Here is a 461,373-nt window from a genome sequence, read left to right on the forward strand (position 1 = left end):
TTCGAGGTGCGGCGCATTCTACCGAATTCGGCGTCACTGTCAAGCGAGAAGTCTCGAGGCGAACCTGGAAATCTCAAGCAAGTCAGTCACTTGCGCCACCTTCACACCGCCGGCCACGAAGCCCGTCGCCGGCAGCGGATGCGTACTCTACGGATACAGCGCCGTGAACGCAAGGGGTAATCAAAAAATAGTCGGTCGACACTTATCCAGCAATGCCCGCACCGCCACAAGGACGGCTGACTTCATGGAGAAGATCGAGAATCGAGCGATAGGGAATGCCGGCATGCTGGCTCAGCCCCATCTCGCAGGTACGCGAGTTGGAGTACCCCGCCTCGCAGCCACGCACGGCATCGGCCAGCCCCCGTAGTGCCGACGCGTTCAACTCCGGCACCGTGAACCCTTTGTCGCCGGCAAACCCGCAGCAGGTGATGTCCGGAGGCACCACGACGTCGTCGGCGCAACGTTGGGCGAGGGCGAAAAACTTGTCGCCCAGTCCCATACAGGTGCTCGAACAGGTAATGTGCAGCGCGATACGTGCCCGCGTCGGCGTGATCGCCAGGCGCGCCAGCAGGTAGTCATGCGCGAACGCGACGGGCTCTTGTATCTGCAGGCGTTTATCGAGTCGCTCACGCATGCGCTGCGCGCAGGGACTGGTATCACATAGCACAGGGTAGCGACCGTTCTGCGAGGCATGCAGCAACTCACGGTTAAGCTCGCGTGCCTTATGATCCGCCTCGTCGAAATAGCCCCGAGATTGAAACGCCATGCCACAACAAAGATGCCCGATCATCGCGGGAATGACGACCTCGTAGCCGGCCTTCTCGAGCAGCGCCAGGGTCGTGCGCGTCACGGCATCGGCCCCCTCATCTCCGCGCGAGACACCGAAGACGCGTGTGGCGCACGCCGGCAGGTAGACGACCTTGTCACGCGGCCCTCCGACTGCCTTTCCCGCCCGGCGCTCCAGGATGCGTACCGGCGCGGGGGACGGCAGTGCAGGGTTCCATTGCGGCAGACGCTCACCGCTGAGTCGGCGCGCGCCCTCCGTCAAGGCACTCATAATGCCCGTGCCTAGCACACCATGGGTGGTATCTGCGAGACGCAAGGCGCCTCGCCCAATGCGGGTGGTGCCGGAAAAGTGACGCCCGACCAGACGGGCAGTGCCACCTCGCTCGGCGACCTGCCGATGCCGCCATTCACGCACGAGGTCCCCGGTATTGATCCCGACCGGACACTGCGTGGCGCACAGGCCATCGGCCGCACACGTATCGATGCCCTGATATTGGTAGGCGTCGCGCAATGTCGCCAGGCGCGATGCGGCTTCCTGCCCACCGGAGGCTTCGAGCCGCGTCATTTCGCGCTGAATCACGATGCGCTGACGTGGCGTCAGGGTCAGCTCGCGCGACGGACATACCGGCTCACAGAAGCCGCATTCAATGCACTTGTCCACAATGGGGTCGGCGGCAGGCAGCGGCTTGAGGTTGTGGATATGCTGCTCGGGGTCGCGACTCAACACGACATCGGGGTTGAGTACATTATCCGCGTCGAAGAGCGCCTTGATACGCCACATCAACGCATACGCCTCGGCGCCCCACTCACGCTCGACGAAAGGCGCCATGTTACGTCCCGTGCCATGTTCCGCCTTGAGCGAGCCGCCGTATTCATCGGCTACCAGGGCCGCCACGTCATCCATCAGGGCGGCATAACGCTGCACCTCGACGGGCGCCTCGAAGCCCTGCGGAAAGACGAAGTGTAGGTTGCCTTCCAGCGCATGGCCGAAGAGGATGGCATCGTCATAACCATGCCGCCGGAATGTCTCGGTCAGCGCTGCCACGCCCGCCTCGAGGTGCTCGAGAGGAAAAGCGACATCTTCGATGATGACCGTGGTACCGACGTCGCGTACCGCCCCTACCGCAGGGAACAACCCCTTGCGCACCTTCCAGTAACGCGCATAGGTTTCGGAATCGCGCGTGAAGCCAAGTGGCTCCAGCGTCTGGATCCCCTCGAGCGCCGCATGTACGGCGGCAATACGTGCCTCCAGCGCGCGCTCCTCCTCGTCCCGTACATCGATGAGCAAGGCGGTCGCGTCGTCGGGCAACGTCTCGAGGCCTGCCGGCATGCCTGGACTCCCCTCCACCGAGCGCAAGGCCGCTCGATCCATCAATTCGACCGCCGACACCGGCGCCGACTTGAGCGCGAGCGTGGCCCGACACGCCGTGGCCATGTCGGGGAAGAAGGCCAGCGCCGCCGTTTTCAAGGGCGCGTCCGGCACGGTGTCGTAGGTGATGGCGCTGATGAAACCCAGCGTCCCCTCGGAGCCGATCATCAAGTGCGCGAGAATGTCGAAGCCATCCTCGAAATCGACCAGGCTATTGAGCGCGTAGCCGGTGGTGTTCTTGAGCCGGTACTTGTGACGAATGCGCTTGGCCAGCGGGGCATTCGACCGCGTCTCGCGCCCCAGCGTCTCCAGCGCCTCGAGCAGCTCGCCATGCGAGACACGGAACGACGCCCGACTGTCCGCGTCCGCCGTATCGAGCAGCGTGCCGTCGGCGAGAATGACGCGAATGTCACGCAGCGTGCGATAACTGTTCTGCGCCGTACCGCAACACATGCCCGAAGCATTGTTGGCGGCGATCCCCCCAATCATGCAACTGTTGAGCGACGCAGGGTCGGGGCCGATCTTGCGGCCATAGGGAGCCAGCAACTGATTGGCGCGTGCGCCGATGATGCCGGGCTGTAGCCGAATCGCGCGCCCCGCGTCGAAGATGCGGTAATCGCGCCATCCCTGGTTCAACTGAACGAGCACCGAGTCGGTCACCGCCTGCCCGGACAGCGACGTTCCCGCCGTGCGAAACGTCACCGGCAGGCGCCGACGCCGGCACTCGGCGAGCACGCCCATCAGCTCTTCTTCGCCGTCGGGACGGACGACCAGTTGCGGGATCAATCGATAGAAGCTGGCATCGGTGCCATAGGCGAGCAATCGCAGCGGGTCGTCAATCAGGCGCTCGGCGGGCAGGATCCCGCGTAGTGCCTCGTGCAGCGCTTCGTAAGGCTTTTTCATCATGAGTCCCGATCGGTCGACGGCGAAAGCAAGACCGGGGCATCGACCGCCACCCCGTTGCACTCTTGTCTCGGCGGCCCAGGCGCTCGCGCGACGACGGCACCCGAGCCGCGATCATTACAGGCTCGGCGAAAGCATGCGTTCGATCGACGACGCCGCAGACCCGGTGACCAGCGAATCCGGCCCCAGCTCGGCGATGGAACGCGCGCCGGTGAGCGTCATCGCGACCTGCATCTCCTTCTCGAACAGCTCGAGCAGGTGGGCAACGCCCGCCTCGCCGGCGGTGGCCAGCGCATAGATATAGGCGCGCCCCAACAATACAGTATCAGCCCCCATGGCGATCATGCGTACGACATCGAGCCCATTGCGCACGCCGGAATCGGCCAGGATGGCCAGGTCGCCCTTGACTGCATCGGCGATCGCCGGCAAGGCGCGTGCGGTCGACGGCACACCATCGAGCTGCCGACCGCCGTGATTGGACACGACGATGCCATCCGCACCGAAGCGCACCGCGTCACGCGCATCCTCGGGGTCGAGAATGCCCTTGATGATCATCGGCCCGTCCCAGAACTCACGGATCCATTCCAGGTCCTTCCAGGAAATGGAAGGGTCGAAGTTGTTGCCGAGCCAGGCGATGTAGTCCTCGAGTTCCGTCGGCTCGCCGCGATAGTCCGACACGTTGCCCAGGTCATGCGGCCGGCCATGGAGGCCCACGTCCCAGGCCCAGAACGGATGCGTCACCGCCTGCAGCATGCGCCGAATACCCGCGTGCTTGCCGCTCATGCCGGAGTGCGCATCCCGATAGCGCGCCCCCGGCACGGGCATGTCGACCGTGAAGACCAGCGTCTTGACACCGGCGGCCTTGGCACGCTCCAGCACATGCTTCATGAAGCCCCTGTCCTTCAGCACATAGAGCTGGAACCAGAGAGGCCGCTCGATGGCCGAGGCCACTTCAGCGATGGGACACACCGACACCGTCGACAGCGTGAACGGGATGCCTTTCGAGGCCGCGGCGCGCGCCGCCTGCACTTCGCCACGTCGGGCGTACATCCCGGCCAGCCCCACGGGGGCAAGCGCGACGGGCATGGCCATGGATTCGCCGAACAACTCGGTTTCCAGGGACAAGCTGGACATATCCTTGAGCACCCGCTGGCGCAACGCGATACCGGCGAGATCCTCGACATTGTGTCGCAGCGTATGCTCGGTATAAGCGCCCCCGTCGGCATAGTGAAAGAGAAAGGGCGGAATACGTCGTTTGGCGGCTTGGCGATAGTCCGTGGAGGCAGAAATGATCATGACGAGCCCTGTGCAAGTGATGCGCTATCGTTGAATGGCCTTTTGGTTTTACCAATTTACAACAGCGTATAAACCAACTCTATGCGTGCGCACTGAAGAGTGTCATAAAGACCCCATCTATTGCACACAATGGGCTTTGAACTTTAGTTATAGCTGAGAAGCAGACGCTAGCACGAAGACTGGAGTGGTGAGAAAAGATTGCGTAAAATTGGTCATACCATTTATTGGCCGGCTTTCCGTCCATCTTCAAACGCTGAGTAACGAGCGATCCTCATGGCCCCACAGCATCTCAGACAACCGCGCCTCGCCGATGTGATCACCGAACGGCTCGAGGCCATGCTCCTCGAGGGCAGCCTCAAGCCGGGAGAGAAGCTCCCACCCGAGCGCGAACTGGCCGAACACTTCGGTGTTTCGCGCCCTTCCCTACGCGAGGCGATCCAGAAATTAGCCGCACGCGGCCTGCTCAACAGCCGCCAGGGGGGCGGTACTTTCGTCTCCGAACAACTCAGCAGCAGTTATAGCGACCCGCTGCTGGAAATGCTCACACGCCATGGCGAGTTCAATCTCGACCTGCTCGAATTCCGCGACGCCTTGGAAGGCATCTCAGCCTATTACGCCGCCCTGCGTGCCACAGCCGACGATAAAGCCATGCTGCAAACGCGCTTCGAGGCGCTCGAAGCCAGTTACCGGCATCCCGATCGCAGCAGCGACCCCATGCGCGAGGCGCGTGCCGATGCGGCTTTTCATCTCGCCATCGCCGAGGCAGGCCACAACGTCCTGCTGCTGCACACCATGCGCGGCCTGTTTCAACTGCTGGAGAAAAGCATCGTCGCCAACCTGGCCCATCTGTTCGAGAAACCGAACTCGCGCGACCAGCTCATGGACCAGCATCGTGCGCTATTCGAGAGCATCCTCGCCGGCAATGCCGACGAAGCACGCGCACGCGCCCACGAACACCTGGCCTTCGTCGAGAATGGGCTCCTCGAGCTCGAACGCGCCGAGACACGTGCTCAACGCGCGCTACGCCGTTCCCAAGGGTTACCCGAAGTACCTACCTGACGCCGACTCGCCAGGCCACATCACGACCACGATGCGACGCCGCGATTCACCAGCTCGAGCAACGTGGGCCAGGGCGGCAGCCACGGCGCCAGGGCTACGCCCAGCAGCAACCACAGCACCGCGTTGCCTGGCTCGCGATAGTCGAAAAGTTTGAAGGCGGTACCGAAGGAACGCTTGAGCCGCGAACCGACCAGATCAACGCTGTACAGCTCGTCGAGTAACAGATGAACCAGCGCCCCTCCGCTCAGCGCCAGGCCTTGGGCCCATGCCATCGGTGCAGGCTGGGCCAGCAAATGGAAGCTCATTGCTGCCGTGCCCATGCCGCACAACAGGCTCGCGAGCAACGAGTGCCAGATGCCACGATGCACGGTGAAGCGCTTGAAGATCGCGCCGGCCAGGTAGCGTACACCGAGATACAAGCCGCCACATGCCAGGACCAATGGACCCGGCGCCAGGCGCGATTGCAGCCATAGCGCGCCGGCAATCACTGCCAGGACGGCCAGCAGGGTAAAAATCAAACGAATGGCGTGCGAATGATCGGAGTCGATATCGGGCAAGATGCCGCCAAACGCCGTCAATATCGCCAGAGGCCAGCCCTCGTTGAAGCTCCATAGGCTTGCCTGCCAGCCAGCATAGGCGGCCAACGCGCCACCGCCCAAGGCAACGCCGAAATGTGTGCGAAAGTTGGCCATGGCCCGCCCGGGACGCCCTCGACAATACTGGATGAAAAACCAGATTATGAGGCTTCTCGGCGAGACAAAACAATGCGTTAAACAAGAAAATACCGCCTCGGGGGGCCTCGCACATGCGGCCGCGTCGTTATACGGGGGGCTGGGCCAGGTACGCGTCCTTGAGTGTTACGTAATTCCCCGCCGTATAGGTGAAGAACGCGCGCTCAGCCTCCTTGAGCGCCCTGAGCGGCTTCGCGGGATTGCCCGCATAGACCTGCCCGCTTTCCAGGCGCTTGCCCGGCGTGACCACCGCCCCGGCGGCGATGATCACCTCGTCCTCGACGATCACGCCATCCATGACCGTAGCGCCCATCCCCACCAGCACACGGCTGCCAATGGTACATCCGTGCAGCAGTGCCTTGTGACCCACCGTCACGTCATCGCCGAGCGTCAGTGGGTAACCGTCGGGGTTGTAGTCGCTGGCATGGGTAATATGCAGCACGCTGCCATCCTGAATGCTGCAACGCGCACCGATGCGGATGCGGTGCATGTCGCCGCGAATCACCGTCATCGGCCATACCGAACAATCGTCTCCCAGGGTGACGTCGCCCAGCACCACACATGCCGGATCGATATAGACCCGCGCGCCCAGGCGCGGCGTCGTCCCTTTGAACGTCCGTAATGTCATCCTCTCTCCCCCTTCTTCAATTCGTGATGGGCGGATCGTTCATGAGGCCTCATCCATCACCATAACGCCGACAACAGCACGATGACGACCAGCGGAATCGACACGTAGCGCACCAGCCCACGCCATAGCCGGAACCCGCCGGGGCCCGCGTCCAGCGAGCGCATGGCGGTGTTCGCCGGCATGACCCAGGCGGCGAAGATGGCGATCAACAATCCGCCGATGGGCAAGAAGAACTCCGGCGGTACGGTGGTCACCAGCTCGAAGAAATTCATGCCCGCCAGCCACTCCACCTCGGATAGGCTCGAGAACGAGAACACCGACAGCAAGCCGACCAGCCATACCAAAGTACCGATCAACGCCGCCGCCTGGCCGCGCTTGAGGCCGGCATCGGTAAAGGTCGCCACCATCGGCTCGGCCAGATTGATCGACGACGTCCATGTCGCCAGCAGCAGCAACAGGAAGAAAACACTCAGCCATAACGGCCCGCCCGGCAGGTCCGAAAAGGCAATCGGCAGGGTCACGAACATCAGCCCCGGCCCCTCGGCGGGGTCCATGCCCTGCGAGAACACCACCGAAAAGATCGCGATGCCCGCCAGCAGCGCCACGGCGATATCCAGCACCGCTACCGCCACCACGGCACGCGGCAGACTCTGATGATCGGGCATGTAGGCGCCATAGGCCATCAGCGCACAGGCACCCAACGCCAGGGTGAAGAACGCATGCCCCATGGCATTGAGCACCACGTTCAGGGTGATGGCCTCGAGGTCGGGTGCGAACAGCCAGGTCATGGCGGTGCCGAAGCCATCGGTCGTCACGGCATAACCGGCCAGCACCACCAGCAGGATGTAGAGTAGCGGCATCAACAGGTTGTTGAGCCGTTCCAGGCCGCCGGAAATGCCCGCCGCGACCACCGACATGGTCAACAACATGAACAACGTATGGTTGAACGTCATGCGTAGCGGATCGGCGAGGAAGGCATCGAAACTGGCGCCGATCTCATCCGGCGTACGACCGCTGAAATTGCCGTTGACCGACTCGATCAGATACTCGATCGACCATCCCGAGACCACCGAATAGAACGACAGGATGAAGAACACCGTCACCGCCCCGAACAGCCCCAGCCAACGCCAATGCGGCGACACGCCCGCCTGGCGCGCCAGATGCGCCAACGTCTGCATCGGCCCGCGGCGGCCGGCGCGTCCCACGAGGATTTCCGCCATCATGATCGGGAGTCCCAGGATCACCACGAACACCACGTACAGCAGCAGGAATGCCGCCCCGCCGTTTTCGCCCGTCATGTAGGGAAAGCGCCAGATATTGCCCAGGCCCACGGCCGCCCCGGTCACCGCGAGAATGAAGGCGCGACGCGACCCCCAGCGTTCCAGCGTTTCACTCATCCCTTCACACCCTTTTTCATGACATGGTGCGCCATTCAGCGCCGCAAGCGCCAAGCCTAGCAGGCGCGCGGTTGGCGGCCAATCACACCGACATTGAAAGCAGCCGGCCCCACCCCCACCTATGCTTCATTCACACGTTCATATCGAGGTGCCCATGTCACGCAACCCCTTGCTCGAATCGCATGTTCTGCCACCGTTCGATGACATCCAGCCCGAGCATGTAGTGCCGGCCATCGAGCAGCTTCTGGCAGAGAATCGCCGTGACATCGAGGCCCTCGCCAATCAGTCGCAGATCAGTTGGGAGCGCCTCGCAGCGCCGCTCGAGGCACTCAACGACCGCCTCTCGCAGGCGTGGTCGCCGGTCTCGCACCTCAACGCCACCATGAACAACGAGGCGCTGCGCGAGGCGTATCAGGCCTGTCTCGCCATGCTGTCCGACTACAGCACTTGGCTGGGCCAACACCAAGGCCTCTTCGACGCATTCACGCGGCTGAAAGAAAGCGACGAGTACGCCCGCCTCGAGGAAGGTCAGCAGCGCTCCATCGACAACACCCTGCGTGACTTTCGCCTCGCCGGGGTCGATCTACCCGAGGACAAGAAGCGCCGCTACGGCGAGATTCAAGCGCGCCTGTCGGAACTGGCCAACACCTTCTCCAACCATGTGCTCGACGCCACCCAGGCGTGGCACAAGGACCTGACCGACGACACGCGCCTGACCGGTCTGCCGGAAAGCGCACTGGCCACGCTCAAGGCCAACGCCGAGGCCAAGGACGTCGAGGGATACCGCATCACGCTCGACTTCCCCAGCTTTTATCCAGTGCTTTCCTTCGCCGACGACCGCGCGCTACGCGAAGAAGTCTATACCGCCTTCGTCACCCGTGCCTCGGACCAGGGCCCGCAGGCCGGCCGCTTCGACAACGCCCCGATCATCGAGGAAACGCTGCGCCTACGCCGCGAACTGGCCGAACTGCTCGGCTTCGCCACCTATGCCGACTATTCGCTGGCCACCAAGATGGCCGACTCGCCCCAGCAGGTACTGGGCTTCCTCGGTGACCTGGCCGATCGTGCGCACCCCCAGGCCCAGCGCGAATTCAACGAGCTGGAGGCCTTCGCCCGCGAATCGCTGGGACTCGAGACGCTCATGCCGTGGGACATCGGCTACGCCAGCGAGAAGCTGCGCGAGGCACGCTATGCCATCTCGCAAGAACAGCTGCGCCCCTACTTCCCCGCCCCCAGAGTGATCGAAGGGTTGTTCCAGGTCACCGGCACCCTGTACGGCATCGACTTCGCTGAGCGTGACGACGTGCCGCTTTATCACCCGGACGTGCGCTATTTCGAGATCCTCGACGGCGACACGCCCATCGCCGGCTTCTACCTCGACCTGTACGCCCGTGAAGGCAAGCGTGGCGGTGCCTGGATGGACGAATGCCGTGTGCGTCGCACCCGCGAGGACGGCAGCTTGCAGCTGCCCGTCGCCTACCTGACCTGCAACTTCACGCGCCCCGTGGGCGGCAAGCCGGCGCTGCTCACCCATGATGAAGTACTGACGCTGTTCCACGAGTTCGGCCACGGTCTGCATCACATGCTGACGCGACAGACCGTCGCCGATGTCTCCGGCATCAACGGCGTCGCCTGGGACGCGGTCGAATTGCCCAGCCAGTTCATGGAAAACTTCTGCTGGGAGCGCGAGGGGCTGGACATGATCGCCGCCCATGTGGATACCGGTGAAAAACTGCCCGACGCCCTGCTCGACAAGCTGCAGGCCGCACGCAACTTCCAGTCGGCCATGGGCATGATGCGCCAGCTCGAACTATCCCTGTTCGACTTCCGCCTGCATCATGAATTCGACACCCCTGATGCCAGCGACGTCCAGGCCCTGCTCGACGACGTGCGCGACAAGACCTCCGTCACGCCGCGCGTCGACTTCAATCGTTTCCAGAATGGCTTCGGGCACATCTTCGCCGGTGGTTATGCGGCGGGCTATTACAGCTACAAATGGGCCGAAGTCCTGTCGGCGGATGCTTACAGCGCCTTCGAAGACGCCGGCATCTTCGACACGGCGACGGGCCAGCGTTTCCGCCAGGAAATTCTCGAGCGTGGTGGCTCGCGCGATGCCGCCGTCTTGTTCGAAGCCTTTCGTGGCCGTGCACCCAGCATCGAACCGCTACTGCGCCACTCCGGCATCGAGAGCGCCGAAGCGGCCTGACAGCGCGCGTTCAAGCCCAACTTTCGACCGGGCCGTGCGGCCCGGTTGCCGTTTCAAGAGGAGTGCGTGATGACGGCGACCCCCAAGCGTTTCATTGCCGGCGCCATCTGCCCGCGTTGCGCGGCCATGGACCGCATCCGTGCCTGGGAGCAGAACGGCATTCGCTACCGCGAGTGCGTATCCTGCGATTACTTGGAACAGCTGGCGATCGACGAAAACGGCTTCGCCACGGACCTCCCCACGCGCGTCAATCAACCGCGCGAGGAAGACACCTCGGACGACATCCAGACCGTACGTCTGGTCGATCCGAGTGACGGCAAGACGCACTGACTCGAGTCGCGTTGCACCGCCATGCAATGGAAAAGGCTCCCGGTCGGGAGCCTTTTCGCGTCATGCCATCAAGGCGGCGCCTTTACTGGGACCAGGTACCACAGGCGACACGCTTGCCGCCGCCCCCCAGCTTGGGCTCATCGCTGTAATTGTCACCGCCGGCGTGCACCATCAACGCCCGGCCCTCGAGATCGGATACCTCCAGCCGTGGCGCCAGCACCGGGGTCGTGGCATTGCCATCCTTGTCGACCATCAACACTGGCAGATCACCGAGATGTCCATCGCCGTAGGGGCCCTGATGCGTGCCGGTGTTCTCGGGGTCGTAGTGACCACCGGCGGCACCGCCCGGCACCGTTTCCCCGCCTTGCTTAGAGGGCTGGCAGCTCGGGTTCATGTGCACGTGAAAGCCGTGCATGCCGGGGTCGAGGCCCGCCAGGTCCGGCGTCAACAACAGCCCGTACTCGGTGTCCTCGAGCATGACGCTGCCGACGCTGTCGCCGGTGCCTTGTGCATTGACCTGATGCAGTTCGATAGCGTGTTGCGCCGCCTGGGCACTACCCAGCATCAGCAGGACGCCCCCGATACCGAGTGCCATCTGCGAGATACGTAGCATGCCTTTCTCCTGTCCATGAGTGAGACGTCTACGTGTGTCAGGCTAGACGACAGCCACGAACGGCGCCATGACTCAAGTATCGCAGCGCAGGTTGTCGAGCACCCGCAGCGCCGGCGTCGCCTGGTTCAGGGTATAGAAGTGAAGCCCCGGCGCGCCGCCATCGAGCAGGCGCTGACACAGGTTCGACACGACCTCCTCACCGAATGCCTGGATGCTCTCGCTATCGTCACCGTAGGCTTCGAGCTGTTTGCGGATCCAGCGCGGAATGTCCGCCCCGCAGGCGTCGGAAAAGCGCGCCAGCTTGGTGTAATTGCTGATCGGCATGATCCCCGGCACGATCGGCGCCTCGACTCCCAGCGCACGGGCTCGCTCGAGGAAATGGAAGTAAGCGTCGGCGCTGAAGAAATACTGGGTAATCGCGATATCCGCGCCGGCCTGCATCTTGCGCACGAAATTCTGCAGGTCATGCTCGTAGCTGGGCGCCTGGGGGTGCATCTCGGGATACGCCGCCACCGCGATCTGGAAATGATCGCCGGTTTCCTCGCGGATGAACTCGACCAGCTCGTTGGCGTAACGCAGCTCGCCCATGCCGCCCATACCCGAGGGCAGGTCGCCGCGCAGCGCGACCAGGTTGGTGATCCCCGCCTCGCGGAAACCCGCCAGACGCTCGCGCAACTCGCCCTTGTCGCTGCCGATGCAAGACAGGTGCGGCGCAGTGTCGATGCCGCACTGACGTACCGTCTGCACGGTCTCGAAGGTTCGCGCCTGCGTGGAACCACCAGCACCGTAGGTCACCGAAAAGAAACGCGGACGCCGCTCGGCCAGCGTGTCGCGCACGCCTTTCAGCTTTTCCCGCCCGGCGTCCGTATTAGGCGGAAAGAATTCAAAGCTGATGCCCAGCGGATGTTCGCGCGTACTCATCGATGCAGCCCTCTTCATGACATGGCGCGACCGACAACGGGTCACGTTCGTATTCGATGCCGTGCATTCTGCCGATCCCTATCCGCGCTGACCAATGAAAGTTTCGCGGCTTGGCATTAATCCAGGTCATAGCGCCGCGGATACCGCTTGGCTCAGGGATGGGGAGTCGATGTCACCTGGCAATCGCCGCCGGTCAGGCACGCCTCGCCCTCGACCTGCAAGGTCGCGTGACTGATTCCGAAACGCTCGTGCAGGCATGCATAGGCGGCCTTGAGCATCACCGGATGCGACATGTCATCGCGCACCACCAGATGCAGGCTGAGCAGCGGATCCTGCGGCGTCAGCCCCCAGACATGCAGGTCATGCACGCTCACCACCCCCTCGATGTCCTCCAGGGCCGCACGAATGCCGTCGATATCGGTCCCCTCCGGGGTGCCTTCGAGCAGGGTGTGGCCCGAGCGCCGAACGATCTTCCAGGCCCCGCGCAGAATCAACGCCGCCGCGAGCATCGACAGCAGCGGATCGATCGGCATCCACCCGGTCGCCATGATGACCAGTGAGGCCACGATGGCTGCCACCGAGCCCAGCAGATCGCCCATGACATGCAGCAACGCCCCGCGCAGATTGAGGTTCTCATGGTCGCCGCCATGCAGGATCTTGAAGACCACCACATTGATCAGCAGTCCCAGCACCGCGATGGCCAGCATCGGGGTCGCCATGACCTCCACCGGCTGAAAGAAGCGCTGCACGGCAGCGATCAGGATCCACACCGCGATCCCCAGCAACGTCAGCCCGTTGATGAAGGCCGCCAGCACCTGAAAACGCTGGTAGCCAAAGGTGCGCCGCTTGTCCGGGGCCTTGTCGCCCATGTAGAAGGCGAACAACGCCAGCCCCAGTGAAAAGCTGTCGCTGAACATGTGTCCGGCGTCGGCCAGCAATGCCAGCGAGCCCGAAACCCAGCCGCCGATGGCCTCCGCAATCATGAAACCGGCGGTCAAGTACATGGCGAGCTTGACGCGCTTGGCGCTGTCGGCGGTGACCGTCGGCGCGTGCTCGTGGTGATGGTCGTGGTCGTGGTCGTGGTCATGCGCCGCATGCTCGTGACCGGAAGACGAATGTCCCATTAGCGTCATGCCTCTCGGTGACTTTTCTCCAGTGTAATGTCTGGAGTGGACTTCAGGGTCAATCGTCGGAAACCGAGATACGCCGCGGTGAACGCAACCAGCCACTCCCGATCAGCATGCCCAGCGTGATCAGGGCCGCGGCCAGCACCAGCCAAAGAGTGGCGGTGGCGTAGCCGGTCGCGATCAGCACCAGCGTCGAGAGCAATGGCGTAAAGTAGGCCAACAGTCCCAACAAACGCAGATCGCCGTGCTTGACGCCCACATCCCAGGTGAAAAAAGCGCTTCCCACCGGACCGAGCCCCAGGCCGACCACCCCCAACCAGCCGATGCCATGCGGCCACCGCGTGGGCTCGAACAACCAGTGGCATAACGCCGCCAGCACCGCCGTCACCAGGCAGAAGCCGCCCACGGCCGCCGTGGGGACGGCGCGATTGGCACGCGACAGCACCGAATAACCGCTCCACAGGAAGGCACAGGCAAACGCCGCGACATAGCCCAGGGTACTGCCCGCAGCACTGACATCGCCGCCTACCAGCAAGGCCGCGCCCACAAACCCCAGCAATGCCCCCACGATATGGCGCACGCGCAGACGCTCGCCCGGCAGCAACGCCACGAACAACACGATCAACAGCGGCCACAGGTAGCTGATCAGCCCCGCGTTAGCCGGAGGCGCGTTCTGCTGGGCCACGAAGTACAACGCGTGATAACCGAACAGCCCACCCACGCCCAGCGCCCAGACACGCGGTGGCTGGCGCAGGGGCGCGCGCAGCGATTCGCCGCGCACGCGCAGCCACACCACAAAGCACAGGAATGCCAGGCCGAAGGCCAGCGCGGTGAGCAGAAACGGCGGCACCGGCCCCGCCAATTGCGTCAACGCCGCCAGCAATGCCCAGTTGAGTACCGTCGTGGCACCGATCCAGGTGGCACGGCGAGACGCGGACCCCTCGAGTGACATGTCGACTCCCCTTGCAGATACGAACGTTCGCTCAGCCTGCCATGTGCGCGGCCCGCAAACTTGTCGAATCCTGACCCGAGGACGTCCGCATCAGGGGCATTACAAGCGCATCAAGGACAGGTCACAGCGAGGTTTTGCCATGGGTGGCAAAAAGTAGTGCCCAAGGACGGGGTTACAGCCCCCTCGCGCAGAACCGTCACCCATAAGCAAGCGGCCTACACGCATGCTGGATCCTGCCAGGACTGCCCAACAAGGCGCATAACGGGCATCATGGGCGCTTCACCATCAGGAATGCCGCATGTCTCACGTCGACCTTTCCCAACCGCTGTGGATGCTGCTGATCTTCGTGGCGCTAGGCTGGCTCTGCGCGCGCCGACTGGCCATCGATCCACGCCCCATCGCGACGTTACTGATCTACCTCATCGCGCCGCTGACGTTCTTTCGCGGGCTCTATCTGGGCGAACCTTCGCTTGCCTTGATCGGCCTGACGGCGGGCATGTTCGCCCTGGCCAGTCTCCTGTGCCTGGTGACCCATGCCCTCGTGCGGCGTACTTTCCCCCCACAGGAAGCCGCGTTGCTGGCGTTTTCCGCGGGCACCGGCAACACCGGCTATTTTGGACTGCCGCTGGCCATGGCGTTGCTGCCGCCAGAAGGCGTCGCGGCCTATCTGTTCTGCCTGCTGGGAATCACGCTCTTCGAATTCAGCGTAGGCTTTTACATCAGCGCCCGGGGCCGATTCTCGGTCCGCGAGAGCCTGGGCAAGATCGTTCGCTTGCCATTGCTCTATGCCTTCATGACCGCCCTGCTTGCCTATCATTTGCCGTGGCCGGTGCCCGACGCGGTGATCGAAGGACTCGACTACTTTCGCGCCAGCTATACCGTACTCGGCATGATGATCATCGGCATGACACTGGGCGGCGTCTCGCTGCGCGCGTTCGATGCCCGCTTTCTCGCCGCCAGCATCGCCGCGCGCTACGTGATGTGGCCGCTGGTGATGCTCGGCCTGGTGCTCGGCCTGCAGGCGACGACAGGGCTCTCGACGACGATGACCGGCGTGCTGCTGTTGCTGGGGGTGGTGCCCATGGCGGCTAATGTCGTGGTCATCGCCATGGAGCTGAACATCCGCCCCGCCAAGGGCGCCATCGCCGTTCTCGTGACGACCGTGGGCGCGCCGCTGGTGATTCCGCCCTACCTCGACATGCTGTGGCGGCTCGCGGGCCTCGACTAGACACCGGACGGCTGACGTTGCCGCCACTGGCGCGGCGACAGCGCATGACGGGCGCGGAAGGCACGCGAAAAATGCGCGCTGTCGTGAAACCCGCAAGCTTGTGCAATCTCGGTGAGGGGGCGGCGGGTATTCTGCATCAGCGTGCAGGCACGTTGAAGGCGACGCTCGATCAGCCAGGCGTGCGGCGAGGTCCCGGTCAGGATACGAAAACGCCGTGCGAACGCTGCCTCCGCCATGTGGCAGCGCGCCGCCCAGTCACGCACACGCCAAGGTGCCGCCAGATCCGCCTCGACCGCCGGCAGCAAATGCAACAAGCGTAAGCGCGGCTCGGTATGCGTGGTGTGGCCCACGTCGAGCAGCGCATGCAGTCGCCTCGCCAGGGCATCGGGACGCACGCCGACGAGTGCCGAGACATCCGCACGCAGCGTCGGCGGCAAACGGCGCGACGTGACATCGCCAAGCCCCGCCGCCTCGCACCACGCGACGGGGAGGTCGAGCACCAGCGTGCGGTTGTGGTCCGGCGCCAGATAGTGATGCTCGCTACCGCTGGCGATGGTGACAAGCCGCCCCGCCTTCACGTGCGCGCCGCGTCCGCCCGCTTCCAGCTCGACAACGCCCTCGAGTCCGATCAGCCACTGATGGAAGCCATGGCGATCGGTCAGCACCCGGTCCGGGTAGCGACGTGTCTCGGCGGTGGGCAGCAAACATTCATTCGACATGGCAGCGGCTCATCTCAATCGGCCAGGGCCCAGCCGGCCACGCCATAGACGCCGGCACCCAGCAACGTGGCCAGCCCTACGTTAGGCGTCAAACGCTGCACCAGCAACACCGCCGCCGTGCCCAACGCCAAGCGTAGCCCGCCACGCCAGTGCGGCGCCTGCCACCATAGATCGCCCATCGAGAGGACGATCAACGCCGCGATGGCGGCAAGCCCCAGCGCCCCGAGAAAGCGGCTCAGCCAGCCATCACCTCGCGCCAGACGCGTCCCGGAAAGCAGCGGCAGATAGCGTATTAGAAACGTGCCCACTCCCGCCGCAATCACGACACCCCACCCTGTCATGTCGTCGCCTCCTGAGAGTATTCGCTACGCGGGCGGCGGCTACCCACCGCAGCCCCCGTCAGCATGCCGACCAGCATGGCCACATGCCCCGGCCACCACAGCATTCCCAATAGCGTGGCGCCGGCTGCCGCCACCACCACCGGCCATCGCGCACGGCGCCATGCCTGCGCCAGCAAGGCCAAAAACAACGCCGGGAGCACGAAGTCAAGCGCCTGCGCCACGTAGCCGCCATCGCTTGCCCATCCCGCCCCGACACCGGCCCCCAGTGCCGTACCGCCGGCCCAGGCCAGATAAGCGCCCGCGGCGAGTCCGAGACACCAGGCGGGGGCAAGAGGCCGGGACGCCCCTTTCGCCATCGCCGTCGCGAAGACCTCGTCGGTCAGCCCGAAGGCCAGCCAGGGCGCCAAACGACGCGGCAGCGACGTCAGCCGCATGGCCAATGCCGGTCCATAGAACAAGTGGCGTAGATTCATCATCAGCACCGCCGACAACACCGTGAGACCGCCACTGCCTGCGGCCAGCATCGCCACCATCACGAACTGGCTGGCACCGGCGAAGACCAGCAGCGAAATCGCCACCGCCTGCCACGGCGACAATCCCGCCTGCACGCTGATCACCCCGAACGAAAACGCAATCGGGGCATACCCCATCGCCAGCGACACGCTGTCACCCAGGCCGCGCCGGCCCGACTGCCACGCCGAGACCGCTACCGTCTCATCGCTCATGCGCCCTCCACCTCATACGGATAAAGAATCGTCACCATCGCCTGCGTCGCGCCCAGCAGGGCTTCGTAGCGATGGTCGAGATCCGCCGCAAACGCATGCTCTTCGCCCGGGCGGCATACGGCGAGCGCCCGGGTCGTGCCCACGCGCAGTGTTCCCTCCACCACCATGACCCGCTCGCGCACGCCACACGGATGGCCGCGCGAATGCTTGATTTCGCCCGGCGCGAGCTGCATGAGATACACCTCGACCCGCGGCGACTGCCGCCCCCGGGCCACCACCTGCACCTGCCCGCCACCGGGCTCGCCGACCGTCACACCCCCGATGTCCTCGGCCAGCAACTCGCTGAACGTCACCCCCAGCGTATTGGCCAGAGTCCAGAGCGTTTCGATGGTGGGGTTGCCGTGACCGGCCTCGAGCTGGGAGAGCGTCGACTTGCTGATCGCCGCTCGTTCGGCCAGCGCGCTCAGCGAGTAACCGCGCGCCTCGCGGAAACGACGCAGGTTGGCGACGATGACGGGGGTCGGTGAGGGCATGCCGCATCCATTAAAAAGAACATTTACGTTCTTTTTAACGAACGGCGAACCAAAAAACAAGGGCGCCCGAAGACGCCCTTGATTCGCGCGATCATGCCACCGCGGGCTTGGTCTGTTTCGACAACAGGAACAAAACGACTGCGATGGCCGCCCCCACGATGTCGCTGATCAACCCTGGGTAGATCAACGTCAATGCCCCGGTTGCCGCCAGCAGACGCCAGAAGGGGTTGAGAGGGCGACGCAGGTAGCCTTCCACCGCGACGGCCAGCAGCAATACGCCAACCACGCCGGTCACGACCACCCACAGGATATTGCCTAGCGTGGCGTCGATCATCAGCATGCTGTGCGCGAACACGAACATGTACGGCACCACGAACCCGGCGATAGCCAGTTTCATGGCCTGGAAGCCCGTGGCATTGGGCGAGCCACCGCTGATGCCGGCACCGGCATAGGCGGCCAAGGCCACCGGCGGGGTCAGGTTGGCGAACAACCCGAAATAGAACACGAACATGTGCGCCACGAAGATCGCCGTCTCGTTGCTGCCCGCCAGCTCGCGGAACAGCGGCAGATTGAGCAGGATCGGCGCCGCCATGGTGCTGGTGATGATATAGGTCGGGATACTCGGCAGCCCCATCCCCAGCACGATGGACGCGATCATGGTCAGGAACAGGGTCACCAACAGTTGAATCATGGGAAACTGAATCTGCTGCCCCAGAGCGACCACCGCATCAGCGGCTTCCAGAGCGATGCCCGTGAGCGTGGCGATCCCCACGATGATGCCTACCGCCCCACAGGCGATGGCCACGGGAATGGCGTTACGCACCCCATCGTGCATCGCATCGCGACATTCGGCGATGTCCATTTTCTCCGCCACCAGGCCAAGCTTGGCGCGCAGTGCATTGATGGCCACCGGCACCGCAATGACCAAAAACAGCGACCAGCGGCTCAACGGCATATTGGGCTGCGCATAGTCGGCGAATACTGCCCGTAATTGCGGCTCGAAGATCAGCAACGCCAGAATCGCACTCAGCCCTATGGTGACCCGGCGTGTGCCACAGATAAGCACGGTGGCGGCAATCGACCAGAAGGCCGCGAAGAACGGTGCCCGGCCATCGAACAACAACCACAGCAATACCACCATCGGCACCAGTAGATGGCCACGCTTGAGCATCACCGCCTTGAGCGGTGTCAACTCGGAACGCGGAATGCCCTCGAGACCATTGCGCAGGGCACGTAGATGCACCTGAAACAAGACCCCCAGATAGAACAACAAGGCAGGAATGATGCCGGCCAGGACCACCTGGGTGTAGGGCACCGACAGCACTTCCGCCATGATGAACGCCGCGGCGCCCATGATCGGCGGTAATATCTGCCCACCGACGCTCGCCGACGCCTCGACGGCGCCCGCGAAGTTCGGCTTGTAGCCGGTACGCTTCATCAATGGGATGGTGAAGGCGCCCGTGGTCACCACATTGGCGATCGCCGAGCCATTGATCGAGCCCAGAAAGCCACTCGCGAGCACCGCCACCTTGGCCGGCCCACCGCGTGTATGTCCCGCCACGGCCAGCGCCAGATCATTGAAAAGCTGTCCCAAGCCCGACTTGCCCAGGAAGGCGCCGAACAGAATGAACAAGATGATATAGCTGGCCGACACCCCGATGGCGGTACCCAGCAACCCCTCGGTGATGAAGACCAGATGCGACATTACTTGGCGGCCGGTGGCCAGGATGATCGACTCGTTCAACTGCGGGTAGAAGGACAACTTGGCGTAGAAGCCGTACACCAGGAAAATCGTCGCCAGCAGCGTCAATCCCCAGCCGGTCGCACGCCGAGTGGCATCGAGCACCAGCAGGATAGCCAAGAAGCCCACCAGCATGTCGATATCGTTGATGCGCCCCGCCGAGGTGATGACGCGATCGGACACCACCAGCATGTAAATGCCCACACCGAACGCCAGCACCGCGAGCATGGCATCGCCCCAAGGCACCCGGTCGCGCGCGCCCTTGCGGGTCAGCGGGTAGAGAATGAATGTCAGCCCTAACAGGGTATAGAGGTGAATGCTGCGTTGCGCCACGTCGACCAGCGGGCCGGAAAACGACGTATACAAGTGGAATATTGCCAGCACCACCGCCACCACGGTGACGAACTTGAGCACGAAACCGGGCAAGGCATCGCGCACCAAGCTCTCGCGATCGAACTTTTCAAGCGCCTCCTTGACCGCCTGGTCATCTCCCTCGGCGGTCTGCGCGTATTTTTCGTCGGACATGATGATCCCATTCCCACCCTGCTGAAGATTACGGTAACCAGGGACGCACCAAGGCCGGCAATGCCTGCCACAGGGGCGCCCTGAGAATGCTGAACGTCAAGATCGGTGGGGGCTCGGCACGCGACAGCACGAACGTGTGCCCGGCATAACGCATGCGATAGTGCTCGGCGATGGCGGCCTGCACGGCGAGCGGATCAACGACACGATCGATGCCGGTCATCACGACCCAGCCGTCCTCGAGATGCGTCTCTTTGCCCGCCGAGGCCGGCACGCCGGCGCCGAAGGTCTTGAAGCGGGTACCGGTGATTTCGATGGTGCCGCCATCGGTGACCTCGAACCACTCTTCCCAGTCTTCTTTCTCGACCGAGTGCATCCAGCGCAGCGTAAAGCGCGTGCCGTCCCACCCCGGAAAGGCGTACCGCCACTCGTCACCATCGCGCACCACGAGCCAAGGCAACGGATAAACAAGCGTGGCGACCATCACGGTCGCCACGGCGAGTGCTATCCAGCCTGTCTTGCGCCTCATGCGTCTAGCCATTCATTCTTTCACGAGACAACCACACGCTGAACAAGACCGGATCAGTTTCCTGAGCCGGTACCGTTCGCCTTCTTGCCATCCGACGCATCCCCCTCGGAAAGGGTGTCATAGAATGACTGTGCCCCTGGATGTACCGGCGCTACCAGATTCTTGTTCATGGTATCGGGGTCGAACTGCTTGAGTGCCCCCACCGAGACCTTCTCGGAATTGAGGTAATCGTAGAAACGTTGGGTAAGCTCCTCGGCCACCGCATCACGCATGTCGCTGTCCACGATCAGCATGTTACGAATCGCCACGGTATCGACTTCTGCATCGAGGCCATAACGCTCGGGCGCGCCCGCAGGCAGTGTATAAGGTTCATAGTAGGGATAGGCCTCGAGCAGCTTGTCCGCTACCTCGCCGGTAACCGGCACGAACTTGATATCGGTGCTCTGCATCAGGCCGGTGATGCTCGAGTTGGGCACCCCGGAGGTAAAGAAAGCCGCATCCAGATTGCCGTTGCTCATGCCGGTCACGCTATCGGCATACCCGGTATGACTGACCTGAGCCAGGTCGTCATACGTCAGGCCGGCGGACTCGAGCACTTTCTTCGCACTCTGTTCGACACCGGAGCCGACCTTGCCGACGCCGACACGCTTGCCTTCGAGATCCGCGATGCTGTCGACGCCGCTATCCTCGGTGGCCACGATCTGCACGACGTTAGGATACAACCCCGCGAGCGCTTTGATATCAGCAGGCCTGCCGTCGAACTGGTTTTCGCCATTAATGGCATCGTAGGCCACATCGCTCATCACGATGGCGATCTGATTGAGTCCGTCGGTGATGTTATTGATGTTCTGCACGGAGGCCCCCGTCGACACCACCTGAATGTCATCGATGATATCGCTGGCCTCGAAGACACCCTTCAGGGCACCGCCGATGGGATAGTAGGTACCGCCCGTGCCGCCGGTACCGAAGATCAGGCTGACCGGTTCGACGCTCGCCGTCTGCGCCGCCTCGTCACCCTCGCCACTCGTGCTACTACTTTCGCTGGCACTGCTGTTGTCACTGGTACCGCTACTGTCACTGGCACTGCTGCTTTCGCTGGTGCCGCCGGTGCCATCGGAGGAAGCTTGCTCCTGCGAGCTAGCCTCACCGTTTTGTGTCGTCTTGTCGGTGTCGGCGTCACTGCCATCATCGCCACAACCGGCCAGCAAAGCACCTGAAAGGCCCAGCGCGGCCGCCAGCATCAAAGTACGCGTCGCCATAGCGCAATCATCCCTTGGTTGTCCACGAACCCGTGGTCATTAAATTCAACTTCCTAGCTTACGAGTCGCGACGTGTGGATACCATGTCGACGACCCGACTTACGACTAAAGTAGCAAATGACGCCCTGTTCTGCCGACTTGGCACGTCCCAACGTAAAAGACCCCCGGGCAAGCCGAGGGTCTTCCAGGCTGCAGAGACGCATCGAACGCTCACAGGCCTGCCGCGTGACGTAACGCAGCGGCACGGTCGGTCTTCTCCCACGGGAAGGCCGTGAAGGTCTCGACATGCTGCTCGCCGCCCACATCGGTCCAGGTGTAACTGGTCTCGAAGGGCTCGCGGCCGAAGTGACCATAGGCGGCCGTCAACTGATACATGGGATGCAGCAGGTCGAGCATGCGCGTGATGGCATTGGGGCGCAGGTCGAAATGCTCGCGCACCAGCTCGACGATCTTGGCATCGCTGATCTTGCCGGTACCGAAGGTATCCACCGACACGGAGGTCGGCTCGGCCACGCCGATGGCGTAGGAGACCTGGATCTCGCAACGCTCGGCCAGGCCGGCGGCGACGATGTTCTTGGCCACGTAGCGACCGGCATAGGCGGCACTGCGATCGACCTTGGAGGGGTCCTTGCCGGAGAACGCGCCACCGCCATGACGGGCCATGCCGCCGTAGGTATCGACGATGATCTTGCGCCCCGTCAGGCCGCAGTCGCCCACCGGACCACCGATGACGAAGTTGCCGGTCGGGTTGATATGGTACTTGGTGGTCTCGGTCAACCACTCGGCGGGAATCACCTCTTCGATGATCTCGCGCTTGACCATGTCACGCAGTTCATCCTGATCGATGTCCGGATCGTGTTGCGTCGACAGCACGATGGCATCGACGGCGCAGGGTTTGCCCTGTGCATCGTAGCGGAACGTCAGCTGGCTCTTGGCATCCGGCCGCAGCCACGGCAACAAGCCATGCTTGCGCAGCTCGGACTGGCGCTCCACCAAGCGATGCGAATAGTGGATCGGCGCCGGCATGTAGGAATCGGTCTCATCGGTGGCGTAACCGAACATCAACCCCTGGTCCCCCGCGCCCTGGTCCTCGGGTTTGGAACGATCGACCCCCTGGGCGATGTCGACGCTCTGCTTGCCGATCAAATTGAGCACGCCACAGGTATTACCGTCGAAGCCCACATCCGAAGAGGTATAGCCGATATCGTTGATGACGCGACGCACCAAGTCTTCCAAGTCGACCCAGGCGGAGGTGGTAATCTCGCCGGCGACGATGGCGACACCGGTCTTGACCATGGTTTCACAGGCCACGCGCGCCTGCTTGTCACGGGCGATGATGGCATCCAGCACCGCGTCGGAAATCTGATCGGCGATCTTGTCCGGATGCCCCTCGGAGACAGACTCGGAAGTAAACAGGGAGTATTCGTTCATGGCGTCCTCGACTCTCTCTATCACATGCTGGCGAGCCGGAACACGACCGCCACCGAAAGGAGATAAAACTACGCCGCTTGCAATCCGGGATGGCAAGCACGACGCATGATAGGTCCGGCGTGAGACGAAGCCGGCTCGGGGGGGCAAAGTTTACACGCTGGATGACTAGCTGCCTAGCGATTGGCCATCGGCGACATTTGATGCCACGCGGCTTCTCGGCGACAATACTCGACCGAATCTCGGGGCCGCCCAGGCGATGCCCCGCGCTCGATATCGGCGGCGTAGGAAAGAGTGAGGAAACACCGATGACGCGCTCATGCGCCGGGGCTCTTTCCTACGCCGCCTTACCCGATGCCCGCAGGCGAGGAGCTAGCCAATGCCGTCCCGTTTCGAAATGGCCAATGCCATTCGTGCCCTGTCCATGGATGCCGTGCAGAAAGCCAATTCCGGCCACCCCGGTGCCCCCATGGGCATGGCCGACATCGCGCAGGTGCTGTGGAATGACTACCTCGTGCACAACCCGGCCAACCCCGACTGGGCCAACCGCGACCGATTCGTGCTCTCCAACGGGCATGGTTCGATGCTGCTCTATTCCCTCTTGCATCTCACGGGCTACGGCATCTCGCTGGAAGACCTGCAGAACTTCCGCCAGTTGCACTCGAGGACCGCCGGGCATCCGGAACGCGGCTACGCGCCGGGTATCGAGACCACCACCGGCCCCCTGGGCCAAGGGCTGGCCAACGCCGTGGGCATGGCCATCGCCGAGCGTACCCTGGCCGCCCAGTTCAATCGCCCCGGCCATGACGTCGTCGACCACTACACCTACGTCTTCGTCGGCGATGGCTGCCTGATGGAAGGCATCTCGCACGAAGTCGCCTCGCTGGCCGGCACCCAGGGGCTGGGCAAGCTGATCGCCTTCTACGATGCCAACGGCATCTCCATCGACGGCGAAGTCGATGGCTGGTTCACCGACGATACCGCCAAGCGCTTCGAAGCCTATGGCTGGCACGTGGTGCCCAACGTCGACGGTCACGATCCCGAAGCCGTCAAGGCCGCCATCGAGCTGGCCCGCACCAACGACGACAAGCCCAGCATGATCATCTGCAAGACGATCATCGGCTTCGGCGCGCCCAACAAGCAGGGCAAGGAAGAGAGCCACGGCGCGGCGCTCGGCGAGGACGAAGTCGCCGCCGCACGCGAGCAGCTCGGCTGGTCGCATCCGCCCTTCCACGTGCCCGAAGACATCTACCAGGCCTGGGACGCCACCCAGCGCGGCCGCGAGGCCGAAGCCGACTGGGACACGCGTTTCGCGCGCTATCAGGCGGCCTACCCGGACGAGGCGCGTGAACTCGAACGCCGCCTCAAGGGCGAACTGCCGGCGGCGCTGACCAGTGAAAAGCTGATCGAGGACGCCCAGGAAAAAGGCGAAAGCCTCGCATCGCGCAAGGCATCGCTGGCGTGCCTCAACGAGCTCGGCCCGCAACTGCCCGAACTGCTCGGCGGCAGTGCCGACCTCGCGCCCTCCAACCTGACCTTCTGGAAAGGCGCCAAGGCCATCACGCAGTCCGAGGCCAGCGGCAACTACCTGCACTACGGCGTGCGCGAATTCGGCATGGCCGCGATCATGAACGGCATCGCCCTGCACGGCGGCTTCGTGCCCTACGGCGCGACTTTCCTGATCTTCATGGAATACATGCGCAACGCCGTGCGCATGGCCGCGCTGATGGGACAGCGTGTCATCCATGTCTTCACCCACGACTCCATCGGTCTCGGCGAGGACGGCCCGACACACCAGCCCATCGAGCAGCTCACCACGCTGCGCTCGACACCCAACCTGTCCACCTGGCGCCCCTGCGACGCCGTGGAGACCGCTGTCGCCTGGGACGTGGCGCTCAAGCGTCAGGCCGGCCCCTCGGCGCTGGTACTCTCGCGTCAAGGCTTGCCCCATCAAGCCCGTGACAAGCAACAGTTGGCCAACATCGAGCGTGGTGGCTACGTCCTCAAGGACGGCGACGCAACGCCGGCATTGATCCTGATCGCCACCGGTTCCGAGGTGGGCCTGGCGATGGACGCCGCCGCCGAGCTGGAAAACGCCGGCACGCCGGTGCGCGTGGTGTCAATGCCGTCCACCGACACCTTCGACGCCCAGGACGCCGACTACCGGGAAGCAGTCCTCCCCCGTGCCGTCACCGCCCGCCTGGCCATCGAAGCCGGACATCGCGACGCCTGGTTCAAGTACGTGGGCCTCGACGGTCGCATCGTCGGCATGACCACCTTCGGCGAATCCGCACCGGCGGGCGACCTGTTCAAGCACTTCGGTTTCACCGTCGAGAACGTCGTCGCCGAAGCCAGGGCGCTGTTGTCGTGAGCGCTGCTGCCTGGCCGCCGGCCGGGCAGTGACTGCTCGGCCCCTTGCATGAAAACGCCCGGCAAGCATGGCTTGCCGGGCGTTTTTGTATGGGCCGCGTTACCGTGACGTCTCGCCCAAGGTCAGTCGTCGAGATACGGCGCATGCAGGACACGGTCGGCATGCCCCAGGCGGCTGGCCGCCGTATTGTGCTGATGCCAGTAGGGATACAGCAGTGCCGGACGGCTGACTTTCTCGATGGCAGCGACTTCGTCAGGCTTTAGCGTGAGCTCGGCGCTCGCCAGATTGTCCTGGAGCTGCTCATCCTTGCGCGCGCCGATCACCGCGGTGGACACGCCGGGGCGGGTCAGCGTCCAGGCCAGCGCCACCTGGGCGGCGGACACGCCATGGCCGTCGGCGACGTCGACCAGCGTATCGATCAAGTCGAAGAGCTTTTCCTCATCATGGATCGGTGGCTCGGTCCAGCCCTGACTGAAGCGCGTGCCGTCGGGGTTTTGCTGGCCACGGCGATACTTGCCGGAGAGCAGACCGCCGGCCAGCGGGCTCCAGACCATGGTGCCCAGCCCCTGATCGACGGCCGCCGGCATCAACTCGAACTCGGCATCACGGGCCTGAGCGGTGTAGTGGATCTGCTGGCAGATCGGCTTGATGAAGTTGTGCCGTTCGCAGATCTTGAGCGCCTTCATGACGTGCCAGGCGGACCAGTTGGAAATGCCGTAGTAGCGAATCTTGCCGGCGCGCACTAGCTGATCCATGGTGGCCAGCGTTTCTTCCAGGGGCGTAAGGCCGTCCCACTGGTGCATCAGGTAGAGATCCAGGTGGTCGGTCTGCAGCCGTTTCAGGCTGGCCTCGCACTGGCGCAGGATATGGTGACGCGACAGCCCCGCGTCATTGGGGCCGTCCCCCATCGGGAAACGCACCTTGCTGGCAATCAGTACATCGTCGCGCTTGGCCTTGAGCGCCTCACCGAGGATCTCTTCTGAGCGGCCCTCGGAGTACATATTGGCGGTATCGAAGAAGTTGACGCCACGCTCGATGGCCATGTCGATCTGGCGTTGGGCATCGCCCAAGCCGGTGTCGCCGACGCTGGCCATCTTGCCGACGCCGCCGAAGGTCATCGTGCCAAGCGTCAGTGCAGAAACGCGCAGGCCGGAATGGCCGAGATGACGATATTCCATGTTGGCTCTCCTGATTGTTGACGAAATGACAGCCGTCCGCTGAACGGCCGCTTGAGCGACTATCAGCCCTCCCGCGCGGGAGGTGCCATGAACTCGGGACCTACGGGATCCGTGACGTGCTCATCGATGATGGCATCGATATCGCGTAGATCGCTGGCGGTCAGCGACCAACCGCCAAGCGCGTCAAGGGGCGTCACCTGATCCGGACGTCGTGCACCCCACAGGGCGATGGCATTGGGATGGGAATCGAGCACCCAGCGTACCGCCAGGGCCAATACTGGCTTGTCGTGACGCTCGCGCGCGAGTTGCGTCAGCGCCTCGACCGCCGCCAGGTACTGCGTGAAACGGGGGGACTGAAACTTGGGGTCGGATTTCCGCAGATCGTCGCCGGTGAAGGCCGAATCCGCGTGCATCTTGCCCGTCAGCAAGCCGCGACACAGCGCTCCATAGGCCAGAAAGACCAGTTCCTCGCGCTGCGCATAAGGAATGATGTCGCGCTCGGCATCGCGTTCGAACAGGTTGAGCGGCGGCTGCACGCTGTGCAGCGGCGCTACCTCACGAAAGGCATCGCACTGCTCGGGGCTGAAGTTGCTGACGCCGATCGCGCGGATCTTGCCGTCACGATAGAGGCGCTGCATGGCGTTGGCGGTTTCCTCCATCGGGACTCGGGGGTCCGGCCAATGGATCTGGTACAGATCGATCGCTTCGGTGCGCAAGCGCCGCAGCGAGTCTTCCACCTCCTTCTCGATGCGCGCCGCCGAGGCATTGCGAACCACGCCGTCGCTGCCTTCCTGCCACTCGAGCGCCGTCTTGGTGGCGAGCACCACCTTGTCACGCTGCCCATACTCGGCCAGCGCCCGGCCGACGACCTCCTCGGAGTGCCCGAACCCATAGGCCGGTGCGGTATCGATCAGCGTAATGCCACGATCCAGTGCGGCATGAATGGTACGCACCGCATTGGCGTCATCGGCACCGCCCCATTTCCAACCACCGATGGCCCAGGTGCCGAGCCCCACTCGTGACGGCGTGAGGTCGGTCCCTGGTATGGTGATGCTTTCCATGTTGCTCTCCTTTGCCTGTCGACGGCATGCGTGCCGCTGCCTCGGAACAGCTATCAAGCGTGGTCGCCGACAGCGGCTTTGGCAAGACCTACAAGCGAGAGAGCCAACGTGGGCAAGTACTTACATGCCCCGCATCAAAGAGAGCCAGCGCATTGGACCAAGCGTGTCGCTCATGCACCAGAGTGCAGTCACAGTGGCGGTTCAGGCTATCAGGCTACAACAACCTCGAATCGACGATGACCGGCATGCCGAGGAGCAGAAACGACAGGGTCTTGCCGTGACCATCGAGATTCAAGGCGCCATTCACCCCCCCTTGCAACACATCGTCGAGCACCAGGTTCATGCCTGCCAGGTTAGGCATCAGGTAACGGCTGACCCGGCTGGCGCCGCGGTGGGCAAAAAGCGCCTGCACGCGTGACTCGGTGACCTGCTCGACGAGGGCGGCATAAACCTCGGGGCGGTAAGGGAACAGCGACAGGTTCAGCCGGTTCCCCTTGTCCCCCGCCCGCGAATGTGCCAGCCGGTACAGCGGCACGGTAACGAGCTCAATGTCAGTTCTAGCTGGCTTCATCGGCAGTACCCTCAGGCTCGAAGAGAGTGGCAAACGCCTCCACGTCGCTGCGCTTGACCAGATAGGAGGCAGTGAAGACCCGTCGCAGAAGGTTGCGCCGCACCCCCCCGCCACCCGCCGGGCCAGCGCAATAGAGCGCCAGCAGTTCCTGGGTGGCGCGCTCGACCCAGCGCTTCTCGGCATGCTCCACCGCCAGCCGCAGCCGATAGTCGCCATCCGAGCCGGCGGCCTCGTGCTGCAGGGTGCCGGTATCGTCGTCGAAGACACTGGCGTGGCCGATGATGTCCAACCGCTTGCGCAGCGCCGGGGGCGCCCGGAAGGTCAGCCGCTCGCGCAACACCTGCCCCGCCAGACGCGCCCGGGCCAAGGCATTGGGCCCGGCGTAGGAAATCTCCGCCTCGCCTTGCCACCCGCCCTCGTAGCAGACCGTGGTCTTGAGCCGCGAAGGTGCCGGCCGGCCATGGATACCGCACACTTCGACCCGGTCGGGACCGATCTGCCGGACATGGGCGCCGGACAGATCGACGACCACATCGGGGGTAAGATAGGCAGCCGGATCATGAACCTCGTAGAGCAGCTGTTCCTTGACCGTGCGCTCGGTGACGCAGCCTCCCGTACCTGGCGGCTTGGTCACGATCAGCCGACCATCCTCCTCCACCTCGATGATCGGGTAGCCCAGGGTTGCCAGCCCTGTCACGTCCTTGACGCCCGGGTCGGCGAAATACCCCCCGCTGACCTGGGCGCCGCATTCCCCCAGGTGACCCGCCATGGTGCCTGCCGCCAGCCGATCCCAGTCGTCCCAGGCCCAGCCGAAATGGTGAACCAGCGGCGCCAGGAACAGCGACGGGTCGGCAACCCGGCCGGTGACCACGACCTGGGCGCCCAGCTCCAGGGCTTGAGTCAGGGGGAGCGCCCCCAGATAGACATTGGCCGAGATCAACTGCTCGGGCCCGGGAAGCGCCTGGGCCTCTGCCTCCCATGGCTGCAGGTCCAGCCCGGCCAGACGCGCCCGGATATCGTCCCCCTGGACCCGCCCGATGCGCACGTCGGCGCGGACGACCTGCCGGGCGAGACGCGCAATGACTTCACAGGCGCCCTCGGGATTGGCGGCGCCGACATTGCCCAGGATGGCGATGCCGTTGTCGAGACAGTCTTCGAGCACCGGAGCCAGCAACTCCTCGAGCAGTGGCTCGAACCCGGCCTGGGGCGACTCACGCATGGCCCGGTGGGCAGCCGCCAAGGTTCGTTCGCCCAGCGTCTCGAACACCAGGGCACATGGCTGGCCACGACGGATCAGCTCGGCGACCACCGGCAGTGCCGCGTCGGTGCGGTCGCCGGAGAAACCCGCGCCGCTGCCCAGAAGAAAGGTCGTCATGGCCGGGTCTCCCGGGCAGTGTCCAAGTGTGGAGAAGACGCGGGCTGCCTATCGCTGCGCTTGCGAACCAAGGCAAGATGCCGCAGGTACAGTCCGATCATGATGCCGAGTGCGGCCAGCGTCGTGAGCCAGCCTGGCGTCAGCGCCAGCACGATGACCAGCGCCAGCCCCGCGACATCGAGCAGGCGGTTACCCGTCACGTGTACACGCGACATCAGTGCGGCGAAGGCCGTCACGAAGGCAACCCCCTGGCAAATGGCCAGCACGATGTCGAGCCAGGTTCCGAACCCTGCCAGTGCCGGGTAGATCAGCAGCAGGAATGGAATCACATAGATGGCCGCCGCCAGGCGGACCGACTCCCCCGCAGCGGGCAACCAGTTGGTCTGGGCGATGCCCGAGGCTACGAAGACCGCGACGCACACCGGCGGCGTGATCACCGACAGCGTGGCGAAATAGAACACGAACAGATGCGCGATCAGCGGCTCGACCCCGATCTCGGTGAGGGCCGGGGCCAGCACGGAGGCCACCAACACGTAGGCCGCCGTGGTGGGAATCCCCATGCCCAGGATGAGGCAGACGCCACCGACGATGAGCGCAACCAGGAACAGCGACTGTCCGCCGACCTCGACGATCAGGCTGGCCAGGGTGACGCCGATACCGGTCATGCCGATCATCGCGACCAGGATCTGCGCACCCGCCAGCAGCACGCCGATGATCACCATTCCCTTGCCGGCATCGATCAGCCCCGACAACAGCCGCCCCGCGATGTCACGCCATGCGGTGCGTGCCAGCATGGCGAAGCCGGTATAAAACAGCACCGTCATCAATATGCCATAGAAGGCTGACGTCTGGATCGAGTGCCCCGACAGCACGCCATAGAACAACCCGCCCAGCGCAGCCAGGATGGGGATCAGCCGCTCGGGCCGCAACACCGAGGCCCAGCTCGGCAGTTCGTCGTCGGGCACCACCTGCAGTTCCCGGCGCCGCGCCACCATGTGGATGGTCAGAAAGACACCGAGGTAGAAGAAGATCGCCGGTAGCAGGGCCGCCAGGGCGATGCGCACGTAACTCATCCCGAGAATCTCGGCCATGATGAAGGCCGCCGCCCCCAGAATCGGGGGTGCGATCTGACCGCCGGTGGAAGCGACCGCCTCGACCCCTGCCGCGAAAGGCCGCGGATAGCTCAGGCGCTTCATCATCGGGATGGTGAAGTTGCCGGTGGTGGCGACGTTGGCCACGGCACTGCCGCTGACCATGCCGAACAGCCCGGATGCCACCGTGGCCACCTTGGCGGCTCCGCCGGGCGAACGGCCACTGATACGCAGCGCCAAGTCCATGAAGGTCTGGCCCCCGCCGGTATGCAGCAGCAGGCCGCCGAACAGCACGAAGGCGGCGATCGTCGTGGCCGCCACCCCCACCAGCATGCCCCAGATACCCAGGTCGCCGAGAAACAGGGTCTCGGTCACGAAGGCCGGCCCGAAGCCACGATGCCCCAAGGGGCCAGGGATGTAGGCGCCCAGAAAGGCATAGCCCAGCCCGGTGACGACCAGTAACGGAAAGATCCAGCCGATGGCGCGCCGGGCCAGTTCCAGGATCGTCACGACCAGGGCCGTGGTCATCAACATGTCCAGGGGCGTGGCCCACGGCAGCTCGACCAGGATACGGTTCTGGTTGATGGCGATGTAGCCGCAGGCCACCATCGCGCTGGCTGCCAGCAGCAGATCGATGCCAATCGCCAGGGGCCGCCACCGGGTCCCGGCACCCAGCGGATAGATGGCGAGACCGAGCAGCAAGGTCAACGCCAGGAAGACACTGCGCTGTACCAGGCTGGCGAAGGGTCCGACCGCCGAGGTGTAAAGAATCAGCCCGCCCAGCGCCAGAGCCAGCCCCTTGGTCAGGTAATCACGCATGCGTCTTCCTCCGGACCGTTACTCGGTCGGCTTCAGGGCCTCGGGGATCTCCAGACCTTGCTCCCGGTAGTAACGCGCAGCGCCGGGGTGAAGCGGGACGGTGCCGACATCGAGGGTCATCTGCGCCATATCGGCGCCCTTGACCGCCGAGAAGGCGTTGGCCTGCGGTTCGGGGTTTTCCATGACGGCCTTGACGATCTGGTAGGCGGTTTCCTCGTCAAGCCCCGGGCGGGCGTGCACGGCCACCCCGAACGCCCAGGTCGTGTAGGGAGGGACGCCCTCCGCCGCGCCGGCGGGGATATCGACCACACCGATGTCGGGCATCTTTTCCCGCAGCGTCCCGGCCTGTTCGTCGGTCAACGAGAGCACGCGGATCGGCGTGAAGGTCGCGATATCCAGGGTTGAGCCGTCCAGGCGGTTGCCCACGCCAGACTTCACGTAACCCGCCAGGCGCCCGTCCTTGATCGAGCTCACGATGTCGGTGGTCGAACCGCGCACATAGTCGGGCTGGATACCCAGCATCTTCATGACCGCCTCGGTAGTGGCCTCGGTCGCCGAGCCAGTGATGCCGGGGTTGAAACGCACTCCTTCGAGCTCCTGCAATGACGTCACGCCCGAATCCTCGCGCACCACCGCGTTCTGCGGTGCCACGGTGTAGACCCACAGCAGGCGGCTATCGACGGGGTGGCCTTCGAAATCGTTGAGCCCTTCATATGCGTGGTAGCCGGTATTGGTCGTCACCAGACCCAGGTCGATCTGGTTGCGGCTGATCCGACGCAGGTTATCCACGGTCGCCCCGGTCTCGGCGACGGACGAACTGACGCCATCCACCTGGTTATTGATGATCTGATTGACGGCCACGAAGTAGCCGTAGTGACTCGACGAACTGGACGTCGAGCCGATCAACAAGCGTTCCTGGGCCTGGGCGAAAGGCGATGCGGCAAGCACGGCGAGGCTGGCCGCCATGGCGGTGAGTAGCGTTTTCATAGTGGCTCCATGGGCTGTCGTGCAGCCCTTGTTGTTGTCTGGCATGGCGCCGGGCGTTCAGCGCCCTCTTGTGTAGCCTCGCCGTGAAGGATTGTTTTGTACATTGAATAGTTTTTAAGTTTTCTTATATTTATTAAATGAATCCCAGCATCAAGCAGCTCAGGGCATTCGTGGCGGTCGCCCATTCACGCAGCCTGGCGGAAGCCAGCGAACGCATTCATCTTTCCCAGCCGGCGCTGAGCATCTCCATCCGCAAGCTCGAGGACACGGTGGGCGGGCCGCTGTTCGCCCGTACCACACGGCAGTTGTGGCTCACGCCGGAGGGCGAAGCCTTTCTCCCCGTGGCGATACGCTTGCTCAACGACTGGACAGAGGCCTTCGAGGATCTCAACGAGCGCTTCATGAAGAAGCGCGGGAAGGTCACGATCGCCGCCCTGCCGACCCTGGCGGCAGGACTCTTGCCGAAAGTCATAGCGACATTCCGCGAGCGCCACCCGCAAATCAATTTGAGCCTGCACGACGTACTCGCCGACCAGGTCAACCAACTGGTACGCGAGGGCCGTGCAGACCTGGGCTTCTCGGTGCCTCCCCGGGACTCCGACGATCTGGTCTTCGAGACGATCCTGACCGACAGCTATGTCGTGGTTTGCCGGGAGGGGCACCCTCTGCTGGAGCAAGAGAATGTGGCATGGGCGCAGCTTGCCGATCATCCTTTCATCGGCATCAATAAACTATCGAGCTCGCGCCAGAATATCGACAAGGTCATGGAAGAGATCGGCCGCCGCCTCGATATCCTCTGCGAAGTCAGTCAGATCGCCACGGTAGGACGCATGGTAGCCGCCGGAACCGGCATCAGTGTGCTGCCAGCGCTGAGCTTCCGGCAGATCGCCAGTGACGGAATCGCTCATCGGCCACTGGTCGAGCCGACGATCGATCGGCAGTTGGGTGTCATCATGCGCCGCCGCCACCCGCTCTCTGCCGCGGCAACAGCGCTACTCGCGCTGATGCGTCAGGCCGAATGACGAGGCCTACCTCATGCAGCCCGGAAATAGCGGGCTGCATGAGGTGCGCGCCTTCCATGAATGGCTGCACGAGGTGGTCACCACGTGGCGCCTATCGATCACGGCGGACGGCACCGCGGCTCAAAACGCCCAGTCTTCGTCCTCGGTGCGCTCCGAGCGCCCGATGACGTAGGAAGAGCCGGAGCCGGAGAAGAAGTCGTGGTTTTCCTCGGCTCCCGGCGAGAGCGCGGCCAGGATCGCGGGATTGACCGCTTCGGTGGCACCGGGGAACAGCGGCTCGTAGCCCAGGTTCATCAACGCCTTGTTGGCGTTGTAATGCAAGAACGCCTTGACCTCTTCGGTCAGCCCCACATCGTCGTAAAGCGATTCGGTGTAGTGCACCTCGTTGTCATAGAGCTCGAGCAGCAGGTCGAAGGTGGCATCCTTGATCTCCTGCTGACGCTCGGCGCTTTCCTTGGCCAGCGCCTGCTGGAACTTGTAGCCGATATAGTAGCCGTGGACCGCCTCGTCGCGAATGATCAGGCGAATCAGGTCGGCGGTGTTGGTCAGCTTGCCGCGACTGGCCCAGTACATCGGCAGGTAGAAGCCGGAGTAGAACAGGAACGACTCGAGGAAGACGCTGGCGACCTTGCGCATCAGCGGATCGTCCATGCGGTAGCGATTGAGAATCAGCTCGGCCTTGTTCTGCAGGTGCGGATTCTCTTCGCTCCAGCGATAGGCATCGTCGACGTCGCGGGTGGCACACAGCGTCGAGAAGATCGAGCTGTAGGAGCGCGCATGCACCGACTCCATGAAGCTGATGTTGGTGAACACCGCTTCCTCGTGGGGCGTCACGGCGTCTTCGATCAGCGTCGGCGCGCCGATGGTGCCCTGGATGGTGTCGAGCAGCGTGAGCCCCGTGAAGACACGGATAGTCAGCGTCTGCTCCTGCTCGGTCAACGTGTTCCACGCGCTCACGTCGTTGGACAGCGGCACCTTCTCGGGCAGCCAGAAATTGGCGGTGAGTCGATTCCAGACCTCGAGGTCCTTGTCGTCCTGCAGGCGGTTCCAGTTGATGGCATCGACACGCGTCAGATGACGCGGTGCGGCGGCGGTAGCGGTCATGACGATTCTCTCAATTCCGGTGGTGCGCGGGCGCGGTCGCCCGCGCACCGATCATCTCGATGGAGCGGTCGCGTGTGCGACGGCTTACAGGGTGCAGGACACGCAGCCCTCGACTTCCGTGCCTTCCAGCGCGGCCTGGCGCAGACGCACGTAGTAGAGCGTCTTGATGCCCCGGCGCCAGGCGTAGATCTGCGCCCGGTTGATGTCGCGCGTGGTCGCGGTATCGCGGAAGAACAGCGTCAGCGACAGGCCCTGATCGACGTGCTGCGTGGCCTCGGCATAGGTGTCGATGATCTTCTCGGGGCCGATCTCGTAGGCGTCCTGGTAATAGTCCTGGTTGTCGTCGTTGAGATACGGCGCTGGATAATAGACGCGCCCCAGCTTGCCTTCCTTGCGTATCTCGATCTTCGACACCACCGGATGGATGCTCGACGTCGAATGGTTGATATAGGAGATCGACCCGGTCGGCGGCACCGCCTGGAGGTTGCGGTTGAAGAGCCCATGCGCCATGACCGAGGCCTTGAGCTCGCGCCAGTCCTCCTGGGTCGGCACATGGATGCCGGCCTTGTCGAACAGCTCGCGAACACGCGCGGTACGTGGGCCCCACGCCTGCTCGGTGTACTTGTCGAAGTAGACGCCGCTGGCGTAATCCGACGCTTCGAATCCGGCAAAGGCGCGACCGCGCTCGATCGCCAACTGATTGGAGGCACGCAGCGCATGGTAGGTCACGGTGTAGAAGTACAGGTTGGTGAAGTCCAGCCCTTCCTCGCTACCGTAGTGAATGTGTTCACGGGCCAGGTAGCCATGCAGGTTCATCTGCCCCAGGCCGATCGCATGCGATTGCCTGTTGGCCTCGGCGATCGACGGCACCGAGCGGATGTCGCTCATCTCGGACACTGCGGTCAGCCCCCGGATGGCGGTCTCGACCGTGGCCCCGAAATCGGAGGAATCCATGGTCCTGGCAATGTTCAGCGAGCCGAGGTTGCAGGAAATGTCCTCGCCGATGCGCTCGTAGCCCAGGTCCGCCTCGTAATCCGACGGCGTGTTGACCTGGAGGATCTCCGAGCACAGGTTGCTCATGTTGATGCGCCCGGCGATCGGGTTGGCACGGTTCACCGTGTCCTCGAACATCACGTACGGATAGCCCGACTCGAACTGGACCTCCGCCAGCGTCTGGAACAGCTCGCGCGCACTGATCTTGGTCTTGCGGATACGCGCGTCGTCGACCATCTCGTAGTACTTCTCGGTGACGCTGATATCGCCGAACGGCTTGCCGTAGACGTTCTCGACGTCGTAGGGGGAGAACAGATACATCGGCTCGTTGCGCTTGGCCAGCTCGAAGGTGATGTCCGGAATCACCACGCCCAGCGACAGCGTCTTGATGCGGATCTTCTCGTCGGCGTTCTCGCGCTTGGTGTCGAGGAAGCGCAGGATGTCCGGGTGGTGCGCGTTGAGGTACACCGCGCCGGCGCCCTGGCGCGCGCCCAGCTGGTTGGCGTAGGAGAAGGCGTCTTCGAGCATCTTCATGATCGGGATGATGCCCGAGGACTGATTCTCGATATGCTTGATCGGTGCGCCTGCCTCGCGGATGTTGCTGAGCAGGAACGCCACGCCGCCACCGCGCTTGGAGAGCTGCAACGCCGAATTGATGGAGCGCCCGATGGACTCCATGTTGTCCTCGATGCGCAGCAAGAAGCAGGACACCAGCTCACCGCGCTGCTTCTTGCCGCAGTTGAGAAACGTCGGCGTGGCCGGCTGGAAACGCCCATGAATGATCTCATCCACCAGTTGCCGGGCCAGCGCCTCATCACCCTGCGCCAGGGTCAGCGCGACCATGCACACGCGGTCCTCGAAGCGCTCCAGATAGCGCCGCCCATCGAAGGTCTTGAGCGTGTAACTGGTGTAATACTTGAACGCGCCGAGGAAGCTCTGGAAACGGAACTTCACGGCATAGGCGCGCTCGAACAGCGACTTGATGAAAGGGAAGTCGTACTGATCGAGCACTTCCTGCTCGTAATAGTTCTCCGCGACCAGGTACTCGAGCTTTTCCGCCAGCGAGTGAAAGAACACGGTGTTCTGGTTCACGTGCTGCAGAAAGTACTGGCGCGACGCCTCACGATCTGCCTGCAATTGCAGGCGCCCCTCGTTGTCGTAGAGGTTGAGCATCGCATTGAGGGCGTGATAGTCCAGCGTCTGCGTCGTTCTGCTCAACTCGACGGTCGAGGCGTTCTCGGGGGTTTCCACGGTGTCATCCAGCATCTGTCATCTCCGTCGCCAGGCAATCATGTACCTTGGCGACATCCTCGGGCGTTCCCATCAGTTCGAAACGGTGCAGCAATGGCACCTGGCACTTGTGCGCCACCACGCGACCGGCCAGGCCGAAAGCGGCACCGAAGTTGGTGTTGCCGCCGGCCACCACGCCCTCGATCAAGGCGCGGTTGTGAGGGTCGTTCAAAAATCGAATCACCGGCCCCGGCACCGCCGTGCGTGGATCGCCATCGCCATACGTCGGCAAGATCAGGATATAGGGGCGTTCCACGTGCAACGGGGCATCGTTACGGCTACGCGGGATAGCCTGCGCCGACACGTCGAGCTTTTCGACGAAGCGCCGCGTATTGCCCGATTGCGTGGAAAAGTACACTACCTCGCGCATGCTGCCCCCTTCCTCTCACGCCAGCTGGCGAATCAACTCGGGACGAAAGCCTGACCAATGCTGTGATTCCGCCGCCACGACCACCGGCAACTGGCGATAGCCCAGCGATTCGACGGTCCGTACCGCCTCGGGATCCGTACTGATATCCACCACCGTGTAGTCGAGTCCCTGCTTGTCGAGGGCGCGATAGGTGGCGTGGCACTGCATGCAATTCGGCTTGCTGTAAATCTTGATGCTCATGAGAATGATAAGCCTTTGTTTTCGCAAATAAGTGAGATAAGACAAAAAACAATCGATCAGGGACGACGCGCCGCCCTCTCGAGCACCGCGTCTCAATACACCACATATGGTAGTACAAACTGGAAGGTTCGCATAGATATTGACGGTGGCGTGGAAATTCGGTACGCGTCGCACCCCATCGCCATCCAGCCGCCCGGCAGGTGGGTAAGATGCCTCAGTGCCGCGCCAGATAGCCTTCCATCAGCCATTGCAGCGGCCCGGCCCGACGCGCGGCGCCCAGGGCCAAATGACGCACCAGACGCGCCGGGGGACGCGTATCGCCGTACAACGCCACCAGCGCACGCGAGGCATGCCACAGCGGGACGATCGCGCGCCGGTGGTGACGCGCGTAGCTCGCCAGTCCCGTCGCTGCGCCGACATCTGCCGTCGTCCCGGCGTGACTCGCCAGCGCCTCGACCAGGCGACGTACGCTGGCCAACCCCACATTGAAGCCATGCGCCGTGACCGGGTGCAGGCCCAGCGCCGCGTCGCCCACCAGGGCCACGCGATCGGCCACCAGACGATCGGCGTGGCTGACCGTGAGCGGATAATCGTGCAGCGCATCGAGGCACGTCATCTCGCCCACACAGCCCCGGTAAAGCCGTGTCGCCTCGGTCGCGAACGCCGTCGGCGACAACGCCTTGAGTCGCTCGGCATCATGCGGGGGCAGCGTCATCACCAACGACGCGCTGTCCCCTGCCAGCGGCAGCAACGCCAGGCCGCGCTCGCCGTGAAACCATGACCACGTCGTCTGCCGGTGGGGGCGCGAATGCGCCATGCGGCGTACCAGCAAACGCTGACCGGTATCGTGAACCTGCGCGGAGAGCCCCGCCAGACGGCGGGTGACCGAGAGACGCCCGTCCGCGGCCACCACCAAGCGTGCGGGAATCTCCCGCTGGTCATCGAGCCGCACGCTACGCCAGTCGGCGCCACCGTTCAGCGCTTGCACACCGTGCCCGGTGATGAGCTCGATACGCTCGTCACCTCGCACCGCCTCGAACGCGGCGCGCCGAATGAGGTGATTGGCGACGAGCTGGCCGATGCCGTGCTGTGCCTCGCCCCGCGCACTGGCCAGCGTCATGCCATGGGGCGGATCGCCGTTGTAGAGACGCGCCTCGCGAATCGGCGCCATGCGGTCCTCGGGAATCGCGACGCCCGACGCCGCCAGTTGCCCGCGCGAGGCATGCGTCAGGGCGATCTCGCGGCCATCGTCGTCGGGCGATGCCAGCGCTTCCCACGGCGCCCGATCGATCACCGTCACCGTCAGGCCAAGCGCCGCCAGCTCCAGCGCCAGGCACAGCCCGACCGGCCCCGCGCCGACGATGGCGACATCCCGGGTCACGACGTCCTCGCCAACGACATCCTTGATCGCGCTACCTCCGGCAGGTTGCGACATGCGCCCTCCACGTCGAATGAGCGTGCCCCGCTCGGGCACGTCGCCATCATAATCGGCACGATGCGCGCGCGACACAGGCGTGACAATGGGTCGCGACCTTACCGAAACGCACGACGGCCCGGCAAGGCCGGGCCGTCATCGGGAAAGCCGCCACGCATTACGCGATGGTGACCTCGGCGGAGAGGTAGACGTCCTGAATGGCGTTGAGCAGTTCGACGCCTTCGTTCATCGGTTTCTGGAACGCCTTACGCCCCGAAATCAGGCCCATGCCGCCGGCGCGCTTGTTGATGACCGCCGTACGCACGGCTTCACCCAGGTCGGAATGCCCCTTCGAGCCGCCACCGGAGTTGATCAGCCCGGCGCGCCCCATGAAACAGTTCGCCACTTGATAGCGAGCCAGGTCCACGGGATTGTCGCTGGTCAGCGCGTCGTAGACCTTGTCGTGGGTATGCCCGAAGCCGACGGCACGATAACCGCCGTTGTTCTCCGGCAGCTTCTGCTTGACGATATCCGCCTTGAGGGTCGCCGCCATGTGGATCGCCTGGCCGGTCAAGTCCGAGGCGACATGGTAATCCGTGCCCTCGTGCTTGAAGGCCGGGTTACGCAGGTAGGACCACAGCACGGTGACCATGCCCAGCTCATGGGCGCGCTCGAAGGCCTCGCTGATTTCCTGAATCTGACGTCGGCTCTCGGGCGAACCGAAGTAGATGGTCGCCCCCACCGCCACGCAGCCCATGTCATGCGCCTGCTCGACCTGCGCGAATAGCGTCTGGTCATAGATCGCCGGATAGGTCAGCGTCTCGTTGTGATTGAGCTTGAGCATGAAGGGAATCTTGTGCGCATAACGGCGCGCCACCGAAGACAGCACGCCCAGCGTCGAGGCCACGCAGTTGCAGCCACCCTCGATGGCCAGCTCGACGATGTTCTTGGGATCGAAATAAAGCGGATTGGGCGCGAACGAGGCCCCGGCGGAGTGCTCGATGCCCTGGTCCACCGGCAGAATGCTCAGGTAGCCGGTACCGGCCAGACGTCCATGATTGTAAAGCGTCTGCATGTTGCGCAGCACGTGCGGGCGACGGTCGTTTTCCGACATTACCCGATCGATGAAATCCGGCCCCGGCAGGTATAAATCTTCCTTGCGAAACGTCTGGCATTGGTGCTCCAGCAGCGTTTCCGCCTCAGCCCCCAAGAACCTTGCGATATCGGTCATCTAGCTTCCTCCCTGTCATCCAAGCCTGGCTATAAGCACGGCGTGGCAGCCGACACGCTCGTCAGGCTGGCACATGCCTGTGGAGCATAGCAATTCACGCGCGCCGCGTAAGCGCAAAGGTGATGCCCGAGCGCCACGTCGCGCTCTGGTATGATACGCATCAAGCTCCGACACCTGACATGCAAGGGCCTCATGCGCATGCTGTCCATCCTGCGTGGTTTTCTCGGCCTGGCAGCGTTCCTGCTGCTCGGCGACATCCTCGTCAGACTATTTGCGATCCCGCTCTCCAGCGGGGTAGCCGGTATGTTATTGCTCACCTTCTGGCTTTTGCTGCGTCGCCACCTGAGCCACGATCTGACTGCCGCCAGCCAACCGTTGATCGGCATGCTGGCGCTACTCATCATGCCCGGCGTGGTGGGCATCTTCTTTCAAGCGGGCGAATTCGCCGGACAATGGCCGACGATCTTCATTGCCTTGATCGCGGGCACGCTGCTCAGTTCGTGGACCACGCTGTGGCTGATGCGGCGCCTCGTCCCCGATACGCGGGACAATGCCCATGAGTGAGCTTTTACTTCGTCTCGAGTCTCTGGCCGGCGAGCTTCCTCAGCGTACGGAAACCGCCATCGTCCTGACCCTGGCGGCCTATTTCGCCGGCCTGCGCCTGTTCGCCTGGCTGCGCTCCCCTGCCTGGTGTCCGCCGATTCTGCTGGCCTCGTGCCTGCTCGCCCTGTGCCTGGCGCTGCTGCCACTGGACTATGCGGAATATCGACAGGGCGTGGAATGGCTGACCTGGCTGCTGGGCCCCGCCACCGTGGCCCTGGGCGTACCACTCTATCAGCAAGTGCATCACATTCGGGCGCTGTGGAAGCCGATCGCGCTCACCCTGCCGCCCGCCGCCATGCTTGCGGCCGGCTATGCGGTGGGCATCGCCTGGTTGCTGAATGCGTCGCCCCAGGTTCTGGCATCGCTCGCTCCCAAGTCGGTGACCGCGCCCATCGCCATGGGTATCACGCAAGCGCTCGGCGGCTCGGTTTCCCTGCTGATGGGCGCCTTGCTCATCACCGGGGTGATGGCCACGCTGGGCATTACCGTCATGGCCCGTGGCTGGCGACTGAAAGACGAGCGCATCATCGGCTTCGCGTTGGGCGTCAACGGCCACGCCATCGGCACCGTACGCGCCTTCGAGATCGGGCCCACCGCCGGCGCCTTCGCCTCGCTGGGCATGAGCCTGACGGGCGTATTCACGGCGCTCTGGCTGCCGTTGATGTGGCATTTCGTCGGGTAGGCCCTCACTGCAGTGACATGAACGCCCAAGCTGAATCGTGTCATGTCATGCCAACATCACGCGGCCTTGGGCAAGCAGGGCGTAACTGCGCTAACATCGGCGTTTCACTTCGAAGCGGGGCTCCCGAGCGTCTGTCCATGTCCTATCGCATCGCCATCAATGGTTACGGCCGTATCGGCCAATGTGTCCTGCGAGCCCTCATCGAACGCCATGCGACTGACCTGGTCGTGGTGGCCATCAACGAGCTTTCCGATCTCGATACCATCGCCTATCTGACACGCTACGACACTACCCATGGACGCTTTCCCGGCCAGGTGGAAACCCGCGACGGCGCACTGGTCATCGACGATCACGCCATCCGCGTGCTCTCCGAGCCCGACCCTGCAAAGCTGCCTTGGGCGGCACTTGGCATCGACCTGGTGCTCGAATGCTCGGGCAGCTTCAAGGACCGCGCCACCGCCGAGCAACATATCGCCGCCGGCGCTCAGCGGCTGCTGTTCTCGCAGCCCGCCGAGGCCGATGTCGACGCCACCATCGTGCATGGCATCAACGACGCCGAGCTGCGTCCCGAGATGCGTATCGTCTCCGCCGCGTCCTGCACCACCAACTGCCTGGTACCACTGTTGACGGTGATCGACGAGGCGCTGGGGCTCGAGCATGGCGTGACCACGACCATTCATTCGGCGATGAACGACCAACCGGTGATCGATGCCTATCACAAGACCGACCTGCGCCTGACGCGCTCGGCCATGCATTCGATCATTCCCGTGGATACCGGGTTGGCACGCGGCATCGAGCGCCTCATGCCATACCTGGCGGGGCGCTTCGAGTGCCTGCACGTGCGCGTGCCCACCATCAACGTCTCGGCCATGGACATGGCGCTCTCGGTGCGCGAGGCCACCTCGGCCGAGCAGGTCAACGCGTTGTTGCAGGCCGCCAGTCACGAGCGTCTCCACGGCTTGCTCGGCCATGCCCAGGAACCGGTGACGTCGGTCGACTTCAACCACGATCCGCGCTCGGGTATCGTGGACGCCACCCAGACCCGCGTGGCCGGCAGCCATCTGATCAAGATGCTGTGCTGGTTCGACAACGAGTGGGGCTTCGCCAATCGCATGCTCGATGTGGCGACGCACTGGCTGGCGCTTGCCGCCCAGCCCGCTCCCGCCACACCGACACGCGCCGCGCCCTCGACATCGCCGTTGTCGTCTGACATCCCTTCATCCAAGTGAGGAACACGCCCATGAACGTGCGCAAGATGACCGATCTGGATCTCGCCGGAAAACGTGTACTGATTCGTGAAGACCTCAACGTCCCCATCAAGGGCGACCAAGTCACCAGCGACGCGCGCCTGCGCGCCTGCCTGCCGACCATCCAGGCCGCGCTCGACGCCGGCGCCCGGGTGATGCTGATGAGTCACCTGGGCCGCCCCACCGAAGGCGAGCCCGCCGACGAGTTCTCGCTCGCTCCGGTGGCGACGCACCTCGGCAAGCTGCTGGGACGCGCGGTACGCCTGGAAAAGGACTATCTCGACGGCCGCGTCGAGATCGCCGACGGCGAGATCGTGCTGCTCGAGAACGTACGCTACAACAAGGGCGAGAAGAAGGACGACGAGGCGCTGGCCAAGACCTACGCCGCCCTCTGCGACGTCTATGTGATGGATGCCTTCGGTACTGCCCATCGCGCCCAGGCCTCGACCCACGGCGTGGCCCGCTACGCCCCCACCGCCTGCGCGGGTCCCTTGCTGGCGGGTGAGCTCGACGCGCTGGAAAAGGCGCTGGCCACGCCGGCACGCCCGATGCTGGCCATCGTCGGCGGCTCCAAGGTGTCCACCAAGCTCGACGTGCTCACCGCACTGTCCGAAAAGTGCGACCAGTTGATCGTTGGCGGCGGCATCGCCAATACCTTCATCGCCGCGGCGGGCTACAACGTCGGCAAGTCGCTGCATGAAGCGGACCTCGTCGGTCAGGCCAAGGCTTTCATGGCCAAGGTCGATATTCCACTGCCTTCCGATGTGGTGGTCGCCACCGAATTCTCCGAGCAGGCCGAGGCCACGGTGAAACCGGTCGACCAGGTCGGTGACGACGAGATGATCCTCGACATCGGCCCGGATACCGCCCAGCGTTTCGCCACGTTGCTCGAAAACGCCGGCACCATCCTGTGGAACGGCCCCGTCGGCGTGTTCGAGATCGATCAGTTCGGCAAGGGCACGGAAGCACTCGCGCGCGCCATCGCCGCCAGCGCGGCGTTTTCCATCGCCGGTGGCGGTGACACCCTGGCGGCCATCGACAAGTACGGCGTCGCCGATGATGTCTCCTACATTTCCACCGGCGGCGGCGCCTTCCTCGAATACGTGGAAGGCAAGCCACTGCCGGCCGTGGCGGCCCTCGAAGCCGCTTCCCGGTAATCCGGCTCACTACGCTACTACTTGCAACGACTACTCGAACCACTACGTCACGATCGGCGGCCTGCGGGCCGCCTTGTACTTCTAGAGGAATCACACTCCCCATGGCTCTGATCAGCCTGCGTCAACTGCTCGACCACGCCGCCGAACACGCCTACGGCGTGCCCGCGTTCAACGTCAACAACCTGGAACAGATGCGCGCCATCATGGAAGCCGCCGACCGCACCGACTCGCCGGTGATCGTGCAGGCCTCCGCGGGCGCTCGCAAATACGCCGGCGCGCCCTTCCTGCGTCACTTGATCCAGGCCGCCGTGGAAGAGTTTCCGCACATCCCGGTGGTCATGCACCAGGACCATGGCACCAGCCCCGGCGTATGCCAGCGCTCCATCCAGCTCGGCTTCTCGTCGGTGATGATGGACGGCTCGCTCATGGAAGACGGCAAGACGCCCGCCGACTATGCCTACAACGTCGACGTCACCCGTCGCGCGGTGGAAATGGCGCACGCCTGTGGCGTCTCGGTGGAAGGCGAGCTGGGTTGCCTGGGCTCGCTGGAGACCGGCCAGGCCGGTGAGGAAGATGGCGTCGGGGCCGAAGGGACGCTGGATCACAGCCAACTGCTGACCGACCCCGAGGAAGCCGCCCAGTTCGTCGCCGCCACCCAGGTCGACGCCCTGGCCATCGCCATCGGCACCAGCCACGGCGCCTACAAGTTCACGCGGCCGCCGACCGGCGACATCCTCTCCATCCAGCGCATCAAGGAGATCCACGCCCGCATTCCCGACACGCACCTGGTGATGCACGGTTCCAGCTCCGTGCCGCAGGAATGGCTGGAAGTCATCAACGCCCATGGCGGCGAGATCCCCGAAACCTACGGCGTGCCGGTGGAAGAAATCGTCGAAGGCATCAAGCACGGCGTGCGCAAGGTCAACATCGACACCGACCTGCGTCTGGCCTCCACCGGCGCGGTGCGCCGCTTCCTGGCCGAAAACCCCAGCGAATTCGATCCGCGCAAGTTCCTCAAGGCAAGCGTCACCGCCATGCGCGATGTGTGCATCGCACGCTTCGAGGCCTTCGGCACCGCCGGACAGGCCAGCAAGATCGCCCCGCTCAACCTCGAGCGCATGTTCGAGCGTTACGCAAGCGGTGAGCTGACACCGCAGGTGTCATAAGGCCCTTAGAGGCCGGGAGAGACTTGAGAGCGCCGCTGGCGCTCTCAAGTAATTCAGGGAAGGGTTACTGCTTGAGCACGAATGGAGCGGTGTACTGATCGACATTCTCCGGCGTGATGAGAATGCAGTCGAAGAGCTTCTTCTCGCCGTCGATGCCGGTCTCACCGGTACGGATGAATTTATCCGCCATACGAACCGCCATTTCAGAAAAAATCGCCACCGGCTGCAGGACCGTATAGGCCATTTCGCCTGCCTTGACTGCTTCCACTGCATCGGGCGAGCCATCGAAGCCGCCGACCACGACCTCGTCTAGCTTGCCTGCCTGCTTGAGGGCGGCGATGGCGCCCAGCGCCATTTCATCGTTGCCGCTGATCACGCCATCGATGTCAGGATGGGCCTGAAGCATGCTCTGCATCTTGTTATACCCTTGGGTACGGTCCCAATTGGCCACTTCAGAGGCCACTTTCTCAAGATTCGGGTACTGACTCAGCACTGTCTCATAGCCATTGGAACGCGTCGCGGCATTGTTATCCGACGGCGCGCCCTTGAGTTCCACGTACTTGGCCGAATCTCCCACGGCCTGAACCCACTGCTGAGCGCCCATTGCCGCCCCCTGGGCATTGTTGGAAACCAGTTGTGCCTTGGCCAGCCCCTTTTGGTTGATTTCCGCGTTGATGATGAACACCGGAATGCCCGCCTCAACGGCCTTGCGTACTGCCCCGATGGAGCCGTCGGCATTGGCGGGATCAAGAATGATGGCCTCCGCCTGATTGGTGATCGCGGTGTCGACCTGATTGCTCTCGGTATTGGTATCGCCTTTATGCGAATTCACATTGGCTTCATAACCCAATTCTTCGGCTGTTTCTCGGGCGATCTTACCCTCGGTAAACCAGTAGGGATTCGAGGTGTCGTTGACGATGATCGAGATAAGCCCCTTGTCCTGCGCCAGGGCTCCTCCGGTGAACAATGCCGCGCTTACGGCGAGCATTGCTATCAGCAGGCGTTTTCCTTTCATGTACATAATGGACCACCTTTACTCTTATGATTGTGCACCGGCTTTACCGGTCGTGCTTCCCGTCGCCGTCGAGCGCTCGGTAGCGCCTTCCGGTTGCGGTGAAGTCGTCGTGCCATCGGAAGCAGGCTTGCTGGCCTTCCGACTGCTGTACTGAATACTGTTGAGCATCACGGCCAGGATGATGACGGCACCGGTGAAGACCGTCTGCCAGTAGGCAGAGACGCCGATGATGACGAGACCATCCGATAAAAAACCGATCACGAAAGCCCCGAGCAGAGTGCCGCGCACGGACCCCCGTCCCCCGGCGAGCGCCGCGCCGCCTATGACCACACCGGCAATAGCGGTCAACTCATAGGTCGTACCGGCGGTGGGCCCGGCCGAGGTAAGCTGGGAGGACAACACCAGCCCGGCAATGGCGGCACAAATCCCGGACAGCACATAAACCGAGACCTTGACGCGATTGACCGGGACCCCGGAGAGTTCCGCCGCTCGCGCATTACCACCCGTGGAGTAGACCCACCGCCCAAAGGGCGTACGCGAAAGCGCCAGCATGGCCATGATCGCGACGGCCACCATCACCAAGACACTGATCGGGATGCCCAATAACTCATTGAAGCCGAGCCAAGCAAACCCGGTATTGCCCAGGGCCTCGCTCCCTTCGAGGTTGTTGTAGGTCAGACCATCGGTCATCAACAACGCGACACCACGCGCCACATAAAGCATGCCCAGCGTCGCGACGAATGCCGGCACCTTGAAGTAGGCGACAAGGACACCATTGATGGCACCCACGAATGCGCCCATGGCACAGGTCAGGATGACGACCACCCAAACCGGGGGATAAACGACGAAACCGAACATTTCCAAGGGAACGCCCTGCATCAGAAAGCCCGCGAAGACGCCTGCCAATCCAAGCGTCGACCCCACGGAGAGATCGATACCGCCCGTCAGGATGACCAATAACATGCCCAGAGAGAGCAACCCGAAAATGGCAACGTGGGACGACATGGTCAGGAAATTGTCGACCGAGAAATAGACAGGAGAAAGAATTGAAAAAATGATGATGATCGCGATCAAGGCGAAGAACGCACGCCCTTCCAGAAGCGCACGCTTTATATCGACACCGCCACCGAATAGTGTGCCGCGCTCATTGTCGTTATCTTGGCTGACATCAGACATTGTGATTATCTCCGCTTTATAAGTGGATCAAGCGACCACGGCCTCGCCCGAGGCAGCCATAATCTCTTCTTTAGTGGCGTCGGCACCGAATTCTGCCGCCACCCGGCCACGACTCATGACCACGATACGGTGAGCAATACTCAGGCATTCGCCGACTTCCGAGGTCGAGAACACAACCGCCAGACCCTGTTGCGCCGCCCCCTCGCTAAGCAGCTTGAAAACTTCGGCCTTGGCGCCTATATCGATCCCTCGGCTGGGCTCGTCGAGCAGCACCACCCGGGGATGCGTCGCCATCATCTTGCCGATCACGACTTTCTGCTGGTTGCCGCCGGATAACGACCCAATGGAGGCCGCCGCACCATCGGTCTTGATATGAACATTGCTGATCGACGCCTGCACCACCTGACGCTCACGTCCTCGCGAGGTCAGCAGCCCCTTGGTAAAGGCACCGATACTGGCAAGCGAGAGGTTTTCGCCCACCGACATCGTCTGCACCAGACCATCGCGCTGACGATCTTCCGGCACCAGCACCAGGCCGTTCTCGATACGCTCGGCAATACTCAGCCGCGTGATATCCTCACCATGCAGCAGAACCCGGCCCGCGCTGATCTCGCCACGCCCCGCCACGCTTTCGAGCAATTCGGTACGGCCTGCTCCCATCAACCCATAAATGCAGACGATCTCGCCAGCGCGCACGCTCAACGACACGTCATCGACAACGGCTCGCCCAGGGACCGACGCATCCGGGACGGTGATGCCCTCTAGCGATAAGACAGCTTCTCCCATCGCATACCCATCCGGCGGAGAACCGAGATCGAAGTTGTCCCCCACCATATTGCGCACGATCCATTCCAGGTCGATGTCCTCGCGGCGGGCATAGGCCGTCATCGCCCCATCGCGCAATACCACGGCATGATCGGTAACGGTCAGGGCTTCCTCGAGGTGGTGGGAGATATAAACGAGCGAGACGCCCCGGCTTTTCAGGTCACGGATCACGCGAAACAGCACCTCGACTTCGGAGGCACTCAACGCCGAGGTCGGCTCATCCATGATCAGAATGCGCGAGTCCACGGAAAGCGCACGGGCGATTTCGACGATCTGCTGCTGCCCAAGACGCAGATCTTCCACAGGCGTGAGTGGGTCGATGGGTTCATCCAGCTCTTCCATGAGCTGGCGCGTCTGACGCGCCTCCTCCGCGTAATCGACGCCGCCCTTGCCGACGATTTCACGGCCCATGAAAACGTTATCGCGCACGTTCAAATTGGGCGCGAGGCTGAGCTCCTGGTGAATGATCGATATCCCCTGGCGCTGTGCTTCCGTGGTCGACGAGAAGTGAACCGGTTCGCCCTCGAGAATGATGTCCCCCGAGGATGGTTGCATCACACCCGAGAGGATCTTCATCAGCGTCGACTTCCCCGCACCATTCTCACCGAAAAGTGTCGTCACCTGTCCGTAATGAACATCGAAATTGACATTCTTCAAGGCATGAACGTTACCGAAGGACTTGGCGATATTGTGCGCTGAAAGAATCACCCTTCCCAGCGCCGCGTCTTGGCTAACTGCCTGCTCGTTCATCGCTCACCCCGGCTCATTTAACGTCAAACGCAACCGGCGTAATGAGCCAGTTAGCGGGATTGATCAACTGGAAAACGCCCTTCACCGTTACGGTCTTTCCTTTAAGACTCTGTGTATCGATATCCGATAGAACCTGGGCTTTCATGGCATTGTTCAGAGCGGATCCCGCATTCTGGTATTCGATCTGATTCTTGAATTGACCGAACTCGATCTTCCCCGTGGCATCGCGTAATGCTGTGCCATAGATAGCAGGGCCCGTCTGAACACGAATCGTCACATCGTCCGGCACCTCATCGGATTTGATTTCATACGTGCCCGACTCTCCCTTGCCGACGACTCCGGTAACGGTCACCGGAATAATGGAACCGATGCCCGATGGCACACCATATCGCTCAGCGGCAGCACTCTTGTCTTTCTCGATGGCACTCGCCAACTTGCCGACACTGACGGCATTTTCCTCGACATAGCGACGAATCTCGGGAAACGTCTCCTCGGCGAATTGCGCCAGTTTCGAGGCTCCACTCTCCTCTTCCGCCTCGATCGGCACCACCGTGGTATCCCAGGCCATGACGGCAAGCAGGACGACCGCAACGCTGATCATCACCGCCCTGCCGCGTCTTTTTCGCCATTGTTTAGTGGGCATCACAGCCGTATGTGAAGTCATGATAAAGCGCCCCCTGGCGTCGCTGATGAATAGTGTTCAAGTTCTGCGCCGGATCACGGTCATGACCGTCACGCAGGACACGCGACATCATCACGCACCGGGCATTAAAATGATCTTGAGTGCGCTGCTGTCGTGTTTCATCAGCTCGATGCCCTTGTGGAAATCCGCCAGCGGCAGCTTGTGGGTCACCACACCTTCGGTGGGAAAGTCACCGCTTTCGATGCCCTCGATGACATGCGGATAACAGTAAGGTCCCAGGTGCGAACCGAGCACATCCAGCTCCTTGCGGTCACTGATGATGCTCCAATCGACTGTCACTGGATCCTTGAACACACTGAACTCGACGAAGCGGCCCAGCTTGCGCAACATCGCCAGTCCCTGCTCCACGGACTTGGGCGCACCGGTCGCCTCGATGTAGATGTCACAGCCATAGCCGTCGGTCATGTCCTTGACGATCTGGACAACGTCTTCCTCACTCGGATTGAGCACCATGTCGGCGCCGAACTTCTTGGCCAGCTCCAGGCGCTCGCCGTGCAGATCAAGCACCACCAGCTTGGCGGGGCCGGATTTCTTGGCGGGACCGATCATGCCTAGCCCCAACGTTCCTGCGCCGGAGAGCACCACGATATCTCCCAGTTGTATCTGCGCTCGCTCCACTGCGTGCATCGAGCAGGAAAACGGCTCGGTGAGCACGATGTTTTCCACCGGCACATCGTCTGGCAGCTTGTGGTTGATAGCTTCCTTGGGAAACTTCATGTACTCGGCCATGCCACCGTTGACGTTATTCTGGAAGCCATACACGTCGTGCTTCTCGCACATCCAGTACTGGCCACGATGACAGAAGCGGCAGTCCCAGCACGGCACGATCTGCTCGGAAATGACCCGATCACCGACCTCGAAACCTGTCGCGCCGGGGCCCATCTTGACGACATGCCCGATGAACTCGTGGCCCGGAATCATTGGCGCTTTGATATAGGCAGGCTGATCTTCGTCGCCCCAGAAACTCGGTGCGCCTTCATACGCCTTGAGGTCACCGGCGCAGATACCACAGGCTTCGACCTTGACCAGAATTTCCTTCTCTCCGATCTCGGGGACCGCAACGGTTTCCAGACGATAATCTTCCGGTGCGTAGGCGACGATGGCACGCATCGTGTCGGGAATGTCGGAAGGCAGGGTGGATGCGTCGTTCATGATGACCTCCATTGAGCTGGCGCTTATTTATCATTTGATCTCTTGTTGCTCAAATGAATTAACGCTTTTCAGTATAGCCAGGTCAATGCAGTCGGCGACTTTTTCGTCTTATACTTTAGGATTGCTATTTAAATTATTGAAAATAAAGAACTTTTAAGAAAGCCTGCGGCGAGGACTGCAAGCTGCACATAAGAAAGGCAAGGGGAAATCACGAACCCTATCCGTTCACATGTATTTATTGCTGTTCATATGAACGGATATTCACGAGGCTTGTCGGTATCTTGCTTCAACTCGCCGTCGAGGTCGTCGCCTCATCCAGACGCAGAATGGTATGGGCGTTGGTCACACTGGTGGCCAGGGTGTCGATGACGCCTGTACGTAGCGCCCCCAGGATCCCCGCCGCCTTGGTATTCTCGCTGGCAATGGCCACGACATCGGGAATCCGCGCCAGGTCGGTGATGGTCAAGCCAATGACACGTCCCTGCATGGGCGTTTCCGAGGGACGGCCATGCATGTCGATGAAATCATATCCCATCATGTCGCCCACGGTTCCCGAGAGCCGCGCCTCGGCGATCTCCTGAGGCGTGAACCAGCCCATGCGCACCATGTTGCTGTCCTCGCTGAGATCACCGACGCCGATCATGGCGATGTCCGCGCGCCGCGCCCGGTCCAATGTCTGGCGTACGGTGGGGTTTTCATACATCGAGTCGCGCAGCGCCGGATTCTGCACCAGCGCTGGCGCATACAGCGTCTCGCTATCGCCGCCATACTTCATCGCCAGGCGGCGACAGATATGGTCGGGATTCATGTACTCACCGGCGCGCAATGAGCCGCCAATGGCACACACGAACGAGCATTTACGCGCGCCGTGCTCGAAGACATTATCGGCCACCGCCCCCACGTTACGCCCCATTCCCACCGCCACGATCGAACCATCGTGCAACTCGCGCGACAAATGATCGGCCACCAGGCTGGCCACACCGGACCGCTGAACGTCAGGGTCGGCGTGATCGAGCGCAATCAGAGCACGCTTGATACCGAAGCGGCGTATCAACGCCTGCTCAAGCTCGGCACTCACCGCGGGATGCTGGCGCACCCGTACATCGACGATGCCCTCGGCATGCGCGCGCTTCAGCAGTCGCCCCGCCTTGACCCGGGAAATCCCCAGCCGGTTGGCGATGGCCTCCTGGGTCTCCCCCTCGACGTAATACAAGGTGGCGATTTCCGTCATCAGCGCGACATCGGCGCGCTCCACACGTTCACTCATGGCACTGCCTCATACGGTCCGCTCGAACGATGCGCACAAGATACCACAGCGAACAAGCGCACTCTCATCGATCAGACGCTCGAGGAGTCGCGAAAAGCCTCTCTTTCATACTCCAGGATGCGCTCGACTTTGGCACGCGAACCGCCACCGCCGAACTCGGTGTCCAGGAAGGTCGTCACCACGGCCTTGGCCAACTCCGGACCAACCACGCGGGCGCCTAGCGTCACGATCTGGGCATCGTTGCTGGAGCGTGCCTTGGCGGCTGAATAGGTGTCATGCGCCTGCGCGGCGCGAATACCGCGTACCTTGTTGGCTGAAATCGCCACCCCGATGCCCGTCCCGCAAACCAGCACGCCACGCTCGGCGTCCCCAGCGTCAATGGCGCGCGCCACCTTGACCGCCACGTCGGGATACAGCACCGGCTCGGCGTTATAGGTACCGTAATCGATAGGCTCATACCCCAGAGCGCGAATGTGCTCGATCAGCAAGGTCTTGAGCTCGAACGCGGCCTCGTCGCCGCCCAGTGCAATACGCATTGTCGGCACGCGGCCTGCCATGCTTGAGTCTGACATGTGTCGTCTCCCGTGATGAGTCCTCCCGCTTGCGATCGGCATGCAGTGATCGCTCGCGATAATGTTCAAAATATCACTAACCGAACATTTGTAAAATTCTCGATCACGAAAAGTCATATCAATCCCCGAGCCACTCTCTTGTCCAGCTTCCAGGAAAAGAAATAAAAAATCTTTTATTTCAAACTTCTACCTTAAAGAAGCGCTTTCAAGCCTGTTATTCACGACCAAAGTCTCAGATATCGATACCGGCCATGCCTTGACAGCTCTGGGGCCCAAGCCTAAACATCTGTTCAGTGAAAGATCATTATATACTGCCCATCGAGGTGGCGGGCCGCCACGCCCCACCGTCGGCAACAACGAACAAGAGGAATACGCCATGCAACGCATCATCAATGACCCCGACAACGTCGTGGACGATGCCATCAAAGGTTACTTGCGCGCCTCGCCGAGCTTGTTTGCCGCCACCGACCATCCGCGTGTTCTCAAGTACCCGGGCAGCCCAAGCGACAAGGTCGGCATCGTCACTGGCGGCGGCTCGGGGCACGAGCCGGCGTTCCTGGGGTATATCGGTGACGGACTGTGTGATGCGGTGGCCATCGGTGAGATCTTCTCGTCGCCCACCGCCGATGCCTTCCTCGAAGCCTTTCGTTGCGCACCCCATGGCCAGGGCGTCGCCTGCCTGTACGGCAATTACGCAGGCGATAACATGAACGTGAAGATGGCCAGGCAGATGGCCGAGATGGAAGACATCGAGGTCAAGACCGTGATCGCACGCGACGACGTGGCCTCGGCGCCGGCATCGGAGCGCGATAAGCGGCGCGGCGTCGCCGGCGAGGTGATGATGTGGAAAATCGGCGGCGCGGCGGCGGCCCGCGGCGATAGCCTCGACGAGGTCATCCGACTGGCACAGAAAGCCGTCGATGCCTGCTCGAGCATCGGTGTCGGGCTGAGTAGCTGCACCATCCCCGCAAACGGTAAACCCAATTTTTCGATCGAACCCGGCCACATGGAACTCGGCATCGGCCACCACGGCGAACCAGGCATCGAGGTCGCGCCGCTGACCAGTGCCGAGGCTATCGCCGCGGCCATGTGCGACCCTGTTCTCGCCGACCAGGACTTCGCCGGCAGTGAGGTGGCCGTATTGATCTCGGGGCTTGGCGCCACGCCGGTAATGGAGCTCAATATCCTCTATGCACACATCGCCGAACGGCTCGAAGCTGCTGATATTCGCGTGCATCGTACGGACATCGGCAATTACTTCACCTCGCTGGAGATGATGGGCGCCACGCTCACGCTGATGAAGCTCGACGACGAGCTCAAACCGCTGCTGGACGCCCCGGCACGCTCGCTGGCCATCACGCAGCGCTGATCGGAACCGCTACCACGGAGACTCATCATGCACGTTCTGGACGCGACTCAAGGCAGAGAAATTCTCGAGGAACTGGTCGAGGTCATCGTCGACAACCGTCAATACCTGAGTGACGTCGACGGCGCGATCGGCGACGGCGATCACGGTATCAACATGGCCAAGGGCTTCCGGCTCTGCGGCGAATCGATCGCCGGTCAATCGTTGTCGCTTTCCAAGGCGCTGGGCACGCTCGCCACGACTCTGATGGGCTCGATCGGCGGTTCCATGGGCCCTCTGTACGGCAGCCTCTTCATGGGCATGGCCAAGTCGATCAAGGACAAGGACAGCCTCGATGCCAAGGATTTCGGCGACATGCTGGCCGATGGGCGCGAAGCGCTCGAGCAGATCAGCGATGCCAAGGTCGGCGACAAATGCCTGCTCGATACCCTGGTGCCCGCCATCGACGGCTACCGTCATGCTCTGGACGCCGGGGAGGATTTCCCCCAGGCACTGCAGGCATTGCGCAACGGCGCCCAGCAGGGACGCGATTCGACGCTCGACCTGGAAGCCAAGATCGGACGTGCGGCACGCCTCGGCGAACGCTCGTGCGGCCACCTGGATGCCGGCGCGGTGTCGTGCTGCCTGCTGCTGACCCGCTTGGCCGACAGCACCGAACGCCGCCTGGAAAAAGCCGCCGCTTGAGCACGGGCGGCTGCTTGCTCGGCTCCCCTCCATTTCTTAGCCCCCGACGCCATCTGGCATGTCGAGGGCCTTCACGCCCGCATATCGCGGCGGAGCACACCATGGTTTCACAGCTCGACTCACTCAAGGCACTGTCGCACGTGGTCGCCGACACCGGGGACCCGGCTGCCATCGAACGCTATCGCCCCGTCGATGCCACCACCAACCCTTCCTTGATCCTCAAGGCATTCGAGTTGCCCGGCTATCAGCCACTGATCGAGCGAATTCTGAGCGAGGAGCGCACCGAGACGCCGCATGACGCCCACCATTTGGAGCGCATCGTCGACCGGCTCTCGGTAGGCATCGGCAGCGAAGTTGCCCAACTCATTCCGGGGCGTGTCTCCACCGAGGTCGCCGCCAAGCTTTCGTTCGATACCCAGGCCAGTATCCGCAAGGCCCATGAGTTGGTGGCGCGTTACGAGGCACTGGGTATCGGCCGCGAGCGTATCTTGATCAAGCTCGCCTCGACCTGGGAGGGCATCCGCGCCGCCGAGGTGCTCGAGCGCGAGGGCATCCAGTGCAATCTCACGCTCCTGTTCAGCGACGCTCAGGCGCAGGCCTGCTTCGATGCCGGCGTGTTCCTGATGTCACCCTTCGTGGGGCGTGTCACCGACTGGTATCAGAAAGAAACCGGTCAAACGTTCTCCCCGGAGGACGATCCCGGCGTACGGTTCGTGCGCCAGGTCTGCGAGCGCGCCGATCGGGGTGGCTACGACACCATCGTCATGGGCGCCAGCTTCCGTACACCGGAGCAAGTCCTCGCCCTCGCCGGCTGTCATCGACTGACGATCTCCCCTGCCTTGCTGGAAACGCTCGAGGCGCGCGAGGGTGACATCGATGCCCAGGTCCGCTTTACGCACCCCGCAGCACAACCCGCCAGGCCCCTCGGAGAAAGCGCCTTCCGCTGGCAACATAATCAAGATCCCATGGCCATCGACAAGCTGGCCGAAGGCATTCGGCGCTTCGCCGACGATCAGGCCTGCCTCGAGGACTTGATCGCCGACCGGCTCGCTAACTGATTCACCGCTCCTGGAGGAGATACCGATGCCCTCTCGCTTCACGCTGGCCAATGCCATTCGCGCTCTTTCGATGGATGCCGTGCAGGCCGCCAATTCCGGCCACCCCGGCGCGCCGATGGGTATGGCCGATATTGCCGAAGTGCTGTGGAACGACCATCTCAAGCACAACCCCGACAACCCGACCTGGCCCGACCGAGACCGTTTCGTGCTCTCCAATGGGCATGGTTCGATGCTGTTGTATTCGCTTTTACACCTCAGCGGCTACGACCTGGCCATCGATGACATCAAGCAGTTTCGCCAGCTCCATTCGCGCACGCCGGGTCATCCCGAGCTCGGCTACACGCCTGGGGTCGAGACCACCACCGGCCCGCTGGGTCAGGGGCTGGCCAACGCCGTGGGCTTGGCGCTGGCCGAACGCACCCTGGCCGCGCAATACAATCGCTACGGGCATGACATCGTCGATCACCGCACCTGGTGCTTCGTCGGCGATGGCTGCCTGATGGAAGGCATCAGCCACGAGGCCTGCTCGCTGGCAGGAACGCAGGGGCTCGGCAAGCTGACCGTCATCTACGACGACAACGGCATCTCCATCGACGGCGAGGTCGCGGGCTGGTTCACCGATGACACTGCCAAGCGCTTCGAGGCCTACAACTGGCAGGTCATCGCCGACGTTGACGGGCATGACCCCGCCGCCATCGAAGACGCCATCAACGCCGCCACGCAAGACGACCAGCACCCGACCTTGATCATCTGCAAGACGGTCATCGGCTTCGGCGCGCCCAACAAACAGGGCACCGGCGCCTGTCATGGTGCCGCTCTGGGCGAGGATGAAGTCGCCGCCGCGCGCCAGCGTCTCGAGTGGTCACACCCGCCGTTCCACGTCCCCGACGAGGTTTACGCGGGCTGGAACGCCGACGCGGCCGGCCAGCAAGCCGAGGCCGCGTGGCACCAACGCTTCGCGCGCTACGCCGAGGCGTATCCCGAGCTTGCCGCAGAGCTCGAGCGCCGCTGGCGTGGCGAGCTGCCGGGCGACCTGGGCGGCAGCGCCCTGATCGAAGACGCCCAGCACGCCTGCGATACGCTGGCCTCGCGCAAGGCCTCGCTCGGCGTGCTCAACCACCTGGGACCACGCCTGCCGGAACTGCTGGGCGGCAGCGCCGACCTCGCGCCATCGAATCTGACGATCTGGGAGGGCGCACGCGCCATCTCGGCCCAGGCGCCCGACGGCAACTACCTGCATTACGGGGTCCGCGAGTTCGCCATGGGCGCCATCATGAACGGCATCAGCATGCACGGCGGCTTCATACCCTACGGGGCCACCTTCCTGACGTTCATGGAATACATGCACAACGCCGTGCGCATGGCCGCCATTGCGCGGCGCCAAGTGATCTTCGTCTATACCCATGACTCGATCGGTCTGGGCGAAGACGGCCCCACGCATCAACCCATCGAGCAACTCAACGCCTTGCGCATCACGCCGAACCTGGCGACCTGGCGGCCCTGCGACGCCACCGAAACCAGCGTGGCCTGGCTGGCGGCGCTCAAGCGTCAGGACGGCCCCACGGCTTTGGTGTTCTCTCGCCAGGGGCTTCCCGGGCAAGCACGCGATGTCGCCCAGCTCGCCGCTATCGAACGTGGTGGCTACGTGCTCAACGATTGCGAGGGCACGCCCGAGTTGATCCTCATCGCCACCGGCTCGGAAGTCGGTCTGGCCATGGAAGCGGCTGCCCGGCTCAACGACCAGGGACGGCAGGTCCGCGTCGTCTCGATGCCCTGCGCCAGCGCATTCGATGCCCAAGACGCCGATTACCAGGAGGCGGTGCTGCCACCCACGGTGACACGCCGGCTCGCCATCGAAGCTTCGCATCCCGACTATTGGCGCAAGTACGTCGGCCCTCGCGGCAGCGTGATCGGCATGACCGGCTATGGCGAATCGGGCAAGGCCGAGGACCTGTTCCGCCACTTCGGCTTCACCGTCGAGAACGTGCTCGACCAGGCGCGCACCTTGCTCGACTGACCCGCCCGGCGACATGGCCGCCAAGGTCATGTCGCCATTTGCAGGGCCCGACGACATACAACGGGGACGGGCTCTCACACCGCCACTCTCCTTAAGGTTTGGCCGTCTCCCGCTGGTCGACCAGCTCGCAGCCGGTGGCTTCACGAATCTCCTCGATCGTGACATCGGGCGCCAGTTCGACCAGCGCCAGCCCTTCGTCGGTGACGTCCATCACACCGAGATCGGTGATGATGCGATCGACCACCCCGACACCGGTCAAGGGCAGGTTGCATGCTTTCAGGATCTTGTGCGCGCCCTTCGCGGTATGGCTCATCAGCACCACCACGCGCTGCACACCGGCGACCAGGTCCATGGCGCCCCCCATGCCCTTGACCATCTTGCCGGGGATCATCCAGTTGGCGAGGTCTCCCTGCTCGGAGACCTGCATGGCGCCCAGAATCGCCAGGTTGATCTTGCCACCGCGGATCATCGCGAACGACTCCGCGTTGTCGAAGTAGCTCGAGCCGGGCAGGGCGGTGACCGTCTGCTTGCCGGCGTTGATCAGGTCGGGGTCGACGGTTTCCTCGGTGGGGAAGGGACCAATGCCGAGCAGCCCGTTCTCCGACTGCAGCCACACGTCCATGCCGTCGGGAATGTAGTTCGCGACCAGCGTGGGCTGGCCAATGCCCAGGTTGACGTAGAAGCCGTCCCGCAGCTCGCCGGCGGCGCATTGCGCCATCTGCTCCTTGTTCCAGGGCATCTCAGTTTCCCTCCCTGAGCATGCGTTTCTCGATGCGTTTTTCCGGTGTCGGATTATGCACGATGCGGTGCACGAAGATGCCCGGCAGGTGGACGTCGTCAGGGTCGATGGCGCCGGTCTCGACGATCTCCTCGACCTCGGCCACACAGATCCTGCCGGCCATGGCGGCCATCGGATTGAAGTTGCGCGCGGTCTTGTTGAAACGCAGATTGCCCGCCTTGTCGGCAACCCGGGCCTTGACCAGCGCCACATCGACCGGCAGGCCGCGCTCCATGACGTAATGTTCGCCGTCGAATTCGCGAACTTCCTTGCCTTCGGCAATCCTGGTGCCGTAGCCGGTCTTGGTGAAGAAGGCAGCGATGCCGGCGCCGCCCGCGCGCAGGCGCTCGGCCAGGGTACCCTGGGGGCAGAACTCCAGCTCGAGCTCGCCGGAGAGATACTGGCGCTCGAACTCCTTGTTCTCGCCCACATAGGAGGAGAGCATCTTGCGGATCTGGCGCGACTCCAGCAGCAAGCCGAGGCCGAAATCGTCCACGCCAGCGTTGTTGCTGGCTACCGTCAGGTCTTTCTTGCCGGTGTCACGCAGGGCAACGATCAGCGCTTCGGGGATGCCGCACAGGCCGAAGCCGCCGACGGCGAGCGTCATGCCATCCTCGATCAGGCCGTCGAGCGCGGCCGAGGCCGACGTATAGTGTTTATCCATTGCAGAACTCTCGTTGCATGGCGCCCTCATGGCACACGTCATCCAACCGCAGATAGAGTTCCTCGCCCCGAATGGCGACCTCCACCGCGGTGAGATGCTGCCCCTGACACGGTCCCGACACGCAAAGCCCGTCTTCCGGTCGAAACAGGGCACCGTGACCGAAACAGGCAATATGCCGGCCGTCGCCACTCATGAATCGGTCCTTCTTCCAGGCCATGCGTGCCCCCGACACGTGGGGGCACGCATTCCGATAGGCCACCACGGTGGCCTCTCCCGTCCGGACCACGAACAGGCTGTCCCGTCCCTCACCGTGCGGATCGAACCCCTTCGATTCACCCACGGGGATCTCATCCAGCCTGGCGAGACGCTGCCAGCGTAGTGCCATCGACTCAGTTCTCCTTGCCTGGCGGCGGGCCTCCCATCGGGGCCCATTTGGGCGTGCTCTGGAACAGGAACAGCTGGGACGTCTCGGCATTGGAGGGAGCTTCGCGCGCCGTCCAGCGCTCGTCGTGCTTGTCCATGTCGGCGTCGTACTCGACATGCACGCCCATCGGCGAGTTGAAGTACCAGAACCAGTTGGAGCCGAACTTGTGCTTGCCCGGCCCCCAGAAGCTCTCGTAACCCTTGTTGATCATGCGGGTGCCGGCCAGCATCAGCTCCGAGGGGCCCTGCATGTGGAACGCTATATGCTCCAGCCCCTGCATGTAGTCCGGTGTCTGCAGCAGGAACAGCACATGGTGATCGTCGTTGGCCTGGGGACGCAGGAAGGGACCGGTGTTGGTGAAATGATCGGTGACCACGAAGCCCAGCCGGTCGATGTAGAAACGCTGCATGCGCGCCATGTCCGGGGTAAAGTACACCACGTGTGACAGCGTCCTCGGCAACGCCGGCGCCTTCTCGTCGGCACCGACTTGGTTGGCGCCCCGCCCCGGCGCCGCGCCTGGCGAGTTGATCCGTTCGGGCGGCAGGTCGAGCGGGCGCCTTACCGTGACCTGGAAAGCGATCTCGAAACCCACGTCGTCCCGGCAACCGATTCCGCCCCCCGTCAGGGCACGCACCTCGCGGTCCTGCGAGAGCTCCTCGGCGATGGCATCCAGCGCCGCCTGGTCCTCCACGCCCCACACCGTCTGGCGCAGGCTATTGGCGGTCGGCAGCGGAGCGGGCAGCCCTTCCGCCTCTCGATGATGAATGCGGATGGCGGTGCCATCCAGCGCGGCGAAACGCAGGCTGCCATCCGCTTGCCGCTGTTCCTCCAGTCCGAAATCCACCAGAAAGGTTCTCGACGCTTCGACATCGTCGACGCCAAACACGACCTCGTCGGGTCCCATGATTCGCATAGCTGCCTCGTCGGCTGAGTTGTTGATGTTATGGGATGCCGCGCATCCACTGTCTCGATGAGGTAACGCTAAGAGGAATACCGACGTGTGAAAAATGGTTCCGCGTGATTAGACCAATGGATCATGTGAATGAATGGCCGGCACTCCACTCATTCATGGTATCCATGAGTTCATTCATGAGATCCATTTCACAGAGCCTCGCCAAACGAGGCATAAATGATTCATATAACTAAGACAACGATGTCCGTGACACGCCATGCATTTCAATAAGCTAGATCTCAACCTGCTAGTGGCGCTCGACCACATGCTGACGCTCAAGTCGGTAAGCCGAGCCGCCGAGCACATGAATCTGACCCAGTCAGCGATGTCGAACGCCCTCACCCGGCTGCGAAGCTACTTCGATGACCCCTTGCTGGTTCAGGTCGGTCGGCGGATGGAACTGACGCCTCGCGCGCAAGCCATTAAACACTCAGTGCGCGATATCCTGGTGCGGATCGAGGCGACCGTCGCTACCGACCTCACCTTCGACCCCAGCCAGTCGACGCGCGACTTCCGCATCATCCTGTCGGATTTCACCATGTCCACGCTGATGCCGAAGGTGCTCGAGCTAGCCGACAGGGAGTCGTCCCGCATCCGCTTCCAGCTTCTTCCTCAAATCGAGTCACCTTATCAAGCCATCGAAAAAGGTGATGCCGATGTACTCGTTGCCCCAGGTCCACTCACGTCTTCCGAGCATCCCAGCGAACACCTGTTCAGCGAAGAGTACGTCTGCATCACCTGCGCCAGCAGCCATCATCATGGCAGGTCCATGACTCAGGAACGCTACGTCGAGGCGCGCCATGTACAGATGGTGCCGACGAGAGGCGGGGCGACCTTCGAGCAACAATGGCTGGAGCACTTAGGGGTCCAGCGTGATGTCGCCCTGACCAGTTATACATTTACGTCGCTTCCTCATCTCATCATCGGGAGTGAACGTATCGCCACCATTCACAAGCACCTGGCACTGCACTACCAGTCGCTACTTGCCATCGATATTCACCCGCTCCCCTTCGACATTCCGCTACTGGAGGAGCGCATTCAATGGCATGCCTATCGCGACCAGGATCCCGGCATTCGCTGGCTGACGAACCTCATGCACAGTGCGGCCTCCACCATGGAGTAAGTGGCCTATCACTGGTGTAAATATCAGAGATGGGACGCCTCAATTTTTCTCCTGAATACTGTCTTATTAGTCTCGCCGTAGGAGGTAGTTGATATGACAAAACAAAAGATTCTTGTGGTGGGTGGCGGTATAGGAGGGCTGACTGTTGCCATTGCACTGCGCCGCCAAGGCTTTCCCGTAATTCTGATAGAAAAGTCCCCCCATTGGCCCGCCAGCGGGGTAGGTATCATTCAACAATTCAATGTCCTGCGTGCCATGCAAGCGCTAGATGTTCTCGAGGATTATCTGGCGCAATCCTATGGCTTCGATACCACGCAAGGCTTCGGGCCGCAGGGAGATCCGCTGTTTGCCTTTACGGCCCCTCGCCTGGCGGGGGAACACCTGCCGTCGAACGTGGGCATCCGGCGCACCTCGCTGCAGAACATCCTGGCCGGCAAGGCCCGCGAACTGGGGACCGACATCCGCCTGGGGACCGTCGTCGAACACTGGGAAGACACCGGGGACGCGGTCGAGGTGCGCCTGAGCGATGGCAGCCGCGAGGCCTTTCATCTGATGGTGGGGGCCGACGGCATCTTCTCGCAGACTCGCCAGACGCTGTTCCCGCAGGCACCGCAGCCGCGCTATACCGGCCAATGGGTATGGCGTTACAACATGCCGCGCCCCGCGGACGTGACCGGCATCCAGCTCTTCTATGGCCGTGTCAATGGTGGTCTTACGCCGCTCTCCGACGACCTGATGTATCTCTTCATGCTCAGCGAAGAGCCCGACGACTTCCGGCTCGAACGTGAAAGAGCCTGTGCCATGATGCATGAACGTGCCATCCATGCGGCACCGCAGATCCGAAAGCTGATGGACAACGTGACCGAAAGTGCCGAGGTCGTCGCCAAGCCCCTCGAGGTAGTTTTTCTGGAAGACGAATGGCACCGGGGCCGGGTGGTGTTGCTGGGCGATGCCATCCACGCCTCGACCCCCCATCTCGCCCAGGGCGCCGGCATGGCGATCGAGGACGCCCTGGTGCTGGCCGAGGAACTGGCCAGCGGCGACGCCCTGGACCCTTTGCTTCGCCGCTACCGAGAACGGCGCATCGAACGCTGCCGCTTCGTCAACCACAACTCGCTGGCGATCGGCGACATGCAGATGGGCAAACGCCGCGACGTCGATCCCGCCGCGATCAATGACCAGTGCGTAAAGCTGATGGCAGAGCCGCTCTGAGTCCACTCACTCTTCATCAAGGAACCGTTTCGTATGGCACTGTTCGACTATTTTCCCAATTACGTATGGAACCTCTCCGTCGCCATCGCCATGGAGAGCGGCGCCAAGCTCGGCGAGATCATGGATATGTGTCAACCGCTTCTCGAGGCCTCCGCAGAAGGCGAAGACATCGGCACCCAGGCCTTCATGCAGGCCTGGGTGCGCAAGGCCGACCAGTTGGTGTCACTGGCAGACGAGGACAGCGCCTCAGGGCGCGGTTTCTCGGCCAGTGACAAGCTGCATCGCGCCTCGCTGTATTATCTGATCGCCGAGCGCATGCAAGCCCAGGGATCCGAGAACCGTCTGGCAACCTTCCATAAGGGGCGCAAGACCTTCGACGATGGCGCACGGCTGGGCACGTTGAACGTGGCGAGACACGAAATTCCTTATGGCGACAAGCGGATCGCCGCTCTCTTCAGTCAAGCCCAGGGCGTCGAAGGCCCCGCTCCGGCCGTGGTCTTTCTCAACGGGCTGGATAGCTGCAAGGAACTGCTGTGGTGGTCGCGCCTACCGGAGGAGCTCGCGCGTCGCGGCATCAGCTGCCTATGCGTGGATCAGCCGGGCACCGGAGAGAGTCTGCGCCTGCAAGGTCTGCCCGCTACCTGGCAAGCCGAACAGTGGGGGACACCGGTCTACGAATGGCTCGCGGCCCAGCCCGGGGTCGACGCCGACCGCATCGGTATCACCGGCATCTCCCTGGGCGGCTACTATGCCCCCCGTATCTGCGCCATGGAACCGCGTTTTGCCTCGGGGGCGGTATGGGGCGCCAACCACAACTGGGCGGAAGTACAGCGAAGACGGCTGCAGCGCGAGGGAGAAAACCCGGTTCCCCACTACTGGAACCACGTCCAGTGGGTCTTCGGCGCCAGCGACCGCGACGATTTCTTCCGCCGCGCCGCAGGCATGACACTGGACGGTGTCATGGAACTCATCAAAGTACCCTTCCTGGTGACCCACGGCGCCAAGGATCGCCAGATCAGCCTCGACTACGCCCATCAATCGTATGATCAATTAATTAATTCCCCACGCCGTGAGTTGAAGATATTTACGGAAAGAGAAGGCGGTGTAGAGCATGTCGGCGCGGATAACATGAGCTTCGGAAGACACTATATTGCCGACTGGTTTGCCGAAACACTGGGCGGCTGGACCGCCTGAAAGCCAACCCCTTCTACCTTGGTAGAAGGGGTTTTATCGTTTATCTAAAACATATTTATCGCGTCAATAATTGGCATCGGGGAAAGTGTTTTTTCAACGTATATCGTGGGTCTTAATGTATTGAATAGCCATTCGTTGCACGCCTTTCAATGTCCTCGGAATGGTGCATAAACCCCAAAAAGCATCTCGAATATCATTTCGATACAATAACGACAGAGAGCTCACGATGTTCAAGACAATCAACCTCACGGGGATCACCGCGATCTCCCTTCTCATCGCGCATCCGGCCCTGGCCCTGACACCATCTTCGCCCGCTCATGAGGCCAACCAGCCGCCGCTCCCCAAGCTCTCCCAGGGGGCACGCTCACTGATCAACCTCGGCGACGCCGGACTCCTGCAGCCCTTCTTCTCCAACGACAAGTTTGGTCAGGCACAGTCGCGGATGGGGGCGGCACGCTATGCCTACGGTGCCAAGGACAACAACCCGGCACTCGATGATTTCCGGGAAGACCACGATGTTGTGATCACTCCTCTCAATGCAATGATCGAGCTCCCCGCCTCTTCCGGGGCCAGCTTTCTGCGCCTCAACGGGGGATACACGAACGGAAGCTCCGAGCCTCATGCGCTGGACCTGGAGGATGAGCTCTATCAGGGCACCATCGAGTTTCTGCACTTGCCCAACGAGAATGTCATGTGGGGTGTCGGGCTGGTCGCCAACAATTTCGAAAGTAAGGACCAGATCAGTGGCACCGAAGTCATCCGCGATAGCCGCGGCCTACGTCTCGATTATCTGCAAAAATTCAACGACCACTGGGGCATCGCCACACGCGGGATGTACCTGTGGGGGGAAACCGAGAACCGCGTCTATGACATTCCGACCCCCTATGGGCCCGCCGACCTCCGCAAGAAGCAGGATGACGATCGCTACTACCTGCAAGCCGATCTGGTCGGTTCCTGGCTGGGAGACGAAACCAGTTGGCTACCGGACGGCACGCTGGCCCACCCGCGCTTGGGCGTGCTCTATCACCACAGCGATCTGGGCCGCACGACCCCTCGCCTAGGCAATACGGAGCTGCCGGAGGTCACCGGGGTCAACGGCGCCAACGAGGACTTCGGACTGGCCTGGGCACACTTCACGCTGCAGCGAGCACCGCACCAGACGCTCGGTTTGCAATGGCTGCCCAGCGCCACGATCGGTATCGAACAGGAATACGCAAACTCACTCGACGAATTCAACGACGAGTCCACCTACGCCGTGATCGGTGCAGGCATCACCGCAACGATGTACGGACAAAGTATTTTTGCCGACTACAAGCGCTACCAAGGCGTAAACGGCGACAAGATCGACAACGTCTTCGTCACCGGAGTCACGCTCTCGTTCTGAGGTGACGCCTTGCCGACCGCCATGGCGGAGTCGGCGATTCGGGAACGCCAGCCTATCTACGGAGATCATCATGCTCACACAAGGAAAAACCCTCATCGACCTGGCGGTGAGTCTCACCGCCGGCATCGCCTCGGACCCACCCGGCCTGGGGCCACAGATCGACTATATCGATCATGACCAGGGCGCGCGTGACTTCGAGGAGATCTTCGGCATCGGGGTCGATCAGCAACTCGAGGGCAAGGGCGCCGCCGTCGAACGCTGCGTGATGAGCACCCACGCCGGCACCCACATGGATGCCCCCTGGCACTACCACCCCACCATGGACGGCGGCAAACCGGCGATGACCATCGACGAGGTGCCGCTGGAGTGGTGTATCGGTCCCGGCGTCAAGCTCGACTTCCGGAAATTTCCCGACGGGCACCGGGTGAGCGCCGCTGAGGTCGCTGCCGAATTGGAACGTATCGGTCACGAGCTGAGCCCTGGCGACATCGTGCTGGTCAACACCCGGGCCGGCGAACGCTATGGCCAGGATGACTACGTGGCCTCGGGGTGCGGTTTCGGCCGCGAAGCCACGCTCTATCTGACCCAACGTGGCGTGAAGATTGCCGGCACGGACGCCTGGAGCTGGGATCCGCCCCTGGCCAGTCAGGTGGCGCGCGTGCGCGAAACCGGCGATGCGTCGCTGTTCTGGGAAGGCCACAAGGCGGGGGCGGAAACCGTGTTCTGCCACATGGAGAAGCTGGGCAACCTCCATCGGCTGCCCGCCACCGGCTTCGAGGTCATGTGTCTGCCGGTGAAGATCGCCCGCGCCTCGGCCGGCTGGTGTCGGCCGGTGGCGTTGGTACCCACCCAACCAAGGAGTGAGTGATGCGCTTCGCAACGTTTGCCAATGGTCATCCCGACGGCCGCCTGCATCTGGTCTGCCGCCACAACGCCCTGACGGTGGCAACGGAAGCCGCCTCGACGCTGCAGGAGGCCCTGGAGCGCTGGGAGGAAGTCGCGCCACGCCTGGAGGCGCAATACCACCGACTCAATGAAGGCTGTCTGAAAGATGCCCGGCCGTTCGAGCCCACCGAAGCCATGGCGCCGCTACCCAGGGCCTGGCAGTGGCTGGATGGGTCGGCCTTCGACAGTCACGGCGAACTGATGGAGCAGGTCTTCAAGCTGGAGGCACGCCATGCGCTGGGACGGCCGCTGATGTATCAGGGCATCTCCGATCGCTTCCAGTCACCGGCCGAGCCCAGCGTCTTCCCGTCGGTGCAGGACAACATCGACTTCGAGGGCGAGTTTGCGGTGATCACCGGGGCGGTGGGGATGTCCGCCGATGCCGAGGCCGGCATGGAGGCGATCCGCCTGATCGTTCAGGTCAACGACTGGAGCCTGCGCTACCTGGGGCCGATCGAGATGAAGAGCGGGTTCGGCATGCTCCAGTGCAAGCCGCGCTGCTCGATGGCACCGGTTGCCGTGACACCCGATGAACTGGGCGCCAGCTGGCGGGAAGGACGCGTCGCGCTGGATTTGAGGCTCTCCCTCAACGATGACCCGTTTGGGCACCCCAACGGCGCTGCCATGGCAGTGGGCTTCCACGAGCTGATCGCTCATGCGGCTTACTCCCGCGACCTGCCGGCGGGCACGGTGATCGGTTCGGGCACCGTGTCGAATACCGGTTTTCGCCAGGTGGGCTCCGCCTGCATTGCCGAACGTCGCGCAGTGGAAATCTTAGACTTGGGTGAAGCGCGCACGCCTTTCCTGCAGCCCGGCGACCAGGTCTGCATGGAAGCGCGCCAAGCCGATGACACGCCGCTGTTCGGTGCCATTCGCCAACAAGTGGTGGTTCGTCAGTAAATCCGAGGAGCACAGGCATGACAACGACAAGACAAACCGACGAGAAGGCCATGGAGCACGAACTGAAACACACGATTATAAAGGAGGCATCGATCGCCGCCGTGGTCAGCGCCCTGATCAGCGCCGCCTTCGTGTTCGCGCTGTTCGGTGACGGCCGTTCGGCGCCGCTGTGGGGAGCCGGCGGTGCCGCCGTCGACTTCCTGCCGCAGACCTTCATGCTGTCGTTGATGAGCGCCCTGATACCGGCGCTGACCATGCGCCGCAAGTTGGCGCACGGGAAGCTGGAAGCCGTGGCCGGCAAGACTTGGCGGTTGCCGCGTCACCCGCTCGTGCGCAGCTTGCTGATTGCCTTGCTGGCGACCCTGGCGGGTAGTCCCTGCGGTACCGTTCTTTTATGGGCCATTGCCGGGCCCAACATCGACTTTGCCGTGTTGCTGGTGGCCAAGATGGGCTACGGCGCGCTGGTCGCCACGCTTGTGGCGCACGTCAGCATCAGGACCACTCTCGCTCAGGCGAGAGACTAAAACGTATGCCCAAACGCGCCTGTGCGGCACAAGCCGGTGCAGGTTGAAGCAAGAGCTCGGAATGCACTCAGGGGCGCCGCGACTCAATGGGTTGCCGGCGCCCCCCTTGATTCTCGTCACGGTCATCGCAAGAAAGAGGGGTGAGGCCAGCAGGAACGGCTACCTCAGGAAGACTCGTCACCGACGACCCCGTTAAGGAGGATGACATGAGCCGCAAGACCCTCACCGCCGTCAATCCCGCCAACGACCAAGTACTCGGCGAGCACGAGATGCTCGACGATGCCCAGTTGGCCGAAAAGCTCGACCAAGCCCGCGCAGGCTATGCCGAATTCCGCCATTTGCCGGTGGCCGACCGCCAACACCGGCTGACGGCATTGGCCGACTTGATCGATAAGCATCAGCGCGAAATGGCCGAGATCATTGCTCACGAGATGGGCAAGCCCTTTCATCAGGGCATAGCCGAGACGCAGATTTCCTCGGCCATCGTCCGCTTCTACGCCGACAACCTGGACTCACTGCTCAAACCCCAGCCACGGCAGGTGGAAGGCGCTCAAAAGGCCGAAATCGTTCACGACCCGATGGGGGCCGTGCTCGGTGTGATGCCGTGGAACTATCCGCTTTACCAGGTGGTTCGCTTCGCCGCGCCCAACTTGGCGGGCGGTAACGTCTGCCTGCTCAAGCATGCCTCCAACGTGCCGGGCTGCGCCAAGTTCATCACCAAACTGTTCCATGATGCGGGCTTCAAGGAAGGCACCTTCACCTGGCTGCCGATTGGCTCCGACAAGGTCGAGGGCATCATCCACGACCCACTGGTGTGCGGTGTCACGCTCACCGGCAGTGAAGATGCCGGCCGTGCCGTGGCCAAGATCGCCGGCGAGGCCATCAAGCCCAGCGTGCTCGAGCTCGGCGGTATCGACCCGCTGATCGTGCTCGACGATGCCGATGTCGACAAGGCGGTGGAGCTGGCCGTGAATGGTCGCTTCGACAATACCGGGCAGAGCTGCGCGGCGTCCAAGCGTTTGATCGTGGAGCGCCCGATGCTTGAGCGTTTCACGGAGCGCCTTATCGACCGTGTACAGAACATGGGCATTGGCGATCCCATGGACGGCGACACCGAGGTCGGCCCCATGTCGCGCAAGGACCTGCGTGACGACCTGCACGACCAGGTACAGCGCGCCATCAAGCACGGTGCGCAACTCGAAACCGGTGGTGAAGTCCTCGACCGTCCCGGTGCCTGGTATGCCCCAACCGTGCTGACCAACGTCGCGCCCGGCAATCCGGCCTTCGACGAAGAGCTGTTCGGCCCGGTGGCATCGGTCATCGTCGCCGACGACGCCGAGCACGCCATCGAGTTGGCCAATAACTGCCGTTATGGCCTGGGCGGAACCGTGGTCGGCCAAGACGTGAAGCGCGCCGAACAGGTCGCGCGTCGCCTCGAAGTCGGCATGAGCTTCGTCAACCGCCCCACCACGCCCTTTGCCGAGCTGCCATTCGGTGGCGTCAAGGAAAGCGGTTACGGTCGCGAGCAGAGCGAATACGGCTTCGGCGCCTTCCTCAACGTGCGCACGGTCTACATCGCTGAATAAGCGAGCCGGCAATGCACCAACGCAAGCGCCCCGCCCAAACATTTGGGCGGGGCGCTTCGTCGTTCGGCGTCCGCGATGTGCCCTTACCGGTATGGCCGACCCTATCGCGAATCCTTGGATCAGGGCTTAGATATAAGGCGTGGATGTCTGTGATTGAAAGCCGCGATACGCGCTCTCGGTCATCATTTCCAGCACATGGCCTGCATACTTGCCAAAACGCTTGAGCAGAGTCGGTCGTGCAGTCGAAATCGTCATGGATAACGTGCCTGTGTCGGTGGATACACACGCATTATACCTTAGTCTTTAGACTTTGGTCTAATCGATGCAACGCACGGCCAACTCCTCAGGCTAAAAATTGTAATTGATGAACCCACCCGCGTAGGCCTGGGTCGCATCACCGATGGTGTCGACGATGGGGCTATCCTTGGCATCACCGGTCAGGCGCGACATACCGACCACGCCGGTGATGGACCATGTCGGCGTGAGATAGTAGCTAGCACTGGCATCCGCCCCCACCTTGAAGTAGCCCTCGTTCGGTGAATACGCATTCAACCCCGAACGCTGGCTTTCACGCGCCGAGATGCCGAACATGTCCTCGGCCCATGACTCGCTTCCATAGGCGACGCTTGGACCCAGCGAAACGGAAAGCCGCTCGGTCAAGCGCGATCGCCAATGTGCCTTGGCGCTGGCGTGATACCCATCCATGTCTCCGCTCAGCGGCGTTTCCACGGACGCGCTGTACTGCCAATGCCCCTCGGTGTATTCGGCCCGCAGCCCTGCCGTGACGCCACCGTCGACCTTGTCCAGTCGATGCAGGTCGTCCTCGTCGTCACGCCCGAAGGTGTAACCGAGAAACGGCGACACCCGCCAGCCATCCCGGTTGATGACGTTCCAGCCCACGCCATCGCGCGCGTTGATATACAGGCTATCGCCATAGGTCAGGTCGACCGATGGCCATACGGACGCCTCGTAGTCGTCGCTTCCCAGATAATCGGGGGCGTAGATCGCCCCCGCCCCCAGACTCCCTTGCCAGCCGCTGTCCTGTGCCTGGCTGGGCATTGCTACCGCCAGCATCGGTAGCGTCACGGCCAACGCCGCGTATCGATATCCTGCCTGCATGTCGACCGACTCCCTGGATTCATTGCATGACCACCGGCTGGCCGCCCACCACGTCGCAGGCACGCACACCCGGCCCTTTACATACAATATCGTAGGTATTGCTGCCACGCCAGCCGGCCGCTTGCAGTGGGAAGCAGACCGCGCTGACGTACGTGACCACTTGCGTCTACAATAGCCATCGTTTCTTATTTCCGCTCAAGCGGTAGCTGGCACAGTAGCCAAGGAGCGCCGCAGTGACAGGATGGATTTACTGGCTGGACCTGGCGGGCGTGATCGTCTTTGCGCTCTCGGGCGTGATCATTGCCTGCCGCTCGCGAATGGATCCGTTCGGCATGCTGGTACTCGCCGCGATGACGGGCATCGGCGGCGGTACCCTGCGCGATCTGTTACTGGGCATTCGCCCGGTGTTCTGGGTCACCGATCCCACCTATCTATGGGTGATCATCATCACCGTCGTGTCATCGATCATCGGCTTTCATTACATTCACCGGTTATCACGCACCGTCTTGCCCGTACTCGATGCCTTCGGACTCGCCATCTTCACCATCATCGGCGCTCACAAGGCATTGGCGCTGGGCCATGGAGGTACCGTCGCTGTCTTGATGGGTCTCCTCACCGGTGTCGCGGGTGGCATGCTCCGGGATGTACTCGCCCGGCGAGTCCCCATGGTGCTGCGCCAGGAAATCTATGCGACTGCCTCCATCGCAGGCGCCACGACATACGTCATCCTGTACACGCACCCTATCCACCCCTACGCCACTATCGCGCTGCCTATCCTGGTAATCCTGACACTGCGTCTCAGCGCCATCTACTGGCGCCTCTCCTTGCCGGTATTCGCCTGGATCACCTCGCCAGCCGCGCCCTCATCTGGCAGCCTTAAATCTCAAAGTGCTATGCACAACGCAGCACCGTCATCGAACGAGATAGAAAAGACGCCACGCTCTAAAGCCCGCGTGCGAATGCTGTCGCCCAAACGGCGGCGTCGATAGCCATTGCCATGTAATTATTAGCACGCTACATTGTTGCCATCATTCGCTTCAGGAAGGTTTCAATGGCATCCCCTAAGCTGTTCTCGCCGCTCACGCTCGGCCGGCTCGAATTGCCCAATCGCATCGTCATTTCCCCGATGTGCCAATACTCCGCCGACGAAAACGGCAGCATGACAGACTGGCACAAGATTCATCTGGGACATCTCGCTCTCTCCGGGGCAGGACTATTGATCGTCGAGGCCTCCGCCGTCGCGCCGGAAGGACGCATCACCTCTGGCGACGTGGGGCTCTATTCGGACGACAACGAGCAGGCGATGGCACGTGTACTCGAGTCCGTTCGTGCCTACTCGCCGATACCGATCGGCATCCAGTTGGGCCACGCCGGACGCAAGGCCTCTTGCCAGGCGCCTTGGGAAGGCGGTGCCCAGCTTAGTCTGGAAGAGGGTGGCTGGCAGACCGTGGCGCCTTCCGCCGTGGCGTATCAGGACGGGCAGCGTCCGCCACAGGCGATGAGCCTGGATGATATCGAGCAGCTCAAGGCGAACTTCGTCGCTTCGGCCAAGCGTGCCGAGCGTCTCGGTTTCGAACTGATCGAACTGCACGCAGCGCATGGCTATCTGCTGCACGAGTTCTTGTCGCCGCTTTCGAACCAGCGCGATGACGAGTACGGCGGCAGTCTGGAAAACCGCATGCGGATCGTGCTGGAGATCTTCGATGCCGTGCGCGCGGTCTTCCCGGACGACAAGCCTGTGGGTATCCGTATCTCCGGAAGCGATTGGGTCGCAGGCGGCTGGGATCTGGAGCAAAGCGTCGAGTTGGCCAAGGCTCTCGACGCCCGCGGCTGCAGCTTCATCGACTGCTCCGGTGGTGGCCTGGACCCACGCCAGACCTTGAACGTCGGCCCCAACTATCAGGTACCGTTCGCTCGCCGCATGAAGCAGGAAGTCGCCATGCCGGTGATTGCGGTCGGCCTGATCACCGAACCGGAACAGGCAGAGGGCATCGTCTTCGGTGGCGAAGCAGACGCCGTCGCGCTGGCCCGCGGCATGCTCTACGATCCGCGCTGGCCGTGGCACGCCGCCGCCAAGCTCGGCGCGACCGTACATGCCCCGAAGCAGTATTTGCGCAGCCAGCCGCATACGCTCAAAAAGCTATTCGGCTAACGTGACATTCAAGCGTCGTCGACGTTTTTCATCTTCTGCAACAAGCGTATGAGTCTATGGATTCATACGCACCACCGGCTTGATGGTCTTGCCGGACTTGGAATCCGCGAAGGCCTCTTCCAGAGCGTCGAACTCGTAAAACGTCACCAGCTTGTCGAACGGGAACTGCCCCTGGCGGTAGTAGTCGATGAGCTGGGGGATGAACACCTTGGGCACCGAGTCGCCCTCGATCACGCCCAGCATGGTCTTGCCTTCCGCCATCAGGTCATTGTGCACGTCCAGCGTGACCTCCGGCGTCACCCCCACGATGGCCAGCTGGCCCAGGGGACGCAGTGCATGCAGCCCCTGGCGCACGACCTGCGGCACACCGGTTGTCTCGACACCATAGTGCGCCCCCGCGCCGGTCACCGCACGAATCTCTTCCACCACGTCTACCTGGCGGCCATTGAAGACGTGCGTGGCCCCCAGCTCCTTGGCGAGCGACAAGCGATTGTCGTGCACGTCGACGGCGATGATCCGTGCGCAGCCGGCAATACGGGCCGCCATGACGGCGCTCAACCCCACCGCGCCGCAGCCATAGACCACCAGGCTGCTGCCGAACGCCGGCTTGAGGCGATTGAGAACCGTGCCGCTCCCGGTCTGAACGCCGCAGCCCAATGGGGCCAGCAAGCCCAGGTCGAGATCCGGGTCCACCTTGACCGCGTTGCGCTCATGCACCACCGCATGGGACCCGAACGACGACTGACCGAAGAAGGTGGACACCGCTTCGTCGCCTCGATGCAGGTAACAGGCCCCGTTCTCGGCACGCCCGCCGAAATTCAACTCGTTCATGCGCATGCAGACGGTAGGATGGCCGGTCAGGCAATGCTCGCATGCGCCGCAATGGGCAAACGACAGCACGACATGGTCCCCCGGCGCGAACGCCGTGACCTCGCTCCCCACGGCTTCCACCACCCCGGCGCCCTCGTGCCCCAGCACGACGGGGAACGGCGTCAGTTCCAGGTCCCGCGCGACGGCGTCCGTGTGGCACACCCCGGTGGCCACGATGCGCAGGCGCAACTCGTTGGCCCCCGGCTCGGTCAAGGTCAGGGTCTCCACCGAGAAGGGCCCGCCCTTGTCTCGCGTCACAGCCGCTTTGATTTGCATGGAAAGCTCCTCACGACGTTGCGGTGAATGTCCCCGGACCATGCCTCGGCCCGGGGATCGCTTCCGCCTAAAGATTAGAACGGATACTGGCGCGGTTCATGCTGCAGCGTGATCCAGTGCTCCGTGGTGAACTCATCGATCGCCCAGTCGCCGTTGAAGCGGCCCAGGCCGGAGTTCTTCTCGCCGCCGAACGGCGCATGCGGCTCGTCGTTGACGGGGATGTCGTTGACATGGGTCATGCCCGCCTTGATGCCCTGCGCGAAACGCACGCCGCGTTCCAGGTTGCGCGTGAAGACCGCGCTCGACAGACCGAACTCGGTGCGGTTGGCCAGCTCCAGCGCATGCGCTTCGTCACGCGCGGATTGAATCCCCACCAGCGGCCCGAATATCTCCTCGTCGGCCAGCTCCATGTCCGCCGTGACATCGCCGAACACGTGCGGCGGCAAGACATTGCCCTCGGGGTCGCCTCCGGTCAGCAAGGTGGCGCCCTCGGCATGCGCCTTGGCGATCTTGGTCTGAAGCCCCTCGAGCTGCTTGGCGTTGATGATCGGCCCCACGGCGGTCTCGGGGTCGGCGGGGTCGCCCAGACGCAATGCCTTGACGCGTTCGACGAAGCGGGCGGTGAAGGCGTCACGCAGCGGCTCTTCGACGATGATGCGATTGATCGCCATGCAGATCTGGCCCTGATGGAGGAACTTGCCGACCACCGCCGCATCGACCGCCTGCTCCACATCGGCATCCGCCAGCACCACGAAGGGGCTATTGCCGCCGAGTTCCAGGGCGACGTGCTTGAGATGCTTGCCACCGCTGGCCAGGCGGCCGATATTCAGCCCCACGGGGGTGGAGCCGGTGAAGGTGATCAACGAAGGCACGGGGTGCTCGACGAAGGCATCGCCGATCTCGGAACCGGCACCGACGACGACACTCAACACGCCCGGTGGCAGCCCTGCCTCTTCGAAGATGCGTGCCAGCAGCAGCCCGCCGGTCACCGGTGTGTCGCTGGCCGGCTTGATGACCACCGCGTTGCCCAGCGCCAGCGCCGGCGACACCGAACGAGCGCTCAGGTTGAGCGGGAAATTCCACGGGCTGATCACGCCCACCACGCCCAGCGGCGCCCGATAGACGCGACTTTCCTTGCCGGGAATGTCAGACGGCAGGATGCGGCCGTGGGCCCGGGTCGGCATGCTCGCCGCTTCCTGGGTGATCGCCCGTGCCGCGCTCCACTCGATCTGCGCCTTGATCCGCGTACTGCCCGACTCGCGAATGATCCAGTCGATGATCTCGTCACGGCGCTCGTCGAAGATCGCCACCGCGCGCCGCATGACATCGCCACGCGCGTTCGGTCCCAGTGCCGCCCATGCGGCCTGAGCCGACTGCGCATGGCGGTAGGCATCGTCCAGGTCATGGCGGTCGGCCATCGCCAGATCGAGCAGCGTTTCCCCGGAATATGGATTGGTCACGCTCAGGCGGCGCTCGGCACGTCCCTGGCGCCAGCCTCCCGCGATCGGCTGGGCATCCTGACCGGCAAACAGCGGTGCTTGTGTCATGTGTCTCACCTCAATCGTCATGCGAAGACGCGCCTCGTCGGGCCGCGTCGTGGTCATGCGAGCCTAGTCGGACAATTAATACGCAGACTAATAGTAATGATCAATCAACTTGATACCCCGCGGCGACCCCATGGCCTAGGACTCCAGGGGCTCGTAGGGCAAGCCGACATAGTTCTCGGCGATGGTCGTCAGGCCTGCCTCGGAGCCTGTGACATAGTCCAGCTCGGCTTGCTGCATGCGGGCGCCGAAATCCTCGTCCTCGGAAAACTTGTGGAGGATCGAGGTCATCCACCAGGAAAACCGCTCGGCCTTCCAGACACGCTTGAGACAGGTCTGCGAATAACGCGGCACCAGGTCGGTGCGGCCCTCGTGATAGACCTTGACCATCAGGCGGTAGAGCGTGTTGACGTCGCTGGCCGCCAGGTTGAGCCCCTTCGCCCCCGTCGGTGGCACGATGTGCGCGGCATCGCCGACCAGAAACAAACGGCCATACTGCATCGGCTCGGCCACGAAGCTGCGCAACGGCGCGATGCTCTTCTCGAGCGAGGGACCGGTCACCAGATTGGCCGCGACGTCCTCGGGCAGGCGGCGCTTGAGTTCCTCCCAGAAGCGCGCATCGGACCAGTCCTCGACCTTCTCCTCCAATGGCACCTGCACGTAATAGCGGCTGCGGGTCTGGGAGCGCATGCTGCACAAGGCGAAGCCCCGCTCGTGGCGCGCATAGATCAACTCGTCGGAGACCGGCGGCGTGTCGGAGAGCAGCCCCAGCCAGCCGAAGGGGTAGACCCGCTCGAACGTCTTCAGCCGGTCGCCGGGAATCGACTGGCGCGAGACGCCATGATAGCCGTCGCAGCCGGCGACGTAGTCGCAGTCGAGCCGCTGCGTTTCGCCATTGTGCTCGAAGGTGATGTACGGGGCGTCGGTTTCCAGATCGTGGGGCTGCACATTGTCCACTTCATAGAGCGTCTGGCCGCCCTCGGCGGCGCGTGCCTCCATCAGGTCGCGGGTCACCTCGGTCTGCCCGTAGACCATGACCTGCTTGCCGCCAGTCAACGCCGCAAGGTCGATGCGCACCCGACGATTATCGAAGGCCAGCTCGACGCCGTCGTGCGGCAGGCCCTCGACATCCATGCGGCGGTCGACACCGGCTTCGCGCAGCAGATCGACCATGCCCTGCTCCAGCACGCCGGCACGGATGCGGCTCAAGACATATTCGCCGCTGCGACGCTCGAGGATGACGTTGTCGATCCCCGCGCGTTGCAGCAGCTGCCCCAGCAACAGCCCGGAGGGGCCGGCACCGATGATCGCGACTTGGGTTTTCATGGCAATCTCCTCTTATTCGGGTCTGGCAGCACGGCCAGTCATCGAGTTGCATTTTTCACCGATGAAAACCCGCGAATAAGACAAAATCCCCGCATGAATTTATACTTTTCCAAGATCCGGCCATAACTTTGGTCGAAGACTCGACTTTCGTCGCACAGGAGATTGCCATGTCGGCATCGCCCAAGCGCGCCATTCCCGTCTTTCAGCTGTATGGCGAAACGCACCAATGGCCGACCCCCGACCTGCTGCACTGCGAGTCCATCGCCGAGCGCAGCCGACTGCACGATTGGCACATACGGCCGCACCGCCACGCCGATCTCGTGCATGTGCTGCATATCGCGCACGGCGACGTGAACCTGACCTTCGAGGAGGGTGCGCAGCGCGTCCAAGGGCCTCTGCTGATCGTCGTCCCCTCGATGACGGTGCATGCATTTCGCTTCTCGCACGATGTCGATGGACACATCATCACCCTGGCGATGCCGCTGGCGACCCACATAGCCGATACGCTGCATCCCCAGGGAAAGATCCTGGCACGCGCAGCGTTTTATCCGCTTGCCGACCAGCCGGAACGCGCGCCCATCGCCACGCTCGTCGACCAGCTCGATGCCGAGTACCGCCAGCCCGCCGAAGGGCGCGACGCCTTGCTCGACGCCTTGCTCAACAGCTTGCTGGTGCTCGCCTCACGGCGCGCGACCCGACGCCAGGCACGTCCCGCGTCACGCCATCATGAACGCGGCGAAGCGCATCTGGCCCGCTTTCAACAACTCATCGAAGCCCACTACCATCAGCAGCCCAGTATCCCCGAGTTCGCCGAGCGTCTGGGCATCAGCAGCGCGCACCTCAGCGCGATCTGCCAACGCCTCGCCGGCCGCAGCGCCCAGCAGCTGCTGCACGAGCGTGTGCTTCTCGAGGCCAAGCGCCACCTGACCTATACCAACATGACCATCGGCCAGGTCGCCGAACGGCTCGGCTTCAAGGAACCGGCCTATTTCACGCGCTTCTTCAAACGCCATGTCGGCTGTTCGCCGAAGGAATTCCGCCAGCGTCAGGCATGAGGCTGGCGACAGCGGCCCCGCGACCGCTTTGGATCCAAAGACCTCATGTCGCGTTCGGCGCTTGCCCCACGCCGCCCAGCCCGAACAGCGTGCCGTACCGCAGCCCGATGTAGGCATGCTCGCGCATCAGCATCTCCGCCCGGGCTCCCTCGCCGCGCGATAGCGCCTGGAACACGAGCTGGTGCTGGGCATGCGCCATGCGCAGCTTGCCGTATTCGCGATCCAACGCCGCGTCGTCGATGACGATCGAGTCGGCCGACGCGAAGGGCAGGTGGTCGTTACGTGCGATCGCGTCGTGGATGACGCGACTGCCGGTGGCACCGACGATGGCACGGTGAAATTCCTGGTTGAGGGTGGCCCAGACCTCGATATCCGCCTTGGCCAGATACCCCTTTTCCAGCAGCGCCTCGCCCCGCGACAAGCAGTCTCGTAGCTGCGCGCCAACTTCCTCGGTCACGCCCTGTTCGGCCAGACGGCGCGCTGCCAGCCCCTCCAGGGCCCCGCGCACCTCCACCGCACAGAGCACATCCTCTTCGGAGAACTGACGCACCACATAGCCGCGGGTGCCGGTCTTCTGTAGCAGCCCCTCTTGCTCGAGCGTCCGGAAGGCCAAACGCACAGGCATGCGAGAGACCTGAAGCCGCTCGGCGACATGCAATTCCTTGAGCCGTTCACCGGGGGCGTAAACCCCTTCACTGATGAGCTTGCGCAAACTGGCGATGACATTGAGGCGACCATTTTTGTCCGATTTTTCCGGCATCTACGCGATCCTATCGACGCTTTCATTTTTGGATCCAACTAAAGGCTAACTTGACGCCAGGAGCCCTTAAAATCTTTACTTTGGATCCAAAGAACAATAAACCCTATCCATAATGAGGAGGTTACCATGTTCCCCAAGAACACTTGGTACGTGGCCTGCACGCCGGACGAGATCGAAGAAAAACCGCTCGGCCGCACGGTCTGCAACGAACAAATCGTCTTTTTCCGTGCCGAGGGCGGTCAGGTCGCCGCCGTCGAAGACTTCTGCCCTCATCGCGGCGCCCCCTTGTCGCTAGGCTTCGTGCGTGACGGCCAGCTGGTATGCGGTTACCACGGTCTGGAGATGGGTTGCGAAGGCAAATGCACCAGCATGCCGGGCCAGCGCGTACGCGGCTTCCCCAGCATTCATGCCTATCCGGTCGTCGAGCGGCATGGCTTCATCTGGGTCTGGCCCGGCGATGCCGAGCAGGCCGACCCGGACCAGATCCCCGAGCTGCACTGGGCCAACGACCCCGAGTGGGCCTATGGCGGCGGGCTTTATCACATCAACTGCGATTATCGCCTGATGATCGACAACCTCATGGACCTGACCCATGAGACCTACGTGCATGCATCCAGCATCGGCCAGCCCGAAATTGAAGAATCCGCGCCGGAAACCAAGGTCAACGGCGACGAAGTGCTGACCATTCGGCACATGGAAAACATCACCGCGCCGCCGTTCTGGCAAGCCGCATTACGTGGCAACAACCTCGCCGACGACGTGCCCGTGGACCGCTGGCAGATCTGCCGCTTCACCCCGCCCAGTCACATCCTGATCGACGTGGGGGTCGCGCACGCCGGCAAGGGCGGCTACGACGCGCCGGCCGATGCCAAGGCGTCGAGCATCGTGGTGGACTTCATCACACCGGAAACCGACACCTCGATCTGGTACTTCTGGGGCATGGCGCGCAACTTCAATCCGCAGGACGAGGCGTTGACCGAGAAGATTCGCGAAGGCCAGGGACAGATCTTCGCCGAAGACCTGGAAATGCTCGAGTCCCAGCAACGCAACCTGATCCGCTATCCCGATCGCCGTCTACTGATGCTCAACATCGACGGCGGCGGCGTTCAGGCACGTCGGGTCATCGACCGCATCCTCAAGGCGGAAGCAGAAAACGCGCAGCCGCAGCAGGCCGCCACCGCCAGTTGATGGATCTTGCACAACGAAGGATCGGCGCGCGCCGATCCTTTCCCGGTTCGCCGTTCCCCCGGCAGTAGGTCATCCCATGAACGATAGTACGCTGTCTCTGTTCGTCAGAGTCACCCAGAAATGCCAGGAAGCCGAGGATATCGTCAGTTACGAGCTGTCCGATCCTCACGGGCGCCCCCTGCCCGCCTTCAGTGCCGGCGCGCACATCGATGTACGCGTCAAGGAAGGCGTGATTCGCCAATACTCGCTGTGCGGTCATCCGGAAGAACGTGATCGCTACTTCATCGCCGTCCTGCGCGAGCCCAGCTCTCGTGGCGGCTCGGTCGCCATGCACGATGAGATCGAGGAGGGCGATCTGCTGCAGATCAGCGCCCCCAAGAACCACTTTCCTCTAGAACCCGCCAAGCGCTCGGTCCTGTTCGCCGGCGGCATCGGCGTCACGCCGATCCTGTGCATGGCCGAACGTCTGGCGCACACGCAAGCACAGTTCGATATGCATTACTGTTCACGCTCGCGCGAACGCATGGCCTTCGTCGACCGCCTTGAGCAATCCGCTTACGCTGATCATGTGCATTTTTATTACGACGATGCGCCCGAGGCCGGCAAGCTGGATGTGGCCACCGTCGCGGGTGAGCCGAACGACGAGACGCATATCTATGTCTGCGGCCCGGGCGGCTTCATCGATCACGTCATGTCGACCTGCAAGGCGCAGGGCTGGCCGTCGTCACAATTGCATACCGAGTATTTCAGTGGCGTGGAGACGACCTCCGAGGACGACGAAAGCTTCGACGTGAAAATTGCCAGCAGCGGCGCGACGTTCCCGGTCCCCAAGGACAAGAGCGTCTACGAGGTGCTGAGCGAAAACGGCGTCGAAATCATGGTGTCGTGCGAACAGGGTGTCTGCGGTACCTGCCTGACGCGCGTTCTAGAGGGAGAGCCGGATCATCGCGACCTCTACCTCGATGACGATGAACACGCCGCCAACGACCAGTTCACGCCATGCTGCTCTCGCGCCAAGAGCAAGACGCTGGTGCTGGATTTGTAAGAGTCACCTATCCATCCCAACTGGCGGTGCCCGATGACCGGCCCCGGGACGCCGCCATTCTCACGCGTTTCCTGCACAATGCCCCGCGAGCGACATGGCCGCGGTGCGAACCGCTGTGTACGCGTTACCATTCCGGGTACACGCGACGACGCCCTTCCCGGCCCTTGGAGCGGCAGACCCGCCGGCACGCGCCGGATGGTGTCGCGACCATGCGATGACTGCGGCCGGATGGCCGCGTCCGAATGCCTTCCCGCCCTGAAACATTACCGCTTGGTCGCATAAACAAAGGGATAATATCTCAAAATACGAGATTATTACATACTCCAGTTCCCTAGCATGACAACAAAGCCGTTCGCGAAGGTCTTAGGAGTCAACATGAACCATCTCAAAACAAAAACTGTCGCTTTTGCGGTGCTTCTTTTGTTCGCTTCGGCGACACAGGCACAGCAACTCGGCATCGGCACGATGGGCCAGGGTACCAGCGGGTATTCCATGGGCGCCGCGATTGCACGCGTGCTATCGGACAACGGCATAGACGCCCTGGTGCAGCCTAGTGCAGGCACCAGTGCCTATCTGCCTCTGATCGACATGGGGGAGCTCGACCTCGGCATTGCCAATGCCATCGAGGTCAGCGACGCGGTCTCTGGCCAGGGTTACTTCGAAGGACACGCTCTAAAGAATATTGCACCGGCCGCGCGTCTCTATCCGTTTAGGGTGGGGATCTTCGTGCGCGACGATAGCGATATACAGACGGTTGCGGATCTGGCTGGGCATTCCGTCACCTATGGCTTCACCAGTCAAGCCACGATGAACCGCGTGTTGGACGCGATACTTGCCGCTGGCGGCCTCGAGCCGTCCGATATCGAGCAAGTCATGGTGCCTAATATCGTGCGAGGGGTGAACGCTTTCCTAACTGGCCAAGCTGATGGAGCCTTCTTCGCCGCAGGGTCCGGTAAGGTAACGGAAGCTGACGCCTCTGCGGGTGGCATTCACTTCCTTCCCTTGCCTGAAAGTGACGAGGCGGAAAAGCGTCTTCAGAGCGTCATCCCACAAGCCTACGTGGATACCCTCGAGCCGCGCGAAGGCCTGACGGGTATCGATAATCCCATGCCCATGATGGCCTATGACTACATGCTAGTTGTAGGAACCCACGTCCCTGATGAACAAGTGGCGCGTATCGTCACGATCCTGCGCGACAACAAGCAGGCACTTGTCGACTCCTTCGGCGCGTTCCAGGACATGGATCCCGACGCCATGTATGTCGATATCGGCGTGCCCTACCACCCCGGCGCGCTCAGCGTACTGAATAGCAAAAACTAAAGGGCACGACCCCCACGGGCGCAGCAACGGGCCCGTGGGAGGCTCACCCATTTCCGCGGCCGCAGCACGCCGTTCGGCTTTCGCCACTATCTGATTGATGGATGACCGCCATGACCCTCTCGTCTCCAGGCACCCCTAGACGATCCACTCCCTATGGCCTGCTGACGGCGACGCTGGCCACGATCATGACCCTCTGTGCCATTCTTCAAGCGCTCGACGTCCCACAGATGCTGGGGCTCAGCCTCTATACCGAACAGTATCTGGCCTCGATCCTAGCCTTCGCGCTCGGCATGACCTTCCTCGTGGCTCCCCGCTTCACCGGACGGCTACGTTTCCTCGACCCGCTCATGGCGCTGGCAGGCTTTTGTGCCGCTGGCTATATCGCCCTGAGCTACCCGACGATCGTCAACGAATTGGTCTATCGGCCCGTGGACGGCCTGACCGTCAGCCTGGTCATCGGCTTGCTGACGATCGAGGCCGTACGCCGGCTAACCGGACCGGGACTGACCGTCATCGTGTCCCTGTTTCTAGCCTATGGCCTCGTCGGTTACCTGCTGCCCTTCGAGATGACGCGACAGATTCTGTGGGACAGGCTCGCGATCTATGTGGTCATGGATACCAACGGCCTGATCGGCTTGCCACTAATGGTCACGGCCAGCATGGTCTTTTCGTTCATATTTCTGGGCCAACTCCTCGTCAGTTCCGGCGGTAGCGCGTTCTTCAACGACTTGGCCCTGGCTTTGGTGGGACGCTCGCGAGGCGGGGCGGCCAAGATTGCGGTGGTCTCGTCTTTTCTCTTTGGCAGCGTCTCGGGCAGCGCGGTCGCCAATGTCGCGGCCTCGGGCGGCGTCACCCTGCCGCTGATGCGCCGAGCAGGCTACAAACCCCACATGGCCGCCGCGATCGAGGCACTTTCTTCCACCGGGGGGCAGCTTGCGCCGCCGATCATGGGGGCGGCTGCATTCCTGATGGCGGAGTTCCTGCAGATTTCTTTCGCCACGGTGATCCTGGCGGCAGTAATCCCCTCCTTGCTCTATTATCTGGCGATCTTCTTCTACATCGATGCCCACGCCGCCGCGAACGGCATGTCTCTGCCCGAGGACGTGGAAATTCGCCCACTTCGGCAAGTATTAGCGGACGGTTGGCAGTTCGTCGCCCCCTTCGTGATTCTCATCTGTGGCTTATTCGGACTAAACTGGCGCCCGGAACTTGCCGCACTGGCGGCCGCGCTGGCATTGGCCCTTCTGGCGTTGTTCCTGCCCTACCGCGGGAAGCGCAGCCGCCTAGGCGACCTGCTGCGCGCATTTCCCGACGCGGGCAAGGGCATGATCGAGATCGTCATCATCGCGGCAGCCGCTGGGATGGTCATCGGTGTCCTTAACATCTCGGGCCTTGCGTTTTCCCTGACACTGAACCTAGTGGCGATGGCGGAAGGTAGCCTGATGTTACTTCTGCTTATCGCAGCACTTGTCAGTGTCGTGCTGGGCATGGGGATGCCCACCGTTGGGGTCTACGTGCTTCTGGCCAGCCTGATCGGCCCCGCCCTCGTGCGTGCCGGGATCGAGCCCATCGCCGCGCACATGTTCCTGCTCTACTTCGGCATGCTGTCGATGATCACACCCCCTGTCGCCTTGGCGAGTTTCACCGCCGCGACCATGGCCGGCGCCGAAGCGATGAAAACCGGCTGGCAAGCGTTCCGCATGGGCTGGGTGGCTTATCTGATCCCCTTCGTCATGGTGTTCGAGCCGGGGCTGGTCATGCAGGCCGAACCCGCTGACGTCATGTGGCAACTCACCGGCGCCCTGATTGGAGTCTGGTTCGCGACCGGCGCCATCTACGGTTATCTCACCCGGCACTTGGGCATCGTGGAGCGCATCCTTTTAGGCACGATTGCGTTGGCGGGAATCTTACCGTTTTCGCTGGGTTGGGGTGGACATCTGGTCAACCTGCTCGCCATCTTCGCAGGCGTGGTTCTCATATTTCGTACTCGGTTAATCCCGAGTCTATCTGGAAGGAGTTGATTGGTGGCCGAAGGAAGCGCCTCTTCAAGCCTCACACGGCTGATGTCGATCCTCGACATTTTTACCGAAACACGTCCGGAATGGTCGTCGGACGACATGATGACCGTGCTCGGTTATCCACGTCCAACGCTCTACCGCTATCTCAAGGTCCTCACCGATTCCGGCATGCTTGCCTCTAATGGGCATGGCATCTACACGCTCGGGCCCAAGGTCGTTGAGATGGATCATCTCCTTCGGTTATCCGACCGCCTTGTCGGTATCGGGCGTCCCGTCGTCGAGCGACTGACCGAGCAGTACGCCTGTACCGCTTTTCTCGTGCGCTGGTACCGCAACCGACTTCTCTGCATGCACTCGGAAACATCGCTTGAGGCCCCGCTCAGCAGCTACCCGCGTGGTCGCGTCATGCCCATGAACCGGGGAGCCATTGCACGCACGATCCTCGCCCATCTGCAATCTCGCAAGGCGCGCAAGATCATTGAGTCCTTCGCCCCCGAAGGTCCCGAAGACGCCCGCAAAGCCTATATCGACGAGCAGATCTCGGCGCTGCGCACGGTTCGCCGGAACGGCTACGCCATCGCGTTCGGCGAGGTCACTCCCGGTGTGGTCGGCGTCGCTTCGCCGATTTTCGACGAAGCCGCGGAGCCCGCCGGTGCGCTCTGCATGACCATGCGACAGGAAGACTGTCCTCATGAGTTGCGCACCCTAATCACACAGGCAGTGCCCACCGCCGCCAACAACATCACCGGGACGCTGCGACAGTCCCGTCATACCGGCGCGGACCACACCCACCTCCCCCCACAAGAGGAAGTTAAAAACCGATGAAAAACCAACAAGATGCGGATGTCATCATTTCAGGGGGCGGCCCCGTCGGAATGGGGCTGGCAATCGAGCTGGGCCAGCGCGGCATCGACGTTCTGGTGATCGAAAAACATCCGTCGCCGCAGCGAGTCCCCAAGGGACAGAACCTGACGCAACGGACGATGGAACATTTTCGTGCCTGGGGCGCCGAATCCGAACTGCGCGCGGCCCGCACCGTGCCGGCCAACTTCGGTATTGGCGGATTGACCAGCTATGGCACGCTGCTGGGTGACTATCACTACGACTGGATGAAGCGCGAACTCGTTCACTCCTATTACGGCGCCGACAACGAGCGGTTGCCTCAGTACGCCACCGAGGAAGTCCTGCGCGCCCGGGCGGCCTCTCTGGACAGCGTGACGCTGCTGACCCGGCGGGAAGTGCGTGAAGTTCGAGAGGATGCGGAAGGCGTGACCGTCACGGTTCACGACCGCACCGACGGTACGAAGGCGACGTTCCGCGCCGCTTATGTCGTCGGGGCGGATGGTAGCCGGTCGGTGGTACGCGAATCCGTCGGACTGACGCAGATCGTATTCGACCACGACCGCTTGATGGTCCTACTCGTGTTTCAGTCCGATACGCTGCATCGCGCCCTGTTGGACAAGCATCCCGGCAAGAGCTTTTTCAATGTCCTGCATCCGGACCTTCAGGGTTACTGGCTGTTCTTCGGTCGCGTCGACCTGGAAGGCGAGTTCTTCTTCCATGCGCCCGTTCCCGACGACGCAGACCCCGAGACCTTCGACTTCCAAGGGTACGTCGAACGCGCTGTCGGCCAATCCATCGACATGCATATCCGCCATCGTGGGTTCTGGGATTGTCGCGTCGCCATCGCCGACAGTTACGGCAGTGAACGCACCTTCATCGCCGGGGACGCCGCGCATAATCACCCGCCCTATGGCGGTTACGGCATCAACACCGGCTTCGAGGACGCCCGCAATCTTGGCTGGAAACTCACCGCGCGTCTCAAAGGCTGGGGTGGCCCCGAGCTGCTGGCCTCCTACGATGCCGAACGTCGGCCGGTCTTCTGGTCCACGGCGAAGGACTTCATCGAGAAGTCCATCGAGACCGACCGCGACTTCTTGGCAACCTACGATCCAACCACAGACCTTGCCGAATTCGAGGCCGTCTGGTCCGCCCGCGCACGTGGCGCGGTCAATGAAGTCGGTGATTTCCAACCCAACTACCGTGGCTCTCGCGTCGTGGCCGGCTCGCGGGACGGCACCGCCAGCGCGAAGGGTGCGCATAGTTTCATCGCCCAGCCGGGGTATCACCTCGCGCCGCGGGCGCTTCCCGAGGGAGGCACAACCCATGATCGACTCGGCTCGGGGTTCTCGCTGATCGCACTCGGACAGGCCAGCGCCGCGGCACGTTTTGCCGAGGACGCGGCCCGGTTGCATATTCCCTTGACGGTCATCGAAAGCGCTGCCCCGGGAGAGGAAGATGAAACGGCCGACTACGGCGCATCGCTCATACTCGTGCGTCCCGATCAGTTCGTGGCCTGGGCCGGCGACACGATACCTAGTGACCTCGATGCAAACGACATACTGAAGTTAGCGATCGGCGCCTGAAAATAGCGAGTAGGCGATAGGGAATCCCTTCGGCTTCCCTGTCATGCTCTAGTTCGCGCCGTCTCCATTAACGCTATCAACCGCGAACCGCTGTGCCAAGCCGTCGGCGAACTTCTTTTGAGCGAAATTCAACCCTCCGCTACGCCGGTAGGTGATACCAATCCGGCGACGATTGTCCGGCAACGTCACCGGCACACGAACCAGTCCCTCCGGCAGCGCCCTGACTTTGCGCGGTGAGTAGAGCAATAACGCCAGGCTCTGACTTTCGCGCACCATGTTTTCGGCCAAATGAAACGTCACGATTTCACATGGCTGAACGGGGGGCGTTTGTCCGATGTCCAGGAAAAGAGACTCGAAATAGGTACGTATCGGTGTCCCCGTCGGCGCCACGATCCAAGTCTGAAGTGCCAAGTCTTCCATCGATACGAATTGTCGGGCACAAGGATGATCCGAGCGCGCCAGCACCGTGATTTCTTCTTCGGAAAGCGGTACTTCGACTAACTCATCGTCTTCGCCAAACTCGCGTAACAAGCCGACGACTAGATCGATTTCGCCACGGCGCAGCGCATCCGTGAGCATCACATAGCTACCGGTCAACGCAGATAAATGCAATTGAGGATACGCCACCAGCAATTCGCCGAAGACCTGAGTGATTCTTTCCTGTTCACAGAACGGGGTCATCCCTACCGCCACGCGTCCAGTCACCTCGCCGGCCAGCCGATCGAGCCGTTCATTGAGCGGTAGCATCAGGGCACGCAGTCGATTGCGTAACGCCGACAATCTTTCCGCCACGGGCTCGGCCCGCAGGCCGCCGCCCGTACGTTGAAACAACGAAACTCCCAGCCTCACGGACAAGGCACCCAGCGTACGACTGACATGCGACTGAGAGGTACCGAGCACACCGGCCGCCACAGTGGCCTTACCCGTCTGAACCACAGCCGATACGCAATCAAGGTCAGCCCACGTCACATCGAAAGGCAGGGGCAAAGTGGTCACCCCAGCGCCGAGTAGTGCCTCACGCTCACGCCTCAGCTCCGCCACTAGGCGAGCACAATGTTGACGCACGACCTCGCCCTCGGGCGTCGGTTCCGCCCCACTCCAACCGCGTTGAAACAAGCTTATGGACAACGTCGATTCGGCACGATGAATGGTTCGCGAAAGGCTGCTTTGGCTGATATTGAGCGCCTTTGCGGCCCGCGAAAAACCCCGTTGCTCGGCGACGGCCAGAATGGCACGCACCTCACGGATGGAAAGACGGGGTGACACCTCATCGTGCGACATTCTCGTGCCTCCTGGCGGCTGGTTTTTCACTATATCAAAAACGCAAAGCGCTATTTCACCTTCGCATGAGACGGCCGTGACGCTTTCACCTAACTTCAGAAAGACCTGACTATCTTGGCAACCAAGTGAGGAGACAGCATGCCTGACAAATATAAACCGGCGGTGGTGCTCAAGCGACGCGAGCTGACCGATCATATAAGTGAAATCACTCTGGGCTTAGCCGACGACTCACCCTTGCCGGCGTCCCGAGCAGGTGCGCATGTCGAGCTACGCTTTGGCGGAAACGACGGCCGATTCTTGCGTCATTACTCGCTTATCGGCCCGCTCGATCTCACCAGCACTCATGAGCCTTTCTGGCGTATTGCCGTGCAACGTGAAAACCGCCGCCGGGGATCCGATTACATTCATCGGCATTTCAGAGCGGGCACTAACGTACTGATATCTCCCGCGCTCAGCCCCTTTCGGCTGACTTCCGATGATGGCCCTGCTTTGCTTATCGCCGGCGGTATCGGCATTACCGCAATCCTCCCCATGCTGCGCTCCTGCGTGATGCGCCGACGCGATGTCCACATGCTCTATGTCGGGCGCAGCCGTGAGGCCATGGCCTATGTCGAGGAAGCCGAGGCGCTGGGGGGTGACGCCGTCACCGTGCATGACGCCACGGCGCTCGGAGGTAGGCCCGATCTCGACGCATTGCTCGCTCAGCAGCCCACCAATACCACCGCCTATGTGTGCGGCCCGCCGGCATTGATCGACGGCACCCGCCAAGCAGCGCAACGATTGGGATGGGCGCCGGAACGCGTGCGTCACGAGATATTCAATGCCGCCCACAAGGCCGAGGACCATGCCGTTACGGTGCAGACCCGAAGCGGTACGCAGATTCCCGTCTCACCCGGCCATACCTTGTTGGAAGCACTCGAAGCGGCCGGTGCCGAGACCTTTTCGGACTGCCGCCGCGGAGAGTGTGGCCTGTGCATCACCCCGGTCAGCAGCGTCGATACTGACATCGACCATCGCGATCGCTTTCTCACCCCCGATCAGAAACGGAGCAATCGGCAAATCGCCTTGTGCTGCTCTCGTCCGCGTTCGGGATCGATTGCACTCGATATCTGAAAGATAAAAAAATAAAGGAGCTAACTGCCATGATCCACGCTAGCCAAGCGATACCGCTCAACGACGAAGCCATTTTCGACGCCATGCCCATGGAAGAAGGTGGCCAATTCGCCAATCATGCCACGCCCCTGATTCGTAACTGCTGGTATGTGTGTGCGCGGCGCGATGAGGTGGGCCGTCAGCCTATCTCACGCCGCCTTCTCGACACGGATGTGGTCATGTACCGCACCCAAAGCGGCCAGCCGGTAGCCATGCATAATCGCTGTCCGCACCGTGCCTTTCCCCTAGTGAAAGGCCGGGTGGAGGGCGACCGGCTGGTGTGCGGTTATCACGGCATGGAGTTCGAACCCGACGGGCTATGCGCGCATCTGCCCGCGGTCTCTCATGTACCCGCCAACGCCTGTGTCCAAACCTATCCCATTGCCGACCGCGGCCCATTGACCTGGATCTGGATGGGAGATCCCAACCTGGCCGACGAAGCATTGATCCCCGAACTGCCCTGGCTTGCTTCTCCTGAGTGGGGCAGCGTGACCGGTGGCTTTCATATCAAAACCGACTATGTGTCGATGCATGAAAATCTCATCGATCAGACCCACTTCCCCTTCTTGCATCCAGGCACGGTGGGGACGCCTGAGTACGCGCGGGCCAGCATGAGTGCCGCCACCGAGGGCAATCAGGTGATGATCAATCGCCGTCTAGACAACGCGCCGCCCCCGGGCATTTACGGCAAACCGGCCGATATCATGCACAAGAACGTGGACCGCACCTCCGAGGCACGTTTCGTCTCACCTGCTGTGCATACTGCTCACGCCCAGATCTTCGATAACTATCCGGAGCCAAGTAAGCCCTCGGTATATGGCTATTACATAACGCATTGCTTCACGCCCGAATCCAACCATTCCATCCACTACTGGTGGTTCAATTCGCGCGATTACCGACTTGACGATACCGACATCGATGACTTCATGCGTGATGCGAGTACGCAAGCGTACTATGAGGACGTCGAAGCGCTGGAATGGATCATGGACGTCGTGCTGACCGACAAAGAAGCCCAGCAATTCGAGTTGAGTTTCGCGCCCGACAAGCCTGGTTTGATGGCTAGGCGAATCATGCATCGCCTGGCGATGTCTGAGCGGGGGTAATGGCCGATCATCGACATGCATTGCTGGCATACTTTGTTCATCAATAATGAAGCCGGGCAATCATGGCCCGGCTTCATTATTACCTCATCTTGACACACCTTTCCCTATTTTACGCCTCAAGTTGATACCTTCATTTGCTCATGCCGCGCCCAATAGCCCATGCGGGTCCAGCACGAACTTGCTGGCCACACCGGAATCGAATTGCTGATAACCTTGCGGCGCGTCTTCCAGGGAAATGACCTGAGCATTGACGATCTCGGCGATATTAAGTCGTCCGTGCAGAATCGCCTGCATCAACTGGCGGTTGTACTGCACCACCGGCGTCTGCCCGGTGTGGAAGGAATGTCCCTTGGCCCAGCCCAGGCCGAAGCGCAGGCTGAGATTGCCACTCTGGGCCGCTTTCTCGGTGGCGCCGGGATCTTCAGTGACATAAAGACCCGGAATGCCGATCGAGCCGGCCTCGCGAGTGACCTCCATCATCTGGTTGAGCACCACCGCCGGTTGCTCCTTGCCGCCATGGCCCACCGCTTCGAAGCCGACGGCGTCGATGGCACTGTCGACCTTCGGCTCGCCCACCACGGCAGCGATCATCTCGCCCAGGCGATCGTGACGGTTCAAGTCGATGGGCTCGAAGCCCATCTTGCGGGCATGCTCCAGACGCTGCTGGTTGAAGTCTCCGATCATGACCACCGCGGCCCCCAGCAGGTGCGCCGATGCCGCCGCGGCAAGCCCCACCGGGCCGGCCCCCGCGACATAGACCGTCGAGCCCGGGCCCACCTTGGCATTCAAGGCACCATGGAAGCCGGTCGGCAGGATATCGCTCAACATCGTCAGGTCGCGGATCCTGTCCATCGCCTGGTCGCGATCCGGGAACTTAAGCAAGTTGAAGTCGGCATATGGCACCATGACATAGTGCGCCTGGCCACCGACCCAGCCGCCCATGTCGACGTAGCCGTACGCCCCGCCGGCACGCTCGTCGTTGACGTGCAGACACAGCCCGGTATGCCCTTCTTTGCAGGTGCGACAGCGGCCACACGCAACGTTAAATGGCACCGAGACCAGGTCGCCGATATCGAGGAACTCGACGTCCTTGCCCTTCTCGATGACCTCGCCGGTGATTTCGTGGCCCAGCACCATGCCCGCTGGCGCCGTCGTGCGGCCACGTACCATGTGCTGGTCGGAACCGCAGATATTGGTGGAGACCACATTGAGGATCACGCCATGCTCAATGGCCTTGCCACTCGGCGCTTGCATCCTGGGGTAAGCAATGTCTTGAACCTCGACCTTGCCGGGCCCGGTATAGACGACACCACGATTGTTAGCCATCTTCGACCTCTCTTGCTGAGAATGGGCCGATACCGCCCCCGGTATCGGCATAGCGGGACCGGCGCCCACCTGACGCATGGCACCTAGTCCATCATCGTATCGGGAAGAAACAGCACGATTTCAGGGAACACGATCAGCAGTCCGATGGCCGCGATCATCACCAGCCAGAACGGCATGACGCCCTTGAAGATGTCGCGCAGCGGCACGTTGGGCGCCACGGACTTGACGATGAAGACGTTCACGCCCACTGGCGGACTGATCAGTCCCATTTCCAGTGTCAGCACCACCAACACGCCGAACCAGATGGGATCGAACCCCAACTGGGTAATCACCGGGAAGAAGATCGGCATGGTCAGCACCAGCATCGCGAACCCTTCCAGGAAGCATCCCAACACCAGGTAGCAGGCCAGGATTATGAGCAGGACCCCATACGGCCCGATATCCAAGCCTATCAAGAAATCACCCAGCGCTTGGGGGATATGGCTCAAGGCCAGAAAGGGGTTGAGCATATGCGCGGCGATCAGAATCAGCATCACGGTCGCCGTCGTGGTGATCGAACTTTGTGCTGCCCGCCAGAAAGACGCCAGCGTCAGCTTGCGCATGGCGGCACCGAAGAGGATCGTCAGCCCGGCACCCACCGCAGCAGCTTCCACCGGCGAGAAGATCCCCGAATAGATACCGCCGATCGTCAGCAAAATGATGATCAAGATCGGTGTCGCGCCTAGAAGCCCTTGTTGCTTCTCTCGCCAAGACGTCTTGGGTCCGGAGGGCGCCAGCGTCGGCTTGATAGTGGCCAACACCATGATCAAGATGACAAATAGCAAACACAGCATGATCCCCGGTAACACGCCCGCCAGAAACAGGCGTCCAATGGACTGCTGCGTCAAGATGGCGTAGATCACGAAGCCGGTCGAGGGCGGAATGAGAATCCCCAACGTCCCCCCCGCAGCCACCGCCCCCGTCGAGAGCTTGGCACTGTAATTAAAGCGCTCCATTTCGCTGAGCGAGACACGGCCCATGGTCAACGCCGAGGCCACGGAAGAGCCGCATAACGCGGCAAATCCCGCGCACCCCACCACCGTGGCTGACGCCAGGCCACCGCGTACGGAACCGATGAGCGCATAAGCCGCGTCATAAAGCTTGCGGCTCATCCCTGACTCGGTGGCGATATTACCCATCAATATGAACAAGGGAATGACGATCAACTCAGCATTCGAGACGATGGTAAAGGTTTCACTGGCCAACAAGCTCAACGCTGAGTTGAGACTATCGAGCAAGGCAATGCCGCCGAACCCGACGACGAATATTGCAAAGGCCACGGGGATTCGCAGTACCAAAAGCGCAAATAGCACCAAGATGCCCAAGGCACCCACCAGCTCGGTACTCATAAATCCTCTTCCTTTTGCGGAGCCGCGCGGCTATAGGAGGGGGTCAATAACGTTTTGACGATACGCGTCAGGATGGAAAGTGCCGTCAAGAAGGCAAAAAACGCCACGATGTATTGGAATGGCGCCTTGGGTATGCCAATGATGTTGGTACTCAAGTTGAGTAATTTCGACATTTCCGCCGCACCGAGCATCGTGTAGCCAATCGCCGTGAAGATGGCACACCCCAGCACCCAGCCCGCGATATCCAGCCAATAATTCATTCGCGCGGGAAACTTATTCTCGAAGATATCCACAGCGATGTTGCCGCCCTGCTGATCGCAAAGCGCCATACCGCCGAACACAATGATGACCATGGTCATTTGCGATAGATCCTGCCCCCCTGTCAGAGGAGCACCAAAAAAGCGCCCTGTGACGTCTACCACAGTCACTAGAACCGCGAAAATCAGGGCAAGAGTACCGACGACACTGGAAAGATTCACAAACCTATCCAGTGTCCGGGTCACCTGCGTGAGAAAGTGACTCATAGGCGGTTCACTCCCCACGCATGGCGTTTAGCACGTCCTCAGTCCCCTTATCCGCCAAACGCTGCTTGCGGAAGGTATCGGCGATGGCCTCGAACTTTGCAATTTCTTTATCGCTGAGTTCGATCACCGTATTGTCGGGATCCTCACGCAATGCCTTGAGCGTTTCATTGGCACGTTCATTCCAGCCTTGTTCCCCGCTACGTGATAGCTTCATTCCGCTATTGTCATCGATAGCCTGCTGGAACTCAGGGGAAAGGCTGGCGTATTTCTTCTGATTCATGGCTAGATAAAACATGATATGGCCCAGTGGCGCACCCACCGAATATACGTTGGCCACTTCATCGAGCTTGAAATCGTTCACGGCACTCGCGCCGGTGACCAAGCCATCGATGAGACCGGTTTGCAGCGCGTTATAAACCTCGCCGGCAGGCATTTGCACGGGCGTGCCGCCATAGGCATCGATCAATGCTGCCGTCATTTCTCCCGAAACACGAATCTTTAATCCCTCGAGATCTGCCGGATTATGGATTTCTTTATCTTTCATTATGAAAATGCTGGGCTCGCTGGTCCAAAGTGCCAAAGGCTTAGTGCCAGGAAATTCACTTTTTAGATGCTCATCATAGGCATTCCAGAGCATCTCATAACCATGCATTCCTTCTGGAATCGCCCCCGGCATTTCCACGACCATCGACTTCTTGAATTGTGACGAGGTATACCCTGGAATCCCCCAGACGATATCCGCCACGCCCTGTAGCACTCGCGGATACTGCTCCTTGGGGCCCGAACCCAACTCACCGCCTGGATAGACGTTGATTTTCAATTCACCATTCGTTTGTTCTTCAACCCCTTCCTTCAGGGGATAAACGATGGCGCTATTGACGACATGCGCCGGCGCGACGAAGTGAGCAAGCTTCAAGGTCTCAACGGCATTGGCACCTGCACTGAGAGCCATCGCCACGCCAGCCGTCAGTGTTAGCAGGGTGCGGTTTTTTAACGTTTTCATTCCGGCGTCTCCCGACTTTTATTAAACTTTAGTTTTATTTTCTCTCCGTCTTCGCACAAAAGCACATAAAGAAACGGAGCCTGGAAGCACCGTACTCGGCTCTCAGTCACCGCAACAAATTCAAATCACGTGCTTGGGTATACGTTTTTGCTATCCCGTACACGTGCGAATAAGCGAGGTAGGATCGGCCATGCGCTCACCCAGCGCCAGCAAGATGTCTTTGAGCACCTTCAAAGCCTGGGTCGGGGAATCATCGGCACGCGTGGTGATGCCGATCGGGCGTAGAGTGCCCGTCAGTTTGATGGGCAGCAGCGCCAGCTGGCCGCTTTGCACCTCGAAGAACACCTGATGGGGCGACACCAGGGTCACGCGATCGCTATCCAGCAGTAGGGTACGAATCGTACTGAGATTGCCGGACTCCACTACCACCGAGGGTGTCGTCAGGCCAGCGCTGCGGAACTCCTGCTCGAAGCTCACCCGCGCTGGCGTACCTTGTCGCGGCGCGATCCACTGTGCATCGAGCAGATCACACAGTTGCAACGAGGCATGTTGCATTAAAGGGTGGTCGTGGCGCGCCGCGACGGCGAGGCGATCATGGAAAAGGCGCTGTTGGTGGGTGTCTTCGCTGGTCCCCGCTTGGCGTAGCGCTCCGATAAGGATATCGATCTCGCCATGACGCAACGATTCGAACAACGCATCGTAGGTCCCCTCGATAATCGTCACGTTCAACCCCGGCAACTCACGCAACAAGGCATCCACGGCATGTGGTACCAATAGCGAGCTGGAGAGTGGCAAGGTGCCGATCACTACCCGCCCACGCACTTCGCCCTGCCAGGCGGAAAGATCGTCGCTGACCAGGGACAGCTCTCGCAGCGCCACCTTGAAATGACGAATCAACACCGCGCCGCCATCCGTCGCCAGCATGCCGCGTTGCGTGCGCAGGAAGAGCGACACGCCCAGCAGGCGTTCCAGGTCGCGCAGATTGCCGCTGACCGCCGGCTGGGTCAATCCCAGGCGTTTGGCCGCCAGGGGCTCGTTATGCAGGTCGGCGACGGCCACCAGCACCGTCAACTGACGATGCGACAAGCGTTGCGGGAGGCGCTCGAAATTGCCCTCGGGGTGCAGACGTGCCAGCGCGGTCTCGGCTTCGATCAATTGCTGCAAGGCACGCCGGAAGCGATGCAGGACTATCTTCCCCGCCGTGGTGCATAACATGCCGCTGCGATGGCGCTCGAACAGCGCCAGGCCGAGTTCCTTTTCCAGGTCGCGTACCGCCCGCGTCACGGCGGGTTGCGATAGATGAAGCGTCTCGGCCGCCCGCATCACGCTGCCCGCCTCGGCCACCGCGATGACCGCGCGCAAGCGCCGCATGTTGGGTGCGTACTCGAATGCCTCGCGATGCAGTTCGGTCATGGCCGACCCCTTCGACATGAATCGCTGCCTAGCATGCCGCACGTCGTCGTCGCGCGATATGCCATAAAGGGCGCATGCCAAGCACCTAATGCACCTGCCGCATAAGCAAAACGCATGTTGACGCTGGCGAAAAACATTATTCGTGTTTCAGGCAAGCTGACAGGATAAAACCATCGTCTTCAACGGTAGGTTCTGGCCCATGACTGTCGCGTCTTCTTCTCCCGCTGGCCTGGTGGTCAGCGCACATTCGGCGGATTTCGTATGGCGGGCGGGCGGCGCCATTGCCCTGCATGCCCGGCAGGGCTATGCCATGCATATCGTCTGCCTGTCGTTCGGCGAGCGGGGCGAATCCGCCAAGTTGTGGCGCCAGGGGAACATGAGCGAGGCAAAGGTCAAGGCGGCCCGCCGCGAGGAAGCCGAAGCGGCCGCCGCAGCCCTGGGCGCCACGGTCGAATTCTTCGATATCGGCGATTATCCCATGCGCGCCGACAAGGACACGCTATTCCGACTCGTCGATGTCTATCGCCGTGTGCAGCCCGAGTTCGTGCTCACGCATTCGCTCAAGGATCCCTACAACTACGATCACCCGCTCGCCACCGATCTCGCCCAGGAAGCCCGCATCATCGCGCAGGCCGAGGGCCACAATCCCGGCGAGACCATCGTCGGTGCCCCGCCCGTCTATTGCTTCGAGCCGCACCAGCCGGAGCAATGCCAGTGGCGTCCCGACGTACTGCTCGACATCACCGAGGTATGGGACGACAAGTACCGCGCGATTCAGTGCATGGCCGGGCAGGAACACCTGTGGGAATACTATACCCGCGTCGCCCTGCAACGCGGCGTGCAGGCCAAGCGCAACATCGGCATCACCGCGCAGAAGAACATCCAGTATGCCGAGGGCTATCAAAGCATCTTCCCCCGCGTCACGGAGAATCTGGCATGACGACCTCTCTGGAAACCCCCGGCATCGTCGTACGCGACATTCCCCGGGCCAAGCGCGAACACATCGATGCCCTCGGCGAAGAGGGCGTCGCCACCGTGCATGAAGCCCAGGGCCGCAAGGGACTGCTCGACCCCGCGATCCGCCCCATTCAGCAGGATCGCGGCATCAGCGGCTCGGCGGTGACCGTGCTGGTCTCGCCCGGCGACAACTGGATGTTCCACGTCGCCGTGGAGCAGTGCCAGCCCGGCGACATCCTCGTGGTGGCCACGCGCTCGCCCTGTATCGACGGCTATTTCGGTGACCTGCTGGCCACCTCGCTGCAGGCCCGTGGCGTGCGCGGCCTGGTCCTCGACGGCGGCGTGCGTGACACGCGCACCCTGCGCGACATGGGCTTCGCCGTCTGGTCGCGCGCCGTGCATGCCCAGGGCACCGTCAAGGAGACCCTGGGCTCGGTAAACATTCCCGTCGTCTGCGCCGGCCAGTGGATCAATCCCGGCGATATCGTCATCGCCGACGACGACGGGGTGGTCGTGGTGCGTCGTGACGAAGCCGACAGCGTGGTCACCGCCAGTCGCAAGCGCGCCACCGCCGAGGAAGACAAGCGCGTGCGCCTGGCCAATGGCGAACTGGGCCTCGACATCTACGACATGCGCCAGCGCCTCGCCGACAAGGGACTGACCTATTACGACGATCCGCAGGCGCTGGCGCGTGCCATGGAGTCCTCGTCATGAGCCAGACGCGCATCCCGTGTCTGCAGATGCGCGGCGGCACCTCGAAGGGGCTGTACTTCCTCGCCGAGGACCTTCCCCGCGACGCCGCCCGGCGCGATGCGGTGTTGCTCGCCGCGATGGGCTCACCGGATGCGCGTCAGATCGATGGCCTGGGCGGGGCGACCTCGCTGACCAGCAAGGTCGCGATCGTCGACCGCCCGACTCGCGACGACGTGGATGTGGACTACCTGTTCGCCCAGGTCGTCGTTGATGCCCCACGCGTCGACTATGGCCAGAACTGCGGCAACATCCTCGCCGGCGTCGGCCCCTTCGCCATCGAGCGCGGTTGGGTGACGGCATGCGACGGCACGACGCCGGTACGCGTGCACATGGTCAACACCGGCCAGGTGGCGATCATCCATGTCCCGACGCCTGGCGGGAGCGTCGAATACGCCGGCGACGCCCAGATTTCCGGCGTGCCGGGCAGTGCCGCCCCCTTGATCGTCGAATTCCAGGATACCGCCGGCTCGAGCTGTGGCGCCCTGCTGCCCACCGGCCAGCCCCGCGATACCGTCGAGGGCATCGACGTGACCTGTCTCGATAACGGCATGCCGGTGGTCCTGCTGCGTGCCGAGGATCTCGGCGTCAGCGGCCACGAAAGCTGCGCTGACCTGGAGGCCAATACCGCGCTGCGGGAACGCCTCGAACGCATTCGCCTGGCGGTGGGGCCGTGCATGAATCTGGGTGACGTCAGCGAACGCACCGTCCCCAAGATGACCCTCGTCGCCGCGCCTCGGCATGGCGGCAGCCTCGCCACGCGCTCGTTCATTCCACATCGCTGCCACGACGCCATCGGCGTACTCGGCGCGGTCAGCGTGGCCAGCGGCTGCCTGGTACCGGGCACCGTGGCCGAGGGGCTGGCGGTGCTGAACGAGGGACCGACACAGCGCCTGTCGATCGAGCACCCGACCGGCGAGTTCACCGTCGAGCTGACCCGTGACGCGGACGGCGAGATCGTCCGCGCGGGACTGCTGCGCACCGCCCGACTGCTCTTCGAAGGCCACTTGCATGTGCCGCGTGCCGTCTGGAATGGCGACACCGCGGCCCACTCCAACGGAGCCGCTTCATGACATCCGTCCCGCTATTGCCGCTGCCGGGCCTGCTGTGCGACGACGCCGTCTGGACCGAGGTGCGCGAACATCTCGTCGCCCCCACACTGCCCACGCCCGACTACGGCATGGCCGATTCCATCGGTGCCATGGCCGACATTGCCTTGCAAGACGCGCCCGAGCGCTTCATCGCGGTGGGCCATTCCATGGGCGGCCGCGTCGCCCTCGAGATCCAGCGACGCGCACCGCAGCGTCTCGCGGGCCTGGCGCTGCTGGATACCGGCTTCCGCGGTCGGGCGGCGGGAGAAGCGGGCCAGCGCGAACGCGAAAACCGTCACGCGCTGCTGGCCAAGGCCCGCCAGGACGGGATGCGCGCGATGGGCGGCACCTGGCTGCAAGGCATGGTGCACCCCGAACGCCTCGACGACGAAACACTCGTCGAGGCGATTCTGGCGATGATCGAGCGCAAGGATCCCGACACCTTCGCCGCCCAGATCGACGCGCTGCTGGCCCGTCCGGACGCCACCGAGCAACTGGCCGGCATCGCCTGCCCGACCCTGCTGCTGTGCGGACGCCAGGATGCCTGGAGTCCGCTGGAACGCCACGAGGAAATGGCGGGGCTGATTCCCGGCAGCCGTCTCGAGGTCATCGAGGAGGCCGGCCACATGAGTCCCATGGAGCGCCCCGCCGCCGTCGCCCGGGCGCTCGACCACTGGAGAAACCACGCATGACCGCCTTGTCCCACGAAGCCCGAGCGGCCATCGAACAGGCCTGCACCCGCCTGGTCCTCGATGCCGCCGCCGCCACCGACCGTCAGGACTATGCCGGCCTCGTGGCGCTTTTCACGCCGGACGGCCAGCTGTTTCGGCCCACCGCTCCCGAGGAACCGCTCGCCGGGCGCGACGCGATCCTGGCAAGCTACCAGGCACGCCCGGCACAGCGCATCACGCGGCATTTCTGCAGCAACATCCGTGTCCAGGTGGAAAGCGCCGAGCGCGCGCGAGTCAGTACCTATGTGCAAGTTTTCGCCGCCGACACCCAATACGCGCCGGACGGCCACTTCGGCTGGCCGTTGGCAGGCCGCACCATGATCGGTGAATTCGACGACCTGTGCGTCCTCGATCAGGGTGCCTGGCGCTTTGCGGAGCGCCACGCACGTTTCGTCATGCATCGCGATGGCTGACGCCATGGCACGCTATGCGTCATGTCATCTAGCAACCACACAAAAAGGGAGTACACGCCATGTCGGATACACAAGAGCGCTGGGGCATTCCCGGCACCTATGTCTTCGATCTCACGCTCTCGCGGCAAGGGTATGCCATCAACAAGATGTGCAACTCGCTCAAGTTCGACGAGAACCGCGAGGCCTTCAAGGCCGATGAAGAAGCCTATATGGAACGCTATGGCTTGTCGGAAGAACAGAAACAGGCCATTCGCGAGCGTGACTGGCTGCGCCTGACCCAGCTCGGCGGCAATCTGTTCTTTTTCCTCAAGCTTGGCGCCACCCTGGGCTACGGGCTTTACACCATCGGCGCACAGATGCGTGGCGAGAGCTACGAACAGTTCATGTCCACCCGCAACGTGCCAGGAGCAACCTGATGGGCAAGATCGTCGCCGGTATCGGCTCCTCCCATGTGCCCTCCATAGGGCGCGCCTACGACCAGCAGAAACAGACCGACCCCGCCTGGCAGCCTCTCTTCGACGGTTACGAACCCGTCAAGCGCTGGCTGGCCGAGGAGGTCAAGGCCGATGTCGTCATCCTGGTCTACAACGATCACGGCACCGAGTTCTTCCTCGATTGCTACCCCACCTTCGCGCTGGGTGTCGCCGACAGCTACGCCGTGGCAGACGAAGGCTACGGTAAACGCCCCCTGCCGGACTTCCCCGGGGATGCCGCCTTTTCCGAGCATCTCGCCAACCATCTGGTCTCCGACGAGTTCGACCTGACCTTGTGCCAGGAAATGGCCCTGGACCATGGCTTCCTCACCGCCATGCCCCTGCTCTGGGATCACGACGACACTGCCTGGCCGGTCAAGGTCGTGCCGCTGCTGGTCAACGTCATCCAGCACCCTCTGCCCACCGGCCAGCGCTGCTTCAAGCTGGGCGAGGCCATTCGGCGCGCCGTCGAGGCCTACCCCGAGGACACGCGCGTCGTGGTGGTCGGCACCGGCGGTCTCTCGCACCAGCTCAATGGCGAGCGTTTCGGACACATCAACGAAGAGTGGGACAAGCAGTGGATGCAGCGCATTCAGGACGAACCCCGCGAGCTTGCCGCCCTGTCGCACAAGGAGGTCATGACGGAGGCCGGCGCCGAGGGTGGTGAAGTCATCATGTGGTTCGTGATGCGCGGTGCCATGACCGAACGCGTCGAGGAGGTGCATCGCTTCTACTACGCCCCGATGACCACCGGCATCGGCCTGCTCGCGCTCAACAACAGCGACTGACTTCCACTCTCGAACGAGGTATCGAAAATGGCACGCATCGTCGGCGGACTCGCCGTATCCCACACCCCAACCATCGGCTTCGCCGTCGATCATGAGAAGCAGGAAGAAGACGCCTGGGCACCGATCTTCGAGAGCTTCGCGCCGATGACGCAGTGGCTGCAGGACAAGCGCCCTGACGTACTCTTTTACATCTTCAACGATCATGTGACGTCGTTTTTCTTCGACCACTACTCCGCCTTCGTACTCGGCATCGACGACCATTACGAGGTCGCCGACGAAGGCGGCGGGCCACGCGACCTGCCCGGCATCGGCGGGCACGCGGCGCTGTCTCGCCATATCGGCGAGAGCCTGATGGCGGATGAGTTCGACATGTCGTTTTTCCAGGACAAGCCGCTCGACCACGGCCTTTTCTCGCCCATGTCGGCGCTGCTGCCGTTCGAGGATGGCTGGCCGGTCGATGTTGTGCCCCTCCAGGTGGGCGTCCTGCAATTCCCGATCCCCAGCGCGGCGCGTTGCTACAAACTGGGGCAGGCGCTGCGCCGTGCCATCGAGAGCTATCCGGACGGTCTCGACGTGGCCATCGTCGCCACCGGCGGCGTTTCGCACCAGGTGCACGGCGAGCGCGCCGGCTTCAACAACCCGGAGTGGGATGCGCAGTTCCTAGACCTGCTGGTCAATGACCCACAACAGCTCACCCAGATGACCCAGGCGGAGTTCGCCACCCTGGGCGGCCTGGAAGGTTCGGAAGTGATCACCTACCTGATCATGCGCGGCGCGTTGTCCCACACCGTGATCAAGCGCCACCAGGATTATTACCTGCCGTCGATGACCGGGATCGCCACCCTGATCCTCGAAAATCAGGCGCAGCCCAACCCTATCGATCTAAGCGAGCGCTATCGTCAACACAGCCGCCATCAACTGGCCGGCATCGAGGCGCTGGAAGGCACCTACCCGTTCACGCTCGAACGCAGCCGCAAGGGCTATCGCATCAATCGCTTCCTGCATCGGCTGATCGAGCCCGACTGGCGCGAGCGCTTTCTCGCCGATCCCGAAGCGCTCTTCGAGGAGGCGGCACTCAGCGAGGAGGAACGCCGCCTGATTCGCGAGCGCGACTGGCGGGGCATGATCCATTATGGCGTCATCTTCTTCCTGCTGGAGAAACTCGGGGCCGTCATCGGCACCTCCAATCTCCATATCTATGCCGCCATGCGCGGCGAGAGCCTGGAAGAATTCCAGAAGACTCGCAATCAGCAGGTCACCTACTCCGTGGCTCGACGTCGAGATACCGACGACGCATCCTCGGCAGAGACTTGATAAGCTGACGCTTTATTTCACCACCACCCGGGAACGTTCGATGGTTCATAAAAAGGCAATCGCTTATTCAGTGTCATTCGCCGCTTTTCTAGGCCCTTTTACGCAAACCGTCTACGTTCCCATCCTTCCCGAACTGCAGGATACGCTGGCCACCAGCCAGCTACTCATCAATGCCAGCATTTCAGTATTCACCTTCATCATCGCCTTCATGCAGATCCTCTACGGTCCGCTGACCGACACCTGGGGGCGCAAGAAGGTGCTGCTGCCCGGCATCGCCCTCTATGTCGGAGCCTCGATCGGCTGCTTCTACGCCGACCACATCGCCTCATTGCTCTTCTTTCGCGTGTTCCAGGCCGTGGGCATCGCGACGGGGTCAGTGGTCGCCGTGACCGTCATCGGCGATCTTTTCCAAGGCGAGGAACGCCTCAAGGCAATGGGCACCTTCCAGATGCTGGTCGCGCTCGGCCCCGTCATCGGCCCAGTGGCGGGGGGCTTCATCGCCGGACAACTCGACTATCATTACGTCTTTTTGGCGCTGGCCATCGCCGGGGGGCTGATCGGCACCCTCAACTGGGCTTTGCTTCGGGAAACCAAGCCCGCCGGCCCCGCGCGCAGGATCGACATGGCCGAATACGCACGCATCGCGCGTGACCGCCAGGGGCTGACCATCGGTATTCTGGGCTTTGTGCAGTTCTATATTTACTACAATTTCCTGGTCTATCTGCCGGTGATCCTCGACCAGGGCTACACGCTCTCGGTGGCCCAGAAAGGGCTGATGTTCTTACCGCTTTCCGTCGCCTTGGTACTGGGAAGCTTCCTGAGTAGCCGTGTGCAAAAGCGCCTCTCGACGGAAAGCCTGCTGGTGATCACTGCCTTGCTGTGCGCCATCGATGTCGTGGCTTTTCTTGTCACGGCGACGCACTCGCTGACGCTGCTCATCGCGACAACATTCCTATTCGGATTGCTGTTGGGCCTGTCGCTTCCCGCGCAGACCGCGCTGCTGACGCGCGTCTTCGTCACCCACCGCGCCACCGCCGTGGGGCTTTATAACTTCTTCCGCTTCATGGGCATGGCCAGCGGGCCGTTTCTCGGCGCTTTGCTCTTCGGCCTCGGCGGCCTCACGCTTCTGTTCAGCATCGCCGCCCTGCTTTTCCTGCTCATCGCTCTGCTCACCCGACGCAATCTGATGCCCGCCCGGCCCCACTAGATTCCGTGAGAAAAATCGGCGAGCGATGACCGCCTGCGAAGGCATTCTTGCCATGCTGGGGCCAACCGCGCCTAGAATGAGGGGACATGACCTGCGCCTGGCGTGGGTGACGTTCCACGCGAGACGTGCACCGATAACAGGAGTCCCCTCATGTCACTGACGCCTTCCACCATGATCGAGCTGGGCTCGCCACTGCCGGCGTTTCGGCTTCCCGATGCCGACGGCAAGGAAGTCGACAGCGCCGATTTCGCCGGGCGCCCGGTTCTGGTGGCGTTCATCTGCAACCACTGCCCCTTCGTCAAGCACATCGCGGATGCCTTCGCCGATTTCGCTCGCGAGTATCAGGCCAAGGGCCTGGCGGTGGTCGCCATCAACAGCAACGACTTTCACACCCACCCGGACGACCGCCCTGAGCGCATGCGCGAGGAAGTCGACGCACGCGGCTATACCTTCGATTATCTGGTGGATGAAAGCCAGGATGTGGCCCGCGCCTTCGAGGCAGCCTGTACGCCGGACTTTTTCCTGTTCGATCACGAACATCGCCTGGCCTATCGGGGACAGTTCGATGCCAGCCGCCCCAGCAAGGAGACGCCGGTCACCGGGGATGACCTGCGCGCCGCCGCCGATGCAGTGCTTGCCGACCGCGCACCGGCGGCCCAGCAGACGCCATCCATGGGCTGCAACATCAAATGGAAGTGAGCGATGTCCAGCATGCGCGGGCGCGGATCGCCGAGGCCCTCGCGGCGACGCCGCTGTTGCTCGACCAGACGCTGTCAGAGCGGCTGGGACGGCGCGTGTGGCTAAAGGCCGAGTCGTTTCAGCATACCGGCTCCTTCAAGGCGCGCGGCTCGCTGAACTGGTTGCGCACGGCGAGTGACGAGGAGCTCGCCGGCGGGCTGGGCGCCGTGTCCGCCGGTAATCATGCCCTGGGGCTAGCCTGGGCGGCACGGCAAAGGAACGTGCCCGTGACCATCGTGATGCCCGAGAACGCGAGTCCGTTCAAGGTGGACGGCAGCCGCGCGCTGGGCGCGGAGGTCATCCTGCACGGCGACATCAACGCGGCCTGGGCGTTGATGCATGAACGAGTCGAGGAGCGTGGCCTGACGCTGGTGCATCCCTATGACAACGAACGCATCATCGCCGGCCAGGGCACGCTGGGGCTCGAGGTGCTCGAGCAGGCGCCGGACGCCCAGGCGATCCTGTGTCCCGTCGGTGGCGGTGGCCTGATCGGGGGTATCGGCGTGGTGACATCGGCGCTGCGCCCCTCGCTCTCGCTGATCGGCGTGGAGCCCCGCGGAGCGGCGAGCATGGCGCATGCCTGGACCCAGGGCGGCCCCGCCAGGCTCGACGGTGTCGAAAGCTGCGCCAAGAGTCTTGCCGCCGCCATCGTCGGCGAGCACACCTACCCGCTCAGTCGCCGGCACGTCACCGAGCTCGTCGCGGTGGACGAGGACGCCATCCACCGCGCCATGCGCCACTTGCTCTACCAGACCAAGCTGGTCGCCGAGCCCGGCGCGGCCGTGGGCGTGGCTGCCCTGCTCGAAGGCGCGGCGACGCTACCACCGCAAGGCGATGTCGTGATCATCGTCACCGGCGCCAACCTGGGACGCGATGAGCTGGCCGACTTTTTGTAAGCAGCGTCTTTGCAGTACGCGCTGGAACGACATGCTGGCATCACGTACTCGCTCGTCGCGCCCTTAGAAGTCGAAGAACACCGTCTCGCCCTCGCCTTGCAGCCGGATATCGAAGCGATAGCGCACCTTGCCTTCGCTCTCTTCGCGCTTGGCGATCAAGGTCTGACGGCGCGCCGGGGATTCCACCGCGTTGAGCACCGGGCAAGCCGCGTTGGCCTCGGCTTCATCCTCGAAGTAAAGCCGCGTGTGCAACTGAATATTGATCCCCCGGGCGAACACGGCGAGGGTGACGTGCGGCGCCATCAGGCGCCCGTCGCGACGCGCGACCTGGCCCGGCTTGATGGTGTGAAAGCACCACTCGCCATCGCTCTCCGCCGTCGTCGCGGTACGTCCGAAACTGTTGAACGCCGCCTGCAGATCGAATTCGCACTGATAGTTGCCATGCGCATCGGCCTGCCAGGCTTCCAGCAGGGCATCGCGCACCAAGTCACCGTTGCCGTCGATGACGCGCCCCACGAGTTCAATGGCTTCACCGTCGGCCTGCGGCGAGGCGAGGCGGTTCCAGATCTCTTCCTCGCGCGGGGGCAAGCCGGCGATATCCAGAGCCAGGCCGATGTGCACGTAGGGACCGGCCGTCTGCGACGCGGTTTCGCGCAGCATGAGCGCGGCGCTAGGCTGTGAATTCGGCTGTTGCATGATTTACCCCTGGTTCTCGAAATAGGTTTGCAGTTCACCGCGAACGACCAGGTCGAAGCGGTAGGCCAGGCAATCCATCGAGCGGCTACGCGCCATGTCGAGACGCCCGGTCATGGTCTCGACAGCCTCGGGATCGCGCAGAGTGTGCACGATGGGACACAGCGGAATCAGTGGATCACCCTCGAAATACATCTGCGTGATCAGTCGCGTGGAAATCGACGGCCCCATCACCGAGACGTGGATGTGCGCCGGGCGCCAGCTATTGATGTTATTGGGCCAGGGATACGGGCCGGGCTTGATGGTGCGGAAACGATACCAGCCCTCGTCGTCGCTCAAGCAGCGGCCCACGCCGCCGAAATTGGGATCGAGCGGTGCCAGGTAGCCGTCTTTCTTGTGGCGATAACGCCCACCGGCGTTGGCCTGCCACATTTCCACCAGGGTGTTGGGTACCGGCTTGCCGAACTGATCGACGACACGTCCGAACACGATGACCCGCTCGCCGATGGGCAGACCGGCCTGGGCTTCGTTGTCGGCACGGAAGTTGAGCAGCAGGTCGTTGTCGTGCGGGCCCATGCGCAGGCGCGTGAAATCCGGGCCGGCGAGCTCCGAGACACTCGGCGTCTGCAGACTGACGTAGGCCTGGCTGGGGGAGCGCGCCACCGTCGTCTTGTAGCCTGGCGCATAGGCCGGGGGATGCCAGTTACGGTCGCGCTCGACGAAGCGCTTGTTATCGTTGAGAGGCATGCGAATCTCCTGAGCGAAAGAACCGCGGCGCCCGCGAACGCCGCGATGACATGCCGCATTGTCCGCGCTGGGCCCCGGCTGCCAATTGAAATGGCTGCCCGCCCCCATAACCTCCTGGCTATATCGGCCAAAGGTCTATACGACCAAGGAACAAGCCTTCGCCGCCATCAAAGCGCAGGGGTCCCCACCTCGGCGACGACCTCGCGCAGACACGCGCTCAGGGCGTCGACGCCGGGGTTGCGCGGCAGGGCGATATTGGTGCACACCCCCACGGAGCCGCCCCGCGATTCCAGATGCACGGGTAGACAGGCCAGACGGCCATCGCGGAGATCCTCGCGTACCGCATCGAGAGGCGCGACCCACAGCGCGTCACTGGCCAGGGCATACCGGCGACTCAACGAGAGCGACAGGGTTTCCAGTGCGATACGCGGCGGCCCCGCACCTTGTTCGACCCAGAAGCGCTCGACCTGATCGCGCAGGGTGGTCGAGGTCGGCGGCACGATCCACGCATTGGCGGTCAACGCTTCGCCTTCCAGCGTGCCGTGCGCCAACAGCGGATGCCCGCCGCGCACCACCAGCACCAGCGGCTCGTAATACAGGTGCTCGAACTGCAGGCCACGAATTTCGCGGGCCTCGCTCATGCGTCCGGCCACCGCATCCAGTTCCCCCATCCGCAGGCGGGAGAGCAGGTACGCACTGGGCCCCGTCACCACCTGAACGCGCCATTGCGGTGCCTGGGCATGCAGGCGATGCAGCGCCCGAGGCAGCAGGCCCTCTTCGACAGTCGACAAGGCACCCAGGCGCACCACCGCTTCCTGCTGGGCGGCGTCGCGCACCGCCTGGAAGCCCTCGCCCAGACTGCGCAGCGCCGGGCCGGCGTGACGCAGCAGGGTCAAACCGGCAGTGGTCAAGGTAGCGCCATGCGGGCTGCGCTCGAAAAGCGTCGTCTCGAGGATCTCTTCCAACTCGCGAATCGTCTTGGACATCGCCGGCTGGGTAATGGAAAGCGCCTGCGCGGCCTTGGCCAGGCTCTGCAGACGCGCAACTTCCTGAAACGCCATGAGATGGCGCAGCTTGACGCGAGCGCTCAGCATCGCGGTGTCCTCACGAATCACGGGCAGGGGCGCGACGCATGTGAGCCACGCTCGCTCGCCCTTGCCAAGGTCAGCATCAGTGAGATGAGGATACCAGCAGGCGCTTGGTGGCAGCCATGGCGGCAAGGCTTATCGCCATCAACTCATGGCCGAGGAACACAGCGGCGTCACGTCACGCGAGCATGGTCTCATCACAACGCGCACTTGCCGTCACGCAAGGCCAGCGCCTGTTCGTAGACTGCCCGGGCGTTGTCGATGCCCCGCTCTTCCAGCCGCTCGAGGTAACGCTCGGTGCCACGTTTCAAGGGGCCCGACCACTGCGGATCGTTCAGGGGATCCTCGACACTATGGATCGTGTCGCCCTGCTCGCGCGCCTGCGCCTTGCCCTCGCGATCGAGCCGATAGAAGACCTCGCCCGCTCGCTCTGCCCAGTCCATGCCGCTGTTGGCATCGATGGCTTCGCGTGCCTTCGGCGATAGCGCCTCGTAAGCGTCGCGATTCATGATCGCCATCAGGGCGCCCGTGTAGTAGGGAATATCCAGGTGATGGTTGACCAACTCATTGACCTGGAACACCTTCATGGCTTCCCAGGGCAAGCTCAGGCCATCGATTACGCCACGCTGCAGCGAGGTATAAATGTCCGGTGCCGGCATGCCGATCGGATCGGCGCCCATGCTTTCCAGCATGTCGCTGGAGACTTCGCTGGGGGTGCGGATGCGCAGGCCCTCGAGATCCGCCGGCGTTTGCACGTCGGTGTCGCGCGTATGCAAAGGCGCCGGCCCGGTGGTGAAAAAGAACAGCGGATGCGAGTCGGCGTATTCGCCCCCCAACGCCCCTTCCTCGTAAAGCGACTGCAGGATGCAGGCGCCTTGCGGTGCACTCGCCGAGACTCCCGGCAACTGCACGATCTCGGAAAGTGGGAAGCGTCCCGCCGTATAGCCTTGCAGCGTGACGGTGATATCGGCGATGCCGTTGACCACGCTCTCATAGGCGCTGCTCGCATTGCTAAGCGTCTGCGAGGGATAGATCTCTACGTCGAGCGCTCCTCCGGCATCTTCCTCGACCTGATTCGCCCAGGCCTCGATGAGATCCTTATTGACGGCGGACTGCGCCGGCCACAGGTGACCCAGGCGCAGTGTGGTCTCGGCGTAGGTCCCGCTCGCCGCAGCGGTGAGGCCGATCCCGAGAAGACAGCAGGAGATGGCGTGTTTCATGGTGATACCTCGTTATCATTGTTGGATATTCACTGACATGGCGTGCGTCGAACGTTCCGGCCCTCAGGGTTCGATGGTCGTCGTCGACACTTCGATCACACGGGGGCGATCATCGGCAAGGGCCGCTTGCAGTGCCGCCTCGAAGTCGTGGCGGGCCGACACGGCCACGGCCTCGACACCATAGCCCTTGGCCAGGGCACAGAAGTCGAGCCCGGGGACGTCGAGACCAGGGGCATCCTCGGCATTCAGCAGGCGGGAGAACCAGCGCAAGGCACCGTAAGTGCCGTTCTTCAAGATCACGAAGACCACCGGAATGCGATATTGCGCGGCGCTCCACAGCGCGGTGATGGCGTAATTCGCCGAGCCATCGCCGATCACCCCGATCACCCGGCGTTCGGGGCAGGCCAGCTGCACGCCGACGGCGGCCGGCAAGCCGAAGCCCAGGCCGCCGGCGGCGGGAAAGAAGTAACTGCCCGGGTGGCGCATCTCCACCCGCTCCCAGAACGCCGTGACCGTCGAGGTGGATTCCTTGACGTAGATCGCGTCCTCCGGCGCCACCGCGTTCATGACGTCGAATACCGTCTCCGGCGTCAGCATCCCCTCGGGGTCGACCTGCGGCTCGGGGGCAGCTTGCGGTTCGGGACGCGCCCGACCGCTTTGCCGGACATGCGGCACCAGTTGGTCCAGCATGGCGTAGATGTCACCCACCAGGGCATCGCCCATGGGGGCCCGCGCCGCCTCCTGCATGTCGCAGGTAATATGAATCAGTTTGGCGCCCTCGGGCAGGTAACGCCCCGGCGCGTATTGATGATAGCGGAACACCGGCGCGCCGATGACGACGATAAGATCATGTCCCGCGAGCCGGTCCGAAATCCCCTGGATCGCCGCCGGCAGGACGCCACGAAAGCACGCATGACGCGTCGGGAAGGGGCAGCGCGAGGCCGATGGTGCCACCCAGGCCGGCGCGTTCAGGCGCTCGGCCAGGGCCACCGCCAGGCCATTGGCGCCGTAAGCGTCGACATCCGGTCCCAACACCAGCACCGGATGGCGAGCCGCGTTCAAGCGCTCCGCCAAGGTTCTGAGTTGCGCGTCAGAGGGCAGCGCCGCACTCGTCACCTCACGCTCACTGAGCAACGCGGTTTCCTCGCTCACCTCATGCCCCCAATCATCATGCGGAATCGACACGTAGACCGGCCCACGCGCTGGCAAATTGGCCGTATGGATCGCCTGGCTCAAGGCGCGAGGCACGTCCTCCGGACACGACGGCTCATAACTCCACTTGACCAGCGGGCGTGGTAACTGCGGCGCATCGACATTGGCCAGCATCGACTCCACGCCGATCATCGAGCGGGCCTGCTGTCCTGCGGTCAGCACCAGGGGGGAATGCGAATACCAGGCGTTGGTCAGCGCGCCCATGGCATTGCCGGAGCCGGCGGCGGCATGCAGGTTGACCAGCGCCGGCGCGCCGCTGGCCAATGCGAAGCCATCCGCCATGCCCACGACCACGCCCTCGTGAAGACCGAGAATATAACGAAAATCGCCAGGAAAATTCTTGAGGAAAGGCAGCTCATTGGAGCCGGGATTTCCGAAAACGGTTGTCATTCCCCGGCGGCGCAATAAGTCATAAGTTGCAGAATGAACGGTTGGCATAACCACCTCAAAGCATCGTGTTCTTGAACGATAGTTTTCTTGCCAACACCACTCAAATCATTATTCTTTCTAAACAAAATAAACAGGACTTATTCGGATGCGCCCTATCGACCTCAATCTCATACGGACATTCGTGACACTTTATGAGTCAGGCAGTGTCACGCTCGCCGCCCATAAGCTCAATGTGACGCAACCATCGGTCAGTTATTCTCTCTCCCGCTTGCGCGAACTTTTCGACGATCCTCTTTTTTCCAGAACGCGCGATGGTATGGCGCCTACCTTCTGTGCCACACAACTCTACGCATCTTTTCGACATGCCTTGACGCAGATCGAGCATACGATCGGCGACCATCAGCATTTCGATCCTCGCCACTCGCAGCGGCGTTTTCGGCTAGCCTTGACTGATTTGGGGGAAACGACACTGCTGCCTGTCATTCTTCAGCGCATACAGACATTAGCACCCTATGTGGAACTTGAAGTCGTGCCACTGGAGATAGAAAAGATAAACGCATGGTTCGACAACAAAAGTGTCGATGCCGTCGTGTGCAGCCGAGATATAATGACCCCCAGCCTGGGCAAGAGGGTCATCCTCGAGGAACGCTACGTTTGCCTGTTAAACGCGCAGCATCCTCGTATCGAAAAGACGCTCGACATGAATACTTTTACGCATGAACATCATATCGTCGTGTCGCCCTCATCGGGACACGGCCTTGCCGAAGATGTATTGAAAAAACATGATATCAGTCGCAAAGTCAGCGTCGTGGTACCTCACTTTTCGGCGTTGCCTCGCATTCTTGAGAATTCAGAGCTGCTAACGATACTTCCGGAGCAGATCGCACGAATCTTTACTCGGGAAGCGGCACTGCAGATATGTGAGCTACCTTTCGATGTACCAAATGTCGAGGTAGCTCTCTACTGGCCACGCCATGCCGATGACTCATCAGCGCAAGAGTGGTTCCGCCAAACGCTCATCGAAGCCATCGCCCCTGAGCATGATACGCAGGGTCCGTCAGGCGAGATCTGACGGCCCCTGCTGGGCTACACTCACGTGTCGCACGACGCCTTGAGGGTCATGACAGTGTCATAAGTCTGTGCACCTGGCAGCCCTTTCTCCTGCAAATCGTTAATATAACGGTTGACCGTGTCCTTGAGTACCGGTCCCCAGTCTTCATCTTCGAGGGGGTTCTCGACGGTGATGATCTTGTCACCTGCTGCGACGGCCTCCTGACGTCCCGCCTTGATCAATTCATCATAGACGCTGGCCGCTTTCATCGACCATTTCATGCCGCTGTGGTTATCGATGACTTCCTGGAGGTCGGGCGGAAGACGCTGGTAAGTATCCTTGTTCATCGTCGCTATCAACGACAGGTCGTACAGCGGCACCTCGGTATGATAATTGACAAGCTCATTGACACGGAATGTCTTGGCGCCCTCCCAGTTGATGCTCAAGCCATCCATCACGCCGCGTTGCAAGGCGGTGTAGATATCCGGCGCAGGCATGCCGACGGGTTCGGCGCCAAGATCCGCCATCATGTCGCCCACCAAGGATGTCGGGCGCCGCAGGCGCATGCCTTCGAGGTCACTCGGCTTGGCGAGCAACTTGTCCTTGGCGTGCAGATAACCCGGCCCGGTCGTGAACATGAACAGCACATGCGTATCCGCGTATTCTTGGTCGAGGTTGCCTTGCTGATACAGCTTTTGCAGCACACACGACCCTTGGCGACTGCTGTTGGAAACACCCGGCACCTCGACGACCTGCGTCAGCGGAAAGCGCCCCGAATTGTAGCCCTGCGCTGTGGCACCGATATCGGCGATCCCGTTGACCACGGCTTCATAGGTGGCGTCGGACTTGGCGAGGGTCTGACCGGGGAACACCTGCACGTCAAGGCGGCCGTCCGAGGCCTCTTCCACGCTATCGGCCCAGGCCTGGAAGATTTCCTTGTCGATCTTGGAGCCCCCCGGCCAGACATGCGCCAAGCGCAGGGTTTCCGCCTGTGCCAGGCCAGGCAACACGGCCAATCCAAGGGTCAAGCCGGCGGCGTAATAGATTGTTTTCATTGTTGGTACCTCATGATGATTTATTGCTGTCGTTTATATCCTTCCATGCAGCTAGCGGCATCCACTCCTGGAATCAAATAAGAAATAGACTGAGCACGGGAAATGCGATCAATAGCGCCAGGCGCACGAAATCGGCGGCGATAAAGGGCGCCACTCCCTTGAAGATCTCGCCCAACCCCACGTGGGGCGCCATGGCCTTGATGACGAAGACGTTCATTCCGACCGGAGGGGTGATCAAGCCCAGCTCGACGGTCAGTACCGTGACGATGCCGAACCACACCGGATCGATACCCAGACTCTGAATGATCGGAAATACCACCGGGACGGTAATCACCAGCATCGCGATGGAGTCCATGAACATGCCGAGCACGAAGTACAGCAGCAGGATGCACAACAGTACGACGATCGGGGCGAGATCGAGGCCGAACAAAAAGTCGCTGATGGTGAAGGAAATGCGCGACACCGAGATGAAATAGCCCAGCGTCTCGGCCCCTACCAGCATGAAAAACACTACCGCCGACAAGGCCAAGGTTTCCTGAACCGACTGCCATACTCCCCGGGCACGCATCCCCTTGGCCAGGGCGTACAAAAGGGTGGCGAAGGCGCCGACGCTCGCCCCCTCGGTAGGCGTGAAGGCACCGAAGTAGATCCCAAGGATGAGCAGCAGAAAGACGCCAAAGAAGGGTATCAGTCCAGCCAGAGACTTGGCCTTCTCGCCCCAGCTAGTGGGCTCGCCGGCCACGGCCAGCGACGGCTTGAGGCGCATCACCACCGTGATCGCCAATGAATAGAACAACAGCCCCATCAGACCGGGGATAATGCCCGCCATGAACATGTCGCCTACCGACTGCTCGGTGAGAATGGCATAGATCAGCAGCGCAATGCTCGGCGGTATCATGATGCCCAGCGTGCCCCCGGCAGCCAGCGCCCCGGTCGCCAGGCCACGGTTGTAACCGTAACGCTCCATCTCCGGGAGCGCGACACGGGTCATGGTGCTCGCGGTAGCCAGCGAGGAGCCCGAAATCGCCGAAAAAATCCCGCACGACCCGACCGCCGCGATGGCCAGCCCGCCTTTCCACCCTCCACAGATAACGCGGGTCGAGTTGAAAAGCTTACCTGCCATTCCCGAATGGGCGGCCAGCACCCCCATGAGGACGAACATGGGAACCGCGCTGAAGCTGTAGTTGGACAGCACTTCCACCGGCACGGACTTGACCATCGACAAGGCGGCGCCCAGGTTGATGATTTGAGCGAATCCCACGACGCCGACGATCAGCATCGAAAGCGCCACCGGCACACGCAGCATCATCAACACCAGCAGCATGGCCAGGCCGATACCGCCTATCATTTCACTCCCCATGAGCGGTCTCCTCCTCTTGGCCGAAAACACCGCTCAGCACGACATGCAGCAAACTGCGCAAGCTGAGTAACGCACTCAGGAAAGCGGCAAAGAAATAAATGGGCCCCATGGAAATACGCAGGTCTTGCGTCACTTCGCCATGCTCTAGCGCTCCCCTTCCGGAATCGATCAACCCCGTACAGAGAATGAGCCCCATCACGGCGAAGCCGACGAGATAAAAGCCATGTATACGTGTCTTGAGTGAGTCATTTAAACGATGAGTTAGTACTTCAACCACCACCTGACTTTTCTCGACGCTCGCGGCCATGGCCGCGAGCAAGGAGAACAGCAGCAGGTAGCTTACCAACTCCACGCTTCCGGCTACGCTGAGGGATACCGCACCGCTGGTCAGGTCACTCAAGAAACGCAGCCCTACATCGACAATCGTCACCATCAGCAAGGCCAATAGCGAGACACCGCCAATGACCTTGCACAGGGCGCCCAGCCAATGGCTGAGACGCATGAGCCCTTGCTGCATACCGTTCTCTCCTAGGCCTTATTTGGCTGAGCATGCCTTGCTTGCTTCAAGGGCGGCATAGTAGACATCACGCGCCTGTTCCAGACCACGTGCTTCGAGTCCACTGAGATATTGATCGATACCGGCCTTGAGTGGCTTTTCCCATGCCGACTCTTGCAGCGGATTTTCTACTACGCGGATGGTATGCCCGGCTTCCTTGGCCTGCTGTTTGCCGGCCTTGTCATCGGCGGCAAAAACCTCGCCGGCTTTTTTCGCCCACTTCATTCCGGAATTTTCATCGATGGCCTGCTGTTGCTCGGGCGTCAGGCTTTCATAGGCATTCTGATTCATCGTGGCCACGAAGATCAGCGTATAGAAGGGGACTTGTGTGTGGTAATTGGTGAGTTCGTTGAGGCGGAACGTCTTCATTCCCTCCCAGGGGAAGCTCAAGCCATCGATTACGCCACGCTGCATGGAGGTGTAGATTTCCGGTGCCGGCATGCCCACCGGCTCGGCCCCCATGTTCTTGAGGATATTGCCCGCCACCGCCGTGGGACGACGTATCCGCAGACCTTCAAGGTCGGATGGCTTCTGGACATCCGTTTCACGGGTGTGGATATAGCCTGGCCCCGTGGTAAACATGAAGAGTACGTGTGAATCTTTATACTCTTGATCGATCTTCCCATCGTTATAGAGCGTTTGCAGCACGCAGGCGCCTTCCGGTGCCGAGGAGGCCACCCCCGGCAATTCAACGATCTGGCTCAGTGGAAAGCGGCCATTGGTATAGCCTTGCGCCGTGATGCCAATGTCGGCGATGCCGTTGACGGTCGCATCATAGGTTTCATCGGCCTGACTCAAGGTCTGCGAGGGATAGTTCTCGACCTGCAACGATCCATTGGAGTCCTTTTCCACCTGGTTCGCCCAAGCCTCGAACACCTGCTCATTGATCGATGAAGCGCCCGGCCAGAAATGCGACATGCGCAGCGTGGTTTCCGCCTGAGCGGTAGAGACGGCAGCCGCCGTCAGGGAGAGGGTGAGCATGCAAGTGAGCGTGCGTTTCATGGCGTTGATTCCTCTTGTTATCTCAAAGAGATCCAGCAAGGATCTCTCGGTTTCAGCGCCTTCCGAGGAAGGCCAGCCCGGGCCAGGCGTTCGTTATAGGGGGTTGCCCCAGCCCAGCTTCTTGGCCATCGCAAAGGCGTGGTTTGCCGCCGGCACACCGGCATAGATCGCGACATGCATCAGCGCCTGACGCAGCTGCGCCTCGCTCAGGCCGATGCGCTGCGCCGTTTTAAGATGGAGTTCCAGTTCCCCGTCGCGGCCCAGCGCCGCCAGCACCGCCAGCGTGATCATGCTGCGCTCGGTGCGGCTCAAGTCATCGTTGCCCCACAACTCGCCCCAGGCCATGCGCGTGATCATGTTCTGAAAGGGCGCATCGAGGGTCGTGGCATTTTCGCTGGCACGCGCCACGTGCTCATCGCCGAGTACCTGCTTGCGCGTTTCCAGCCCGGCGACATAGCTCACACCGTTTTCGTTGACGTGCTCATCACCCAGCCAGGCACGTAGTCGCTTGGCGATCGCCTCAGGCACTTCCACGCTGGGCACGTGGGCGATGTTTTCGAGCACCTCGAGGCGCGCATCGCCGAACTGAGACGCCAGCGTTTTCAGGGTATCGGGCGGCGTGGAGAGATCCTCGCGCCCTCCTAGTAGACGCACGGGCTCAGTGACATCACTCAGCTTGCCGGTAAAGTCGGTGTCGGCCAGCATCTCGCACAGCCGTGCGTAAGACTCGCCATCGGTGCGCATGAGCTGGACCTTCCAGCCCGTATAGGTCGCCGCATCGCCTTGCGCGAATGCTTCGGAAAACCAGCGTGGCACGATCTCGTCGGCCATGGCGGCCAGACCTTCCTGACGCACGCGCGCGGCCCGCGTATGCCAGTTGTCCGGCGATCCGATCACCGCGCCGGTATTGGTCAGCACCACGTTGGCAAGCCGCTCGGGGCACTGAACCAGCAACTGCTGGCCGACCACGCCACCGATCGAGGTGCCCACGAAATGAAAGCGCGCCAGGCCCAGCGCATCGGCCAGGGCCAGGGCGTCTTCGGCCAGCGCGCGGGGATTGACCGCCGCCGACAACCCGCTGCTCGCGCCATGACCGGGCAGATCCCAGGTCACGCAGCGAAAGCGACCGCGCAGGGCCGCGACCACGCCTTCCCAAACGTCCTGACTCATGCCCAGCGGGTGTGCCAACAGCACCGCCGGCAGCGCGGCTTCACCGCTATCGCGATAGGCGATCGTGCGTTCCGCCACCGTCAAGAAAGCCATGCCTGTCTCCTCAAACGCGTTCGATCAACGTGGCCACGCCCTGGCCCACACCGACACACATGGTGCACAGGGCGTAACGCTTGTTCTGTGCATGTAGCTCGTGCGCTGCGGTCAACAGCAAGCGTGCCCCGGACATGCCCAGCGGATGTCCCAGCGCGATCGCGCCGCCATTGGGATTGACGCGTGGGTCATCATCGGCCACACCCAGCTCGCGCAGGCACGCCAGGCCCTGGGCGGCGAAGGCTTCGTTGAGTTCGATGATGTCGACCTCATCGATGCCGATCCCCAGGCGGTCGAGCAGCTTGCGCGTCGCCGGCACCGGGCCCATGCCCATGATGCGCGGCTCGACGCCGGCGGTGGCCATGCCCAGGATCCGCGCCATCGGAGTGAGGCCGTGGCGCGCGACGGCGGCGTCGCTGGCGACCAGCATCGCCGCCGCCCCATCGTTGACGCCCGATGCATTGCCGGCCGTCACGCTGCCGCCTTCACGAAACGGCGTCGGCAACTTGGCCAGCTTTTCCAGCGTGGTCCCGGCGCGCGGATGCTCGTCCTGCTCGACGATCAAGGGCTCCTGTTTGCGACGCGGCACCTCGACCGGCGTGATCTCCTGCGCCAGGCGCCCGGACTGCTGGGCGCGCTCGGTCTTCTGCTGCGAGCGCACGGCGAAGGCATCCTGATCCTCGCGGGACACGTGGAACTGCTCGGCCACGTTCTCGGCGGTCTCGGGCATCGACTCGACACCGTAGTGGTTCTTCATCAGCGGGTTGACGAACCGCCACCCAATGGTCGTGTCCTCGATCGCCTGGCTGCGCGAGAAAGCCGTCTCGGCCTTGCCCATCACGAACGGGGCGCGCGACATGGACTCCACGCCGCCGGCCAGCGCCAGCTCGAACTCGCCCGCCTTGATGGCGCGAAACGCCGTGCCCACGGCATCCATGCCCGAGCCGCACAGGCGATTCATCGTGGTGCCGGGCACGCTGGTCGGCAGCCCGGCCAGCAGCGCCGACATGCGCGCGACGTTACGGTTGTCCTCGCCGGCCTGGTTGGCACAGCCCATGATCACTTCATCGATGGCCGCCGGATCGAGATCCGGGGCCTGCGCCAGCACGGCGCGGAAGATCGTGGCCGCCAGGTCATCGGGACGAACACCGGCCAGCACGCCACCGAAGCGTCCCACGGCGGAACGCGTGGGATGACACAGCCAAACATCGCTCATCGAATTCTCCTCACGCCTCACCGGCGTGTTTACGTTCAGTACGCGCCTTGAGATCGCGCAGCACTTCCAGCTCGCGCGCATCGGGGGTCGGTGTCGTCTCGAGCTGCTCGGCGAAACGAACCTCCCAGCCGGTGGCTTCGATCACGTCGTCACGCGTGACACCGGGGTGCAGCGACACCACGACGAGTTCTTTCGTCTCGGGATCGGGCTTCATCACGCACAAATCGGAGATCACCCGGGTCGGGCCACGGCCGATATTGGGCACGCCGTCACGCGCCCTGCCATCGCGGCCGAAACCGAGGGTGGTGATGAAATCCACGTCGTTGACGAAGGTCCGCTTGGAATGCTTGAGCGTGATGAAGATCTCGCCGGCACAGGTCGCGATCTCCGGTGCCCCGCCGCCGCCGGGCAAGCGCACCTTGGGCGATTGATAATCGCCGATCAGCGTAGTGTTGAGGTTGCAGTAGCGGTCGATCTGCGCGGTGCCCAGAAAGCCCACATCGATCTTGCCGCCCTGCAACCAGTAGCGGAACATTTCCGGCACCGACACGGTGGTCAGCGCCGACTCGCAAAGTTCGCCGTCGCCGATGGAAAGCGGCAGCACGTCCGGCTTGGTCTGCAGCGTGCCGGACTCGTAGATCAGCACCACGTCAGGTGCATGCGTCAAACGCGCCAGATTGGCGGCCTCGGACGGCAAACCGATGCCCACGAAACACGTCATGCCGTTCTCCAGCGCTTTCGCCGCCGTCACGGTCATCATTTCCGAGGAGGTGTATTCGTTACTCATTGGGCCTGACCTCCTGCGTTGTGAACGTTCTCGTCGAGCCATGTCTGGAAGGTGTCGCGATCGCGGGCGATGGCGTCCCACTCCTTGTAGAAGCGGTTATCACGTGGATAGTAGCCGTGAGCGTAGGAGGGATAGGCGCCCTTCTCGGCTACGGCGATGGCGTCGATCGCCCACCCCGGAATCACGCAGGCGTTGGGGCTGGCTCCAAGGTCGTCGACCACTTCCTCGACGGTGACGATGCTCTTGCCCGCGGCGAGGATCGCTTCCTTCTGTACGCCGATGATGCCCTCCACCAGGACATTGCCCTTGCGATCCGCCTTCTGCGCATGCACCAGGGACACGTCCGGGCGCACCGAAGGCACCGCCGCGAGGCGCTCGCCGGTGAACGGGCACTCGATGAACTTGATCTGGTCGTTGACGCTGGGCAGCTCGCTGCCCACGTAACCGCGCAGCACCGCCAGCGGCAGGCCCGCCGCACCGGCCTCGAAGGCACAGGCCATGGCCGCGTGGCTATGCTCGAAAATCTCCACCTTGTGCGGCCAGCCTTTTTCCACCGCGTCTCGCAAGCGATGCAGCGACCCCACGCCGGGATTCCCTCCCCACGAGAAGATCAACTTCCTGGCGCAACCGGCGCCGATCAATTGGTCGTAGACCAGGTCCGGCGTCATGCGGATCAGCGTCAGGTCGCGCTTGCGCTGGCGAATGACTTCATGCCCGGCGGCGAAGGGAATCAGGTGGGTGAAGCCTTCCATGGCCACGGTGGCGCCATCTTCGACATAGCGCGCCACGGCGTCATGCAGGCTAAGAAATTCGGCCATGCGGATTGCCTCGCAACTTGTTCGCTTAGTGAACACTGGTTTGTGATACGAACAAAATAATCACGAAAGCAGGTCTCGTCAAACCTCGCGAAGATTCATATCGTCGCCGTCGGTGAATCTTGAAACCCTTGATAAAATTAATTTAAACAAATACTTATGAAAAATTTAGCCGCTCGAGAACGCGCTCGACCAGACAGCGGCTACTACCAATGTATGATTCAGGGCGCACCGCCTGACGCAGTGCCTCGGCATCGATACCGCTCCCCACGACGTCCTCGTGGTCCAGCAAGGCATCGGCATAGGCCACCCCATCGCGGCGCGCGTTTTCCGATGCCTCGCGCGCAACGCGACGCGCATCATCGTTGGCTAGAATGCTCTGCAGCACACGCGCGGCGGGTTCGGCCATGATCGCACCGCCCGTCACGTCCAAGTTACGCGCCATCACGTGAGCGTGGACCTCGAGTCCGCCCAGTAGATGGTGCAGGGTTTCGAGAGCCCCCTCGAGCAGCAACACCGCATCCATCAGCGGTGCCCACTCGGCATGCCATTCACCCAAGCCACGTTCGAGTGGTTGCGCACCGGCATTGGACAGCACGTTCAACGTCGCATGGATCTGGCGTGCCGCCGCACGGATACGTGCGCAGCCCACCGGATTGCGCTTGTGCGGCATCGACGACGATTCACCGACCCCGGCTTCAGCCGGTTCCGCCAGTTCACCGACCTCGGTCTGGGTGAGCAAGGCGATATCCAGGGCAACCTTTTCGGCAGCCACGGCCACGGCATCCATCGCACTTCCGAGTGCATGAATCGGCTGGCGGTCGGTATGCCAAGGCAGCCACGGCTCGGCAAGTCCGAGACGACTCGCCATGCCGGTCATGATCGCGACACCCGCGTCATCCAGGCCTGAATGCACGCCCACGGCGCCTCCGAACTGCACGTAGAGCCCACCGGCCAACACATCGTCCAAGCGTTCACCCGCCTGGTGTAGCCCCCACGCCCATTGCCCGACCTTGGCGCCGAAGGTGAGGGGCAACGCCTGCTGCATCAGCGTGCGCCCGACCATCGCCGTATCCCGATGCGTCACCATCAATGACCGGCCATCGTCGATGGACGCCGTCAGCAGACGCCGGCAGCGTGTCAGCCGCGGCTTGAGCATGAGCATCAAGGCACTGTCGACGATATCCTGGCTGGTTGCCCCACGATGGAAATGCGGCTTCAATGTAGCGGGAAGGGCCGCCTTGGCCTGCTTGACGAAGGGAATCGCCGCATTACCGCCCTTGGCGGTGTCGTCCGCCAGTGCCTCGACATCGAAGACCTCAGGCGTCAGATATTCACCGAGCGCCTCGGCAGTGCCCTCGGGCAGCATCCCCAGGTGCTCTTGCTCGGCGGCCAGTGCCAGTTCCACGTCACGCATCGCCACGACCAAGTCCAGAGCCTGGCACTGTTCGCGGCCGGAGGCACTCGTGAACGGATGGCGTAAAAGCTGCTCGTACAATGGATTTCTCCTTCGTCGCTTGCCACCAATATCGCAATGGCGGACATGTGTTCGCAGTTCGAACTCTATGCTAGAGTCAGCCAGATGACCGAGCAACACAATGATCAGAGACAAGATGGCGCCAAATCGATGACCCTACAGATCAACGACGAACCTCTCAGACCGGACGATCGCGATTTCGTGACCGCGCTGGCCAGCGGTCTGGACGTCATACTCGCCTTCGATCATGCCAACCCGCGCATGACGCTCAGCGAAGTTGCCGCCAAGACCGGCATGAATCGTGCCCGTGCCCGGCGCTTTTTGCTGACGCTCAATGCCCTGGGGTATGTGCGCAAGCAACATCGGCATTTCGAACTGGCGCCCAAGACGCTGCAGCTCGGGTATGCGTTTCTGTCGGCCAATAATTATCGAACGGTCATTCAGCAGCATCTCGAAGACATCACGCACCAGACCGGCGAGTCCTCGTCACTGGGGGTGCTCGATGGCAGCGAGGTGACATACGTATGCCGCTCGGCGGCGCCGCACCGACTGATGGTGATCACATTGGCGGTCGGTACCCGCCTGCCGGCGGTAGCGACCTCCATGGGGCGTGTGCTGCTGGCGCAATTACCCAGCGACGAACTCGAGGCGCTGCTTGATACGCTCACCCTCGAGCAGCACACCGAGCGCACCATTACTGACAAGGAAGAGCTCCGTGATTGCCTGCGCCAGGTTCGCGAGCAAGGTTATTGCATCGTCGATCAGGAACTCGACTCCGGCCTGCGCTCGCTCGCGGTGCCTGCCTTCGACGCTCACGGCAAGCTGCTCGGCGCCATCAACGTGAGCACCAACGCCGCGCGCATCGACATGACAATGCTGACCGAGCGCTTCTTGCCGCTACTTCGTGAGAAAGCACAACAGATCGCGCATCAGGTCAGTTAACGTTCCTAGTGCATTGCAACCTTCGACGTTAAGGAAGGATAGATGGCTGGCAGCCTGATCGAACGCACGCTGCGCGTACTCGAGACGCTCTCGAGTGAGCCCGAGGGCATTCCCCTGCAGCACTTGGCCGCGCACCTGGAGATTCCCAAGAGTGCCGCGCATCGGATCTGTAACGAGCTGATGCGGCTGGGATACGTCCGACAGGAGGCCCGCACCGGCCACTACCGGCTGTCGACGCGGCTGATCGCGTTGGGATTTCGTTACCTGGGCAGCACCGGTGCCAGTGATGTGCTGCAACCGATTCTCGACCGGCTGGCGGCCGAGACCGGCGAATTGGTGCGCCTGGGCGTGATCGAAGGCGATCGCCAAACCTGGATCGCCAAGGCCCAGGGTACGCACACCGGGCTACGCTACGACCCGGACATGGGACGCGAAGCCCCCTTGCGCTATACCGCCTCGGGCCAGGCCTGGCTCGCCAGCCTGGACAATCCGGCAGCCTTGGCGCTGCTCGACCGGCAGGGCGGGCACGATCCCGAGCACTTCGGACCCAACGCCCCACGCACCGACGCCGAACTGCTCGAATGCCTGGACCTCGCCCGGGAACGCGGCTATACGTGCTGCATCGATAGCTCGGCGCTGGGAACGTCGGCCTTCGGCGCCGTGATCCGTCATCCCATCCAGGGGCACACCATCGGTGTCATCAGCGTCGCCGGGCCGAGTGTTCGACTGACCGAAGCGCGCATGCACGAACTGGCTCCCAAGCTGCTGCAAGCCGTCGAGGAACTCTCGCACTGCAGTCAGGCGTCGCAACTGTTCTCGGAGTGAACCTCTCATGGGCATTACCCCAAGCCGCTAATCGACATGCTTGATATTCTCGCCATCACCACGCCCATCTTTCTCCTGATCGGCATCGGCTACCTGGCCGTGATGCTGCGCCTGTTCAGCAAGGAGCAGGTACGTGGGCTGGGCGGTTTCGTGATCAATTTCGCGCTCCCCGCATTGATCTTTCGTGCACTGGTGCAACGACCATTGGACGAGGTTCTAAACCCGATCTACCTCATCGCATATGGTAGTGGCTCAGCCACCTTGTTTCTCGGCGCCTGGCTATTCGCCCGCTATCGTGGCAAAACGATCGGTGAGAGCGGGATCCTCGCGCTGGGTATGTCGACATCCAACAGCGGCTTCATCGGCTACCCCATCGCCGCCATGGTCGTGGGTTCAAGCGCAGTGATCGCGCTGGCGTTGAACATGATGGTCGAGAACCTGCTGATGATCCCTATCGCCCTGGCCATCGCCGAGGCGGGCCGTCAACGTGGCGCTTCCTTCCTGACCACCCTGCGCAAGACCGTGGCACGCCTGACCCGCAACCCGATCCTCCTCGGCATCCTCGCCGGTATTCTCACCGCGCTCAGCGGCATTACACTCCCGGCGCCTCTTTTCAAGGCCATCGACATGCTCGCCTCGGCCTCCGCACCGACTGCGCTGTTCGTGATCGGCGGCACCTTGTACGGACTACGCATTGGCGGCATGCTAGGCGACGTCTCTCAGGTCGTGCTCGGCAAGTTGGTCTTGCACCCATTGCTGATACTCCTGATGCTCTGGTGGCTTCCTCCCATCGATCCGACACTGGCCACCGCCGCCGTCATTCTCGCCAGCGCCCCGATGCTCAGCGTCTACCCCATTCTCGGCCAGCGCTACGGCCAAGACGCGTTGTGTACCGCCTCGCTGATGCTCGCCACTCTGCTATCATTCATCACCATCAGCGCTCTTTTGTGGCTGCTCGAGACCTATCCATCGGCACTGTCTTGAGACCGATCCCCCTCGCTGAAACGCCCCCAGGCCGACATGGGCTTGCTCACGAGACGACGCATCCGAGAAACAAAAAAGCGGATACTCCGAAAAGTACCCGCCGTTGGCTCAATAATACCGACTGATATCGACAATCAATAACCCAGCAACCTCGGCAGTCCTGTGACCGTGACCGGCACGAAGGTGATGATCAACAACACCAGTAACTCGACCAGGAACAGCGGCAACACCCGCATCGACAAGCGCCCAAGCCCGACCTTGGCAATCGAGTCGGCAACGAACAAGCATAGCCCCATGGGCGGCGTGATCAGGCCAATCATCAGGTTGAAGATAACGATGATACCGAAATGGGTTGGATCCACCCCGAGGCTGGTCGCAATGGGATAAAGGATCGGCACCAATACGAGCATTGCCGCGATGCCCTCCAGAAAAAGCCCCACGATCAGAAACAGCACGATCACGGCCAGCAAGAACGTCCACTGTGTATTGATATACGTCAGCGCCAAATCGGTGAGCATATTAGGAATGCGGTTGTAGGTCAGAAGCCAATTGGCCGCACTCACCGCCGCGATGATGATCATGATGACCGCACTATCGACCATGGTCCGCGAGAATATGTTCGGTAGATCTCGCCAGCGAATGTTGCGAAAAATCACCATCCCCACGAACAAGGCATAGGCTACGGCGAAGGCAGCCGCCTCGGTGGGCGTCACGACCCCCAACAGAATCGACCCCACCACGAACACAGGCATCAACAATGGGATGATGCCATCGATCAGGGTGGTCAGTTTTTCCTTTTTGGGCATGGCCACCGATTTTTTCTCGTATTTTCCGGCAAAGATCATCACATAACCGGAAAGAAAAACAGCCAATAGAAAGCCTGGAACAATACCGGCAATGAATAATGCCGGTACCGACGCCCCACTCACGATCAGCGCATAGATAATCACCGGGATACTCGGAGGAATGATCGGTCCGATGACCGAAGAAGCAGCGGTCAGGGCCGCCGCGAAGTCACGTGGATACCCCTCCTTCTCCATTTCAGGAATGAAGACACGCCCCAGAGCCGACGTGTCGGCGACCGCAGAACCGGAGAGGCCGGCGAAGATCACCGATGCCCAGATATTCACATGCGCCAGCCCACCGCGCACACGTCCCACCAACACCTTGGAGAACGCAATGATGCGGACGGTGATACCACTCTCGTTCATCAACTCACCCGCGAGAATGAAGAGAGGAATGGCCAATAGTGCGTAAGCGCTTATGCCGGAGAACATCTGCGTGGCGACGCTTTGAATGCTATAGGGGAAACCCGCCGTGGCCATGAAATAGAACAAGGCAGCCACGATGGAGAAGGCAATGGGAAGCCCGATAGCCAGTCCAACTACCAGGATGAGATAGATCATTCAGGATACCTCCCTGGCCGGGGCTGAATTTCCCTCATTACCGAGTGCCTTACCAAGACGCTCGATGAATTTTAAAATCGCTGCTATGGCCAACATTGCTCCCCCCAAGACGATTGCGAACTGGTAAGGAGCCATCGTCGCTAGACTCTTTAAGGCACTCACGCCTGTAAGCGCTTGAAGCGAGTTGGCTAGGTCAATCATTCCCGAAATGCGCATGCTTCCGCGGCTGGTCATGAACAAATAGCCGGACCATGACATCAGAACGCCAATGACAACCACCGACAGATCCACGACCATGAACAACATGCGTTTGGGTTTCTCGGGGATGAAATCGACAATGATACCCAAGCGCACGTGACGATCCTGAATATAAGCAACTGCCATGCCGAACATGACACCGTAAACGCCTAAAAAAACCGGTATTTGACCACCCCAGGCCAATGAGTCACCGAAAAGATAACGGCTTAAAGCATTACAGAAGACGATCAGAAAGATCAGCGCCATCGAGACGCCAGCTCCGATCGCGAAGAGTCGCATCGCATAGCGCTGTAACACATGGGATAGGAAGTGCATGAGCTTTAAACCCCAGCGTCAGACAATAAAGCCGCACCATTTTTTACGGTGCGGCTCGGTAGGATATTACTGCTCGACTTCATCGACAGCACTTTGGAGTTTCTTGATCCAGACGGATTCGTCGCCAAGATCCTTCTTCAGCCATTCGACGACCGGCGGTTGAGCCGCCTTGCGGAACTTATCCATCTCTTCCGGCGTCGGTTTATAGACGTTCATACCCGCTTCCTTGACGGCCTTTAGTCCTTTCGCGGTGGTCATCTGCTGAATGGAGCGCCCCATATAGCCGGCCATCACGCCCGCTTTCTTGAGGACTCTCTGATCGGCCTTGGAGAGCGACTGGTAAAACCGCTCATTGATGAGAATGAAGTCCGTGCCGTAGATATGCTGATCCAGCGTCATGTAATCCTGCAGCTCGTACAGGTTGTTGTTATAGATCGTACCCACCGGGTTCTCCTGCCCATCGACCACACCGGTGGACAGCGCGGTGGGTAGTTCGGACCAAGCGATGGGGGTCGGCTCACCGCCCAGTGCTTCGACCATCTTCACGTAAAGCGGAATGTCCTGAACCCTGAACTTCAGTCCCTTCATATCGGCCGGCGTTTCGATCGGGCGCACATCATTGGTGAAGTTACGAAAGCCCGTTTCGCCATACCCAAGGGTGCGCAGCCCTGTCTGCTCGAGGCAGTGCTGTGCCAGTTGATCCCCGAACTGGCCATCGAGAACGCGCCAGGCCGTCACCGCCGAATCGAACATATAGGGAATGGAGAGCACTCCGGCGGCCGGACAGATCTTGGACATCGCGCCGGACACCATCACCACCTGGGTCGTGCCATCCATTGCTTGCTGGACGAGTTCATCTTCATCGCCCAATGACCCCGCCGGGTACAACTTGACATCCATGTCGGTTCGGGCCTCGACCACATCCTTGAACATCTCGGCAGCGGCCCCTTTCTTGGAGCTCGTCCAGTCAGCCGGGTCGACATGGGCAAAGCGAATGGTCTGAGCCGCATTCGCATAAGCAGAGACCCCGATTCCCAGCGCGGCCCCTATGAGGAGTGTTTTCCAGTTCATCGATTTCATGATTGCTTCTCTCTTGTTGTCGCGTGGTTACTTATCACCATCGAAGATGGTGTCCTTCGGTTATCAAAAACCGTGAGCATTGAGCATCCCGGAGAGCCATGTCCGGAAGGCACACCATGGGCACGAAAGCCTTCAAGACAGGCTATCGAGCGCCACCAGGTAACCATGGCTGCCCAATCCGGCGATCACGCCATCGGCGCGCATCGCGACATAAGAATGATGGCGGAACGTCTCGCGCTTGTGAATGTTCGACAGGTGAACCTCCACGACCTTCCCCTCGAAGGCGTTCAGGGCATCGAGAATCGCCACCGAGGTGTGGCTGTAAGCCGCCGGATTGATGACGATCAGGTCGGTGCCGTTCATCCGCGCCTCCTGGATGGCGTCGATCAGCTCGCCCTCATGATTGCTCTGACGACAGACGATGTCCCAGCCGTTGACCGCCGCCTTCTCGTAGAGCCGGTTGTTGATGTCGTCGAGCGTCTCGTGCCCGTAGATCTCCGGCTGGCGAGTGCCCAGCAGGTTGAGGTTGGGGCCGTGCAGCACCAGGATCTTGTGTGCGTTCATGCGCATTTCTCCTGCAGCAGGGTCTGCTTGTAGTGAGCGAATAGCGTCTCGGCTTGCTCATCGGCCAATGCGCGCTTGTCGGCGTCTTCGCAGAAGAACTTGAAGGCATCTACGCCCTGGAAAACGAACAGACTGACACCGCTCACCACCTGAGCACCTGCAGCGTGTGCCGCAGCAATGAGCTCGGTCACTGCGGGTACGTAGACGGCGTCGAAGATCCACTGATCGGCGCGGATCAACGATGTCGGCAGCGGACAGCCCGGGCTCTTCTCGTGACCGATCGGCGTGCAGTTAACCAGCCCCTCGCAACGTGCTGCGGTCGTGGCGAGGGCCTCGGGGGGTATCGTCGACGCCGGGAAGCCGGCGCTGGTGAGTTCATTGGCAAGACGCTGCGACTTGCCGGCATCAAGGTCCATGAGAACGATTTCTTCGGCACCCAGCTTGCCCAGGCCGAAGGCGACTGCCTTGCCGACTCCCCCGGTGCCGATCAACAACACACGGCCGGGACGGCGAGCGCCAACGGTAGCGCGGTAGCCGCTGATGAAACCGGTGAAATCGGTATTCTCGGCCTGGATCTCGCCAGCACCAAAAACCAGCGTATTGGCCGCTCCCACCAACGTTGCCCCCTCGCCGACCTGCGTCGCCAGACTCACCGCCTCTTCTTTATAGGGATAGGTGACATTGACGCCGCGATAGCCCTGCGTCATCACCCGCCTGACCTCGCTATCGAGGGATGCGATGGGCTGCTCGTGGGTATCGAAGAGATCGTAGCTGACCGCCATCCCCGTCAGCTTCCCCAGCCGCACGTGAAGGTCAGGTGAGCTGGAGTTCATGATGTCCTTGCCGATGAGGCCCAGTTTCATGCGTTGGCTCCATTGGTGAGTTCGGCACTGTCAGGCACCGGATTCATTCTGCGTAATGCTACTCAGCGCTGCGCCGCTTGAGCGGCCAAGCGGATGGGCGCGTTCGCTGCCCCGAACTGCGCATAGTGACCACGTCGCTCGACGATCTCGAAGAAGAAACGCCCCATGAACGTTTCGGTGTAAGCGTGGAAGAAATCGCCATCGTCATTGCGGTCGAAGAGAATATTGCGTTGGCGCATCGCCTCGAGCAGTTCGTCGTCGAGATCGAAGCGGGCGGCCAGGTCGTCATAGTAGTTGGCGGGGATACGCAGCACCGGCAGCCCCCGCGCGCGCATCGCATCGATGGTGTCGAAAATATCGCGGCATGCGAAGGCAATTTGCTGAACGCCCCCCTGGTGCTCCGAGAGGAAGCGACCCGGCAATGTCTCGCGTGCCGAAGATACCGTCAGTGGGATACGAATCGAGTCATCGGGACTGGTGACGGTCTGACTGACCACCATGCCGTGCGGGTCGGCGATCTCATGTTCGGTCCCGGCGTCGAAGCCAAACACCGTGCGGTGAAACAGCAGCCAGCTCAGCAATTGGGTGGGGGGCAACACATAGGAGATGTGGTCGATGTTGACCAATCCGGCGTCATCGTCCTGACCATCTTCGAAGAGGTGGAAGTCGGTTTTCCACTGCATCTCGCGCGCTTGAGCGTCGTCGACAAGGTAAACCAGGCTGCCCTCGATACCGCGCAACGCCGGAATCTCCATCTCGCCTTCACCGACCGGGCCGTGGAACAGCTGCGCCCTGTAATGTTCGGCCCGGGTCACCGCAGCGTCGAGCTCCTTGACGCGGAAGCCCACCGCGCACACCGAGGTGCCATGCAGGAGGCGAAAGGTATGCGCGAAGCTATCGGTCTCGAAATTGAGCACGAGGTGGATGTCGCCCTGATGCCAAAGCTCCACATTCTTCGAACGGTGACGGCCGATATGGCGAAAACCCAGCGCCGAGACGAATTCGCCGAGTGGCGCGGCACTCTCCTCGTCGAGCGTAAATTCGATGAAATGGACGCCGTCGTAGCCCACCACAGGCGGCTCGGTTTCGGACCAGGGTGCCCCGTCGGCGAGCTCCTCGATCCAGATCAGCGACCGCAGCCCATCGATCGCGGTGGCTTCTGCAGGCGCCGCACGGAAGGCGTCATTGAATATCTCCAGCGACAGCGGCCCCGCGTAGCCGGTACGCGCCAGTGCCTGCATGAAAGGTGCCAACGGTAGCCGCCCTTGTCCGGGGAAACAACGGAAATGGCGGCTCCATTGCAGCACGTCCATATCCAGCAACGGCGCATCGGCAATCTGCACGAAGGCGATCTTATCGGCGGGAATCTCGGCCATGGTGTCGAGCTCATGGCCACGCGCGAGAATATGGAAGCTGTCGAGCACCACGCCAAGCGCCGGATGATCGGCACGTTTCACGACGTCCCAGGCCACCCGATAATCACTGATGTGACGTCCCCAGGCGAGTGCTTCAAAACCGATGCGCAATCCACGACAGGCAGCGCGCGCGGCCAGTTCATGCAGGTCCTCGGCAGCGCGGGCGAGATCGTCGAACGACTGCGGCGACACATTGCTGCACACCAGCAGGAAGTCCGTGCCCAGCTCTTCCATCAAGTCAAACTTGCGCTCGGCGCGCTCGAAATTGCGCTGACGCTGAGGCTCGGGCATCGACTCGAAGTCGCGGAATGGCTGAAAGGCCACGATCGCCAACCCCAGCGACTCACACAACGCACGGACATCACTCGGCGAACCATCGAAGGTCAACAGGTCGTTTTCGAAGATCTCCACGCCGTCATACCCTGCCCGGGCGACGGCCTCCAGCTTGCTACGAAGATCACCGCTCAGGCACACGGTGGCAATGGCTCGCATGATGGCCTCCTGATTGTCGAGCAAGGCGCCGTCTTGTACTGACATTCCCAACTATAGGATAGCGGTCACTGGACGGCTCGCTTTGTTCGCATAGCGTTCTTTAGTTCGCATTATGGACGTTGCGAGCACAATCCTGTCAAGCGCGCCCTGCCTGAAAGGCCCTGTATACAAGGGCTCAGAGTGCCGCAAAGCCAATACTGGCACGGCGTTCCAGAATTCGTGCGACATTGGTCGTAGTCGAGCGTTCGGCGATTGACAGCGCTATGCGCCAATCCTAGTTTGTTCGCAGATAGGACGGTAATTCGCTTATCGAACAAATAGCCACGCCTCATGCTGACAGGGTCAGCCGTCGCCACAGCAGTTCGATCACATTGGAGGACAACGCCATGATCAAGAAGGTTCTAGCAACCCTGGCCCTATCGGTCGGGACGCTGGCAGTCGCTTCGTCGGCCTTCGCTGACTACCCGGAGCGCAATATCCAGGGCATCATCCAATGGGGCGCCGGCGGCGCTACCGATAACGTGGCGCGCAGCCTGACACCCCATGTCGAAGAGGCACTGGGCACCAGCATTATCCTCAACAACCGTCCCGGCGGCACCGGCGTCATTGGCATGAATAGCGTCATGCAGCAGCCCGCCAACGGCTATACCGTGCTCTATGGTGCCGAGAACCCGCAACTCTATCCTATTATGGGCCTTGCCGACTTTGACTATAGCGCCATGACGCCAATCAACGTGATTGGCCAGGGCTTGGTAGTCATTGCCGCGCCAGCCGACAGCCAGTTCGACAACTTCAAGGAACTGCTCAACTACGCCCATAAGAACCCGGGTAAGCTGCGTATGGGTGGTACTGGCGCGGGCGGCCTTCCGAGCACCGTTCTGGCGATGGTCAACTCGGTCGATAGCCTGGACGTGCGCAACGTGACCTTCGGCGGTGACGGCCCCGGCATCACCGCAATGCTCGGTAATCACATCGACTTCATGCCGCTGAGCCTAGCCGCTGCTCAGGATCAGATCCCCGCCGGGCGCCTCAAAGGCCTCGCCGTGTTCTCCAAGGAGAAGATCGAGGAACTACCTAATACGCCACCGATCACTCAGGCGTTGCCCAGGATCGAATCCTATCTACCGTGGGGACCGTTCTGGGCCGTGGCGGTACGCGAGGGAACGCCGGACGCTATCGTCAAAACGCTCAGTAAAGCCTACGAAAAGGGCGTAGCCAACGAACAGTTCCAGACGTTCCTGACCGAAAACGGTGCCAAACCGCTCAACCTCCAGGGTGAAAAAGCCGAAGAGTTCCTCAATCGCTGGCAGTCGGTAACCGCCTGGGCTCTACAGAAGGCAGATGCAGCCAAGATCTCACCGCAAGATGTCGGCATCCCCAAGCCGTAACTCCCATCCGATGAAACGACGGCGGAGCGCTGCGCCGCCGTCGCTTGCATGGAGATTCCCATGTCCAACGAACCGCGACTCAAGGCAGGCGAACGCGCTTTCAACGTGCTATTGCTCTTGCTCAGCTTGGGCGTGCTCTACGAAGCTTACCAGATCGCCGGCTTCGATCTGCCTAACTCGCCCGGTGCCTTTCCCATACTGCTGGGCTTGATCATGATCGCCTCAATGATTGCCATTTTATGGGGGCAGCGGCAGCACCCTAAACCCGATACGCAAGGCGCTCTCGATGAGACTCGGCAATTCCTCCACGAGCATTTCCCGCTAGCCATCGTCGTCTTCTTAGCCATGGCTATCGCCTATCTGTTTCTACTGGAATTTCTGGGGTTCATTCCCGCTACGGCGATATTTCTGTTTGTCGCGCAGGTTTACCTCCGCCACGGCCGGTTACTCGCGTCGCTGATTATCACTGCAGTGGCTACCGGCATCATCTATGCCCTGTTCAAGCTGCTTTTCCAGGTCTACCTGCCCTGATAGGTCGAGGTTACTTATATGGCTGATTCCGTTTCTTATTTCTTAATGGCATGGCTCGACCCATCGCTATTGATGCTCACCGCCATCGGGACCTTGGCCGGCATCTATGTCGGTGCGATTCCAGGTCTGTCCGTGACCATGGCCACGTCGATTCTCATCTCATTCACTTTTTCATGGGATGTGAACGATGCGCTGGCGCTCATTGTGGGCATCTATACCGGGGGTGTTTATGGCGGTTCACGTACGGCCATTCTCCTCAACATTCCAGGTGCGCCCTCGTCGGTCGCGACATCATTCGATGGGTACCCACTCGCACAGAAGGGCGAAGCAGGCCAAGCCATCGGCCTGAGTACAGTCATGTCAGTGATCGGCGGATTGATCGGTGTCGGGGTACTCGCTAGTGTTGCCCCTTTTCTATCCGACATGGCCCTGAAATTCGCGCCACGTGATTATTTCCTGATCGCGGCTCTCGGCCTCCTGCTGGTGGGTAGCTTGGCTGCAGAGTCATTATCCCGTGGTATCTTCGCCGCCGCGATGGGTGCAGTTATCGGCCTGGTAGGACTCGATCAAGTTACCGCCGATCCACGTTTCACGATGGGCAGCATGCAATTGATGGGTGGCATTCACTATGTTGTGGTGATGATCGGCATGTTCGGTGTTGCCGAAGCCTTCTTCCAACTGCACCAGCTCAATGCCAAACCTCTGCGCCAAAAAGTCGACAAGATCGTTCCTTCATTGCACTTGGTACTCAAGTTTCTGCCGTTATCGATCCGCACCTCGGTTATCGGCGTGATCGTCGGTGCCCTACCGGGCACCGGTGGCGACATCGCCTCGCTCTTCGCCTACGACCATGCCAAACGTTCAGTCAAGCACCCAAGCAGACCATTCGGGAAAGGCGCCTATGAGGGGCTGGTAGCTCCAGAAACTGCCAATAACGCAGCCGTTGGCGGTGCCTACGTCCCCATGTTGACACTAGGTATGCCGGGCGACGCGGTCACGGCGATCATCATCGGCGCGCTTGTCGTCCATGGTCTCAACCCAGGGCCAATGCTGATGATTCAAGCGCCACATATTTTCTGGTTTACTGTGGGCAATCTCGTTCTTGCCAACCTTTTCCTGTTGATCTTCGGCCTCACCGGCATCAAGGTATTCGCCAAAGTCGTGGAACTACCCAAGGCAATCTTGATTCCTTTGATTATGGTACTCTGCGTTGTCGGTAGCTACTCGCTCAACAGCAGCATGACAGAAGTCTACTGGATGCTTGGCTTCGGCCTGCTCGGCTATTTCATGAAAATATTCCGTTTCCAGATGGGCCCCGTCATTTTGGGGGTTATTCTTGGCCCGCTGATGGATAAGACCTATCGCCAGGCGATGTCTTCGGTGGGCAACGACACAGGCAGTTTTCTACTCTCCCTGGTTACCAATCCCCTATCCTTGGTACTGACAACCGCCGTAGTCCTACTACTGCTTAGCAATACTCCTTTAAAGCGCTTACTCCAGCGCCGCCGTCAGGCATAAGGGGCGAGCCCCGGGGCTGTCCCCGGGTCTCCTTTCATGGATCTGCCTGCGAGATGCCCATGGCCAATGTCCTCGAGTCCCATTTTGACGCCTTGGTCTTCGACTGTGATGGCGTGATTCTCGACTCGGCAAGCCTCAAGCGCTCTGCCTTTGCCGAGTTCTATCGTGATCAGCCACCGGCACTATACCAAGCAATCCTCGCCTACCTGTCACGTGGCGGCGGTCAGCCCCGCGATGTCAAGTTTCATCATATCGAAGCGCACATTCTCGGTCGGTCAATCAACCACCATGATATCCGTGCGTTGTCCTCTGCCTTTTCCCGGTATATCGAGGATAAAGTAACTAATGCTCCCCCCTTGCCGGGTGCCATCGAATTTCTCGAACGCTGGTGCGGAAGAATCCCTCTTTATTTACTTTCTGCCACGCCACAGCAAGAACTTCGCCGCGTGATCGACCAACGTCAATTGACAGCTTATTTCAATGACGTACTTGGTGCACCGCCAGATAAAACCAATGGCCTCAACAGCTTGATCGCCACTCGCCAGCATGATGCTTCGCGCACGGTGATGGTGGGAGATTCCTATAATGACTACCGTGCCGCACGCTCCAACAACACGCATTTTATCGGCATCAAAAACGACGAAAGTACCTCTTCTCCCTTCCCGAAAGAGGTCCTCACTCAACTGGACCTCCAGAACCTGGACGACGCATTGGCATCGTTGCCCATTTCTTCTTGAGCCATACCATCAACGCATCCTCACCGCCCCCACTCCTCAGCAGATGTCGCAGGAAAGCAGCAGCCCTTCACCGGACAACACATAAAGCGCTGTCGAAAGACAGGTGCTCTCCCACCTTGGTATCCGCTGATGCAGCGTGAAATGCCGTCTTGCTCCATAGATACGCCTTCTCCGCAGAATTAGTTGTATCTATTCACTAATCAATCCCACAACCAAAGTATAACCAACAAAAAAACATTTAAATACATAAACTTATGCAAAAACACCCATCTATCTTTGCATTTCAAGTTGACAGTAATAGCTTTTTTTTTCAGGTTTAATGTGCGCAAAACGAATCAAGGTTCGCAATGCGCACACATTGTAACGCACGAATAATTAGCATGGGAATAATAACGATGATCAAGACACCTGGGGACGACCCTACTCTCTTCCGCTCCCTTTCTCGGATTAATGCAGCGGGAGGTCATTAAAGCGTCATCAGAAAAATGCATGGGGAGGCGCTGAAAAATTAATTTTCCTCACGCCCGAGAACCGCATACTCGTTCATGCGCAAACCGCTCATAACTTCTTACAAAGGGCAGCTCACAAATGCGATCCGACATAACAACATTCAAGATGACCAAGCTCGCACTCTGCGTGTCACTCGTTTCAGGGATGGCCGGCATGGCAGCGGTCCCCGCTCACGCTTTCGACGTCGTAGAGGCAGGACAACCCATCGTTACCGGTGAACCTAGCCGCGTGGGTCCGCCATGGAATCATCGCTCAACCATCAATATTCCGGGCACCGAGACCGACATCGCCTTCGGGGGCTATGTCAAGCTCGATATGCTCTACGATTTCGACTATGACCTCGGCGAGGCAACCAACCCTTACGCGATCATGGATCCGTCGAACCGGACCGATGGCCGTACCCAATTCACCGCTTACGAGTCGCGCCTCAATTTCCGCACGCACACCATGACCGATTACGGTCGTTTGACGACCTATTTCGAAGGGCATTTCATTCCCGACGGCAAATTCAACCTGCGCCATGCCTATGGCGAACTCAACGGCTTCCTCGCCGGTCGTACCTGGACGAACTTCATGAGTTTCGTCGGAGGTACACGGACTCTGGCACTGGGTGACCCCAAGGGCTATGCCTTCGAACGTCAGGCGCAGTTGCGTTATACCCAGCCAGTGGGTGCGGGGAACCTTTCATTCTCCGTGGAAGACCCGGATACGGTGATCGCCCGCAACGATTCCGGCGTCGCCGAAGGCGAGAGCCAGTTCCCCGACTTGACGGTACGCTATGAGTACAAGCGTTTGTTCGCTCTATCCGGGGTGGCACGCAAGCTCTCCACCAACGACATTACCAACACCGTGGATGACGAAACCACCGGGTACGGGGTACAGGCACAGTTCAACCTTCCCTTCACTCCCATGACCAGTCTTCACGGTAGCGCGACGTATGGTGAAGGGATCGGCAATTACATGGGCAACCCCGGTAATACTGGCCATCGCAACGCCCCCGATGTCTACGTCAACGACAACAATGAACTCGAGGCCGTCGAGACACGTGCTTTCGGTGTTTCCCTCAATCATAACTGGACCGACGACTGGTTCAGCTCCATCGGTTTCTCACGCCTCGAGCAGGACCTACCCGATAATTATGGCGAGCATTTCGAGACCATCGACTATGCCTTCGCCAACGTGATTTGGGACGTCACTCAGCGATTGGCGGTAGGTCTCGAGTATCAAAATGCCGAGGTAGAACAGATCAATGGCACCTCTAACGACGCCAGTCGTCTTCAGGCAAGTGCCATCTTCCAGTTCTAGTGGCGTATTGAGTATCGATCGTGATTTCGGCTGGCGTTTCGCCAGCCTTTTTCATGGTAAGAGAGGAAAACCAGTCGCCGAATGAGGCACTTCATGCCATTTATCTGGCGAGTTCACCGAGCCGATGTTCGTTGGCAAGGCAAAATCACGCGCGCATCCCGAGGCGGCTCGGCATACAGGTACTCGGCGAGTTCCGTATAACGCTCGCGCACCAGCCGCTGATTGACCGAGCCCTTGTCGGTCAGCTCGCCCCGGTCGACGGACAGCGGCCGATCCAGCAGCAACAGACGCTCCAGGCGCATGGAGCTCGACTGTCCCTGGCGATGCGTCGCCAGACGCTGGGCGAACCATTGATGCAGGGTGCCGTCGTGCGCCAATGCATCCAGCGATGACGGCGCCGCATCGCCCAGGTGCTGCCGACATGCCGGCACGTTCAGCACCACGAAACCGGCCAGGGCATCACGCCCCTCGCCGACCACCACCACGTCCTGCACCAGCGGAGCGAAGTGCTCGATGAGACGCAGGCGCAGAATGCCGACATTGACCCAGGTGCCCGTCACGAGCTTGAAGTTCTCGCTCAACCGGCCATCGAAGATCAGCCCCCGCTCGGGGCGGTCGGGGTCGACGAAACGCATCGCGTCCCCGGTGCAGTAATAGCCCTCGTCGTCGAACGCCTCGGCGGTACGCTGCGCGTCACGCCAGTAGCCCGGCGTGACATTGAGCCCCTTGAGGCGGGCTTCCCACTTGTCGTCCGTGGCCACCAGTTTGAGCGACATCCCCGGCACGGGCCGACCGATCAACCCCGGCGTACCACTGGCCTCCTCGGTACAGAACGCCAGGCACGCCTCGGTGGAACCCAGCCCCGTCAACATGGGCACAGGGTGTCCCAGTGCCTGCTCACCGAAGGCATCCAACGCGTCGCGTACATGCACAGGCAGCACGGCGCCGCCGAAGTGCATCATCTCGAGGTCGCGGAAGAAGGACGTGCGCAAGGCGTCATCGTCGCGCAGATGCTCGACCAGGGACTCGAATCCCTTGGGCACGTTGCAATAGAACGTCGGCGATATCTCGCGCAGGTTGGCCACCGTGCGCCGTACCCCCTCGGCGGTGGGATTGCCGTCATCGATGTACAGCGAACCACCGTTGTGGATGGTCATGCCCAGGATCGTGTTGCCGCCAAAGGTGTGGTGCCAGGGCAGCCAGTCCACCAGTACGGGCTTGCGCCGCGACAAGAACGCCAGGCGTTGCGCGAGCATGGCCTGATTGCTGCACAGCATGCGGTGCGTGTTGATCACCGCCTTGGGCATCCCCGTCGACCCCGACGTAAACAGCAACTTGGCAATGCTATCCGCTGTCACGCCGGCATGAGCCTCATCGACCTCGGCCCGCGCCGGCGTCGCCGCCAGCGTCTCCAGCGCCAGTGCCCACTGGCTCGGCAGCGTCGCCACGCAGGTCATCCGGGCGTCGCCAATCGCCGCCAGGGCCGCCTCGAAGCGCGCTTCGTCGTCGACGAAGACCATCCCCGGTGTCACCAGTTCGACGGCATGACGCAGCTTGGCGAAGTCCTCGGACAACAGCGCATACGAGGGCGATACCGGTACATAGGGGATGCCTACGTGCATCGCGGCGCAGGCCAGCAACGCATGATCGATGCCATTGCCCGAGAGCACCATCAACGGCCGCTCGACCGACACGCCGTGATCCAACAACGCTTGTGCGAGGCGGGCCACGCACGGCATCGCCTCACCGAAGGTCAGCGTCCGCCAGGCACGTTGCGCCCCCTCGCGTTCGGCCAGGAAGGTGCGCGACGGCGTCTCGCTGGCCCAGTGCACGAGGCGCTGGGTCACGCAACGGGGATACTCCGAGACCTCGCCACCGAAGAGCCAATGCGTCTGCGGGGACACATCGTTCACGGAACGTGGCTCGTCTGGCCGGTTGCCGGAAGGGGAGGACATGAAAGGCGCTCCATTTATCTATGATGAATCTTGTTATTCAACGATGGGCATTCACCCACAAGGTGGAGCATATAGTTATAATAGGTAACTATTTTATTGGCCAGACGCACCAAATGAGACTTTAGGTGCATAAAAAGGCGCAAGAATCGCCGGTATTGCTTATCCACATCAATATCGGGAACAATGCCTGAAGCATATGATTTCTTATATTAACCATGCTATCGAATAAGGAAATCCTGATGACAACATCCAAGAAAAGCGCCTCGCCGGAGCAGGCGTCTCTCGAGGAAGCCTACCCTTCCACCGTCGAAGGCCTGGTACTCGAGGAGCGCCTCGGCTATGCCCTGCGCCGCGCCCAGTTAAAGGTGTTTAGACACTTCGACGACGCCATGCGCGAGCATGACATCCGCCCGGCGCAGTTCTCGTCGCTGGTGGTCATCGAGGGCTATCCAGGCGTGACGCAGTCCAGCCTGGCCCAGACCTTGAGCATCGATCCACCGCGGGTCGTTAACTTGATTAATAGTCTCGAGGAGCGTGGTCTGGCGCTGCGGGTGCGTTGCAAGCGCGACCGGCGCTCGCATGGCATCTTCCTCACCAAGACTGGCGAGGCCCTCGTCGAGCGTTTGAAAGGCTTGGCAGAACAGAGTGATTTGGAAGCAACTCAGTCACTTAGCGAAATAGAAAGACGCCAGTTATTGACCTTGCTACGCAAGGTGTATGCATCGGAAGAGCATGGCGACTAATCCTTTAGGCGCAATTCGCGGCAAATTTCAGCGGCATGACTTGCATAGCCACGCACAGACAATTAATTATAAAAAGCAACTAAAAAACGTATCACCACGCGCCTTGGCCGACCCACACACCCCATAAAGATACAATCATGAGCAGCCTAGCGACGACATCCAACGCCAGCATCACCTACCTACGCCGAGGTCTGGAAACGACCTGTCGGCTCGCCGCAATCATCGGTGGCCTGATCGTCGCCGCGCTCTCTCTGATGACCGTGGCCAGCATTGCCGGACGCTGGGCGTCCAGCCTGCCGTTGATCGGCGACACCGCGGCACTGGGCTGGGTCGGCCCCGTCACCGGGGACTACGAGCTCGTCGAGATGGGCACGGCCATCGCGGTGTTCCTGTTTCTGCCTTACTGCCACCTGCGCGGCGGCCATGTCACGGTGGATATTCTGGTCATGCGCGCACCGCGCGCCGTGCAGTGCTTTTTGGCATTCGTCGCGGAAGTACTTTTTCTCGTCGTGTCAGGGGTGATGACCTGGCGTCTTTATCATGGCCTGCTCGACAAGCAACGCTACATGGAAACCAGCATGCTGCTGGGTATCCCGCTGTGGTGGGGCTATGTCGGCGGTATCGTCGGCTTTGCCCTGCTGACGCTGGTCTGCCTGTATCGCACATTCAATACCGTCTCGCGGGACACGCAGCATCATACCCCGACCCCAGGAGACGCATGATGTCACCGATTATGCTGGGCACGGGCGGTTTCATATTGCTGCTGGCCATGATGGCGGCCAGGATCCCCATCGGCCTGTCGATGCTGGCCGTCGGCGCCGCTGGCTCAATGCTGATCACCGGCCCGATGGGCATTCTGAATGGCTTGAAGACGCTGCCCTATGAGCATTTTTCCAGCCATACGCTGTCAATCATTCCCCTCTTCCTGTTGATGGGCCAGTTCGCCGCGCGGGCCGGCCTCTCGCGCGCCATGTTCCAGGCCGCCAACGACTGGCTGGGGCATCGGCGCGGCGGGCTCGCCATGTCGACGATCGGCGCCTGCGGTGCCTTCGGTGCCATCTGCGGGTCGTCGCTGGCCACCGCCGCGACCATGACACAAGTGGCACTACCGGAAATGGAGCGCCAGGGCTATCGTGGCAGCCTGGCCACCGGCGCGCTGGCGGCGGGCGGCACGCTGGGCATTCTGATTCCCCCCTCCGTGGTGCTGGTCATCTACGCCATCCTGGCGGAACAAAACATCAACGAGATGTTCGCCGCCGCCCTGGTGCCGGGGCTGTTCGCGGCCTTCAGCTACATGCTGGCGATTTCCCTGTACGTACGCTTTTTCCCCGCTAGCGCGCCGAACAAGGCCAAGGCATCGCGCGGCGAACGCTGGCGCTCGCTGATAGAGGTATGGCCCGGCGCGGCGATCTTCATCATCGTGATCGGCGGCATCTACACCGGCATCTTCACGCCGACCGAGGCCGCCGCCGTGGGCGCGGCGGCCACCGGGGCCCTGGCGATCACCCGGGGCGGGTTGCGCTGGAGCGGCCTGCGCGACTGTCTACTCGAGACGGCCGTCACCTCGGCGATGATCTTCTTCATCGTCCTCGGGGCCAGCGTGTTCAACAGCTTTCTCGCCTTTACCCAACTCCCCCAAACCACCGCCGGTTGGATCGTGGGCCTGGAAATCAGTCCCTGGATCGTGCTGGCCGGCATCCTGCTGTGCTACCTGATCCTCGGCTGCTTCATGGACAGCCTGTCGATGATCCTGCTGACCGTGCCCATCTTCCTGCCCATCGTCACGGGCATGGACTTCGGCATGCCCGCCGCAGACGTGGCGATCTGGTTCGGCATCCTGGCCCTGGTGGTGGTCGAGGTCGGCATGATCACGCCGCCCGTGGGGCTGAATATCTTCATCATTCACTCCATGGCACCCCACGTGCCGCTGACCGACACCTTCAAGGGCATCCTGCCGTTCCTGGCCGCCGACGTCATCCGCATCGTGATGCTGGTGGCCTTCCCGGCCATTACGCTCGGCTTCGTCTACCTGCTTTATTGAGGACCACGCTGTCGATGACTGACGCCACTAATCGAGGTGACTTGCCATGATCCATGATGCGCCTGTACATCCACCGACATCGACCTTCATCGCGCGCCTGGCGATTCATGTCGACCCGCCTATTGAGCTCGGCGAGAACGCCCAGGGCAAGCGGCGCTTCATTGCCATCACCGGCGGCCGGGTGAGCGGGGAACGGCTCAGCGGCGTGGTGCTGGCCGGAGGCGGCGACTGGCAGACCATCCGCCCTGACGGCGTCGCCGACCTGCATGCGCGCTATTTCCTGGAAACCGACTCGGGCGATCGCATCGAGGTCGAGAACATCGGGTTTCGGCACGGACCGGCGGACGTCATGCAACGCTTACAGCGCGGGGAGCCGGTCGCGCCCGAGTCCTACTACTTTCTCACCACGCCGCGTTTCTTCACCACCAGCCCGGCCTACGCCTGGCTGACGCGCACGATCTTCCTGGGCAAGGCCGAACGCACGCGCGACGAGGTACTCATCGACCTCTTCGCGGTGGACTGACACACCTGCCACATGGATAACCACGACACATCCCACGACGACAACAATCACAACGAGGAACACGCCATGAGTCATCACGCCACGCTTGCATGCCGCCGCTTCCTGCTGGCCGCCGCCGCAGCGTTACCGCTCGCCTGGGGCGCCAACCAGGCCCATGCCCAGGACGCCGAATATACCTTGCGGCTGCATCACTTCTTCCCGGCGTCGGCCCCCGTGCATCAGGAATACTTCCTGCCCTGGAAGGAAGCCATCGAGAAGGAGTCCAGTGGACGCATCGACGTTCAACTCTATCCCTCCATGCAGCTCGGCGGCACACCGCCCGCACTCTACGATCAGGCCAAGGACGGGCAGGTGGACATCATCTGGACCGTGCTGGGCTACAATTCCGGCCGCTTCCCCAAGGCCGAGGTCTTCGACCTGCCCTTCCTGCCGACCTCGGGCGCCGCGACCAGCCAGGCCGCGCACGAATACGCCATGACGCACATGCAGGACGAACTCGAGGGCGTTCATCCCATCGCCGTGCATACCCACAGCCCGGGGGCGCTGCACACCAAGGAAACGCGCATCGAAGCGCTCGAGGACATCGAGGGCCTCAAGATGCGTGGCCCCAGTCGGCTGGTGAACCGGTATCTCGCCAAGCTCGGCGCCGAGCCCATCGGCATGCCGGTGGCCCAGGCCCTGGAGGCGCTGTCACGCGGGGTCATAGACGGCACGGTAATTCCCTTCGAGGCCATCACCGCCATGGGGCTGGCCGACATCACCACCGAACACACCATCTTCAGCGGTGACCGAGCGCTGTACACCACGATGATGATCGTGGCCATGGACCAGGACAAATACGATGCGCTGCCCGAGGACCTGCAAGCCGTCATCGATGCACATTCCGGTGCCCGCGAAGCATACCGGATCGGTCAGATCATGGATCAGGCGGACCATCGCCAGATTCTGGCCATTCAGAGCGGCGCGCAACCGGGCACGATCACCCGCCTGGACCGCGAGGAAACCGCACGCTGGCAAGCAATCGGCCAGGAGGTCGTCGACGAATGGATCGCCGAGGCCGAGGCGAGAGGGCTCGACGGGCAAGCGCTGTACGACGACGCCCGCCGACTCGTCGAGCGCTATACACGCTGAGGTGATATTCAGGCCGACCGGCGGTATCTGGCCCGAGCCTCCGTCGGCATCCACCAGACCCGCGCCCAGATTGGCAGGGTAACTATCAACTTACTTGATACCATTTCGACAGGAAATTGACATGAGCGATTACACGAACCGCTGGCAAACCGTGAAGGTCGACGTCGAGGACGGCATTGCCTGGGTCACCCTGAACCGGCCCGAGAAGCGCAACGCCATGAGCCCTACGCTCAACCGTGAAATGATCGATGTGCTCGAGACCGTCGAGCTCGACCAGGACGCCCATGTGCTCGTGCTGACCGGCGAGGGCGAGTCTTTCTCCGCCGGCATGGACCTCAAGGAGTACTTCCGCGAGATCGACGCCAGCCCCGAGATCGTTCAGGTCAAGGTACGCCGCGACGCCTCCACCTGGCAGTGGAAACTGCTGCGTCACTACGCCAAGCCCACCATCGCCATGGTCAACGGCTGGTGCTTCGGCGGCGCCTTCTCGCCGCTGGTCGCCTGCGACCTGGCCATCGCCGCCGACGAGTCGGTGTTCGGACTGTCCGAAATCAACTGGGGCATCCCCCCGGGCAACCTGGTCAGCAAGGCCATGGCCGATACCGTGGGGCATCGCCAGGCGCTGTATTACATCATGACCGGCGAGACTTTCACCGGTCCGCAGGCCGCCGACATGGGGCTGGTCAACCAGAGCGTACCGCGCGCCGAGCTGCGCGAGACCACCCACAAGCTGGCCGCCACGCTGCGCGACAAGAACCCTGTCGTCCTGCGCGCCGCCAAGACCGGCTTCAAGATGAGCCGCGAGCTGACCTGGGAGCAGAACGAGGAATACCTCTACGCCAAGCTCGACCAGGCCCAGCAGCTCGACCCCGAGCACGGTCGCGAACAAGGTCTCAAGCAGTTCCTCGACGACAAGAGCATCAAACCGGGCCTGGAAAGCTATCGTCGCTGAACGGCCCGCGACCCCGGGCGTGCGCCGGACGGCGGGCGCCCACCTCACAACAATCACATAGTTCAGCACGGGGGTACGACATGGATCTTTCGCTACTCATCGGCGGTGACACCCACGCCGCTCGGCAAGACGCGACCTTCACGCGGCACAATCCACTCAGCGGCGAGGCCGTGACCCAGGCTGCGGCGGCGTCCGCCGACGATGCCCGCGCCGCCGCCGAGGCCGCTTCCCGGGCCTTTCCCGCCTGGTCAGCGACCGGCCCCGGCGAGCGCCGCGCCAAGTTGCTCGCCGCCGCCGACGCCATGGAAGCCCGCCAGGCCGACTTCATCGCGCGCATGGTCGATGAAACCGGCGCCACGCCCGGCTGGGCCGGGTTCAATGTCATGGTGGCCGCCAACATGCTGCGCGAGGCCGCCTCGCTGACCACCCAGGTCGGCGGCGACGTCATTCCCTCCAACGTCCCCGACAGCCTGGCCATGGGGGTGCGCGTGCCGTGTGGCGTGGTGGTCGGCATCGCGCCCTGGAATGCGCCCATCATCCTCGGCACGCGGGCCATCGCCACGCCGCTGGCCTGCGGCAACACGGTGATCCTCAAGGCCTCGGAGCAATGTCCCGGCACCCATCACCTGATCGGCGAAGTGCTCGTCGAAGCGGGTCTGGGGGACGGCATCGTCAATGTGGTGACCAACGCACCGCCCCAGGCCGCCGAGGTGGTCGAGGCGTTGATCGAGCACCCCGCCGTGCGGCGCATCAACTTCACCGGTTCCACGAATGTCGGACGCATCATCGCCGAAAAAGCCGCGCACCATCTCAAGCCGGTGTTGCTGGAACTGGGCGGCAAGGCACCGTTCGTGGTGCTCGAGGACGCCGACCTGGATGCCGCCGTGGAAGCCGCCGCCTTCGGCGCCTTCTTCAACCAGGGCCAGATCTGCATGTCCACCGAGCGGTTGATCGTCGTCGACGCCGTGGCCGACGCCTTCGTCGAGAAGCTGGCCCGCAAGGCCGAGACCCTGCGCGCCGGCGACCCGCGCGACGAAGGCAACGCCCTGGGCACGCTGATCACCCGCGAGGCCGGGGAAAAGCTCAACGCCCTGCTCGACGATGCCCAGCAGCACGGCGCGCGACTGGCCTGTGGCGGCAAGGCTGAAGGCGTGATCATGCAGCCTACCGTGGTCGATGGGGTTACCCCGGCGATGCGCTTGTACAGCGAGGAATCGTTCGGCCCGGTGGTAGCGATGATGCGCGTCAAGGACGAAGAAGACGCCCTGCGCGTCGCCAACGACAGCGAATACGGTCTTTCCGCGGCGGTCTTCAGCCGCGACACGGCCCGCGCCATGCGCGTCGCGCAACGCATCGAGTCGGGCATCTGCCACATCAACGCCCCCACCGTGCACGACGAACCGCAGATGCCATTCGGCGGGGTCAAATCCAGCGGTTACGGGCGCTTCGGCGGCAAGGCCGGCATCGAGGAGTTCACCGAATTGCGTTGGATGACCATGCAGCTCGGCCCCCGGCACTATCCGATCTAACTGCCACCCCGCTACCTAGCACGCCAACGCCCCCATGGAGCTCAAGATGATGACAACAAGACATACACTCGCAGGTCTTCTCCTCCTCAGTGGCATCGCCCTGGCCAGCACTGGCCAGGCACAAGACACCGTGACATTGCGCTTGCACCATTTCGGCGCCCCGACCACCCCGGTGCAGACGCAATACCTGGAACCCTGGGCAGAGCGCCTCGAGGCGCAATCCGATGGCGCCCTCCAGGTCGAAATATTCCCGGCCATGCAACTCGGCGGGTCGGCCAACTCGCTGTACGACCAAGCCAAGGACGGTGTCGTCGACATCGTCTGGACGCTGCTGAGCTACACCCCGAATCGCTTCCCCGCGTCCGAGGCGTTCGACCTGCCCTTCCTGCCCACCACGGGGGAAGCCACCAGCATGGCCGCCCATGAATACGCCATGAAACATATGCAGGATTCGCTGAAGGGCGTCTATCCGATTGCCGTCTTCGCCCACACCCCGGGGAAGATACACACCAAGGGCGTGGCAGTAGAAAACGCCGATGACGTGCAAGGGCTGACACTTCGCGCGCCCTCCAAGGCCATGAATCGCTTTCTTGCCAACCTGGGGGCCCAGGTCGTGGGCATGCCCTTCCCGCAGATCCCCGAGGCGATCTCGCGTGGCGTGATCGACGGCTTCTCGCTGCCCTTCGAAAGTGCCAATGCCCTGGGCGTGCTGGATATCGCACAGAACCACACCTTCTTCGACGGCACGCACGGCCTGTACACCGCGATGATGGTGCTGGCCATGGACCAGGATAAATACGACAGCCTGTCACCCGAGTTGCAGAAGGTCATCGACGACAACGCCGGCATCCAGGAAGCGCAGCGCATCGGACGCGTCATGGATGAGGCGGAAGAAGCGGCCATCGATGAGATCGCCGCCAGCGGCGAGGGGCGGATGATTCACATCGCCGAGGCCAATCAAGAGCGGTGGAAAACGGCCGCCGACGAGACGATCCAACAATGGATAGACGACATGAATGCCACCGGCCTCGATGGACAGGCCCTGTACGACGACGCTAGCCAGCTCGTCGAGAAATACACCCAGCAAACGCAATAAGCACTGATGCGCGGGGCGCAACGCCCCGCGCAGCGTCCTGCCTTCGCTCTTCTTTAGCGTCACTTTCCCGACCAAAGTCTAGGTATGTTCGATTGTCGTAATGCTCCGGTATTTCTATGATGGGCGTTCCTATCGACGACCGCTCACCCCGTCGCGATGCAGTGCCCTCGGCAACCGCCTTGCAGCTTCTTTCAGAGGGTGTTTACAAAATAGACGAGCGACGTAAAGACAAGGCAAAATCGACCGAAAAAACGGAGTTTACATGGAGTAAATGAGTATTTTGAGGTCGATTTTAACGCCGGATTGTCGAGCGCAGTCCTTTTGTAGATACTCTCTCAGGATCTTTTCATGATCGACTCCACTACACCGGATATCCTGACCTTCGGTGAAGCGATGACGCTGTTCATCGCCGAAACCCCCGGCGACCTGGCCGACGTCGAGCGCTTCCAGCGGCGCATCGCTGGCGCCGATACCAATGTCGCCATCGGTCTGGCGCGGCTGGCCTTTCATGTCGCCTGGATCAGCCGCGTCGGTGACGACGGCTTCGGCCGCTTCATCCGCCATACGCTCGAAGGCGAAGGCCTCGACTGCCGCTACCTGAGTACCGATGCCGAGCATCCCACCGGCCTGGTCTTCAAGGCGCGCGCCGAACACGGCGAGGATCCCAAGGTGGCCTATTACCGGCGCGGCAGTGCCGCCAGCCACCTGGGCGTGACCGACGTGCGCGACCTGACGTTCCAGGGCGTGCGCCATCTGCATGCCACCGGTCTGCCCCCCGCACTCTCCGCGAGCACGCGCGAACTCGCCTTCCACATGCTCGAACGCGCTCGCCAGGCCGGCCTCACGATCAGCTTCGACCCCAATCTGCGGCCCTCGCTGTGGAACAGCGAAACCGAGATGCGCGACACCCTCAATGCGCTGGCCGCCCACGCCGACTGGGTACTGCCGGGGCTCGCCGAGGGCCAACGCCTGACCGGCCTCGATAACGCGCACGACATCGCCGGCTATTATCTCGATCAAGGTGCCAGCGGGGTCATCATCAAGCTCGGCCCGGAAGGCAGCTACGTGCGCACGGCAGACGATGCCGGTACGGTGAAGGGCGTGGCCGTTTCCCGCGTCATCGATACCGTGGGGGCCGGCGATGGTTTCGCGGTGGGCGTGATCAGCGCCTTGCTCGATGGGTGCTCGCTGCGTCAGGCAGCGCATCGCGGCAATCTCATCGGCGCCGAACAGGTTCAGGTCGTCGGCGACATGGAAGGCCTGCCACGCCGAGCCCGCTTGCGCGACCTGGAAACAGCACACCCTTTGGTGTGACAGCCTCTTTTCATGCTTCCCCCATTCTGGAGCTCCGCATGACCAAGCGCATCCTCGCCTTTCGGCGCCTCAAGCCCCATCACCTCGACCAGTTGCGCGAGCATTTCCATGTCGATTATTTCGACGCCCTGGAAAGCGCTGACGATCCCGCGTTTCGTGAAGCACTGAGCGATGCGCACGGCCTGCTCGGCGCCAGTTTGCCGATCACCCCCGAGCTGCTCGATGCCGCCCCCAACCTGGAAGTCATCTCGAGCATCTCGGTGGGCGTCGACAACTACCCCGTGGACGCGCTGACCCAGCGTAACATTCTGCTCTGCCATACCCCGGACGTGCTCACCGAAACCACTGCTGATACTGGCTTCCTGCTGATCATGGCCAGCGCCCGCCGCGCCGTGGAACTCGCCAACATGGTCAAGCAGGGCCAGTGGACAAGCAGTATCGGCGAGCCTCACTTCGGCACCGATGTCCACGGCAAGACGCTGGGCATGGTCGGCTTCGGACGCATCGGCCAGGCCATCGCACGACGCGGCGCCCTGGGCTTCGGCATGCAGGTGCTTTACACCCATGCTTCGCCCAAGCCGGCCCTGGAAGCGGAACTCGGCGCCACGCACTGCGAATTCGATACCTTGCTCGAGCAGGCCGACTTCGTCTGCGTCAACGTGCCGCTGACCGCCGAGACCACCGGCTTGATCGACGCGGACGTGCTCAAGCGCATGAAGTCCTCGGCGATTTTGATCAATATCGCGCGCGGCAAGGTGGTCGACGAGGAAGCCCTGATCGAAGCGCTCTCCAACGGCGAGATCCACGCCGCAGGGCTGGATGTCTTCGCTCAGGAGCCGTTGCCCGGCGACTCGCCGCTCACCCGGATGGATAATGTCGTCACCCTGCCGCATATCGGCTCGGCCACGCATGAAACGCGCGAGGCCATGGCTCAGCGCGCCGTCGACAACGTCATCGCCGCCCTCCAGGGCCAGCAACCGCCGAGCCCCTACAACGACGTCACACCGCGCGGCTGACGTCTCGCCCATGCGCCGTACGCGCCACGTCCCTTCACGCCTGCGTCTCTCGAGTGCAGGCGTTTTCGATTCATGACCCGCACGCTTGAAACCTGGTGTCTCGCCCCCAGTCAGTGCTCACCGACAGCGGCCCTAACGCCGCGCATTTTTCAACCCGGGAGCTCCCCATGTCTTCAAGCATTGCCCTCATCACCGGCGCCGGTCGAGGCCTCGGCCGTAGCATGGCGTTGCACCTCGCGGCCGCCGGCGTTGGCATCATCGGCACCTACCGCAGTCACCGCGACGACGCCCTGGCGGTCGTCCGCGAGATCGAGGCCGCCGGCGGCACGGCGGCGATGCTCAAACTCGACATCGGCGACAGCAGCGCCTTCGCCGAGTTCAAGGACAACGTGGCGGACACGCTGGAAGACACCTTCGGCCGCACGGAGCTGGATGCCGTGGTCCACAACGCCGGCGAAGGCATCCTCGCGCCCTACGAAGCGACCACCGAGGACGACCTCGACGCCCTCTATCGCACTCACTTCAAGGGCCCCTTCCTGCTCAGCCAAGCCCTGCTGCCGATGATTGCCCGTGGCGGACGCATCCTGAACGTCTCCACCGCCGCGACGCGCTTCGTGCTGGACAATCACTGCGCCTATTCGGCCATGAAGAGCGCGCTGGAGGTGACCACGCGCTATATGGCCAAGGAACTCGGCGAGCGCCGGATCACGGTCAACGCCATCGCCCCCGGCGCCGTGGAAACCGACTTCGCCGGCGGCGCAGTGCGCGACGACCCGGCGCTCAATGCACACTTCCGCTCGATAACGCCACTAGGCCGCACCGCCAAGCCGGACGATATCGGGGCCGCCGTCGCGAGCCTGTTGTCGAGCGATTTCGACTGGCTCAACGGCGAACGCATCGAACTCACCGGTGGACAATCGCTTTGAACGGCTGCCCGGCCTTGCCATCGTGGCCGGGGGCAACTAAAGTTTGAAGAGTGTTTAGAAACGCCGTTCACAAACCCGGTGCGGTTTCTCAAGCCTGGGCGCCGTCTGCCGATATCTGGGAGAATGAACGGTTACATCCACTACGCCCTCGAGGCTCCACCATGTCTCATCCGCTGTGCCTGTTGTTCGACTGCGATGGCACTTTGGTCGATAGCGAACCCCTTCTCGCCGACGTCATGGCCGACGCCCTGACCCGTGCCGGATTACCCTTCACCGCTCCTCAGTACATGGAAGAGTTTCGAGGCGTCCGATTCGCCAACATCGTCGCCGAGCTGGAGCAACGTTTCGGCCCCCTGGACGATGCCATTCGGAATGCCGCCGAAGCGGAAATGCGGCGGGCCATGCAACTGCGCATGAGCACCGAATTGAAACCGATCCCGGGCGTCCGCGAGGCGCTCGACCGACTCACCGAACATCCCCGCTGCGTGGCTTCCAACGGTCCCGAACACAAGATTCGCCGCGCCCTCGATAGCACGGGCCTGCGTGCCTACTTCGGAGACAGTCTCTATAGCGGCTACGCCATCGAACGCTGGAAACCCGATCCTGGCTTGTTCCTGCATGCCGCACGCGACATGGGGGTCACGCCCGAACGCTGCGTGGTCATCGACGATGCCGATGTAGGCGTCGCGGCCGGCCTGGCGGCGGGGATGCGCACGATCCACATCAATCGCTTCCCCGAGCGCGAGACCACCCCCGAAGGTGCCATCGCCCTGCATGACATGCGCGATCTACCCAGTGCCGTGGCACGGTTGGGACAGGTGGAAGCCGTGCTCCACTGATCTTATAGGGGGGCGTCGAGGGATATCGTGCCCACCGGCCGGGCGCGTTATCATGCATATCTCCCGACATATCGATTCAGGAGGCGCGCATGGCATCGCTGCAAGACCAGCTACGCGGACGGATATACTCCACCGAACATGGCGAGGTCTGCCCTGAGTGCCGGGCACCGCTCGCTGAGTGCCGCTGTGCCGACGCCGTAGAAGAAAAACGCCTGGCCAATCTCGACGGTACCGTTCGCCTGCGCCGTGAGACCAAAGGACGCAAGGGCAAGGGCGTGACCCTGGTGGAAGGCGTGCCGCTCAAGAGCGACGAGCTCAAGGCCTTGGCCAAGGCGCTCAAGAAACGCTGCGGCACCGGCGGTGCCCTCAAGGAAGGCACCATCGAAATTCAGGGCGATCACCGCGACGCACTCAAGGCAGAACTGGAAGCGCGCGGTTATCGCGTCAAACTTGCGGGCGGTTGAACGAGAACGGCCACCTCCCTACGCGTAAGGAGCTTTTCATGCCCCAGTCTCGCTTGCCACGCCGCCCATGTGCCGTGCTCGTCGGCCTGTTGCTGATCGGGCTCGCGGGCTGCGCCAGCGGCCCCGATTTCCAGACACTCGACGCCCGTGTCATCTTCGCCCAGCCGCCCGAGCTATCCGACGATGCCGTCCTCAACGTCACATTGAAGGATCGCGACGACGGCGCCACCCTGGCGGAAAGCCGCTATACGCACTTCGACACCACCGCCACCAGGGTCACGCTACAATATGCCCAAGGCGCCATCGACACGGCGCACACATACGTCTTGCAGGCCGACGTGCGCGATCGAGGGCGGTTGACGCATCTCAACCGCGAGCGGGTCGACGTCTTCAACGGCGAGACCGGCACTACGCCCACCGTGACGCTGGTGCCCGTATCACATCCATGAGCGCACGCACCGCACGCTCAAGGACCACTAAAGGCTGGCGGTCGGCGCCTGGGCCACCAGCCCCTCGGTAGGCATCGCGTCGTTCAGGGCACGCAGTGCCGCGTCCAGCGTCTCCCCCGCCGACGCTTCGACCTTGAGGCTGAACAACGCATCGGCGCGCGTACGCCCCACGTTGATGCAGGCCATCGGCTTGCCCAGCTCCGCCGCTCGCCGCGCAAAGCGATAGCCTGAATAGACCATCAGCGATGAGCCCACCACCAGCATCGCGTCGGCACGCTCAAGGGCCTCGAAGGCCGCTTCTACACGAGGACGTGGCACGCTATCGCCGAAGAACACCACATCGGGCTTGAAGATACCGTCACCGCAGCGCGCACAGGAGAGCAACGAGAAATCGCCGAAGTTCCGGTGCTCCAGATCGGCGTCGCCATCCGGCCCGACCTGCGCCTCGAGCGTCGTCCAATGCGGATTGAGCCGCGCCAGTTCGGCATGCAAGGCATGCCGCATGCGGGTCGCACCGCATCCCATGCAGCGCACCACGTCGGCCTGGCCGTGCAGGTCGATTACGCGGCGCGACCCGGCGCGCTGATGCAGTCCGTCGACATTCTGCGTGACCAGCCGCTCGATGCGTCCGGCACGCTCCAGCGCGGCAAGCGCACGATGCGCGCGTCCAGGCCGCGCTTCGCTGAGCGCCTGGAACCCCACCAGGCTACGCGCCCAATAGCGTCGGCGTGCCGCATCGCTATGCATGAAGGTCTGATGCGTCATCGGCGGCGAACGTTTCCAGGCGCCCTGTTCATCACGGTAGTCGGGGATGCCGCTATCGGTGCTCATCCCGGCACCGGTGAGCACGAAAAGCCGCGAATGACGCGCAAGGAAGGCCGCCAAAGACGACACTGAGGAATCGGACATCGTGATCTCCCGGACAAAGCCGTTGTCTCATGATACAACCGGCGCCCCGTGTCGCCACAAGCCCCATCACGCATCAGCATCGCCGATCTCCGACAAGCTGGCTAGAATGGGGAATTCATGTAGCATCTTCTCGACCAGGATGACCGTAATGGTGTGGCTGGAATACATACTCCCGATCATTTTTCTCGCCCCGCTCGGCGCCACCGCACTGGTAGTGCTGGCTCTGCGCCATCTGGAGGATGGCGCGCTGACGTCGCCCTATGATGGGCACACCCTGCGTGAGCCGGCGCAGTCGTTGCGCGACCGTCTCGATCGCGCTTATGCCGCACTGTTCCTGGATGGCGCGCTGGGGCCCATCATCACCCTGGCACCGCTGGTCTACGGCATGGGACGCATGCTGTTCGCCAACCGGCACAGCTGGCTGGAATGGGCACTTTATGGGCTGTTGACCACCTTGCTGGCGTTGGTGCTGTGCTTTCGTCTGATTCGCGACGTGCAGCGCATTCGCCGCCTCAAGTTGGGCCTGGCCTGCGAGCTGGCGGTGGGGCAGGAACTGGAACGTTTGATCCGTCCGGAGGCACATCCCTATTTCGTGTTCCACGATGTGCCCACCGACAGCTTTGCCATCGACCATGTCGTCGTCACACCACATGGTGTCTTCGTGGTCGAAGTCAGTGCCCGCACGCCCCCGCTGGACGTCATGGGCGAACCTCGCACTCAGGTAACGGTGGCCGGACAACGCCTGCGTTTTCCTGGCTGGCGCGAACGTCAGTCGCTGGCCTATGCACGGATGGCCACGAGCTGGTGCCGCCAATGGCTGACCCGCCAATCCCTGGGCAACGTCGCCGTGCAAGGCGTGCTGGTGCTGCCCGGTTGGGACGTGGAGATCGATAAGCCCCCCGGCGAGATCATGGTGGTCGACGGCAAAGCGCTCGCCGCTCTCGTCCATCACACCACGCTGCGCCCCATGGATGATGCCACTCACCAGCGCGTGGTGCAGGCACTCGACCAGCGCGTCAAGGGCGCCACCCTGGTGGGTGGCTAGGGAGACGTTTCGCCAATCATCAGTTGGGTCGCCAGGCAATGATGCTTCATTGGAACAAGCCCCAGGACCATCGAGGCTGCCAAGCGTCCCTTGGCAACGCTATCCTGGCGTACCGTGGTCAGGCGTGGCGCACGATACTGGCCCTCGGCGATACCATCGAACCCGGTAATGCGTAGATCCTCCGGAATGCGTAAACCGCGCTGCTCGGCCAACGTCAAGACAGTCAGGGCAATACGGTCGGACATGCACAGCAGCAGATCCGGGCGTTCATCGTCGGGCAGGTCCAGGATCCCGGCGATGACCGGCGCGCACACCTCGTAGGTATTCTCCTCGATATTCCACATCGGCACCGTGGTCGGGTCGATATCGTGCTCGGCCAAGGCCTCGTAGAAGCCGTTCAAACGTAGACGAGTGATCGTTTGAGACTCTTCGTACAGCGGTTGGTCGATAATACGACCGTTGCAGGGCTCGGCCGTCAGGCGCAGATTGATGATCGCTGGACGTCGTGGCCTTTGGCGTAAGGTATGCCGTGCAATGTTTAGACAAGCAAACTGGTTGTCGATGTGCACCGACGCATGCCCGGCGATGTCGAAGTCCACCGCCATTAGCGGCTTCTGGCTTGGAAACTGTTCCAGCATCCGCGGATCAGCAACCAGTCCATAGACGATGAAGCCGTCAGCCATGCTGGCCGACTCCAGGCGCGCGCCCTGACGAGCGGGAAGCAACAACAGGGTATGCCCGTGACCATCAACCACCTCAGCGACACCCGCGAGAAACTCACTGGCCACCGCATCGTTCAGGTTGTAGGTGAGACTTTCGGCCAGCACCACTGCAATGATGCGCGAACGCCCGGTACGCAAGCTGCGACCTCGAGCATCGGGGCCCGTGTATCCCACGGCACGCGCCTCGCTGAGGATACGATCACGCAGCGCGGGCGATAGCTGATCCGGCCGATTGAAGGCATTGGACACCGTGGCGGTCGATACGTCGAGCCGAGCGGCCAGATCCTTGATGGTAATGCGACGATGAGATGGGGTCACAGCAAGTCTCTCAGAATCGAACGCAGGCAGCATACCTGCCTGCTCCGACACTCTCTAGCATGAAAGGCGACTCAGCCCCACATGAGTCGACCTGATGCCGACTCACTCAAGCGGCGTCGCGTGTGCTCGTCAGCGGCAATGCACGCCCCTCCCCATCGAACAGATGCACATTGGCGAGTGACGGCACCAATGCCGCCTTTTGTCCGATTTCCCAACGACTGGGGGCCTCGCTGCGATGAATCAGTAGTTCGTCACTCTGACCGGAATCAAGATAGACATAGACTTCGTTCCCCAGGTATTCGACGTTGACGATTTCGAAGGCATTGCTGCCTTGAGCTTCATCCAGGCTCAGATGCTCGGGACGAACGCCGAGCGTCAACGCGGCGTGTTCATCAAGAGCCGCAGCGCTCTGAGGCAGCGTCAGCTCCCCGATGCCCGATAAACTGACCCGGCACCCTTCCGCATGGCCCTCACGTAATGCGGCAGGCAGGAAGTTCATCGTCGGGGAGCCGATGAATCCCGCGACGAAGCGCGTCGCAGGGCGCTGGTAAAGCTCCTGAGGACTGCCGACCTGTTCGATGTGCCCCCCGTTCAAGACCACGATCTGGTCGGCAAGCGTCATCGCCTCGACCTGATCATGAGTGACATAGATCACCGTTGAGCCCAGACGATGATGCAAGCGCGCAATCTCGTTGCGCATTTGGACACGTAGTGAGGCGTCGAGGTTGGACAGCGGCTCGTCGAACAGCAGGATGCGCGGCTCGCGGGCCATCGCCCGCCCCATGGCCACGCGCTGGCGCTGTCCTCCGGAGAGCGCCTTGGGCTTGCGATCCAGCAGCTCCTCGAGCTGCAGGATACGCGCGGTCTCGAGCACCCGATCGCGCACCGTCTGCTCCGCCGTCTTGGCCAGCTTCAGCCCAAAGGCCATGTTTTCATAGACCGTCATGTGTGGATACAAGGCATAGGACTGGAACACCATGCCCACCCCCCTCTCGCGAGGCGGCAGGTCATTGACCAGCGTTTCGCCGATCTTCAGCTCGCCATCGCTGATCGACTCCAGCCCGGCGACCAGCCGCAGCAGCGTCGACTTACCGCAGCCGGAAGGGCCGACGAAAACCACGAACTCGCCATCACCAATCGTGAGGTCGACATCCTTGATGATATGCGTATCGCCAAACGACTTGTTGAGCTTGTTGAGCGTCAGGCTTGCCATGAAAAATTCTCCTGGCCGGCGCTCATGAGGCGCCGGCGGCATATATCGTCCAAAGAAATTCAGTCAAGGCGCAGATAGGCCGCCTGATAGGCCGGCAAGTGCAGACTGTCGTTTTCCAGCCTCGCCGTGAAACCCGGCGCATCGAGCAACGCGCCATGCTCAGGCAAGCGACACTCACGTGCTTGGCCGCCCAGATTGAACACACATAACAGGCGCTCGTCGTCATGCTCGCGCACGAAACCGAGCAGCTCGTCCCCGATATCGACCAACCGCAGGTCACCGTCGAACAGTGCCGGATGCTCGCGACGAAACGCGATCAGCGCACGCACACTGTTGAGCAGTGAATCAGCACGAGCCTCCTGACGCGACACGGCGCGCAGTAGATGGCGCGTATCCACCGGCAACCAAGGCTCGACGCGCGAAAAACCGCCCTGAATGTCGTCGGTCCAGGGTATCGGCGTGCGACAGCCATCACGGCCTTTGAAATCAGGCCACAAGACCTTGCCATAGGGATCCTGGATGCGCTCGAAAGGCACGTCGGCCTCGGGCAGGCCGAGCTCCTCGCCTTGATAGAGGCACACGCTGCCACGCAGCGACAAGAGCATGGCCAACGTGATCTTGGGATACGCCTCGGAATCCTCATCGGCCCCCCAACGTGTAGCGCTTCTCATCACATCGTGGTTGGACAGTGCCCAGCAAGGCCAGGCATCGCCCGCCAGCCGCTGGAAGCGCTCGATCACCTCATGAATATAGGCCGGAGAACGCGGGGCATTAAGCAGGTCGAAGGTGTAGGCCATGTGCAACTTGTCCCCCCCGGCGGTGTACTCGGCCATACGTTCGAGCGGATGATCATCGCCGATTTCCCCGACCGTCGTGGTGCCCGGAAACTCATCCATCAACGCACGCAACTGCTTGAGGAAGTCGAGGTTTTCGGGACGACTGATGTCATGGACATGGCGTTGCCACGTGTAAGGGTTGGCCTCGGGTGCACCCAACGTCTTTGCCTCGCCGGGGTCGAGCGCTGGATTGTCGCGCAACTGAGCATCATGGAAATAGAAGTTGACGGTGTCCAAGCGAAAGCCATCGACACCGAGTTCCAGCCAAAAACGCATGTTATCGAGCTGCGCGTCACGTACCGCCGGATTGTGAAAGTTGAGATCCGGCTGTTCGATCAGAAAGTTATGCAGATAATACTGACGACGTCGCGGGTCGAACGTCCAGGCCGAACCGCCGAAGATCGACAGCCAGTTATTGGGTGGCGTGCCATCGGGCTTGGGGTCGGCCCATACGTACCAATCGGCGCGGGCATTGTCACGGTCGCAACGACTTTCCTGAAACCAGGGATGCTGGTCCGACGTATGGCTGATCACCTGATCGATGATCACCTTGAGTCCCAAGGCATGGGCATGCCTGAGCAATGTCTTGAAGTCTTCCAAGGTGCCGAACATCGGGTCGACGTCACGATAATCGCTGATGTCGTAGCCGAAATCCGCCATCGGCGAGGTGAAGAACGGCGACAGCCAGATGCCATCGACACCGAGCGACGCTACGTAATCGAGCTTTTCGGTAATGCCCGGCAGGTCGCCGATGCCGTCGCCGTTGCTATCCAAGAAGCTGCGCGGATAGATCTGATAGATGACACCGCCGCGCCACCAGAAGGTGCTGTCCTGCATCATGAAGTCCTTTATGAAAATGTCTCGTTAGTCACGGATTAGCCCTTGACGGCGCCGGCGGTTAGTCCGGAGACGATACGTCGCTGGAAGATCATCACCAGAATGACCAACGGCACCGTGACGGTGACGGAAGCCGCCATGATCGGCCCCCATGGCAACTCGTGCTGACTGCCCCCGGAAATCAGCGCGATCGCTACCGGCACCGTGCGTTCTTCGCTGGTCAGGGTGAACGTCAGAGCGAACAGAAACTCGTTCCAGGCGGCGATGAAGGCCAGCAGGCCGGTGGTCGCCATCGCCGGCCACATCAGGGGTAGGAACACCTTGGTGATAGTGACCCAAGGGGTGGCACCATCCATGATCGCCGCCTCTTCCAGCTCCATGGGTAGCTGACGCATGAAGGTGGTCAATACCCAGACGGTAAACGGCAGCGTAAAGATGGTGTAACTCAGAATAAGCCCACCTGCGCTGTTATAGAGATTGAGGACGCGAATCACCTCGAACAGTCCCGAGAGCACGGCGACTTGGGGAAACATCGATACGCCGAGCACGACCATCATCACCGTCGTCCGCCCACGAAAGCGCACACGTCCCAGTGCATAGGCAGCGGTGACGCCCAGCAGCAAGGCGATCGCCACCACACTGACGGCGACGATGACCGAGTTGATAATCGCCTGGACGAAACTTCCCTGAGAAAAGATCGTGATGTAGTTGCTGAAATCCACGCTGCTCAGCCAATAATCGACCTGAAACAACGCACTGGAAGGTTTCAGTGACGTGATCACCGCGTAGTAAAAGGGAAAGATGGCATAAACCAGCAACACCGCTATCAACGCCCAGAACGCGATACGCTTGACGAGTGACTTCGCGAACCTGGTATTCATGCCTCACCTCCCAGTTGACGACGGCCCAGATAGAGATAGATCACGGTGACCAGGGCGATGATCAAAAACAGCAAGGTAGAGGCCGCGCTGCCATAGCCCACATCCTGAAACTCCACCAATTGCTGCCGCGCGTAGATCGACATGGTCATGGTGTTGGTGGAGTTGGACGTCAGGACGTAAATCACATCGAACACGCGAAGCGCATCCAGCAGGCGGAAGATCACCGCCACCAGCAACGCTGGCGTGATCAGTGGCAATGTCACGCGGAAGAACACCTTGACCGGATGGATGCCATCGACCTCGGCGGCCTCGTAGCAATCCTGGGGCAGCATTTGCAGCGCCGCCAGCACCAATAGCGCGACGAAGGGAATGGTCTTCCACACATCGACGATGATCACCGCCCACATCGACAGGTCGGCATCGGCGGTCCAGGCCAGGGGCGAGTCGATCACCCCTATCGTCATCAATAGATGATTGATGATGCCGAACTGGTCATTGAGCATCCACGCCCACATCTTGGCTGACACGATGGTGGGAATCGCCCAGGGGATGAGCACCGCGGCGCGCACCAGCATGCGTCCCTTGAACTCGGCATTGAGAATCAAGGCGACGATGATGCCGAAGACCGTCTCCAACGAGACCGACACGGCACTGAAGAACAAGGTATTCCACACCGACTGCCACCAGGCGGGATCCGTGAGCAGGCCATACCAGGCGCCCTGGTAGTACACCAGATAGTTTTCAAAGCCTATGAAGCTGGCGCCACCGGTATTTGCCAGCGAGGCATCGGTGAAGCTGAAGTAGAACGTGCGTACCAGCGGCCAACCGGCGACCAGCACCAAGGTGACAAGCATCGGCACCAAGAACAGCCAGGCCGCGCGCACGCGCTGACGGCGTACCTTGGTACCCCGTTGGCCGCCCCGGCGGCGGGAAGCCGCCGGGGATTGGGTTGCAGCAGTATCGCTAGTGGTCATGGCAAGCCTCGGATTACCAGCGGCGGCGCTTCATGCGCTCGAGTTCGTCCTGCAACTGCGCTACCGCCTGAGTACCGTTCGTGCTACCGGAAAGCACGTTGTGAGCAGCGTTGAAGAAGGCATTGCTGACACGACCATATTTCGCGCCAGTCGGTGCAGAGGGGCGTGCCACGGCATTGGTGAAGGTGTCATAAAGTTTGCCGAAGAAGGGCACGGCAGCGAGAACATCCTCATCCTGGTAAAGCGACTTGATGGTCGGATTGTAGGCCCCTTGGATCGCGCGACGCTTCTGCTCGGCTTCAGAGGTCAGAAACTCGACCAGGTCGACGGCCAGCTCGGGATGCTTGCTGTATTTGGACACGGCCAGATTCCAGCCCCCCAATGTCGCGGCACTGCTTCCTTTAGGGCCATGCGGCAACATGGTGACACCGACCTTGCCACGCACATCGCTACTTTCGCTCTGCGCCAGCGCCCACGCATAGGGCCAGTTGCGCATGAAAACCGCATTGCCGGACTGGAAGACGCCACGGGCTTCTTCTTCGGTATAGTTGAGCACGCCCTTGGGCGAGATATTGCCGATCCACTCGGCCGCCTGATCCAGTGCCGCCGCCGCACGCGGGTTATCGATGGTAATTTCACCCTGATCGTCGACGATGCTGCCGCCCCCGTAGCTGGCGACCCACTCCAGGGCATTGCAGGTCAGTCCCTCATAGGCACGCCCCTGGAAGACATAGCCCCACATCCCGTCCTTGCCGGCCTTGCGCTCGCCTTGCTGGATCACCTCGGCGGTGGCGGTCATCTGTTGCCAGGTCTCGGGGACCTCGCGCTCGTATTTGTCGAGCAGATCCTTGCGGTAATAAAGCACCCCGGCATCGGTGAACCAGGGCATCGCCACCAACCGCCCATCGACAGTGTTGTTATCGACGATCGTCTGGAAATGGCCATCGGCAATATCCTTCCCGCCGACCTCACGCAAATCGACCAGGTGATTGGCAAGTAGGCCAGGCCAGACCACATCGATCTGCATGACATCGATATCGCCCGACTGGGCTGACAGGATCTGCTGATAGAGCGAGAGACGCTCGGTGGACGAATTGGGCGTCGAGACGACATCGACGCTGTGGCCGGTCTTTTCCTCCCACGCGGCGACGCCCTCCTTACAGAGCGTCAGTTCGGCACCGACGGCGCCGCAGGAAATGGTCAGGTCGGCCGCATGCGCCTGGCCGACGGCGACACCAGCGAGGGCGACAAGGGGAATCAATTGACGAATCATGGCGCTTACCTCCGGGGTGGTTGTTGTTATCCAGGGAGACCGTGTCTTGCGCAGCCACGGCGATGGAGTTGCTTGTATCGTGAGCCATTCTTAAACGATTAAGCTCTGAACACATTAGCCGTCGCACCGCCCCCCAACAACCTAGACTTTGGTGTGAAAAAGCAGCGCTATCTGGCCGGCATAGACATTGGTCGAAAGAGCGTCACAGGGGCTTTGTAGAGTCAACCTTAAACGTTTAAGTTTACGCTCGGTAAACGTCATTACCTAACGTTACGACATCACCCCACAACAACCACAATGGGAGTCAAGCACATGATGCCCCTTTCACGTCGCATGACACGCACGCCGCTGGTCACCGCCATTGCCTTGGCCTCACTGAGCGTCGCCACGACGGCCAGTGCCGATATCTCGTCAGCAGAGCTCGAAGCTCGTCTGGAGGCACTCGAAAATCGTGTCGCCGAGGCCGAACAGCGCGCTGCCGCCGCCGAGCAACGTGCTCAACGCGCCAAGGCGGCCCTGGAAGCGCTCGACGATAGCGATCTCGAAAAACGCCTTGCCGATGTCGAAGCCCATGCGGAGGGAGATCTGGGCCTATCGCTCAACGCTTATGCGCGCTCCGGCCTGTTGCTCGACAGTCACGGCAAGAGCGCACCGGGTGGCCCCTACCTGACACCGGCAGGTAGCACCGGCGGTGCCGTAGGTCGTCTCGGTAACGAACCGGATACCTATGTCGAGACCACGCTCAATTACAAACAACGCTTCGACAATGGCGCTCGCTCGCATTACCGCATGATGCTGGCGGACAGCGTCACCACCAGCAACGACTGGACCGCCGAGGAATCGAACCTCAATGTTCGTCAGGCGTATGTCCAATTCAGCGAATTACCGAGTTTCACCGGCGCCTTCAAGGACGCCAAGATCTGGGCGGGCAAGCGTTTCGATCGCGATAACTTCGACATCCACTGGCTCGACAGTGACATCATCTTTCTCGCCGGTACCGGCGCGGGGGTATATGACATTCGCCTCAACGACGACTGGACCAGCAACGTGTCGCTCTACGGGCGCAGTTTCAGCGACTTTCCCATTGTCAGCCGCGAGAATCCCGGTCTTACCGGCAGCACCGACAACTTGATCTTCACGCTCAACAATCACATCGGCAACTGGCAGTGGATGCTCAACGGTCTCTCGGCCAACGACAACGATCAGCGTGATACCGGAAACGATGCCAGCGCGGCGGACACCGGTTTCCACACCATGCTGGCCTATCACGGAAACAGCTTCTTTGGCCTCGGCGAAGGCAGCTTCAAGGCAGCGGCCCTCCATGGGCAAGGACTCGGTGCCGAGGTCAAGTCACTAGGATCCGATGGTAACTTACTCGACGATGCCAAGACCACGCGGTTGGCGCTCTACGGCACGACCTACGTGGCGCCCGACTGGCGTCTGGCGCCGGCCGTGCTCGCCCAGCATAGCGCGGATCGGTATGCCCCCGGCGACAGTTATGACTGGGCAACCTTCAATGCGCGTCTGGCCAACGAGCTGACAGCGAACTTCGAGATGCAGTACGAGGCAAGCTATCAGTGGATGGATCTCGATCCGCAAGGCTACAACGGCAACAGTGCCGTCGACGGTGCCTACACCAAGCTGACCGTCGCCCCCACCTTCAAGCCCGCGGTCGGCGGCTTTTGGCAACGCCCGGAGATCCGTCTGTTTGCGAGTTGGAGCGACTGGGACGAAGAGCTCAACGGCTTCGCCAGCGGCGATGCGCTAGGCAACGACACCTTCACCGGTGGTGAATGGACCTTCGGCACGCAGATGGAAATCTGGTTCTGACACCCCCATCCATGTATCCCCAATGGCCCCGAATACACCACAGGGGCCATCGCCGCGATGCCTGCACGCTCTACGCGGGCATCGCGGCCAACTGTCCTAATTCCCATAGCACTGCACGCTTGAGCACGGGCAATGGCTCGCCGGATACCCCGCTGAGTACCACCAGACGATAGCGACCTTCGGCTCTGGCCCCGATATATCCTAACCACAAGGGCAGGGCCACTGCACGCGAAGGCACCTCCCGCAGCGCCACTCGCCAGTGCCTTCTTGCTGCCATCCGCTCCCAGAACCAGAGTCGTGACACAACATCCGCCGAAGGCGGCAGGGACGCGGCAAGCCGCAGCGACACGGTCGTTGTGTCAGCCTGGTGCGCCTGCGGAAGCGACTGTGGCCAAAGCAATGCCCGCCGCGCCCGTGAATGACACAACAGCCATCCAGCGGGATTATCGTGGGCATCGCGTCCCAGAGCATGTGCCCAGAGCATGAGACTGGCCTCTTCGAAGGTCTCGGCCCCCAGGCGACGCAAGCGGGACATGGCCATGTTCTCGTCGAGACGCCATGGCAAGCTTAGCGGGATGGGGCGAACTTCATGCATTGGCCCATACCTGCAATAGCGCCAGCCCCGCCACCAGCACGCAGAACCATGCCACCAACCCCAGACAGCGACGGTGTGTCACGCGTGCCTCTGCGGTGACCGTTCGTGCGTTGCCGGCCCGTGTCGCCAGCAGCGCCTGCATGTCCGGCGCGGTTTCTTCGATAACCACGTCGCTCAATTGCGCGGCGCTCGGCGCGGGCGCGGTCAAGCTGACGAGGTACCCCACGCCGAGCGATACCACGACGCCCACCAGGTTGTTGTAAAGCCACGAAATCTCAAAGAAGCTTTCGACACACCATACCGCGACCATGCCCAACACCAGGCCGCTCAACGCTCCTCTAGCGTTGGTGCGATGGCTGAGGATGGCCAACAGGAAGGTCCCCAGCAAGGCCCCGTAAAACCAGGACCCGATGCGATTGACCGCCTCGATTACCGGCCCCAGGTTACCGGCGAAAAACGCGAAAATCGTCGCATATAGGCCCCAGAAGACCGTCGCCCAGCGTGATGCCTTGAGATAATGCGCTTCGCTGGCATCGGGCCTGACATATCGCGTATAGAAATCGCGCACGCTCACCGCCGACAACGAATTGAGCGCCGAGTCGAGGCTCGACATCGCCGCGGCAAAAACACCGGCAATCACCAGGCCGGCAAGACCCGGCGGGAAGGCACTGACAACATAGTGCGGGAACAACTCATTGAGGTTATCCGGCGCGGCAAGGCCGTGCTGGTCATAGTAGGTCGCCAACATCACCCCGATGAACAGAAACAGCAGCATTTGCGGAACCAATAGATAACCACCGATCAATAGCGAACGCTGGCCTTGCGGGACATCGGGGCTGGTCAATACTCGCTGAATCTGGCTTTGATCGGTACCGAAATAGGCGATATGCAGGAAGATGCCACCGAAAAGCCCCGCCCACAGCGAATAAGTGACACTGGGGTCGAGTGACAAATCGAAGGTATTGAACATACCCTGCGACGCGCCGAAGGCGAAGACATCGCTCCATCCTCCGGGCAGACTGGCCACCATCAAGCCCATGCTGACCAGAGCACCGAGCCAGAGCACGAACATTTGGATCACATCGGTCCAGATAACGGCGCTGATACCGCCCAGTACCGTGTAGCTCACCGCCAGCACTGCCATGACCACGATGGTCAGATTGACACTCCATCCGGTCACCACCGAGAGCACCAGTGCCGGCGCATAAAGCACCACGCCAGTCGCCAGACCGCGTGCGACCAGGAAAAGGCCAGCACTTACGCTGCGCGTGGCCGGCCCGAAGCGACGCTCGAGAAGTTCGTAGATACTGTAGATACCCGCGCGATGGAACACGGGCACCAGCAGAAAGATCAGCACCGCCATCGCCAGCGGTACGTTGAGGAACGTCACCAGCCGCTCCAGACCGCCCTCGAAACCCCAACCAGGCGCGCCGATAAAGGTGATCGCGCTAGCCTGGGTGGCCATCACCGATAATCCGATTGCCCAACTGGGAATGCGGCGCCCGCCGAGGAAATAATCCTGGGTACTCGCCTGAGAACGCCCAAAGCGTGCACCGATCAGCGCCACGAGCAGGATGTACACCACCAAGACGACGCTATCCAGCCAGGTAAACTCACTCACATCTCCGTCCCCCATGTTTCCCACCTGACTATCTAAATTAGCAGGCTTTCGAGGGCGCTGCCGGGAAGTCCGCTCGGCAGCGTTCTGATTATGTCCGTGTGCTGCGAGGGGGTGAGCAAACCCTTTTTTCGTAATATTTCATCGCAGTAATAAATATAAAAAACTAAGTAACTTGGCATTCCAAATAAAACGCGCAAAAATCTCCAATTTAAGCGTGAAAGCGCGACTATATAATCCCTATAAATTTAGAGATTAAACTTTAGTGGCGTTTATACCATAGTCAAAATGAAAACTTACGACACCGTGCTAATAATGTCGCATATGAAAAAAACATCATTCGATCATCGCGGCTAGACAAAAACGACGTTTCGAAAACAACAACATTGTGACAACAACAACAAAGGAAACCTCATGCCGACGCTGACGACACGCCACTGCGCTCTCGCTTCTCGCGAGCCAGACACCGCTCATCTCTTCCATTCACCATTCAGGAGGTAGCAATTCCCCTGTGCAACGACCTCAGTGCCGAGTCTCACGGCTCACTGAGCGACGCGCACTAAGCATCGCGTTTCAAACGCCAAGAAACGACTCAACGTCACCATGACCAACAACATCATAAGGGACATCTCATGAGAGACTCACGCCAGTTCACACGCCGGCCGCTGCTCGCGGCCCTGATCGGCGCCTCCTGCGTCATGCCGGCGCTGGCCCATGCCGACATCAATCCCAACTTTTTCGGGTACGCACGTTCGGGCATCGGTTCGACAGCGGGCGGGGGCAGCCAGACATGCTTCAAGGCTGCCGGGGCCCCGGCCAAGTATCGCCTGGGCAACGAGTGCGAGACCTATGCCGAACTCGGCCTGGGCGCCAACCTGTTCGACCAGCGCGGCACGAGTTTCGACTTCGCCAGCCGTGTCGCCTACGTTACCGCGCAGGACAACGACGCTGAATCACTTCAGGATCCCGACAACGACATCGCCCTGCGCGAAATGTACGTCACCGGCACCAACGCCATCGGCGGCCTGCCGGACGGCTCCACGCTGTGGGCCGGTAAGCGCTTCTACAAGCGCCATGACATCCACATGAATGACTTCTACTACTGGGACGTTTCCGGCCCGGGCGTGGGGATCTCGGATATCGACATGGGCGTCGGCAACCTCAGCCTCGCCTGGGTGCGAAGCTCGGGCTCGGATAGTGAAAACTTTCCCGACGGCGGACAGCGTCTCTCCGATGATACCGTCGACATGCGCCTGACGGACATTGCCACCAATCCCGGCGGTTCGCTGCAGTTGGGCGTCGACTACGGCCGTGCCTCGCTGCCCGAATGGCAAGAAGACTTCTACGACGACAACGGCATCGACTACGAAGAGGGCGACAAGGGCTGGATGGGCACCATCGAGCATACTCAGTCGAACTGGTTCGGCGGTTCCAACACCGTGGCCCTGCAGTATGCCACCGACGGCATCATCACCAGTAATGGCAATGCCGTGGGCCGCCCAGCGGGTGGCTTGGTCAGCCAGGACGGTGACATGTGGCGCGTGCTCGACCACGGCCATGTCTGGCTAGTGCAGGACAAGCTCGACATGCTCTACACCGCCATCTATGAAGACAAGAACATGGATGACAACACCGGGCGCAAGTGGTTCTCGGCAGGGATACGTCCCGTGTACTACTGGAACGACATCATGAGCACGGCAGTGGAGCTTGGTTACGACCGTATCGAGCCGCAAAGCAACGTCAGTAGCTACAATGGCGAGGACCACCATGTCACCAAGCTGACCATCGCCCAGCAATGGTCGGCCGGACGTGGCGCCATGATCCGCCCCACCATTCGCTTGTTCGCCACCTATGCCAAATGGAACGGTGACGCCTACGAAGAACGCGGCGTGGCAAATTCGCTGGACACTGGCGCGGGGCCCAACAACGTCGATTTCAACGACACCGACGGCCTGACCTTCGGCGCCCAGATGGAGGTCTGGTGGGGAAGTTGATCGTACGACGGGCGCCCAGGTGCCCGTCGACACCTTAGTGAGCTGTTTCGATCCTTCGGGCCCCGCCGCGTAAGCGCCGGGGTCACTTTTGCCTTCGGGAGTCCATCGCATGCCGTTACGCCCTTTTGCCGCCCTGCTCTCGGGGCTGGCGCTCACCAGCCTGGCGGGGTGCGCCTCGCTGTCATCGTCCAACGCCGCGCCGCCCCCTGCCGAGTACGGCCAGCAAGCGCTCGCCCAGGCCGAGGATTGCTGCGCGTCTCTCGCCGCACTGCCCTTTCAAACCCTCGACGCGGAACGAACACAACCACTGAGGCTGAATACCAATGCTCCAGTGCACCGCTTTGAAGACGGCAAGAGTTTCTTCCAAGCCTTCGCACTCCCCCGCGACGCGGGTCCGCTATCGTTTGAGCTGACCAGCACCATCGTCGACGGCCAGGTCTTCGCCCCCACGGTCCTCGTGCTCAATGAGGATTTTCAGCCCACGCAGCGCATCGCCAGTGACAAGTTTCGCTACCAAGGTCCCAGTGGCTTCGCCCCCGCGCGCCTGACCGCCACCTTCAACATCACCCCCGGCCCCGAGGCCGCCTACCTGGTGGTCTATAGCAACGAGACCGCGCGCCAGGGCACGACGCAGTATGAAAGCGCGGAAAAAGTGTATGCCCGCGTGCGCGGCCTTGCACTGCCCCCGGGTCCCGACCCGGTGGCCCAGCATACCGCCACTGGCAGCGTCACCCTGGCCACCGAGCCGCATGACGCTGGCGGCGGCCTGCTGACGCCGATCCTCGGAGATCGCGCGACGACGCCCACTCCCGAGCCGCGCATCCGCGCGACGAGAGACACGTCATCGACCGACGTGATGCCCGCGGGCAGTAGCGATTTCGATTACCGTCGGATGATCGACGCCGCTCTCAAGGCCGGCGACATCGAGCTCGCCATGCAACTGGCCGAGCGCGCCGAACGCGAAGGGCAACACGGCATTCGCGCCTGGCTCGCCGAGCGCCTGCGCGCCGTCTCGCCGTAAACGCTACGCTCGGCCCTGCGCGGCGCGTGGCGATCACGTCACTCGCCGCGCAGGCGGCCGCCCATTTCCTGAGCCAGATCGACGGCGTAGTGGTCGGTCATGCCGCCGATGAAGTCGAGCATGCGCCGGTAGCTGGCATACAGCGACCACGACGGCTTGGGGGTATTCTCGCCGATCAATGCCAACACGCGCTGGTGCTTGAAGGAGGATTCACCGCTGTGGTGAAGCTCATATGCCGCGCCGATAAAGGCCTCGAGGAGAATACCCAGTGTCGTGTAGGCGCCGATCTCCAGCTTGGCCTTGCGTTCGTTCTGGAAGATTCGCTCGCGGGCGATCTGCTTGGCCATGCCCACGCCCCAGCCCAGGTCGGGATGACACAGCTCGAGCATATCGCCGCTCAACGTGCCCCCCAACAGCGCACTTTCATGCTGCACGAACACCGCCGCGACATCGTTCACCGCGCGTTCCATCGCCGCGCCGCGCAAGGCCGCGATACGCCGACGCTGGGACACGCCCCGGGCGCGCATGTCGTCATAACCCGCCGGCGTGCCTCCGGCGATCTGGATCAGGATCTCGGCGACTTCGTCATAGCGCAGAATGCCCATCTCCAGGCCGTCCTCGAGATCCAGCAGCGCATAACAGATATCGTCGGCGGCTTCGACGAGATAGGCCAACGGATGCCGACACCAGGCGGTTTCGCCACGCGGCAACAAGCCCAGACGCCCGGCGACTTCACCCAGTAACTCACGCTCCGACTGGTAACAACCGAACTTGCCGGCCCGCGAGGCACGCTCCACCGTCCATGGGTACTTGAGCATCGTGCCCAGGGTGGCGGCGCTCAAGCGCATGCCGCCGTTGAACTGGTTGTATTCGATCTGGGTGACGATACGAAAGCCCTGGGCGTTACCTTCATAGGTCAGCAGATCCTCGCGCTCGGCCGGCGCCAGATCGGCCAGCAATCCGCTGCCCTCCGCCTCGGCACGCTTGAACCAATCGCGGATGGCATATTCGCCGGCATGCCCGAACGGCGGGTTGCCGATATCGTGTCCCAGGCAGGCCGCCTGCACGATCACGCCCAGATCGGCCGGTGTGATCCAATCCGGCAGCCGATCGCGCAACTGCTCGCCGACGATCATGCCCAACGAGCGCCCCACGCAGCCCACCTCCAGCGAATGCGTCAAGCGGGTGTGGATATGATCATTGTCGGTGAGCGGGTGCACCTGCGTCTTGCGCCCCAGACGCCGAAACGAGCCGGCGAAGACAATACGGTCATGGTCCTTGTGGAACGGGCTGCGCCCGACTTCATCGCGCGAGCCTCCGTGCTTGTCGTTGAGGCGGGTAGGGTCAAGCAGACGCTCCCATTGCATGGCGCTCATCGCACTCTCCGGTTGTCGAGGCCTACTCTTTCACATCCATATAATCGCGCGCCCAGGCACGATACTCGTCCAGCGTAGAGTAACGCGTGGACAACTGCGATGCGCTCAATTCGCTGGCTTCGATGTCACGCTGTTCGCGCAGGCAATCGTACGTCGCCTTGATCGCAGCGAAGTAGGCCGCATGGCCATTGACCACGACTCGTACGCCCAGCGCGGCCAGGCGCTCGCGATCACGCAGCTCGGGGTTGCCATAGGTGACCAGCATCAACGGGATATCCAGCGGTGCGGCCAGGCGTTCGAGGTGGTCGAAGTCGCGCACGCCCACCAGGCAGATGCCATCGACACCCGTCGCTTGATAGGCACGCACACGCTCGATGGCGGCGTCATCGTCGAGCTGGCCGGCATTGGTACGCGCGATGATCGCCATCGCCGGGTCGATGCGCGCCTCCAGCGCCGCCCGCATCTTGCCCACCCCCTCGTCGAGCGGAATGAGATCGGTGGACTTGTGACCGTACTGCGCCGGCAACAGGGTATCCTCGATGGTCAATGCCGCCACTCCGGCACGCTCGAGTTCGGTGATGGTGCGCATGACATTGAGCGCATTGCCATAGCCGTGATCGGCGTCGGCAATCACCGGCAAGCGTGTCACACGGCCGATGCGGGTCGCCTGCTCGACGAACTCACTCAAGGTGATCAACGCGAAGTCGGGCGCCGCCAGCACCTGCAGCGAGGCCACCGAGCCCCCCAGTATGCCTACCTCGAAGCCCAGATCGGCGGCGATGCGCGCCGACATGGGATCGAACACCGAGGCGGTGAAAAAACATTGATCGGATCCCAGCAGGGCGCGGAAGTCGTTACGTAGATCGTGTTGCGAGGGGGTTGCCACTCGGGACTCCTATTGTCACACAACCGCCATGCGATCCACGGGCGAGCGCGCGCAGACGACGGCGACCGGGTTGAACACGGCCAGCTTGACTGGCAAACGACAATGCCTCCCGCTGACGTGTCACCCATCATGACGCGGCAAGGAGGCATTGATTAGACCTTAGGAGGATAAGGATATTACGCCGCTCGCCAAGATGCACGAGCCAGCCCGCGGATCGACGACGGACAGCTTGCGCTCGCGCTGTGCGCCTTGAATCGGGCTCACTCGTCAGCCAGCGCCGGCAACAACACCTTGAGCTTGCGGGTGAGGGTGTTACGCCCCCAGCCTAACAGCTCGGCGGCTTCGCCCTTGCGCCCGCCGGTATGCTTGAGCGCCGTCTCGATGAGGATGCGCTCGAAATCCGGGACCGCCTCTTCGAGCAGATGCGTCTGCCCGGCGGCCAGGGCGCGGTCGGCCCACTCGCGGAAGGCGCCACGCCAATCGCCGCCGGCCGTCTCGGTGCCCTCGATATCACGTAGCTCCGGGGGCAAGTCCTCGATCAGCACCTCGCGCCCGGAGGCCATGACCGTCAACCAACGGCAGGTATTCTCGAGCTGGCGAACGTTACCCGGCCATGCCAGGCGCGTGAGATGTTGCTCGGCCTCCTGGGTCAGCACCTTGGGCTCGGTGGCGAGTTCCTTGGCCGCCTCGGCCAGGAAGTGTTGGGCCAAGCGGGGAATGTCCTCACGCCGCTCGGAGAGACGCGGTAGATGGATACGAATCACGTTGAGCCGATGGAACAGATCCTCGCGGAAACGGCCGTCTTCGACCAGGCGCTCCAGGTGCTGGTGCGTCGCGGCGATGATGCGCACGTCGACCTTGACCGGGGTGTGGCCGCCGACACGATAGAACTCCCCATCGGCCAGCACCCGCAACAAGCGGGTCTGAGTCTCGGCGGGCATGTCGCCGATCTCGTCGAGAAACAGCGTGCCACCGTCGGACTGCTCGAAGCGCCCACGCCGCTGCGACGTCGCCCCGGTGAAGGCGCCCTTTTCATGACCGAAAAGCTCGGACTCCATCAAGTCTTTCGGGATGGCCGCCATGTTGAGGGCGATGAACGGCCCACCATGGCGCGGGCTGTGCTGATGCAACGCCTGCGCGACACGCTCCTTGCCGGTGCCCGATTCGCCGTTGATCATCACCGTGATATGCGATTGCGAGAGCCGTCCGATGGCGCGAAAGACTTCCTGCATCGCCGGCGCTTCACCGATGATCTCCGCCGATAGCCCTTCGGGCACCGCCGCCGGCGCACGGCGCTCGCGGGCATGCGCCACGCCGCGTCGTACTAGCGCCAATGCCTCGTCGACATCGAACGGCTTGGGCAGGTATTCGAAGGCGCCGCCCTGATACGACGCCACGGCGCTGTCGAGATCGGAGTGGGCGGTCATCACGATCACCGGGAGATCCGGGTGGCTTTCGCGAATCCGCGCCATCAGGTCCAACCCATCGAGCCCCGGCATACGGATATCGGTCAGCAGTACATCGGGCGGTTGACGCAGGATCTGTTCCAGCGCGGTATCGGCGCGCTCGAAACTCTGCACGTCAAGATCCGGCTGAGCCAGCGCGCGCTCCAGCACCCAGCGAATGGCGCGGTCATCGTCGACGATCACAATGCGTGCGACGTCAGTCATAGGGCCTCCCGAGCCTCAATGATGGCTATCAAGCGGAATCAACAAGCGGAATTCGGTACATCCGGGCACCGAGTCGCACTCGATCAAGCCCTGATGCTGATGCAGGATCGACTGCGCGATGGAAAGCCCCAAGCCACTCCCCTCGGCGCGCCCCGAGACCATGGGGTAGAACAACGTCTCGCGTAGCGTCTCGGGAATGCCGGGGCCGTTATCGAGTATGCCCAGCTCGCAGACCAAGCGGTGGCGCTCGGCACCCAGCGTGAACTGTCGCCGGGCGCGCGTGCGCAAGGTCAAGCGTGGACCGGCGATGCCATGCTCCTCCATCGCCTGGACGGCGTTGCGTGCCACGTTGAGCACCGCCTGGATCAGTTGCGCCTCGTCACCCTCCAGTTCCGGCAGGCTGGGATCATAGTCGCGCACGTAGTCGATGCGCGGATGCTCGGCCTCCAGCAAGGTCCGCACGCGCTCGAGCACCTTGTGAATGTTGAGCGGTTCGTGGCGACTCACACTGTTGGGCCCCAGCATGCGATCGACCAGATCGCGCAACCGATCGGCCTCCTCGACGATGACCCGCGTGAATTCGGCGAGCTGCGGATCGGGCAGATCACGTTCGAGCAACTGCGCCGCACCGCGAATGCCGCCCAGCGGATTCTTGACCTCATGCGCCAGCCCACGGGTGAGCACCTTGATGGTTTCCTGACGCGCGATCAGCGCCTCTTCTCTCGAGATACGCAACAAGCGATCACGCGGCTCGATCTCGATCAACAGCTCATCCGCGGACATCGGCGTCACGGTGAAGTCCACCGTTGCCGACTCGCCGGACGGCAACGTCAGGCATGCTTCGCGCTGGGTGAAGGGATGCAGCTCGTCACGCGCCTTGAGCAAGACCGCCTCGACGCTGCCCTCAACGCCCGCCAGGCTTTCCAGTCGCTGGCCCAGGACCCGAACACGGCTGGCCGCCAGTAACGACTCGGCGGCCGGATTCATCCAGCGCACATGCAGGCTGCCATCGAGCAGCACGACGGCCGTCGTCAAGTGTTCGAGCAAGCGTTGCTGCTCGCGAAACGGCTGCTGGGAAGGTTCCGACATGGGGCGTCCATTATCCATCGTCATGTCCGTTAACAGTGCAAGAAGCGCGCCAGTCTGTGCCGGCCCGGCATAGGGCAGTGCAGTCAGCACGAGACGATCATGGACCGCACCAAATTAGTGCAATAACGGGGGTATCGATAGTCTCCGGCGCCAAATCGGCTCACTGACCGCCGCTACCATCTTCGTTGCGAGGATTATTGGGGTTGGCAGGCAAGTACACGCTGGCGCGTTGCACATACAAAGTGATGGGCGCACTCCGCTGACGCACACGCCCCTCGGCATCGACCAATTCGGCCCGCAGGGTATGCTCGCCTCGCACCAACCCGTTGAGCGAGAAGGTCGTCGCATGTCGCGCCGGCGCGCGCACGTCGCCGTCGACGAGAATGCGCAACGCGTGCGCCTCCCTTAACTCGGGAGACAGTGCCACGCGCACCTGGGTATCGCCTGCCGCACCGGTGGGCAGGGTCGTCTCATCACCAGGCGCCGCGATGGCAAAGCGTTCGTAAGGAATGAAGGCTGACGCCTCAGGCTCACCCGCAGCGGGCACCTGCCGAGCCTCTTTGTTTTCCTGCATGACAGGAACCGGCCGGCTCGGCACCGTGTTCACCGGGCCGACGTCCACTTTCTCGCCTATCGGGCGATCGGAAAAGGTCACATTCCCCTGGGCATCGACGCTGCGGTAGATCGGCGTCGCGTGCGCCAATGACACGCTCAGGCACGTGCCTGCCATAAGCAGCGCCCACCCACCGATGGTGACCAAACCACGCATGTCGCTCTCCTCAACGCCCATCGAGCATCCAGTGTAACGCACCGCACGCCGGTCTATCTTCCACCCACGAAAGAGGCCCCGTCATCGGACGGGGCCTCGCTCAGCGTCACTGCCTTGATCGAATGCTAGTGCATGGGATCAGGGCTATCGCACGCGATCAGCAGCTGTAGTACATGTCGAACTCGATCGGATGCGTCGCCATGCGCAGGCGATCGACTTCTTCCTGCTTGAGCTCGATGTAAGCATCGATCATCTCGTCGGTGAACACCTCACCCTCCGTGAGGAAGGCACGGTCGGCGTGCAGAGATTCCAGCGCCTGATCGAGGCTCTCGGCCACGGTGGGAACCGACTTGCCTTCTTCCGGCGGCAGGTCATAGAGGTTCTTGTCCATGGCATCGCCGGGGTGGATCTTGTTCTTGATGCCATCGATACCCGCCATCAGCATCGCCGAGAAGCACAGGTACGGGTTGGCGGTCGGATCCGGGAAGCGCAGTTCCACACGCTTGCCCTTGGGGCTCGCAGTGTACGGAATACGGATGGAGGCACTGCGGTTGCGCGCGCTGTAGGCCAGCATCACCGGCGCCTCGAAGCCCGGCACCAGACGCTTGTAGGAGTTGGTCGAGGCGTTGGTGAAGGCATTCAGGGCACGCGCGTGCTTGATGATACCGCCGATGTAGTACAGCGCCGTCTCGGACAGCCCGGCGTATTCGTCCCCGGCAAACATGTTGGCGCCGTCCTTCCAGAAGGACTGGTGCACGTGCATGCCGGAGCCATTGTCACCGACCAGCGGCTTGGGCATGAAGGTCGCGGTCTTGCCGTACGCGTGGGCCACATTGTGGATCACGTACTTCATTTCCTGAACTTCGTCGGCCTTCTTGACCAAGGTGTTGAACTTCACACCGATCTCGTTCTGGCCCGCGTTGGCGACTTCGTGGTGATGTACTTCGACCGACTGGCCAATGGCTTCCAGGGTATTGCACATCGCGCTGCGGATATCGTGGAAGCTGTCCACCGGCGGCACCGGGAAATAGCCCCCCTTGACGCGCGGACGGTGTCCCAGGTTGCCACCTTCCACATTGGTGGAGTCGGTCGCCCAGGCGCCTTCCTCGGACGTGATCTTGTACATCGCGCCCTGGATATCGGCATTCCAGTGCACTTCGTCGAAGATGAAGAATTCCGGTTCCGGGCCGAAGAACGCCGTGTCGCCCAGGCCGGTGGACTTCAGGTACGCCTCGGCGCGCTTGGCGATGGAGCGCGGATCACGCTCGTAGCCCTGCATGGTCGCCGGCTCGATGATATCGCAGCGCAGCACCAGCGTGGCGTCTTCGGTGAACGGGTCGAGGTAACCGCTGCCATCTTCCGGGCGCAGGATCATGTCGGACTCGTTGATGCCTTTCCAGCCTTCAATGGAGGAGCCATCGAACATCTGACCATCTTCGAAGAACTCATCATCGACGGCGCTGGCCGGAATCGTGACGTGCTGCTCCTTGCCCTTGGTATCGGTAAAGCGCAGATCCACCCACTTGATATCGTGCTCTTCGATCAGGGCGAGGGTCTTCTCGGACATGATTTCCTCCACTATGAGCTCGCGGCTCGAGTCGTTTGCTTGCGTGTTCAACGTCGTTTGTAGCATGCCCGCCGGCGGCTGCCCACGGGTATGCGCTTTACGTTTTCCAATGCAGAAGCCATGCCAATCACGGAATCATCTCGGCACGCCTTCGTTAAACACATGATCCACCGACAAAAAATAGACCCTCCATGGACATGGGTCAGCACCACTTTAGCGCCAAGTGCGCCATATAGCAGTGCAATGCCGCCCCTTGGGCACCAATAAGGTGCAATGCACCACCCTCATGATCCAACTTGGTGCATGTCATGCTCACGTCACCCGCCAATGCCTGACCATCCCCCCTGCCAGACTGGTTCTGCGCAGACCCGTCATCAATAGCTCTTTAGAAAAACCAGCCGCGACGATGATTGCCAGGGGTCGCGCCACCCCCCAGTCTGTTGGGCAGCTCCCCCAATACGGGCTCTGATCCCAAGGCACCCCCTGCGATGCGTACTTACAGCCTGCTAATAGACGCCAGTCATGCCCCCGAGCACCTGGAACGTTGCCTGAGCGCCCTGACCCGCAGCATCGCACGCTTTAGCGGGCATACCGAGACGCTGGTTCAGCTCACCACGCTCGATGCAACCACCCGGTACCTGCTGACGCAGCGCCAAGTCCGTTTCGCGGTACTGCCCCAGCATGGACAAGGCGCGCTGCGCCACCATGGTGCCGCTTACCTCAATGGCGATGTGTTGATCTTTCTGGATGCCGCGCTCGAAGTGCCCGAGCACTGGCTGACGGGGCTGGCCCATGCCTTCACCCACCAGGCCGCCGATGCCATCGTCTGCGCCCGCTACCCTGCCGCCCCACTAGCGCCGCCACTCGCCAGTTGGTATCTCAGCCGCACGCAACGTGGCTTTGACGATCATCCCTGGGACTGGCCTACCGGTCAGTTGGCCATCACCCGCGAATGGTACGAGCGCCTTGGTGGCCACGACCCTCGACTCGAGGTGGTAGCCGACCTGGATATACTCGTGCGGCTATGGCGCTGCCATGCCCACCTTTACTGGCAACGTGCTCCCTTGCTGATCGATCACGCCGCGCCGCGCCGGCTCGGTGCCTGGTGGCGAGGACAACACCGGCGTCAGCGGCACTGCCTGTACACCCCAAGCGCCGCACGCCATCCACGCTTTTTCGTTCCCCGCGTGAGTGCCGCCTTCCTGCAAAACACGAGTCTGCCGCTGGCCTTACTGCTATGGCTGCCTTTGTCACCGGGCATCGGCATGGCGGGGCTCGTCTTCAGCGCGCTCCCCGCTGGGCTGATGGCCTGGCGCGACGATACACCGGTGCCGCAAAAGACATACCGCATCCACGGCTATCGCTGGTGCTTGCACGCCTTGCAGTTGACCGCCACCGGCACGGCGCTAATGACGTTCTGCCAACGTCGCAAACCTGGGTTGGCTGGCTAAATTGAGTCAACGATATATGCTGATAAGTATCACAACCGCCATCACATCATCGCATCAAGGGAGGCCCTTGCCGTCTACGACAGGATGTCACCACGGCACGGCAATACCGCTCGCACGCCGAGCCAAGCTAGCATTGCGGAGGGACACGCCATGAGTCATCTCAGCCTTGCCCATGACGTCGTGCAGCGCCTGCGCGGGCACTGGCGGCGCAACCTGAGCGAGCCGCTTCGCGGACGCAGCGCGATCCTGGTCATACAGCGCGTATTATCCGACGAAGCGGCCGCTCGCCTGCCGCACCGGGCACCCTACTGTCTCGGCCCGGAAAGCTTTCGGCGGCTGCTCGACCATCTCACCGATCATGCCCAGATCGTCTCCCTGACCAGCGCTCGGCGCTTGCACCGCGACCCCGTCCCCCGTATCGCACTGACCTTCGATGGCGGCTGGCGTGACACCGCGGAGGTGGCGTTACGCCAGCTCGAACGCCTGGCGCTGCCGGCCAGCGTGTTCTTGACCACGGGCGGCACGGGGCATCCACAAGGCGATTGGCGGATGACCCTCGGCGATATCCTCTGGGATGGCATCCACCCCATACGCGTTCGCGACTGCCTCGGCGATGCCGGTCTCGCGTTCCCGCCACCCCGACCCGGCCATCCGGATGCCGCCTACAGCAGCGCATTGCACGACTATCTCGAGCGACTCGCGCAGCAAGCCGCCCCCTTGACGCTGGTGCGGCTCGGCATGACGCTGAGCGCCGAGCTCGACATCGCCCCCCAAACGCTCGACCCGTTCAGCGTGCGCCGCCTGGAGAACGACGGCCTGGTACGTTTCGGGGCACGCGGCGTCTCCGCCACACCGCTGGACGCCCTGGGCGACCATCAGATCCAGTGGCAAATCCGCCATTCGCGTCGCCAACTCGGCGTGCTATGCCGTGATCCGCTGCCGTATTTCGCCTATCCACAGCCGGAAGCCTCGCTCCGCCTGCGCCAGCTGGCCCAGCGCTGTGGCGTGCAGGAAGCGCTGCATAGCCATGCCGGCTGGCTCTCGCATCGCGACGACCCACTGGCATTGCCGCGCTTTCAGATCACCCAACCCGTTGCCAGCAGCGCGGGGCGTCTCTATGATTGGCTACTCGGGCACCTTTAATTGATGGGTAGCCCCTGAGTTCGGTGCGTGCCATCCCATGCCGCGCGTCCATCCCGACGCGACAAACGGCGATTGGCGAACGCGCCGCGATTTTTTTGCGTATTTTCGCCCTGCCGTCCAAACGCCCCAAGTCCCTGATAGTGCCACGATTATCGTCGCATCAACGCGTCTTTTGTCGTGCCGCGCCTGTTGGCAACGGCCATCAAACTGGCAGTCGTCGGCCCCCTGACCCTATAATACGGCCCAATTTTCAAGCAGGATCCCTACGTGATCGAGAACCTTCGCAACATCGCCATTATCGCCCACGTCGACCATGGCAAGACCACCTTGGTCGATCAACTCCTGAGTCAGTCCGGCACCCTCGACCGCAAGGCCGAAGGGCAAGAGCGCATCATGGACTCCAACGACCAGGAGAAAGAACGCGGTATCACCATTCTGTCCAAGAACACCGCGATCCAGTGGCACGATTACCACATCAACATCGTCGACACGCCCGGACACGCCGACTTCGGTGGTGAGGTCGAGCGCGTGATGTCGATGGTCGATTCCGTCCTGTTGATGGTCGATGCCGTCGACGGCCCCATGCCGCAGACACGCTTCGTCACCCAGAAGGCCTTCGATCGCGGCTTGAAACCCATCGTCGTGGTCAACAAGATCGACCGCCCTGGCGCGCGTCCTGATTGGGTCATCGACCAGATCTTCGACTTGTTCGACAACCTCGGCGCCAGCGACGAACAGCTCGACTTCCCGATCATCTATTGCTCGGCGCTCAACGGTGTCGCCGGCATGGACCCGGAAGAGCTCGAAGACGACATGACGCCGATGTTCCAGTCCATCGTCGATATCGTCGAGCCGCCCAAGGTCGAACGCGACGGGCCGTTCCAGATGCAGATCTCCGCGCTCGACTACAACAGCTATGTCGGCGTCATCGGGCTGGGCCGCATCAAGCGCGGCAACGTGAGTCCGGGGCAGCAGATCAGCGTAATCTCCAAGGAAGGCAACGTCCGCAAGGGCAAGGTCGGCCAGGTCATGACGCACCTCGGCCTCGAGCGCGTGCAGACCGAGCAGGCCGAAGCCGGCGATATCGTCTGCATCACCGGCATCAGCGACTTGGCGATCTCCGATACGCTGTGCGATCCGGCCGCCGTCGAAGCCCTCCCCGTGCTGACCGTCGACGAACCCACCGTGTCGATGACCTTCCAGGTCAACGACTCGCCGTTCGCCGGCAAGGAAGGCAAGTTCGTCACCAGCCGCAACATTCGCGATCGCCTCGAGCAGGAACTGATCCACAACGTGGCGCTGCGTGTCGAAGAAGGCGAAACGCCCGAGAAGTTCAAGGTCTCCGGACGCGGCGAGCTGCACCTCTCGGTGCTCATCGAAAGCATGCGTCGTGAAGGCTACGAACTCGCCGTGGGCCGCCCCGAGGTCATCATCCGCGAGGTCGATGGCGTCAAGCAGGAGCCCTACGAAGAGGTCATCATCGACTGCGAAGAGCAGCATCAGGGCGCGGTGATGGAAGAGCTCGGCTACCGCAAGGGCGAGATGACCAACATGAACCCGGATGGCAAGGGTCGTGTACGCCTGGACTTCATCATCCCCGCACGCGGCTTGATCGGCTTCCGTGGCCAGTTCCTGACACTGACCTCCGGCACCGGCATCCTCACCAGCCGCTTCGACCATTACGGCCCGCTCAAGCCCGATGCTTCCGTCGAGCGTCGCAACGGCGTGCTGGTGTCCATGGTCCCCGGCAAGGCGCTGGCCTACGCGCTATTCGCCCTGCAGGATCGCGGCAAATTGATGGTCGAGCACGGCACCGAAGTCTACGAAGGCATGCTGATCGGCATCAATAACCGTGCCGACGACATGGCGGTCAACCCCACCAAGGCCAAGAAGCTCGACAACATGCGCTCCGCCGGCACCGACGAAGCCCTGGTGTTGACGCCGCCGATCCGCTTCAGCCTCGAGCAGGCCATCGAGTTCCTCGATGACGACGAACTGGTGGAGATTACCCCCAGCCATATTCGTCTGCGCAAGAAACACCTCACCGAGAACGAGCGTAAGCGCGCCAAGAAGAAGTAACGGCGCCCCGCACTCGGCAGGAACACGAAGCCCACCACACTCGGTGGGCTTCGTCGTGTTCGGGGACGGCATCGGCCCTCCAGGGGCTGCGACATATAACCACATTTTTTATGTGGTTATTAGGTTTAGACTTGATGCATACGAAGCGTTCGCCGCTTCTCGCACCACCTCAAACCAGCTCGTCCCAAACCAAGGAGTCGTTCCATGCGCCGTGCCCTGCTCGTTTCCTCACTCGCCCTCACCGCCGCGCTCGTGCCCGCCACCTCGGCATTGGCCTACGGCCAAGGCGATTTCTACACCCGCTTCGGCGTCGCCAAGGTCGCCCCGCAAAGCGACAACGGCGACTTCGGCGCGCCACTGAACATGAAAATCGACGCCGACGATGACAGCGGTTTCGCCTTCACGCTCGGCTACCGCTTCCACGACAAGCTCGGCGTGGAACTGCTCGCCGCGCAGCGCTTCGAGCACCAGGTCGCCCTCAATGACGACAACCTCGCGTCCATCAAGCACCTGCCGCCGACACTGACGCTGCAGTACTACCCGCTCGGCGGCACCGACGCCCGCGTGCAGCCCTACCTCGGTGCCGGGATCAACTACACCCACTTCTCCGACGAAAAACTCGACGGCGGCGAGCTCGACCTCGATGACAGCTGGGGCGCCGCCGCCCAACTCGGGGTCGACCTGCTGATCGACGATCACTGGGCGCTCAACGCCGCCGCCTGGTACCTGGACATCGACAGCGACGCCACCGCCACGCTCGGCGGCACGGATTACGACGCCAAGCTCCACATCGATCCCATCGTCGTCATGGGTGGGCTCAGCTATCGCTTTTAAAGACCACCGCAGCAGGTCCTAGGCGATACCCCGCACGGCGGGCTACCCTGTAAAAACACACGGATGCGACAGGAGCCCGCCAATGCATAAGCACATCGACTGGGACGCCCCCGGCAACGCCAGCGTGACCCGCCACTACGCCAGCGACAAGCAGCACGAGGTTCAACCCCATCCCGGCATGATGCTCTCCGCCCGCTACCAAGGCATGGTGGTACGCGTCGAAGTCGAAGCCTACCGCGAAGACGACGCCCTCAGCATCGGCAAGGTCGCCGCGCTCATCGACACCCACGGCAAGCGTCATCAGACCCACGGCGATCTCAGCGTCGGCGATGTCGTCCGCCTCCCCGACGACAAGCGTGCTCTGGAACCCACGATCGAGGATGAAGAAGACTGAAAGCCGGCAGGGCGATCTATCGAGTGCGTTCCCTGTTGTCGGCGACAAATTGCAGGCAAGGGCCAGTCCCGGTTACGTTGTAATATGAACATTCAATGAAAGGATGCCCATGTCGACGCCTCGCTTCCCGCTTTCATCCCTGCTGGCTATGCTCGGTAGCGCCACGTTCTTGGTCTCCATGACCGCCCAAGCCGATGCACTAGAACAGCAACGCCAGGATCTTCAGCACTTTCAGGTCATTGCCCACCGCGGTGCCAGCGGCCATGCCCCGGAGCACACCTGGTACGCCTACGACAAGGCACTCGCCATGGGTGCCGACTACCTCGAACTGGATGTCCACATGAGTGCCGATGGCCGCCTGGTGGTCATTCACGACACCACCCTGGAACGTACCACCGATGGCCACGGGCCCGTGAAGGAACACAGCCTCGACGACCTCAAGGCACTCGACGCCGGCAGCTGGTTCAACGCCGCCCACCCGAAATACGCCGACGACGCCTACGCCGGCGCCAAGCTGCTCACCCTGGATGACGTCATCGACCGCTACGGCCAGGACGTGCGCTACTATATCGAGACCAAGTCACCCAAAGACTACCCCGAGCTGCAAGACGCCCTGGTCAGCAAGCTCGAGGCCGAAGGCCTGGTGCAATCCGGTTCCGTGGTCATTCAATCCTTCAGCCAGACCAGCCTGCAGGAAATACACGAACTCAATCCCGATATCCCGCTTATTCAACTGCTGTGGTACTCCCCCGGCGAAGACGGCGACACCCTCGAGGAATGGACCGGCGTCACCCCCAGCCCCGCCAACATCACCGATGCCGACTTCCAGGCAATCGCCGACTACGCCGATGGCGTCGGCCCCAACTACCTCTACGAAGGGGAACCGGTCATCGACGCCCGCTTCATCGAGCAGGCCCACGCCAACGACCTGCTGGTGCATGTCTACACCATCAACGACAAAGACCAGATGCGCCGACTGCTCGACTGGGGGGTCGACGGCCTCTTCACCAACTTCCCCGATCGATTGAAGGACGTGCTGGCAGAAGCAGAGTGATGATTCAGGCGGCCGTCTCGTTCATCAGGCGCTCGTCAGGCATCTTGAACCCATCGTGAAGCCACCGAATCATGCGCAGACGGAGCTTGCGCTTGCGGTTCAACACTTCAGACACGCGACCGCTCGGGCCGATATAAGGCTCCAGATCGCGGGGTGGTGCTAACCCGTAGGCCGCGATTTTATTGGCACGATGATTTTTCTGAGCTGCCTGGGCGGCAGCTAATGGCGTCGCGCATGGCCTGGCGCAGGCGCTGGCTTTCTGAGCTGCCTGGGCGGCAGCTAACGTCTTCTTTCCGATAGCCGCGTGTTTTGTTGCTTTCTGAGCTGCCTGGGCGGCAGCTAACGTCAATCACTTCGTCGGTCTGAATTTGCGTGGTTTCTGAGCTGCCTGGGCGGCAGCGAACTCGCAGGGCTCGGGGCTGATCGCGGTGGCATCTTTCTGAGCTGCCTGGGCGGCAGCGCACACCGGTGTCGCTTTTGCAACATGTTGTGCTCATTTCTGAGCTGCCTGGGCGGCAGCGCACGCAGCGTGGGCGGCTGGGGCATGCAGATGTTTTTTCTGAGCTGCCTGGGCGGCAGCTAACCGTGGCAGGCATGTCACCCATGCTCGCCGCTGTTTCTGAGCTGCCTGGGCGGCAGCTAACGGTGGCCCCATGACCAAGCGCGACGAGCAGACTTTCTGAGCTGCCTGGGCGGCAGCTAACGACGGCGCCAAGCCGACCGAGCTGCTAGTCGATTTCTGAGCTGCCTGGGCGGCAGCGCACGCCCCACGACTTCTCGAACTTCGCGCCGTACATTTCTGAGCTGCCTGGGCGGCAGCGCACGGTACCGCGATGCTGCCTGCGTTTGAGTCGGTTTTCTGAGCTGCCTGGGCGGCAGCGCACCGCTTTAGATCACCGGGGCTTAGTGCTTCCTTTTTCTGAGCTGCCTGGGCGGCAGCGCACTCGGACATCGCCAGCATTGCGGCGCCGATCTCTTTCTGAGCTGCCTGGGCGGCAGCGCACGTCGAACGCTGGTTATGTGCATGGACCCGAAAGTTTCTGAGCTGCCTGGGCGGCAGCGCACCCGCGAGCCACGAGCAACAGCGGGACGAGCACTTTCTGAGCTGCCTGGGCGGCAGCGAACGAGTTTGGATGCGCTTTCGCGTGAACGCTGGCTTTCTGAGCTGCCTGGGCGGCAGCGCACGGCGTGATCACCGGCTCGTCGCACAGGTTCGCTTTCTGAGCTGCCTGGGCGGCAGCGCACTCCATATCACGGGCAATGCCATTTGCATCCGTTTTCTGAGCTGCCTGGGCGGCAGCGCACCAAATCCGGCGATGAAGAGCAAATGATCGCTTTTTCTGAGCTGCCTGGGCGGCAGCGCACTCACGCTTTCCCAGCGCAGGCGATATGCCAGCTTTCTGAGCTGCCTGGGCGGCAGCGCACGATGACGTGTCCGACTATTTCGGCCCGCTGTCTTTCTGAGCTGCCTGGGCGGCAGCGCACTCACGCTTTCCCAGCGCAGGCGATATGCCAGCTTTCTGAGCTGCCTGGGCGGCAGCGCACGATGACGTGTCCGACTATTTCGGCCCGCTGTCTTTCTGAGCTGCCTGGGCGGCAGCGCACCGGGTCGATCTCGCCGAACTCGTTTAGCTGGATTTCTGAGCTGCCTGGGCGGCAGCGCACGCGTTCCCCAGCACGAACTTGTCGATGCCCTTTTTCTGAGCTGCCTGGGCGGCAGCGCACATCAACGCGGACGCGGTACTCTAAATCACCTATTTCTGAGCTGCCTGGGCGGCAGCGCACATGGTTGTGGCGATGCGATCACAAGGGTGTCATTTCTGAGCTGCCTGGGCGGCAGCGCACACCACGGCGCTGGTCAGGGTCGAGACGACAATTTTCTGAGCTGCCTGGGCGGCAGCGCACGGCATTTGTCGGGCAGGACGGCGGCTATCGCTTTTCTGAGCTGCCTGGGCGGCAGCGCACAATCTGACGCATCGTGTCTCTCCTTTCCTGTTTTTCTGAGCTGCCTGGGCGGCAGCGCACCAACTCGGCTAGGCTGTACTCCTGGCCGTGCTTTTCTGAGCTGCCTGGGCGGCAGCGCACGCTGCCGTCCGGGCGCATTTCGCATCGCGGGTTTTCTGAGCTGCCTGGGCGGCAGCGCACGTCAGGTTGCGCCGGGCGCTCGCCGTCTTGTTTTTCTGAGCTGCCTGGGCGGCAGCGCACGAATTGGCCGACGTGTCGCCCAGCGCGGGCAATTTCTGAGCTGCCTGGGCGGCAGCGCACATGCCGCGTATCGCGCCTATCAGGGCATCGCATTTCTGAGCTGCCTGGGCGGCAGCGCACGCGTCGAGGTCGCGGCGAGCCTTATCCATCCGTTTCTGAGCTGCCTGGGCGGCAGCGCACGGTGCCGAGGCCGGTCACGCGCTGCTGTTCCATTTCTGAGCTGCCTGGGCGGCAGCGCACTTCATTGTTGGGGCGGTGGTGTCGGTAATATTTTTCTGAGCTGCCTGGGCGGCAGCGCACCGACCGCCCTCAATGCCAATCTGGGACTCTACTTTCTGAGCTGCCTGGGCGGCAGCGCACACCGAGCCCTCTCCAATCCGGTGCTGCCCGGATTTCTGAGCTGCCTGGGCGGCAGCGCACCCGGTGAGGGCGGTCAGCTCGGCCAGCGTCATTTTCTGAGCTGCCTGGGCGGCAGCGCACTTACAACTTCGGCGGCCTGAGTTTGTCCCAGATTTCTGAGCTGCCTGGGCGGCAGCGCACAACAATCAGCCGCCGCGCCCGTTCTTCCGCCATTTCTGAGCTGCCTGGGCGGCAGCGCACTTCACGTTGTACATGTTCGTCTTGGTCAGATTTTTCTGAGCTGCCTGGGCGGCAGCGCACGGCATTTAATCCCGACACCTCGTTACCCAACCTTTCTGAGCTGCCTGGGCGGCAGCGCACATCAACTAGACCGTGAAGCGCTCGAGGCGCTGTTTTCTGAGCTGCCTGGGCGGCAGCGCACCGGGAAATGACCTGGCTCCAGCGCGTCAACGATTTCTGAGCTGCCTGGGCGGCAGCGCACTAGAGCTTATCACGGCTAAATATCTGATTGTTAAAGAGCATTCACCTAAAGAAAGCGCCACACCCTTTTACAGGAGGTGGCGCTAGGTTGTTGATTTAAAAGGACGCTATAGAGTCTTCTCAAAAAGGGTCAAAACCACGGCACTGTCGCTTCACGGCTCAGCCCGTAGTGGTTGAAGCGCCCTGCTACTGGGGTCTCTTGCAGTTGGCCGTGTTCGATAAACAGCGCAAAGCGCTGGCCGCTGGATCGGCTGTTCACTTGCACGAACGGCAATGAGATCTTGCGCTCAGCAGGTGCCGACATGCATTGGCGCGCTTCTTCTTCGCTGATGTCGTGCCGGCGCGCGTAACGCTTGACCCGACTTGGCCCACCCGTATTGAACTGCCGGCGTACCACGCGCCGGTGACTCACTTCCGCCGGAACCGGCGCAATGTCCGCCAACTCGACATGATCACGCATGCCCGCCAGCCACGGGAGCGCCATGAGCTGTTCAAGACGGCTCTGCTGCGCGTGTAGCCGAAGCCGATCCCCCGGCGTGCGCGCACGCACGCCGGTCTTGTGGTCGGGCAGGCTCACGCCGATATCATCGGCCTGCAGATCGAACAGTGCCCGATGAAGCTTGCTGTAGAGTGCGTTCATCAGCATTGCCGCCGGAAACTCCGGGTCCGGTCGCAGCCGAATATCGAGATAATGATCCATGGCTTACCCCGCTTCGCCGAAGACACCGCCACGGATCAAGGTCGCCATCACGAAGTGCTGTTGCGGGGTATCCGGCACTTGGTCCTTGATCATCCAGTTATCCAGCAGCGAGTAGAAATCCACCTTTTGCTTGGGCTGGCGGTAAGCGCTGCCCTGAGTGGTCACCGAGCCATAAGGCTCGACGGCGATGGGGCCGAGGTCATTGCCATCTTCCGGCGTTGGATACCAGGTATCGATGGTGCGGATGGCATTGCCCAGCTTCTGGGAGTGGATGGCGGCCACGTCGCCAACGCTATAGAGCGTCTTGCTTTTATCGCCCCGTCCGCGCTCCAGAATCAGCTCTTGCGATGGGAAAACTTCCTGCCCGTTACCCACATGCGCAAAGGCGATGACTTCCAGAATCAAATGACGCTCGCCCGCGAGGGCATCTGCAATATCCTGAGCCAACTCCGAGGTTTGCGTATCACTGTCAAAACTGCGGAGTGACAAACTCAGTGCACCGAATGTCCATTCTTTGGCGACGTGGCCCTTTTCCATGCGCCGAACGCGCACCTCGACTTGCTCGGCACCGACACGGTTACGCCACAAGAAGCGACCATTCGCCAAATTGTGAGCATAACGCCGGGCCAGTTCGTCAAACCCTTGCGCCTGCACATACTCGGTAACGGCCTGTTGCAACTTGGCTTGATAGTCGGCGTTATTGCATGCCGATGGCGTACCAGCGCCTCCCAGTACACGTAGTGTGAAACGCGCCATCAATGTATCGGTATCATGCGGCAAGGTAGCGACATCGACGGTCTGGAGATTGGGGTTCTCGATGGCAGCATCGAGCTTCGCTGGATCCTGCTCTTTCGCCTTGAGGCGGTTGGAGATCGTACCGCGTACCGACTTTTCACGAACCGTGACCGGCTGCCAGTCGTCCAGCGCGTCGCGTTGGGACCACTGCCCGGCGTACAACAGCGCATCGGAGGGGTCGAGCTTGCGTTCGAAGGCAAGAACGGAAGCAGTTTTCAAAGCGTCGTCTTTCTTAGCCATTGTTGGGCTCCTTGTCATTAAGCGCTATGTGCACGCTGGGCATAGTCGTTGTTAAGGCGATAAAGGCCGGCATCGAGATCGTTATCGACGTACCAGAGCAAGTCTTCGGGACACGTCAAACGGTGAGGACTCATCCATTGACCGATGGAATAAATGCTTTCCACGAAGCGAAACGGGAGCTGCGTATCTCGCGCATTCGCGACGCTACCCGGCTCGAACTGCTCTGAGATGGCGCCATAACCGACCGGAATCGGCACCAACCAACCGGGGTAAGGGCGACGCACTTCCCAACGCACCTGCTCACTCTCGGAATCGACATGGCATTCGTGGTTGAGGCGCGAAAGATCGAGCCAGGCATCCAGCGCTGTCGCGTTTTCGTCTTTGGCTTGAAGCGTCTCGGTGTGTTCAGCCAGACGGTCATCGCGTAACACCAAGGCAAACCCTGGCAACCAACGGCGCTTCAAACGCTTGAACTGTTTTTCACGTTCACTCGAGTCGTCATCCAGCGCGATCCACACCGGGTGTTGCCGGTCAGGAGAAACACGAGAATTGGGCATCACACTGCCACCCGCAATGCGCATCCCGGCCACGATATTCCCCGCCTGTTGCGCAATATGCTGGCGCTGTTCGTCCGAGGCTTTGGCATCGATAGCGAATATCAGGGTGATATCCAGGTGCATGCGCCCTTCTTCGACAATCGACGCTGTACCACCGGTTTTATCGACAGGGTTACGGGTAAGATGAAAGGCGCGGGTATACCCGCCCTCGGTCGCTTGCGCCTCGACGTCATGGCACACCACCCCGACACGCTCTAACGATACGTTGATGTCCGCTGCGGCGAGCTTGCGTTCCAGCGCTTGCATCATGCCCACGAAAGCACTCATGGCCGGAAAGCCCCACGTCATCGGGCTCGAAATCGCATTAGCGTTTTGTACGCGAAGACGCGGCAGTACCAGAAGGTTCTTGACGTCACTCATCGTCTTCACCTCCTTGAAGCTCATCCAGGTCATCGAGTTCTTCCATTAGAACGGCCATCCAGCGGCGGTCCTTATCCAGCAGTCGTTGATGAGAAGCATCTTGACCGAGCTCTTTCTTCCAGTGACGAAACTCGACGTCTCCTAGTGGCAACTTGCCGCCGAGTTCCGCATTGAGCCAGTTGGCAAAACGCTGGCGAACTTCGTCGGGCCAGCCAGATCCATGGCGTGCTTTACGAAACTCGGCATCCTCTTGTGCACGCCCAGGATCAAGCCAGAAGGCTTCTTCTACGGCCAGACGGCAGCTTTCATCCGCACTCCAGCCTGAATCGAGGCTATGCATCTGCATCGTGAACAACACCAGCTCATCCATGATCATGGCGGTGTAGTCATCGTGGAGATCACGTGTATGCATATCCGTGTTGGGATTGGTTTCCAGAAACCGTTTCAGGTCACCGACCAATGCCCGTACGCCCTTGCGTCGGCCGAACATTCCACGGTGGGAAAATACGGAGTCCATCTTTAATGGCGGGTTGATATCACGCGAGTTCCAAGTAGGCGGCAATGACGCTAATAAATAATTATTACCGCCTCGCTCGCTATTCAATTGCGAGATATTTTGCGGTTTGGTACCGCCCATCTTTTGTGCAGCAATATCAGGGTAAGCATGAACTTCTTGCTCGCTCAGCTTGCCTTCACGCTTAGCCTTTCGGGCCTCCTTGGCCGCGTCACTGAAGCGATCATGGTTGATCGTCTGGAATACGTGATGCGCCAGCGAGGTCGCATAGAGCGGCGCCAGCAGATGGAAGTCGTCATTATCGACCGCATCTTCGCCTGTCAGCCAATACACCTGCTTGGCAAGGGTGTGAGATACTGCGCCAGGCTGTGCTAACTTAGCAAATATCTTCGCTAAATTTGCCCCATCTTCTTGACTACCACCGATTGCCTGGCAAAACTCTTGATCACCTTGCATCGCAAGGTCTAAAAGCCGCTCCCCATTCGGCGCAGAAAGAAGCAGAAACTTGTATTCGTTCAACTTATAAGCCGCATTACCAACAACATCTACAAAATAGCCACTCCCCAACGAGTCTGTACTAACAAAGTTCAATCCATCATCACTTCGTTCTCGAAACCAAAGGTTAGTGCCTCTAGCATCAGGGTGGGTAGCCTTGACTGTATGCGTTGCAAACTTTATCGGATTCTCACCTCGCATAGATGATTGAATCCTTTTTGCAGCGTCGTTGAGCCAGGCATCACGTTGGAACTGTTCAACCAACGTTTGATACTTGGGGTCATCGGTAGCCAGCTTTTCCGCTTTGGCATCGAAGCGTTCTTTGATGAAGCGCTCGATGACCTCGCGTATCCCTGCTGCTTGTTGTGTCATTGCCATAGATCACCTTAATCGACACACTCATTGAGTTAATAATAATTTACCGTTTACCTTATATTGCTTTATTGACCAATTCACTCATCTCTTCTTCACAAACCCCAGCACGGGGTGGTAGCGCCATCCATGCGTGCTCTCGAGTACGCTGACGGTGCCAAACGTCCGTGCAGCTCGATCAAGCGAGATATCCAGGTCCTCGGCAAGGTCGGCAAGCGTGGTCAGGTAGTCGTCGGCTCCCCAGGGTTGAATCCTGTCGCCTTGCGTCGTCGCCAGATCGATTCGCGTCAACAGGCTCTCTTCCACTTCCACGTAGAGTGTTTCGCCACGCTTGGTGCCATCTTCCACGCGGTGCAGTGTCCAGGTTTCACCGCCTTCGTCGGGTAACAAAGCGAGTGCCACGTCCGTCTGCGCTTGCTGGCGAAATGGCTGACGCTGGATCAAGACACCGGTCAAGTGCATGTGCGGGACGACATACCAGCTATAGGCTCCCAGTGGGGATAATGGCGGCGTTTTGCCCAACCTGAGTTCTTTCTTGGTCAACGGTGTCGCGGGTTGCTCGATCATCTGCGTTATCAACCGCTGATGCTCCAGGTCCACCAGACTGTCACGAGGCTGCAAGGCCTCACGCGAAAGCACACGCGGGCGGGCATCAATGACCTGGTATTCATCCGGCGAGAGCAACGCGTTCAGCGAGTGATTATTGAGCCGCCAGGACTCGTCAGTCTCGAACCCTGGTCGTTGGAAGGCGAGGCGCCCAGAATCCTCCAGGTGTTTGAGGTTGGTCTCCAGGAGTTGGATATTCGGTGTGTCGCAGCGCTTGTCTCGATGGCGCCAGACACGTCCGGCTAGCTGAATGATCGAGCGCATGGAGGAGGGCTCGACAATCGCCCAGTCGTAATCATGATCCCGCCCGACCTCGGTGACCGGACTCCCAAGCACAATAAAAAGGTGGTCAGCTTCGTTACTGCCATCGAGTAAACGCCGAATGTCGGCCTGCTCGAATACGCGATCCGGCTCGGCACGTTGCAGCGTTTGGTCCAGACGTCGTTCTATCGCCGAGCGCATGACGAGCGGATGGCGAGAATGGTAGACACACAGGTGAATCCGCTGGTCATCGAGGGCGCCCAGTTGAAACAGTTCGGTGGCGACGTCTACTAGTGGGTCGATATTGGCCATGCGTATCAGGCCAAAGCTCACGCGCTTGCCCGTTACCGGGTCGCAAGAATGGTGACGCTCGTGTAGTTGAGCGGCTTGGTCACGTAGCAATGCGGCCAGGCCAGTGCGGATTTCTTCCGGCCGTTTTCCCAGAGGCGGCATGGGGATGAGCTCCCCCCGTCGCCGCACAGGGCTGTCGGCCAAGCGCTTGAGCCGACGTGCGGCAAAGGCGGCATGCGCGGCGCTGAACGCGTCGCCATCGGCGCAGTCATGATGCTGACGGTCATTTTCGTCGAACCACGCACAACAAATGTCCACCGGCAAACCAGGCTCGCCGCGATGGCGCTGGTACGCTTCGCGCCCACTGCGGTAGGCGTCGTACAACCCCCGCACCAGAGCGGGGGGCAAGGTGGCCGATGACAGCAATACACGCGAGCCAAGCAGCCCCGCCCAATGGACCAACCGTGTTAGCGCGGGTAGATCGTTAATATCGAAGTCGTCGATTTCATCGAGCACCAGGTCACTGCTCATCAGACGCAACATGGGGACGATTTGCTGGCCGCCTCGCGTGCTTTCGGTCGCCGGCACCAAGTGATCCACGGTGCATACTAGAATGGGGGCGGCCACCAACGAACGCGTCCCTGGCTCTTCTCCCAGCCGTTTGAGCAGCGGGTGACTCTCGAAATTACCCTCGAACACGACGTGAGCATCTTCATCGATCAACCCCTGTCGAGAAGCGGAGCCGCTGGCCTCGGCTTCGCGCTCGTAGTGGTCGAAAAGGGCCTTGTTGGCACTACCGCCGACGCGCACCGCGAGTTCGTCTTCTCCCAAATTGAGGCGTTCACGCAAGGCTTGGCCAGTTTGCAGCGTGAGCGTGCGCAGCCCCAGCGCGATACTAAAGCGTGCGCCCTGCTCCGGGTCGGCCAGCGCATACATGATACGTCCGTTGGCCAGTGTCTTACCGCAGCCCGTGGAGGCCATGTTGATACCGAAAAAACCTTGGCGCTGGCTGCGCTCACGCAGCGACTGGGCAAGATCGAACGCCTTGTCCTGCCAGCGGAAACGCGCATGGTTACTGCGTTTGCGGAAGCCTTTATGTCGTGCCAGACGTGGCAGATGGCTATCCACACTGGGGAGCCCCCGCGCCACCACGGCCGCATGCTTCTCGACACCCAGGATGTGTTCGTCCAGCAATTGATTGGGTTGCCCCGTCTTGCGCACGGTATTGGCGACCAGCGGATACTGCGGCTCACCGGACACACGGTGCGTAGGGTCTTCGAGACTTGAGTAGTGATGATCGGCAAGCATCAGGCACAGGCGGGAGAGATGCATGACATAAGGGCTATCGAGCCAATTCGTGTCATCGGATAATCGCGCCAGTAGCCGTTTCGCCTGCTTGGCAGCCCGCTCCCGCCAGCGCCACGTGTCCACCGGTAGGCCATGCTTGAATTGCCAATAGGGGGTGATGCGTGCCGGCTCTTGCGTCGAGGGAATTTCATTCCATTGCGCGTCGATGAGCCCTAGCAGATCATCCAACTGCTCCATTTGGAGCGTGACATTGCGGCTCCCCCAGCGTGTCGACGGGTCCGACGTGTCGTCGGGAGGCTTGAGAGGTAAACGATGATGGCTAATGACCAACCAGCCAAGCGCCGCCGCCAACGGCGGCAAGCGGCGGAATATGGCGGAGGGCGCGGCGTCGAGCCCATCGCACTCCAACGCCTCTAGCCAATCTTGCGTCTGATAGCCGCCTTCGGCGAGCCGCGTTAACCAGGTCGCGTCATCGTCATTACCGACGAAGGCTTGGAAAAGCCGCAGCGACACCCACTCATGGCGGTATAGATTGCGCCCATCCAATTTCCCTTGCAGACGTTGCTGGAACGCTTCGGTCGCTTTCCCCAAATCGTGCAAAAGCGCCGCCATGGACGCCAGCAACAGTATATCTTCGCCACTGTGCCAGTCGTTTTCGTCTTCGCGGCGGAGAATATCGCGCGACGTCGTATTGGTCGGTACCGCGCCCTGTAGATTGAAGCGCTTGGCATCACCGACAACCCATACCAGTTCGCTATGGTCATGGCCACGAATCCAGTGGCACGCCACGGCGGTATTCTTGCGCGCTGTCTTGCGTAGCAACTTCCTTAATGTGTCGAGCCCTTCGAGGGTAATCGGGGTTTGCCAGGTACGCTCTCCCCGGCGCTCGGCGAACTGATCAAGAATGCGCCGCGTTTCCTTGAGCGCGTTCTTGTTGCACTGGGAAACCAGCAACACATTCATGTGTCAGGCCCTCCGAGGTCGAGGGCCACGGCTTTGAGCGTATCGATCATGAAGTCGAGGGATTCGGTACGCGTCAGCCGTTCGATACACGCTTGGCGAAATTCCTGTTCCTCGTCACCTCGCATGGCCGACAAGAACGCCTGCGGGAGGATGATGGCGTCCTTGACCAGGTCCGCGACATCGAAGACCAGGCCGCCCCGGCGAGTCTTGCCATGCAATACCGCCAAACCATGGGGAATCCCCAATACCCAGGTCGCCGTTGCCGCCAGCCCGTAGGCGAGGTAATTACCATGATCGAGAAACCGATTCGCGGGGTCGGTCCCACTGCCACGCTTGGCACGCGTGAACTGGCCATACGTCACCGCTTGAGCCGACAGCCTGAACAGCGTCTTGGTCAAACGCGCTTCGAGCGTCAGTAATTCCACGTTATCGGACGCACTGACAATCGCTTCTCGATGTTGTGCCAATGCATCACTCAAATGCTGCGCTGATATGTCAAAACCCGCTTCCTTGAGCGGCCGGCTTTGCCAGAGCGATTCAATGCGCGATAACCGCGCCATCTGAAAAGCGCGAGCCGCGTCGAGGCGCTTGTCATCATCGAACCAGAAGCGCACCCAATGCTGTAGATATTCCGTAGGCCGATATTCACTCTGCGGGGTTAACCAGGCGACATCCACGTCCACTTCATTGGCCGCGAACAGCGGCGTACCGCCACCACCGCAAAAGCCGACCAACACACCGGCCTTGGCCAATTCGCGCATCGCCGCCTGGGTAATCGAGGTGCCGGTCCCCAGCAGCAGCGATGTCGTATTGGCTATAGGGATGTTCCAGTAACGCGACTGCTTGCCCTCGTCGGTGACGTACTCGACACGACCGCCATTGACCAGGACCCGGCAATGCTGGAGGTAATACAGATTCGCGCGTTTCGAGTGCAGGATCGTCTTTAGATCCGACGGTGATAAGTCATCCATGGAACCTCCGGCATTGGGGTAGCGACTACAACCGCTTACGCTCTGTTACCCTCATATAAGCAAAGTCGATTGAGCCCGACTACCCCATGGATAAAACACCAGGGGAATTTTCCGGCCGGTTGCGCAAGTAAAAGACCAAGGGGATCGTCATGAAGGAAACGTCTTTGCTCGCTTGGGACACGCAGGCGCGTTATCACGTCATCGAACTGTTGGCGTACTGGGAGGGACGCGTCACGGCCTCCGCGCTGCGCGAGGCCTTTCAACTGGGCAAGGACAGAGCCCAGCAAGTGCTACGCACTTATCGCGAGGAAGTCGCGGTGGATAACCTTGCCTACGATACTTCTCGCAAGGCTTGGATGCCGACACCACAGTTCACCCCATACTTCATTCGCGGCCATGTGGATGAGTATTTGCACCTGCTCGGCACGCACGATGCGTTGAATCCACAGTTCGTGGGGCTTGGTCTGGGCGCGGCCAATACGGAGTCGGTGCCAATGCCAATTCGCGATGTCTCGCCCGAGGTCGTGCGAGCCGTGGTCTCGGCGGCGCGTGAACGGCAGCGGCTAGAGGTCGTCTACGCGAGTTTTTCATCACCACGCGGCGAGGATAGGATCATCGCCCCGCATACGCTGGTCTATGCCGCGGGGCGCTGGCACGTCCGCGCGTATTGCGAGAAGAACGCAGCGTTTCGCGACTTCGTGTTATCGCGCTTTCGCGGCGTCCCCGAGGCCATCGGCGATGCCTTGCCCGCCGCGGCCCAAGAGAATGACGAAGACTGGGAGCGCCGCCTGACACTGGAGATCATCCCCGATCGGCGCCTCAGCCAAGCGGAACGCGAGCTCATCGCGCAGGACTACGCCATGGAGGAACACATGCTGGCGATCACCTGCCGACGTGCGCTCGCCCAATACGTGTTGCGCGAATACGGCATCAACCATCGCCACGTGGAAGGCGATCCGCGTGCCCAGCAAATCGACCTCGGCAATCGCGAAGCCCTGCGCCAGTGGCTTTATTGAGGCGAGCGACACCTGCGTTTGCGGGCGCTTGGACGATAAAGCCTGGCGCTTTGAGATTCGCACATTGATGACACGCATATGGCCAAGTCACGCGAAAATGGTCTCGCACTGTACGGTTTATTTTGCGCTATCTTTGACATAGGATTCTATCTTCCTAGCGCTGCAACGTCGGCAAGATAACGTGCTGAACGTATCGCGTTGGACAACATTATTCAGGAGTAAGGTCATGAAACGTCGCGTAACGAGCAGCCGTACCCTGCGTGCAGCAGGCTCCGTGATGGATGTTTGGCCAGTCGAAAACTACGCCCAATACATGCCCAAGGGCAGTGATCAAGAACGTATTGCCCAACATTGGACAACTGTTGGCAGTCACCTCCGTTCAGCCTTGAGCCAATATGCCTTCCACCACACCGCCAAACGGTGAGCAGCCTTCTCAACGCGACCTCTCCCTTCAAGACGGGCAACAGGTCGACGAGCTCATGCGCTGACGAATAGCGCTTCTTGCCTAGATTATGACGTTACCATTCTCTGAAGAAAGCTGCGTCCAGCCGATTCTCGGCATTGGGTATTGCTCGCCTCTACCACGCAAAAACCCCCGATCGCATCGCGACCGGGGGCAAGCATCTTGATAACGAAGGTCGGCCGCGCATAACGGCCGACCGGGCACGCCTTATGAAGGCGGCTGTTCCGGGCTGTCGGGCATGTTGATGTTGCCCGGCTCTATCCGGTTGAGGTGCAGGAACTGCATGTGCAGTTCGTACTGGTCGAGGATGTCGCTGATCACCTGATCGCGGGTGTAGCCCATCAAGTCATAACCCTGGCTACCCTCGAGCAGATAGACTTCCAGCCGGTAATAGCGCGAGTCGGCATGCGGCGCATGCATCGCGAACCCGGGCGTCGAGAAGCCCTGACTCCAAACCTGGTAGGTGAAGTTCTGCTCGTCTTCGAAGTCGACGTTGAGCGACATGTAGTCGTCGCCGTTCTGCACGCCTTGGTGAATCTCGGCCGACACGCCTTGCTCCTGCAGCGAGTCGCGCACAGCTTCCATGGCAGGCTTGCAGGTCTCGTCCATGAAGCGCCGCGCCTGCTTCTTGCCCGGGAAGCTCATGGCACGCCGGAGACGCTGCTGCCAGTTGCGGGAGTCGCGCTCGCCGCCACCGGTACGGCCCGAAAGCTGGCCGGCCAGGCTCAGGCGCCGGCTGTCTTCCTTGAAGGCCTCGAGCTTCAGTGCCTTGAGCAGGCCAGCCATCATGAAGAACAGCACGATCGAGAACGGCAGGCCGGTGATCACCACCGCGCTCTGCAGGGTACTCAGGCCGCCGGCGAGCAGTAGCGACAGGGTCAGAATGCCGATCACCGCCGACCACAGAATGCGCATCCAGATCGGCGCATCGCTGTTGACGTTCTTGAGCTTCGAGGTGAAGTTCGAGAGGACCAGCGCCCCGGAATCCCCGGAGGTAATGAAGAACACGATCGCCAGGATGCTCACCGCCGCGGTGGTCAGGATCGGCATCGGATACGATTCGAGGAACAGGTAGATCCCCGCCGGCGGGTTGTTCATCACCTGCTGACCGAACTCGCTGGCACCGTTCATCGCCATGTCGATGGCACTGTTACCCAGCAACGACATCCACAAGAACATGAAGATGATCGGCAGCGTCATGGTGCCGAGCACGAAGGTGCGGATCGTCCGCCCCCGCGAGATACGTGCCAGGAACAGCCCGACGAACGGCCCCCACGCGATCCACCAGGCCCAGAAGAACAGCGTCCAGCCGTTCAACCAGCCGGTCGGCCGATCGAAGGCATAGGTATTGAACGACAGACTGACGAAGTTGGACAGATAGTCGCCGATGTTCATCACCAGCGCGTTGAGCAGGAAGATCGTCTTGCCGGCGAACAACACGAACAGCAACAGCAGGACCGCGAGCAGGATATTGAACTCGGAAAGACGACGGATGCCGCGCTCCACCCCGGTCACCGCGGAAATGGTCGCGAACAGCACGATGCCCAGCACCAACACCACTTGCGTCCAGGTGCCCTTGGGAATGCCGAACATGTAGTCCAGCCCGAAATTGAGCTGGATGACCCCGATCCCCAGGCTGGCGGCGATGCCGAATACCGTGCCCAGCACGGCGGCGGTATCGACCACATGGCCGATCATGCCGTAGATCCTGTCGCCGAAGATCGGGTAGAGCGCGCTACGGATGGTCAGCGGCAGATTGTGCCGGTAGCTGAAGAAGGCCAGCGCCATGCCCACCAGGGTATAGATGCCCCAGCCGGACAGGCCCCAGTGCAGGAAGGTCAGCTCCATGGCGTGGCGGGCCGCGGCGACCTGGTCTTCAGGCGCGTTGGGCGCGTTGTAGAACTGCGTCAGCGGCTCGGCCAGGGCGAAGAAAATCACGCCGATGCCGATCCCCGCAGAGAACAGCATCGCCGACCACGAGAAGATATTGAAGTCGGGTCGCGAATGCTCGGGCCCCAGGCGGATACTGCCGTAGCGTGACAGCCCCAGGTAGATCACGAATACCAGGTAGATCACCACCGTCAGGAAGTAGTACCAGCCGAAGGTATTGGAGATCCAGCCGAGGATGGCATTGATGATGGTGCTGGCCTGGTCGGTCGCGACCATGGCCCACAGCGAGAAGGCGACGATGCCGACCACCGAGCTGTAGAACACCGGACCATTGAGGCGATCGCGTTCCGGCGCCTCTTTAGTGGATTGTGTCGTCATAGGAGTTCCTGATTTAGGTTCAGGCAAGGTTTGCGTTCACGGCAGCGGGCGCACGACTCGTGCATGCCGCTTTTACTAGCTTAGAAGCAATACAGAAAAGTGCCGTTTATTGAACAGGCGTATAAAGAAAACAATTCTTTATGCCTCAGTCAAGCCTTGTGCCGCGTATCGGCCATCGCGCATAGAAAAACTCATGCCCCATCGCCCACGGGCGAAGCAAGTGCATACTTCCCCCTCTTCTACCGAAAACGTTATCCTATTTCGTTCATGCCCTTGATCGGGCGCTTTTCCAGCCTCGACGATCTCCCTGCCGAAAAATCGAACGAAGCGCTTGGCAAGCGTTTTGTTATGTTATAACCTTTTGAGCTCGTTTCGAGGAGTCGTCATGTCACACCGTCACCGCCCGGATGGGCCTTGCCATTTTTCCCTGATGTCGATGGGCGCCGGACGTCGCGTGCTGTTGGCACTGTTGCCGCTGGGGCTGCTTTGGCTGGCCGTGGCGTGGGCGATGGGAGCCTTTGCATGAGCCGTTTGACGCTCGAGGATCTAACCCTCGCCCAGGGCGGGCGCACGGTGCTGGAGCATATCAGCGGGACGTTCGAGGACGGCGCGATCACCGCGCTGGTCGGCGCCAACGGGGCCGGCAAGAGCACCTTGATCCAGGCGATCATGGGATTGCTGTCGCCGCTTTCCGGCCAGGTGCATTGTTCCATGCCCAAGGAGCGCCGCGCGTGGTTGCCGCAACAGCTGGCGCTGGATCTGACCTTTCCGATGAGCGTCGAGGAGCTGATGCTGACCGGACGCTGGCCCACCCACGGCACCTTCAAGCGCTACGGGCCGGACGACTATCGCCACATGCATGGCGTCATGCAGCGGCTAGGGCTGAGCGGCCTGGCACACCGTCCGCTCGGCGAGCTTTCCGGCGGCCAGCGTCAGCGCGCCTTGCTCGGTCGCACGTTGATGCAGGAAGCGGAGCTCTTGCTGCTCGATGAGCCGTTCGCCAACGTCGATACGCATACCGTGGAACTGCTCTGCGGCACCCTGCGTGATATCGCCAATGCCGGCGCCACGGTGATCGTGGTCCTGCATGACATGGAACAGCTGGCACGTCTGGCAGATTGCGTGATGCTGCTGGCGGGCGGCCACGCCCAATGGGTCGAACCGGAAACGCTGCTCGAACGTCACCATGCTCCCGCGCGCCGCCATGCGCATGCCCAGGCACCCTTCATTTCCCTGAACCTGCCGGACGTACCGCCATGCTCGACCTATTGACCACGCTGGATGCATGGCTCATCGCCCCGCTGACCGATTATGCCTTCATGCGCCGCGCTCTGGTGGGCGGTCTGGCGCTGTCGCTGGCCGCGCCGCCGCTGGGCGTGTTCCTGATGCTGCGCGGCATGAGCCTGGTCGGCGATGCCATGGCCCACGCGGTGCTGCCGGGCGTGGCGCTGGGCTTCGTATTGGCAGGATTCTCGCTGCCGGCGATGAGCCTCGGCGGTCTGGTGGCCGGGCTGCTGGTGGCCGGGCTGGCGGGTAGCGTGTCGCGCATGACCGGCCACCGCGAAGATTCGGCCATGGCCAGTTTCTATCTGATCTCTCTGGCACTGGGGGTCATGCTGGTCTCATTACGCGGGAGCAGCGTCGATCTCACCCATGTGCTGTTCGGCTCGATCCTCGCCATCGACGATACCGCGCTGTGGCTGATCGCCTCGGTAACCAGCGCCACCCTGCTGGTGCTGGCGCTGATCTTTCGCGTGCTGGTGGTGGAATGCCTGGACCCGCTCTTTCTGCGCGGTCAGGGCATTCGCGGCGGCCTGGTGCATGGCGTCTTCCTGGGGCTGATGGTACTCAACCTCACCGCCGGCTTTCAGACCCTGGGCACGCTGATGGCGGTGGGCTTGATGATGCTGCCCGCCACCACCGCGCGTTTCTGGTCGCAACGGCTCGAAGGCCTGATCGGGCTGGCGATCGTCATCGCCATGCTGTCGAGTGCCGGGGGCCTGCTGCTGTCTTACCACCTCGGTCTGCCCTCCGGCCCGTGCATCATCCTGATCGCCGGCACCATCTATCTCGTCTCGGCGCTCTGCGGCCGCCATGGCAGTTTGCTGGCACGCCTGCGCCGTCGCGCCGCACCGCTGGAAAAGCACGAAGACACCTGCACGTCGTCATGAACGCTTCATGGGCCTGACCGGCCTCGTCCATCGATAAGAGGAAGTTCGCATGTCCAAGTCTTTCACCTTACTGCTCGGCGTCGCCGCCCTGACGCTGTCCGGTGCGGCCCGCGCCGAGGCGCCGCTGAGCGTCGTCGCCAGCTTCAGCATTCTCGGCGACATGGTCGAGAACGTCGGTGGCGAGCATGTCGACGTCACCACGCTGGTCGGGCCGGACGGCGACGCCCATGTCTTCTCCCCCAGCCCCATCGATGCACGCGCTGTCGGCGAGGCGGACCTGTTCGTCGTCAACGGGCTGCACTTCGAGGGCTGGCTGGACCGTCTGGTGGAAGCCAGTGGCTACGCAGGGCCGGTGGTCGTGGCAAGCCGGGGCATCGACGCCCTGAGCTTCGACGAGGAGCGCGACGAGCACTCTTCGGATCATGAAGGTCACGACCACGACCATGACCATGACCATGACCATGACCACAGCGAGCATGCGGGCCACGACCACGGTCCGGAAGACCCACATGCCTGGCAGGACCTGCAAAACGGCAAGCAGTACGTGGCCAACATCCGCGACGCGCTCGTCGCGGCAGACCCCGAACATGCTGCCGACTATCGACGTAACGCCAAGGATTACCTCACGGCCATCGACACGCTGGATACCGAGGTCCATCGGCGGATCGACGCGATTCCCGAGGCCAATCGCGTGCTGATCACCAACCACGATGCCTTCGGCTATTTCGCCAACGCCTATGGACTGGACGTGCTCTCCCCGGTAGGACTCTCCACCGCCGCACAGCCCAGCGCCGCCGACATGGCCAAGCTGATCCAGCAGATTCAGAAACGCGACGTCAAGGCGCTATTCCTGGAAAACATGACCAGCCCCGCCCTGCTCGAGCAACTGGCCGAAGAAACAGGCGTGACCATCGGCGGCACGCTCTACGCCGGCGCCCTGGCCAGCGACGGTGAAGCCAGCACTTACCTCGGCATGTTCCGTCACAATGTCGAGACGCTGACCGAGGCCTTGAAGGAGTAAGCGCCGTCGTGTCGGCAACTCAGGCATCGAGCGGATGCGGCGGGTGCTCGCGCTGATCCGGGGGTGGCGGGAAGTACTGATAGAGCCAAGTTTCGCTCAGGGTGTCGCCGTCGCCTTCAAGGACCATTCTCATGTCGATGGGGTCGGTCGAGGCATCCGTGGGGTACCAGTCGAAAAGCACGCGGATGCCTTCGAACTCCTCGACCTGAAAGATCTGAATATCGCTGGTTCTGCCCCCCGATATTTCCAACTGCGCGATGATCGGCGGACCGTTCTTGGCAATGTTCAGGATATCGCCGCCGATGTAGTCCACCGCGAAGCGCCGTGCCCATTGCCGTGGATAGTGCTCGCCAGGCGCCCAGCCTTCGGGAAAGCCCCCCATGCCACTGCGCGTCTCGCGAATGCGCGCCAGTTCAGGGCGTACCGGCGGTAGCGCGCTCCAGTACTGGCGATAGGCGAAGGTCAGCGAATCGCCGGGCTCCACGGGCGCCGCGGGTTTCCAGAAGGCCACCACATTATCCATGGTCTCCCCGGTGGTGGGGATCTCCATCAGCTGGATCTCACCCTTGCCCCAGTCGCTGCGCGGTTCGATCCACAGGCTGGGACGCTCGTGATAATTGCCGATCACGTCTTCATAGGCCTCGAAATCGCGCTCGGTCTGCAGCAATCCGAATCCCTTGGGTGACTCATCGGCGAAGGCGTTGTACTGCAAGACCGGCGGATTGTTGAGCGGTCGACACACCCACTCCCCGTTGCCCCGCCACATCGTGAGACGGTCGGAGTCGTGAATCTGCGGATGAATGGTGTCGCACATGCGGCGCTGGTGCGTGCCACAGCTGAACATGCTGGTCATCGGAGCAATGCCCAGCTGCTCGATGGCCTCACGCGGGTAAAGATGCTTTTCGATATCGATCACTACCCGCGTCGGCTGGCAATGAATCACGAAACGATAGGCACCGGCCACCTTGGGCGAATCGAGCAGGGCGTAGGCGGTGAAGCTGGTGCTGTCCGGGGCGGGGGTCTCCAGCCAGAAGCGCGTGTAGGTGGGGAACTCCTCATCCACCGACTCGGCGAAGGTATTGACCGCCAGGCCGCGTGCCGAGATGCCGTACTGATAGGTATCGTCCACCGCGCGGAAGTAACTGGCGCCGAGAAAGGAGACGATATCGCGCTCGGTCAGCGAAGGAACCTTGAAAACGCGGAATCCGGCGAAGCCCAGGGTATCCTCGCCCTCGAGCTGGGCGACGTCGACTCCAGTACCTGCGTAGTCGAACATGGCCGTATCGAAATGGATCTCGCGCGCCTGGTGCGAATCCGGGTCGAGGGCATACATGCGCACGGGTTGATTGAAACCCATGCCCATGTGGAAAAACTGCACGTCGAGCTTGCCATCCAGGTCATGCCACAGCGAGTGCTCGGCATCGTAGCCGATGGCGTTGTATTGCTGAGGTGTGAGGGTCGCCAGGGTCTTGGGCAGCTCGCGCATGTTGTTGCGATACGGCGCGTTGGCCATTTCACGGGCCAGGCGCTGCAGCCAGTCGAAACTGAAACGGTGTGCCTCGCCGTCGGCGATGTCGGGCATCTGACGCGTCGCTGCCCACAGCGGCGCGGCGGGCAGTCCATACAAGGCCGCCAGGGCCAGTGAGCGTTTGAGCAGGGTTCTGCGGTCCATTATCGGGGGCCTTCCTCTACCAAAGTGGGCGTTTCCTTGCCACGTGCCTTCCTCTGACGTTATCCCACACCGGCGGTTCCCGCATCATGTCCCGCTTGCGTACTTTCAACGTAACCGCGCGCCTGGCGGACACGCGCAAAAAACCCGGTGCCGTGCGACACCGGGCGGGCGACGCTGGTCGTGCAGCACACCGTTATTGGCCGAGCTCCCTGGAGCGTTCCGGCTGAACGACCTCGATCCAGTAACCGTCGGGGTCTTTGACGAACACCACGTCCTTCATCTTGCCCTCGTCGGGACGCTTCTTGAATTCGACCTGGTTGGCGTCGAACCACGCCACCGCAGCGGGCAAGTCCGGCACCGAGAAGCAGATATGCCCGAAGCCCTGGGGCTCGGCGTTACCGTCGTGGTAGGCGAAACCTTCCTGGTCCTCGGTGCCCCAGTTGTGGGTCAGCTCGAGAATACCCTTTTGCGAAAAGGTATACACATTGCGCTCGGCGGTGTCTTCCGGCACGGCGTCGTTGTCATCCACGTTGGCCAGGAAGTACAGCGAGAACTGCATCTCCGGGAAGTCGAGCTTACGCAGCACGCGCATGCCGAAGACGCGCGAATAGAACGCCAGCGAGCGCTCGGGATCCTTCATGCGCAGCATGGTGTGGTTGAAACGAAAGCCCTGGGTTTCGGCCGACGGCGTCTGCACGCCGGGATACTGTTCACCCTGGAAGCTCATGGCATCCTCCTGATCGCGGGAATGTAAGTCGGTGTCCGGTTGGAAAGAAAGATGAGGGCGTTGGATGAAATTTCCAGGGGGCATCGGCTGGCATGAGCCTGCAGCATTAGACAAATGTCCCACGGACTGAGATAATTCGCAGACTAATATTTATCTGGCTTTTTCCCTGATCGCCTCGGCCACATGGTCGGGGCCGGATATCGTTATGCTGCGCATTTCCACCGATCATTGGCTATTGGCGTTACGTACCGTGCTGGCCGTCTGGCTGGCATTGTTCCTTGCCTTGCGCCTCGATTTGTATCAGCCCGCCTGGGCCATCCTCGCGGTGATGATCGTCACCCTGCAGCCGGTGATGTTCACCGGCGGCACGCCGCCCATCGGCATCATCATCGGACGCGGCGTGGCACGCTTCTTCGGCACCCTGTTCGGCGCCATCGCCGGGCTGGTACTGATCGCGCTATTCGGCCAGCAGCCCATGCTGTACCTGCTTTTCGCCGGCGCCTGGCTGGCGTTCTGCATGTATTGGGTGATGCTCGAGCAGGACGAATACCTGGGTTACGTGATGATGCTGAGTGGCTATACCGCCACGCTGGTGTCGCTGACCGCCCTGGGCACGGGCGTCGAGGGGATCTGGAGCATCGCGCTGGGACGCTTCACGGAAACCGCACTGGGTATCGGCTGCGGCGTCTTGATGCACCTGCTCATCGCACCGCGTTTCGGGAGCCGGGCTCTCCCCGAGGCGCTCTCGGGGTTTCTGCGAAGCGCCGCCGAGGAAACCCTCGCGGCCCTGGACAGCCCACGCCCCCGCGCGACGCAGGACGCACGTCTCAAGACGCTGCTCGGCTCTTATCAGCAGTTCGAGAAGCTGCGCGGTCTCACCCGCCTGGAAACCCGACGCTTGAGTCGTTTCATTCCCGCGCTGGATCGCTTCGCCAGTGACAGCTTGGCGCTGATCACGGCCGTGCGCGAGCTGGAAACCGCCCTCGACTACCTGCGCGCCTGCGAGGATGGCGAGCACTGGCTGGCGCAATTGAACGCACATGCCGCGCCGCTGCTTACCACCATCGCCGAACAGCCGGCCGGCGAGCCGCAGGAAAAACTCACACTGCCGGATTTTGCGTGGGCCCCGGAGCGCGTGAGCCCCCGCAGCCGGGTGCGCGCCGAACTGGCCCGTCAGCGCCTCGGGGAAGTGCTCGGCCTGCTCCAGCACGGCCGGCGCCTGCGCCATGCACTGAACGCGCCGGCCTCGGCCCGGGTGCATGCCCTGCCCCGCGAAAAGCGTACCCGTACCACGCACAACGAGCACTTCGTGGCCCGTTACAACGCCCTGCGCGTGTTCGTCGCCTTCGAATTGCTGGGCCTGTTCTGGATCCACAGCGGCTGGCACTCCGGGTATCTCGCCATGATGCTGCTGGGGGTGTTCACCATGCTGTTCGCCAAGGCGCCCAATCCCGCCGCCGTGGTCTATCAGTTTCTGTGGGGCACGCTCGCCGCCGTCACCCTGGGCGCGGTCTTGCTGTTTCTGATCCTGCCGGTGATCAACGGATTCCCGTTGCTGGCCATCGCCATCGGCATCCCGGTCATGATCGGCACGCTCCTCACGCCGCGTCCGCGCTGGGCGGCCATGGGCCTCTCCGGGGCCATCACGCTGATGACACTGCTGAACCTGCACAGCACCTACACCTTTTCGCCCACGACCTACATCAACGGTGGCCTGGCCTCGTTGATCGGCACCACCACGGCGATGTTCACCTATGCCCTGATGCGCCAGCGCTCGCCCGCCGAGCGCATACGCACCTTGCTCGGCGCCTACTGGCGAGGCGTGGCGCGCTTGATGTGCGAACCCGCGTTGCCCAACCGGGCGCGTCTGGAGAGTCGCCTTTACGACCGTTTGGGCCGCCTGGTGGCACTGGGCGGCTCGGATGACACGCTGCGCGAGGCGCTCGACCTGCACGCCCTCGCCCTGTGCGTGTGGCGCATTCGGCGGCTGCGCGAGGAACTCGGCCCGCACCGCCGGGAGCTCGAGGCCTGGCTGGATGATATTGGCCAGCGCCTGGTGGTACGACGGCACCATTCGCCCGAGGTCTGGCACGCACTTTCCGATCAGGCCCGCGAATGGGTCGACCGCTTTTATCACGCGCCCCGGCTCTCCGTCGCCACCGCGGGGGAAGTCGCCATGCTGGGGCACCTCATGCGCGAGGCGCCCGGCGTGACGCTGGAGGCCCAGGCCGACGACGACGCCCCGACCGCCCCGCATGATCGCCATGCAACGCCGCCCCGACAGGAGACGCCGCATGTTCGCTGAATGGACGTTTCTCGGCTTTCTGATGCCGCCGCTGGCCGTTCCCGTCCTCGTCACGCTCGGCCTCTACCTGCTGCTGCGGCGCGTGTTCACGCGCCTGGGTGTCTATCACTGGTTCTCGCAACCGGTACTCGTGGACATCGCACTCTACGCCCTGTTGCTGTGGTCGGTACTCGCCCTCGCCGGTGCCCTGCCGATCGCCCACTCACAAGAAGGATGACGCCATGACGCTCTCCCCGCGCGCGCAACGCTTCGTGCGGCCGCTGCTGACCCTGGCGATACTCGCGCTCGCCGTGATCGCCATCGCGCAGATCTGGAACCACTACATGCATGACCCCTGGACGCGCGACGGCCGCGTTCGGGCCGACATCATCAACCTCGCCACCGATGTCTCGGGCCTGGTCGAAAATCTGCAGGTCGAGGACAACGACTTCGTGCATGCCGGCGACGTGCTGTTCACCATCGACAAGCAGCGCTACGCACTGGCGCTGGCCGAGGCCCGCGCCAACCTCAACCAGCTCGAGCAGCAACGCGCGGAAGCCAAGGCCGCCAATGCCCGGCGCCAGAAGCTTGGCGACTACGCCTCGCAGGAAGACCGCGACGACGCACGCTTCGCCTATTCCAGCGCTCAGGCTCAGGTCGAGCAGGCCGAGGTCGCGGTCGAACAGGCCAAGCTCGATCTTGAACGCGCCACCGTGCGCGCCCCGGTCGACGGGTACGTCACCAACCTGCTGCTACGCCCCGGCGAATACGTCTCGGCCGGCGAGGACGCCATCACCCTGGTCGATGCCGGCAGCTTTCACGTCCTCGGCTACTTCGAGGAAACCAAGCTCGACGCCATCGACATCGGCGCCCCGGCGCGCATCCAACTCCTCGCCAGCGACACGCCGCTGTGGGGTCACGTCGACAGCATCGCACACGGCATTGCCGACAAGAGCCTCGACAGCCAAGGCACGGGGCTGGCGAACGTCAGCACCTCCTTCGACTGGGTCCGGCTCTCGCAGCGCATTCCCGTGCGCATCGCCCTCGATGAGGTTCCCGAAGACGTCCAACTCGCGGCGGGCCTCACCGCCACGGTCTATCTCAACGACACGCGCAGCGAACACCGGCAAGCCCCGGACTGGCAGCGCGCCCTCACCCGCTGGTGGGAATCGCTGGTCAGCATTTGAGGCCTGCCCCGCTCACGGTGGTGGACTGGTCGCGTCAGCGGGGCGCTCATCGCCCCGTCAATGTTTCATCATCGGTCTCGGTTTCCGGTTCCACCGCCATTTCCAGCGCCAGTTCCAGTTGCCCTTCTTCCTGCGCGGCTTCTTCCGTCCAGGCCGTGCCCAGCGGCGTGGTGTCCGAGGCCACCATTACGTAGTGGCCCTGCTCGGGCGATTCACTGGTGGGATAGTGACGAATGCAGTAAAGCCCGAACAGCACCATGACGATGTGCATGACGGCCAGGTCCCACAGGAAACCATCCGGCCCCAGCCATTCCATCAGCACCCCGGCGCTGGCCGGCCCCAGAATCGCGCCGATGCCCAACGCCAGAACGAGACTGGCACTGGCCGCGACGGTCTGCTGATCGGTGAGAAAGTCATTGGCGCAGGCCAGAAAGATCGAGTAGAGCGTGAGTGTCGTCGCGCCCAGCAGCGCCCCGAGCAGCGTCAAGGCCATCGGCGACCAGCCGCCGACGAGCGCACCGACCAGCGCCAGTATTACCGCGACCAGGGCGACGCCGACGATCACCCACTGGCGATCGGCCTTGTCGGACAACTTGCCCAGCGGCCACTGCAAGATCGCGCCACCGAAGATGAAGGCGCTCATGAAGACCGAGACCTGGGCGACGCTCAAGCCGCTGTTGGTGGCGAACACCGCCCCCATGCCGAACACGGCACCATTGGTGATACCGGTCATGAAACAGCCCACCGTGCCCAGCGGCGACAGCCGGTACAGCGTGCGCAGGCTCATCGCCTCCGGCTGGCTGAGTTCGGGCTGCGGCGTGTAGCTGATCAAGATCGGCACCAGGGCGAGCGAGACCAGGATCGACACCAGCAGGAACAGTGCCATCCCCGAGGGGTCGGCACTGCCCAGCAGCAGTTGCCCGCCGCCCATGCCGAGATAGCTGATCACCATGTAGATCGCCAGCAGACGTCCCCGGAGCCGGTTGGAGGCATAACCGTTGAGCCAGCTCTCGGCGACGACATACAGCCCCGCATAGGTGAAACCGGTGACGAAGCGCATGGCCGCCCAGATCAGGGGATCGACGAACAGGGCATGAATCAGGATCGCCACCGAGGTGATCGAGGCCAGCGCGGCGAAGACCCGCACGTGCCCGACCTCGCGCAGCTTGCGGGGCGTCAGCACCGAGCCGACCAGAAAGCCCACGAAGTAGGACGACATCACCAGCCCCGTGACCGTATTGCCGAAATCCGCCGCCGAGGCCCGCACCCCGAGCAGCGAGCCCTGCAGGCCATTGCCCATCATCAAGAGGCCGACGCCGAGCAGCAACGTCCATAGGCTCCAGGCGGCGGACAAGGTGGTAGGGCGGCGAGCAGTCGTCGCATTCATCGCATCGATCCGTGGTCAGTGAGTTAACATGGCTCTCTCAGGATAATCCCCCTTGCTGGCGGGGAACATGACGCCGACATTTCCGGTTGAGCAAGACCAGGGCATCCGGTAACATAATTAGCAAACTAACTAAATAGTCCGACACGAGGTTACATGAACGCCGTCATCGAACAGCTCCAAGCCCATCGCTCGATCCGCCGCTTCACCGATCGCAAGATCGCGCCTGAATTGCTGCGGGAACTCATCCAGGCCGGGCAAAGCGCCGCGACGTCCAGCCACGTGCAGGCCTACAGCGTCATCCACGTGAAGGATCCGGCCAACCGCGAGACCCTCGCCGAACTGGCGGGCGGGCAGGACTACATCGCCACCTGCTCCGACTTCCTGGTGTTCTGCGCCGACATGAAGCGCCCCGCCGAGGCCGCCGAGCGCGCCGGCGCCGATGCCACCCGCGGCATGACCGAACAGTTGCTGGTCGCCAGCGTGGACACCGCGCTCATGGCGCAGAACGTCGTCGTGGCCGCCGAGTCCGAAGGGCTGGGCATCTGCTACATCGGCGGCATTCGCAATAACCCGCAAGCCGTGAGCGACCTGCTGCGCCTGCCCGCGCATGTCTACCCGGTCTTCGGCCTATGCCTCGGGTATCCGGATCAGACCCCGGAGGTCAAGCCGCGTCTGCCGGTCGAGGCCATCCTCAAGGAAGACTACTACCGTGACGATCAGGCTCAGGTCGACGCCTTCGACGCCACCATGCGCGACTACTACCAGGCGCGCAGCAACACGCAGAAAGACACCACCTGGTCGCAAAACCTCACGCCGTTGTTCGAGCACAAGGTGCGTCCGCACATGCGTGACTTCCTCGTCTCGCGCGGTTTCGAGATGCAATGAATGACGACCGCGCCCGCCCTCGCGTGACACGGGCGGGCGCAACGGTCATCGGCGGCTGTCTGGCTAGGCGGTCGTCGCGGCGCGCCTGGCCCCGCGACGTCGCACCCGCGCATCCACCACCGCCATGACGATCATCGAGACCCCCACCAGCGGGAAGATCACGCCGCCGATGGCGAGCAACGCCAGCACGCCGCGCAAGCGACGGGGATCCTTGGGTTCGGGGGGAATCCCCAGCTTGCCGCTCGGTCGACGCTTCCACCACATCACGCCCGACGAGACGCACAGCAGCACGATCCCCGCGCAGGCCAGCGCCAGGATCAACTGATTGGCGAGCCCGTATTGCTGGCCCATGTGCACATTGATGCCCCACTCCAGCGACTTGCCCAGCGGGCCGTAGTCGGCGTAATTCATGTCCAGCAGTGGCTCGCCGCTATACCGGTCCAGATGCACGACGCGCTGTCGTAAAAGATCGTCGGGGTAGATCGAACCCGTATAGACGCCGGAGGGACTGCTCGGCAGGCTGACGGCATACCCCGGGGCCAGCCCCAGCGCGTCGAACGCCTTCACCGCCCCGTTGAGGCCGATGCCCGGCGCGCCCTCGCGCCCAGGCGTCGATTCCGGCAGCCGCGCCTGCTCCAGCGACCAGGTGGTCATCTCCCGCGTCGCCAGACGTTCGTCGGAGATCGGGACGTTGACGCGCACGCCATCCGGATAGCCGAAGTTGTGACCGTTGGCGAGTTCGTTGACCTTGCTGCCCCACACCGTGGACCACGGCATGCCGGTCATCGCCAGAAAGAGAATGAAGCCCCCGACGAAAACGCCGGTGACGGCGTGAAGGTCACGCCAGAAAATCCGCTTCGCCGGGGTCGCACGTACCGACATCACGCCGCCGCGTCGGCCGCGCGGCCACCACAGATAGAGCCCAGTCAGCACGAGCAGGATCGACCAGCCGCCGACGATCTCGATGATCAGGCTCGCCGTCTCGCCGAAGTAGTGGAGGCTGTGGAGGGTGCGCACGATCCACATCACGCTGCCGCGATAGGGAATCGTGCCCGTGACCTCGCCGGTGTAAGGATCGACGTAGACGGCTTGCTTGCCGTCGGCGGTGGTGATGTCGACCTCCGCGGCGAGGTTGGAGGCCGCGGGTGGCACGTAACGAAACGCCTCGCCGGGATGCGCCGCCACCGCGGCATCCAGCTGTTGCTGCGGCGATATCGTCGGTGACGATTGTGTCTCGACGCGCACGATGTCCGCGTTTAGCCACTGGTCGATCTCATCCTTGAACAGATAAAGCCCGCCGGTCACCGCCAGCAAAATAAGGAAGGGAATCGCGATGAGACCCGCGTAGAAATGCCAGCGCCAGACCGCCCGATAGAGGTCGCTGGCGTCACGTGAAGAACGCGCAGAAGTACGAGACATGAAGCCCCCGAGTAGCGTGCCATGGCTACCGTTCGGTAGCCGAATCCATCCTATGGCCAACGACGCCGGCGCAGGCACGACATGCAGACGCGCCATGCTCGGTGTCGAGACCGCTCATGCGTGATGGCAGGCGTACGGCGGCGCACGGGTCAGCGCGTTGGGGAAGGTGGTCGTCACCGCCTGGGACGCGAGCACTCTCGGCACGCGCGGTGCGCTGACGGCGGCGTTGTCCACGACCGGGGCGGTGAACGCCCCCTCGATGACCGGGAAATGGCCGAACAGGGAGCAGTAGGAGCACTGATCGTGCAGGCCGACCGAGGCCACGTGACCGCCCCGCGTGTGGTCACCGTGCCCGGCCTCTGCATGCATCATCGCGTGCGCAGGCATCGCATCGTCCCGCAGGGAGGCACTGGCCTGCCCGACCACCGGGCCGCACACCACCAGCAGCATGGCGAACAGGCTCAGCCAGGCGGTAAAACGACGCAGGGACGTACGCGGGGAAAAAGGCATGGACTCGACCGTGGGGACCCTCAAACAGATGCCATACTAGCGCAGCACTGGCGTTAACACAGCCGGATGCGCGACAGTGAAAAGCGTCGTCGAACGCGCTCCCTGGACGCAACCCCAGCCGACAGCGCCTTCGCGTGCCATCATCAGGGAACGGGTGCGACAATCCGTCTCGCACGTACCTCGAACGAAGCGGCCCGCCAGTCTAAGCTCGACCATGCCACGGCTTGCTTCATCCAACCACGCAAGGAGCGTGTCATCATGCGAACCATCGGTCTGCTCGGCGGCATGAGCTGGGAGTCCACCGAGAGCTACTATCGGGCGCTGAACGAAGGCGTGAAACAGGCGCTGGGCGGCTTTCACTCGGCGAAGATCGCGATGGTCAGCGTCGACTTCGCCGAGATCGAGACCCTCCAGCGCGACGGACGCTGGGACGCGGCCGGGGAGGCGCTGGCCGCCGCCGCGCGCCAGATCGAGCACGCCGGCGCGGATTTTCTGCTGATCGCCACGAACACCATGCACAAGGTGGCGCCGCAGGTGGAAGCGGCCATCGACATCCCCCTGCTGCACATCGCCGACGCCACGGCCGAAAGCCTGGTCGCCGACGGCATCACTCGGGTCGGGCTACTGGGCACGCGCTTCACCATGGAGCAGGACTTCTACAAGCAACGCCTGAGCGAGCGTTATGGTATCGACGTGATCGTGCCCGACGACACGCAGCGCGAACGCGTGCATCGGGTGATTTTCGAGGAGCTGTGCCTCGGGCGCATCGAAGCCGCCTCGCGGGATGCCTTTCTCGCCGTGATCGACGCCTTGCAGGCGCGGGGCGCACAGGCGGTGGTTCTCGGCTGCACCGAAATCGCCATGCTGATCAAGGCAACCGACACTCAGGTACCGCTCTACGACACCACGGCGTTGCATGCCCAGGCCGCCGTGAACCACGCTCTCTCCGACGCCCTCTTGTCGGAAGACACGCAATAGCCCGGGAGGCGCCATGTCAGCAGACACCACGCACGATCGCATCAGCCTGCACCCGCATACGCATCGCGTGCGGGTATGGAACGGCGACATCTTGCTCGCCGACAGCACGCGCGCCGTCGAGCTACGCGAGAAAGGGTATCCCCCGCGCCAATACCTGCCCGAAAGCGACGTGCAGATGGCGCAACTCGTCCGCTCCACCACCGTGACGCACTGCCCCTTCAAGGGCGACGCCACCTACTACAGCACTGACGACCATCCCGACATCGCCTGGCAATACGCCGAGCCACTGACGGACATGGCGGCGATTGCCGGCCGGCTGGCGTTCGATGACGCGATACTGACGGTGCACGTGGACACGGCGTGAACGGGCGCACGCATGTGCCATCAGCCAGTCACGACGACGCCACGCGAACCGCCGTTGAAGCCTGGCGTCAGTGCACCACGTTGCGGATGAAGCGCAGCCGACCCGCGCCCTCGTTGCGGTAACGGTGGAACTGATCGCTGGGATAGACGTGAAAGTCACCGGCCCACTCACCAGCCGCATACAGCTCGACACCTTGATTCTTCGCCTGCATAGCGCCCTTCCTTAACACAAAATTTAACAAATTCTTATTAAATGTTTTCTCAATAATGCCGATAGGCAGGAATGAGCACGGCATACCGAGGCGCTTCTTCTACCAGACAATGCCATCGCTCTATTGATGACCACGCAGCACTCGCATCCTAGAGGCAGATCATGAAACCTAAATTTCTAACACTCCATACAATACTTCTCGCCACACTCCCCTTGGTATCAGGAGCGGCCCATGCCGGATCAACCGTTACAATCAAAAATCATTCTCAGCATGTCATGGAAAAAACGTCAGGTCCTTGGGGGCTTCCTAATACGATTCAACCAGGAGACACAATCACATACGAAATCACACATGGCGTCGTCATCGTCGATGACGAGTTCAAAGCAACCTATGAACGAAGGGATGGCCAAGGAGGATGTGAGTTCACTTCGAGAGTCTATACGGTAGAGTCTGGCTCGTATTATGTACCTGCCTACGAAAGCAGTGCCGACGACTCCGGAAATGGTGTTTATTGCAGGGATTACCTGAGTAATGAACGCTGGTCCAAACCTTACGGATATGAAGTCGAATTCAGTATTTACTAGGCATAAAACCCACTACCTAAGAATAGCATTCTAGAGAAGAACACCCATTGGGAGAAAAAAATGCAAACGTCGAGCTACGCTGACCTTATCTCAGACGCCACCAACCATTACAACCAAAAGTTGCTAGGCAAGGGCAAATTAACACATAATTCTATAAACAATGGCGCCTACTATGGACTTAACGCCGGTGACTCCCCCCTACTGGAAGGTAGCTCAAGCTCAACGCAAGGCAGTACTCAAAGCACATCTGTAAAGTTATCACCAACTGCCATGAAGCTCTCTGAAATTCTGCTTAAAGATAGCAACACATCCGGTGCTTCCGCCGGTTTCGATAGCTTCTTGAGCAGAATGAGAGAACAGCTTGACACTATGGGAGGCAAAGCCGATGTACTCCAGGTAAGGCCGAATAGCTTAGACGCAGGCCGACTTTCTATTTCAGAGCAGGCCACAAATTTCTTGCTTTCCAAATATTACAATACTGAAAGCGCATATCCACAGGCATCTTCCGAAAACCCCTTTGCCGGTTTGGATAGGCACTCCCTGTCAAAGATCGCATTTGACGATTCTGGCGACTTCGCTCCCGCAGAGCGTTATCTAGCTTTTCTTGAAATGGGAGAGAAGGATATCGACTTTATAAACAGGAATTTTGATCTAGCAAATGAGATGGAAAAAACTCAGGGAAAGGGCGCTAATTGGTCCCACCTAATAGGGACCCGAGCCGAGGAAAAACTGATTTCTTCGATGACCGAGGCTGAAAAAAACTGGCGCGGTGTTTCGTCTACTCCAGATACAGACGCACCACCCTCTGAACCTGATGCAAAACGACAAGATACCGGCACCTCTCCCATGACGACCGACATTCCTTCCCTACCCGCATATCAAAACGGCTTGGGAAATAGTGAAACGAGCTTCTTCGCTATTACAGAAAATGCTCAGGGCGAACACACGCTAGCCAGCGTTAACATCCAGGAGCTCATGCAAAACTCCCGCCATCTCAACCTATTGGACTCAACACTAAAAAGCCTTATGAATGACCAGCCTAATGAAGTAAACGATGGTTGGGTGCCTTATCAAAACCTTTTAGAAAAATAGGCAACCAGTAATTAAATCACTTCACCGCTCGACAAAGCATATAAAACATCAGCTTAGGAGAAGCCTGACATGATCATCAACAAAACACTACCAACGACCACTTCCTTCACTCGGGGAAACGCTCCATTCCTCCTAAAATACCGAGAATACATATTTCCCACTGAATTGCGCAAGCAGTGTGGAAGCTGTCAGGGAGTTGGCTCAAACCGCCAGCCTCAGCACCACTGTGGTGCTATCCAGTAAAAATAAAAATAGGGGTGCGAAGCAACGAGCCAACCTGCTACGGACGCGTACGAGGCAAGGAGATTCACCTCCGGGCTTCCCGTCGACCGACCTACAGGTCAAGCGCACGGAGGCCGTGCGTGATGTCACCGACAACACGCAAGACGTGAAATAAACGCAACGAAACATAGTCACCAAGCATGAAGCCACTAATTGCCATGGAAGGTGTTTGCAAATCCTATGCCTCCGCAGGGTGGGATCTCGACGTCTTCGATGAAGCCGCTTTGTCGATACAACACGGAGAGCGTTGCGCCATCGTTGGTCCGTCCGGTGCCGGTAAAAGCACGCTCCTTCACCTGCTTGGCCTACTCGATACGCCCGACAAGGGGCGTTTACTGTTTAACGGTTGCGATATTTCAACCACGACAAGCGACCAACGTGCGCAACTGCGCAATCAATGCCTCGGTTTCATCTTCCAGAACTTTCATTTGTTGCCACGTCTGACTGCGCTAGAGAACGTGGCGTTGCCCTTGTTCTATCGAGGCCTTTCACGCGCTGCGGCGCATCAGCGTGCATATGAACAACTCGAACGCGTCGGCCTCGACGAACGCATGCTTCACCGCCCCGCCAGCCTCTCGGGAGGCCAGTGCCAACGCGTCGCCATCGCGCGAGCGCTGGTCGGCGCACCGGCCCTGATCCTAGCCGACGAACCCACCGGCAACCTGGATAGCGCCACCACCGAAGATGTCTTGCATCTTCTCTTGCAATTGAATCGCGAGGAAGGCGTCACGCTGGTTGTCGTGACTCACGATACCGGACTGGCCCAGCGCCTGGACCGCTGCTTTCACGTGCAGAACGGCAAGGTCACGGAGAAACCACACCACTGGGACATGGCCCATGGATAAAGACCGGCAAAGCGCAACCCTGCATTGGGTCTGGCGGGATGCGCTCGATAGCCTGCGATTGCTCGGTCGCCGCGCCTGGTTGGCGTTACTGGGAATCGCCGTTGGCTGCGCGGCGATCATCGCCTTGATCAACATAGGCCACAATGCTGCCGTTGAATCGATCAATGCGTTCAAGGGGCTGGGCACCAACACGCTAGTGGCCTCCTTCAGGCCAGGCCCCGAGAATCTCGCGACCGCCCCCATGACGCTGAATGGCCCGGCTCTGACGGCCACCCTGCCCGAAATCCAACATGCCGCCCCACTCACATTGTATTCGTCCCATCCACACCACGCGGGGACTTCCATGGATGCCGCCATCGTCGGCACCTCGCCGGAGTTACTCCCGATACTGGAATTGCAGGTGACGCAGGGGAGGTTTCTTTCGGATTTCGATCGTGAGTCCACCTATGCCGTCGTAGGGTCGCGCGTTGCCCAGGATTTGGGGTTGATGCCGGGAAACTGGCTGCAAATAGCAGGTTATCTGTTCGAAGTGATCGGCATTATCGCCAGCCAACCGAGAAACCCGCTGTTGCCAGTAACACCGGATGACTCAGTCTTTGTTCCGATAGAAGGGATGCGCCGCCTGCTTTCCGCCCCCCAAATCGGGAATATCGTGGCTCGCGTACACGATAGCGCGCCACTGGCACGAGTCGCCGACGACATGACAACGTACCTGGAACGGACATTCGAAAACCGTGAGGTCGATGTGCAGATTCCCAAGCTGTTAATAGAGGGCATCGCCCACCAGGCCAGTACCTTCACTTACCTGCTGGCGGGCATGGGAGGGATTTCCTTGCTGGTGGGCGGTGTAGGCGTGATGAATGTCATGTTCATGAATGTGATCGAGCGCCGCCGCGAAATCGGTGTGCGATTGGCACTCGGCGCCAGAGCCCGCGATATCCGCAACCTTTTCCTGTTCGAGGCAATCGTGCTTTCCGTCACCGGCGCGCTCCTGGGAGCCGCACTTGGGCTGGGGGCGGCCTATGCATTCGTACGTTTTTCCGGCTGGGCGTTTAATCTCTCTGTGCTCTCGCTCCCTCTCGGCATCCTCTGTTCCTTGGGCGTAGGCCTCTTCTTTGGCCTATACCCCGCCTTGACCGCCTCTCGCCTGCCTCCAGTAAGTGCATTACGCGATGATTAGTCTGTTGCCCAACACGGTCGGCGTTCTTCAGAGGGTGTGCCTACTACTGGTAATCACGGCATCCGCACAGGCAGCGACGTTAAAGCCTTCCCATCCTTCCATGCCAAGCCAAAGTGTGTCATTGAGCGAATATGTCGTCGACTTGACCTTAAGTGATGCCATCTACCTCGGCTTGCGCAACAATCGCAACATTCGCAGCGCTTACCTCGGACGCATCGCCCAGAAGTTCGATTTGCAAGTTACCGAAGACAGCTACAATCCCAAGCTGGTACTCAGCGCCCGCTATCTTAACGCGCGCAATCAGGACGACCGCTATCAGGAAGGCGAAGTCTTCCCCCAGACGATCTGGACAACGGAATACGGTACCCGTATCAGCTTGGCATGGACCAATCAGATGACACTCGCCGATCAGGCTGGTCGCAGCCGCAGCGACGGCATCGACTTGAGCATGACCCAACCCCTGCTTCGCGGGATGGGACGCGATATTGCCACAGCACCGTTGAAACTGGCGCACCTCAGTGAACGGATCAACCGGTTGAATTTGCAGGCTACCGTTGCGGATACCATTACCCAAATCATCACGACGTACCGAGAAATGCTGCGGGCAAAAGAACAGCTACGGATTGCCCGTGAAGCCTTGAAGCGTTCACGCCGCCTGCTGCAAGTGAATCAAGCGCTGATCGAAGCCGGACGGATGGCCGAATTCGAGATCGTACAAACCGAAGCCGACATCGCCAGTCAGGAACTCAGTGTCGAGGAAGCTGCCAATCAGCTCGATGACAGTCAGCTAAGCCTGTTGCAGTTGCTATCACTGGATCTTGATACTCCTATCCGGACACCTGACGATCTCGATGCCAGCCTGACCCATATCGACCTGGCCCGGGCACTCGCCATTGCCCGCACACACCAGCCTGCCTATCTGATCCAGCAGCTTGCCAGCGAACGCGCCGATATCAACCTGGCCGTCGCGCAGAACGAATCGTTGTGGGACGTCTCGTTGATTGGAGGGCTGTCACAGGTTCGCAATCGCTATGCTTCATCCAGCCAGCGTACCTGGTCGAGCTATGTGGGTGTTCAGGTCGATATTCCCGTGGGCGATCCCGGGCAGCGCCAGGCTGAAGTCAATGCCCATGTCGAGATTGAGCAGCAAAAACTCCGTATGGACGACACCCGCCAATCGCTCAAGCGCAATGTCGCCAACGCCGTGCGCAATCTGGAGACACGTTGGCGCCAATATGAGATTGCCCAGCGTGGCCAGGAATTATCACGCCGGGCATTGGAAATCGAACGGGAAAAGCTTCAAGCGGGGCGTTCCAGCAACTTCCAGGTATTGCGTTTCGAATCCGATCTGCGCAACGCCGAGAATGCCCAGTTGGATGCCATGCTCGCTTATCTAAATGCACAAACCGCTCTGGACCAAGTGCTGGGCACTACACTCGCCAGTTGGGATATCGAGCTCAATGATCGGACACCTTAGACACCGCCGACCGGCTCGCCGCGCAATCATTGGCGCGCTGCTTCTTACCCTGCTGATTGGTGCCGGCTTCCTGTTTCTTGACCGGCCTCGTTCCACCGCACGCCCCCTCGCCACAACCTGGGTACCGGTACAACCGGCGCTCTTGGAGAATCAGCTTGGCCTCATCGGGCGCATCGAGGCGGACACCCGGATCACCCTGGCAGCACCGTTCGATGGGCGTATCGAGCAAATCGCCGTCTCCGAGAATCAGCGTGTCGACAAAGGGCAGTTGTTAGCCACCCTGGATACCACGCAACTGGACATTCGCATCCGTGAAGCGCGTGCCGAGCTACTCAAGGCCAGTCGCACACTAGGCGACATGCACAATTGGCTACAGAGTAACGAGGTGATTCGAGCCCGCCGCGCCGTCTCCACTGTCGAAGACAACCTTCAGGATATCCAAACCAAATTGGCGGAAACCCGGCGTTTGTATGAGCGCGGAATCGTCGCGCGAATGGAGGTCGATGCTCTGGAACAGCAACTCAAGTCACAACGGCGCGAACTAGCCACCTCTCGGGATGAATTGCGCACCACACAACGTCAAGGGCAAGGCGACAATCTGCGAATCGCGGAAATGGAAGAGGCCAATGCTCGCACCCACTATGACACCTTGCTGGCCCTGCGCTCCCAACGTGAGCGGCGCGCACCTTTCGACGGGATCGTTTTGCACCCCAGCGCCAACGCTGGCAAGGGGGGACAACTCCCAATCCAGGCCGGTCAGTTCGTGTCCCAAGGCACCCCGCTGTTCGAACTCGCCAGCACTACGCGTCTCCATGCCTACGCCCGGGTCGAAGAAAGTGACTTGGATCAGCTCAGCGTGGACATGCCGGTCCAAATCACTGGTAATGGTTTCAAAGGCATGACGCTTCAAGGTCATATCCAGAGCCTGGGTGTTCAAGCCCTTGATTCAGACTCCTATGGCGGCGGAAGTACCTATGAAGTAACCGTTGCCATCGACCCACTGCCCCCAGAACAGCACGAACATTTACGGCTGGGCATGAGCGCAAGGCTCGCTATCACGACCTACCACCAGGAAAATGGTTTGGCGGTCCCCGCTGAAGCCTTGCACAAAGATGATCAGGGAAGAGACTCCATTATCTACCGCCCAGCCCTGGATACAAGCCCACGACAGGTACCCGTCACGGTCGGCCGCGCCGTTCCCCAAGGCGTCGAGGTGTTCGGGTTGAAGCCAGGATACGTCGAGCTTCCCCCGTAACGTGGATTCGCGCACAACGCAGGGCGCGCGCTGGGGCGATAGCGATTCTGCCGCAGCCTTATACCACGTGACAGAACTGGGCGTTCTCGCCTGCATATCGCCACGTAGATCACCATTGGCACTTGGCGTCAGTGCACCACGTTGCGGATGAAACGCAGCCGACCCGCGCCCTCGTTGCGGTAACGGTGGAACTGATCGCTGGGGTAGACGTGAAAGTCGCCGGCCTCGATCTTCACCTCGCGGTCCGCGAGCTCCAGGGTCAGCGTGCCCTCGATCACCACCAGCATCTCGTGCCAGCCGGTGCCGTCGGCGACGGACTCGTAACTCTCCCCAGGCTCCATCGACCAGGACCACAGCTCGACCTCCTGTCGCGCCGGCTTGCTCGCCAGCAGCCGGGCGTGACTGTCGGGGAAACGCCCCACCCAGGCGACTTCGTCGATGCGCGCCGAGTCCTCACTGCCCGGGGGCTGAACCAGGGCGTAGAACAGCACCCCCAGCGCCTCGGCGAGTCGATCCAGCGTGCTCAGGCTGACATTGACGTCGCCCTTTTCGATATTGACCAGCATCCGCCGACTCACGCCGGCCCGCTCGGCCAACGCCTGCTGGCTCAGCGACGCCCCCTGACGCAGACGCCGTACGTTGGCGGCGACGTGCACCAGGACATCGGGACGCTCGCTAGACTTGTGCACTATATTGCCCATCCGTACAATCGCAATTCTCTTGAATACCGCGTGCGGCCAGCCACTGGCGCTGTCAGACGAGCAGCATGCCGCAGAACAAAGGAGGTGTCATGTCAGTCGCCATGCGCGAATTCGTGGCCAGGGTTTGGCCGGTGGCCATGCTGATCGTGGCGATGTGCTCCATCCAGACCGGGGCATCCATCGCCAAGACCTTGTTTCCGGTCATCGGCGCCACCGGCACGACCTCGATTCGCCTGATTCTCGCCGCGCTGATACTGCTGGTCGTGATGCGGCCCTGGCGCCAGCGGTTCAGCCGCCGCGCCTGGAAGTCGACCGTGATCTATGGCGTCGCCTTGGGCGTCATGAACATGCTGTTCTACCAGGCGCTGCAGACGGTACCGCTGGGGATCGCGGTGGCGCTGGAGTTCACCGGACCGCTAACGGTGGCGATGCTCTCCTCGCGACGCTGGCTGGATCTGCTGTGGGTGGCATTCGCCGTGCTCGGCCTGGCGTGCCTGCTGCTGCTGGGCGATGAGAGCAACGGCGCGGTCGACCCTTACGGCGCGGCCTGTGCGTTGGGCGCCGGGGTCTGCTGGGCGCTGTATATCCTGTTCGGGCAAAAGGCGGGCTCGGTCAATGGCGCCCAGAGCGCCACACTGGGCATCACCATCGCAGCGGTGGTGATCGCGCCCGTCGGCCTGATCGACGTCGGCCCGGCGATTTTCGCGCCGGAGGTCCTCCCGCTGGCACTCGCCGTCGCCGTGCTTTCCACCGCCCTGCCCTACACGCTCGAAATGGTGGCACTGCCGCGCCTGCCGACCCAGACCTTCGGCACGCTGATGAGTCTGGAACCGGCGATCGGCGCGCTCTCCGGCCTGCTGTTCCTGAGCCAGCTCCTGAGTGGCCTGCAGTGGCTGGCCATCGGCCTGATCATCGTCGCCTCGATCGGTACCACGCTGACGGTGCGCCGGCGCGATACCTTCGAGACGCCAGTACCGGACTGAGAGGCCGGGCCGCTTGGGGGCGCTTCCAGGCCCAGCGGCGCCTCATGCCCTACGGCGTGTCGATCGCCCCGAGGCCGGACAGGATCCGATAGGCCGCCTCGACGCGGGCGTCATTGGGATAGTTCTTGTTGGCCAGCATCACCAGCCCCGTCTGTTCGCCGGGAAGCATCACGATGTAGCCGCCAAAGCCGTTGGTGGAGCCGGTCTTGTTGACCCAGACATCATCGCGCGGCGCCTGCGGCGGCACGATCGCCTCGGCTGCGTTGGGCTCGAGAATCATGTCGTAACCGTTGCCGGCACGTAGGGTGTCGAGCGCCACGGGAAGCGGGTACTGCTCCCAGATCAGGGCCTGGGTCATGTCACCGACCCGGTAATGGCCCTGGCGAGTGGCATCGATTGCCTGCTGAAGTTTGGCGTCGACGTCCGCGAGATGCAGGTTGGCCCGCACCAGCCTGGCCAGGTCGGCGGCCGTGGTCTTGAGACCGTAGGCTTCGTCGTCGAGCACGCCGGGCGAGACACGGGTCGGCTGGCCGTTCTTGTCCTCGCCCATGGCGTAATGCGTCATTCGCGCCTCGGGGACGTCGTACCAGGTGTTTCGCATGCCAAGCGGCGCCAGCACCTTGGTACGCATCGTCGGCACGAATTCGCCATCCAGGCTCGCCGCCGTCGTCACGCCGAGTAGCCCGATGCCGAGATTGGAGTAGGTGCGGACTTCGCCAACCGTTTCCGGCGGTTGCCACTGGCGGAACCAGGCCATCAGCGATGCACGGTCGGTGACTTCATCCGGCACGAACAGCGGCAGCCCGCCGGTGGTGTGCGTGCCGAGATTGAGCGCGTCGATCCTGCCGAAGGCGCTGCCTTCGAGCTCAGGCAGGTAACGGCTCACGGGCGCCTCGAGGTCGAGCTCGCCCTCGACGGCGGCCAACGAGGCCAGGGTCGCGGTCAAGGTCTTGCTGAGCGAGCCGATCTCGAACAGGGTGTCGTCGTCGACCGGTGTGCCGGCCTTGCGGTCGGCGACGCCGTAATCGGCGATCGTCGTGCCCTTCGGCCCGACGAGGGCGATCGCCATGCCGGGGATCTGCTGTGCCTCCATCAACGACGCGACGATGGGGTCGAGCACCTCGCGAACCGGCTTGTTCGATGCCTCGTCCTGCGCCTGCGCCACGCCACTTGCCCCCAGTAACGTCAGCGATACACCCAGCAGCCATCCTTTCATTGCGCTCCCTGCTCCCCTATTGATCAGCCAAATTCCGAAGCCAGTATCATGCTGCAAAAAAACGACCGGTGGAACTGATCGGCATACGCCCCCGCCAACCGGCGGCTGTCATCTCACGAACTCACCGCTCCCGGGGGACGTCTCTTCAACTGAGTAATCACGGCGCTGCCCAGCACGCCCACGAAGGCGATAACCAGCGGCAGACTGAACGCGGCACGCCCCATCAGGATCAGCAGCACCGACGACATGACAGGCACGAAATACGTCAGCACGCCCAGCAACGTGGAGGAACTTCTCAACAGGGCGTACCCCCAGGTGATGAACGCCAGCCCATAAGGGCCGATCCCGATGAGTGCTGCTATCCCCCAATCCATGGCCGTCGCGTGCTCGGGAACGGTTTCGAATAGACGGTGCAACCCCCAGGAGGCGGCAGCGGTGCCGGCAAACAAGTATTTGTATTCGCCCCAGGACAAGGCGGCGCGTCCCCGGAGATAGAGGGAAAACATGATCCAGGAGATGCCCGAGGCAATCCCTTGTGCATAGCCCAGTGTCGAGGTCGGTTCTCCCTGACCGTTCGAGAGTACCAGCGGCACCAGTCCCGAAAACGCCACGGCCGCACCGAGCAGGGTACGCATTTGGACGCCACGACCGGCGAGTATATCGGCCACGAGCATGAAGCCGAGCGGCCAGAGGTACGTCACGAGGGTGATCTTGGCCGGGTCGCCCTGGCTCAGCGCCGAAAAGTAGAAATACAGCGCGCCCGTCAGGCCACCGACCCCCATCAGCCAGAACTTTCCGTCGCGCCAGGCGGCCACGCCGGACGACGCACCACGCCATCCCATGAGCAGTGCCATCAGCGCAGCCGCGCCCATGGCGACGGCCGCCGTCAGCATGGGCGGCAGGGTGATCAGATCGCGCAATACCGGCAGGCTGGCCCAGAGCGTGACGGTTAGAAGACCCGCCAATAGCCCGGCGGAAGTACGTTTGCTGGTCATGGCCCGCTCCTGTCGACGACGAATGAACGTTGGGGGGTGAGACGACGCGGGCAGTCTGGGGCCACATGAATTATCATGGAAACGAAGACTTTCGATATTTCGATCATGATTCGTGATGGTGCTGAATGGTCAACTTTCGTCCCCTGGATCTCGTGGTGCTCAACACCTTCGTCATGGTGGTGGACAAGGGCGGATTCACCGCAGCGGCGGACACCCTGCACCTGGCGCAGTCGACGGTCAGCGCGCACATGAAGCGCCTGGAAGACACCTTCGACCAACCCCTGCTGCAACGCGGGCGCAAGACGCCCATTCCCACGCCGGCGGGTGAGCGACTGCTCTCGCACGCACGGCAGATGCTGCGCCAGAACGCGCTCGCTTGGCAGGATGTCAGCGAGCAACGGCTGGATGGCGTGGTACGCCTGGGAATACCCGACGACTACGTGGTCTATCTGCCCGAGGCGCTATCCGAGTTCGAGGCCCAGTATCCGGGAGTCGAATTGCAGGTGGACTGCGGGCTCAGCGTGGATCTGGTACAAAGCGTGCGCGCCGGCAGCCTGGACCTGGCGATCACCACGCGTCAGCCCAAGAGTCCCGGCGGCGAGGTGCTGTGTCAGGAGCCCACGGTGTGGGCCGGCGCCCCCGGACATGACACCCAACGCCGCACACCGCTGCCCCTGGCGGTCTCTACGGATGGGGTTTGCATCTTCAGGGAACGCGCCCTGGCGGCACTCGACGCCGTAGGCATCCCCTGGCGAATCGCCTATACCAGCGCCAGTTTGTCCGGCCTTACGGCCGCGGTACGCGCGGGCTTGGCGATAACGGTGCTCACACCCTCCATGCTGGGCTCGGACCTGAGCATCATCGATAGCGCCGAGGGGCTCCCCGAGCTGCCCATGACCGAAATCGCCCTGCACCGCAGCCCCGGCCGGCCCAACGAGGCGACACGCCAACTCGCTCTGAGCCTGCAAACCCATATCCAGACCCGTTCGGCGGCACTGCCGGGCACCGCCGCCCCAATGCCCTGAGATGACCTCGATGGCGCCCGCCGGACTCACGTTGGTGCCACGTTTTGGCTACACTGCTGGCAAGCCCACCGCCAACCACATGCCGACAACAGGAGTTCGCATGGGGCGTCACCGTTTCGCGTCATCAACGTCTACCCCTTATTCACCGCACCACGCCCTTGGGTGGGCGGTCATGCTACTGGCTCTGCTCGTGCTCGCCGGGTGTTCGTCGAGTCAACGCATCGCGACTCAGGATACCGGCCCCATCGAGGCCCAGAATCTCTCCATCGAGCGAGCCTTGATCCTTGCCAGCGCCAAGCAAGCGCTGGGAACGCCCTACCAATGGGGCGGTACCTCCCTGGAAAGCGGCGTCGATTGCTCCGGGCTGGTGCAAATGAGCTATGCTGCGGCCGGCATTCAGGTGCCGCGCACCTCCAACCAGCAATACCAGGCGCTCGACCAGCGCGAACAGGCACGCCCGGGGGATTTGCTGTTCTTCGGCGCCGGAGATCGCGCCACCCACGTGGGGATTTATCTGGGCGACCGGCGCATGATCCATGCCCCCGGCAGCGGGCGAGAGGTCACGATTTCTTCACTGAATATCCGCTACTGGCGCAAGCACTACCTGGGCGCCGCCGGCCCGGCGCCGTGAGCGTTGCGTGGATAGTGCGCATATTCTTATAACCAAATCGTCATTCGGGGCTTTTTCGTTATTATCGGCGAGTCGCTATAGTGGCGAACCTATCGCTTACCCCCGGAGACTCGCCATGCGACGACTGTGTCACTGGATCGGCGCGCTCGCGCTGACCGCCCTGCTGCCGATTACGGCCCTGGCCCAGAACGACGAAACGACGACGCTCGAGGTCGGCTACATGCCCATCCTGCCGGTCGCGCAATTGTTCGTCATGGAAGGCGCCGGCTGGACCGACGAAGCGGGGCTGAATCTCGAGTTGACGCGCTTTTCAAGCGGCCCCGCCATGGTGCAGGCCCTGGCCTCGGGCGAACTCGACGTGATGAATTTCGGCATCGGTCCGGCCATGGTCGCCCGCGCCAACGGCGTGCCGATCAAGGTGCTCGCCGCCAGCATCCAGGAGCAGATCGGACTGATCGCCCGCGGCGAGCTCGCCAATGCCTTCGAGGGCAATGACCCGGCGGCCGCCATCGCCCAGTTCACCGAGACGCAGGGCCGCAAGCCCAAGATCGCCACCTTCCCCAACGGTTCGGTGCCCTATACCGTGCTGCGCTACTGGCTGGAAGAGCAGGTCGGGGTCGACGCGGACGCCGTGGATATCGTCACCATGGGCGCCTCGCGGGTGCAGCAATCGCTGCTGGCCGGTGCGGTAGACGCCGCCTCGACCCTCGAGCCGATTCTCAGCGTCGTGCAGCAGCGCGATCCCGATGCTCGGGTCGTGGCGCGCGGCAGCGACATGCTGCCCCACCAGCCCGGCGCGGTGCTGGCCGTGCGCGAGGCCGTACTCGAGGCGCACCCCGAGGCTATCCGCAAACTGGTCGCCCTGCATGTCCGCGCCACCGAGATGCTCGAGAACGATCCCGCGCAGGCCGCTCCCTACGTGCGTGAGTTCGTCGGCAAGCGGCTGATCAGTGCCGATACCGTCAAGGCGGCGCTCGCCTCGCCATCGTCCAACTACCTGGCCGATCCGCACGCCATCCTGGATGCCACGCGTACCATGGCCGCCTTCCAGCGCCGCATAGGCACACTGAAGAAGCCCGTGGACGTGGACGCACTCTTCGATACATCGGTCTATGACGCCGTGATGGCGTCGCCGGAGACCGCCGCGCCATGACGCATCCCGTACGCCATCGACGCGCTCTGATCAGCGCGGCCAGCCTCGCCGCGTTGGTGGCACTCTGGGAGATATCGCTGCGCGTGGGCTGGCTACCGGGCAACCTGGTGCCGTTGCCCTCGCAGATTCCCGGCGTCCTGTGGGCGGAAGTGCGCGACGGCATCTGGCTCGATGTCGTGTTGTCGAGTCTCTCCCATTACAGCATCGGCCTGGGAATCGGCTCGGTGCTGGGCATCGGGGTCGGCATGGCCGCGGCGCTGCTGCCTTGGTTCGATGCCGCCCACAGCTGGCTGGCACGCCTGTTGCGGCCGATTCCGCCGCTGGCCTGGATTCCCTTCGCGATCATCTGGTTCGGCGTGACCGAAGCCGCCGCCGCGTTCATCATCAGCATCGGCGTGTTCTGGATCAATTATTTCACCAGCTACAGCGCGGTGCGCGCCATCGACGATGGCTACTACGAAGTCGCCCAGGCCTTCGGTCAGGGCGGCTTCCGCGCACGGCTGGCCAAGATCAGCCTGCCGGCGGCGGCGCCGGGCATCCTCGGGGGACTGCGTGCCGGCCTGGGCCAAGGCTGGATGACGGTGGTCGCCGCCGAGCTGTTCGGCATTCCCGGCATCGGACAGCGCATGATGGAAGCCTCGGGCCTGCTCGCCACCGATGTGGTGGTGGTCTACATGCTGACCATCGCCGCGCTCTACGCCCTGTTCGACTTCCTGTTCATGCGCATTCAGCGGAGGGTTCTACGGTGGCAGCAATGAATGACGCATTCGCGCCCGTGCTGACGGCACGCGGCGTCCGACTGGGCTTTGCCGACGACGTCGTGCTCGATGACATCGATCTCGAAGTGGCCCCGCGCGAATTCGTGGCCATGGTCGGCGCTTCGGGTGTCGGCAAGTCCACCCTGCTGCGCGCCTTCGCCGGGTTGCTGGCGCCGCAGCGTGGCGACGTTCATCTCTCCACCGCCGAGGCGCCGGCCAGTCGCGCCTGGTCGATGGTCTTCCAGGCGCCGCGCTTGTTTCCCTGGCGTCGCGTGCGCGCCAATGTCGAGCTGGGTCTGGAAGGGCTGGGACTATCGCGCGACGAGCGCCGTGCCCGTGCCATGGAACCGCTGTCGCTGGTCGGGCTCGAGGACCTCGCCGAGCGCTGGCCACGCACGCTGTCCGGCGGTCAGCAACAGCGCGTGGGCATCGCCCGCGCACTGGCGGTGCGGCCTCGGGTGTTGTTCATGGACGAGCCGTTCTCCGCACTCGACGCCCTGACCCGCCAGCGCCTGCAGAGCGAACTCACCGAGCTGCGCCAGCGCGGCGACGCGGCGATCGTCTTCGTCACTCACGACATCGAGGAGGCCGTCCTCCTCGCCGACCGCGTCGTGGTACTGGCCAAACCCGACAAAGACACGCCGGCCACAGTGCATGATATCGTCACCATCGACCTGCCGCTCGCTCGGCGCCGCGAGCAGAGCGGCTTTCGCGACCACGTGCAACGCCTGGAGCAGCATATCGGTGTTGCCGTCACCCCCGAGGAGACGACGTCATGAGTGCCTTGCGTGTCGTATTGCATGCGCCGACCGCCGATGGCCTCGCCCGGGCCCGGCGCAATGCGCTCAACCTGGCCAGCGCACGTCCCGACACCGAGATACTGATCGTGGCCAACGGCGGTGCCGTCGCCGCCGCACTGGACACGCCCGATCCGGCCACCGATGGCTGGCTGCGGCTGTGCCGCAATACCCTCGCGGCTCAGTCACTGGACAACCACGGCGGCCTCGCGGAAGTCGAAGCCGCCGTGGTCACGCTCGCCGAGCTGCAGGCACAGGGTTGGGCCTATATCCGCGCTTGATCGTCGTGACGTGGCCTACCCTTGTGTTGGCCGCTTTACATCACCATATGATGAAGAGAGAGGGGCGCGGGAAGCGCCACGCGTGGGCAAATATCCAAGATGCATTTGCTTAGCGAAATCCATTGTTTCCCATGCCCTGGTTCGTGATGCGATGCTCAACGCTTCGCCAATCAGTGATAGGAGGATGCCATGGCACTACAACTCGGCGATATTGCCCCGGATTTCACCCAGGACAGCACCGACGGTACGATCAACTTCCATGAATGGGCCGGCGACAACTGGGTCATCCTGTTCTCGCATCCCAAGGACTTCACGCCGGTATGCACCACCGAGCTCGGCGAGGTATCGCGCCTGAAGCCGGAGTTCGAAAAGCGTAACGCCAAGGCCATCGGGCTCTCCGTCGACCCGCTGGACGATCACAAGGCGTGGGAAGGCGACATCAAGGAAACCCAGGGCCATGGCCTGAACTTTCCGCTGCTGGCGGACGCCGACCGCAAGGTCAGCTCGCTGTATGGAATGATTCACCCCAACGCCAACGACACCCTGACGGTGCGTAGCGTCTTCATCATCGACCCCAGCAAGAAAGTGCGCCTGACGCTGACCTACCCGGCCAGCACCGGTCGCAACTTCGCGGAGATTCTGCGTGTGCTGGACAGCCTTCAGTTGACCGACAGCCAGAAGGTCGCCACGCCGGTGAACTGGACCGATGGCGACGACTGCATCATCGTCCCCTCGGTCGACAACGAGACGGCCAAGGGACTCTTCCCGCAGGGTTGGGACGAGAAGAAGCCGTACCTGCGCATGGTCAAGCTGCAGAAATGACCTGCTGCCCATGATCCGCTTCGTCAGGCGCCATCCGGCGCCATGACCTCATCGCCCGTGGCCTGGACCACGGGCGATTTGTTTCATTCACGCTATGCTGTATGAGACACCCCTTGCCTACGGATAACGCCATGGCGTCGACAATACATATCGTGATACCGATCTACCCTGGCGTCACGCAGCTGGACTTCACCGGACCTCATCAATTCTTCTCGCGTGTGCCCCAGGCCGAGGTCGTGGTCGCCTCCGTCGGCGGTCTGCCGGTGGAGGCCCAGGGACTGACCTTCGCCAACCTGACCGACCTGGACGCTATCGAAGCATGCGACGTGCTGTGCGTACCGGGCGGGCTGGGGTGCCTCGATGCCGCGGAGGATGCACGATTCCTGCACGCCATTCAGCGGCTCGCCGGTACCTCACAGTACCTGACGTCGGTCTGCACCGGCTCATTGATCCTGGGCGCGGCCGGCCTGCTGCAGGAGAGACATGCGGCCTGTCACTGGGCCTGGCGGGACATGCTGCCACTCTTCGGCGCCCTGCCCGATGCAGGACGCATCGTGCGGGACGGCAACCTCATCACGGGCGGAGGCGTCACGGCCGGCATCGACCTGGCGCTGACGGTCATCGCCGAGCTGCTGGGTGACGAAACCGCCCAGGCGGCGCAACTGACACTGGAATATGCACCCGAGCCGCCCTTCGATGCCGGGCGTCCGGAGACCGCACCGGCGTCCGTGCATGCGCATGTGCTCGACGGCATGGCGGACATGCAGGCAGCTCGGTATCGACAGGCCGAACGCATCGCCACGCACCTGACCGTGTGATGCCGAGCGCGAGGCTCTAGACCACGGGCGAGCGACGTTCGGCCGACACACGCCGTGCCCTACGAATCACACGCACCAGGCTCGCTGCTCGATAAGCAACGAACAATAACAAGATCGCTATCTTGAACGAGGTCTTGATCCGCATCGTCGTACCCGGCTCGGCGTCTCATGGGGAGGGAGTACGACGAGTTAATCAGAAGGATGTTAAGGAATGTTGACGACAAAGCAGGCGATGCGGTATCGCCCTGGGCCTGTCAACTAGAGGCATTATCGACATCCCAAGCGCGAACTTGAGCATAACCGACAAGTTTCAATGAAACATCTCTGATGCAAGTCCGCGCCGCGGGCACCGCGACGCGGCCAATCTCACGCCCAGACGGCGTGCGCCTCGGCCTCATGACTCGCGGGCAAGGCACGGAGAGGCTCGGCGTCACGCGACGTGGGCGTCTCCTGCGACGCTTCCATGAGGCGAAAGCGGTGCACCACATTGGCCAGTCGGGACGACTGATTACGCAGCGAGGCCGCCGCGGTCGCGGACTGCTCGACCAAAGCCGCGTTCTGCTGGATCATGCGATCGATGCGCTCCACCGCATGGTTGACCTGCTCGATACCACTGGACTGCTCACCGGCGGCGCTGCTGATCTCGCTGATCGCACCACTGACCCGTTGCACCCCGGCGACGATCTCCTCGATGGTCGTTCCCGTGGCCTCGGCCTGGCTCACGCCGGCAGCCACCGTTTCGCCGCTATCGCGAATCAGCGTCTTGATCTCGTTGGCCGCCGTGGCGGAACGTCCCGCGAGATTGCGTACTTCGCTGGCGACCACGGCGAAACCTCGGCCCTGGCCTCCCGCACGGGCGGCTTCGACCGAGGCGTTCAGGGCCAGCAGGTTGGTCTGAAAGGCGATGTCGTCGATTAGTCCGACGATGTCGCCGATACGCCGTTCCGCTTCGGCGATGGCATGCATGCGCGCGACCACGTCCTTCACCGCTTCACCACCGCGCACGGCCGCCTCGGCGGTATGCGTGGCCAGCTCGTCGGCTCGCTGCGCGGCCTGCGCAGTCTGCTGGATGCTCTCGGTCAACTGGGCGATGGAGGCCACACTCTGCTGCAGGTTGCCCACCGATTGTTCGGTGCGCGTGGCGAGGTCCTGATTGCCCAGGGCGATTTCCTCGCTGGCGATGGCGACGCTGTCGCTGGCGTCGCGCACCTGAGCGACCATGCCGCCGAGGCCCGTCTGCATGGTGCCCAGGGCCTCCTGCAGCTCGCTGATTTCATCACGCCCCTGGCAGGCGATCGGCTGAGTGAGGTCGCCCCCGGCAATGGCGGTCGCGTACTCCTTGGCCTCGCGTACCGGCGCACAGATCGCCCGCATGTTGAGCCAGGTCAGCGGTGCCACGACCAGAATCGTCACCAAGCCGGCGACCAGGAACAACAACAGCGAGCCTTGCGCTACCTCGGCCAGTCGCGCGGCCATCACACCGGCCTGGGTCTCCTGCACGAGCCCTTGATCCAACAGGCCCAGGCTGGCGTCGTACAGGCGGTATATGCCCCACACCCCGGTACCACCTAACACGCCCAGCAACGCCAAAACGACGACGATCGCTCCCACCATGCGAACGCGCACCGAGAAACGGCGCATGAGCGACATCAACATGAGTTCCCTGCCCCTGAATGGTCGAAAATCATCCACCACTGTGACAGCGCACGAATTGCGTACCTTGATGTACGTCAACTACATGAGGATTCGCCGGCACAGAGCCTTCAGGGTCAGGTCGTCGGCCGCGCCTTGATCGCCACCTGCCGTTCATACAAGGCAATGGCGACGCCGCTGCCGATGATCACGGCGGCGCCGACGAACACCCAGACATCCGGCACCTCATCCCACAACCACCAGCCCAAGAGTACGGCCCAGACCATGGCGGTGTAATCGAACGGCGCCGCCAGTGCCGCCGGGGCGTAGCGAAATGCCAGGGTGATGCATGACACCGCGCCCACGCCGAAAATCCCGGAGCCGATAAAGCCCAGCCACGCCAGGCCTTCGGGCATCTTCCAGACGTTGGGCAACAGCAGAGCGCTGACGATCAAGGGCACCAGCGTGGCGTAGAAGACCATCGCCCACAGGCTCTCCTTGCCGCCATAGCGTCGCGCGGTGATCATCATCAGGGCATAGCACACCGCCGCGCCGACGACGATCAACGCCCCCCACTGGAAACCCGCTGCTCCCGGACGCACCACCACCAGAACACCGGCGAAGCCGACCAGCGAGGCGATGAACGGCAAGCGTTCGACACGCTCCTTGAGCAGCGGGCCGGACAGCAGTGTCACGAACAACGGCGCGGCGAAGGCAATGGCCGTGGTTTCCGCCAGCGGCAACAGGGTCAGGCCGGTGACGAAGCAGAACATGGTGCCGGCGAAGATCAACCCACGCATGAGATGCACGCCCGGGCGCCGGGTCTTGAGCTTTTGCCAGCCACCGTTGAAACGTGCCAGCAGCGCGATCAACGGCAGCGAGACCAAGGTGCGGAAGAAGATGATCTGAATCGGATCGTAGGTGGCGCCTAGCCACTTGGAAATCGCATCGCCCAGCGCGAGGCACAACACCCCGGCGCACATGATCAAGATTCCCAGCAGGGACGGCGACATACCCACCTCCATGAAGAAAGGCCACGCGGCGCCTATCGCAATGCGCCCCGCTACGTGTAATGGAAACGGCCCGAAGCATCGGCCCTTGAGCATAGCCGAATCGAGTGCGCACCGCGATGGTGCAAAAAGAGGTATGCCGCATATCGACGCCAAAACGTGCATAATCGGGGACAGGTCCCGTTCATTCACTCGACGTACGCAAGAGAGTCATGACGCTCGATACCACCGCGATCAATCAGCAAATGACGCATTTCAACGATCATGAAGCGATCTGGCTGTTCGGCTATGGTTCGCTGATCTGGAAGGCGGATTTCAATTTTCTGGAGAGTCGGCCTGCGCATATCATCGGCTGGGAACGACGTTTCTGGCAGGGCTCGCACGACCATCGCGGCACACCCGAGGCGCCGGGACGCGTCGCCACGTTGACCGAGTCGCCCGGCGCGGTATGCCATGGCATGGCCTACCGTATCACCCAGGACGTGCTCGGCCCGCTGGATGTACGCGAGAAAAACGGCTACCTGCGCGTGGTCACGCCCTTGCACTTCGACGACACCGAGCGTGCGGAAAGCCACGAAGGTCTGGTCTACCTCGCCAGCGAGGACAATGCCGCCTTTCTGGGGCCGGCGCCGAACGCCGAGATCGCCCGGCAGATCGCCGAATCCCAAGGCCCCAGCGGCCCCAATCGCGATTACCTGCTCAACCTGGCCCACGCCCTGCGCGAGATGGGCCACGACGATCCGCATATCTTCGCCCTGGAGCACGAACTGCTCGCGCTGCCTACTCAGCCGGCATGAGATGGCCCGTTCGGGGTCACACCTCCACCTTGCCACGCAAGGCCTTGGTCCTGCCCTTGCGGGTTTTCTTGTCGACGCGACGTCGCTTCGCGCCCTTGGATGGCTGGGTGGGGCGGCGCGCCTTGTGCTGCTTCACCGCCTCTTGAATCAGTGCTTTCAGGCGCGCGAGCGCCTCTTCCTTGTTGGCTTCGAGCGTGCGGTGCCGCTGTGCCTTGATGATGATCACGCCATCTTTGCTGATACGCTGGTCGGACAACGCCATCAGCCGTTCCTTGTAGAACGGCGGCAGTGTTGACTTGAGGACATCGAAACGCAGGTGGACGGCCGAAGCGACCTTGTTGACGTTCTGACCGCCGGCTCCCTGCGCGCGGATCTGGCTAATCTCGATTTCCCAATCGGCGAGCGTCACCGTATTGGATATCGTCAGCATAACGTGACCTCATGAATGGCGCGCCGCATACAGCGCGTGAATGATGCGCGATAGGCTACATCATTGTCCGCGCCATGAGACCCCAGCGCGATTTACAGGGACGCGTCGTCCTGACGCGGCTTAGCGTTCAGGGTGGAGACGTTTGCCGTATCGTTATGCACGCTGACATGTTGATTGGCTTCGCTTTCCGCCACCAGGGAAAACGGCAGCAGGGCGGAGACGACGATGGTTGCCAACATCGAGAACAGCTTATTGAGCGCTTTCATGATCACTCCTGAATGATGGTGATGCGGCGTTTTGTCGCATTACACTATTAGCATGCTAAAAGAGTTCGCCGACGTCAAGCCCCCTGTGTTCAGCATTATTTTTTGCCACACTCATATAGCATGCGACGCGCATATCGTTAGCCGATAAACTATTTTGTCGCCAAGACCACCCTTGTCCTGAATTTTTTACTAAAATACCCCTGTGGCCTACTACTAAAGACGTAGCCACGGCTCCGCCGTTTCACCCACAGCCGTGAGGCGGCGAAACAGGAGCTAGGTGATCATTTATGTCCCACAAGGAGACAACAACGCCATGCCACAATCTCGTTCGCAAAGATTGGGCGCCATCGTGCTGCTGGTCGCTTCGCTTGTCGGTGCTGCCATCGCACTCTATGCCTATGTCACCCCGCTGACCGGGGTCAACGGCACACTTGGTGCGCTTGTCGCCATCCTGGCCAATATCGCCTTGGCCGTCATGGCGCTCATCTTGCCCGCACTGAAAGGGAACGCCGCGCGCAACGCGTGGCGCGTGCTGATCTTGTTGGGCCTTGCCGGTACTTTCTTCGCGGCACTCCTCCTGCATCAATGGTGGATCTGCGTAGCCATGGGGGTCGGTCTGATCGGGCTGATTCTCGATATGGCCCTCGCGAACCGCACCGTCCGTCCCGCCCACACATAAGGAGCCGCCCCATGCCGACATTGAGAACCACCGCGCAACGCCTCGGCACGGCCACGGCGTTGGCGCTTTTCCTGACGCCGTTGCCGCTTTTGGCACAGGATCAAAACGCCGACCAAGACGCCTCGAGCGCACCAGAGAGCGCACCGTCGTCAGCGTCATCCACACAAGCGTCGTCCGAGTCGGTCCCGCTGGTCCCCGGCACGCCGACCTGGGATAGCTTCCACGGTCAGCTCAACGCACAGAAATACAGTCCTCTCGACCAGATCAATGCCGACAACGTCGATGACTTGAAGAAGGCCTGGGAAGTGCATACCGGCGATGTGTCCGATGGCTCGGGCAAGCTTCCGCCCACCGTATGGTCCGCAACGCCGATCTTCGCCAACGACACGCTCTACATCGGCACGCCGTTCTACCGTATCCTCGCGCTGGACCCCGCCACCGGTGAGCAGAAATGGAGCTTCGATACGAACTCCAAGCTCGAGGCGCTGACGCAGCCCGCGCTCAAGAGCCGCGGCGTCGCCTACTGGGAAGCGGAAAACCCGGTGGAAGGCAAGGCCTGCCAGAAAATCGTTTACTTGGGCACCATGGACGCACAGCTCTTCGCCGTCGATGCCAATACCGGCAAGAAGTGCAGCAACTTCGCCAATAACGGCGTGCTCAACGTCAACCAATGGAACGACACCAACGACAAATGGCCCCTATCGGTATTGCAGCCACCGACCGTCGTCGGCGATCACCTGATCCTCGGCTGGGCGGGTAACGATTGGGCCTTCGAGCAAGCGCCTCCCGGCACCGTGTTCTCCATCAATGCCCGCACCGGCGAGCGCGAGTGGACTTTCCACGCGCTGCCCAAGGACATGCGTGAACGAAGCGGTACCGCCAACGTGTGGACGCATATGTCCGCCGACGAGGAAAACGGCCTCGTCTACCTGCCGGTCTCCTCGCCGTCACCCAACTATTGGGGCGGTAACCGTACCGAGAAAGCGCCGATGGCGACCTCGACAACCGCGCTTGACGTCGATACCGGCGAGGTCGTCTGGTCTCGCCAGTGGGTTCACCATGATGTCTGGGACTATGACATCAACTCCGCCCCCACGCTGATGGACATTACCGTGGATGGCGAAGAAATCCCGGCCCTGGTGCAGGCCACCAAGATGGGCTTTTTGTTCGTGGTCAATCGCCTGACCGGTGAAGACGTCTGGCCGATCGAAGAGCGCCCGGTTCCGCAGGGCGACGGCTCGGTCAAGGGCGAGAAGCTGGCCGCCACTCAGCCGTTCCCGACCAAGCCCGCGCCGCTGCTCGATCAGTCCGAAAAGCCGGAAATCTGGGGGCTCGCCGATGCCGTTGGCTTCGGTCAATGCTCAGCCCTTTGGGACAAGCTGTGGTACGAAGGCATGTACACACCGCCCACCACCAAAGGCGAAGGTACCCTGACCTATCCCGACAGCGCCGGTGGCGTGCAATGGGGCGGTGTCGCCTATGACCCGCAGAGCCAGACGGCCATCGTCAACACCTCGCACATCGTGCAGTACGTGAAACTCTATGGCCGTGAGGCCTATCAGAAGGCCGACACCGGCTCCGGCAACGAGGTCGGCTTCTCGCCACAGAAAGGCGCTCCCTACGGCATGCGCCTCAAGGTCGCACGCAACTGGCTCGGCATGCCGTGCTGGAAGCCCCCCTTCGGCGAGCTCGTCGCGCTGGACATGCATACGGGTGACGTGAAATGGCGCCGCCCCCTTGGTGCCTCACAGCAGTACGGCTTTTTCATGCCCGAAAGCTGGGGCTCGCCCACCATTGGCGGCCCGGCGGTCACCGCAGGCAACGTGATTTTCATCGGTGCCTCCATGGACGCCAAACTGCGCGCCTATTCGCTCGAGACGGGTAAAGAACTGTGGGAAGACCAGGCAGAAGCCCCTGCCGTCGCCAACCCCGCCGTCTACGAATATAAAGGTCGCGAATACGTCGTCTTCATCGCCGGCGGCAACTCGATCCTCAAGGATCAAGTCGGTGATCAGATCGTCGCCTACGCGCTACCGCAAGACGATAGCGAATAACGTCCAACGGCTAGCCGTCAATCAGCGGCAGCCAGCCGTTAAGTCGCAATGTAGAAAGCAAACGGGGTGGGCCCATGGGTCCACCCCGTTTCATTGTCCGGCGGCTTTGCAATGAGCAGGCAATGGCCGCATTCACGGCGCAGGTACGACGGCCAAGTGTTCATAGAGCACGGCAAAGCCGATGGCGATCAGAATCAGGCCGCCCAGCATCTCGGCCCACTTGCCGACGATAGTGCCGATGGCACGGCCGAGCAGCGTGCCGATGGTGACCATCAAGGTCGTCGCCAGACCGATGGCCAGAGAGGCCACGACGATATTGATATCCGTCAGTGCAAGCGTAATCCCCACGGCCATGGCATCGATGCTGGTGGCCAAGGCCGTGAACGCGATCAGCCCGATAGACTTGCCTTCATGCTCAGCGCCGGCGACTTTTATCGCCTCGGCACCGCCTTTCTTGAATCCTTCCCAGATCATGTGCCCGCCCAACATCGCCAGCATGGTGAAGGCAATCCAGTGGTCGATGCCGGAGACGAAACGCATCGCGACGTGGCCGAGCGCCCAGCCCACCAGCGGCATGATCGCCTCCACCACGCCAAACACAATGCCTATGCGCAACGCGCTGATGAAACGCACCTTGCTCAGCTCGGCGCCCCGGCCAACGGAAGCGGCGAAGGCATCGGTCGACATGGCGAATGCCAGCAAAATCAACGATGCAGGATTCATGTGATCTCCAAAATACACAACTGGCGATGCTGATAGCGCATCCCCACTCCCCAAAACCTGATTATTTTTGTCAACTTTTCACACAGCCTATACCCGACACCCCCGTATAACAATAACTATCTGAAAATAAAGCAAAAATTAACCAGGATTGATCAGTATCGTGAGGGTTAATACTCTGCGAGCATGCTTCGAATGAATAACCAGGGTTTAACAATCCCTTGCGTGTTATAAGGAAAAGCGAACACGCTGCGACGTTTCAGCGCGCTCACTGAAAAACGCTTGGCATATCATCGTCATATCGCACACGCTGAGAGACGTTTAGACGGGCAAAGGGATAGCGCCATGCAGACGTTTTCGACTCGGCAACAGGTTCTCGGCCTCATCGGCTGGCTGGTAGTCAGCTTCATCACCGCCGGTATCGGCGCCATTGCCTCGGTGGATGCCACACAGTTCTACGCCGAACTCACACAGCCCAGTTGGGCCCCTCCCGCCGGCGCCTTCGGGCCGGTGTGGACGACGCTCTTCGCGTTGATGGGCATTGCCGCCTGGCTGGTCTGGCGGGAAGGCGGCTGGCGTCGGCACCAAGGCGTACTGACGCTGTTCATCGTGCATCTCGCTATCAATGCACTGTGGAGCTGGCTGTTCTTCGTCTGGCACCTGGGGGCATTGGCCTTCGTCGAGGTCATCCTGCTGTGGGGCATGATCCTCGCCACGCTCATCGCCTTCTGGCGCGTGCGCCCGTTGGCCGGGCTGCTGCTGGTGCCCTACCTCGCCTGGGTCTCGCTGGCCACGGCGCTGACCTACACCGTCTGGCAGCTCAACCCGCAGTTGCTGTGAGGGGAAGATATAGCCGTCATTGAGGCAGGACCTTGCGTTCTGCCTCATGCGACAGTCTACTTTATCTCTTGTACGGAATCGGGCATGACCGTGCAATGACACAACGCCACGTCGCTAAATATTCAGCGACGTGGCTTTTTCATGCGCCTTTGCTACAGTGAATGTATCGCTAGGTATAGTTAGGTTAAAAAAGGTCAAGGGCGGGACTATACCAAAATGGAGAAGACAGGCCGCGATAAGGAGCAGATAACGCCCAGAGGGAAGTTGGGTGTTTCAATACCAGGGAAAAGTACTAGGCAGGTCCCTCCAACAAAAGAGGCTTCTATGAAAAAGCTAATAGCATTCCTTTTCGCTTCAATGATGATCGTTGGCGTCGCCCATGCCCACTCCGGTGGAACTGACGAAAATGGTTGTCACGCAGGTTCCAAGCCTTATCACTGTCACTAACCAGGGACCACTGCACCGAGCTGATATGCTCGGTGCATGGCTTGGACTACCTCCAGATCAAATGTCAAACGCACCCCGCTTTCGCTTCGATGAAACACCCACCGGCACCGACCATCCAAACTTTAATCGATATTTAAAAAAGCCTATGTGGTACTGGATGCGAGTGTGGCTACTGCGTCTCGGACAACGTCAAATTCATGCGCCTTTTGGGCTATCAAAACCTGTTGGGACTCTCGAAGACGCGAGGCACCGTTACAGCGTTTCTTCCAGGAGCTGGGATAATCGCTTGTGGTGCAGGGCGTCGGCGGCGGCATCGTAGGAAGGGGCGTCCTTGGCCGTGAAGCCGTGGGCTGCGCCCTTGTAGAGTTCGGTGGTGAAATGCGTGCCAGCCGCGGCGAGCGCTTCGTCCAGGCGGGCGATCTGCTCCGGAGGCAGCAGTTCGTCCTGGTCGGCGTGGCCGAAATAGACCCGCCCTTCGATAGCGCCAACGACGTTCACGAGACTGTTCGGGTCATTCGCCTCGGCCAGTCTTGCCGAATGGAAACCGGCCACAGCCGCCACACGGTCGGCGTGCTCGGCCGCCATGCGCAGCGCAAAAGCGCCCGTCATGCAATAACCGACCACGCCGATCTTGCCGTCCGCGAACTCTCCCGCGTTGTCGATACCGTTCAGCAGGGCGACGAAGTCGCGGGATTGTGTCTCGGGCGTGAGGTGCCCGGCATACTCGAGCAACGTCGGTCGCACATCCGGATCGCGGAAGGACTTGCCCTCCGGCACGATCTGTCCGCTTGCATCGCGATAGTAGACGTTGGGCATCAGCACAGCATAGCCGTCATTGGCGATGCGCTGGGCTTTCTCGTGATAGCAGGGGCGCAAGCCACCGATATCGGTAAACAGCACCACGGCCGGAAGAGGGCCGTCGGCGTGCTCTGGCGTGAAGACATATGCATCGATGGTGCCGTCGACGGCGGGAATTTCGATAGCACGGGGCATGGCTGAGCTCCGGGTTTTCAGTGGTCAATGTCATGAGACATGAATCTAACCGCAGACCACCCCGGTTGACGAGGCCATGGCGCCACCACGCTGTCGATCATCCGGCCTGCCTTCGCCCGTTCCCGCCCCATGGGAAAACTCCGCCAGGCACGCGATTCATGACGCCCCCTTTCATTGGCGGCGCGGGCCAGACCGTTGACCCGCGGCACGTGCATGAGAGGACCGCTTCAAACGAACAGCAAAGGATCGACCAGCCCTCTCGGATAGGTAAGGGTCAGGAACTCGGCCATGCCCATCAAGAAAGCCGTGACGCCAAGCGACATGACAACCGCCACCCATGGCTTGAGACGCGCGATGGCCAGCAGGAATACGAGGCTGAACAATGTCGCGGCAGTGATGAAGCCCAGCAGCAGTATGGCTCCCACCAGGGCAAAGAAGCCTGCCAGCCAAAGCCCCTGCAGTCCGATGGCTTGAGGCTGCCACTGGGGACGGCGTATCAGGCAACGAGCAATCTCCATCAGGCAGGAAATGGCGAGGATCGCGATCGCCAGTCGGGGCATGATGCCACCGAGCAAAGTCAGGTCGGACACATCGATCCAGGCAACGACAGCTATACCCAGCAAGGCAGCGAAGAGCGCCACGTCGATGACACCCAGAGTGGGGACTTCGTTGCGGGCAGTGGATGCGGCGCCGACCGAGGTGGCCTGGCGACGCTTGCTCCACAGCGAACGCAACATGGGGATGAACATAGCAGCGAGAATCAGGGTACCGATGACCAACACGCCTGGACGAAGGAGCGCACCCATGCCTTGGAATTGGACCGCCTGATAAAAATAGGACTCGGCACCCGGCGCCAGTACGAAGCCGATCAGGAAAGCCGGACGAGACCAACCCGCCTGATTGAACAACACCCCGATGACACCAACGATCCCCAGCGCGATGAGATCACCGGAGGCGCGAGTAGCCTGGAAGGCGGCGAACATGATCAGCACCGTGATCAATGGCGCCAACGTGGCGAAGGGGACCCGGGTCAGGTTGGCCACGGGGCGAGCCAGCACCAGGCAGAGCCCGGCCCCCAGGATGTTGGCCAGCGCCAGCGACCAGATGATGGTGTACGTCAGGTCGAGGTGAGTTTCGATCATGCCGACGCCGGGCTGCAACCCGAGCAACAACATTCCACCCAGAAAGACCGCGGCCGAACCTGAGCCGGGCACACCGAACAGCAGAGTCGGCACCATGGCGCCGCAGGCACAGGCATTGTTGGCGGATTCGGGCGCGATGACACCACGGATATCGCCCTTGCCGAACTCGGACTTGTCCTTGGCGCTCTGCATCGCATGACCATAAGTGAGCCAGTCGACCACCGAGCCGGCCAGGCCAGGAATCGTGCCGATCAGGCTGCCCATGGCAGCACAACGCGCGACCAGCCCACGATTCTTGCCGACATCCTGAATGCCTTGACGCCATCCTTTGCCGAGCCGGGTGGACTCGCCGGCGATGGCGCCACGCTTGACCAGCAGGTCGACAATCTCCGGGATGGCGAAAATCCCTAACCCCACCACGACCAATGGCAGTCCATCGTAGAGATAATTGAGCCCGAAGTTCATGCGGAACTCGCCGGTAGCCGGCGCCATGCCGATGGTACCCACCAGAAGACCCAGACCACAGGCAGCCAGTCCCTTGAAAAGGTCACGCCCTGAGAGCACGGCCACCATCGAAAGACCAAGCAGGGTCAGCATGAACAGCTCGGAGGACGAAAACGACAGCACCAGCGGACGAGCGATGAGGATGAAACCCGTGAGTACCACGGCACCAATCACGCCCCCGATCATCGAGCACAGGAAGGCGCTCGACAGCGCGCGTGCCGCCTGGCCGCGCTTGGCCAGCGAGAAGCCATCGATGACGGTGGCCTGGGAAGCGCTGGAGCCGGGAATACCCAACAGCACCGAGGCGAAGGTATCACCGGTGGGAATCACGGCGACCAGACCCATCAACATACCAAGGGCCACGGACGGCTCCATGCCGTAAAGAAAGGGCAACAGCAGCGACATGCCGGCGATGCCCCCGAGACCGGGAATGATGCCGACCACGAGGCCGACCAGCACGCCCAGCACCATGAAAAGCAGATGAGACAGAGTGAAGAGCTGCCCCAGACTGGAGAGAAGGATATCGAGCATGGCGTATGGCTCTTGTCTTATATTGTGTGATCAGGAGGAGCCGATGCTGCCGGCCCCATCGGGCCGGCACATCCCACTGCGCGTCAGATTTTGGCGCCGTGCTCCGACTGCAGCCAGTCGGCCAGCCAGTCGCGCGTGGCATCATCAATGGACATGGCATCATCGAGGTGGCGTTTGACAGTGTCACCGATGACCGGCGTGTAGGGACCCAACTGGGCAGCGGCCTTCTCTTTGAACGCTTGGGTATGCACGAAGTCACGAGCCGCCTGGCGATAGGTGTCGACCAGGGCTTGCGGGGTGTCCTTCGGCACCATGATCAGCTTCTGCAAGGCATAGCCGGAGGCAAAGAACTTGCGGAACGCCTCAAACGCATTGCCCGTGGGAGCCTCGCCATGGACCTGTCGATAGATCTCGTTGAAGGTGGGCAGATCCGGGAACGCCGGGTCACGAACGATCTTGCCTTCGTCGTTCAGCACCCCGAGTGAAAAGAGCGGCACCGCCTTGCCGGCCTCCACCAGCGGCTCGACGTTACTCAGGTAAGCGGAAGTCGTCTGGAAGCCGATGTCCGCTTCACCGCGCTCGAATGCCAGGCGGGCCTCACCCCGGCTGCGCATGCCGAAAACGGCCTGTACGTCGGCCCCCAACATGTCCAGCGCGATCAATACCGGCAGCTCGACGCCGGTGGGATTCTGCGCCGCCATTTGGACCGGCTTCTTCAACAGGGCATTCAACGCCTTATCGGACGTCTCCCCGAGACTGGGCTGGACATAGACCACTCCCCCTGTCGGTGTGGCCAGGATCGGCGTCCAATCACTGTAGTCATAGCGCACACGGGGATCATCGAGCATGACGGGATACTGCGTCGAGGCCGAGGTTCCCAGCCAATGACTACCATCCGCCTTGGCACGTACGGCGAACAGGTTGGCACCGTTGATCGAGCCGCCACCCGGCACATTGTCGATCATGATGGTCGGCTCTCCTGGCAAAGACTCGCTGAACCAAGGAGAGAAAAATCGCGCCCAGACGTCTGTCCCCCCGCCGACGCCAAAGGGAATGGTCCATTTGATGTTGCCCGGCACCTCGACGTCTTGCGCCTGAACGGCTGTCGTCAGTCCTAGCCCCGCAATCGCGCCCCCTAGCAGGACCGCTTTCTTGAGTCGCCCGAGCGCAAGGCAAGCAGTTGCAGTTTTGTTGGTTAGCATGGCGTTACTCCTGGTGTGTTGTAGTTGTCATGGTTGATGACGGTCATCCCAGCGGATGCCAGGATTTAACTGGCTCTCGACGTCAGCATATCCTGACCGGGAGCCGAGGGAAGTGAGTAGAAAATGGTCCCGCTCATGATCTTTCTGGCGGTACGAATGAGGGAAACGCGGGCAATGTCGACGGGATTTCCATTTCGGCGTTCGACATCCAGATCGATGAATCCAGAAGGATGTTCCAGCCTTACCTGCGACAGCTGACCATCGGCCGCCAGTTTTCCCGCCTCCACCGCGATCCGGTTGGCCACGGTGCCAGGCACACTGACAGCCGTGGCCACCGCGATGGCGCCCGTGACGGCAATGGCCTTGTGACAGCGATGAGGCACGAAATAGCGAGTGCACAACGTACTGTCGTCGTCGAACGGTGCCGACACCAGCACCGGCTTGGGCAAGACACTCTGGCTGACATCCCCCAGCCCCATGCGCAGCCCCGCCTCGCGACGAACCGATTCCAGCCGCTCGAGCATGGCAGGATGAGCGTCCAGTGCAGCGGGAGACTCCCGGCCACTGAGCCCCAGCTCAGCCGCATTGACCATCATGATGGGCGTGGCGGCATCCAGACAGGTAACCTCGATGTCATCTATCCTGTCGACGGCGTTCCCGGTCGGCAGCAGTGCGCCCGTCTTTGTACCGGTGATGTCCAAGAAGCTGAGCTGGATACCGGCGGCACGCCCGGGGACGCCGCTGATCGTCGTATCGCCCTCGTAAGCGACCTGACGCCCTGGTGTCGGCACATGACACTCGATCAACCGCTGGGTGTTGAGATTGCGCACCCGAACGGTCGTCATCCCCTCCTGTAGCGCGACCAGACCCGTTTCGAGGGCGTACGGACCGACGGCCGAGAGCATGTTGCCGCAGTTCGGGTTGAAGTCGACACGCCGATTGAGCACATCGACCTGCGCGAACAGGTAATCGACATCCGCCTCGGGGTGCGCTGAACGCTCCACAATGGCGACCTTGCTGGTCAGCGGGTCGCCGCCTCCAATGCCATCGACCTGCAGAGCATGGCCCGATCCCATCAGGCTGATCAGGATCTCGGCTTGCGCTGCCTGGTTATCCGGAAGGTCCCTCATGCGCAGGAAAGGGCCTCTGGAGGTGCCACCGCGCATGATCATGCAGGGAATGCTGTTCATCATCGTCATGCCATATCGCGTTTAAAAGGTGTGATATGAGCATGTCAGGGCATTTTTAATGCCTCAAATGCAAATGAAAACACCGATCAATTCGAAATACACATTAATGTGCTATGGTTATTAATACACTTCATCCCATGCAAGAAAAACGACATGCTACATCGCCTGGAATTTCTGGATTTACAAGCCTTTATCCTGGTCGCAGAGTTAGGCTCCTTCCACGAAGCCGCGCAACGCCTCCATCTCTCTCAGCCGGCGCTGTCTCGACGCATTCAGAAGCTCGAGGAACTCCTGGAAATCGAGTTGCTGGAACGCACGACCCGACGAACGCGGCTGACCCCCATCGGCACGGACTTCCTGCCCCGGGCAAGACGCATGATCGAGGAATACGAATCATCGATCCTGGGCATTCGTGAGCTGGCCACGCATCAGAAGGGCACGGTCACCATTGCCTGCATCCCCACCGCGGCGTTCTATTTCCTGCCCAGTGTGATTCGTGGATTCAGCGAAGCCTGGCCGGGCATCCGCATTCGAATACTCGACGTGAGTGCCAAGGAAGGGCTGGAGAAGGTGATCAGCGGCGAAGCCGACTTCGGTATCAACATGTTCAGCGCCCAGAGTCCGGAAGTCTCCTTCACTCCACTGCTGAAAGATCCTTTCGTCCTGGCGCTACGTTCGGACCATCCTCTTGTCGATAAGCCAAGGATCGAATGGTCGGATCTTGAACAGGTCAGATTGATCACGGTGAGCCGGGACAGTGGCAATCGGATCCTGCTGGACAACACCCTCTCGGCGGAAGGCATTCGGCTGAACAGCTTCTACGAAGTCCAGCATCTTTCCACTTCGCTGGGTCTGGTCGAGTCAGGACTGGGAGTGGCTATCTTGCCTCGCATGACCATGCCGGGCGCGGACCATGACATGCTTTGCGCTCGTGAGCTTCCCCACCCTCGCATTCAACGCACGATCGGTCTGGTAAGAAGCAACTCACACAACATTTCCAGCACGGCCCAGCTGTTTATCGACATGCTGCTCGAGCGTTGGGGCAACTCCAACTGCACCTGAAATATCTCGAAATGCAGACGACTGATAGCCCTCTTCTATCCGACGGATACCGGCGATTCGTGTAGAGGCTCGATCCTGTCCAGCGTGCCCTCGCCCTAGGCTCATTCTCCCGACCGCACGGCCGAGGCATGGCGCCTTTATTCCCTCTCACTCATCGTAATCGATGACGAAGGCGGACCAGGCTTGGCTCGCTTCGTCGGCTCCTTGAAAAGGTTCGTAGACGTGCCCGAACCACAGCACGCCGAATGCTGATACCCACCAAAGCGGTGGCAAAGGCCCGTTTTTCACAGTAGGTTACAATAACGACTCGACGCGATACGTAGCAGCAATGGCTACAGGGGATCGTCATCAAGCCCCGGGCTCCGCTGGAGCCAGCTGCGGAAGGGAAGAACTCGGCGATGCTCCAAACTTAAGAACCATGAGGAAATATCGCAATCGCAGCCTGGCAGTCGGCGTTCGAGGATAATCGAGAAGCGGCAAACCGCTGGTCAAATAGTGAGGCCATGGAGCTTTGTCATCATTAAAAACGCAGCATCATGTGCATTGGTTTACCGGCCAGTTCGGCGAACATAGCCGGGAATCGATGTATCGCAAGTCCATCAAGACGAGAGTGCGGTTTGAATCCTGCCTTTCATTGGTCTTGGTGTCCTTGATCTTTGGGATGTTTGCTATTACTGACTACCACCTTCTCGGTTTGAGCAGGGAATATTATCTACTGGTCACCATGCGCATCGTGGTGGTGAGCCTCTGTCTTTTCCTGGCGTTCATTATCGGACGCTGGGGCTGCTATTCCCGTAAAGCCTGGCTGCACGCTCTACCGCTCTGGATACTTGCGACAGGCATCATTTTAATCGTTCCCTTGCGCCCCGAAAGCCTCTTCACTCAGGTAACAGCCGTGGTGGTAGCCACCATGGCGTTCTACCTCCTGATCCCCAATCTACTGATAGTGGCGATGTTCGCGAGCCTCTATTTGAGCATGGGCTTTCTAGTTTCTGCGGTGCTGTTCGCGGAGATTGCACCGGTGGTGACACTTCGCATAGCGCTGCTATTGATCATGACGAATGTCGTGGGCTTCTGTGCCTTGCTGCGCCTGGAGATCCTGCAGCGCAAGCAATTTGCGCTGCTTCAAGAAGAGCGTGATCAAAATCGCCTTCTGCTCAAGGAAATAGCGCATCGAAAATCATTGGAAGCACAGTTGCGCATGGTCGCCGAGCGAGATGCCCTGACGGGACTCGATAGTCGCAGCCACTTCATGAAGCGGGCCAAGGCGCTATTACAGCGCTCGCGATTGGAAAAAGTGCCGTTCAGTCTTTTCATGATCGATGTGGATCATTTCAAGAGCATCAACGATACCTGGGGGCACACTCATGGAGATTGGGTTCTGACCAAGATCGCGGAGGTTTGTGCGCAATCTCTCCGCCCCACTGATGTAATAGGGCGTTTCGGAGGTGAAGAGTTCGTGGTAGCCCTGCCAGACACCAGTCCCAAGGACGCTCAAATCGTGGCGGAACGCTTGAAGAAGGAGGTCGCCACGCTTCCGTTAAAGGAAGGAATGAGCGGGCTGTGCCTGAGCGTCACCATCGGTATCGCTTTAGCGCACCCTGAAGAGGGCGACCTCGAGTCCTTGATCACGCGAGCGGATCAGACGCTATACGTTGGCAAGCGCAATGGCAGGAACCGGGTAGAGATGAGTCGCGATTCATGCTGATAGGTAGCGGTCATCAAGAGGTTGAAGGCCTGCTCTAGGCTGACATCCCTCTCCATCCCGCTCTCACGGCCGGGGCATGGCACCTGTATTCCTTCTCACTCATCGTAATCGATGGCGAAGGCGGACCAGGCTTGGCGCGTGGGCATGACTTCCAGTCGATTGAAGTTGATATGCGAGGGAAGCGTGGCGATGTAGAACATCTGCTCGGCGATGTCTTCCGCGGTGAGTGCAGTGGTCCCGCTGTACAGCGCGTTGGAGGCGGCTTGGTCGCCGCCGGTACGCACGAGGGTGAATTCGGTCTCGGCGATGCCAGGGGAGAGGTCGGTCACGCGCACGCCGGTGCCGAGCAGATCGCAGCGCAGGTTGTAACTGAACTGTTGGACGAAGGCCTTGGAAGCGCCATAGACGTGGCTGCCAGGGTACGGCCATTGGCCGGCGATGGAGCCGACATTGACGATGGTGGCGCCCTCGCCGACGTCGATCAGCGTGGGCAGCAACGCATGGGTGACGTTGACCAGCCCCGTGACGTTGGTGTCGATCATGGTGTGCCAGTCGCCCCGGTCGGTGTGTTGGGCAGACTGCGGCGCCAACGCGAGGCCGGCGTTGTTGAGCAGCGTGCGCACCCGCGTGAAGCCTTCCGGCAGCGCGGCCACGGCGGCATCCACGGCATCGCTGTCGCGCACGTCGAGGACGACGATATGCACCGGCACCTGGTCTTGCAGCGCTTCCTTCAAGGCTTCCAAGCGTTCGAGACGCCGCCCGGTGAGCACCAGCGACCAACCGGCGGCGGCGAAACGATGCGCAGCGGCGCGGCCGAAACCGGACGTCGCACCGGTGATAAAGACACAATCCGTCATGAGGGGTTCCTCCAGTTGTGGAAATGAGCGGTGTTAGGGATCAGGCAAGCGCCTCGCGGAGCAATACCCACAGCGAGAGCGCGATCAACAGCGGCGCGACGCTGGATTTGAGCGAGCGCGGGGGCGCGCGTTCGAAGCACCACTGGCCGAGGGCGTTACCCAGCAGCGCTGGCAACAATAGCCATGCCGCCCAATGCCAGGTGCTGGCGTGCAAGGCACCCGCCAGGCCCAGCCCGAGCAGGGAGGCGCTACTGCTGGCGACGAAGAAAACGATAGCCGTGGCACGCATCGCGAGCGGTGGCATGCGGCGATAGAGCAGATACAGCATCAACGGCGGCCCACCCGAGGAGGCCAGCGTCATGCACAGGCCGGAGAGCCCACCCGCGCTAAGCACCACGCCACGCACTGGCGCAGCGCGACCAGGCGCGGCGACATTCCGCTGGCAGAGCAGGGCCACGGCACCGCTCAGCGCCAACAGCGCGACGACGATACGCATCGGCGCGGCCGGCACGCTCGCCAGTAGCCACACCCCGAGCCCGGTCGCCAGTGCCATCCCCAGCAACAATGAACGCAGACATGACCAATCGGCATGACGCAGGGCACGTCGCCACAGCCCCAGGCTCGTGACGAGATCCAGCAGCAATGCCAACGGCACAGCCTCGATCGGCGGCATGAACAACATCAAACCCAACGCCAGCAGCATGGCAAACCCGAAACCGCAATAGCCGCGCACGCCCCCCGCCAATAGCGCGAGGCTCATCGCAGCGGCAAGCGTGGGCAGCGTCGGGGACACGGTCGCTCCTGGGATCGGGAATGAGGCACTGGCACAGCAGCCTAGCCAGCCTGTAAAGGCCACGGTAGGGCCAGTTACGGTGTCTCGGTGGGACATCCCGGCGTCACGGCGGAGGCATCGGTACGCTGCCACTCGCCACACACAAGCGTGGGACGGTACGAACCTGGGAGGGGGCTCTTAGATCGAGTCAAGGAGGTAAGCGGTATCGCGACACGGCGCACTTCGTTTTGAAGGGCCGTGTCGCGTTTCCCGGCGAGCGAGACGCTAACCGGGAAAGGGCAAGTTACGCGATGTCGAAGCGATCGGCGTTCATCACTTTCGTCCAGGCAGTGACGAAGTCGTTGACGAATTTCTCATCATTGTCATCCTGAGCATAGACCTCCGCGTACGATCGCAGCAGCGAGTTGGAACCGAAAACCAAATCAACGCGCGTCGCGGTCCATTTGACGGTATCCGTCTGCCGGTCACGGATCGTGTAGAGGCTGTTACCCGCGGGCTTCCAGGTGTTGCCCATGTCGGTCAGATTAACGAAATAATCGTTGGTCAACTGCCCTTCACGGTCGGTGAATACACCGTGCTGGGTACCGCCATGGTTGGTGCCCAGGACCCGCATACCGCCGATCAGCACGGTCATTTCGGGCCCGGTCAGCCCCATCAACTGTGCGCGATCGAGCAGCATTTCCTCCGGCTTCACCACGTAGTCTTTCTTCTGCCAATTACGAAAGCCATCGGCCAACGGCTCCAGCGGCTCAAAGGAGTCGGCGTCCGTCATCTCGTCGGTGGCATCACCACGACCTTTCAAGAACGGCACGCGCACGTCATAACCCGCCGCCTTGGCCGCTTGTTCGATACCCACACTACCCGCCAAGACGATCACATCGGCGATGCTGGCACCGGTATCGGCAGAGATCTTTTCATAAATCGCCAACACCTTGGCCAAGCGCTCGGGTTCATTGCCGATCCAGTCTTTCTGGGGCGCTAGCCGAATACGAGCGCCGTTGGCACCGCCGCGCATATCGGAACCGCGATACGTACGAGCGCTGTCCCATGCCGTGCTGACCATCTCACCGATACTCAGGCCGCTTTCTGCGATCTGCTGCTTGACGACTTCTTCGACGTAGTCGGTGTTACCCGCCGGAATGGGGTCCTGCCAGATCAAGTCTTCTGCAGGGACCTCGGGGCCGATATAGCGCGACTTCGGACCCAGGTCACGGTGGGTCAGCTTGAACCATGCCTTGGCGAAGGTTTGCTTGAAGTATTCCGGATCGGCCATGAATTTTTCGCACAGCGCCCGATAGGTCGGGTCCATCTTCATCGCCATGTCCGCATCGGTCATGATGGGGTTATGACGGATAGAGGGGTCGCTGGCATCAACCGGCTTGTCTTCTTCGCGGATGTCGACCGGTTCCCACTGGTTAGCGCCAGCGGGGCTCTTTCTAAGCTCCCACTCGTAGCCGAAGAGCAGATCGAAGTAGCCCATGTCGAACTGAGTGGGGTTCGTGGTCCAGGCGCCTTCGATGCCCGAGGTGATGGCGTTGCTCGCCTTGCCCCCCATGTTCGGGTTGCTCCAGCCAAACCCCTGATTCTCGACATCGGACGCTTCGGGTTCGGCGTCTAGCGCAGCTGCATCACCATTGCCGTGACACTTGCCCACGGTATGCCCACCCGCTGTCAGCGCGGCTGTTTCTTCGTCGTTCATGGCCATGCGGGCGAAGGTTTCACGTACCTGCTGAGCGGTCTTGAGCGGATCGGGCTGACCGTTGACGCCTTCGGGGTTGACGTAGATAAGCCCCATTTGCACCGCGGCCAAGGGGTTTTCCATGGTTTCCGGCGTATCGACGTCTTCGTAGCGCTCGTCGGAAGGCGCCAACCACTCTTTCTCATCGCCCCAGTAAATGTCCTTCTCTGGCTCCCAGATATCTTTACGCCCGAAAGAAAACCCATAGGACGGCAGTCCCATGGATTCGTAGGCGACCGTACCGGCCAGAATCATCAGATCGGCCCAGCTGATTTTGTTGCCGTATTTTTTCTTGACCGGCCACAGCAGACGACGCGCCTTATCGAGGCTCGCATTATCCGGCCAAGAGTTGAGAGGGGCGAAGCGCTGGCTACCGGTACCGCCACCGCCACGACCATCGGCAAGACGGTAGGTACCCGCAGAGTGCCACGCCATGCGGATCATCAGGCCGCCATAGTGGCCCCAGTCAGCCGGCCACCACGCCTGACTATCGGTCATCAACGCGTGAACGTCTTGCTTGAGCGCGTCGAAATCGAGCTTTCTGACTTCCTCACGGTAATCGAAGTCAGGACCCATTGGGTTCGTCTTGAGGTCGTGCTGGTGCAAGATATCCAGATTGATACCTTCCGGCCACCAGTCTTTATTGGAGGTACCCGTCGAGGTATGACCACCGTGCATTACCGGACATTTTCCGCTCATATTGCTTTCCCCTTTTGCTCCTGGCCTTGGCGATACTCAAGGACCCTATGGTCAGCACCTTGGTTAGCGTACTCACCTTGGCGTGACAGCCATGCGTTATTGACGTAGCACTTTTTTAAAGCATCGCTTTGATAGTAAAAATTTGTATTTTGCTAATAATTCAATAGAAATAAATTATCGCACAATAGCGGGAGCGTGATGCGGCATACCGCTGTCACGACGTCGATACCTTTCTGGCTCTATCTGGGCATGGAGAAAGCTGCCTAGGCTAAGGGCCTACTAGATACGACATACCGTTCGTTGCCGACCGCACAGGACCTTGCTCATGACCACGACCAACGACTTCGTTCACCAGCTCGACCGCCAGTACGTCTTTCATTCCTGGTCCCTGCAGGGGCAGCTCGATCCGCTGGTGATCGCCGGCGCCGAGGGGTGCCGCATGTGGGATTACACGGGCAAGGAATACCTGGATTTCAGCAGCCAGCTGGTGAACACCAATATCGGCCACCAGCATCCCAAGGTCATCGCCGCCATCAAGGAGCAGGCCGAAACGCTAGCCACGGTGGCCCCGGCGCATGCCAATCTGGCACGCGGCGAGGCCGCCAAGCGTATTGTGGAGCGTGCTCCGCAAGGCTTCTCCAAGGTGTTCTTCACCAACGCCGGAGCGGATGCCAACGAGAACGCCATCCGCATGGCGCGGAGTTTCACTGGACGCGACAAGGTTCTTTCGGCGTATCGCTCCTATCACGGCAACACCGGATCGGCCATCGTCGCCACGGGCGATCCGCGTCGCGTGCCCAACGAGTTCGCGCGGGGCCATGCGCACTTCTTCAATCCCTATCTGTATCGCAGCGACTTCTGGGCCAGCGACGAGCAAGAGGAATCCCAGCGCGCCTTGCAGCACCTGCGTCGGGTCATCGAATGCGAAGGCCCCGGCGCCATCGCCGCCATTCTGCTCGAGCCGATCCCCGGCACGGCGGGCGTACTGACGCCCCCGGCAGACTACTTGAAGGGCGTGCGGGTGTTGGCCGACGAGTTCGGCATCCTGTTGATCTTCGATGAAGTGATGGCCGGTTTCGGACGTACCGGGCGCTGGTTCGCCTTCGAACACTTCGATGTCACGCCGGATCTGATCGTCTTTGCCAAGGGGGTCAATTCCGGTTATGTCCCCGCCGGCGGCGTCGTGGTCTCGGACGCCATCAGCCGTCATTTCGACGAGCACATGTTCTTCGGCGGCCTGACCTATTCCGGGCATCCGCTGGCGATGGCTTCTATCGTTGCCACGCTGGATGCCATGCGCGACGAAGGGGTCGTGGAAAACGCCGCCCGCATCGGCGAAGGCGTGCTCGGCCAGGGGCTCGAGCGCCTGGCGCGCGAGCATGCCATCGTCGGCGAAACACGCGGACGGGGAGTCTTTCATGCCCTGGAACTGGTCAGCGACCGCGAGAGCCGCACGCCGCTATCAGCGAGTGCGATGCGCGAGATCAAGCACGCCCTGCTCGCCGAAGGCATGCTGCCGTTCGTGGCCGAAAACCGCATTCATGTGGTGCCGCCGTGCATCGTCAGTGAGGCGGAAACCCAGCAGGGGCTGGCGATTCTGGATAACGTCCTGGGCGAGATGTCGGCCAAGCACGCCGCGTGATCGCCTGGGGTCGCGGGCGGCATCACCGCCGCACCCGCCAGTGCGGTGAAGCACAAGATACCATGCGCCGGGCCTGTGCCCGGCGTCATCGTGGGTACGCCGCTATCCCAGCGTTCGCGCCAGGCGTTCGATACCCGACTCAATGCGTTCGGCGTCGATGGCGCCGAATCCCAGGCGCATGAAGTTGCGCGGCGGCACACGTTCGAAGAAATGCTGAAAACCCGGCTCGATGAGCACGCCGTCTTGCGCCGCCTGCCAGGCCAGACGCTGGGTATCCACGTCTTGCGGTGCTTCCAGCCAGAACACGCTGGCATGATCGCCGCCGACGCGCCGGCAATCGCTCAAGTGCCTGACAATGGCGTCGTTCATGCACTCCCAGCGGTGGCGCATCTCGTCGGCGAACTGCCGCAGGTAGCGGTCGTAATGGCCCTGGGCGAGAAACTGCGCCAGTTGTTGTTGCAAGCTCGACGGCGGGTGGCGATACATCAACCGCCGCAGCGCACGCAGCTCGTCGATCAACTCGGCGTCGGCCACGAGGTAGCCAAGGCGTAGCCCCGGCGAGAGCGGTTTGGACAGGCTGCTCATGTAGATCACCCGCCCACCGGCTCGGCTGGCTTTCAGCGCCGGCTGCGCCTGACGGTCGAAGTTCACTTCTGCGTCATAATCGTCCTCGAGCACGATTTGATCGAAGCGCTGGATCTGTTTAATCAACTGCTCGCGACGCTCGTGGCTCATGGTGATGCCGGTCGGCCCCTGATGGCTAGGCGTCACGTAGAGGTAATCACAGCGTGGTGTCTCGGCATCGAGCCGCATGCCCTCTCCGTCCACGTGCTGGTAGTGAAGCTGGGCACCCTGGCGCAGGAAGACGTTGACCGCCTCGCGATACCCGGGGTTCTCGACGGCGACCCGCGTCTCCCTGTCGAACAACAGCTGCGCGATCAAAAACAGTGCATTCTGCGATCCCAGGGTCACCAAAATCTCATCGCTCTGTGCATGAATGCCCCGCTTGGGCAGCACCCGCGTGCGTAATTGCTCAATCAGCATTGGGTCGTCTTGATCGTAGCGATCGCTGAGCCAATGACGCTCGCGATTCCCACCCAACAGGCGTCGCGACGTCTCGCGCCATTGTTCGAGGGGAAACAACCGCGTATCCAGTTGCCCATAGACGAAGGGGAATTCGTAATGCATCCAGTTGCTGGGACGCAGTACGCCCTGCAAATGACTGGGGCGATGCGTGAAGCGTTTGCTCCAGGAGGGTGCATCCACCGCCGTCTGGCTCGTCGCTTGGGCCAGCGCCAGGGTATCGCTGTCATGATATGCATCGTGCAGGTAATACCCGCTGCGCGGCCGGCTGACCAGGTAGCCGTCCTCGACCAGGCCTTCGTACACCAACGCTACGGTATTGCGCGAAATGCCCAGTTGCAGGGACAAACGGCGACATGACGGCAACGCCTCGTCGGCGGGAATGGTCCCGGTATGGATCGCATCGAGCAGCGACTCGCGCAGCTGTTCCTGCAACCCGCGCTGGGTATCGAAATCGAGATGGAAATAATGGTCGAGCATCGTTCTCTCCCGATGTGGCATCACACCGGAAGAGATGCAAGGAACGCGCCATGACATCTCGATCCCTGCCTGGCGGCATGATTAGGCGCCGAAGCATCTGGCCAACCGGTGTCCACCAACTGGCTCTATAGCGACCAACGTCGAATTCATTAGGGTGGAATCACCAAGTTCGCGATTGCCGCCATCGCGGCGAGCCGTCTTCGGTCTCACTCAGCCAACGATCTCAACAACAACAGCGAAGGTGATTATGATGCTTCCCACGACTCGTAACGCAGGTCGCTCAACGGAGTCCTCTCCCCGCCGTTTCCTTTCCAGAGCCTTGGCCGCCACCATAGCCGGCACTTTGATGTCGTTGTCGCTACCCGCCCTGGCGGCAGATCTGGAGGAAATCCAGGAACGTGGTTACATGGAGGTGGCCACCGAGGATAACTACGCCCCCTTCAACTTCATCGAAAACGGCAAAGCCAAGGGCTTCAACGCCGACTTCGAGATCCGCCAGTCGATCCTGCCGTGGACCGGCCTGCTCGCGGCGGTCTCCAACGATCAGTACGACATGGCCTTGACCGGGGCTTCGGTCTCCGACGAGCGTTTGCGGGTCTTCAACTACACCCCGCCCTACGCCTCGGCGCAACACTTCTACATCAAGCGCGCCGGTGACGAGCGCCTGCAAAGCGTGGCCGACCTGAGCGGCAAGACCCTCGGCGTGCAAGCAGGCAGCGTGTTGCTGTCACGCCTCCCCGAGCTCGAGAAGATGCTCGAGGAGCGAGGCGGCGAACTTGGCGAGGTCGTGGAATACGCGTCCTACCCGGAAGCCTTCGCCGATTTGGCCAACGGCCGCTTGGATTACGTGATCGACTCGGCGGTGCCGGTGAATACACTGGTGGCCTCCAAGCCGGACGTATTCGCCAAGGGGCAGGCAGTCTCCGGGGCAGGCTACGTCTCCTGGCCGATTCCCAAGGATAGCCCGGAACTGCTCGCTTACATGACCGACTTTCTCGAGCATATGAAGGAAACCGGCCGTCTCGCCGAGTTGCAGAAGAAATGGTTCGGTGAAAGCTTCCCCAACCTGCCCGACGAGCCGCTGACCAGCGTCGAACAATTCCACGAACTGGCCGGCCTCGACGGCTGAACGCCCAGACGTGCCGACGTGTCAACACGGCGCCTTGGCCCCGCCACGGCGCCGCCTATCCTCCTTAGCTCGGGGAATCTGTCATGAATGCCAGCGCCTGGCAAATGTTGCTGGAAGGGGCCTGGACCACCGTCTGGATCTCCGCTGTCTCGATTGCCATCGGCGTCTTGGCGGGTTTGGTCATCGCCCTGATTCGCCTCGCGCGAATTCCCATCGTCGACCAACTTCTCGTGCTCTACATCAGCGTGGCACGCGCCACGCCCCTGGTGACCCTGGCACTGTTCATCTTTCTCAGCGCGCCCGATCTGGGGCTCGACTTCAACCGTAGCGTCGCCGGCATCCTGGCGTTGACGCTCAATACCACGGCCTTCAATGCCGAGATCTGGCGCAGCGCCTTTCGCAACTTCTCCCGCGAGCAGCGCGAAGCGGCCATGGCCACGGGAATGACGCCGTGGATCACTTTTCGCCGCATCATGCTGCCTCAGATGGTAATCACCAGCCTGCCCGGGCTGATCAACGAGATGTCGTTTCTGATCAAGGGCAGCCCCGCCATCGCGGTAATCGGCATCGTCGATCTTACACGCGTGACCAATCGCATTTCGGCCGTGACCTACGAGCCGCTACCGCCGATTCTCGTCGCCGGCGCGCTCTACATGATGGTAATCGGTTGCCTGATCTGGCTGCAGCGCATTTTCGAGCGCCGCGCCAACCGGCTGGCCATGTGAGGAGACGGCAATGAGCAATTGGGAAATTCTGTGGCAGGCGCGCGACGAGTTCTTGATCGGTTTCTGGCGCACGCTGGAGATCTTCGGTCTCTCGATCGCCGGTGCTTTTCTGATTGGCTGCGGCCTGTTGTATCTGCTCGAGGGCAGCCGCAAACGACTGACCATGCCGTTACGCATCTTCATCGATGCCATGCGCATGCTACCGTTCTTGATCCTCGTGTATCTGCTGTATTACGGCCTGCCATCCGTTGGCATTCGCCTCGATGCCTGGTGGACGGGGGTGGGCGCGTTGGCGGTATACCATGGCACCTATTTCGCCGAGATCTTCCGCAGCAACCGTCTGACCTTCCCACCGGGGCAGATCGAGGCTGCCAAGGCGCATGGCTTCACCAAGAGCAAGATGTTTTTCCGGCTGATTCTGCCGCAAGTCATCATGCAGACCCGGCCATTGCTGGGCAATCAGCTGATTTACGCCCTGAAGGATACGGCGTTTCTGGTGATCATTACCGTGCGCGAGCTCACGGCGGTGGCCAATAGCCTGTCGAGTACCTATTTCATTCCCACCGAGGCGTTCATCGTCGTCATCGGCTTTTACTGGGCGCTCAGCGTGGCGATGGAAATCATCATCAAACAATGCGGGCGCTTCAGCGCCAAGCGGGGGTTCGACAATGTCTGAAGCCAACACGTCCGAGACGGCCGCGGTATCGATCCGCCATCTTTCGAAAAGCTTCGATGACGTCGAAGTGCTGCGCGACGTCGAACTGGAGGTCAAGACCGGAGAAGTCGTCACGATCATCGGTTCGTCAGGCTCGGGCAAGTCGACGCTGTTGCGTTGCATCAACTGGCTCGAGAAGCCCGACCGGGGCAGCATTCATATCGCCGGGCAGCGCATCGGCGTCCACGATGATGGGCGCGCGATGCCGGTACGCGAGCTGGCCAAGGTGCGCGCCAAGACCGGCATGGTGTTCCAGGGCTTCAATCTGTGGCCACACCTCAACGTGCTGCACAACGTCACCGAAGCACCGATCCATGTTCAGGGCAAGTCCAAACGGGAGGCCGAGGCACTTGCCAAAGCGCTGCTCGACAAGGTCGGCATGTCGCACAAACACGACAGCTACCCCAACACGCTCTCGGGCGGCCAGAAACAGCGTGTGGCCATCGCCCGGGCATTGGCCATGCAGCCGACGGTGATGCTCTTCGACGAGCCTACCTCGGCACTGGACCCGGAGCTGGTGGGCGAGGTGCTGGCGGTGATCAAGGATCTCTCCGCCGAGGGCTACACCATGGTCATGGTGACGCACGAGATGGCCTTCGCCCGCGCGGTGTCGGATCAGGTCGTCTTCCTGGAAAAAGGCCTGATCATCGAGCGCGCCGACCCGGAGACCTTCTTCACCACCCCCAAGACCGATCGCGTACGCAAGTTCCTCGAAAATCACGACACGCCCTCGCCCGCCTGAACGGACGAGGCGCTTCACCGACCGACGCCGCTCAGCCCGTCTGGGCGGGGTCGGGCACCGTCGGGAAACGTGGCGGATGCGCCTGCATGAAGGCATGGCAGGCACGCAGCACACGAATATCGTCGTGCTTGCCGCCCGCGAGCTGAAAGCCAACCGGCATGCCCGCGTCGGTGAAGCCGCATGGCACGGAGGCGGCGGGTTGCTGGCTGAGATTGAAGGGATATGAGAAAGGCGCCCATTCCTCCCAATCGCGCATGCCACTCCCCGGCGGCACCTCATGGTTGGCTTCGAACGGCGACACCGCCACCGAGGGCGTCATCAACAGGTGATACTCCTGATTGAAGTGTTCGAGTCGCTCGGTCAGGCGCGCACGGGCCTCCAGCGCGCGGAAGAAATCCAGCGCACTCCAGCGCTCGGCGATGCGTGCATTGGCCACCAGCCCCGGATCGAGCAGGCTGCGCTCGTGCTCGGTGGACTGCGACCACACCTCCAGCGAGGCGGTGAACCATATCTTCTGAAAGATCTCGATCGGCGATTCGAAGCCGGGGTGAATCTCCTCGACCTCGGCCCCCAGGGCTTGAAGCTTTTCGGCCGCTTCTCGGACGCGGGCGGCAATCTGCGGATCGACTTGGGCATAGCCAAGATCCGGCGAGTAGGCGATACGCAAACCGCGCAGGTCGCAATCCAGGTCCACGCCCCAGTCGTCAGGCTGCCCGCGTGCTGCATAAGGATCACGATAATCGTAACGCCCGATCACGTTGAGCATGCGCGCCGCGTCCGGCACGTTGCGCGTCAACGGACCGATATGCGAGAGCGTTGGCGCCTTGGCGGGTGGCCATTGCGGCGTCCAGCCGAAGGTCGGCTTGAAACCGAATACGCCGGTAAAGGCGGCGGGTATGCGGATCGAGCCACCCGAGTCCCCGCCCTGGTGCAAGACGCCCATGTTGAGAGCGGCGGCAGCGGCCGCGCCCCCCGAGGAACCCCCTGGCGTCAGCCGCGTGTCCCATGGATTATAGGTGGCGCCGAACACGCGGTTGTCGGTGACGGCCTTCCAGCCAAACTCCGGGGTATTGGTCTTGCCCAGGAAGATGGCGCCCGCCTCACGCAGCATGCGTGCCGGCGGCGCATCGCCTTCGCAAGGCGCATCCGAGGTGGTCAACGAGCCATCACGGGCCGGCATGCCGGCCACTTCGGTCAAATCCTTCATCGACACCGGTACGCCGTCGATGGGGCTCAACGGCTTGCCCTGCCCCCAGCGACGCGCCGAGGCCTTGGCGGCCTGTTCGGCGCCCTCATGATCCACGTAGACATAGGCATTGACGGCGTCGTTGAAGCGTTCGATGCGCGACAGCGCGGCACGCGTCGCCTCCAGAGGAGAAGCATCGCCCGATTCGAACAACGCGGCCAACTGCCCGGCATCCATCATGCCCAGATCCGTCTCTTGCATGACACCCTCACATCCCTGCTTGGTGAATGGCACGCGATTGCGTGTCAGAGGCCTAGGCTAGACGCGACACCCCAGCAAGGCAACGCCAAAGAAGCCTTGCGCACGATGACCGATACCCGCAGCAACGCTTATCATCGCTGTCAACGATGCCGTCAGCCTGGGAAACCCGATGCCCGAAACGCCGTTCTATCTCCAGTTGCGTGACCGCCTGGTGGCGCTGATCGAGTCGGGAGAGCTGCGCCCCGCCGGCCGCCTGCCCGCCGAGCGCCTGCTGGCGGAGCGCTTCGCCACCACACGGATCACGCTGCGCCAGGCGTTGTCGCAGCTGGAAAGCGAGGGACGCATCCATCGCCGCACCCGACGCGGCTGGTTCGTCTCGCCGCCCCGCGTGGACTATACCCCCGACCGCGACCAGAGTTTCACCCAGTACGTCACGGCACAAGGCCGGCGCCCATTCACTCAGGTGTTGAGCCTGTACCATCGACCGGCGCCACCGACGGTGGCACAGGCGCTCATGATTCCTCCGGAACACACGGTACTGAAAGTCTGTCGGCGGCGTTATATCGACGACCGGGCGGTTCTACTGGAACGCATCTGGCTACGGGACGACCTGCTGCCGGGGCTGGCCGAAGGCGATTTCACGGCGTCGCTCTGGCAACGCCTGCATGATGACTACGGCATCGACCCGGTGCGCAAGTCGCTGCGACTCTACCCTACCGCGCTGACCGGCACTGAGGCCGAGACGCTCGGCGTGCATAGCGGAAGTGCAGGGCTTTGCGTGACGCGGACCACCTATGACCGTGACGGCCGCGCGCTCGAATACGACGAGGACCACTGGCTGCACGACGCCATCTGCATTCGTGCCGATGTCGACATGACGTAGCGTCCTCGGCGGCCGCCCATCAACGACCCGACGCCACCACCACGCAGTCGATTCCCTCGCGTGCCAGCTGCTGACAGGAACGGCGCGCCTGGCTTTCCTCGAGATCCACCAGCTGTGCCCGGAAGATGCTGCGCGCTCCCTGGGTCGAAGACACCGCGACGCGGCCACCCAGATCGAGGAAGTCGGCAGCCTGGTCGGCCTGGTGACGCGCTCGCATGCGATCGCTGAAGGCGCCTACCTGCACCGCCCAGGCACCGCCGGTCGAACGTTCCGCGGTCGGCGTCGGGCGGGCGTCGCCCTGTTCGCTCTGCGCCTGGGCGATCAGCTCGCGAATGGGATCGTCACGCATCGGTGCCGGCGAGGCGGGGATCTGCAAGCGCTCGCCGTAGATATCGGCCTGGGCGATCCAGTCCCCTTGGGCGAGCGAGGCGGCACGCGCGAAGCCGCTATCGAGCAGTTCACGCATGTGGGCATCGCGCGATTGTGCCGTGAAGCCGCCCATCACCACCGAGAGGATGCGGCGCCCATCGTGGACGGCGGAAGTCGCCACGTTGAAGCCCGAGGCGCGAATGTAACCGGTCTTGAGACCATCGGCCCCTGCATAGCTATCCAGCAGCCGGTTGTGTCCCTGATAGCGCTTTCCCTGCCAGGTGAACCGGGTCTTGCCGAAATACGGGTAATAGGCGGGGAAGTCCCGCATCAACCGCAGCGCGAGAATCGCCATGTCGCGTGCCGTCGTGACCTGCTCCGGGTCGGGGAGGCCCGAGGCGTTGCGGAAGGTCGTGTCCATCATGCCCAGGGCACGCGCCTTGTCGGTCATCTGACCGGCGAAGACGGACTCGCTGCCGGCCAGCCCTTCGGCCACCACCGCCGCCACGTCGTTGGCGGACTTGACGATGAGGATGTTGATGGCGTCCTCCACCTGCACCGTCTCGCCGGGCGTCACGCCCATCTTGGAGGGCGGCTTCGCCGCGGCGTACCGCGACACCGGCAAGCGGCTCTCCAGGCTGAGCGTATCGTCCTCGATCGCCTCGAAGAGCAGATACAGCGTCATCATCTTGGTCAATGAGGCCGGGTAGCGAGGCGCATCGGCGTTGTCGGCATGCAGGACGGCGCCGTTCTCGGTATCGATGACGATGGACGCGTAGCGCGGGTTGGGGGCCGCTTCGGCCACGGACAGCGTGCACAACGCGATGGCGAAAACGACCAACAGGGTCAGGGCGGGCGACAGCCGCGCACGCTGGGAATGCAGGGACGTCATGTTGTATGTCCTTCAAAGAGGGCCCGCCACGGGCCCATCCGTCAGATTTGCCGCGACATTTGTTATGGCGACGCCACAAAGTGCAATGACATAGGGATTATGGGCGAGAGGACGTCTCTGTACAGCCCCCAGGGCGCATTTTGGCCACTCTTCGTGACATTTCGCAATTCAATGTCGCCCGATGGTGAAGACGGCGCGTCTCAGGGCGGCGCCTGGACGACGTGCCCGACAATCTGGTATATACCAGAAGGCATCACATGCTTGATCCGCCGGAGTCCTTGTCCTGAGCCCTTTCGCCCTGGCACTAATCGTCGTTTCCGCTGCCCTGCATGCCGGCTGGAACCTGCTCGGCAAGCAAGGCGTCCCCTCGTTGGCCTTCTTTGCCCGTGCCATGGCGGCCGGCAGCGTGCTGTACGCCCCGCTCTTGCTGTGGGGCCCGGCACCGATGCAGTTGCCCTGGTCCTTCTGGGGCTGGCTCGTCGCCACTGGCGCCTGCCAGACGCTTTACATGAGCGGGCTGGCCTGGGCATACGCACGGGGCGACGTCAGTCTGCTCTACCCCATGGCGCGCGCGTTGCCGGTGCTGGGGGTCCCTGCCGTCGCGCTGCTGGTCTTGCCGGCTCCAGCCCTCGATCTCGGCGACGGCCTCGGCATGGGCCTGATCGCCATCAGCGCCCTGATCATGCCCCTGACTCACTGGCGTGCCTTCCGCCTCGAGAGCGACCTCACCCCCGCGCTGGGTTTCGTCCTGCTCGCCGCCGCCGGCACCACCGGCTACTCGCTGATCGACAAGCGCGCCCTGGGTCTGATGACCGCCAGTGGCTATACCCCGCTACAAGCCGGGTTGCACTACATGGTGCTGCAGGCCATGACGACCTGGCTGTGGATGTGGCCGTTGGTGCGGGCGTTGCCCAGCGAACGTCTCGCGGCACGACGGCTGCGTTACACGTCCGCCGCGCGTCGCGCCTGGCTGGCGGGCGCCATGATCCTTGGTACCTACGGCCTGGTGCTGATCGCCATGTCCTCCAGCGCGGACGTCAGCCACGTCGTCGCCCTGCGCCAACTCTCGATTCCCCTCGGCGTTCTCGCCGCCGTCTACTGGTTCAAGGAGCGCCTGCCGCCCCTACGCCTCGGTGCCATCGCCATCATGCTGACCGGCCTGGCGCTCGTGGCATGGTGAAGAAAGCGCTTGAGCCGACCCGGGCACGGCACCTACCTTGTAGGGTGTCGGCACAGAGAGGTGCCGAGTTCCTTCAACGATCAGGAGATGACGAAATGGAAATCATCATCGAGAACGCCGGTATGGAAGCCGACGAGTTCCATGCGATAGCTGGCGGCGATACCGGCGAAGCCTTGCGCAAGACAGCCAAGAACTACCTCGGCAGCCAAGAAGTCACCGAGCATCAGCTCGAGGAGCTACGCATGGCGGGCGGCGAGGAGTACGAGGCGCTGCGCCGCGATATGACACGCCATGCGCTGAGTGTGGTCAATGTACCCAAGGACGCCGCGATCTCCCTGGATATCGCCTTCAAGGGCGGTGCCAAGGCGTAACCCGCAAGCCTAGGACCAGGTGAGGCGGCGGCATGGGAGCAAGCGCTCCCATGCCGGGTGGACTTGCGCTATCATGATATTTTCCTGCCCCGCCGATTCCCGCTTGCTGTCATCCGCGACGCCGCCGTCTGTCGCGAGGAGTGTGCATGACGTCATCCCATGAGCCCGTCGATACGCCACCGGTGCCCGCCACCGCCAGTGTCGCGCCCGAGGATGTGGCCGCATACGAAGAAACGTTCCGCGAACCGCGCTTCTGGCACAAGATCACCCGCTATGGGCGTCGCGCGGGCCGCGAAGTCACGCGACGCGCATTGCAGCTGTACTTCGTCATGCAGCGTCCCGACGTACCGTTGTGGGCCAAGTCCACGATTCTCGGCGCGCTGGGCTATTTCATCTCGCCGTTGGACGCGATTCCCGACTTGATCCCCGCCGGCGGTTACGTCGATGACGCCAGCGTGCTCGGCGCCGCCTTGATCGCGGTGTCGGTGTACATCGACGACGACGTCAAGGCCCGCGCCGAGCAGGCCATGCCCAAGTGGTTATGAGTGCCCATAGAAAAAGCCCCTGACAATGTCAGAGGCTTCTCGTGTCACGCCGGAATAGTGCCGTCGATCACTTCTCGACGAAGGCGCGCTCGATGACGTAGTCGCCGGGCTCGCCCATGCGCGGCGAAATGTTGAAGCCCAACTCGTCGAGCATGGCGCTGGTGTCTTCAAGCATCGCCGGGCTGCCGCAGATCATGGCGCGATCCTGCTTGGGATCGAGCTCGGGCAGGCCGGTATCGGCGAAGAGCTTGCCGCTACGGATATGATCCGTCAGGCGCCCCATGGTGTGGAAGTCTTCACGCGTCACCGTGGGATAGTAGACCAACTTCTCGCTGATCTCTTCGCCCAGGTATTCATGCGCCGGCAGTTCCTGGGTAATGAAGTCGGCATAGGCCAGTTCACTGACCGTGCGCACGCCATGGATCAGCACGACCTTCTCGAAACGCTCGTAGACTTCCGGGTCCTGGATCAGACTCATGAACGGCGCCAGACCGGTACCGGTGGACAGCAGGTACAGATTGCGACCGGGCAGCAGGTCGTCGACCACCAAGGTACCGGTAGGCTTGCGGCTGACCATGATCTGATCGCCGACCTGGAGATGCTGTAGACGTGAGGTCAGCGGGCCATCGGGCACCTTGATGCTGAAGAACTCGAGATGATCCTCGTAATTGGGGCTTGCCACCGAGTAGGCTCGAAGCAAGGGCTTGCTGTCGGCTTCCAGACCGATCATGACGAACTGGCCGTTCTTGAAGCGCAGGCTACGCTCACGCGTGGTGCGGAAGCTGAACAGGGTATCGTTCCAGTGATGAACGCTGAGAACTTCTTCAAGTGCCAGTTTACTCACGACCGCTCCTTAACTTATAACCAAAAAGAATTTTCTATGCATTTGGGAGTTGAAGGAATTATAAGACCGGGACAGTATATCTGTTAAATGGATTATCTGAATATCGCTTATCCACTCTTTGGATATAGAACCGGAGACGGCCATGCGTTATACCCTGCGTCAGCTCGAAGTCTTCGTCGCCATCGCGCAGCACGAGAGTGTCTCCCGCGCGGCGCAGCGCCTGGCAATGTCACAGTCCGCCACCAGTACCGCTCTTGCGGAGCTGGAACGACAATTCGACTGCCAATTGCTCGACCGCATCGGCAAGCGGCTCAAGCTCAACGCGCTGGGCTTTCAACTCCTGCCCAAGGCCGTGGCCCTGCTCGACCGCGGCGAGGAGATCGAAGAACTGCTCAAGGGGCAGCGCGGCATCGGCTCGCTGGACGTCGGCGCGACACTGACCATCGGCAATTATCTCGCCACCCTGCTGATCAGCGACTTCATGCACCGCCACCCCGGGAGCCGCGTGCGCCTGCACGTGCGCAACACGGCCGCCATCGTCAACCGCGTCACCCATCATGACCTGGACCTGGGACTGATCGAGGGCGATTGTCAACACGATGACATCGTCATGCAGCCCTGGGTCGAAGATGAACTCACGGTCTTTTGTTCGCCGCGACATCCCTTGGCCAACGCCGGCCAGGCGGACCTGGAAACGCTGATGGGCGAGGACTGGATCATGCGTGAAGAGGGCTCGGGAACGCGCCGTACGCTGGATCAAGCGATGCGCCATCGGCGCGGCCGGCTCAATGTACTGCTCGAGCTGGAGCATACCGAGGCCATCAAGCGCGCGGTGGAATCGGGGCTGGGCATCGGCTGTGTCTCGCACCTGGCCCTGCGCGACGCCTTTCGTCGCGGCAGCCTGGTGCCCATCGCCACCCCGGAACTCGACCTGACGCGACAATTCACCTTCATCTGGCATCGTCACAAATACCTGACCACCGCCATGCGCGAATTCTTGCGCCTGTGCCGCGAGATGACCGCTGGTATTCAGCGCAGCGACGACATCGACCTGCCCGCCGTGCCATGATCGAAAACGGCCCATCGGCGTATGCCGATGGGCCGTGGTGGCAGGCAGTGGAGAAATTGCGTGGCCTAGGACTTGGTCAACGCCGGGCGTGTCGTCGAGCGCCCGTCCTCACGCAGGCTGAAACGGCCCACGACGTCGGCCAGGCGTCCGGCCTGATCACGCATCTGCTCGGCAGCCACGGTGGATTCCTCGACCATGGAGGCGTTGTGCTGGGTCATTTGATCCAGGTCGTTGACGGCCTGGTTGACCTGGGTCACGCCCTGGCTCTGCTCTTGCGTGGCGGCATTGATCTCGGCAAGGACATCGGAGACGCGCGCCACGGCGGTGACGATTTCCTGCATGCTGTCGCCCGCCGTGCGCACCAGATCGGTGCCTTCGCGGGTCTGGGCCACCGAGGTGTCGATCAGCTTCTTGATGTCGGCGGCCGCCGACGCCGAGCGACTGGCCAGTTGACGAACCTCGCCAGCCACCACCGCAAACCCGCGCCCTTGCTCGCCGGCGCGCGCCGCCTCGACCGAGGCATTGAGGGCCAGCAGGTTGGTCTGGAAGGCGATTTCGTCGATCAGACGCACGATGTCGGAAATCTGCGTCGTTTGGGCGTCCACCGCTTCCATGGTATTCACGGCCTGACGGGCGATCTCGCCACCCCGGTTGGCGGCACTCGTGGCCTCCTGGGAAAGCTGATCCGCCTGGCGCGCGGAATGGGCGGTATTTTCCACCGTGCTGGCGATCTGCTCCATGGCGGTGGAGGTTTCCTGCAGATTGGAGGCAGCCTGCTCGGTGCGTCGCGACAGATCCTGGCTGCCATTGGCGATTTCGCTGGAGGCCTCGTTCACCGAGGTACTGCTGGCCCGCACCTCGAGCAACACGTCGTTGACGGTATCCGCGAAACCATTGAAGGCCTGCGCGATTTGCGCCACTTCATCACGGCCGTCGATCTCGAGCCGGCGGGTCAGATCGCCCTCCCCGGAGGCAATATCGAACATGGCATCGCGCGCCAGGCGCAAACGCCGAAAGACAGGAGACAGCAGCGCCCACAGCAGCAAGGCGGCGATCAAACCGGACAGCACCATGGCAATCAGCGTGGATTTCAGTACGCTCTGTACCCCGGCATTGGCCTCGGCCTGATCCAGCGCAATCAGCAGACGCCAGTTGGTTCCAGGTACGGGAACACCATAGAGCAGGACGTCCCGGCCTTCGATGACCGTTTCGCGCGGTTCTCCGCCGTCGATCAGCGTATTCAGCCAGGCCGGCGTCAGGGTGTCTTTCAATGCCGTGGCGGACTTCAGCGTCAGGTCGGCATCGCGATAGGCGACGATATCGCCGTCGCGATTCACCAGCATCGCGAAACTGCTCGGCGTGGGGTGGATCGAGGTCACATTGGCGGTGACATCCGCCATGCTGACGTCGGCGCCGATCACCGCCTGGGTCTCGCCGTTCTCGATGACCGGTGTGGCAAAGGCCACCACCAGGCTATCGGTCACCATGTCCAGGTAAGGCGGGCTCGCCACGGTGTCACCGGCCGCCACGGCCGACTGATACCAGGGACGCTGGGTGGGATCGTAATCTTCGGGCGGCTGCCAGTTATCATTGGTGATCAGCCGCTTGTCCGGCAAGCCGACGTAGACCTGACTGAAATTGCCGGCCGCGGCCGTCTGTTGCAGGGCGGGAACGAAGTCGTCGCTCTCGAGCGCGGGCGGAAGGGCTTCGATCAAGCGCTTCTTGCTGGTCGCCCAGTCGGCGATGGCATCGACATTGCCGCGTGCCAAGGCGCTCAACATGTCGATATTGGTGGCGCGCTGCTGCTGACTCACCAGCCAGTAGCTCACGCCACCGGTAACGGCCAGAGCCACCAGGATCATGGCGACGCAGGCCGCCATGATCCGGGTACGAAGCGATGTGAACATAAATGAGTGCCTATCTATCGTTGAGGGATGCCTCCTTTATTAACGGCACTCATGGAAAAAACTTTAAGTACGATGGTGACTCATGGCAAGGCGAACATTCGCATCACCCGAGGGGCGGCCGGAACTTCTCGGCCAACTCGTTCTCGCTCGCGCCAGAGAGGTCCTTGTCCAGCGTATGAATGACGCATTCCTGAGTAGGCTTGTCGAGCTTCTGCCGCAATAGCCCGAGGAAATGCGGTGCGGCGGCGATAACGAACTCATCCGCCTTGCCCTGGGTACGCGCCTGACGCAGATAGTCGGCGACTTCCTTGGCGAAAAACGCAGCGTGTTTTTCCATCGTGGCCTCGTCATTGCCGGACTGGCGCGGCGAATGCGAGGCCGCATCATCGGCTTCGCCTTTGCCCCCCGTACGCAGATCGCCGGTGTGCAAACGGCCCTCGGGATGAATCAACGTATCGACTTCACGCACTACACCAGCTTGATGCGCGAAGATACGCGCACGCGTGGCATTGGCGGTGACGATATAGCGCTTGTTCATGTCTGACTCCTTGATCGGGGGGATGACCGGCATCTCGGGATGACGGCGCCTCCTGCGCCATCGATATCCCACCGCTTCGTCGCGCGAATGACGGCCCTTCAAGCATCGAAATCCAGCGCCTTTCTGTCAACCTTGCGGCAGGCGTCGGCACGCCGCGACATCCGCGTGGTCTGGCAACGACAGGTTCACGCCGGACGTAAACCTGCTAACATCGCACCGCTGGACGGAACCACCGGCTATGAGCGCTATCTGCCAGGGAGAGCGACATGCGCGACTTTATCTTGATGCGTCGCCCGTTACCGCGACGGACGCTGATCTTTTCTCATTGTGTACTGCAAATAGGCCTGCTGGTGGCTGGCGGCGCCTGGCTATGGCGTCATTCTCCAGCGGCAAGCGGACTCTCGTGGCAGGCGAGCTGGCCGATGCTGGCACTCGGCGGCGGCGTGCTGCTGCTCGCCATGGCATTACTGCGCCTATTCGCCGAGTTATGGATGGCGCCGCATCACATGCAGGCACGCCGCAACGGTTTTGCCCCAGGCGACGTGATGACGCGCGCCATCGACCGGCGTCCGGCCATGCACGACCCGGAACGGGCCTGGATCAGCACGGCCAAGCCCCTCGACGCGGACGAAGGCGTGGTGGGCCAGGCACGGGTGACACAGCCCCGCCAGCCGGCCACTTCGAAGCGGGAACCCGCCACGTCTTCGCAGCGCCAGGAACCCAGTCTCTAGCGCTGAGACGTGTCGCCCACTAGTGACCGAGAATCTGGCTGAGGAACAGCTTGGTACGCTCGGAACGCGGGTGATTGAAGAACGTTTCCGGCGGGGCTTCCTCGATGATCTGTCCCTGATCCATGAAGATGACCCGGTCGGCCACGGTCTTGGCGAAGCCCATCTCGTGCGTGACGCAGATCATGGTCATGCCTTCGCGGGCCAGCTCGACCATGACGTCGAGCACTTCCTTGATCATTTCCGGGTCCAGCGCCGAGGTCGGCTCGTCGAACAGCATCACCTCGGGGCGCATGCATAGCGCCCGGGCGATGGCCACGCGCTGCTGCTGCCCACCCGATAACTGTCCCGGATACTTCTTGGCCTGTTCGGCGATCTGCACCCGCTCCAGGTATTCCATGGCCAATTTCTCGGCTTCGTGGCGCGGCTTCTTCTGTACCCATATCTGTGACAGGCAGCAGTTCTCCAGCACGCTGAGATGCGGAAACAGGTTGAAATGCTGGAATACCATGCCGACCTGGCGACGGATCTGCTCGATGCGCTTGATATCCTCGGTCATGGTGATGCCGCCGACCGTGATCCCACCCTGCTGGTGCGCTTCCAGGCGGTTGATGCAACGGATCAATGTCGACTTGCCCGACCCCGAGGGGCCACAGATGACGATACGCTCACCGCGCTGGACGGTCAGATCGATGTCGCGCAGCACATGGAAGTCGCCATACCACTTGTTGAGGCCGGTCATCTCGATCATCGGCTCGGTGCCGTTGTCCCGTGAGGCAGTTGCTTCGCTCATGCTGGTGCTTCCTGAAATGAATTGTCTTGTTGTATGCCGGCACACCGTCTTGCCGCTGCAGCGCCTTGCGGATACCGGCTGTCGAGTACTAATGCCCTGTGTGCAGTTTGCGTTCGATGCGCTGGCTGTAGCGCGACATGCTGAAACAGAAGACCCAGTAGACCAGCGCCGCGAATACATACCCTTCCATGGCGTAGCCCAGCCACTCGGGGTCGGTGAGTCCGGCCTGGATGATCGACAACAGGTCGAGCAGGCCGATGATCAACACCAGCGAGGTATCCTTGAACAGCGCGATGAAGGTATTGACGATCCCCGGAATCACCAGCTTCAGTGCCTGCGGCAGGACGATCAGCCCCATGCGCTGCCAGTAGCCCAGCCCCAACGACATGCCGGCTTCGTCCTGGCCCTTGTCGATGGCTTGCAGTCCGCCGCGCACCACTTCCGCCATGTAGGCGCTCCAGAACAGCATGATGCCGACCAGGGCGCGCAGCAGCTTGTCGAACTCGACCTCCGAGGGCACGAACAGCGGCAGCATCACCGAGGCCATGAACAGCACGGTGATCAACGGTACGCCACGCCAGAATTCGATGAACACGACGCTGACGCCCCGTACCAGCGGCATGGATGAGCGTCGCCCCAGGGCGAGCAGGATACCGATCGGCAGCGAGCCGACGATGCCGACGACGGCAATCGTCAGGGTCAGCATCAACCCGCCCCAGTCGCGCGTCGGCACGGGCATGAGCCCGAAGGCGCCGCCAGCCAGCAGAAAGAAGGCGATGATCGGAAAGCCGGTCAGGGCGAACAGGGCCATCCAGCCCTTGGCAGGCAGGCGCGGCAGCACCAGCCAGGCGATCACGCCCGCCAGCATGGCGAAGACGATATTGACCCGCCAGATCTCGCTTTCGGGATAAAAGCCGTAGACGATGCTCTCCAGGCGTGCCGAAATGAACACCCAGCACGCGCCTTCTCCCGTACAGGCCTGGCGCGTCTCGCCCAGCCAGTCGGCCTGGACGACCGCCCATTGCAGTAGCGGCCAGAGGACCATGACGGTAACCACCAGCATCACCACGCTGACGAGGCTGTTCAACGGCGAGGAAAAGAGGTTCTGGCGCAGCCAACCGGGCACGCCGCGACGACGGACAGGGGGCTCTCGCTGGGGAATCATGGCGGTTTGTGCGGCTTCCGATGATGCTGAAGAGGTCGTCATGTCAACGCTCCTTTATCTGCACGCGGGCGTTGTAGAGGTTCATCAGGAACGACACGACCAAGCTGATCGTCAGGTAGACCGCCATGGTGATGGCGATGATCTCGAGAGCCTGTCCGGTCTGGTTGAGGGCCGTCCCCGCGAACACTGCGACCAGGTCGGGATAACCGATGGCCGTGGCCAATGATGAATTCTTGATCAGGTTGAGGTGCTGGCTGGTCAACTGCGGGATGATCAGGCGCATGGCCTGGGGGACCACGATCTTGCGCAGCGTGACGCCTGAGCTGAGCCCCAGCGAGCGTGCCGCCTCGATCTGACCATGGGCGACCGACTGGATGCCCGAACGGACGATCTCGGCGATGAACGCAGCGGTGTAGATCGACAACGCCAGCCACAGGGCGGCCAGCTCGGGCAGGATGGTGATCCCTCCGCGGAAGTTGAACCCGGCCAGGGACGGCATCTCCCAGTTCAGCGGGAAACCGTTGATCGCATAGACCGCCAGAGGCAACCCCACGATCAAGGCAAGACTGAGCCAGCCGGCGGGCAACCGCTGCCCCGTGCGATCCTGACGGCGGCGGGCGAAGCGCACCAGCAGGACGCTAGCAACCACGGCCAGCAGCAGCGCCCAGAGAACCGCGGAGAAGCCTGGCTGCGGCAGGGGTTCAGGCAGAATCAGTCCGCGAATGTTCAGAAAGACGGCTTCGAATAACGACAGGCTGTCACGCGGCGAAGGCAAGGCCCGCAGAACGGCAAAGTACCAGAAGAGAATCTGCAGCAGCAGTGGCACGTTGCGAAAGATCTCGACATAGACCATTGCCGCCTTGGCCAGCAGCCAGTTGGGGGATAAACGGGCGATGCCGACCAGAAAACCGATCAGGGTCGCCGCCACCACCCCCATGGCGGAGACCAGCAGCGTGTTCAGCAGGCCCACCAGGAACGTCATCGCGTAAGTACTGTTACCGCTGTACTCGACCAGGGTCTGAGGAATCGAGAAGCCGGCCCTTTCACCGAAGAAGCCGAACCCCGTCGTAATACCCCGCTCTTCCAGGTTGTTCATCGTATTGAACACCAGCACGAAGATGACCGCCGTCAGGGCGATGAGCAATACGGCCTGGACCAGCAGGGCTCGAAAGCTGGGGTCGCGCCACAAGGCACCGCTTTCACGCGAACGTCGAACGCTACGCCACATCATTGCATGCTCGATCAGGTAGGCAGCCACACTCCGTCCACGCACCTTGTCGGCACGTGGCACCCGGCAACTGCGTCAATGAATGTAAGATCCGCGCCGGACACACCCGGCGCGGAGGATGGTGCCATGCCTTATCAGCGTACTGGCGGCGCGTACATCAAACCGCCTTCGGTCCACAAGGCATTGAGGCCGCGTTCGACATCCAGCGGTGAGTTCTTGCCCACGTTGTCGGCGAAGACTTCACCATAGTTACCGACATCCTTGACGATCTGGTAGGCCCAGTCGCTGGACAGTCCCAGTTGCTCGCCATAGCTGCCTTCGACACCCAGCAGACGCGCTACCTTGGGATTGGGCGGGTTGGCTTTCATCTCATCGACGTTTTCGCTGGTCACGCCCAACTCTTCGGCGTTGATCATCGCGAACAGCGTCCACTTGACGATGTCGAACCACTGATCGTCGCCCTGGCGCACCACGGGGCCCAGCGGCTCCTTGGAGATCAGCTCAGGCAGGATTTCGACACTGCCGGGATCGGGCAACTGCAGGCGCAATGCCGCCAGTTGCGAGGTATCCGAGGTCAGCACGTCACAGCGACCGCTTTCGAAGCCCTTGACCGTCTGGTCCGGGGTATCGAAGGTCACCGTACGGATATCGATATTGCGGGAGGGAAAATAATCGGCAAGGTTGAGCTCGTGGGTCGTGCCAGCCTGGATACAGATCGAAGCGCCGTCGAGCTGCTCGAGACTGTCGATGCCCAGCTCCTTGCTCAGCATGAAACCCTGACCGTCGTAGAAGGCCACGCCGGTGAAATTGAGCCCCAGCGAGTTGTCGCGCGTGGCTGTCCAAGTCGTGTTGCGCGAGAGCATGTCGATCTCACCCGACTGCAAGGCGGTGAAACGTTCCTTGGCGGTCAGCGGCGTGAAGGTCGTTTTGCTGGCATCGCCAAACACCGCAGCGGCAACGCCCCGGCAGATTTCCACATCCAGCCCTTGCCAGTGGCCGTCCTCGTCCGGCGCCGAGAAGCCGGTCAGGCCGACGTTGACGCCACAACTCAGATTGCCGCGCTCCTGGACGTCGTCGAGGGTCGCCGCCTGGGAGACGGTCGCGAAGCCACTGAGCAGCAGGGCAGCTGGGGCGGCTATCATGAACTTGTTCTTGTATAACATTCAAAAGCTCCTTGCGTTATTGTGGTGGCTTATACGAGAGCCACTATCCACATTAGCAAAGAGCTTGCCACTCCGACCAATATACCTAAGTCACGTACCTTTAACGCTTTTCACACGGTGCGTATCACCTCGACAGTGCACGACGCATGAACGGTGGCAGCGCCAATGCACCACGATGGGTCTCGACGCTGTAGTACTCGAGCGGAAATTCCACCGCAGCGGCATCTCGTTCTCGAAAGCGTGTCACGTCACTGCCCTTGCCGGCCAGCGTCACGCTCCACCACCCCGAGGGATAGACCGGCTGCGGAAACGGCAGCGTGGCAACGCTCTCGAAGCCGACGCGTTGCATATCGGCGCGTAGCTCGCGAATGATCGAGCCGGTGTGATAAAGCGGTGACTCGCTCTGTTGCACCAACACACCGCCATCGGCGAGCAAGCGGTGGCAGTGCCCCAGAAAGTCGGCCTCGAACAACCCTTCTGCCGGTCCCACGGGGTCGGTGGAGTCGATGATCATGACATCGACGCTGCCGGCCGGTGCGTTCTCGACCCACTTGACGCCATCCTCGAACTTGAGCGTAGCGCGCGGATCGTCGTTGGAGGCCGTCAACTCCGGGAAGAAGCGCTGCGAGGCTCGGGTGACTTCCTCGTCGATGTCGATCTGCACGACCTGCTCGACAGCGGGATGCTTGAGCACCTCACACAGCGTGCCGCAGTCGCCGCCACCGATGATCACCACGCGCTTGGGCGCAGCGTGAGAGAACAGCGCTGGATGCGCGATCATCTCGTGATAGAGGAAGTTGTCGCGCGTACTGAGCATCACGCAACCGTCGAGTACCATCAGGTTGCCGTAGGTTTCGGTGGCGTAGACCTCCAGATGCTGATAGGGGCTTTGTACCTCGTGCAGCTTGTCCTTGATCATGAGTGAAAAGGCACTGCCGTGGCTGTCGAACACTTCCGTGAACCAGCCCTGGTCGAGACGCTCGGTCATGGGAACCCCCGTAATCGCTATCGTCAAAGCCCCTGCGAGAGGCCGACATCACATGCATGAAAAGTGGCGCAACATAGCCTATCCGCGCGCGACAAGAAAGCGCCTGGGCAGCAACCAGTGACAAACTCTGACGGCGACAAGCGCCCCCAGCGTATTGGCCAGCGCATCGGCCCAATCGGCACCGCTTCGCCCCGGCACGCCCAGCTGCAGACCCTCGATGAGTACGCCATAGCCGATCGCCAGGCTAAGCGCCGTCACCACGCGCAAACCGCCCAAGCGCAAAAGTGCCGCCAGCCCCGCATAGGCAATGAAATGGTTGAGCTTGTCCCAGGGCAGCTCCTGAGGCATCTCTGAACCGGGGGTCAGGCTGCCCCAGGCGATCACGACGGCGCTGACACCCGCCAGCACAAGGCACGACCAGCGCAGATGTCGCAGGGAAACAGGCATGGCTCACACTCCTTGTGGCGGGTGTTCATGGTCGGCAGTGTGAGGGGCGGCGTTCACCAAGGCGAGCGGCAACCCCAGTCGCCGGCAGACCGACGCATCCAGACGTGTCACCCAGTGCCCCTCGACCTCGCGCGACCAGTCGGTGGCCGGTGCCAGCCGATGCCGCCGGCGACCGACGACATGATAGACACCGTCACGCCAGGCAGGCGGCAACCAGCGCAGTACCGCCAGGCCACGCCAGGGCCATCGCAACCCCTGGGCCAGACGCCACAACGCGGCACTGTCGCGATGCAGCTCGCCCTCGCGCACCAACCAGACGCTATCGAGCTGGCCGGGATCGGCACCGAAATGCCCGCCCAGGCGTCGGGCCGGCGTCTCGTGCAGGCTCGCCAGATAGACTGGCACCCGCGCGTGGCGCAGCACGAAATGCGCCGCACGCCGACACAGCGGGCACTCGGCGTCGAGCACGAGCAACATGGCGCGTTCAGCCATGATAACGCGGACTGAACTCATGCAGCGCCTCGATGAAGGCGGCGACATGATCGGGATCAGTAAATTGGCTGACACCGTGGCCCAGGTTGAAGATATGCCCCGGGCCGCTGCCGTAACTGGCCAGGATCCGCGCTACCTCATCGCGAATCGCCTGGGGCGAGGCGAAGAGCACATTGGGATCGAGGTTGCCCTGCAGCGCCACGCGATCGCCCACGCGGGACCGGGCGTCGCTCAGTTCCGTGGTCCAGTCCAGGCCCACGGCATCGGCGCCGCTGTCGGCGATGGTTTCCAGCCACTGGCCGCCCTGCTTGGTGAACAGGATCACCGGCACGTGGCGCCCCTCGTGCTCACGGATCAGCCCGTCGACGATGCGTGCCATGTAGGCCAGCGAAAATTCGCGATACGCGGGCGTCGACAGCACACCGCCCCAGGTATCGAAGATCTGCACGATCTGGGCCCCGGCGCGAATCTGCGCGTTGAGGTAATCGGTGACCGCCTGCGCCAGCTTGTCGAGCAATGCATGCATCGCCGCGGGGTCGCCGTACATCAATGCCTTGGCATGGCGGAAGTCCTTGCTCGAGCCGCCTTCGATCATATAGGTCGCCAGCGTCCAGGGGCTGCCTGAAAAACCGATCAACGGCACGCTGTCTGCCAGCTCGTGGCGGATGGTGCTGACCGCGTTCATCACATAATCGAGATCCCGCTCGGCATTCGGCACCTGCAAGGCGTCCACGGCCTCGGCACTGCGCACTGTCTTGCGAAACTTGGGGCCTTCGCCCGTTTCGAAGTACAGCCCCAGGTCCATGGCATCGGGAATCGTGAGGATGTCGGAAAATAGAATCGCCGCGTCGAGCGAGTAGCGGCGTAGCGGCTGCATGGTGACCTCGCACGCCAGCTCGGCGTTACGACACAGGTCCATGAAACTGCCGGCCTGGCCGCGCGTCTCCCGGTATTCGGGCAGATAACGCCCCGCTTGGCGCATCATCCACACCGGTGTGCGGTCTACCGGTTGGCGCGCCAGGGCACGCAGTAGGCGGTCGTTTTGCAATGGCATGGAAGCTCCAGTCGTCGGTTTTGCCCACCATTGTAACGAATGCCGCGCGCGACGACTTGATTCACGGTGACGCATCCCCATCTAGCATCGATATCTCGCCACACACGCGGGATGAGCCGCGCGCCACGGCCTGCTAGAATACTCGCCCCCGGACGCGTCCGCTTTCCGCACCGCCATGTGCTCCACCGAGGTTCATCGTGACGATTCGCTTCATCGCCGCCTCTCAACTGCCCACGCCATGGGCAACCTTCACCATGCACGGCTTCGAGGACGAAGCCACCGGCAAGGAACATATCGCCTTGACGCTGGGTGATGTCTCGACATCCGAGCCCGTGCTGGGGCGCGTGCACTCGGAATGCCTGACGGGGGATGCCCTGTTCTCGATGCGCTGTGACTGCGGCTATCAATTGCAGGAAGCCCTCAAGCGCATCGCCGACGAAGGGCGCGGCGTGTTGCTCTACTTGCGTCAGGAAGGCCGTGGCATCGGCTTGCTCAACAAGATCCGCGCCTACCATCTCCAGGATCAGGGCTACGACACCGTGGAAGCCAACGAGCATCTCGGCTTCGGCGCCGACATGCGCCGCTACGATCTGTGCGTCCCCATGCTCGATCACCTGGGCGTGCAAGCGCTCAAATTGATGACCAACAATCCGCGCAAGGTAGACGCCCTGACCCGCGATGGCGTGCGTGTCGCCGAGCGTCTGGCCATCACCGCGGGACGCAACCCCCACAATGAGCAGTACCTGGCCACCAAGGTCGGCAAGCTCGGACACATGATGTCGCTGGACGACTTTTCGCCTCCCCGCAAGGGCGACCGGGAACGCTGACGCTGCCATCTAACGAACTGTACTGATGCGCATGATGTCTGAATGTCGGCGCGTCGTATCATGTTCAGGAGTTTGCCATGTCACACGAGTCTCCGCCCGTTTCACCCGAACAAGACGCGCCTTTTTCCGGCCTCGAAGAAGCGCTGCATAGCATCAGCCATGGCATCGGAGCCGTGCTCAGCCTCGTCGGCATGGTGGTACTCATCGTGGCAGCCAGCTTGGCGACTGACGTCGACCCCTGGAAGATCGTCAGCATCAGCCTCTACGGCGTGTGCCTACTATTGCTGTACACGGCTTCGACGCTCTATCACGGCGTGCGCAGCGCGCGCCTCAAGCGCCTTTTCCAGGTGTTGGACCACTGCGCGATCTATCTGCTGATCGCGGGCACCTATACGCCGTTTTTGCTGGTCAACCTGCGCGGCCCCTTGGGCTGGACGCTGTTCGCGGCGATCTGGAGCCTGGCGCTGGGCGGTATCGCGCTCAAGATCGTCTGGCCGCATCGCTGGGGCATGCTACGCGTTGTTATCTATCTGCTGATGGGCTGGATGATCGTGCTGGCTGCCGGCGAACTCGACGCCCGCCTCAATGCCCCCGGCCTGGCGCTGCTCGTCGCCGGCGGTATCACCTACACGCTGGGCGTGGTGTTCTACGCGATCCGCGCCATCCCCTTCCACCATGCCATCTGGCATTTGTTCGTTCTCGGTGGCAGTGTGTGCCACTACTTCGCCGTCTACACCGCCGTGTTGCCGTTTCAGGCCTAGCACGCCGCGTCGACGCTCTGCCAGGAAATGCGCATGTTCCGCTGGTTCGAAAACCGTCTCGATCCCTTCCCGTCACAGGAGCCACAACGCCCGCCGGATACGCTGATCGCTTTCTGCCTCCACTACACCCGCGGTGCCTGGCCGTATCTGATCGTCGCCACAGTGCTGATGGCCCTGATCGCTGGCATCGAGGTGTGGATGTTCGGCTTTCTCGGCAACATCGTCGACTGGCTGGCGGCGCAGGATCGCGAAACGTTTCTGGCCAATCAGGGCTGGAAACTGGCCGGCATGGCCTTCGTCGTGCTGATCCTGCTGCCCGGTCTGGTGTGGCTGCACTCGCTGTTCCAGCAGCAGACAATGATGGGCAACTTCCCCATGCGCATCCGCTGGCAGGCCCACCGCTATCTGCTGCGCCAGTCGATGCATTTCTATCAGGACGAATTCGCCGGACGCATCGCCACCAAGGTGATGCAGACGGCGCTGGCCGTGCGCGAATGCGTGATCAAGCTGTTCGACGTGCTCAACTACGTCATTGTCTACTTTCTAGGGACGCTGTTGCTGGTGGGTAATGCCGACTGGCGATTGGCGATGCCGCTGGTGGCGTGGCTGGCCGGCTACCTGGTACTGCTGCGAATCTTCGTGCCGATCATGGGCCGGGTGTCGAAATCCCAGGCCGACGCCCGTTCGCGCATGACCGGGCGCATCGTCGACAGCTACAGCAACATCCAGACCGTCAAGCTCTTCTCCCACGCCCAGCGGGAAGCCTCGTTCGCCAAGGAAGGCATGCACGGCTTCCTGCTCACCGTGTATCGCCAGATGCGGCTGGTGACCGGACTCTACGGGCTGCTCTATCTGCTCAATGCGCTTCTGCTGTTCAGCGTCGGCTGGCTGTCCATCGCGCTGTGGCTGGGAGAAGCGATCAGCGTGGGCGCGGTCGCCGTGGCGCTGGGGCTGGTGATGCGGCTATGGGGCATGTCGCAGTGGATCATGTGGGAAGTCTCCGCGCTGTTCGAGAATATCGGCACGGTGCAGGACGGCATGGCGACGCTGTCGCTGCCGCGCCAGATCGAGGATGTGCCCGATGCCAGGCCACTCGCCATCGATCGTGGGGAGATCGCGTTCGAGCATATCCGCTTCCACTACGGCAAGGGCAGCGGCGTGATCGACGATCTCTCGCTACACATTCGTCCCGGCGAAAAGATCGGGTTGATCGGCCCGAGCGGGGCCGGCAAGTCGACCCTGGTCAATCTGCTGTTGCGCTTTTTCGAGCTGGAAGGCGGCGCGATCCGCATCGATGGCCAGAACATCGCCGACATCACCCAGGAAAGCCTGCGCGCCAACATCGGCATGGTGACGCAGGATACCTCGCTGCTGCATCGCTCGGTGCGCGACAACCTGCTCTACGGCCGCCCGGATGCCAGCGACGAGATGGCCTGGCAGGCGGCTCAGCAGGCCCATGTCGCGGACTTCATCGAGTCGCTGCGCGACGTCCACGGTCGCGAAGGGTTCGAATCCCATGTCGGCGAGCGCGGCGTCAAGCTCTCCGGCGGCCAGCGCCAACGCCTCGCCATCGCCCGGGTGATGCTCAAGGATGCCCCGATCCTGATCCTCGACGAGGCCACCTCGGCGCTGGACTCCGACGTCGAGGCGGCGATCCAGGAGAACCTGGACCAGCTGATGCAAGGCAAGACGGTGATCGCTATCGCCCACCGGCTCTCCACCATCGCCGCCATGGACCGATTGGTGGTCATGGAGGGCGGACGCATCGTCGAGCAGGGCAGCCACGCCGAATTGATTCGCCAGAACGGTCTCTATGCGCGGCTGTGGCGGCGTCAGTCAGGGGGCTTTCTGGAAAGCGAGGCCACCCCGACCGAGGCGCCCTGAGCCTGCATTTGCCTTTCGACGCTGGAAGCCGTTCTGCCAATAGCACCATGCCACTTATTGATCATTCGCGAACATTTACTTGTTGAGACAAGTACATAGCGAATGATCTCTGCGTTTTAGCTCACAGATCCATGCTAAAGAGTTGACATCGCCTAGTCGGTGTTACTTTAATAGCACAACACTGTGACTCTAATAACAAAACGACAAGCCACATGCTGGCGTATGCCGTTCCCTGTATAACAATCCACAATCGAATGCCATCAGGATGCTGATATGACCGCTATCATGAGCCTGGTAGGGATGGCGACGCTGATCCTTATCGCTGTGCTGTTTTCCTCCAATCGCAGGTCGATTCGGTTGCGCACGGTGGGCGGCGCCTTCGCCATCCAAGCCGCCATCGGCGCCTTCGTACTCTATATTCCTTTCGGACAAGCCGTCCTGGCCACGATCTCGGAGGGCGTCAGCCAAGTCATCGTCTATGCCAACGACGGCATCGACTTCCTGTTCGGCGGCCTCGCCAATCCCGACAAGGTCGGGTTCGTCTTCGCGTTCAAAGTGCTGCCGGTCATCATCTTCTTCTCGTCATTGATCGCCGTGCTCTATCACTTGAAGATCATGCAGTGGGTCATCCGCCTGCTGGGTGGCGCACTCCAGCGCGTGCTGGGCACCTCACGCAGCGAGTCGATGTCGGCCACGGCGAACATCTTCGTAGGCCAGACCGAAGCGCCCCTGGTGGTGCGTCCCTTCATCGCGTCCATGACGCGCTCCGAGCTATTTGCGGTGATGTGTGGTGGACTGGCCTCGGTCGCGGGTTCGGTGCTCGCCGGTTACGCGAGCCTGGGCATCCCGATGGAATACCTGATCGCGGCGTCCTTCATGGCGGCACCGGGCGGCTTGCTCTTCGCCAAACTGTTGATGCCGGAAACCGAAACGCCCGATGACAGCATCTCCCGCGCCGAAGAGAAGATCGAGGAAGACGACAAGCCCGCCAACGTGCTCGATGCCGCCGCCACCGGCGCCACCTCGGGCATGATGCTGGCGGCCAACGTCGGCGCCATGCTGCTGGCGTTCATCGGCCTGATTGCGCTGCTCAACGGCATTCTCGGCGGCGTCGGTGGCTGGTTCGGCATGGAATCGCTGAGCCTGGAGATGATCCTTGGCTGGCTCTTCGCGCCGCTGGCCTTCCTGCTGGGCATTCCCTGGAGCGAAGCCACGCTGGCCGGTTCGTTCATCGGCCAGAAGATCGTCGTCAACGAGTTCGTCGCCTTCATCAACCTGGCGCCGTATATCTCCGGTGAAACTGTCGTGGCCGCCACCGGCGAAGTCATGTCCAAGCACACCGCCGCCGTGTTGTCCTTCGCGCTTTGCGGCTTCGCCAACCTGTCCTCGATCGCCATTCTCCTCGGTGGGCTGGGTCTCATGGCCCCCAACCGCCGGCAGGAAATCGCCCGCTACGGCCTCAAGGCCGTACTCGCCGGGACGCTTTCCAACCTGATGTCGGCCACCATCGCCGGGTTCTTCATCAGCTTGGCATGACGCTGTCGGCGCCTCACCAAGGCGTCGTCAGGCATCCCGCGCCGGATCCGCCACCGGGCCTGGTGCATCTTTCGACCGCAACGCAACAATCATAAAGATGGGAACCACGACCATGACAAAGACGACAACAAGCAAGTGGCTCGGCGCCACGTTCCTGGCCACCACCGTCTGCAGCAGTCCTGCCCTGGCCGCGGATTACTCGGGCGGCATTCATGAAAACGACAACCTCTGGTTGACCTTCAACCTGATGCATAGTGAGGACAATCGCCTGCCATTCCGCAATGCGCAGGATACCTATGTGGAAATGGAATTCGGTGGGCGCTCGGGCATCGTCGACCTTTACGGTTATGTCGACATGTTCGATGCCCTGGACAGCAGCAACAGTGATCAGCACGGCGGCGACAACGTGTTCATCAAGCTCGCGCCGCGTTTCTCGCTGGACGCCATGACCGGCCGCGACCTTTCCGTCGGCCCGGTCAAGGAGTGGTATATCGCCACCGTCACGACGATCGGCGACAACGGCCCCGGCGGCGGCCTCTGGGAGCACTACGTCGGCCTGGGCTCGGACGTGCAAGTGCCCTGGTTCGGCGAGATCGGCCTCAACCTCACCGCACGCTACGTGCGTGAGAATTATGGCGGCCCGGATGAGAGTTCATGGGACGGTTTCATGGCCTCCACCAACTGGTTCAAGCCGTTCTACACCTTCTCCAATGGCAGCTATTTCTCCTACCAGGGGTATATCGACTATAAATTCGGCGCGGATACCGTCGCCGAACAGGCAGGGCGCAGCAGCAATAGCCTGGAATGGTTCAACGGCCTGTATTACCACACCGACCGCTTTGCCATCGGCTATGGCTTGAAGCTCTACAACAACATGGCCTTCTATCGCGACGACACCGATGCCTCCGGCGTCCGTCAGGACACCTCAGGCCCCGGTCATTACTTCAGCATCAACTACAAGTTCTGACCCGTCAGCGTGTCCGCCACCTCGGCGGGCACGCAATCCCACCGCCAATACCGCACCACACGTAGAGACGTCCACCACGTCTGCCGGTGACCCAGGATATCGATGTGGCAGATCCCCGCTTACCAACCGGCGGGCGCCCCAAGATGACGGTTGTTGTCGGAAAGAATCTCCAACCAGCTACGCTCGTCATCGGCTTGATCGGCAGCGCGATCATTCGCATTGACGGCACGCTGGCTGTCGGCCATGGCAACGCTCATGCCGGAATAACGGAAGGCATCGTTATCGAAGGTCCGTGACGCCGAGGCGTCCGCCACCTGCGAGTTAACTTGAAGCGGCTCGTGATTGACGGCAGCGGCCTGTTGGGAAGCCGTACTGGCTTGGGCGGCCAGCGGCAGGGCGGCGGCCAGTAATGCGATAGCAGTGATTGAACGTGCCATGGTGAATGCCTCCTTGTCGTGAGTGAACACGGCACATTCTATTAGCTCGCTAAATATTATCCTACTACAGTCTTGCTATCGCAGTTATAGCTTTTGACTATCGCATGGATAGAAAACATCATGACTCAAGCGAGTAGCTTGAGTCCCACCACCCCCAAGACAATCAGGGCGGTAAAGGCGATTCGCAGGGGATGGCGTGACTCGCCCCAATACCTCATTCCCAGCACAGTGCCGAAGACGGTCCCGATGCCGGTGAAGACGGCATAGGCGATGCCCAGATCGATATCGCGCATGGCCAGGGCCAGGAACCCGAGCGACGTGCCGAATCCCAGCGTCATGAGCAAGCCGCCGGCAAGCGCCCGGCCTCGACTCACGCGCGCGAAACCGACGACCCCGACCACCTCGAACATGCCCGCGCCCAACAGGGCCAACCAGTGCCAGGTCATGACGACACTCCTTTCCGTGAGGCACCGGCATGGGAGGCCGACGTCTGCGTGGCAGACTTGCCGCTGAATTGATGCAGGCCGATGACCCCCACCAGGATCACGCCGATGCAGGCCAGCGCGGGCCAGGAAAAGCGGGTCCCGAACAGCCAGGCATCGGCCACCACCGTGCCTGCCGCCCCCAGGCCGACGAAGACCGTGTACACCGTACTGACTGGCAGAAAGCGCACGGCACGCACCGCCAGCAGCAAGCTCATGGCGGCCACGATCACGGTCGCCAACCACTCGAGCGGACTGCTGGCGAGTTTCAAGCCCGTCGCCCAACCGACTTCGGCCAACGCCGCCAGCGGTAAAATCAACCAACGCATCGTCATCATTGCCTCCTTGATCGCCGACGCCTCCCGTCTTCCGAAGGTAACGTCGGTAGGCGTCACGCAGCTAACTAACGGTCGTTAGTATAGAGTTTGCGTCATGACTTGGCAATCGCGTACCGGAGCCGCGATCATGTGAACCTTCACGCAGGCTCAGGGACTTTTCGTGCATACCCGAGACAAACTCAAACAAACCGCCCTCGCCCTGTTCGCCCAACATGGCTACGAAGGCACGTCGCTTGCGCAGATCGCCGCCGAAACGGGCATCAAGAAGCCCTCGATCTACAACCATTTTCCCAATAAGGCGGCGCTGTTCCTGGCGATCTTCGAAGAGGTCGAAAGCGGTATCGTCACGCTCATCGACGATAGCCTGACACGCTCCCACGACTTGCCCACGCGTGAACGCCTCGAGCGGCTCATTCGCTCGTGTGCCACCTTCATCCGCCGCGAGCATCAGGGCGTGTTCTACAAGCGCTACCTGCTCTTTCCGCCCACGGACGTCGCCACCCAAGTCGCCGCCATCTCGAATGACAACGAGCGCCGCATCAACGCCCATCTGCACGTACTCTTCGAAGATGGCCGCCAAGCGGGTGAGCTACGCGCACTGCCCGAAGGACAGTTCATCGCTGCCTTCTACTGCCTGATGGACGGCCTGTTCGCCGAGAACTTCTACTACGATGCCGATACGTTCGAACGACGTCTGGAGGGCGCCTGGGCGGTTTTCTGGGCAGGTCTGGAGGCCTGAGCGGCACTGTAATAGGCGATCAAGCAGGCCAGGCACGCGCCGCCATGCGCCGGATGAACGCCGCCGTTTCCTTGGGCCGCGTGATCGGCAGCATATGCCCCGCCTCGCGCTCCACATGAACGAGCATATCGGGCCGCTGCCGCTGCAGCGTCTCGATATGCAGCGCCGGCTCGAGGATGCGGTCGTGCGCGCCGAACATGACGCCCAGCGGTACGCCGAGCGTCGCATAGCGGGTCACCTGCCGAGGGAGTTCGTGCTCGAGCATGGCCAGGTCGGTAGAGGCCGCATGGAAGGCCTGGGGCCGCAGCGCGAGGATACCGCCGCCGCGCAGGGCGTAATCTGAAGGCACCGCCTCCGGCGCGAACACCTGCGCCAACGCCTGTCGAGAGGTCATTCGCGTCAAGGGAATGGCCAGCGTCTCGGCCATCCAGCGCCGCCAGCGTGGCGAGCGAATCGCCAATAGCCGCATCGCCGGCGGCACATCCGATACCGGCGCCACCAATGGGGCGAGCAACGCCAACCCCGCGATCTCCTCGGGATAGTCCAGCGCCAGCGTCAAGGCCACCGCACCGCCCATCGAATGCCCCACCACCAGCGGCCGCTCGACGCCCAGCGCCCGCCAGGCTTCATGCAGGACGTGCGCCTGACAAGGCAAGCGGGCACGCGCATTGTCGGTGGCATCGGAGTAGCCCGACCCCGGCCGGTCGAAGGCAATGACGCGATAGTCGTCACGCAACGCCTCGATCAGGGCATAGGTGAAGTGCTGCAATTGACCGCCCAGGCCATGAATCAGCACCAGCGGCGGTCCGCTCCCCGCCTCGACGTAATGCAAGCGTCCCCTTGAAGTGTCGATGAAGGCGCCTCGCGGCGGCAAGCGCGCTTCGGCGTCGCGAGCCAGAGCACGTGTCATGCGCCGTAGCCCGAGGAGACAAGCCACGACAAGCAGTGAGCCGCAAAGCAGTGCGCCGACAAGCACGCCCCAGCCCACGATCAGCATCGCATGTCCCCATCGACCCGGTTCATGACAGGATCTCCGGCTTGCGAAAGGCCTGGTAGCAGTGCTGATTGCGCTCCAGCGCGATCAGGCTGTGCTGGTCGAGGCCGGGAATCGTGCCGGGATGCAGCGCCGCGAGCGCCGTCACGGCCTCCGGGGGCACGGCGTTGTAAGGCGGGATATCGTTCCAGCCCAGCAGGAGGTGCCCCCCGGGACGCAGGCATGTCGCCGCCGCCGAGAACGCGGCTTCGATGTCATCGGGCGCATTGAGCCCCCAGCCCAGCACTCCGTTGCAGATCACCGCGTCCAGGCTGGCGGGGGCGAAGTGGCGTTCCAGGGTGGTCATGTCGGCGACTACGTGGCGCTGGCTCCCGAAGGGCGCTTTGGCGGGATCGACATCCAGCGTCGAGACACGCCCGCGGGTGAAGAATGCGGGATAGTCGCGCGTGTACCAGGCACACCCCACCAGCAACACATGACCGGTGCCGACATCCGCCGCCAGCGAGGGCAGGATGACCCCCTCGAGCAGTTGACGATCGCCGTAGCGATATCCCACTCGCCATCCCAGCCCATCCAGCACGCCCAACAGGTGCGCCACGGCACGATAGGTCTTCAGTCTCGCTGGCATCCGTGTCTCCCGGTATCGCGCCGTGCAGGCGCGGGCTCTCTGTAGCGTTACCGACGCCCGGGGCCACTGTCAACGCGGTCGTCGTCGCCCGCGGGCAGATGCAACCAGAAGGCGTTGACGGCCGTATCGCTCTCGCACCAGGCCTCGCCCCCATGCATCTGTGCGACGGAACGCACGATGGCCAGCCCCAGACCCCCGGTGCCCACCGGCCGGGATCGCGCCGGATCGCCGCGATAGAAACGCTCGAAGAGTCGCGCCCGCTCTGCATCGGGAATCGGTGCCCCGTGATTGACCACCCCGAGATGCCAGTCCCCGGCCTCTCGCCGCGACACCAGACGAATCTCGGTACCGCTGCGTCCATGACGCAGCGCGTTATCGATGAGGTTGGCGAGCGCCCGGCGCAGCAGGTCGAGATTGGCTGTCACCCGCCCCTGCATGTCGCTCACCAGCTCGCGACCGTCCTCGTCGGCCATGCCCTCGAAGTAGTCGCAGAGCTGCTCGGCGAGGTCTCGCAGATCGATCGTCTCACGGGGCAGCGCCCTCGCAGGCTGCTCGGTGCGTGCCAGGAACAGCATGGTCTCTATCATGCGCGACAGGCGCTCGTACTCTTCGACGTGGGAGCCCAGCAGTTGGCGGTATTCCTCTGCCGTGCGCTCCCGCTGCAGGGCCTGCTGGGTCGCCCCCAGCAGATTGCCCAGGGGCGTACGCATCTCGTGGGCCAGATCCTCGGAAAAACGCGACAGCTGGGCGAACCCTTCTTCCAGGCGCGCCAGCATCTGGTTGAGCGCGCGACTCAGCTCGCGCAGCTCCGCCGTTTCATCGTGCGCCTCCAGGCGCCGATGCAGATGCGTCACGTCGATGGTGCGCGCCCGGGCGGCCAGCCGTCTCACCGGACGCAGGCCCCGCCGCACGACGATCCAACCCAACCCGCAGGCCAGCACCGCGCCCGCCCCCATGGCGAGCCACAACCGCAGCCGATAGGCGGCCAGCATCCGCTCGCGCTCACCGAGCGTCTTGCCGGCTACCAGGGTCAAGCGCCGCCCGTCGTGTTCGAGACTACGCCAGGCCAGGCGCGTCGACTCGACGGCGGGATGCGCGCCGAGTCGCCCCTCCGGGGCCGGCGGCAGATCGGGCACCGGCAGGCCCGGTGGATTGACCTCGATCAGCGGCGCGCCCTGCGTATCGAGTATCCACAGCAGGCTCTCACGATTGCCCAGCATGTTGGCGTAGAGCAGCGGCCGGCGACGCAGCGCCGCGATGCTCTCGCCGTCGTCCAGCAGTGCCTCCATGCGTTCGAGGCGACCCTGCAGCATCTGGTCGTCGCGCCAGGCGATCTGTTCGCCCAAGGCGTGATAGAGATAGGCCCCGAGGCCGCCGAGCAATCCCAGGCTCACCAGGGCAAAGAGCAGCGACAGGCGCAGCGACAGAGAGGCCGGCACGCGCATCAACCGCGATCCTCCAGCACATAGCCCATGCCGCGCTCGGTATGGATCAGCCGACGCGCGAAGGGATCGTCCACCTTGGCCCGCAACCGCCGCACGGCCACCTCCACCACATTGGTGTCGCTGTCGAAGTTCATGCCCCACACTTCGGAGGCGATCAAGGTCCGCGATAGTACCTCGCCCTCGCGCTCGAGCAGTAGTTGCAGCAGTGCGAACTCCTTATTGGTCAGCGCCAACCGCGTCTCGCCCCGCGTCACTCGACGTTTCAACACGTCCATATGCAGCTCGGCCACCTGGAAGCGTTCCCGTTCCCGCAGCGGGCCACGGCGCAGCAGCGTTCGCACCCGCGCCAGTAGTTCGACGAACGAAAAAGGTTTGACGAGATAGTCGTCGGCGCCCAGTTCCAAGCCCTTGACGCGGTATTCCACGGCATCCCGGGCGGTCAGGAACAACACCGGCACTTGGCCATGGCGCCGGATCAGCCGCAGCAACGCCCAGCCGTCGAGCCCCGGCAGCATGACGTCGAGGATGATCAGCTCGAAGTCGGCCTCCTCGATGAGGTGCCGGCCGTCCAGCCCGTCGCGGGCCACCTCGACGCGATACCCGGCCTCACCCAGCCCCCTGGCAAGGTAGTCGGCGGTCTTGCTTTCGTCTTCCACCAGCAGGATGCGCATGCAGCAGCCTCTCGATCAATGACGCCACAGGCTAGCCCGTCGCGCGCGGGCTGCCCATTACAAAGTCGTAATCCTGCCGTCAGGCCGGCGATGGTCCGTCGCTGCCAGGATGACACCTCCATCACGACAGGAGGTCTTCTCATGTACCTACCCAGAACACTGGTTACCGCCCTCGGTCTTTGCGCCGCCGCCCCGGCCCTGGCTGCCGGCAACCCGCTGAGCGTACACGTGCTCGACATCCAGTCCGGTCAGCCGTCGCCGGGCGTCGAGGTCCAGCTCGAGAAGCGCACCGAGAGCGGCTGGAAGTCGCTGGCCACCGGTATCACGGCCGAGTCCGGCCGCATCTCGGCACTCTATCCCGATGACCGAGCCTTTACCCCGGGTGTCTATCGCGTGACCTTCGAAACCGGTGACTGGTTCGCCGAACACGATACTCAGACCTTCTTCCCCGAGATCCCGGTCCCCTTCGAAGTGACCGATACCTCGCAGCACTACCATATTCCGTTGCTGCTGAGCCCCTACGGTTATTCCACCTACCGCGGCAGTTGAAGCCGCGTCAGCCCGCCGAAAGCAAGAAGCCTCCGGTCTTGGCCGGAGGCTTCTTTGCATCGTGACGACGGTCGCCGGGCGATCAAGCCGCTGCACGGGCCTTGCGAATACGCTCGTAAGCGTTGCCGATCTCGCTCGTACGCTCCTTGGCCACCTCGCGCATGCTCTCCGGCATGCCCTTGGCGGCAAGCTTGTCGGGATGGTTCTCGCTCATCAAGCGGCGATAGGCCTTCTTGACCTCGGCGTCGCTGGCATCGGACGACACGCCCAACACCTGGTAGGCCTTTTCCAGCGAGGGGCCGGACTCGGCCGCGGCGCCGGCCGCACCGCCACCACGCAGCATGGCCTCGATCTGTTCGATCTCGGCTTCGCTGCAGCCCAGCCCGCGTGCCACGCGCAGCAGCATGTCGTGTTCGGCGGGATGCAACTGGCCATCGGCGGCGATCGCCGAAAGCTGAACCTGAAGGAACATCTGCAACAGCGCGCGTTGCCCACCGGTCACGCGCCGCACCGTGGCCAGCTCGGCATCGAGATCGAAATCGTCGGCCTGGCCGCGTTCGAAGGCCGCCTTGGCGCGCTCGCGCTGGTCCTCGCTCAGACGTAGACGCTGGTAAAGCGCCTCCAGGACGCGCAACTCATCACCGCTCACATCGCCATCCGCCTTGCACACGCAGCCCATGACCGCAAACGTCGAGTCGAGGAACTGGCCCTGCAGTTGCGCAAGTTTGGAGACGACGACACGGCGTACCAGACGCCGCGCGACCCAATACCCCAGCAGGGCACCGATGATCAGACCCGGCAATTTCCCGAACATGAAGCCGAGCCCGGCCCCAATCAAAATGGCGATCAGCATGAGCTTTCCGTCTTGTTGCTAAGTGTCAGTCATCGTGTTGCGGCGCATCCCAGCGCTGGCGTACCGCGGCCTCGATACCCTCGGCATCGAGGCCGCATGCCGCCAGTAACTCGGCGGGCTTGCCATGCTCGACGAAGGCATCCGGCAAGCCGAGGTTCAATACCTCGACCTGGACACCCTCGGCGGCCAAGAGTTCATTGACGCCGCTCCCCGCACCGCCGGCGACGACGCTCTCCTCGAGGGTCACCAGCAGCCGGTGGTCACGCGCCGCCGCGAGGATCGCCTCACGATCCAGTGGCTTCACGCTGCGCATGTTGAGGTGCGTGGCATCGAGACGCTCCGCCACCTCGGTGGCGGGGCCGTTCATGCTGCCGAACGCCAGCAGCGCCACGCCGTCCTGCGCGCCGCTGCGCCGTGTCTCGGCCTCGCCGATGGGCAGCGCCTCCAGGTTCGACGCCACCTGCGTGCCGGGGCCGGTGCCGCGCGGATAGCGCACCGCCGCCGGGCCTTCGTGATGATAGGCGGCACTCAGCATGGCACGGCACTCGGCCTCATCGGCGGGCGCCAGCACGACCATGCCGGGAATGCAGCGCAGATAAGAAAGATCCAGCGCGCCATGGTGCGTGGGGCCGTCCTCACCGACCACGCCGGCACGATCGATGGCGAAGGTCACATCGAGCGCCTGCACCGCCACATCATGAATCAACTGATCATAGCCACGCTGCAGGAAGGTCGAATAGATCGCCACCACCGGCTTCATGCTCTCGCACGCCATGCCCGCTGCCAACGTCACCGCGTGCTGCTCGGCGATCGCCACATCGTAGTAGCGCTCGGGATACTCGCGCGAGAAGCGAATCAGGTCGGAACCTTCGCGCATCGCCGGCGTGATGCCGATCAGGCGCGCATCCGCCGCCGCCATGTCGCAGAGCCACTCGCCGAAGACGTTGCAATACTTGCGCGGCTGGGGCTGGGGCTGGGCTTCCGGCGCCGCCGTGGCCGCGTTGGGCGAGCGCGGCTCTTTTTTGGGCGGCGGCTCGCTGGTGGTCTTCTCGAGCTTGGTGATGGCGTGGTAACCGATGGGATCGGCCTCGGCGGGGCGAAAACCGCGTCCCTTGCAGGTCTTGATATGCAGGAACTGCGGCCCCTCCAGGTTCGCCATGTTGCCCAGTGTCTGCACCAAGGTCGGCAAATCGTGACCGTCGATGGGGCCGATGTAGTTGAAGCCCATCTCCTCGAACAGGGTCGCCGGGCTGACCATGCCCTTGACGTGCTCTTCGGTACGCCGGGCCAGCTCCAGCGCGCCCGGCAGGTGCGAGAGCACGCGCTTGCTGTTCTCGCGCATCACCGTGTACGGCTTGCTGACCAGGATACGTGCCAGGTAACTGGCCATGCCGCCGACGTTCTCGGAGATCGACATCTCGTTGTCGTTGAGAATCACCAGCATGTTGGCATCGACATGGCCGGCATGCGCCAACGCCTCGAACGACATGCCGGCGCTCAAGGCACCGTCGCCGATCACCGCGCAGACACGGCGCTTCTCGCCCTTGGTCCGCGCCGCCAGTGCCATGCCCAGCGCTGCGGAGATCGAGGTGCTCGAGTGGCCGACACCAAAGGTGTCGTAAGGCGATTCGTCGCGCTTGGGAAACGCCGCCAATCCGCCAAATTGCCGGATCGTCGCCATCTGCTCGCGGCGCCCGGTGAGGATCTTGTGCGGATACGCCTGATGCCCCACGTCCCAGACCAGGCGGTCATGCGGTGTGTCGAGGATATGGTGCAAGGCGACGGTCAACTCGACCACGCCCAGCCCCGCGCCGAAGTGGCCGCCGGTACAGCCGACACTGTAGAGCAGGTAAGCACGCAGCTCGTCGGCCAGTTCTCGCAACTGCGCCGTCTTGAAATCGTGTAACGCCGCCGGAGACTCGAGGGTATCGAGCATCGGCGTGGCCGGACGTTCGGCAGGAATCTCGTCGAACAGCTTCATAAGCGTCTTCTACAACCGATCAGTGATCGCGGTCGATCATATGGCGGGCCAAGTCGGCCAGAGGAAAGGCTTGCTCGCCCAGGGGCACCAGCGCGTCCAGCGCCTCATCGAGCAGGCCATGCGCCTTGGCACGGGCGCCTTCCAGGCCGAGCAGAGCCGGATAAGTAGGTTTGGCACGCGCCGCATCGGCACCGGTCGCCTTACCCAGGGTGGCGGCGTCGCCAGCGACATCGAGGATGTCATCCTGAATCTGGAACGCCAAGCCGATGGCCGTCGCGTAGGCATCCAAGGCCGCTACGCGGGGATCATCTTCATCGACGGCCGCCAGGGCACCGAGCCGTACCGCAGCACGGATCAGGGCACCGGTCTTGTAGCCGTGCATGGTGGCCAGGGCATCGACGTCCAGGCGTCCGCCCACGGCGGAAAGGTCCAGCGCTTGCCCGGCGGCCATGCCCTCGCGTCCCGAGGCGTTGGCCAGCACACGCACCATCGCGCCCAGACGCGGCGGACGTGCCTCGGCCAGCACCTCGAAGGCCAGCGATTGCAGTGCATCGCCGGTCAGGATGGCCATGGCCTCGTTGTAGACACGATGCACGGTGGGACGCCCGCGACGCATGTCGTCGTCGTCCATGGCCGGCAAATCATCGTGGATCAGCGAGTAGGCGTGGATCAGTTCGATGGCCGCCGCGGGCGCATCCAGCACGCCATCCTCGGCGCTCAGTGCACGCCCGGCGGCATACACCAGCACCGGGCGCAGGCGCTTGCCGCCGCCCAGCACGCCGTAGCGCATGGCAGCGTCTAGCTCACCAGCAACCGGTGCGCGGTCGAAAATCTGCGCCAGCACCTGCTCGGTACGCGTGCGCGCCGTGGTGATAATGTCACGCTCCGCCAGAGGTTCAACGCTCACCATCGGCCTCCCCGGCATCGAAAGGCACCTCGTGGAAACTGCCGTCGGGTTGCTCCAGCAGTGCCTTGACGCGCAGCTCGGCGTTTTCCAGGCGCTGCTGGGCGTCACGCGTCAGGTGCACGCCGCGCTCGAACGCCACCAGAGAGGCTTCCAACGACAGCTCACCCGACTCCAGCTGAGCGACCAGCGATTCCAGACGTGCCAGCGTGGCCGCAAAATCCTCCGGGGCGGCGTCCTGACCATCCGTTTCGTCGGACTGGGCGACATCGCCGACCGATGCATCCTTTTCCACCATGGCGCTTCTCGCTCATCCGTGCGGACCGATGCCACGGCCCGGCTTGCCAAGAGTTGGCCCCACAGTATACACCCAAGCCCCGGGGATGCGTCTGCCCCGACGTGGCCGCAAGCCTCGCCGGTGAAAACGCATTCATGCCCAAGGTGCAGCGATTTCATCCTCAAACAGGCCGCCTGTGCTACGATATGGCCCCTGTCATTGGGCGGTCCCCACCTTGTTGCTTACCTCGGGGCGCCCCATTGGACAGGCCACCACCATACCGATAGACATACGTCGCATCAGTCGACGAAAGGGTTGAACCGACAATGGCCAAGACGTCTCTGGACAAGAGCAAGATCAAGATTCTGCTGCTCGAGGGCATTCACCAGTCCGCCGTGGACAACCTCCTGAATGCCGGTTACACCAACATCGAAACGCTCTCAACTTCCTTGTCCGAGGACGAGCTGGTCGAGAAGATCCGCGACGTTCACTTCATCGGCCTGCGTTCGCGTACCCAACTCACCGAGCGCGTGTTCGCCGCTGCCGAGAAGCTGACCGCCGTGGGCTGCTTCTGCATCGGCACCAACCAGGTCGATCTCAATGCTGCCCTCGAACGCGGCATCCCGGTCTTCAATGCACCATATTCCAATACCCGTTCCGTGGCCGAGCTGGTCCTCGCCGAAGCCATCATGCTGCTGCGCGGTATCCCGGAGAAGTCGATCCGCGCTCATCAAGGCGGCTGGCTGAAGTCAGCCAAGAATGCCCACGAGGCACGTGGCAAGACGCTGGGGATCATCGGCTACGGCAGCATCGGCGCCCAGCTCTCGGTACTCGCCGAATCGCTGGGCTTCGATGTCCTCTATTACGACGTGATCACCAAGCTGGCCATGGGCAATGCCCGCCAGGTGGGCTCGCTCGAGGAACTGCTGGCACGCGCCGACGTCGTCAGTCTGCACGTCCCCGATGTGCCGTCCACGCGCTGGATGATCGGCCGCGATCAACTGGCATTGATGAAGCAGAACGCCATCTTCATCAACGCCTCGCGCGGCACCGTGGTGGACATCGAAGCCCTGGCGGAGGTGCTCGAGAGCGGCAAGCTGCTCGGCGCGGCCATCGACGTCTTTCCCGTCGAACCCAAGGGCAGCAACGATGAATTCGTCTCGCCGTTGCGCGGCAAGGACAATGTCATCCTCACGCCGCACATCGGCGGCTCGACCCTGGAAGCCCAGGAAAACATCGGTATCGAGGTCTCCGAGAAGCTGATCACCTATTCCGACAACGGCACCACCATCACCTCGGTCAACTTCCCCGAGGTCGCGCTGCCCGCCCATCCGGACAAGCATCGCCTGTTGCACATCCACGAGAACGTGCCGGGCGTGATGTCCGAGATCAACAAGGTGCTCGGCGACGAAGGCATCAACATCTCGGCGCAGTACCTGCAGACCAACAGCGGCGTCGGTTACGTGGTCATCGATGTCGACAAGGCCTACGGCCCCAAGGCGCTGGAAGCGCTCAAGCGCGTCAACCACACCTTGCGCCTGCGCGTGCTCTACTCCGAGAGCAACTTCGAGGCTTGAGGCACGCTGACTGCACAACGCAAAACGGCCCCTCCACGGAGGGGCCGTTTTCATGGAGCATGTCTGATGCCACGCCATGAGGAGCGTGCAGCGCTCAAGGCGTTTCCGCAGAACGCGAGATGTCCGCCGGGTTGCTGGTCGGCCCGCTTTGCGGTACGCCGGCCTTGACCTCACGTTGACCGTTGTCATAAGTATTGACCGTGCAGCCGGCAAGCCCCGCCACCAGTAGCACGACACCTGCCATTGCCAATAGATAACGCATGAGTTCCCTCTTTTATCGCTTATCGATCCCGAGCCCACCGGCCGCCGCCTTCGACCAGTGAGCCATTGATGCGCCGCGCTTAGAACGCGACTTCCATACCAGCGTAGACGGTCCGCCCCGGCGCCGTATCGAAATAGCGCTCATTGGTCGCATTGATGATCACGTTGGCGAAATGCTCTTGAGCGAAGAGATTACGGATACCCATGTAGCCCTTGAGCAAGGTATCGCCGCCCAGGTGCCAACCATCGCCGGCGCGTAGATTCACTAGCCAGTAGTCGTCGACCTGCACATCGTTGGCGTCGTCCGCCACCATGTCACCGATGTACTGTGCCTCGAGCGTCGCAAAGCGCTCATCGAGCCCTTCCCACGTCAACTGATTGATCCAGGTTTGCTCTGGCAACCCGGGGATGCGATTGCCATCGTAGTTATTACCATTGACGACGTAATCATCGTATTCGTAACGCGCCAGCGTCAGCGCGCTATCGATCCGCCAACGCGGTGTCAGCTGCCAGCCCAGCGAGGTTTCGATCCCCTCATGGTGACTCTTGCCAGCGTTGCGATAGAAACCACGCCCATCATCGCCTTGATAGGACACCAATGAGTCCCTTACGCGAGTCGAAAATACGGCAACATCATAATCGAGCCCGTTGGCGAAATGGCCCCGCAACCCGATTTCACGGTTCCAAGCCTTTTGCGGTTCGATACCCGGATTGAAGCCGCCACCGCCGTAAGGATTAGCGAATTCGGAGAACGTCGGCGTCTCGAAGGACGTACCGGTGGACAGATAGACCTGATGCGTGGGGAGGTAACGGAAGCTTAGTCCTGCACTACCACTCCATTGGCGGAACGTCCGCTCGCCACTGTCATCGCCTGGGCCAGGGTTGCTTGCGTCGGCAAAATAATGATCATCTATATCGAACGTAATTCGATCATAACGGGCGCCCAGCGATAGCATCCAGCGCTCGGTCAAATCCAGATCGCCCTGTAAAAAAACACCAAGAGACGTCGCTTGCTGGGTTTCCTCAGCAGTCCGGCCCTGATGAACGCCGTCGATACTAACGGCTTCTCGATAACGGGCATCCTCCTGACGCGCTACATCCACACCCGCTACATACGTCAGCGGCATTTCACCGAGCGAGAGTGTCTGATGGTATTCGGCACTGCCACCATAGTAGTCGCGCTCATAGGCGACGAAATTGTCATCGCCGGCGTAAGCCAACTGTTGCTGATAGTCACGATGCAAATAAAAGCCCTTGAGGTAGAGCTCGCCAGGTCCCGCATCAAGGTCTTCGTACTGCAGGCCGATCACCTGCTGATCGACTTCTTGGCCAGAGTCTATTCGCGTCGGCGAATAATATGCGCTGTCGGTAGTCCCTTCGCGGTCCTCGTTGACCAGTTCGCGGGTCATGCCGCCCGGGTCTTCAGCATAGGGGCTGTCGAGCAGGTTGACGATGGCGGTGAGCGCGCGGTCGTCGCCAAATTCACGACGCAGTTTGCCGTTGAACAAGTATTTCTCGGCGGCGCTATGCTCGCGATAACCGTCTGTCTTCAGCGCCGAGAAGCTCACGTGGTGCGACCAGGGGCCTTCGACGCCGCCATTGCTGACCGAGGCCTTGCGATAGCCGTTGCTCCCCACCCCGAGACGCACGTTGCTGCCTGGATCATCACGCCCCGTCGCGGTGGTCACGCTGATCACGCCGCCTGCAGCGTTGCCGTACTGCACCGACGCCGGGCCACGAATCACCTCGATACGCTGGGCACTATCCAGATCGATGGCATCGGTCTGCGCCTGCCCATCCGGCAAGGTGTAAGGAATGCCATCGACCATCAGCGTGATGCCGCGCACCCCCCAAGGCGTACGCGCACCGAAGCCACGAATGGCAATGCGTTCGCCCTGGGCGAAGTTATAGCGGTTCTGCAGGTACACGCCGGGCACGGTCACCAGCGACTCGTCGAGCCGTACGCGCTGCTGGCCTCGCGCGATGTCTTCGCGATCGATTACAGACACGGCAGAAGGCGTGGCATAGAGCTCGCGATCGAGGCGTGGAGCCGTGACTTCCATTACCTCAGGTGCGGAGGATTGGGAGAAGGCAACGCCGGAAACGCTCAAGGCGCCCAGCAACAAGGAAGTTTGGAGATAACGATGGATCATGGCGATATCGACAGGTCGGGTCTACGGGAAGACGAGAAGCCGCCGGTAGACGAATTCATTAAGCGGGGGCGCATATTAGCATATCATACGCACCCCCGCCTTAAGTCTAATCGCCATTTCACACATCGCATGTTTGAACCACTCAAAAGTGTGTCGCCATCACCTCCGTTACCTCCAGCGACGCATCGACACACAACACGCGACGCCATTTATCGAACGTCAGGCAGGGATGCGACGTGCCAAAGGCGATCACATCGCCTACGGCGATATCGGCGTCCTCGGGAAGCGCGAGGAATACATGCTGATCCATGATATGCGTCGTCCGCCAGCCACTGACGTCAAACCATGGCTCGCCCTCCGTTCCCCATGGGTAACGGCGCAGCGGCAATGGTAAATCCGGCTCATGGCCGATATCGCGCTTGCCCAGCGCGATGATCGCCAACCCCGGCTCGGGTAACGACTGCACATGGGCAAAGACCTCGAGCGCAGGCTGCAGCTCACCCTCAAGCCCCGGATGACGTGCTTTCACGTTCGCCATCGCGCCGGCATAGAGCTTGTGATCGTGCACCACATAGCACCCTGGCCGCAGCACCGGTGTGTAGTGCTCACGCAATGCTGCCTGGTCGAAGGCCTCGGCGATCAGATCGAACCACTTGGAGCCGGAGGCCGTGACGATCGGCGCCTCGCATTGAAGCACGCCGCTGGCCTGCAACGTCCGCACGGTGTCGACCAACCGCTTGCCGTAGGCACATACTGACGCGGCCTCGTCGCCACCGGCGATCATGCCCTCGTAACCTTCGATGCCAACGAGCGCCAGCGCTGGTTGCTCGGCGATCGCCGCGACCAGCGTCTCGACCTGTTCGGCGGTGCGGCAACCGCAGCGGCCGCCGTCGACACCCAGCTCGATCAATACATTCAATATCAAACCGCGTTCGGCAAAAAATGCCCCCAAATCGCGCACGTTATCGGCACCGTCCACCACGCAGCAATACGCCAGCCCCGCCTCGATGGCATCCGCCACCAGCGCCATGTTCGGCCGACCGACCAGCTGATTGACCATCAGCACGCGGTCGATGCCATGGGCATGCGCCGCCACCGTCTGCACCGCCGTCGCCAGCGTGATCCCCCAGGCTCCTGACGCGATCTGCCGCTTGAACAACGCCGGGGCCATGGTGGTCTTGCCGTGCGGGGCCAGCTTGGCACCGTGCTCATCGGCGAAGCGTTGCATCCACGCCAGGTTGTGGGTCAACGGCGCCTCGAAGACCACCGCCGCCGGCAGCGGCACATCATGTAGCAGATGCGCCGGACGTGATAGCGGCGTGCCTTTTTCCACAGGCGATGGCTTGAATTCGGGCATCGTATTCTCCTTACCTGACGGTTTTTGTATGCGTTTCGATGATCATCGAGAGCGGCATCCTGCCACAGATGCATCCCCCTTCTGGAATGCGTAAAATACGCCCCCTTGGCACTCGCCAACGATTCACCCGGTCCGTCCTTTACGGGGACGATTACCAGGAGACAAGCATGACCCAACCGCACGACACGCCGCCCATCGTGGTCGCGGCGCTCTATCAGTTCGTCACTCTCGACGATTACGAAGCCCTGCGCGAGCCCCTGCTCAAAACGATGCGCGCCCACGACGTGAAAGGTACCTTGCTGCTCGCCTTTGAGGGCATCAACGGCACCGTTTCCGGTACGCGCGAGAGCATCGACGCGCTGCTTGCCTGGCTGCGCGCCGACCCGCGCTTGGCCGCGGTCGACCACAAGGAATCCTACTGCGACGCGCATCCGTTCTATCGCACCAAGGTCAAGCTCAAGCGCGAGATCGTCACCCTCGGCGTCGACGGGGTGGATCCCAACCAGACGGTCGGCACCTATGTCGAACCCGAGGATTGGAACGATGTCATCGCCGACCCGGAAGTGCTGGTCATCGACACGCGCAACGATTACGAAGTGGAAATCGGCTCGTTCGAGGGCGCCATCGACCCGCAGACCAAGACGTTCCGTGAGTTCCCGGATTACGTGAAGGCGCACTACGATCCCGCCAAGCACAAAAAGGTAGCGATGTTCTGCACCGGCGGCATCCGCTGCGAAAAGGCTTCCAGCTTCATGCTCAATGAGGGCTTCGAAGAGGTATATCACCTCAAGGGCGGCATTCTGAGCTATCTGGAAAAGGTCCCCGAGGAACAGTCACGCTGGCAGGGCGAGTGCTTCGTTTTCGACAACCGCGTGACCGTGCGCCACGACCTCGCCGAGGGCGAATTCGAACAGTGCCACGCCTGCCGCCGGCCGATCTCCGAGGCCGACATGGCCTCCGCGAAATACGAGCCCGGCGTGAGCTGCCCGCATTGCTGGGACAGCCTGCCGGAGAAGACCCGCAACAGCGCCCGCGAACGCCAGCGTCAGATCGAGCTTGCCAAGCAACGCGGCGAGCCGCATCCGCTGGGGCGCGACCCGCGCCAGATATGAAAGCGGGCAGCTAGAGCTACCGGACAGGATTGAACCAGCACGACAAGGCCCCGTACTGCGGGGCCTTGTCGTTCATGGCAGGCCATGTGATCTTGTTGAAGCATACAGAACCGTCAAAAACGCGCTCGCGCGCCTTGCATAAAGAGAGACCACCTCGTGATGTCCGTCGCCGAACTGCTCGAACAACTACGCTTGCTAGATGCAATCCGAGCGTATCGAGGCCAAGCGCGGCAGAGCCATGGGCAAGTCGATGCTGGAGACCACTTGCGCCTTCGCCAACGAGCCAGGACTGGATGGGGGTTACCCGCTGCTGGGCGTGGCCGATGACGACCAAGGCCATTATCAGGTCGAGGGCATCGATGATCCCGATCGTCTATTGAATGACCTGCATTCGGCCTGCGCCAGCAAGTTCAACGTGCCTATTCGTGTACAAGCCAACACCGAGCTGGTCGAAGGCAAGCGCGTGATTGCCGTTTATGTGGCAGAGGCGCGTCCCGGCGACAAACCGATCTATTTTCAGGCCTCGGCGCTACCCAGAGCAGCCTGGCGGCGAGGACCAAACGGCGATTACCGCTGCAACAGCGATGATCTGGAGGTTCTTTATCAGCAGCGTGCCCAGCTCGAATTTGACCGCTCGATACTGGAAGCTGCCACGCTCGAGGATATCGACCCTGACGCCGTCGAGGACTACCGCCGCGACCGGCGTGCCACCAACGAGTTGGCCGAAGAGCTCCACTACACCGACGAGGAACTTCTGGAAGCGCTGGGCGCTGTCACGCGCCAGCGTGGCGAACTGAAGCCGACCCTGGCCGGCACCTTGCTGTTCGGCCGACGGATTGCACTCAGACGCTTATTGCCCGCCCAGCGAGTGGACTATATCCGGGTGCCCGGCAAGGAGTGGATCGACGATCCCGACCAACGTTTCACCACCTTGGACATGCGCGATACCTTGCCGCGCCTGATCAATCGCGCTGCGGCAACGGTCATGGATGACTTGCCCACCGCTTTTCACCTGCCCCAAGGCAGCCAACAGCGCAGCGATACGCCGCTAATTCCCGCCAAAGTAATTCGTGAGGCCATCGTCAATGCGCTGATGCACCGCAACTACCGGCGTCACGAGCCGGTGCAGATTATCCGCTTCAGCAACCGCATCGAGATTCATAACCCCGGCTATTCATTAAAGCCCGAGGAACAGCTAGGTCAGCCAGGTAGTGCTTGGCGCAACCCGACACTGGCCGCCGTACTGCACGAGACACGCTATGCAGAAACCAAAGGCAGCGGCATTCGTGTCATGCGTCGCCATATGGAACAAGCTGGGCTGACGCCGCCGGTCTTCGAGTCTCAGCGTCATGAAGATCGCTTCATGGCCACTCTGCTGTTTGTACATTTCCTGGACGAAGAAGCTGTTGAGTGGTTAAAACACTTCCGACATCTACAGCTTATGGAAGAAGAGTGCCGTGCCCTGCTGCTGGTTCGCGAAACCGGCCGTATCACTAACGCAGACTATCGCGCCCAGAGCCGCGTCGATACGCTGACAGCCAGTCAGCACTTGGTGCGGTTGCGTGACCTGGGGCTGCTGACACAGATTCCTAAAGGCTCAGCAACCTATTACGTTCCGGGTGAACGCTTTCCAAATGAAATGGATCTTACCGACGACCTTTTCGGCTTATCTCCGGAGTCCGGCGGCTTATCTCCGGAGTCCGACGGCTTATCTCCGGAGTCCGACAGCTTATCTCCGGAGTCCGACAGCTTATCGACCGCACCGCGGACAGAGCTTCTGGCAGAGCTACCGGAGCCTCTAGCCCAACAGTTGAGCGAGTTGGGACAAAGAACCCGCGATACATCACGCATAAGGAACGTGATCGTCTCACTTTGTGCTCTTCGGCCATACCGAGTCAGCGAGCTTGCCCTTTTGTTGCAACGCAACCCAGAATATATTCAAAAACAGTACCTTAACTCGCTTCGCTGAGAAGACTTATTGACTTATCTCTACCTAGACGACCCTAACCGCCCCGATCAGGCCTATCTCGCGACGCATGCTCAAGGAAAGCAGGATGAATAAACAAGCCCTCACCAATGAAGCCTAGGGCTTCTCCTAACACTACGCACTCACGACAGCGTAATGACGATCCCCCCGAGCGCCAGGATGGCCACCACCGCCCAGGCCGGCCATTTCCAGACGCTCAAGAGCAGAAAGCCCGTCAATGCCAAGGCAAACTCGGAAGAGCCGATAATCACACTGGTCCACACCAGCTGGTAGAGCGCGGCCCCCAAAATGCCCACCACGGCGGCATTCGCGCCTCGCATCAATGACTGTACGCGTTCCAGGCGCCTGAAACCGTTCCAGTAGGGCAGCACGGCCACCAGCAATGCGAGCCCCGGCAAGAAGATCATGATGAGCGCCAAGGCCGCACCGAGCAGCGGCACGGACCACGCCCCCATCTCGGCGCCGAGGTACGCTGCAAAGGTGAATAGCGGCCCAGGGATCGCTTGGGCGGCGCCATATCCCGCGAGAAAACGATCGGGCGTGACCCAGCCCGACTGGACGACCTCACTTTCCAGCAGCGGGAGCACCACATGCCCGCCCCCGAAGACCAGCGCACCGGCCCGGTAGAAGGCGTCCGCCATCGACAGCACCGGGGACGACGACACCCAGGCCAGCCCAGGCAGCCCGATCAGCAGCGTGACGAAACACACCGCGGCGATTCGGGCGGCGCGTCGAGACACCGGGAAGTGCAAGTCTCGCGACACTGGGCCACCCTGATCTCGGCACAACAGCATACCGCCCACCGCACCGGCGAGAATGGCCGCGATCATTCCCACCGGACCACCGATCAGCACGACGATCAGCAGCGCCGCCAGCGCAATGCCGGCACGCCGCTGATCCGGACACAGCTTGTGCGCCATGCCCCAGACGGCGTGGGCGATGATCGCCACGGCCGCCACCTTGAGACCATGCAGGATACCCTCGCTGATCGGCCCATCGAGGGCCGCGGCCCCTGACGCGAACAGCACCAGCACCAGGGCCGAAGGCAGGGTGAAGGCCGTCCAGGCAGCCACAGCTCCCCATCCCCCACCTCGCAACAGTCCCAGAGCGAAGCCGACCTGACTGCTGGCGGGGCCCGGGAGAAACTGACACAGCGCCACCAGATCCGCGTAATCCGCTTCCGACAACCAGCGGCGACGCGTGACGAACTCGGCACGGAAATACCCCAGATGGGCAATGGGGCCACCGAAGGCGGTCAGCCCCAGCACCAGAAAGGCAAAGAAGACTTCCTTGATACGTGCGATGGAATGGCGAGCATCTCGCATGGAACCGGCTCCCGAACAAGCGGATGAGGAGAAACCAGCGCTCACCGTGCCCGCCCTTACCGTTGAACACCACCAAGGCGCAGCGCGTGCTTATAAACTCACGCGGTTCTCGAACAGACATTCGTCGCAATATGAGCAGGTAGAGACACCACACCGCCCTGGTGGCAATGGGAGACCGTACATTCTTCGCTCAGGAAGCGGTTGCAGGCGTTCAGGTCAGTCGCGCGGGAGCACAGCGCAGCGGTTCAATATCTTGAGGTGGCCCCGTCGTAGCGCGCACCACCAACTCCGGCGGCACTAACTCTCGCACCGCCGGATGACGGTCACCGGCAATGCGCGCCAACAGCAACTCGCTGGCTCGCTGACCGATCAAGTCCGTACGCACCCGTACACTGGTAAGTGCTGGTGCGGAGTAGGCTGCCGCCCCCATGTCATCGAAACCGGTGACCGAGATATCCACCCCCGGGCGCAGCCCATGTCGGTAACAGGCCGCCAGCACGCCGAAAGCGATGATATCCGAAAAGCAGACAATCGCTGTCGGGGGCGTCGACGATGCCAGCAACGTTTCGAGCATGGTATCGCCAAAGGCCAGCGAGGTGGGACCGTGGTGAATCGTCTCGTCTCTCACGGAAAGCCCGGCGGCACCCATTTGCTGTCGGAATGAACGCTCACGATCTCGGGCCGTCGAGGTGTCTCCGCCCCCACCCAACCAGGCAAAGTGTCGATGCCCCATGGCGTATAAATGATCGAATAGCAAGCGGATACCCAGCTCATCGTCGTTGATGACGCGGTCAAAGTCGGTGTCAGCCACATCCCGTGAGATCATCACCAAAGGAAAATCGCGTAGATGCCGGACCTGGGGTCCATCGAGATCCTCGCGAGTGGTGCCGGCGACAGGCACCAGAATCAATCCTGCAGCACCATGTTCGGCCATTTGGCGAATGAAACGGGCCTGAATCGATGGCGTTTCATGGGCATGGCAGAACAGCATCATGCGATCCGCCTCGCGAAAGCGAGCCTCCATGTGCCCGAGAAATTCGGTGAAGAAAGGGTTGCTCAAGTCATTGAGGCATACCGCTATCGCCGCGCCTCAGGCCCGCTGCATGTCGATTGTAGACGTAACCCAGTGCTTGGGCCGCCTGATGAATGCACTCCCGGGTCGCCTGAGAAATGCGCGGGTCGTCACGCAATGCCAGCGAGACTGCGGAAACGGTCACGCCTACTCGATCGGCGATAGTCTTCAATGTCGGTCGTTGTGCCATGTATCGAATCTCAACTCCCACGATTTCACAGGTGGCAGCGCACACCCAGCCACGCCGTACTTTCTCACTGCCGCTAACATCCTCTCATAGCGCCCTTTTCAGGGATATCGAAGGCGACAACGTGGTGGGTGTCCCTTTGGTTCAACGACCAAGGTCGCATTGGTTCAATCGATTGAACTGTGTAAAAAAGAATCACAAAGGCGGCTCGGGCAAGTCGCTTAAGCCGTCTGGAAGGCTCACACCACGGTTAGGAGGACACAGCATGGTTCGCGCGACTTCGACAACGATGATGACCGCCGCTTTGGCCCTATGGACCTCGCTAGCGGCTGCCCAGGCCAATGAGCCGGAAGCCTGTAGCTGGCAGCCCGAGCGCGCCGTGACCTTTATCGTCCCATGGGGCACCGGCGGCGGCACCGACGCCAACTCACGCCGTCTGGCCAGCCTGCTCGAGGAAGAAATGGGTGTCCCCTTCAACGTCGTCAATCGCACCGGTGGCAACGGCGTCGTCGGCCATACCATGCTCGCCCGCAGTCAACCCGACGGCTACACCATTGGCGCCGCCACGGTCGAAATCGACACCATGCACTGGATCGGCTTGACGCCACTGACCTATAAGGACATCACCCCCATCGCCCTTATCGATCGCACCTCGGCAGCAGTGCTGGTCAATCAAGACTCGCCCTACGAGTCACTTGAGGCCCTACTGGACGAGGCACGCCAGAATCCTGGAGAACTGACCGCTTCGGGAACCGCTCAGGGCGGTATCTGGCATCTGGCGCTGGCCGGCATGCTGAAGGCCGAAGGGTTGGCACCAGACGCCATTCGCTGGATACCCAGCCAAGGTGCAGCGCCGGCACTCAAGGAGTTGATGGCAGGCGGCGTCGATGTCGCCACGCCGGCGCTCTCCGAGGCCCGTAACCTAGTCGAACAAGGGGAACTCAAGGCGCTGGCTTACATGAGCGATACGCCGATGGAACAGATGCCCAAGGTGCCCTTGACAAGCGATATTCTCGACAGTGGCTGGACAATGGGCGCTTTCGTCACGGTCAGCGGACCCAAGGGACTACCCGACGAAATCGCTTGTGCTTATGAACAGGCCATCGACGATGCCGTGCACAGCAAAGCCTGGGCCGAATTCAAGCGTAGCCGTGGTACTCCTGTCGTGTTCGAAGGTCGTCAAGAGACCGCCCAAACCCTAGCCGAGGCCGACCGGCAACTGGGTGAGGTCATCAAGGCGATCGGTCTCGCCCAATAATCATGACACACCGCTACACGAGAGGTGTCCATGTCCTGCAATGATCGCATATCGGGGTGCTTGCTAGTCATCTTCGGCGCGCTGGTCATGTGGCGCGCCTCGACCTTTCCGACCCCGGCTGGGCTGACGTATGGCCCTGGATTGTTTCCCTCTATCGCAGCGACCGGCTTGATGCTTTGCGGTGCAGCGATCGGCTTCGGCTCCCGGAGGCGGGCAACGCCCAACGCCACGCGGCGGTCGACTACTCGCCCTCTGGCCCTACTGACCGTCGTCGCGGGATACGCTCTATTGCTCGACCCATTGGGGTTTCATATCACCTCGTTCCTAGCAGTCGCCGCCACGTGTCTGCTGTTCGGGATGCGCATCACGGGTTCCGTGCTGCTGGCACTGCCCCTGGTGATCGGCGTGCACCTGTTGTTCTATTCGCTGTTGCACGTTCCGCTTCCCTGGGGCCTGCTGACACCGTGGGCGTGGTGACACCCATGAGTATCTCGAGCCTCATCGCTCTGTTCAGCCCCGCGTCCCTGGCGGTCATTGCCGCCTGTACGCTCTACGGTACGTTCATCGGCGCCATGCCAGGCCTGACAGCCACCATGGCGGTGGCCCTGCTGGTGCCGTTTACGTACTTCATGGACCCGATGATCGCCATCAGCGCCATCGTTGCCACCACCACCACGGCGATCTTCGCCGGCGACGTTCCCGGTACGCTGATGCGTATTCCCGGCACCCCGGCCTCTGCGGCCTACGTCGAGGATGCGTATCGGCTTTCCCGAGCCGGGCGTTCACGCTCGACGCTGATGACCTCTTTATTCGCCGCCTGCATAGGGGGACTGGTAGGCGTCGCCTTGTTGGCGTTGATCGCACCACAACTGGCCCGTGTGGCCATGCAGTTCTCCAGCTTCGAGACCTTCTGGTTGGCCTGCCTGGGGCTAAGCTGTGCCGTGCTGACCAGTAATGGCAGCGTCGCCAAAAGCTTTGCCAGTTTATTCATTGGCCTGTTCATCGCCACGATCGGCATCGGCGTTGCCGTCGGTTATCCCCGTTTCACCTTCGGATACTACGAACTATTCGCCGGTATCAGTTTTATCCCTGCCATCATCGGCCTGTTTGCGCTCAGTGAAATCCTGAGAAGTGTTCAGACAAGACGTAGCGAGCAGCCCACTGTCGCAACTCAGGAGTCATTTTCTCAGGCATTGCGCGAAGCAGCGGACACACTGCGCGGTTTCAAGCGCAACATCGCCAGATCCAGCATCTTGGGCACCCTGATCGGCGCGTTACCAGGCGCAGGAGCCGATATTGCCGCGTGGATCTGCTATGCCATCTCACGACGATTCTCGTCCCATCCCGAACGTTACGGTACCGGCTACATCGAAGGCGTAGCCGACGGCGGAGCCGCCAACAATGCCGCCATCGGCGGCGCCTGGACGCCGGCGCTGGTGTTCGGCATCCCCGGCGACAGCGTCACCGCCATTGCCATCGGCATCCTGCTGCTCAACGGTATGTCACCGGGACCGCAAATCTTCACCCAATCACCGGAACTGGTGCATACCTTGTATGGGGCTTTCGCACTGAGCAATCTCGCCATGCTCCCTGCCGGTCTGCTGGTGATCATGGCGTCCAGCCATATCGTGCGCATTCCACGCCGGATATTAATGCCCATCGTGCTGCTGTTCTCGCTGGTGGGAGCCTATGCCATCACCAACTCGGTGGTCGCCATCTGGACCGTGCTTGCCCTAGGGGCCCTGGGATACGTCATGGAAGCCAACGGCTTTCCGCTGGCACCGACGATTCTCGGCATCGTGCTGGGTGGCATCGTCGAGGACAATTTCATGACCTCGATGCTCAAGGCCCAGGGCGATCTGTTGGCCTTTTTCGAACGTCCGTGGGCGGCGGCCCTGGGCATTCTGACCCTGCTCGTCTGGGCGTTGTTGCTCTGGCGCGCCGCCCGCGACGCGCTGCGCCGCCGCTCGCCCGCATCACCAAAGGAATCCCACTCATGAAACGACACAATCCAACCAAGGCCGCCCTGCGTGAGGGTCGTACCGTCAGCGCGCTGTGGCTGGAAAGCGCCAGCCCGGAACTCGCCGAGGCCGCCGTCGGCGCCGGCTGGAAAACCGTACTGATCGACAACGAACACGGTGTCTCCAGTCTCGAACACACCGCGCACCTGGTGCGCACCATCGAGGCGGCCGGCGGCGAGGTCGTCCTGCGCATTCCCGCCAACGACTCGGCCTACCTGAAGAAGGTCCTCGACATGGGGGTGCGCTCGATCATGGTGCCGATGATCAACGACGCCGCTCAGGCCCAGGCATTCGTCGCTGCCTGCCGCTATCCACCGCAGGGCAATCGCGGCTACGCGGCGCCGATCGTACGCGCCTCGGGCTACGGGGCGATCGACGACTACGCCCGTCATGCCAACGACGAGCTGTTGCTGATCGGCCAGATCGAACACGTCGATGCCGCCCGCGACGTGGAAGCGATCGCCGCCGTCGACGGCCTCGATATGCTGTTCATCGGTCCCAACGACCTGGCCGGTTCGCTGGGCAGGCTGGAGCGCCTCGAGGATACCGAGGTTCGAGAACTGATCGGCGACCTGGAGCGGCGCATCACCGCCAGCGGGCGCTTTATGGGCACCATCACCGGCCCAGAGCGCGATGTCGCCACGCTTAGCGACAGCGGTTACCGCTTCGTCGCCGGTCCCAACGATATCGCCCTGTTCGCCAGCACGCTACGCGCCGAGGCCGAAACCTGGCGGGCACGCACGGCGGACTTCGACGCCGTCTAGTCTAGCTGGCGTCTCGGACCGCGCATCCGGCAACAAACGCAGCCCGACGATGGCCTTCTGGCCTCAAGCCCGTCGGCGCTGCGCCAGCTGATCGTTCAGGATAGGCTCACGCGCATCGCCAGCGAATGCTCGTCGCAGTTGTCGCCCGCTCCGCCACGATCGACCACCAGAAACTCGCCTGCCACGTCGAGCACCGAGTGAATGGCATGCCAGGTGCCGGCGCGGTAGTTCACCCCCTGGCGGCCATCGGTGACGAAGGCCCGTACCCGGGCCGGGTCGATGACCTCGCCGGGTGGCGCGACGACGACGACGAAGCGCTCGCCGTGCAGCGGCATGAACGCCTGACTGCCCAGCGGATGACGCTCGAGAACGTCCAGCGTCAGCGGCATGGCGACCGGCTGGCTGACGAAAAGACTGATCAGCGGCCGCGCCCCCTCGCCGAGCATCTCTATTTGCGCCAGATCGTGATAGCGCTGGGTGCGTCCCCCGTTGATGGGAAAGCCGTCGGCGTCCCGCCGGTCGATGACATCGCCGAACGGCGCGAAGGCCTGGGCGGTCAGGGGCTGAGCGATTAGTTCGAGCATGCGTTCTCCTCGGAAGATTGTCTCAACTCAGGCGCAGCTTCATGTGCCGATTCACATCCTTGTAGAGCAGATAGCGAAACGGCCCCGGCCCGGCGGCGTAGCAGGATTGCGGACAGAAGGCCCGCAGCCACATGTAGTCGCCGGCCTCGACCTCGACCCAATCCTGATTGAGGTGGTAGACCGCGCGCCCCTCCAGCACGTAGAGCCCATGCTCCATGACATGGGTTTCGTCGAAGGGGATCACGCCACCCGGCTGGAAGGTGACGATGTTGACATGCATGTCGTGGCGCACGTCCTGGGGATCGACGAAGCGCGTCGTGGCCCATTTGCCATCGGTGTCCGGCATGGCAACCGGCGCGATGTCGTTGTCGTTGGTGACGAAGGCCTCGGGCACCGCCAGCCCATCGACGAACTCGTAAGCCTTGCGAATCCAGTGGAAGCGCACCGGCGCGTCACTGCCGTTGCGCAGCTGCCAGTCGCAGCCCGGCGGCAGATAGGCATAGCCTCCCGGTCCCATCGCGTGCGCTTCCCCCGCGATGGTCAGCGTCATCTCGCCCTCGACCACGAACAGCACGCCCTCGGCGCCTTCATCGGGCTCCGGTCGCTCGCTGCCGCCACCGGGCGAGACCTCCATGATGTACTGCGAAAACGTCTCCGCGAAGCCGGACAGCGGCCGCGACAGCACCCACAACCGGGTCTTCTCCCAGTGCGGCAGGAAACTGGTGACGATATCGCTCATCACCCCCTTGGGAATCACCGCATAGGCCTCGGTGAACACCGCACGGCCATGAATCAACTGGCTCTGCGGCGGTAAACCGCCATGGGGGGCATAGTAGGTTCTTTCAGGGGCGTCGTGGCTGCGTTGTGACATGAGAGGTTCCTCGCTTTTCATCCCGGATGCGTCGTCGCCCAGTGGCGCGCGATATCCACACGCCGGGTTATCCACACCCGGTCATGGGTCTCGAGGTGATCGAGGAAGCGCTGCAGCGCGCGGAAGCGTCCGGGGCGGCCGATCAGGCGACAATGCAGGCCGATGGAGAGCATCTTCGGGGTTTCCGCACCTTCTGCGTAGAGTACGTCGAAGGCATCGCGCAGGTACTGGAAGAAGGGCTCGCCGTGATCGAAGCCGGTGGGCGAGGCGAAGCGCATGTCGTTGGTATCCAGCGTGTAGGGCACGATCAGGTGGCGGTGCGTCTGGCCCTGGCTGTCCTGAACGTCGCTCCAGAACGGCAGATCGTCACCGTAGTAGTCGCTGTCGTAGAGGAAGCCGCCCTGGTCGAGCAACAGCCGCCGTGTATTAGGGCTGTCGCGGCCGGTGTACCACCCCAGAGGCGCCTCGCCGTACAAGCGGCGGAACACCTCGATGGCACGCTGCATATGCGCACGCTCGACGGCTTCCGGCACATTTTGATAATGAATCCAGCGCCAGCCGTGGCAGGCAATCTCGTGGCCCAGTTCCTGGAAGGCCTGGGCCGCCTCGGGATGACGCTCCAGCGCCATGGCGACGCCGAACACGGTCAATGGCAACCCGCGCCGCTCGAACTCACGCAGCACGCGCCACACCCCCGCCCGCGAACCGTATTCGTAGATCGACTCCATGCTCAGGTGGCGGTCGGGATAGGCCTCGGCCCCGGCGATCTCGGAGAGAAACTGTTCGGAGTGGCTATCGCCGTGCAGCACGCTGTTTTCGCTGCCCTCTTCGTAGTTGAGGACGAACTGCACCGCGACACGGGCCTGGCCCGGCCAGTTCGCTTGCGGTGGCGTGCGGCCATAGCCGACGAGATCGCGTGGGTAAACCTCGGACGGATCGGTGGAGGATGCCATGCCCATGAAGACTCCCGGTTTATTGTTGTGCCGCTCGGATTAACTTAGCGTGCGTTGATGTATACAAAAAATCAATCCCTCGTCGCGTCTTTGCCAGCGCTTCGACTCACTGACCGAAGCAAACGCCATCCGGCGTATCTCGGCGGCTCGAGGCATATCTGGCGCGACAGCCGTCCGACATCACGGCGATCCGGCATTGACTTATTTTGTATTCAATACTAGAAATTTTGTAGACAAAACATGCGCGACCCTGCCGCGCACCCAAGGAATGCCTCATGCGCTTGCACCTCATCAACCCCAACACCAGCACCGGCATGACGACACGCATCGGCGAGTCCGCCAGTCGCATCGCGGCGCCGGGCACCCGGATCGTGGCCACGCAACCGGACAGCGGCCCGGTGTCCATCGAGGGTCACTTCGACGAGGCGATCAGCGCCGTGGGCGTGACCGAGGAAATCGCCAAGGGCGAGCACGACGGCAGCGATGCCTACATCATCGCCTGCTTCGGCGATCCTGGGCTGATGGCGGCCCGGGAGCTGACCCGCGCGCCGGTACTGGGCATCGCCGAGGCCGGCTTTCACGTGGCCAGCCTGATCAGCACGCGCTTTTCCATCGTCACGACGCTGAGCCGCACCGGCATCATCGCCGAGCACCTGCTGCAGGCCTATGGCTTCGCGCATCATTGCCGTCGTATCCGTGCCGCGGACATCCCCGTGCTCGACCTGGAGGACGATGGCGACGCCGCCCTCACGCGGGTGATCGAGACCTGCCGACGCGCCCGGGACGAGGACGGCATCGGCGCCATCGTGCTCGGCTGCGGCGGCATGGCCGATCTGCGCGCCACCATCGAAGAAGCGGTGGGCATCCCCATCGTCGAGGGGGTCACCGCCGCCGTGAAATTGGCCGAGGCCCTGGTCGGCCTCGGGCTGGGCACTAGCAAGCATGGCGATCTCGCCTTTCCGCGTCCCAAGTCCTTCACCGGCCATTTCGCCCATTTATCACGCTAATGCCCGCAAACGGGGGGAGTCACGTTTCCGCGCCACGACCCATACTCGCTAACGCTCGAGCCTGAAGCATCACCGGCGTCCTCTTGCCGACAATCACAACACCAGGACGCCTGACAGATAGCCAAACAGCAGCACGCTACGCCACTCGGACGTCCCCCGGCGGGGGCGTACAACAACAAATCGCGGGGCACGGTCCCGCCCGAGGAAAGCGTCATGACAAGCGACTCCGCCACGTCGGAAGGGCCGCGCCCTGCCGACAAGGCACCGGGACAAGAGTCCCTGGACCCACAGCGTACCCGCATCATGGGACGCCTCTCGTACCTACTGGCCTGGTTCGGTGGCTGCGTGTCGATCGGCACCTTCGCCATGGGCTCGAGCATCGTCGGTACGCTCAACCTGTTGCAGGCCTCGCTGGCCATCGCCATCGGCTGTGTGGTGATCGGCGTCGCGCTGACGATCAACGGCGCCGCCGGCTACAAGTACGGCATTCCCTTCATGGTTCAGGCACGCAGCGCCTTCGGCTTTACCGGCACGCGCTTGCCGGGGCTCATCCGCGCGGTGCCGGCCATCGTCTGGTACGGCTTCCAGAGCTGGATCGGCGCCGGCGCCCTTAACGCCGTCTCGTCGACCCTGCTGGGCTTCGACAACCTGGTGTTCTATTTCATCGCCTTCCAGTTCTTGCAGATCGCCCTGTCGGTGTTCGGCTTCCAGGGCATCAAGTGGCTGGAAAACATCGGCAGTGGCTTCATCCTGGCCTCGCTGGTCTACATGTTCTTCAGCGTGCTCGACAAATACGGCGACGTGATCGGCGAACAGTTGATCGACATCGACGGTACCTGGGGACTGCCCTTCTGGGGCGCGACGATGCTGTTCCTGGGCATCTACAGCACCATGATCCTCAATGCCAGCGACTACTCCCGCGAGCTCAAGCACGGCAGCGGGCCGGGGCTTCTGAGCACGCTCTACGCCATGTCGATTTTGCCCTGCACGCTGTTCATGGGCTTGATCGGGCTGATGGTCTCCGGCGCCACCGGCGTCGCCGATCCCATCGATGTCTTCGCCAACGCCGTCGACAACCCACCGCTTCTGATCACCACCCTGCTGTTCATCGCCTTCGCCCAGGTCACCACCAACGTGCTCAACAACGTGGTGCCGCCGACCTACGTGCTGATGGACGTGTTCAAGCTGAAATTCCGCAGCGCCACCGTGATCGTGGGGCTGCTGGCCTTCGCGACCTTTCCCTGGGAGCTGGTCAAGGACGACTCGGCGGCCGGACTGCAGCTGTTCGTACAGACCTATTCGGCGTTTCTGGGGCCGATCTTCGCGATCATGGCGGTGGATTATTACCTCATTCGCCGGCGCACGCTGGATCTCGACAAGCTCTATGACGCGCATGGCCCTTATCGCGGCATCAATTACGCCGCCTGCATCGCCACGCTGATCGGCGCCCTGGTGGCGCTCAACGTCTCGGCGGTCTCGTGGTACGCGAGCCTGCTGCCGGCCGGCCTCGCCTATTACCTGCTGATGCGCTACTGGCCGGTCTGCCAACGCTTCCGCCAATAACGCTCACGCTGTCCTCCACGACGATGCCTACCGACATAATAGAGCGCTACCATGAACGATAACGATCTGCGCCTCACGGCGCCCGATGCAAGTCTCTACAACGCCGACCTGGCGCCACTGCCCCATGCCGAACGCCGCTGGGGCGCTTTCGAAATCTTCAATGTCTGGGCCAACGATATCCAGAGCCTGTTCGGCTATACCCTGGCCGCATCATTGTTTCTGAGCTATGGCCTCAACGGCTGGGCGGTCATGGCTGCCATCATCCTCGCCGGCCTGGTGGTCATGGTGCTGGTCAACCTGACCGGGCGCCCCAGCGTCAAATACGGCATTCCGTTTCCGGTGGTGGTACGCGCCAGCCTCGGCGTGCGCGGCGCCAACCTGCCGGCGATGCTGCGCGCGGTGATCGGCATCTTCTGGTACGGCGTGCAAACCTACTTCGCCTCCACGGCCGTCACGCTCTTGCTGACCGCGCTGGGCGTGCCGGAGGGCGGCCAGTTCTTGGGGCTGTCGAGCGTGGCCTGGCTGGCCTTCGTAGTGGTGTGGGTATTTCAGCTGGCGATGTTCTGGGCGGGCATCGAGCGCATCAAGCGCTTCCTCAACTGGGCCGGGCCGCTGGTCTACGCGGTGATGATCGTGCTGATGGGCGTGGTCTGGTGGCAAGCCGGCGCCTCGCTGCTACCGGCCATCGGCAACATCTTCAGCGGCAACAGCGACGCCGCCGGCAGCGCCGTCGGTGCCTTTTTCACCGTGGTCGGCACCATGATCGCGTACTTCGCCGCGGTGGTGATCAACTTCGGCGACTTCGCACGCTTCGTGAAAAGCGAGCGCGCCATGCGGCTCGGCAACTGGCTCGGGCTGCCGCTCAACGTCGCGGTGTTCTCGTTCATCGCCCTGATCATCACCGCCGGCACGCTGGCCTTGTTCGGCGAGGCACTGACCAACCCCTCGGACATCGTCGACCGCGTCGATAGTCTGCCGCTGACGCTCGTCGCCGCGCTGACCTTCTTCGCTGCCACCGTGGGCATCAACCTGGTCGCCAACTTCATTCCCCCCGCCTATGACTTGTCCAACCTGTTTCCGCGCCGCATCAGCTTTCGGATCGGCGGGCTGATCACGGCGATCATCGCCTTCTTCATCGGGGCCTTGTGGGTCAGCGTGATCAGCCGGATCGGCATTCCCGGCTTCGTCAATGCCATCGGCGCCGTCATCGCGCCGTTCTACGGCATCATCGTGATCGACTACTACGTCATCCGCCGAGGCCATTTGGACGTTCAGGCGCTGTTCTCCACCGCCCCGGGCAGTGCCTATTATTACCAGAATGGCTGGAACCGCCGCGGCCTGGTCGCCTTCGCCGTCGGCGCCTTGTTCTCGCTGGCCTCGGTGTGGGTGCCGGCGCTCGCCGCGCTGGAAGGCTTCGCGTGGCTAATCGGTGCCGGCCTGGGCGGGGCGTGCTACTACGCCTTGATGCGCGGGCACGACGTGTCCACCGCCCCGTCGAGTGCGCCATGAAGGCGTACGGTATCTTGAATGTCCCGCCAGCGACGGCGGGGCATCAACCGAGCGCGCCGTCGAAGATCCGCTTCAGGTCCGGGGTTTCTTCGGGCGCCTCGGCGATGGAGAGCGAGGCTTCGATGGCCTTGAGATGGCGCTGCATGAAGGCGCGGGCACGCTCGCCGTTGCCGTTTTCGAGATGGCGGATCAGTTCGTCGTGGTCGTGCGACTCGCAACCGAGGTGGCCGGTGTTGCCGTAAACCGCCAGGATCAGCGACGAGCGCGAGCATAACCGGCCGACGAACTCACTGAGCGTGGCGTTGCCCGCCAGCTCGGCCAGGTGCACATGAAAGGCCGCCGACAGCTTGATCGCCTCGCTCTGCTTGCCGGCCTTGAGGGCCTGACGCTCGCGGCGCGCGTCGTCGCGCAGCCGCGCCACATCCGCCGCCGTGGCCCGCTGCACGACCTGCTCCATCAGCCCGCACTCGACCAGTTGCCGCGCGGCGAAGACATCGCGCGCTTCCTCGGCGGTCGGCCGCGAGACGCTCGCGCCGCGACGTGGCGTCAAGGTAACGAGATGCTCCAGGGCCAGGCGTTGCAGGATCTTGCGGATGCCGGTGCGGCTGACACCGAAGACGTCCGACAGGGCATCCTCGCGCAGGCGCGCACCGGGCTGCAGGCGATGTTCGATGATGGCGTCGCTGATCGCACGATAGATGGCGTCATGACGCTGCGCACCGTCGCCGGCCTTGCCCTCGTTGCGACGCGTTTTCTTGGCGGCATGCGCCTGACGTGACTCGCTCATTCACGGCTCCCGAATGCATTTGCGCTGATCATCGCATTGCCCGCCCGACATCAGCTACCGCGGTAGGTGGAATAACCGAAGGGGGACAGCAACAGCGGGACATGGTAGTGGGCGCCCGCATCGTCGATGCCGAAGCGCAGCGGAATCCGCGCCAGAAAGCGCGGCCCCGTCGGCGGGACCTCGTCCTGGCGGTCGAGATACTCGCCGGCCTCGAACAGCAGCTCGTACTCGCCCACCCGGAAGGCGTCGCCCTCCAGCAATGGGCCATCGCAACGGCCATCCTCGTTGGTCACGAACTCGCCCAGCGCCTGGCGGGTGTCGCCATCGAGCCGATACAGCGACAGGCGCATGCCGCGTGCGGGACAGCCCCGAGCGGTGTCCAGAACGTGCGTGGTGAGATAGCCCATGGTCACTCCTTGCGATCGTCGGCGGGCATCGAGCGGCGGCCCAGGATGGACGCCCATGGCGCCACCGCTTACCCTGATTTTTGTATACAACAATCCCCAACAACATAGCATCAGGAGACGCGCATGCGCCATGCCCTGCTCTCGCCGCGCCCCACGCAACTCGACCGCGAGGCCTTCGTGGCCGCGTATGGCGGCATCTACGAGCACTCTCCGTGGATCGCCGAAGCGGTATGGGACGCCGGCCTCGACACCCACCACGACAGCCCCGCGGGTCTTGCCGAGGCCATGGCCGCCGTGCTCGACGCCGCCCCTGCCGAGCGCCAGCTCACCGTCATCCGCGCACACCCCGACCTGGCCGGCAAGGTCGCGTTGGATGGCGGGCTGACCCAGGCCTCGCGCCAGGAACAGGCTGGCGCCGGGCTCGACCAGTGCACGCCGGACGAGCTGGCCCGCTTCGAGCGCCTGAACGCCGCCTATCAGACACGCTTCGGCTTTCCCTTCGTGATGGCGATCAAGGGCTACCACCGTCGCGAGATTCTCGATGCCTTCGAGGCCCGCCTCGCGCATGGGCCCGACGAGGAACGCCGCACCGCCATCGCGCAGATCCATCGCATCGCGCGACTACGCCTGGACGCCCATGCCGCCTGAAGACAACTCTGCACCGGAACGAACGGCAGCGTGCGTCTTTGGTGGGCTGGCGAGGCAGCGGAATTCATGGAAGAATTTTCCATGAATGCTTCGTGAGAGAGAGCCAGGCGTGACGGAAAGCAAACGCAAGACGGTCGGACGCCCCGCCGGCAACGGCAAGGCCGCCAGCGGCCACAGCCAATCGCTGGTGCGGGGCCTGAATATCCTCGAAGGGCTCGCTGCCGCCCCCGGTGGGCTGGCCCTGTCCGATATCGCCCAGATCGTGGGTCTGGCCCCGTCGACCACGCACCGCTTGCTGCAGGCGCTCCACCAGCAGGGTTTCATCGCCCAGGACGCGGAGATGGGCGTGTGGCACATCGACGCCAAGACATTCCGCGTGGGCAACGCCTTCCTCGAGGCACGCGATTTCGTCGCCACCGCCCGCCCCTTCCTGCATCAACTGACGGCGGAGACCGAGGAAACCGCCAACCTGGGTATCCGGGACCAGGGCATGGCCGTGTTCCTCGCCCAGAGCGAGTCGCCGCAGATGATGCGCATGATCACGCGGCTGGGCTCACGCGCCCCGCTGCACGCCTCGGGCGTCGGCAAGGCCCTGCTCGCCTGGTTGCCGCGCGACGAGGTCGAACGCATCCTCCACACGCGCGGCCTCGACAAGGTGACGCCCAATACCCTCGACACCCCATCCCGCCTGCGCGACGCCCTCGGCGAGATCCGCCGCCAGGGCTATGCCTGCGACCGCGAGGAACACGCCGTCGGCCTCAACTGCGTGGCGGCGACGCTGCACGACGAGAACGGTCTGCCGCTCGCCGCCATCTCGGTGTCCGGTCCCGCCGCACGCATTCCCGAAGCGCGGCTCGCCGACCTCGGTGGCCTGGTGAGCCGCGCCGCCCGCGAGATCACGGCACGCCTGGGCGGTCGGTTGCCCGGCGCTCAGGACTGAGCAGACAAGCTGACTTAGTCTCGTTAGCCTTTTCATTGAAAATCTCTGATTGTCGTTGCTTGACTGGCTGGGGCCTCTCTTCCACCCGCGTCATGAACGACCTGACATCCTTGGCCGCCAGCGAAGGATAGCGCCTGTCGTCCATCTGATCATCGGGGAACCTGCAGCGACAGAGCTGATGGGGTATGCACTCCCCTACTAGAACCTCTTATCAACATGAGCCTGATTCACTTTGAGGTGGGAATTCTTCATTGGTGGTGGAGGCCAAGAGGCTGCCAAAATGCGGCCTCGATTGAAGACGCACACCACCCCCGAGGCATTCATCCATGACGCAAGACCTGATCACCCAACGACTCGACCAGGGCCCCCTGATCTGTGCCGAGGGCTTTCTGTTCGAGCTCGAACGGCGCGGTTATCTCTCCGCCGGTGAGTTCGTGCCCGAAGTGGCGCTTTTGCGCCCGGACGCGCTGGAAGCGCTGCATCGCGATTTCCAGCATGCGGGGTCGGACGTCGTTCAGGCGTTCACCTACAACGGCCACCGCGAAAAAATGCGGGTGATCGGCAAGGAAGAGCTGCTGGAACCACTGAACCGGGCTGCGTTGAAGATCGCGCGCAAGGTGGCCGACGAAAAGCCCGGCAATCTGATGGCCGGCAACATCTCCAACAGCAACGTCTGGGACCCGGAAGATCCGGCCGCCCAGCAGAGCGTGCGCGCCATGTTCGACGAGATGGTGCAATGGGCCGTCGAGGAAGGCGCCGATTTCATCATCGCGGAAACCTTCTACTATGCCGGGGAAGCCGAAGCGGCCCTGGCAGCGATCAAGGCCCAGGGGCTGCCTGCCGTCGTCACCCTGGCGCCGATGGCCGAGAACCGCATGGTCGATGGCACCGGCATCGTGGAAACCTGTGTCGCCCTCGAGCAGCAGGGCGCCAGCGTGGTCGGCCTGAACTGCTTCAGAGGGCCGGATACCATGCGTCCCTGGATCCAGCAGATTCGCGACGCCGTTTCCTGCCATGTGGCGGCACTGCCGGTGACCTATCGCACCACCGAGCAGGAGCCAACGTTCTTCAACCTCTCCGACAATCAGGGATGCAGCTGCCCCGCCCCCCACGGACGCGCCTTCCCGACCGCCCTGGACCCGCTGTTCTGCAACCGTTACGAGCTCGGCGCCTTTGCGCGCGACGTGCATGCCCATGGGGTCAACTACCTCGGCGTATGCTGCGGGGCATCGCCGATGCACGTGCGCGAAGTGGCCATGGCGGTGGGGCGTGAACCGGAAGCCGCCCAGTTTGCTGAGCGCATGGAGAATCACTTCATGTACGGCTCCCATGAGCGCTTGCCGGAGCATATCGCCGCCCTGGGTGAAAAGGCCTAAGTCATTATGCATGATTCATCGGTTGCTCAGCTCCCTAGCCACCGAGCAACCGATGTACCTCATATCAGAGACGGTCGAACGTAAGATAAGCGTTCAGGGACAATCTGGGGTAGGTCAGCTTGCCGGTACGGCTAGTGAGGGCCGGATGTGCTTGAAACTATGACGATTTCCCAATGCCCAGCGAAGGGGCTCTGTGCTTCCCGTGCTGCCGCTCTCTTCTTGTAAGAGCGCATTCTCCATGCGCGCAGGTTCGACAAGGCCACGGCCACGGGAACGCGCATGCTGTACAATGCCCCTTCGGCACACCAACTGCGGGAATCGAGACCATTAGCAAGCAGCGCCAGCGTATCGAGCCCGAAACACGCAAGCGAACCATCATCGAGGCAACGCTCAAGTGCGTGACGCGTTACGGCCATGCCGGCACGACGATGACGCGCGTCGCACGTGAGGCCGGCGCCTCCATAGGCTTGGTGAGTCACTACTTTCAATCCAAGGAATCGCTCATGCTGGCGGCCTACCAGGAGCTCACCGAGCAACTGCGCCGGGAGAGCGACCAGCGCGATGCCGCATTGGAGTGCTCCGCACGTGAGCGGCTGACGCTCATGATTCGTTCAGCCTTCAAGAGCGAGATATTCAACCAGCAGGTACTGGCCTCCTGGGTAGGTTTCTGGAGTGCCGCTGTGGCAACGCCCAGTCTGGCGAGTCTCAACCGGAAGCTTTACGAAGAGTATCGGGAGGAGATGCAGTCACTCGTCGAAGCCATTGCCATCGAAGAAGGACGTGTCATCGATGCGAAGGGCATTGCTCGAATTCTGACAGCACTGGTAGACGGCTATTGGTTGGAGTGGGCACTTGATCCCGAGGCTTTCAAAGTCGAAGAGGCGCTGCAGGACTCCTTGGAAATCGCTGAGCGCCTGCTTCGAGATTAATAAGCCATCATTTAGCGAAAGCTCGCTTCATAAGCTTGCTGAGCGGACTCTCCATCACGTGTTGTTACCCCTTTGAGGAATTCCGCCACACGCTTGGGATGATCCGCGAGCCAATCGTGCGCAACATCCGTCTTGGACCGCTCCTCAAGGCTATAAGCGCTGATGAACTGGCTCTGCTCATCGGCGGTCAACGTGAACTGCTCCAACAACTGCATGATGTTGGCGTTTTCTTCGGCATACCCCGTACGGACGATCGTGCGTACTTCGCTACGCCCCTGATTCTCACCGTAGACTTCTTCGGGGTCGTCCAGAATATGCATGTCGTACTTGATCGCCATCCAATGCGGCGTCCAGCCGTAGAAAGCGATCCACTGCTTATCGTTGTAGGCCGCGTCGACCTCGGACAGCATGCCGGGAGTCGATGAGTCGAGAATCTCCCAGTCCTTGAGGCCATAGGTATCGGCGTCCGCCGCCTCGTGAACCATGATGCTCGCCTGGGCGCCACTCTCAATCGAATAGTATTCCGCACCGAAGCGTGCGCGATTTTCCGGTAGATCCAACTGCTCGGCACTGGTCACGCCGGCGTCATGAACGTATCCCGGCACCGCGAACCCCATTCGCGCGCCCGCAACGTTGTTGACGACATCGACGATGGCACCGGCCTCCATGGCCGCGTCGTAACTCTCCTTCTGAGCCGGCATCCACCCCGCCAGCATGATGTCACTGTCGCCCGTTTCCATCGTCTTGTAACCGACGGTGGCGCCCATTTCGATCTGCTGCGAGTCATAGCCCAACGTCTCCAGCAGTTGCGTCAGTATTTCCGTCTTGACCGTCACGCCGGGCCAGGGCGGCACCACCATGCGGATCGGTGTCGATTGCGCCTGGGCCAACATGGGCAGGCTCAAGCCCAGTACCGCCGTGCCAAGTATCTTGGTGATTGTTGTCATCATGGTTCCTCTCGGTCGTGGTTGATAACTCCATGCCGCTCAACGTGCGGCATCAATGGCTTCGTGAATCAGCGTCGCCAAGGTCCCGCGTGGGCAGTGCACCGGATTGGTCGCGTAAGCGGGGTCGCCTTCGACGGCGGCCAGAATGTCGTCGACGATCTCGTGCGGCACCCCGAGCGCGGACAACCCCTTGGGAATGTCCAGCCGGTCCAGCAGCGAGCAGATGGCCGCATGAAAGGTCTCGAACCGATCATCGTCGAGCTGCATGGCATGAGCGATCGCCGGTAGCTTGGGTTCGAGGGCGGAACGGTTGAAACGCATGATGGCGGGCAACAGGATGGCGTTGGTCATGCCATGATGCGTATGGCACGCGGCACCGACCATGTGACTGATCGCATGCACCAGCCCCAACCCCTTGAGAAAGCCCACTCCGGCCAGGAACGACCCCGTCAGCATATTGCTGCGCGCATCCAGGTTCGTGCCGTTCTCGACGCTTTCCTCGATGTTGCCCCAAATCAGCGACAGCCCTTGAAGTGCCGCGCCATCACACAGCGGATGGAACATCGGCACGAGGTAGGACTCCAGCGCATGGGTCAGGGCATCCAGTCCCGTCCACGCCGTCAGGCTGGCTGGCAGCCCCAGCGTGAAATTGGGATCGAGAATGATCTTTTTCGGGCGAGCCAGGGGATGATGCACGCACTCTTTGGTACCACGTTCGGTATTGATGAGCATGGCGGTGCTGTCGCCCTCGGCGCCCGTACCCGCCGTGGTCGGCACGGTGATCAACGGCGGGAAGTCATCGCGCGTCAGATCCGTCGGCGTTGCGCCGTTGTAATCGAAGTCCCACAGCGAATAGCGGTTCTGCCTGGCAATCAATGCCGCGCCCTTGGCGCCGTCCATGGCACTTCCGCCACCGATGGCGATGACAGCGTCGGCATCATGATCACGATAGCTTTGTGCCGCCGCGTACGCATCGGCGTCCGAGGGGTTGGCCTGCACGGCGTCGAACTGGGCACAGGCGATGTCCGCCTTCGCCAGTTGGGCTTTCAGGTCTGCCAGATGGTCGAGCTTCGCGAATCCCGGATCGGTCACGATCAAGGGCCGATTTATCCCGCGCCGCGTGAAGAAGTCGTTCAAGGTAGCGACCGCGCCCGGCCCCGATTCAACGCAGTAAGAAAGCTCCCATGCGACCGGATCGCGTGAAGAATAAGCGGCGCACATAAAACGCTCCATTCGAAAGAAGAGTGATGGCCCTGAGGCCTTACCGCGGAGGTAAAACAGTGCCCGAGTGGTAAAAGGCGAGCCGATGCTTTTATACTGGCCACTATTGAAATATTTTTCAATAGTGGCCATGCGACGGTATCAAAGGAGCCCTCATGAGAGACTCTTGCCAGCAGTTCATCGATGGGCAGTGGCGTGCAAGCGATGGCGGACGTGACCTGGACGTGGTCGACCCCTATCGGGAAACGGTCATCGCCAAGCTGCCCGCAGGCAATGCACGCGACGTCGATGAGGCAGTGCGCGCCGCCAGGGAGGCACTACCTGCCTGGCGGCGATTATCGGGTGAGGCCCGTGGGCGCTATCTGGAAGGACTGGCCGATGGCCTGGCAGAACGGCATGCCGCGTTGTGCCAAACGATCAGTCTCAATGGTGGCAAGCCGTTGGCCGAGAGCCAGTTGGATGTCGACGATGCGATCGCTTGCTATCGATACTACGCCGATCTCGCCAGGCAGTTGGATGCCCGTCAGGGCGAGCCAAGCGCGCAACCGGTGGCGGGTGTCCAGATCCGTCGCTATTTCGACCCCGTCGGCGTGGTGGGCTTGATCACGCCCTGGAACTTCCCCTTGGTAACGGCCGCCTGGAAGATTGCGCCCGCCCTGGCGGCCGGCTGCTGCATCGTGTTCAAGCCCTCGGAGGTCGTGCCGATGCCGGAGCAGGCAATTGCCGATATCGCCCAGGCCATCGATCTGCCGCGCGGCGTCCTCAACCTCGTCAACGGCGACGGACGCGGCATCGGCGAGGCACTGACCCAGCATACCGGAATCGACAAGATATCCTTTACCGGCAGCAACCCGACCGGCGAGACGGTCATGCGCGTCGCGGCCACGGGGATACGCAATGTCTCGCTCGAGCTGGGCGGCAAGTCCCCCATCATCGTGACCGAGGACGCGGACATCGCGCAGGCGGCAAGTCTCGTCATGAACGGCATTTTCGCCAATGCCGGCCAGATATGCTCAGCCACCTCGCGGTTGCTGGTCCACCAAGCCGTGGCCGAGGATCTGTACGCGGCCCTGAGCCGGCATATCGATGCTCTCGTGATGGGAGACCCGCTCGACGAGGCGACGACCCTCGGACCGCTCGTCAGCGACAAGCAGCGGACAACTGTCGACCGCTATCTGGCGTTCGCGAAGGATGAGGGACTGATCCCCGTGCGCGAGGCCTCCCACCGCGAGATCCCCCGCCAGGGCTTTTTCGTGGCCCCCACGCTATTCCGCGATGTTCCCGTCGAGAGCCGGCTCTGGCGGGAAGAAATATTCGGCCCAGTCCTCTGCGCGCGCCAATTCGCCAGCGACGACGAGGCCGTTGCTGTCGCCAACGACAGCGACTACGGCCTGGCGGCCAGCGTCGTCAGCGGCGGTCATGAACGGGCATCCGCCATTGCGCGGCATCTCACGGCAGGATCGATCTGGACCAACATAGACCAGGTAGCCCCTCCCCAGGCGGCCTGGGGCGGTGGCAAGAAAAGCGGAATCGGCCGTGAACTCGGTCCCGAGGGTCTGGCTGCCTACCAGGAATTGAAGCAAGTGATGGCGCCCGCAGACACCTGAGCGCCCCACCGAAAGCGGCGATCGGCGCCTGGGCGACAGCATTACAAAGATACTTGGCACCCTTCCTTAAACACGGCTTTGAGCGTCTTTTCCGGATATTCGAGGACGCCCAAGTTTTCATCGGGATTGCCTTCCCAGAGCGCCAGGTCTGCCAAGGCACCGGGACGTATCACACCGATGTCTCCTTCTCGCTCGAGCAACCGGGCATTGACGGACGTGGCTTGTTTCAGCACTTCGATGGGAGAAAACGTTTCCCCACGTAACATGAATTCCCGCATCTGGTAGCGCTGCATGTCACCAAGCAAGTCGCTGCCAAAGCCGACCTGAACACCAGTATCGCGGAGCAGGTCCAAAGCGTCCAAGCCTTGCTGACGGACATCTTCTACCTTCGCGCAGCTTACCGACGGAAAGCCCATCGCCTTGCCATGTTTGGCCAGTGCTTCATAGGTGCTGACAGTCGGTACAATGAACGCCTCACGCTGCTTGGCCAATTCACAAGCTGAGCGATCAATAAGGTTGGCATGCTCGATCGAGCGCACACCAAATTCCAGGCAGCGGGAGACCGCTTCAGGAATATAAGCGTGCGCCAGACAATACTTACCCCATGCCTTGGCTTCCCAGACGATTGCCCGAATCTCGTCTTCCGTGTATTGCAGTACGTCGATCGGGTCGGAGGGCGAGGCGACGCCTCCACCCGCCATGATCTTGATGTGGTTGGCCCCCCTACGTAGTTCATCACGAGCAGCGTGCTGAACATTCTCCACGCCATCGGCAATGCGGGAAATGCTCGTTGAGGCGCCGCAACCACAGAGGCACCCGCCCTCGAAGGGCGTCCAGTCGCCATGCCCACCGGTCTGGCTCAAGGCCTTGCCGCAGTAGAAGAGACGAGGACCATCGATCAGGCCTTCTTCAACAGCCTGAGCCAGCCCGTAGTCAGCCCCCGCGGCATCCCTGACACTGGTAAACCCCCGCCTTAGCATGGCGCGTAACGAATGATGCGCGAACTGCGCGACATAGGAAGGTGCCATAAAGTCGACCTGCTTGAGGCTCGCCGACGCCGCAAGTACGTGAACATGAGCATCGATCAGCCCTGGGGTCAGGGTAGCGCCAGCCGCATTGATCACATCGGCGTGTTTTGACGTCTCCTCACCGTCGACGATGTAACGGATACGTCCGTCTTCGATCACAACGCTCTGGTTGTCTTTGACGGTCTCGTTGAGACCATCAAAAAGGCGGCAATGTTTGATGATCAGCATGCGTAATTCCTTATCTTTGTGCCTTTGGTGAGTGATTTGAAGCAGGTTGTGTTAGCAAACTGATGATAATGAGCGCGAACGTGGCCAGTGGCATGGCAACCAGTACGCTGTTCCAGCCAAGAGGCTTATCCAGCCCTATCTCCCAGACCAGCGTGACCACACCACCGGTGACCATGCCGGCCAGCCCCCCCAGAGGCGTGGCGCGTTTCCATAGCAATGCCGCAAGAAAGGCAGGTGTAATGGCCGCTCCGTACATGCCGTACGAATACATCTGAATGGCGAGTACGCTAGGGAAAAACGCTCCCAAAACATAGGCGACAATCCCGAGTGCAGCGACGCTGATACGGTTGAAGATCAATCGCTTCGCTGTCGGGATGGAAACGTTGAACAGCCCGACAATGATGTCCTGGGTCAGATTGGCCGAAGACGAAAGCAAGTACGAATTGCCAGTCGTCAAGATAAGGGCCACGACCGAGGACAGCAGTAGCGCCCCTAGCACGCCTGGCAAACCCTGCTGAGCCATGACCAGCATAGCGGTATCGGGGTTGATATCAGGGAACAATACGCGGGTACTACTGACCAACAGCACGATCAGTACAATGCTGATGAACCCGGTAATCATGAACCCCATTGCCGATCGACGCGCCGTTGTCGAATCTGTGGCCGCCGCAAACCGCTGGAAAAGATTTTGATCGCCCAGGAGAAGAAGAAACAGGGGAAGGAAATAACTGATCGCCTGGCCGACGCTTAACCCTCCTGTGAATGAGCGCTGCTCACTGGGCAAGGCCGCTAACATGCCCGAGAATCCGCCCAATTCGTTCAAGACAATTGGCACGCCTATCAGCATGCTGACAAAAATGATGATCGCGCTGATGAAATCAGTGTAAGCCACTGAGACCAACCCACCCAGCGTGGCAAGCAGGGTAATGACCCCTGCCGAGATCAATGTTCCTTGCCAAACTGGCAGCCCAAAGGCGATGTTAAGGGCATAACCACCGCCTATGAACTGGTAGGAAACAATACCGATATAGGCCAAAAGAATGATTAATGAAGCAACCGTACGTGCCTGCTTTCCATACCGTCTTTCGATCAACTCAGGAATGGTAGTCGCCTCGGAATCTCGGATACGTCTGGCAAGAAACCAGTACATGATAAACGCGCCAATGGGTGTACCAGCGAAGAAGAAAATCGCAGCCCCCGGACCATTCTGGAAGACGAAGCTGGCACCACCAATCACCGACCCGGAGCCGACAAAAGTGGCAAGCAGCGTTCCAGTAACGACGAAGAAAGGCAAGGAACGCCCTGCCACGAGAAAGTCGGCGTCGTTACGGACCTTGCGTTTAGCAAAGTAAACACCCACCAGAACCATCGAGATCAAGTAAATAATCAAAATTGTCGCATACATGGTTTCGATCCCCTTTGAGATTGTTGTCGAGACGAATTAACACACCCAAGCTTGATGTACTCCTACCGTGCTCAGGAAGCGACTTGCTGCCTTAAGATGGCTTTCCAGCCGTTCAATAAGTCGTTGAAATATGGTGCATCTTTACGAAACACACTTTGTGTTCCCATACCACGAAGCAAGTTCATGGAAAGGTTCATCAAATGAGTAGCCCTTGCGGGGGACAGGTGGGGAAACAACTGTTGCCAGATAGCGTCGATGCGTTCGTGGAAGCTTTGCACCTGAGGAGTCAACAACGTTCTGAAGCTCGGCTCATGGCGTGCTTTCAAGGCAATTTCAAGCGTGACCATATAGAGCTGGCCACTCATGTGGAGCCACATGAGATCGAGAAAGCCATCCAAGGTGAGGCGACCGGCATGAACCTCATCGACACCGTGAGCAAGTGCATCGACGAATTCATCCAGCACCTTCTCGATGGCGTGGGCCAATAAGTCGTCCTTATTGGAAAAATGGTGCGTCAAAGCGCCTTTCGAGACATTGGCCTCACTGGCGACGCGATCTAGCCGAAAGTTATGGAACCCATCGCGTTCAAGACACGCCAGCGCCGCACTTAACAATTTCTGCTGTGTTTCCAAACTTTTTCGTTGCTGCCATTTCATGACGTCTATCGCTTATGCCAATACTTCTTTTTGTAAGGACACTCCAGTTTTGGCACCTAAAAAACAAACCGTCAAGTCGGTTTTATTTATTGAGCAGCCAACACGCCGTTGCCTCAGAGTCATGACATTAGGGTAACTGGTAGGAAACACCTGCCGTTCTGAAGTATACGGCCACCGCCGTCCGCGAGATCACGGCCCGCCTGGGCGGGCGGCTGCCGAGCGATGCCGACTAGACTATGTACGAAAAGTCGGCGAGCGATGGGCAGACAAGGCAAAAATCAGCGAAAAGACGGAGTTTACGGGGTGTAAATGAGTACTTTGAGCTGATTTTTAACGCGGTATGGCCGAGCGCAGGCAGTTTTCGTTCACAGCCTGCGCCGCCCCTGTCGCGGCTCAGGTATTGAGGATCACGCCGCCGTTGAGATGCAGCGTCTGGCCGTTCATGTAGGAAGATTCCTCGCTGGCGAGGTAGACGTAGGCGGGGCCCATTTCGCTGGGCTGGCCGGCGCGGTCCATGGGCACCTGGCCGCCGAAGCCGGCGACCTTGTCCTCGTTGAAGCTGGCGGGGATCAGGGGCGTCCACACCGGGCTGGGGGCGACGGCGTTGACGCGAATGTCGCGATCGACCAGTGACATCGCCAGCGAGCGAACCAAGCCCTGGATGGCACCTTTGGTAGCCGTGTAATCGATAAGCGTGTCGTTGCCCTTGAAGGCATTGACCGACGAGGTGGCGATGATGGTGTCGCCCTCGTGCATGTGCGGCAACGCGTGCTTCGCCATGTAGAAATGGCTGAAGACGTTGGTCTGGAAGGTTCGCTGTACCTGATCGTCGGGAATCTGCGTGACATCGTCCCAGTCATACTGCTCGGCGGCGTTGTTGACCAAGATATTGACCGCGCCAAAGCTCGCCAGCGTCGTATCGACCACATGGCGACACAGCACCGGATCGCCGACATCGCCGTGCACCAGGACGCACTCGCGCCCTTCGGCTTCGACCAGCGCCTGGGTATCCTCGGCGTCACGCGTTTCGTTGAGATAGACGATGACGCATTGGCACCCTCGCGGGCGAAATGCACCGCCACGGCGCGGCCGATGCCGCTGTCACCGCCGGTGATGATGGCGACCTTGCCGTCGAGCTTGCCGGTGCCGCGATAACTGTCGCGGATATACTCGGGCTCGGGCCGCATGGCATGTTCATCGCCGGGTTGATCGGCTTGTTCCTGCGCGGGAAAATGTTGCTCGCCCATGACATTCGCTCCTTGAATGGTGGGATATGGCATTCATTACCATAGAAGTCGTTCCCTCCCAGGCCAAGCAAACCGCGCCGACCGATGCAAGCAGCGGATGAAGCCAACGGCGCGTATGCGTACACTACGCGCAGCGATCCCCTGCGCCACTTGCGAGGCTTACCGATGAGTTCCCACCTGCTTTCCGTCGATTCCCTGTCCCGCGATTACGTCGAGCACCTGATGCAGCTCGCCGACCGCATGGAGCCCTTCGCCCAGCGGCGCCAGGTGACCCGCGTGCTCGAGGGCGCGGTGCTCGGCAACCTGTTCTTCGAGGCCAGTACGCGGACCCGCATCAGCTTTCACGCGGCGTTCTCGCGTCTCGGTGGCAGTGTCTGCGATACCACCGGCTTTACCTTCTCATCGATGGCCAAGGGCGAGTCTCTCTACGACACCAGCCGCGTGATGGGCGGTTACGTCGATGCCGTCGTCTTGCGCCATCCCGATCAGGGCGCGGTGGCAGAGTTCGCCGAGGCCACCCAGGTGCCAGTCATCAACGGCGGCGACGGCCCCGGCGAGCACCCCAGCCAGGCGCTGCTGGATCTATACACCATCGAGAAGGAATTCGCGCGCCTGGGCAAGCGTCTCGAAGGCGCGCACCTGCTGCTGACCGGCGACCTCAAGCACGGCCGCACCGTGCACTCGCTGATCAAGCTGCTGTCGCTGTTCGGCCCGCTGCGCATCACGCTGGTATCGCCGCCGGGGCTGGAAATGCCGCGTCACTTGATCGACCTGGTCGCCTCGCGCGGGCATCGCGTGGAGCAGCGCGAGAGCCTGGCCAACGATTTCGGCGACCTCGACGTGATCTATACCACGCGTATCCAGAAGGAACGCTTCACCGACGAGATGTCGGAGACCTTCGCCGGCATCTCCCAGGACTTCATCGTCGATCGCGCCTTCCTCGACAAGCGCTGCTCGCCGACCACCATCGTCATGCACCCCCTGCCACGCGACAGCCGCCCCGGCGCCAACGACCTTAATGTCGACCTCAATGGCGACCCGCGTCTGGCCATCTTCCGCCAGGCGGACAACGGCATTCCCATGCGCATGGCGATCTTCGCCAACCTGCTGCGAGTCGAGGAGTACATCGAGCGCGACGCCCAGGACGTGCGCTGGTTCGTACCGCCGTCTTACGGGGTGGATGACCGCACACTCTGAATGAGAACGCCGCCGATGCCGTAGGTACTAAAGCAGGCCTTCGTCACGGAGCTGTGGCAAGCAGGAACGGCTGACCGGCAGCGTATCGTTTGCCGTCGTGGTGACTCGATAGCGTCCCTGGTGGCGGGTAATCGCCTGAACGGCCTCGAGTGCTACCCAGTGGGAGCGATGCGCCCGAATCCCCGGAAGCGGACGGGTTTCCTCGATGGCGTCTCGCAAGCGCATCAACAGCATCGTCTCCCCTCGAGTCGTCACCACGCGAACGTAATGATCGCAGGCAGAGATCGAGATCACATCACCACGCTTGTCCACCGGCAAGCGCCGCAGCAACTCGGGTGGGTCATCTTCCGCACGGCTCGTTTCCGCCGGCGTGGCAGCGAACCGGTCACGAACGCCCAACAACGGCAAGACCCCTGCCAGCACGGTACAGATGAGGAAGACATTGCCAAGCGCCTGCAACAGGTTAGGCAACATCAGAACCTCGGCTCCGAAGGTAAGCGTATCGATGGCGATCACCACCAGCGAGACGGGTAGCCCCATTACGGCCCCAATCAGCAGGCATCGACTACCGTGACGATAACCGTAGGCGTCCAGCGTCAATCGAGCCCACGCTCCGAACAGCGATCCCGCCGAGACCGTAAGCAATAGCAGCACGGACCAGTAACCGACACGTGCCATCAGCCCCATCGCGTGCAAGGTACCGAAGGGGCCGGACACTACCAACACTACGATCAGGGCCGCCAGCACGGCCAGCATTCTGATATCGGCCAGGTCCGAACGCATTTCGCGAAGCGCCAGTTGCAAGGCCTGACCTTTCACGAATTTATCTTTTATTTCATGCATTTCCACTTACACCACGAGAGACATGACGTTACTACTGTAGGGCGACTCCACGTTTCCAGCATGAGGATCGACTCATGTCGACCATTATCGTCACGGTGACACACACGCCGCTATGGGTATGGCCGCTGCTCGTTTTCCTGATCGTTCGTGGCCTGCAGATGACTCGCCGACGGGAGGTGACGACACGGTCGCTCTGGCTACCCCCGCTTATCGGCATCGTCCTGGCCGTTCACCGGCTAAGCCCCGACGTCCCGACCACCATGATCGGCCTGTTGACGGGCATCGCGCTGGGCAGTCTTGCGGTAGCCATCCTGAGACCGGCCCGCCACACGCGACGCCTGGCCAATGGCAGGCTGGAGCTGGCGGGTGACTGGATGTCACTACTTCTGTTCATGGTACTGTTCGGCGTTAACTACGCCCATGGCGTACTCGAGGCCATGGCGCCCAGCCTCGTGACCACGTGGCCAGTGAGTCTGGGGGTCAGCCTGACCACGGGATTCGTGATGACCTACCTGATCCTACGCTCACTGTGCCACTGGGCGGTGGCAAGACGATATTACAGGACGGCGCGCCCCCCTCAGACTGCGCGCACTTCTCCCCAAGGCCGCTCATGACGCAGGATGATGGCACTACGGCCACCGACGACGCCATGGATTCCAAAAGACGCCGAGGACCTGAGCTCTGCCTCAACGACGCGCCTGCCAGAACAACGCAAACAGCTCCGACTGAGAGTTGATGCCCAGCTTGGCGTAAAGATGTTTCTTGTGAGCACGCACGGTTTCCACCGAGATCGCCAGCCGTCGGGCGATCTCCTTGGTCGAGCTGCCGCCCAGCATGAGCTGACTGACCTCGCGCTCGCGTTCGGTCAGTGAGTGATGGGATTCCAGCTCGCGCGGCGCCTGGGGTGATGGGTGCCATGGGTGCGGCCCCGGCGCTGTGCCATCGTCATGCTCGAATTCGAAATGCATGCGCTGACGCATCAGGGCCAGCACCCATGGCTGTACCAGACTCAGCAGGCCGAGCGCTTGTGGTGAATACGGCTGGGTCGAGCCCAGCGATAGGCACAGCGCGCGTTCGCCATCGAGGGGGCAGTTGAACTGTACCTCGTCGGCGACGATATTGCGCTGGAAGTAACGCTGGTAGTACTCGGTGTTCTGGAAGCACTGCGGTGCCACGTCGGCCAGGGTGTACAATCCCGCACGCGCGTGGTCCCGAGCATCGATATAGAACGGATCGAGCAGATACAGGCCACGCTGATAATCCTGGAACAGCGCCTCGTCGGCACCGTCGTCCTCGTCGCTTTCGGCGAGGATGCGTGGCGGCTGGCGGTGATGGAAGATCAGCGCCACCCAGGTATCGAAGTCGACGTGACGCCCCAGGGTACGCACCGTGGCCAGCCAGAAATTGGCGCCATCCAGCTTGTCCGCCAAGGCCCCGAAGGCGCGATGCCAGGCCACGCCTTCCAGTCCGCTCGGCTCTGCCATCTGCCCGCTATCGTCCGCGTCGCTCGTCATCTCGCGCTCCTCGCTTACCCCCAAGGGGTAACCCCACCGGGGAATGGTCATGCCTGTGTGATCGCGGATACTGAGGGAGCATCCGAATGACCGCACAGCCACAATGACGCTTCGGAGTCTTGCATGCAGATAGCCTTGGCACAACTGGCCGGCCGCGAGGGCGACATCGCCTACAATCTCTCGCGCACCCTGGCCTGTCTACGCGACGCCGCCCCCGAGACGTCGCTGATCGTCTTTCCCGAAACGCACCTCACCGGCTTTGCCGAGCCCGGCCACGTCGACGACCGCACACTGAGCCTCGACGGTGAAGAACTCACCACGCTCATCGCCGCCAGCCGTGAGCACGACACCGCACTCGCCCTGGGCTTTCTCGAGCGCGATGGCGAGCACGTCTTCAACACCACCGTCTTGATCACCCCAGAGGACGGTATCGCGCTGCGCTACCGCAAGGCGCACTTATGGCCCGACGAACGCAACCTCGTCGCCCCCGGCGATCGCGTGGGTTGCGTCGAATGGCGTGGCTTCCAGGTCGGCTTGTTGATCTGCTACGACCTGGAGTTTCCCGAGCCCGCACGCGCACTGGGACAACTCGGCTGTGACCTGCTGCTGGTCACCAACGGCAACATGGACCCCTACGGCCCCATGCATGCTCGCGCCGCCCAGGCACGTGCCCAGGACAATCATTACTTCGTCGCGATGACCAACCGCGCGGGCGAAGGCGCAGGACTGACCTTCGCCGGCGAGAGCGCACTGGTCGCCCCGGACGGTGAGACGCTGTTCCGCGCCAGTCGCAAGGAAAGCGTGACCACGCTGCAACTCGACCCCCAGCGCTTGCCGGCGGCGCGGCGCGATTATGACTACCTGAAGGATTGCCGTATCGGCCTGCAAGGCCAACGCCAGGACACCGAGCGCGGCCGCTACTGGCATTTCTAATCCCGAGTGCTGGCCGGTTCCCGGCAACCAAGTAACAGCCGCAACCATCACCAAAGTCGCAACAATCGCTAAATAGTCGCAACAACCACAACAGGAGGCGACGATGAACCAAATGAAGAAGACCCTTTCCCTGGGTCAGGTCGTGCTGTTCGGTCTGGCCTACATGACGCCCATCATCGTGCTGGGCACCTTCGGCGTGCTCGCCGTCACCACGAAGGGCGCCGTCTCGGGCGCCTACCTGGCGGCGCTGATCGCCATGCTGTTCACCGCGCACAGTTACGGGCGCATGGCCAGCGCCTTCCCGGTGGCCGGTTCGGCCTATGCCTACGTGCGCAATGCCATCGACGACCGCCTGGGCTTCATCGCCGGGTGGGCGATCCTGCTCGATTACCTGTTCCTGCCCATGGTGATCTGGCTGATCGGCGCCGCCTATCTGCACTCGGCCTTCCCGGCGATTCCCACACCGCTATGGCTGCTGGCCTTCATCGCCGTCACCACCACGATCAACATCCTCGGTCTCAAGCTGGCAAGCGCGGTCAATAGCGTGATGATGCTGGTGCAGATTCTGGTTCTGGTCGCCTTCGTGGGGTTGAGCATGCACTACGTGCTGGGAGATCCCACGCAGCCCTTCTGGAGCCTGACGCCGTTCTTGGGCGCCGACTCGTCCGCGACCCTGCCGGTGTTGATGGCGGGTGCCGCCGTGGCCTGTTACTCCTTTCTGGGCTTCGATGCCGTCACCACGCTGACCGAAGAAACCAAGGATCCGCAGCGTACCCTGCCGCGCGCCATCCTGTTGATCACCCTGATCGGGGGACTGATCTTCGTGGTGGTGTCGTATTTCGTGCAGCTCGCCGCCCCGGGATATGATTTCGCCAACCCCGATGCCGCGGCTTATGAGATCGCGCGCAACATCGGCGGCGATATCTTCGTCTCGATCTTCTTGATCGGGCTGGTGGTCGGCCAGTTCGCCTCGGGTATCGCGGCGCAAGCCAGCGGCGCGCGCCTTCTTTATGCCATGGGCCGCGATGATGTGCTGCCCAAGCGCTGGCTGGGCAAGCTGAGCCGCTTCGGCACGCCGCTGGGCGGACTGGTGTTCAGCGGCCTGGTCGCCTTGCTGGCACTGACCATGGACGTGCTCTCGGCGGCATCCTTCATCAACTTCGGTGCCTTCCTGGCCTTCGCCCTGGTCAACCTCTCGGTGATCTTCCACTACTACCTGAAGGAACGCCGTCGCAGCGGGCTGGATACACTGTGGTTCCTGATCTGCCCGTTGATTGGCCTGGGCGCGATCCTGTGGCTGATGATGAGCCTGGATCACTTGGCGATCATGCTGGGCAGTGCGTGGCTATTGTGCGGCCTGGCGTGGCTGACCTGGCTGACGCGCGGCTTCAGCCGCCCCACGCCGGAGCTGAACCTGGAGAGTTGATACGCAAGGGTGACTCGCTAACGCCCGCGACCGGCTAAGGCCGGTCGCGGGCGTTTACGGCATGCGGTGCAGGAAGGTGTCGTCGGCGAAGAAGCTTTCCAGGATCAACTGCGCGGCGATGCCATCCACACCGTCGTCACGGTAGTTGCCCCGGTGCCCGGCATCGCGGGCGATGCGTTTGGCGGCGCGCGTGGAGCCGCGCTCGTCGAACACTTCCACCGGCTTGCCGAAGCGCCCGTGCAGGCGATTGCCGAACTTGCGCGCCCGCCGGCTCATGTCCGACTCGGTGCCGTCCATGTTGAGCGGCAGCCCTACCACCAGCAGGTCCGGCTGCCATTCTGTGAGCAATTGGCCGATCTGCTGCCACTCGGGAATCCCGTCACGCGCAGGCAACGGCGCCAGGGCCGTGGCACTGCCCAGCATTTCGTTACCTACCGCCACGCCGATGCGCCGCGTACCGAAATCGAAGGCCAGTACCAGCCGTTGCCCTGTCGCCGCCATCAGGAATGTCCCGCCTCACGCGTCATCAGGTTCAGATCGACACCCAAGATACCCGCCGCCGCATTCAAGCGCTGTTCCGAGTGGACATCGAAGAGGATCGAGGCGTCGCCCTCCACCGTCAGCCAGGTATTCTGCTTGAGCTCATCCTCGAGCTGGCCCGCCTGCCACGCGGTGCAACCCAGGCAGACGATGAAGTCGTCGGGTCCCCGCCCCTCGGCGATGGCCTTGAGCATGTCCATGGAGGTCGTCAGAGCGAGATCGTCGGTGACTTGCAGGCTGGAATCCCAAGGCAGATTCGAGCCGCGATGCAGGATGAAACCACGATCCTTGTGCACCGGCCCACCGTAGTAGACCGGGATGTCGCGACAGGGGCACTCCGAGGCGTCCAATTCGAGCTGTTCGAGCAGGGCGTCGAGCGTCAATTCCATGGGACGATTGACGATCACGCCCATGGTACCGTTGTCGTCATGGTCACAAAGATACGTCAGCGTCCCCTTGAAGTTGGGGTCATCGAGATGCGGCATCGCCAGCAAAAAATGGTGCTTCAAGCTTTGCATGAGCCTCCCAGGCGTCGAGGCGCGTCCCGCCCCTCGCTAACGCCGAAATTGGTGCTTGTCGCAGCGATTGTATCACTGCCCTTGCCGAACCTCGCCATCACGGGATGGCAAGCGGCGCTCAGAAGCGCCGGGCAATGGCGTCCATCAAGAGTCCGCCGATGTCGGTGCCGCGCTGGGCGTCGATCTCGCGCACGCAGGTGGGGCTGGTGACGTTGATCTCGGTGATGTAATCGCCGATCACGTCGAGCCCGACGAAGATCAGGCCCTTGTCGAGGATCGCCGGCTTGACCTGCTCGATCAGCCAGTGATCGCGCTCGGTGAGCTCACGGGCCTCGCCACGTCCGCCGGCCGCCAGGTTGCCACGCGTCTCGCCGGCGCTGGGAATGCGCGCCAGGCCATAGGGCACCGGCTCGCCGTCGATCAGCAGGATGCGCGTATCACCGGCCTGGATCTCGGGCAGATAACGTTGCGCCATGATCTGGCGCGTGCCGCGCTCGGTGAGCTGCTCGATGACCGAGCCCAGATTGCGGCCCTCAGGCGTGATGTGAAAAATGCCGTTACCGCCCATGCCATCCAGCGGCTTGAGGATCACGTCGCCGTGCTGGGCATGAAAGTCACGCAAGACGCCATCGTGGCACGACACCACGGAAGGCGGAATGCAATGCGGGAACTGCTGGGCGAAGAGCTTCTCGTTGCTGGTCAACAGCGCTTGGGTGGGGTTGACCACCAGCACGCCCTCGCGCTCGGCGAAGCCCAGTAAATGCACGGCGTTGAGGAAATGATCATCCACCGGTGGGTCCTGGCGCATCAGAATTACATCGAGCTCCGCCAGCGGCGCGGCCTGCACGTCTTCGAGCCGATACCACGCCTCGGGATCGCGATACGCCTCCAGCGCGCGCATCCGGCCCATGGCGCGGCCGCCTTCCAGATGCAGGTCTTCCGGCTCGAGATAATAAAGCGACCAGCCGCGTTGCTGCGCGGCCCACAGCATGGCCAGGGTGGTGTCTTTCTTGTAGGCGATATCGGCGATGGGATCCATCACCACGCCGAGCTTCAAGGCGCGCTCGCTCATGATCGGTCTTCCAAGCTAGGAATGAATGCGCGCAGTATGCCGCAGCGACCAGCAGAAGACCAAGGCGCCAACGGCGCGTCAGCCGGACTGATGCGCGTCTATCGCCTCGCGCGTCAGGCGAATGCCTTCTTCTTCGATGGTGATGAGCCGCTTCTTGTAAAGCCGCCCCACTGCCTGCTTGAAAGCGCTCTTGCTCACGCCCAGACGCGCCTTGATCTCGACGGCGGGCGTCTTGTCACCCAGCGCCACGTACCCACCGTGGCAACGCAGCAACTCCAGTACCTTGTCACCGACCACATCGAGCCCCGCTTCACCGGGCGGCAACATGGCCAGATCGAGGCGCCCATCTTCGCGCACGCGCTTGATGTATCCCGTCAGACGCTGACCGCGCCGGGGTGGATGGATGATGTCATCGGCATAGAGCAAGCCCCAATAACGGTGATCGACCACCGCCTTGAAGCCCAGGTCGGTGCGCTCGGCGATCACCAGCGCCACCTGATCGCCGGCCTTGAGGCCCGTGGCCTCGTCGGCCAGGAAACGGTCGAGACGCATGGACGCCACCGGCCGCCCCCGGGCATCTTCGTAGAGCATCACCAGCACCCGCTTGCCCACCTCCGGACGAAAGCGCTGCTCGGCGAACGGCAGCAACACGTCCTTGGGTTGCCCCCAATCGAGAAAGGCCCCGGTGGTATTGACCGCCACCACCTTGAGATACGCCACCTCGCCAATACGCGCCAGGGGTGGGCGCGTCGAACTCGACGCACGCCGGCCGGGAGCGGAAGAACGTGGGGCGGGATCTGGGGAACGGGACATGATGGCGACCACTGACGAGAGATATGTCCTCATTATGACGCTGTCCGGCAACACGAGCAAAGGGCACAACGCGGGGATGGCGTATAAAGCGGCAGTCGGTCACCAAAGTAGGACTGGCCGCATGGAAGAAGTGTATCCATGCTTCTTCAGTACGCCCCGCTCATCTTCCGGGAGGTGTTCACGGCCGGCCATACACCATGAAACACGACGAATGTATGGCCGAGGCTATTGTCAGGTATTGGCCTCGTCACCGATGATGGCAGATACGCGGTAGCGTCCCGACAACCGTGCAGCCTGGCACTCAATGACGAGGTCTCGCTGCGCGGCAGGAACAGCGCCCGGGATTAGAGATGGTCGCACTCAACGCTTGCCTAAGGGGGATGGCATGAAGCCACTTTCAAGCACAGGATTTGCACTCCTCGGGGCAGGGCTGATCGCGATCAGTTATGGCCTCGCGCGTTTTGCCTTCGGGCTCTTCGTACCTCCGATTCGCGACGAATTGGGGCTCACACCGACCACGATCGGGATCATCGGCGCGCTTCCGCTGATCAGCTTCATTCTGGCGACACTGATCGCACCGCTCACCACCCACTATCTCGGTGCCCGCAATGCGGCGGTACTCTCCGGTGCCTTTGGACTCGGCGGGCTGACACTGATCAGCCAAGCGACCAGTGCGCTATCGCTCGGCGCCGGCGTGTTCGCGTGCGGTATCTGCACCGGCCTGATGATGCCGGCGCTCACGGCGGCCATGCAGGCACAGGTGAAACGCTCGCTGCACGGACGCGTGAGCTCGGTCATGAATGCGGGGACCAGCATCGGCGTGATCATCGCAGTACCGACGGTCTTGTTCCTGACCGGCGCCTGGCGTTTCACGTATCTCTCGTTTGCCGTGCTGGCAGGCATCGGCGTGGTCGCCGCCTGGCTCTTCCTGCCCTCGGTGTCGCGGATCACCCCCGCAGACGCCGCGCCACCGCCGCCGATCAGCGAGCTGCCGTGGTCGCGCCTGGTCAGGCTCACGCTGTTTGCCTTCGTGATGGGCTTCGTGTCCTCGGCTTACTGGATATTCGCGCCAGACCTGGTCGTCACCCTCGGCGGCCTGTCTTCCCGCGCCACCGGGTGGCTATGGCTTGCCGTGGGCATCGCCGGCCTCGGTGGTGCCGTGGTGGCCGACCTCGCCGATCGCAACAATCCCCCCATCACTCATGCCCTCATGCTGATGATGCTCTCCGCGAGCCTGGCATTGCTCGCTGCCAGTCCCGATCAATCGCTGCTGGCAGCCTTTTCAGCGCTGATCTTCGGCCTCGCCTACATGAGTCTGACGGGGCTTTATCTGATGACCGGGATTCGCCTGTTACCGGGCCGACTCTCGGTCGGCCCGGTCCTCCCCTTCATGGCCGTTTCGCTGGGACAGGCCACCGGCTCGCCGGTGGTCGGCCTGCTGGTGAATGCATACGACTACGCCGACGCCTTTGCCATGTTCTCGGCGCTCGGGATCCTGGTAGCCATCCTCTCGCCCTTCTATCCGGGGTACATTGCCCAAACCGACGACGACGAGGCCGAGGAAGACACCGGCCTGCAGGCCGCCTACGATTATCAGCTTCAGGACGAGGACGGCGAGCCACTGGAATCGCCCACGGACGACGAGGACAGCCCCGAGCCCAAGCAATGAACAGCAGACGCTTAGCGCTTCTTGGAGGGTCAGCGTATCGCCACATCACCGAAATGATGCTGCAGCAGTGTGAGGGCGACGACGGGAGCGGTTTCGGTGCGCAGGATGCGCGGACCGAGCGTCAGGGCAGTGAAGTCGGCGGTGCGGGCAGCGTCGATTTCGTTGGGCGATAAGCCGCCTTCGGGGCCGACGAGCAGCGCGACGCGGGTGACGTTGCTGGCATATTGCCAGGCGGAGTCGGTGGCAGGATGCAGGACGAGGCGCAGCGTTTCGTCACGCCCTGCCAGCCAGGCGTCGAGCGCCTGCGGGGGATGCACGGTGGGCACCCGGCTGCGCCCGCATTGCTCGCAGGCGCTGACCGCGACGGCCTGCCAGTGGGCGAGTTTCTTGGCCTCGCGCTCGCCCTTGAGGCGCACGTCGCCGTGCTCGGTGTAGAGCGGAGTGATGGTCGCGACGCCGAGCTCGGTGGCCTTCTGGATCGCATAGTCCATGCGGTCGCCCTTGGAGATCGCCTGGCCCAGGTGCACCGCCAGCGGCGACTCGGCGCCCCCCTGGGTCACGGCGGTGACCCGAACGCGTACCTCGCGGCGTCCCACACTGACGATCTCGGCGTCGGCTTCATGGCCCTCGCCGTCGAACAGACGCAGCGCTGCGCCTTCACGCAGCCTAAGCGCGCCCGCTACATGGCGCGAGGCACCTTCGGGCAAGGTGATTTCCGCTGCGGCGACCAACGTGGCCGCCACATGAATACGCGGGCTGGCCATCGCTTACTGCACGTTCTCGGCGGCTTCGCTCTCGCGCTTCTTCTTCTGGGCGTACATCGCCTCGAAATTGACCGGTGACAGCATCAGCGGCGGGAAGCTGCCACGATTGACCAGATTGTCGATGCACTCGCGCGCATAGGGGAACAGCATGTTGGGGCAGAACGCGCCCAGGGTGTGGTCGAGCTGATCGGCACTCAAACCGGCGATGTGGAACAACCCGGCCTGCTCTACCTCGGCAAGGAATGCCGTGGCATCGTCTTCGTTGTTGGTGACTTGCGCCGTTACCTTGACCACGACCTCGTAAAGGTTTTCACCGACCTGCTCGCTGGTGGTGTTGAGGTCGAGCCCCACCTTGGGCTTGAACGCGTTCTGGAACACGCGCGGCGCGTTGGGCGACTCGAAGGAGACATCCTTGACGTAAATGCGCTGCATGGAAAACTGCAGCTGATTCTGCGCGTCATTGCCACCTTGAGCGGCCTGATTGTTGTCTTCCGCCATGTTGCACTTCCTTTGACTTATCGATGCATGAGACGCGGGGCCCAGTGTGCGCCGCCCCGCCATTGTATTGCTTACTTGCGGACCACCGGCAACTCATCGGACTGCCACTGGGTCATACCGCCCTTGAGCTTGGCCGCGCGCGTGAAGCCGGCTTGAGTCAACTGCCCCACGGCGGCACCGGAATGCTGGCCGTGCTGGCATACCACCACCACCGGCTTTTCCTTGTAATCCTCGAGCTCCTTGAGGCGATCCCCCAAACGCCCCTTGGGAATATTGCGCGCACCGGCGATATGTCCCGCCTTGAAGTCTTTGACCTCGCGAATGTCCAGAAACAGCCCCTCCTCGCGATTGATCAGCGAGGTGGCTTCGGACGGCGTGACGCCGTTGTTGGCGCCTTTCAGCTCGTAGGCGATCCATGCCACCAGTACCACCAGAAAAGCGCCTGACAGTAGCAGGTGGTTTTGCACGAATTCGAATAACTGATCGATCATGAGTGCGGATAACTCTCGTTGTGTGTCTGTCGGCATCGGGTGCGCTCGGCGCACGCCGCATGCCCCAGCGGGCGCCTTAGTATACATGAGCCATACGCGAGCGTCCGGCCCTACCGACGCGGCTGACGCTCTGCCGCGACTACGTTATGATGCCGCAAGGAGACGTGAGTCGCGAACCCCCAGCGGCACTGCCGCGTCATGGGGGCATCGGCCGGATGCGCCGGTGCGACGCCCATCAGATTCCCGCGAGGCATGTTATGGCAGATACCCACACCCAGCGTCCACGGCCCGTTGCGCTGTTGATCCTCGATGGCTACGGCCAGAACGATGATACCGAGTACAACGCCGTCTATAGCGCCAAGACGCCGGTCATGGACGCGCTGAAACAACGCTACCCCTCCGCCTTGCTGCACACCGATGGCAAGTACGTCGGGCTGCCCGACGGCCAGATGGGCAACTCCGAAGTCGGCCACATGAATCTCGGCGCCGGGCGTATCGTCTATCAGGACTTCACGCGCATCACCAAGGCCATCGAAGACAACGAGCTGGCGGCCAACACCGCGCTGACGGCGCCCATCGACGCCGCCGTCGCCGCCGGCCGCGCCGTGCATCTGCTGGGTTTGCTCTCGCCGGGCGGTGTGCATAGCCACGAGGATCACATCCTCGCCGTGGCCGCGCTGGCCGCCGAACGCGGCGCCAAGCACGTCTATCTGCACGCCTTCCTCGACGGCCGCGATACCGCGCCCAAGAGCGCCCGCCCCTCGCTGGAACGTGCCAACGCACGGCTCGCCGAGCTGTTCGGCGCCGACAACGCCTACGTCGCGTCGATCGTCGGCCGTTACTACGCCATGGATCGCGACAATCGCTGGGACCGTGTCGAGCAGGCCTATCGCGTCATCGTCGAAGGCGAGGGCAAGCAGGTCGCCGACAGCGCCGAGGCCGGGCTGGACGCCGCCTATGCGCGTGACGAAACCGATGAGTTCGTCGCCGCCACCAGCATCCGTCCGCACGGCGAACCGGTGCGCATGGCCGACGGCGACGCCGCGCTGTTCCTGAACTTCCGCGCCGACCGCGCCCGCGAGCTGACCCGCGCCTTCGCCGAAGACGATTTCAGCGGCTTTACCCGCCAGGCGCGGCCCAAGCTGGCCCACGAAGGGCTGGTGATGCTCACCGAGTACGCCGCCGACATTCCCGCGCCGACGGCCTTTCCGCCCACCGACCTGGTCAATACCCTGGGCGAGACCGTCGCCAAGCGCGGCCTGAAACAGCTGCGTATCGCCGAAACCGAGAAGTATGCCCACGTCACCTTCTTCTTCTCCGGCGGCCGCGAGGACGAGTTCGACGGCGAGACCCGCGAGTTGATTCCTTCACCGCAGGACGTCAAGACCTACGACGAAAAGCCGGAGATGAGCGCCTATGAGCTCACCGACAAGCTGGTCGCGGCCATCGACGCGGGCACCTACGACCTAGTGGTGTGCAACTACGCGAATGGCGACATGGTCGGCCATAGCGGCGACTTCGATGCCGCGGTCAAGGCCATCGAGGCGGTCGATATCTGCCTGGGTCGGGTGATCGAGGCCATCGAACGTGCCGGTGGCGAGTGCCTGGTCACCGCCGATCACGGCAACGCCGAACAGATGGTGCATCCCGAGACCGGCAACCCGCAGACGGCGCATACGACCTTCCAGGTGCCGCTGGTCTACGTCACGCCGCGCGCCGGCGCCACCCTCGCCGACGACGGCAGCCTATGCGACCTGGCACCGACCCTGCTGACCATGATGCACGAGCCGATTCCAGAGGAAATGACCGGCCGCGTGCTGGTCGATACGCCCTGAACGGTGTGCATGTATTGCGGAGTCGGCGTATGAGCACGCCCACGTCCAGCAAGCGAATCGCCATGGCCTGTGCCATGGCGATCTCGTGTGGGTGGCTGTCGCTGGGCACGCTCGCGGCGTGGGCGCAGAGCTCCCCCGAGGACGTACGCCGTCAACTCGAGGCGCTGGGGGAGCATATTCAGCAGGCCCAGTCGCGCCTCGCAGGCACACGTGACGCCCGCGACGAAGCCCGGCACGCATTGCGCAAGGTGGAAACCCAACTGGCCGAGACACAGCAGCGCCTGACCAGCCTGCAGCGTGAGCAAGACCAACTCGACCAAGAGGTTGCCGAGCTCAAGCAGCAACGTCAGACCCTCGAGGAAGAACGCCGCCGGCAACGCGCCGCCCTGGCCACGCAACTCAATGCGCTATACCGACTCGGCCCCACGCCGCAGCTCAAGTTACTCCTCAATCAGACCGACCCCGCGCGGCTCGATCGCCTTCAGCAGTATCTCAATCATCTCAATCAGGCGCGTCAAGAGCGCCTCGATGACCTGGCCAAGCTCGAGGACCAACTCGACGCAACGCAACGGGCCTTGCAGTCGCACCAGCAGCGCCTGGACAGCCTCGCCAGCGAGCTGGCCGAGCGTCGCGAAACGCTCAGCGATCAACGCCGCAAGCGCGAAACCATTCTCGCGAAGTACAGGGCGCGCTATACCACTCAGCAAGCCAAGCTGGCCGCGCTCTCCGAGGACCGCGAGGCTGCCGAGCAACTCCTCGACCGGATGCGTGACAGGCTCGAGCGCCTCGATCAGGCGCCGCCCTCCACGGCGATCGAACAGACACAGGGCGAGCTACCCTGGCCCGTGCAGGGTGACATACTCGCCAGTTACGGCCATGGCGGCGGCGTCGACCGCAACGGCATTGTCATCGGCGCCGAGGCCGGTACGCCGGTCATGGCCGTGCATGCCGGCCGTGTGGTGTTCGCCAACTGGATGCGCGGCTTCGGCAACCTCGTCATCATCGACCACGGCGACGACATCATGACGCTTTACGCGCACCTGCAACGCTTCGATGTCAACGTCGGCGCACGCGTGGAGCGCGGCACCACTATCGCCGCCGTTGGCAACAGTGGTGGCCGAGCGTCCCCGGCGCTGTATTTCGCGGTCCGCGAGAACGGCGACCCCATCGATCCCAGCCGTTGGATCGCCAACCGCTGAGCGCGCACCGCGCTGGATTGCCCCGACCCTTAAAGGCTATGCTGGGCCTTCGGCGCGCGTGGGTTCGCCTTCGCCCCGCCCCGGTTGCCCTTGTGGGGCCAACCAACACGAGCCCGTTCCGCCGCGTTGTGGAGACAGCATGACCGCTAGCCAATCCCGTTCCCCGCGTCTCACCGTTCGTCACGTGCTAGCCTTGAGCATGGCGCTGATGATCGGTGCGTTTACCTTGCCGTCGCCGGCGAGTGCCCAGCAAAGTACCCAGCAGAGCTCCCAACCGCCGGCCGACAATGACGCCCTTCCGGTGGAAGACGTGCAGACCTTTGCCGAAGTCTTCGAGCGCATCAAGCGCGCCTATGTCGACGAAGTCGACGACACCACGCTCATGCGCAACGCCATGCGTGGCATGCTCGGCGAACTCGACCCGCATTCCACCTATCTCGACAAAGAAGCCTTCCAGGCCCTGCGTGAGACCACCGAAGGCGAGTTCAGCGGCGTCGGCATTGAAGTAGGCATGCAAGATGGGCAGCTGACCATCATCTCACCACTCGACGGAACACCCGCTGCTCGCGCCGGTCTCCAGGCCCAGGACCGCATTCTGCTCATCAACGATACGCCCACCGAGAGCCTATCGCTGCAGGAAGCCGTGGACATGATGCGCGGCAAAGCCGGCGAGGAGCTGCAACTGACCATCCTGCGCGATGGCGAGGATACCCCACGCAAGGTGACGCTGACGCGCGAGACCATCCAGACCGAGAGCGTCAAGCACAAAATGCTGGCGCCGGGCTACGGCTATCTGCGCATCAGCCAGTTCCAGAGCCGCACCGGCGAGCAGGCCCGTGACGCCATTGCCGCGCTGCGCGAGGAAAGCAAGGGCAAGCTCAGCGGCCTGGTGCTGGATCTGCGCAACAACCCCGGCGGCGTGCTCGGCAGCGCCGTCGATGTCGCCGACCTGTTTCTGGACAACGGGTTGATCGTCTACACCGAAGGCCGCCTACCGGACAGTGACATGCGCTTCACGGCCTCTTCCCAGACGATTGCCCCGGATGTCCCCATGGTCGTGCTGATCAATGGCGGCAGCGCCTCGGCGGCGGAGATCGTCGCCGGCGCGCTGCAGGACCAACAGCGTGCCGTACTGATGGGCACCGAAAGCTTCGGCAAGGGCTCCGTCCAGCAGGTACTGCCACTGCCCAACGGCGACGGCCTGAAACTGACCACCGCGCTCTACTACACGCCGGATGGCCGCTCGATCCAGGCCCAAGGCATCGCGCCGGATGTCGACGTCGTGCGCGGCCGCCTCGAAGTCGCCGAAGGCAATGGCTTCGACATCCGCGAATCGGATCTCGAGAATCACCTGCGCAACATCAATGGCGAGGCCGACCCCGAACCACAAGGCGCCTCCCTCGCCGAAAGCGATTACCAGCTTGGTGAAGCGCTCAACCTGCTCAGGGCCCTCAACGTCCTGCCCCGCGCGCAGGGCGGCAACTGACGCTGCATCCACGCCCTGAAACGCCAACGCCCCCGCGCCGTGAGTTTGAAGTCAACGGCGCGGGGGGTGTTGGTTGGCGTCTTACTGAACATCAAGGCAGGTACAGGCCTCACGCTGGGCTGAGCGCCCCGCGCCATCTCAGGAATCCGCCCATGACGCAGTTCTGGCGAGACCCGACGCTGCCGTTTGTCGAGAGCCGGCGGGCCAGCGATAGCCGCGCCTGCTACCGACCCCACAGCCATCCTACCCTGTCGATCGGTGTGGTCGACCGTGGCCAGAGCCAGTTCCGGTGCCAACGCCGCCGCGAGCGACTGACACCGGGCTGCCTGGTCAGCGTACCGGCGGGCGTGGTGCATGACTGCAATCCGCTGCCGGATCAGCATTGGAGCTACCAGATGCTGTATCTGGAAGCGGCCTGGGTGAGCGAAGTGCTGGATGAGGCCTCGGTCGAGACCGGCGCCGCCCCGGCCATGCCCTCGACGGTATTCATCGCCCGCGACGCCGCGCCTTACCAGGCCTTTTGTGGGCTCAATGCACTGCTCTTTTCTGCGGCTCCGACGGCCGACAAGGAGGCCAAGCTGATCGAGTTCCTCGGTAGTCGGCTGTGGTGTCACGGCGACGCCCTGGCCGTTCATTGGCCGAGCTCATCCGCCTTGGACAACCTCCAACGGCATCTACTCGAGTGCCTCGAGCGGCCGCCGTCGCTCGAGGTGCTGGCTCGGGACCATGGCCTGAGCCGTTATCAAGTGATTCGACTGTTCCGACGCGAGACTGGGCTAACGCCCCATGCCTGGCTGCTCGACCGGCGCATCCAGCAGGCGCGCCGCCGCTTGTGTCAGGGGGTGAAACTGGCGGAACTCGCCCAGGAACTCGGCTTCGCCGACCAAGGTCACTTTCAGCGCGCCTTCAAGGCTCGGGTGGCGGTCACGCCGGGGCGCTACCGCATTACCTGAGGAGCGCACTTTCTTTCAATACGATCGCCACACGGTGACGCAGGCTGGCCCTCCACGCACTCGAAAAGGGCTTACGCGTCATGCTGCAACAGTTCCTGCTGGTCGCCGGGGCGCACTTCCTCGCCCTGCTCAGCCCGGGTCCGGACTTTTTCCTTATTCTGCGCTACGCGGTCGCCTTGGGGCGCGGGCCGGCGGCGCTGGTCAGCCTCGGCATCGGCCTGGCCAACGGCCTGTTCATTCTGCTCGCCATGGGTGGGCTCATGGCCCTGGACGCCGAAACCGGTCCCTTCATCGCCGTTCAGTGGGCCGGCAGCGTCTTTCTGCTTTACATGGGCGTCCAGTTCATTCGTCAGGCGGGGCAGACTCGTCTCGAGGCAGGCTCGCGCAGCGAACCAGCCCCCCCTGCGAGTACCGCGCCGGGCGCCTTGCTCGCCGGGCTGGCCTCGGGGCTGCTGAACCCCAAGAACGCGCTGTTCTACGCCAGCCTGTTCGCAGTGCTTCACGCGCGTAGCACGCCCGTTGGTGTCCAGAGTCTCTATGCGTTGTGGATGATCGCTGTGGTACTCGGTTGGGATCTGCTGGTTGGCCACTTGGCCGGCCATCCGGGTCTGATCCGACGTTTCGGCCATGGCCTGCGGCACATCGAGCGGCTGGCTGGCGCGCTGCTCATCCTGCTGGGACTCGGTATCGTCGCAGCCCGGCTCGCCCCAGGGCTACTCGCGTCCTTATGAAGGCCCGACGACTCAGGCCTCGAGACATTGTGGCAAGGGTCTTCCTTGCATATGTAAAGTGATCGTTTTACCCTCTCTACATGGACATACGCACACGCTTGCTCGAAACCGCCGAGCAACTCTTCGAACGACACGGCTTCACCGCCACCGGCATGGACCGGCTGACAAGCGCTGCAGGCATCTCGAGCCGCACGCTCTACAAGCATGTCGGCAACAAGAATGGCCTGATCGTCGCCGTCATGAACGAGCGCGACCGGCGCTTCCATCGTTTGATGAAAACCGACAGCATCGACGCCTTGTTCACGACGCTTCAAACCTGGTTCACCCAGGAAGGCGCCCGGGGCTGTCTGTCGCTGCGCGCCTGGGGGGAAACCGGTGGCGGCGTGCCCGAAATCGCCGAGGCGATGGAGCGACACAAGCAGCGCCTGCGGGAGCGGATCGACGCCATCGTCCTCGCGGAGATCGGCCGGCACGACACTGAACTCGCCGAGGCGATTCAATTGCTGTTCGAGGGCGCGATCCACGCAGCGACATATCGCGGCGGGGACGCCGCCCAGGCCGCGCGTCGCACGGCGCACCGTTTGGCCGATCTCGCGCGGGCCGCATAACGACGGCATCCGCATCGGGCGCTAGCGGATCGCCAGCCATCGCAAGCGCTGAACAAACGAGAGTGATCAGGCGTTTATCGACCGGCACCTGTGTCGAGGGTCCTTTACGCCCATGATGAAAACGATCGTTTTACATTCAACCCGCACGATGCCGGCCTCCGGCCGAGGGGAGTACACCGCATTACGCGTACCGAATGCCGCCTGATCGTCGCCGGCATCATGCTCATCGGCGACAAGGCCACCGAGCGTGCGGCGCTCCAACCGGCTTCCACTTCCCCCTGACATCTACGTTCACGGCAGATGCAGCAGCACTCACGGGACCGGTCAGGTTCTTGAAGGCAACGCGAGAAGGAGAAGGTATGCATAACGAAGCGCAATATCGTCAAAGCAAGCGAGACGAGCGTTCACCCGGCGACAGGGCTGAGCATGAGCAGGCGCTGAAGGTGATGTACATGCCGGCAATGCCGCCTACCGGGTTCTTCGTCCGGAGCAGGAAGACACTCCAGCGACTTCTGGAAAAGGTACGATCCTGATGCACTTGGAGGCACACAGCACGAAACGGCATCTCCTGTGGGCATGGCCCGCAGGGGATGCCGATTTTTTTCGGAGGGCTGGCAATCGTTCCGAGCCATCGTGGGTTGAGGGGAGTTCATGGTACCCCCACCCGCACCCTCTCGCCGCGAGGGTGCGGGCATCCGGTGCGTGGGGACATGCCACAATCAGGAAGGCCGCTGACATCCTGATGTTATCTGGTGCTGGCGGCTAGACGCGCCCCCAGGGCAACGAACATGGCACCAAGGCCGCGATCCATCCACATCCCCACGCGCGGGCTTGCCTTCAAGAAAGCGCCCAGCTTTGCTCCCATCATCACCAAGAGAGGTTCGATAAAAGCCGCGACCACGATAATCAAGCTGCCATGCAAGAACAGCTGGGCGCTCACCGGCCCGGCACCTGCCACGACGAATTGCGGCAAGAAGGCGAGAAAGAAGATGGCCACTTTGGGGTTCAGCGCGGACACCAGCACTCCTTGCCAATAGACCGACTGCGCCTTTGCGTCCCGGCCCCCGCCATTGGAAATAAAAGAATCCCCCTTGGACAACAGCATCTTGACGCCGAGCCATATCAAATAGGCAGCCCCTACCCACTTGATCACCGAAAACGCCACCGCCGAGGTGGCCAGAATGGCCGACAGCCCCGCCGCCGCCATGGCCACATGCAATGCCGTTCCTGACCAACCCCCGAGCATCGCAGCGAACCCATGTCGACGCCCGCTGCGTAGCGTCTGACCTAGCATGAACGCGATATCCGGCCCCGGAGAAAGGTTCAGAAGCACCGCCGCTGACAAAAACGCCAGCCAATGCACCAACGAATAATCGAACATATCGCAATCATCCCATTATGGGTCGAATCAGTGAGTTGTAGATGCCAACCGCAAAATTCGCGTGCTCACGCGCGGCGCCAACACCGGTTATTTCCAATATCGCCAGCTTGCACCACACCAACCGCACCTTCCACTACCACGCGTAGTAAACTATCAGATATTAATTATCCGCGACGAATGTCGGCCTCACACGCGACCTCAAAATTCACCGAATTCGCAATGAAGCATAGCGAATGCGCTTTCTCATGAAGAGACGTCGCCAGCTCGCTATCGTCGTTTTCGCCGATGCTGACGATGGGCTTGAGTGTCACTTTATCGAAATGACCGCCGCCACTTTTGGCCTCAATCATGCGCCCTTCGGCGTTGTCCTCGTAACTCGACACCGTGATGCCGGCATCAGCGCAGAGATGTAGATACCAGAGCATGTGGCATGCTGAGAGCGAGCTCAGCAACAGCTCCTCCGGATTATAGCGGGACGAGTCGCCAAGAAATGCCGGATCCGCCGACCCGGCTATTGTTGGCTTGCCCCCGCAGGTTATTTCATGATCGCGCGAGAAGGCGCGATAGTGCTTTGTGCCTTCGCCCGAATTACCGGTCCAGACGACGGTAGCAGAATAATTGTGCTCGCCTTTTTGTGGCATCGGTGGCTCCCCGTTGGATAAATGGCTCGCTTAACGGCAGATAGAACACACGGCCATGGGGTGGAAATGACAATGCTCCATCATTCGGAGGCTGCCGAGCAGGTTCCGCATATATTGCTTAGCATTGCTAGCCCTTAACTCCAAAAATTTCGGTGGACATCAAAAAGTACTTCTCTCGTTCGGAGAAGCCAAGTGAGCGATACAGCTGCTGTGCCCGCTTGTTGGTACGCGCCACTTCCAAATGTATCGCCTTTATATCATGACGCGCCAACTCTGCTTTCATCAGAGCCAAGGCCTCACGTCCGTAACCACTTCCACGGTATTCCGCTGATATAAAGATCTCATCGATAAAGGCGTCTCGACCTCCGAATTCAATCGAGAAGCCGAAAGAAATTGCCACATACCCAATCAGTTCCGCATCAAGGCGTATCAAAAATATCCGGCCAAAGGCGCTGTTACCGAGTAGAGAAATCACGGCATCCCTGCGCACTTCATCGCAAATCTGCACGCCTTCGCATTTGTGATATGCGCGAACGAAGAAAAGCAGCTCATCAAGGTATTGACGCTGCGCTGGTTGCAAGCAGATGGCCATTATCTTCTCAATATTCCGCAATTATGAGCAGCGCTCGCTTCACACTAGAACAATAACTTTAGCTAAATAAAACCATCCATACTTGCATTGCCACGACAAAATATTATTATAAGGCAAGGATCGTTTAACGCATCAAGAAAAATGCATATCTTCTCATGTAAATCAGTATAGCTTATTTTCAATATTTTAGCCATCCACCACCGCCAATTAACTCTCGTGAAGTGAGGCTTTTGTAATTTCTCAAATCACTGTAAATAGATGTCAGGACAAGCGTCATGACGGCTCTATCGGTGCATAAATTTCGGACTATTTCATGTCGAAGGCCACGACCGAGACAATGGCTAGCTCGGGCATTGAGCCATTTCCGTGCGGATAATTTCCACTGTCAGCCATTCGTAGCGTGAACGGCCTTTTCGGCCTCTACTATTTCATACTGACTAAACACTTGAACGCCATTTTGCCGCAGCAAGGCTACCGTGACTCCCATGCCGGGATTTTTTACACCAGAGAAGCTCCCGTCATAAACGGCTGAACTCCCGCAGGAAGGACTAAATTCCGCAAGCACTGCAATTCTTATGCTAAATTTACGACATAAATCCAAGGCGATAGAGGCTCCCTCAATAAAATCTTCCGTGACAACATCTCCACCTTTCTCAATGACATCGACTTTACCTTCCAATACGCCCTCCCCACTTCCTTTTAGGATCTCCGCAGGCTTCCTCGGAATGCTCATTCCAGCCTCGACCTCGGGACAAACTGAAACAACCCGGCCTTCAGACATCCATCTCGCTACAACCTCATCATTGACTGAAAGACTTCCACCATCGTACCGAACTCTTTTCCCCAAGAGGCAGGCGCTCATTAAAACTTTTCTCAAATCGCTAGGCTCCTGTGTTTTGGTAATGCCTGACCACGTGCCGCTTTGTAGCTACGGAGAGGCTGACAATTGGACACTCTACTGCCAATTTTAGAGAAGACCCAAGACATCCCTGGTGCTCATAATGGAAGCATATTCTCTATCTATATTCGCTAAAGACATTGCGTGCACCTCGTCAGCGGATCTCCAAACGCCTGCATAATCTGTCTTGGCAAAGGTGAAAGTAGCATCAGAAACCACGATGGTGCTGAAACCCAGATTTCCCGCCGTGCGGGCTGTGGACTCGACGGAATTATTAGTGCTTACACCCACGAGCACCACACTAGAAATCCCCCGGACGTGCAACCATCGCTCCAAGCCGCTCTGTATAAACGCATCGGGTACGCTCTTCTCTACCACATGCTCGGTATCCAACGGCGCCAGTTCGGGTTGAAACTCTGCCCCAGGCTGGCCCGGCCAAAAAGGGGAATCTTTAGCCCGCGAAATGTGGCGGACTGACACAACGGGCCAACCCGCACGACGCCAAGCCGCGAGAAGGCTTTGAATATTCCGTTCAGCGTCAAGATTATTTCTTTTCTCGGCATCGGGCTCTTTCATGCCCCGCTGCATATCGATGACTATAAGGGCAACTGGTTCATTATTCATTGTTTTCATCTCCAAAACCTACTCGGTTGCCATCAGGATCGCTGATATTAGTACTGCGGCGCCCTTGGAGTGCAACGGAAAGGGCGTCCTGCGGCCACCGGCCGCGAACCTCTTCGACTTATTATACTTTGTTAACTACGTGCAAATTCTTTAAGTGCTTTTCCAGACAAACGATAGCCTACCCATTCACTTTGTGGTTCTGCACCTATTGACCTATAGAACCGTATCGCCGGTTCATTCCAGTCAAGTACATTCCACTCGAAGCGACCACAATTTTTCGACAATGCGATTTTTGCAAGGTGCTTCAGAAGAGCCTTTCCGGCACCGACACCTCTATGCTCAGGAGACACATACAAATCCTCAAGATATAACCCATGCTTACCAAGCCATGTTGAGAAATTGAAAAAATAGACCGCAAAACCAACAGGCTCGTTATTGAAATTACAAATAACGGCATCAGTAGTCGATTCGGAACCGAATAAAGAATTTTCTATATCAGCGACTGTAGCCAATACTTCGTTTTCTGCTTTCTCATAAACAGCGAGCTCTGTAATAAATCTATGAATCAGAGCCGAGTCTTCAATTTTTGCTTGACGAATTTCTAAACCTGACATTTTATACTCCCGTTTCTAGCAACATATAACAAGCATTAGACCGCGCACTCGCCCCACTTAAACACGATTCTCATTCAAAAATATTATCTAGCGCGCCAACCAGCCTCTAACTTATTGGCTTAAAATGTGATAACCGTAACTCGGCAATCTATTCAGCATTAGCGTGCTTGCGCGCTTTATCGGGGCCAGCGTGTGGAGGGAGTAACAGCGGTAGGTCACGGCTCCAGGCACGCTACCGCCCCTACCCTGCAAGCCGTGATGCGCCCTTGCCATCCCATGCGGTAGTCCCTGCGTTATGTCGTTGTCGTTCTTTTATATGACCGTCTAAGTGACTTTAGTGAATCAGAGTATTCAAGTGTGGTGATGGATGCAAAACGGCGGTTGGTCGTAGAGGTGGGGCTGGTATTAACGCATGAGGGGGAAAATGCCCTCTCCGCCGGGGCGCGCCGTGCGTGGCGGTGGCGGAGAGGGTGGGGAGGTGCGGTTTACGAGGTGGCGATGCCCGCCCCGGCCGCCCGCGCGGCGTGCAGCTTGCGGTAGCTTTCGATCAGGCGCTGGTGGCGGTCGATGCCTTCCAGCCCCATGCTGGTGGGCGTCAGCCCGGGGAAGCGTACCTCGTCGTTCACCGCGCCGATCACCTGGCGCATGGTCTCTTCGCCGAACATCCGCGTGAGGTTGCGGTGGTAGTCGTTGAAGTCGAGGTCGTCGTCCAGGGCGATCTCCAACACCGCCTGCATGGCCTGATGGAACAGGCCGCGCTGCACGGTGTTGTCGTTGAACTGCAGGAACATCTGGACGTGCTCCAGCGCTGTTTCGTACTCGCCCAGAGCGATCTCGATCAGCAGCTTGAGCTCGAGGATGGTCAGCTCGCTCCACACGGTGTTGTCGTCGAACTCGATGCCGATCAGCGTGCCGACCTTGATGTGGTCGTCGAGCTGACTTTCTTCCAGGCGCTCGAGCAGGTCGGCCAGGCGCTCATCCTCGAGTGCGTGCAGGTTGAGGATGTCCGCGCGGAAGTCCAGCGCCATGTTGGTGTTATCCCACACCAGGTCCTCGACCGGGTATACCTCGGAATACCCCGGCACCAGGATGCGGCACACCGGCGCGCCCAGGTCCTCATGCTCCATCACGTAGGCTTCCAGGCCCTGATCGGCGAGCAGTCCGTAGAGGCGCTCGGCTTCTTCCGCGGTGGTGCCGGCGAAGTCCCATTCGTGGAAGTCGAGATCCGTGCGGTCGCTGAAGAAGCGCCAGGAGATCACCCCGGAGGAGTCGATGAAGTGCTCGACGAAGTTGTTGGGCTCGGAGACCGCCAGCGAGCTGAAGGTCGGCTGCGGCAGGTCGTTCAGGCCCTCGAAGCTGCGCCCCTGGAGCAATTCGGTAAGGCTGCGCTCCAGCGCGACCTGGAAGCTCGGATGCGCGCCGAAGGAGGCGAACACTCCGCCGGTGCGCGGGTTCATCAGGGTCACGCACATCACCGGGTAGCGGCCGCCGAGCGAGGCGTCCTTGACCAGCACCGGGAAGCCCTGGGCCTCCAGCGCGGCGATGCCTTCCTGAATGCCGGGGTACTTGGCCAGCATCTCCTCCGGCACGTCCGGCAGGACGATCTCTTGCTCGATGATTTCCTTCTTCACCGCGCGCTCGAAGATCTCGGAAAGGCACTGCACCTCGGCCTCGGCGAGCGTGTTGCCGGCGCTCATGCCGTTGCTGAGGTAGAGGTTCTCGATCAGGTTGGAGGGGAAGTACACCGTCTCGCCATCGGAGCGGCGCTTGAACGGCAGCGCGACGATGCCGCGATCCTTTCGCCCGGAGTTGGTGTCGATCAGGTGCGAGCCGCGCAGCTCGCCGTCCGGATCGAAGATCGCCCGACAATGTGCGTCGAGCAGCCCTGCGGGCAGCGCGTCGTCGTCTTCCAGCGGGAACCAGCGCTCGCTGGGATAGTGGACGAAGGCACTATCGGCGATCTCCTCGCCGAAGAACTGATCGTTGTAGAAGAAGTTGCAGGAGAGGCGCTCGATGAACTCGCCCAGCGCCGAGCACAGCGCCGCTTCCTTGGTCGCGCCCTTGCCGTTGGTGAAGCACATCGGCGAGGCCGCGTCGCGCAGATGCAGCGACCAGACGTTGGGCACGATGTTGCGCCACGAAGCGATCTCGATCTTCATGCCCAAACCCTCGAGGATCCGGGTCATGTTGGCGATGGTGCGCTCCAGCGGCAGGTCTTTGCCCTCGATCCAGGTTTCGCCGCCTGCGTCGTCGTCCTTGGCATTCGTGCCCATCAACAGCGCCTGAGCGTCCTCGTCGATGTTCTCGACCGTCTCGATCTGGAACTCGGGCGCGTTCTGGATCACGCGCTTGACGCTGCAACGCTCCGCCGCACGCAGGATACCGGTGCGATCTTTCTCGGAAAGGTCCTCCGGCAGCTCCACCTGGATCTTGAAGATCTGGTTGTAGCGGTTCTCGGGGTCGACGATGTTGTTCTGCGACAGCCGGATATTCTCGGTGGGGATATCCCGCGCGTTGCAGTACAAGCGCACGAAATAGGCCGCACACAACGCTGAGGAGGCCAGGAAGTAGTCGAACGGACTCGGCGCCGAGCCGTCGCCCTTGTAGCGAATAGGCTGGTCGGTCTCGACGGTGAAGTCGTCGAACTTGGCCGCCAGCCGCAGGTTTTCGAGAAAGTTGACCTTGATTTCCATGTACACGAACCGGGTTGGTGTCGGGTGCGCCCAGGGGGCGAATTGCCGGCCATTATCCGGGTTTCAAGCGGGTGTGTCTTGGGGTGTGGGAGAAAGGCAGAACACCGACAGCGGGACCGTCCGGCGCCCGACAATGGCAGGGTCTCAATTAATGGTCCTTTTCAATCGAGCAAGCGCTCGAGAACCTCTTCATGGACTCGGGCGTCCGCCTCCTGGAACAGCACGAAACGGATATGCTTGACCGAGGATAACTGGGGCAGCATCTCGAGCACCGCCTTGAACGCTACCTGCGTCGCGGCTTCCAGCGGATACCCGAAGGCACCGGTCGAGATCGCCGGGAAGGCGATGGAACCGAGCCCGTTTTGCTCGGCCAGTTCGAGTGCGTTGCGGTAGCAGGCCGCCAGCAGCGGCTCGACGGGCTCGTCCACGCCGTACACCGGACCCAGGCAATGCACCACCGAACGGTTGGGCAAATTATGGGCGCCGGTGATCACCGCTTGCCCCGGTTGAATGGGCGCCAGCGGCTGGCATTCCCGCTCCAGTTCCGGCCCGGCGCCCCGATGAATCGCACCCGCCACACCGCCGCCAATCCGCAGCTCCGCATTGGCCGCGTTCACGATGGCGTCCATATCCGGCTGGCGTGCAATATCCCCCTGCACGCACTCGAGTGTGACGCCTTGAAGATGTCGTGTCGGCATGAACTCACCTCCATGGGTATCCGATCCGTTGTTTCAACGCATGGCCCATGCGCGAAGGGTAAGGGCCTTCGCGCATGACAGGACTTCTTCGGAGATACCAGGCAGGATAGGTAAGGCGCCACGCTGCCACAAGCTCCTTGACCCGCCGGTCAGAATGCCTCCCACTCTTCTTCCTCGGCCGTGTGGCGCACCGAGCGGCGAGGGGTCGTCAGACGTGGGGCAGGCGCGGCCGTCGACGTCGGTTGTTGTGCGCCGCCGGTGGCGGCCCAGGACCGCTGCGCCACATACGGTGTGTCCTGCGCAGAGGCCGTACCGAGCTCGAAGGTCGACATCAGCTCCATCAGCGTGTGGGCACGCGCCTTGAGGTTGTTGGAGGCGCTGGCGCTCTGCTCGACCAGGGCCGCGTTCTGCTGCGTGACCTGATCCATCTGCGCGACGGCTTCGCCGGCCTGCTGTACCCCGTCGCTCTGCTCGGCGGTCGCGTTGCTGATTTCTTCCATCAGCTCGGTCACGCGCTTCACGGAAGCCACCACGTCCTCGGTGGTCTTGCCGGCGCGCGTGGCCAGTTCCGTGCCCTGCTCGACACGCTGGCGGTTGGCGGTGATCAGGGTATTGATCTCCTTGGCGGACGTCGCGGAACGGCTGGCCAACTCGCGTACTTCCTGGGCGACCACGGCGAAACCTCGGCCATGCTCACCGGCGCGCGCCGCCTCGACGGAGGCGTTGAGCGCCAGGATGTTGGTCTGGAAGGCGATGCCATCGATCATGGTGATGATATCGGCCACTTCATTGGAGCTGGCATCGATGTCGCGCATGGTCTGCACCACCTGGGTGACGACCTCGCCACCTTCTTCGGCGATACTCGAGGCGTTGGCGGCCTGCTTGCGCGCCTCGGCGGCATTGTCGGCGTTGTGCTGGACGGTGCTGCCCAACTGTTCCATGGCGGCAGCGGTCTCGGCCAGCGAGCTGGCCTGCTGCTCGGTGCGGGAGGCCAAGTCATTGTTCCCCTCGGCGATCTGCTCGCTGTTGGTGGCCACCGATTCGGCCGAACCGCGCACTTCCCAGACCGTCTTCTTCAGTCGCTCCGCCATCGCCACCTGGGCGGCCATGATGCTGTTGCGGTACTGCGGTTTCAGCGCCACCTGACGGGTCAGATCGCCATTGCCCACCGCTTCGGCGAAAGCCTTGACCTCGTAGGGCTCGGCACCGAACTCGCGCAGCAGCAACCGGGTCAGCAACGTGGCCACCAGCCCCCCGATCACCAGGGCCCCCAGGCACAGCAAGATCATGGTGATCTGGAAGTTCTCGGCGATATTGCGCGCAAAGCCGGTTTCGGCGGCATTGAGCTCTTCTTGCAGGGTGATGAAGGTGTTGATGTCGTCGAGCCAGGTGCTGAAGGCCGGCGCCGCTGCGTCGAGCAGCAACTGCTTGGCCCCCGCGATATCGCCTGCCTGACGCCGCTCGAGCACTTCCTCGATCAGCGGCATGGTGGTGGCCTGGATCTCCTGGATGGCGGCCAGGGCGTTACGCTCTTCGGCGGTGACATTGCTCTCCGAGAAGATCTCCCGCATGCCGGCTGCCGCCTCGCGGTAGTCCCTTTCGAGGCGTTGAATGTCCGCCAGGATCGGCGTCAGGTCGGCCGCGTCGTCGACCAGGACCGCATCGCGCACGGCGATGGCGCGATCATGCACGCTGCCTCGGAAATCGACCGCATACTGCTGCTTGACGCTGTTGACGTCATTGATGACCTGCATGCTGTGGTCGATCAGGTTGACCTCGCGCACCCCCTCGGCGGTCAGGATGACCATCAGCAAGAGCACGCTGGCAAAGCCGGCCGTCATCCGGGCCCGAATCGTCGTGCCCCGTAGCCATGAAAAAAGGTTTTTCACTCTGTTATTCCTTTTCCTGCGATTCGAAGGAGGCATATGCGCCGAGAACGCCTGGCGACCGGAAACTCTCGTCATATACAAATCTTGTACAGAAGGTAAAGTATTGTACAAAGAAATGCCAGCAATTCCTGACGAGCACGCACTCCTGGTCATGGCAGGCAGTCACGAGAACACTGGACGGGGCACCCGAGGCCCTGGATCAACGACACCAGACCACGAGACTATCGACGCGGGATCGTCGAGGGCATCGCCCTTAGGACGAACGATCGGACGGATTCGACGCCGAGACCGCCGAACCCGCACGAGGCCAAACTGATGGCGGGCGGCATTCCAGGGCGAACGGCCCGCCATTATCCGGGTTTCAAGCGGTGAGCTTGGGTGGCTATGCGTCGTCTTCCAGTCCCAGCCGCTGGTGCCATTCGGCGATGCTCTCCTGAGGGTAGCCGGCGAAGCACTGGTCGTTTTCCCGAGCGTCGACCTCGACCCAGCTGGCTTTGCTGTCGAGCATCAGGTGAACGTGCTCGGGCGGAGTGGGCAGAGGCGTGTCGATGGCGGGGGCGAACGGGTGCACCAGACTCGGCCATTGAGGGTCGAAGACCCACAATGCGCTGGCGCAATGCCGGCAGAAGTGGCGCTCGCCGGTGCTGGTCTCGCCATCGATGACGGCGTGATAGACAGTGATGTGCTCACGCCCCTGCACGTCGAGCGTCTCGGCGCGACCGCTCAAGTTGATGGCATAGCCGCCGCCGCCGGCGGTCTTGCGGCAGATGGAGCAATAGCAGCGCTGATAGGGATAGGGGTGCGGGGAATCGACGCCGAAACGCACCGCGCCGCAATGGCAGGAACCGTCGAGTCGCATGCAGAGATCTCCCAAGGCGAATGTCGCATAATCAGTCTAGAAGCACAGAGCCTGGATGCACATGGCAGATCGGCCCGGCAGGACCAGTCAGGTCGTGCCTAGCGACACACGGCGGGCAGCTCGCCGCGCTCGCCGGCAGCCTGGCGAATCATGATGCGTTTGAGGGGCATGAGTTTGTCGGTACTGGAAAGACCGACGTTACGTATCAATCGTAATGCGGGGTGTCGGGCGCCGAACAGCAGGCGGAAGCCGTCCATCAGCGCCAGCATGGCGGCATTGTCGCCACGCCGTCGACGGGCGTAACGCGCCAGCGTGCGGGCGTCGCCGAGCGCTACGCCACGCTGCCGTGCGTGGATAATTTCTTCCGCCAGCACCGCCGCATCCAGAAAGCCGAGATTGACGCCCTGGCCGGCCAGCGGGTGAATGCTGTGCGCCGCGTCGCCGATCAGGGCCAGCCCGGGGGCGGTGTAATCGCGAGCATGACGCTGAGTCAGCGGGAAGTGGTGTACCTTGTCGAGCACGTCGAGCTTGCCCAGTCGGCCTTCCATGGCGTCACCCAGGGCCTGGGCGAACGCTTCCGGGGATAACGCCAGCAGCTTCTCGGCGTGCTCGGGGCGGGTCGACCAGACGATCGAGCAGTGGTGATCGTCTTCGTCGACCCGCAGGGGCAGAAAGGCCAACGGCCCGTCCGGCAGGAAGACCTGACGCGCCACGCCACCGTGGGCCTGCTCGCAGCGCAGCGTGGTGACCAGCGCCACATGGCCGGTATCGTGCTCGCGCACCTCGATGCCCGCCAGGCGACGCAGCGGGGAGCGCGCGCCGTCGGCGGCGACCACCAGCGGCGCCGTCCAGCGGCTGCCATCGTCGAGGGTCAATGTCTGCGTCTCGTCTTCGCGCGCGATCCCCGACACGCGCGCGCCGTACCGCTGGGTCACGCTCGGCAGAGCAGCGAGGCGCGTTTCGAGTCCCGCCAGGACGATGTCGTTCTCGACGATATGGCCGAGCTCGCGCAGGCCGATATCCACTGCCTCGAAGGCGATTTCACCACTGCCTTCGCCATCCCAGACGCGCATGCCCTGATAGGGCGACACGCGCCGCTCGGCCATCCACGACCAGGCGCCCAGGTGCGTCAGCAAGCGCTGAGATACCGGCGTCAGGGCGCTGACCCGGGGCGCAGGCAGGCCGCGACCGACCTCGTCGCTGGCCAGCGGCGCCGGACGTGCATCGAGTACCGTCACCGAGATGCCGGCCTCGCCGAGCAGCGCCGCCAGCGCGGCACCAACCATGCCGCCGCCGACGACGATCACTTCATCCTGCGTTGTTTCATCCATGCGGAGTTCCTCGTCGGCCGTCATCGCTCCAGCCCCATGGCGCGGCGCGCCAGGGTGCGTCGCAGCGGACTCACGATATTGAGTCCCACCAGGCCTGCGGCGCGCAGGTGGGAAAAGGCGGCATGCTCGATGCCGAACAGGCGAATCAGGCCATCGCTGAAGCGGATCACGTTACGCCGGTCAGCGGCGCGACGGGCTTCGAAGTCGCTCAACAGATTCGCGCCACCGGGGTTATGTCCGCGCGGTAAGCCAGACTCGAGCGTCGCAACCAGGTCCATCACGCCCCGCAAGGCGAGATTGAACCCCTGGCCGGCGACCGGATGCAGTGAATGAGCCGCATTACCCATGATCGCTAGATGGGGGCGCACCGGTTCGTTGGCAGTGACCAACGACAGCGAATAGGCGTCGCGACGTCCGATGTGGCGAAAGCGTCCGAGGCGATCGCCGAAAGCGTCTTGCAAGCGTCTCAGGCATTCGGCATCCGACCACGCCAGGGCATCTTCGCGGCGCTCGCTGGCATGCGTCCAGACCAGCGCCATCCGGCGCCCCGCCATCGGCAACAGCGCCATCGGGCCTTGCGACGAGAACCGCTCGTAGGCCACGCCGCCGTGATCGCGACTGACCTCGACGTTGGCGATCAAGGCATGCTGTTCATAGGGCTGCGCCTGGCTGGCGATGCCCAGCCGTTCCTTGAGTCCCGAGCGTCCGCCGTCGGCGAGCACCGTCAAGCCGGCCTCCAGGCAGGCGCCGTCGCTGAGCGTCAGGCAGTGACCATCGGCGATGGGCACGATGTCGTCGACACGCGCCGGACAATGCCAGGTCAGCGGCAATGCCCCGAGAGCGGCATGCAGTACCTGGCCCATCCAGGCATTGGGAATCACGTAGCCCAGCGCGTCGAGGTCGAACTCGTTCGCTGTCAGCCGCGTCGCCCCGAAACGCCCGCGTTCACTGACGTGGATCTGGCGAATCGGCGTGGCGCGCTCGGCCATCGACGTCCACACCCCGAGCCGTTCGAAATGCCGGCGCGAGCCTTGCGCGATGGCGCTGGCGCGGGCATCGAAACTGGGCTGATACGTCGTAGGTTGCGTTGCGTTCAACGGCGCGGCCTCGATCACCGCCACGCGCAGCCCATGGCGCTCGATCAACGGCGCCAGGGCACACGCCAAACTGGCACCGACCAAGCCGCCACCCACGATGGCGATATCCACCCGATTGCGGGGCATCGCAAGCTCTCCCTGTCGGCTTAGAAGGTCTCGCCATCAGCGATGGCAAGACACGCTGTTTTGTACCACGTTAAGCACATGGACGGCAGTCGTGGCGGGGCTTTCCCTGTCACGGACACCGTCCTTACGTATTCATAACGTAATTACGTAACTATTATTCATGGCGATCAAAAATTGATCACTTTTCATGCATGAGTGCCTCGATATCCGCCACCGATGTCGGCACATCTGTCGTCAGCACCTCCCGTCCAACGGCGGTCACCGCCACATCGTCCTCGATGCGAATGCCAATACCGCGATACGCCTCGGGAATATCCTCGGCGTTGGGGATATAGAGCCCGGGTTCGACGGTCAGCACCATGCCCGGTACCAGCACCCGCGGTTCGCCATTCAGCCGATAATCGCCGACGTCATGCACGTCGAGCCCCAGCCAGTGCGACGTGGCGTGCAGGAAGAAACGCCGGTATCCGTGATCGTCGATGCGCGCCTCGAGCGGGCCTTCGAGCAAGCCCAGGCGAATGAGGCCGTCGGTCAGGTCACGCACGACACCTTCGTGTATCGCCTGCAATGTCGTGCCGGGCGCGACGGCCGCCACGGCACGACACTGAGCCTCGAGCACGAGGTCATAGAGTTCTCGCTGGGCCGCGGTGAAACATCCATTGACCGGAAAGGTACGGGTGATGTCACCGGCGTAGAGGTCGAACTCGCCCCCGGCATCGATCAACACCAGGTCGCCGTCGTTCAGCGTTGCGCCGTTTTCGATATAGTGCAGCACACAGGCGTTCTCGCCGCCGCCGACGATCGTCGCATAGGCCGGGGCACGCGCGCCGTGCCAGACGAACTCGTGCTCGAGCTCCGCCTGAAGCTGATACTCAAAAAGCCCCGGCGAGACGTTTTGCATGGCCCGACGGTGTGCCTGCGCCGAAATACGCGCGGCGTGGCGCATGAGGTCGAGCTCCGCTTCGCTCTTGATCAGGCGTCGTTCGTGTATCAACGGCGCCACATCGGCGAAGGCACGCGGTGTCCGCACACCACGTCGGGCCTGGGGCGCCAGTTCGGCGCGCAGCGACTCGGCCAGGGCCAGCATCTCGCCGTTATCGAGGGGCAGATACAGCGTTTCACGGCCCTCGAGCAGCTCGGGCAGCAGGGCATCCCGGGTGTCGTTCGTGTAGGCTTCATCGACACCGTAATGCGTCACGGCGGCCTCGGCACCGATGCGAAGACCGGTCCAGGCCTCCATGTGCGGATCTTTTTCCTGGCAGAACAGCACGACCTCGCCAGCGTCACGGTCGGGCAGCAGCACCAGCAGGGCATCCGGCTCGGGAAAACCGCTCAGATAATGAAAGTCGCTGTCCTGGCGAAACGGGTATTCGCTGTCGCGGTTGCGGGTCTTCAACGAAGCTGCCGCGACCAGCACGGCGCTTTGCGGCGGCAGGACCGCCATCAGCGACTGGCGGCGGGCACGGTATTCAGCAGGGGAAATCGCCGCCGGACGCGGCAGAGCAGTACGCGTCATGGGCACTCCTCGGGTAGCGCTAGGATGGAAAGGTGGGCCGAGGCATACCCGGCCCGAAAAGTGCGTCAGTGGAGCTGTGAAGGTGGCGTGGTGCCATCGTCGCTATCCGCGTTCTCGACGCGCTCGACCTGGGGCTCGCCGGGATGTTGCTCGGTATAGAGCAACATGGCCGCCATGCGTGCATGCTCGGTCAAGGCAAAGAGGTCGTTCTCGTTCTCGGCGTTGTCCTCGAGCTCGATCTCCAGGTTGACGAGCGACCCGAGGTCTTCGAGGACTTCACGCAAAGCCGGTGACCAGTCATCGCTCTGCCCGCCGGCCTCGACGATGGCTTCCAGAAAGCCTTGAGTCCACTCCTGAAGGCCGTGCGCGCGCTCGGCGAGGGAGAACAAGTCATCGGGCAGCAGCGGCTCGAAATTGAGCTCCGGCGCGGCCAAGGCATCCAGCGCCTGGCGTCGCCAGGCGAGCAGGACTTCGCCATCTTCGCGGCTGTTGGGTTGCTCGACCCCCAGGCTCGCGCAGACCTCCTCGAGCCAGGTATCGGCACCGATGTCGGCCAGCGCAAGGCGTGCGCACAAGCGGCCGTCGAGAAACGCCGGCGACTGCAGGCTGCCGTGGGCAAGAAAGGTGTCGGCGACGCGTGAAAAATCGAGTTGCTCGTCGATTAGGGACATGATGCGGTCCTGTGGTGCAGGCCGCCGAACCGCGTTGACCACGACCCGGCGGCTCTTTATAGTGATCGATGGCTTACATGGCGGCGAACGCAGGCTCGCGACGGCAGGATGCCGATATCGTCGAGGCCGTTCCCTTCACCGCGCATGACGCGGAAACCTCGTTATATCTTACCGCATCGGGCCCGACCTTGGCCCGCTCTGGAGCGCTCCATGAACGACGCCTCGCGGCAGACGATCGAGATCACGTTGCTGGGACGCCCCTACGTGATCGCTTGCCCGCCCGATCAGGAAGACGACCTCAAGCGCGCGGCGCGCTATCTGGACCGCGCCATGAATGGCATCCATTCCCAAGGCAAGGTGCAGGGCGCCGAGAAAATCGCCATCATGGCGGCGCTGAACATCACGCATGAACTCCTCGAAGCGCTCGATACCCAACGTGAGAGCGAGGCCAGCCTGTCGCGCCTCAGCGAGCGTTTGGAGCAAGCCTTGACCGATGCGCCCCCCGCTGACGATACCGCCTCGAACTGACGTTCCGACCGCTCGCGAAAAACGCACCACGTTACGGCGTTTTAGCCGCGCCCGGGTATCTGCTACGATAGAGGCGTTCCCTGAGGTGTTCGCCAGTCGTTATAGTCCCTCGAGCCTATGCGCATTACCATGGGGGCCAATTGCTAGACGAGTCTGTGTGCATGTCCGTGCGACGGAAAGCCTGATGACTCGTCTGCGGCCACCCACCTTGAACCTTTAGGTTCAGGGCCAGAACGACAGCGGCACTTTGGGGAACCTCACCGAACATGACGCACGCCACCCCGCCCGAACTATCCGACCGACGCAGTCTGCGTCGTGCATTGCGCCAACGTCGACGCCAGCTTTCTCCAGCGCAGCGCCGTCAGGCCGCGCATGCACTGTGCCGCCGCCTACGGCGATTGCCGGAGGTCAAGCGCGCACGCCGCGTCGCGCTCTATCTACCCAACGACGGCGAGATCGACCCCACGCCACTGATCGCATGGTTCCGCCGCCGTGGCGCTCGCGTGTATCTGCCGGTGTTGCGTCCGTTGTCCGACAACCGCCTGTGGTTCGTGCATTACCATGCCCAGACGCCCATGCGCACCAACCGTTTCGCTATTTCGGAGCCGTGCACGCGTCATGGCGCGCATCGCGCACGGCGTTTGCCGGCCTGGGCGCTGGATCTCGTCCTCATGCCGCTGGTGGGGTTCGACGCCCAGGGCAATCGACTGGGCATGGGTGGCGGCTTCTACGACCGCACCTTCGCCTTCAAGCGTCTGCGCCGACCGCACCCATGCCTGATCGGCCTTGCCCACGACTGTCAGTACGTCGAACGCTTGCCCATCGCGAACTGGGACGTGCCCCTCGATGCTATCGTCAGCGACGCCCGCACCGTGCGTCCGTAACGCTTTTTCGGCCTTGTACGACGTGCCGTGTTGCCCCAACGCAAGCGGCCGACGACGGTTACCCCATCGTCGGCCGCTTGGCAGGTCATGATGCAAACACTCGGGCGGTCAATACGACCGGTGAATGCGCCCAGAGACCCAAGCGCTCATCCAGCGCCCATCAGGGTCTGTGCGTACCCCGTCGCCACGACACCCAAGCCAAACAACATTACTAAAGCCATGACCAAATCAGGCTTGCGTTTCATTTCCTGCTCCGTAAAGGACTGTTTTTTTATGGCACCCCAAATAGCGCTTACGACTATAGGGCCAGCCGTATGGGTTGACAACTGGCCTCGTGCACAAGAATGAAACGTTTGGTTAACGAACGATGTTCTTATTTGCTATTCGTCATACTACAGACATCAGAATCTATGGAAATAAAAATCCTTATAAACGAGAGCTATGACACGGCCTCCAGGAAGCCATAGTGCTTCACGCCATGAACAGGCGATAAGCCGGATTGTCGGACTCCTTCCAGTAGCGATAGCCGATGCGCTCGAAGTGTTCCTCGACATGGGCACGGTCGCCATTGGGAATCTGCATGCCTACCAGGACCCGGCCATACGCCGCGCCGTGATTGCGATAGTGGAACAACGAGATGTTCCAGTCGGCGGGCAAGTGCGTCAGGAAGTTCATCAACGCACCGGGGCGCTCGGGAAACTCGAAGCGATAGACTTCCTCGCTGAAGTGTTCCTTGGGGCGTCCACCGCCGAGATGGCGAATGTGCAGCTTGGCCAGCTCGTTATCGGTGAGATCCTCCACTGGATAGTCGGCCTCACGCAGCTTGTCGATCACCGCCTGGCGGTCGTCGCCGCCCGGCTTGACCTGCACGCCGACGAAGATATGCGCCTGCTCGGGATCGGCATAGCGGTAGTTGAACTCGGTGACCATGCGTTTGCCGATGGTCTTGCAGAACTTCTTGAAGCTGCCGGGGCGCTCGGGAATCGTCACCGCCAGAATCGCCTCGCGCTGCTCACCCAGCTCGGTGCGCTCGGCGATGTGCTGCAGACGGTCGAAATTGGTATTGGCGCCCGAGTTGATGCACAACAGCGTCTGGCCTTCGGCGTTCTGCTGCTGGATATACTTCTTGAGCCCGGCCAGCGAGAGTGCACCGGAGGTCTCTGCGACGGCGCGCGTGTCCTCGAAGATATCCTTGACCGCCGCGCACATTTCGTCGGTGTTGACGGTGATCACACCGTCGATCCAGTGGCGCAGAATCTCGAATGGCGCCTCGCCGATCTGCGCCACGGCGACGCCTTCGGCAAACACCCCGACTTGATCGAGGGTGACGCGCTCGCCGGCGTCCATGGCTGCCTTGAGGCAGGCCGCATCTTCCGCCTCCACGCCATAAACCTTGATCTCGGGGCGCAAGTATTTGATATAGGCCACCACCCCGGCGAGCAGACCACCACCGCCCACGGGCACGAAGATCGCATCCAGCGGACCGCTGTGCTGGCGCAGGATTTCCATGCCCACCGTGCCCTGGCCGGCGATCACATCGTTGTCGTCGAAGGGCGGAATGTAAGTGTAGCCATGCGCGTCGATCAGCTCGCGCGCATGTGCCAGCGCCTCACCGAAGGCATCGCCCTTGAGCACGACCTTGGCGCCGCGCGCCCGCACGGCCTGAACCTTGATATCCGGCGTAATGCGCGGCATCACGATGATCGCCTTGACGCCCATCTGTTTGGCGGCCATGGCCAGGCCCTGGGCATGGTTGCCGGCAGAGGCGGCGATCACGCCCTTGGCCTTCTGCTCTTCGCTTAACTGGGCCATCTTGTTGTAGGCGCCGCGAATCTTGAAGGAGTAGACCGGCTGCAGGTCCTCACGCTTGATCAGAATCGTGTTGTTGAGACGGCGGGAGAGGAAGGGAGCAGGGGATATCGGCGTTTCCCGGGCCGCTTCGTATACGCGTGCCTGGAGGATTTTCTTGACGGTCTCTTCTAGCATTCTGGTGTGTCCTGCGAATTCGCGCGTCTCATTGTGAAATCGGTGCGTCAGGGGGCTGGCGGACCGATAGCAAACCTCCATTGTTAGCAGAGGGCGTGGCACAGCGTCCAGTCTCGCGTGTGCCGCCATGTCTCTTATGTATCGCGGATAAGCTCTATAATGGGCAAGGATTTCGCCGATACTCTTTTACAAGAGCGCTTATACGAATTTACAAGAACGTTTATACGAACGCTTATATGAACGTTTACACAAACGTCTTACGACGCGATACGAACGCCCATACGGACGCACCATGACCCAAGACGAACTCAAGCGCGCGGTGGCCGCCGCCGCCATCGAGGATATCAAGCCCTTGCTCGGCCGCGACACCATCATCGGCGTGGGCACCGGCTCCACCGCCAATTTCTTCGTCGACCTGCTCGCCGAGCTCAAACACGACTTTCAAGGCGCGGTGGCAAGCTCGGACGCCACGGCCGAACGCCTGCGAGGCCACGGCATCGATGTCTTCGAGCTCAACCACGTGGGCACGGTGCCGGTTTATGTCGACGGCGCCGACGAGATCGATGCGCACTTCAACATGATCAAGGGCGGCGGCGCGGCGCTGACGCGCGAGAAGATCGTCGCGGCCTGCGCCGAGCGTTTCGTGTGCATCGCCGACGCCTCCAAGCACGTCGACGTGCTCGGCGGCTTTCCGCTGCCCATCGAGGTGATCCCGATGGCCCGCTCCTATGTGGCGCGGGAGCTGGTCAAGCTGGGCATCACACCGGTCTACCGCGACGGCGTGGTCACCGACAACGGCAACCAGATCCTCGACGGCTACGAATGCCTGTTCGAGGACCCCAAGGCCATGGAACAGCGCCTCAACAATATCGTCGGCGTGGTGACCAACGGGCTCTTCGCCCAGCGCGGCGCGGACGTGTTGCTGTTGGGGACGGAGAATGGCGTCGAGCGCTATACGCCTTGAAGACGCGGGTCGAGCCGAGCCGAGTGGCGACGCGTTAGCGTGCCGAAGGGGAGGACGTGCCCGACAGGCGCGCCGCGATGCCTTCCAGCGTCTTTTCCAGGGCACCGCGATTGGCGGCCACCACCGCTTCACCGGCGGCGCCTAGCCGACGGCGCTGATCGGGAGCGTCGGCGAGGGTCGCCAAGGCCTCGCCCAAGGCCTCGGCGTCGCCGATCTCGCATAGCGCCTGGGCCTCGCGCAGGGTCTCGGCGATGTCCTGAAAATTCTCCAGATGCGGCCCGGTGAGTACCGGCACGCCAAGCGCGGCGGGCTCGAGCAGGTTGTGTCCCCCAATGGGCACCAGGCTGCCGCCCACGAAGGCGGCGTCCGCTGCGGCGTAAAAGCGCATCAGCTCGCCCATGGTGTCGCCCAGCAGGACGCTTGTCTCGGTGCTGGGCGTTTCACCTTGCGAACGCCGTGCGAGGCACTCGCCGCGTGCCTCGCACAGCTCGGCCACCGCCGAAAAGCGCTGCGGATGACGCGGCACCAGCACCAGCAGTGCCTGGGGGTGCGTGCGTCGCAGGTGAGCATGCGCGGCCAGAACCTGCTCGTCTTCGCCTTCATGGGTCGAGCCTGCCACCCACACGAATCGCGCGCCCCACTGGGTATGTAAGCGCTCACCCTCATCACGCAATTCGGCATTGATGGGCAGATCGAACTTGATCGAGCCGACGACGTCACCACACGCACCGGCCAACCCTAGTGCCGTGAAGCGTTCGAGATCCACCGGCGACTTGGCCGCGAGCCAACTGATCGCACCCAGTGCACCACGCAGCAATGGCGCCACCTTGCGATAGCCCTGGAAGGCCTTCTCCGAGAGCCGCGCGTTGGCGACGACCACGGGAACGTGTTGCCGATCACATGCTGCCAGCAGGTTGGGCCACAGCTCGGTCTCGACGATGATCGCCAGGCACGGTCGCAAGCGCCTCATGAAGCGCCGCGCCGCGCCCGGAAAGTCCAGCGGCAGGAAATAATGCGTCAGCGCGTAGCGCTCGCCGGGAAACAGCGCCCGTACGCGTTCGGCGCCGGTGGCGGTCATGGTAGTGACCACCAGACGGTGGTCGGCATGGCGCCGCGCCAGACCCTCGATCAGGGGACGCGCGGCCAGCACCTCGCCGACCGACGCGGCATGCAGCCAGATCGTCGGCGTACCGTCCGCCGTGCCGGTAATCAGCCCCAACCGTTCCGCACGCTTGTTAGTGAGCGCATGCTCACGCCATACCCGCCACCAGATCAATGGTGAGAGCAGATACAAAAGCGCGCTGTAGAGGCCGCGCGCGAGACGGGGCGTGAGCATCGCGCCTTAGCCTTCCCGGTCGAGAATGGTGCCGATCATGGCGGTGGTGGAGACGCCATCCTCGAAGTTGAGCACCCGAACCTCGCCGCCATCGGCGATGACCGCTTCACCGCCGGCGATGTCCTCGGGGCGATAGTCGCCGCCCTTGACCAGCACATCGGGCAACACCTCGGCGATCAGGCGTGCCGGCGTTTCCTCGGCGAAGGGCACCACCCAGTCGACGGCGCTCAAGCCCGCCAGCACCTGCATGCGCCGTTCGAGAGCGTTGATCGGCCGCTTGGGCCCCTTGAGGCGCGCCACGGAGGCATCGTCGTTGACGGCCACGATCAGCCGGTCGCCCAGTCGTTTGGCCTGCTCGAGATAGGCCACGTGGCCGGCATGCAGGATATCGAAGCAGCCGTTGGTCATCACTACCCGCTCGCCGCGCAGCTTGGCCGCGCGCACCGCGTCGACCAATGCGCTTTCCTCGATGGGGCCGAATTCGGCCAGCTTGTCGCCATGCAGCGCTGTGTAGAGCTCGGCGATGGAGAGCGTCGCAGTCCCCGGCTTGGCGACCACCAGACCCGCCGCCAGGTTGGCGAGCATGATCGCTTCGGGATAACCGTGACCGGCCGCCAACGCCAGCCCCAGCACGCCGATGACGGTATCCCCGGCACCGGTGACATCGAAGACTTCGCGCGCATGCGTCGGCAGATGCAGCGGCGCGTGGCCCTCGCGGATCAAGGTCATGCCCTTCTCGCTGCGTGTGATCAGCAACGCCTCGAGTGCCAGCTCGGCGCGTAGCTGCTCGCCCTTCTCGGCCAGCGTGGCATCGTCGGGGCACGGCCCCACCACCGCCTCGAACTCGCCCAGGTTGGGGGTGATGATGCTCGCCCCACGATACTTGTCGAAGTCATGCCCCTTGGGATCGACCAGAACCCGTTTGCCGGCGCCACGCACAGTGGCGATCAGCGTCTCGACGCGATTGAGACTGCCCTTGCCGTAATCGGAAAGGATGACCACATCGGCGTCGGGTAGCGCCGCCTCGACGCGCTCGGTCAGGCCCTGGGTGTCGATCTCCCACAGCGATTCCTCGAAGTCGAGACGCAGCAACTGCTGGTTGCGGCTCATCACGCGCAGCTTGGTGATCGTCGGGATATCTGGGCTACGATGGAAGTGAGTACTTACATAGGATGCTTCGAGACGCGCCTTGAGCAAGGCGGCATTGTCATCCTCGCCGACCACGCCCGCCAGCGCGGCATGCGCGCCCAACGCGGCGATATTGAGCGCCACGTTGGCGGCGCCGCCGGGTCGGTCTTCCGATTCACCGACCTTGACCACCGGGACCGGCGCTTCTGGCGAGATGCGTGAGGTGCCGCCATGCCAATAGCGGTCGAGCATGACATCGCCCACCACCAGTAGGCGGGCCTGTTCGAGAACGGTCAGATCAAGTTTCATGGTCGGGCTCCGAGCGAGGCGAAGCGGACGGCGAGGCATCCAGCAAGGCATCGAATTGGGCGATGACGTCGTCGGCATGGATCAGGCTCATGGCGTCGGGGTGCCGCACGCGCGTGCCCCACGGGATGGCCTCCGGTGACTTGTGCAGATAACGGCGCACGGCATCGGGATAACGGTCGACCACGAAACGCCGCCAGCAATAAGGCGCTGCGCGATCGGGATTGGTGGTAGCGTAAAGCCCCAGCGTGGGGGTGCGCAGCGCGTTGGCCATGTGGACGGGGCCAGAGTCGGGCGCGATCACCATGCGTGCACGATCGAGCATGGCCAATAACCCCTTGAGCGAGGTCGCGCCGATGGCATCGATCACCGCCTCCTCGGCGCACAGGGCGCGAATGCGCGCGCCCATTTCCTGCTCTTGGGTACTGCCGCCCCCGGTCATCACCGTGCGCAAGCCATGTTCCTCCCAGGCATGCGCGATCACCGCCGCATAGCCTTCGGCGGACCAGTTGCGGAAATTGCGCAGGCGCGGGTTGGCGCAGGGGCTGATCACCACGTAAGGCGCCTCGCCGGTGACGTGCGCGGCTTCCTGGTAGGCGCTGTCGGGGATCGCCAGATCCCAACGCAGGGGCTCGGCATCGACGCGTTCTTCACCACCCAGCAGGCGCGCAAAGTCGAGAAACGACGCCAGTACGTGCGCATGAGCATGCGGCGCCAGCTGACGATGCGTGAACCAATGCTGCCAGTCCTTGGCCCGCGCCTTGTCATAGCCGATGCGCAGGTCGGCCTTGAGCCCCAGGGAGAGGACGCTCGCGCGCAACGCTTGCTGCATGTGCAACAACACATCAAAGCGCGTATCGCCCAACTGACGCCAGACCTCACGCATGCCGGCCAGGCCCGTGGCCTTGTCGTAGACGATGAACTCGACCCCCGAGAGGCCGGCCAGTAGACTGTGCTCGCCCTTGCCGATGATCCAAGTGATCCGGGCATCGGGCCATAGGCGTTGCAACACACGAATGGTGGGGACGAGGTTGCAGACATCGCCCAGCGCAGAGAGTCGCAGCACGCCGATATGCGCGGGACGGACGGGCAGAGGATGCTTCATGCGGTTGGCAACATTCCAAACGGGACAGGCATTCATTCTATATGATGCCGACATTCTATGTGACGCCGGCCAAGGGCCACAAATCGGCGCGGATTGGTTCACCCCCACGTTCTGGCGCTCACGCGATGCCGTGCTCGGCGAAGCGCCAGGGCGTGGGGCGAGTCTTTTCGTCACGCATGGCGACGAGCGCTGGGCGCTGCGACCCTATCGACGCGGAGGCCTGATCGCACGACTCAGCGACGCACGCTATGCATGGACCGGACTCGAACGTACCCGCGCCTTTCGCGAGATGCGCCTGACCGCCGAGCTCAAGCGGCGCGGCCTGCCAGTACCCACGCCGGTCGCCGCCGCCGTTTGGCACCACACCCTGAGCTACGAAGCGGCGCTGATCACACGACTGATTCCCGATGTCACGGCCTTGGCCGAGCGCCTGCCGACGGCGACGCCTGCCCTTCTGAGGCGGGTCGGTCATACCGTGCGCCGTTTTCACGACGCCGGGCTCGACCATGTCGACCTCAACGCTCGCAACCTGCTCGTCGACGCCGACGACGGCATCTGGCTGATCGACTTCGACCGCTGCCGGCTGCGCACGCCGGGACGCTGGCAAGAAGCCAACCTGGAACGCCTGGGGCGTTCGTTGGCCAAGTTCGGCGCCCCGCAGGCATTGCAGACAGTCCGCCAAGGCTACGCGGTATCGCCGTAAATCGCACGCAGCCCTGTGACATGATGGGCCAGCGTGAAGCGCGCATTGACCAGCCGGCACGCCGCGTCGCCAAGGCGTTCGCGCAGCGCCGGGGCATCGCGTAACTCACTAAGCGTCGCTGCCCAGGCGGCCGGGTCTTGAGGATCGGCAAGTCGACCGCTGCCGGCGTCGAGGAGCTCGGGGATCGCGCCGCTGTCGGCGCCCACCACGGCCTTGCCCGCCGCCATCGCCTCGATCACCGTCAGGCCGAAGGCTTCGTTGCGCGACGGCACGCAGACGATATCCATCACCTCAAAGAGCCGCGCCAGATCCCGCCGAAACCCCGTGAACGTGACCCGCTCGCCAAGGCCCTGTTCGTGGATCTGCTGCTGCAAGGAAGCGATGAAGGTGGGATTGCCACCCTCGTCCGCCTCCAGCCCGCCGATCAGCACCAGGTGCGACTGATGATCGCCCGCCTCGACCAGCCGCCTAAAGGCATCCAGCAACACTTGCTGTCCCTTGCCCGGCGTCAGGCGCCCCGGCAAGGCGATCGTCACCGCCCCGCGCGGAATACCCAGCGCATCCCGCAATGCTTGACGCGCCGCGGCATCGAGCTGGGGCACGAAATCCGCCGTATCGATGCCCAGGTACAGCAACGTGATACGCGAAGGGGGCAATGGAAAGGCCTGACGGTTGCGCGTCAGGGTTGCTTCGCTGATCGACAGCACACGATCGACATGCCGATAGACCCAGCGATGGTAGGGATCCTGTTTGGGCCGCGTGACGCCCATGTGATCAGTGAAGACAAGACGCAATTCGGGACACAGGCGCTTGAGCAATGCGCCCAGGCGCAAATCACTCGATTTGTGACAATGCACGACGCCGATACCAATGCGGCGTAGCCAGCGCACCAGTGCCGGCAATTGCAAGAGCGCGCGCGTGGGTGAGCGCACACTACACACCTCGGCCGCCTCGCCGTCGACCAACGTTTTGGCTAGGCGCGTTCCTTCGAGCGCCAGGACGTAGGTACGCCACCCCTGGCGGGCCAGCTCGGGTATAATGCGCGCAGGATACATTTCCAGCCCGCCCCAGCCGCGGGATAAACAGATATGCAAGACCTTGTGCTGCAAGGCAAGCTCCTCGGACAATGTTCGACTCACGCGTCGACGCCACCGGGCACAGGAGACTCGATGACCCAGTCGCGCCCACAACGCATCCTCGTGGTACGCAACGACAAGCTCGGCGACTTCATGCTCGCCTGGCCGGCCCTGGCCTGCCTGAAGAGTGCCCATCCCGACAACCATGTTGCCGTACTGGTGCCCACCTATACGGCGCCCTTGGCGCATGTCTGCCCGTGGGTCGATGAAGTGGTTCTCGATCCCGGTGGCGCCGCCCCGCGACGCCAGCAGAAGGCGTTGCTCGCGCAGCTTCGCGCCGGAAAGTTCGACGCTCTGCTAACGCTTTTTTCCACGTCCCGTATCGGATGGCTGGGGTGGCGAGCCGGCATTTCCCTGCGCATGGCGCCCGCCACCAAATGGGCCCAGATATTTTACAATTTTCGCATTAAACAGCGTAGGTCGCGGTCGCAGAAACCCGAATATGCCTACAATCAGGATCTGGCCACCGCCCTACTGAAAACGCTCGGCCAAGACGTGCCCACGCCGACGCCGCCTTACTGGCCGCTGCCCGACGCGACGCGCGACACCCAACGCCAGCGCCTGAGCGACGAGCTCGCGCTCCCCTCGACACGCCCGTGGTGGTTTCTGCATCCCGGCAGCGGTGGCTCGGCGGTCAATCTCAGTGTGGCGCAATACGTGGACCTTGCGCAGGCGATCACCCTCAACCTGTCCATATCGCCGAAGTGGGTGATCACTTACGGTCCAGGCGAAGAGCCCACGGCCCAATCCTTGGTGGAAACGCTCAACGCACGCGAGGTCGATGCGGTGCTCATGCCGCCACGCGCCAGTTTGACCGATTTCGCCGAAACCCTGGCCGCCGCCGATGTGTTCATCGCCGGCTCGACCGGGCCCTTGCACATCGCCGGGGCGCTCAATCGGCCTACGATCGGCTTCTACCCTGCCAAGCGCTCGGCCACGCCGCTGCGCTGGCAAACCTGCAATGCCGAGACACGCCGTCTGGCCTTCAGCCCCCCGGCCGATGACGCCTCCGCCAGCGATATGTCGCGTATCGACATCGCGGCGGTGGCAAGCCACATCGCCGATGCCTGGCCGACACCAACGGCCACCGAGGAAACGCTATGCAACCGCTGACCGGAATCGTCATCACCCTCAACGAGCAAGCCAACATTGCCGACTGCGTGCGTTCGCTGTCACGCATCTGCGACGAGGTCATCGTCGTCGATTCGTTGAGTAGCGACGATACCGTGGCCATCGCCGAGGCCGAGGGCGCTCGGGTGATCGCACAGGCCTATCTCGGCGACGGGCCACAAAAGGCGCACGGCGTGCCGTTTGCCAAGCATGACTGGATCCTGGCCCTGGACGCCGACGAACGCCTCGACGACGATGCCGTGGCACTGATCGACGCCCTCGCCCTCGACGACCCGCAGACTGCCTACAGTTTTCGTCGCAAGAACTACGTGGCGCGTCACTGGATTCGTGCGGCCGGCTTCTACCCGGACTCGGTGGTGCGTCTTTACAACCGCACCACCGCCGGCTACCTACCCAAGAAGGCACACTCTTCGGTCGAGGCCCCCAAGATCGAGGCCACTACAGCCCACCTGCGACATTTCACTTACAAGGACATGTCGCACTGGATCCGGCGCATCGATGCGCTCTCCAGCCGAGATGCCTGGGCGATGAAAGAACGCGGTGTACGCCCCTCACGACTGCGTCCGACGCTGCACGCCGTCAACGCGATGCTGCGCAAGCTGATCTTCAAAGGCGGGCTCTGCCAGGGTATGGATGGCATGACAGTCGCCATGACCACGGCGTTTCATGCCTACATGAAGTACGCCAAGCTCAATGAGCTCTATGAGCTAGAACGCGACGCGTAAATGACACGCTACGTGGACCAGGAAGGTCCCACGCATTAGACACCGCGTTGCCATACAATTGTCATAATGGCGCATGCCAACGCGATCAAGGACGACCAACGATGAAGATGCCCACCGTCTCCACAAGATGGTTATCGCTTACTTACATGGGCCTGTGTCTGGGTTATACCTTTGCCACGCTGGCCATCATCAATCACTGGTTCATGCTCCCCGTGGCGGCCTTGTGGGTCGCCATCGCCTGGCGCTTCCGCTGGGGACATCCTCAACAACGCTCGAGCACTAGACGCATCTGGCCGTGGTCACTCATTCCACTGGCGCTGTGGTGGATATACCTATACCTCGATGATAGCTTCGGCAAGCTCGACCTGGGGGCGGTCATCTTTCACTTGCAGGCCGGTATGACCGAGCATGGCGGGCAACGCCGAGTATGGGCGGCATTCGTCTTTACGCTCTGCGGACTGCTCATGCTTGCCGCCGTGACCTACCTGGTGCGCCATGACCATCGCTGGCGGCTATGGGAACGGGTCGCCGCCATTTTCCTGCTAGCCTTCAATCCGTTGCTGTTCGGCCTATCACAACGCGGGGCCTCGGTCGTCACCGAGGGGCACTGGTTACGCGATCATTATCGGTCGCCGGATATCGTGGCTTCCCCGAACACCCGTCCCAACCTCATCTATCTCTATCTGGAAAGCACCGAGCGCACCTACGCCGACCGCGATACGTTCGGTGACGCCTACGAGGATCTCATCGCGCTGGGTAAGCGCGGCACCGTCTTCGAGGGGCTCAAGCAGTTGGACAATACCGGCTGGACGACCGCGGGCATGGTCGCCACGCAATGCGGCGTACCGCTGATTCCCGCTGGCTTGATGCATGACAATCAGTTCGAACCACTCGATGCGGTCCTGCCACACACCCAGTGCATGGGCGATTTACTCAATGCCCAAGGCTATCACCTCACCTATATGGGCGGTGCCAGCACCCGTTTCGCGGGCAAGAAAGTCTTCTACGAGGGACACGGCTTCGATACCGTCCTGGGGCGCGACGAACTGGAGGATGACGTCACACCGCCGGGCTATCTCAATGATTGGGGGCTTTATGACGACACCCTGCTCAACATGGCCACCGAGCGCATCCGCAAACTCGCCGAGGATGACAATCATCAGCCCTACGCCATGTTCGCACTGACGCTGGCTGCGCACCCGCCCTTTGGCAATCCGTCGCAGTCGTGCCGGGACAACCAGGGAAAGTTCGATGGGGTCGACATTCTGTATTCGGTGAAATGCACCGGCTGGCTGGTACGCCGTTTCCTGAAACGGCTCGACCGCGAGGGCTTGCTCGACAACACCTTGGTCGTGATCTCCAGCGACCATCTGAGCATGAAGAATTCAGAATGGCCGCAGCTGGTCGACGCCAAACGCGAAAACACCTTCATGATGCTCGGTAAGGGCATTCCCGCCGCGGAACGCATCCAACGCCGGGCATCGATGGTCGATGTCTATCCGACGGTACTCGAGGCCATGGGGTTTAAGCTGGATTCACGCGCTGCCGGGCTGGGGCGTTCGCTCTTCGCCGAGGCCCCCACGTTGGTCGAAAAATACGGCCTGGAGACCATCAACGATTACATGGCGCAAGAGGACGCGCTGCAATCCTATATGTGGAAAGGCGTCAATTGAGCGCCGCATGACGGATCGCCGCCAACAAGCGTGCCGGCTCGAGATGACGCAGGCAGTTGGTATGCCCCAAGGGGCATTCGCGGGCGAAGCAGGGCGAGCAGGACAAATTGAGATCGTGGATCTCGGCGTTCTCGGTCAGCGGCGGCGTATAGGCCGGCGAGGACGAGCCGTAAATGGCCTGCACGCGCGTACCCACCGCTGCCGCCACATGCATCAGCCCCGAATCGTTGGTGACCACTTGCTGGCAGTCGGCGAGCAGGTCCACCACTTCGGTGAGCTTGGTACGCCCGCAGAGGTTATGTACGCCAGACAGCCCCTGGCTGATCGTATCGCCTGCGTCGGCGTCCTTGGGGCCGCCCATCACCCGTACCTCGAAGCCCTCGGCCACCAGGCGTTCCGCCAACGTACGAAAATGCGCCAACGGCCATTGTTTCGCCGGCCCGTATTCGGCCCCCGGCATCATGCCGATGGCAGGACGCGCCGAGAGCCCTAAGGTCTCGCGCAGACGCTGCTGTTTGTCGGCATCCACCTCGAGGCGCGGTGCGGGTATCGCAAAGTCCCCATCCTGGGCCTCGTCCTCGGGCAAGCCCAACGCAACAAACCGCTTCACGGTTTGATCCAGCACGCGCTTGTCGAGCTGACGGCGGGCGTTGAGAAGCCAATAGCGCTGCTCGCCGTGGAAACCCACGCGCTCGGGTATCCGGGCCAGGAAAGGCACCAGGGCCGATTTCCAGGAACGCGGCAGCACGATCGCCCGATCGAAGCGGCCCTTGAGCGTACGCGCCGCGTCTCGCCGTGTGGCCCAGCCGAATTCGCCATGCTTGACGTCCAGCGCGATGGTTTCATCGACCTCGGGCATCCGCGCCAGGATCGACAGTGACCAACCCGGGGCCAGCACCCCGATATAGGCCTCGGGGTGATGCGCCTTGAGCGTCATGAACAGGCTCTGGGCCATGACCATGTCGCCGACCCACGAGGGGCCGACGACGAGCAGGCGCGGGGAGGTGGCGGTATCGTCAGCCATTCAACCAATCCAGGTAGGCACTGACGCCTTCACGAACCGTCTTGAATTCCGCCTTGTAACCCGCCTCGCGCAGCCGCGCGATGTCCGCGCGGGTATAGCTCTGGTAGCGCCCTTTCAATTCGTCGGGAAAGTCGATGTAGTCGATCTTGCCGGTGGCGTAGTAATCGATCACCGTCTCGGCGATGGCCTTGAACGGCTCGGCACGGCCGGTGCCCAGGTTGAAGATGCCCGAGACATCGGGGTTATCGAGGCACCACAAGTTCACGTCCACGACATCGCCGACATAAATGAAATCGCGACTTTGCATGCCGGCTTCATAACCTTCCCAGGCACCGAACAGTTTAGGATTCTCGCCGCGCGTCACCTGATTGTGATGGTGGTAGGCGACGCTGGCCATCTTGCCCTTGTGCTGCTCGCGCGGGCCATAGACGTTGAAGTAGCGGAACCCCACCACCTGAGCGTCGAACGACTCCCAGTGGACGCGCACGTACTGGTCGAACAGCAGCTTGGAGTAGCCGTAGACGTTGAGCGGCTTCTCGTGCTCCGGCGCTTCCACGAACACCTCGCTGCCGCCATAGGTGGCCGCCGACGACGCATACAGAAAGGGAATGCGTTTATGCTGGCAGAAGTGCAGCAGCACCTTGGAATACTCGAAGTTGTTCTCGAGCATGAACTTGCCGTCCCACTCGGTGGTATCCGAACAGGCTCCTTCGTGGAAGATGGCCTCGATCGGCGGCAAGGCGCTCGGCTCGCCGCGCAGCTCGGCCTTCACGCGCGCCAGGAAGTCATCCTTGTCGAGGTAGTCCCCCAGCGTACAGTCGGCGAGATTGACGAACTTGGTGCCGTCGGAGAGGTCGTCGACCACGAGCACATCCTCGTGGCCGCGTGCATTGAGAGCTTTCACTAGATTGGCGCCGATGAAACCGGCACCGCCCGTCACTACGATCATGTCGTCGATTCCTTCAAGTCGTGCACCCACGCGGAACGCGTGCTTTTCGTCACGGTGCCTATAACCGATTAACCGCTAATTGTATACTTGGCAGTTCGTGAATTCATGGGCCAACGGTACTTCACCAATGACACAGTCGACGCCAGACGTGAAAACCTTCCAGGGCCTGATCCTTGCCCTGCAACAGTACTGGGCCGAACAGGGCTGCGTGATCATGCAACCCCTGGACATGGAAGTCGGAGCCGGCACCTTTCATCCCGCGACCTTCCTGCGTTCCATCGGCCCCGAAACCTGGAATGCCGCCTACGTGCAGCCATCACGCCGTCCCACCGACGGCCGCTACGGCGAAAACCCCAATCGCCTGCAGCACTACTACCAATTCCAGGTGGTGATGAAGCCTTCCCCCCTGGAGCTGCAAGCGCTGTATCTGGGCTCGCTCGAACGTCTCGGCATCGACCCGCAGGTCCACGACATTCGTTTCGTCGAGGACAACTGGGAATCCCCTACTCTAGGTGCCTGGGGGCTCGGCTGGGAAGTCTGGCTCAACGGCATGGAGGTGACCCAGTTCACCTACTTCCAGCAGGCCGGCGGCATCGAATGCTATCCCGTCACCGGTGAGCTGACCTATGGCCTGGAACGCATCGCCATGTACCTGCAGGACGTCGATAGTGTCTACGACCTGGTGTGGACCTACGCCCCCGACGGTTCCTCCGTTACCTATGGCGATGTCTATCTGCAGAACGAACGCGAACAGTCGGCTTACAATTTCGAACACGCCGATGTTCCCTACCAGTTCTCCGCTTTCGACCACAGCGAAGGCGAATGCCAGAAGCTGCTCGATGCGGGGTTGCCCCTGCCCGCCTACGAGCACGTGCTCAAGGCATCGCATACCTTTAACCTGCTCGACGCCCGTCACGCCATCTCGGTCACCGAGCGTCAGCGTTACATCCTGCGTGTGCGCACCATGGCCCGTGACGTCGCCCACGCCTACTTTGAATCGCGCAAGGCAGCCGGGTTCCCCATGGCACCCGAGACCATCCGCCAGGAACTGCTGAGCCGGGAAAGCAACGAGGGAGACGCGTAAGCATGGCATCCAACACCCTACTGGTCGAACTCGGCGTCGAGGAGCTTCCGCCAGGCGCCATCGAATCCCTCGCCAACGCCTTGCGCGACGGTATCGTCGATCGTCTCGCCGAGGCTGAGGTTCCTTTCGCCGCGGCGCACGCTCATGCCACCCCCCGTCGTTTGGCGGTCAGCATCGAGGCACTCGGCGACAAGCAGCCGGATCGCGAGATCGAGCGTCGCGGCCCCGCCCTCGCGGCCGCCTTCAAGGACGATGAACCCACCAAGGCGGCGGAAGGCTTCGCGCGCTCCTGTGGTGTCGAGGTCGCGGACTTGATTCACCTGGAGACCGACAAGGGCACCTGGCTCGGTTATCGCTATCAGGAACCCGGGGAAGCGACCACGGCGTTGCTGCCGGCCATTCTCGAGCGTGCCGTCAACGCGCTTCCGGTCCCCAAGAACATGCGCTGGGGCGCCTCACGACTCGAATTTTCACGCCCCGTACACTGGCTGGTCGTCCTCTACGGCCAAGACGTGGTACCTGCCGACGTACTCGGCCTCGAGGCCGGCCGTACCACCCGGGGTCATCGCTTTCATGCGCCACAGGGCATCGAGCTGGCACATGCCGACGACTACCTGGACGTCTTGGAAAACGCCTTCGTATTGGCCGATAACGACCGCCGGCGCGAGCGTATCCGCGAGCAAGTGCTTGCCGAGGCCGAAGTCAACGACGCCGCGGCCGTCATCGACGAGGACCTGCTCGACGAGGTCAACGGCCTGGTCGAATGGCCCGTGGCGCTTACCGGCAGCTTCGACGAACGCTTCCTCGAGGTGCCCGCCGAGTGCTTGATCTCGTCGATGAAAGCCAACCAGAAGTACTTCCATCTGCTCGACGCCGAGGGAAAACTCAAGCCGGCCTTCATCACCGTCTCCAACATCGAAAGTCGCGATCCACAGCAGGTCATCGAGGGCAACGAGAAAGTCATCCGCCCACGCCTGGCCGATGCCGCTTTCTTCTACGATACCGACCGCAAGCAGACATTGGCCTCGCGACGCGATGCACTGGATAACGTGGTCTTCCAGAAGTTGCTGGGTACGCTGGGCGACAAGGCGAAGCGTATCGAAGCCATCAGCGCGTTCATCGCCGGGCAGATCGGCGGCGACGTCGCCCATGCAACGCGTGCCGCACAACTCGCCAAGTGCGATCTGGTCACCGAAATGGTGCTGGAATTCCCTGAACTCCAGGGCATCATGGGCACCTACTACGCCCGCCAGGACGGCGAACCGGAAGAGGTCGCGCAAGCACTTCACGAGCAGTACCTGCCGCGTTTTGCCAGCGACGACGTGCCCACGACACAGGCCGGTCTGACCCTGGCCCTGGCCGATCGGCTCGACACACTGACAGGCATCTTCGGGATCGGCCAGCGCCCCACGGGCACCAAGGACCCCTTCGCCCTGCGTCGCGCCGCCATCGGCGTTCTCAACATCCTGATCAAGGGTGAGCTCGATCTCGACTTGCGTGAACTGCTCGAGCATGCCGCCGCCCAGCATGGCGAACTTCCCAAGGCCGGAGGCCTCATCGACGATACGCTCGAGTACATGCTCGATCGCTTTCGTGCCTGGACCCAGGATGAAGGCGTTGCCGTCGAGGTCTATCTGGCGGTACGCGCGCGTCCGGTCACACGGCCGCTCGATTTCGCGCGCCGGGTACGAGCCGTGCATGCCTTCAGTCAGCGGGAAGAAGCCGCAGCCTTGGCGGCAGCCAACAAGCGCGTCTCGAATATCCTCGCCAAGCAGCAGCACGATGGCGCTACCGCCGTGGATACCGCTTTGCTTCAAGCCGACGCCGAGAGGACGCTGAGCAAGGCGCTCGAACAGTGTCATCAGGCGGTACGTCCGCTGCTCGATGCTGCACGCTACAGCGAAGCACTGGATGTACTGGCCCAGTTGCGTGGTCCCGTCGATGCCTTCTTCGACGAGGTGATGGTCATGGCCGAGGACGATGCCGTGCGTCGTAACCGACTTGCCTTGCTGGCTAATCTTCAGGCCCTCTTTCTGGAAGTCGCGGATATCGCCCAGCTGCAGCAATAAGGACACACGTGCTGGTCAAAGGGTGGCCCTAACGGCCACCCTTTTTTGTTTCACGTGGAACATGACTACCGGCATGTTGCCTTTACCACTGAATCAACCTGACCCTCACCCGCCTGCTTCCCGCTTCTGAGCATCAACTGACAGTGTTTCACGTGGAACACAGCATCCCTGACTTGGCGCCGAACGCTTCCTCTTCCCTCTTCCCTCTTCCCTCTTCCCTCTTCCCTCTTCCCTCTTCCCTCTTCAGCTCGTAGCTCGTAGCTCGTAGCTCGTAGCTCGTAGCTCGTAGCTCAAGGATTGTTTCACGTGAAACACGACCCTACACTGCTGTACTCGACTGTCTGCAACCGGAGCACTTGTGCCCTCATCTCCCAAACTCGTGATTCTCGACCGAGACGGTGTCATCAACCGGGATTCCGATGACTATGTGAAATCGCTCGATGAATTGCTTCCCTACCCTCAGGCCATAGAGGCCATCGCACGCCTATCACAAGCCGGCTGGACAGTGGCGATTGCCACCAATCAATCCGGCATTGCACGTGGTTATTACGGCGTAGACACCCTCGATGCGATGCATGCCTCGATACAAGCACTGGTGAACGCTGCTGGCGGCAAAATCGACCACATTGCCTATTGTCCGCATGGGCCGGACGATGGCTGCTCGTGCCGCAAGCCTTTGCCAGGGCTGTTGGAGCGCATACGCGATGCGCTCGGACTAGAAACGCTTGAAGGTAGCTGGATGGTGGGTGATAGCCTGCGCGACCTACAGGCCGGCGACGCCGCGCGCTGTCAAAGCGCCCTGGTGCGTACAGGCAAGGGAAAGCGCACCGAGCTAACGGGCACAGGCCTCGATGACGCATGCATCTTTGATGACCTTGCCGCCTTCACCGACTGGCTTCTCTCGTGCGAGAAAACAGCTTCTTGCCCGTTACACTGAGACGGTCCCCGCTCTGTCCACAAAAAAGCTGGCAACGTCGTGTGACGTTGCCAGCTTCTTTCTTACCAGACTTCGGGGCACTTCACCGCAGATGTTTCACGTGGAACATCATCTATCCGGCATCTCCATCAGATATCCAGATTGGCGACCAGTGCATTGCGCTCGATGAAGTCACGACGCGGCTCTACCTCATCACCCATCAAGGTGTTGAACATCATATCGGACGCCACGGCATCCTCGATGGAAACACGCAGCATGCGGCGAGAATTGGGATCCATGGTGGTTTCCCACAGCTGCTCGGGGTTCATCTCACCCAGGCCCTTGTAGCGCTGCACGCTCAAGCCTCGTTGTGCTTCGCTCATCAGCCACTCGAGCGCCTCGTAGAAGGTTTCCACCGGTCGCTGACGCTCGCCTCGAGCGACGTACGACCCTTCTTCGAGCAGACCGTCCAGTGTTTCGCCCAAGGCGGTCATGGCACGGTAGTCGGCACTGCGGAAGAAATCGACGCCCCACACATAATCGGTCGTCACCCCATGCGCCGTCAGCGCCACACAGGGCAGATAAACACCACGTTCGGTATCTTCCTGGAGGTGGAAGGTATAGCGCGGGCCACCCTCGTGAACGATGAGATCGTCCATTTCCTTTTGCAAATGGTCGATCCAGTTCTGCATGGTCACGCGATCCTTGAGGCTTTCGCTCTCGAGTTTCGCGGTATGCACGATCTTGCGCAGGACCAGGTTGGGGTAGACTCGCGACAAACGATCGATACGCCGCATGACATCGCGGTACTGACTGACCAAGGCTTCGAGCCGTTCATTGGCAATGCCCGGCGCATCGGCATTGACATAGAGGCGAGCGCCATCCAGCGCTGTCGTGGTCAAATAATCCGTCAGCGCTTGTTCATCCTTGAGATAGGTTTCCTGCTTGCCTCGCTTGATCTTGTAAAGCGGCGGCTGAGCGATGAACACATGGCCACGTTCGATCAGTTCCGGCATCTGCCGGAAGAAGAACGTCAACAAAAGCGTGCGGATATGCGAGCCATCGACGTCCGCATCCGTCATGATGATGATCGAATGATAACGCAGCTTATCGGGATTGAACTCCTCGCGCCCGATGCCACACCCCAACGCCGTGATCAGCGTGCCTACTTCCGCCGACGACAGCATCTTGTCGAAGCGCGCCTTTTCGACGTTCAGGATCTTGCCCTTGAGCGGCAGGATCGCCTGGGTGCGTCGATCACGCCCCTGCTTGGCGCTGCCACCGGCCGAGTCACCCTCGACCAGGTAAAGCTCCGACAGGCTCGGGTCTTTCTCCTGACAATCGGCCAACTTGCCTGGTAGACCGGCGATATCCAATGCGCCCTTACGGCGCGTCATATCACGCGCCTTTCGCGCGGCCTCGCGCGCACGTGCAGCGTCGAGCATCTTGTTGACGATGGCCTTGGCATCATTGGGTCGCTCCACCAGATAATCGCCCAACTGGCGCCCCATCTCCTGCTCGACCGCCGTCTTGACCTCGGACGACACCAGCTTTTCCTTGGTCTGCGACGAGAACTTGGGATCGGGCACCTTGACCGACACGATCGCCGTCAGCCCCTCCCTCGCATCGTCACCGGCCGTATTGACCTTGGCCTTTTTCAGCAAGCCTTCGGTTTCGATGTAGTGGTTGAGCGTACGTGTCAGGGCGGCGCGAAAGCCGGCCAGATGCGTGCCGCCATCGTGCTGAGGAATATTGTTGGTGTAGCAGAAAATATTCTCGGAGAAGGTGTCGTTCCACTGCATCGCCACTTCGACGCCGATGCCATCTTCACGTTGCGTTTCGAAGTGGAAAACAGGGTTCAACGTCGCCTTGTTGGTATTCAAGTGATCGACGAAAGCCCGTAGTCCGCCTTCATAGTGAAACAGTTCTTCTGCCCCCGAACGCTCGTCGAGCAAGCGGATGGCCACACCGGAGTTGAGGAACGACAGCTCACGCAAGCGCTTGGCCAGAATATCGTAGTGGAACTCGATATTGGCGAACGTATCGGTCGACGGCTTGAAATTGACCTGGGTGCCACTCTTCTCGGTTTTGCCCACCACGCTCAACGGGGAGTCGGGCACACCGTGATGATAGATCTGCTCATAGACTTGTCCAGCCCGCCACACCGTCAGTTTGAGCTCTTCGGAGAGAGCATTGACCACGGACACGCCGACGCCATGGAGGCCGCCCGACACCTTGTAGGAGTTGTCATCGAACTTGCCGCCGGCATGCAGCACCGTCATGATGACTTCGGCCGCCGAGACGTTTTCCTCCGAATGCATATCAGTTGGAATGCCACGCCCATTGTCGCTGACGGTGACGGACTCATCGGGGTGGATCACCACACGAATCTCGCTACAGTGTCCCGCGAGCGCCTCGTCGATGGAGTTATCCACCAATTCGAAGACCATATGATGCAGGCCCGTGCCGTCATCGGTATCGCCGATGTACATGCCGGGGCGCTTGCGTACCGCATCCAGGCCCTTGAGGACCTTGATACTCGATGAGTCGTAAGCTTGTTCGCTCATTGCCTACTCCGTCGTGAAGTCATTCCGTGAGCAGTCGCCCGTGTTCCACGTGAAACATCGCGACATCCGTTTCCGACTGCCATGAATTCGCGAGCGCCTCGCGCTCGACACCGGTAATAAAGACCTGGCAGTGCAAGCGCGCCAGCCAATGACAAAAGATCCGCCGATGCGATACATCCAGCTCGGCAGCCAAGTCATCGATCAAGTACACGCAGGTACGCCCCGTCAGTTCTGCCAGCAAGTGCCCTTGGGCCAATTTCAGCGCACTCACCACCAACTTTTGCTGTCCACGGGACAGCTCTTCCACGGCAGCACGCTTGCCGATGCGCAAACGCAAGTCGGCTCGCTGCGGTCCTTGCTGGGTAAAGCCCATTTGCCGGTCGGTATCCCGACCGTTTTCGAGCACATCCAGTAAATCGCGCTGCTTGTCCCATCCGCGGTGATAGCGAAGCGACAGGCCGGAAAGCGGCAACAGCTCATGCAATGTAGCTTCGAATGCCTTGGCGAATTGCGCCATGTAGTCGCTGCGCAGGAGATCGAGCAGTTCGCTCCAGTGCGCCAACTCTTGCTCCCAGACACGCATCGATCGTAGGTCAATTCTATCATGCCTGAGCAGCGCATTCCGATGTTTCAGAGCACGACGCACCCGACGCCACGCTTCGAAAAACTCGTGTTTCACGTGAAACACACCCCAATCCAAGAACTCGCGCCGAGCCGCAGGCGACCCTTCGAGAAGGCGAAATGCATCGGGGTTGATCAACTGCAAGGGAAGCGTTTCGGCCAATTGTGCCACGCGGATACCACGTTCGCCGTCACGACGAATTTCCAGCTCGGCGGCATCCCGCGCACGTCGGACGCCCAAGGACACCGGCGGATCACCCGACAGTCGGCCATGCAAGGTTACGGCATCGGCATCGTGCGCAATCGCGTGTTTTAGCTTCTGCGTACGAAACGAGCGTGCCATGCCCAAGATATGAATGCCTTCCAGTAGGCTGGTCTTGCCACTACCGTTGGCCCCGGTGACGAGATTGATCCCCGGGGCAGGACGCATATCGAATGCCGCCAGATTACGCAGGCCTAGGAAGTTGAGTCGTTCGAGGGACATAAAGAGGGTCAGGGGCAGCACGCTGCCTCAAGTGCGATTGACGATGCCGGTACGAACCGGCTCTCACACTCGAGGCATGCAGGAGTGAGAAAGTGGCGCAGGCAGGTGCTCAGAGACGCATCGGCATGACCACGTACATGGCATCGCCGCCGCCCGGTTCTTCCAGCAGCGCACTGCTGTTGGGATCGGACAATGTCACTTGCACGCGGTCGGCATCGAGCACGCCGAGCACGTCCACGAGATAGCCGACATTGAACCCTACTTCCAACGTATCGCCCTCATACTCGATGGCCACGTTTTCCTCGGCTTCTTCCTGCTCGGGATTGTTGGCCGTCACACGCAGGTTGTGTTCTTCGAGATTGAGCCGCACCCCACGATATTTCTCATTGGAAAGAATCGCGGTACGCGACAATACCTGACGGAGCTCGCCACGCTCGGCGATGACGACCTTGTCGCCGCCGCGAGGAATGACACGATCGTAATCCGGGAACTTTCCATCGACGAGCTTGGACGTGAAGGTAAAATCACCGGTCTGAGCACGCAGGTGTGTGCCGCCGATGGTGAGCTCGACAGGCTCGTCGCTGCCATCCAGCAAGCGCGCCAACTCGAGAATGCCCTTGCGTGGCACGATAAGCTTCTGTGACGGTTCGACATCGACATCGGCACTACGGGCGCATACCGCCAGTCGGTGACCGTCAGTCGCCACTGTACGCACCAGGTGATGGCCGAACTCGAGCAGCATGCCGTTGAGATAATAACGCACATCCTGCTGCGCCATGGCGAAAGAGGTCGCATCGATCAAATGCTTGAGCGTGCCGCGAGACAAGGTCAGCGTTGTATCGCTTTGACTTCCCTCGATATTCGGGAACTCTGCCACGGGCAACGTCGACAAGGTGAAGCGTGAACGCCCCGCGCGCAGCACCGCCCGCCCCTCTTCAAGCGTAAAGGTGATATCGGTCTTCTCGGGCAACGACTTGCAGATATCCATTAGCTTGCGCGCCGGCACCGTGGCCGAGCCCGGCTCATCGACATGGTGCGGCGACGTACGCCCGATCAGTTCGACCTCGAGGTCCGTACCGGTCAGCGCCAGCTGGGTATCCTGCACCTCGAGCAGTACGTTGGACAGCACCGGCAGGGTCTGGCGGCGCTCAACGACGCCTGCGACCAGCGACAGCGGGCGCAAAAGGTCTTCGCGGGTGATGGTAAATCTCATGGGCTCCACTCTCGTCCTGGGGTCCAAGGGAATATTCAGGCCGCCATGCTCAACTGGTCAGCAGCCGCAACAGATTCTTGTAGTCCTCGCGGATGTCCGCGCTTTCTTCCTTGAGTGTCTGCACTTTTCGACAAGCGTGCAGCACCGTCGTGTGATCGCGACCACCGAAGGCATCGCCGATCTCGGGCAAGCTGTGGTTGGTCAACTCCTTGGCCAAGGCCATGGCGACCTGACGCGGACGCGCCACGGAACGCGAACGGCGCTTGGAGAGCAGATCCGCCAGCTTGATCTTGTAGTACTCCGCCACCGTACGCTGGATGTTATCGACGCCGACCTGCTTGTCCTGCAGCGCCAGCAGGTCCTTGAGCGACTCACGGATGAAGTCCTGAGTGATCGGCTTGCCCATGAAGTGCGAGTCGGCGATGACCTTTTTCAATGCCCCTTCCAGCTCGCGCACGTTTGAGCGGATTTTCTGTGCGATGAAGAATGCCGCATCATGTGGCAGGTCGACCTTGGCCTGGTCGGCCTTCTTCATCAGAATCGCCACGCGGGTTTCCAGCTCGGGCGGCTCGATGGCCACCGTCAGCCCCCAGCCGAAGCGCGACTTGAGGCGCTCCTCCACCCCACTGATTTCCTTGGGGTAACGATCCGAGGTAAGGATCATCTGCTGACCGCCCTCGAGCAACGCATTGAACGTATGGAAGAACTCTTCCTGCGAACGCTCCTTGCCGGCGAAGAACTGGATATCGTCGATCAGCAGGGCATCCACGCTGCGGTAGAAACGCTTGAAGTCATTGATGGCGTTGAGCTGTAGCGCCTTGACCATATCGGCCACGAAACGCTCAGAGTGCAGATACACCACCTTGGCGTTTTCCCGCTGACCCGCCAGATGGTTGCCCACCGCATGCATGAGGTGCGTCTTACCCAAGCCGACCCCACCGTACAGGAACAAAGGATTGTAGGCACCACCGGGATTCTCGGCCACCTGGCGCGAGGCGGCACGCGCCAGCTGGTTCGACTTGCCCTCGACGAAGGTTTCAAACGTAAAGTTGGGATTGAGCCCGCTCTGGTGCTTGAGACTGCCTTCGACCTGGACTTGGCGCTCGCCACCACCACGCCGCGGCGTTTCCTCGCGCTCGCGAAGGCGGTCGATTTCCTGCTCGTCGGCATAGTCTCCCTTGGCACGCGGAGCGGCATGTACCGACGGCGCCTCGGTTGGGCGCGAGGCATTCATCGCCGTCGCCGAGACCGGCGCACCAAGATCCCGCGGTGATGAAACCGCCATGTTGCGGCGACTACCCACCGTCAGCTGCACCTTGGGCGGCTTTCCGGACGCAAGCTCCCTCAGCAATTCATTGATACGCTTCAGGTATTTATCGTTGACCCAGTCACGCACGAAGCGATTGGGCGCCAACAGACACAACTCGTTGGCGTCACCGTTTTCCGCCTGCAAGGGGCGAATCCAGGTGTTGAACTGCTGCGAGCTCAGCTCATCCTGAAGAAAGTTGAGGCATTGCTGCCAGAGAGCGACCGACACACGACCTCACCTAGCGTTGATGAATGGCCGGCTATTGTAGCGCTCGAGGCTCGGGTTATCCACATGGATGGCATGTCTCTTTTCCTGTGGAAAACTCTCTCCATAACTCAACGGACATCATGTCCGTGGAACGTGGAAGGCTTGTCGGCTGTGGACAAAACACCCATTGTCCACACCACTATCGACAGCTTACCCCTTGCTCCTTCACCTGTTGCCAACATATTCAATAACATGCTGTGCGTTTGTAAAAAAAGAACAAAAACTACTTATCCACAAACAATGTCCACACCATTAATAACAACAACAATCAATATAATTTCAATAATGATAGTAGCGGTATCGCGTTCCCCAAGGGCGACGACGAGCGACAAGCATCCAAAACGTCATCCATGCCGGTCGACTGCCGCGGTACATGCCAAAGTCCCCGCCGCCGTAACAAAACAGGTGTGGATAAAAGCGTCGGAAAAATTGCACCCGCCCCACGGATTCACTAGAATTGCCGGTCTTGAGCCGAATACCGCCTGGTGCAAGCGTACCGGGTTCTTCAGTTTCAACTCGTTTCCAAACAACCACGTGAGAATTCGCAGCTATGAAGCGCACTTTTCAACCGAGCGTCCTAAAGCGCAAACGCGCGCACGGATTCCGTGCTCGCATGGCCACCCAGAACGGCCGCCAGGTGCTGGCGCGTCGTCGTGCCAAAGGTCGCAAGCGTCTGAGCGCCTGACTGGGCAACGAATGTCCGATCAGGGCTTTTCCCGGCGGTTACGACTGCTGACCGCCGGGGACTATCAGCACGTCTTCGCTCATGCGTCCTTCAAGGTGCACGGCAAAGGCCTTTTGATGCTGGCGCGCCCCAATGCTCTCGGCTCGCCGCGAGTGGGACTCGTCTTCAGCAAGAAGAACGTGCGTCGTGCCGTCGACCGTAACCGTCTGAAACGCCTCGTCCGTGAATCCTTTCGTCTTCAGCAGCAGCGTCTCCCCGCCGTGGATATCATCGTTCTCGCTCGGCGCGGGGCTCATGAGCTGGATAACGATACCTTGCATCGCCAGCTGCATGGCATGTGGCGACGCTTGGAAAAAGACGTACGCAAGCAGTCGGTCCCGTCCACGCCATCCCCTTGATCGGCATTTCTCCGCCACGTTCCACCGTGGGCGTATGCCGATCGGGACGTGACGTCAGAATGTATCACCGGGCAGAATCTTTATGGACGTAAAACGACTCCTACTCGTCATCCCGCTCGCGGTACTTGCCTATCTACTGGTCATTCAGTGGAACGCGGATTATGGGCAAAACGGCGTCGAACAACGCCCCCCCGCCAGCGTTTCCCAGAACGGCGCCAGCAATGATGCCGCCGAAGAGGGACTCTCGGCACCCAGTAGTGCCGGGGGCGCATCCCAAGGCGCTTCCAGTATGCCGGGCAAGCAGGAACAGACCAGTTCCGATCATATGGTTCAGGTGCGGACCGATGTTCTTGACCTGCATATCGACGCGCAGGGGGGGGACGTCATCTACGCGGCGTTACCCAAGTACAAGGCCGCTTTGAACAGCGACCAGCCCTTTGTACTGCTCAGTGACAATCAGCGTCGCAGCTATGTCGCCAAGTCCGGATTGCAACTCGAGAACCATGACGGGCGCATCACCTATACGCCCTCGAAAACGCAATACTCGCTCGATAAAGGGCAGGATGTATTGACCGTCGACCTCAAGGCCACTATCGACGGTGTCGAGATCATCAAGCGCTTTACCTTCGATCGCGGTCGGTATGCCGTCAAGGTCACGTACCTGCTTGCCAACCAAAGTCAGACCCCCGTCTCAGCACGCTTCATTGGGCAACTCGCCCGGGACAACAGCCCTGATCCCAATCAGGGTGGCGGCCCGATGAGCATGAAGTCGTTCCTGGGGGCGACCTTCTCCACGCAAGAAAGCAACTACGAGAAGATCAGCTTCGAAGACATCCGCGAGGGCGGGTTCAAGAACGTCACCTCCGAGGGTGGCTGGGTCGCCATGATCCAGCATTACTTCACCTCGGCATGGGTACCGAGAAACGACCAAGAGAATCTGTATTACACGAGTGTCGACTCGCGTGACCGCAACGTGGCCGCCTTCGCGGGTCCAACGCGGCAAATCGCCCCCGGTGACCAAGCGACCCTTGCCGCCACGCTCTATGTCGGCCCGAAAATTCAGGATCGTCTCGAGGCGATTGCGCCAAATCTGGAACTCACCGTCGACTTCGGCTGGTTGTGGTTCATCGCCAATCCGCTTTTCTGGTTGCTGGCCAAGATTCACAGCCTGATCGGCAACTGGGGCTGGTCGATCGTGCTCCTGACGGTCGTCGTCAAGATCGTGCTCTTCCCGCTCTCCGCCAAGGCCTACAAGTCCATGGCGAAGATGCGCAAGATGGGCCCCGAGATGAAGCGCATCAAGGAGCAGTACGGCGACGACCGGCAGAAGATGTCCCAGGAGATGATGAAGTTCTACCAGAAGGAGAAGATCAATCCTCTGGGGGGCTGTCTGCCCATCGTCGTGCAGATGCCGGTCTTCATCGCCTTGTACTGGATGCTGCTGGAATCGGTCGAATTGCGTCACGCGCCCTTCATACTGTGGATCAATGATCTGTCGGCTCAGGATCCCTACTTCATCCTGCCGATCATCATGGGCGCCTCGATGTTCGTTCAGCAGTTGCTGAATCCGACACCGCCGGACCCCATGCAGGCCAAGATCATGAAGATGCTGCCTGTCATCTTCACGTTCTTCTTCCTGTGGTTCCCGGCCGGCCTGGTGATCTACTGGATCTGCAACAACGTCATCTCGATCCTTCAGCAGTGGATCATCACGCGCAAGATCGAAAGTGACGACGAAACGGGAAAGACGAGTAAAGCCAAGAGCTGACGGCTTCTCGATTTCCACTGGATCAGACCCCCGCTTCGGCGGGGGTCTGGCGTTTTGGGCCTGCCACCCGGACAATATCGGCAACGAGTCGGAGAATGACATGACTGCCACGCCTCTCTATCGCCAGGACACCATCGCTGCCATCGCCACGCCTCCCGGACGGGGGGGCGTCGGCATCGTACGCATTTCCGGACCCGCCAGCCGCACCTTGGCCGAAGGCATCCTCGGCCATTGCCCGGCGGCGCGCCACGCGTATTACGGCCCCTTTCGCAACGCCAACGGCGGTGTCATCGATGAAGGAATCGCGATCTTCTTTCCCGGCCCCCACTCCTTTACCGGCGAAGACGTTCTCGAGCTGCAAGGGCATGGCGGACCGGTGATCATGGACCTGCTCCTCGAACGCTGCGTGACGCTGGGCGCGCGACTGGCACGTCCTGGCGAGTTCTCCGAACGCGCCTTCCTCAACGACAAGCTCGATCTGGCCCAGGCCGAGGCCATCGCCGACCTGATCGATGCCAGCTCCCGCGCCGCCGCTGAAAACGCCCTGCGTTCGCTGCAGGGCGAATTTTCGTCACGGGTCGCGGCACTCGTCGATAAGCTGATCGAGCTACGCATGTTCGTCGAGGCTGCCATCGACTTTCCCGAGGAAGAAATCGACTTCCTCGCCGACGGCAAGGTCGCAGCCATGCTCGACGAGGTGCATCTGACGCTTGGCGAAGTGCGTGCCGCCGCCGGTCAAGGGGCGCTGATGCGCGAAGGCATGAATGTGGTCATCGCCGGACGACCCAATGCCGGCAAGTCGAGCCTGCTCAACGCGCTGACCGAGCGTGACAGCGCTATCGTCACCGACATCGAAGGTACTACCCGCGACGTATTGCGTGAGTACATTCATCTGGATGGCATGCCGCTGCATGTCATCGACACCGCCGGGTTGCGCGACACGCCAGATGCCATCGAGAAAATCGGCGTCGCCCGCGCTTGGGAAGAGATCGAGAAGGCCGACCGCGTGCTGCTATTGGTCGATGCAGCGACCACGACCCAGACCGACCCCATGCAACTCTGGCCGGAATTCGTCGCACGCCTGCCCCACCCGGAGCGCCTGACACTGGTGCGCAACAAGATCGACGAAAGCGGCGAGAATGCCGAGAGTGATTTATCCACAACCCCACCGCTGGTGCGCATGTCCGCCATTACCGGAGAGGGTGTGGATAACTTGAAGGAGCATCTCAAGACGGTGATGGGCTTCGATGCCACCACCGAAGGACGCTTCTCGGCGCGTCGCCGTCATCTCGACGCCCTCGACCGCGCCGACCAGGCCCTCGACAACGGCATTGCCCAGTTACAAGGTCATGGTGCCGGCGAACTCCTCGCCGAGGACCTGCGTGAAGCGCAGCATGCGCTCGCCGAAATCACCGGTGAATTCACCGCCGACGATCTCCTCGGTGAGATCTTCGGCAGCTTCTGCATCGGGAAATGACACCTTATAGAGCCCTGCTGGCACGACCGATGCTGGGGCTTCGTCGGCCCCTCCTCCATCCGCAAGAATGAATTGATTTAGAATTTGCTTGCCAGCCTCTTGGGGTAGGTATAACCTAACAATAAGAAACAATCTCATTTTCTTTCGTTAAAAATTCCGTTTAAATCGCTCTCCAGGATCCGCGATATGCTTGTCCCCTTTCTCATCATGCTACGCGAGGGGCTCGAGGCCGCCCTGATCGTCGGCATCATCGCCAGTTATCTTCGTCAGACAGGACGGGGCGCCTGGATGCCCGCCGTATGGATCGGCGTCTTCCTCGCCGTCGCGCTGGCCCTGGGGGTCGGCGCCGGCCTGCAATTCGCCAGCGCCGAGTTTCCCCAACGGCAACAGGAGCTGTTCGAGGCACTCGTGGGATTGATCGCCGTGGGGGTGTTGACCTGGATGGTGTTCTGGATGCGTCGTACCGCCCGTGGCATGCGCCGTTCACTGACCGGCGCCCTCGACGATGCCTTCGAAAGCGGTCATCGCCAGACCCTGGCGCTGATCGGCATGGTGTTTCTCGCGGTGGCCCGTGAGGGTCTGGAATCCATATTCTTCCTGCTCGCGGTATTCCAGCAAAGTACCGACCAGGTCGCACCATGGGGCGCTTTGCTGGGTATCCTCACCGCCCTCCTGGTGGGTCTGGCCCTCTATCGCGGCAGCCTGCGTCTCAATCTCGCGCATTTCTTCCGGGTGACCGGACTCTTCATCCTGCTGGTGGCCGCAGGCCTGTTGGCCGGCTCGGTGCGTGCCTTGCATGAAGCCGGCCTCTGGAACCACGCCCAGCAGATCCTTTTCAACCTCGGCGACCAGTTGCCGCTGGACTCGCCGTTGGGTGCCGTGTTCGCCGGCGTGTTCGGCTACCAGCCCGCCCCGACCGTGAGCGAGGCGGTGGTGTATGTCGGCTACCTGTTGGTAACGCTGCTGCTGTTCCTGCGTCCCGCCCGCCTCGCGCAGTCGGCCGCCCCACACGTCAATGCTCGCTGACCGGAGAGAGTGCCATGCCCTTGTCTTCCCCTCCCTCCTCGCGACTGCTCAAGCTCGGTGTATTGGCATCGGCCGTACTGATGCTCGCCACCCTGGGCCTGTTCGCCCTATCGCTGAACGGTCGCGATCATGGTGACGACGACGTACGGCTCGTGGTCACCGCTCAGGGCTGCGAGCCACAGGAACTCAGCGTGCCCGCCGGTGAGACGCGCTTCAATATCGTCAACGACTCCCAGCGAGCCATCGAATGGGAGATTCTGGATGGCGTGATGGTGCTCGAAGAGCGCGAGAACATCACCCCCGGCCTGCACCAGCCGCTGACCGCCACGCTGGCACCTGGCGACTACGCCATGACCTGCGGGTTATTGAGCAATCCCCATGGCACCCTCCACGTCACGGCCAACGGCGATGCACCGGCGGTCGCCTTGTCACGCCAGGCTTTCATCGCGCCATTGGCGGAATACAAGGTCTATCTGGTGCTCCAGAGCCGTCATCTGGTCGATGCCGCCGAGACCTTGCATCAGGCCATTGCCGCCGGCGAGCTGGACGCGGCTCGCATCGCCTACCGCGAGGCACGGCTCATCGATCAGCGCCTGGCGATGGCCATCGGGCTCTACAGCGATCTCGACGAACGCCTCAATGCCCGCGCCGATTACTTCGCCAAGCGCGAGCAGGATCCACAATTCGTCGGCTTTCATCGCCTGGCCCACGGCTTGTTCGAGACCGGGAGCACCGACGGCCTGACACCCATCGCGACGCAACTGCTCGAGGATACCCGAACACTCGGCGAACGCCTCAGACATCAGGCGATCCCGCCGGATCAACTGGCCAACGGTAGCGCTCGGGTACTCATGGCCTGGTACGCCCACGCCAGAGACGACAAGACACTCAACGCGCACGAGTTGCTCGACCTGCAGGGCCTGGCCGCAGGGGCCGAGAAGATCGTCACGCTACTCACGCCACTCCTCGAGCGTCAGGCGCCGAACACCCTGGAAGCCCTGCAGGCCAAGCTCGCCAGACTTCAGCAACGCTTGGCCGAGACGGCCAGCAGCGTACCGGGAACGCAGGCCAGTCGCGATATCGACCGCGATGCCTTGCTGACCGAGACCCAAGTCCTGGCCGACATCCTGGCCAGTCTCGACCATACGTTGGCCTTGCATGGCTGACCATCGTCCATCCAGTCATCATCACGACGTATCGACATGAGTGATCAATCCGACAATACCTCACGCTGCCCCTTCGCATTGGATCGCCGTCGCTTTCTACAAGGGCTGGGAGCAGCCGGCGCCGCCGCCGGGCTGAGTGGTTCGGCCTGGGCCACGTCGCCTCCCGAGACCGACAACGCCCACGACGTCACCAGCGCACCGATCAGTACCACTACCCAGCAATCCCATCCTTTTCATGGCCGACACCAACAGGGAATTCTCACTCCCCGCCCGGCGACCGGCATGGTGGTCGCATGCGATGTACTGGCTTGGGACCGCGCCGGTCTGGAACGGCTGTTGCGTACTCTCACCGAGCGTATCGCCTTTCTGACCCAAGGGGGCACTTACCCCGAGCGCGACCCGAGCTACCCGCCGGCGGATTCCGGCATCCTCGGGCCGACCATCGCTCCGGACGCCCTGACCGTCACCGTCTCGCTGGGTGCCTCGCTGTTCGACGAGCGCTTCGGTCTGACCAGCGCCAAACCCAAGCATCTGCAACGCATGACAGGATTCCCCAACGACGCTCTGGACCCGACGCGTTGCCACGGCGACCTCTCGCTGCAGATCTGTGCCAACACCCACGATACGATCATTCACGCCCTGCGTGACATCATCAAGCACACGCCTGGACTTCTCATGGTGCGCTGGAAACAGGAAGGCACGGTGCCGGTCGTGCCGCCCAGCCACGACACCCCCACGCCTAGCGCGCGCAATTATCTGGGGTTTCGCGACGGTACCGCCAATCCAAGCACCGACGACGATGACCTGATGAATGCATTGGTGTGGAGCGGTACCGATCCCGGCGAACCCGACTGGACCCATGGCGGTAGTTACCAAGTGGTACGCATCATACGCAACTTCGTCGAACGCTGGGATCGCGCGCCATTGGGCGAACAAGAGGCGATCTTCGGGCGACGCAAGGACAGCGGCGCCCCACTCTCCGGGGGCAGCGAATACGACGCGCCCGACTACGCCAACGATGCCGACGGCAAGATCACCCCGTTGGATGCGCACATTCGGCTGGCCAACCCGCGTACCCCGGGCTTCGAGAAGCACCGTATCCTGCGCCGACCGTTCAACTATTCCAACGGCGTCGAGGCCAACGGCCAACTCGACATGGGACTGTTGTTCATCGTCTACCAGGCCGATCTCGAGGCCGGTTTCATCACCGTTCAAAACCGCCTCAACGGCGAACCTTTGGAGGAGTACATCAAGCCGGTGGGGGGCGGATACTTCTTCACGCTGCCGGGCGCTGTCGATGACCGCGACTTTCTCGGTCGTCCCCTACTGAAAGCGACCGCGACCGGTATTTGATCACAACGACAGGCGCTCCAAAGTGCCGCTAGCCATGACCGAACTGGCCTCGTGAACCACCCGATCCACTCAAGGAGTCACCGCATGTCACGTCGCTCTCTACTTTTTGCCGCCAGCGCCTTCGGCCTCATGACGCTGCAGACACCGGCCCAGGCGGACGTCGCGCCCGACGCGTTGGTCGAACCGGTAGCCGAGTACAAGCTTTACGTGCTCGATAACCTCGACCAGTTCGTCAGCCATACCGAGAAGTTTACTCAAGCCGTTGAACACGGCCATCTACAACGCGCCCAAGCGCTCTACGCCCCGACGCGGGTCTACTACGAACGCATCGAACCGATCGCAGAGCTATTCGCCGATCTCGATGCCAGCATCGACGCCCGCGAGGACGACTACGAAAACGGCGTCGAAGATCCCGACTTCACCGGCTTCCATCGTCTCGAGTACGGCCTCTTCAAGGAACGGACCACTCAAGGGTTCACATCCTACGCCAAGCGGCTGATGACAGACGTCAACGACCTCGAATCACGCGTACAGGGACTGACCTTTCCCCCGGCCAAGGTCGTCGGCGGTGCCGCCGCACTCATGGAAGAAGTCGCCGCGACCAAGGTCAGTGGGGAGGAAGATCGCTATAGCCATACCGACCTATGGGACTTTCAAGGCAATGTCGACGGTTCGCAGAAGATCTTCGAGCTGTTCAAGCCGCTGGTCGCCGAGGAGGACCCGGCATTCGTCCAGCGGGTGGAGAAAAACTTCGCCGCCGTCGAGGCCACGCTCGCCCACTACCGGCGTGAGGCTGACAATCCCGAGGCCGGTTTCGTCAGCTACGAAAAGGTCAGCCAGGCGGACCGGCGCGCCTTCGTTGGTCCGGTGACCGTGCTCGCCGAGGATCTCTCGACCCTGCGCGGTAAGCTGGGCCTGTAAAGGCCGCCATGCATCGTCGCCGGCCATCAGCCGGCGCCGTTGTCGCCTGGTTTACTCAGGCACCCACCACTGCGAGGTATGCATGGCCGTATCACCCAGGCAGCGTACGACACGCGCCAGGCTGTCATCGAGCTGCGTATCCACGCCCCAGGGCGGATTGAAGATCAGCATGCCGCTACCGTACATGCCATGCGCGGCATCACCGCGCGGATGCAGTTGCACCTCGCTACGCCAGACCTTGCGTACCCCACTGCGTCGGACGGCATCGAGCAACTCGTGGTGGCGCCCGCTGGGCAATAGCGGATACCAGATCAGGACGATGGCATGACGCACCTTGGCGGCCACGGCCTGCAACGTCTCCGCGACGTCGAGGTATTCTTGCTTGAGCTCGTAGCTGGGGTCGATGAGCACGCACAATCGTGGCGTGGCCGGGGGCAAGGAAGTGCGCAGGCCGGCCAGTCCATCGGTGTGCAAGCGGCGTGCCTGGGCAGGCAGCGCTTGGCTCTCGAGGTGACCCGCCTCGCCTGGGTGGAGCTCGTACACATCGAGCCGATCCTGCGCCCGGCACGCCTGGGAGAGCCACCAGGGCGAGCCCGGATAGTGGCTGAGCCGAGACGCAGCCTGTGCCGCAGCGAGTTGCTCGCACCATGGACCCAGCAGCGGATCGTCGGCCAGATGCTCACGCATCGACCAGAGACTCGCCACGCCTTGGCGATACTCCTTGAGGCGCTGCGTTTCCGTGGCGTCGAGGGGGTACAGCCCGCGCCCGGCGTGCGTATCCACATACGTGACAGGAGATGGTTTACGTAACAGATGGCGGAGAACGGCGAACACGGCGAGGTGCTTGTGGACGTCGGCGAAATTACCGGCGTGGTAGGCGTGCTGATAGGCGAGCATGAAAGGTTCCGAAACGACGTGAAGCGCGAAGTAAGCCCACGTCAGGGGCGCTGATGAGCCTGGCAGGCCGGGCCGGCACGAGCCGACCCGGCACCGTGGTCGCTTAGCTCTGCTGGGTGACGGGGACGAGGGTAATTTCGACACGCCGATTCTGGGCGCGTCCGCTTTCGGTCTCATTGCTGGCCACCGGTTGGCTTTCTCCGTATCCCACGGTATTGATACGGCTGGCGGCGACGCCCCCTTGATTGAGGTAATCGGCAACGGATTGCGCACGACGTTCCGAGAGACGCTGATTGTAGGCGGCGCTGCCGGTGCTGTCGGTATAGCCCGCGACCTTGATGTGCGTCTTGGGATACTCACGCATGACAGCAGTGGCATCGTTGAGTGCCTGCCGCGCGGGCGCTCTCAATTCGCTGGAATCGACCGCGAAGGTCACACTGCTGGGCATGTTGAGAACGATGTTGTCGCCCTGACGATCGACGCCGATGCCGGTTCCCTCGAGATCCTTGCGCAGTTGTTTTTCCTGAGCGTCCATGTAGGCGCCGACACCGCCGCCAATGGCCGCCCCGGCCGCCGCGCCGATCAAGGCCCGATCACGGCGGCTGGTGCTACCTTCGCCGGTCAGAGCCCCGGCAATCGCCCCCACAGCGGCACCAATACCCGCGCCACTCAAGGTCGCGCCATGCTCACTTTGCTGTCCGGGAGCTTGCGTGGTGTTGCTCGCACAGCCCGTCACGCCAATCGCCAAGGCCAACGGAACCGCCATCCATATCGAGCGTTGCATGCGTCCTTTCTCCTTACTGTGAATGCCTGTCGAAAAACGTCCTCGCGTTACTTCGAGTCGGTCGAGTCGTTTGTCACTGCTCATCGCAAAGCGCGAGCAAGTCGTTCAAGAATAACAGCCCATGCGGCGAGGCCTGTAGACGCTGCGCTGGGTCGTGCAGCAAGCCCTTGGCCCGCGCCTCTTCCAGTCGGGCGTCGAGCAGTGTATCAGGCAGACCGCTGCGTTCGCGCCAATAATGTCGCGGCACGCCCTGGGTGAGACGCAAGGCATTCATCAAGAACTCCAGCGGCAGATCCTGCGTCTCGAGGGCGCGACGTCCAGCGACGAAACCGCGTGGATCCTGTGCGCGGCGCAGATAGGCTTCCGGCTGACGCACCTTCCAGCGCCGTTCGATGGCCAGACTGCCATCCGTCTGCCAGGCGCTCAACTTGCCATGCGCCCCGGCGCCGATGCCGAGATAGTCACCGAACGTCCAGTAATTGAGGTTGTGGCGCGCCTGGCGATCGGGACGCGTGTAGGCAGAAATCTCGTAGCGGTGATAACCGGCGGCCTCGAGCCGCGCATGCCCCGCCGCCTGGATATCGCAGAGGACGTCTTCATCGGGCAAACGCGGAGGCTGCGAGTAGAACTCGGTATTGGGCTCGAGCGTGAGCTGATACCAGGAAATGTGCTCGGGTGCCAATGTCAGCGCCTGCTCGATATCCGCCATGGCGTCCTCCACCCCTTGTTCGGGGAGGCCGTGCATCAGATCGAGATTGATGTTGTCGAACCCCGCTGCGCGCGCATTGCGCAGCGCCTGGGCGGCTTCGTCACCGTCGTGAATACGCCCCAGACGCTCGAGCTGGCGTGACTGAAAACTTTGAACCCCCAGCGATAGACGATTGATACCCGCCTCGCGATAAGCCGCGAAACGATCATGCTCCACGGTCCCGGGATTGGCTTCCAGAGTGATTTCGATATCCGACGCGAACGCCAAGCGGGCCTGAATGGCGTCCAAAAGGCGCCGATACGCCGACCCACTCAACAGACTGGGCGTGCCACCGCCGATGAAGATACTCACCAGCTCTCGTCCACTGGCCAATGCCAGTTCCATATCCAGATCGGCGATCAAGGCGTCGACATAAGCACGCTCGGGAAGCGTTCGATCATGTCCCACGCCATGCGAGTTGAAATCACAATACGGGCATTTGCGCACGCACCAGGGCACGTGCACATAGAGTGACAAGGGAGGCAGATCGCTCATGAGTCGCCGGATAATTGAGCGAGCAGTGCGGTCATGGCACGGCCCCGGTGGCTAAGCCGGTTCTTGTCCTCGGCGGGCAACTCCGCCGCGCTCATGCCACGTTCCGGTACCCAGAAGAGCGGGTCATAACCGAAACCGTCCTCGCCCCGCGGGTGCGCAAGAATTTCTCCTTCCCAGGCACATTGCACGATATGCGGCACCGGATCCTCGGCATGACGCAAGTACACCAGTACGCACCAGAACCGCGCAGTACGCTGGCCTTCCGGCACGCCTTCGAGCGCCTCCAGGAGTTTGCGATTATTGGCGGCATCATCCTTGGGTTCGCCCGCAAAACGCGCCGAATAAATCCCCGGAGCGCCTTGCAGTGCATCGACATCCAGTCCCGAATCGTCCGCAAGCGCGGGAAAACCACTCACCCGCGAGGCTTCGCGCGCCTTGAGCAAGGCGTTTTCGACGAAGGTCAGGCCAGTTTCTTCGACCTCGGTCACGGCAAAGTCCTGCTGGGGACGCACCTCGTGGCCCAAGGGGCCCAGTAGATGCTGAAATTCACGCAATTTACCAGCATTGCCGCTGGCCAGTACCAAGGTCGTTCGATCAGCCATCGTGCTGTCTCCTTATCGCTCGGCCTCTCATTCTACGGACAGTCCGCCGGCCGGGGAACCGCTCTTTCCACAGACGAATACATCTATAAAAACAATAACTTATAAAACAATATTAGATTTATCATGCTTTAAAAGCAATAATCGTCTCATCCAAATGAAGGGGACTGCTGAAATTTCTCTCCAAGGCGCGCCGTCGCCCTCATCGCCACCTGGGTGACCTTGATCCAATCGGTTGATATTGCTTGAAAATCAAGCCCAGTAATAAAAAATTTAATATTATATTCTATTAAGTTTTAACTAAGAGGGGTTACTGTCTATTTACAAAGTGCACGTCTCGGATAAGGCTTGAAGACAATTCGGCATGAAACCGGTCATCAGAACGTCGGAAATGCCACAAAACGCCACACAATACCAGGATGGAACGCATGAGCATGGACAACACAAGGGTCCTGATGGTCACCGACTGCAATCCGCAGTCGCAGCTGTTCATCGATTATATTCGCCAGCAACTCGATTGCCAGGTGTCGGCACTGAGCACTCAGGAAAGCTTCGAGCCGCCTGAGGACTTCAAGATCGTGGTGTTGCTGGATGCCGATCATGTCGACGAAAACTGCATGCATCTATGGAACAGTCGTGCCAGCGAAAGCCCGGACATGATCCTGGCGGCTTTCAATCTGCGTGACGACGAGCATGCGGCCGAGTTGCTGATCAGTCTACATCTACAAGGCGTCTTTTATCGCCAAGACAACCTGCTGCTGATCTGCAAGGGCATTGCCAAGCTGCTCGAAGGCGACTTGTGGATGTCGCGCAACCTGATGACACGCTTGATCGACTTCTATCGTCGCCAACAGCTCAATGCGTATCGTCCGGTATGCGGGTTGACCCATCGCGAGCTGGAAATCATCGGTCTGCTGGGCACCGGCGCTTCCAACACCGAAATCGCCGATCAACTCTTCGTCAGTGAGCATACCGTCAAGTCGCATCTTTATAATATCTTCCGCAAGATCAAGGTCCATAATCGCATTCAGGCCATGAACTGGGCGCGTCAGAATCTCGGCGCGCCGCCCATGATCTCGCTGCGCAGCCCTCGCAAAGTACGCACGACATGACGCGAGCTTCCAAAAAAAACGCCGCTCCCGGAGGAGCAGCGCAATCTTGCGAGAATCACATCACGCACATGCCATGCGGCGATGTGACGACCCTGAACACCTCCTCAACGTAAAGGGGATGCATGACAGCGCCATGACACGCCCGCAACAGGAGGATGAACGTTCAGTTGAGTTGGATGCGCTCCTGGATCATCGAGACCAGGGTCAGATTGGCATCCGGCGCCGTGGTATCGAGATGGACCAAGTGACTCAGTTCGTCATCGGCGAAGGGTTCGAAACGTGCCAACTGGCGTTCGAGTACCTCGAGCCCCGCCTCGGAGGGATCGCCACCGCGCTGAGCCCGTTTTTCGATGCGTGCGCGCAGGGTCGCTTCATCCGCTTCGAAACTCACCAGCAGCACCGGCAATCCGCGCCGTTCGGCCTCGAAGCACAGTAACGTACGCTGGTCGCGTGTCAGGCAGGTGGCATCGACACAGGCGGGCAGCCCGGCCTCCAGCAAGATTCCCGCCAGTTCGGCGAGGCGCTCATAGGTACGCGCCGTCGCCTCGGCAGTATAGATATCGGTGCCATCAGTGGTGGTCGCCTGAGCCTCAAAACCGTACAGCCGCTTGCGTTCGATATCGGAGCGCACCCGCACGCCGCCCAGCCGCTTCACCATCTCGCCGGTGAAACGGCTCTTGCCGCTCCCCGAGACGCCTACGCCAACGATCAAATACGGGAAACGAAATTCGCTGTAACGCTCGGCCAAGGCAATGTAGTGCTGGTACTCCGCATACACGTTCTGGCGTTCGTCGGCCGTCAATTGCGGTTGCTGGTAATGCAGCATCGCCACCTTGGCCCGCACCAGTGCCCGATAAAGCTTGTAATAAGCGAGCAGGCGCACCAGTTCGTAATCACCGGACAGCTCCAGATAGCGATTGAGCACATGATGGGCGAAGGCCTGTTCACCGCGTGCTTCGAGATCCATCAACAAGAAGGCCAGCTCGCAACCGACATCGTTCCAGCGCAGTTCGGCGTTGAACTCCAGCCCGTCGAAGAGTAACGCGCGGCCCTCGAAGTGCACCGCGTTGCCAAGGTGAATATCGCCATGGATCTCGCGCACATAGCCTTCCCGCCAGCGTCGCTCGAACTCATGCTCGAGCCGCGCGAAACTATCCAGGCTCCAGGTCTCGAGCCGCGAAAGCCGCTCACGAGCCTGGGGATCGTCGAGCCGCGCCTCGATCAAGCGAAACTCTCGATCCAACGTGCGACGCACGGTATCCGGTGACCCCAGCGGGCTATCACCGCTGACGCGCGGCGCGTCTTCATGAAACGCCACCAATTGATCGACGAGGTCATCGAGTAATTCCACCGATAGCTCGCCACTCGTCTGCAGCGTGCTGAACAGATGGCGGTTACTGAACTGGCGCATCTTGACGGCATATTCGAACGGCGTGCCGCTACCATCCAGTCGCGGCGCCTCAGGGGTGCCACTGATGGGCACCGTCTCGAGATACAGCGCCGGCGCGAGTCGTCGATTGAGGCGCACTTCCTGCTCGCAGAGCCGGCGCCGCTTTTCGAGGGTGGAAAAATCCAGAAAGCTGCCGAAATCCAACGGCTTCTTGATCTTGTAGGCATAGTCGCCGGTCAGGATGACCCAGGAAATATGGGTTTCGAACACCTCGACCTCGCCGACCGAGTGGGCGAATGCCTGGCCTTGGCGCAATGCCTCGATCAATACCTGGCTCACTGAGCGTTCTCCCACATCCTGTCGTTGCATTGCATCGTTCACCTGTCGTGTCAGGCCTGTCCCAGTGTCGCCAGTACTCGTTCGGCGGCATCCAGCGTCGTCTGAATATCGGCTGCCGTGTGGGCGCTCGACATGAACCCTGCCTCGAACGGCGAAGGTGCCAGGTACACGCCTTCCTCGAGCATGCCCAGGAAGAAACGCCGGAAGGTATCGGCATCACAGGCAGTGGCCTGGGCGAAGTTATCGACGCGTTGCTGGGCCGTGAAGAAGACGCCGAACATGCCCCCCGCGCGTTGGGTGATCAGATCCACACCGGCCGCCTCCGCGCGGGCTTCCAGACCATCGCACAGCGTCGCCACGCGTTCGCCGAGCGCATCGTGGAAGCCCGGTTCGCGAAGCTTCTCGAGCAGCGCGATCCCCGCCGCCATGGCCAGCGGATTGCCGGCCAACGTGCCCGCCTGATAGATCGGCCCCAGCGGCGAGACCTGTTCCATGAGCTCGCGGGCACCGCCGAAAGCACCCACCGGCATGCCGCCGCCAACGATCTTGCCCAGGCAGGTCAAGTCCGGCGTCACGCCGAAGTGCGCCTGGGCGCCGCCCAGTGCCACGCGAAAGCCGGTCATCACCTCATCGAAGATCAGCACGCTGCCATGCGCATCGCACACCTCGCGCAGGCCCTTGAGGAAATCGGGCTGCGGCGGAATGCAATTCATGTTGCCTGCCACCGGTTCGACGATGATGCCGGCGATCTCGTCCCCTAGCTCGGCGAAACACGCACGTACCGCGTCCAGATCGTTGTAGGGCAGCGTCACGGTATGTTCGGCCAGGGACGCCGGCACGCCAGGCGAGCTGGGTTCGCCATGCGTCAGCGCACCGGAGCCGGCCTTGACCAGCAGCGAGTCGGAATGCCCGTGGTAATTGCCCTCGAACTTGACGATCTTGTCGCGCCCGGTATACCCGCGCGCCAGGCGGATCGCCGACATGGTGGCCTCGGTGCCCGAGTTGACCATGCGCACCATGTCGATGGACGGCATGATCTCGCAGATCAATTCCGCCATGCGTGTTTCGATGGCAGTCGGCGTGCCGAAGGACAACCCGTCGTCGAGACGATCGCGCACAGCCCCCAGCACATCAGGATCCGCGTGACCCGTGATCAAGGGGCCCCAGGAACCGACATAATCGATGTAGCGCTGTCCTTCGACATCGTAGAGGTAGGCGCCCTGGGCGCGCTCCACGAACACCGGTGCACGCTCCATGCCCTTGAAGGCACGCACGGGAGAATTCACACCGCCGGGGATGTGACGGCAGGCCTGCTCGAAGAGTTGTGCGGACGTGGTCATGACTTCCTCTGGCTGTGTGTGGCTAAACTAACGTGTCACTAAAAGACAGTGTGGATAACTCTCTGGACAGGTCGAACAACTCGTCGCTCGGCCCTGTGGATAATTCATTTGCGTGCCGCGTCGCCGAGACTCGCCTGCAAGCCTCTGACGGCAACAGCGGGATCGTCGGCGCCGAAGACGGCATGTACCGTGGCCAGCAACTCCGCACCGGCCTCCCGGGCCAGACGCATAGTGTGGACGTCGAGCCCCCCGATCGCCACACGCGGTAGGCCAAAACGTGCCGCATCGCCGAGCAGCGTCAAGGGCGCCGGTGGTGCCTCCGGCTTGGTGTGCGAGGCGAAGAAGCGGCCAAAGGCCAGGTAGCTGGCCCCGTCAGCCGTCGCACGTTCGGCCAGATCGAGACGCGCATGACAGGTCGCGCCGATGATCGCCGAGGGCCCCAGGGCCTCGCGCGCGGTATCCAGCGCGCCATCCTGCTGCCCCAGGTGCACCCCGATAGTAGTGCCGAAACGCACCTTCAAGCGCATCGCCAGGGCAATATCATCGTTGATGATCAACGGCACGCCAGCATCGTGGCAATACCCAGCCAAGACAGCGGCCTGGCGCCAGCGCTTGACGGCATCCGCCGACTTGTCGCGATACTGCAGCAGCGCCGGGCCGGCGCTCAAGGCGCGCTCGCACGCCGCGAACAAGCGCTCATCGTCCGGCAGCAGCGTCGCATCGGTAATGGCGTAAATCCCGCGTGTCCAATCCGCCGTCATCTCGCCTCGCTCTCGAAGGGCGGCAATCGCCACAGGCGATCGGGCAATGCCTGACCACCCCCGGGTCGCTGTGCATGCACCAGACTGTCCCACGCCACGCGCTGAGCTTGACTACAGGCTTCGATCAAGGATTCGCCGCATGCCAGGCGCGCGGCAAGCGACGCCGCCAGGGTGCATCCCGAGCCATGATAATCGCCCGCCAGGCGTGGCCAGCGCCACTGACGGCTATTGTCGGGTGTATGCAGGGTGTGGACAACCTCATCGCGCACGGGCGTCTCTTCTTCCCAGGCATCGGCACCGGTGACCAGAATCGCCTGTGCGCCCAGCGACATCAGCGCCACCACTCGATCCACCTCGCTGCCGGAAAGCGCGCTCAAACGCGCCAGCTCCTGGCGATTGGGCGTCAAGATATCCACTAACGGGAGCAGACGTTCACGGAACATCGCCACATTGTCGTCGGGCACCAATGCACTGCCGCCACCGGCGCGCATCACCGGGTCGACGATCAGTGGCAGATGGGGATGCGCGCGCACCACGGCGATGACCGCCTCGAGGGACGCGCGGTCGGCGATCAACCCCACCTTGATGGCACTGATCTCGATATCCGCGAACAAGGCCGCGCAGGCACTTTCGATGCTCTCGCGCGAACACGGCATGACACGCTGTACGTCACGCGTGGTCTGCACCGTCAGCGCAGTGGGCACGGTCAATGGCCACCCGCCGCAGGCGCGAATGGCTTCGGCATCGGCGGTCAGCCCCGCGCCGCTGGTGGGATCATGTCCAGCCAATACCAGTACCGTCGGTAATCTTGGTGTCGCCATCAAAACGGCTGAAACATGACGAGCAGGATGATGGCAAACAGCAGCAGGATAGGAATACCATTGAAGATACGCAGGAATTTCAGACTCTTCTGGCAACGTCCCGCCGCGAACTGCTTGAGATAGGCCAGACAGACATGGTGGTAGCCGATCAACAATGCGACCAGCAGCAGCTTGACATGAAACGAGCCATTACTCATGACGCTCGGCACCAGATAGATCAGCAGCCCTCCAAAAACGATCACCGCGAGCATCGCCGGCAACATGATGCCCTTGTAGAGGCGCCGTTCCATGAGTTGAAAGTAACTCATCGCCTGTTGATCGCCATGATCGCGCGCCTGGGCATGATAGACGAACACTCGCGGAAGAAAGAAAAGTGCCGCGAACCAGGTCATGACGGCAACCAGATGCAACGATAAGATCAAATGATACATGGCGAGTCCTTAATGCTAGTCCTGCGTTCTTTCAGAAAATGCCCCGGCGCCGTACCGGCGTCATTTGTTACGGTAGTAGTTTTCGATGGCGTCGCGGGTGATGATACCTGAAATCTTGCGGATCAGCGGCGCCGTGGTGTGTTCGACGTAGAGCGCATCGACACCGTACTTGTTGAGTTGTTCGAAGGCCTCCGAGAGTGTTGCCTGCAAGGCAATGGGCGCCAGATCGACACGCTGTCCGGGGATTTCGAGCAGGTCGAAACGGGCTTCGTCTTGCCATTTTTCATCGAGCATGAGCCGTGCCAGTCCGGCCGCCTTGAGTCCCACCGGGGGGTTGTCGTTTTCGCGTGACACCACCAGCCAGGTCGGTTTGCCGGCCAGTAGCTCCTGGGCCTGGGCCCGCGACAGCACACGCGGTGCTCGCGCCACGCTGCGTTCCATGACGGCGGGCACCGCGACCCTCGATAATGCTTGCAGCAAAGGGCGCTGCAGGGGATGCAGGCCTTGGTCATCGAGCGTGGCGATGAAAAACCCCGAGCAGTGATAGCCCTGACGCGCCACCAATACCGCGACGACCACCGCCAGCATGCCCGGCAACAAGATGGTCGAATTATGTGTCAACTCCAGAAGTGCCATCAGCGCCGCCAGCGGTGCCTGAAGCACGGCCCCCATCATGGCGGCCATCCCCAATAGCGAAAACATCACCGGCGACGAGCCCAGTGCGGGTAGCAACGCGGCCCACAACAAGCCGCACAGCGACCCCAGGGCCGCTCCCGCCACCAGAATCGGCCCGATGATGCTGACCGGCACCCCGAAGGCGATGGTCAGGGCCGTCAGTGCCAACTTGCCGAGTGCCAAGGCGATCAATACATCCAACGCCGGTTGACCGACGAGCATGTTTTCCAGCGAGTCGTACCCCATGCCCTGAACCTGAGGATACCACCAGGCCAATGCCGCCACCGCGACGCCCACCGCCAGGAACCGCCCCCACACGGGCAGACGCGTCTGCCATGTCGTGGGCTTGGCCAGGCGTACGAAACCGCCAGCCACCAATCCGATCAATATCGCCGTGACCACGATCCAAGGCAGATCGAACAACGAGACCAAGTGCACGCTGGGGACGGAGAAGGCGGGTTGGGAGCCATAAGCCAGTTGCGAGACCACGGCACCGGTGGTCGACGCCAGGATGACCGGCATGAAGCCAGTGATGGTATACTCCATCATCACCACTTCCATGGCGAAGATGACACCGGCGATGGGCGTATTGAACGACGCAGCGATGCCCGCCGCAGTGCCACATCCCACCAGCACGCGCAGGCTGTTGTGCGGCAATCGCATGGCTTGACCAATCCAGCTCGACGCCGCCGCGCCCAGGTGAATGGCGGGTCCCTCGCGCCCCGCCGAGAGTCCCCCCAGCAACGCCACCAGCCCCACCCACCACTGGGTGATCCAGTTGCGTAGCGGCATCTTGCCTTGATGGTAGGTCAACCGTTCGATGACATGCCCGATACCGATCTTGCCGGCACTCTTCGGCATGCGCCACAGCCACACCCCGATCAGTGCCACGGCGATCAAGGGCAATACCACACGCAGCGGTACCGCGAGACGTTCGAAAGCCTCGGGATCGCCATCCGGCATGAAGGTCAGTGCTCCAAGTTCCAACACGCCACGAAACACCACCATCAAACCGCCGGTCAGGAGCCCCGAGAGGACACCCAGCAAACATAATTGCGGCAAGGCATCGACATTCGCCAAACGGCGACGAAAAACTTCCATGCTAGGCCGCTTGAGCGGTGGTCGAAACCGACGCAAAGGCACACCCTATCTCCCATGAACGGATGGTCTCCACCGGAGACATGACAGGCGCTATGGGGTCACGCCCCGGCGTCGCCACGACAAACGAACGCAGCGCATGCTTTATCATACACCTTAGTGAAGGGCGGTAGGCAGCGCCCAAGATCAATACAAAGTTGACCGTTTTGCTTGGTTTTAACGATAATAGGAAGCTATATGCCATACGATGGATTAAGGAGGGCCACCCATGAGCGGGGCTGAATCGTTCGTCCCGGCGCCCATGTTCTTGACCGATGCCGCCGCCCAGCGTCTGGGCGTCCTGGTCGAAGAAGAGGGCAATCCGGGGCTCAAATTGCGTGTCTACGTCACCGGCGGAGGCTGCTCTGGCTTCCAGTACGGCTTCGATTTCGCCGACACTGTCGGCGACGAGGATACCGTCATCGAACATGGCGGAGCATCGATGATCATCGATGCTCTCTCGTACCAGTATCTGGTCGGCTCTACGGTGGATTTCGAGGAAGGCCTTGCCGGCGCACGCTTCATCATCAAGAACCCCAACGCCACATCCACCTGTGGCTGCGGCGCCTCGTTCGCCGTTTGAGCAATCCTGCAATGCCTCGGGCGTCCGCCAGGCGGATGCCCTACCTACCCTTTTCTCGCGTCCCCCACCACCACTTGACGCCCCTCGCGGGACTCGTCAATGTAGAGCTGGTCCCATCAACAACACCAAACGGGGAACGCTATGAACCCATCATTTCTAAAATCCGTCTCGCTGGCTTCTGCACTGACACTAGGTATTGGTGTCTCTGCCGTGACCCAGGCTGAAACCTTGAGCGCCGTCACCGACCCGAGTTTCGTACCGTTCGAGATGATGGACAAGGAAACCGGCAAGATGGTCGGCTTCGACATGGATATCCTGCGCGAAATCTCCGACCGCGCCGGCTTCGATATCAACCTGCGGACGATGGATTTCAACGGCATCATTCCAGCCGTGCAGACCGGCAATGCCGATCTGGCCATCGCGGGCATCACCATCACCGACGAACGCGAGAAAGTCGTCGATTTCAGCGACCCCTACTACGACAGTGGCCTGCGCATCCTGGTCCCCGCCGGCAACGAGAACATCGATGAGCTCAGCGACCTCGAAGGCAAGCGCATCGGAACCAAGATCGGTTCGACCAGCTACAACTATCTGCAGAAAAACCTCGGCGACAGTGCCGAAATCAAGCCCTACCCCGGCAGCGCCGAAAGGCCGAGGTCGTCGGACCACTCTACGAGGGACAGCAATACGGCATCGCCTTTACTGATGGAAGTCCGTGGGTCGAGCCCGCCAACAAGGCACTCGCCTCAATGAAAGAAGATGGCACTTACGCCGAAATCTACAAAAAGTGGTTTGGCGAAATGCCCGACAGCCAATAAACGTTCTTTGCCACATGTCGGGGCCGGGTCGCCACAGCACCCGGCCCTATTGCGTTCTTCACTTTGACACGTGGCTCGCCGGACGCTGGCGAGCCACGCCGGAGATTCCGACGTGGACGTCACTTTCCAGTTCGATTGGCAGGCAGCTATCGCCTCCATACCCTACTTGCTCGAAGGTATCCCCTGGACCCTACTGATTTCGTTCGGCGGTCTTGCTATCGGCTTTTTAATCGGTATTTTCTTTGGCCTGTTGCGCATTAGTCCGTTAAGACTTTTGAAGTGGCCGGCCGTCACCTATATCGAAATATTCCGTGGTACACCGGTCCTCGTCCAGGTGCTGTTCATATTCTACGGCTTGCCACAAATCCTCGGCGGCCCCATCGACGCCGTCACCGCAGGTATCGCGGCCATCGCCTTGAACGCGGGGGCTTATATCTCGGAAATCGTGCGTGGCGGGGTGCAATCCATCGACCGAGGACAACGCGAAGCGGGCCTGTCATTGGGCTTATCGAGAGTCGACACCTTCCGCTACATCATTTGGCCACAAGCCTTGCGCCGGATGATTCCTGCACTTGGCAATCAAGGTATCGTCAGTATCAAGGATACCTCGTTGTTCTCGGTGATCGGCGTGGGTGAATTGGTTCGCCAAGGACAAATCTATATCGCCACGACCTTCACCGCACTCGAGGTATATTTCATGGTGGCCATGCTCTATCTGGTAATCACCTTAAGTCTTTCTTTAGCCCTGCGCATGGTCGAGCGCCGTGGTCTGGTCGGTCAATGAGGAGCCAATGCCATGAATGACAACCCCCAACATGAAACGTCCCCGGCAACGGCTCAGTCCATCGTCCATATGGAGAAGGTCAACAAATATTTCGGCAGCCTGCATGTCATGCAGGATATCGATCTTGAGATAACCGCCGGCGAGGTGGTCGTCATCGTCGGCGCCAGCGGCTCCGGCAAATCGACGCTCATTCGCTGTGTCAACGGCCTCGAGGAGTTTCAATCGGGACGCATCGTCGTCGATGGCAACGAACTCACACCGCACGGCAAGGGCGGGAAATCGTTGCAGACCATTCGCACCGAAGTCGGCATGGTCTTCCAGCAATTCAATCTATTCCCTCACTTGTCGGTGCATGCCAACGTGACCCTGGCCCCTGAAAAGGTACGCGGGCTTGATAGCGGCAAGGCACGCCAAATCGCCGATCGACTGCTCGAGCGTGTGGGAATCACCGATCAAGCCGACAAGTACCCCGGCCAACTCTCCGGCGGGCAGCAGCAGCGTGTGGCCCTGGCACGCGCATTGGCCATGGAACCGCGCCTGATGCTCTTCGACGAACCCACCTCGGCACTCGATCCGGAAATGATCGGCGAAGTGCTCGACGCCATGCGCGAACTGGCCAATGAGGGCATGACGATGATGATCGTGACCCACGAAATGGGCTTCGCTCGAGAGGTCGCCGATCGCGTCATCTTCGTGCATGGCGGTCGCATCGTCGAAGAAGGAACCCCACAGGACGTCTTCGACCACCCTCAACACGAACGTACCCAATCCTTCCTCTCCCGCGTACTCAAGCACTAACGTTCTCGAGTAAGCGCATTGCCAAGCGTCAAGTAACGCTTCCCCCTGGTGATAAAGCAGCGATTTCCGAATCGCTGCCTCCCCCCTATCGTCTCCACAGGGCCATTTTTTGCCTGTGTATAACATGGATGCCACGACTCGCTTATTCTCGCCGCAAGCCCCGTCATGCGCGGGTTTAGAGGCAATGTTGCTGGATGTTGATCACTATGGGCGGGGCTCGGGTATGAGGCTGGGGATAAGTGGTGCACGATCCGCCCTGTGGAAAATCACCACTTCCATCCACAGGACGTCCCCCGTTCCCACGCAGGCTGTCGGCATTTTTTCCGAGCAAGGGCAAACACCATAACCATCTGAAAAAAATGTATATTTTTAACTTATCCCCAGATTTTGCCGAGACCAGTAATAACAACAACAACAGAACTTCTTTTAAATTCTATATTGTTATTAATAGAAAGCCCCGGGGAAGGACCACTCACTGGCAATCCATGTGTGGAAAACCCTGACGGTTACTCACAAGGGGTTTATACTGTCCGGCTATTTGCCGAGCTCGTTGCAATGCATTGAGCTCGCCGACATGCACGACCGCAGCGAGATGCTGCGATTCGAGGTGTAACGTGGATTACCCAGACCGCTTTGATGTCATTGTCATCGGCGGGGGCCATGCGGGAACCGAAGCCGCATTGGCTGCCGCCCGCATGGGCTGTCAGACGCTATTGCTGACGCATAACATCGAGACGCTCGGGCAGATGTCCTGCAATCCCGCCATCGGCGGGATCGGCAAGAGTCATCTGGTCAAGGAAATCGATGCACTCGGCGGCGCCATGGCGCATGCCACCGATCTCGGTGGCATACAGTTCCGTGTGCTCAATGCCCGCAAGGGCCCCGCCGTACGCGCCACACGGGCCCAAGCCGACCGCGTCCGTTACAAGGCCGCGATTCGCAGCCAGCTGGAAAACCAGTCCCATTTGACGCTCTTCCAGCAAGCCGCCGACGACCTGATCGTCGATGGCGACACGGTGCGAGGCGTCGTGACGCAGACCGGGATCCGCGTCTACGGCGAAAGCGTGGTGCTGTGTACCGGTACCTTCCTCGGTGGCGTTATCCACATCGGGTTGGACAATCACTCCGGCGGGCGTGCCGGGGATCCGCCTTCCAATGCACTGGCGCAGCGGTTGCGTGCCCTGCCGTTCAACGTCGATCGGCTCAAGACCGGGACACCGCCGCGCCTGGATGCCAAAAGCGTGGATTTCTCGGTGCTCGAAACGCAGCCTGGCGACACGCCGACACCGGTCATGTCGTATCTAGGCAATCGCGAGCAACATCCCCGTCAGATGAATTGCCATATTGCGCATACCAACGCGCGTACTCATGAAATCATCCACGCTAACCTCGATCGTTCGCCGATGTACTCCGGCGTGATCGGTGGTGTTGGACCGCGCTACTGCCCGTCCATCGAAGACAAGGTGAATCGCTTCGCCGACAAATCGAGTCACCAGATCTTCGTCGAGCCCGAAGGCCTCGATACCCACGAGCTCTATCCCAATGGGATCTCGACGTCGCTGCCCTTCGACGTGCAGTTCCAGGTGGTGCGTTCGATCAAAGGCTTCGAGAACGCGCACATCACGCGTCCCGGTTATGCCATCGAATATGATTTCTTCGATCCACGCGATCTGCGTCACTCGCTGGAAACCAAATTTATCCACAACCTGTTCTTCGCCGGCCAGATCAACGGCACGACGGGGTACGAGGAAGCGGCCGCCCAAGGGTTGCTGGCGGGTCTCAACGCGGCACGCCGCGCCCAGGGGCTGGATACCTGGACGCCGCGCCGCGACGAGGCTTATCTCGGCGTGCTGGTCGACGATCTAATCACCATGGGCACCCAAGAGCCCTATCGCATGTTCACCTCGCGTGCCGAACATCGTCTGCTGCTGCGCGAGGACAATGCCGACTTGCGTCTCACCGAGATTGGTCGAGACCTGGGACTCGTCGATGACGAGCGTTGGCAGCGCTTTTCCACCAAGCGCGAGGCCATCGCCCGCGAATCCGAACGCTTACGGGATACCTGGGTGCAGCCCAGCAGCGAGCTGGCCAAGCGGTTGTCGGGCAAGCTCGACAAGTCCTTGGCCCGCGAGTATCGCCTGGCGGATCTGCTCAAGCGACCCGAACTGACGCATGCCGATCTCGCCGACGCTGCGCCCGAGCTCGATCCGGCCGTCGCCGATCAGGTGCAAATACAAGCCAAGTACGAAGGCTATATTGCGCGCCAGCAGGACGAGATCGATCGTCTGCGTCGCCATGAGGCCTTGCGCCTGCCCGAGGAACTGGACTACGCCCGCATCGACGGTCTGTCCCATGAGATCCGTCAGAAGCTCGAGGCCGCTCGACCCGAGACGCTGGCGCAGGCCGGGCGAATTTCAGGGGTCACGCCGGCCGCCGTATCGCTGCTTCTGGTGCATCTCAAGAAGCGTCGCCTGATCGATGAGCAGGACCTGCAGGCGGCCAACGCATGACCCCGGCTTGTGAAACGCGACTCGATACCGGTCTCGCCACGCTTGGGTTGGATATCGATGTCACTGTCCGCAAGCGTTTGCTTGCGTTGCTCGCGTTGTTGCACAAGTGGAATCGCGCCTATAACCTCACCGCGGTACGCGATCCTGAGCAGATGGTTACCCGTCATCTGCTCGATAGCGCCAGCATCGCGACCGCCGTGCGCGGCCCGACGTTGCTCGATGTCGGCGCGGGCGCCGGATTGCCGGGTCTGGTATTGGCGATACTCGATCCGTCACTCGCGGTGACCATGCTCGACGGCAATGGCAAAAAAGTACGCTTTCAGCGCCAAGCCGTTCTAGAGTTGGGGCTGGATAACGTCACGCCGGTGCAAGCGCGGGTCGAAACCTTCGAGCATGGCGGGTTCGACCAGATCGTCTCGCGGGCTTTCGCCCAGTTGGCGACGTTCGTCGAGCTCACGCGCCCGCTGCTGGCAAAAGGCGGTGAATGGCTGGCAATGAAGGGACGCGATGCCGCGTCCGAACTCGCCGAGCTGCCGCCGGACGTGACGTTGGTCGAGCGCCGCGAGCTGGAAGTACCGGGCGATGAGGCGCAACGCGTGCTCGTGCGCCTACGACCGAGTTAATGCCACTCGCGCTGCCGTTTTCGGGAGTTGTCGATTAAAGGGAGTCGATCGTGACCAAGATAATCGCCTTGACCAACCAGAAGGGCGGCGTTGGCAAGACCACCACCGCGGTCAATCTCGCGGCCTGCCTTGCCGCGCTGGACAAGCGAGTGCTATTGGTCGACCTCGACCCCCAGGGGCATGCCACCATGGGCAGCGGCATCGACAAGCACGAACTCGATGGCAGCGTGCTCGAGGTATTGCTCGAAGGACGGCGTGCCAGCGAGGTCATTCTCGACTGCCCCGACGCCGGCTATGCCCTGCTGCCCGGCAATGGTGATCTGACTGCCGCCGAGGTCGACCTGCTCGATCGCGACGGCCGCGAGCGTTGCCTGGCCGAGGCGCTGGGCAGCGTCGCAGCCAGCTATGACGTGGTGATCATCGACTGTCCGCCGTCCCTCAACATGCTGACCGTCAACGCTCTGACCGCGGCGGACGGGGTATTGATCCCGTTGCAATGCGAGTTCTATGCGCTGGAGGGCCTTTCCGCGCTGCTGGATACCGTCGAGCAGATTCAGGCCAGCGTGAATTCCGCGCTGGAGGTGTTCGGTATCGTGCGCACCATGTACGACGCGCGCAATAGCCTCACGCGCGATGTCAGCAAGCAATTGAGCCAGTATTTCGGCGACACGCTGCTCAAGGCGACCATTCCGCGTAACGTACGCGTCGCCGAGGCACCGAGCCATGGCTTGCCGGTTACCAAGTACGCCCGCCTGTCGCGGGGAAGCCAAGCCCATCGGGTGCTGGCCAAGGAACTGATTCGCCGCCTGTCGCTATGAACCGCGACAGACAAGCGGGAGACGATTCGAGGGAATGCCTATGACGCGCAAACGCGCACTGGGACGCGGCCTGGATGCCTTGATCGGGGCGGGCGCGCGTCATCGCGATACGGTCGGCGGCGAGGAACTCGCCGCCGACGTCGTGCTGGAACCCGCCCAGGCGCCCGCCGGCGAAGAGCGCGAGCGCTTGATGCGCCTACCGCTGGGGCAATTGAGTCGAGGCAAGTACCAGCCACGTCGCGATATTCAGCCGGAGTCGCTCGAGGAACTCGCCGATTCGATTCGTGCCCAGGGGGTCATGCAGCCCATCGTGGTGCGTCCGATGGGCGAGTCCCGTTACGAGATCATCGCCGGCGAGCGGCGTTGGCGAGCGGCGCAGCTTGCAGAGCTCGATGTCATCCCCGCCGTGGTGCGTGAAGTCAGTGACGAGGCGGCGCTCGCCTTGGCCCTGATCGAGAACATTCAGCGCGAAAACCTCAATCCGGTGGAAGAGGCCATGGCGCTGAAGCGGCTGCTCGACGATTTCGAGCTCACGCAACAGCAGGTGGCCGATGCCGTCGGCAAGTCGCGTGCCCAGGTCGCCAATCTGCTGCGCTTGTTGAGCCTCGACGAGGAAGTGCAGACGCTGCTCGAACGCGGCGATCTGGACATGGGGCATGCGCGTGCCCTTTTGACGCTACCTGCCGCACGCCAGCGGAGTATTGCGCGAGAAGTCGTCGAGCGCGATCTGACCGTGCGCCAGACCGAGGCGCTGGCCAAGCAGAGCGGCCGTGGCAAGGACAATGCCAAGCCCACGGCAAGTGCCTCGGACAATACCGACGTGGCGCGTCTCGAGACGCGTCTTGCCGAACTTTTGGGGGCACCGGTCAAGATTCAGCATGGGCCGTCGGGCAAGGGGCGTGTCACTATTCGCTACACGAGCCTCGATGAACTGGATGGCATCCTGGGGCATATTCAATGAGGGATGCAGTCGTGCGCTATACGGAGAGCGCGACAAAATGCCGCAGTCAACATTTAGCGCGTTAACGTTATTTACCGTTTTTTCGTGCCCCTTTAGTGGTAAAGGTCTGCGAGATCGCGTTAAATCGCTGCATGCTTGGTTGAAGGGGATTGGTCCCTCCCCTATAATCCGCCGAGATTTGTCTGGGCGATGACGCCAGTAAAAAATAGGACGGCGAGATCCACGCCATGCATAAAGCGGCACCGGCCAGGCTCAAAGGCCCTCGACTGTTTCCTTTGTTGATGCTGCAGTTGATGATCGTACTGGGAATGGCGGTGCTCGCATTTATCTGGCATGCGCCCGGCACGGCACTCTCGACATTGCTCGGAGGCGGCGTGGCCTGGATGCCCAGTGTTCTTTTCGCCTGGTTGACCTTTCGTTATCGGGGAGCATCGCAAGCACGCAACATCGTCAAGAGTTTCTATCGAGCCGAGGCGGGTAAGTTCGGTTTGACGGCGGCATTGTTCATCGTGGTATTCGTGGCCGTGCCTCCCTCAAACCCCGCTTTCTTCTTTGGCGCTTATGTGGTGACGCAGTTGGCGCACTGGCTGGGACCCTGGCTGTTGCATCGACCGTCGCGCACTTGAACTCGAGGCTTACTCAATGGCAACAGGCGACAATCTAACGACCACGGCGTACATTCAGCACCATCTGCAGAACTTGACCTTCGGTCTGCATCCGGAAAATGGCTGGTCGTTCGCCACTAGTGCAGAACAAGCCACCGAGATGGGTTTCTGGGCGATTCATGTCGACACCATGGCATGGTCGATTGGCTTGGGTATCCTGTTCCTGTGGGTGTTCCGAATGGCCGCCAAGACCGCGACCACCGGCGTGCCGAGCGGTTTGCAAAACTTTGTCGAGATGATGGTCGAGTTCGTCGATAACTCGGTGCGCGAGACGTTCCACGGCAAGAGCAAGCTGATCGCGCCGCTGTCATTGACGATCTTCTGCTGGATCTTCTTGATGAACCTCATGGATTTGGTGCCGGTGGACTTTCTACCGATGCTGGCGCAGAAGATCGGCGCCCTGTTCGGTGCTGATCCCAGTCATGTCTATTTCAAGGTCGTGCCGACCACCGACGTCAACGCCACGTTGGGCATGTCGTTGTCGGTCTTCGCGCTGATCATTTTTTACAGCATTCGCGAAAAGGGTTTCTCCGGCTTCGTGGCCGAGTTGACCTTGCATCCTTTCAATGCCTCCAATCCGTTCGTCCAGGCCTTGCTGATTCCCGTCAACTTCCTGCTGGAAGCGGTGACGCTGCTGGCCAAGCCCGTGTCGCTGGCACTGCGTCTGTTCGGCAACCTCTACGCGGGCGAGCTGATCTTCATCCTGATTGCCATGGTCGGTTTGTGGCAGTTGCCGCTGCATTTCGCGTGGGCGACTTTCCATATCCTGATCATCACGCTACAGGCGTTCATCTTCATGATGCTGACGATCGTCTACCTGAGCATGGCGTCGGAAAAGCATTAACCGGTTTTCTCAACCCCAACCCCTTAAACCTTGAAATAAACTGGAGTCAATCATGGAAGCACAAGTTCTGGGCATGACCGCCATCGCCGTTTCGCTGCTGATCGGTCTGGGTGCATTGGGCACCGCCATCGGCTTCGGCATTCTCGGCGGCAAGTTCCTCGAAGGTGCCGCTCGCCAGCCGGAAATGATCCCGCAGTTGCAGGTGAAGATGTTCATCGTCGCCGGTCTGCTCGATGCCGTGACCATGATCGGTGTGGGCATCGCGTTGTTCTTCACCTTCGCCAATCCGTTTGTCGGGTAATACCACCGTGCGGCCCGAGGGCCACGGTGGCTTCAACCCCCAACATGTGATGCGAGAGGTGCTGGCGTGAATCTGAACCTAACCCTGATCGGTCAGGCCATAGCCTTCGCGGTTTTCGTCTGGTTCTGCATGAAGTTTGTATGGCCACCGGTCATGCAGGCGCTGCAGGAGCGGCAGAAGAAGATCGCCGATGGCCTGGATGCGGCCAGCCGTGCGACTCGCGATCTTGAGCTGGCCGAAGAACAAGCGGCTGAGCAACTCAAGGAAAGCAAGGAGCAGGCGGCCCAGATCATCGAACAAGCCCATAAAAGGGCCAACCAGATGATCGAGGAAGCGCGTGACAATGCCCGTCTCGAAGGAGAGCGCATGATCGAAAGCGCTCGCGGCGAGATCGAGCAGGAGACGCAGCGCGCGAAGGAAGAGTTGCGGGCCCAGGTGGCGACACTCGCCATCCAGGGCGCCGAGCGTATCCTCGATTCCTCCATTGATGAAGCCAGGCATCGCGAGCTGGTCGACAAGCTCGCGGCCGAGCTCTGAGGAGGTGAGGCATGGCTGAAACGTCTACCGTAGCTCGACCGTACGCCAAAGCGGCGTTCGAGTATGCGCGCGACCACACGGCGCTGGAGGCCTGGTCCGGACAGTTGGCATTGGCGGCGCAAGTAGTGTCCAACACCGTGTTCAACGCTGAAGTCGTGGGCCACCCGAAACTGTCCTACGGGCAGAAGACGGCGTTGCTGCTCGACGTCTGCGGCGAACTCGACGAGTCGCTTTGCAACTTTCTCCGTACCGTGGGCTCGCAAGGGCGGCTCGCCGCCCTCCCGGCAATCGCCGAGCAGTTCGACGCGCTGCGCGCTCGAGAAGAGAAGCGGGTGGACGTGACCATCGTCTCCGCCTTCGATCTGGATGCCGCACAGCAGGATAAGCTCGCGACTGCGCTGAAGAAGCGTCTCAACCGCGAAATCTCCATTACCACTCAGGTGGACCGTGCGCTGATGGGTGGCGCGATCCTGCGTGCCGGCGACACCGTCATCGACGGTTCGGTACGCGGTCGATTGAACCGTCTACGCGACGCACTTTCCGCTTGAGTTCGAGGGACATGGCATGCAGCAACTGAATCCTTCCGAGATCAGCGACATCATCAAGCAGCGTATCGAAAAGCTGGATGTCGCATCCGAAGCCCGCAACGAAGGTACCGTCGTCAGTGTTTCCGACGGTATCGTGAAGATTCATGGTCTCGCCGACGCGATGTTCGGCGAAATGATCGAATTTCCCGGCAGCATCTTCGGCATGGTGCTCAACCTCGAGCGCGACAGCGTTGGTGCCGTGGTGCTGGGAGATTATCTGCAGCTCGAAGAAGGCATGACCGCGCAGTGCACCGGTCGTATTCTCGAGGTGCCGGTGGGCCCGGAACTCATCGGCCGCGTGGTCGATGCACTGGGTAACCCCATCGATGGCAAGGGCGAACTCGATACCAAGATGACCGACGCGGTGGAAAAAGTCGCGCCGGGCGTCATCACTCGTCAGTCGGTCGATGAGCCGATCCAGACCGGCCTCAAGTCCATCGATGCCATGGTGCCGATCGGTCGCGGCCAGCGCGAGCTGATCATCGGTGACCGCCAGATCGGGAAATCGGCGATCGCCATCGACACCATCATCAACCAGAAAGGCAAAGGGGTGACGTGCGTCTACGTCGCCATCGGCCAGAAGCAGTCGACCATTGCCAACGTGGTGCGCAAGCTCGAAGAGCACGGCGCCATGGAACATACCATCATCGTCGCCGCCGGCGCGGCCGATCCGGCGCCGATGCAGTTCCTGGCCGCGTATTCCGGCTGCACCATGGGTGAATACTTCCGCGACCGTGGCGAAGACGCGCTGATCGTCTATGACGATCTGTCCAAGCAGGCCGTGGCCTATCGTCAGGTCTCGCTGCTGCTGCGGCGTCCGCCGGGTCGCGAAGCCTACCCCGGTGACGTCTTCTATCTCCACTCGCGTCTGCTGGAGCGTGCCGCGCGGGTCAATGCCGATCATGTCGAGAAGCTCACCAACGGTGAGGTCAAGGGCAAGACCGGTTCGTTGACCGCGTTGCCGATCATCGAGACGCAGGGTGGCGACGTCTCGGCATTCGTGCCGACCAACGTGATCTCGATCACCGACGGCCAGATCTTCCTCGAGACCAACCTCTTCAACTCCGGCGTGCGGCCGGCGATCAACGCGGGGCTTTCCGTATCCCGTGTGGGTGGCAGCGCGCAGACCAAGATCATCAAGAAGCTTGGCGGGAGCGTGCGGCTGGCACTCGCGCAGTACCGTGAACTGGCGGCCTTCTCGCAGTTTGCCTCGGATCTCGATGAAGCGACTCGCAAGCAGCTTGAACACGGGCAGCGAGTCACCGAGCTGATGAAGCAGAATCAGTATTCGCCGATGTCGGTGGCCGAAATGGCGGTGACGCTGTATGCCGCCAACGAAGGCTTCCTGGAAGATGTCGAGGTCAATAAAGTGCTGGATTTCGAACAGGCGCTGCAGGCGTACATGAAATCCGAGCAGGCCGAGCTGATGGACAAGATCAATCAGACCGGCAACTACGACGACGACATCCAGCAGGGCCTCAAGTCCGGCCTCGAGACGTTCAAGTCCACTCAGACCTGGTGATGCAGGGCCCGGTGCTAGACCGGGTCGGCATGCCGGCTGAGCGGCTCGCAAGAGGGTGAGATCGAGATGGCAGCTGCAAAAGAGATTCGCACCCAGATCGGGAGCATCAAGAACACGCAGAAGATCACCAGCGCCATGGAGATGGTCGCTGCGTCGAAGATGCGCAAGGCTCAAGAGCGCATGACGGCCAGTCAACCATACGCCAAGCTGATCCGACGCGTGGTGAGCCATATTGCCAAGGCCAACCCCGAATATCGTCATGAGTACATGATCGAGCGCGAGGTCAAGCGTGTGGGGTATATCGTGGTTTCCAGCGACCGCGGTTTGGCCGGCGGCCTGAACGTCAATGTGTTCAAGGCCGTGACGCGCGAAGCCAAGTATTGGCATGAACAGGACGTCGAGGTCGATTATGCGGCCATCGGGTCCAAGGCCAATGTGTTCTTTCGCAACCATGGCGGCAATCTGGTGGCGGGCAAGAGCGGTCTGGGCGAGGCCCCGGCCGTCGAAGACCTGATCGGGAGCGTCAGTGTCATGCTGAAGGCCTTCGATGAGGGACAACTGGATCGGCTTTACGTGGTGCATAACGAGTTCGTCAACACCATGACGCAGAAGCCGATCGTGCGTCAGTTGCTCCCCTTGGTCGCCGAGGCGGATGACGACGAAGAAGAGACACGTACCAGCGGCAGCTGGGACTACCTGTATGAGCCGGACGCCAAGACCCTGCTCGATCATTTGCTGGTGCGCTATGTGGAATCCCAGGTGTATCAGTCTGTGGTCGAGAATGCGGCCTGCGAGCAGGCGGCGCGGATGATCGCGATGAAGAACGCGACCGACAATGCCGGCAATCTGATCGATGATCTGGAGTTGGTCTATAACAAGGCCCGTCAGGCCGCGATCACCCAGGAAATTTCGGAGATCGTCGGCGGCGCCGCCGCCGTATGACGACGCAGGTCCCACCGAGCCCCCTGAGTGGGTTGCCTCGGGGTCCAGGCGAAGCAGGTTTCATTTGCAGGTATTAGAGGAACCAACATGAGCGGACGTATCGTACAAATCATCGGCGCGGTGATTGACGTAGAGTTTCCGCGGGACGACGTGCCCAAGGTCTACGACGCGCTGAAGGTCTCCGAAACCGAGACCATCATGGAAGTACAGCAACAGCTAGGTGACGGTGTCGTGCGTGCCATCGCCATGGGCACCACCGAAGGCCTCAAGCGTGGCCTCGATGTCGTCAACAGCGGTTCGGCGATTTCGGTGCCGGTGGGCAAGGCCACGCTGGGGCGCATCATGAACGTGCTCGGCGAGCCTATCGACGAAGCCGGCGAGATCGGCGAAGACGAGCGCATGCCGATTCACCGCAAGGCCCCGGGCTATGCCGATCAGGCAGCATCCGAAGAGCTGCTGGAAACGGGGATCAAGGTCATCGACCTGGTGTGTCCGTTCGCCAAGGGCGGCAAGGTCGGCCTGTTCGGCGGTGCCGGGGTCGGCAAGACCGTCAACATGATGGAGCTGATCCGCAACATCGCCACCGAGCACAGCGGTTATTCCGTCTTCGCCGGGGTGGGGGAACGTACTCGCGAGGGTAACGACTTCTACCACGAGATGCAGGAATCCAACGTTCTCGACAAGGTGTCGCTGGTCTATGGCCAGATGAACGAGCCGCCCGGGAACCGCCTGCGCGTGGCCTTGACCGGCTTGACCATCGCCGAGAAGTTCCGTGACGACGGGCGTGATGTGCTGTTGTTCGTCGACAACATCTACCGTTACACCCTGGCCGGGACCGAGGTGTCCGCACTGCTCGGCCGTATGCCGTCCGCGGTGGGCTATCAGCCGACACTGGCGGAAGAAATGGGCGTGCTGCAGGAACGCATCACCTCGACCAAGACGGGGTCCATCACCTCCGTGCAGGCGGTTTACGTCCCCGCGGACGATTTGACCGACCCGTCACCGGCGACCACCTTCTCGCACCTGGATGCCACCGTGGTACTGGCGCGCTCCATCGCCGAGCTGGGGATCTACCCGGCGATCGATCCGCTGGATTCCACCTCGCGCCAGCTCGACCCGCTGACCGTCGGCGAGGAGCACTACAACACCGCGCGCGGTGTGCAGGGCGTATTGCAGCGCTACAAGGAACTCAAGGACATCATCGCCATCCTGGGGATGGACGAGCTGGCCGACGAAGATAAATTGACCGTGGCGCGGGCGCGCAAGATCCAGCGCTTCCTGTCGCAGCCGTTCTTCGTCGCCGAGGTGTTCACCGGGGCGCCCGGCAAGTACGTCTCTCTCAAGGAGACCATTCGTGGTTTCCAGGGCATCCTCGACGGTGAGTACGATGAACTGCCTGAACAAGCCTTCTACATGGTTGGCACCATCGACGAAGCCGTCGAAAAAGCCAACAACATGAAGTAAGGCCACGCCCATTGGGGAGTGCAGGGCCGGCGCTGCCACCCGAGATGCGCCGGGCCCGACGCTCCCATGAACGAGGAGATAGCGATGGCTAGCTTCCAATGCGACATCGTCAGCGCCGAGAAGGCCATCTTCTCCGGCAACGCCGAGCAGCTAGTGGCGGCCGGCGTGTCGGGCGATCTGGGTATTCTGCGTGGCCACGCACCGCTGCTCACCGAGCTCAAGCCGGGCCCGGTACGCGTGATGCGCGAAGGTGGCGAAGAAGAAGTGTACTTCGTCACGGGTGGCTTCCTGGAGGTCCAGTCGGAGGTGGTCTCGGTGCTGGCCGATACGGCCACACGCGCGCATGACCTCGACGAGGCGGCGGCCGAAGAGGCGCGCCAGGAGGCCTTGCGGTCCATGGGCGACAAGCAGTCCGATCTCGACTATACCCGGGCCGCTGCCGAACTGGCCGAAGCCGTCGCCCAGTTGCGTACCATCCAGCAACTGCGCGAGAAGGGCAGTCGACGCTAGTCGGCGCACGCAATGCCGTTGTCATGAAGGCGACCCACGGGTCGCCTTTTTCGTGGGCGGCACCGCGACATGACGTATGTCGCTTGGTAGCGTCTTGCGCCCGCCGTAGAATATCTCCATCTTCTTGGAGAGATGCATAGGGACGACAGCGATGACGTTAGACGTGGTGATACTCGCCGCCGGCCAGGGAACGCGGATGCGTTCGGCCAAGCCCAAGGTTCTGCATGCGTTGGCGGGCAAGCCGATGGTGACGCACGTGCTGGATACTGCCGAGCGACTGGGCGCGACGCGCACCCACGTCGTGATCGGTCACGGCGCCGAGCAAGTCGAGGCCGAACTCGGTGAGCGCGAGGTGGGTTTCGCCCTCCAGGCCGAACAGAAAGGCACCGGCCATGCCGTGGCCCAGGCGCTGGAGAAGATGGGCGACGGCAAGGTGCTGATTCTTTACGGCGATGTGCCGCTGATTCGCGCCGAGACCTTGGCGGCGTTGCTCGCCGAAGTGGATGAAACCCGCTTGGGGCTGCTGACCGTGGAAATGCCCGATCCCAGCGGTTACGGTCGTATCGTGCGCGACGCCGAGGGACGCGTGACATGCATCGTCGAGCACAAGGACGCCAGCGAGACCCAGCGCGCTATTACCGAATGCAACACCGGTATCGTTGCCGCCACGGGGGCACAGCTCAAGCGCTGGCTGCCACGTCTCTCCGCCGAGAACGTCCAGGGTGAGTATTATCTAACCGAGATCTTCGCCATGGCGGCCACCGAAGGCATTGACATCGCCACCGCCTCGCCCGCCTCGGCGCTGGAGGTCGAAGGTGTCAACAACCGCTCGCAGATGGCCGCCCTCGAGCGTGCCTATCAGCGGGACCGGGCCGAGCGTCTATTGACCGAAGGCGTGGCGCTGGCCGACCCGGCGCGCTTCGATGTGCGTGGCCAACTCGTCTGCGGACATGACGTCTTCATCGATGTGGGCTGTGTGTTCGAGGGCGAGGTAACGCTCGGCGATGGCGTCAGCGTGGGCCCCTACACCTTGATTCGCGATAGTCATGTCGCGGCGGGGACGGTCATCGAGGCGCACAGCATCATCGAGGGCGCCGAGGTGGCGGAACAGGCGCACATCGGCCCCTTCGCGCGGCTGCGCCCCGGCACGCGCCTGGCGCGTCAAAGCAAGGTGGGCAACTTCGTCGAGACCAAGAATGCCGAGGTCGGCGTGGGCAGCAAGATCAACCACCTGAGCTACGTTGGCGATGCGCGGCTAGGACGTGGCGTCAATGTCGGCGCCGGCACCATTACCTGCAATTATGATGGCGCCAACAAACATCGTACCGAGATCGGCGACGATGTCTTCGTGGGGTCCAACACCGCCTTGGTGGCACCGGTCTCACTGGGCGCTGGCGCGACGGTCGGGGCCGGCTCGACCATCAACAAGAATGTCGATGCCGGGGCCCTGGCAGTGGCCCGCCCGCGTCAGACCACGCGGGCAGGATGGCAGCGTCCGCGCAAGTCTTCCTGACCCCCCTTCGATGCCGCGTCCGAGTGTGAGATTTTTCCTTCACCGGGCGCGGTTTTTCTTGCGCATGCCGGGGGGTGCTTGACCGACGATGTTGAATCGCGTTTGATACGCATATTGTTTCGTTTCGGAAGTTATGTCTTTCGTGAACAAGGATGATATGCCCAAACGCGATACCGCTCAACGGCGTCATGCCATGTTGGCCTACGTCAATGAACACGGTGAAACCAGCGTCGATACGCTTGCTCGCCACTTCGCTACGTCTGAGGTCACCGTTCGCAAGGATCTCGCCACGCTCGAGAAGAGTGGCTTGCTGCTGCGCCGCTTCGGCGGTGCCGTGCCCCTGCCCAGCGAGATACTGACGGACGCCAATACGCCACTTTCACCTCGAAAGATAGCGATCGCACGGGCGGCCAGTGCACGTATCCGTGCCCACAACCGCATCATCATCGACAGCGGTACGACTACCTCGGCGATGATTCCCGAACTGGGCGGACGTGAAGGCCTGGTGGTGATGACCAATGCACTGTCGGTGGCCAATGCCTTGCGCGACGTGGAACCCGAACCGGCGATCCTGATGACTGGCGGTACCTGGGACCCGCACTCGGAATCCTTTCAGGGGCAGGTCGCCGAGCAAGTGCTGCGTTTCTACGATTTCGATCAATTGTTCATCGGCGCCGATGGCATCGACTTGGCGCGCGGAACGACCACCTATAACGAATTGCTGGGGCTGTCGCGGGTGATGGCGGAGGTCGCGCGCGAAGTCGTGGTCCTGGCCGAATCCGACAAGATCGGCCGACGCATCCCCAATCTGGAACTGCCGTGGGAGCGGGTCCATACCCTGATTACCGACGAGGGGCTCGATGTCGATGCCCATCGGCGGCTCGAGACGCAGGGTATTGCCGTCATCCGCGCTGCGGTCAACGAATGAAGACGAGGAGTTCAACATGTGTGGAATCGTAGGGGCCGTTGCCGAGCGTCACGTGCAGGAAATCCTTCTCGAGGGCTTGCGCCGTCTCGAGTATCGCGGCTACGACTCGGCGGGCATGGCCGTGCTTTCCGACGATGCGCGGCTCAACCGTCAGCGTGCGGTAGGCAAGGTGGCAGCGTTGGAGAACAAACTCGCTGACGCCGCGCTCAAGGGCACGCTGGGCATCGCCCACACCCGCTGGGCCACGCACGGTCGTCCCAGCGAGCAGAACGCGCATCCACATCAATCCGGCGATAGTCTGGCGGTGGTGCATAACGGCATCATCGAGAACCATGAGACGCTCAAGGGCGAGCTCGAAGCCCAGGGCTATGTCTTTACGTCCGAGACGGACACCGAAGTGATCGCGCACCTATTGTCGCGCGAGTTCACTCTTGCCCAGGACTTGCTCCAGGCCGTGCAACGTAGCGTGGCCTTGTTGGAAGGCGCCTATGCCCTGGCAGTGGTGCACCGCGCCGATCCCGATGCGATCATCGGCGCGCGCAAGGGCAGTCCCCTGGTGGTCGGCGTGGGCATCGGCGAGGCGTTCCTCGCGTCAGACCCGTTGGCACTGTTGCAGGTCACCGACCGCTTCATCTATATGATGGAAGGCGACGTGGTGCGCTTGTCCCAGGGTGGCAGCATCGAGCTGTTCGACGCGGGCGGTGAACGCGTCGAGCGCCCGACGCACATCTTCGAACACGGCGATGGCGTGACCAGCAAGGGCGGTTATCGCCATTTCATGCTCAAGGAAATCCACGAGCAGTCGCAGGTCATCGCGGCCACGCTGGAGGGGCGACTCGGCGATCATCAAGTGCTGGTCAACAGCTTCGGAACGGATGCCGAGCAGTTGTTCCGAGGAGTGCGGCAGGTGCATATCATCGCCTGCGGCACCAGTTACCACGCCGGCATGGTGGCGCGTTACTGGATCGAGAAGCTGGCCGGCGTGCCGACCCAGGTCGAGGTCGCCTCGGAATACCGTTACCGCGAGGTCGTGGTGCCCGAAGGGACGCTGTTCGTGACGCTGTCCCAGTCCGGCGAGACCGCCGATACCCTGGCGGCGCTGCGCTTCGCCAAGCAGCGCGATTATCGCGGCAGTTTGGCGATCTGCAACGTGCCGGGCAGCTCGCTGGTGCGCGAATCCGACCTGACGCTGATGACGCAGGCCGGCCCCGAGATCGGGGTCGCCTCGACCAAGGCCTTCACCACCCAACTGGTGGCCTTGATGCTGCTGGCATTGGCGCTGGGGCGCGTGCGTGGCGCCAATGGCGAGCATGCACCGATCGTCCAGGGCCTCCGCGAGCTACCGGGGGTGATCAACCAGGTCCTGGCACTGGATGGGGAAGTCGAACGCTTGTCGATGGCCTTCGCCGAGAAGCACCATGCCCTGTTTCTGGGGCGTGGCGCGCACTTCCCGATCGCTCAGGAAGGGGCGCTCAAGCTCAAGGAAATTTCCTATATCCATGCCGAGGCCTATCCGGCAGGCGAGCTCAAGCACGGTCCCCTGGCACTGGTCGACAGCGAAATGCCGGTGATCGCCGTGGCCCCCAACGACGAACTGCTCGAGAAGCTGAAATCCAACCTCCAGGAAGTACGTGCCCGCGGCGGCGAGCTGTTCGTGTTCGCCGACGAGAGCATTCGCATGGAGACCAGCGCGCACCTGCATGTGCTGCGCGTGCCGGCGGTCAGCGATGCCCTGGCGCCCATCGTCTACACCATTCCGTTGCAGCTGCTCGCCTATCATGTCGCCGTGCTCAAGGGCACCGACGTCGATCAGCCGCGCAATCTGGCCAAGTCGGTGACCGTGGAGTGACACGCGCGCCCGTCGATGGATGCGACAATTCGTCGGCTGGGCGTTTTCGTTAGCGTGCTATAAAATCGGTGGAAGATTCATGCCAGGCAGTGCTCGCCGCGCCATCGGAAAGCGTCGGCGGCATGCCATCGACCATCCAAGGAGTGCTATATGCCTGCTCAGTTTCCCCAGGCCCGTCTGCGGCGCCTGCGACGCACATCATCGCTGCGTGACATCGTGCGTGAAACCTCGTTGCGCCCGGAGCATCTGGTGTATCCGGTCTTCGTGGAGGAAGACGCGGATGACTTCGTGCCCATCGAGGGGATGCCGGGTCAGTATCGTATTCCGGAAAACCAACTGGCGGCGGAAGTGAAACGTCTCAGCGCGCTGGGTCTCAGAGGCATCATGCCGTTCGGCATTTCGCATCACAAGGATGCCGACGGCAGCGATGCCATGCACGACAATGGCCTGGTGTCGCGCATGGTACGCATCATCAAGACGGCCGCGCCGGAGATGGTGGTGATTCCCGATATCTGCTTTTGCGAGTACACCACGCACGGGCATTGCGGCATCCTCAAGGGCGATACCGTCGACAATGACCTGACCATCCGCAATCTCGGCATTCAGGCCGTGGCGGCGGCCAAGGCGGGGGCCGACATCATCGCGCCCTCGGCGGCCCAGGACGGCCAGGTGGCGGCGATTCGCGGCGCGCTCGACGAGGCCGGTTTCGAAGACATTCCCATCATGGCGTATTCCACCAAGCTGGCGTCGGCGCTCTACGGCCCCTTCCGCGAAGCGGCGGGCACCGAACTCAAGGGCGATCGCCACACTTATCAGATGGACCCCATGAATCGTCGCGAGGCGCTGCGCGAGTCGTTGGCCGACGAGGCCGAAGGGGCCGATTTCCTGATGGTCAAGCCGGCGCTGGCGTATCTCGACATCATGGCGGACATTCGCCGCAACAGCTTGTTGCCGCTGGTGGCGTATCAGGTCAGCGGCGAGTACGCGATGATCCGCATGGCCGCGCAGCAAGGCGTGATCGACGAGGCGGCGGTGATCCGCGAGACGCTGGGGTCCATGCGGCGCGCGGGGGCCGATCTGATCATGACCTACTTCGCCCCGCAATTGCTCGAGGAAGGCCTGTAAGGCCGTTACGCGGGGGCAGTGGCCTCCCAGCGCGCCCCGGTGAGTTCGCACGAGACATCCCACAAACGTGCTTCGACCGTCGTGTCGCGCGCGTTGCGGGCGCGATGTGCTGTCTTGGGCGCACCACGGGTTTCGCCAAGACCGCCGGGGCCGATGTACTCCCCAGGCCCGACATGATCGCTTAGCGCGGCGTGCAATGTGGGGCGGGCGCCCTCGGCGGCGGACTGGCTGATCAGCGGCAGGGTCAGCTTGAAGACACTGCCGATGAAGGGGCGGCTTTTAACGCCGTCGTCGAACAGCGCGGTTCGCGACAGGCCGGGATGAGCGGCCAGGCTCAACAGCCCCCAGTCCTGGTCGTCGCTGTGTTTCTGCAACGCCTGAGCGAACAACAGCATGGCGAGCTTGGATTGTCGGTAGGCCCGCCAGGGATCGTAGTGTCTCTCGCCGTTCAGGTTGTCGAAATCGATGTGTCCACTGCGATGCGCGAGGCTCGAGAGCTGCACCACGCGGGGCGCCGTCGCGGCGCTGAGCAGTGGCAGCAGTTCGCTGGTGAGCAGGAAATGCCCGAGGTAGTTGACGCCGAGCTGCCGCTCGAAGCCCTCCCGTGTGCGTTCGAGGCGCGGCACGGCCATCACCCCGGCGTTATTGATCAAGCGTTCCAGCGAGGCGTCGGTCTGCCTCAGGCGCCGAGCGAAGTCGCGTACCGATTCGAGGCTGTCGAGATCCAGCGCTTCGTATCGCACAATGGCCCCCGGGGCATGGGCGCGGATGGCATGACACGCCAAGGCGCCCTTGTCCGCGTTACGTGCGGCCACGATCACGCGATAGCCCTGCGCGGCCAGGCCCTTGGCAGTCTCGAGGCCGAGCCCGGCGGTGGCACCGGTCACCACGGCCAACGGGGCCATGGCGTGGCGATCTTCATTCATGCGTCTCTCCTCTATTCGCCCGATGATGATCGGCTCATTTCGGCATCAGTACCCATAGGCGACCATCCTGCTTCATGCGGGCGGCGCGTTCACCGGCCGCTTCACCGTGTCCCCAATAGAAATCCGCGCGCACCGTCCCCTGAATGGCGCTACCGGTATCCTGGGCGACCATGAGCTGCCGCAAGGGGGTTCTCGAGAGGGGCTGTGTGGTCGACAGGAAGACCGGCGCGCCCAGCGGAATGCGCGAGGGGTCCACGGCCAGGCTGCGTTTCGCGGTCAGGGGGACACCGAGGGCGCCGATCGGCCCCTGGGTAGCGCTGTGATCGCTACCCAACTCACGAAAGAACACCATGCGCGGATTGACGGTGAGCATGTCTTCCACGCGTTCGGGGTGTCGCCTGGCCCAGGCCTTTACCCCGGGCAGTGTCGCCTGGGAGGCGTCGATCTCGCCGCGCTCGATCAGGGCACGGTTGAAGGATCGAAAGGGTTGGTTGTTGGAGCCTGCGAAGGCCACGCGCATGGTGCCACCCTTGTCCAGTCGGACACGCCCCGACCCCTGGATCTGCAGGAAGGCGGCCTCGACGGGATCGTCGACCCAGACCAGTTCCTGGCCGCGCAGGGCGCCGCTGTCCAGCAATGTGCGCTGTTCGGCACGCACGCGATGCGGTGCCGCTTGCCAGGCATCGGGAAAACGGTAGAGCGGAGTTTGATAGGGACCGTGCCGTGTACGCGAGCCATTGAGGATGGGTTCATAATAGCCGGTGATCGTGCCCGTGGCGGAACCATCGTCGTTGAGTAAGCGGTAAGGTTGAAAGCGGGCTTCGAAGAAACGCGTGATGGCGTCGTCATTGAGTGGGTCGATATGCTTGGCATCACTGCAGACCGATGCCCACCGCGGCTTCTGCTCAAGCCGCGAACAACTGGCGAGAAATGCGCTCCAGGCGGCGATGACGTTATCGTCACGCCAGCCGGGCAGTGCCTGCCAGGCCATGGGCTGCATGTGTTCCGATGTCGCCGGAGGAGGCGTACTCGGCGCGCGGGGCTGAGAACTGCAAGCCCCGAGTACCAGCAGCGGCAACAGCCACGCCATGCGCACGAGTGGGCGCAGAACGGGGTGGGCGACGATGGACGGTCGCGATAACGGCATGAACAAGCAAGGCACCTCGGCGATCGACTCCGGAATGGATGTCGTCAGCGATGATGCCTTGCCGCGACGGTTCGTGCCAGTGGCGTGGTGCGTTCAGCCTTCCTCGTGGAGCGCACGCAGACGCGATACCGAGGCGCGATGCGGGGCCAGCGCCCCCTTGCGACGGGGAATGCGCATGCTCTCGTCATCGCCGGGCTGGCGGCGCTGAGTGCTGGCCTTGCGGTGATAACGGCCCAGTACCGCGCTCAAGGTGACGAACGCCAGGGCCGAGCCCGCGACCTGGGTCAGCGGATAGACGATGAAGGCCACCAGCAGCAGGAGCAGGTCGCAGCACAGCGTGGTGCGCCCGGCGTGAAAACCGGCGCGGCGCTCCAGATACAGGGCCAGGATGTTGAGGCCGCCCAGCGAGGCGTTGGCGCGAAACAGCAAGGCCAGCCCGAGACCGATCAACAGGCCCGCCGCGATGGCACACACCACAGGATGGGTGTTGCCCAGCGGCAAGGTCGCGGTGAGCGTATCGCTCAAGACCGACAGCAATGACACGCTGGCCAGGGTGCGTAGCGTGAAATCGCGTCCCAATTGCTTGAGGGCAAGGCCATAGAAAGGCAGATTGATCACGAAGAAAGCGACGCCGAAGCTTACCGGCAGCAAGTCGCTGACCAACAAGCTCAACCCCGCCGTACCGCTGACCAGCAAGTCGGCGGATTGCAGAAGGCGCACGCCGAGCGCGACCAACAGGCAGCCCTCGAGCAGCGTCAGCCAGGAACGCCAGGAACCTTTCATGTTGTCTCTCCCGTGGGTGTGGAAGATGAATCGATGCCGAGGATGGTCGGCGAACCGCTTCAGGCTTGTGGCCGGAAGGCGGGAGCATGACACGATGCAAGAAGCGTACCCGGTAGGGTGGCGCTTTGTAGCGCATCATAGCCGCGGGATATCGGCGATACAATCGCGAGGCGCGTCATGACGGGGGATCAGCCACGTCTTTTCCTGGGGTTGCCGATGTGGGCCAATAACGAATGGCGCGGTAGCCTCTACGCTCGACACGCGCCACCGGAAGGCATGCTGCACGATTACGGTGCCGTGTTTACTAGCGTGGAGGGCAACACGACCTTCTATAGTGGGCCACCCAAGGCGGCGACCATCGCCCACTGGGCGCGCCAGGCGCCGGCAGGGTTTCGCTTTTGCTTCAAGCTGCCGGCACGACTTACGCATGAAAAGCGCCTGGTGGGCATTGCGGATGAACTCGAGACGTTCTTTGAGGCGCTAGCGCCGTTACATGAACGGTTAGGGCCGATCATGGTGCAGTTGCCGCGTGATTTCGGGGCTCAGGAACTGCCAGCATTGGAGGCGTTGTTGAGACACTGGCCGTCGGCAATACCCTGCGCCGTGGAGGTGCGGCATAGTGAATTTTTCCACAAAGGGACGGCGGAACAGCAATTGAACCGCTTGTTGATAACTTATGGCGTGGACCGCGTGATGCTGGATGTCAGGCCGCTTTTTGCGACCCCCGCGGGGGACGACACGCGCTTGATCAAGGCGCAGGGCGAAAAGCCGAAACGCCCGTTACACGTGATTTCCACGGCAAATATGCCTATCGTGCGTTTCATCGGGCATTGTGATATGGCCATCAACGAGCGACTTTTTACCCCTTGGTGTGAACGCTTGACGCTGTGGATAAAACAGGGGAAAACCCCTTTCTTGTTTGTGCATACGCCGGATAACCGACAAGCGCCACAATTGGCGCGACGTTTCTATGCACGCCTGGCCGAACGCGTCGAATTACCGCCTTTCGAGGCCTTTCCCGGCGAGCGTCAGAGTGCGCTTTTCTAACGGCAGTGATAACGCCATGGTCTCGATGACTCGGTTTGATGGCTCGACGCCATAACACGAATGGTTTTGGCCAAAACTTGTCGCTAAAATGGCGCGTCTCTGTGGGCGACGTCGAGGACAGTCGTCTCTTCAATCGGTGTTTATCGACACCTTTACGGTGACTGACATCGCCACGGGCGATGCGGTTTCCTTGTTGATCGGTGGCCAGATCCCAGCGATGGCAAGGGCCTGTCATGCTCCATGTCGTGGTGTGCGATCCATACCCAAGGGACGTGGCAACAACAATACAACGCCATCGTTTTATTGATCGGTGGTGCCACGCAACTCAGGTGAAGCAATGTCTTACAAGTCTCATTCGCACGCGCAATGGTCCTCACGGATGGCCTTCGTGCTGGCTGCCGTCGGCTCGTCGGTTGGCCTGGGCAATATCTGGAAATTCCCCTACATGACCGGTGAAAGCGGTGGCGGCGCTTTCGTTCTGGTGTATCTGATCTGCATCTTCCTGGTCGGCTTGCCGATGTTGATGTCCGAATGGTTGCTTGGTCGCCTGGGCCAGAAGAATCCCATTTCGACGATGGGCGACATCACGCGGCGTCTCAAGCGCAGTCGTGCCTGGGTCTTGATCGGCGTGGCCGGCATCCTCGGCGCCTATTTGATCCTCTCGTTCTATAGCGTCATTGGGGGCTGGGCGCTGGCGTACATTGAAATGGCCGTGGTCGATACCTTCAGCGGGCTCGACAACGACAGTGTCGGCACCCTGTTCGGCAACCTGCTGGCGAGTCCTGTGGAATTGCTGCTCTGGCATAGCTTGTTCATGATCATGACGATCGGTGTCGTGGTGGGTGGCGTTGCAGGTGGTCTGGAGCGTGCGGCGAAGACGCTGATGCCGGCACTGGCCGTGCTGCTGGTGGTGCTCGTGGGTTACGCCGCGACCACCGGTGCCTTTGCCGAAGGGGCGGCTTACCTGTTCACGCCGGACTTTTCCAAGATTACCCAGGACGGCATTCTCGCCGCGCTGGGCCATGCCTTCTTCACCCTGAGTCTGGGCATGGGCATCATGATGGCGTATGGCTCTTATCTCTCCGATGACGTCAACATCGGACGCTCGGCGCTCATCGTGGTGGTCATGGATACGGTCATCGCCCTGCTCGCGGGGATGGCCATTTTCCCCATCGTATTCGCCAATGGGCTGGATGCCGCCGCGGGCCCGGGCCTGATCTTCCAGACCCTGCCGCTGGCGTTCGGCAACATGGCCGGTGGCTGGCTGTTCGGGGTGCTGTTCTTCGTGCTGCTGGTGTTCGCGGCGTGGACCTCGGCGATCTCGCTGCTCGAGCCGGTGGTGGAGTGGCTCGAGGAACGCTCACCGCTATCGCGGGTGGGCGCGACCATCGTCGCGGGACTGGCGACCTGGGCGCTGGGCCTGGTGACGGTGCTGTCGTTCAATATCTGGGGGGATGTCGCGCCCTTGGGCATGTTCGACAAGTTCGCCGGCATGACCATCTTCGATTTGCTCGATTATGCCACCAGCAAGCTGCTGCTGCCGCTGACCGGCTTGGCGACCGTGCTGTTCGTGGGCTGGTTCATGGGACGTGATGAATTACGCTCTCAGCTCAATATGGGCGATACCGCCTTCGCGCTGTGGCGTGTGGCGGTACGCTTCATCGCGCCCATCGCTGTAGTGATCGTGTTCGTCAGCAGCCTTTGAACATGATGTGCAGGCGCGGCGCGGGTGAATATGGCCTGCGCCGGGCCTGTAACGCCCTTTCAGATAGACGATGAACGCAGGCATGTACGTCGCTTATCGCGCCCTGATCACTGCCAGTCGTCGTAATCGACGATGTCGCGTTCCAGGCGCTTGAATTCCCGGTGCAATTCAATGCCGCGCCGCGCTCGAAGATAGCGTGTCGCGGCATTTTTCTTGCGTTGTTCGTGCTCGATCATTTCCAGGCTCATGTGGATATCGAGCAGCTCGCTTTTCAAGGATTGAAGATGTTCGGCATTGCGCATATCGAATCTCCCAATCGTTTTCACACCCGGCTTGTTGCCATCCAGCCGCGTTCCGCTTGACATCTTTACTATAACGCACTTGACAAAATTGTGACGTCGAGGCTGAAACGGGCGTTTTTTCTCCTCTTCAACGCCTGCGGCATACTAGAATCGAATCTGTTTGATCAGCCAAGGAGTCGCGCCATCATGAGCAGTGCCCTGTTCGACGAGATGAGACGCCGCATGGAGCACTTTCGGCGCTCCGAGCAGAAGGTGGCGCGTTTCGTGTTGCGCCATCCCGAGGATGTCATCCACATGCGCATCGTCGACCTGGCCACCGAAGCCAAGGTCAGCGAGCCCACCGTGGTGCGCTTCTGTCGCGCGTTGGGGTGCAACGGCTTCCAGGACTTCAAGCTCAAACTGGCACAGATGCTGGCCACGGGCAGCCAGTTCGCGCAGTTCTCGATGAACGATAGCGACAGCGTCGCCGAATTCGCCCACAACATTTTCGATTCCACCGTGGGCACCCTGCTCTCGGTGCGCGACCGACTCGACCACGCCGCGCTGGGCAAGGCGGTCAATGCCTTGGCCATGGCCGATCGCGTGGAGTTTTACGGCTTCGGGGCCTCGGGGGCGGTGGCCTTCGATGCCCAGCACAAGTTTTTCCGTCTACAGATCTCCACGGCGGCCTATTCCGACCCGCACATGCAGAACATGTCGGCGGTGACGCTGACGCCTCGCGATGTGGTGGTCGCCATCTCGCAGACAGGACGCACCCGGGCGCTGGTGGCCAGCGTGCGCCTGGCGCGCGAGACCGGCGCCACGGTGATCGGCCTGTGTCCCAGCGATTCGCCGCTGGCGGGAGAGGTCACCTTGCCGCTTTACATCGACGTTCACGAAGATACCGAGATCTATACGCCGATGAGCTCGCGCGTGGCGCATCTGGTGATCGTCGACGTGCTCGCCGTGGGTGTGGCCAAGACCCGAGGCCCCAAGCTTGCCGAACAGCTCCAGTCGGTGAAGAAAAGCCTGGTGCCGCTGCGCTATCCTGATGCCGACGACGACGCCTAGTCGCCGGGTGAATCGTGAGCGACCGAAGCCGAGACCGCTTGTGCTAAGCTGGGCGCTCATTTCGCAATGCCAAGATACGTGATTCATGGACGACGTTTCGCCGGGCGACGTTTCGCCGCTACTCGACTCATTGAATACGGCTCAGCGCGAGGCCGTGAGCCATCCGCAGGGCAATTTGTTGGTACTGGCCGGTGCCGGCTCGGGCAAGACGCGTGTCCTGGTGCATCGAATCGCCTGGTTATTGCAAGTCGAGGGGTTGTCACCCTACGCGATTCTCGCCGTGACCTTCACCAACAAGGCGGCGCGCGAGATGCGCACACGTCTCGAGGCGCTACTCGGCTTGTCGCTGCGCAACATGTGGGTGGGCACCTTCCATTCCATCGCGCATCGTCTGCTGCGCACCCACTGGCACGACGCGCGTCTGCCCCAGCATTTCCAGATCATCGACGGCGACGATCAATTGCGTCTGGTCAAGCGCTTGCTCAAGGATCATCGCATCGACGCCGAGCGCTTCCCGCCCAAGCAGGTGCAGTACTTCATCGGTGGCTGCAAGGAAGAAGGGCTGCGTCCCCATCAAGTCCAGACGCATGGCGACGCCTACATGGGCCAGATGGTCGAGCTCTACGAGCGTTATCAGCTGACCTGTGATCGCGCCGGGCTGGTCGACTTCGGGGAACTGTTGCTGCGTGGCCTGGAGTTGCTGCGCGACAATCCGGAGCTGCTGGCGCATTACCGTGAGCGCTTCGGTCATCTGCTGGTCGACGAATTCCAGGACACCAATACCTTGCAGTACGCCTGGCTCAAGTTGCTGGCCGGCGACCGCGCGGGCATGACCGTGGTCGGCGACGACGACCAGTCGATCTACGGCTGGCGCGGTGCCAAGGTCGAAAACATCCGCCGCTTCGCCGAGGAGTTTCCGAACACCTCGACGGTGCGCCTGGAGCAGAACTACCGCTCGACGAGTGCGATTCTCGAGGCCTCCAACACGCTGATCAGCCATAATGCCGGGCGCATGGGCAAGGAGTTGTGGACCGACGGTGTGAAGGGCGATCCGATCTCGGTCTATGCCGGCTTCAACGATCTCGATGAGGCCCGTTTCATCGTCGATAGTCTCAACGAGGAAGTGAACAAGGGCTGTGCGCGCCGCGATATCGCTATCCTCTATCGTTCCAACGCCCAGTCGCGGGTGCTCGAGGAGGCGTTGATCCGCAGTGGCGTGCCCTATCGCATCTATGGCGGCCAACGCTTCTACGAGCGCCTCGAAATCAAGAATGCCTTGGCCTATCTGCGCTTGACGCTGGCACGCGACGATGACGCCTCGCTGGAGCGCGTGATCAACGTGCCGGCGCGCGGCATCGGTACGCGGACCGTGGAAGTGCTGCGCGAGCGGGCTCGCACCCAGGGGATATCGCTGTGGCAGGCGCTGCACGATAGCGTCAGCGAGGGGGCGCTCAAGGGCCGTGCGGCGAGCGCGCTGTCGGCGTTTGCGGCGCTGATCGAACGGCTCGACAACGATACCGCCGGCATGGCGCTGCATGAGTTGATCGAGCATGTGATCCACACCACCGGGTTGCTCGAGCATCACCGCAACGAGAAGGGCGAGAAGGGCCAAGCACGCGTCGAGAACCTCGAGGAACTGATCAATGCGGCACGCAATTTTGCCCAGGGCGATCCCTTCTCGCTGCAGGAAGTCGGTGAGGGCGCCGCGGCACTGGAGCCCTTCCTGGCCGAAGCGGCGCTCAATGCCGGCGATCATGAAGCGGACGATTTCGAGGACAGCGTGCAACTGATGACGCTGCACTCGGCCAAGGGGTTGGAGTTTCCGGTGGTCTTCATCGCTGGGGTCGAAGAAGGTCTGTTTCCGCACAAGATGTCGCTGGAAGAACCGGGGCGCCTCGAAGAGGAACGGCGCCTGTGCTATGTCGGGGTGACCCGTGCCATGCGCAAGCTGTACCTGACGCACGCCGAAATACGGCGCCTGCATGGCAAGGAAACCTTCTCGCGACCGTCGCGCTTTTTGCATGAGTTGCCCGAGGCATTGCTCGAGGAGGTGCGTCTGCGAGGTCAGGTCTCGCGTCCGGTGTCTACGCGTCCGAATCGTGGTCTTGCCCAGCAGCAGAGCGTGTCGAGCGATGACGATCAGCCGTCATTGAGCCTCGGGCAGCGCGTCAGCCACCCGGTATTCGGCGAGGGAGTGATCATCAATGCCGAAGGTGAGGGCGCCAGGGCGCGTGTGCATATCAGTTTCGAGGACGAGGGCGACAAGTGGTTGGTGTTGGGATTCGCCAAGTTGACACCGTTATGAGCCGATACGTGACGAACGGTAGGCACTGGGCCATGGCCGGAAATGATAAAAGCGAGGCGCAATGATGAAGAAGTGGTTCCCCGAGTTGATGGACCAGTGGTCGCAGCTCTCCGGCTATCAGCGTTTCGAGCGCTTGGTTTCATTGGCGTTGACGGTGGCGATCGGCTGCGTGGTGCTGGTCGCGCTTTATTACTTGGTGCTGCATGTTGTCGAATTGTTGTTCGTGCGAACCCGCGACCCTTTCGATTACCGTGTGTTTCAGGTGGTCTTCGACATGATCCTGACGGTGCTGATCGCCATGGAGTTCAACAACTCCATCGTGCGCACCATGGAAGGGCGTGGTGGTTTCATCCAGGTCGAAATCGTGGTTCTCATCGCGATCATGGCGCTGGTTCGCAAATTCATGGTCATGGACATGGAAACCATCGAGCCGTTGAAAATAATGGCCCTGGCGGCCGCAGTGCTGGCGCTGGGCCTGAGTTATTGGCTAGTGCGGCGCGGCAATCAACCTGATGAGCGCGGGGAGGGATCCTAGGCGTCGGGGACGGGGCGTATACGACCGTTGTCGTCCAGTGCCACCATCACGAAACGCGCCTCGGTGACCTTGTAGCGCTCTTCGGGATTGCGCTCATGGGGGGGACGAATCCATACCTCGACATCGATCTTGATCGAGCTGCGCCCGATCTCGCTGACGTGGGTGAAGATATTGACCATCGCGCCTACCCGTACCGGACACAGAAAATCCATGCCCTCGGTGGCGACCGTCGCGGTCCGGCCGCGTGCCAGGCGTCCTGCCGCGAGCTCGGCGGCCTGGTCCATCTGGGCGATGAGCCAGCCGCCGGGGATATCGCCGTAGAGATTGGTGTCCTGACGGCGAGTGACGAGCTTGAGCGCAAGTTCCCCACGCGGGGTGGGAATATCGTCGAGATCATGCATGTGCAGTGTCCTGGCGCGTTATTGTTGTCGGAGCTCGTGTCGAGCAAGCTCGCTCAGCGTGGCTGATAGCGTATGTTAAACGCCGCCGGGCCTCGGCGACCAGTCTTCCGACGCGGCACTGCCGAGGGTGGCAGAGGATGGAACGAGAGGCGAGATGAGCGAAAGGCAGGCAGGGCGTCGCGGTGCGGGGCGTTGGCAAAGGCTGGTGACCATGGCGTTGGCGTTATGCTGGCTGCCCGTCATGGCGATGGCGGCCCCCTTGAACGGTACGCTGGGCTCGGTCGGTTCGGATACGCTGGGTGGTTTGATGACGCAGTGGGGCGAACGGCTCAGTGCTCGCTATCCCCAGGTACGCGTGCAGATACAGGCCGCAGGATCAGGGACCGCGCCGCCGGCGCTGGCCGCGGGCGCGACACGCTTCGGGGCCATGTCACGGCCCATGACCGACGCCGAGCGCGCCGACTTCATCGCCCACCAGGGCCATCCGCCTTTGGCGGTGCCGGTGGCGCTGGATGCGTTGACGCTGTTCGTGCATCGCGACAATCCGTTGGACACGCTATCACTCCCCGAGGTCGAGGCGCTGTTCGCCGATACCCGCTACTGTGGTCAGGTACCTCCCCTGCGGCGTTGGGGAGCACTGGGACTCGACGGCGACTGGGCCAAGCGGCCGATTGCACGCTTCGGGCGCAATACCGCTTCCGGGTCGCATGCGCTGTTCAGGCGGGAAGCCTTGTGCGGTGGCAATTTTCGCCGCGACGTCAACGAGCTGCCGGGTTCCTCGGCGGTAGTGGCCGCGGTCGGCCGTTCCCGCGAGGCGATCGGCTATGCCGGTCTGGGCTATCCCACCGCGATGGTCAAGGTACTGGCGCTGCGCGATGATGAGGGCACGCCGCGCCTGCCTACGCACGACAATGTCGTGAGCGGCCGCTATCCGCTCACCCGTCCCTTGTATATCTATGTCAACCTGGCACCGGGCGAGCGCTTGCCGGCCCTGGAACGCGCTTTCTTCGATCTCGTACTGTCGCCCGAGGGGCAGGCGGTAGTCGCTCGCCAAGGCTTCGTGCCGTTGCCGAAACCGCGCCTGGCCGCCGCCCGGCGGGCACTGCGGTTGCCCCCCCTTGTCGATGTCACACAATCGTCATCAAAATGACGTAATCTGATGTTCCATCCTCATTTGCATGGCACGCATTGCCGCCGGGCTCGCCGATGACCGACCCTTCTGTTGCCTCCCATCGCGCGAATCGTCGCCTGCGTCAGCATCTCGACCGCTTGGCGACCGGGGTGATCGCCGCCAGCGGCATCGCTGTGGTCGCTGCAGTGCTGGCCATCGGTGTTTATCTGACGCTGGCCGTTTTGCCGCTTTTCGACGCTGCCGAGGTGAAGGTCGAGGCGGCCTCCACGGTCGCCGACGAGGGTGCGATTCATACCGTCTGGCTGGCCGATGACGGCATGCGCTGGTTGACGCGAGACGGGCAGCTACGCAATGCCGAAGGCACCATCGCGAGGCTGGTCGAGGATGCCACGATTGCAGCAGTGGCCGAGGGGGACGATACGCAGCCGCTGGCCTTGGGGCTGAGCAACGGCGAGGTGCGGCTGGTGCCCCGCGATGACCGTGGGCGACTCATATGGACCCAAGCCGCGACCGCGCGCTTATTCGCGACGCGTGGAGTAGCGGCGTTGGCTTTGGGGCATACGGCCCAGGGCTGGGTGCTGGCGGGACGCAATACCCAAGGCGACGTGGCAGCCCTATGGCGTGCTGGCGATGCCCTGCGACGTCTCGCGGTGCCGGAGACGGCCGAGCATATTGCGATGGGACACGCGGGCCGTCTAGCCATCAGCCAAGGCACGCAACTGACGTTGTGGAAGCTGTCCCCCGATGGCAAGGGCACGGCATTGGCGCGTACCGATACCCGAGCGCCGGTGACGGCATTGAGCTTTCTGCAGGGCGGGCGCACGTTGATCGTCGGTGACGCCCAGGGGGAGCTGCGTCGTTGGCGGTTGTCTCCCGATGACGCCGGCTGGCAAGCGGCCGAGACGTCTTATGCGGCGTTGGGTGATACCGCCATTCGCCGTCTGATTGCCCTGCCCCGGCAGCGTCTATGGCTGGCGCTGGACGCCAGCGGCCGCATGGGGCTCTATCAATCCCTGAGTGGCCTGCGCTGGCAGGGACAAGCCCCCAGGGCGATACCGCCACCGGCCGTGTCGATCAACGCGCAAGGCACGCAGGTAATGTGGCTGGGCGAGTCGGGCACACTCCAACGACTGGCGATCGAGGCGCCGCATGCCGCAGTGAGTGCGGCGACGCTGTTGATGCCGCTAACGTATGAAGGCCATAGCACTGCTCAGTGGCGCTGGGCCGCCGCCGTCACCGGCGATGAAGAGCCGCAGTACAGCCTGGTGCCGTTGGCCTGGGGGACCCTCAAGGCGGCGGCCTGGGCCATGGTATTCGCCGTGCCGCTGGCTCTCGGGGCGGCGGTGCATAGCGCTTGTTACATGTCACGCCGGCAGCGCGCGCGTCTCAAGCCTGCCATCGAGTTGATGGAGGCGCTGCCCGGTGTGGTCATCGGCTTCGTCGCGGGACTGATCGTGGCGCCTTTCGTCGAGCGGCATCTCGCCGGAACGCTGGTGCTCTTGGTGTGCGTGCCGCTGGGCAGCGTGGCGTGTGGTTGGCTGTGGCGGGTACTGTCCCGACGCTGGGAACTGCGCTTACCCCCTATCAGTGTCGGCGTAGGACTGATGGTGCCATTGGCCCTGGTGTGCTGGGCGGCGCTGAGTCTCTCGCCATGGCTCGAGGCGTGGTGGTTCGGTGGCGACCTGCGAACTTGGATGTACCAACAGTGGGGCTGGGATTACGCGCAACGCAATGCGCTGATCGTCGGCATGGCCATGGGACTGGCGATCATTCCCACGCTTTATTCACTGGCCGAGGAGGCGCTTTCCGGCGTGCCCCGTACCCTGGCGGAAGGCTCCCTGGCGCTGGGCGCGACACGAGCGCAGACGCTGTGGCGCGTCCAGTTGCCCGTCGCTGCGCCGGGAATTCTCTCTGCGGTCATGATCGGCGCGGGACGCGCCGTGGGAGAAACCATGATCGTATTGATGGTGACCGGCAATACGCCGCTGATGTCGCCGAGCCTTTTCGAGGGCCTGCGCTCGCTGGCCGCCAACCTTGCCATCGAATTACCCGAGGCGGCGGTGGGCGGCACCCATTATCGCCTGCTGCTGCTCGGGGCACTATTGCTGTTCGTGTTTACCTTTGCCGTCAACACCCTGGCGGAGATGGTGCGCTGGCGGCTCAAACGGCGGTATCGACGCTATTGGGGGAACGCATGAGGATTCCTCGGTTGAGCGGCGACGGTGTCTGGCGCTGGCTGAGCGGGGCCTGCGTGGCGTTGTCTCTGTTGGCCGTGGTGGCATTGCTGGCGCTGGTCGTGACCCGCGGGTTGGCGCACTTCTGGCCCGCCGATATCGAGCAACTGACCCTCGACGACGGCCAGCGGATTGCCGGTATCCCTCGCGGCAGCCAAGCGGGCGAACGACGCTATTTCACCGCCAATCGCGACCTCGACGGTCAGGTATGGCGATGGGTCGAGCAGCAGGCCATCGAATCGCGCGGCACGCCACCGGATCTACTCTACGTTGAGCGGCGCGACTGGGGACCCTTCATCGGACGCCTGACGGCGGTGGAAACACCCGCCGGTGAACGGCTGCAAGGCGCCGAGGCCGAACGTCGCTTGCGCCGGGCCCTGCGGGGAGACGCCGATGTCACGACATTGCATCTGCGCAATGTCGAGGGACGTTCGCTGAAGGTGGCATTCGCGCAGGTAGCGTCGCTTTCCTGGCCCAATCGCATGGATATTGGCGACAAGCTCGCGGCCTGGGGGCACGGCGTGTGGCGCTTTCTCAGCGAGACGCCGAGCGATGGCAATACCGGTGGCGGCGTCTGGCCGGCGATCTTTGGCACATTATTGATGGTGATGCTGATGTCGCTGGTGGTGACACCGTTCGGCGTGCTGGCGGCGTTGTACCTCAACGAGGTAGCCCGTCAGGGACCGTTGACACGCCTGGTGCGCATCGCGGTGCGGAATCTGGCCGGGGTGCCGTCCATCGTCTATGGCGTGTTCGGGCTGGGGGTATTCGTCTACGGGCTGGGCGGCCACCTCGATAGCTGGTTCTTCGCCGATCGCTTGCCGTCGCCGACCTTCGGTACCGGCGGGCTGTTGTGGGCCTCGCTGACGTTGGCGTTACTGACGTTGCCGGTGGTGATCGTGGCGACCGAGGAAGGCCTGGCGCGCGTTCCCGTGGCCTTGCGCGAAGGCTCGCTGGCGCTGGGCGCGACGCGCTTCGAGACACTGCGCCGGGTGGTGGTGCCCATGGCGCTACCCTCGATGCTCACCGGGGTCATTTTGGCGGTGGCGCGTGCCGCCGGGGAGGTGGCGCCGCTGATGCTGGTGGGCGTGGCCAAGCTGGCGCCAGCGATTCCCCTGGATGATGAATTTCCTTTCCTGCATCTCGAAAGCAAGTTCATGCATCTTGGCTATCTCGTGTTCGATCTCGGCTTTGCCAGTCGCGATGCCGAGGCCGCGATGCCGCTGGTGTTTGCCACGGCGACGTTGTTGGTCATCGTCATCCTGGTGCTTAACGTAACTGCAATAATCTTGCGCCATCATCTCAGGGCACGTCATCGTGCACTGGAGCATTCGTAGGAGGTTCGTCACTCTTGTCTGCCGCGTCTTTTTCCGCCGCCGAGAGCAAGCGTTTCTCGTCGGCGGTGGCCGATTTTTCCGCGGTATCGAGTTGCTTCGATATCGAGGACTTGTCGTTGGCCTATGATGACAAGCCAGCGCTGTGCGACTTGACGCTGCGCGTGCCGCGCCATTGTGTGACGGCGTTTATCGGGCCCTCGGGATGTGGCAAGTCGACGTTGCTGCGCAGCCTCAACCGATTGCACGATCTTAACGATCAAGTCTCGCGGAATGGACGCATTCAGCTCGAGGGTCAGGACATTCATGCACGTGATATGGATGTCGCCGAGCTGCGCCGTCGGGTGGGGATGGTGTTCCAGACGCCCAACCCGTTCCCCATGTCGATCTATGAAAACGTCGCCTATGGGGTGCGTCTGCAAGGCGTCAAACGCAAGCGTGAGCTGGATGAGATCGTCGAATGGGCGTTGCAGTCGGCGGCGCTCTGGGAAGAGGTCAAGGCGGACCTGCATGCCTCGGCGTGGACGTTGTCGGGCGGGCAGCAGCAGCGCCTGGTGATCGCTCGCACCCTGGCGGTCCGCCCCGACGTATTGCTGCTCGACGAGCCGGCGTCGGCGCTGGACCCGATCTCGACGCTCAAGATTGAAGAGCTGATACGCAGTTTGAAGTCGCAACTGACGCTGATTCTGGTCACTCACAACATGCAGCAGGCGGCGCGCGTGTCCGATTACACCGCGTTCCTGCATGCCGGCGAGCTGATCGAATATGCCCCGACCGATACGTTGTTCACCAATCCGCGCTTACGGCGCACTGAAGATTACATCACCGGCCGCGTGGGTTGAGTCGCGGCGACTTTGATAGCGGAGCAGTGTCATGGATATTACCAACGAGACGCATAGCCAGCACATTTCCCGCCAGTTCAATCAGGAACTGGAACAGCTCAAGACCCAGTTGATGGCCATGGGCGGGCTGGTCGAGAAGCAGGTGCAGGATGCCGTGGAGGCGTTGCTCGAGGGCGATAGCCGAACCGCAGAGCGCGTGCGCGATAGCGATACCACCGTCAACGATATGCAACTCCAGATCGACGAGGAGTGCACCCGGGTGCTGGCACGTCGCCAGCCGGCGGCGTCCGATCTGCGCTTGGTGCTGGCGGTCATCCGCGCCACCTCCGATCTCGAGCGGGTCGGCGACGAGGCCAACAAGATCGCGCGCAATGCCTTGACACTCATCGAGTCGGGACGGCATTCACGGGGAATGGTCGAAATTCGTCACCTGAGCGAGCACGTGCGCAAGATGCTGCGCGACGCGTTGACCTCGTTTGCGCGGTTCGACACGCGTCTGGCGCTGAATGTGCTGCACGAGGACGAGTCGGTCGACAACGAATACTCCACGGCCACGCGCTCGCTGGTGACGTTCATGATGGAAGATCCGCGTGCCATCACGACCATCCTCAGCGTGATGACGATCCTGCGTGCCCTCGAGAGGGTGGGCGATCATGCCGACAATCTGGCCGAGCACGTCATTTATCTGGTCAAGGGGCTCGACGTGCGTCACACCGATCCCGGTGAACTGGATGAGTCGCTCGGGGAGTGATACCGCTTGCTGGCGGTGGCCGCCAACAGCGCTTCGGCATGCGGCGGGGTTAGGGCAATGGAGACGACATGCCCCTGAATGCTGTGGCAGTGAAAGTCGTGCAGTAGCGTGACCTGGGAGGTGTTTTCCACGCCCTCGGCGACGACCTGCATGCCGGCATCGCGCCCCAGCGAGACGATCGAGCGTACCAGCGAGGCGACGCGCTGATCGTCGCATATTCGGTCGATGAAGCTCTTGTCGATCTTGAGCGTGTCGAACGGGATCCGCGTGAGGTAGGAAAGAGACGAATAGCCGGTGCCGAAATCATCGATGGCAAATCCCACGCCACGGCGCTTGAGACGCTGCATGCTGATGATGATGGCTTCGGGATCGTCGATCAGCGAGCGTTCCAGCACCTCCAGCTTGAGCAGGCGGCCCGGCACGCGGTATTGGGTGAGCAATGCACAGACCCGATCGACGAAAGCCGGTCGGGCGAGCTGCTCCTGGGATACATTGAGCGCCACCGGCAACACGGCATGCCCGCGATCCTGCCAGACGGCAAGTTGTTGCATGACCTGCCGCAACACCCAGATATCCAGCTGATCGCCAATATCGATTTCTTCGGCGATGTCGACGATATCCTGAGGATTGACCCACCCCAGTTCCGCATCGTGCCAGCGTAGCAACGCCTCGAAGCCGTGTACCCGAAAGTCCCGCAGGCTGACCTGAGGTTGATAGTGTAGACAGAAGCGCTCCTCGGCCAGGGCCGAGGCGGTGCGTCGACGCAACAGGTTACGGCGCGTCAGTCGTGGCAGTGTCTCAGGCGTGTCGAGACGAAACAGGCTGGCACCACGTTCATTGTGGAGTCGGCGGCAGCTATGCTGCAGGGCGGAGAGAATGTCATCGGCATGGCCGATCCGCATGGCGTCCTGAGCCCAGACCACGCGCGCGGCCGCGGTGACGGTCCTGCCGGAGGCGATATAGGGCGCCCGCAAAGCGTCGGCCACGGTGGCCATGGTGTCGGCCATGTGCGCGGGATTGCCGCGATGCAGCAGTATGCCAAGGCGTTGATCGTCGATGCGTGCCAGGTCGAAGACGAATCCGTCCAGAGCCTTCTCGACCCGGGCGATACAGCGCAGGAATACTTCGTTGCTGGCTTGTAGCGAGAAGCGCGTGCGCACCGCACGCATGCCGTACAGGTCGATGGCGGCAACGCCACAGAACGTCGCGGCGTCCGGCAACGCGGCCAGGCGCGCCTGGATGAGTTGTTGAAAGCGCTGCTGGGTGGCCAGGCGAGTTTGCGGGTCGAATTGAGAACCGATCTCGGCGCGGGCGCGTTCGAGTCGCGTGATGATGTCGTCGCCGATCTCATTTTCCACCAAGCGCGCCAGGTCGAGCAGGATCTGGCGCTGGTGATCGTCGAAGCGCTTCGGGTGACGGTCGATGATGCACAGCGTTCCCAACGGCAGGCCCGAAGCCATGCGAATGACGGCGCCGGCGTAAAAGCGAATATGCGGGGGATCGATGACCAAGGGGTGATCGCGAAAGCGCGGGTCGCGGGTGGTGTCCTCGATTACCAGCATCTGGCGCTCGAGCAGCGCGTGCGCACAAAAGGCGTTATCGCGGGAGGTCTCGCAGGCGTCGATGCCGAAACGCGATTTGAACCACTGACGGTGGCGGTCGATCAGCGTGATCAGCACAATAGGCACGTCGAATACCCGTGCGGTCAGCCGAGTGATGTCATCGAAACGCTTCTCGGGCGGCGTATCCAGTAGGCCAAGACGCTGTAGCTCGTCGAGGCGGCGCGTTTCATCATCATGATCGGGGGCGCCGGCCCCAGAGGCATTGGCCATGAAGTGTTCTCTTGTCGCGATGCCGGGCCCGATAACATTACAGGCGGGGAGGCGCGTCAACGCTGCCATGCAGGCATCCCGGTAGTAGAACGTTAGCACACCGCCATGCCCTGTCTGACCGCTATTCGTCAGGCTGCGTCGAAAAGCCGAGCGGGTCATGCATTTTACTGAGCACCAAGTCTGAGAAGGCGTAATGCAAGAACCAAATTTCTCATCCATTGCGGCAGCTGGGCGCCGATGTCGACGCAAGGCATGCTGCCGCAGAGGCCCCTCACTATCAATCAAGGAATAACCCGATGCTGAACGCTTTCACGGCTATCGGACGCGGCACGCGGCTCGTCCTGTCGCCGGGCATGCGACGCTTCGTCATTGTGCCGGTATTGATCAACCTGCTGATCTACGCAGCCACCTTAGGCTATTTGTTTACCCATTTCGGTGGCTGGCTGGATTATTGGATGCTCAAGGTGCCGGGGTGGCTCGAGTGGCTGGAATGGCTGATCTGGCCGCTGCTGGTGGTGAGCTTGCTGTTGATGGTGTTCTTCACCTTCACGCTGGTGACCAACCTGATCGCCGCGCCGTTCTATGGCTTCCTTGCCGAGAAGGTCGAATGGCGGCTCACCGGCAGTCCGCCCGATGATACGCGGCGCCTGATGCGCGCCGGCGTCGATGCCTTGGGACGCGAGCTCGTCAAGTTGCGCTACATGCTGCCGCGTATGGCGCTGCTGTTCGTGATGGGGTTCGTGCCCGGCGTGAACATGTTCATGCCGTTCTTGTGGGCCGCCTTTTCGGCGTGGATGTTGGCGATTCAATACCTCGATTACCCCATGGATAATAATCAGGTGAGCTTTGACGACATGCGGCGACGCCTGCGGACGCGTTGGTGGCCGACGCTGACCTTTGGGTTCGGCATGTCGCTGGCAACCTGGGTGCCGGTGCTCAACCTCGTACTGCTGCCGGGCGGCGTAGCGGGCGCGGTGATACTCTGGCAGCAGTATTATCGTCATTTACCGGCTGTGACACGCTGAACGCTCGACGACGCAGGAGATCCCGCATGCAAGAGACACACGCGCCTTCGCAAGCGCCTTCCGTTACGACCGGTGGCTTTATTCGACGCCGCTGGGCGCTGGGCATCCTTCTCGCGGCGGCCGTGAGTGCATTCCTGATATGGTGGCTGGGTGCCCAGATGCGCGATTGGCTGGGGACGCTGTCCACGCTTCAGGCGGGGATGCTGGCGAGCTTGGTAGCCGGTCTTTTCACGCCGGTGGGGGCGCTGCCGATCATGGTGTTGCGCCACATCAGTCAGCGTCTCGAGGATGCTCTGATGGGCTTCGGTGCCGGTGTCATGCTGGCTGCCACGGCCTATTCGCTGGCCATGCCGGCCTATGAAGACTCGCTGGCGCTCACCGGTACCATCGGCTGGGCCTTGACGATCGTTTGCGGGGGGATCGTGTGCGGCGGCATTCTGGTCTGGGGAATGGACCGCTTCGTGCCCCATGAGCATTTCGCGCTGGGTAAGCAGAGTGGCGCCGATGCCTTGCAGATTCGGCGTATCTGGCTGTTCATCTTCGCGATCACCATTCACAACTTTCCTGAAGGGCTGGCGGTCGGCGTGGGCTATGCGCGCGGCGACATGGCCGCCGGGATAGCGTTGACGCTGGGTATCGGCCTCCAGAATCTCCCCGAGGGGCTGATCGTTTCCCTGGGGCTGCTGGCCATCGGCTACTCGCGCCTCACGGCCTTGGGAGCAGCGTTCTTGAGCGGCCTGGTGGAGCCTGTGGGGGGTGTCATCGGCGCGTTCGCGGTGCATATCGTCGATGCCCTGCTGCCCTTCGGTCTGGCGTTCGCCGCCGGGGCGATGTTGTTCGTGATCAGTCACGAGATCATCCCCGAGTCGCACCGCAAGGGACACGAGGGCGATGCGACCTTCGGCGTGCTGGGCGGTTTCATGCTGATGTTCGTGCTCGACAAGGTGTTCTGATCCCTCGCGCCGGCAGCTAAGTAATTGACAAACCTGCAATGAAAACTATTATTGATAAGTACAACTTGCCGTTGGCGCAATGTCCGGCCAACGCTCGACATTCGACGAAAGATTAATTATGGAGGTATGTCGTGGCGCATCAACTGCCGACGTTACCCTATGCCTATGACGCGCTGGAACCGCATATCGATGCGTTGACCATGGAGATTCACCATAGCCGTCACCATCAGACCTACGTCAACAACTTGAACGCCGCTCTGGAAGGCACCGATCTGGAATCGCTGCCGGTCGAAACCCTGATGGGTGAGATCGAGCGCGTGCCGGAAGCCAAGCGTCAGGCGGTGATCAACAATGGCGGCGGGCACGCCAACCACTCGCTGTTCTGGACGGTCATGTCGCCGCAGGGTGGCGGTCAGGCCAAGGGCGAGCTGGCCTCGGCCATCGAGCGTGAACTGGGCGGTGACGAAGCGTTTCGTGAAGCCTTCACGCAGGCCGCCGTCAAGCGCTTCGGCAGTGGCTGGGCCTGGCTGTCCGTCACGCCCGCCAAGCGCCTGGTCGTGGAGAATACGCTCAACCAGGATAGCCCGCTGATGCATGGCAATACGCCGATTCTGGGGCTGGATGTGTGGGAACACGCCTATTACCTCAAGTATCAGAACAAGCGTCCCGAATACATCAAGGCCTTCTTCGAGGTCATCGATTGGGACGAAGTGGCGCGTCGCTACGCCGAAGCCACTGCGTAAGGCTCATCGGGAGGCTGCCATGGGGCCGGTGACAGGCATGACGCACGATGCCACGGCGCCGGCCCAGCGCCTCACCATGGCCGATTTCGGCGCTTTCGAGCGCCGTTATCGTTTGTATCATCGCTTTCCCTCCTTGACCCGTGCCGATGCCGTGTCCACCACGGTGGCCGAAGGCTGGGTCGACGAATGTCGCCCGGACACGGGCATCAGTCTCGTCGGCTCGCGACTCACGATTCATCATACCTACGAAACTCACGCATTGGCGGATGCGCCGGCGCACGTGTCGATCATCGTCATGCTCGAGGGGCAGGCCGAGCTGATGCATGGCGAGCAACGCCTCACGCTGTCGCCTCGCGAGGGGGTGATGCTGGTCAACGACGGGCGCTGCCCGCTGAGTGCGCGCCACATGGGCGGCCAGCGCCTGCGCGCGATCAATCTGACGCTGCTCGACGATGCACGCACCACACAGAACCGGCTGGCCGCGCCCTTGGCAGAACTGCTGACATCTTCACCGGATGGCGCCTGGCGGCTGGCACCCCCCGAGGGGCTTCTGTCATCGCTCGAACAGTGGTTGAACGCCGCGGGGAAGGGGGTCTCGCATACGCTGCTCGGCGAGGGGCTGGGGTTGCAACTGATGGCGCATGGACTGGCAACCAGGGAAAACGCTCCGACCGAGCAGGCGCGCCGTCTGGGCAGGCGCGATCATCATCATCTGGCACGTGTGCGTGCCTGTCTGCACGACCATCCCGAGGCGTCGCATGACCTCGATTCCCTGGCGCAACTGGCGTGCATGAGCCCCAGCGTATTGCGTGACAAGTTCCGCCAGGCGTACGGCCAGCCGGTCTTCGAGTACCTGCGTCAACGCCGTCTCGACATGGCGCATGACCTGCTCCGGGAAGGCCATAGCGTGCAGTACGTGGCAATGCGTGTCGGCTATCGCCATGCCAGTAACTTCGCCACCGCCTTCAAGCAGCGTTATGGCGTGTCGCCGCGTGTGTTGCATCAGCGTCCGGCCCATTTGGTGCCGTGACAATCCGTATATGTTGATGAAAATTCCCGCACGGAATCGCTTGCAGCGTCACGCATAGATTTTTCGGCATTGCCCATAAGCAGAACGACTCTTAAAAGTTAATAATTCTCACTCTCCATAATAACTGGGCCGTTGTCGGTCCGATGACGAGAGCGAGGATCCGTTTCCCATGAGTCGCACACTGTCTCCCCACTGGTTTACCTGCGCGTGCTTGGCGGGTGCGTTGTTCGTTCCCGCAACGAGCTGGGCGCAATCCGCAAGTGAAGACGCCGTCGATCTATCCACACTGACGGTCTCCGGCAAGGCCGCCACCAAGACGGATACGCCCTTCATCGAAACACCACAGTCCGTCTCCTACGTTGACCGCGAGGAAATGAATACACGTGACACTCGCACGCTTGGGGATGCCGTGAAATATACGCCGGGTGTCTATACCAACCAAGTCGGTGCGTCCAACCGCTACGACTATCTGGTCATGCGGGGATTCTCCGACGGCAGCTTGAGCAATGTCTATCTCGATGGCCTCAAGGTAATGGGGGACGCCAACTCCTATAGTTCCATGGTGATCGACCCCTACTTCCTCGAGAGGATCGAAATCGTCAAGGGGCCGGCTTCCGTACTCTACGGACGCTCATCTCCTGGTGGCCTGGTGGCGCTGACCAGTAAAAAACCGCAGTTCGAGACGCACCGGCAGCTGCGTTTCAGCGTCGGTAACAACAGTCAGCGCAGCGCGGCGTTCGATCTGACCGGCCCGCTGGATGACGAGCGGCGGGCCGCCTATCGCGTGGTGGGGCTGGCGAGCGGCAAGGATACGCAGTTCGGGCCGGTCGAGGAGGAACGCTATGCCATCGCGCCGTCGGTCACCTGGGACATCACCGACGATACGACCCTGTCGTTCATGGCCTATCTGCACAAGGATCCGGAGGGCGGTTACCATTCCGGCGTGCCTTACGAGGGGGCGGTGGAAAGCCACAATGGCCGCAAGATCAGCAACAATTTCTTCGATGGCGAAGACGCTTACGACAAGTTCGAGCGTACCCAGCGCATGTTCGGCTACAGCCTCGAGCATCGCTTCAACGACGTCTGGACCGCGCGTCAGAAGCTGCGCTACCTGAACTCGGATACCACTTTGAACCAGGTCTATGGTTACGGCTGGACATCACCCGATTCCAACGAGCTGGTACGCTATTATTCCGGCGGACGCGAGTCGCTCGATGCCTGGACGGTCGATAACCAGCTAGAGGGCGAATTCTCCAGCGGCTTTATCGAGCATACCCTGTTGGTCGGCATCGACTATCAGGATCGCCAGAACGATGTGGTCTGGACATCGGGCGCTTTTCCCTCGCTCAATGCCTTCGATCCACAGTATGGTGCCGATCCCATAGGGGATATCGTGGTCACCAACGATGAGCGCCACGAATTGACTCAGACCGGTGTTTATCTGCAAGACCAGATGGCGTTCGACCGCTGGCGCCTGACGCTAGGGGGCCGGTACGACTGGGTCTCGATCACCAACGAGCAGAAACTGGCCAAGCACGAGGATACGCTCGACGAGACCTATTTCAGCAGTCGCGCGGGGCTTCTGTATCTGTTCGACAACGGGGTCGCACCTTACGTCAGCTATAACACGGCCTTCACGCCGACCAGCTTCGTCGATATCGATGGCGACGTGCTCGAACCGATGGAAGGCGAGCAGTGGGAAACCGGCCTCAAGTATCAACCCCCGGGCACTCAGGATCGCTATAGCCTCTCGCTGTTCCGCATCACCCAGGAAAACGTCGCCACCAAGGAGCAACCCACCGACCCTTACCGCTCCATCGGTGAAATCGAGTCGCAGGGACTGGAGCTGGAAGCCCGCATGCAATTGACCGAAGGGCTGCGGTTGCAGGCCGCCTACAGCTTCACCGATATCACCTATACCAAGAGCGACGTGGACAGCGAGGAAGGCAGTCACGCCATTTATGCCCCCCGCCATCAAGCCAGCCTGTGGGGCCACTATGCCTTCCAGGGCGAGACGCTTGCGGGGCTGGATGCCGGTCTCGGGGTGCGTTACTACGCCGATATCCAGGCGGATCGCGCCAACACCGAACAAGTGCCCGATTACACGCTGGTCGATGCCATGCTGGGGTATGACCTGGGGCAGATGGGCATGTCGGGCATGCAGGTGCAGCTCAATGTGGGCAACGTGCTCGACAAGGAATACGTGGCCTCGTGCAACTCGCTTCAATATTGCTACTTCGGCGCGGAGCGCAATGTGCGTGCGAGCCTGACGTACAATTTCTAGCGCGATTGAGTCGCGAGTGGTTTTCATTTACGCTCCAGGCGTGGGTCGATGACCCACGCCACTCATTTCGGCCTCGCCACAGGAAACGTCTTCGATGTCGGTGTTGCTTGATCGGTTGTATGCCGGCCCCTTGAAAGGGATGGATCGCAAGCTGATGACCTGGGACCAGGCACCCGAGACGGCCTGGCGGGCGCAGGATCTGTTTTCCCGTCGCGGCATGGCGCACGTGATCCAGCGCTACGGCGCCGAACATCAGCATGGCGACTGCCGCGCCGTCATGTCGCTCTGGTCGAAGTACTTCCTGGCCCTGACGACGTACACGGGCGTGGCGTACAATCTGCTGGTGGATCGCCAGCTGCCGCTCGCGCTACCGCGTCTCGGGGTCGTACTCGGCGAGGACATGCTCATCGATGCGCTGGTGGTCGAGGAGGCGTCCGCCCCTGTGGCCGACACTCGGGTAGAAGCGCGCTTTTTGCCGCTGATACACGACACCTGGGGGCCCGCCATCACGTGCATGGCGCATCATAGCGGCATTTCCCCGCGCGCCCTGTGGAGCAATCTGGGGCAATACGTCGACTATCTCGTGCGCCAGTTACACGCCTTGTCGGCGGCTCACCACGCGGCGGAAGCGGGTGAGCAGTTGATGACGCTACGTAAGTTGGCCGACGGCCAGCGCAACCCGCTTTTTCAACCCGTTCGTCACCGTGAGAACGCCGAGGGTGACATCGAGCCCATCCGGCGGGTCTGTTGTATCCGCTATCTCCTGCCCGGCCTGGGCTATTGCGGCAACTGCCCACTGGCGTGCCGCGAGAAGACCGAGGTGCCACCGCCACGCCGTGTGGCCAACGGTTGAACTCTCCCGCCGGCTTGTCCACATGGGCATCGGCACTCGGAAAATGAGTGCTCGAGCCCCTTGAAAATCGCTTGGCCGTTCCTATATTCGCCACTGAGAGAGGTACTGCATCTTCGACGTGGCGGTCTCTCTCTCGGGAGTCTGTCTTATGTAGGAGGTGTTTGCCATGTTCGACGATATCAAGCGTTTCGAGACGGGATCACCCCAGCAATTGGACTGGTTCCGTCAACTGCTGGATGGCTTCTTGCATGACGGCGACGCGATGGACCTTCGCGCGGTGCCACGCGGGAGTTTCCCGATGATCAATGTGGCGCGAAGCGACGACGCGGTGCGGGTCTACGTATTTGCCGCAGGGCTGTCGCCGTCGGCGTTGACCATCGATGTTCAGGACAACGTCCTGACCTTGCGTGGTCGGCGCGATGCTTCGATAGCCAGTAACGAAGATGGCAGTGCGCGTCCGGTCTTCCGTCGCGAGCGCGCCAGTGGCGAGTTCGTGCGTGCGGTCGCATTGCCGGATGGCCTTGACGCCGAGCGTGCCGAGGCGCGCCATGCCCATGGCGTGTTCGAGATCGTGTTGCCCAAGCGAGAGGAACTCAAGCCGCGACGTATCGAAGTCAAGGCGGCTTGAAGGACATCGGTCATCTTGGATCAAGGAGGTATGCATCATGAATAACGTCGTTCGTTCATCCTCTCACTCTCCGCGTCAACAGCATGATCAGGAAAAGCGTCCACAGGACACGCTGCTACCGGCGGTGGATATCGTCGAGGAGTCCGACGTCCTCAAGCTGGTAGCGGATATGCCCGGTGTGACGCACGAGTCGCTTACAGTGGAAATCGACAACAACGTGCTGAGCCTGGAAGGCGACATAGCCTTGAACATGCCGGAAGGGCTGAGCGCATTGCATGCCGAAGTCCGCGGACAACGGTTCGCACGGCGTTTCAATCTCAGCCACGAGATAGATGGCGATGCCATTACGGCCACTATCGACAATGGCGTCTTGACGCTGACGCTGCCCAAGAAGGATAGCCATCGCACTCGGCGTATCGACGTGCAGGCGGCATGAGTAGCAGCGCCAGTACGATGGATGGTGCCAGATGTGGCCGATCGTCCATCCTGGCCCGGTCGACATGACGAGTGCCCACATGCGCGTGGGCACTCTTTTTTCTATCTAGCTGAGCCATCAGTTTAGGAGATCCTTCTCAGAGGGATGCCACGCTGAGGGCTAGTCGCCGCCCACGGCACGTCGTTCTTCTTCGGGGGCGACGCGCACGCGCGTGGCGGGAAACACGCAACGAAAGAGCGCGCCCTGGCCAGGGTGGCTGTCGATGTCGAGATGCGCGTCGTGGCGTAGCAGAACGTGCTTGACGATCGCCAGGCCCAGGCCGGTGCCGCCGTTGGCGGCGCTGCGGCCCTTGTCGACGCGGTAGAAACGCTCGGTGAGGCGTGGCAGGTGCACGGGGTCGATCCCGTCGCCGTCATCCTCGACCTCGACCGCGGCACCCTCCTTCCAGGCCTTCCAGCGCAGCGTGACGGTGCTGCCCGACGGCGTGTATCGCACGGCGTTGAAGACCAGATTGGAAATGGCACTGCGTATCTCGCCTTCGTCACCCAGCAGACTGTGGTCGGTGTGGATGTCCAAGGTGATTTCGTGACTGCCCGCGCAGAGGTGGGCGGCATCGTCGCGAATGTTTCCCAGCAACGAGGCCATGTCCAGCGGGGCCGGGTCGTCGCGGGTCTGATCGGTTTCCAGCTTCGACAGCAGCAGCAGGTCCTCGACGAGGTTCTGCATGCGCTGGGTCTGGTCCTGCATCTGACCGAGACCGCGCTGCCAGCGCGACGGAAGTTGGTCGGCCTGATCGAGATAGGTTTCGAGGTAACCGGTCAATACGGTGAGCGGCGTACGTAGCTCGTGGGACACGTTGGCGACGAAGTCGCGCCGCATTTCTTCCAGGCGATGCAGCCGCGAGATGTCGCGGGCCATGACCAGGCGCTCGTTGTCGCCGAACAGCGTGACCTGGTACTGCAACGTGATGTCATCGCGTATCGGCGAGGCCAGGGTCAGCGGTTCGCGGTAATCGCGGGCGTTGAAATAGGCCACGAAGCGCGGGTCGCGCAGGAAGTTGGTGATGTGCTGGCCGCGATCATGAGGGGCTTCAAAGCCGAGCAGTTGAGTCGCGGCGCTGTTCCACCATTCCAGGTCGCCATGCCGGTCGAGCATGACGACGGCGTCGCGCATCGCTTCGCAGGAATCCTGCACGCGGCGGATGATGTCGCGCAGGTGGGACTGCGATTGACGCTGGGTCTTCTGATACTTGTAGAGGCGATCGAACAGGTCGCCCCAGACGCCGGCGCCGACCGGTGGCGTATCATGCGGATGCTGGGTCAGCCAGACATAGAGCGCGCGCAAATGGCGCAGATGCAGATAGACATAGAGGCCCAGACCGGCGGCCAGCCCCCAGCCGGGTACACCCAAAAGCCATCCGAGGACACCGAGGCCGATGACGAGATACGCCAGACGCCACAGTTCATTGGTCCAATAATACACGTGCGCTACTCTTTGGTGGAGAAGCGATAACCGGTGCCGCGTACCGTCTGGATGAGGTGTTGGTGGTCATCGCCGAGCGCCTTGCGCAGGCGGCGAATATGCACGTCGACGGTGCGCTCCTCGACATAGACATTGCCACCCCAGACCTGGTCGAGCAACTGACTGCGTGTATAGGCGCGCTCCTGATGCGTCATGAAGAACTGCAGGAGCCGATACTCGGTGGGACCCACGTCCAGCGCCTCGCCGTTGGCGCTGACCCGGTGGCTGACGGGGTCGAGACGCAAGCCGTCGATTTCCACCGTCTCTTCGACCCCGGTGGGCGTGGCACGCCGCAGCACGGCCTTGAGGCGTGCCACCAACTCTCGCGGTGAAAACGGCTTGGTGATGTAGTCATCGGCGCCGGCTTCCAGCCCCTGGATCTTGTTGTCTTCCTCGCTCTTGGCGGTGAGCAGGATGATCGGCAACTCGGCGGTGGCGGTATCGCGTTTGAGACGCCGCGCCAGTTCGATGCCACTGGTACCGGGCATCATCCAGTCCAGCAGCAACAGGTCGGGCTGGTCGTCGACCACCATGGCGTGTGCCGCCTGGGCGTTGTCGGCTTCCAGCACGCGGTAGTCGGCCATTTCCAGCGCCACCGCGATCATTTCGCGGATGGACGCTTCGTCATCGACGATGAGCACGGTCTTGGCGGTCATGGGCGTAGGCCTCTTGCGGATCGCGATGGCGCGAATCACTCATGAATGACATCAGCATGACGATTACAACGCGCTAATGTGACGATTTCGTGACACCCGGCCTATAGCATAGGCCATAGCGACAAGGCGATGCCCGCGAAGATCACCAGTCCGGCCCAGTGATTGTTGAGAAATGCGCGGAAGCAAGGATCCCGCTCGCGATAACGAATCAACGCGTGCTGGTAGACGAAGATCGCCGCCATCGCAGCCAGCCCCAGCCAGAAGAAGCCCCCCAGTGCCAGGCGCAGGCCGACCCACGCCAGAAGCACGATGGTCACGCCCTGCAACAGCCCGATCATCAGCCGGTCGGCGCGGCCGAACAGCACTGCCGTGGATTTGATGCCCACCTTGAGATCGTCATCGCGGTCGACGATGGCGTATTCGGTGTCGTAGGCCACTGTCCAGGCCACATTGGCGGCAAGCAGCAGCCATGCCTCGAGCGGTACCTGGCGCTGAACGGTCATGAACGCCATGGGAATCCCCCACGAGAAAGCCGCGCCCAGCACCACCTGGGGAAAGTGCGTATAGCGCTTCATGAACGGATAGGTAGCTGCCAGCGCCAGCGCCGCGAAGGACAACAGCACGGTGGGCAGGTTGGTCAGGCAGACCAGGCCAAAGGCAATCACCACCAGTACCGCGAAGGTGGCCTTGGCCTCTTTCTCGGAGATGCGCCCGGTCGCCAATGGGCGGTCACGCGTGCGCTTGACGTGGCCATCGAAATGCCGATCGGCGTAGTCGTTGACCACGCAACCGGCGGCACGCATCACGTACACGCCGATGACGAAGATCAGCAGCGTGCTGCGTTCGGGGATGCCTTCGGCCGCCAGCCACAGGGCCCACAGCGTCGGCCACATCAGCAGCCAGGTGCCGATGGGGCGATCCAGACGCGTCAGGCGCAGGAAATCCGGTACACGGGCCAGGCCGGTAGGGCGCGCAGCGTCGGATGGGTCGGCGGACATCGGGCTCTCCTGTGAAGACGTGCCTGTAACAACGTGAGCGATCAGCTTAGCGCGATGGTAGCGCGAGGTCAGCGCCCATGGTGTCGAGAAAGAATTCCTGGACGAGGATCGACGTTCGCCCCAGGCGCAGGAGCGAGCGCCGTCCCCAGGGCGCGGTATGGCCGGATGCCGTGACGAGCACGGGCGCCGGCGAGCGAATGATCTCGATAGGGCCGCGCTCGAGATGGGGGTGACGAAACAGCCAGTTCCCCAGCGAGCCCGTGCCCAGCGACTGCAGTCGCGCGCCGTGAAGCGATGTCAGCGGGGCCACCGAACGGGCCGCGACCCAGGGTGTTTCGCCCAGCATCAGCAGGACCTCGCGTCGCCAGAGACGGGCTCGAGGGTCGAGTCCCAGCGCTTGGGCTTCATCGTGTCGGGCGCCGCTGATGCCCTGCGCGAGCAGCCGTACCCTGAAGGGCTGTGTGCTGGCGGCGCGCAGGCGCGCGGTCAGCGAATCGCGCGAGGCTACCCAACGCCACCAGGCGGTGCTCATCAACGGGCGCTGGGCGGCGGCCGGTCGCCAATGCGGGCCGCCACTGAAACGATCGTACGGCATGAGATCAGTCAGGCTAAAAGTGCATTAGTGTAACATGTCGATGCGACGCGCTTTTTCGACATTCGGCCGCGCTCGGTGGCCGTCGACGCGTCGTCATCCATTCGTCATGTGTAGCACGAGGCGTCAATGAGCGATCCCTTGATCATCGTCGGCAGTGGCATGGCCGGCCTGGGCTTGGCCCGGCAGATACGTGCCCGCGATACCCGACGCGCCATCACCCTGATCACCGCCGATAGTGGCGACGATTATTCGAAACCGCTTTTGTCCACGGGCTTCGCCAAGGGAACGCCGCCCGAGCGTTTGGCCATGCGCTCCCCCCTCGATGTGGCCGATGCGCTACAGGCCGTGGTGCGCACGCATACCCGGGTCGATGCCATCGATTCCCACGCGCGGACACTCGCCATCGGTGCAGAGCGTCTTCCTTACAGCGAGCTGGTGCTGGCCACCGGGGCCGCCCCCAGCGCGCCCTTCACGGTGGCGGACGAGGTGTGCGATCGCGTCTTCACCATCAACGATCTCGACGACTACCGGCGTTTCCATGCCGCCCTGTCGCGCCATGGCAGTGCCGCGCGCGTGGCGATCGTGGGGGCCGGGCTGGTGGGTTGCGAGTTCGCCGACGACCTGCTGGCCGGCGGGCATCGCGTGGCGCTCGTCGCCCCTGAGCCAACGCCCTTGGCGCGCCTGTTGCCGCCGCCGTTGGGTCAGGTTCTGGGCAAGGCGCTGGGCGATACGGGCGCCGATTTACGCCTGGGACGGAGTCTCGAGCAGCTGCACCGTGACGATGCGGCGGTCACGTTGACGCTCGATGATGGCGAGGCGTTGTCCGCCGACCTGGTGCTGATCGCCACGGGGCTCTCGCCGCGCACCGCACTGGCCGACACCGCCGGCCTCACGCTCTCCGATGCCGGCATCCAGACCGACCGTTACTTGGCGACGTCTCGACCCGGCATTCATGCATTGGGCGACTGTGCCTGCGTGGCAGGGCTCAATGCCATGTACGTGCAACCGCTTCAGGCCAGTGCCAAGGCGTTGGCGGCGACGCTGACCGGGACGCCGACGGCGGTCGCTTATGGGGCCTGGCCCGTGCTGGTCAAGACCCCGTCATGCCCGGTGGTGGCCTTGCCGCCGCGCCAGTCACCGACGCGCTGGCGGATCGAAGGCAAGGGCGACGACCTCAGCGCGCTCGCCGAGGATGAAAACGGGCATTTGCTGGGCTTTGCATTGACAGGCGCTTGTGTACGTCGGAAAGTCGAGCTGGCGCGGGTCGCCCCGCCGTTGCTACCCTAGCTTAGGTCGTCATGCCGGTAGAGGCCGGTTGGACGCACTATGTCGGGTAGGGTAAGCGTTACGCCAAAGGCGTGGCGTCCTTTTCGCTCATTGAAAAACAACAAGTGGCATCAACAAGGTGTCGCATTCGTTGCCAAACCAGGAGGGCTTTATGCGCAAGCCAGAACTCGCCGCGGCGATCGCCGAGCGTGCCGATCTTTCCAAGGACAAGGCCAGTCAGGTCCTTAATGTCATTCTCGATGAGATCACGGATACCGTCTCCAAGGGCCAGGATGTTTCGTTGATCGGGTTCGGTGCCTTCACCGTACGCGAGCGTGCTGCACGTACCGGCAAGAATCCGCAGACGGGCCAGCCGTTGACCATTCCGGCGAGCAAGACCGTGGCCTTCAAGCCCGGTAAGGCGCTCAAGGACGCCGTTAAGTGAGTGAAGGCACGGAGCGCTCGGGTCATCCGTCATCCACCGACGCTCCGTGCGATTTCTCCTTTCCCCTCTTCTTCCGTGTGGTGAGGCGCGCATGAAACTGCGTCTGATGCTGTGGCTGTTGGGTGTCATGCTCAAGCGTGCTCGACGCCGCAATCCGCGTTTTCAGCAGATTCTATCGGACATGAGGCGTTTCGATTGGGGCGTTGCCACCGAGGATCTCAGCCTTGCGCGGCATTACCGCATGCGCCCCGATGCCATCGAGGACGCACCGGGCTTGCCCATCGATCTTGATCTGGAATTGCGCTTTCGCGATGCCCGCGCCGGCGAGGCGTTTCTCAAGCACCCTTCTGCGCGTGCATTCTTCGATGGCCTGCGCAGTGGTCGCCTGCGGCTGGTCGGCGACTCACGCGATCTGGAGCGCTTGCAAGGGCTGCTCAAGCATCTGCGATAGTCTCCACGGCACGGCGGACATCGCCCTGATTCGGTCGGATTCGTTATACTAACGTCGTAGTGTCGTGCTTGGCGCGACTTCCTGGCCTGTCACCGCCCGACCGAGAGATATGCTACCCACGTCGTTGACCCAACCCCTGAGACGCCTCTGGACTCTGGAGTCCTTCGCCTACAGCTTGCGCGTTTTCATCGCGCTGGCCGGCGTCATGGCGCTGTGCTGGTATCTCGACGACATGGGCAAGCTGATTCCCCTGTTTCTCGGCATCATCGCCAGTGCCCTGGCGGAGACCGACGACACCTGGCAGGGACGTCTTCAAGCATTGCTGGTGACATTGGTGTGTTTCGCCGTCGCTGCGCTGTCGGTGGAATTGACCTTTGCACATCCGGTGATCTTCGCGGTGGGGCTCGGGGTATCGAGCTTCGGCATGACCATGCTCGGGGCGGTGGGACAGCGTTATGCGACCATTGCCACCGCGACCTTGATCCTTGCCATCTACACCATGATCAGCCTCGAGCAACACGGTGGCGTGGCATTGGGCGCGCTATGGCGCGAGCCGATGTTGCTGGTCTCGGGCGCGGCCTGGTATGGGGCGATCTCGGTGGTGTGGAGTGCCTTGTTCTCGCGCCATCCGCTCAAGTTGAGTCTGGCGCACGTCTTTCGCGAGCTGGGCGTGTACCTGCGCCTCAAGTCGATGCTTTTCGAGCCGCTGAGGGGGCTGGATATCGAGCAGCAGCGTCTGGCGCTGGCCCAGCAGAATGGCCGCGTGGTGGCGGCGCTCAACCAGAGCAAGGAGATGATCTTCCGGCGTCTCGAGGGCCAGCGCGGCGGGCGCAAGCTCAATCGTTACCTGCGGCTCTACTTCATCGCGCAGGACATCCACGAGCGAGCGAGTTCCTCGCATTATCCGTATGGCGCACTGGCCGAGGCCTTCTTCCATCACGACATCCTGTTTCGTGCCCAGCGTCTGCTCGATCAGCAAGGGCGTGCCTGCAAGGCATTGAGTCGTGCCTTGCTGCTCGATCGTCCCTTCGACCATGGGCCCAGCGCCCAGGCGCTGGAAGATTTCAACGCATCCCTGAACAACCTGCATGCTCAAGGGCGTGACGAATGGCGCGATCTGCTGCGCTCGCTGGCGGCATTGGGCGACAATCTGGCGACCCTGGAGGACAAGCTGGCGAGTGCCGACAACCCCGATGCACGTGCCGATCACGAGGACAGCAGCCTGTTCGACCGCTCGCCCCGTGGGCTACGCGACGTCGCCGAACGCCTCCAGGCGCATGTCAGCCTGACGTCACCGGTGTTCCGGCATGCGCTTCGCTTGAGCGTGACGCTGGTGGTGGGCTATGGCGTGCTGCACTGGATTCATCCCACCCAGGGGTACTGGATCCTGCTCACGAGTGTCTTCGTGTGTCGGCCCAATTTCGGGGCCACGCGGCGTTTCCTGCGTCAGCGAATTCAGGGCACGGTGCTGGGTCTGGTCGCCGGCTGGGCGCTGATCACGCTGTTT

General features: G+C 62.0%; 428 protein-coding genes, 1 other RNA gene, 2 pseudogenes and 1 CRISPR repeat array (1 of these 432 only partly in view). Of the genes and pseudogenes, 219 read left to right on the forward strand and 212 right to left on the reverse strand.

Going from position 1 to position 461,373, the window contains the following annotated elements:
• Positions 1-202: 202 nt before the first annotated feature.
• Entirely contained in the window at positions 203-3,058 is a 2,856-nt protein-coding gene (locus tag C8E00_RS09330) for an FAD-binding and (Fe-S)-binding domain-containing protein (protein WP_133697241.1), read from the reverse strand.
• Between the two features lie 117 nt (positions 3,059-3,175).
• Positions 3,176-4,354: an FMN-dependent L-lactate dehydrogenase LldD gene (gene lldD / locus C8E00_RS09335; protein ID WP_133697242.1), complete on the reverse strand. Its 1,179-nt coding sequence runs from the start codon at positions 4,352-4,354 to the stop codon at positions 3,176-3,178.
• 273 nt (positions 4,355-4,627) lie between these two features.
• On the opposite strand from lldD, the gene C8E00_RS09340 reads away from it, so the two are divergent.
• Entirely contained in the window at positions 4,628-5,413 is a 786-nt protein-coding gene (locus tag C8E00_RS09340; RefSeq protein ID WP_133697243.1) for a GntR family transcriptional regulator, read from the forward strand.
• A 20-nt stretch (positions 5,414-5,433) separates the two neighbouring features.
• Here the strand turns inward: C8E00_RS09340 and C8E00_RS09345 are convergent, their stop codons facing one another.
• From C8E00_RS09345 to C8E00_RS09355, 3 genes are all read right to left on the reverse strand, one after another.
• The gene (locus C8E00_RS09345; RefSeq protein ID WP_133697244.1) at positions 5,434-6,105 is read right to left on the reverse strand and encodes a metal-dependent hydrolase; all 672 of its coding nucleotides are present in this window, start codon (positions 6,103-6,105) and stop codon (positions 5,434-5,436) included.
• 127 nt (positions 6,106-6,232) lie between these two features.
• The gene (locus tag C8E00_RS09350) at positions 6,233-6,772 is read right to left on the reverse strand and encodes a gamma carbonic anhydrase family protein (RefSeq protein WP_133697245.1); all 540 of its coding nucleotides are present in this window, start codon (positions 6,770-6,772) and stop codon (positions 6,233-6,235) included.
• A 56-nt stretch (positions 6,773-6,828) separates the two neighbouring features.
• Complete coding sequence (locus C8E00_RS09355) at positions 6,829-8,169, reverse strand: sodium-dependent transporter (RefSeq protein WP_133697246.1); 1,341 nt, start codon at positions 8,167-8,169, stop codon at positions 6,829-6,831.
• 154 nt (positions 8,170-8,323) lie between these two features.
• On the opposite strand from C8E00_RS09355, the gene prlC reads away from it, so the two are divergent.
• Positions 8,324-10,375, forward strand: a complete 2,052-nt coding sequence (gene prlC / locus C8E00_RS09360; protein ID WP_133697247.1) for an oligopeptidase A — start codon at positions 8,324-8,326, stop codon at positions 10,373-10,375.
• Positions 10,376-10,444: 69 nt separating this feature from the next.
• Positions 10,445-10,705, forward strand: a complete 261-nt coding sequence (locus tag C8E00_RS09365) for a YheV family putative zinc ribbon protein (protein WP_133697248.1) — start codon at positions 10,445-10,447, stop codon at positions 10,703-10,705.
• Between the two features lie 82 nt (positions 10,706-10,787).
• Here C8E00_RS09365 and sodC read toward each other — a convergent pair whose 3' ends face one another.
• The 4 genes from sodC to yddG all read right to left on the reverse strand — a co-directional run bounded on the left by sodC (position 10,788) and on the right by yddG (position 14,318).
• Entirely contained in the window at positions 10,788-11,318 is a 531-nt protein-coding gene (gene sodC, locus C8E00_RS09370; protein ID WP_133697249.1) for a superoxide dismutase family protein, read from the reverse strand.
• A 72-nt stretch (positions 11,319-11,390) separates the two neighbouring features.
• The gene (gene metF, locus C8E00_RS09375; protein WP_133697250.1) at positions 11,391-12,239 is read right to left on the reverse strand and encodes a methylenetetrahydrofolate reductase [NAD(P)H]; all 849 of its coding nucleotides are present in this window, start codon (positions 12,237-12,239) and stop codon (positions 11,391-11,393) included.
• 152 nt (positions 12,240-12,391) lie between these two features.
• The gene (locus tag C8E00_RS09380; RefSeq protein ID WP_243833150.1) at positions 12,392-13,372 is read right to left on the reverse strand and encodes a cation diffusion facilitator family transporter; all 981 of its coding nucleotides are present in this window, start codon (positions 13,370-13,372) and stop codon (positions 12,392-12,394) included.
• 49 nt (positions 13,373-13,421) lie between these two features.
• Entirely contained in the window at positions 13,422-14,318 is an 897-nt protein-coding gene (gene yddG, locus C8E00_RS09385) for an aromatic amino acid exporter YddG (RefSeq protein ID WP_133697251.1), read from the reverse strand.
• 298 nt (positions 14,319-14,616) lie between these two features.
• Between yddG and C8E00_RS09390 the strand changes: the two genes are divergently transcribed.
• Positions 14,617-15,546 carry an AEC family transporter gene (locus C8E00_RS09390; protein ID WP_133697252.1) on the forward strand — a complete coding sequence of 310 codons (930 nt, stop codon included), beginning with the start codon at positions 14,617-14,619 and terminating at the stop codon, positions 15,544-15,546.
• On the opposite strand, the gene C8E00_RS09395 is transcribed toward C8E00_RS09390, so the two are convergent.
• From C8E00_RS09395 to metK, 8 genes are all read right to left on the reverse strand, one after another.
• Entirely contained in the window at positions 15,543-16,265 is a 723-nt protein-coding gene (locus C8E00_RS09395) for a helix-turn-helix transcriptional regulator (RefSeq protein ID WP_243833151.1), read from the reverse strand. The two genes, C8E00_RS09390 and C8E00_RS09395, sit on opposite strands and share 4 nt — an antisense overlap.
• A 14-nt stretch (positions 16,266-16,279) precedes the next feature.
• Entirely contained in the window at positions 16,280-16,606 is a 327-nt protein-coding gene (locus C8E00_RS09400; protein ID WP_133697253.1) for an AzlD domain-containing protein, read from the reverse strand.
• Complete coding sequence (locus C8E00_RS09405) at positions 16,603-17,331, reverse strand: AzlC family ABC transporter permease (RefSeq protein ID WP_133697254.1); 729 nt, start codon at positions 17,329-17,331, stop codon at positions 16,603-16,605. The genes C8E00_RS09400 and C8E00_RS09405 overlap by 4 nt, the downstream gene beginning before the upstream one ends.
• Positions 17,328-17,864 (reverse strand): XRE family transcriptional regulator, encoded by a 537-nt coding sequence (locus C8E00_RS09410; RefSeq protein WP_133697255.1) that lies wholly within the window; start codon positions 17,862-17,864, stop codon positions 17,328-17,330. Before C8E00_RS09410 ends, C8E00_RS09405 begins: the two co-directional genes overlap by 4 nt.
• Before the next feature lie 91 nt (positions 17,865-17,955).
• On the reverse strand, positions 17,956-20,130 hold the full coding sequence (locus C8E00_RS09415; protein ID WP_133697256.1) for a TRAP transporter permease: 2,175 nt from the start codon (positions 20,128-20,130) through the stop codon (positions 17,956-17,958).
• Between the two features lie 28 nt (positions 20,131-20,158).
• Positions 20,159-20,656 (reverse strand): DUF1850 domain-containing protein, encoded by a 498-nt coding sequence (locus C8E00_RS09420; protein ID WP_133697257.1) that lies wholly within the window; start codon positions 20,654-20,656, stop codon positions 20,159-20,161.
• A gap of 53 nt (positions 20,657-20,709) precedes the next feature.
• Entirely contained in the window at positions 20,710-21,915 is a 1,206-nt protein-coding gene (locus tag C8E00_RS09425; RefSeq protein ID WP_133697258.1) for a TAXI family TRAP transporter solute-binding subunit, read from the reverse strand.
• A gap of 210 nt (positions 21,916-22,125) precedes the next feature.
• Positions 22,126-23,346: a methionine adenosyltransferase gene (gene metK / locus C8E00_RS09430; RefSeq protein ID WP_133697259.1), complete on the reverse strand. Its 1,221-nt coding sequence runs from the start codon at positions 23,344-23,346 to the stop codon at positions 22,126-22,128.
• 376 nt (positions 23,347-23,722) lie between these two features.
• Here metK and tkt (C8E00_RS09435) point away from each other — a divergent pair, with 376 nt between their 5' ends.
• Complete coding sequence (tkt, locus tag C8E00_RS09435) at positions 23,723-25,714, forward strand: transketolase (RefSeq protein WP_133697260.1); 1,992 nt, start codon at positions 23,723-23,725, stop codon at positions 25,712-25,714.
• Positions 25,715-25,836: 122 nt separating this feature from the next.
• Here the strand turns inward: tkt (C8E00_RS09435) and C8E00_RS09440 are convergent, their stop codons facing one another.
• The 6 genes from C8E00_RS09440 to C8E00_RS09465 all read right to left on the reverse strand — a co-directional run bounded on the left by C8E00_RS09440 (position 25,837) and on the right by C8E00_RS09465 (position 32,796).
• Entirely contained in the window at positions 25,837-26,892 is a 1,056-nt protein-coding gene (locus C8E00_RS09440; RefSeq protein WP_133697261.1) for an aldo/keto reductase, read from the reverse strand.
• Between the two features lie 62 nt (positions 26,893-26,954).
• A complete protein-coding gene (locus tag C8E00_RS09445; RefSeq protein WP_133697262.1) occupies positions 26,955-27,953 on the reverse strand; it encodes an aldo/keto reductase in 999 nt (332 codons plus the stop codon).
• Between the two features lie 214 nt (positions 27,954-28,167).
• Positions 28,168-28,524, reverse strand: a complete 357-nt coding sequence (locus C8E00_RS09450; RefSeq protein ID WP_133697263.1) for an AtuA-related protein — start codon at positions 28,522-28,524, stop codon at positions 28,168-28,170.
• Positions 28,511-29,899 (reverse strand): acyclic terpene utilization AtuA family protein, encoded by a 1,389-nt coding sequence (locus C8E00_RS09455; RefSeq protein WP_133697264.1) that lies wholly within the window; start codon positions 29,897-29,899, stop codon positions 28,511-28,513. The genes C8E00_RS09450 and C8E00_RS09455 overlap by 14 nt, the downstream gene beginning before the upstream one ends.
• Positions 29,896-31,809, reverse strand: coding sequence for a TRAP transporter permease (locus C8E00_RS09460; RefSeq protein ID WP_133697265.1), 1,914 nt, complete (start codon positions 31,807-31,809; stop codon positions 29,896-29,898). The genes C8E00_RS09455 and C8E00_RS09460 overlap by 4 nt, the downstream gene beginning before the upstream one ends.
• 18 nt (positions 31,810-31,827) lie before the next feature.
• Entirely contained in the window at positions 31,828-32,796 is a 969-nt protein-coding gene (locus C8E00_RS09465) for a TAXI family TRAP transporter solute-binding subunit (protein ID WP_133697266.1), read from the reverse strand.
• 137 nt (positions 32,797-32,933) lie between these two features.
• Between C8E00_RS09465 and C8E00_RS09470 the strand changes: the two genes are divergently transcribed.
• Positions 32,934-33,818 (forward strand): LysR family transcriptional regulator, encoded by an 885-nt coding sequence (locus C8E00_RS09470; RefSeq protein WP_133697267.1) that lies wholly within the window; start codon positions 32,934-32,936, stop codon positions 33,816-33,818.
• A 120-nt stretch (positions 33,819-33,938) separates the two neighbouring features.
• Here C8E00_RS09470 and nrdF read toward each other — a convergent pair whose 3' ends face one another.
• The 6 genes from nrdF to C8E00_RS09505 form a co-directional block, all read right to left on the reverse strand.
• Positions 33,939-34,922, reverse strand: a complete 984-nt coding sequence (gene nrdF, locus C8E00_RS09480) for a class 1b ribonucleoside-diphosphate reductase subunit beta (RefSeq protein ID WP_133697268.1) — start codon at positions 34,920-34,922, stop codon at positions 33,939-33,941.
• Between the two features lie 84 nt (positions 34,923-35,006).
• The gene (gene nrdE, locus C8E00_RS09485) at positions 35,007-37,181 is read right to left on the reverse strand and encodes a class 1b ribonucleoside-diphosphate reductase subunit alpha (protein ID WP_208291908.1); all 2,175 of its coding nucleotides are present in this window, start codon (positions 37,179-37,181) and stop codon (positions 35,007-35,009) included.
• Complete coding sequence (nrdI, locus tag C8E00_RS09490) at positions 37,171-37,575, reverse strand: class Ib ribonucleoside-diphosphate reductase assembly flavoprotein NrdI (protein ID WP_133697269.1); 405 nt, start codon at positions 37,573-37,575, stop codon at positions 37,171-37,173. Before nrdI ends, nrdE begins: the two co-directional genes overlap by 11 nt.
• Before the next feature lie 15 nt (positions 37,576-37,590).
• The gene (gene nrdH / locus C8E00_RS09495) at positions 37,591-37,815 is read right to left on the reverse strand and encodes a glutaredoxin-like protein NrdH (RefSeq protein WP_133697270.1); all 225 of its coding nucleotides are present in this window, start codon (positions 37,813-37,815) and stop codon (positions 37,591-37,593) included.
• Positions 37,816-38,029: 214 nt separating this feature from the next.
• Entirely contained in the window at positions 38,030-39,250 is a 1,221-nt protein-coding gene (gene ubiM, locus C8E00_RS09500) for a 5-demethoxyubiquinol-8 5-hydroxylase UbiM (protein WP_133697271.1), read from the reverse strand.
• Positions 39,251-39,407: 157 nt separating this feature from the next.
• Positions 39,408-40,460 carry a class I fructose-bisphosphate aldolase gene (locus C8E00_RS09505; RefSeq protein ID WP_133697272.1) on the reverse strand — a complete coding sequence of 351 codons (1,053 nt, stop codon included), beginning with the start codon at positions 40,458-40,460 and terminating at the stop codon, positions 39,408-39,410.
• 192 nt (positions 40,461-40,652) lie between these two features.
• On the opposite strand from C8E00_RS09505, the gene C8E00_RS09510 reads away from it, so the two are divergent.
• From C8E00_RS09510 to fba, 5 genes are all read left to right on the forward strand, one after another.
• Complete coding sequence (locus C8E00_RS09510; protein WP_341765849.1) at positions 40,653-41,024, forward strand: CidA/LrgA family protein; 372 nt, start codon at positions 40,653-40,655, stop codon at positions 41,022-41,024.
• Positions 41,017-41,745 carry an LrgB family protein gene (locus C8E00_RS09515; RefSeq protein WP_133697273.1) on the forward strand — a complete coding sequence of 243 codons (729 nt, stop codon included), beginning with the start codon at positions 41,017-41,019 and terminating at the stop codon, positions 41,743-41,745. Before C8E00_RS09510 ends, C8E00_RS09515 begins: the two co-directional genes overlap by 8 nt.
• A 137-nt stretch (positions 41,746-41,882) precedes the next feature.
• Positions 41,883-42,974: a type I glyceraldehyde-3-phosphate dehydrogenase gene (locus C8E00_RS09520; protein ID WP_133697274.1), complete on the forward strand. Its 1,092-nt coding sequence runs from the start codon at positions 41,883-41,885 to the stop codon at positions 42,972-42,974.
• 11 nt (positions 42,975-42,985) lie between these two features.
• Complete coding sequence (locus C8E00_RS09525) at positions 42,986-44,149, forward strand: phosphoglycerate kinase (RefSeq protein WP_133697275.1); 1,164 nt, start codon at positions 42,986-42,988, stop codon at positions 44,147-44,149.
• Between the two features lie 101 nt (positions 44,150-44,250).
• Entirely contained in the window at positions 44,251-45,315 is a 1,065-nt protein-coding gene (gene fba / locus C8E00_RS09530) for a class II fructose-bisphosphate aldolase (protein ID WP_133697276.1), read from the forward strand.
• 64 nt (positions 45,316-45,379) lie between these two features.
• Here the strand turns inward: fba and C8E00_RS09535 are convergent, their stop codons facing one another.
• The 7 genes from C8E00_RS09535 to C8E00_RS09565 all read right to left on the reverse strand — a co-directional run bounded on the left by C8E00_RS09535 (position 45,380) and on the right by C8E00_RS09565 (position 52,775).
• A complete protein-coding gene (locus C8E00_RS09535) occupies positions 45,380-46,336 on the reverse strand; it encodes a D-ribose ABC transporter substrate-binding protein (protein WP_133697277.1) in 957 nt (318 codons plus the stop codon).
• A gap of 18 nt (positions 46,337-46,354) precedes the next feature.
• Positions 46,355-47,506 (reverse strand): ABC transporter permease, encoded by a 1,152-nt coding sequence (locus tag C8E00_RS09540; protein ID WP_133697278.1) that lies wholly within the window; start codon positions 47,504-47,506, stop codon positions 46,355-46,357.
• A gap of 27 nt (positions 47,507-47,533) precedes the next feature.
• A complete protein-coding gene (locus C8E00_RS09545; protein WP_133697279.1) occupies positions 47,534-49,081 on the reverse strand; it encodes a sugar ABC transporter ATP-binding protein in 1,548 nt (515 codons plus the stop codon).
• Between the two features lie 13 nt (positions 49,082-49,094).
• Positions 49,095-49,745 (reverse strand): DUF2291 family protein, encoded by a 651-nt coding sequence (locus tag C8E00_RS09550; protein ID WP_133697280.1) that lies wholly within the window; start codon positions 49,743-49,745, stop codon positions 49,095-49,097.
• 90 nt (positions 49,746-49,835) lie between these two features.
• A complete protein-coding gene (locus C8E00_RS09555) occupies positions 49,836-50,936 on the reverse strand; it encodes an MDR/zinc-dependent alcohol dehydrogenase-like family protein (protein ID WP_279586113.1) in 1,101 nt (366 codons plus the stop codon).
• A gap of 286 nt (positions 50,937-51,222) precedes the next feature.
• The gene (locus tag C8E00_RS09560; protein ID WP_133697282.1) at positions 51,223-52,203 is read right to left on the reverse strand and encodes a sugar-binding transcriptional regulator; all 981 of its coding nucleotides are present in this window, start codon (positions 52,201-52,203) and stop codon (positions 51,223-51,225) included.
• A gap of 71 nt (positions 52,204-52,274) precedes the next feature.
• Positions 52,275-52,775, reverse strand: coding sequence for an RpiB/LacA/LacB family sugar-phosphate isomerase (locus C8E00_RS09565; RefSeq protein ID WP_243833152.1), 501 nt, complete (start codon positions 52,773-52,775; stop codon positions 52,275-52,277).
• Between the two features lie 376 nt (positions 52,776-53,151).
• Here C8E00_RS09565 and C8E00_RS09570 point away from each other — a divergent pair, with 376 nt between their 5' ends.
• The 4 genes from C8E00_RS09570 (at position 53,152) to tkt (C8E00_RS09585) (ending at position 57,900) form a co-directional block, all read left to right on the forward strand.
• Positions 53,152-54,144, forward strand: a complete 993-nt coding sequence (locus tag C8E00_RS09570) for a dihydroxyacetone kinase subunit DhaK (protein WP_133697283.1) — start codon at positions 53,152-53,154, stop codon at positions 54,142-54,144.
• Positions 54,145-54,171: 27 nt separating this feature from the next.
• On the forward strand, positions 54,172-54,825 hold the full coding sequence (gene dhaL / locus C8E00_RS09575) for a dihydroxyacetone kinase subunit DhaL (RefSeq protein WP_133697284.1): 654 nt from the start codon (positions 54,172-54,174) through the stop codon (positions 54,823-54,825).
• 101 nt (positions 54,826-54,926) lie between these two features.
• Complete coding sequence (gene tal, locus C8E00_RS09580; RefSeq protein WP_133697285.1) at positions 54,927-55,883, forward strand: transaldolase; 957 nt, start codon at positions 54,927-54,929, stop codon at positions 55,881-55,883.
• Positions 55,884-55,908: 25 nt separating this feature from the next.
• On the forward strand, positions 55,909-57,900 hold the full coding sequence (gene tkt / locus C8E00_RS09585; RefSeq protein ID WP_133697286.1) for a transketolase: 1,992 nt from the start codon (positions 55,909-55,911) through the stop codon (positions 57,898-57,900).
• A gap of 91 nt (positions 57,901-57,991) precedes the next feature.
• On the opposite strand, the gene C8E00_RS09590 is transcribed toward tkt (C8E00_RS09585), so the two are convergent.
• From C8E00_RS09590 to C8E00_RS09605, 4 genes are read right to left on the reverse strand one after another with little or no spacing between them, the layout of a single operon-like run.
• A complete protein-coding gene (locus C8E00_RS09590) occupies positions 57,992-58,639 on the reverse strand; it encodes a CoA transferase subunit B (RefSeq protein ID WP_133697287.1) in 648 nt (215 codons plus the stop codon).
• Position 58,640: 1 nt separating this feature from the next.
• Positions 58,641-59,342 carry a CoA transferase subunit A gene (locus tag C8E00_RS09595; protein ID WP_133697288.1) on the reverse strand — a complete coding sequence of 234 codons (702 nt, stop codon included), beginning with the start codon at positions 59,340-59,342 and terminating at the stop codon, positions 58,641-58,643.
• Positions 59,335-59,727, reverse strand: a complete 393-nt coding sequence (locus C8E00_RS09600) for a Rieske (2Fe-2S) protein (RefSeq protein ID WP_133697289.1) — start codon at positions 59,725-59,727, stop codon at positions 59,335-59,337. The genes C8E00_RS09595 and C8E00_RS09600 overlap by 8 nt, the downstream gene beginning before the upstream one ends.
• Positions 59,728-59,731: 4 nt before the next feature.
• Positions 59,732-60,679, reverse strand: coding sequence for a VOC family protein (locus C8E00_RS09605; protein WP_133697290.1), 948 nt, complete (start codon positions 60,677-60,679; stop codon positions 59,732-59,734).
• 256 nt (positions 60,680-60,935) lie between these two features.
• Between C8E00_RS09605 and C8E00_RS09610 the strand changes: the two genes are divergently transcribed.
• From C8E00_RS09610 to C8E00_RS09645, 8 genes are all read left to right on the forward strand, one after another.
• Entirely contained in the window at positions 60,936-61,841 is a 906-nt protein-coding gene (locus C8E00_RS09610; protein WP_133697291.1) for a LysR family transcriptional regulator, read from the forward strand.
• A 93-nt stretch (positions 61,842-61,934) separates the two neighbouring features.
• Entirely contained in the window at positions 61,935-63,053 is a 1,119-nt protein-coding gene (locus C8E00_RS09615) for an FAD-dependent monooxygenase (protein WP_133697292.1), read from the forward strand.
• Between the two features lie 33 nt (positions 63,054-63,086).
• Entirely contained in the window at positions 63,087-64,247 is a 1,161-nt protein-coding gene (locus tag C8E00_RS09620; protein ID WP_133697293.1) for an alpha/beta hydrolase family protein, read from the forward strand.
• Between the two features lie 226 nt (positions 64,248-64,473).
• Positions 64,474-65,631 (forward strand): hypothetical protein, encoded by a 1,158-nt coding sequence (locus tag C8E00_RS09625; RefSeq protein WP_133697294.1) that lies wholly within the window; start codon positions 64,474-64,476, stop codon positions 65,629-65,631.
• Positions 65,632-65,701: 70 nt separating this feature from the next.
• A complete protein-coding gene (locus C8E00_RS09630) occupies positions 65,702-66,499 on the forward strand; it encodes a cyclase family protein (RefSeq protein WP_133697295.1) in 798 nt (265 codons plus the stop codon).
• A complete protein-coding gene (locus tag C8E00_RS09635) occupies positions 66,499-67,476 on the forward strand; it encodes a fumarylacetoacetate hydrolase family protein (protein ID WP_133697296.1) in 978 nt (325 codons plus the stop codon). Before C8E00_RS09630 ends, C8E00_RS09635 begins: the two co-directional genes overlap by 1 nt.
• Before the next feature lie 17 nt (positions 67,477-67,493).
• Positions 67,494-68,000, forward strand: coding sequence for a hypothetical protein (locus C8E00_RS09640; protein WP_133697297.1), 507 nt, complete (start codon positions 67,494-67,496; stop codon positions 67,998-68,000).
• Positions 68,001-68,206: 206 nt separating this feature from the next.
• Positions 68,207-69,586 carry an NAD-dependent succinate-semialdehyde dehydrogenase gene (locus tag C8E00_RS09645; protein ID WP_133697298.1) on the forward strand — a complete coding sequence of 460 codons (1,380 nt, stop codon included), beginning with the start codon at positions 68,207-68,209 and terminating at the stop codon, positions 69,584-69,586.
• Between the two features lie 126 nt (positions 69,587-69,712).
• Here the strand turns inward: C8E00_RS09645 and C8E00_RS16815 are convergent, their stop codons facing one another.
• Positions 69,713-69,841, reverse strand: a complete 129-nt coding sequence (locus C8E00_RS16815) for a hypothetical protein (RefSeq protein ID WP_279586114.1) — start codon at positions 69,839-69,841, stop codon at positions 69,713-69,715.
• Between the two features lie 93 nt (positions 69,842-69,934).
• On the reverse strand, positions 69,935-70,705 hold the full coding sequence (locus tag C8E00_RS09650; RefSeq protein WP_133697299.1) for a MipA/OmpV family protein: 771 nt from the start codon (positions 70,703-70,705) through the stop codon (positions 69,935-69,937).
• A 233-nt stretch (positions 70,706-70,938) separates the two neighbouring features.
• Here C8E00_RS09650 and C8E00_RS09655 point away from each other — a divergent pair, with 233 nt between their 5' ends.
• Positions 70,939-71,694, forward strand: a complete 756-nt coding sequence (locus tag C8E00_RS09655; protein ID WP_133697300.1) for a trimeric intracellular cation channel family protein — start codon at positions 70,939-70,941, stop codon at positions 71,692-71,694.
• Between the two features lie 62 nt (positions 71,695-71,756).
• Entirely contained in the window at positions 71,757-72,857 is a 1,101-nt protein-coding gene (locus tag C8E00_RS09660; protein ID WP_133697301.1) for an NADH:flavin oxidoreductase/NADH oxidase, read from the forward strand.
• Positions 72,858-72,911: 54 nt separating this feature from the next.
• Here the strand turns inward: C8E00_RS09660 and C8E00_RS09665 are convergent, their stop codons facing one another.
• From C8E00_RS09665 to pobA, 3 genes are all read right to left on the reverse strand, one after another.
• Positions 72,912-74,003, reverse strand: a complete 1,092-nt coding sequence (locus C8E00_RS09665; RefSeq protein WP_133697302.1) for an NAD(P)-dependent alcohol dehydrogenase — start codon at positions 74,001-74,003, stop codon at positions 72,912-72,914.
• Between the two features lie 74 nt (positions 74,004-74,077).
• The gene (locus C8E00_RS09670; RefSeq protein ID WP_133697303.1) at positions 74,078-75,550 is read right to left on the reverse strand and encodes an aldehyde dehydrogenase family protein; all 1,473 of its coding nucleotides are present in this window, start codon (positions 75,548-75,550) and stop codon (positions 74,078-74,080) included.
• A gap of 135 nt (positions 75,551-75,685) precedes the next feature.
• Positions 75,686-76,873: a 4-hydroxybenzoate 3-monooxygenase gene (gene pobA / locus C8E00_RS09675; RefSeq protein ID WP_133697304.1), complete on the reverse strand. Its 1,188-nt coding sequence runs from the start codon at positions 76,871-76,873 to the stop codon at positions 75,686-75,688.
• 167 nt (positions 76,874-77,040) lie between these two features.
• Here pobA and C8E00_RS09680 point away from each other — a divergent pair, with 167 nt between their 5' ends.
• Complete coding sequence (locus C8E00_RS09680) at positions 77,041-77,928, forward strand: helix-turn-helix domain-containing protein (RefSeq protein WP_133697305.1); 888 nt, start codon at positions 77,041-77,043, stop codon at positions 77,926-77,928.
• Between the two features lie 43 nt (positions 77,929-77,971).
• Here the strand turns inward: C8E00_RS09680 and C8E00_RS09685 are convergent, their stop codons facing one another.
• Positions 77,972-78,688, reverse strand: coding sequence for a GntR family transcriptional regulator (locus C8E00_RS09685; protein ID WP_133697306.1), 717 nt, complete (start codon positions 78,686-78,688; stop codon positions 77,972-77,974).
• A 126-nt stretch (positions 78,689-78,814) separates the two neighbouring features.
• Here C8E00_RS09685 and C8E00_RS09690 point away from each other — a divergent pair, with 126 nt between their 5' ends.
• From C8E00_RS09690 to C8E00_RS09715, 6 genes are all read left to right on the forward strand, one after another.
• Positions 78,815-79,876: an aromatic ring-hydroxylating dioxygenase subunit alpha gene (locus tag C8E00_RS09690; protein ID WP_133697307.1), complete on the forward strand. Its 1,062-nt coding sequence runs from the start codon at positions 78,815-78,817 to the stop codon at positions 79,874-79,876.
• A 76-nt stretch (positions 79,877-79,952) separates the two neighbouring features.
• Positions 79,953-80,921: a PDR/VanB family oxidoreductase gene (locus C8E00_RS09695; protein ID WP_133697308.1), complete on the forward strand. Its 969-nt coding sequence runs from the start codon at positions 79,953-79,955 to the stop codon at positions 80,919-80,921.
• Between the two features lie 375 nt (positions 80,922-81,296).
• Positions 81,297-82,241, forward strand: a complete 945-nt coding sequence (locus C8E00_RS09700) for a TAXI family TRAP transporter solute-binding subunit (RefSeq protein WP_133697309.1) — start codon at positions 81,297-81,299, stop codon at positions 82,239-82,241.
• A gap of 110 nt (positions 82,242-82,351) precedes the next feature.
• Positions 82,352-84,262 carry a TRAP transporter permease gene (locus C8E00_RS09705; RefSeq protein ID WP_243833153.1) on the forward strand — a complete coding sequence of 637 codons (1,911 nt, stop codon included), beginning with the start codon at positions 82,352-82,354 and terminating at the stop codon, positions 84,260-84,262.
• A gap of 3 nt (positions 84,263-84,265) precedes the next feature.
• Positions 84,266-85,084, forward strand: coding sequence for an IclR family transcriptional regulator (locus C8E00_RS09710; protein WP_133697311.1), 819 nt, complete (start codon positions 84,266-84,268; stop codon positions 85,082-85,084).
• Positions 85,081-86,685, forward strand: coding sequence for an FAD-dependent oxidoreductase (locus C8E00_RS09715; protein ID WP_133697312.1), 1,605 nt, complete (start codon positions 85,081-85,083; stop codon positions 86,683-86,685). Before C8E00_RS09710 ends, C8E00_RS09715 begins: the two co-directional genes overlap by 4 nt.
• Positions 86,686-86,733: 48 nt before the next feature.
• Here C8E00_RS09715 and C8E00_RS09720 read toward each other — a convergent pair whose 3' ends face one another.
• On the reverse strand, positions 86,734-87,966 hold the full coding sequence (locus C8E00_RS09720; protein WP_166638294.1) for a LysR family transcriptional regulator: 1,233 nt from the start codon (positions 87,964-87,966) through the stop codon (positions 86,734-86,736).
• Between the two features lie 138 nt (positions 87,967-88,104).
• Here C8E00_RS09720 and C8E00_RS09725 point away from each other — a divergent pair, with 138 nt between their 5' ends.
• Complete coding sequence (locus C8E00_RS09725) at positions 88,105-89,079, forward strand: PDR/VanB family oxidoreductase (RefSeq protein WP_133697314.1); 975 nt, start codon at positions 88,105-88,107, stop codon at positions 89,077-89,079.
• 29 nt (positions 89,080-89,108) lie between these two features.
• Positions 89,109-90,221 carry a Rieske 2Fe-2S domain-containing protein gene (locus C8E00_RS09730; RefSeq protein WP_133697315.1) on the forward strand — a complete coding sequence of 371 codons (1,113 nt, stop codon included), beginning with the start codon at positions 89,109-89,111 and terminating at the stop codon, positions 90,219-90,221.
• 138 nt (positions 90,222-90,359) lie between these two features.
• Here C8E00_RS09730 and fdhA read toward each other — a convergent pair whose 3' ends face one another.
• From fdhA to C8E00_RS09755, 5 genes are all read right to left on the reverse strand, one after another.
• Complete coding sequence (gene fdhA / locus C8E00_RS09735; protein ID WP_133697316.1) at positions 90,360-91,547, reverse strand: formaldehyde dehydrogenase, glutathione-independent; 1,188 nt, start codon at positions 91,545-91,547, stop codon at positions 90,360-90,362.
• 83 nt (positions 91,548-91,630) lie between these two features.
• Positions 91,631-92,935 carry a TRAP transporter large permease gene (locus C8E00_RS09740; RefSeq protein ID WP_133697317.1) on the reverse strand — a complete coding sequence of 435 codons (1,305 nt, stop codon included), beginning with the start codon at positions 92,933-92,935 and terminating at the stop codon, positions 91,631-91,633.
• Entirely contained in the window at positions 92,932-93,459 is a 528-nt protein-coding gene (locus C8E00_RS09745) for a TRAP transporter small permease (protein ID WP_133697318.1), read from the reverse strand. The genes C8E00_RS09740 and C8E00_RS09745 overlap by 4 nt, the downstream gene beginning before the upstream one ends.
• Positions 93,460-93,466: 7 nt before the next feature.
• Positions 93,467-94,462 (reverse strand): TRAP transporter substrate-binding protein, encoded by a 996-nt coding sequence (locus tag C8E00_RS09750; RefSeq protein WP_133697319.1) that lies wholly within the window; start codon positions 94,460-94,462, stop codon positions 93,467-93,469.
• 150 nt (positions 94,463-94,612) lie between these two features.
• Complete coding sequence (locus tag C8E00_RS09755) at positions 94,613-95,875, reverse strand: LysR family transcriptional regulator (RefSeq protein WP_133697320.1); 1,263 nt, start codon at positions 95,873-95,875, stop codon at positions 94,613-94,615.
• A 199-nt stretch (positions 95,876-96,074) separates the two neighbouring features.
• Here C8E00_RS09755 and galB point away from each other — a divergent pair, with 199 nt between their 5' ends.
• From galB to C8E00_RS09810, 11 genes are all read left to right on the forward strand, one after another.
• The gene (gene galB, locus C8E00_RS09760) at positions 96,075-96,815 is read left to right on the forward strand and encodes a 4-oxalmesaconate hydratase (protein WP_133697321.1); all 741 of its coding nucleotides are present in this window, start codon (positions 96,075-96,077) and stop codon (positions 96,813-96,815) included.
• The gene (locus C8E00_RS09765; RefSeq protein ID WP_133697322.1) at positions 96,812-97,546 is read left to right on the forward strand and encodes a 4-carboxy-4-hydroxy-2-oxoadipate aldolase/oxaloacetate decarboxylase; all 735 of its coding nucleotides are present in this window, start codon (positions 96,812-96,814) and stop codon (positions 97,544-97,546) included. Before galB ends, C8E00_RS09765 begins: the two co-directional genes overlap by 4 nt.
• A complete protein-coding gene (locus C8E00_RS09770; RefSeq protein WP_133697323.1) occupies positions 97,543-98,655 on the forward strand; it encodes a 4-oxalomesaconate tautomerase in 1,113 nt (370 codons plus the stop codon). Before C8E00_RS09765 ends, C8E00_RS09770 begins: the two co-directional genes overlap by 4 nt.
• Complete coding sequence (locus C8E00_RS09775; protein WP_011505635.1) at positions 98,652-99,365, forward strand: alpha/beta fold hydrolase; 714 nt, start codon at positions 98,652-98,654, stop codon at positions 99,363-99,365. The genes C8E00_RS09770 and C8E00_RS09775 overlap by 4 nt, the downstream gene beginning before the upstream one ends.
• Positions 99,362-99,817, forward strand: a complete 456-nt coding sequence (locus tag C8E00_RS09780) for a nuclear transport factor 2 family protein (RefSeq protein ID WP_133697324.1) — start codon at positions 99,362-99,364, stop codon at positions 99,815-99,817. Before C8E00_RS09775 ends, C8E00_RS09780 begins: the two co-directional genes overlap by 4 nt.
• 59 nt (positions 99,818-99,876) lie before the next feature.
• On the forward strand, positions 99,877-100,233 hold the full coding sequence (locus tag C8E00_RS09785; protein WP_133697325.1) for a protocatechuate 3,4-dioxygenase: 357 nt from the start codon (positions 99,877-99,879) through the stop codon (positions 100,231-100,233).
• A complete protein-coding gene (locus tag C8E00_RS09790) occupies positions 100,233-101,078 on the forward strand; it encodes a class III extradiol dioxygenase family protein (RefSeq protein ID WP_133697326.1) in 846 nt (281 codons plus the stop codon). The genes C8E00_RS09785 and C8E00_RS09790 overlap by 1 nt, the downstream gene beginning before the upstream one ends.
• A gap of 27 nt (positions 101,079-101,105) precedes the next feature.
• Positions 101,106-102,392: a gallate dioxygenase gene (locus C8E00_RS09795; protein WP_133697327.1), complete on the forward strand. Its 1,287-nt coding sequence runs from the start codon at positions 101,106-101,108 to the stop codon at positions 102,390-102,392.
• A 40-nt stretch (positions 102,393-102,432) separates the two neighbouring features.
• The gene (locus C8E00_RS09800; RefSeq protein ID WP_133697328.1) at positions 102,433-103,599 is read left to right on the forward strand and encodes an MFS transporter; all 1,167 of its coding nucleotides are present in this window, start codon (positions 102,433-102,435) and stop codon (positions 103,597-103,599) included.
• A 150-nt stretch (positions 103,600-103,749) separates the two neighbouring features.
• Entirely contained in the window at positions 103,750-104,298 is a 549-nt protein-coding gene (locus C8E00_RS09805; protein WP_133697329.1) for a thioredoxin family protein, read from the forward strand.
• Positions 104,289-105,233: a threonine ammonia-lyase gene (locus C8E00_RS09810; RefSeq protein ID WP_166638295.1), complete on the forward strand. Its 945-nt coding sequence runs from the start codon at positions 104,289-104,291 to the stop codon at positions 105,231-105,233. The genes C8E00_RS09805 and C8E00_RS09810 overlap by 10 nt, the downstream gene beginning before the upstream one ends.
• A gap of 63 nt (positions 105,234-105,296) precedes the next feature.
• Here C8E00_RS09810 and pcaG read toward each other — a convergent pair whose 3' ends face one another.
• From pcaG to mdlC, 5 genes are all read right to left on the reverse strand, one after another.
• Positions 105,297-105,929: a protocatechuate 3,4-dioxygenase subunit alpha gene (gene pcaG, locus C8E00_RS09815; RefSeq protein ID WP_133697330.1), complete on the reverse strand. Its 633-nt coding sequence runs from the start codon at positions 105,927-105,929 to the stop codon at positions 105,297-105,299.
• A 3-nt stretch (positions 105,930-105,932) separates the two neighbouring features.
• Positions 105,933-106,673, reverse strand: a complete 741-nt coding sequence (pcaH, locus tag C8E00_RS09820) for a protocatechuate 3,4-dioxygenase subunit beta (protein ID WP_133697331.1) — start codon at positions 106,671-106,673, stop codon at positions 105,933-105,935.
• A 167-nt stretch (positions 106,674-106,840) separates the two neighbouring features.
• Entirely contained in the window at positions 106,841-107,767 is a 927-nt protein-coding gene (gene pcaQ / locus C8E00_RS09825) for a pca operon transcription factor PcaQ (protein ID WP_133697332.1), read from the reverse strand.
• Between the two features lie 191 nt (positions 107,768-107,958).
• Positions 107,959-108,981, reverse strand: a complete 1,023-nt coding sequence (locus C8E00_RS09830; RefSeq protein WP_133697333.1) for a TRAP transporter substrate-binding protein — start codon at positions 108,979-108,981, stop codon at positions 107,959-107,961.
• 63 nt (positions 108,982-109,044) lie between these two features.
• A complete protein-coding gene (gene mdlC, locus C8E00_RS09835) occupies positions 109,045-110,631 on the reverse strand; it encodes a benzoylformate decarboxylase (protein ID WP_133697334.1) in 1,587 nt (528 codons plus the stop codon).
• 97 nt (positions 110,632-110,728) lie between these two features.
• On the opposite strand from mdlC, the gene C8E00_RS09840 reads away from it, so the two are divergent.
• The gene (locus tag C8E00_RS09840; protein WP_133697335.1) at positions 110,729-111,655 is read left to right on the forward strand and encodes a LysR family transcriptional regulator; all 927 of its coding nucleotides are present in this window, start codon (positions 110,729-110,731) and stop codon (positions 111,653-111,655) included.
• Between the two features lie 20 nt (positions 111,656-111,675).
• Here C8E00_RS09840 and C8E00_RS09845 read toward each other — a convergent pair whose 3' ends face one another.
• The 9 genes from C8E00_RS09845 to C8E00_RS09885 form a co-directional block, all read right to left on the reverse strand.
• Positions 111,676-112,689, reverse strand: coding sequence for a TRAP transporter substrate-binding protein (locus C8E00_RS09845; protein WP_133697336.1), 1,014 nt, complete (start codon positions 112,687-112,689; stop codon positions 111,676-111,678).
• Between the two features lie 73 nt (positions 112,690-112,762).
• On the reverse strand, positions 112,763-114,049 hold the full coding sequence (locus C8E00_RS09850; RefSeq protein ID WP_133697337.1) for a TRAP transporter large permease: 1,287 nt from the start codon (positions 114,047-114,049) through the stop codon (positions 112,763-112,765).
• A complete protein-coding gene (locus C8E00_RS09855; protein WP_133697338.1) occupies positions 114,039-114,566 on the reverse strand; it encodes a TRAP transporter small permease in 528 nt (175 codons plus the stop codon). Before C8E00_RS09855 ends, C8E00_RS09850 begins: the two co-directional genes overlap by 11 nt.
• A gap of 18 nt (positions 114,567-114,584) precedes the next feature.
• Positions 114,585-115,607, reverse strand: coding sequence for a TRAP transporter substrate-binding protein (locus C8E00_RS09860; protein ID WP_133697686.1), 1,023 nt, complete (start codon positions 115,605-115,607; stop codon positions 114,585-114,587).
• 93 nt (positions 115,608-115,700) lie between these two features.
• Positions 115,701-116,870, reverse strand: a complete 1,170-nt coding sequence (gene pcaDC / locus C8E00_RS09865; RefSeq protein ID WP_133697339.1) for a bifunctional 3-oxoadipate enol-lactonase/4-carboxymuconolactone decarboxylase PcaDC — start codon at positions 116,868-116,870, stop codon at positions 115,701-115,703.
• A 10-nt stretch (positions 116,871-116,880) separates the two neighbouring features.
• Positions 116,881-118,086 carry a 3-oxoadipyl-CoA thiolase gene (gene pcaF / locus C8E00_RS09870; protein ID WP_133697340.1) on the reverse strand — a complete coding sequence of 402 codons (1,206 nt, stop codon included), beginning with the start codon at positions 118,084-118,086 and terminating at the stop codon, positions 116,881-116,883.
• Positions 118,087-118,096: 10 nt separating this feature from the next.
• Complete coding sequence (locus tag C8E00_RS09875) at positions 118,097-118,873, reverse strand: CoA-transferase subunit beta (RefSeq protein ID WP_133697341.1); 777 nt, start codon at positions 118,871-118,873, stop codon at positions 118,097-118,099.
• A complete protein-coding gene (locus tag C8E00_RS09880; RefSeq protein WP_133697342.1) occupies positions 118,870-119,691 on the reverse strand; it encodes a CoA transferase subunit A in 822 nt (273 codons plus the stop codon). The genes C8E00_RS09875 and C8E00_RS09880 overlap by 4 nt, the downstream gene beginning before the upstream one ends.
• Before the next feature lie 154 nt (positions 119,692-119,845).
• Positions 119,846-121,186, reverse strand: coding sequence for a class-II fumarase/aspartase family protein (locus tag C8E00_RS09885; protein ID WP_133697343.1), 1,341 nt, complete (start codon positions 121,184-121,186; stop codon positions 119,846-119,848).
• 129 nt (positions 121,187-121,315) lie between these two features.
• Here C8E00_RS09885 and C8E00_RS09890 point away from each other — a divergent pair, with 129 nt between their 5' ends.
• From C8E00_RS09890 to C8E00_RS09900, 3 genes are read left to right on the forward strand one after another with little or no spacing between them, the layout of a single operon-like run.
• Positions 121,316-122,107 carry an IclR family transcriptional regulator domain-containing protein gene (locus C8E00_RS09890; RefSeq protein WP_133697344.1) on the forward strand — a complete coding sequence of 264 codons (792 nt, stop codon included), beginning with the start codon at positions 121,316-121,318 and terminating at the stop codon, positions 122,105-122,107.
• 42 nt (positions 122,108-122,149) lie between these two features.
• Positions 122,150-122,932 (forward strand): IclR family transcriptional regulator, encoded by a 783-nt coding sequence (locus C8E00_RS09895; RefSeq protein ID WP_133697345.1) that lies wholly within the window; start codon positions 122,150-122,152, stop codon positions 122,930-122,932.
• A 36-nt stretch (positions 122,933-122,968) separates the two neighbouring features.
• Entirely contained in the window at positions 122,969-123,916 is a 948-nt protein-coding gene (locus C8E00_RS09900; RefSeq protein ID WP_133697346.1) for an AEC family transporter, read from the forward strand.
• 134 nt (positions 123,917-124,050) lie between these two features.
• On the opposite strand, the gene C8E00_RS09905 is transcribed toward C8E00_RS09900, so the two are convergent.
• The 6 genes from C8E00_RS09905 to C8E00_RS09930 form a co-directional block, all read right to left on the reverse strand.
• Positions 124,051-125,322 carry a TRAP transporter large permease gene (locus C8E00_RS09905; protein ID WP_133697347.1) on the reverse strand — a complete coding sequence of 424 codons (1,272 nt, stop codon included), beginning with the start codon at positions 125,320-125,322 and terminating at the stop codon, positions 124,051-124,053.
• Positions 125,323-125,826: a TRAP transporter small permease gene (locus tag C8E00_RS09910; RefSeq protein ID WP_166638296.1), complete on the reverse strand. Its 504-nt coding sequence runs from the start codon at positions 125,824-125,826 to the stop codon at positions 125,323-125,325. It abuts the gene before it with no gap.
• A gap of 135 nt (positions 125,827-125,961) precedes the next feature.
• Positions 125,962-126,975 carry a TRAP transporter substrate-binding protein gene (locus tag C8E00_RS09915; protein WP_133697349.1) on the reverse strand — a complete coding sequence of 338 codons (1,014 nt, stop codon included), beginning with the start codon at positions 126,973-126,975 and terminating at the stop codon, positions 125,962-125,964.
• A gap of 132 nt (positions 126,976-127,107) precedes the next feature.
• Positions 127,108-127,539 (reverse strand): type II 3-dehydroquinate dehydratase, encoded by a 432-nt coding sequence (gene aroQ, locus C8E00_RS09920; RefSeq protein WP_133697350.1) that lies wholly within the window; start codon positions 127,537-127,539, stop codon positions 127,108-127,110.
• Positions 127,536-128,402 (reverse strand): shikimate dehydrogenase family protein, encoded by an 867-nt coding sequence (locus C8E00_RS09925; protein ID WP_133697351.1) that lies wholly within the window; start codon positions 128,400-128,402, stop codon positions 127,536-127,538. The genes aroQ and C8E00_RS09925 overlap by 4 nt, the downstream gene beginning before the upstream one ends.
• Positions 128,403-128,464: 62 nt before the next feature.
• Positions 128,465-130,309, reverse strand: a complete 1,845-nt coding sequence (locus C8E00_RS09930) for a bifunctional sugar phosphate isomerase/epimerase/4-hydroxyphenylpyruvate dioxygenase family protein (RefSeq protein ID WP_133697352.1) — start codon at positions 130,307-130,309, stop codon at positions 128,465-128,467.
• A gap of 386 nt (positions 130,310-130,695) precedes the next feature.
• Between C8E00_RS09930 and C8E00_RS09935 the strand changes: the two genes are divergently transcribed.
• The 5 genes from C8E00_RS09935 to C8E00_RS09955 all read left to right on the forward strand — a co-directional run bounded on the left by C8E00_RS09935 (position 130,696) and on the right by C8E00_RS09955 (position 136,298).
• Complete coding sequence (locus tag C8E00_RS09935) at positions 130,696-131,697, forward strand: tripartite tricarboxylate transporter substrate binding protein (RefSeq protein WP_133697353.1); 1,002 nt, start codon at positions 130,696-130,698, stop codon at positions 131,695-131,697.
• Between the two features lie 60 nt (positions 131,698-131,757).
• On the forward strand, positions 131,758-132,228 hold the full coding sequence (locus C8E00_RS09940; protein ID WP_133697354.1) for a tripartite tricarboxylate transporter TctB family protein: 471 nt from the start codon (positions 131,758-131,760) through the stop codon (positions 132,226-132,228).
• Positions 132,229-132,246: 18 nt separating this feature from the next.
• Positions 132,247-133,746, forward strand: a complete 1,500-nt coding sequence (locus tag C8E00_RS09945; protein ID WP_133697355.1) for a tripartite tricarboxylate transporter permease — start codon at positions 132,247-132,249, stop codon at positions 133,744-133,746.
• 59 nt (positions 133,747-133,805) lie between these two features.
• Positions 133,806-134,483, forward strand: coding sequence for an HAD family hydrolase (locus tag C8E00_RS09950; RefSeq protein ID WP_133697356.1), 678 nt, complete (start codon positions 133,806-133,808; stop codon positions 134,481-134,483).
• Between the two features lie 663 nt (positions 134,484-135,146).
• A complete protein-coding gene (locus C8E00_RS09955) occupies positions 135,147-136,298 on the forward strand; it encodes a DcaP family trimeric outer membrane transporter (protein ID WP_243833155.1) in 1,152 nt (383 codons plus the stop codon).
• A 113-nt stretch (positions 136,299-136,411) separates the two neighbouring features.
• Here the strand turns inward: C8E00_RS09955 and C8E00_RS09960 are convergent, their stop codons facing one another.
• Positions 136,412-138,211 (reverse strand): feruloyl-CoA synthase, encoded by a 1,800-nt coding sequence (locus tag C8E00_RS09960; protein WP_243833156.1) that lies wholly within the window; start codon positions 138,209-138,211, stop codon positions 136,412-136,414.
• Positions 138,212-138,492: 281 nt separating this feature from the next.
• On the opposite strand from C8E00_RS09960, the gene C8E00_RS09965 reads away from it, so the two are divergent.
• The 14 genes from C8E00_RS09965 to C8E00_RS10030 all read left to right on the forward strand — a co-directional run bounded on the left by C8E00_RS09965 (position 138,493) and on the right by C8E00_RS10030 (position 151,276).
• Entirely contained in the window at positions 138,493-138,996 is a 504-nt protein-coding gene (locus C8E00_RS09965; protein WP_133697358.1) for a MarR family winged helix-turn-helix transcriptional regulator, read from the forward strand.
• A gap of 137 nt (positions 138,997-139,133) precedes the next feature.
• Positions 139,134-139,718, forward strand: coding sequence for a TRAP transporter small permease (locus C8E00_RS09970; RefSeq protein WP_133697359.1), 585 nt, complete (start codon positions 139,134-139,136; stop codon positions 139,716-139,718).
• On the forward strand, positions 139,715-141,037 hold the full coding sequence (locus tag C8E00_RS09975) for a TRAP transporter large permease (RefSeq protein ID WP_133697360.1): 1,323 nt from the start codon (positions 139,715-139,717) through the stop codon (positions 141,035-141,037). Before C8E00_RS09970 ends, C8E00_RS09975 begins: the two co-directional genes overlap by 4 nt.
• 46 nt (positions 141,038-141,083) lie before the next feature.
• Positions 141,084-141,560 carry a DUF3237 domain-containing protein gene (locus C8E00_RS09980; RefSeq protein ID WP_133697361.1) on the forward strand — a complete coding sequence of 159 codons (477 nt, stop codon included), beginning with the start codon at positions 141,084-141,086 and terminating at the stop codon, positions 141,558-141,560.
• Positions 141,561-141,626: 66 nt separating this feature from the next.
• Complete coding sequence (locus C8E00_RS09985) at positions 141,627-142,691, forward strand: TRAP transporter substrate-binding protein (protein ID WP_133697362.1); 1,065 nt, start codon at positions 141,627-141,629, stop codon at positions 142,689-142,691.
• 121 nt (positions 142,692-142,812) lie between these two features.
• Positions 142,813-143,643 (forward strand): p-hydroxycinnamoyl CoA hydratase/lyase, encoded by an 831-nt coding sequence (locus C8E00_RS09990; protein WP_133697363.1) that lies wholly within the window; start codon positions 142,813-142,815, stop codon positions 143,641-143,643.
• Positions 143,644-143,723: 80 nt separating this feature from the next.
• Entirely contained in the window at positions 143,724-145,172 is a 1,449-nt protein-coding gene (locus C8E00_RS09995; protein WP_133697364.1) for an aldehyde dehydrogenase, read from the forward strand.
• Positions 145,173-145,218: 46 nt separating this feature from the next.
• The gene (locus C8E00_RS10000) at positions 145,219-146,268 is read left to right on the forward strand and encodes a TRAP transporter substrate-binding protein (RefSeq protein ID WP_133697365.1); all 1,050 of its coding nucleotides are present in this window, start codon (positions 145,219-145,221) and stop codon (positions 146,266-146,268) included.
• Positions 146,269-146,616: 348 nt separating this feature from the next.
• Positions 146,617-147,582 (forward strand): sugar kinase, encoded by a 966-nt coding sequence (locus C8E00_RS10005; RefSeq protein WP_133697366.1) that lies wholly within the window; start codon positions 146,617-146,619, stop codon positions 147,580-147,582.
• A 38-nt stretch (positions 147,583-147,620) separates the two neighbouring features.
• Positions 147,621-148,598 (forward strand): 2-hydroxyacid dehydrogenase, encoded by a 978-nt coding sequence (locus C8E00_RS10010; RefSeq protein ID WP_133697367.1) that lies wholly within the window; start codon positions 147,621-147,623, stop codon positions 148,596-148,598.
• 167 nt (positions 148,599-148,765) lie between these two features.
• Positions 148,766-149,524 carry an SDR family NAD(P)-dependent oxidoreductase gene (locus C8E00_RS10015; RefSeq protein ID WP_133697368.1) on the forward strand — a complete coding sequence of 253 codons (759 nt, stop codon included), beginning with the start codon at positions 148,766-148,768 and terminating at the stop codon, positions 149,522-149,524.
• 161 nt (positions 149,525-149,685) lie between these two features.
• A complete protein-coding gene (locus C8E00_RS10020) occupies positions 149,686-150,363 on the forward strand; it encodes an HAD family hydrolase (protein ID WP_133697369.1) in 678 nt (225 codons plus the stop codon).
• An 89-nt stretch (positions 150,364-150,452) separates the two neighbouring features.
• Positions 150,453-150,827 carry a translation initiation factor Sui1 gene (locus C8E00_RS10025; RefSeq protein ID WP_133697370.1) on the forward strand — a complete coding sequence of 125 codons (375 nt, stop codon included), beginning with the start codon at positions 150,453-150,455 and terminating at the stop codon, positions 150,825-150,827.
• 38 nt (positions 150,828-150,865) lie between these two features.
• Positions 150,866-151,276, forward strand: coding sequence for a YbaY family lipoprotein (locus C8E00_RS10030; protein WP_133697371.1), 411 nt, complete (start codon positions 150,866-150,868; stop codon positions 151,274-151,276).
• Positions 151,277-151,303: 27 nt separating this feature from the next.
• Here C8E00_RS10030 and C8E00_RS10035 read toward each other — a convergent pair whose 3' ends face one another.
• The gene (locus tag C8E00_RS10035; protein WP_133697372.1) at positions 151,304-152,185 is read right to left on the reverse strand and encodes an NAD-dependent protein deacetylase; all 882 of its coding nucleotides are present in this window, start codon (positions 152,183-152,185) and stop codon (positions 151,304-151,306) included.
• Positions 152,186-152,333: 148 nt separating this feature from the next.
• Between C8E00_RS10035 and C8E00_RS10040 the strand changes: the two genes are divergently transcribed.
• Complete coding sequence (locus tag C8E00_RS10040; RefSeq protein ID WP_133697373.1) at positions 152,334-153,230, forward strand: nuclease-related domain-containing protein; 897 nt, start codon at positions 152,334-152,336, stop codon at positions 153,228-153,230.
• On the opposite strand, the gene C8E00_RS10045 is transcribed toward C8E00_RS10040, so the two are convergent.
• The 6 genes from C8E00_RS10045 to C8E00_RS10070 form a co-directional block, all read right to left on the reverse strand.
• Complete coding sequence (locus tag C8E00_RS10045) at positions 153,227-154,270, reverse strand: LacI family DNA-binding transcriptional regulator (RefSeq protein ID WP_243833157.1); 1,044 nt, start codon at positions 154,268-154,270, stop codon at positions 153,227-153,229. The genes C8E00_RS10040 and C8E00_RS10045 overlap by 4 nt on opposite strands.
• Positions 154,271-154,376: 106 nt before the next feature.
• Positions 154,377-155,483, reverse strand: coding sequence for an ABC transporter ATP-binding protein (locus tag C8E00_RS10050; protein ID WP_133697374.1), 1,107 nt, complete (start codon positions 155,481-155,483; stop codon positions 154,377-154,379).
• A 59-nt stretch (positions 155,484-155,542) separates the two neighbouring features.
• The gene (locus tag C8E00_RS10055) at positions 155,543-157,156 is read right to left on the reverse strand and encodes an alpha-glucosidase family protein (protein WP_133697375.1); all 1,614 of its coding nucleotides are present in this window, start codon (positions 157,154-157,156) and stop codon (positions 155,543-155,545) included.
• Between the two features lie 38 nt (positions 157,157-157,194).
• Positions 157,195-158,037, reverse strand: coding sequence for a carbohydrate ABC transporter permease (locus C8E00_RS10060; RefSeq protein WP_133697376.1), 843 nt, complete (start codon positions 158,035-158,037; stop codon positions 157,195-157,197).
• Positions 158,034-159,011: a carbohydrate ABC transporter permease gene (locus tag C8E00_RS10065; protein ID WP_133697377.1), complete on the reverse strand. Its 978-nt coding sequence runs from the start codon at positions 159,009-159,011 to the stop codon at positions 158,034-158,036. Before C8E00_RS10065 ends, C8E00_RS10060 begins: the two co-directional genes overlap by 4 nt.
• 13 nt (positions 159,012-159,024) lie before the next feature.
• On the reverse strand, positions 159,025-160,284 hold the full coding sequence (locus tag C8E00_RS10070) for an ABC transporter substrate-binding protein (protein WP_133697378.1): 1,260 nt from the start codon (positions 160,282-160,284) through the stop codon (positions 159,025-159,027).
• A gap of 315 nt (positions 160,285-160,599) precedes the next feature.
• Here C8E00_RS10070 and C8E00_RS10075 point away from each other — a divergent pair, with 315 nt between their 5' ends.
• The gene (locus C8E00_RS10075; protein WP_133697689.1) at positions 160,600-162,114 is read left to right on the forward strand and encodes a carbohydrate porin; all 1,515 of its coding nucleotides are present in this window, start codon (positions 160,600-160,602) and stop codon (positions 162,112-162,114) included.
• 70 nt (positions 162,115-162,184) lie between these two features.
• Here the strand turns inward: C8E00_RS10075 and C8E00_RS10080 are convergent, their stop codons facing one another.
• Together C8E00_RS10080 and C8E00_RS10085 are read right to left on the reverse strand one after the other, a co-directional pair.
• Positions 162,185-162,649 (reverse strand): hypothetical protein, encoded by a 465-nt coding sequence (locus C8E00_RS10080; protein WP_133697379.1) that lies wholly within the window; start codon positions 162,647-162,649, stop codon positions 162,185-162,187.
• Positions 162,650-162,701: 52 nt separating this feature from the next.
• Complete coding sequence (locus C8E00_RS10085; protein WP_243833158.1) at positions 162,702-164,345, reverse strand: sodium:solute symporter family protein; 1,644 nt, start codon at positions 164,343-164,345, stop codon at positions 162,702-162,704.
• 614 nt (positions 164,346-164,959) lie between these two features.
• Between C8E00_RS10085 and C8E00_RS10090 the strand changes: the two genes are divergently transcribed.
• Together C8E00_RS10090 and C8E00_RS10095 are read left to right on the forward strand one after the other, a co-directional pair.
• A complete protein-coding gene (locus C8E00_RS10090; RefSeq protein WP_133697380.1) occupies positions 164,960-166,321 on the forward strand; it encodes a maltoporin in 1,362 nt (453 codons plus the stop codon).
• Between the two features lie 109 nt (positions 166,322-166,430).
• Positions 166,431-167,342: a MalM family protein gene (locus C8E00_RS10095; RefSeq protein ID WP_133697381.1), complete on the forward strand. Its 912-nt coding sequence runs from the start codon at positions 166,431-166,433 to the stop codon at positions 167,340-167,342.
• Between the two features lie 38 nt (positions 167,343-167,380).
• Here C8E00_RS10095 and C8E00_RS10100 read toward each other — a convergent pair whose 3' ends face one another.
• The 6 genes from C8E00_RS10100 to glnA all read right to left on the reverse strand — a co-directional run bounded on the left by C8E00_RS10100 (position 167,381) and on the right by glnA (position 174,699).
• On the reverse strand, positions 167,381-168,718 hold the full coding sequence (locus C8E00_RS10100) for a deoxyguanosinetriphosphate triphosphohydrolase (protein ID WP_133697382.1): 1,338 nt from the start codon (positions 168,716-168,718) through the stop codon (positions 167,381-167,383).
• A gap of 22 nt (positions 168,719-168,740) precedes the next feature.
• Entirely contained in the window at positions 168,741-169,604 is an 864-nt protein-coding gene (locus C8E00_RS10105; protein WP_133697383.1) for an isocitrate lyase/PEP mutase family protein, read from the reverse strand.
• 260 nt (positions 169,605-169,864) lie between these two features.
• Positions 169,865-171,274 carry a nitrogen regulation protein NR(I) gene (ntrC, locus tag C8E00_RS10110; RefSeq protein ID WP_133697384.1) on the reverse strand — a complete coding sequence of 470 codons (1,410 nt, stop codon included), beginning with the start codon at positions 171,272-171,274 and terminating at the stop codon, positions 169,865-169,867.
• Between the two features lie 15 nt (positions 171,275-171,289).
• Positions 171,290-172,363 carry a nitrogen regulation protein NR(II) gene (glnL, locus tag C8E00_RS10115; protein ID WP_133697385.1) on the reverse strand — a complete coding sequence of 358 codons (1,074 nt, stop codon included), beginning with the start codon at positions 172,361-172,363 and terminating at the stop codon, positions 171,290-171,292.
• Positions 172,364-172,523: 160 nt separating this feature from the next.
• Positions 172,524-173,132, reverse strand: a complete 609-nt coding sequence (locus tag C8E00_RS10120) for a DUF4124 domain-containing protein (protein WP_243833159.1) — start codon at positions 173,130-173,132, stop codon at positions 172,524-172,526.
• 157 nt (positions 173,133-173,289) lie between these two features.
• Positions 173,290-174,699 (reverse strand): glutamate--ammonia ligase, encoded by a 1,410-nt coding sequence (gene glnA / locus C8E00_RS10125; RefSeq protein WP_133697386.1) that lies wholly within the window; start codon positions 174,697-174,699, stop codon positions 173,290-173,292.
• Between the two features lie 488 nt (positions 174,700-175,187).
• Between glnA and C8E00_RS10130 the strand changes: the two genes are divergently transcribed.
• The 6 genes from C8E00_RS10130 (at position 175,188) to C8E00_RS10155 (ending at position 181,654) form a co-directional block, all read left to right on the forward strand.
• On the forward strand, positions 175,188-176,150 hold the full coding sequence (locus tag C8E00_RS10130; RefSeq protein WP_133697387.1) for a glycosyltransferase family 2 protein: 963 nt from the start codon (positions 175,188-175,190) through the stop codon (positions 176,148-176,150).
• 150 nt (positions 176,151-176,300) lie between these two features.
• Complete coding sequence (locus C8E00_RS10135; protein WP_133697388.1) at positions 176,301-177,293, forward strand: polysaccharide deacetylase family protein; 993 nt, start codon at positions 176,301-176,303, stop codon at positions 177,291-177,293.
• Positions 177,294-177,560: 267 nt separating this feature from the next.
• Positions 177,561-179,372 (forward strand): translational GTPase TypA, encoded by a 1,812-nt coding sequence (typA, locus tag C8E00_RS10140; RefSeq protein WP_133697389.1) that lies wholly within the window; start codon positions 177,561-177,563, stop codon positions 179,370-179,372.
• Between the two features lie 204 nt (positions 179,373-179,576).
• Positions 179,577-180,206 (forward strand): OmpW/AlkL family protein, encoded by a 630-nt coding sequence (locus tag C8E00_RS10145; protein ID WP_133697390.1) that lies wholly within the window; start codon positions 179,577-179,579, stop codon positions 180,204-180,206.
• Positions 180,207-180,288: 82 nt separating this feature from the next.
• A complete protein-coding gene (locus tag C8E00_RS10150; RefSeq protein WP_133697391.1) occupies positions 180,289-180,600 on the forward strand; it encodes a hypothetical protein in 312 nt (103 codons plus the stop codon).
• Positions 180,601-180,709: 109 nt separating this feature from the next.
• Positions 180,710-181,654, forward strand: a complete 945-nt coding sequence (locus C8E00_RS10155; RefSeq protein WP_341765851.1) for a glycerophosphodiester phosphodiesterase — start codon at positions 180,710-180,712, stop codon at positions 181,652-181,654.
• Between the two features lie 196 nt (positions 181,655-181,850).
• Positions 181,851-184,700: direct repeats of the CRISPR family, unit length 28 nt; unit sequence TTTCTGAGCTGCCTGGGCGGCAGCGCAC.
• Between the two features lie 129 nt (positions 184,701-184,829).
• On the opposite strand, the gene cas6f is transcribed toward C8E00_RS10155, so the two are convergent.
• The 6 genes from cas6f to cas1f form a co-directional block, all read right to left on the reverse strand.
• Positions 184,830-185,399 (reverse strand): type I-F CRISPR-associated endoribonuclease Cas6/Csy4, encoded by a 570-nt coding sequence (gene cas6f / locus C8E00_RS10165; RefSeq protein WP_133697393.1) that lies wholly within the window; start codon positions 185,397-185,399, stop codon positions 184,830-184,832.
• Positions 185,400-185,402: 3 nt separating this feature from the next.
• Positions 185,403-186,434, reverse strand: coding sequence for a type I-F CRISPR-associated protein Csy3 (gene csy3 / locus C8E00_RS10170; protein ID WP_133697394.1), 1,032 nt, complete (start codon positions 186,432-186,434; stop codon positions 185,403-185,405).
• Between the two features lie 17 nt (positions 186,435-186,451).
• Positions 186,452-187,411 carry a type I-F CRISPR-associated protein Csy2 gene (gene csy2 / locus C8E00_RS10175; RefSeq protein WP_133697395.1) on the reverse strand — a complete coding sequence of 320 codons (960 nt, stop codon included), beginning with the start codon at positions 187,409-187,411 and terminating at the stop codon, positions 186,452-186,454.
• Positions 187,404-188,792: a type I-F CRISPR-associated protein Csy1 gene (gene csy1 / locus C8E00_RS10180; protein ID WP_243833160.1), complete on the reverse strand. Its 1,389-nt coding sequence runs from the start codon at positions 188,790-188,792 to the stop codon at positions 187,404-187,406. The genes csy2 and csy1 overlap by 8 nt, the downstream gene beginning before the upstream one ends.
• A gap of 84 nt (positions 188,793-188,876) precedes the next feature.
• Complete coding sequence (gene cas3f / locus C8E00_RS10185) at positions 188,877-192,221, reverse strand: type I-F CRISPR-associated helicase Cas3f (protein WP_133697397.1); 3,345 nt, start codon at positions 192,219-192,221, stop codon at positions 188,877-188,879.
• The gene (gene cas1f / locus C8E00_RS10190; RefSeq protein WP_133697398.1) at positions 192,218-193,192 is read right to left on the reverse strand and encodes a type I-F CRISPR-associated endonuclease Cas1f; all 975 of its coding nucleotides are present in this window, start codon (positions 193,190-193,192) and stop codon (positions 192,218-192,220) included. The genes cas3f and cas1f overlap by 4 nt, the downstream gene beginning before the upstream one ends.
• A 149-nt stretch (positions 193,193-193,341) precedes the next feature.
• Between cas1f and C8E00_RS10195 the strand changes: the two genes are divergently transcribed.
• Together C8E00_RS10195 and C8E00_RS10200 are read left to right on the forward strand one after the other, a co-directional pair.
• A complete protein-coding gene (locus C8E00_RS10195; protein ID WP_133697399.1) occupies positions 193,342-194,208 on the forward strand; it encodes a WYL domain-containing protein in 867 nt (288 codons plus the stop codon).
• Positions 194,209-194,434: 226 nt separating this feature from the next.
• Entirely contained in the window at positions 194,435-194,632 is a 198-nt protein-coding gene (locus tag C8E00_RS10200) for a hypothetical protein (RefSeq protein ID WP_133697400.1), read from the forward strand.
• Positions 194,633-194,878: 246 nt separating this feature from the next.
• Here the strand turns inward: C8E00_RS10200 and betT are convergent, their stop codons facing one another.
• Positions 194,879-196,939 (reverse strand): choline BCCT transporter BetT, encoded by a 2,061-nt coding sequence (gene betT, locus C8E00_RS10205; RefSeq protein WP_133697401.1) that lies wholly within the window; start codon positions 196,937-196,939, stop codon positions 194,879-194,881.
• Positions 196,940-197,324: 385 nt separating this feature from the next.
• Here betT and C8E00_RS16615 point away from each other — a divergent pair, with 385 nt between their 5' ends.
• Genes C8E00_RS16615 through C8E00_RS10220 form a run of 4 tightly spaced genes read left to right on the forward strand, consistent with a single transcriptional unit; the run spans position 197,325 to position 200,131 of the window.
• Positions 197,325-197,465, forward strand: coding sequence for a hypothetical protein (locus C8E00_RS16615; protein WP_164915593.1), 141 nt, complete (start codon positions 197,325-197,327; stop codon positions 197,463-197,465).
• Positions 197,462-198,211, forward strand: a complete 750-nt coding sequence (locus C8E00_RS10210) for a metal ABC transporter ATP-binding protein (RefSeq protein ID WP_133697402.1) — start codon at positions 197,462-197,464, stop codon at positions 198,209-198,211. The genes C8E00_RS16615 and C8E00_RS10210 overlap by 4 nt, the downstream gene beginning before the upstream one ends.
• Positions 198,196-199,110, forward strand: a complete 915-nt coding sequence (locus tag C8E00_RS10215; protein WP_133697403.1) for a metal ABC transporter permease — start codon at positions 198,196-198,198, stop codon at positions 199,108-199,110. The genes C8E00_RS10210 and C8E00_RS10215 overlap by 16 nt, the downstream gene beginning before the upstream one ends.
• A 49-nt stretch (positions 199,111-199,159) precedes the next feature.
• Entirely contained in the window at positions 199,160-200,131 is a 972-nt protein-coding gene (locus C8E00_RS10220; protein WP_133697404.1) for a metal ABC transporter substrate-binding protein, read from the forward strand.
• Between the two features lie 19 nt (positions 200,132-200,150).
• Here the strand turns inward: C8E00_RS10220 and C8E00_RS10225 are convergent, their stop codons facing one another.
• Both C8E00_RS10225 and gloA read right to left on the reverse strand, forming a co-directional pair.
• Positions 200,151-201,803 (reverse strand): OpgD/OpgG family glucan biosynthesis protein, encoded by a 1,653-nt coding sequence (locus C8E00_RS10225; RefSeq protein WP_133697405.1) that lies wholly within the window; start codon positions 201,801-201,803, stop codon positions 200,151-200,153.
• A 193-nt stretch (positions 201,804-201,996) separates the two neighbouring features.
• Positions 201,997-202,530, reverse strand: coding sequence for a lactoylglutathione lyase (gloA, locus tag C8E00_RS10230; RefSeq protein ID WP_035414938.1), 534 nt, complete (start codon positions 202,528-202,530; stop codon positions 201,997-201,999).
• 205 nt (positions 202,531-202,735) lie between these two features.
• Between gloA and C8E00_RS10235 the strand changes: the two genes are divergently transcribed.
• From C8E00_RS10235 to C8E00_RS10245, 3 genes are read left to right on the forward strand one after another with little or no spacing between them, the layout of a single operon-like run.
• On the forward strand, positions 202,736-204,835 hold the full coding sequence (locus tag C8E00_RS10235; protein WP_133697406.1) for an FUSC family protein: 2,100 nt from the start codon (positions 202,736-202,738) through the stop codon (positions 204,833-204,835).
• Positions 204,825-205,052 carry a DUF1656 domain-containing protein gene (locus C8E00_RS10240; RefSeq protein WP_166638297.1) on the forward strand — a complete coding sequence of 76 codons (228 nt, stop codon included), beginning with the start codon at positions 204,825-204,827 and terminating at the stop codon, positions 205,050-205,052. The genes C8E00_RS10235 and C8E00_RS10240 overlap by 11 nt, the downstream gene beginning before the upstream one ends.
• Positions 205,053-205,056: 4 nt before the next feature.
• Positions 205,057-206,001 (forward strand): efflux RND transporter periplasmic adaptor subunit, encoded by a 945-nt coding sequence (locus C8E00_RS10245; RefSeq protein ID WP_133697408.1) that lies wholly within the window; start codon positions 205,057-205,059, stop codon positions 205,999-206,001.
• 46 nt (positions 206,002-206,047) lie between these two features.
• Here the strand turns inward: C8E00_RS10245 and C8E00_RS10250 are convergent, their stop codons facing one another.
• Complete coding sequence (locus C8E00_RS10250; protein ID WP_133697409.1) at positions 206,048-207,388, reverse strand: MFS transporter; 1,341 nt, start codon at positions 207,386-207,388, stop codon at positions 206,048-206,050.
• Between the two features lie 153 nt (positions 207,389-207,541).
• Between C8E00_RS10250 and nfsA the strand changes: the two genes are divergently transcribed.
• On the forward strand, positions 207,542-208,273 hold the full coding sequence (nfsA, locus tag C8E00_RS10255; protein ID WP_133697410.1) for an oxygen-insensitive NADPH nitroreductase: 732 nt from the start codon (positions 207,542-207,544) through the stop codon (positions 208,271-208,273).
• 63 nt (positions 208,274-208,336) lie between these two features.
• Here nfsA and C8E00_RS10260 read toward each other — a convergent pair whose 3' ends face one another.
• A complete protein-coding gene (locus C8E00_RS10260; protein ID WP_133697411.1) occupies positions 208,337-209,692 on the reverse strand; it encodes a PepSY-associated TM helix domain-containing protein in 1,356 nt (451 codons plus the stop codon).
• 114 nt (positions 209,693-209,806) lie between these two features.
• Complete coding sequence (locus tag C8E00_RS10265) at positions 209,807-210,202, reverse strand: DUF2946 domain-containing protein (protein WP_133697412.1); 396 nt, start codon at positions 210,200-210,202, stop codon at positions 209,807-209,809.
• A 258-nt stretch (positions 210,203-210,460) separates the two neighbouring features.
• Between C8E00_RS10265 and C8E00_RS10270 the strand changes: the two genes are divergently transcribed.
• Both C8E00_RS10270 and C8E00_RS10275 read left to right on the forward strand, forming a co-directional pair.
• Positions 210,461-211,180, forward strand: a complete 720-nt coding sequence (locus C8E00_RS10270) for an aspartate/glutamate racemase family protein (RefSeq protein ID WP_133697413.1) — start codon at positions 210,461-210,463, stop codon at positions 211,178-211,180.
• A gap of 13 nt (positions 211,181-211,193) precedes the next feature.
• Positions 211,194-211,544, forward strand: coding sequence for a DUF427 domain-containing protein (locus C8E00_RS10275; RefSeq protein WP_133697414.1), 351 nt, complete (start codon positions 211,194-211,196; stop codon positions 211,542-211,544).
• Positions 211,545-211,611: 67 nt separating this feature from the next.
• Here C8E00_RS10275 and C8E00_RS10280 read toward each other — a convergent pair whose 3' ends face one another.
• On the reverse strand, positions 211,612-211,755 hold the full coding sequence (locus C8E00_RS10280; protein WP_208291910.1) for a cupin domain-containing protein: 144 nt from the start codon (positions 211,753-211,755) through the stop codon (positions 211,612-211,614).
• A 161-nt stretch (positions 211,756-211,916) separates the two neighbouring features.
• Here C8E00_RS10280 and C8E00_RS10285 point away from each other — a divergent pair, with 161 nt between their 5' ends.
• The 6 genes from C8E00_RS10285 (at position 211,917) to C8E00_RS10310 (ending at position 218,470) form a co-directional block, all read left to right on the forward strand.
• The gene (locus tag C8E00_RS10285; RefSeq protein ID WP_133697415.1) at positions 211,917-212,339 is read left to right on the forward strand and encodes a hypothetical protein; all 423 of its coding nucleotides are present in this window, start codon (positions 211,917-211,919) and stop codon (positions 212,337-212,339) included.
• Positions 212,340-212,399: 60 nt separating this feature from the next.
• A complete protein-coding gene (locus C8E00_RS10290) occupies positions 212,400-213,431 on the forward strand; it encodes a hypothetical protein (RefSeq protein ID WP_133697416.1) in 1,032 nt (343 codons plus the stop codon).
• A 422-nt stretch (positions 213,432-213,853) separates the two neighbouring features.
• Entirely contained in the window at positions 213,854-214,558 is a 705-nt protein-coding gene (locus tag C8E00_RS10295) for an ABC transporter ATP-binding protein (protein ID WP_133697417.1), read from the forward strand.
• Entirely contained in the window at positions 214,551-215,738 is a 1,188-nt protein-coding gene (locus tag C8E00_RS10300; protein ID WP_133697418.1) for an ABC transporter permease, read from the forward strand. Before C8E00_RS10295 ends, C8E00_RS10300 begins: the two co-directional genes overlap by 8 nt.
• A 121-nt stretch (positions 215,739-215,859) precedes the next feature.
• On the forward strand, positions 215,860-217,215 hold the full coding sequence (locus C8E00_RS10305; protein WP_208291911.1) for a TolC family protein: 1,356 nt from the start codon (positions 215,860-215,862) through the stop codon (positions 217,213-217,215).
• The gene (locus tag C8E00_RS10310; protein ID WP_133697419.1) at positions 217,199-218,470 is read left to right on the forward strand and encodes an efflux RND transporter periplasmic adaptor subunit; all 1,272 of its coding nucleotides are present in this window, start codon (positions 217,199-217,201) and stop codon (positions 218,468-218,470) included. Before C8E00_RS10305 ends, C8E00_RS10310 begins: the two co-directional genes overlap by 17 nt.
• Before the next feature lie 128 nt (positions 218,471-218,598).
• Here the strand turns inward: C8E00_RS10310 and C8E00_RS10315 are convergent, their stop codons facing one another.
• Positions 218,599-219,159, reverse strand: coding sequence for a helix-turn-helix domain-containing protein (locus C8E00_RS10315; protein ID WP_243833161.1), 561 nt, complete (start codon positions 219,157-219,159; stop codon positions 218,599-218,601).
• Between the two features lie 101 nt (positions 219,160-219,260).
• Here C8E00_RS10315 and rhtA point away from each other — a divergent pair, with 101 nt between their 5' ends.
• Positions 219,261-220,154 (forward strand): threonine/homoserine exporter RhtA, encoded by an 894-nt coding sequence (rhtA, locus tag C8E00_RS10320; RefSeq protein ID WP_166638298.1) that lies wholly within the window; start codon positions 219,261-219,263, stop codon positions 220,152-220,154.
• A gap of 49 nt (positions 220,155-220,203) precedes the next feature.
• Here the strand turns inward: rhtA and ampC are convergent, their stop codons facing one another.
• Positions 220,204-221,370 carry a class C beta-lactamase gene (ampC, locus tag C8E00_RS10325; RefSeq protein WP_133697422.1) on the reverse strand — a complete coding sequence of 389 codons (1,167 nt, stop codon included), beginning with the start codon at positions 221,368-221,370 and terminating at the stop codon, positions 220,204-220,206.
• Positions 221,371-221,483: 113 nt separating this feature from the next.
• Complete coding sequence (locus C8E00_RS10330) at positions 221,484-222,365, reverse strand: DMT family transporter (protein WP_133697423.1); 882 nt, start codon at positions 222,363-222,365, stop codon at positions 221,484-221,486.
• Positions 222,366-222,490: 125 nt separating this feature from the next.
• Here C8E00_RS10330 and C8E00_RS10335 point away from each other — a divergent pair, with 125 nt between their 5' ends.
• From C8E00_RS10335 to C8E00_RS10370, 8 genes are all read left to right on the forward strand, one after another.
• Positions 222,491-223,390: a LysR substrate-binding domain-containing protein gene (locus tag C8E00_RS10335; protein ID WP_133697424.1), complete on the forward strand. Its 900-nt coding sequence runs from the start codon at positions 222,491-222,493 to the stop codon at positions 223,388-223,390.
• Positions 223,391-223,562: 172 nt separating this feature from the next.
• Positions 223,563-224,021, forward strand: a complete 459-nt coding sequence (locus tag C8E00_RS10340; RefSeq protein WP_243833162.1) for an NlpC/P60 family protein — start codon at positions 223,563-223,565, stop codon at positions 224,019-224,021.
• Positions 224,022-224,136: 115 nt separating this feature from the next.
• Positions 224,137-225,174 carry an ABC transporter substrate-binding protein gene (locus C8E00_RS10345; protein ID WP_133697426.1) on the forward strand — a complete coding sequence of 346 codons (1,038 nt, stop codon included), beginning with the start codon at positions 224,137-224,139 and terminating at the stop codon, positions 225,172-225,174.
• Positions 225,171-225,932: an ABC transporter permease gene (locus C8E00_RS10350; protein ID WP_133697427.1), complete on the forward strand. Its 762-nt coding sequence runs from the start codon at positions 225,171-225,173 to the stop codon at positions 225,930-225,932. Before C8E00_RS10345 ends, C8E00_RS10350 begins: the two co-directional genes overlap by 4 nt.
• Positions 225,929-226,711 (forward strand): ABC transporter ATP-binding protein, encoded by a 783-nt coding sequence (locus C8E00_RS10355; protein ID WP_133697428.1) that lies wholly within the window; start codon positions 225,929-225,931, stop codon positions 226,709-226,711. Before C8E00_RS10350 ends, C8E00_RS10355 begins: the two co-directional genes overlap by 4 nt.
• Positions 226,708-227,010, forward strand: a complete 303-nt coding sequence (locus C8E00_RS10360; RefSeq protein ID WP_133697429.1) for a hypothetical protein — start codon at positions 226,708-226,710, stop codon at positions 227,008-227,010. Before C8E00_RS10355 ends, C8E00_RS10360 begins: the two co-directional genes overlap by 4 nt.
• A gap of 189 nt (positions 227,011-227,199) precedes the next feature.
• On the forward strand, positions 227,200-227,832 hold the full coding sequence (locus C8E00_RS10365; protein ID WP_133697430.1) for a peroxiredoxin: 633 nt from the start codon (positions 227,200-227,202) through the stop codon (positions 227,830-227,832).
• 131 nt (positions 227,833-227,963) lie between these two features.
• Positions 227,964-228,650, forward strand: coding sequence for a DJ-1/PfpI family protein (locus C8E00_RS10370; protein WP_133697431.1), 687 nt, complete (start codon positions 227,964-227,966; stop codon positions 228,648-228,650).
• 366 nt (positions 228,651-229,016) lie between these two features.
• On the opposite strand, the gene C8E00_RS10375 is transcribed toward C8E00_RS10370, so the two are convergent.
• Positions 229,017-230,306 carry a methyl-accepting chemotaxis protein gene (locus C8E00_RS10375; RefSeq protein WP_133697432.1) on the reverse strand — a complete coding sequence of 430 codons (1,290 nt, stop codon included), beginning with the start codon at positions 230,304-230,306 and terminating at the stop codon, positions 229,017-229,019.
• 113 nt (positions 230,307-230,419) lie between these two features.
• Positions 230,420-231,295 (reverse strand): DMT family transporter, encoded by an 876-nt coding sequence (locus C8E00_RS10380; protein WP_133697433.1) that lies wholly within the window; start codon positions 231,293-231,295, stop codon positions 230,420-230,422.
• A gap of 209 nt (positions 231,296-231,504) precedes the next feature.
• On the opposite strand from C8E00_RS10380, the gene C8E00_RS10385 reads away from it, so the two are divergent.
• The gene (locus C8E00_RS10385) at positions 231,505-232,089 is read left to right on the forward strand and encodes a gamma-glutamylcyclotransferase (RefSeq protein WP_133697434.1); all 585 of its coding nucleotides are present in this window, start codon (positions 231,505-231,507) and stop codon (positions 232,087-232,089) included.
• Between the two features lie 16 nt (positions 232,090-232,105).
• On the opposite strand, the gene arfB is transcribed toward C8E00_RS10385, so the two are convergent.
• Positions 232,106-232,519 (reverse strand): alternative ribosome rescue aminoacyl-tRNA hydrolase ArfB, encoded by a 414-nt coding sequence (gene arfB, locus C8E00_RS10390; protein WP_133697435.1) that lies wholly within the window; start codon positions 232,517-232,519, stop codon positions 232,106-232,108.
• A gap of 92 nt (positions 232,520-232,611) precedes the next feature.
• Positions 232,612-232,785, reverse strand: a complete 174-nt coding sequence (locus C8E00_RS16620; protein WP_166638299.1) for a hypothetical protein — start codon at positions 232,783-232,785, stop codon at positions 232,612-232,614.
• A gap of 313 nt (positions 232,786-233,098) precedes the next feature.
• Between C8E00_RS16620 and C8E00_RS10395 the strand changes: the two genes are divergently transcribed.
• Positions 233,099-233,464: a hypothetical protein gene (locus tag C8E00_RS10395; RefSeq protein WP_133697436.1), complete on the forward strand. Its 366-nt coding sequence runs from the start codon at positions 233,099-233,101 to the stop codon at positions 233,462-233,464.
• Between the two features lie 11 nt (positions 233,465-233,475).
• Positions 233,476-235,518: a pyrroloquinoline quinone-dependent dehydrogenase gene (locus tag C8E00_RS10400; protein WP_133697437.1), complete on the forward strand. Its 2,043-nt coding sequence runs from the start codon at positions 233,476-233,478 to the stop codon at positions 235,516-235,518.
• Between the two features lie 132 nt (positions 235,519-235,650).
• Here the strand turns inward: C8E00_RS10400 and C8E00_RS10405 are convergent, their stop codons facing one another.
• A complete protein-coding gene (locus C8E00_RS10405; RefSeq protein WP_133697438.1) occupies positions 235,651-236,241 on the reverse strand; it encodes a manganese efflux pump MntP in 591 nt (196 codons plus the stop codon).
• Between the two features lie 342 nt (positions 236,242-236,583).
• On the opposite strand from C8E00_RS10405, the gene C8E00_RS10410 reads away from it, so the two are divergent.
• Entirely contained in the window at positions 236,584-237,078 is a 495-nt protein-coding gene (locus C8E00_RS10410; protein ID WP_133697439.1) for a TspO/MBR family protein, read from the forward strand.
• A 699-nt stretch (positions 237,079-237,777) separates the two neighbouring features.
• On the opposite strand, the gene C8E00_RS10420 is transcribed toward C8E00_RS10410, so the two are convergent.
• The 4 genes from C8E00_RS10420 to C8E00_RS10435 form a co-directional block, all read right to left on the reverse strand.
• Complete coding sequence (locus C8E00_RS10420; protein WP_133697441.1) at positions 237,778-238,518, reverse strand: dienelactone hydrolase family protein; 741 nt, start codon at positions 238,516-238,518, stop codon at positions 237,778-237,780.
• A gap of 227 nt (positions 238,519-238,745) precedes the next feature.
• Positions 238,746-240,695 (reverse strand): tripartite tricarboxylate transporter permease, encoded by a 1,950-nt coding sequence (locus C8E00_RS10425; protein ID WP_133697442.1) that lies wholly within the window; start codon positions 240,693-240,695, stop codon positions 238,746-238,748.
• A gap of 83 nt (positions 240,696-240,778) precedes the next feature.
• Positions 240,779-241,897, reverse strand: a complete 1,119-nt coding sequence (locus C8E00_RS10430) for a Bug family tripartite tricarboxylate transporter substrate binding protein (protein ID WP_133697443.1) — start codon at positions 241,895-241,897, stop codon at positions 240,779-240,781.
• A gap of 65 nt (positions 241,898-241,962) precedes the next feature.
• A complete protein-coding gene (locus tag C8E00_RS10435; RefSeq protein WP_208291912.1) occupies positions 241,963-243,096 on the reverse strand; it encodes a 4-oxalomesaconate tautomerase in 1,134 nt (377 codons plus the stop codon).
• A 144-nt stretch (positions 243,097-243,240) separates the two neighbouring features.
• Here C8E00_RS10435 and C8E00_RS10440 point away from each other — a divergent pair, with 144 nt between their 5' ends.
• Positions 243,241-244,149 (forward strand): LysR family transcriptional regulator, encoded by a 909-nt coding sequence (locus C8E00_RS10440; protein WP_133697444.1) that lies wholly within the window; start codon positions 243,241-243,243, stop codon positions 244,147-244,149.
• A gap of 538 nt (positions 244,150-244,687) precedes the next feature.
• Positions 244,688-245,857 carry a GGDEF domain-containing protein gene (locus C8E00_RS10445; RefSeq protein WP_243833163.1) on the forward strand — a complete coding sequence of 390 codons (1,170 nt, stop codon included), beginning with the start codon at positions 244,688-244,690 and terminating at the stop codon, positions 245,855-245,857.
• A gap of 95 nt (positions 245,858-245,952) precedes the next feature.
• On the opposite strand, the gene C8E00_RS10450 is transcribed toward C8E00_RS10445, so the two are convergent.
• The 3 genes from C8E00_RS10450 to katG all read right to left on the reverse strand — a co-directional run bounded on the left by C8E00_RS10450 (position 245,953) and on the right by katG (position 249,944).
• Positions 245,953-246,714 (reverse strand): SDR family NAD(P)-dependent oxidoreductase, encoded by a 762-nt coding sequence (locus tag C8E00_RS10450; protein WP_133697446.1) that lies wholly within the window; start codon positions 246,712-246,714, stop codon positions 245,953-245,955.
• A gap of 40 nt (positions 246,715-246,754) precedes the next feature.
• On the reverse strand, positions 246,755-247,507 hold the full coding sequence (locus tag C8E00_RS10455) for a sulfite exporter TauE/SafE family protein (protein WP_208291913.1): 753 nt from the start codon (positions 247,505-247,507) through the stop codon (positions 246,755-246,757).
• A 283-nt stretch (positions 247,508-247,790) separates the two neighbouring features.
• Positions 247,791-249,944, reverse strand: coding sequence for a catalase/peroxidase HPI (gene katG / locus C8E00_RS10460; protein ID WP_133697447.1), 2,154 nt, complete (start codon positions 249,942-249,944; stop codon positions 247,791-247,793).
• Between the two features lie 325 nt (positions 249,945-250,269).
• Here katG and C8E00_RS10465 point away from each other — a divergent pair, with 325 nt between their 5' ends.
• Positions 250,270-251,586, forward strand: coding sequence for an aspartate aminotransferase family protein (locus C8E00_RS10465; RefSeq protein WP_133697448.1), 1,317 nt, complete (start codon positions 250,270-250,272; stop codon positions 251,584-251,586).
• 102 nt (positions 251,587-251,688) lie between these two features.
• On the opposite strand, the gene pdxR is transcribed toward C8E00_RS10465, so the two are convergent.
• Positions 251,689-253,149, reverse strand: coding sequence for a MocR-like pyridoxine biosynthesis transcription factor PdxR (gene pdxR / locus C8E00_RS10470; RefSeq protein WP_133697449.1), 1,461 nt, complete (start codon positions 253,147-253,149; stop codon positions 251,689-251,691).
• Between the two features lie 346 nt (positions 253,150-253,495).
• Here pdxR and C8E00_RS10475 point away from each other — a divergent pair, with 346 nt between their 5' ends.
• From C8E00_RS10475 to C8E00_RS10490, 4 genes are all read left to right on the forward strand, one after another.
• Positions 253,496-254,278 carry a transporter substrate-binding domain-containing protein gene (locus C8E00_RS10475; protein WP_243833164.1) on the forward strand — a complete coding sequence of 261 codons (783 nt, stop codon included), beginning with the start codon at positions 253,496-253,498 and terminating at the stop codon, positions 254,276-254,278.
• An 83-nt stretch (positions 254,279-254,361) separates the two neighbouring features.
• Entirely contained in the window at positions 254,362-255,003 is a 642-nt protein-coding gene (locus C8E00_RS10480) for an amino acid ABC transporter permease (protein ID WP_133697451.1), read from the forward strand.
• A gap of 10 nt (positions 255,004-255,013) precedes the next feature.
• Positions 255,014-255,679, forward strand: coding sequence for an amino acid ABC transporter permease (locus C8E00_RS10485; protein WP_133697452.1), 666 nt, complete (start codon positions 255,014-255,016; stop codon positions 255,677-255,679).
• Entirely contained in the window at positions 255,672-256,460 is a 789-nt protein-coding gene (locus tag C8E00_RS10490) for an amino acid ABC transporter ATP-binding protein (protein WP_133697453.1), read from the forward strand. Before C8E00_RS10485 ends, C8E00_RS10490 begins: the two co-directional genes overlap by 8 nt.
• A 31-nt stretch (positions 256,461-256,491) precedes the next feature.
• On the opposite strand, the gene C8E00_RS10495 is transcribed toward C8E00_RS10490, so the two are convergent.
• Entirely contained in the window at positions 256,492-257,907 is a 1,416-nt protein-coding gene (locus C8E00_RS10495; protein WP_133697454.1) for an amidase, read from the reverse strand.
• A 169-nt stretch (positions 257,908-258,076) separates the two neighbouring features.
• On the opposite strand from C8E00_RS10495, the gene C8E00_RS10500 reads away from it, so the two are divergent.
• Entirely contained in the window at positions 258,077-258,790 is a 714-nt protein-coding gene (locus C8E00_RS10500) for a UTRA domain-containing protein (RefSeq protein WP_133697455.1), read from the forward strand.
• 19 nt (positions 258,791-258,809) lie between these two features.
• On the opposite strand, the gene C8E00_RS10505 is transcribed toward C8E00_RS10500, so the two are convergent.
• Positions 258,810-260,051, reverse strand: coding sequence for a D-alanyl-D-alanine carboxypeptidase (locus C8E00_RS10505; protein WP_133697456.1), 1,242 nt, complete (start codon positions 260,049-260,051; stop codon positions 258,810-258,812).
• 370 nt (positions 260,052-260,421) lie between these two features.
• Between C8E00_RS10505 and C8E00_RS10510 the strand changes: the two genes are divergently transcribed.
• The 3 genes from C8E00_RS10510 (at position 260,422) to C8E00_RS10520 (ending at position 262,147) form a co-directional block, all read left to right on the forward strand.
• Positions 260,422-261,231, forward strand: a complete 810-nt coding sequence (locus C8E00_RS10510) for a drug/metabolite transporter (RefSeq protein ID WP_243833165.1) — start codon at positions 260,422-260,424, stop codon at positions 261,229-261,231.
• A gap of 95 nt (positions 261,232-261,326) precedes the next feature.
• Complete coding sequence (locus C8E00_RS10515; protein WP_133697458.1) at positions 261,327-261,602, forward strand: hypothetical protein; 276 nt, start codon at positions 261,327-261,329, stop codon at positions 261,600-261,602.
• Between the two features lie 146 nt (positions 261,603-261,748).
• Positions 261,749-262,147 carry a YkvA family protein gene (locus C8E00_RS10520; protein ID WP_133697459.1) on the forward strand — a complete coding sequence of 133 codons (399 nt, stop codon included), beginning with the start codon at positions 261,749-261,751 and terminating at the stop codon, positions 262,145-262,147.
• 67 nt (positions 262,148-262,214) lie between these two features.
• Here the strand turns inward: C8E00_RS10520 and C8E00_RS10525 are convergent, their stop codons facing one another.
• The gene (locus C8E00_RS10525) at positions 262,215-262,991 is read right to left on the reverse strand and encodes a ferredoxin--NADP reductase (protein WP_133697460.1); all 777 of its coding nucleotides are present in this window, start codon (positions 262,989-262,991) and stop codon (positions 262,215-262,217) included.
• 142 nt (positions 262,992-263,133) lie between these two features.
• Between C8E00_RS10525 and C8E00_RS10530 the strand changes: the two genes are divergently transcribed.
• Complete coding sequence (locus tag C8E00_RS10530; protein WP_133697461.1) at positions 263,134-264,060, forward strand: LysR family transcriptional regulator; 927 nt, start codon at positions 263,134-263,136, stop codon at positions 264,058-264,060.
• A gap of 65 nt (positions 264,061-264,125) precedes the next feature.
• On the opposite strand, the gene C8E00_RS10535 is transcribed toward C8E00_RS10530, so the two are convergent.
• Together C8E00_RS10535 and C8E00_RS10540 are read right to left on the reverse strand one after the other, a co-directional pair.
• On the reverse strand, positions 264,126-265,967 hold the full coding sequence (locus tag C8E00_RS10535; protein WP_133697462.1) for a methyl-accepting chemotaxis protein: 1,842 nt from the start codon (positions 265,965-265,967) through the stop codon (positions 264,126-264,128).
• Between the two features lie 103 nt (positions 265,968-266,070).
• Entirely contained in the window at positions 266,071-266,505 is a 435-nt protein-coding gene (locus tag C8E00_RS10540; RefSeq protein ID WP_133697463.1) for a host attachment protein, read from the reverse strand.
• Between the two features lie 266 nt (positions 266,506-266,771).
• Here C8E00_RS10540 and C8E00_RS10545 point away from each other — a divergent pair, with 266 nt between their 5' ends.
• Positions 266,772-267,236: a hypothetical protein gene (locus C8E00_RS10545; protein ID WP_133697464.1), complete on the forward strand. Its 465-nt coding sequence runs from the start codon at positions 266,772-266,774 to the stop codon at positions 267,234-267,236.
• Positions 267,237-267,255: 19 nt separating this feature from the next.
• Here the strand turns inward: C8E00_RS10545 and C8E00_RS10550 are convergent, their stop codons facing one another.
• From C8E00_RS10550 to hemE, 8 genes are all read right to left on the reverse strand, one after another.
• Positions 267,256-267,984 (reverse strand): amino acid ABC transporter ATP-binding protein, encoded by a 729-nt coding sequence (locus C8E00_RS10550; RefSeq protein ID WP_133697695.1) that lies wholly within the window; start codon positions 267,982-267,984, stop codon positions 267,256-267,258.
• Between the two features lie 130 nt (positions 267,985-268,114).
• On the reverse strand, positions 268,115-269,233 hold the full coding sequence (locus C8E00_RS10555) for an amino acid ABC transporter permease (protein ID WP_133697465.1): 1,119 nt from the start codon (positions 269,231-269,233) through the stop codon (positions 268,115-268,117).
• A gap of 1 nt (position 269,234) precedes the next feature.
• Complete coding sequence (locus C8E00_RS10560; protein ID WP_424948548.1) at positions 269,235-270,422, reverse strand: amino acid ABC transporter permease; 1,188 nt, start codon at positions 270,420-270,422, stop codon at positions 269,235-269,237.
• A gap of 131 nt (positions 270,423-270,553) precedes the next feature.
• Positions 270,554-271,582 carry an amino acid ABC transporter substrate-binding protein gene (locus C8E00_RS10565; protein WP_133697466.1) on the reverse strand — a complete coding sequence of 343 codons (1,029 nt, stop codon included), beginning with the start codon at positions 271,580-271,582 and terminating at the stop codon, positions 270,554-270,556.
• Positions 271,583-271,706: 124 nt separating this feature from the next.
• On the reverse strand, positions 271,707-272,570 hold the full coding sequence (gene speE / locus C8E00_RS10570) for a polyamine aminopropyltransferase (protein ID WP_133697467.1): 864 nt from the start codon (positions 272,568-272,570) through the stop codon (positions 271,707-271,709).
• A 78-nt stretch (positions 272,571-272,648) separates the two neighbouring features.
• Positions 272,649-273,017 (reverse strand): VanZ family protein, encoded by a 369-nt coding sequence (locus C8E00_RS10575; protein WP_133697468.1) that lies wholly within the window; start codon positions 273,015-273,017, stop codon positions 272,649-272,651.
• Positions 273,018-273,020: 3 nt separating this feature from the next.
• Positions 273,021-273,509: a thiol-disulfide oxidoreductase DCC family protein gene (locus C8E00_RS10580; RefSeq protein ID WP_208291914.1), complete on the reverse strand. Its 489-nt coding sequence runs from the start codon at positions 273,507-273,509 to the stop codon at positions 273,021-273,023.
• Complete coding sequence (gene hemE, locus C8E00_RS10585; protein ID WP_133697470.1) at positions 273,502-274,563, reverse strand: uroporphyrinogen decarboxylase; 1,062 nt, start codon at positions 274,561-274,563, stop codon at positions 273,502-273,504. Before hemE ends, C8E00_RS10580 begins: the two co-directional genes overlap by 8 nt.
• A gap of 197 nt (positions 274,564-274,760) precedes the next feature.
• On the opposite strand from hemE, the gene ribA reads away from it, so the two are divergent.
• The 5 genes from ribA (at position 274,761) to C8E00_RS10610 (ending at position 280,538) form a co-directional block, all read left to right on the forward strand.
• The gene (ribA, locus tag C8E00_RS10590; RefSeq protein WP_133697471.1) at positions 274,761-275,390 is read left to right on the forward strand and encodes a GTP cyclohydrolase II; all 630 of its coding nucleotides are present in this window, start codon (positions 274,761-274,763) and stop codon (positions 275,388-275,390) included.
• Positions 275,391-275,467: 77 nt separating this feature from the next.
• On the forward strand, positions 275,468-276,151 hold the full coding sequence (gene trhA, locus C8E00_RS10595; protein WP_133697472.1) for a PAQR family membrane homeostasis protein TrhA: 684 nt from the start codon (positions 275,468-275,470) through the stop codon (positions 276,149-276,151).
• A 33-nt stretch (positions 276,152-276,184) separates the two neighbouring features.
• On the forward strand, positions 276,185-278,035 hold the full coding sequence (locus C8E00_RS10600; protein ID WP_133697473.1) for an ABC transporter ATP-binding protein: 1,851 nt from the start codon (positions 276,185-276,187) through the stop codon (positions 278,033-278,035).
• A 273-nt stretch (positions 278,036-278,308) separates the two neighbouring features.
• Positions 278,309-279,571, forward strand: a complete 1,263-nt coding sequence (locus C8E00_RS10605; protein ID WP_133697474.1) for a NupC/NupG family nucleoside CNT transporter — start codon at positions 278,309-278,311, stop codon at positions 279,569-279,571.
• 112 nt (positions 279,572-279,683) lie between these two features.
• On the forward strand, positions 279,684-280,538 hold the full coding sequence (locus C8E00_RS10610) for an outer membrane protein OmpK (RefSeq protein ID WP_166638301.1): 855 nt from the start codon (positions 279,684-279,686) through the stop codon (positions 280,536-280,538).
• A gap of 119 nt (positions 280,539-280,657) precedes the next feature.
• Here the strand turns inward: C8E00_RS10610 and C8E00_RS10615 are convergent, their stop codons facing one another.
• From C8E00_RS10615 to C8E00_RS10625, 3 genes are all read right to left on the reverse strand, one after another.
• Positions 280,658-280,975, reverse strand: coding sequence for a hypothetical protein (locus C8E00_RS10615; RefSeq protein ID WP_133697476.1), 318 nt, complete (start codon positions 280,973-280,975; stop codon positions 280,658-280,660).
• Positions 280,976-281,100: 125 nt separating this feature from the next.
• Positions 281,101-281,421 (reverse strand): DMT family transporter, encoded by a 321-nt coding sequence (locus C8E00_RS10620; protein ID WP_133697477.1) that lies wholly within the window; start codon positions 281,419-281,421, stop codon positions 281,101-281,103.
• Positions 281,418-281,792 carry a DMT family transporter gene (locus C8E00_RS10625; protein WP_243833166.1) on the reverse strand — a complete coding sequence of 125 codons (375 nt, stop codon included), beginning with the start codon at positions 281,790-281,792 and terminating at the stop codon, positions 281,418-281,420. The genes C8E00_RS10620 and C8E00_RS10625 overlap by 4 nt, the downstream gene beginning before the upstream one ends.
• A gap of 163 nt (positions 281,793-281,955) precedes the next feature.
• Here C8E00_RS10625 and C8E00_RS10630 point away from each other — a divergent pair, with 163 nt between their 5' ends.
• Entirely contained in the window at positions 281,956-282,534 is a 579-nt protein-coding gene (locus C8E00_RS10630; protein WP_133697478.1) for a TetR/AcrR family transcriptional regulator, read from the forward strand.
• Between the two features lie 19 nt (positions 282,535-282,553).
• Here the strand turns inward: C8E00_RS10630 and C8E00_RS10635 are convergent, their stop codons facing one another.
• The 4 genes from C8E00_RS10635 to C8E00_RS10650 form a co-directional block, all read right to left on the reverse strand.
• Complete coding sequence (locus tag C8E00_RS10635; protein ID WP_166638302.1) at positions 282,554-283,444, reverse strand: alpha/beta fold hydrolase; 891 nt, start codon at positions 283,442-283,444, stop codon at positions 282,554-282,556.
• 109 nt (positions 283,445-283,553) lie between these two features.
• On the reverse strand, positions 283,554-284,156 hold the full coding sequence (locus C8E00_RS10640) for a class I SAM-dependent methyltransferase (RefSeq protein WP_133697480.1): 603 nt from the start codon (positions 284,154-284,156) through the stop codon (positions 283,554-283,556).
• Positions 284,157-284,203: 47 nt separating this feature from the next.
• Complete coding sequence (locus C8E00_RS10645) at positions 284,204-285,601, reverse strand: heavy metal sensor histidine kinase (RefSeq protein ID WP_133697481.1); 1,398 nt, start codon at positions 285,599-285,601, stop codon at positions 284,204-284,206.
• A complete protein-coding gene (locus C8E00_RS10650; protein WP_133697482.1) occupies positions 285,601-286,272 on the reverse strand; it encodes a heavy metal response regulator transcription factor in 672 nt (223 codons plus the stop codon). The genes C8E00_RS10645 and C8E00_RS10650 overlap by 1 nt, the downstream gene beginning before the upstream one ends.
• A 141-nt stretch (positions 286,273-286,413) precedes the next feature.
• Between C8E00_RS10650 and uraH (C8E00_RS10655) the strand changes: the two genes are divergently transcribed.
• Entirely contained in the window at positions 286,414-286,821 is a 408-nt protein-coding gene (gene uraH / locus C8E00_RS10655) for a hydroxyisourate hydrolase (protein WP_133697483.1), read from the forward strand.
• A gap of 82 nt (positions 286,822-286,903) precedes the next feature.
• Here uraH (C8E00_RS10655) and djlA read toward each other — a convergent pair whose 3' ends face one another.
• The 4 genes from djlA to C8E00_RS10675 are packed head-to-tail and all read right to left on the reverse strand — an operon-like array spanning position 286,904 to position 290,857.
• Positions 286,904-287,674: a co-chaperone DjlA gene (gene djlA, locus C8E00_RS10660; RefSeq protein WP_133697484.1), complete on the reverse strand. Its 771-nt coding sequence runs from the start codon at positions 287,672-287,674 to the stop codon at positions 286,904-286,906.
• A 25-nt stretch (positions 287,675-287,699) separates the two neighbouring features.
• Positions 287,700-289,655: a 1-deoxy-D-xylulose-5-phosphate synthase gene (dxs, locus tag C8E00_RS10665; protein ID WP_133697485.1), complete on the reverse strand. Its 1,956-nt coding sequence runs from the start codon at positions 289,653-289,655 to the stop codon at positions 287,700-287,702.
• Between the two features lie 19 nt (positions 289,656-289,674).
• A complete protein-coding gene (ispA, locus tag C8E00_RS10670) occupies positions 289,675-290,565 on the reverse strand; it encodes a (2E,6E)-farnesyl diphosphate synthase (RefSeq protein WP_133697486.1) in 891 nt (296 codons plus the stop codon).
• Positions 290,552-290,857, reverse strand: a complete 306-nt coding sequence (locus C8E00_RS10675) for an exodeoxyribonuclease VII small subunit (protein ID WP_133697487.1) — start codon at positions 290,855-290,857, stop codon at positions 290,552-290,554. The genes ispA and C8E00_RS10675 overlap by 14 nt, the downstream gene beginning before the upstream one ends.
• A 305-nt stretch (positions 290,858-291,162) precedes the next feature.
• On the opposite strand from C8E00_RS10675, the gene serA reads away from it, so the two are divergent.
• The gene (gene serA / locus C8E00_RS10680; protein ID WP_133697488.1) at positions 291,163-292,413 is read left to right on the forward strand and encodes a phosphoglycerate dehydrogenase; all 1,251 of its coding nucleotides are present in this window, start codon (positions 291,163-291,165) and stop codon (positions 292,411-292,413) included.
• 94 nt (positions 292,414-292,507) lie between these two features.
• Here the strand turns inward: serA and C8E00_RS16625 are convergent, their stop codons facing one another.
• From C8E00_RS16625 to C8E00_RS10690, 3 genes are all read right to left on the reverse strand, one after another.
• Positions 292,508-292,675, reverse strand: a complete 168-nt coding sequence (locus C8E00_RS16625; protein ID WP_166638303.1) for a hypothetical protein — start codon at positions 292,673-292,675, stop codon at positions 292,508-292,510.
• 79 nt (positions 292,676-292,754) lie between these two features.
• Positions 292,755-294,827 (reverse strand): TonB-dependent receptor family protein, encoded by a 2,073-nt coding sequence (locus C8E00_RS10685; RefSeq protein WP_133697489.1) that lies wholly within the window; start codon positions 294,825-294,827, stop codon positions 292,755-292,757.
• A gap of 142 nt (positions 294,828-294,969) precedes the next feature.
• A complete protein-coding gene (locus tag C8E00_RS10690) occupies positions 294,970-296,184 on the reverse strand; it encodes an amino acid deaminase (protein ID WP_133697490.1) in 1,215 nt (404 codons plus the stop codon).
• A 167-nt stretch (positions 296,185-296,351) separates the two neighbouring features.
• Between C8E00_RS10690 and trhO the strand changes: the two genes are divergently transcribed.
• Both trhO and C8E00_RS10700 read left to right on the forward strand, forming a co-directional pair.
• Positions 296,352-297,296, forward strand: a complete 945-nt coding sequence (gene trhO / locus C8E00_RS10695) for an oxygen-dependent tRNA uridine(34) hydroxylase TrhO (protein ID WP_133697491.1) — start codon at positions 296,352-296,354, stop codon at positions 297,294-297,296.
• A gap of 199 nt (positions 297,297-297,495) precedes the next feature.
• A complete protein-coding gene (locus tag C8E00_RS10700) occupies positions 297,496-299,265 on the forward strand; it encodes an ATP-binding protein (RefSeq protein WP_208291915.1) in 1,770 nt (589 codons plus the stop codon).
• A gap of 140 nt (positions 299,266-299,405) precedes the next feature.
• Here C8E00_RS10700 and chrA read toward each other — a convergent pair whose 3' ends face one another.
• From chrA to C8E00_RS16735, 3 genes are all read right to left on the reverse strand, one after another.
• Positions 299,406-300,608: a chromate efflux transporter gene (gene chrA / locus C8E00_RS10705; protein WP_133697492.1), complete on the reverse strand. Its 1,203-nt coding sequence runs from the start codon at positions 300,606-300,608 to the stop codon at positions 299,406-299,408.
• 211 nt (positions 300,609-300,819) lie between these two features.
• Positions 300,820-301,668 (reverse strand): substrate-binding domain-containing protein, encoded by an 849-nt coding sequence (locus tag C8E00_RS10710; RefSeq protein WP_243833167.1) that lies wholly within the window; start codon positions 301,666-301,668, stop codon positions 300,820-300,822.
• Position 301,669: 1 nt separating this feature from the next.
• Positions 301,670-301,870, reverse strand: coding sequence for a LacI family DNA-binding transcriptional regulator (locus C8E00_RS16735; protein WP_243833168.1), 201 nt, complete (start codon positions 301,868-301,870; stop codon positions 301,670-301,672).
• Positions 301,871-302,132: 262 nt separating this feature from the next.
• Between C8E00_RS16735 and C8E00_RS10715 the strand changes: the two genes are divergently transcribed.
• From C8E00_RS10715 to C8E00_RS10730, 4 genes are read left to right on the forward strand one after another with little or no spacing between them, the layout of a single operon-like run.
• Positions 302,133-303,125, forward strand: a complete 993-nt coding sequence (locus C8E00_RS10715; RefSeq protein WP_133697493.1) for a tripartite tricarboxylate transporter substrate binding protein — start codon at positions 302,133-302,135, stop codon at positions 303,123-303,125.
• A gap of 30 nt (positions 303,126-303,155) precedes the next feature.
• Positions 303,156-303,602, forward strand: a complete 447-nt coding sequence (locus tag C8E00_RS10720; protein ID WP_133697494.1) for a tripartite tricarboxylate transporter TctB family protein — start codon at positions 303,156-303,158, stop codon at positions 303,600-303,602.
• A gap of 5 nt (positions 303,603-303,607) precedes the next feature.
• Positions 303,608-305,125, forward strand: a complete 1,518-nt coding sequence (locus tag C8E00_RS10725; RefSeq protein WP_133697495.1) for a tripartite tricarboxylate transporter permease — start codon at positions 303,608-303,610, stop codon at positions 305,123-305,125.
• Positions 305,122-305,910, forward strand: coding sequence for an HpcH/HpaI aldolase family protein (locus tag C8E00_RS10730; RefSeq protein ID WP_133697496.1), 789 nt, complete (start codon positions 305,122-305,124; stop codon positions 305,908-305,910). Before C8E00_RS10725 ends, C8E00_RS10730 begins: the two co-directional genes overlap by 4 nt.
• A gap of 95 nt (positions 305,911-306,005) precedes the next feature.
• Here C8E00_RS10730 and C8E00_RS10735 read toward each other — a convergent pair whose 3' ends face one another.
• Genes C8E00_RS10735 through puuE form a run of 3 tightly spaced genes read right to left on the reverse strand, consistent with a single transcriptional unit; the run spans position 306,006 to position 308,324 of the window.
• Positions 306,006-306,494: an ureidoglycolate lyase gene (locus C8E00_RS10735; RefSeq protein ID WP_133697497.1), complete on the reverse strand. Its 489-nt coding sequence runs from the start codon at positions 306,492-306,494 to the stop codon at positions 306,006-306,008.
• A gap of 22 nt (positions 306,495-306,516) precedes the next feature.
• On the reverse strand, positions 306,517-307,365 hold the full coding sequence (locus C8E00_RS10740) for a bifunctional allantoicase/(S)-ureidoglycine aminohydrolase (protein ID WP_133697498.1): 849 nt from the start codon (positions 307,363-307,365) through the stop codon (positions 306,517-306,519).
• Positions 307,366-307,382: 17 nt separating this feature from the next.
• The gene (gene puuE / locus C8E00_RS10745) at positions 307,383-308,324 is read right to left on the reverse strand and encodes an allantoinase PuuE (RefSeq protein WP_133697499.1); all 942 of its coding nucleotides are present in this window, start codon (positions 308,322-308,324) and stop codon (positions 307,383-307,385) included.
• 269 nt (positions 308,325-308,593) lie between these two features.
• Here puuE and C8E00_RS10750 point away from each other — a divergent pair, with 269 nt between their 5' ends.
• From C8E00_RS10750 to C8E00_RS10760, 3 genes are all read left to right on the forward strand, one after another.
• Complete coding sequence (locus C8E00_RS10750) at positions 308,594-309,325, forward strand: aspartate/glutamate racemase family protein (protein WP_133697500.1); 732 nt, start codon at positions 308,594-308,596, stop codon at positions 309,323-309,325.
• Positions 309,326-309,538: 213 nt separating this feature from the next.
• Complete coding sequence (locus C8E00_RS10755) at positions 309,539-310,888, forward strand: NCS1 family transporter (RefSeq protein ID WP_133697501.1); 1,350 nt, start codon at positions 309,539-309,541, stop codon at positions 310,886-310,888.
• Positions 310,889-310,939: 51 nt separating this feature from the next.
• A complete protein-coding gene (locus C8E00_RS10760; protein WP_133697502.1) occupies positions 310,940-312,397 on the forward strand; it encodes an NCS1 family nucleobase:cation symporter-1 in 1,458 nt (485 codons plus the stop codon).
• Between the two features lie 43 nt (positions 312,398-312,440).
• On the opposite strand, the gene C8E00_RS10765 is transcribed toward C8E00_RS10760, so the two are convergent.
• Entirely contained in the window at positions 312,441-313,184 is a 744-nt protein-coding gene (locus C8E00_RS10765; RefSeq protein WP_133697503.1) for a GntR family transcriptional regulator, read from the reverse strand.
• A gap of 50 nt (positions 313,185-313,234) precedes the next feature.
• Positions 313,235-313,591 carry a hydroxyisourate hydrolase gene (gene uraH, locus C8E00_RS10770; RefSeq protein WP_133697504.1) on the reverse strand — a complete coding sequence of 119 codons (357 nt, stop codon included), beginning with the start codon at positions 313,589-313,591 and terminating at the stop codon, positions 313,235-313,237.
• 123 nt (positions 313,592-313,714) lie between these two features.
• Here uraH (C8E00_RS10770) and uraD point away from each other — a divergent pair, with 123 nt between their 5' ends.
• The 4 genes from uraD (at position 313,715) to betI (ending at position 317,484) form a co-directional block, all read left to right on the forward strand.
• Positions 313,715-314,239, forward strand: coding sequence for a 2-oxo-4-hydroxy-4-carboxy-5-ureidoimidazoline decarboxylase (uraD, locus tag C8E00_RS10775; protein ID WP_133697505.1), 525 nt, complete (start codon positions 313,715-313,717; stop codon positions 314,237-314,239).
• A 109-nt stretch (positions 314,240-314,348) separates the two neighbouring features.
• A complete protein-coding gene (locus C8E00_RS10780; RefSeq protein ID WP_133697506.1) occupies positions 314,349-315,179 on the forward strand; it encodes an IclR family transcriptional regulator in 831 nt (276 codons plus the stop codon).
• A 326-nt stretch (positions 315,180-315,505) separates the two neighbouring features.
• The gene (locus C8E00_RS10785; protein ID WP_133697507.1) at positions 315,506-316,555 is read left to right on the forward strand and encodes a homocysteine S-methyltransferase family protein; all 1,050 of its coding nucleotides are present in this window, start codon (positions 315,506-315,508) and stop codon (positions 316,553-316,555) included.
• A 173-nt stretch (positions 316,556-316,728) separates the two neighbouring features.
• Positions 316,729-317,484: a transcriptional regulator BetI gene (gene betI / locus C8E00_RS10790; RefSeq protein WP_133697508.1), complete on the forward strand. Its 756-nt coding sequence runs from the start codon at positions 316,729-316,731 to the stop codon at positions 317,482-317,484.
• A gap of 11 nt (positions 317,485-317,495) precedes the next feature.
• Here the strand turns inward: betI and C8E00_RS10795 are convergent, their stop codons facing one another.
• Together C8E00_RS10795 and C8E00_RS10800 are read right to left on the reverse strand one after the other, a co-directional pair.
• Positions 317,496-318,434 carry a glycine betaine ABC transporter substrate-binding protein gene (locus C8E00_RS10795; protein WP_243833169.1) on the reverse strand — a complete coding sequence of 313 codons (939 nt, stop codon included), beginning with the start codon at positions 318,432-318,434 and terminating at the stop codon, positions 317,496-317,498.
• 36 nt (positions 318,435-318,470) lie between these two features.
• On the reverse strand, positions 318,471-319,784 hold the full coding sequence (locus tag C8E00_RS10800; RefSeq protein WP_133697509.1) for an iron-containing alcohol dehydrogenase: 1,314 nt from the start codon (positions 319,782-319,784) through the stop codon (positions 318,471-318,473).
• 23 nt (positions 319,785-319,807) lie between these two features.
• On the opposite strand from C8E00_RS10800, the gene C8E00_RS10805 reads away from it, so the two are divergent.
• The gene (locus C8E00_RS10805; RefSeq protein ID WP_133697510.1) at positions 319,808-321,259 is read left to right on the forward strand and encodes an aldehyde dehydrogenase family protein; all 1,452 of its coding nucleotides are present in this window, start codon (positions 319,808-319,810) and stop codon (positions 321,257-321,259) included.
• A gap of 41 nt (positions 321,260-321,300) precedes the next feature.
• Here C8E00_RS10805 and C8E00_RS10810 read toward each other — a convergent pair whose 3' ends face one another.
• The 4 genes and pseudogenes from C8E00_RS10810 to C8E00_RS10825 all read right to left on the reverse strand — a co-directional run bounded on the left by C8E00_RS10810 (position 321,301) and on the right by C8E00_RS10825 (position 325,823).
• Positions 321,301-322,515, reverse strand: coding sequence for a metal-dependent hydrolase family protein (locus tag C8E00_RS10810; protein ID WP_133697511.1), 1,215 nt, complete (start codon positions 322,513-322,515; stop codon positions 321,301-321,303).
• 10 nt (positions 322,516-322,525) lie between these two features.
• Positions 322,526-323,920: a sodium:solute symporter family protein gene (locus tag C8E00_RS10815; RefSeq protein ID WP_208291917.1), complete on the reverse strand. Its 1,395-nt coding sequence runs from the start codon at positions 323,918-323,920 to the stop codon at positions 322,526-322,528.
• Between the two features lie 71 nt (positions 323,921-323,991).
• Positions 323,992-324,576, reverse strand: a complete 585-nt coding sequence (locus C8E00_RS10820; protein ID WP_133697512.1) for a TetR/AcrR family transcriptional regulator — start codon at positions 324,574-324,576, stop codon at positions 323,992-323,994.
• A gap of 393 nt (positions 324,577-324,969) precedes the next feature.
• Positions 324,970-325,823, reverse strand: a pseudogene (locus tag C8E00_RS10825) (SDR family oxidoreductase).
• 165 nt (positions 325,824-325,988) lie between these two features.
• Here C8E00_RS10825 and pyrB point away from each other — a divergent pair.
• Positions 325,989-327,020 carry an aspartate carbamoyltransferase gene (gene pyrB / locus C8E00_RS10830; RefSeq protein WP_133697513.1) on the forward strand — a complete coding sequence of 344 codons (1,032 nt, stop codon included), beginning with the start codon at positions 325,989-325,991 and terminating at the stop codon, positions 327,018-327,020.
• 27 nt (positions 327,021-327,047) lie between these two features.
• On the opposite strand, the gene C8E00_RS10835 is transcribed toward pyrB, so the two are convergent.
• Positions 327,048-327,839 carry a LytTR family DNA-binding domain-containing protein gene (locus C8E00_RS10835; RefSeq protein WP_166638306.1) on the reverse strand — a complete coding sequence of 264 codons (792 nt, stop codon included), beginning with the start codon at positions 327,837-327,839 and terminating at the stop codon, positions 327,048-327,050.
• Positions 327,840-327,937: 98 nt separating this feature from the next.
• On the opposite strand from C8E00_RS10835, the gene C8E00_RS10840 reads away from it, so the two are divergent.
• Positions 327,938-328,477 (forward strand): hypothetical protein, encoded by a 540-nt coding sequence (locus C8E00_RS10840; RefSeq protein ID WP_133697515.1) that lies wholly within the window; start codon positions 327,938-327,940, stop codon positions 328,475-328,477.
• Positions 328,478-328,549: 72 nt separating this feature from the next.
• Here the strand turns inward: C8E00_RS10840 and C8E00_RS10845 are convergent, their stop codons facing one another.
• A complete protein-coding gene (locus tag C8E00_RS10845; protein ID WP_208291918.1) occupies positions 328,550-329,377 on the reverse strand; it encodes a helix-turn-helix transcriptional regulator in 828 nt (275 codons plus the stop codon).
• Positions 329,378-329,500: 123 nt separating this feature from the next.
• On the opposite strand from C8E00_RS10845, the gene C8E00_RS10850 reads away from it, so the two are divergent.
• Positions 329,501-330,310 (forward strand): carbon-nitrogen hydrolase family protein, encoded by an 810-nt coding sequence (locus tag C8E00_RS10850; RefSeq protein ID WP_133697516.1) that lies wholly within the window; start codon positions 329,501-329,503, stop codon positions 330,308-330,310.
• A 103-nt stretch (positions 330,311-330,413) separates the two neighbouring features.
• Positions 330,414-331,736: an APC family permease gene (locus tag C8E00_RS10855; RefSeq protein ID WP_133697517.1), complete on the forward strand. Its 1,323-nt coding sequence runs from the start codon at positions 330,414-330,416 to the stop codon at positions 331,734-331,736.
• A gap of 54 nt (positions 331,737-331,790) precedes the next feature.
• On the opposite strand, the gene ruvX is transcribed toward C8E00_RS10855, so the two are convergent.
• From ruvX to C8E00_RS10875, 4 genes are all read right to left on the reverse strand, one after another.
• A complete protein-coding gene (ruvX, locus tag C8E00_RS10860; protein WP_133697518.1) occupies positions 331,791-332,237 on the reverse strand; it encodes a Holliday junction resolvase RuvX in 447 nt (148 codons plus the stop codon).
• Positions 332,237-332,794, reverse strand: coding sequence for a YqgE/AlgH family protein (locus tag C8E00_RS10865; RefSeq protein WP_133697519.1), 558 nt, complete (start codon positions 332,792-332,794; stop codon positions 332,237-332,239). Before C8E00_RS10865 ends, ruvX begins: the two co-directional genes overlap by 1 nt.
• A gap of 118 nt (positions 332,795-332,912) precedes the next feature.
• Entirely contained in the window at positions 332,913-333,866 is a 954-nt protein-coding gene (gene gshB / locus C8E00_RS10870; RefSeq protein WP_133697520.1) for a glutathione synthase, read from the reverse strand.
• A 78-nt stretch (positions 333,867-333,944) separates the two neighbouring features.
• Complete coding sequence (locus C8E00_RS10875) at positions 333,945-334,679, reverse strand: CvfB family protein (protein WP_133697521.1); 735 nt, start codon at positions 334,677-334,679, stop codon at positions 333,945-333,947.
• 385 nt (positions 334,680-335,064) lie between these two features.
• Here C8E00_RS10875 and C8E00_RS10880 point away from each other — a divergent pair, with 385 nt between their 5' ends.
• On the forward strand, positions 335,065-336,348 hold the full coding sequence (locus C8E00_RS10880; protein WP_133697522.1) for an MFS transporter: 1,284 nt from the start codon (positions 335,065-335,067) through the stop codon (positions 336,346-336,348).
• 29 nt (positions 336,349-336,377) lie between these two features.
• Here C8E00_RS10880 and C8E00_RS10885 read toward each other — a convergent pair whose 3' ends face one another.
• The 3 genes from C8E00_RS10885 to C8E00_RS10895 form a co-directional block, all read right to left on the reverse strand.
• Entirely contained in the window at positions 336,378-337,112 is a 735-nt protein-coding gene (locus C8E00_RS10885; RefSeq protein WP_133697523.1) for a 16S rRNA (uracil(1498)-N(3))-methyltransferase, read from the reverse strand.
• A gap of 3 nt (positions 337,113-337,115) precedes the next feature.
• Positions 337,116-337,610 carry a protein-export chaperone SecB gene (gene secB, locus C8E00_RS10890; protein WP_133697524.1) on the reverse strand — a complete coding sequence of 165 codons (495 nt, stop codon included), beginning with the start codon at positions 337,608-337,610 and terminating at the stop codon, positions 337,116-337,118.
• A gap of 71 nt (positions 337,611-337,681) precedes the next feature.
• A complete protein-coding gene (locus C8E00_RS10895; RefSeq protein WP_133697525.1) occupies positions 337,682-338,101 on the reverse strand; it encodes a rhodanese-like domain-containing protein in 420 nt (139 codons plus the stop codon).
• A 257-nt stretch (positions 338,102-338,358) separates the two neighbouring features.
• On the opposite strand from C8E00_RS10895, the gene gpmI reads away from it, so the two are divergent.
• The 7 genes from gpmI to C8E00_RS16630 all read left to right on the forward strand — a co-directional run bounded on the left by gpmI (position 338,359) and on the right by C8E00_RS16630 (position 345,446).
• Positions 338,359-339,936, forward strand: coding sequence for a 2,3-bisphosphoglycerate-independent phosphoglycerate mutase (gpmI, locus tag C8E00_RS10900; RefSeq protein ID WP_133697526.1), 1,578 nt, complete (start codon positions 338,359-338,361; stop codon positions 339,934-339,936).
• A gap of 29 nt (positions 339,937-339,965) precedes the next feature.
• Positions 339,966-341,135, forward strand: coding sequence for a murein hydrolase activator EnvC family protein (locus C8E00_RS10905; protein WP_133697527.1), 1,170 nt, complete (start codon positions 339,966-339,968; stop codon positions 341,133-341,135).
• A 139-nt stretch (positions 341,136-341,274) separates the two neighbouring features.
• Positions 341,275-342,621 (forward strand): S41 family peptidase, encoded by a 1,347-nt coding sequence (locus tag C8E00_RS10910; protein ID WP_208291919.1) that lies wholly within the window; start codon positions 341,275-341,277, stop codon positions 342,619-342,621.
• Positions 342,622-342,773: 152 nt separating this feature from the next.
• Positions 342,774-343,574: a helix-turn-helix transcriptional regulator gene (locus C8E00_RS10915; RefSeq protein WP_133697528.1), complete on the forward strand. Its 801-nt coding sequence runs from the start codon at positions 342,774-342,776 to the stop codon at positions 343,572-343,574.
• An 80-nt stretch (positions 343,575-343,654) separates the two neighbouring features.
• Positions 343,655-344,305 (forward strand): LysE family translocator, encoded by a 651-nt coding sequence (locus C8E00_RS10920; RefSeq protein WP_243833170.1) that lies wholly within the window; start codon positions 343,655-343,657, stop codon positions 344,303-344,305.
• Positions 344,306-344,385: 80 nt separating this feature from the next.
• On the forward strand, positions 344,386-344,913 hold the full coding sequence (locus C8E00_RS10925; protein ID WP_133697529.1) for a TetR/AcrR family transcriptional regulator: 528 nt from the start codon (positions 344,386-344,388) through the stop codon (positions 344,911-344,913).
• Between the two features lie 359 nt (positions 344,914-345,272).
• A complete protein-coding gene (locus C8E00_RS16630) occupies positions 345,273-345,446 on the forward strand; it encodes a hypothetical protein (RefSeq protein ID WP_166638307.1) in 174 nt (57 codons plus the stop codon).
• Between the two features lie 212 nt (positions 345,447-345,658).
• On the opposite strand, the gene C8E00_RS10930 is transcribed toward C8E00_RS16630, so the two are convergent.
• The 14 genes from C8E00_RS10930 to C8E00_RS10995 form a co-directional block, all read right to left on the reverse strand.
• Positions 345,659-346,294 (reverse strand): LysE family translocator, encoded by a 636-nt coding sequence (locus tag C8E00_RS10930; protein WP_133697530.1) that lies wholly within the window; start codon positions 346,292-346,294, stop codon positions 345,659-345,661.
• 164 nt (positions 346,295-346,458) lie between these two features.
• Positions 346,459-346,935, reverse strand: coding sequence for an OsmC family protein (locus C8E00_RS10935; protein ID WP_133697531.1), 477 nt, complete (start codon positions 346,933-346,935; stop codon positions 346,459-346,461).
• A gap of 127 nt (positions 346,936-347,062) precedes the next feature.
• Positions 347,063-347,527, reverse strand: coding sequence for a GNAT family N-acetyltransferase (locus C8E00_RS10940; RefSeq protein ID WP_133697532.1), 465 nt, complete (start codon positions 347,525-347,527; stop codon positions 347,063-347,065).
• 385 nt (positions 347,528-347,912) lie between these two features.
• The gene (locus tag C8E00_RS10945) at positions 347,913-348,389 is read right to left on the reverse strand and encodes a 2-thiouracil desulfurase family protein (protein WP_133697703.1); all 477 of its coding nucleotides are present in this window, start codon (positions 348,387-348,389) and stop codon (positions 347,913-347,915) included.
• Positions 348,390-348,494: 105 nt separating this feature from the next.
• The gene (locus tag C8E00_RS10950; protein ID WP_133697533.1) at positions 348,495-349,049 is read right to left on the reverse strand and encodes a cysteine hydrolase family protein; all 555 of its coding nucleotides are present in this window, start codon (positions 349,047-349,049) and stop codon (positions 348,495-348,497) included.
• Between the two features lie 131 nt (positions 349,050-349,180).
• Positions 349,181-349,663, reverse strand: coding sequence for a GNAT family N-acetyltransferase (locus C8E00_RS10955; protein WP_133697534.1), 483 nt, complete (start codon positions 349,661-349,663; stop codon positions 349,181-349,183).
• A gap of 485 nt (positions 349,664-350,148) precedes the next feature.
• Positions 350,149-352,356: an OsmC domain/YcaO domain-containing protein gene (locus tag C8E00_RS10960; protein WP_133697535.1), complete on the reverse strand. Its 2,208-nt coding sequence runs from the start codon at positions 352,354-352,356 to the stop codon at positions 350,149-350,151.
• A gap of 161 nt (positions 352,357-352,517) precedes the next feature.
• Positions 352,518-353,054, reverse strand: coding sequence for a macro domain-containing protein (locus tag C8E00_RS10965; RefSeq protein WP_133697536.1), 537 nt, complete (start codon positions 353,052-353,054; stop codon positions 352,518-352,520).
• Positions 353,055-353,203: 149 nt separating this feature from the next.
• Entirely contained in the window at positions 353,204-354,895 is a 1,692-nt protein-coding gene (locus C8E00_RS10970) for a methyl-accepting chemotaxis protein (protein ID WP_243833171.1), read from the reverse strand.
• A 430-nt stretch (positions 354,896-355,325) separates the two neighbouring features.
• The gene (locus C8E00_RS10975; RefSeq protein WP_133697538.1) at positions 355,326-355,802 is read right to left on the reverse strand and encodes a GFA family protein; all 477 of its coding nucleotides are present in this window, start codon (positions 355,800-355,802) and stop codon (positions 355,326-355,328) included.
• A 98-nt stretch (positions 355,803-355,900) separates the two neighbouring features.
• Positions 355,901-357,157: a UbiH/UbiF/VisC/COQ6 family ubiquinone biosynthesis hydroxylase gene (locus C8E00_RS10980; protein WP_133697539.1), complete on the reverse strand. Its 1,257-nt coding sequence runs from the start codon at positions 357,155-357,157 to the stop codon at positions 355,901-355,903.
• Positions 357,154-358,356 (reverse strand): 2-octaprenyl-6-methoxyphenyl hydroxylase, encoded by a 1,203-nt coding sequence (ubiH, locus tag C8E00_RS10985; protein WP_133697540.1) that lies wholly within the window; start codon positions 358,354-358,356, stop codon positions 357,154-357,156. Before ubiH ends, C8E00_RS10980 begins: the two co-directional genes overlap by 4 nt.
• Before the next feature lie 178 nt (positions 358,357-358,534).
• Entirely contained in the window at positions 358,535-359,872 is a 1,338-nt protein-coding gene (gene pepP, locus C8E00_RS10990; protein ID WP_133697541.1) for a Xaa-Pro aminopeptidase, read from the reverse strand.
• Between the two features lie 65 nt (positions 359,873-359,937).
• Positions 359,938-360,543: a UPF0149 family protein gene (locus C8E00_RS10995; RefSeq protein ID WP_133697542.1), complete on the reverse strand. Its 606-nt coding sequence runs from the start codon at positions 360,541-360,543 to the stop codon at positions 359,938-359,940.
• Between the two features lie 210 nt (positions 360,544-360,753).
• On the opposite strand from C8E00_RS10995, the gene C8E00_RS11000 reads away from it, so the two are divergent.
• The 3 genes from C8E00_RS11000 (at position 360,754) to C8E00_RS11010 (ending at position 361,955) form a co-directional block, all read left to right on the forward strand.
• A complete protein-coding gene (locus C8E00_RS11000; RefSeq protein ID WP_133697543.1) occupies positions 360,754-361,071 on the forward strand; it encodes a cell division protein ZapA in 318 nt (105 codons plus the stop codon).
• A gap of 74 nt (positions 361,072-361,145) precedes the next feature.
• Positions 361,146-361,329: non-coding RNA, 6S RNA (gene ssrS / locus C8E00_RS11005), on the forward strand.
• Between the two features lie 8 nt (positions 361,330-361,337).
• Positions 361,338-361,955 carry a 5-formyltetrahydrofolate cyclo-ligase gene (locus C8E00_RS11010; RefSeq protein ID WP_133697544.1) on the forward strand — a complete coding sequence of 206 codons (618 nt, stop codon included), beginning with the start codon at positions 361,338-361,340 and terminating at the stop codon, positions 361,953-361,955.
• Positions 361,956-362,426: 471 nt separating this feature from the next.
• Here C8E00_RS11010 and ilvA read toward each other — a convergent pair whose 3' ends face one another.
• Complete coding sequence (ilvA, locus tag C8E00_RS11015) at positions 362,427-364,070, reverse strand: threonine ammonia-lyase, biosynthetic (RefSeq protein WP_341765852.1); 1,644 nt, start codon at positions 364,068-364,070, stop codon at positions 362,427-362,429.
• Between the two features lie 163 nt (positions 364,071-364,233).
• Between ilvA and rpiA the strand changes: the two genes are divergently transcribed.
• A complete protein-coding gene (rpiA, locus tag C8E00_RS11020) occupies positions 364,234-364,905 on the forward strand; it encodes a ribose-5-phosphate isomerase RpiA (RefSeq protein ID WP_133697545.1) in 672 nt (223 codons plus the stop codon).
• Between the two features lie 34 nt (positions 364,906-364,939).
• Here the strand turns inward: rpiA and waaA are convergent, their stop codons facing one another.
• From waaA to C8E00_RS11035, 3 genes are read right to left on the reverse strand one after another with little or no spacing between them, the layout of a single operon-like run.
• Positions 364,940-366,241, reverse strand: a complete 1,302-nt coding sequence (waaA, locus tag C8E00_RS11025) for a lipid IV(A) 3-deoxy-D-manno-octulosonic acid transferase (protein WP_133697546.1) — start codon at positions 366,239-366,241, stop codon at positions 364,940-364,942.
• Positions 366,242-366,247: 6 nt separating this feature from the next.
• A complete protein-coding gene (gene hldE, locus C8E00_RS11030) occupies positions 366,248-367,678 on the reverse strand; it encodes a bifunctional D-glycero-beta-D-manno-heptose-7-phosphate kinase/D-glycero-beta-D-manno-heptose 1-phosphate adenylyltransferase HldE (RefSeq protein WP_133697547.1) in 1,431 nt (476 codons plus the stop codon).
• A complete protein-coding gene (locus tag C8E00_RS11035) occupies positions 367,668-368,780 on the reverse strand; it encodes a glycosyltransferase family 9 protein (RefSeq protein WP_133697548.1) in 1,113 nt (370 codons plus the stop codon). Before C8E00_RS11035 ends, hldE begins: the two co-directional genes overlap by 11 nt.
• Here C8E00_RS11035 and C8E00_RS11040 point away from each other — a divergent pair.
• Complete coding sequence (locus tag C8E00_RS11040; protein ID WP_133697549.1) at positions 368,779-369,483, forward strand: 3-deoxy-D-manno-octulosonic acid kinase; 705 nt, start codon at positions 368,779-368,781, stop codon at positions 369,481-369,483. The two genes, C8E00_RS11035 and C8E00_RS11040, sit on opposite strands and share 2 nt — an antisense overlap.
• Here the strand turns inward: C8E00_RS11040 and C8E00_RS11045 are convergent.
• Positions 369,465-370,592 carry a glycosyltransferase family 4 protein gene (locus C8E00_RS11045; protein WP_243833174.1) on the reverse strand — a complete coding sequence of 376 codons (1,128 nt, stop codon included), beginning with the start codon at positions 370,590-370,592 and terminating at the stop codon, positions 369,465-369,467. The genes C8E00_RS11040 and C8E00_RS11045 overlap by 19 nt on opposite strands.
• A gap of 60 nt (positions 370,593-370,652) precedes the next feature.
• On the opposite strand from C8E00_RS11045, the gene C8E00_RS11050 reads away from it, so the two are divergent.
• The 3 genes from C8E00_RS11050 to C8E00_RS11060 all read left to right on the forward strand — a co-directional run bounded on the left by C8E00_RS11050 (position 370,653) and on the right by C8E00_RS11060 (position 374,148).
• Positions 370,653-371,732, forward strand: coding sequence for a glycosyltransferase family 9 protein (locus tag C8E00_RS11050; protein WP_133697551.1), 1,080 nt, complete (start codon positions 370,653-370,655; stop codon positions 371,730-371,732).
• Positions 371,720-372,475: a glycosyltransferase family 2 protein gene (locus tag C8E00_RS11055; protein WP_133697552.1), complete on the forward strand. Its 756-nt coding sequence runs from the start codon at positions 371,720-371,722 to the stop codon at positions 372,473-372,475. Before C8E00_RS11050 ends, C8E00_RS11055 begins: the two co-directional genes overlap by 13 nt.
• Before the next feature lie 101 nt (positions 372,476-372,576).
• Positions 372,577-374,148: a sulfatase-like hydrolase/transferase gene (locus C8E00_RS11060; RefSeq protein ID WP_243833175.1), complete on the forward strand. Its 1,572-nt coding sequence runs from the start codon at positions 372,577-372,579 to the stop codon at positions 374,146-374,148.
• Here C8E00_RS11060 and waaF read toward each other — a convergent pair.
• Both waaF and rfaD read right to left on the reverse strand, forming a co-directional pair.
• Complete coding sequence (gene waaF, locus C8E00_RS11065; RefSeq protein WP_133697553.1) at positions 374,141-375,172, reverse strand: lipopolysaccharide heptosyltransferase II; 1,032 nt, start codon at positions 375,170-375,172, stop codon at positions 374,141-374,143. The genes C8E00_RS11060 and waaF overlap by 8 nt on opposite strands.
• Positions 375,165-376,121 carry an ADP-glyceromanno-heptose 6-epimerase gene (gene rfaD / locus C8E00_RS11070; RefSeq protein ID WP_133697554.1) on the reverse strand — a complete coding sequence of 319 codons (957 nt, stop codon included), beginning with the start codon at positions 376,119-376,121 and terminating at the stop codon, positions 375,165-375,167. Before rfaD ends, waaF begins: the two co-directional genes overlap by 8 nt.
• A 127-nt stretch (positions 376,122-376,248) precedes the next feature.
• On the opposite strand from rfaD, the gene glyQ reads away from it, so the two are divergent.
• The 3 genes from glyQ to gmhB all read left to right on the forward strand — a co-directional run bounded on the left by glyQ (position 376,249) and on the right by gmhB (position 380,211).
• A complete protein-coding gene (glyQ, locus tag C8E00_RS11075) occupies positions 376,249-377,205 on the forward strand; it encodes a glycine--tRNA ligase subunit alpha (protein WP_133697555.1) in 957 nt (318 codons plus the stop codon).
• Between the two features lie 2 nt (positions 377,206-377,207).
• The gene (gene glyS, locus C8E00_RS11080; protein WP_133697556.1) at positions 377,208-379,274 is read left to right on the forward strand and encodes a glycine--tRNA ligase subunit beta; all 2,067 of its coding nucleotides are present in this window, start codon (positions 377,208-377,210) and stop codon (positions 379,272-379,274) included.
• Between the two features lie 358 nt (positions 379,275-379,632).
• The gene (gene gmhB / locus C8E00_RS11085) at positions 379,633-380,211 is read left to right on the forward strand and encodes a D-glycero-beta-D-manno-heptose 1,7-bisphosphate 7-phosphatase (RefSeq protein WP_133697557.1); all 579 of its coding nucleotides are present in this window, start codon (positions 379,633-379,635) and stop codon (positions 380,209-380,211) included.
• A 128-nt stretch (positions 380,212-380,339) separates the two neighbouring features.
• Here the strand turns inward: gmhB and gyrB are convergent, their stop codons facing one another.
• The 4 genes from gyrB to dnaA all read right to left on the reverse strand — a co-directional run bounded on the left by gyrB (position 380,340) and on the right by dnaA (position 386,612).
• Positions 380,340-382,757, reverse strand: coding sequence for a DNA topoisomerase (ATP-hydrolyzing) subunit B (gene gyrB, locus C8E00_RS11090; RefSeq protein ID WP_133697558.1), 2,418 nt, complete (start codon positions 382,755-382,757; stop codon positions 380,340-380,342).
• Between the two features lie 19 nt (positions 382,758-382,776).
• Positions 382,777-383,862, reverse strand: coding sequence for a DNA replication/repair protein RecF (gene recF / locus C8E00_RS11095; RefSeq protein WP_133697559.1), 1,086 nt, complete (start codon positions 383,860-383,862; stop codon positions 382,777-382,779).
• A 109-nt stretch (positions 383,863-383,971) separates the two neighbouring features.
• Complete coding sequence (gene dnaN, locus C8E00_RS11100) at positions 383,972-385,075, reverse strand: DNA polymerase III subunit beta (protein ID WP_133697560.1); 1,104 nt, start codon at positions 385,073-385,075, stop codon at positions 383,972-383,974.
• Between the two features lie 49 nt (positions 385,076-385,124).
• Entirely contained in the window at positions 385,125-386,612 is a 1,488-nt protein-coding gene (dnaA, locus tag C8E00_RS11105) for a chromosomal replication initiator protein DnaA (protein WP_133697561.1), read from the reverse strand.
• Positions 386,613-387,201: 589 nt separating this feature from the next.
• Here dnaA and rpmH point away from each other — a divergent pair.
• From rpmH to efeO (C8E00_RS11145), 8 genes are all read left to right on the forward strand, one after another.
• Positions 387,202-387,336 carry a 50S ribosomal protein L34 gene (rpmH, locus tag C8E00_RS11110; RefSeq protein ID WP_133697562.1) on the forward strand — a complete coding sequence of 45 codons (135 nt, stop codon included), beginning with the start codon at positions 387,202-387,204 and terminating at the stop codon, positions 387,334-387,336.
• A gap of 11 nt (positions 387,337-387,347) precedes the next feature.
• Positions 387,348-387,734, forward strand: coding sequence for a ribonuclease P protein component (rnpA, locus tag C8E00_RS11115; RefSeq protein WP_133697563.1), 387 nt, complete (start codon positions 387,348-387,350; stop codon positions 387,732-387,734).
• A gap of 82 nt (positions 387,735-387,816) precedes the next feature.
• Positions 387,817-389,502 (forward strand): membrane protein insertase YidC, encoded by a 1,686-nt coding sequence (yidC, locus tag C8E00_RS11120; RefSeq protein ID WP_133697564.1) that lies wholly within the window; start codon positions 387,817-387,819, stop codon positions 389,500-389,502.
• A 100-nt stretch (positions 389,503-389,602) separates the two neighbouring features.
• The gene (gene mnmE, locus C8E00_RS11125) at positions 389,603-390,979 is read left to right on the forward strand and encodes a tRNA uridine-5-carboxymethylaminomethyl(34) synthesis GTPase MnmE (RefSeq protein WP_133697565.1); all 1,377 of its coding nucleotides are present in this window, start codon (positions 389,603-389,605) and stop codon (positions 390,977-390,979) included.
• Positions 390,980-391,165: 186 nt separating this feature from the next.
• Complete coding sequence (gene efeU / locus C8E00_RS11130) at positions 391,166-392,005, forward strand: iron uptake transporter permease EfeU (protein WP_133697566.1); 840 nt, start codon at positions 391,166-391,168, stop codon at positions 392,003-392,005.
• A gap of 14 nt (positions 392,006-392,019) precedes the next feature.
• Entirely contained in the window at positions 392,020-393,171 is a 1,152-nt protein-coding gene (gene efeO / locus C8E00_RS11135) for an iron uptake system protein EfeO (protein WP_133697567.1), read from the forward strand.
• A 36-nt stretch (positions 393,172-393,207) separates the two neighbouring features.
• Positions 393,208-394,524 carry an iron uptake transporter deferrochelatase/peroxidase subunit gene (gene efeB, locus C8E00_RS11140; RefSeq protein ID WP_133697568.1) on the forward strand — a complete coding sequence of 439 codons (1,317 nt, stop codon included), beginning with the start codon at positions 393,208-393,210 and terminating at the stop codon, positions 394,522-394,524.
• A gap of 84 nt (positions 394,525-394,608) precedes the next feature.
• A complete protein-coding gene (gene efeO / locus C8E00_RS11145; protein ID WP_133697569.1) occupies positions 394,609-395,445 on the forward strand; it encodes an iron uptake system protein EfeO in 837 nt (278 codons plus the stop codon).
• Positions 395,446-395,496: 51 nt separating this feature from the next.
• On the opposite strand, the gene C8E00_RS11150 is transcribed toward efeO (C8E00_RS11145), so the two are convergent.
• The 4 genes from C8E00_RS11150 to C8E00_RS11165 all read right to left on the reverse strand — a co-directional run bounded on the left by C8E00_RS11150 (position 395,497) and on the right by C8E00_RS11165 (position 398,971).
• Positions 395,497-396,342 (reverse strand): 23S rRNA (adenine(2030)-N(6))-methyltransferase RlmJ, encoded by an 846-nt coding sequence (locus tag C8E00_RS11150; protein WP_133697570.1) that lies wholly within the window; start codon positions 396,340-396,342, stop codon positions 395,497-395,499.
• 103 nt (positions 396,343-396,445) lie between these two features.
• Positions 396,446-397,126: a YiaD family glycine zipper/OmpA-like lipoprotein gene (locus C8E00_RS16820; protein ID WP_133697571.1), complete on the reverse strand. Its 681-nt coding sequence runs from the start codon at positions 397,124-397,126 to the stop codon at positions 396,446-396,448.
• A 73-nt stretch (positions 397,127-397,199) separates the two neighbouring features.
• Positions 397,200-398,369 carry a radical SAM family heme chaperone HemW gene (gene hemW, locus C8E00_RS11160; RefSeq protein ID WP_133697572.1) on the reverse strand — a complete coding sequence of 390 codons (1,170 nt, stop codon included), beginning with the start codon at positions 398,367-398,369 and terminating at the stop codon, positions 397,200-397,202.
• Positions 398,366-398,971, reverse strand: coding sequence for an XTP/dITP diphosphatase (locus C8E00_RS11165; protein WP_133697573.1), 606 nt, complete (start codon positions 398,969-398,971; stop codon positions 398,366-398,368). The genes hemW and C8E00_RS11165 overlap by 4 nt, the downstream gene beginning before the upstream one ends.
• A gap of 425 nt (positions 398,972-399,396) precedes the next feature.
• Between C8E00_RS11165 and C8E00_RS11170 the strand changes: the two genes are divergently transcribed.
• Positions 399,397-400,080, forward strand: a complete 684-nt coding sequence (locus tag C8E00_RS11170; RefSeq protein WP_133697574.1) for a LuxR C-terminal-related transcriptional regulator — start codon at positions 399,397-399,399, stop codon at positions 400,078-400,080.
• Between the two features lie 163 nt (positions 400,081-400,243).
• Here C8E00_RS11170 and C8E00_RS11175 read toward each other — a convergent pair whose 3' ends face one another.
• From C8E00_RS11175 to C8E00_RS11200, 6 genes are all read right to left on the reverse strand, one after another.
• On the reverse strand, positions 400,244-401,839 hold the full coding sequence (locus C8E00_RS11175) for a bifunctional aminoglycoside phosphotransferase/ATP-binding protein (RefSeq protein ID WP_133697575.1): 1,596 nt from the start codon (positions 401,837-401,839) through the stop codon (positions 400,244-400,246).
• 20 nt (positions 401,840-401,859) lie between these two features.
• On the reverse strand, positions 401,860-403,149 hold the full coding sequence (gene hemL / locus C8E00_RS11180; RefSeq protein ID WP_133697576.1) for a glutamate-1-semialdehyde 2,1-aminomutase: 1,290 nt from the start codon (positions 403,147-403,149) through the stop codon (positions 401,860-401,862).
• A gap of 104 nt (positions 403,150-403,253) precedes the next feature.
• Positions 403,254-403,910, reverse strand: coding sequence for a thiamine phosphate synthase (thiE, locus tag C8E00_RS11185; protein ID WP_133697577.1), 657 nt, complete (start codon positions 403,908-403,910; stop codon positions 403,254-403,256).
• On the reverse strand, positions 403,907-404,731 hold the full coding sequence (thiD, locus tag C8E00_RS11190; RefSeq protein WP_133697578.1) for a bifunctional hydroxymethylpyrimidine kinase/phosphomethylpyrimidine kinase: 825 nt from the start codon (positions 404,729-404,731) through the stop codon (positions 403,907-403,909). The genes thiE and thiD overlap by 4 nt, the downstream gene beginning before the upstream one ends.
• Entirely contained in the window at positions 404,731-405,162 is a 432-nt protein-coding gene (locus C8E00_RS11195; RefSeq protein WP_133697579.1) for a CopD family protein, read from the reverse strand. Before C8E00_RS11195 ends, thiD begins: the two co-directional genes overlap by 1 nt.
• A gap of 60 nt (positions 405,163-405,222) precedes the next feature.
• Positions 405,223-406,938 carry a chloride channel protein gene (locus C8E00_RS11200; protein WP_166638309.1) on the reverse strand — a complete coding sequence of 572 codons (1,716 nt, stop codon included), beginning with the start codon at positions 406,936-406,938 and terminating at the stop codon, positions 405,223-405,225.
• Positions 406,939-407,203: 265 nt separating this feature from the next.
• Between C8E00_RS11200 and erpA the strand changes: the two genes are divergently transcribed.
• From erpA to hemB, 21 genes and pseudogenes are all read left to right on the forward strand, one after another.
• Positions 407,204-407,557, forward strand: coding sequence for an iron-sulfur cluster insertion protein ErpA (gene erpA, locus C8E00_RS11205; protein ID WP_133697581.1), 354 nt, complete (start codon positions 407,204-407,206; stop codon positions 407,555-407,557).
• A 141-nt stretch (positions 407,558-407,698) separates the two neighbouring features.
• Positions 407,699-408,375: pseudogene (locus C8E00_RS11210) on the forward strand (transporter substrate-binding domain-containing protein).
• Between the two features lie 112 nt (positions 408,376-408,487).
• Positions 408,488-409,159: an amino acid ABC transporter permease gene (locus tag C8E00_RS11215; RefSeq protein ID WP_133697582.1), complete on the forward strand. Its 672-nt coding sequence runs from the start codon at positions 408,488-408,490 to the stop codon at positions 409,157-409,159.
• Between the two features lie 12 nt (positions 409,160-409,171).
• A complete protein-coding gene (locus C8E00_RS11220) occupies positions 409,172-409,957 on the forward strand; it encodes an amino acid ABC transporter ATP-binding protein (RefSeq protein ID WP_133697583.1) in 786 nt (261 codons plus the stop codon).
• Between the two features lie 614 nt (positions 409,958-410,571).
• Complete coding sequence (mnmG, locus tag C8E00_RS11225; RefSeq protein ID WP_133697584.1) at positions 410,572-412,467, forward strand: tRNA uridine-5-carboxymethylaminomethyl(34) synthesis enzyme MnmG; 1,896 nt, start codon at positions 410,572-410,574, stop codon at positions 412,465-412,467.
• Positions 412,464-413,090: a 16S rRNA (guanine(527)-N(7))-methyltransferase RsmG gene (gene rsmG / locus C8E00_RS11230; protein ID WP_133697585.1), complete on the forward strand. Its 627-nt coding sequence runs from the start codon at positions 412,464-412,466 to the stop codon at positions 413,088-413,090. Before mnmG ends, rsmG begins: the two co-directional genes overlap by 4 nt.
• Before the next feature lie 50 nt (positions 413,091-413,140).
• Positions 413,141-413,908: a ParA family protein gene (locus C8E00_RS11235; RefSeq protein WP_133697586.1), complete on the forward strand. Its 768-nt coding sequence runs from the start codon at positions 413,141-413,143 to the stop codon at positions 413,906-413,908.
• A gap of 40 nt (positions 413,909-413,948) precedes the next feature.
• The gene (locus tag C8E00_RS11240; protein ID WP_133697587.1) at positions 413,949-414,869 is read left to right on the forward strand and encodes a ParB/RepB/Spo0J family partition protein; all 921 of its coding nucleotides are present in this window, start codon (positions 413,949-413,951) and stop codon (positions 414,867-414,869) included.
• 227 nt (positions 414,870-415,096) lie between these two features.
• On the forward strand, positions 415,097-415,495 hold the full coding sequence (locus C8E00_RS11245; RefSeq protein WP_133697588.1) for an ATP synthase subunit I: 399 nt from the start codon (positions 415,097-415,099) through the stop codon (positions 415,493-415,495).
• A 16-nt stretch (positions 415,496-415,511) separates the two neighbouring features.
• Positions 415,512-416,378, forward strand: a complete 867-nt coding sequence (gene atpB, locus C8E00_RS11250) for a F0F1 ATP synthase subunit A (RefSeq protein ID WP_133697589.1) — start codon at positions 415,512-415,514, stop codon at positions 416,376-416,378.
• Between the two features lie 52 nt (positions 416,379-416,430).
• Positions 416,431-416,679, forward strand: coding sequence for a F0F1 ATP synthase subunit C (gene atpE / locus C8E00_RS11255; protein WP_011508579.1), 249 nt, complete (start codon positions 416,431-416,433; stop codon positions 416,677-416,679).
• 66 nt (positions 416,680-416,745) lie between these two features.
• Positions 416,746-417,216 carry a F0F1 ATP synthase subunit B gene (locus C8E00_RS11260; RefSeq protein ID WP_133697590.1) on the forward strand — a complete coding sequence of 157 codons (471 nt, stop codon included), beginning with the start codon at positions 416,746-416,748 and terminating at the stop codon, positions 417,214-417,216.
• Positions 417,217-417,227: 11 nt separating this feature from the next.
• The gene (locus tag C8E00_RS11265) at positions 417,228-417,764 is read left to right on the forward strand and encodes a F0F1 ATP synthase subunit delta (RefSeq protein ID WP_133697591.1); all 537 of its coding nucleotides are present in this window, start codon (positions 417,228-417,230) and stop codon (positions 417,762-417,764) included.
• A gap of 16 nt (positions 417,765-417,780) precedes the next feature.
• Positions 417,781-419,325, forward strand: a complete 1,545-nt coding sequence (gene atpA / locus C8E00_RS11270) for a F0F1 ATP synthase subunit alpha (protein WP_133697592.1) — start codon at positions 417,781-417,783, stop codon at positions 419,323-419,325.
• A 66-nt stretch (positions 419,326-419,391) separates the two neighbouring features.
• Complete coding sequence (atpG, locus tag C8E00_RS11275) at positions 419,392-420,267, forward strand: F0F1 ATP synthase subunit gamma (protein ID WP_133697593.1); 876 nt, start codon at positions 419,392-419,394, stop codon at positions 420,265-420,267.
• Positions 420,268-420,354: 87 nt separating this feature from the next.
• A complete protein-coding gene (gene atpD / locus C8E00_RS11280) occupies positions 420,355-421,731 on the forward strand; it encodes a F0F1 ATP synthase subunit beta (protein ID WP_133697594.1) in 1,377 nt (458 codons plus the stop codon).
• 84 nt (positions 421,732-421,815) lie between these two features.
• The gene (locus C8E00_RS11285; RefSeq protein WP_133697595.1) at positions 421,816-422,241 is read left to right on the forward strand and encodes a F0F1 ATP synthase subunit epsilon; all 426 of its coding nucleotides are present in this window, start codon (positions 421,816-421,818) and stop codon (positions 422,239-422,241) included.
• 151 nt (positions 422,242-422,392) lie between these two features.
• Entirely contained in the window at positions 422,393-423,754 is a 1,362-nt protein-coding gene (gene glmU, locus C8E00_RS11290; protein WP_133697596.1) for a bifunctional UDP-N-acetylglucosamine diphosphorylase/glucosamine-1-phosphate N-acetyltransferase GlmU, read from the forward strand.
• A 142-nt stretch (positions 423,755-423,896) separates the two neighbouring features.
• A complete protein-coding gene (locus C8E00_RS11295) occupies positions 423,897-424,682 on the forward strand; it encodes a DeoR/GlpR family DNA-binding transcription regulator (RefSeq protein WP_243833176.1) in 786 nt (261 codons plus the stop codon).
• 16 nt (positions 424,683-424,698) lie between these two features.
• The gene (gene glmS / locus C8E00_RS11300; RefSeq protein WP_133697597.1) at positions 424,699-426,531 is read left to right on the forward strand and encodes a glutamine--fructose-6-phosphate transaminase (isomerizing); all 1,833 of its coding nucleotides are present in this window, start codon (positions 424,699-424,701) and stop codon (positions 426,529-426,531) included.
• A gap of 150 nt (positions 426,532-426,681) precedes the next feature.
• On the forward strand, positions 426,682-427,656 hold the full coding sequence (gene hemB / locus C8E00_RS11305; protein ID WP_133697598.1) for a porphobilinogen synthase: 975 nt from the start codon (positions 426,682-426,684) through the stop codon (positions 427,654-427,656).
• Positions 427,657-427,661: 5 nt separating this feature from the next.
• Here hemB and C8E00_RS11310 read toward each other — a convergent pair whose 3' ends face one another.
• The 3 genes from C8E00_RS11310 to C8E00_RS11320 all read right to left on the reverse strand — a co-directional run bounded on the left by C8E00_RS11310 (position 427,662) and on the right by C8E00_RS11320 (position 430,512).
• Positions 427,662-428,582, reverse strand: a complete 921-nt coding sequence (locus C8E00_RS11310; protein ID WP_133697599.1) for an oxidoreductase — start codon at positions 428,580-428,582, stop codon at positions 427,662-427,664.
• Positions 428,583-428,616: 34 nt separating this feature from the next.
• On the reverse strand, positions 428,617-429,729 hold the full coding sequence (gene mltA / locus C8E00_RS11315) for a murein transglycosylase A (RefSeq protein ID WP_133697600.1): 1,113 nt from the start codon (positions 429,727-429,729) through the stop codon (positions 428,617-428,619).
• Positions 429,730-429,822: 93 nt separating this feature from the next.
• The gene (locus C8E00_RS11320) at positions 429,823-430,512 is read right to left on the reverse strand and encodes a DUF6198 family protein (RefSeq protein ID WP_133697601.1); all 690 of its coding nucleotides are present in this window, start codon (positions 430,510-430,512) and stop codon (positions 429,823-429,825) included.
• A 177-nt stretch (positions 430,513-430,689) separates the two neighbouring features.
• Between C8E00_RS11320 and C8E00_RS11325 the strand changes: the two genes are divergently transcribed.
• Positions 430,690-431,559, forward strand: a complete 870-nt coding sequence (locus C8E00_RS11325; protein WP_133697602.1) for a DUF72 domain-containing protein — start codon at positions 430,690-430,692, stop codon at positions 431,557-431,559.
• A 337-nt stretch (positions 431,560-431,896) separates the two neighbouring features.
• The gene (locus tag C8E00_RS11330) at positions 431,897-433,264 is read left to right on the forward strand and encodes a sodium-dependent transporter (protein ID WP_133697603.1); all 1,368 of its coding nucleotides are present in this window, start codon (positions 431,897-431,899) and stop codon (positions 433,262-433,264) included.
• A gap of 107 nt (positions 433,265-433,371) precedes the next feature.
• Here the strand turns inward: C8E00_RS11330 and C8E00_RS11335 are convergent, their stop codons facing one another.
• Complete coding sequence (locus C8E00_RS11335; RefSeq protein WP_133697604.1) at positions 433,372-433,566, reverse strand: PA3496 family putative envelope integrity protein; 195 nt, start codon at positions 433,564-433,566, stop codon at positions 433,372-433,374.
• Positions 433,567-433,752: 186 nt separating this feature from the next.
• Between C8E00_RS11335 and hexR the strand changes: the two genes are divergently transcribed.
• The 3 genes from hexR to C8E00_RS11350 all read left to right on the forward strand — a co-directional run bounded on the left by hexR (position 433,753) and on the right by C8E00_RS11350 (position 437,456).
• Complete coding sequence (gene hexR, locus C8E00_RS11340) at positions 433,753-434,616, forward strand: transcriptional regulator HexR (protein ID WP_133697605.1); 864 nt, start codon at positions 433,753-433,755, stop codon at positions 434,614-434,616.
• Between the two features lie 85 nt (positions 434,617-434,701).
• The gene (gene uvrD, locus C8E00_RS11345) at positions 434,702-436,921 is read left to right on the forward strand and encodes a DNA helicase II (protein ID WP_133697606.1); all 2,220 of its coding nucleotides are present in this window, start codon (positions 434,702-434,704) and stop codon (positions 436,919-436,921) included.
• A gap of 61 nt (positions 436,922-436,982) precedes the next feature.
• Positions 436,983-437,456, forward strand: coding sequence for a phosphate-starvation-inducible PsiE family protein (locus tag C8E00_RS11350; RefSeq protein ID WP_243833177.1), 474 nt, complete (start codon positions 436,983-436,985; stop codon positions 437,454-437,456).
• Here the strand turns inward: C8E00_RS11350 and C8E00_RS11355 are convergent.
• Positions 437,453-437,857, reverse strand: coding sequence for an acyl-CoA thioesterase (locus C8E00_RS11355; RefSeq protein WP_133697607.1), 405 nt, complete (start codon positions 437,855-437,857; stop codon positions 437,453-437,455). The genes C8E00_RS11350 and C8E00_RS11355 overlap by 4 nt on opposite strands.
• 154 nt (positions 437,858-438,011) lie before the next feature.
• Between C8E00_RS11355 and C8E00_RS11360 the strand changes: the two genes are divergently transcribed.
• The 5 genes from C8E00_RS11360 (at position 438,012) to phoU (ending at position 444,150) form a co-directional block, all read left to right on the forward strand.
• Entirely contained in the window at positions 438,012-439,007 is a 996-nt protein-coding gene (locus C8E00_RS11360; protein WP_208291920.1) for a PstS family phosphate ABC transporter substrate-binding protein, read from the forward strand.
• A 56-nt stretch (positions 439,008-439,063) separates the two neighbouring features.
• On the forward strand, positions 439,064-441,187 hold the full coding sequence (locus tag C8E00_RS11365; RefSeq protein ID WP_133697608.1) for an ABC transporter permease subunit: 2,124 nt from the start codon (positions 439,064-439,066) through the stop codon (positions 441,185-441,187).
• Positions 441,184-442,560: a phosphate ABC transporter permease PstA gene (pstA, locus tag C8E00_RS11370; protein ID WP_133697609.1), complete on the forward strand. Its 1,377-nt coding sequence runs from the start codon at positions 441,184-441,186 to the stop codon at positions 442,558-442,560. Before C8E00_RS11365 ends, pstA begins: the two co-directional genes overlap by 4 nt.
• 65 nt (positions 442,561-442,625) lie before the next feature.
• Positions 442,626-443,399: a phosphate ABC transporter ATP-binding protein PstB gene (gene pstB / locus C8E00_RS11375; protein ID WP_133697709.1), complete on the forward strand. Its 774-nt coding sequence runs from the start codon at positions 442,626-442,628 to the stop codon at positions 443,397-443,399.
• A gap of 31 nt (positions 443,400-443,430) precedes the next feature.
• A complete protein-coding gene (gene phoU / locus C8E00_RS11380; protein WP_133697610.1) occupies positions 443,431-444,150 on the forward strand; it encodes a phosphate signaling complex protein PhoU in 720 nt (239 codons plus the stop codon).
• On the opposite strand, the gene C8E00_RS11385 is transcribed toward phoU, so the two are convergent.
• Complete coding sequence (locus C8E00_RS11385; RefSeq protein WP_166638310.1) at positions 444,108-445,982, reverse strand: putative bifunctional diguanylate cyclase/phosphodiesterase; 1,875 nt, start codon at positions 445,980-445,982, stop codon at positions 444,108-444,110. The two genes, phoU and C8E00_RS11385, sit on opposite strands and share 43 nt — an antisense overlap.
• Before the next feature lie 296 nt (positions 445,983-446,278).
• Here C8E00_RS11385 and cysZ point away from each other — a divergent pair, with 296 nt between their 5' ends.
• The 8 genes from cysZ (at position 446,279) to C8E00_RS11425 (ending at position 453,934) form a co-directional block, all read left to right on the forward strand.
• A complete protein-coding gene (gene cysZ / locus C8E00_RS11390) occupies positions 446,279-447,007 on the forward strand; it encodes a sulfate transporter CysZ (RefSeq protein ID WP_133697612.1) in 729 nt (242 codons plus the stop codon).
• A 26-nt stretch (positions 447,008-447,033) separates the two neighbouring features.
• Positions 447,034-447,960 (forward strand): ZIP family metal transporter, encoded by a 927-nt coding sequence (locus tag C8E00_RS11395; protein WP_133697613.1) that lies wholly within the window; start codon positions 447,034-447,036, stop codon positions 447,958-447,960.
• A gap of 131 nt (positions 447,961-448,091) precedes the next feature.
• The gene (locus tag C8E00_RS11400) at positions 448,092-448,703 is read left to right on the forward strand and encodes a superoxide dismutase (RefSeq protein ID WP_133697614.1); all 612 of its coding nucleotides are present in this window, start codon (positions 448,092-448,094) and stop codon (positions 448,701-448,703) included.
• A 19-nt stretch (positions 448,704-448,722) separates the two neighbouring features.
• Positions 448,723-449,733: a helix-turn-helix transcriptional regulator gene (locus C8E00_RS11405; RefSeq protein ID WP_243833178.1), complete on the forward strand. Its 1,011-nt coding sequence runs from the start codon at positions 448,723-448,725 to the stop codon at positions 449,731-449,733.
• A 169-nt stretch (positions 449,734-449,902) separates the two neighbouring features.
• Positions 449,903-452,017, forward strand: a complete 2,115-nt coding sequence (locus tag C8E00_RS11410; RefSeq protein WP_133697615.1) for a TonB-dependent siderophore receptor — start codon at positions 449,903-449,905, stop codon at positions 452,015-452,017.
• 94 nt (positions 452,018-452,111) lie between these two features.
• Positions 452,112-452,870 (forward strand): siderophore-iron reductase FhuF, encoded by a 759-nt coding sequence (gene fhuF / locus C8E00_RS11415; protein WP_133697616.1) that lies wholly within the window; start codon positions 452,112-452,114, stop codon positions 452,868-452,870.
• A 166-nt stretch (positions 452,871-453,036) separates the two neighbouring features.
• Positions 453,037-453,498 carry an Hsp20/alpha crystallin family protein gene (locus tag C8E00_RS11420; RefSeq protein ID WP_133697617.1) on the forward strand — a complete coding sequence of 154 codons (462 nt, stop codon included), beginning with the start codon at positions 453,037-453,039 and terminating at the stop codon, positions 453,496-453,498.
• 37 nt (positions 453,499-453,535) lie between these two features.
• Positions 453,536-453,934, forward strand: a complete 399-nt coding sequence (locus tag C8E00_RS11425) for an Hsp20/alpha crystallin family protein (RefSeq protein ID WP_133697618.1) — start codon at positions 453,536-453,538, stop codon at positions 453,932-453,934.
• A 159-nt stretch (positions 453,935-454,093) separates the two neighbouring features.
• Here the strand turns inward: C8E00_RS11425 and phoR are convergent, their stop codons facing one another.
• The 4 genes from phoR to C8E00_RS11445 form a co-directional block, all read right to left on the reverse strand.
• A complete protein-coding gene (gene phoR, locus C8E00_RS11430) occupies positions 454,094-455,416 on the reverse strand; it encodes a phosphate regulon sensor histidine kinase PhoR (protein WP_133697619.1) in 1,323 nt (440 codons plus the stop codon).
• 5 nt (positions 455,417-455,421) lie between these two features.
• Entirely contained in the window at positions 455,422-456,111 is a 690-nt protein-coding gene (phoB, locus tag C8E00_RS11435) for a phosphate regulon transcriptional regulator PhoB (protein WP_133697620.1), read from the reverse strand.
• A gap of 101 nt (positions 456,112-456,212) precedes the next feature.
• The gene (gene ubiA / locus C8E00_RS11440; protein WP_133697621.1) at positions 456,213-457,109 is read right to left on the reverse strand and encodes a 4-hydroxybenzoate octaprenyltransferase; all 897 of its coding nucleotides are present in this window, start codon (positions 457,107-457,109) and stop codon (positions 456,213-456,215) included.
• Positions 457,110-457,155: 46 nt separating this feature from the next.
• Positions 457,156-457,704 (reverse strand): chorismate--pyruvate lyase family protein, encoded by a 549-nt coding sequence (locus C8E00_RS11445; RefSeq protein WP_133697622.1) that lies wholly within the window; start codon positions 457,702-457,704, stop codon positions 457,156-457,158.
• A gap of 126 nt (positions 457,705-457,830) precedes the next feature.
• Here C8E00_RS11445 and C8E00_RS11450 point away from each other — a divergent pair, with 126 nt between their 5' ends.
• From C8E00_RS11450 to yccS, 4 genes are all read left to right on the forward strand, one after another.
• Positions 457,831-458,991: an FAD-dependent oxidoreductase gene (locus tag C8E00_RS11450; protein WP_133697623.1), complete on the forward strand. Its 1,161-nt coding sequence runs from the start codon at positions 457,831-457,833 to the stop codon at positions 458,989-458,991.
• A 130-nt stretch (positions 458,992-459,121) separates the two neighbouring features.
• Entirely contained in the window at positions 459,122-459,415 is a 294-nt protein-coding gene (locus tag C8E00_RS11455; RefSeq protein WP_481752912.1) for an HU family DNA-binding protein, read from the forward strand.
• Between the two features lie 91 nt (positions 459,416-459,506).
• Positions 459,507-459,866, forward strand: coding sequence for a hypothetical protein (locus tag C8E00_RS11460; RefSeq protein WP_133697625.1), 360 nt, complete (start codon positions 459,507-459,509; stop codon positions 459,864-459,866).
• A gap of 109 nt (positions 459,867-459,975) precedes the next feature.
• A protein-coding gene (gene yccS, locus C8E00_RS11465; RefSeq protein ID WP_133697626.1) for a YccS family putative transporter crosses the window boundary here: on the forward strand, positions 459,976-461,373 show its 5' portion. 789 nt of this gene lie beyond the right edge of the window; 1,398 of the gene's 2,187 nt are visible here — the first part of the coding sequence; it begins with the start codon at positions 459,976-459,978; the stop codon falls past the right edge of the window.

The organism is Chromohalobacter marismortui (assembly GCF_004364315.1).
GTDB classification, from domain to species: Bacteria; Pseudomonadota; Gammaproteobacteria; order Pseudomonadales; family Halomonadaceae; genus Chromohalobacter; species Chromohalobacter marismortui.

Coding starts and splice junctions, on each gene's coding strand:
- C8E00_RS09330 (WP_133697241.1), bottom strand. CDS start 3,058: ATGAAAAAGCCTTACGAAGCGCTGCACGAGGCACTACGCGGGATCCTG.
- lldD (WP_133697242.1), bottom strand. CDS start 4,354: ATGATCATTTCTGCCTCCACGGACTATCGCCAAGCCGCCAAACGACGT.
- C8E00_RS09340 (WP_133697243.1), top strand. CDS start 4,628: ATGGCCCCACAGCATCTCAGACAACCGCGCCTCGCCGATGTGATCACC.
- C8E00_RS09345 (WP_133697244.1), bottom strand. CDS start 6,105: ATGGCCAACTTTCGCACACATTTCGGCGTTGCCTTGGGCGGTGGCGCG.
- C8E00_RS09350 (WP_133697245.1), bottom strand. CDS start 6,772: ATGACATTACGGACGTTCAAAGGGACGACGCCGCGCCTGGGCGCGCGG.
- C8E00_RS09355 (WP_133697246.1), bottom strand. CDS start 8,169: ATGAGTGAAACGCTGGAACGCTGGGGGTCGCGTCGCGCCTTCATTCTC.
- prlC (WP_133697247.1), top strand. CDS start 8,324: ATGTCACGCAACCCCTTGCTCGAATCGCATGTTCTGCCACCGTTCGAT.
- C8E00_RS09365 (WP_133697248.1), top strand. CDS start 10,445: ATGACGGCGACCCCCAAGCGTTTCATTGCCGGCGCCATCTGCCCGCGT.
- sodC (WP_133697249.1), bottom strand. CDS start 11,318: ATGCTACGTATCTCGCAGATGGCACTCGGTATCGGGGGCGTCCTGCTG.
- metF (WP_133697250.1), bottom strand. CDS start 12,239: ATGAGTACGCGCGAACATCCGCTGGGCATCAGCTTTGAATTCTTTCCG.
- C8E00_RS09380 (WP_243833150.1), bottom strand. CDS start 13,372: ATGACGCTAATGGGACATTCGTCTTCCGGTCACGAGCATGCGGCGCAT.
- yddG (WP_133697251.1), bottom strand. CDS start 14,318: ATGTCACTCGAGGGGTCCGCGTCTCGCCGTGCCACCTGGATCGGTGCC.
- C8E00_RS09390 (WP_133697252.1), top strand. CDS start 14,617: ATGTCTCACGTCGACCTTTCCCAACCGCTGTGGATGCTGCTGATCTTC.
- C8E00_RS09395 (WP_243833151.1), bottom strand. CDS start 16,265: ATGTCGAATGAATGTTTGCTGCCCACCGCCGAGACACGTCGCTACCCG.
- C8E00_RS09400 (WP_133697253.1), bottom strand. CDS start 16,606: ATGACAGGGTGGGGTGTCGTGATTGCGGCGGGAGTGGGCACGTTTCTA.
- C8E00_RS09405 (WP_133697254.1), bottom strand. CDS start 17,331: ATGAGCGATGAGACGGTAGCGGTCTCGGCGTGGCAGTCGGGCCGGCGC.
- C8E00_RS09410 (WP_133697255.1), bottom strand. CDS start 17,864: ATGCCCTCACCGACCCCCGTCATCGTCGCCAACCTGCGTCGTTTCCGC.
- C8E00_RS09415 (WP_133697256.1), bottom strand. CDS start 20,130: ATGTCCGACGAAAAATACGCGCAGACCGCCGAGGGAGATGACCAGGCG.
- C8E00_RS09420 (WP_133697257.1), bottom strand. CDS start 20,656: ATGAGGCGCAAGACAGGCTGGATAGCACTCGCCGTGGCGACCGTGATG.
- C8E00_RS09425 (WP_133697258.1), bottom strand. CDS start 21,915: ATGGCGACGCGTACTTTGATGCTGGCGGCCGCGCTGGGCCTTTCAGGT.
- metK (WP_133697259.1), bottom strand. CDS start 23,346: ATGAACGAATACTCCCTGTTTACTTCCGAGTCTGTCTCCGAGGGGCAT.
- tkt (WP_133697260.1), top strand. CDS start 23,723: ATGCCGTCCCGTTTCGAAATGGCCAATGCCATTCGTGCCCTGTCCATG.
- C8E00_RS09440 (WP_133697261.1), bottom strand. CDS start 26,892: ATGGAATATCGTCATCTCGGCCATTCCGGCCTGCGCGTTTCTGCACTG.
- C8E00_RS09445 (WP_133697262.1), bottom strand. CDS start 27,953: ATGGAAAGCATCACCATACCAGGGACCGACCTCACGCCGTCACGAGTG.
- C8E00_RS09450 (WP_133697263.1), bottom strand. CDS start 28,524: ATGAAGCCAGCTAGAACTGACATTGAGCTCGTTACCGTGCCGCTGTAC.
- C8E00_RS09455 (WP_133697264.1), bottom strand. CDS start 29,899: ATGACGACCTTTCTTCTGGGCAGCGGCGCGGGTTTCTCCGGCGACCGC.
- C8E00_RS09460 (WP_133697265.1), bottom strand. CDS start 31,809: ATGCGTGATTACCTGACCAAGGGGCTGGCTCTGGCGCTGGGCGGGCTG.
- C8E00_RS09465 (WP_133697266.1), bottom strand. CDS start 32,796: ATGAAAACGCTACTCACCGCCATGGCGGCCAGCCTCGCCGTGCTTGCC.
- C8E00_RS09470 (WP_133697267.1), top strand. CDS start 32,934: ATGAATCCCAGCATCAAGCAGCTCAGGGCATTCGTGGCGGTCGCCCAT.
- nrdF (WP_133697268.1), bottom strand. CDS start 34,922: ATGACCGCTACCGCCGCCGCACCGCGTCATCTGACGCGTGTCGATGCC.
- nrdE (WP_208291908.1), bottom strand. CDS start 37,181: ATGCTGGATGACACCGTGGAAACCCCCGAGAACGCCTCGACCGTCGAG.
- nrdI (WP_133697269.1), bottom strand. CDS start 37,575: ATGCGCGAGGTAGTGTACTTTTCCACGCAATCGGGCAATACGCGGCGC.
- nrdH (WP_133697270.1), bottom strand. CDS start 37,815: ATGAGCATCAAGATTTACAGCAAGCCGAATTGCATGCAGTGCCACGCC.
- ubiM (WP_133697271.1), bottom strand. CDS start 39,250: ATGTCGCAACCTGCCGGAGGTAGCGCGATCAAGGATGTCGTTGGCGAG.
- C8E00_RS09505 (WP_133697272.1), bottom strand. CDS start 40,460: ATGACCGATATCGCAAGGTTCTTGGGGGCTGAGGCGGAAACGCTGCTG.
- C8E00_RS09510 (WP_341765849.1), top strand. CDS start 40,653: ATGCGCATGCTGTCCATCCTGCGTGGTTTTCTCGGCCTGGCAGCGTTC.
- C8E00_RS09515 (WP_133697273.1), top strand. CDS start 41,017: ATGAGTGAGCTTTTACTTCGTCTCGAGTCTCTGGCCGGCGAGCTTCCT.
- C8E00_RS09520 (WP_133697274.1), top strand. CDS start 41,883: ATGTCCTATCGCATCGCCATCAATGGTTACGGCCGTATCGGCCAATGT.
- C8E00_RS09525 (WP_133697275.1), top strand. CDS start 42,986: ATGAACGTGCGCAAGATGACCGATCTGGATCTCGCCGGAAAACGTGTA.
- fba (WP_133697276.1), top strand. CDS start 44,251: ATGGCTCTGATCAGCCTGCGTCAACTGCTCGACCACGCCGCCGAACAC.
- C8E00_RS09535 (WP_133697277.1), bottom strand. CDS start 46,336: ATGTACATGAAAGGAAAACGCCTGCTGATAGCAATGCTCGCCGTAAGC.
- C8E00_RS09540 (WP_133697278.1), bottom strand. CDS start 47,506: ATGTCTGATGTCAGCCAAGATAACGACAATGAGCGCGGCACACTATTC.
- C8E00_RS09545 (WP_133697279.1), bottom strand. CDS start 49,081: ATGAACGAGCAGGCAGTTAGCCAAGACGCGGCGCTGGGAAGGGTGATT.
- C8E00_RS09550 (WP_133697280.1), bottom strand. CDS start 49,745: ATGACTTCACATACGGCTGTGATGCCCACTAAACAATGGCGAAAAAGA.
- C8E00_RS09555 (WP_279586113.1), bottom strand. CDS start 50,936: ATGAACGACGCATCCACCCTGCCTTCCGACATTCCCGACACGATGCGT.
- C8E00_RS09560 (WP_133697282.1), bottom strand. CDS start 52,203: ATGAGTGAACGTGTGGAGCGCGCCGATGTCGCGCTGATGACGGAAATC.
- C8E00_RS09565 (WP_243833152.1), bottom strand. CDS start 52,775: ATGTCAGACTCAAGCATGGCAGGCCGCGTGCCGACAATGCGTATTGCA.
- C8E00_RS09570 (WP_133697283.1), top strand. CDS start 53,152: ATGCAACGCATCATCAATGACCCCGACAACGTCGTGGACGATGCCATC.
- dhaL (WP_133697284.1), top strand. CDS start 54,172: ATGCACGTTCTGGACGCGACTCAAGGCAGAGAAATTCTCGAGGAACTG.
- tal (WP_133697285.1), top strand. CDS start 54,927: ATGGTTTCACAGCTCGACTCACTCAAGGCACTGTCGCACGTGGTCGCC.
- tkt (WP_133697286.1), top strand. CDS start 55,909: ATGCCCTCTCGCTTCACGCTGGCCAATGCCATTCGCGCTCTTTCGATG.
- C8E00_RS09590 (WP_133697287.1), bottom strand. CDS start 58,639: ATGCCCTGGAACAAGGAGCAGATGGCGCAATGCGCCGCCGGCGAGCTG.
- C8E00_RS09595 (WP_133697288.1), bottom strand. CDS start 59,342: ATGGATAAACACTATACGTCGGCCTCGGCCGCGCTCGACGGCCTGATC.
- C8E00_RS09600 (WP_133697289.1), bottom strand. CDS start 59,727: ATGGCACTACGCTGGCAGCGTCTCGCCAGGCTGGATGAGATCCCCGTG.
- C8E00_RS09605 (WP_133697290.1), bottom strand. CDS start 60,679: ATGCGAATCATGGGACCCGACGAGGTCGTGTTTGGCGTCGACGATGTC.
- C8E00_RS09610 (WP_133697291.1), top strand. CDS start 60,936: ATGCATTTCAATAAGCTAGATCTCAACCTGCTAGTGGCGCTCGACCAC.
- C8E00_RS09615 (WP_133697292.1), top strand. CDS start 61,935: ATGACAAAACAAAAGATTCTTGTGGTGGGTGGCGGTATAGGAGGGCTG.
- C8E00_RS09620 (WP_133697293.1), top strand. CDS start 63,087: ATGGCACTGTTCGACTATTTTCCCAATTACGTATGGAACCTCTCCGTC.
- C8E00_RS09625 (WP_133697294.1), top strand. CDS start 64,474: ATGTTCAAGACAATCAACCTCACGGGGATCACCGCGATCTCCCTTCTC.
- C8E00_RS09630 (WP_133697295.1), top strand. CDS start 65,702: ATGCTCACACAAGGAAAAACCCTCATCGACCTGGCGGTGAGTCTCACC.
- C8E00_RS09635 (WP_133697296.1), top strand. CDS start 66,499: ATGCGCTTCGCAACGTTTGCCAATGGTCATCCCGACGGCCGCCTGCAT.
- C8E00_RS09640 (WP_133697297.1), top strand. CDS start 67,494: ATGACAACGACAAGACAAACCGACGAGAAGGCCATGGAGCACGAACTG.
- C8E00_RS09645 (WP_133697298.1), top strand. CDS start 68,207: ATGAGCCGCAAGACCCTCACCGCCGTCAATCCCGCCAACGACCAAGTA.
- C8E00_RS16815 (WP_279586114.1), bottom strand. CDS start 69,841: ATGACGATTTCGACTGCACGACCGACTCTGCTCAAGCGTTTTGGCAAG.
- C8E00_RS09650 (WP_133697299.1), bottom strand. CDS start 70,705: ATGCAGGCAGGATATCGATACGCGGCGTTGGCCGTGACGCTACCGATG.
- C8E00_RS09660 (WP_133697301.1), top strand. CDS start 71,757: ATGGCATCCCCTAAGCTGTTCTCGCCGCTCACGCTCGGCCGGCTCGAA.
- C8E00_RS09665 (WP_133697302.1), bottom strand. CDS start 74,003: ATGCAAATCAAAGCGGCTGTGACGCGAGACAAGGGCGGGCCCTTCTCG.
- C8E00_RS09670 (WP_133697303.1), bottom strand. CDS start 75,550: ATGACACAAGCACCGCTGTTTGCCGGTCAGGATGCCCAGCCGATCGCG.
- pobA (WP_133697304.1), bottom strand. CDS start 76,873: ATGAAAACCCAAGTCGCGATCATCGGTGCCGGCCCCTCCGGGCTGTTG.
- C8E00_RS09680 (WP_133697305.1), top strand. CDS start 77,041: ATGTCGGCATCGCCCAAGCGCGCCATTCCCGTCTTTCAGCTGTATGGC.
- C8E00_RS09685 (WP_133697306.1), bottom strand. CDS start 78,688: ATGCCGGAAAAATCGGACAAAAATGGTCGCCTCAATGTCATCGCCAGT.
- C8E00_RS09690 (WP_133697307.1), top strand. CDS start 78,815: ATGTTCCCCAAGAACACTTGGTACGTGGCCTGCACGCCGGACGAGATC.
- C8E00_RS09695 (WP_133697308.1), top strand. CDS start 79,953: ATGAACGATAGTACGCTGTCTCTGTTCGTCAGAGTCACCCAGAAATGC.
- C8E00_RS09700 (WP_133697309.1), top strand. CDS start 81,297: ATGAACCATCTCAAAACAAAAACTGTCGCTTTTGCGGTGCTTCTTTTG.
- C8E00_RS09705 (WP_243833153.1), top strand. CDS start 82,352: ATGACCCTCTCGTCTCCAGGCACCCCTAGACGATCCACTCCCTATGGC.
- C8E00_RS09715 (WP_133697312.1), top strand. CDS start 85,081: ATGAAAAACCAACAAGATGCGGATGTCATCATTTCAGGGGGCGGCCCC.
- C8E00_RS09720 (WP_166638294.1), bottom strand. CDS start 87,966: ATGTCGCACGATGAGGTGTCACCCCGTCTTTCCATCCGTGAGGTGCGT.
- C8E00_RS09725 (WP_133697314.1), top strand. CDS start 88,105: ATGCCTGACAAATATAAACCGGCGGTGGTGCTCAAGCGACGCGAGCTG.
- C8E00_RS09730 (WP_133697315.1), top strand. CDS start 89,109: ATGATCCACGCTAGCCAAGCGATACCGCTCAACGACGAAGCCATTTTC.
- fdhA (WP_133697316.1), bottom strand. CDS start 91,547: ATGGCTAACAATCGTGGTGTCGTCTATACCGGGCCCGGCAAGGTCGAG.
- C8E00_RS09740 (WP_133697317.1), bottom strand. CDS start 92,935: ATGAGTACCGAGCTGGTGGGTGCCTTGGGCATCTTGGTGCTATTTGCG.
- C8E00_RS09745 (WP_133697318.1), bottom strand. CDS start 93,459: ATGAGTCACTTTCTCACGCAGGTGACCCGGACACTGGATAGGTTTGTG.
- C8E00_RS09750 (WP_133697319.1), bottom strand. CDS start 94,462: ATGAAAACGTTAAAAAACCGCACCCTGCTAACACTGACGGCTGGCGTG.
- C8E00_RS09755 (WP_133697320.1), bottom strand. CDS start 95,875: ATGACCGAACTGCATCGCGAGGCATTCGAGTACGCACCCAACATGCGG.
- galB (WP_133697321.1), top strand. CDS start 96,075: ATGACTGTCGCGTCTTCTTCTCCCGCTGGCCTGGTGGTCAGCGCACAT.
- C8E00_RS09765 (WP_133697322.1), top strand. CDS start 96,812: ATGACGACCTCTCTGGAAACCCCCGGCATCGTCGTACGCGACATTCCC.
- C8E00_RS09770 (WP_133697323.1), top strand. CDS start 97,543: ATGAGCCAGACGCGCATCCCGTGTCTGCAGATGCGCGGCGGCACCTCG.
- C8E00_RS09775 (WP_011505635.1), top strand. CDS start 98,652: ATGACATCCGTCCCGCTATTGCCGCTGCCGGGCCTGCTGTGCGACGAC.
- C8E00_RS09780 (WP_133697324.1), top strand. CDS start 99,362: ATGACCGCCTTGTCCCACGAAGCCCGAGCGGCCATCGAACAGGCCTGC.
- C8E00_RS09785 (WP_133697325.1), top strand. CDS start 99,877: ATGTCGGATACACAAGAGCGCTGGGGCATTCCCGGCACCTATGTCTTC.
- C8E00_RS09790 (WP_133697326.1), top strand. CDS start 100,233: ATGGGCAAGATCGTCGCCGGTATCGGCTCCTCCCATGTGCCCTCCATA.
- C8E00_RS09795 (WP_133697327.1), top strand. CDS start 101,106: ATGGCACGCATCGTCGGCGGACTCGCCGTATCCCACACCCCAACCATC.
- C8E00_RS09800 (WP_133697328.1), top strand. CDS start 102,433: ATGGTTCATAAAAAGGCAATCGCTTATTCAGTGTCATTCGCCGCTTTT.
- C8E00_RS09805 (WP_133697329.1), top strand. CDS start 103,750: ATGTCACTGACGCCTTCCACCATGATCGAGCTGGGCTCGCCACTGCCG.
- C8E00_RS09810 (WP_166638295.1), top strand. CDS start 104,289: ATGGAAGTGAGCGATGTCCAGCATGCGCGGGCGCGGATCGCCGAGGCC.
- pcaG (WP_133697330.1), bottom strand. CDS start 105,929: ATGCAACAGCCGAATTCACAGCCTAGCGCCGCGCTCATGCTGCGCGAA.
- pcaH (WP_133697331.1), bottom strand. CDS start 106,673: ATGCCTCTCAACGATAACAAGCGCTTCGTCGAGCGCGACCGTAACTGG.
- pcaQ (WP_133697332.1), bottom strand. CDS start 107,767: ATGCTGAGCGCTCGCGTCAAGCTGCGCCATCTCATGGCGTTTCAGGAA.
- C8E00_RS09830 (WP_133697333.1), bottom strand. CDS start 108,981: ATGAAACACGCCATCTCCTGCTGTCTTCTCGGGATCGGCCTCACCGCT.
- mdlC (WP_133697334.1), bottom strand. CDS start 110,631: ATGCCAACCGTTCATTCTGCAACTTATGACTTATTGCGCCGCCGGGGA.
- C8E00_RS09840 (WP_133697335.1), top strand. CDS start 110,729: ATGCGCCCTATCGACCTCAATCTCATACGGACATTCGTGACACTTTAT.
- C8E00_RS09845 (WP_133697336.1), bottom strand. CDS start 112,689: ATGAAAACAATCTATTACGCCGCCGGCTTGACCCTTGGATTGGCCGTG.
- C8E00_RS09850 (WP_133697337.1), bottom strand. CDS start 114,049: ATGGGGAGTGAAATGATAGGCGGTATCGGCCTGGCCATGCTGCTGGTG.
- C8E00_RS09855 (WP_133697338.1), bottom strand. CDS start 114,566: ATGCAGCAAGGGCTCATGCGTCTCAGCCATTGGCTGGGCGCCCTGTGC.
- C8E00_RS09860 (WP_133697686.1), bottom strand. CDS start 115,607: ATGAAACGCACGCTCACTTGCATGCTCACCCTCTCCCTGACGGCGGCT.
- pcaDC (WP_133697339.1), bottom strand. CDS start 116,870: ATGGCTTTCTTGACGGTGGCGGAACGCACGATCGCCTATCGCGATAGC.
- pcaF (WP_133697340.1), bottom strand. CDS start 118,086: ATGAGCGATGTTTGGCTGTGTCATCCCACGCGTTCCGCCGTGGGACGC.
- C8E00_RS09875 (WP_133697341.1), bottom strand. CDS start 118,873: ATGAGTAACGAATACACCTCCTCGGAAATGATGACCGTGACGGCGGCG.
- C8E00_RS09880 (WP_133697342.1), bottom strand. CDS start 119,691: ATGGCCGAATTTCTTAGCCTGCATGACGCCGTGGCGCGCTATGTCGAA.
- C8E00_RS09890 (WP_133697344.1), top strand. CDS start 121,316: ATGACCCTACAGATCAACGACGAACCTCTCAGACCGGACGATCGCGAT.
- C8E00_RS09895 (WP_133697345.1), top strand. CDS start 122,150: ATGGCTGGCAGCCTGATCGAACGCACGCTGCGCGTACTCGAGACGCTC.
- C8E00_RS09900 (WP_133697346.1), top strand. CDS start 122,969: ATGCTTGATATTCTCGCCATCACCACGCCCATCTTTCTCCTGATCGGC.
- C8E00_RS09905 (WP_133697347.1), bottom strand. CDS start 125,322: ATGATCTATCTCATCCTGGTAGTTGGACTGGCTATCGGGCTTCCCATT.
- C8E00_RS09910 (WP_166638296.1), bottom strand. CDS start 125,826: ATGGCGCTGATCTTTCTGATCGTCTTCTGTAATGCTTTAAGCCGTTAT.
- C8E00_RS09915 (WP_133697349.1), bottom strand. CDS start 126,975: ATGAAATCGATGAACTGGAAAACACTCCTCATAGGGGCCGCGCTGGGA.
- aroQ (WP_133697350.1), bottom strand. CDS start 127,539: ATGAACGCACACAAGATCCTGGTGCTGCACGGCCCCAACCTCAACCTG.
- C8E00_RS09925 (WP_133697351.1), bottom strand. CDS start 128,402: ATGAAACTGGGCCTCATCGGCAAGGACATCATGAACTCCAGCTCACCT.
- C8E00_RS09930 (WP_133697352.1), bottom strand. CDS start 130,309: ATGCGAGCCATTGCCACCGTGTGCCTGAGCGGTGATCTTCGTAGCAAG.
- C8E00_RS09935 (WP_133697353.1), top strand. CDS start 130,696: ATGATCAAGAAGGTTCTAGCAACCCTGGCCCTATCGGTCGGGACGCTG.
- C8E00_RS09940 (WP_133697354.1), top strand. CDS start 131,758: ATGTCCAACGAACCGCGACTCAAGGCAGGCGAACGCGCTTTCAACGTG.
- C8E00_RS09945 (WP_133697355.1), top strand. CDS start 132,247: ATGGCTGATTCCGTTTCTTATTTCTTAATGGCATGGCTCGACCCATCG.
- C8E00_RS09950 (WP_133697356.1), top strand. CDS start 133,806: ATGGCCAATGTCCTCGAGTCCCATTTTGACGCCTTGGTCTTCGACTGT.
- C8E00_RS09955 (WP_243833155.1), top strand. CDS start 135,147: ATGGCAGCGGTCCCCGCTCACGCTTTCGACGTCGTAGAGGCAGGACAA.
- C8E00_RS09965 (WP_133697358.1), top strand. CDS start 138,493: ATGACAACATCCAAGAAAAGCGCCTCGCCGGAGCAGGCGTCTCTCGAG.
- C8E00_RS09970 (WP_133697359.1), top strand. CDS start 139,134: ATGAGCAGCCTAGCGACGACATCCAACGCCAGCATCACCTACCTACGC.
- C8E00_RS09975 (WP_133697360.1), top strand. CDS start 139,715: ATGATGTCACCGATTATGCTGGGCACGGGCGGTTTCATATTGCTGCTG.
- C8E00_RS09980 (WP_133697361.1), top strand. CDS start 141,084: ATGATCCATGATGCGCCTGTACATCCACCGACATCGACCTTCATCGCG.
- C8E00_RS09985 (WP_133697362.1), top strand. CDS start 141,627: ATGAGTCATCACGCCACGCTTGCATGCCGCCGCTTCCTGCTGGCCGCC.
- C8E00_RS09990 (WP_133697363.1), top strand. CDS start 142,813: ATGAGCGATTACACGAACCGCTGGCAAACCGTGAAGGTCGACGTCGAG.
- C8E00_RS09995 (WP_133697364.1), top strand. CDS start 143,724: ATGGATCTTTCGCTACTCATCGGCGGTGACACCCACGCCGCTCGGCAA.
- C8E00_RS10000 (WP_133697365.1), top strand. CDS start 145,219: ATGATGACAACAAGACATACACTCGCAGGTCTTCTCCTCCTCAGTGGC.
- C8E00_RS10005 (WP_133697366.1), top strand. CDS start 146,617: ATGATCGACTCCACTACACCGGATATCCTGACCTTCGGTGAAGCGATG.
- C8E00_RS10010 (WP_133697367.1), top strand. CDS start 147,621: ATGACCAAGCGCATCCTCGCCTTTCGGCGCCTCAAGCCCCATCACCTC.
- C8E00_RS10015 (WP_133697368.1), top strand. CDS start 148,766: ATGTCTTCAAGCATTGCCCTCATCACCGGCGCCGGTCGAGGCCTCGGC.
- C8E00_RS10020 (WP_133697369.1), top strand. CDS start 149,686: ATGTCTCATCCGCTGTGCCTGTTGTTCGACTGCGATGGCACTTTGGTC.
- C8E00_RS10025 (WP_133697370.1), top strand. CDS start 150,453: ATGGCATCGCTGCAAGACCAGCTACGCGGACGGATATACTCCACCGAA.
- C8E00_RS10030 (WP_133697371.1), top strand. CDS start 150,866: ATGCCCCAGTCTCGCTTGCCACGCCGCCCATGTGCCGTGCTCGTCGGC.
- C8E00_RS10035 (WP_133697372.1), bottom strand. CDS start 152,185: ATGTCCGATTCCTCAGTGTCGTCTTTGGCGGCCTTCCTTGCGCGTCAT.
- C8E00_RS10040 (WP_133697373.1), top strand. CDS start 152,334: ATGGTGTGGCTGGAATACATACTCCCGATCATTTTTCTCGCCCCGCTC.
- C8E00_RS10050 (WP_133697374.1), bottom strand. CDS start 155,483: ATGGCAAGCCTGACGCTCAACAAGCTCAACAAGTCGTTTGGCGATACG.
- C8E00_RS10055 (WP_133697375.1), bottom strand. CDS start 157,156: ATGCAGGACAGCACCTTCTGGTGGCGCGGCGGTGTCATCTATCAGATC.
- C8E00_RS10060 (WP_133697376.1), bottom strand. CDS start 158,037: ATGAATACCAGGTTCGCGAAGTCACTCGTCAAGCGTATCGCGTTCTGG.
- C8E00_RS10065 (WP_133697377.1), bottom strand. CDS start 159,011: ATGACCACTAGCGATACTGCTGCAACCCAATCCCCGGCGGCTTCCCGC.
- C8E00_RS10070 (WP_133697378.1), bottom strand. CDS start 160,284: ATGATTCGTCAATTGATTCCCCTTGTCGCCCTCGCTGGTGTCGCCGTC.
- C8E00_RS10075 (WP_133697689.1), top strand. CDS start 160,600: ATGCCCCTTTCACGTCGCATGACACGCACGCCGCTGGTCACCGCCATT.
- C8E00_RS10080 (WP_133697379.1), bottom strand. CDS start 162,649: ATGTCCCGCTTGCGTCGCCTGGGGGCCGAGACCTTCGAAGAGGCCAGT.
- C8E00_RS10085 (WP_243833158.1), bottom strand. CDS start 164,345: ATGGGGGACGGAGATGTGAGTGAGTTTACCTGGCTGGATAGCGTCGTC.
- C8E00_RS10090 (WP_133697380.1), top strand. CDS start 164,960: ATGAGAGACTCACGCCAGTTCACACGCCGGCCGCTGCTCGCGGCCCTG.
- C8E00_RS10095 (WP_133697381.1), top strand. CDS start 166,431: ATGCCGTTACGCCCTTTTGCCGCCCTGCTCTCGGGGCTGGCGCTCACC.
- C8E00_RS10100 (WP_133697382.1), bottom strand. CDS start 168,718: ATGAGCGCCATGCAATGGGAGCGTCTGCTTGACCCTACCCGCCTCAAC.
- ntrC (WP_133697384.1), bottom strand. CDS start 171,274: ATGACTGACGTCGCACGCATTGTGATCGTCGACGATGACCGCGCCATT.
- glnL (WP_133697385.1), bottom strand. CDS start 172,363: ATGTCGGAACCTTCCCAGCAGCCGTTTCGCGAGCAGCAACGCTTGCTC.
- C8E00_RS10120 (WP_243833159.1), bottom strand. CDS start 173,132: ATGCGTGGTTTGGTCACCATCGGTGGGTGGGCGCTGCTTATGGCAGGC.
- glnA (WP_133697386.1), bottom strand. CDS start 174,699: ATGTCCGAGAAGACCCTCGCCCTGATCGAAGAGCACGATATCAAGTGG.
- C8E00_RS10130 (WP_133697387.1), top strand. CDS start 175,188: ATGCGTACTTACAGCCTGCTAATAGACGCCAGTCATGCCCCCGAGCAC.
- C8E00_RS10135 (WP_133697388.1), top strand. CDS start 176,301: ATGAGTCATCTCAGCCTTGCCCATGACGTCGTGCAGCGCCTGCGCGGG.
- C8E00_RS10145 (WP_133697390.1), top strand. CDS start 179,577: ATGCGCCGTGCCCTGCTCGTTTCCTCACTCGCCCTCACCGCCGCGCTC.
- C8E00_RS10150 (WP_133697391.1), top strand. CDS start 180,289: ATGCATAAGCACATCGACTGGGACGCCCCCGGCAACGCCAGCGTGACC.
- C8E00_RS10155 (WP_341765851.1), top strand. CDS start 180,710: ATGTCGACGCCTCGCTTCCCGCTTTCATCCCTGCTGGCTATGCTCGGT.
- cas6f (WP_133697393.1), bottom strand. CDS start 185,399: ATGGATCATTATCTCGATATTCGGCTGCGACCGGACCCGGAGTTTCCG.
- csy3 (WP_133697394.1), bottom strand. CDS start 186,434: ATGGCTAAGAAAGACGACGCTTTGAAAACTGCTTCCGTTCTTGCCTTC.
- csy2 (WP_133697395.1), bottom strand. CDS start 187,411: ATGAGTGACGTCAAGAACCTTCTGGTACTGCCGCGTCTTCGCGTACAA.
- csy1 (WP_243833160.1), bottom strand. CDS start 188,792: ATGACACAACAAGCAGCAGGGATACGCGAGGTCATCGAGCGCTTCATC.
- cas3f (WP_133697397.1), bottom strand. CDS start 192,221: ATGAATGTGTTGCTGGTTTCCCAGTGCAACAAGAACGCGCTCAAGGAA.
- cas1f (WP_133697398.1), bottom strand. CDS start 193,192: ATGGATGACTTATCACCGTCGGATCTAAAGACGATCCTGCACTCGAAA.
- C8E00_RS10195 (WP_133697399.1), top strand. CDS start 193,342: ATGAAGGAAACGTCTTTGCTCGCTTGGGACACGCAGGCGCGTTATCAC.
- C8E00_RS10200 (WP_133697400.1), top strand. CDS start 194,435: ATGAAACGTCGCGTAACGAGCAGCCGTACCCTGCGTGCAGCAGGCTCC.
- betT (WP_133697401.1), bottom strand. CDS start 196,939: ATGACGACACAATCCACTAAAGAGGCGCCGGAACGCGATCGCCTCAAT.
- C8E00_RS16615 (WP_164915593.1), top strand. CDS start 197,325: ATGTCACACCGTCACCGCCCGGATGGGCCTTGCCATTTTTCCCTGATG.
- C8E00_RS10210 (WP_133697402.1), top strand. CDS start 197,462: ATGAGCCGTTTGACGCTCGAGGATCTAACCCTCGCCCAGGGCGGGCGC.
- C8E00_RS10215 (WP_133697403.1), top strand. CDS start 198,196: ATGCTCGACCTATTGACCACGCTGGATGCATGGCTCATCGCCCCGCTG.
- C8E00_RS10220 (WP_133697404.1), top strand. CDS start 199,160: ATGTCCAAGTCTTTCACCTTACTGCTCGGCGTCGCCGCCCTGACGCTG.
- C8E00_RS10225 (WP_133697405.1), bottom strand. CDS start 201,803: ATGGACCGCAGAACCCTGCTCAAACGCTCACTGGCCCTGGCGGCCTTG.
- gloA (WP_035414938.1), bottom strand. CDS start 202,530: ATGAGCTTCCAGGGTGAACAGTATCCCGGCGTGCAGACGCCGTCGGCC.
- C8E00_RS10235 (WP_133697406.1), top strand. CDS start 202,736: ATGCTGCGCATTTCCACCGATCATTGGCTATTGGCGTTACGTACCGTG.
- C8E00_RS10240 (WP_166638297.1), top strand. CDS start 204,825: ATGTTCGCTGAATGGACGTTTCTCGGCTTTCTGATGCCGCCGCTGGCC.
- C8E00_RS10245 (WP_133697408.1), top strand. CDS start 205,057: ATGACGCTCTCCCCGCGCGCGCAACGCTTCGTGCGGCCGCTGCTGACC.
- C8E00_RS10250 (WP_133697409.1), bottom strand. CDS start 207,388: ATGAATGCGACGACTGCTCGCCGCCCTACCACCTTGTCCGCCGCCTGG.
- nfsA (WP_133697410.1), top strand. CDS start 207,542: ATGAACGCCGTCATCGAACAGCTCCAAGCCCATCGCTCGATCCGCCGC.
- C8E00_RS10260 (WP_133697411.1), bottom strand. CDS start 209,692: ATGTCTCGTACTTCTGCGCGTTCTTCACGTGACGCCAGCGACCTCTAT.
- C8E00_RS10265 (WP_133697412.1), bottom strand. CDS start 210,202: ATGCCTTTTTCCCCGCGTACGTCCCTGCGTCGTTTTACCGCCTGGCTG.
- C8E00_RS10270 (WP_133697413.1), top strand. CDS start 210,461: ATGCGAACCATCGGTCTGCTCGGCGGCATGAGCTGGGAGTCCACCGAG.
- C8E00_RS10275 (WP_133697414.1), top strand. CDS start 211,194: ATGTCAGCAGACACCACGCACGATCGCATCAGCCTGCACCCGCATACG.
- C8E00_RS10280 (WP_208291910.1), bottom strand. CDS start 211,755: ATGCAGGCGAAGAATCAAGGTGTCGAGCTGTATGCGGCTGGTGAGTGG.
- C8E00_RS10285 (WP_133697415.1), top strand. CDS start 211,917: ATGAAACCTAAATTTCTAACACTCCATACAATACTTCTCGCCACACTC.
- C8E00_RS10290 (WP_133697416.1), top strand. CDS start 212,400: ATGCAAACGTCGAGCTACGCTGACCTTATCTCAGACGCCACCAACCAT.
- C8E00_RS10295 (WP_133697417.1), top strand. CDS start 213,854: ATGAAGCCACTAATTGCCATGGAAGGTGTTTGCAAATCCTATGCCTCC.
- C8E00_RS10300 (WP_133697418.1), top strand. CDS start 214,551: ATGGATAAAGACCGGCAAAGCGCAACCCTGCATTGGGTCTGGCGGGAT.
- C8E00_RS10310 (WP_133697419.1), top strand. CDS start 217,199: ATGATCGGACACCTTAGACACCGCCGACCGGCTCGCCGCGCAATCATT.
- rhtA (WP_166638298.1), top strand. CDS start 219,261: ATGTCAGTCGCCATGCGCGAATTCGTGGCCAGGGTTTGGCCGGTGGCC.
- ampC (WP_133697422.1), bottom strand. CDS start 221,370: ATGAAAGGATGGCTGCTGGGTGTATCGCTGACGTTACTGGGGGCAAGT.
- C8E00_RS10330 (WP_133697423.1), bottom strand. CDS start 222,365: ATGACCAGCAAACGTACTTCCGCCGGGCTATTGGCGGGTCTTCTAACC.
- C8E00_RS10335 (WP_133697424.1), top strand. CDS start 222,491: ATGGTCAACTTTCGTCCCCTGGATCTCGTGGTGCTCAACACCTTCGTC.
- C8E00_RS10340 (WP_243833162.1), top strand. CDS start 223,563: ATGCTACTGGCTCTGCTCGTGCTCGCCGGGTGTTCGTCGAGTCAACGC.
- C8E00_RS10345 (WP_133697426.1), top strand. CDS start 224,137: ATGCGACGACTGTGTCACTGGATCGGCGCGCTCGCGCTGACCGCCCTG.
- C8E00_RS10350 (WP_133697427.1), top strand. CDS start 225,171: ATGACGCATCCCGTACGCCATCGACGCGCTCTGATCAGCGCGGCCAGC.
- C8E00_RS10355 (WP_133697428.1), top strand. CDS start 225,929: ATGAATGACGCATTCGCGCCCGTGCTGACGGCACGCGGCGTCCGACTG.
- C8E00_RS10360 (WP_133697429.1), top strand. CDS start 226,708: ATGAGTGCCTTGCGTGTCGTATTGCATGCGCCGACCGCCGATGGCCTC.
- C8E00_RS10365 (WP_133697430.1), top strand. CDS start 227,200: ATGGCACTACAACTCGGCGATATTGCCCCGGATTTCACCCAGGACAGC.
- C8E00_RS10370 (WP_133697431.1), top strand. CDS start 227,964: ATGGCGTCGACAATACATATCGTGATACCGATCTACCCTGGCGTCACG.
- C8E00_RS10375 (WP_133697432.1), bottom strand. CDS start 230,306: ATGTTGATGTCGCTCATGCGCCGTTTCTCGGTGCGCGTTCGCATGGTG.
- C8E00_RS10380 (WP_133697433.1), bottom strand. CDS start 231,295: ATGTCGCCGTCCCTGCTGGGAATCTTGATCATGTGCGCCGGGGTGTTG.
- C8E00_RS10385 (WP_133697434.1), top strand. CDS start 231,505: ATGACGCTCGATACCACCGCGATCAATCAGCAAATGACGCATTTCAAC.
- arfB (WP_133697435.1), bottom strand. CDS start 232,519: ATGCTGACGATATCCAATACGGTGACGCTCGCCGATTGGGAAATCGAG.
- C8E00_RS16620 (WP_166638299.1), bottom strand. CDS start 232,785: ATGAAAGCGCTCAATAAGCTGTTCTCGATGTTGGCAACCATCGTCGTC.
- C8E00_RS10395 (WP_133697436.1), top strand. CDS start 233,099: ATGCCACAATCTCGTTCGCAAAGATTGGGCGCCATCGTGCTGCTGGTC.
- C8E00_RS10400 (WP_133697437.1), top strand. CDS start 233,476: ATGCCGACATTGAGAACCACCGCGCAACGCCTCGGCACGGCCACGGCG.
- C8E00_RS10405 (WP_133697438.1), bottom strand. CDS start 236,241: ATGAATCCTGCATCGTTGATTTTGCTGGCATTCGCCATGTCGACCGAT.
- C8E00_RS10410 (WP_133697439.1), top strand. CDS start 236,584: ATGCAGACGTTTTCGACTCGGCAACAGGTTCTCGGCCTCATCGGCTGG.
- C8E00_RS10420 (WP_133697441.1), bottom strand. CDS start 238,518: ATGCCCCGTGCTATCGAAATTCCCGCCGTCGACGGCACCATCGATGCA.
- C8E00_RS10425 (WP_133697442.1), bottom strand. CDS start 240,695: ATGCTCGATATCCTTCTCTCCAGTCTGGGGCAGCTCTTCACTCTGTCT.
- C8E00_RS10430 (WP_133697443.1), bottom strand. CDS start 241,897: ATGCTAACCAACAAAACTGCAACTGCTTGCCTTGCGCTCGGGCGACTC.
- C8E00_RS10435 (WP_208291912.1), bottom strand. CDS start 243,096: ATGACGATGATGAACAGCATTCCCTGCATGATCATGCGCGGTGGCACC.
- C8E00_RS10440 (WP_133697444.1), top strand. CDS start 243,241: ATGCTACATCGCCTGGAATTTCTGGATTTACAAGCCTTTATCCTGGTC.
- C8E00_RS10450 (WP_133697446.1), bottom strand. CDS start 246,714: ATGACGGATTGTGTCTTTATCACCGGTGCGACGTCCGGTTTCGGCCGC.
- katG (WP_133697447.1), bottom strand. CDS start 249,944: ATGAGCGGAAAATGTCCGGTAATGCACGGTGGTCATACCTCGACGGGT.
- C8E00_RS10465 (WP_133697448.1), top strand. CDS start 250,270: ATGACCACGACCAACGACTTCGTTCACCAGCTCGACCGCCAGTACGTC.
- pdxR (WP_133697449.1), bottom strand. CDS start 253,149: ATGCTCGACCATTATTTCCATCTCGATTTCGATACCCAGCGCGGGTTG.
- C8E00_RS10475 (WP_243833164.1), top strand. CDS start 253,496: ATGTCGTTGTCGCTACCCGCCCTGGCGGCAGATCTGGAGGAAATCCAG.
- C8E00_RS10480 (WP_133697451.1), top strand. CDS start 254,362: ATGAATGCCAGCGCCTGGCAAATGTTGCTGGAAGGGGCCTGGACCACC.
- C8E00_RS10485 (WP_133697452.1), top strand. CDS start 255,014: ATGAGCAATTGGGAAATTCTGTGGCAGGCGCGCGACGAGTTCTTGATC.
- C8E00_RS10490 (WP_133697453.1), top strand. CDS start 255,672: ATGTCTGAAGCCAACACGTCCGAGACGGCCGCGGTATCGATCCGCCAT.
- C8E00_RS10495 (WP_133697454.1), bottom strand. CDS start 257,907: ATGCAAGAGACGGATCTGGGCATGATGGATGCCGGGCAGTTGGCCGCG.
- C8E00_RS10500 (WP_133697455.1), top strand. CDS start 258,077: ATGCCCGAAACGCCGTTCTATCTCCAGTTGCGTGACCGCCTGGTGGCG.
- C8E00_RS10505 (WP_133697456.1), bottom strand. CDS start 260,051: ATGACGTCCCTGCATTCCCAGCGTGCGCGGCTGTCGCCCGCCCTGACC.
- C8E00_RS10515 (WP_133697458.1), top strand. CDS start 261,327: ATGGAAATCATCATCGAGAACGCCGGTATGGAAGCCGACGAGTTCCAT.
- C8E00_RS10520 (WP_133697459.1), top strand. CDS start 261,749: ATGACGTCATCCCATGAGCCCGTCGATACGCCACCGGTGCCCGCCACC.
- C8E00_RS10530 (WP_133697461.1), top strand. CDS start 263,134: ATGCGTTATACCCTGCGTCAGCTCGAAGTCTTCGTCGCCATCGCGCAG.
- C8E00_RS10535 (WP_133697462.1), bottom strand. CDS start 265,967: ATGTTCACATCGCTTCGTACCCGGATCATGGCGGCCTGCGTCGCCATG.
- C8E00_RS10540 (WP_133697463.1), bottom strand. CDS start 266,505: ATGAACAAGCGCTATATCGTCACCGCCAATGCCACGCGTGCGCGTATC.
- C8E00_RS10545 (WP_133697464.1), top strand. CDS start 266,772: ATGCGCGACTTTATCTTGATGCGTCGCCCGTTACCGCGACGGACGCTG.
- C8E00_RS10550 (WP_133697695.1), bottom strand. CDS start 267,984: ATGATCGAGATGACCGGCCTCAACAAGTGGTATGGCGACTTCCATGTG.
- C8E00_RS10555 (WP_133697465.1), bottom strand. CDS start 269,233: ATGACGACCTCTTCAGCATCATCGGAAGCCGCACAAACCGCCATGATT.
- C8E00_RS10560 (WP_424948548.1), bottom strand. CDS start 270,422: ATGATGTGGCGTAGCGTTCGACGTTCGCGTGAAAGCGGTGCCTTGTGG.
- C8E00_RS10565 (WP_133697466.1), bottom strand. CDS start 271,582: ATGTTATACAAGAACAAGTTCATGATAGCCGCCCCAGCTGCCCTGCTG.
- speE (WP_133697467.1), bottom strand. CDS start 272,570: ATGACCGAGCGTCTCGACCAGGGCTGGTTCACGGAAGTGTTCGACAGC.
- C8E00_RS10575 (WP_133697468.1), bottom strand. CDS start 273,017: ATGCCTGTTTCCCTGCGACATCTGCGCTGGTCGTGCCTTGTGCTGGCG.
- C8E00_RS10580 (WP_208291914.1), bottom strand. CDS start 273,509: ATGGCTGAACGCGCCATGTTGCTCGTGCTCGACGCCGAGTGCCCGCTG.
- hemE (WP_133697470.1), bottom strand. CDS start 274,563: ATGCCATTGCAAAACGACCGCCTACTGCGTGCCCTGGCGCGCCAACCG.
- trhA (WP_133697472.1), top strand. CDS start 275,468: ATGTCACACGAGTCTCCGCCCGTTTCACCCGAACAAGACGCGCCTTTT.
- C8E00_RS10600 (WP_133697473.1), top strand. CDS start 276,185: ATGTTCCGCTGGTTCGAAAACCGTCTCGATCCCTTCCCGTCACAGGAG.
- C8E00_RS10605 (WP_133697474.1), top strand. CDS start 278,309: ATGACCGCTATCATGAGCCTGGTAGGGATGGCGACGCTGATCCTTATC.
- C8E00_RS10610 (WP_166638301.1), top strand. CDS start 279,684: ATGACAAAGACGACAACAAGCAAGTGGCTCGGCGCCACGTTCCTGGCC.
- C8E00_RS10615 (WP_133697476.1), bottom strand. CDS start 280,975: ATGGCACGTTCAATCACTGCTATCGCATTACTGGCCGCCGCCCTGCCG.
- C8E00_RS10620 (WP_133697477.1), bottom strand. CDS start 281,421: ATGACCTGGCACTGGTTGGCCCTGTTGGGCGCGGGCATGTTCGAGGTG.
- C8E00_RS10625 (WP_243833166.1), bottom strand. CDS start 281,792: ATGACGATGCGTTGGTTGATTTTACCGCTGGCGGCGTTGGCCGAAGTC.
- C8E00_RS10635 (WP_166638302.1), bottom strand. CDS start 283,444: ATGACACGTGCTCTGGCTCGCGACGCCGAAGCGCGCTTGCCGCCGCGA.
- C8E00_RS10640 (WP_133697480.1), bottom strand. CDS start 284,156: ATGCCAGCGAGACTGAAGACCTATCGTGCCGTGGCGCACCTGTTGGGC.
- C8E00_RS10645 (WP_133697481.1), bottom strand. CDS start 285,601: ATGCGCGTGCCGGCCTCTCTGTCGCTGCGCCTGTCGCTGCTCTTTGCC.
- C8E00_RS10650 (WP_133697482.1), bottom strand. CDS start 286,272: ATGCGCATCCTGCTGGTGGAAGACGAAAGCAAGACCGCCGACTACCTT.
- uraH (WP_133697483.1), top strand. CDS start 286,414: ATGTACCTACCCAGAACACTGGTTACCGCCCTCGGTCTTTGCGCCGCC.
- djlA (WP_133697484.1), bottom strand. CDS start 287,674: ATGCTGATCGCCATTTTGATTGGGGCCGGGCTCGGCTTCATGTTCGGG.
- dxs (WP_133697485.1), bottom strand. CDS start 289,655: ATGAAGCTGTTCGACGAGATTCCTGCCGAACGTCCGGCCACGCCGATG.
- ispA (WP_133697486.1), bottom strand. CDS start 290,565: ATGGTGAGCGTTGAACCTCTGGCGGAGCGTGACATTATCACCACGGCG.
- C8E00_RS10675 (WP_133697487.1), bottom strand. CDS start 290,857: ATGGTGGAAAAGGATGCATCGGTCGGCGATGTCGCCCAGTCCGACGAA.
- serA (WP_133697488.1), top strand. CDS start 291,163: ATGGCCAAGACGTCTCTGGACAAGAGCAAGATCAAGATTCTGCTGCTC.
- C8E00_RS16625 (WP_166638303.1), bottom strand. CDS start 292,675: ATGCGTTATCTATTGGCAATGGCAGGTGTCGTGCTACTGGTGGCGGGG.
- C8E00_RS10685 (WP_133697489.1), bottom strand. CDS start 294,827: ATGATCCATCGTTATCTCCAAACTTCCTTGTTGCTGGGCGCCTTGAGC.
- C8E00_RS10690 (WP_133697490.1), bottom strand. CDS start 296,184: ATGCCCGAATTCAAGCCATCGCCTGTGGAAAAAGGCACGCCGCTATCA.
- trhO (WP_133697491.1), top strand. CDS start 296,352: ATGACCCAACCGCACGACACGCCGCCCATCGTGGTCGCGGCGCTCTAT.
- C8E00_RS10700 (WP_208291915.1), top strand. CDS start 297,496: ATGCAATCCGAGCGTATCGAGGCCAAGCGCGGCAGAGCCATGGGCAAG.
- chrA (WP_133697492.1), bottom strand. CDS start 300,608: ATGCGAGATGCTCGCCATTCCATCGCACGTATCAAGGAAGTCTTCTTT.
- C8E00_RS16735 (WP_243833168.1), bottom strand. CDS start 301,870: ATGGCACAACGACCGACATTGAAGACTATCGCCGATCGAGTAGGCGTG.
- C8E00_RS10715 (WP_133697493.1), top strand. CDS start 302,133: ATGGTTCGCGCGACTTCGACAACGATGATGACCGCCGCTTTGGCCCTA.
- C8E00_RS10720 (WP_133697494.1), top strand. CDS start 303,156: ATGTCCTGCAATGATCGCATATCGGGGTGCTTGCTAGTCATCTTCGGC.
- C8E00_RS10725 (WP_133697495.1), top strand. CDS start 303,608: ATGAGTATCTCGAGCCTCATCGCTCTGTTCAGCCCCGCGTCCCTGGCG.
- C8E00_RS10730 (WP_133697496.1), top strand. CDS start 305,122: ATGAAACGACACAATCCAACCAAGGCCGCCCTGCGTGAGGGTCGTACC.
- C8E00_RS10735 (WP_133697497.1), bottom strand. CDS start 306,494: ATGCTCGAACTAATCGCTCAGCCCCTGACCGCCCAGGCCTTCGCGCCG.
- C8E00_RS10740 (WP_133697498.1), bottom strand. CDS start 307,365: ATGTCACAACGCAGCCACGACGCCCCTGAAAGAACCTACTATGCCCCC.
- puuE (WP_133697499.1), bottom strand. CDS start 308,324: ATGGGCATGGCATCCTCCACCGATCCGTCCGAGGTTTACCCACGCGAT.
- C8E00_RS10750 (WP_133697500.1), top strand. CDS start 308,594: ATGCGCTTGCACCTCATCAACCCCAACACCAGCACCGGCATGACGACA.
- C8E00_RS10755 (WP_133697501.1), top strand. CDS start 309,539: ATGACAAGCGACTCCGCCACGTCGGAAGGGCCGCGCCCTGCCGACAAG.
- C8E00_RS10760 (WP_133697502.1), top strand. CDS start 310,940: ATGAACGATAACGATCTGCGCCTCACGGCGCCCGATGCAAGTCTCTAC.
- C8E00_RS10765 (WP_133697503.1), bottom strand. CDS start 313,184: ATGAGCGAGTCACGTCAGGCGCATGCCGCCAAGAAAACGCGTCGCAAC.
- uraH (WP_133697504.1), bottom strand. CDS start 313,591: ATGGGCTATCTCACCACGCACGTTCTGGACACCGCTCGGGGCTGTCCC.
- uraD (WP_133697505.1), top strand. CDS start 313,715: ATGCGCCATGCCCTGCTCTCGCCGCGCCCCACGCAACTCGACCGCGAG.
- C8E00_RS10785 (WP_133697507.1), top strand. CDS start 315,506: ATGACGCAAGACCTGATCACCCAACGACTCGACCAGGGCCCCCTGATC.
- betI (WP_133697508.1), top strand. CDS start 316,729: ATGCCCAGCGAAGGGGCTCTGTGCTTCCCGTGCTGCCGCTCTCTTCTT.
- C8E00_RS10795 (WP_243833169.1), bottom strand. CDS start 318,434: ATGATGACAACAATCACCAAGATACTTGGCACGGCGGTACTGGGCTTG.
- C8E00_RS10800 (WP_133697509.1), bottom strand. CDS start 319,784: ATGGCCACTATTGAAAAATATTTCAATAGTGGCCAGTATAAAAGCATC.
- C8E00_RS10805 (WP_133697510.1), top strand. CDS start 319,808: ATGAGAGACTCTTGCCAGCAGTTCATCGATGGGCAGTGGCGTGCAAGC.
- C8E00_RS10810 (WP_133697511.1), bottom strand. CDS start 322,515: ATGCTGATCATCAAACATTGCCGCCTTTTTGATGGTCTCAACGAGACC.
- C8E00_RS10815 (WP_208291917.1), bottom strand. CDS start 323,920: ATGTATGCGACAATTTTGATTATTTACTTGATCTCGATGGTTCTGGTG.
- C8E00_RS10820 (WP_133697512.1), bottom strand. CDS start 324,576: ATGAAATGGCAGCAACGAAAAAGTTTGGAAACACAGCAGAAATTGTTA.
- pyrB (WP_133697513.1), top strand. CDS start 325,989: ATGAGTTCCCACCTGCTTTCCGTCGATTCCCTGTCCCGCGATTACGTC.
- C8E00_RS10840 (WP_133697515.1), top strand. CDS start 327,938: ATGTCGACCATTATCGTCACGGTGACACACACGCCGCTATGGGTATGG.
- C8E00_RS10845 (WP_208291918.1), bottom strand. CDS start 329,377: ATGACGAGCGACGCGGACGATAGCGGGCAGATGGCAGAGCCGAGCGGA.
- C8E00_RS10850 (WP_133697516.1), top strand. CDS start 329,501: ATGCAGATAGCCTTGGCACAACTGGCCGGCCGCGAGGGCGACATCGCC.
- C8E00_RS10855 (WP_133697517.1), top strand. CDS start 330,414: ATGAACCAAATGAAGAAGACCCTTTCCCTGGGTCAGGTCGTGCTGTTC.
- ruvX (WP_133697518.1), bottom strand. CDS start 332,237: ATGGCGGCGACAGGGCAACGGCTGGTACTGGCCTTCGATTTCGGTACG.
- C8E00_RS10865 (WP_133697519.1), bottom strand. CDS start 332,794: ATGCAAAGCTTGAAGCACCATTTTTTGCTGGCGATGCCGCATCTCGAT.
- gshB (WP_133697520.1), bottom strand. CDS start 333,866: ATGAGCGAGCGCGCCTTGAAGCTCGGCGTGGTGATGGATCCCATCGCC.
- C8E00_RS10875 (WP_133697521.1), bottom strand. CDS start 334,679: ATGTCCCGTTCCCCAGATCCCGCCCCACGTTCTTCCGCTCCCGGCCGG.
- C8E00_RS10880 (WP_133697522.1), top strand. CDS start 335,065: ATGAAGCCACTTTCAAGCACAGGATTTGCACTCCTCGGGGCAGGGCTG.
- C8E00_RS10885 (WP_133697523.1), bottom strand. CDS start 337,112: ATGGCCAGCCCGCGTATTCATGTGGCGGCCACGTTGGTCGCCGCAGCG.
- secB (WP_133697524.1), bottom strand. CDS start 337,610: ATGGCGGAAGACAACAATCAGGCCGCTCAAGGTGGCAATGACGCGCAG.
- C8E00_RS10895 (WP_133697525.1), bottom strand. CDS start 338,101: ATGATCGATCAGTTATTCGAATTCGTGCAAAACCACCTGCTACTGTCA.
- gpmI (WP_133697526.1), top strand. CDS start 338,359: ATGGCAGATACCCACACCCAGCGTCCACGGCCCGTTGCGCTGTTGATC.
- C8E00_RS10905 (WP_133697527.1), top strand. CDS start 339,966: ATGAGCACGCCCACGTCCAGCAAGCGAATCGCCATGGCCTGTGCCATG.
- C8E00_RS10910 (WP_208291919.1), top strand. CDS start 341,275: ATGACCGCTAGCCAATCCCGTTCCCCGCGTCTCACCGTTCGTCACGTG.
- C8E00_RS10915 (WP_133697528.1), top strand. CDS start 342,774: ATGACGCAGTTCTGGCGAGACCCGACGCTGCCGTTTGTCGAGAGCCGG.
- C8E00_RS10920 (WP_243833170.1), top strand. CDS start 343,655: ATGCTGCAACAGTTCCTGCTGGTCGCCGGGGCGCACTTCCTCGCCCTG.
- C8E00_RS10925 (WP_133697529.1), top strand. CDS start 344,386: ATGGACATACGCACACGCTTGCTCGAAACCGCCGAGCAACTCTTCGAA.
- C8E00_RS16630 (WP_166638307.1), top strand. CDS start 345,273: ATGCATAACGAAGCGCAATATCGTCAAAGCAAGCGAGACGAGCGTTCA.
- C8E00_RS10930 (WP_133697530.1), bottom strand. CDS start 346,294: ATGTTCGATTATTCGTTGGTGCATTGGCTGGCGTTTTTGTCAGCGGCG.
- C8E00_RS10935 (WP_133697531.1), bottom strand. CDS start 346,935: ATGCCACAAAAAGGCGAGCACAATTATTCTGCTACCGTCGTCTGGACC.
- C8E00_RS10940 (WP_133697532.1), bottom strand. CDS start 347,527: ATGGCCATCTGCTTGCAACCAGCGCAGCGTCAATACCTTGATGAGCTG.
- C8E00_RS10945 (WP_133697703.1), bottom strand. CDS start 348,389: ATGAGCGCCTGCCTCTTGGGGAAAAGAGTTCGGTACGATGGTGGAAGT.
- C8E00_RS10950 (WP_133697533.1), bottom strand. CDS start 349,049: ATGAATAATGAACCAGTTGCCCTTATAGTCATCGATATGCAGCGGGGC.
- C8E00_RS10955 (WP_133697534.1), bottom strand. CDS start 349,663: ATGTCAGGTTTAGAAATTCGTCAAGCAAAAATTGAAGACTCGGCTCTG.
- C8E00_RS10960 (WP_133697535.1), bottom strand. CDS start 352,356: ATGGAAATCAAGGTCAACTTTCTCGAAAACCTGCGGCTGGCGGCCAAG.
- C8E00_RS10965 (WP_133697536.1), bottom strand. CDS start 353,054: ATGCCGACACGACATCTTCAAGGCGTCACACTCGAGTGCGTGCAGGGG.
- C8E00_RS10970 (WP_243833171.1), bottom strand. CDS start 354,895: ATGACGGCCGGCTTTGCCAGCGTGCTCTTGCTGATGGTCATCCTGACC.
- C8E00_RS10975 (WP_133697538.1), bottom strand. CDS start 355,802: ATGCGACTCGACGGTTCCTGCCATTGCGGCGCGGTGCGTTTCGGCGTC.
- C8E00_RS10980 (WP_133697539.1), bottom strand. CDS start 357,157: ATGACGGCCGACGAGGAACTCCGCATGGATGAAACAACGCAGGATGAA.
- ubiH (WP_133697540.1), bottom strand. CDS start 358,356: ATGCCCCGCAATCGGGTGGATATCGCCATCGTGGGTGGCGGCTTGGTC.
- pepP (WP_133697541.1), bottom strand. CDS start 359,872: ATGACGCGTACTGCTCTGCCGCGTCCGGCGGCGATTTCCCCTGCTGAA.
- C8E00_RS10995 (WP_133697542.1), bottom strand. CDS start 360,543: ATGTCCCTAATCGACGAGCAACTCGATTTTTCACGCGTCGCCGACACC.
- C8E00_RS11000 (WP_133697543.1), top strand. CDS start 360,754: ATGAACGACGCCTCGCGGCAGACGATCGAGATCACGTTGCTGGGACGC.
- C8E00_RS11010 (WP_133697544.1), top strand. CDS start 361,338: ATGACGCACGCCACCCCGCCCGAACTATCCGACCGACGCAGTCTGCGT.
- ilvA (WP_341765852.1), bottom strand. CDS start 364,070: ATGGCGGCACACGCGAGACTGGACGCTGTGCCACGCCCTCTGCTAACA.
- rpiA (WP_133697545.1), top strand. CDS start 364,234: ATGACCCAAGACGAACTCAAGCGCGCGGTGGCCGCCGCCGCCATCGAG.
- waaA (WP_133697546.1), bottom strand. CDS start 366,241: ATGCTCACGCCCCGTCTCGCGCGCGGCCTCTACAGCGCGCTTTTGTAT.
- hldE (WP_133697547.1), bottom strand. CDS start 367,678: ATGAAACTTGATCTGACCGTTCTCGAACAGGCCCGCCTACTGGTGGTG.
- C8E00_RS11040 (WP_133697549.1), top strand. CDS start 368,779: ATGCGGTTGGCAACATTCCAAACGGGACAGGCATTCATTCTATATGAT.
- C8E00_RS11035 (WP_133697548.1), bottom strand. CDS start 368,780: ATGAAGCATCCTCTGCCCGTCCGTCCCGCGCATATCGGCGTGCTGCGA.
- C8E00_RS11050 (WP_133697551.1), top strand. CDS start 370,653: ATGACCCAGTCGCGCCCACAACGCATCCTCGTGGTACGCAACGACAAG.
- C8E00_RS11055 (WP_133697552.1), top strand. CDS start 371,720: ATGCAACCGCTGACCGGAATCGTCATCACCCTCAACGAGCAAGCCAAC.
- C8E00_RS11060 (WP_243833175.1), top strand. CDS start 372,577: ATGAAGATGCCCACCGTCTCCACAAGATGGTTATCGCTTACTTACATG.
- waaF (WP_133697553.1), bottom strand. CDS start 375,172: ATGGCTGACGATACCGCCACCTCCCCGCGCCTGCTCGTCGTCGGCCCC.
- rfaD (WP_133697554.1), bottom strand. CDS start 376,121: ATGATCGTAGTGACGGGCGGTGCCGGTTTCATCGGCGCCAATCTAGTG.
- glyQ (WP_133697555.1), top strand. CDS start 376,249: ATGACACAGTCGACGCCAGACGTGAAAACCTTCCAGGGCCTGATCCTT.
- glyS (WP_133697556.1), top strand. CDS start 377,208: ATGGCATCCAACACCCTACTGGTCGAACTCGGCGTCGAGGAGCTTCCG.
- gyrB (WP_133697558.1), bottom strand. CDS start 382,757: ATGAGCGAACAAGCTTACGACTCATCGAGTATCAAGGTCCTCAAGGGC.
- recF (WP_133697559.1), bottom strand. CDS start 383,862: ATGTCCCTCGAACGACTCAACTTCCTAGGCCTGCGTAATCTGGCGGCA.
- dnaN (WP_133697560.1), bottom strand. CDS start 385,075: ATGAGATTTACCATCACCCGCGAAGACCTTTTGCGCCCGCTGTCGCTG.
- rpmH (WP_133697562.1), top strand. CDS start 387,202: ATGAAGCGCACTTTTCAACCGAGCGTCCTAAAGCGCAAACGCGCGCAC.
- rnpA (WP_133697563.1), top strand. CDS start 387,348: ATGTCCGATCAGGGCTTTTCCCGGCGGTTACGACTGCTGACCGCCGGG.
- yidC (WP_133697564.1), top strand. CDS start 387,817: ATGGACGTAAAACGACTCCTACTCGTCATCCCGCTCGCGGTACTTGCC.
- mnmE (WP_133697565.1), top strand. CDS start 389,603: ATGACTGCCACGCCTCTCTATCGCCAGGACACCATCGCTGCCATCGCC.
- efeU (WP_133697566.1), top strand. CDS start 391,166: ATGCTTGTCCCCTTTCTCATCATGCTACGCGAGGGGCTCGAGGCCGCC.
- efeO (WP_133697567.1), top strand. CDS start 392,020: ATGCCCTTGTCTTCCCCTCCCTCCTCGCGACTGCTCAAGCTCGGTGTA.
- efeB (WP_133697568.1), top strand. CDS start 393,208: ATGAGTGATCAATCCGACAATACCTCACGCTGCCCCTTCGCATTGGAT.
- efeO (WP_133697569.1), top strand. CDS start 394,609: ATGTCACGTCGCTCTCTACTTTTTGCCGCCAGCGCCTTCGGCCTCATG.
- C8E00_RS11150 (WP_133697570.1), bottom strand. CDS start 396,342: ATGCTCGCCTATCAGCACGCCTACCACGCCGGTAATTTCGCCGACGTC.
- C8E00_RS16820 (WP_133697571.1), bottom strand. CDS start 397,126: ATGCAACGCTCGATATGGATGGCGGTTCCGTTGGCCTTGGCGATTGGC.
- hemW (WP_133697572.1), bottom strand. CDS start 398,369: ATGAGCGATCTGCCTCCCTTGTCACTCTATGTGCACGTGCCCTGGTGC.
- C8E00_RS11165 (WP_133697573.1), bottom strand. CDS start 398,971: ATGGCTGATCGAACGACCTTGGTACTGGCCAGCGGCAATGCTGGTAAA.
- C8E00_RS11170 (WP_133697574.1), top strand. CDS start 399,397: ATGAGCATGGACAACACAAGGGTCCTGATGGTCACCGACTGCAATCCG.
- C8E00_RS11175 (WP_133697575.1), bottom strand. CDS start 401,839: ATGCAACGACAGGATGTGGGAGAACGCTCAGTGAGCCAGGTATTGATC.
- hemL (WP_133697576.1), bottom strand. CDS start 403,149: ATGACCACGTCCGCACAACTCTTCGAGCAGGCCTGCCGTCACATCCCC.
- thiE (WP_133697577.1), bottom strand. CDS start 403,910: ATGACGGCGGATTGGACACGCGGGATTTACGCCATTACCGATGCGACG.
- thiD (WP_133697578.1), bottom strand. CDS start 404,731: ATGGCGACACCAAGATTACCGACGGTACTGGTATTGGCTGGACATGAT.
- C8E00_RS11195 (WP_133697579.1), bottom strand. CDS start 405,162: ATGTATCATTTGATCTTATCGTTGCATCTGGTTGCCGTCATGACCTGG.
- C8E00_RS11200 (WP_166638309.1), bottom strand. CDS start 406,938: ATGGAAGTTTTTCGTCGCCGTTTGGCGAATGTCGATGCCTTGCCGCAA.
- erpA (WP_133697581.1), top strand. CDS start 407,204: ATGAGCGGGGCTGAATCGTTCGTCCCGGCGCCCATGTTCTTGACCGAT.
- C8E00_RS11220 (WP_133697583.1), top strand. CDS start 409,172: ATGAATGACAACCCCCAACATGAAACGTCCCCGGCAACGGCTCAGTCC.
- rsmG (WP_133697585.1), top strand. CDS start 412,464: ATGACCCCGGCTTGTGAAACGCGACTCGATACCGGTCTCGCCACGCTT.
- C8E00_RS11240 (WP_133697587.1), top strand. CDS start 413,949: ATGACGCGCAAACGCGCACTGGGACGCGGCCTGGATGCCTTGATCGGG.
- C8E00_RS11245 (WP_133697588.1), top strand. CDS start 415,097: ATGCATAAAGCGGCACCGGCCAGGCTCAAAGGCCCTCGACTGTTTCCT.
- atpB (WP_133697589.1), top strand. CDS start 415,512: ATGGCAACAGGCGACAATCTAACGACCACGGCGTACATTCAGCACCAT.
- atpE (WP_011508579.1), top strand. CDS start 416,431: ATGGAAGCACAAGTTCTGGGCATGACCGCCATCGCCGTTTCGCTGCTG.
- C8E00_RS11265 (WP_133697591.1), top strand. CDS start 417,228: ATGGCTGAAACGTCTACCGTAGCTCGACCGTACGCCAAAGCGGCGTTC.
- atpA (WP_133697592.1), top strand. CDS start 417,781: ATGCAGCAACTGAATCCTTCCGAGATCAGCGACATCATCAAGCAGCGT.
- atpG (WP_133697593.1), top strand. CDS start 419,392: ATGGCAGCTGCAAAAGAGATTCGCACCCAGATCGGGAGCATCAAGAAC.
- atpD (WP_133697594.1), top strand. CDS start 420,355: ATGAGCGGACGTATCGTACAAATCATCGGCGCGGTGATTGACGTAGAG.
- C8E00_RS11285 (WP_133697595.1), top strand. CDS start 421,816: ATGGCTAGCTTCCAATGCGACATCGTCAGCGCCGAGAAGGCCATCTTC.
- glmU (WP_133697596.1), top strand. CDS start 422,393: ATGACGTTAGACGTGGTGATACTCGCCGCCGGCCAGGGAACGCGGATG.
- glmS (WP_133697597.1), top strand. CDS start 424,699: ATGTGTGGAATCGTAGGGGCCGTTGCCGAGCGTCACGTGCAGGAAATC.
- hemB (WP_133697598.1), top strand. CDS start 426,682: ATGCCTGCTCAGTTTCCCCAGGCCCGTCTGCGGCGCCTGCGACGCACA.
- C8E00_RS11310 (WP_133697599.1), bottom strand. CDS start 428,582: ATGAATGAAGATCGCCACGCCATGGCCCCGTTGGCCGTGGTGACCGGT.
- mltA (WP_133697600.1), bottom strand. CDS start 429,729: ATGCCGTTATCGCGACCGTCCATCGTCGCCCACCCCGTTCTGCGCCCA.
- C8E00_RS11320 (WP_133697601.1), bottom strand. CDS start 430,512: ATGAAAGGTTCCTGGCGTTCCTGGCTGACGCTGCTCGAGGGCTGCCTG.
- C8E00_RS11325 (WP_133697602.1), top strand. CDS start 430,690: ATGACGGGGGATCAGCCACGTCTTTTCCTGGGGTTGCCGATGTGGGCC.
- C8E00_RS11330 (WP_133697603.1), top strand. CDS start 431,897: ATGTCTTACAAGTCTCATTCGCACGCGCAATGGTCCTCACGGATGGCC.
- C8E00_RS11335 (WP_133697604.1), bottom strand. CDS start 433,566: ATGCGCAATGCCGAACATCTTCAATCCTTGAAAAGCGAGCTGCTCGAT.
- hexR (WP_133697605.1), top strand. CDS start 433,753: ATGAGCAGTGCCCTGTTCGACGAGATGAGACGCCGCATGGAGCACTTT.
- uvrD (WP_133697606.1), top strand. CDS start 434,702: ATGGACGACGTTTCGCCGGGCGACGTTTCGCCGCTACTCGACTCATTG.
- C8E00_RS11350 (WP_243833177.1), top strand. CDS start 436,983: ATGATGAAGAAGTGGTTCCCCGAGTTGATGGACCAGTGGTCGCAGCTC.
- C8E00_RS11355 (WP_133697607.1), bottom strand. CDS start 437,857: ATGCATGATCTCGACGATATTCCCACCCCGCGTGGGGAACTTGCGCTC.
- C8E00_RS11360 (WP_208291920.1), top strand. CDS start 438,012: ATGAGCGAAAGGCAGGCAGGGCGTCGCGGTGCGGGGCGTTGGCAAAGG.
- C8E00_RS11365 (WP_133697608.1), top strand. CDS start 439,064: ATGACCGACCCTTCTGTTGCCTCCCATCGCGCGAATCGTCGCCTGCGT.
- pstA (WP_133697609.1), top strand. CDS start 441,184: ATGAGGATTCCTCGGTTGAGCGGCGACGGTGTCTGGCGCTGGCTGAGC.
- phoU (WP_133697610.1), top strand. CDS start 443,431: ATGGATATTACCAACGAGACGCATAGCCAGCACATTTCCCGCCAGTTC.
- C8E00_RS11385 (WP_166638310.1), bottom strand. CDS start 445,982: ATGGCCAATGCCTCTGGGGCCGGCGCCCCCGATCATGATGATGAAACG.
- cysZ (WP_133697612.1), top strand. CDS start 446,279: ATGCTGAACGCTTTCACGGCTATCGGACGCGGCACGCGGCTCGTCCTG.
- C8E00_RS11395 (WP_133697613.1), top strand. CDS start 447,034: ATGCAAGAGACACACGCGCCTTCGCAAGCGCCTTCCGTTACGACCGGT.
- C8E00_RS11405 (WP_243833178.1), top strand. CDS start 448,723: ATGGGGCCGGTGACAGGCATGACGCACGATGCCACGGCGCCGGCCCAG.
- C8E00_RS11410 (WP_133697615.1), top strand. CDS start 449,903: ATGAGTCGCACACTGTCTCCCCACTGGTTTACCTGCGCGTGCTTGGCG.
- fhuF (WP_133697616.1), top strand. CDS start 452,112: ATGTCGGTGTTGCTTGATCGGTTGTATGCCGGCCCCTTGAAAGGGATG.
- C8E00_RS11420 (WP_133697617.1), top strand. CDS start 453,037: ATGTTCGACGATATCAAGCGTTTCGAGACGGGATCACCCCAGCAATTG.
- C8E00_RS11425 (WP_133697618.1), top strand. CDS start 453,536: ATGAATAACGTCGTTCGTTCATCCTCTCACTCTCCGCGTCAACAGCAT.
- phoB (WP_133697620.1), bottom strand. CDS start 456,111: ATGACCGCCAAGACCGTGCTCATCGTCGATGACGAAGCGTCCATCCGC.
- ubiA (WP_133697621.1), bottom strand. CDS start 457,109: ATGTCCGCCGACCCATCCGACGCTGCGCGCCCTACCGGCCTGGCCCGT.
- C8E00_RS11445 (WP_133697622.1), bottom strand. CDS start 457,704: ATGCCGTACGATCGTTTCAGTGGCGGCCCGCATTGGCGACCGGCCGCC.
- C8E00_RS11450 (WP_133697623.1), top strand. CDS start 457,831: ATGAGCGATCCCTTGATCATCGTCGGCAGTGGCATGGCCGGCCTGGGC.
- C8E00_RS11460 (WP_133697625.1), top strand. CDS start 459,507: ATGAAACTGCGTCTGATGCTGTGGCTGTTGGGTGTCATGCTCAAGCGT.